Below are 460,183 nucleotides of genomic sequence, written 5' to 3' on the forward strand. Positions count from 1 at the left end.
GCGATATTATCGGCCACTGTGCTGAGAGCCGTCGATTGAGCGGCCATGCCCGACGCACTGGTGTTAAGAAGTCCGTAAAGGCTCATGCGAATCGATCCTCAACCTATGTTCTATTTCGGTTGTAGGCGCTATAGCTTGCGCGGACCTTGGATCGACCGGGAATCGCAGAGAAAAGGACGCGTCGCGGACTTCAGGAAGCGCGCAGCATCAGGCGCAGCATGTCGTCGAGCGTTTCGCCCGGATGAAGATCCTCGGCGCTCTGCGTGAGGTAGCGATAGAGGGCAGGGACGAGACGGACGGCCTTGTCGAGTTCAGCGTCATTATTGGGCTTGTGGCCAGCAATCATGCGGATGTCTCGCGTCTCCTCGAACCTTGAAATCAGCCCTCTGAGGTCGCGCACGGCGGTCTTTTGGCTCGGCGACCAGACGCGCGGAGCGAGCCGCGAAACCGAACCGAGAATGTCGACCGCCGGAAAGCGCCCCTGATCGGCAATGGCGCGGTCGAGCACGATGTGGCCGTCGAGGATTCCGCGCAGCGTATCCGCTACAGGATCGTTATGGTCATCCCCGTCTACGAGAACCGAAAAGACGCCCGTGATTGATCCCGTGCCGCTCGCGTTGCCCGCCCTTTCGAGCAGCTTCGGCAGGTCCGTGAAAACGCTTGGCGGATAGCCGCGCGAGACAGGTGGCTCCCCCGAGGACAGCGCGATTTCCCTCACGGCGTGAGCGTAACGGGTGACGGAGTCGAACACGAGAAGCACGCGCTGCCCCTCATCGCGGAAATACTCCGCCACCGTGAAGGCGGTTTTCGCCGCGAGGCGCCGCATCATTGGGCTTTCGTCGCTCGTTGAAACAACGAGAACGGCCTTTGCCAGCCCAGCCTTTGCCAAGGTGTCGTCAATGAATTCTCTGACCTCGCGCCCGCGCTCGCCGATTGCGGCAAACACGGTCACGTCGAAGGAACTGCCGCGCGTCAGCATGGAAAGGAGCGTCGATTTGCCAACGCCCGATCCGGCGAAAATGCCGATCCGCTGGCCGGCGCAGAGCGGCGTGAAGACATCGATGACGCGCACGCCCGTCGGCACGGGCTCGCTCACGCGCTGCCGCTCAAGAGCCAGTGGCGGCGCCTGGTCGACCGGAATGGAGCGCCTCCCACGCGCGAGCGGCGGGCCATTATCTATGGGACGACCCAGCGCATCGATGACGCGCCCCTTCCATGTTTCGTCCGGCCGCAGCTTCATCGTCGAAGCAAGCCTGACCGGCGCGCCGAGGAAAGGCTGGTGACGCTCCTCGATTGTTCGGACCAGAATCGTGTCGCGCTCGACGCGCAGCGTCTCGGCGATGGCGTCGCCCACGTCGGTCGCGATGGAGACCCAATCGCCGAGCTTCGTGTATTTCGACAGCCCCTCGACGCGGATGTGTTCCGTCGAAAGCTCGACGACCCGGCCGCTGACGATCGCGAGCCGATCGTCGAGCGCCGCCTCGAAAGTCTCCGCGAGAGTTTCGAGGGCGGTGCGGCCGAAGCGCGGCTGAACGCCGGAGGACGCGCGTTGCGGCTGTTCAGCCGTCATGAAGTCGGCGAGCCGAGAGACTGAATAGCCGACTTAAGGCCCGATTCGACCGACTGGATTGTCGAGGCGGCCTCATCGAATGCGCGCTGCACATAAATGAGTCTGGCTGTCTCCTTGATTGCGTTCACGTTCGACTCTTCTACGTAGCCCGATGCCATGCTGCTCTTGGCGGGGTCCGTCGCAGCGATGGCAGGCTTGTCCGCGATGAACCCGCCTTCGACGCGCGAAAGCTTCGCATCGGAGCCGAAGACAAACACACCGAGCACGCCGACGCGCTCGTTGTTCTGCGTAACCGTGCCGTCCTCGGCAATCTGCGGCGTCGGGCCGTTGGGATCGACCTGCATCGGCGCGCCACCGGCATCGAGCACCGGATGGCCACGCATCGACACCAGCATTCCGCTTGTCGTCAGTTGTATGCGGCCATCGCGCGTGTACATCCTCCCAGCGGGAGCCTGGACGGAAAGCCAGCCTTGGCCCTTGAGAGCGACGTCAAGCGGATTGCCGGTCTTGATCAGCCCGCCCGCACCGAGGCTGACGACGCCATCCTTCGACGTGACGAAGGCTGTCATCTGCGCATCGGCAGCCGACAGCACGCTGTCAAACTTCATTTCCGTGCCCCGATAGCCAACGGTATTGGCGTTCGCCACGTTCTGAGCGACGGTATCCAGGCGTTTCTGAAGCGCAACCTGAGCGGACAGCGCTACATAGAGCGACGACTGCATGAACGTCTCCGGGGGGGTGCAAGATGCTGCGGGTGGGGCAGGGGAGCGGCGGATTGACCGTTGCGGCGGAGGTCAGGCAGCCGCTTTTGCGACGGCAAGCGCCTTGTCGATCTTTTCCTTGAGCACGGGCGCGCTGAACGGCTTCACGAGATATTCGTTCGCGCCCGCTTCCTTCGCCGCCGCAACATTGTCCGCGCGCGATTCAGCCGTCACCAGAATGAAGGGCGTCTGCGCCGTTGCCGCGCTTGAGCGAACGTGGCGCAGCAAGTCGTAACCGGACATCGGCTCCATATTCCAGTCGGAGATGATCAGGCCGTAAGAATTCTTCTGGATCATCTCCAGCGCCATTCCGCCGTTGGACGCTTCATCGACATCATCATAGCCGATTTGCTTGAGCAATTTGCGAACTATCCTGACCATGGTGCTGTAATCGTCTACGACGAGGATCTTGAAACTGGCTGTCATTGCGTCGACTCCTGCTCGCGGGCGTGCGCCCTTTCTTTTTCGCATTCTTGCTGAAAAAGCTTATGCGAGACTATCGGCACCGCAACTGCTGTTCTATTTAGGTTGCGTCACCGCCTGTCGCCTCTCCGATGCGCAGAACTCCGAAGCCTGAGGCGTCCAGACCCCGAAACCGCTTTGCACAAGTCGATCCAGAACCTGGCATATGTAACGCTTCTGTCCTTCCTTGTTATTCTTGCCCGCGTTGTAGCGGGCCACCGCAAGAGTCCACGTGCCCTCTCGTTGTTTCAGTTCCTTGAGGAATCGGGCCGCGTAATCGACGTTTTTTCGCGGATCGAGCATTTCATCGACGGACGCGAACTGCTCGCCGTGAAAGTAGTAGTTCAGCTGCATGCATCCCACGTCGATGAGGCGTAGCCCGTCGCGGCGCGCCGCGTGAAAGCGTTCTATCGCCTGCGCTTTGTCGAGCGAATAAATGGCCTTGCCCTCAAGGTTGAGGGAGAAAGCACGCAGATTGCCGCCTATGCCTGTTTCGGCAAGCCCCACGGCGTAGAGCACACCCAGCGGGATCTGATACTTGCTGGCCGCCGCAACCATTTCGCGCTCGCAGAGATTTTGCTCAACGGCCCCCGCCGATGGAAGGCTAAATATAAAGAGCACCGCGATTGAGATGGCTCTCAGCTTGCCCATGCTCCAATCCCTCTTTCATGCTCCGATTGCCGGATTCGCCCCTGTCCTTCTGGTCGCTTCGTCCCATCCCGCCCGATCCTGTATCGGCTGAGCCCGATTGCGCCTGATCGCCAGAAGCCGTGGCGCTGCCGGTCGTAACTGGCGTCACAGCCTGCGGCGCAAGCTGAATTGAAATCGTATCGACCTTGTATCCGGTAGATCGAAGCAGCCCTTCGAGAGTTTCCCGATCCTGCGCCAGCAACTGGGCGGTCTCTGGTTGCTCGACACTTAGAACGACGGAAAGCTTGCTGCCGTTCATGGACAGTCGCACTGTTACTTCGCCAAGATTTTGCGGCGTAAGGCCGAGTGTGAGAGTACGAACAGGCTGCGTAGTCTCGGCGGAGGGAAGAGCGACACGGGACGTTGGTTGCGAGGTGTCGGCTGAAGAGGCCGCCGATATCGCGTTCGCCACCTGCTGCGCGACGGCGCCGGTAGCAGTGGAGGACGCGGAGAGAACAACCTCCGAGGGGCTTGCATCCTGCGTCACAGCCGCGGCTGCTCCACCCGCGGCTGCGGATGTCGAGGGCGCTGCGACAGCGGATTGGGAGAAGGGGCGCTTCCCCGTATTTGGGCTGAAGGTGTCCTCGGCGCTATCCGATACCGTTGCGGCTGGCGCGCGAGAGGCGATGTCTAAGCCGGTGGTCGATGCGAGATCGCTTGCGAGCGCGGCAGACGCTGAACGCTGGCGAACCGTAGTTTCCGATGCGGTCACCAACGGCGCAGATGCGGAAAGTGAAAGTGTGCTTGCGGTCGATGACAACGGCTCTTGCGTATTCTGCGAAAGCGTCGAGCCGTTTAGCACCTCGGAAAAGCGTCCGACAGACTCCGTCTGCGGCAGAAAGTGCGTTTCGGATTTGAGGACGGTAACGGCGGGGGTTTGGCCGCCAGATGACGCCGCTTTTTTGGTGGAAAGGGTCGCGGAACTCTCACCGTCGGTTGCCGTGGCCCGTAGTGCTTCCGCTATTACACCTCGTTCGAACTGGAGGAGCATCGGAAAAGACTGTCCTGCTGCCGGCGCAATGCTGGAGGAGTCGGCAGTTTTCTCATCGGCTGGCGCCAGTTCGGCGGGGTCTTCGGCGGTCGTAGCGGTCGCCTCCACATCGCCTCCCCCAACGGCATTGCCAAACGCGATTTCGGCTAGCTCCGCCTCAATCTCGCGGCTTGCATCCTCGGCATTGCGAACGTCTTTGCCGGTGCTCGCCTGGCGCGCGCCATCGATAACTGCATCCGCAAGCGAGCCGGAAAATTTCACCGCTGCAAAGGACATTTCGCCAGCGTTGGCGGGCGAAACCGGCGCTTCACCCTCCGTAACGGGATCAAGGTAGGAAGAGAAGTCGGCTCCGCCCTTGCTTCCCCTCTGCTGACCAGACTTCTCTGCGCCCAATAGAGCCGTGGTCGAGGCTGCCGCCGCGCCGGACCGCACGATATCTGTCATCTTTCCCTTTGCAGAACCAGATCGGCGTTCGCGACGGCTGCTCTCGCTTCCATCACTCGTTTTTCGCCGAGAAAAACCCGGTTCCCCCCCCGATTCCCCGCCAAAGCCACTTCGTCACTTAACGGCTTCGGGGTTTCGCGGAGCTTGCGCGCCAACTGAAGCGAAGCAGAAAGGAGCGCGGCGTCATCTGCATCAAAGCTTTCGGGGTTGAGCGACTTGAGCGTGTCGCTCGCCCCTTCGTACTTGTCCGTGACGATCTCGACGGCCGCTTGGTATAAAAGGAGCCGCTGCTTTTGCGGCGCATCGTTTTCAACGAGCGCGAGCCCCTTTCCGGTCGCAAGCAGGACCAGGGATCGCCGCCCGGAAAGCACACCGCGTTGTGCAACCTCGGTGAGGAAGCAGACCGGGCAACGCCCGAAGCCCATGGGCCGCGCTTCCAGCATCCGCTCAAGGATTGCCGCGCCGTCTGCATCCTCGAACCGCGGAAGGTAACTGACGATTCGCGTCTCGGCGTCGCCGGCGAAGGTCGATGTGTCGAAGCGCCGGATATAGGCCAGCGCCGCCTCCGCGAACTCCTGCGCCCGAAGCTTTTCGCCCGCGAGGACTATACTTTGACGCAGCGCCGCTTCTTCCACGAGCGTTCCCGGCAGCAGAAGCCGGGCCAGCCCGTAATACGAAAAGGCGCGCTGCGCGTCGGTCCGGGCCGCCAGAAGCGCCTGAACGAGAGCGAGGTGACCGCCGCGCACCGCGTCGAGGGAGCGTGCGTCGATCGCCAGAAGTATTGCCTCGGCGCGCGTCGTGTCCCCGCTGCCATGCGCAACGATCCCGCGGATCAGGTTCCTCTCCATCTCGCCGGGCTGGTCGTCTTTCCAAGGCTTGATATGCTCGACTCCGCCGCCGCTCAGAACGAAGATTTCCGCAAATTTCAGAAATTCGTCATTCTTGAGTTTGAGGTGGGCGGCGTCGCGCAGGTGGGCTGCAAAGCGCTCGCGCGCCTCCGCCATCTCCATGGAGGAGGCCTGCGTTCTGGCGACGGCGTCGAAACGGCGGGCATCATCCCGAAGATCCATGATCAGCGCCTGCTCGCGCTCCGCCGCCTGCGTCGAAGCCACAGATGTCACGAGCGCGACGAACCCCAGCACAACTGCCGCTTTCATCTTTCTGAGTCTTTCAGAAGGACTTCGATACGACGGTTCTCTGGTGCCAGAGGGTCATCGGCGTTACGCGGCTGCCGATCGGCATATCCTTCGATCGATAGCACTCTTCCATCGCCAATCTTGCCTCGCGCCAGCATCAGGAAGGCCATGCGCGCCCTTTGGGAAGACAAAACCCAGTTCCCATAGCGATCGCCGGCAAAGGGGCGTCCGTCCGTATAACCCCGGATGATGATCTTGCCGGGATATTTGGAGATGATATCGCCGATCCGGGTCATGACCAGAACCGTGTCGGGCTTGGGCATCGCGGAGCCGACGTCGAACATGCTCCGCTTCGTGTCGTCCATAAGGCTGATCAGGGTTCCTTCCGCAACCCCGGCAACCGAGACCTGGACCCGAAACGACTGCGGAAGATTGCTTTGGAAACTCTCTATATCCTTGAGAATTTGCTCCGCCAGCGAAGCCGCGGGCTCTTTGCGTTCCGTCTCAGCGACGTTGGCGGATTTGTGCGATTTTGGCGCGTCCGACCATTCACCTGGCGCTGTCTGGGAACCCGACGACGTGCTCACCTTCGCGGTGCGGACCAATCGCGGCTCGGCAACGAACGGATCGCGCGAAAGCTGTCCCGCCGCCGCGCTTGAGTCTTGCTCTTTCGATGCAATGCGCAGTGCTTCTTCAGCCTGGGTCGCGAGCTGCGTGAGCACGCCGAACGGATTGCGTGTGAGTTCTTCTTCGGAAAAGACGTGCCGATCCTTCGGATCTACAACTGCGGAGTTGGGGCGCCCAGCGGCAGGCGACTTATCTTGCGCTTTTGGTGCAGTCGCCGCGACGTCTTTCGCTGGAGGTGCGTGTTCGTTCAGTTTTACGGGGTTGAAGTAGTTGGCAATCTGGGACAGTCTTTCCTTTGAACTGGAATTCACAAGCCACATCACCAGGAAGAAGGTCATCATCGCGGTCATGAAGTCCGCGTAGGCTATTTTCCATACGCCGCCATGATTGTCGCCGTCACTCCGGTACAGCTTCTTGCGAACCACTATGTCCGCGTGTGCCCGCTCGTTCTTCTTGTGTCGCGCCATACTCGTGAACTCCGATACTCATTAACCAGCGACCAAGGCTCAGCTCTATTACGGTTTTATCGATGGAAACCGCCACCTCACATGTATCTGCGATAACTGTTTCGACGATCACTGCATCATCGAGGCGGCTAACCAGTTCCTGGACCAGATCCGAGGGACCGCTGATCTTTAATTTTATGCCCCCTTCGTCTGAAGTTAGCTTTCTGATTTCCGCTAAAAGTCTAGCTATAGCTTGTTCTGTCAGGTGGCGTCCGACAACCGGGGAGAGGATGCGCGCAACCGCGTCGCAGATCTCGCCCCTGATGGCCGCCAGCGACTGAAGCACAAGGCGTTCGAGGCAATCCGCTTCGCCCTCCACCCATGCTTTTCTTGCCGCCTCGATCTCCGATCTGTGCCTTGCGATGCTCTCGGCAAGTATCTTGTTGCTCGCCGCCAGCGCCTCCGTCTCGCCCTCCTCCAGGCCTTTCCGGTAGGCTGCGGCTATTTCGAGTTCCCGGTCATCGACGCATTCGCTCGGCAAAGGATTGCCGAGGCGGGCGAGAAACTCCGGCAGAGCCAAGCGGCCCGAGACTGCTTCCACGTCAACCCTCCCTGATCCAGTCGATGAGAACGGCGGCGGCCTTCTCCTCGTCCTCGGCAATGGCTTTCTCGACCGATTTCAACGGCGAGTTCTTCTTGGCGCTCGGCGTTGGCAACGGCGGTCCTTCAGCGTTATCAGGGGTTTCGACCGTCGCCGCGACGGTCTCAAGAACGGGCGTGGTTCGTTTGTCGGCAGCAATTTGTGGCGCGGGCTTCGGCTTGTTTTCGAGGATCATCCGTAGCGAGGGCCGAAGCCCAACAGCGACGAACAGGATCGTCGAAATCAGAAGAGCGGCGGCGATTACATAACTGCCCAACCCCTCCATCACATGATCCCAGAATGTCAGCGAAGGCGCTTGATCGAACTCGTTGCCCCCAGCGAAATCGAGGGCGACTACCGTGGCCTTGTCGCCACGCAGCGAGTCCAGCCCGGCGGCGGAGGAGACCAGTCGCTCCACGACGCGGATCTGTTCGTCCGGCGCGGTCTTGGCGCTGTCGGCTGCCGCTAGAAGCGGCTTCCTGTTCAGCACCACCGCCACGGCGATGTTTTCCACGCGGTAGCCCTCGCTTTGCGTTGTGACGCTTTTCGAGCTCACCTCGTAATTGGTCGTCTCTTCCTTCCTTTCGCTCGCGCGCTTCGACTGATCGGAAGGCTTCGTATTCTGCTGGTCAGTGGGAATGTTCTGCTCGACGCTGATATTCCATTTCTGATTGGTGTTTTGAGAGTTGCTGCTCTCCTTCACAGTGCGGGTCGAGCGCTCCGCCTTGGACTCGGGATCGAAGGCCGTCTCGTTGATTTGCTTCCTGTCGAGGTTGAGCCGGACCGTGACGCTCGTCTCGAAGTTCCCGAGCCCGAGGACGGGAGTCAGTGTCTTGCGAATGTTGTCGTTGATTTCGCGGGAGACCTGTTTTTCGAGGTCCAGCATCTTGCCGCTCGCGACGCCGGGACCGTCATCGCCGGCAGAGAGGATCGTGCCATCGGTGCTGAGAACGGACACATGGTCCGGTTTCATCCCCGGAACCGCTGACGCCACGATCTGACGAATGGCAGCTGCCGAAGGTGGCTCGGCGCCCGCTGGCTTGACAACCACCGACGCCGTGGCTGCCTGCGGCTCGCGACGGAAGGAGCCCGCATCCGCCATGACAAGATGAACCCGCGCGGAGTTCACAGCGCGCATGGCTTCGATCGTGCGGGCAATTTCACCTTCGAGTGCCCGGACGCGGGTAATATTCTGCATGAAGGAGGTGAGGCCGAGCGATCCGAGTTTGTCGAAAAGCTCGTAACCGGCTGTCGCGTTGTTCGGGAGCCCGCGCTCGGCAAGGATCATCCGTGCTCGCGCGGTATCGCCCCGGTTCACGAAAATCTTGTTCGCTTCCGAGTTGGAATCGAACGGTATACCGGCCTCCTTGAGGACGGCGCCAATGCGTGAGACATCAGAAGCCGTGAGCCCGACATACAGCACATCCTTCTCCGCCCGGCTCACATAGTAACTGCCGACACCGACTATCGCCACGATTGCAACGCCCACCGCCACCAGTGCAGCAAGTCGGCGCGCGCCCAGCCCCAAAAGACTCACTCTTAACGCGTCGATCTGATCGCGAATCGCCATGTTTCCCCAGCCCCGTTGCGAAGCAGGGCGGATCATCGTCTCGTTACCTTACGCGTAGCAGGAGCGCCTGGTTGCAGGCGCTCCTGTTCGCGGGCAGGACTACTGGAAGAGCTTCAGGATCGACTGCGAGGACTCGTTTGCAATCGAGAGCGCTTGCACGCCGAGCTCCTGCTGGACCTGCAGTGCCGAAAGGCGGGTCGATGCTTCGTTCATGTCGGCGTCGACGAGCGAGCTCACGCCAGCATCCACGGAGGTCTTCAGCGTATCGACGAAGTCTTTCTGGCTTTCGATTCGCGACTGCGTCGAACCGAGCACCGAAGACGCTGCCGTCACGGACTTGATCGCCGCTTCGACCTGCTTCTGGTAGGCGTTAATCATCGCCAGATCCGCGCCCTCATCGGTCAGCGCCGAAATGTCGAGGTTGAAGACGCTCTTGCCATCCGCCGTAGCCGTGGCGGTGGTGCCGTCGGCATTGGTGAAGGAGCCGGTCGTCGTGCTGTCGACCTTGTCGAGAATGCCGATGTCGCCGTTGGAATCGAAGAGCGCCGTGTCCGTCTTGCTAAACGTGATCGTGCCGTAGCTGACGGAGCCGTCGGACGAACGAGACAGGGAGGCTACAAAGGAAGCGGTGTCGTTGTAGCCCGTGGCGCTCGAATCGACCGAAAGGAAGTTCTGGCCGTTGAGGCTGGCGGCTTCGGAGATCGTCTTCAGCTGAGCCTGATAGGTCGCGATCTCAGACTGGATCTTGGTCCGGTCGGCACCCTGCGTCGTTGCCGTGACCAGCGAGTCCTTGATCTTGCTGAGCACATCGGAGATCTCGTCGATCGCGCTCGTTGCCGTCGCCAGCGTCGAGTCGGCGACGTCGAGCGAGTCGGAGATCGTCGTCAGCGCCGAGCTGTCGCTCTTCAGCGACGTCGCGATCGAATAGTACGAGGCGTTGTCCGCCGCCGTGCTGACGCGAAGACCGGTGGAGATCTCGTTCTGGGTCTTGTCGAGGCTCTTGACGGTGTTCTGGAGGTTCAGCAATGCCGTGTTGGCGGCGTTGTTCGTGAGAATGCTGGTCATCGAAGTGTCCCTTGGTCGGTTTGAATCGTGGGACATACCGGACTTGAACCGGCACGCTGAAACGGCATCATGCCTACGATCAGCACCATGTTGGTGCACCTCGCTTCTGCGTAGCTACAGTAAACGGCAAAATTGCTAATTTTTGGTTAACATAAGGCGATTACAGCAAATAACGGAACAAATTCAATCGTGCGCATTCATTATCGCTTGGATCTGTAATTATCATAAGATCGCGTTATCAGTAAAGATAACCCATAGAACAGAAAAGCCCCGCACAAAGCGACGGGGCGTCTCCATTTGTTCAGTCTAAACGACGCGTTCAGGCTTCCAGCCGCTCTCTTGTATAGTGGTCGGAGTCAGATCCGCATGAGACATCGGCCCGATGCTCCGTACTGCGATCATCGACGTTTATGGCGTTCACGAAGTCGGCCATGCTGCTTGACAGTTTCGATGTGATATCGGCGAGGCTGCTGGAAATCCCTGACAGCGCCGCCGCCTGCTCCTTCGTCTTGCCCGCCACGACAGAGACGGAGCCCGAGCTTTTCGCAGCCTTCTCGCTACTTTGCGCGGCAAGGGAGACGTTCTGCGCGATTTCCTGCGCGGCGGCAGTCTGCTCTTCCACTGCGGACGCTATCGCACCAGTAAAGCCGTGGATCTCGGAAATTTTCCCCGCCATCGACTGTATAGTGGCGATTGCAGCCGTCGTGGACTGCTGGATCGACTCAACCTGGTCGGCGATGGCATCCGTTGCCTTGGCTGTCTGCGCGGATAGCTCCTTCACTTCCGAGGCAACCACCGCGAAGCCTTTTCCGGCGTCCCCGGCACGCGCGGCCTCGATGGTAGCATTGAGCGCGAGCAGATTTGTCTGATCGGCGATGGTGCGGATGATCTCGACGATGGAGCCGATCTCCTGCGTCGCGGTTGTGAGCGCCTCGACATCCCTGTTCGTCCGATGCGCTTCTTCAGTCGCTACCTCGACAACGGCATTGGTGCTGTGTGCCTGCTGGGAGACGTCCCTGATCGAATAGCTGAGTTCCTCGGTCGCCGCCGCGACGGCATTGGAATTGTCTGCGGCGCTGGCAGAAACGCGCGCCGCGATTTCCGCTTCACGGGTCGATGTTTCCGCCGCGTCGGAAAGAGTGTCCGCCGATTGCCGAAGCTGGGCCACTTGCCGTTTCAGTCCCTCAACCACGCTGGCCATCTTCTGCTCGAAGTGACCTGCTTCGAGCCTCAGATAGTGCTCGCGCTCTTTTTCGCGTTCGCGTGATCGTGCGACCTGTTCCCGGAGGGACAACAGTTCTATCAAATTGCGGCGAAGCACCTCGACACCTCGCGCGACTGGCCCAAACGGAGCCTTCTCACGATGGGGGAGGGGCATCGGCTGCATATCGCCGTTTGCGAGGCTCAGTATGCCTCGCCCGAGATGCGTGAGTTGGCCGAGGATCGAGCGAGCGAACCACCACACCAAGATCGCGAGCACGGCCAGGAGGCCGCATATAATGGCGCCCTGCACATAGAGCCTGTAAAGGAAAGCCTCATGCAGACTTTTCGCATCTGAACTCGCCGAGACAAAGCCGCCGATTTCCGGCGCGGCCTGCACAAAGGTCAGTTTGGGGGTCCAGGGGCCGCGCCCAATATCCGGCAAACTGACTGAAAAACCGTGGCCGGACGGGCTTCTCGCGATCTCGGTGGACGCCTGGATGAACTTCTTCAGCTCCACTGATCCCGTTTCCAGCAAATTCTTGCCTTGCTGGGAGGGGATGCCATGGCTGAGCGCGACGCCATTAAGGTCATACGCAAAAATGCCCTTCAAGCCGTCCTCATCCTGAAAGCGCGCAGCGCGAATGACCCCGAGATAAGCTTCGCGACCAGCCTTGGAGGTCGGACCGCTTGCTGCTGCCATCTGCGCGCGCGCCGCTGAGAGCACAAGGCTGACCTCATTTCGCAATTCGCGTTGCCGGTCCTCCACCATCTGCGAGTACAGGAACCAGAAACTTACAACGGCCGCTGCTCCGTAGGCGAGCAAGGCAAGGACCACGATCATATTAATCCGGGTCGATTTCAAACGGGCGGGCATAGTGCGTACTCCACTCAGAACATCCATCGGTTGTAGCCGAGCAGCATTAAGGTGGAGTTGCAAGTCTCCGACACTTGCAATGGATGTCGTAAACGGTCTGAGGCTTCACCGCAGATTTGCCTAAAACTGCATCTGCTCACTGAGGAAGAAAATTAGTTCGTCTACGGGATAGTGCTCGTGAAATGAGGAACAGGTTGCAATGTCGAACACTCTCCCCCACCCGACTTTCGGCGAGACCGAACCGCTGATCAGGGATCTGATCGCACGTGCGCCCCACCTTATTAATCCCAGCTCAGGTATAGCGAACGATTTCATTAACCAATACAACGAGGCACTGCTGCTTCTCGAAAATTTGCCGGTACTTCTCCCGGAGATGATCGACGAACTGCTAGCATGGAAGCCGAAGACTTACGTCGCCTATTTCGAAAGCTCACCGCTAAGCGGTGGCGATGTCGCCATCAGAGTTTACAAACTGCTTGACGACGAATTCCGAAGTACTTTCGAAAAGCGAATTGCCGTGATGAATGCAATCGCTCAGCAAGCGATTTACCTCATTCGGGCCATGCAATCCAAGGCTGGCGACCTCAAGTCTGAACAGGTCGAGTGTTTTTGCCGAGTTATCTCGAAGCGACTTCGGATCGAAATCGAGAAGGCTGTCGATCTCATCAATCACGGTGGCGATGAGCCAAAAGAAACATCGCAAGTGATGGCCGACCGCCTGATGGCGGCCGTCGCCGATGTGCAATCGTCATAGAGTGCGCCACAATGGATGAGTTGCTAAGCGATTTCCTGAGCGAGGTCACTGATCACATTCAGGAAATTGAATCCCATGTGGTCGTCTTCGAGAAGAACCCAGCCAATACGGAATCTATTCGACAGATTTTCCGGCTTTTTCACACGATAAAGGGGACATCAGGCTTTCTGGGCCTCGACCGTCTTCAAAAGGTCTCTCACGCCGCCGAAACGCTTATCGATGCGCTTCGCAGCGGACGCGGACCGGTATCGCCCGCAGCGTCGCTGCTTTTGAAGGCGATCGATCGCGTCAAAAGCCTGCTCGAAAGCGTCGGCGAACTCGGAGAGGAGCCTGCTGGCGATGACGGCGATATCGTTGGCCGGATCGAGCAATTCCTCGGCCAGAGCGAGGAGGCGGAAGAAGCGCGCACCGATCTCGCCGATGCGACGGACGCGCTACAGCCGGAGCCCATCGTCCAGCAGGAAATCGCGCCCGCGCCTTTATCGACGGACGCGTTCGCGACGGCCATGGTTGAGACCTCGCCGCCCGCGCCGAAGGCCGATGTCGACGCTTCGGCGACCAAGCCCGATACGGGCAAGGAGACGGGACAGGAGACGCTCCGCATTCCAACGGTCGTCATCCAGCGCATCATGGACCTCGCCACGGAACTAGTGCTGTCACGCAACCAGATCATGAACCTGTCGCAGCAGCAGGACATGCATCAGATGAAGATGCCGCTGGAACGCCTCTCAGCGCTCACCTCGGAGTTGCAGGACGCCGTGATGCAGGCCCGCATGCAGCCGCTCAGGCGGTTGTTCGACAGCGTGCCGCGCCTGATCCGCGATCTTTCAGCGGAGACCGGCAAGGAATTCAATGTCGTCATCGAAGGCGCGGACACGAGGCTCGACCGCCAGTTGATCGAAGCCATTCGCGATCCGCTGATGCATCTCGTGCGCAACTGCGCCGATCACGGCATCGAAAGCCCAGCCGAGCGCGCCGAGCGCGGCAAGCCAGTGGCGGGCCTCATCTCCATCGCGGCAACTCAGGATTCGAGCCAGATCGTCATCGAAGTTGCGGACGACGGCCGGGGCTTCGATAGCGAACGGATTCGGGCGAAAGCCGTCGAGCGCGGTCTGGCGGACGCGGACTCCGTCGCACGCATGACCGACGAAGAGGTGTACCGCTTCATTCTCGAACCCGGCTTCTCGACCGCGCAGGCGGTGACGACGATATCGGGCCGCGGTGTCGGCATGGATGTGGTGCGCGCGCACCTCGAAGCGATCGGCGGCAGCATCGGACTTCATTCGCAAAAGGGCGCCGGTTCGCGCTTCCTGCTCAGAATCCCGCTGACGCTTGCCATCGAGCCCGCGCTGATTGTCCGCGCGGCTGGCCAGCGTTTCGCCTTGCCGCAAAAATACGTCGTCGAAGCGCTGGACTATTACGATGGCTCGCATGTGATCGGCGAAATGGACGGCGAGCGCATCCTGCGCCTTCGCGACGAGGTCTTGCCGGTGGCTCCCCTTGCTGCGATGTTCGATGTCGATGAAAACGACGCGTCACCGGATAAGGTCGTGATCGTGCTTCGGCTTGGAGGCAGGAAGCTCGGCCTCATCGTTGACGGCATCGGCGATATTCAGGAGATCGTGGTCAAGCCGCTGAGCCGCTTTTTCCAGAAGGATAGGATTTTTTGCGGCTGCACGATCCTCGGCGAGGGCTCCGTCATTCTCATCCTCGACCCGGCTGGAATGGCCGATCATATGAAGCTCGACCGTGAGCCCATCAAGACCGCGCCTTCGCTGGAGCGCATCGTCGAACTGACCGAAACCGCGCTCATCCTCTTCAGGGCTGGCGACGGAGCGAAAAAGGCGGTTTTCCGCGGCGCCGTCTCCAGGATCGTTCGCGTCGATGCGACCGACATTACGCGAGCGGATGGGCGCTTCGTGCTCCGTTATCAGGATCGACTGATCCCGGTTGTGCCTCTCACAGGCCAATCTCTTTGCGCCAAAAGTTCGCTGATCCTGATCCTCAATGTCGGCAGCGAGACGTTCGGTCTGGCGATCGACGCGGTGATGGATATCGTATCCACGCCAGCCAGCATCGAACTTGCGGCCGCGACGCCCGGCCTTCTCGGCACCATCAGCGTCGCGCGCGATGCCGTCGAACTGATCGATCCAGAGCACTATCGCCAGATTGCCTTTTCACGGGAGATTGCGGATGTCGATGGCGACGCCATAGCCGACCGTCACGACAGCGAAGCGGGTGAGCGCGCCATGCCCGCAACGGCGAGGATCAATGAAGAAGCACGAGTGAACGAGGAAGATGTGTGCCATGCAGCCTGAACCCGTCGAAACTCCGACGCCTCGTCGCGGGCCAATCTCTGCCGCTTCGGCTCACATCAAGGCCGGATTCTTCACCGTGTTTGTCGCAGATCAGGTTTACGGCATAAGCGTCGCCGATGCTCCGACGATTTTCAGCCTCGGCGAAGTTACTCCCGTGCCATCGGTACGAGGGGGGTTCATCGGCCTGACAAACTTGCGCGGGCGCATTGTCGTTACGGTGAACCTGCGCGAATGGTTGGGTCTTCAGCCGAAAGCGGGGAGAGCTGAAAAATACGCGATTGCGCTGGAAGTTCGCAACGAATGCATCGCTCTGCTCGTGGATCGAATTGGCGACGTTTTGACATTACCGGACATGGGCCGAGCCGAAGTGCCGCCGCATTTCAAGAGCCGCAAAATACATTTCGCGCGGGAGATGTATTTTGCGGAGATCGGGCTCATTCCAATTCTGGACAAGACGCTGCTGTTCAATCAGCTGATGGCACAGGTGTCGTCCGAAACACTTGCAGATTGACGCATCGCGCGCGGGGGGCACCAGCTTTCGGCCCCGCCTCGTCACTGACGCGCGCCTTCTGCCGCAGCAGCGTGAACGGCCGCGTTGGAGTTTTTCCGCGCACGCTAGTTCACAAATCTCGAACAATGCCCACATCTGCCCTGAAAGCATTGTCGTGCGAGAAAGGATCGCATCATGACGGATCACAGCACTCAGCGTTCTGGGCAGGCCGACACGCGGCAGGATTACGGCGTGCCGGAAGTCGACCTCCTGACGCCGCTCACGCTTCGCGGCGTCACGTTCCGCAACCGCATCGCCGTGTCGCCCATGTGCCAATATTCGGCGAAGGACGGCTTTGCAAACGATTGGCACCTCGTCCATCTCGGCAGCCGCGCGAGCGGCGGCGCGGGCCTCGTGATCGCGGAGGCGACGGCGGTCACGCCCGAGGGGCGCATCTCGCCTTACGATCTCGGCCTCTGGTCGGACGATCACATCGAGCCGCTCGCTCGCATCGCGCGCTTCATCGAAAGTCAGGGCGCGGTGCCGGGCATCCAGATCGCGCATGCGGGCCGCAAGGCGAGCACAGACGCACCGTGGAACGGCGGCCGGGCGCTTCCGCCCGAGCAAGGCGGCTGGCGGCCGGTCGCGCCGAGCGCGGTCCCGTTCAGCCCTGAAAGCCCGACGCCAACCGCTCTCTCCGAAGACGGCATCGCCCACGTGATCGCTGCGTTCGAGGAAGCCACGCGGCGCGCACTGAAGGCGGGTTTCAAGGTCATCGAAATCCACGGCGCGCACGGCTATCTGCTGCACGAATTCCTCTCGCCGCTGTCGAACCACCGCACCGACCAATGGGGCGGCAGCTTCGAGAACCGCGCGCGACTGACCCTCACCGTGGCGGAACGACTGCGCGCCATCCTGCCGGACGACCTGCCGCTGTTCGTGCGCATCTCCGCGACCGACTGGGTTCCGGGTGGCTGGGACGACACACAATCCGTCGAACTGGCGAAGCACCTGAAGCGCATCGGCGTGGACCTGATCGACGTGTCGACCGGCGCCCTCACGCCAACCGCGCAGATCCCGGTGGCGAAGGGTTTTCAGGTGCCGTTCGCGCGGCGCATCCGCGAGGAAGCGGACATCCGTACGGGCGCGGTCGGCCTCATCACAGACCCGCAACAGGCGAATGACATCATCACCGGCGGCGATGCCAATCTCGTGCTGATCGCCCGCGAGTTCCTGCGCGACCCCTATTTCGCGCTGCGTGCCGAACGCGAACTGAACGGCGGGGAAAAGAGCTGGCCGTTGCAATACGGCTACGCCGTGAAGCGCCGCTCGTAAAATCACGGCCCGGGCCGTTTGAAGAAGCCGCCCGGGCCGTGGAGTCTTGATTGAGATTTCCGTCGCGGAACATCACCAGCTTCAAATTTTACCAATTCGAAGACCGGCTTAGACTGAAGTCGAGAGTGCGCAATTCATTTAAAAATGTTTCTTACCGGATCGCCGGAGCCAGTTGTTGGCTTTGATCGCGCGCCGGAGCTTGGTGATTTGTCTGGACAGTCACGCGTACATGCTTGGTTGATCGGCCTGGCGATGGCGATGCCGCTTTCCGCATCGGCTGCCGGAACGGCCATCGACTGTTTGCAGGACGAGGATTCCAGGCTCGCCATCTCGGCCTGCACCGCATTGATCGAGGCAAAGGCACCCACGCCAACTGCCTTTTCGGCGAGGGGCGATGCCTATCGTGCAACGGGCGACTTCACCCGCGCGATAGCCGACTACACGAAGGCTTTGGAATTCGAGCCGCGCGATGCCGAGGTGCTTTACAAGCGCGGCCTCGCCCTCACCCGACAGGGCCTTCTCGGCCGGGCGGCGGACGATCTTACAAAGGCCATCGAAATCGACCGGAAGCTCGACGGGGCCTACTTCGCGCGCGGCGAAGTCTTCCGTGCACAAGGAAACCTCTCTCGCGCGCTGAGCGATTACGATGCGGCGCTCGCCATCAATCCACGGGCGACGTGGGTCCATCTTGCGCGCGGCGCGGTTTATCGCGGGAGTGGGGACCGCCTGCGCGCCATCGCCGAGTTCTCGACGGCGATCAAGATCAATCCAGAGAGCGCGGACGCCTATTTCGAGCGCGCAAACGTCCTTCGCGACATGGCGTTATTTGACAGCGCCATCACCGATTACTCCCGCTTCATCGAGTTGAGACCGAAAGACGCCGACGCCTACAACAATCGCGGCTGGGCCTATTACAGCATGGGCGATGCAGCGCGCGCTCTGGACGATGCGAACAAGGCACTGACGATCCGGCCATTCGATCCTGACCTGCTCGATACGCGCGGTCACGTTCTGGAATTTGTCGGTCGGCGTGATGAAGCCGCCGCCGACTATCAGAACGCCCTGCGGCTCAATCCGGGCCTTCAGGGAAGCAGGGACGGCTTGAAACGCTTGGGCGATGTCGCATCCGGGAGCCAAAACGCGGATCTCAGACGTAATTAAAAACAAGTGTACTTTGGGGGAAGAGTTGAATGAGAGTACGAATTTCCACGGGTTTGCTGGGCGCGCTTATCCTCGCATCGGCGTTCCATCCGGCTTGGTCCGCGCCTCGCGATGACAAGGGCGGCGTGCTCCGCACCCTGGCAACGCGTGTCGGTTATGTTCTCGGGACGGCGGCGAGTTGCTCGAACATTTCGCAGGCGCGCGTGAAGGCGGTCGCGGACAAGTTCGTCGACGTCGTCAGGACATCGGCCGCGAGCGAGCCGGAAAGCGCGGCGATCCTCGCCTCTTTCAAGACGAGCCTGGCCGAGGGCACGAAGGATATGGCCGACAAGAAAACCGATTGCACGGCGGCCAATCGCGACCTCGCGAACCTTGAAAGTGCGTCGGCGCCGCAGGCGGGCGCAGCACCGGTGACGGTCCCTTTTCCGCCCTCCGTTGGTGTCTTCGCCGCTCAAACGGTCGCCGTGGTTCGCGGTGTATCGGACAACGAAATCCGGTTCGGCGCGTCGCTTCCCTTCACCGGCCCCAACAAGGATTACGGCTATCAGATCCGGGTTGGGATCGAGACTGCCTTCAAGAGGGTCAACGATGAAGGCGGCGTTAACGGTCGCACGCTGCGCCTCATCGCCGCCGATGACGGCTATGAGCCCGCTCGCACCGCGGAAACCATGAAGCAGCTTTACGATAACGAACAGGTTTTCGGTTTCATCGGTAATTTCGGCACGGCAACGGCCGCTGTGGCTGCGCCTTACGCGCTTGAGCGCAAGGCGCTGTTCTATGCGGGCTACTCGGGCGCAAGCGTGCTTCGGCGCGACCCGCCAGACCGCTATGTCTTCAATTACCGCGCCAGCTACGCCGAGGAGACGGAAACCGTCGTACGCTACCTCGTGAAGGTGAAACGGCTCAAGACCGACCAGATCGCCGTTTTCATGCAGCAGGATGGCTTTGGCGAGGCTGGCTACGCCGGTGTGACGAAGGCGATGCGCGCGCTTCGCGGCGGTGACGGGGGATCAATCCTCAAGATGACGTACCCCCGCAATTCGCTCGATGTGGAGCCCGCGATCAATCTCCTGAAGGCCGCCAAAACACCGATCAAGGCGGTCGTGATGGTGGCGACCTATCGCGCGGCGGCGAAATTCATCGAGAAAAGCCGCGAGGCCGTGCCGGGGCTGATCTACACCAATATTTCCGCCGTCGGGCCGATCGCCTTGCGCGATGAGCTGATGCTTCTGGGGCCGAAATTTGCTTCCGGCGTCATCGTCACCGAGGTTGTGCCCGCCGTGGAGGGCTATTCGTCCCTTATTCTCGAATACAAATCCGCGCTTTCGAAATACTTCAAAGGCGAATCGCCGGATTATGTCTCGCTCGAATATTATGTGGCAGCGCAAATCATGATCGAAGCCCTTCGTCGGGCGGGGCCCCAACTCGACTCCGAGAAGCTTGTCGAGGCGTTCGAAAACATGCGCGACTTCGATCTGGGGCTTGGGGCGCCGGTTTCGTTCAGCCGAAGCGATCATCAAGGATCGCACAAGGTCTGGGGCACGGTCCTTGGCGAAACAGGCAAATACGAACCTTTCGATATGGAATAACCTCGGACGCGGCCGCCGGCTGAATTCAGGCGGCCGCATCGCATCCGTGGCGGCGCTGGCTCGCGCATACCCCGTCGCGCCTTGTCCAAGGGGCCGTCAAAGACCAAATTCGGCTCGTGACCGTCGACAGATGCATTTGAGCCGAAAGGATCTCGCGTGACTTCATCGAACATTCTCCTTCAGGACTGGGACACTCCTTTCGGCCTGCCGCCCTTTCAGGCGATCCGCGACGAAGATTTCATCCCCGCCTTCGAGGATGCGATGCGAACCCATCGCGCGGAAATCGAGACCATCGCGAATGACGGGAACGAGCCGACCTTCGCGAATACCGTGGAGGCACTGGAACGTGCCGGGCGGGCGCTGACCAAGGTGGCGAATGTCTTCTTCAACCTTTCGTCGGCCGACACGAATGACACGCGGCAGGCGATCGAGCGAGACATCGGCCCGAAGCTCGCCAAGCACTCCATGGCGATTTACACCGACCCGAAGCTTTTCGGGCGCATCGACGCGCTGGCGGCGAAGGCCGACACGCTCGGCCTCGACGGCGAGCAACGCCGCCTTCTCGAACGCTATCACAAGCGCTTCATCCGGGCAGGCGCGAAGCTCGACGCGGCAGGCAAGGCGCGCCTGACAGAAATCAACAGCCGGCTTTCGGAACTCCACACGGCGTTTTCGCAGAACGTGCTCGCAGCGGAGAAGGCTTTCCAACTCGTGCTCGACGGCGAAGCAGACCTTGCGGGCCTGCCCGATTTCGTGCGTGAGGGCGCGGCGATGGCGGCGGAGGAACGCGGCCTTCACGGCAAGCATGTCATCACGCTCTCGCGGGCGAGCGTCGAGCCATTCCTCGAATTTTCCACGCGCCGCGACCTGCGCGAAAAGGCCTATCGCGCCTATTTCGCGCGTGGCGAAGGCGGCGAGGGCGCGTCGGACAACACGCCGCTGATCCGTGAAATCCTCGCGCTTCGCGCCGAACTTGCGACGCTGCTCGGCTTTTCGACCTATGCGGCCTATCAGATCGACGATGCCATGGCCAAGACGCCCGCCACCGCGCGCGACCTGCTCGAAAAGGTGTGGGCCGGTGCGAAACGACGCGCCGACGCGGAGGCGGCTGCGCTCGCGGCGCTCGCCCAGGCGGAGGGACATAACGAGCCGCTCGCCGGGTGGGACTGGCACTACTACGCCGAGAAGCAGCGCAAGGCCGAGTTCGACATCGACGGCGCGGCGCTGAAGCCTTATTTCGAGCTTGACGCGATGATCGCGGCTGCGTTCGAGACAGCGCACCGGTTATTCGGCCTCAGCTTCGAAGAGCGGCGGGATTTGCCGATCTATCACCCCGACGTGCGCGCGTGGACCGTGAAGAACCGCGACGGCAAGCCGCTCGCGCTGTTCGTCGGCGACTACTTCGCGCGGCCATCAAAGCGCAGCGGCGCGTGGATGAGCGACTTCCGCGAGCAGTCCCGCATCGACGGCGAGGTGCTGCCGATCATCGTCAATGTGCTGAACTTCACCAAGGGCGGTGACGGCAAGCCCTCGCTCCTGAGCCTCGACGACGTGCGCACGCTGTTCCATGAGTTCGGCCACGGCCTGCATGGCATGCTGTCGAACGTCACCTACCCCGGCCTCTCTGGCACGAGCGTCGACCGCGACTTCGTGGAACTGCCCTCCCAGCTTTACGAGAACTGGGCGCTTCAGCCGGAAATCCTCAACCGCTTCGCGCGTCACGTCGAGACTGGGGAGCCGCTTTCGCAAGCCATCGTGGACAAGCTTCACGCCGTGCGAAAGTTCAATCAGGGCTTCGCCACGGCGGAATACACGGCGTCGGCGCTGTACGATCTCGCGATCCATGAAGTCGACAACGTCGAAGGCATCGACCCAATCGCGTTCGAGAAGGAGCTTCGGGCGAGCCTCGGTGTGCCCGACGCCATCGCGCTGCGCCATCGGGCGCCCCACTTCCAGCACATCTTTGCGGGTGGAGGCTACGCGGCAGGCTATTACACCTATCTCTGGGCGGAGGTGATGGAAGCCGACGCTTTCAACGCTTTCGAGGAAGCGGGCAGCGTATTCGATCCGCAGGTAGCCGAGCGCCTGCACCGCTTCGTCTATTCGAGCGGCGGCACGTTGAAGCCGGACGAGGCGTATCGCGCCTTTCGCGGACGCGATCCCGAAGTCGGGCCGCTGCTGGAGAAGCGCGGCCTTGCCGAGAGCGAGAGCGCGACCGTTTAGAGCGACGCCTCTAATGCGAGACAAACGTCGCGACGGGCACTTGACGCAGCACGTCGCGACTCACGCCGCCGAACAGCATCTCGCGGAAGCGCGATTTCGAGTAGCCGCCCATGACGAGCAGGTCGCACTCCTGACCCATCAGGCGCACGATAGCATCCGCCGCGCCGTTGTCGCCCGCATAGGCGACTTCGCTTCTGGCGGTGATGCCATGCCGCGTGAGGTTCGCGATCAGGTCCGCCCCGAGCGCTTCCGCCGCCGCGCGCTCGCTTTCGCGCTGGATCACCGTCACGGCGCGAACGCTGGCGGCATCCTTGATGAGGTCGAGCGAGTCGTAAACCGCGCGCGCCGCCTCGCGCGTGTCGTTCCACGCGATGATGACGTTCCGGGCAACGGACTTCTGCGGCTTCAGCGTCGGCAGGATCAGCACCGGGCGCCCGCCGCCCATCAGCGCGATTTCTGAGAAGTCGTTCCACGCGTCGGGCAGATCCTCGGATTGCGCGCCGCAAACCACGAGGTCCGCTCCGTGGGCATTCCGCACGATTGCGTCGGAACCGGCGGCGTAGGATGCGTTGAAGCAGCGCCATTCGTAGGTGAGACCGCTGTTCTGAAGCGTGCCTTCAAACGCCTGTTTCGTTTCACGGGCGGCATCCTGTCCCGCCTTCTGAATGCGGGAGATGACCTCTTCGGAAACGTCAGCCGGAAACTCGCCATATTCGGGCACCTGCGGGATGAGGTGCAGGCCGATCACATGGGCCGACCGCGCAGCCGCGATCGTCACCACGGGTTCGAGAATGGCAGCGGCCGTGCGGCCATTGGGCAGATAAACCAGGATTGTCTTGATGGGCATCGCGCGCCTCCAACCTGTCGCTTCCCGGAAACTCCGCCAGCGTCGGCCGGTTGCCCGGCCGCGACTGCGCGTGTTTCAGATCGGGAACTCGTCGCCAATATACTCCCGTACGCTTCCATTAGGAACCTTGGTGAGATCTTTTGGCACTTCGCCAAGGACAACAGCGCGCAGTTTTTCGCTCAGGGCCGTCCGGATCACGCCCAGCGTTTCCGGCGCGGCCACAACGAGAAGCCGGTCGAACTCGTCGTTCTCCAGCCGCTTGTCGAGTTTCGCCGCGAGCGCGACCGCGAACTTTTCCTTCTCGACCTGATGCAGGTCGGGGCGCTCGATTGCGTGCCGCGACACGTTCGCAGACTCATGCACGCGGCCTGGCCGGTCTCTCTCAAGCTCGTGATCGGGCTTCAGCGTCTGCCGCTCGTCCGAACTTGGCACCTCGGTGAGGGCTTTCGTGCGCCCCTCGGACAGGAGAAGGCGCGCCCGCGCGCCGTCCGCGATCAGAATGTAGGTTCGAATGGGCTTCATCGGCGGTACTCCGTGGCAAAGGAGACATGGTCTCCTGCCTGTCTCAACAATCCCTTGACGCATCTGTGCCCGGACGCCTCGCGCGCCGTGGTGGCGTTCGGGCACGTGCTCAGGGGCAGAGATAGGCGCGCGTCGTCGGTACCGTTTCGATCCTTTTCGCAAGCTGGATCTGGAAGACGCACAGATCGTAATAGCGGAAGCTCACTTCGCAGCCTGCGAGATAATACTCCCACATCCGGCAGAACCGTTCCGACAGCATCGCCGTGGCCTTGCTCCGGTTCCGCTCGAAGTTCTGTCGCCAGATCGCGAGCGTGTCGGCGTAATGCAGTCGCAACACCTCAACATCGGTGATGAGCAGCCCCGATTTCTCGACGGATGGCACGATCTCGCTCAGCGAGGGGATATAGCCGCCGGGGAAGATGTACTTCGCGATGAAAGCATTCGTATGCCCCGGGCCGGACAGCCGCCCGATGGTGTGCAGCAGCGCCACGCCGTCGTCTTCGAGGCAGTCTTCTACCTTGCGGAAGAATGCCCTGTAGTTCGGCACGCCGACATGCTCGAACATGCCGACCGAAACGATGCGATCGAATTTCTCGTCGATGCTGCGATAGTCTGTGAGGCGGACATCGACTGCCCCCGCGCCTGCCTCGCCCGCCTCGATCCTTTTCCTCGCGTAGGCTTCCTGTTCCTCGCTCAGAGTGACGCCAACCACGCGCGCGCCCCGCTCGCGGGCCAGATGCAGCGCGAGGCCGCCCCAGCCGCAGCCGATGTCGAGCACGCGCTGGCGCGGCGCGAGGCAGAGCTTCTTCGCGATATGCCGCTTCTTCGCGATCTGTGCTTCGTCGAGGGGTTCGTCGCCTTTCTCGAAATAGGCGCACGAATATTGGCGGTCCTTGTCGAGAAACAGCTCATAAAGCGCGCCCGGCAGATCGTAATGCCGTTTGACGTTACGCCTCGCGCTGATGGTGTCATTCCACTGCCGCGCAAAGCGTGTCAGGCGACGATACTTGTCCCCGGCTCGCATCCAGAGGGGGAAGTCCTTGCGCGTCAGGTTCTTCGCGAACAGCGCCAGAAGTTCGTAGAGTGTTCCTGATTCGATCTCGATGTCGCCATCCATCCAGCCTTCCGCGAAGCCGAGCTGCGGGTCGGTGAGGAACGCCCTTTGCACCTTGCCGGTCACAAAGCGCACGGCGAGCGGCTTTCCTTCCCGGTCGCCGAAAACGCGGACTTCGCCGCGGCAATCCCGCGCACGAAGATGCCCCTCGCGCACAACGGATGCAAGAACCTGCCATAGCGGCCAGGACGACGCCGTCCGCCGATCTTCAACCTGATGAGTAATCTCGTGGACCATCGCTGAAACACTCGCAATTCAGCCACGCATCGAAGTGTATTGCCGCTCTGCAACGCGTGAGCCAGTTTAACTCACGCTTGAAAAAATCGGCGAAAGACAATGTTCCCGCCGATTGTTATATTACTTTGCGCCACATCAAGGCGATTGTAACAACTGCGTGTGACGATTAAGAATTCGGTCAGAAAACGGGTCTTGACATGCAAAACCTCAAGTTGGAAAAACGCGACTGGCAGCCTCTTCTGGATCACATCTCCCGTTCGGACGGCGCCTATAAAGTTACGATCGAGGTAGACCGCGCGGATATCGGCGCTCAAATTCAGGTGGAGAACGTCGATTTCCGCGGGGTGAGTTACGACCCGAAGGACGACGACATCGCCATCGACGCGGGCTCCATCGAGCATCGCATCCACAAGCCGACGGATCTTCTGGTCGCGGTTGAGGGTGCGGAGCTGGTTTCGCTCGAAATTCTCGGCGAGGACAAGGCCGTGAACTCGATCAGCTTCAAGCCGCGCATGAACTTGCCCGATCTTCTGCTGCCGGGCGATCAGTAGGGATCGCTGCAACCGTTCGCGCTGCGCTCGGAGTTACTCGGGCGTGAGAGCTTTCGTGCCCGATCAATCGTTCAGCCTGAACTCAAAGCAACGCCAGGACTGTTCGCAAACGCACTGCACCGAACATAAAAAAAGCCGCTCCGATGAGCGGCTTTTTTCAGTATTGCGCCGGCAAAAAACCGGCCGCTATCAAGCAAATTCCATGATGACCGCGTCGACCGCGAGGCTGTCGCCCGGCTTCGCGCGGAGCTTCGTCACGGTGACGTCGCGCTCGGCCTTCAGCACGTTCTGCATCTTCATGGCCTCGACGATGGCGAGTTGTTCGCCTTCCTTCACTTCCTGGCCCTCTTCAACTGAGATGGAGATCACAAGGCCGGGCATCGGGCAGAGAAGCTTCTTCGAAGTGTCGGCAACCTTCTTCTCGGGCATGAGCGCGGTCAGTTCGGCTTCGCGGTTCGTGTAGACGTAAGCCTTGGTACGCACGCCATTATAGGAGAGGTCGAAACCGTTCGGAATGACGCGCACCTGCACGGAGACTTCCTTGCCGTCAACCTTGCCATGCCAGACGGGCTTGCCGAACCACCAATGCGTTTCGAACGCGACCGTCTTCTGAGGATTGCCCTCGGCATCCGTGAAAGTGACCGTCGTGCCGTTCTTGTAGTCGCCCGCCAGCACGACCGGCTGCTCGACTTTGCCGAACTGAACGATACGCGCCGCGCCGAGCCGCAAGCCGACCGCATGCGGGAGCTGCCCGGAGATGTGGCGGCGCCGGATGTTGTTGATGTGATCGATCCAGGCGGCGACGGCGACAAGCACCTCGCGTTCCTCGCCCTCCGGCTCGCGATGCTTGAAGCCGTCGGGATATTCTTCGGCGATGAAGCCGGTGGAGAGATTGCCTTCGCGCCAGCGCGGATGCTGCATCAGCGCCGACAGGAACGGGATGTTGTGCTCGATGCCGTCGATGTAGAACGCGTCGAGCGCGGCGGCCTGCGCGTCGATCGCGGCTTCGCGCGTCGGCCCCCAGGTGACCAGCTTCGCGATCATCGGATCGTAGAACATCGAGATTTCGCCGCCCTCTTCCGTGCCGGTGTCGTTGCGCACGATGGTGCCGTTCAGGCGCGGCCCTTCGACCGGCGGGCGATATTTCACGAGACGGCCGATGGACGGCAGGAACTTGCGGAACGGGTCTTCGGCGTAGACGCGGCTTTCCACGGCCCAGCCATTGATCTTGAGATCTTCCTGCTTGAACGGCAGCTTCTCACCATAGGCCACGCGGATCATCAATTCCACGAGGTCGAGGCCGGTGATCATCTCGGTGACCGGGTGTTCCACCTGAAGGCGGGTGTTCATTTCGAGGAAGTAGAAGTTCTTCTTCGGGTCGACGATGAACTCGACGGTGCCCGCGCTCTCGTAGTTAACGGCCTTCGACAGGGCCACGGCCTGCTCGCCCATGGCCTTGCGGGTGGCTTCGTCGAGGAACGGGCTCGGCGCTTCTTCGATGACCTTCTGATTGCGGCGCTGGATCGAGCATTCGCGCTCGAACACGTAGACCACGTTGCCGTGCTTGTCGCCCAGCACCTGAATTTCGATGTGGCGCGGGTTCTCGACGAACTTCTCGATGAACACGCGGTCGTCGCCGAAGCTCGACTTCGCTTCCGCCGTGGAGGTGAGGAAGCCCTCGCGCACTTCATCGGCCGAACGCGCGACGCGCATGCCCTTGCCGCCGCCGCCCGCGCTCGCCTTGATCATCACCGGATAGCCGATGTCGTTCGCGATTGTGATCGCCTGTTCGGGGCTTTCGATGACGCCGAGATAGCCGGGCACGGTCGAGACGCGCGCTTCCGCTGCCGCCTTCTTCGACTCGATCTTGTCGCCCATCGCCTTGATGGCTTCGATGTTCGGGCCGATGAAGGCGATGCCTTCCTTTTTCAGCGCCTCGGCAAAGCCCGCGTTTTCCGAAAGGAAGCCGTAGCCGGGGTGGATGGCTTCCGCGCCCGTCTTTTTCGCGGCCTCAATGATTTTCTCGGCGATGAGGTACGACTGGGCGGCGGGAGCCGGACCGATGAGCACGGCCTCGTCCGCCATCTCGACGTGAACGGCGTTTCGGTCCGCCTCGGAATAGACGGCGACCGTCTTGATGCCCATACGGCGCGCGGTCTTGATCACCCGGCAGGCAATCTCGCCCCGGTTTGCGATGAGAATCTTCTTGAACATTGCGGGCATCCTATGCGGCAGGCAGCGGCAGTTTGGTTATTGTCTTGTTTGCGCCTGTTCTAGCCGTCATAGGGCCGCGCATCAATGGTGCTAATGGTCCAGTGCTGCCATATACCACGCATGCGATTAAGGCAGGGAGAGGCGTGCGGTCTCTGTCCGCCAAAAGAACCGTGCTGCAAAGGTCGCGTGAGCAGCAGCGTCCCGGCTCAGCCATCGTCCTTGTCGTGAGCCATCATCATCACGGCCGCGCCCGCCGCCGCGCTGCCGAAGGTGATCGCGAAGCCCGCCATCAGCATGCCGATGGGCACGAGCGGCGTTTCCGATGTCGCGATCAGGGTGCCGACGCCGTTTACATTGGTCGCGAGGATGAGCACGAGCAGAAGCCAGCCCGCAAGAATACCGATCCCCGCGTTCAGCCCGAGGAAGCGGATGAGTTGCGGAAGGTCGTTCCAGCCCGCCGAAGCGCGTTTCAAGAGAAGCTTCATTTTCGGCCTCGATGCCCATGTGCCGGACCCGATCGATCAAACGCCTGATCGGTTGATCCGCTGCGCCAACCACCATGCCACGGCCGGATACCGACCGCATGGGGAGGCAATGCACGAGCACGGAGATTTGTTCAAAGGCGGCCGCAGGTGCGGCTTCGAGGGGAGCGGGGCAAGTCCTCGATTGCGAAGGGAGGAGGTTGTCCCGCTTATTCCAAGGAGGTGTCCACCGTGTCGACTTAGCTGCGGACGGACACCAGCCTTCTTCAAAGCTTACGCGTCAGTGTTGATTGCCGGCCAGGCCTTGAACGGGAAAGGCTTCTCCTCCGTGTCATGGTAGATGAACCGCGATGCGTCACCCAGCCACTGACCTAAGCTTGGTCCGAACCGAGACAGGAACGGGTTCGGAGCCCGCTGGACGAGAAACCAGACCATCTGCACGAGAGCCAACGCAAAAAACAGGCTCTGACCGATACTGAACAGAACAAGAAAGAAAAGTGATAGACCCGCGCGAGGCCAGTTCCTTGGCTCCTGCGCGGCATCAGACTTGGTCTTGTCGGCCTCTATGGCCGAGAGATTTGCTGCTTCACTCATCATGATTATCCTCCATCCCTTCGCACTCCCCGCTTATCATGCGAAGTGAGCGGCATTGCGCCGTTGGGACGACATGTGGCATTTCGCCACAGGTTCTCCACAGCGGTGGAGTCGCTTCGAGGGTGTTTTTCGGTTGAGTGATGCGACGGCGCACGCTTGGCGCGAGTTTCGCCCAAGATCCGTCAAGCTTCGAGCGGCGCCTTGGCGAAGCGCTCAATCGCAATTTGATTCGCGGCCGCCATCGAAATGCAGCGCGAGCCACACTGTCGGCGCGTCGGGAGACGTCCAGTCCACGCGGTGGCGTCGCCGAGCCGGGATGAAAACGTAATCGCCGGGCCTGAGCGCGCGCGCCTTATCCTCGCCATCGAACCGCAGCCGCGCCGCACCCGACAACAGCAATACCCATTCGGCGCGCGGCTGGTCGTACCAGAAGCCCGGCGGGCTCGCCTGCCCGGTGGAAACGATGCGCTCGACGCGAAGCCCCGGCACGTCCAGAAGCGCGGCGATGTCTTCATCCGCACACCCGATGACGGGCAGGTTGGCGAATACGTTGCCGGTCTTCGACATCGCGCGCTCCGGTTTCCGATCCGATTGATCGGATCGACGCTAATCCCTCACGACGGTGCGCGCGAGGATCTGGAAGTCCATCGGGAACTTGCCATCGTTCGACGCGACATCCGAGAGAATGAGCGTCGAACCGACATAAAGCCGTTCACCGATGCGATCCTCCACGTCCTCCGGGATCTCGATACGGTCGAGCGCGGCGGCGGCGGTTTCGGGGAACGGCTTCGCGACCTGCTCCGGCTCAAGCGGCTCGACAGAGCGGCCGCGACGGCTCGAATGGCGGCGATACTTCACCTCGACGGCGGCAGGCGGCGTTATGCCGACCCAATTCAGCGACGCCTTGTTCTCGCCGGTGCGCGTCGCGATGAACAGATGCGTGCCGAGCGGGCGATCCGCGTCCTTGATCGTCACAGGCACGTCGAACAGCGGTGTTGTGCCCTGCCGCACGTAAAGGCGGCTCGTCTTGCGGCTGATGAGGATCGAGATCGGGGTGGCGCGCGAAGCTGCGTCTTTCGCCATCCGAACGGCCTCGTCGCCTTCGGCAGCAGCCGCGCGGATGGCCTCCTGCGCCGAGAGCAACTCGCGCTCGACCCCTGTGCGCACGTCGCGTGCGGCACCCGCCTTCGTTTCGGCATCCGCGAGCCTTGCCTCGACCGCGCTCACGCGCAGATCGACGGCCTTCGACGTTGCCTCGTCTGCGTCCACCTTCTCGGCGGCGCGGGTGGCGGCCTCAAGCTCACGGCTCACGCGCTTCACCTCCGCCTCGGCCAGCGCGACATCCCTGTCGGCCTGCCGAAGCTCCACCTGCTTTTTCCCTGCGAGAGCCACGGCGGCCTTTTTTGCCTGCGCGGCGGCTCGGCCCTTCTGAACGGCGGCGGCCTTGAGCGCCTCCGCATATTCACCCGGCGCAACGAGTTCCGGCTTCGGCTCGTCGGCCTTCGCGGCGGAAAGGGCGACAGGCTCGACGCCCGGCGTAGCGTCCGGCCGCGCCGTGGTCTTGTCATCGCCCTTGTCCGGGAGCGGCAGGAGCTTCGGAGCGGGAAGCTTCGCGTGCGCGATGTCCACCGGCGCGACATCCTGCGGCGCGATGACGATGCGCTGGCCCTCGCTCGTCACGCCGAAGAGCCGCTGTGCGAAGGCTCCCGGCAGCCGCACGCAGCCATGACTCGCCGGGTAGTTCGGCACGACGCCCAGATGCAGAGCGACGCCCGTCCAGGTCAGCCGCTGCATGAACGGCATCGGCGCGCCGCTATAGATGTTCGAGCGGTGATACCGGTTCTTTTCGAGGATCGAGAACACACCGGCGGGCGTTGCGTAGCCCTGCTGCCCCGTGGACACCCGGCTTCGCGCCCAGACGCCTTTCGCGTCGTAAAACGTCACCTGCTGATCGGCGAGCGAAACCACGCCGTAGAGCGGCCCGACCGGCGCGCGGCTCTGCGTGTCTTCGACTGCCGCCTTCGGTTCCTCGCGTTCGGACTGATAATAGCGGCGACGCGCGTCAGCCGGTTGCGCCACCAGTCCGAAGCCGATGAGCGCGATCATGAAAGCTGCCAAGGCGGATGCGGAGTTCGGAGCGGATGCAAAAATGCGGCGCGGGCTCGGAAAATCAAATGGACGCATGACGTTGAACATTCGTGAAGGTTGCCGGGGAGCGTAGTATGCAGGCTGTGCCGTAACTATAGCGTGAAATTGTGCCGCGCAAAACAGAAGCGGATATTAGGCGCGCAACAGGAGGCTGGCGAGATTGCGTCGCGGGTCTGCGAGACCGCCGCCGTCTTAACGAAAACGCCATTTCGCTCACGCTTCCTTGGCTGTGACCGGCGATATTCCCGACGCCGCGTGTCCGACCGGAGCGACTGAATGCAGACATGGACGCAAACGCTTTCGCTTCGCGCCCGCGATAACTGGCGCGACGCCTTCGCCTCGGCAGCGGCGGCATGCATTGCGTGGGTGCTGTCGGTCCGCCTTCTCGGTCATCCGATCCCGCTCTTCGCGGCGATCACGGCCATCGTCTGCCTCGCTCCGGCGCTGCCGAGCCGAGGACAACAGGCAGTTGGGCTTCTCATCGGCGTGGCGACCGGCATCGTGATTGGCGAACTGGCGCTGCTCCTGCCGCCGATGGAGCCGCTCCTGCGCATCGGCCTCGCGACCTTCGTGGCCTTGCTGATCGCGTCCCTATTCGGGCTTGCGCCCGTCGTCCCGATCCAGGCGGGGATTTCGACGGTGCTGCTCCTGTCATTCGGCGTGGAAAAGGCAGGCGTGGCGCGCATGATGGACGTCATGGTCGGCGCGTCGGTCGGCCTGATGTTCAGCCAGGTGCTGATGACGCCGAATCCCGTCCGCCTCATCGACGTCGCGGCTCGGTCGCTGCTGCAACGGCTGGCCAAGGGTTTCGCGCAGGCGGAGGCGGCGCTCTCCGAACGGGACTGGGCGAAGGCCGAAGCCGCGACCAGCCTGTTCACCGAGGCGCAATCGAGCCTCATCAACCTCAATTCCGGCATCAACCGGGCGCGAAGCCTCGTGCGGTGGACCTTGCGCGGGCGCTTCGTGGCACTGCAAGTGCGCGAGATGGCGGCCCTCTATGACCGCCGCGCCATCCGGCTTTACGCCTCTGCGCTGCTTTTCGCGGAATCGCTGGAAGAGGCCTTGCGGACGAGCAAGGAGCCGCCGCCGGAGGGCCTCAGGGATCGCGTTTCCCACGTGTCGCGCCTGGTCTCGGCCTCGGCGAAAGACCTCGATGCCGGGCGCAATGACACGTTCGACGCGCCCGTACCCGTGGCTGTCCCGCACGGCTGGCAGCCCTGCCTCGACAATCTCCACGCGGTGGAAGCCGCGCTCGCCGCCTTCCTCGCGATCCACGAGGAGTGAGCGGGCGGCATCACGGATCGACGCCGGAAACCCGTAAGCATGTCATGGGTTGGCATATAGACGAGGATGCGAAGCGCGAATCGCGTTCATGGATACGCCGGACAAGCGCGCCGCCGAGGTGTGACGGACGGGTAAGATACAACCGCTATCCTCGGCAAAACGCCCAGCCTGATTTCTCCGCTCGCCGTTCTGCGCGAGAGATCCGGCCCTTGTTTCACAGCGTTTTCGCGGGCGGACATCGATCTGCGCTTTCGAAAAACGCACCGGGAGTTGCGTATGGCCATCTCTTACAAAAGCGAATTTCATCTGCTGAACCACGACGAGCGCGAGCTTGTGCGCACGACGCATTATCCCGCCATCTGCGAGATTGCGCGTGACGATCTTCAGAATACGCTGAAGCGGCTTCGCGACATGCGCGACAAGGAAAAGACGCAGTACAGGACGAAGCGGCGCGAGACCAAGGGCACGGGCGAGGCGCGCGGCGGAAGCTTTCCCGGCACCTCGGATCAGCCGCGCCGCAGGAAGCAGGTGTTCGCGCAGGCGCTGAAGCGCGTGAACAAGGAGATGGAGCGTCACCGCAAGTTCGAGGCGAAGGCGGAGCTTGGCGCGAATGCGCGGCGTGCGCTTGCGATGAAGCGGTCGGCGGAATTCCACCGTCCGGCTCCGGGCGTCACCGCGCATGAAGGCATGTCGCCGCTTCCGAGCCGCCGCCGCCGCACGACCACCCACCCGTCGAAGATCGGGCAGGTGTCGCAGTGGACGAAGGTCAGGCAGGCGCAACGCGACGCCCGCCCGTAGCGCGTTCGGCGGCCGTGCCTAACGCTCAAGCTCGGCGGCGAGGAACGCGCGGATCTTGTCGCGCGCGACATCCTTCGCCACGAAGGCGTTGCCGATGCCGCTCAGGAGGACGAGATTCATCTTGCCGTCCTTCACCTTCTTGTCCTGCTCCATGAAACCGGTGAGTTCATCGAGCGTGGGCGCGCGGCCGAGCCGCTGGCGCAATTCGCTGAAGGTGGTGGCGAAGCCGACTTCCGCCAGATGGTCTTCCAGCCGCCTCGACACCGTATGCGCGCAGAAGCCCTCGGCCTCCGAGAAGCGCGCCGCCAGCACCATGCCGAGCGCGACTGCCTCGCCGTGGAGCACGTCGCCGGAATAGCCCGCCCAAGCCTCGACCGCATGGCCGAAGGTGTGGCCGAGGTTCAGGAGCGCGCGGTCGCCCGCCTCCTTCTCGTCGCGCGAGACGATTTCCGCCTTCATTCGCACGCTCGTCTCGACAGCGTCGGTGAGCGGATAAGTGTCCAGCTCGAAGATCGCAGCGGCGTTGTCTTCCAGCCAGCGGAAGAACACCGAGTCGCCGAGCGCGCCATATTTCGCGACCTCGGCGTAGCCCGCGCGGAATTCGCGCGGCGGCAGGGTCTTCAGCGTATCGAGGTCGATCAGCACGAGCGAGGGCTGGTGGAATGCGCCGACGAGGTTCTTGCCGTGCTGTGTGTCGATGCCCGTCTTGCCGCCAACCGAGGAGTCGACCTGCGCGAGAAGCGTCGTCGGCACCTGAACCACACGCACGCCGCGTTTCAGCGTCGCGGCCGCGAAGCCCGCGAGGTCGCCGATCACGCCGCCGCCGAGCGCGACAACCGCATGGTCGCGTTCCACGCCAAGGTCGAGCAGCGCAGCCGTCACGCGTTCGAGCGAGGCGAAGCTTTTCGACGCCTCGCCGGACGGGACATAAACCGTCGGGCCGAGCAGAAGGCCAGCGCCCGCAAGCCCCGCCTCAAGCTGCTCCGCGTAAGCCCGCACCGCTTCATCCGCGACGATGGCGAAGCGCGTGCCTGGCAGCGTCTCCGCCAGAAACTGCGGCGCGCCCGCGATCAGGCCGTTGCCGATAAGGATCGGATAGCTGCGCTCGCCAAGCTCCACATCTACGCGCGCGGAAGGCTTCACTTGTGCCGTCATGACGATTCGCTCCCTTGCAGGTCCGCCGGTTGGGCTGCGCCGCCCCCGGCCTCTTTCGCTGTCAAATAGGTAAAGATCAGGTCGAGGATTTCATCAACGATCACCTCGTGCGGCGCGTCGCGACTCTCGAACTTGAGACTGGACTCAGCATAAAAGGGCTCGCGCTGGGCGAGAAGCCGCTGAAGCACGGCCATCGGGTCGTCGTTCTTGAGGAGCGGGCGGTTGTCGCGCCGCGAGACGCGTTGGAGGAGAAGGTCGAGCGGCGCATGGAGCCAGATCGACACGCCGCCTCTGGCGATCTCGGCGCGCGTGGCGGGCGAGATGACCGAGCCGCCGCCAGTCGACAGCACCTGCGAGCCGCTTTGCAGCAGGCGGCGGATGACACGCTCCTCGCCGTCGCGGAAATAGCCCTCGCCGTGGGTGCGGAACATCTCCTCGATGGTCATGCCCGCGGCGGTCTCGATCTCGGCATCGGCATCGTGGAAGGGCAAGTCCAGCGCGGTTGCGAGCCGCCGCCCGATGGACGATTTGCCGGACCCCATCATGCCGACAAGGATGACGCTCTGCCGCCCGAGCGCGTGCCGCACCGCCTTCGCCATCGGCTTCAAACCGCCTGCTTCGTTTTCCGACGTCACGAACCGCTCATCTTATTGGCTTATGGAAGAACAGGGCCGCAACTTAAGCTTCTATCGCATCCTTGACAACGGGCGCGAAGAGCGTCAGCCCATTAGAGAGAACAACCGAGCCGGGGGGAGAGATGCCGACACTTCTTCGCTTTCTGACAATCGTCGGTTTGATCGCCGGGCTGTTCTACGGGTCGATGTTCGTTCTGGCGACTTTTTTTGAGCCGTCGCCGCACGAGATGACGAAATCGATCCGCGACGCGAAGATCAAATAGCGTGGGGCGGCCACCGAGCGCTCCCGCCTCGGCAGCGGACGAGCCGCTGATTGATGCGTATCTCGCGATGATGAGGGCCGAACGCGGCGCATCGGCGAACACGGTCGCGGCCTATGCGGCGGATCTGCGCGAGATGTCGCGCTTCCTGGCGGAGCGTGGCGAAACCTTTGCCGCCTGCGCGCGTGCGGATCTGGAAGCGTTCTTTTCGGATCGGGCCGAGGCCGGGCTTTTAGCCAATTCCGCCGCGCGCAAGCTGTCCTGCCTGAAGCGTTTCATGCTGTTCCTCGTCGCCGAGAAGATGCGCGATGACGATCCCGCGCGGCTCATTGATGGCGTGAAGGCGCGGCGCGTACTGCCGATGACTCTCACCATCGCCGAAGTGGACCTACTCCTCGACGCGGCGCATCAGGCGGCGGCTTTTGGCGATCCGCAAACGTCTTCGGGCCGCCGGGCGCTGCGGCTCGCGTGCCTGCTCGAACTCCTCTATGCCACCGGGCTGCGCGTCTCCGAACTCGTCGGGCTGCCGCGCGCCGCCTTCCTCGGCGACCGCAAGATGCTGACCGTGAAGGGCAAGGGCGGGCGCGAGCGCATCATTCCGCTCAACGCCAAAGCGCGCACCGTGCTCGACTGCTGGCTGGACGCGCTCGAAGCGGCCGCGCGGGCCGATGGCAAGGCGGGCGGCGCAGGGGCTTCTGCGTCGAAATGGCTGTTTCCGTCGTGGGGTGAGGACGGGCACCTGACGCGGCAGAAATTCGCGCAGGATCTGAAAGCGCTCGGCGCGCGCCTCGGCATCGATGCGGAACGGCTTTCGCCACACGTGCTGCGCCACGCGTTCGCGACGCATTTGCTCGACAGGGGCGTCGATCTGCGCGTGCTGCAAACGCTGCTCGGCCACGCCGATATTTCGACCACGCAGATTTACACGCACGTGATGGAAGACCGCCTGCGGCAGACTGTGTTCGACTTTCACCCGCTCAGCGAGGGCGCGGCGGAAAAGGAAACGTAGGCGGGCCGGCGCGCCCTACCGCTGCTCGAAGCGGTGCACGAGAAGCCCGAGATCCGGGCTTACTTCCTTCAGCGGGAAGAACCGGCGGAACCCGCAATTTTCGTAGAACTGGATCGCGCGGGAGTTTGCCCCCGTCACCACATGGACGCCGGGCGAACCGGCTTCGATGCACTGATCGAAGAAGCGCGCCACCAGCAGCGAGCCGATGCCGTTGCCCTGCTGGCCTGGTTTCACGTTGATGTGGAAGTGCGACGGGAAATCCTGAAGCGCGGCGCGGAAGTTCTTCGTATAGAATGCCATGCCGTCGAGGATCGGCCGGCATTCGTCGGAAAAACTGTCGAGGCACCCGGCCAGATAGCCGACCGCGTGCCGCTCATTATCGAGCGCAATGAAAAAGGACAGCGGCTGGAGGTCCAGATAATTGCCGAACCAGCGCTGATAAAACGCCTTCTTCACGATCGGCGAGTTGAACGCCGAAGTGTTCGCCGTCGCAAAAAAGATCTCCGTAGCTTCGGCCACAAGCCGGTCACGCTCCGACGGATCGATAGCGGTCAGCGGATAAGTGATAGCCACGGCATGCCTTTCCGGAAACGCGAAGCGCCTTACTCGGCGGCCCGCGGCTCCCGCTGCAGGGCAACGCCAGCCTCTGATGCGAGCCCTTCGCCCTTCTCGTTGATCATCTCGGGGCGAGGCATGGCTACGATGTTGTAACCTGAATCCACGTAATGGGTTTCGCCCGTGACGGCGGTGGAAAGGCCGGAAAGAAGGTAGAGCGCGGCACCGCCTACTTCATCGAGCGTTGGCGTGCGGCGCAGCGGCGAATGCAGCTTCTGGTAATTGAAGATGACGCGCGCATCAGACACGCCGGAGCCCGCGAGCGTGCGCATCGGACCGGCCGACAGGCCGTTGACGCGGATGCTCTGCGGACCGAAATCCACGGCGAGATAACGCACGGACGCTTCGAGCGCCGCTTTCGCCACGCCCATCACATTGTAGCGCGGGACAACGCGAGTCGACCCGCCATAGGTCAGCGTGATCATCGAGCCGCCGTCCGTCATCAGCGCGGCTGCGCGCTTCGCGATCTCCGTGAAGGAGAAGCACGAAATCACCATGCTGTTGATGAAATTGTCGCGCGTCGTATCGGCGTAACGGCCCTTCAGTTCGTTGCGGTCGGAGAAGGCGAGCGCGTGGACCAGAAAGTCGATCTTGCCCCACTTCTCCTTGAGCGTGTCGAAAACCGCATCGACGGAGGCGAGATCCACCACGTCACATGGCAGGATGATCTTGCCACCGAGGCTCTCGGCGAGCGGGATGACGCGGCGGCCGAAGGCGTCGCCCTGATAGGTGTAGGCGATTTCGGCGCCCTGTCCGGCGAGCACGCGCGCGATGCCGTAGGCGATGGACCGTTCGTTGGCCACGCCCATGATGAGCCCGCGTTTGCCTGCCATCAACGGCCCCGGCTTTGCTACATCAAACCCAGTCATGAGATCGTGGCCTTTCCTGATCCGGCATGTGTCCGACGTCTCTAGGCGTCGTACCGGTTGAATATCAACGTCGCGTTGGTGCCGCCGAAACCGAAGCTGTTCGACATCACGCAATTCAGCTCGACGTTGTCGAGTCTCTCGCGAACAATTGGCATATCCGAGAACGCGGGATCAAGCTCCACGATATTTGCGGATTCACACACAAATCCGTTGTTCATCATCAGGAGGGAATAGATTGCCTCCTGCACACCTGCCGCGCCGAGCGAATGCCCGGTGAGCGACTTGGTGGCGGAAAGCAGCGGCGCTTTCGAGCCGAAGACTTCCCGAACGGCTTCGATTTCCTTGAGGTCGCCGATAACCGTCGATGTCGCGTGCGGGTTGATGTAGTCGACCTTGCGGTCGAGCCCCTTCATCGCGACGCGCATGCAGCGGGCCGCGCCTTCGCCCGACGGCGCAACCATGTCGTAGCCGTCCGAGTTGGCGCAGAAGCCGACGAGTTCGCCGTAAATATTTGAACCGCGCGCCTTGGCCCGCTCCAATTCCTCCAGCACGAGCACGCCCGCGCCACCCGCAATGACGAAGCCGTCGCGGTTTGCGTCATAGGCGCGGCTCGCCTTGGTGGGTGTGTCGTTGAAGTTGGACGACATCGCGCCCATGGCGTCGAACAGCACCGACAGCGTCCAGTCGAGTTCCTCGCCGCCGCCCGCGAACATGACGTCCTGCTTGCCCCACGCGATCATCTCGGCCGCGTTGCCGATACAATGCGCGGAGGTGGAACAGGCCGACGAGATCGAATAATTGATGCCCTTGATGCGGAACGGGGTCGCAAGCGTGGCCGAGTTGGTGCTCGACATGGCCTTCGGCACCTCGAACGGGCCGACCTTGCGGGGCCCCTTCTCGCGTGTCGTGTCGGCGGCGGCAACGATGGCGCGTGTGGACGGACCGCCGGACCCCATGATGAGGCCCGTCCGCTCGTTCGACACGTCCTTGTCTTCGAGGCCGGCGTCCGCGATGGCCTGCTGCATCGCGATGTAGTTCCACCCCGCGCCCGCGCCCATGAAGCGGCGCACCTTGCGGTCGATCGCGGCTTCCCAGTCGATGGTCGGCTCACCGTGCACCTGACACCGGAAACCGCGCTCGGCGTAATCTTTCGCCTTGACGATGCCGGAGCGCCCTTCACGCAAGGAGGCAACCACCTCCTGGGTGTTGTTACCGATGGACGAGATGATGCCCATTCCCGTGACAGCAACACGTCTCATGTCTTGACCCCACGTTGTCGCATTTGTTGAAAAGGCCTCGGCGCGATCCGGCTCAGCCAGCCGCCGCTTCAATGCCCACGTTCGCGTCGGTAAACAAGCCTACGCGGAGATCCTTGGCAGAATAAATAACCGTGCCATCGGCCTTGAGAATGCCGTCGCCGACACCGAGCGTCAGCTTGCGGCGAATGACGCGCTTCAGATCGACGATGTATTCGAGCTTCTTCACCGTCGGCACGACCATGCCCGTGAACTTGACCTCGCCGCATCCGAATGCGCGGCCCCGGCCCGGCGAACCGCCCCAGCCAAGGAAGAAGCCCAGCAATTGCCACAGGCCGTCGAGGCCGAGGCAACCGGGCATCACCGGGTCGCCCTTGAAGTGGCAGTCGAAGAACCAGAGGTCCGGGCGGACATCCAATTCGGCGATGACGTGCCCCTTGCCGTGCTCTCCAGCCGTCTCGGAGATGCTCGTAATGCGGTCGAACATCAGCATGGGCGGAAGCGGCAATTGTGCGTTTCCGGGCCCGAATAGTTCGCCGCGACCGCAGGCGAGCAAGTCTTCATAGTCGTAGCTGTGGCGCCGCTCGGACATATTTCCTCTTTAGATAGTCATCATGCCTGCTCGTCGGCAGGCCGTCGCTAAACTGTCACATACCGTAACTATCACACCTTTCGGTGCTCGCAACCCACGCCATCGTTGCGTTCAGACTTCCGGGGCCTTGGGCGGCGCTTGCGAGTTAAGGCGTCGCTACCTATACTACAAGGTGGAACGCGACGGAATGCCAAGTGATGCCTGACAATATCCCGGAACTCCCTATAGAAAGACTGCGCCTCACGGGCTTACGACCGACGCGTCAACGCGTCGCGCTCGCGGAGCTGCTGTTCGGGCGCGAGGACTGGCATTTCACTGCCGAGGAGATCCACGCCCAGGCCGTGAAAAGGGGTGTGCCCGTCTCTCTTGCAACCGTTTATAACACGCTACACCAGTTCGTCGAAGCGGGCATTCTGCGCGAAGTCGCCATCGAAAGCTCGAAGACGTATTTCGATACCAAGATTAACGACCACTTTCATTTCTTCTTCGAAAAGAACGGCTCGCTTGTCGATATCGACACAGCCGACATCAAGGTCGAGAATCTACCGAAGCCGCCGCCCGGAACCGAAATCGCCCGCATCGACGTTCTCGTCAGGCTGGAGCCGACCAAGAAAAAAGGCGGCTAGGTTGCACGTCAAATTCGGCGACGCGTGCGATGCCTCGTCCCCATCGATATGGAGAAATCGTGCGCGACACGACCAATCACAGACCGGACCCTCCGAAAAATGTCTTCGGAGAGCCTCTGTCGCCCTGCTCGCTCTCGCCGCTGACCGGCTTTTTCCGCGACGGATGCTGCAATACGAGCCCTGAGGATGTCGGATCGCACACCGTGTGCGTGGTGATGACCGACGATTTTCTCGCCTTCTCGAAGGCGGCCGGAAACGACCTGTCCACGCCCGTTCCCGATTTCGGCTTCCCCGGCCTGAAGGCAGGCGACCGCTGGTGCCTGTGCGCGGCGCGCTGGGCGCAGGCTTTCGCGGCAGGGAAAGCCCCTAAAGTCGTGCTCGCGGCTACGCACCAGAACGCGCTGGACATCGTGTCGCTCGCCGACCTGAAGCGCCACGCGATCGACCTTTCGTAAGATTGCGCGGACATCGCTCAGCCCACCAGAAGCCCTAGATAGAAGTTCAGCTCCAGCTCAAGGCAATCGCGGATGGTTTCCGCCTGCCGGAAACCGTGGCCCTCGCCCGCGAACTCGTGATACGCGACGGGCACGCACTTCGCTCTCAGCGCGTCGGCGATGGCGAGCGATTGCGCCTTCGGCACGACCTTGTCTTCCGCGCCCTGAAAAAGGACGAGCGGCGTCGTGATCGCGTCGGCATGCGTGAGCGCCGACCGCGCGCGATAAAGGTTAGGGTCAGCCTCGACAGTCGCGCCGAGCAGCGTTTCGAGATAGCCCTGTTCAAATTTGTGCGTCGTCTCCTGCAAGCCGATGAGGTCAGCCACGCCGTAGTAACTCGCCGCGCCGCGAAATGCGTTCGATGTCGCAATCGCCATCAGCACCGTGAAGCCGCCCGCGCTGCCGCCCGTGACGAAAACCGCGCCGGGATCGGCGAGGCCGCTCGTCGCCGCATATTCCGCCGCCGCGACCGTGTCCGCGACATCGGCGACGCCCCACGCGCCCTTGAGCCGGTCGCGATAGGCCCGGCCATAACCGACGCTGCCCGAATAGTCGAGGTCGAGCCAGCCGAAGCCGCGGGACGTGAAGAACAGCGTCTTGGCTTTTAGTCCGCGCAGTGCGGCGCTGGTCGGGCCGCCGTGCAGGCTGATGATGAGCGGCGGGGCCTCGCCTTCCGGGCCGCGCGCTTCCGGGTTGGCGGGCGGATAATAGAGGCCGTAGACCGGGCCGGAAGGGCTCGGGATTTCGAGGCGCTGGGGTGGCGCGATGAAGCCTGGGTCGATGGCGAACGTCGAGCTTCGGCGGACGATGGCGGGCGCGGCGCCGTCCGCCTCGGCCGCGACGCAGAGCGCCTCGTCGTCAGCCATGGCGACGAACGCGGTCAGATCGCCGTCTCCCGATAACGCGCCAACCCAGGTGAATGGCGACACGAGCGGCGTCAGAGCGCCGGTTTCGAGGTCGAGCAGCGCGGCGCGCGTCTCGCCCTTGTCAACGTAAGACAGCCGCGCGTTGCCACCTTCGAGAAGCGCATAGCTCGCCTGATTGAACACCCATAGCGGCAACGAGAGGTCGCCGTCGAGCCGCGTGATCTGGATCGGCGCGGACGCCTCCATCCAACGCCACAAATTGCCAGCGCCGCCCGCGTCCCACACGAAGAGCAGCGCCTCGCCGGTCCATTCCGGCTGGAAGCACGCGGTTCCGCCACCGCCCGCAACTTTCACCACGCCGGAGACCGCGCCATCCGCGTCGAGATGCGCGACGAACAGCTCCGCTGCGTCCCACGGCATGTGCGGCAGGTTCCAGGCGAGGTAGGCCAGAAGCGAGCCGTCCGGGCTGACGCGCGGGCTGGCGTAGAAGTCGTGCCCTTCAACGAGGACGCGCGGCGCGCTCCCATCGAGCGGGATCGACCACAGCGCGTTGACCGGCTCGGTCGTCTCGCCCACGCCGTGCGTTTCGCCGACCGCGATGAGGCGATTGCGACCCGCGTCGAGCGCTATATCGGCGAAGCGAGTGTCTGGCAGTTCGGTGATGCGGCACGGTGCGGCAGCGCCCTCGGGCGTCAAACGAGCCTCGTAAATATCCTGATCGCCGTCGTTGACGAAATAAAGCGCACCGCCCGCCACCGTGAATTCGCCGCCGCCATATTCATGCACGCGCGAGCGCGCTGACCATGGCGCAGGCAGAAGCTCCGTGACGCCGTCCGCGGCCGTCCAGCGCAGCACGGGCGAACGGCCTTTCTCAGCCGGGCGGCTCTCGCCCCAGTAGACCGCACCGCCCTTCGCCTCAACGCGCCCGAAGCGCAGCGCGCCCGCCGCGACCGCTGCGGCGGAGATCGGGGAGGGCCAGTGGCCGCAAGGTAAAGTGTTGTTATTCATCCGATTCCCAGATGCAGATTGTATTTATCCGTGTACTGTATTAAAATTATAGTCGGGTGTTTATTGTGTAATATTTTGAGGTGGGTGTTATGGGTGAGCGTCTTATCCTCATGCGGCCGCTGTATATGGCGGAGAAGAAACTTCTGTCTTGTCTTTCCACCGGGAAAACATGCCAAATTTCTCTTGAAGTCCCCAAAACGGGTTCCTTCACTAACACAATCAGAGGAAGTTTTCTCCGATCTCTCCTTGCCAGCAAGAAATGTCATTCGAGCGGCCTGACCGTTGCTGGTGCATATATCAAAGGACGCGTCAATCTGGATGGCACAAACGCGATTGTGCCGCTTCGATTTTCGCGCTGCGTTTTCGACGCATTTTCCTTCGCCGACGCATCTGTAAAGACCATGAGCTTCGACAGGGTGATTTTCGGCAAATTTGTTGGATACAGCGCCAAGGTCGATGGTGATCTTTTTCTGAAGAAATGCGAGATAAAAAGTGCGCTGGAGCTTTTTGGCATCGAAGTGACGGGAACATTGTGCTGCAAGGGCACAAAAATAGGTGTTAATGACGATATTACCTCGGTAAACCTCATTACGGCGTCGATTGGCGGGCAGCTTGAGCTTCGCGACGGTTTTTATTCGGAGGGCGTGATTCATCTTGACGATTCAAAAATAAACGGCAGCCTCAATTGCTCGAACGCTACTTTCGCAGGTGCGACGAAAGCCAATTTCGCAGATCATTACGATCACTCTATTCGCTCCTTGAGCGCTCTCAGAATTGAAATTCGGGGCGATTTGCTTTTAAGAAACAGTCACAGCGTGAGCGAACTATGCTTCATGGGAGCGAGAATCCGGGGAGGTGTCGACTGCAGCGGCGGTCGTTTCGACGCGGTTTCCAAAGAAGATCCTCTCGCCCTTCGCTTCTCAAGGACAACAATCGGCGGAAATGTATATTTTCGCGACTCCGTTTTCGCTGCAAAAGTAGAATTTCGCGGAAGCAAAATATCCGGGGGCATCAATTGCGAAAAAGCAGAATTCATCGCACCGAATATTACAACAACGGACCTGAGCGCGCCAGATGAGGATCTTTCGTTCGACGCGCTCTCGCTGGTGAACGCAACGGTTGAGGGGGGCCTTTTTCTGCGGGGGGCAAAGTTCGACGGCTCGCTGGATCTGAAAAGCGCTCATGTTGGAGTTTTGGTCGATTGCAAGGATTCGTGGCCAATACAGCCGAAGAAGGGTTTTTTCTTTCGGCCAATTGACCGGAAGCCGCGAAATGCGATTCATCTCGACGGTTTCACCTTCGACCGTTTCGGCGGCAATGCTCCGCGCGGGGCGGCGAAACGATTGAAGTGGCTCAAGCATCAGCCGAAGACACATATGGGAAGCGACTTTCGACCGCAGCCCTTTGAGCAACTCATAAAGGTGCTTCGAGACATGGGGCATCCGGAAGATGTCCGACGACTCGCGATCGAGCGGGAAAAACGACTTCACCAAAGCCGGCGGCAGCAATTCCTGAAGCCAGGAGGGCAATGGGCCGCGGTCGGCTCTCTCATCTCGACCGTTACATGGGGCTGGATGATGGGTTACGGGTACCGTCCGCTCCGAGTTTTGGCCTTCATGCTCGTCGTTGGATTAGCGTGCGGTGCGTTTTATGACGCTGTTAAAGCTCAACAAGCATTTGCACCTCGCGATTCTCAAGTTCTGCTGGATAGCAAGACACGAGAGTGCGTTTATCCTCTGCAAGAAGCGGCAGCAAAGTTAAATGCGTGGCCGGTTTGCCTGACGATCAATGTCCCCGATTACCCGCGATTTGACCCCTATGTGTATTCATTCAATGTCATGTTTCCGGTTGTTGATCTCATTCAGGAAAAAGCCTGGGTACCTGTACAAAAAAGCGTCCATGTCTCGCTTCCGCTAATTGGTCGACAGCAATTACCTGAGATGACGGTAAAATGGCTCGTCTACGGAGAGGTCGCTTTCGGCGGACTCGTGAGCATTCTCACGGTGGCCTATTTTAGCGGCCTGATCCGCAAGGTGCGCCCGGATTGATGCCTCCCACGGTGCGAGCCCAAAGAGCAAATTGCCCTCAAGCCGCCTCGCCCGTCAGCGCGTTCCGGCCCGGCTCGTAGTTGAGGATGGGCGCGAGCCAGCGCTCAGCCTCGGCGACCGTCCAGCCCTTGCGGCGAGCGTAGTCTTCCACTTGGTCGCGCTCGATCTTGCCGACGCCGAAATAATAGCTTTCGGGATGCGAGAAATAGAGGCCGGACACCGAGGCGGGCGGCGTCATCGCATAGCTCTCGGTGAGCGCGATACCGGTGGCGCGCGTCGCGTCGAGCAGGTCGAACAGCGGCGTCTTCTCGGTGTGGTCGGGCTGAGCTGGATAGCCGGGCGCGGGCCGGATGCCACGATACGTCTCGGCCAGAAGTTCGTGCGGCGCGAGCGCCTCGTCGGCGGCATAGCCCCAGAACTCGCGGCGCACACGCGCGTGGAGATGCTCGGCGAAGGCTTCGGCCAGCCGGTCGGCCAGCGCCTTGACGAGAATGCGGGAATAGTCGTCGTTCGCGCGCGAGAAGCGCTCCGCGATAACGTCCTCGCCAATGCCCGCCGTCACCGCGAAGCCGCCAATATAATCCGCGATGTTGGTCGCTTCCGGCGCGATGAAATCGGAGAGCGCGATGTTGGCGCGGCCGCTGTCGCGCGCGATCTGCTGGCGCAGCGTGCGGAAGGTGGCGATGGTCTCGGTCCGGCTGTCATCGGCATAGATGGCGATGTCGTCGTCTTCAAGCGCGTTCGCCGGCCAGAAGCCGTAAACCGCATTCGCGCGGAACCAACGTTCCTCCACGATCTGCGCGAGCATAGCCTGCGCATCGCGATACAGCGACGATGCGGCGTCGCCATATTTGTTGTCGGTGAGGATGCCCGGATAGGTGCCCTTCATCTCCCATGCCGAGAAGAACGGCGTCCAATCGATGTATGGCACGAGCGTCGCGAGGTCGTAGTTTTCGAGCGCGCGCGCGCCGATGAAGGACGGCTTCGGCGGCACATAGCCGTGCCAGCCGGGGTCGAAGCGATTGGCGCGCGCCTGCGCCAGCGTAAGACGCATTTTCGCCGCGCGACCGCGTTCATGCGCCAGCGCTACCTTGGTGTAGGTTTCGCGGAGCTTGCCGACATAGGTGTCGCGTTCGCCGCCGAGCAGGCTCGACACCACACCCACGGCGCGGCTCGCATCCGTGACATAAACCGCCTGCCCGCGCGCGTAGTTCGGCGCGATCTTGACGGCGGTATGCACTTGACTCGTTGTCGCGCCACCGATCAGAAGCGGCACCTCGAAGCCCTGCCGCTCCATCTCGGACGCCACGAACACCATCTCGTCGAGGCTTGGCGTAATGAGGCCGGACAGGCCGATCACATCGGCCTTGTGCTCGCGCGCGGCGTCGAGGATCTGCTGCGGCGGCACCATAACGCCGAGGTCGATCACCTCGTAATTGTTGCACTGGAGGACGACGCCGACGATGTTCTTGCCGATGTCGTGCACGTCGCCCTTCACCGTGGCCATGATGATGCGGCCCGCCGCCTGCGCTTCCCCGCCGCCCGCAGCTTTCTCTTCCTCCATGAACGGCATGAGATAGGCCACGGCCTTCTTCATCACGCGCGCCGACTTGACTACCTGCGGCAGAAACATCTTGCCCGCGCCGAACAGGTCGCCGACGGCATTCATGCCGCCCATCAGCGGGCCTTCGATGACGTGCATCGGGCGACCGAGCGAGGCGCGCGCCTCTTCCGTGTCTGCGTCGATATAGTCTGTGATGCCATGGATGAGCGCATGCTTCAGCCGATCCGCGACCGACCGCTCGCGCCACGTAAGATCCGGCGCGGCCTTCTTCGAGCCACCGCCCTTGAAACGGTCGGCGGCTTCGAGCAGCCGGTCGGTGGCGTCGGCGCGGCGATTAAGCACCACGTCCTCGGCGAGCTCGCGAAGCTCGGGGTTGAGGTCGTCGTAAACGCCGAGCTGCCCCGCGTTCACGATGCCCATGTCCATGCCCGCCTTGATGGCGTGGTAGAGGAACACGGTGTGCATCGCCTGGCGCACCGGCTCGTTGCCGCGGAATGAGAAAGAGAGGTTCGACACGCCGCCCGACACGTGGCAGTGCGGCATTTCCTGCCGGATGCGCCGCGTCGCCTCGATGAAGTCAACGCCGTAATTGTTGTGGTCGTCGATGCCGGTACCGACCGCGAACACGTTCGGGTCGAAGATGATGTCTTCGGGAGAGAAGCCGATCTTCTCCGTGAGCAGCTTGAACGCGCGGCGGCAGATCGAAACCTTGCGCTCCTCTGTGTCGGCTTGGCCCACCTCGTCGAACGCCATCACCACGGCGGCCGCGCCATAGCGCATGACCTTCTTGGCGTGGTCGAGGAATGGCTCTTCGCCCTCCTTGAGGCTGATCGAGTTGACGATGGGCTTGCCCTGCACGCATTTGAGCCCGGCCTCGATCACCGTCCATTTCGACGAGTCGATCATCACCGGCACGCGGCTGATGTCGGGCTCCGACGCGATGAGATGCAGGAAGGTCGTCATCGCCTTCTCGCTGTCGAGCAGGCCCTCGTCCATATTGACGTCGAGGACGTTCGCGCCGCTCTCCACCTGCTCGCGCGCGACCGAAAGGGCCGCGTCGTAATCGCCAGCCTCGATGAGCTTGCGGAATTTGGCGGAGCCCGTGACGTTCGTCCGCTCGCCCACGATGATGAATTGCTGGCCTGTTCCGGTCATGTCTCGACTTATCCTTTACGCCTATGCGGCGAGCAAGGAACCTTGGTGAGGCCCGCGCGAAGTTTCAAGCGAAATCAGCGGCTGCGGTCATCGGCATCTGCGCGCTTTGCTCCGAACAGCGACGCAGTGCTGCCTTCGCCGTCTTCCCTCATTTCAGCGGACGAATCCTGCGCGGGGCTTTTCGATGCCGCTTTCCGGCATGACGCCGCGCGGCCGCGTACTGGTGAGCCCTCGCCGCCGCCCGTTTTTGTCTCATGACCCGCCGCTGCTTCTCAAGCCATGCCTGTTGCTGCCGGAAGCGGCGCTTCTTGTGCGCGAGATTGCGGCCCTGCTTGTGCTTCAGCCGCGCGGCGAAACTTCTTCCTTCCTCGGCGCTCTCGTCGCTATCGGACGTGAGCCTTTGATGGCGCACCGGGATGGCGTAACGATCGCGGGGGAACGAATCAGGTCCGCCTGCATCCGAGAAGCCATCTGCGGCGCTATCAGCGAAATCGGCCGCCAAGGTCGCCGCAATGCGTTGCGCGGCGAACGCTCCGAGGGGCGAGCAGCACACTCCTGCCGCGACCGCGATCACGACGGCGAGCCGGCTCGCCAAATGTGGAATAGACTGCACTAGCGTTCTCCTTGGCGGCAAGCAGGGCAATGTGATTCTGGCCGCAACAAGACAGCGTTTCCGCGCATCGTCGCGCGCCCTTACGGACAGCAGGTTTTCGGAGTTGACAGAAAGCCGCGGCGCATTCATCGTCTTTCAGGAAAGCTCCGGCTTCACACACTTTTTGCGCGAGTGTGCGACACCTCCTACGCAAATCATCTGACACCTCCCGGCTCCCCGGTCGGCGGAACGAACGAAGCAAGGCAGGAAGGCGTCGCTTCGATCCCGAAGCGATGGCCTCAAACACGGAAGCGAGGCGCGCGATGACGATGCCCCAGTTCGCCGGCAACCGCCGTATCGCCAATATTTCCGCAACTGTCGCGCAGGCGTGGCCGAACCGCTACGACGTGGTTGTGTTTCTTGCGCTTGGCGCGGTGCTCGTCGCGATGGCGCACGGCGCGAAGACCATGCAGCAACCGCTGACGGGGCTTGCCGCGAACCCCGTCTCGCTCGATCCGGCGAACCTGCCGCAATACGCGCTGCTGACGACGCTTCGCATGTTCGCGGCGCTCGGCTTCTCGCTTCTGTTCACCTTCATCGTCGCACCGCTCGCCGCCAAGAGCCGCAAGGCCGAGCGCGTCATCATTCCGGCGCTCGACATCCTGCAATCGGTGCCGGTGCTGGGCTTTCTCACCTTCACCGTGGTCTTCTTCCTGAACCTGTTCCCCGGCAGTCAGATCGGCGCGGAACTCGCGGCCATCTTCGCGATCTTCACGAGCCAGGCGTGGAACATGACGTTCTCGTTCTACCAATCGCTGAAGACCGTGCCGCGCGACCTCGAAGAGGTGACGGAGCAATTCCGCCTCACGCCGTGGCAGCGCTTCTGGAAGCTCGAAGTGCCCTTCGCGACGCCCGGCCTCGTCTGGAACATGATGATGTCCATGTCGGGCGGCTGGTTCTTCGTCGTGGCGTCGGAAGCGATCTCGGTCGGCGACACCACAATCACGCTGCCGGGTATCGGCTCCTATATCGCGCTCGCCATCGAGCAGAAGAACATCGGCGCGGTGGCGTGGGCCGTCGGCGCGATGGGGGTGGTCATCGTCCTGTATGACCAGCTTCTGTTCCGCCCCATCGTGGCATGGTCGGACAAATTCCGCGTGGAACTCGTCGCATCGCAGAACCCGCCCGAATCGTGGGTGCTGAACCTGCTGCGCCGGACGCGGCTGATCCAGGCCGTGAACGGCCTTCTGGGCAGGATCGCGGGCTTGTTCGGCGGCGGGGTCAGCACGCTGTCGCGCCATGCTCCCGAGCCTCGGATCGGGAAGACGGCGGGCCGGGCGCTCGACATCCTGTTCAATATCGTGCTGGCGGCGGTTGTCGTGTGGGCCGCGTGGTCGATCTACAGCTATGTCCGCGCGACGCTCGGCTGGTCCGACGTCGTGCAAGCGGTGACGGACGGCTGCATCACCTTCGTGCGCGTGATGGTGCTGATCGCCATCGCAAGCCTCATATGGGTGCCGGTCGGCGTCTACATCGGCTTGCGGCCGAAGCTTGCCGAGCGCATTCAGCCGCTGGCGCAATTTCTCGCGGCCTTCCCGGCGAACGTGCTGTTTCCGTTCGTGGTGATGGGTATCGTCGCGTGGAAGCTCGATCCGAACATCTGGCTCTCGCCGCTCATCATCCTCGGCACGCAGTGGTATATCCTGTTCAACGTCATCGCCGGGGCGAGCGTATTCCCTCGCGATCTCGGCGAGGCGTCGGAGCTGTATCGCCTGAAGGGTTGGCTCTGGTGGCGCAAGGTGATGCTGCCCTCGATCTTGCCCTATTACGTAACGGGCGCGCTCACGGCGTCGGGCGGCTCGTGGAACGCGAGCATCGTGGCCGAAGCGGTGAGTTGGGGCGATACGAAGGTGGAGGCGCAGGGTCTCGGCGCTTATATCGCGGATGCGACCGCCGCGGGCGATTTCCACCGCGTCGTGCTGGGTGTGGGCGTGATGTCGGTGTTCGTCGTCGCGCTCAACCGCGTCTTGTGGCGGCGGCTGTATGCTTATGCCGACCGCCGTCTTCGCATCTGAATCTGAAGCGACACCTTAGAAAAGAGGAGGGGGCCATGGGAGTTGTCACGCCGCGCAGCAACGGCCGCACGCCGCTCGTCGCCGTGCAAAACGTCCGCCACTTCTACAAGCGCGGCACGAGCAGCAACCTCGTCGTGCTGGAGGACGTGAACCTCTCGCTGTACAACGGCGAAATCGTCGCGCTGCTGGGGCGCTCCGGTTCCGGCAAATCCACGTTGCTCCGCATCATTTCCGGCCTCCTCACGCCGAGCGAAGGCGAAGTCTCGGTCGAAAGCAAGCGCGTGGACGGCCCAGCCGACGGCCTCGCCATGGTCTTCCAGAGCTTCGCGTTGTTCCCGTGGCTCACCGTGCAGGAGAACGTGGAAATTGGCCTCGAAGCGCAAGGCGTGAGGGCCGAAGAACGCAAGAAGCGCGCGCTGGCCGCCATCGACCTGATCGGCCTCGATGGCTTCGAGAGCGCCTATCCGAAGGAGCTGTCGGGCGGCATGCGTCAGCGCGTCGGCCTTGCGCGCGCGCTCGTCGTCGATCCGAAGGTGCTGCTGATGGACGAGCCCTTCTCCGCGCTCGACGTGCTGACCGCCGAGACGCTCCGCACCGATCTTCTCGACCTGTGGATGGAAGGGCGCATGCCGATAAAATCCATCCTTCTCGTCACACACAACATCGAGGAGGCCGTGCTGATGAGCGACCGCATCCTCGTGTTCTCGTCGAACCCGGGCCGCGTCATCGCCGAAATCAAGGTGAACCTGCCGCAGCCGCGAAACCGCGTGGACCCCGCCTTCCGCGCCATGGTGGACGACATCTACGCGCGCATGACCGCCAAGCCCACGGCCACCCCCGCGCGCGGCGAAGGCATATTCCCCGGCACCGGCATCAACATGAGCCTGCCCGATGTGTCCACGAACACGCTCGCGGGCTTGCTCGAAACGCTCGCCGAGCCGCCCTTCAACGGCCGCGCCGACCTGCCGCCGCTCGCCGAGCGCGCGCAAATGGAGGTGGACGAGCTTTTCCCCGCCGCCGAGACGCTGCAACTGCTGCGCTTTGCCGAACTCGCGGAGGGCGATCTGAAGATCACCGACGCAGGCCGCCGTTTCGTGGATGCGGGCGTCGACGAACGCAAGGCGCAGTTCGCGCAGCATCTTCTCGCCTATGTGCCGCTCGTGGCTCATATCCGGCGCATCCTTGAGGAGCGATCGAGCCGCCGCGCCTCGATCATCCGCTTCCAGGACGAGCTTGAAGACAACATGCCGGAGGACGATGCCGAGCGGACGCTTCACACCGTCATCAACTGGGCGCGCTATGCAGAAGTGCTTGCCTATGACGGCGAGACGGGGATGATCAGTCTCGACAATCCGGCATAAGGACGGCTCGCATGATCGCACTCGAAGCGCGAGGCATCACCAAGAGTTTCGGCGCCGTTCAGGTGCTGAAGGGCATCTCGCTCGCCGCCGAGAAGGGCGAGGTCATCTCGATCATCGGTTCATCCGGCTCAGGCAAGAGCACGTTCCTGCGCTGTCTCAATCTGCTGGAGACGCCGGACGCGGGCGAGATCGTCGCGGGCGGCGAGCATGTGCGCATAGAGCCGGGCAAGAAGCCCGACGCGCGGCAGGTGGAGCGTTTGCGCCGCCGCGTCGCCATGGTGTTCCAAGGCTTCAATCTGTGGCACCACATGACGGTGCTCGGCAACGTGATCGAAGCGCCGGTGCATGTGCATGGCCGCTCACGCGCCGAGGCCATCGAGGAAGCGCACGCCCTGTTGAAGAAGGTGGGCCTTGCGCACCGCGCCGACGCCTATCCGGCGGAGCTGTCCGGCGGACAGCAGCAACGCGCCGCCATTGCTCGCGCGCTCGCCGTTCATCCCGAGGTTATCCTGTTCGACGAGCCTACATCCGCGCTAGACCCCGAACTCGTCGGCGAGGTGCTGGCGGTGATCCGGCGGCTGGCGGATGAGGGGCGCACGCTCGTCATCGTGACGCACGAAATGGCATTTGCCCGCGACGTGTCGTCTCGCACGCTGTTTCTCGCCGATGGCCGTATCGAGGAAGAAGGCCCGTCAGCAGACCTGTTTGCCGCGCCGCGAAGCCCGCGTCTCGTTCAATTCCTCGAAGCTTTCCGGGCAGGCGGCTTTACGCGCGAAACTCCGCTGCCTACGTTAGAGAGCAACGGACTCTAACCGCCCGGCGAAACCATGGTCAAAGCCTCTCTCACGCGCCTTCTGGCGCTTGTCTGCCTCGCTTTCCTTCTGCCGCTCACCGCCTCGGCTCAAACGAAACTCCGCATCGCGACCGAGGGCACGAACCCACCGTTCAGCATCATCGACGCACGCGGCGAGGTGACGGGCTTCGACGTCGATATCGCGAAGGCGCTATGCGCGAAGATGCAGGCCGAGTGCGAGATTACCGAGCAGGATTGGGACGGCATCGTTCCGTCGCTGCTCGCGAAGAAATATGACGCCGTCGTCGCATCGCTCAATATCACCGAAGACCGCAAGAACGTGGTGGCTTTCACCAAGCCCTATTACCGCTCGCCGAGTGTGTTCGTGGTGCGCAAGGGCTTCGACGCGAAGGACGTTTCGCCGAAAGCGCTGACCGGCAAGCCCGTGGGCGTGCAGACGGCGACGAACCATTCCGCCTTCCTGGAAGACAAATATCACCGCTCCATCGTGCGGCTTTACAACACCGTGGCCGACGCGTATCGCGACCTTTCGGCCGGGCGCGTGGATTACGTGCTGTACGACAAACTTGCCGTTTATGATTGGCTGAAGACGCCCGAGGGCCAGTGCTGCGAGATCGCGCCAACGGAACTCGCCGACGAGGCGTATTTCGGCTCAGGCGTGGGCATCGCGCTGCGGAAGGGCGATGACGCGTTGGTGAAGCGCTTCAACGACGCTCTCGACGGCATCGTGAAGGACGGCACCTACGCGAAGATCAACGCGAAATACTTCCCGTTCCCGGTGTTTTGACGCGCTCCAGCTTCGGTGCCCGCGGAGGTGCTGCGCGGCTTGTGCCATTAAAACCGGCGCGCACTCTTGCCGGATCAAGCCTTAAGCGCCGTCTTTTTGAGTTCGTGGCGCGCGCGGGTCTGTGTTCTGCGCCGGCCTCGCGGCGTCCTGCGGCGTGCGTCGCGCAAGTTCCTGTGCCGCGCGCTTGGCAGCTGTTTCGAGTTGCGTCTGAGCCGGGGGGGCGTGCGCTTCCGCTGCCTGAGCCGAAGCCTGAGGGGCTACCGCCTGCGTCAGCGCGGCGCGTTGCCTCTCGCTCCGGGCCGGTGAAGGTGATGCCGGTGCTGTTGCAGGGCGTTGTTGCGCTTGCGCCGTGGCTGGAGCGGGCTGAGCCGGGGCCGCAGGTGCCTGGGCTGTGGGAGCGCCCGCAGGGGTTGCCTGAGCCGGTCGGTTACCCTGTTGAGCGGCCGATGTGGGTTGAGCCTGCGTCGGCGCTGTGGCCTGTACGGGTTGCGCCGGTGCCGCAGCCTGTGCCCGAGCGTTTTCGGATGGCGCGGCGATTTGCGGCTCGGGGGCGGCCTTTGCCTCAAGGTTCGGGCGGATGATCGCAAGGACCGGGCTTCCCGCTTCGGCATAGCGCTCCACGGCGCGCCGGATCTGCTCCACCACAACTTCCATGTGATGGCCGCTCGCATGGATCATCCAGTCCGGCGATTGCGCGATGGCGACATGGCCTTTCCAAAAGATCAGGTCACCGCGCTGGATGGCGTCGAGATTGTTCGGATCGAGCGCCTCGCCGAGGCTCGCCATCTGCATGTCGGTGTCGCGCAGGCAATGCACGCCCGCCGCCTGCAACGAAACCTGCACGAGGCCCGAACAGTCGATGCCGAGCGTCGTCTTGCCGCCCCAGAGATAGGGCACACCGACCATGCGTTCCGCCACGCGCACGAAGTCGCGCGCGCGCTCGCGGATGCCCACCAGATGGTCGGCGAAAATGAAGCCGCCGCGCGATAGCTCAAGGAAGCGGCCATCCGCGCGGCTGATCGGCAGCACCGTTGTCGAGAAGCTGAGCTTCGTAATCGGCGGGCGCTTCATGTCCGGGATGGGATAGAGATAGGTGAGCCGCGCACTCACGCGATGCGTGTTGTCCTCGACCAGCGACGACAGCGCGTCGAGCGGCATATAGCCCACATAGCCGTCCTCGTGAAGCTGAACCCAGCCGAACCCGTCGCGCACCTCATAGAGCGTCGCGAGTTCACCGGACAGCGCTTCCGTCGCCTGCTCGGCCTCGAATTTCGGCGCGACACGCACAGGCGCGGATGGCGCGGCAACCTGTCGCACTTCGCCCTGAACGTAGCGCTGCGCGCGCACACGATCTTGCAGCGTTGCGGCGGCGAGGTCTTCCCGGTAAGCGTGAAGGCGAGGATCGAGCTGTGTCATGCGCCTCTCCCATATTCGTTGCGGATCACCTCGAACAAGGCACGCACGCCTTGCGGCTCGCCACCCATCGGCTTGCCGGGCAACGCGCGCGGCGTCCAGCCGAAAATATCGAGGTGCACATAGCGCCGCGCGTTTTTAACGAAGCGCTTCAGAAACAGCGCCGCCGTGATCGATCCGGCTAGCGGGCTGTTCGAAATGTGGTTCACGTCGGCGACCTTGCTCTTGAGGTCGCGGTCGTAGGGCATCCAGAACGGCAGCCGCCACAACGGATCGCCCACATGCGCGCCCGCCTTGTAGACGGCAGCGGCGAGGTCTTCGTCCTCGGTGTAGAACGGCGGCAGATCCGGGCCGAGCGCAACGCGCGCTGCGCCGGTCAGCGTCGCCATGTCGATCATGAGATCGGGGCCGTCCTCGTCGGCATAGGCCAGCGCGTCGGCCAGAACGAGGCGGCCTTCCGCGTCGGTGTTGCCGATCTCGACCGTGACGCCTGCGCGGCTCTTGACGATGTCGCCCGGCCGGAATGCGTTGCCGGAGATGTTGTTGTCGGCGGTGGGCACGAGAACGCGGAGCCGCACCGGCAGCTTCGCGGCCATGATCATCGCGCCGAGAGCGATCACACTCGCTGCGCCGCCCATGTCCTTTTTCATCAGCGCCATTGCGGGCGACGGCTTGATGTCGAGGCCGCCGGTATCGAAGCAGATGCCCTTGCCGACGAGCGTCACCTTGGGGTGCTTCGTGTTGCCCCAATGGAGTTCGGCAAGGCACGGCTCGCGCGTGGAGGCGCGCCCGACTGTTTGCAGAAGCGGGAAGTTCTTTTCGAGGAACGCTGCGCCGCGAAGGATTTTTACCTCGGCCTTGAAGACGCGCGCCATGCTCGCGAACGCGTCCGCGAGGTCGGACGGGCCGAGATCGTTGGCGGGGATGTTGATAAGTTCGCGCGCGAACCACACGGCCTGCGCTCGGGCGATCACCGACGCGCGGTCGACGCCTTCGGGGAGCACGAGCGTGCGGATGGGCTTCGGGGCACGCGTGAAGTAGCGGCGAAACTCGTAAGCGCCGAGAAGCCACGCAAGGACGGCGTCTTCAGGCGCGCCGGGAAAGTCTGAAAGCTCGTAGGTGCCCTCGGGCAAGATTGCGGGCAGCGCGCCGAGCGCGAGCGCTGAAGCGGGCGAAGGCTCTGCGTCGCCAAGCGCGAAGATGACTTCGGCGATCCCGGTTTCACCGGGAAGAAGCGCATGCGTGCCGGGTTTCGCCTTCCAGCCGATGGCATCGAGCCATGCCGCCTGCGCGGGCGTGACGAAGCGAGCGAAATCGTCGCGAAGTTCGGCGGCGGGAAGAGCCCGGATCTTGATGGCGCCCTTGTTATGGCTCGCCAGAAGCTCGGAAATGTCGTCGTGAATCGTTTCGTAGGAAATCGTCATGCCTTGAACCTATAGGGGATCGGCGGAGAAAATGCACCCCTATAACGTGCATAAGACTTGGCCGCGATCCGGACGCGAAAACGGCGGAGAAGGACGATTTCGGTGCAAAAAAGCCGCTAAATTGAGGCGAGCCAGTCCGGCATCACGGCAAGGCCGCCCGCGGCGATGGCCGCGCCATAGGGGATCGCCGTTGCACGGTCGCGCGTGTCGGCGTCGGAGCGAAGGACATCGCCCGCGAAATCGGCGGCGATATAGGCCAACGCCAGAGCCCCACCGGCGAGAGCCGTTCCAGCGAGAAACGGAAGCAGCGCATTCGGGCCGATCCAGAGGGATGCCACGGCCAGAAGCTTCGCGTCGCCTCCGCCGAGAAGGGAAGCCGCGAAAAGACCGTAGGCGCAGACGAGAACGAGAAGTGCGCACCCGGCGTGGGACGCGATCCGGGCGGCATCAAGCCCGGCGAGCAGCGCGAAAACGGCGAAGCAGGCGGCCAGCACCAGCACAAGCCTGTTCGGTATCACGCGCGTCAGGAGATCGACGGCGGCGGCCCATACAAGCAGGACGGGAAGGGCCGCCGCGACGGTCGACGTCAGGGACGATTCCATCGGCGCTCACCTGAACGGAGGGCTATTGCAGCGTGTTGAACGAGCGCAGCATTTCCCGCACCCGCTCGAACATGATCTTCACCTCGTCGTTCATCTGGCCCGCGAGCGTGATGAGCGCCACGCAGAAACCGGCAGCGATCAAGCCAAGTTCGATGGCGGCCGCGCCCTGTTCGTCCATCCAGAATTCTTCAAGCTTTGCACGCATTACACACCTCCGACGATATGGACATCGCCTCCATGGAAGCGGCGTCTCCCTGCACGTTAGGGGCACAAGATTTAACACGCATTTAATTCGATTTTCTGTGCGGTGGGTAACGCTCTGAATGGTTATCGCGAGGTTTAACAAGTCGCCGTTGGACGCGCGGCGCGGCTGTTCTGGGCCACGCGGGGCGGCGCAAGACTTCGGGCGCGCCGATGCGACGCGCGAAACGGCTGCTTTTCAGATCGGCGGGAGACTTGCGGATCAGGGGCAGGGCTTGGACGGCAGGAATTCGATGGCCGACAATTCGCCGCTGAGCGCGAACGCGCCATAATCGAGCGTCAATTTACGGCTGACACCGTTCGCATAGATGCGAAACGAGACCTCATAGGTCGGCAGGCCGTCTTTCTTGCCGTTCTGCTCGTAGTAGCTGACCACCACGGGCCAGGACTGGATGCTGTCGAGAATTTCCGCGTTCTTGATCGTGGGGAGCTGCGCATTGGCCGCCAGTTGCAGCGGCGCGCCAATCACGGTCGTGGTCTCGTAAATCTTGGTGCCCTTGTCGGAGCCATCGAAAAAATCGGCCTGAAGCCGCGTATCACCAGCCTTCGCCGCCTTCAGGATCGCAATGGAATGCTGCGTCGGGAAATAGATGTTTCCGGGCAGCGTGAACGAGCCTTTCTTCGGCTTGTACAGCGTCACCGTCACGGTCTCACGGCCGCCCTGCGGCGCGCGGACCGCCAGCCCGGACGTGGCGTCGGCCGGCTTCGGGCTCTTGTTCATGTACTGCGACGTGTTGAAGCGAAAGCGGCGGCCTTCGCCGTCCTCGACGCTCTCGGAGCGCGTATCGGTGGTGCTCTGCTTGCCTTCACGGTCGTAGATTTCCGTCACCAGCCGCGTGTTGAGCGTGTAGCCTTGGCACGCCGAGCCGGTGAAGTCGTAGATCAGCTGCCCACGGATGTCGCTGATGTTCGAACCCGCGCCCGTCCTGTCGAGCACGAGTTCGTAGACGGCCCGATGAGGGACGAGTTCGATCGCCTCGGCCGGTTTCTCTTGCGCCGACGCCGGGGCGCAGGACAACGCGACACAGGCGGACAGACCGAGCCAGCCGGAAACCGCAGCCACTGCGGGCATTGTGAAAGACGTCATGAACGAACCACCGGCCGCTGTTTTGTAAGGTGCAGTCATAAGCGATATCGCGAACAATAACAGCCGTTATAGGGCAGCGTCGTTGCCCATCGGTTACGGTCTGACAAGCGGAAACGTTACCGCGATGGCCCAGGCGAAGGCGAGCGCGTTGGCGAGCCCTGCGACGAGGGGATCGTTCGTGCGTCGGTTAGCCCAGCCGCTGAACAGCCCGTAGATGACGAAGAACACAAAAATGATCGGAATGATGAGGATCAGGAAGAACAGCTTCCCGAAGTTGAGCGCGACGGCCAGCGCGAGCGACGCGAGAAACAGCGCCTTGGTCGCCGGGTAGCCGCCCCTCGCCGCGCCGTGCCCGCGCGTCAGCCATTCATCCGCGAGGAAGAACAGGATCGTGCCGCCGAGCACCGCGAACAGCAGCGGCAGGCGTTCCGCGATCGGGAAAAACGATAGCACATAGCGATCGAGCGGCAGGCCGAAGGCGAGGATGCTGTAGGCCGCGACGAGCGCCGCAGCGACGATGAACGCCACGTTGACCGGCGGCCGCGCCATGCCCTCGCCGCGCGTCGCGACCCACAACGCGGCGAGCGTAACGAGCCCGTAGCAGGCGAAATGCATCGCGATGTAGTCGCCGAGAACGACCGGCAGGAAGCCCGTCGGCATTTTCCACAGGATCAGCGGCGTCAGCAGCGCGGGCGCGAAGGCGACGGGCCAGAAGCGCCGCCATGGCAGCCCCGCGCCGAGCGGCATCGGCGACACGCGCGGCAGAAGCGACGCGAGCGGCCACGCCAGCAGCGTCACGCCGAAGAACAGTGCGGCGATTGCGGTGCCGCGATCTTCGACGGGCGCGCTGCCGCTCATTGCGAACGCGCGGTTCAGCCAGTCGAGCGCGGCCTCCATGCTCGCCGCGCTGTAGAGCACGCCGATGTGCTCCGCGCCGGGGGACAGCGTGAAGCGGCGCGCGGAGCCGTCCGTGAAACTGCCGTAGATGACGCCGGGCTCGGCCGCGCCACCCGACACCATGCCGACCACGCGCCGGGCCTCGTCATGCAGCATGCCGAATTCCGCCGCGCCGTCGATGGCAGCGAGGTTTTTCGGGCTCGTCGGCGTCACCACGGGTGAGAACATCGACACCGCGACCACCGCCGCCACCTCGGGATGCGCCTGCGCGAACCGCACGACGATATCGCTCGACATGGAATGGCCGAGGACGGCGATGCGGCCGTCGCTCTCGGGCAGGGTTTTCGCAAGCGCCGCCACCTCGCCCACTTGCGCCAGAAGCCTCGGCGTCGGCCCCTCCTCAACCTTCGTGATGTCGCCGCGCATCGGCTCCGGGTTGCGGCCGTGGCCGAGGCTGTCATAGGTGACGGCGATGTAGCCATTGCGCGCGAGCGTGATCGCGAAGGGCTGCATGAGTTGCTGCGATCCGGCGAAGCCGTGCGCGATCAGCACGACCGGGCCTTTCGCGGTCCCCTCGGCCCGGAACACCGTCACCGGCGTGTCGCCCGCCTGCATCCGCGTCACGGCGAGACCATGCGTCGCGCCTTCGAGCCGCCACAAGCCGAACGCGATGCAGGCGAGCGCGATTGCGGCGGCGATGATGCGATACGGTGTCATGAGGGGACCGGATGCTTGAGGCTGGGAGTGCTGGCCAACCTACTCCGATTGCGGGATTTCCGGCAAACGCGATCTCTTCCGGCTTCGCGTAGCGGCCGTGTCGGACGGCTGCGTGGCGTGGTCAGCTTGGGGGCCTATCGACGGTAACAGATGAGACCGGCGTTAGCCGATCCACATGGACAGCTCGACGTCTTCGGCAAAGGGCACCGTCATGTAACCATTTGCGGGGGAGCGTACCCGCGCCAAGTAGTCGGGGCTGTGATCGGCATTATCGGCGACGATGAGTGCACCCGGTCTGAGGCGGCCCTCTACCAGACTCAGGATATCGGGATAAAGCGCCTTGGCGCCGTCGAGCAGAAGCAAGTCGATCGTTTCAGGAAGATTGACACTCAGCGTCTGCAGCGCGTCACCCTCACGGAGTTCCACCAAGTCCAGCAAACCGCCGGACTTCAAATTCTCCCGGGCACGCGCCACTTTGGACAGCTCGAACTCGCTTGTGATAAGGCGGCCGCCGCCATTGTCCCGCAACGCCGCTGCGAGATGCAACGTTGAGATGCCGAACGAGGTCCCGAACTCGACGATCGTCCGCGCGCCACAGGCACGCGCCAGCATGTAAAGCAGCGCGCCGGTTTCTCGCGAGACGGCAAGAGGGAAATCTTTCAAGCGTCCGTAAAGCTCCCGGTAAGCGGTTTTGCTCTGCATCAGACGTGCCCGGTCCTCGGGGGAGAGAGCCGCCATCACAGGGCTTGATAGCGGAGACGACGCCGCTTCCTCTTCGAACAAACGATCCAACAGGGGTGAAAGCGGTGAGTTAGTGAGGGTGGTCATGAGAGTGCTCCGGTTTGAGGTTGCTTCGCCTTGTACGCCGGCCCATAATGCGACGAATTATTCAGGTTTACCATTCGCGTTGCGGCGTCCCGTCATGAACAATCGCCTAAGCCCCGAAATTATCTCAAGAAAAGAGCCCAAGCAGGCACGGTCTGCCGTGCTCGTCGCCTCAATTCTGGAGGCGGCTGTTCAGGTTCTGGCGAAGGAAGGCGCGCATCGCTTCACCACGGCACGGGTGGCCGAGAAAGCCGGTGTGAGTGTGGGATCGGTTTATCAGTATTTCCCGAACAAGGCGGCGATCCTCTTCCGACTCCAAAGCGATGAATGGCGTCAGACTGCCGGCCTGCTGTGTGACATCCTTGAAGAGGTCCAAAGGCCGCCGCTCGAACGGCTGCGCGCACTTGTCCACGCCTTCATCCGTTCGGAATGTGATGAAGCTGTGGTGCGCGTCGCGCTTGATGATGCGGCCCCTCTTTATCGCGATGCACCCGAGGCGCAGGAGGTGAGGGCGTCAGGAGGCCGTATTTTCCACGTCTTCATGCAGGAGGTGCTGCCCGAAGCTTCAAAGGCAACTCATGCATTGGCCGGCAACCTGATCATGACGACGCTCAGCGCGGCGGGCAAGCAGTTCTCCGAGGTTCCTCGAGCCGAAGCGGAGATTGAAGCCTATGCCGACGCTATGGCCGACATGTTCTGCGCCTACCTTGAGGGCCTACGTCGTTGAGCACGGGCCGGACACCGCGGCACCCGCGATGCAGAAACGCCTCACAATGGTGCGATGCAGCAATCACGCCCTTGACGCACGCGCGCGAATACCACAGTTACCGCTTATGACCCTGCCGACGAATCATCCCCTGCGCATTGTCCTCAACGACGAGGTGCACGCCCGCACGCCCGAGGCGCTGAGCGCCCCGTGCCGCATTTCCTATCTCGCCTTCAAGACCGACGAAACCTCGCGGGGAGACATCGGCCGCAAGGTGCAGGAGCTTGCCGAGCGCTTCGGAAGGCCGGTGCCCGACGACAAGGCGACCCATTACAGCGAAAACTTCGGCACGTTCCGCTTCACCTATGAGCGGCACTCTGAGTTCTCGCGGTTCATGGTTTTCACCGAGGGCCCGAACGGCGAGTTGTTCGGCCATCCGGCGATCAAGGCGCTCCCCGAAGACTGGGTGGCGGGGTTGCCCGGCTCGCTGATCGTCGCGGCGAATGTCGAACTCGTGCGCGGCGCGGACTCGCTGCCCGATCCCGATGAAATCTCCTCGCGCTATTTCGCCGGGAATGTCCTCGTCGGGGCGAGCGTCGCCAGCGGCGCGGGCCGCGTCTTCACCGATTTCCGCATTCACGACGACGGCTTCACGCGCTTTCTGATGCAGGACATCTCGCTGACGCCCAGGCAGGCGGGCCGTCTCGCGCAGCGCCTCCTCGAAGTCGACAGCTATCGTATGATGGCGCTGCTGGCTTTCCCCGTGGCGCGCGATCTTTCGCCGTTCCTCTCAACCTGCGAGGCGGAGCTTGCCCGCATCACGGCCGCGCTCGTCAAGCCGGGCGATATCAACGAGCCGGAGCTTCTGGAACGCCTGACAACGCTTCAGGCCGAGATCGAGAACCGCCGCTCCGTCAGCGCCTACCGTTTCGCGGCCGCCGCCGCCTATTACGACATCGTGAAGCATCGCATCGCGGAACTGCGTGAGGGCCGCATCGAGGGCCTTCAGATGTTTCAGGAGTTCACCGAGCGCCGTCTCGAACCGGCGATGAGCACCTGCGCAGCCGTAACAGCGCGTCAGGAGTCGCTCTCGACGCGCGTGGCGCAGGCGACGCAGCTTCTCTCCACCAAGGTGGACGTCACGCTCGAACAGCAAAATCAGGCCGTGCTCGCCTCGATGGACCGCCGCGCGCAGCTTCAACTTCGCTTGCAGGAAACGGTCGAAGGGCTGTCGGTTGCGGCCATCACCTATTACATTGTGGGTCTTGTGGGCTATGGCGCGAAGGGTCTGAAGACGGCGGAACTGATCCCGCTCAACCCCGAGATCGTCATGGGCGCGAGCATCCCCATCGTCGCCGCGCTCGTTTTCTGGGGCACGAGGCGCGTCAAGGCCCACATCGCGAAATAAGCTATCGTTGCCTTTTGCGAAAGGCGTCATACCCGCACCACTTCGTCGATGCAGGCTGACGGCATGAAAGACGCGCGCCCTCTTTTTCCATCCTACACCAAAGCCGAACAGACAGTCGACGCGGGCGTGCACGCGGCGGGCGTAACCTTCGCCGTCGTCGCGAGCGTCTGGCTGCTCGTCGAGGCGGCGGACGCTGTGCCGGGCGCGCATCTCGCCGCCATGATCGTCTATTGCCTCGGCCTCGTCGCCATGTTCAGCGCGTCGGCCGCTTATAACCTCGCGCCGGAGCGCCGCGCGAAGGAGCTGCTGCGCCGCGCCGATCACGCCGCGATCTTCGTCATGATCGCGGGGAGCTATACGCCCTTCGCGGTTGTCGTCGGCGGCGGAGCGGGCATCGGCATGTTGGTGGCGGTATGGGCTATCGCGGCGCTCGGCGTCTTCGTGAAGCTGCGCTTTCCGCGCCGGTTCGACAGGCTGTGCGTGGCGCTCTATCTCGCGCAAGGCTGGATCGTGCTCGCGGCGCTGCGCCCGCTGATGCGCACGCTGCCCGAGGACGCGCTGACGCTGCTGGTGGCGGGCGGCGTGGTCTACACTGCGGGCGTTCCATTCCATCTCATGGAGTGGATGCGCTTTCACAACGTGATCTGGCACGTTTTCGTGCTGGCGGGCGCGGCGACGCAGTTCTTCGCGATCCGCGCCGCTGTTTTTCCGAGTTAGTCAAAAATAAAGGCCGGAAACCCCGGCCTTTGCATGATTTCATGGTCGCCGCGATCAAGCCCAAGGGCGCGAAAGCTGTGATGTCGTTTCGTAAAGCTCGATGCTGTCGGCCTTCTGCATGGTGAGGCCGATGTCGTCGAGCCCCTCGATCAGGCACTTCTTGCGGAACGGATCGATGTCGAACCGCACAACGCCGCCGTCCGGGCCGCGAATTTCCTGCGCTTCGAGGTCAACCGTCAGCGTAGCGTTGGAGCCGCGCTCGGCGTCGTCCATCAGCTTCGCGAGGTCTTCCGGGCTGACCGTGATCGGCAAAATGCCGTTCTTGAAGCAGTTATTGTAGAAGATGTCGGCGAACGAGGTCGAGATCACGCAGCGAACGCCGAAGTCGAGCAACGCCCACGGCGCGTGCTCGCGGCTCGAACCGCAGCCGAAATTGTCGCCCGCGACGAGGATCTTCGACGCGCGATAGGCGGGCTTGTTCAGCACGAAATCCGGGTTCTCGTTGCCCTGCTCGTCAAAGCGCATTTCGTAGAACAGCGACTTGCCGAGGCCGGTGCGCTTGATCGTCTTCAGGAACTGCTTCGGGATGATCATGTCGGTGTCGATGTTGATCAGCGGAAGCGGAGCGGCGACGCTCGTCAGCGTGGTGAATTTTTCCATGGCGTTTATTCCTTTTCCTACCCTTTAAGCGGGAGGCGCGCTGCAAATCAAGCGGGTTGGCGAGAGGATGCACCGGACCAGACGCGCGGGCGGCGCTCGCCCCACGGCGCGGCCTGCTCCAGTTCACGCGCTAGCCGAAGAAGAAGACCGTCATCGCCTATGCGCGCGGCGAACTGCATGCCGATGGGAAGCCCGTCCGGCGTCTCGCACAGCGGCACCGAAATCGCGGGCTGGCCCGACATGTTGAACGGCGCGGAGAAGGCGGCGAAAGCGAAACTCTTGCGGGCCACCGCGCGGACGATGCTGCGCATGCGCTCCGGCGAGCCTACGGCGTCGGCGATCTTGGCCGCTGTCTTTTCGGGGAACGGCGCGCCCGCCTCGCTGATGCGGAGCGGCGGCGTCGCGAGCACGGGGCTCAGCAACACGTCGTAGCGCGTGAAGAAGTCGATGAGCTTCGCGCTTTCCGTAGCGAGCGTCGCCTGCGCCTCCGCGCGCTGCGACATGAGGTGCCCGCCGATGGTTGTCAGCGTCCACGTACCGAACTCGACATCGTCCTTCGTGGCGGCGCGGCCAATCAGAGCGGGCGGCAGCTTGTCGAGTATGAAACGCGCACCCGTCGCCCATTCGATCAGGAAGGCGGAGGCGAACGCGTCGTAATCGAGCGCCGGTTCCGCGTCCTCCACATGGTGGCCGAGCGACGCGAGGAGGCGCGCCGCCTCGTCGAGCGCAGTCTTCACCACCGGCGAGACAGCGCCCGCGAGCATCGCCGAACGCACCACGGCGATGCGCAGTCGGGGCGGCGGCGCATCGAGGCCCGCAAGAAAGCCCGCATCCGCACGCCCGCATGTCGCGTCGAGCGCGGCGGCGCTGTCGCGCACCGTGCGGCTCACGACATGATCGACCACGTAATCCGGCGTGAATGGTTCAACCGGGTTCAGCCCGCGCGAGGTCTTGAGGCCCACGAGACCGCAGCAACTCGCCGGGATGCGGATCGAGCCGCCGCCATCCGTCGCATGCGCCATCGGCACGACGCCCGCCGCCACCGCCGCCGCCGCTCCGCCCGACGAGCCGCCGGGCGTGCGCTCTGTGTCCCACGGGTTGCGGCATGGGCCGAACAGCACCGGTTCCGTCACCGGCACGAGGCCAAATTCCGGCACGTTGGTCTTGCCGAAGGCGATGAGGCCCGCCCGCTTGAAGCGCTTGACGATCTCGCCGTCATGGTCCGGCACGTAATTCGCGAACAGCTTCGACCCGCATGTGAGCGGCGCGCCCGCGAGCGGCGACCCGAGGTCTTTCACGAGGAACGGCACGCCGGCGAGTGGCGCGTCCGGCGCCACGGCGTCGGCCTCGCGCGCGGCTTCAGCGTCGCGGCGGTAGACGATGGCGTTCAGCGCCGGGTTCACGGCATCCGCGCGCGCCCGCGCCTCGGCGAGAAGCTCGCCCGCCGAAACCTCGCGACGCCGCACAAGCTCCGCGAGGCCCACTCCGTCGAAAGCGTCGTAGTCCGCGAAGCCGCTCATCCCGCCAGCCCTTTCATTCGTTCCTGCGCCAAGGGCTTAGCCGATTTCATGTCTTTTCGCCAATGTCCCGCCGCGTCGAACGTCGCGTGAGGCGCTCAGGCCGCGCGCATCTCCCGCGCGGCCGCGACGCTCGGCTTTGTTGCGGCGGCGATGATATACGTCTTGCACACCGCCGCGAAGTACCGCGCAATCGAGCGGCTCACCACGCCTGCTACGAGCGATTGACCGAGCGACATTTGGTGCTTGCGCCGTTCCTCCGCCGGCCAGTGAGACAGGTGGCGACGGAAGCCATCGAGACAGGCATGCGTTGCGTCCCGCACGTCGATGTCCACAAAACCGGCTTTCGCCATCCGCGCCCGATATTCGTCGAGGTCGCGCATGAAATTCGCGGGCGGAACCTGTCCGAAATTGCCGATGGGTTTCATGAAGCCGCGAAACAGCATGTCGGTCATGACGAGCGTTCCGCCGGGCTTCAACACGCGCGCGGCCTCGCGCAGGAACGATTGTCGCGTGTCGAAGTGGAAGGCGGCTTCGACGCACATGACGGCGTCGAAGCTCTCGGCGGGGAAGTCGAGATGCGCCGCGTCCATCTTGATGAACGTGCAACCGGGGGCGCGGTCGCGCGCCGAGGCGAGTTGCGCCTCGGAAATGTTGATGGCCGTGACATTGCGCGGCTCATAGGACCGGCAGAGCCTTTGCGTGGACGCGCCCGGCCCGCAGGCCACGTCCAGCACTCGCCCGCCCTCATGCCCGATCAATGAAACGAGTTCGTCGATCAGCGCTTCGCTTGCCTCGCGCTGCGAGGAAGGCTCCCCGTCCCACAGACCGAAATTGTAGAAGCCGCTGTTGTCGAAATACTGCCGGTAGCCCCGGCTCACCAGCGCCTTGTCATAGGTGCGGATCATGCGTTCGCGCGAAGTCATATTTCTCCCTCGCAGTTATACGCTGAGGGAACCCGCCGGGCGGAGTTTCGGGTCCGTGACGCATGCCAGACGGCCGTGCACCGCATCAGGCTAAAGTCGAAGCGCCGCGTCTTATTTCCACATGGGATTGCGGCGGCAAAGGTTGTTACGCTCGCGCCGGGTCAACGAAAAATTTCACATGAGGTCCCCGTGCCAAGAATTAAATTCCACAGCGGCGAAACCATTCCGCTGGAAATGCACAAGGTCCGCATCGTCCAGAAGCTCACCCTCCTTCCGATCGAGGACCGGCTCAAGGCAATGGACGATGCAGGCAACAACACGTTCCTGTTGCAGAACTGCGATGTCTTCATGGACATGCTGACCGACAGCGGCGTGAACGCGATGAGCGATCAGCAGCTCGCCGCCATGATGATCGCGGACGACAGCTACGCGGGCAGCGCCACCTACACGCGCCTCGAAGCGAAGCTCCGCGAGCTTTTCGGCATGCACTACATCCTGCCGACGCATCAGGGCCGCGCCTGCGAGAACATCCTCGCGCAGACCTTCGTGAAGCCGGGCACCATCGTGCCGATGAATTATCACTTCACGACGACCAAGGCGCACATCGTGCTGAACGGCGGCGTTATCGAGGAACTCGTCAAGAAGGAAGGGCTCGAAGTCACGAGCGATCTCCCGTTCAAGGGCGATATCGACATCGAGGCGCTTGAAGCGCTCGCCAGGAAAGAGGGCGCGGACAAGATCGCCTTCGTGCGCATGGAGGCGGGCACCAACCTCATCGGCGGCCAGCCGATTTCGCTCGCGAACCTCGCCGACGTCCGCCGCGTGTGCGACAAATACGGCCTGATCCTCGTGTTCGACGCGAGCCTGCTCGCCGACAACCTCTATTTCATGAAAGAGCGCGAGGACTCCTGCAAGGATCTCTCGATCCGCGAAATCACCCGCCGCGTCGCCGACCTGTGCGACATCATCTACTTCTCTGCCCGCAAGCTCGGCTGCGTGCGCGGCGGCGGCATCTGCATCCGCGACGAGGGGCTGTACAAGCGCATGCGCGGTCTCGTGCCGCTCTATGAGGGCTTCCTCACCTATGGCGGCATGTCCGTCCGCGAGATCGAGGCGCTGACCGTCGGTCTCGAAGAGACGATGGACGAAGACATGATCAACCAGGGGCCGCAGTTCATCGCCTATATGGTGAGCGAACTGCTGAAACGCGGCGTGCCGGTGATTACACCTGCGGGCGGCCTCGGCTGTCACATCGACGCGATGCGCTTCCTCGATCACATCCCGCAGGCGGAATATCGCGCGGGCGCGCTCGCCTCGGCCTGCTACATCGCGTCGGGCGTACGCGGCATGGAACGCGGCACCCTGTCGGAGCAGCGCAACCCGGACGGCACCGAAGTCTTCTCCAACATGGAATTGCTGCGCCTCGCGATGCCGCGCCGAGTATTCACGCGCTCGCAGGTGGATTACGCGATCGACCGCATCGACTGGCTGTACCAGAACCGCAAGATGATCGACGGACTGGTGTTCGTCGAGGAACCGGAGATCCTGCGCTTCTTCTACGGGCGCCTGAAGCCCGTCTCGGACTGGCAGGAGAAACTCGTCGCGAAGTTCCGCGCGGATTTCGGCGACAGCCTGTAGCCGCAGACCGAGCGACAGGGCGGGAACGGGAGCGCTCCCGCCCTTTCATGCACAGCATCCGCTCTGCCCGTGATAGACTGGCGAAAACTCGGGAGGATTGGATGCGTCTTCAGCACAAGGTTGCCATAGTGACCGGAGCGGCTTCCGGCTTCGGGGCGGAAATCGCGCGCGTGTTCGCCCGGGAAGGCGCGAAAGTCGCCGTGCTCGACATCAACGGCGACGGTGCGCGGGCCATAGCTCGCGAGATCGGCGATGCCGCCATCGCGATCAAGGCGGACGTCACCAAGCGCTGCGAGATCAATACGGCGGTCGCGAACACGCTCAACGCGTTCGGCGGCCTCGACATCGTGGTGAATAACGCGGGCTGGAGCCACAAGAACCGGCCCATGCTGGAAGTGTCCGAGGAGGATTTTGACCGCGTCTATGAGATCAACGTGAAGTCGATCTATCACATGGCGTTTGCCGTCGTGCCGGTGTTGGAGGAGCGCGGCGGCGGCGTGATCCTCAACATCGGGTCCACGGCGGGCATTCGGCCGCGCCCGGGCCTCACCTGGTACAACGGCTCGAAAGGCGCGGTGAACCTGCTGTCGCGGTCGATGGCGGTGGAGCTTGCGCCGATGAAGATCCGCGTGAATTGCATCGCGCCCGTGATGGGCGTCACGGGGCTGCTCGAACAGTTCATGGGGTTGCCCGATACACCGGAAAACCGCGCGAAGTTCAGCGCCACGGTGCCGCTCGGGCGGTTGTCCGAGCCTGCCGACATCGCAAACGCCGCGCTTTATCTTGCCTCGGACGAAGCCGCGTTCGTGACGGGCGTCGTGCTGGAGGTTGACGGCGGCCGCACGATATAGGGCGCGGGCGACCAAGGTGCACGGCGGCGTGGCAAGCACGGGTTGCGCCCCTTCGTCGGCCCTTCCGCAGCGCGATTGCGGTCAAAGCCTTTCACACGGCGCTTGCTCTCAAATTCTTTGTGCGCTACGGGTTCTGATCTGTCGGGGCGTAGCGCAGCCTGGTAGCGCATCTGGTTTGGGACCAGAGGGTCGGGAGTTCGAATCTCTCCGCCCCGACCACTAAACACCTTGAAGACGCTGGATTGTTGACCCTTTCCTTAGCTCCTCAAAAGGGGGGCAATTGGCTCCATCCCGCTCGACGACTGGGACAAGCCCGTATAGAGAGCCCGGCGGTGGTGCGGGACGTCAGCGGCCGCGTCGCCCCAGACGCCGACCGGCTTAAGGCGTTCGCCGAGCGGATCCGTCGGCCATATAGGTCGTTCCTGAGAAAAAAACTCGCTCGTTGGTGTCCGCATGCCGCGCAACTAGCGTCATTGGCGAGGGCGTGCCCGCGCCGGGAACAGCCCGTGGAGAATCCATGAGGCTTTCGGTTCCCTTCGTGGGATTTCGGTGCCCTTCCGTTCCCTTCAAGGTGCTCGTCGGCGTGAGGTCGCCGAAAGAGTGCCGCCATCCGAAGGAGCCCTTGACCGCGCATCGTTCAACGCAAGATCATCGCGGCGTTCGAGGCTGAGCCAGCTCCCGAAAAGGAAAGCGGCGCGTCCGCAGCGTCGAAGTCACGGGCGACGCCGGGGGTCGAGGGGTTGTCGCTCCTTCCGCGCGGTCGGCGGTCGTTCGGCGACCGGCAGGTTCTGAAGGAAATCGTTCGCTCCGCGCTCTACCCCTTGTTCCAGGGCGAATCCGTGCGCTTCGCGCTCGAACCGCCCTTGCCTTCGCCACGCGGCACTTCGGTAAACTCGACGTCGATCACCGTTTCGCTGCGCACCGGGCCTTGCGCGTCCCCCTGTGGCTCAGGCCGCGCACCCTGCTGGGGCCGCGCCTGCCACTTCCCGCCGCGCGTCCGCACGCCGTAAGATGCGCCGCGCCACAAAAAGCCGCGCACCACCGGGAGCAGCAGCAGGATCGCCACCGCGTCGGACACGAAGCCGGGGATCATGAACAGGATGCCCGCGAGCGACGTCGTCCCGCTGTCGAGGAGCGTCTTTTCGGGCGACCCGCCGGACCGCATCACTTCCATGACGCGAACGCCGACCAAGCGGCTTTGCGACTTCACGAGGAACGCGCCAACCGCCACACCCGCCGCCAACAGCAGGAACGTTGGGATGCCGCCAATCCAGCGGCTTACCTGGATGATGGAGGCCACCTCCAGCACCGGCCACGAAATCATGAGAAAGAGAATGACGAAGGGCATCGAGACGCTCGGTCCTAGGGGTTGGATTGAAAATTCGCACTCCCTAATATGGGAGCGAAGATCGATTTGCGGAGAAGGATACAAAGAATTCGGCAACGCTTGCGTCAAAGGGCGCGCGGCTATAGCCAGCGGGCCTCGAAGCCCTTATATCACGCGCAGGTAGTCACACAACATCGGGCCCGACGGGGGTCAGGAGCGGCGGTTTGACGAGCGAAATTTTCGACCTCACCAATATTTTGCTTTTAGCGGTTGCGGTGGCCATCTTTCTGCGGTTGCGGAGCGTGCTTGGCCGCAGAACCGGCGATGAAGAAACACGGCTTGACAATTATGCGCGCGATGCGGCGCCCACGCGGGACAACGTGGTTCCGCTTCCGAGAGCGGAGCCGAGACCAGGCGGCGCTCCATCGGCAGGCCCCAGCGTTGACGAGCGGCTCGGCAACGTCCCCGCGGATAGTGCGGTGCGCGCGCCCCTGCGCCAGATCGCCACGTCCGACCCGTCTTTCGACACGGCGTCGTTCGTCAATGGTGCGAAGATCGCCTACGAATCCATCATCACCGCCTATGCCAAGGGGGACCGCGAAACGCTGCGCCATCTCCTCGCGCCGGAGGTCTTCGACAGTTTCAACGTGGTGATCAACGACCGCGAGGCGAGCGGCGAGACGGTGGAGTTTCACTTCATCGGCATATCGTCGAGCGAAATCGTCGAGGCCCAGCTTTTGGGTCGCGTCGCGCAGGTTAAGGTGCGGTTTGTGAGCGATCTCGTGACCGCCACGCGCGACAAGCACGGCGAAGTGGTTGACGGCGACGACAAGGCCGTGCGCCAGGTCACCGATATCTGGACCTTCTCACGCGACGTGTCTTCGCCGAACCCGAACTGGCAGCTCGTCGCAACCGACGCGGCGTGACCGCCGAAGCTCGGGACGCAGCGCTCTGGCGCTGGCAGCATAGCGGCGCTTCGTCCGCCGTGCTCTCGCTGGAGCCGATGGACTTCGACGCAATCCCCGGCTGGCGCGACGATAATCATGCGGACGCGCTGGCCTGCTATCTCCGTTCCGCCGCGCTCGCGCCGCACCTTCAGCGCCCCGCAGGCGATCCGGCCGGTGTTCTCGCTGACAGCGAGGCGGCGCGCGTCTTCTTCGAGGCGCATTTCCGGCCGTGCCGCGTGAGCGCAGAACAGGGCCTTCTCACATCCTATTTCGAGCCGGTTCTTGAGGGCTCGCGCACGCGTTCCGCCGCGTTCCCGGTTCCGGTCTACCGGCGGCCGCCCGATCTTTCGCTGCTTCCGACTGAACATCCGCTCGCTGCACAGGGCTTGAGTGCGGCGCGTGCCACGGCCGCCGGTTTCGAGCCGTATTTCACGCGCGGTGAAATCGAGGCGGGGGCGCTCGAAGATCGTGGGCGCGCGCTTCTCTATCTCGCGGATGCGGTGGACGCCTTCATCATGCATGTGCAGGGTTCGGGCGTCGTCGTGCTGGAGGATGGCGCGCGTGTGCGTTTGACCTTCGACGGCAAGAACGGCCATCCGTACACGTCCATTTCGAAATGGCTGATCGCGCATGGCGAGTTGAGCGTCGAGGATGCCCATCTCGAAGGCATGAAGGCGTGGCTACGCGCGGAGCCGGGTCGCGAGGCTGTTCTCGCCGAAAACCGCTCCTATATATTTTTCCGCGAACTCGACACCTCCGCCGCCGCGCCGCGCGGTTCGTCGGGAGTGGAACTTTATCCCGGAAGGAGCCTTGCGACAGACCCGGCCTTTCATCCGGCGGGGACGCTGCTATGGGTTTCGGCTCCGGGCCTCACGTTTCAGGGAATCCGGTTCCAGCGGCTTACCGTCGCTCAGGACACCGGGTCGGCGATCAAAGGGCCACAGCGCGGCGACATCTTCGCGGGAACGGGCGACGCAGCGGGCGAAAGTGCTGGCGCAGTGCGCCATTCATGCGATTTTATCGTGTTTCAACCAAGGTGCTAGGTAGCGCGATTGAAGTGGGAAAAGGGATGGAAGGCCGCCGAAAGAAGCGCCTCCTCTCGAAAGAGGAGATCGAGTTGTGGGCCCGCGTGACCCGCAATGACGAGCCTCTTGCGCGCCCGCAACCGGACACGCCTGCGCCGCAGGAAGGCGATGGAGCGGCCCCCGCGCCACAGCTCACGACCAAGGCCAAGCCCCTCGACACCGCGCCGACGCGCGCGGCGGCGCCTGTTGCGAGCCCCGGCGCCGTGCCCGCCGCGATGCGCCCGACTCCGCCGCCGCACCAGCCTTTCGATCACCGCATCGTGCGTAAGATCGCGCGCGGGCGCCGTGAAATCGACGCCCGGATCGACCTGCACGGCCTCCGCCAGCACGATGCCTACGCGACCCTTCGCGCCTTCCTCGCTCGTTGTCAGGTGGAGGGGCACCGCCACGTCCTGATTATCACGGGTAAGGGGGGCCGCGCCGATTCCGACAGCCGTGACTTCTGGACCACCGAAAATCGCGGCGTTTTGAGGCGGCTTGTGCCGCACTGGCTGTCCGAACCGGAGTTTCGCGTCCACGTGGTGAGCTTCACCGAATCCGCGCACCATCACGGCGGTAGCGGCGCGCTGTATGTGACGATCCGCAGGCGCGGCAAGCCGGGCTGAGCCTGCACGATTACGCAGTCGAAGCGCCGGGTTTACTCCGCCGCGCGGGCGGCCGGGGCATCGGGCTCGTCTTCCTTGAAGTCGCCAGCCTTCACGAGCCGCTCGAAGATGCCGCCCGCTTCGGCCAACGCGGCGAACGTGCCCATTTCGACGATCCGCCCCTTTTCGAGCACGAGGATCTTGTCTGCGCTTGCAACGGTCGAAAGCCGGTGCGCGATGAGAAACGTGGTGCGCCCGCGCCGCACGCGGTCGAGCGCGCGCTTGATCTTCAATTCGGTCTCGTTGTCGAGCGCGCTCGTCGCTTCGTCCAGGATCAGAATCGGCGCGTTCTTCAGGATCGCGCGGGCGATGGCGATGCGTTGACGTTCGCCGCCGGACAACGCCGAACCGCGTTCGCCGATGACAAAGCCGTAGCCGCCGGGCTTCGCGAGGATGAAGTCATGCGCTTCCGCGAGCCGCGCCGCTTCTTCCACCTCCTCGTCGGTCGCTCCGGGGCGCCCCACGCGGATGTTTTCCGCGATCGAACGATTGAACAGCCCCGCATCCTGAAACACCACGGCGATGGACTGGCGCAGCGAGTTCAGCGTCACGTCGCGGATGTCGATGTCGTCGATGAGGATGCGCCCTTCCTGCGGGTCGCGCAGCCGCTGGAGCAGTGCGAGCGTCGTCGTCTTGCCCGAGCCGGTCGGGCCGACAAGCGCGAAGGTCTGCCCCGGCGCGGCGTCGAAATCGAGCTCGAACACGCCCTGATCGCTCGCCGGGAAACGGTAGGTGACATGATCGAAGCTGACGCGGCCCCTCACGTTTTCCAGCGGCACCGCGCCCGTCTTCTCGATGGTCATGCCGCTGGTATCGAGCAGGTCGAAAAAGTTTTGCAGCGTCGGCGCCTGCATGAAGATGCGCGCCACGAAGCTCGAAAGCTGGTCGAGCTTGGAGATGAGCAGCCCCGCGAAACCGACGAAAGCCACGATCTCGCCCACCGTCACTTCGCCGCGCTGAGCGAGGATAGAGCCGATGGCGAATACCGCGACCATAGTAATCGTCGCCGCGCCACGCGTCAGCACGGTGAGCATCGCCCACCAGGTCAGCACGGGATATTGCGCGCGCAGGAGGTCGGCCATGAGGTTGCGGAGCGCGCTCGTCTCGTCCACGAGGCGTGTATAGCTCTGCACGACGGTGACGTTGCCGATGACGTCGCCGACGCGGCCGAAGACATCCTGATGGTAGGCCTCGACGTTCTCCTGTCCGCCTTGCGTCCGCTTGATGATGACGGTGTTGGCGAGGAAATAGAGCACAGCTAGTGCGGCCAGCAGCGCCGCGAGCCGCGTGTCGATGGAGATGGCCACCGGCACGAGCAGGATGATGCTTATGATGGCGGTCAGGTGCTCCCGCAGGAACGAGAGCCACAGCGCGAAAAGCTGGTCCGTCCCCGCGAGGATGATGCGAACGAGCCGCCCGGTTCCTTGCTGGGCGTGATAGCTCACCGGCAGGTTGATCGCGCGCTCGAACGCCGCGCCCATGGCCGCGAGCCGTTGCCTGTGCGCGAGGCGGTCCGCCATGATCGACAGCGCGACGCTCGCGATGATGTTGAAAAGCCCGAGCGCGGCCCAGATCGCGATGATCGGGAACGCCTGATCGCCCTTAGAAAGGGCATCGACCACGCGGCCGAACAGAATCGGCTCGGCAAGTTGCACGATGGCGATGGCCGCGCCCGCAGCAACGAGCGCCATGGCAAGCCAGCGCTCGGAAGTGAGCATGCCGAGGGCGCGAATGTATATCCTGGCCATCTTCATGATGCGCCGGCCCGATCGGATGTGTGTGTTGAAAAATTTGGCACTTGCGTCGCTGACGAGAAACTATGCGGCCCGCGCTGTCCGCTTCGCATGCGGGGCGGCGATGCCGACGGTCTTTTGCATCCCGTCGGAGAATATGGCCACGACGCGGTCGTCGGCAAGAAGCGACAGGCGGGCCACATCGCGTTTTGCCCAGCCGTCCGGCGTAAGCTTCGTCACCTTGACGCGTCCCGCCTCGCAGGCGAAGCAGGTCAGCGCGCCGAAGGGATGCACAAGCCGCAACCTACGTCCATCCGGCGTCCGCACCGGGAGCGAGATCTCTTCGGGTGCGTTCAGCGCCGCGCCGCCCTTGGCCTCGAAAATGTAATCGTGATCGACGGCGTGCCATGCGTTTTGCGCGCCCTGACCGCCGAGGCGGACGAAACAACGCCACACCGCGCCGATTCCCGCGTCCGCCGAGACGCACACCCACCGCAGGCGCAGGGTGATCCGCTCGCCTTTCGCGCCGATGACGGCGGTGTTGCCAGCGGGGAACGAGGCGGCCAGAAACTCGGCTTCGCCGCCGCCGTCGATGCGGTCGGGAAACTGGGCGCCGAGCACGGGCGTCGGCACGGCTCCGCGCGTGAGCGGCAGATTGCAGCCGTAAGCGATGGAGCTTGTCGCGAGCGGTTCGAGATAATTCGGTGGAAGGATGAGAGGCTGTGGCGCGCCGTCGAGATTTCCGGCGGGCCATCCGACGATCGGTTCCGCAAGCGTCGTAACAATGCCGCCGTCCGCGCCGAGGGCAAGCGGTGCGGGATACGCATGGGGCCTTGCGCTGCGCTCAAACATGGAAACCAGCCGCCGGAATCGGAACGTCTACGCTGTCTTGACTGTCACATGAACCCGTCACCAAAGGGTGAATCGCGTGAACGGCTTGTCCACACTGGTTGTGCGGCCACGAAAAAGCCTGCTATGAGCGGTTAAGGAAATCGAAATGGGCTCCGCGGAAGCGAGCTTGCGAAGGTGGCGGTCATGACTGTTGCGGTGGTGATCCCAGCGCTGAACGAAGAAGGAAACATCGGCCGTCTCGTCGAGGAAACGCTGCGCGCCATCGCGCCTGAGATTCTCGGCGAGGTGATCGTGATCGACGACGGCAGCACCGATGGGACCGGCGCGGAAATCAAGGCGCTCGCCGCGCGCGATCCGCGCGTGCGCTACATCCGCCACCGCGCGCGGTCCGGCCAAAGCGCCGCGATCCGCACGGGCGTTCTCGCTGCGCAATGCCCCCTGATCGCTACGATGGACGGCGACGGCCAGAATGATCCCGCCGACCTCCCTAACCTTTTGAAGAGCCTCGGCACGCCCGGTAAGGGCGGCCCGGCGCTGGTAGGCGGCGTGCGCGTGAAGCGCAAGGCGGTCGGCTCACGGCGCATCGCGAGCCTTCTCGGTAACCGCGCGCGCGCTGCGATCCTCAAGGACCAATGCCCGGACTCGGGTTGCGGCATCAAGGTTTTCTGGCGCGAGGCGTATTTGCGGCTGCCGTTCTTCACGAGCATGCACCGCTTCATGCCCGCGCTGTTTCAGATGTACAGCCACAAGGTGGAGTACGTCCCGGTGAACGACCGTCCGCGCATCGCGGGGCAGTCGAAATACACAAACTTCAACCGCGCGCTGCTCGGCATCTACGACATGATCGGCATCGTGTGGCTGAGGCGGCGTACGCGGGTGCCGGAAATCATCGAAGATACGCTCGGCGTGGCGCGGCTGAGGGAAGCCGCTCCTATTCGTCGGGTGGCAACGGTCGCTTCGCGGCAAACACATTGAAGCGTTTCGAGCGGGGCGGGCGCAGGTTCGCGTGAATAAGATGTGTCCGCTTCTTTGCGGGCGGGATTTCGAGGCACGTTTCGGCCGGTCCGGCAAGCCGGGTTAGCGGCGTGGCCTTAAGCCGAGTACGGGGATCGCATGGACCTTGCAAAGTTCAGCCAGTGGTGGGCGCAGGTTTCGGAAGTTGAGATGGCTTGGGTCATCTTCGGCTTCGCGGCGCAGTCCATGTTTTTCATGCGCTTCGTATTACAATGGATCGCGAGCGAGCGCGTGAAGCGCAGCATCGTGCCGGAAACCTTCTGGTATTTCAGCTTTGCAGGCGGCCTGATGCTGTTCGTCTACGCCGTTCACCGCGCCGATCCGGTGATCATGCTCGGGCAGCTTGCGGGTCTTTTCATCTACGCGCGCAACATCTACCTTATATGGGCGCACAAGCGCTCCGAGCGGGCCGCCGCAAACGCTCCCGCCGGTCTTCGCGCGGCCGAGTAGCCTCCGCGACCGCTCCGGGCCGATGTCTGCATGCGGCCAGAGACAAGAGTTTTGCGCATAAAGCTTCGGTGCCATGCCGCTACCTCCATGGGGTGGGAGGATTTTGCGTGCCCCGCCGATTCCGTGGCACGGGCGTCGCTGTGCGGATCAGGAACCGCACCGCCACTTTTTTCGCCGAAATATGAAGGTATGTGTTGCGGTTTCCGGCCGAACGGCCTATGTCAACTTTGTGACGCGGGGTGGAGCAGCCCGGTAGCTCGTCAGGCTCATAACCTGAAGGCCGCAGGTTCAAATCCTGCCCCCGCAACCAAAAATTCAGCCGTCAATCCAATGGATTGGCGGCTTTTTGTTTTTGCCGCATAGCTGACGATGCAGTGACCGCGATCTCGACAAATCGGCGGCGATCATGCATTTTTTTCCGTCCCCCCGAACCGCCTGCCGCCAGCGGCGAAAAACAGTCGCGGCTATGAATCGGCGGTCACCGATGCGACAGCAAACGTGCCTTTCGCCATAGTAAGCCCTTGCCGTATCGCGGGAGGGCGCGGGGTGGTAGGCTTCGCGCGGTAGAACATCGCGATCCATTGAGCCATTCATGCGCTACAGACGTGCTTGATCGGCAGCGAGACGCACCGCACGGCCGAGGTCTGTGTCACGCAGCGAGAGCCTGCTCTTTTCCCATAATTTCTATCGACTTTTGAACGTGGAAATGTTTTTTGATTTATGCGCTTCTCGCGCGAATTTATGATCCTTCTCCGGCAAATGGCAGAAAGGAAATACGTTGCTGACCGCGAAAGGAAAATACGGGCTCAAGGCCATGACGCATCTTGCGCGGCTTGCTCCCGGTGAGATCGCTCAGGTTTCGGAAATCGCCGAAGCGAACTCGATTCCGAAAAAGTTCCTCGACCAGATTTTCAGCGAATTGCGCAAGGCGGGGTTCGTCTTTTCCAAGAAGGGGAAGGCTGGCGGTTACGCCCTGGCGAAAGAGGCATCGAGTATTAACGTAGGCGACATCGTGCGCGTGCTGGACGGTCCGCTCGCCCCGATTCCTTGCGCGAGCGTCACCGCTTATCGCGCCTGTGACGATTGCGATTGCGGCGAATGCGAAGTCCGCGCCATCATGGTGGAGGTACGCAACGCGATTTCCGTCGTGCTGGACAATCGCACACTCGCCCAATTCGCGGGGTTGAAATCGACCAGACGTCGCGTCGACACGACGCGAGCATCGGTCGCGGCCTGACAGGCGCGACGCGGGCTCACACCTCCCTGAGGATTTTCGCTCCGATAGAAGCGACCGCCGGATCGTAGCTGCGCCTCGGGCGCGGGAGGTCGATTTCGAGGTCGAGCGCGATGTGCCCGTCGCGCAGAACCAGAACGCGGTCGGCCAACGTGGCCGCCTCGGCGACGTCGTGCGTGATAAGCAAGGTGGTGAAGCCGTGCTCCTGCCAGATGCGCTCTGTCAGTTGATGCATCTCCGCACGTGTCAGCGCGTCGAGTGCACCGACGATGGCGACGAATTGCCCGGCGGGGATTTCGAGAAAGGACATCGCCGGGCATTGGAATGATTGAGCGGCCGAGGCATCCCCGGCCGCTTTTCTTTATCCCTCGATCTTCGAGAAATCCGCGATGTCGAGCGTCAGCGCGCGGATCTGCGCCAGCAGCGTCAGCCGGTTCTCTCGGATGTCGGCGGCGTCGGCGTTCACCGTCACCTTGTCGAAGAAGGCGTCCACCGGCGCACGGAGCTTCGCCAGCGCCGTCATCGCCGCCTCGAAATCCTCGGTCGCGAGCGCGGCGCGGACGTCCTTGCCCACGGCCTTCACCGCCGAGGCGAGCGCCTTTTCTTCCTTTTCCTTCAGCAGCTTCGCCGCCGGTTCGCCGTCGAACGCGCGCGCATCCTTCTTCTCCTCGATGCGCAGGATGTTCAGCGCACGGCGAACGAGCGCTAACAGGCTCTTGCCATCGTCGGTTTCGAGGAAGCGGCCCAGCGCCTCGACGCGGCGGACGACCATGAGCAGATCGTCCTGCCCCGGCAGCGCGAACACCGCGTCGATGAGGTCGTGACGCGCGCCCTGATCGCGGAGGTAGACCTTCAGACGGTCGGCGAAGAAGGACAGCATCTCAGCTTCGCGGGTACCAATCTGCCTTCCATTCCACTCGACACTTGTCTTTGCAAAGGCGACCGTTCCTCCGCTCTTTTCGACCCGTCGCATCGCGCGCTCGTACTGATCTTCATCAATCAGTTCAGATGCCTTCTCGATGATTTTCATCAACTCGACCCGCAGCCCATTCTCCAGCACAATCCGAATAACCCCCAGCGCGGCGCGGCGCAGCGCGAACGGGTCTTTCGAGCCGGTCGGCTTTTCATCGATGGCCCAGAAGCCCACAAGCATGTCGAGCTTGTCGGCGAGCGCTACGGCGACGGCGACGGGGTTCGTCGGCACGGCGTCGGACGGCCCCTGCGGCTTGTAATGCTCCGCGATGGCGTCGGCGACTGCGGGCTTTTCGCCCTGCGCGAGCGCGATGTAACTGCCGATGATGCCCTGAAGCTCGGGGAACTCGCCGACCGTCTCCGACATGAGATCGGCCTTGGCGAGATGCGCCGCGCGCACGGCATCGTCCGGGTCTGCGCCGACGATGGGCGCAAGTTCGCGCGCGAGCGCCTTGATGCGCTCTACGCGCCGAAATTGCGTGCCGAGCTTCTCGTGGAACGTCACCTGACCGAGCAGCGCCGTCAGCCCTTCGAGCGGGCGCTTGCGGTCGTTCTCCCAGAAGAATTTCGCGTCGGAGAGGCGCGCGCGGATCACGCGCTCGTTGCCCGCGACGATGGCCTTGCCGCCGTCTTCAGCTTCGAGGTTTGAGACGAGAATGAAGCGGTTCGCCAGCTTGCCCGTTTTCGCCGAGCGCAGCGAAAAGCACTTCTGATGCGCCTTCATGGACGTCATCAGGATTTCCTCCGGCACATCGAGGAAGCTTTCCTCGAATTGGCCGGAAAGGACCACGGGCCACTCGACGAGCCCCGCATTCTCAGCAAGCAGCCCGTGGTCTTCAACAAGAGCGAGCCCGGCATCCGAGGCGGCGGTGTGCGCGCCCTCAAGGATGGCCTTCGCCCGGTGTTCTCCTGCGACCACAACCTTAGCGTGCATCAATGCATCTGCATAGTCTGAAATACGGTCGACTTTCACAACCTTTGGTTGAGTGATATTTTCGCCACTCAGGAAGCGATGTCCGTATGTGATGTCGCCGCTCTTGATGCCGTCCACCTCGAATGCGACCGGCTTGTCATCGAAAAGACACAGGATCGAATGCAGCGGCCTGATCCAGCGCAGCCGCCCGTTGCCCCATCGCATCGACTTCGGCCAGGGAAACTTGCGGATGATGTCCGGCACGGCCTCCGCGATGATGTCGGCGGCGGCGCGGCCGGGTTTTTCACTCCGCGCGAGGTAGTAATCGCCCTTCGGGTCTTTCACCACCTGCGCTTCATCGATGCTGTTAAGCCCCGCCGCCTTGACGAAGCCTTCCAGCGCCTTGGCGGGCGCGCTCGTGCGCGGCCCCTTGCGCTCCTCGACCGTCGCCGCAGAATGCGCGGGCACGTCATCCGCGATAAAAACGATGCGGCGCGGCCCCGACAAGGTGCGCGTTGCGCCGACGGTCAGGCCGCCCTTCGTGAGCGCCTCGGTCATGAGCTTTGCGAGATCGTCCGCGCCGCGCCCCTGAAGGCGGGCCGGGATTTCCTCGGAGAACAGTTCCAGCAGAAGGTTCGGCATGGCGTTGGCTTTCGTACAGAGCGCTTTCAGGAAAAGTGTATGCGGTTTTCCGCCCGGAAAGCGCGGCAAAACAAGACTCTAGACGAGCGCGGTGGGCGGTTCGCGCCCCGCGAGAACGGCGTCGATGTTGTCGAGGGCGTCGCGGCCCATCTCGTCGCGCGCCTCGATGACGGAGGTGCCCATGTGCGGCAGGAGGAACGCGTTTTCCAGGTCGTAATAGCCGGGGTGGATGTTCGGCTCGTTCGTGTAGACGTCGAGGCCGATATGCGCGATGTGGCCGGACTTCACCGCCGCGATGAGGTCGCCGTCCACTACGAGGTCCCCGCGCGCGATGTTGGTGACGATGGCGCCCGGCTTGAGCTTCGCGAGCGCGGCGGCATCGATCGAGCCGCGCGTTTCGGGCGTGGACGGCGCGGCGATGCAGAGGATGTCGGTCACTGCGAGCAGGCTGTCGAGCGTCGCATGGTAGGTCGCGCCGCGCGCGGCCGCCGCGACGAGCGGCCGCCGGTTGAAATAATGGATGTCCATGTCGAAGCCGCGCGCGCGTTTGGCGATGGCCTGGCCAATTTTGCCCATGCCGTAAATGCCGAGCTTCTTGCCGTCGAGCCGCCGCCCGATGAGCTGCATGGGCTGCCAGCCATGCCACGCCTTGGCGCGGAGCAGCCGCTCGCCCTCACTCGCGCGCCGCGCCGCGCCAAGGATGAGCAGGAAGCCGATTTCCGCCGTCGCCACCGTCACTGCGTCGGGCGTATAGGCGACGCGGATGCCGCGCGCCTTCGCGGCCTGAAGGTCGATGTGTTCATGGCCGACGGAATAGGTGGCGATGACCTTCACCGAGCGGTCGAGCTTGGCGATCACGTCCGCGCTGAAGCGGTCCGCCAGCGTGACGAGCAGCGCGTCCTTGCCTGCCGCGCGCGCGATGAGTTCTTCCGGCGTGAACGGCACGTCGGCCTCGTTCAGGTCGAGATCGTAGTCGCGCCGCGCCCGGTCGATGGTGGCGGGGCTCAGCACGCGCGTCATGAGGAGTTTGGGTTTGGTCAACGTCTTGCAAGCCTCAGGTGACGTCATCAGGTGACTTTAAAAGTCATTTTCGCTTTGAATCGCGCGCCGCGCCTCGATTGGCAAGGCGAAATATTGCGCTGAGAGCCATGCGACAGCCTTACAAGCCTGCCGTGTTGATCCGTGCGCCTGTGGATCTCTATATACCCCTTGGCCGGGGCTCGTTCCTGCTCGGCGGCTCTCGGGCCAATCCCATAAATATTCTGCTTTGCGGATGCCGCTCGCGATCGCAAGCCGTGGAAGTTGCGTAAACTTCGCAAAGCTGCCATTTTACGCTACCCTCACAAACATGCTTCGCGGTCCAAAAAGCTGCCTCAGCCGTTTATAAGGCTGTCGAAAGCTTTAGCTGCCTGCCCCCAATTGCCGCTAAGGATTGACGACGTATCCTCCGCCGCCCTGAATTGAGAACCGAAAGCGCTTCACATGATGACTATTGATGGAGTGCCTCCCTTGTTCGCGGAGGCGCTTGCCAAACAAGGGTATACGACGCTGACCGACGTGCAGCGCGCCGTACTCGAAGAAGATGTCGGCGAATCCGACCTTCTCGTTTCCGCGCAGACCGGCTCCGGCAAGACCGTCGCTTTCGGTCTCGCCATGGCGTCCACATTGCTGCGCGGGGAAGATCGCTTCCCGGCCAACTCCGAGCCACTCGCCGTCCTCGTTGCCCCCACGCGCGAGCTGGCGTTGCAAGTGCGCCTCGAACTCGAATGGCTGTACGCCCCCGCAGGCGCGAGAATTGCGTCTTGCGTCGGCGGCATGGACATGCGGCAGGAACGCCGGTCGCTCGCGGGCGGCGCACATATCGTCGTCGGCACGCCGGGACGCCTTCGCGACCACATCACGCGCGGCTCGCTCGACATGGCATCCGTGCGCGCCATGGTTCTCGATGAGGCCGACGAAATGCTGGATCTGGGCTTCCGGGAAGACCTGGAGTTCATTCTCAAGGCGGCCCCGCCGGAGCGCCGCACGCTTATGTTTTCGGCGACGGTGGCGAAACCGATCGAAACTCTCGCCCGGCGCTTTCAGAAAAACGCCATCAGGATTTCCGCCAATACCGGCGCGACGCAGCACGCCAACATCGATTATCGGGCCGTTGCCGTTGCATCGGGCGAGCGGGAAAATGCCGTCATCAACGTCTTGCGCTTCTTCGAGGCGAGCAGCGCGTTTGTCTTCTGCACCACGCGCGAAGGCGTGAAGCATCTCGCGAGCCGCCTCGGCAATCGCGGGTTCGGCGTCGTGGCGCTCTCGGGCGAATTGAGCCAGACCGAGCGCACGCGCGGGCTTCAGGCAATGCGTGACGGCCGGGCGCAGGTGTGCGTCGCGACGGACGTGGCCTCGCGCGGCATCGATCTGCCGACTCTCGACCTCGTCATTCACGCCGATTTGCCGAAGGACGGCGAGGCGCTTCTGCATCGCAGTGGGCGAACCGGGCGCGCGGGCCGAAGCGGCGTCAGCGTTCTCATCACGCCGCACAGCAAGCGCCGGACCGTCGACAAGCTGCTACAGGCCGCGAAGGTGAAGGTCTCATGGATGCCGGTTCCGAGCGCCGAGACGATCATCCAGCGCGACCGCGAACGACTCATGAACGACCCTTCGCTGGAAGGCCCCCTCACCGACGAAGAAGCCGATTTCGCGCGCGATTTGCTCGCCACGAAAAGCCCCGAACAAATCGCGGCGGCGTTCTTCCGCCAAAATCAGACGCGTCGCCCGACACCGGAAGAGTTTGTGGACAGCGGACGCGACGCCAGCGAAGTCGAGGCCCCGCGCGGCGATTTCGAAGGCGGCGTCTGGTTTCGGGTTTCGGTTGGACGGAAGCAGCGCGCCGAGCCGCGCTGGATACTGCCCCTCATCTGCAAGGCCGGCGATGTCACGAGCCGGGAGATCGGCGCTATCCAGATCCTTGAGGGCGAGAGCATGTTCGAGGTGAGCGCGCGCGCCGCACCAGACTTCACCCGCGCCCTTGCCCAAACGGGACGGCGCGACGACACGATCACGATTGTGCCGATGAACGGTCGACCCGAGCCGCGCGCGAGCTACGCGGATTCACCTCGGTCGGGCGCAATGAAAAGAAGCCGCAAGATGCCCGGCGCACGTGGCAGGAAACCGCCGCAGGCTGCGGCGGGCGCGCGCAAGGCCTGAATCGGCTAGGCAAAAGACGGGGAACCGCTCAGGCGATCCCCGTCGCGCCGCCGAAGCCGTCGCGCTTCAAACGGACAACTGCAAGATCGAGCGCCGACAGGAAATTGGCTCGGTCGCGCGGCTGAAACGGTTTCGGCCCGCCGGTGACTTGCCCCGCAGATCGAAGATCGGCCATCAGGTCGCGTGTGGCGAGCGCCATCCCGATCGAGGCATCCGTCAGCGCGCGGCCGGTCGGCGAGATGACATCCGCGCCAGCCCTGACGCAGCGATGCGCGAGCGGCACATCTGCGGTGATGACGATGGCGCCGCGGGATACCCGCTCTGCGATCCAATCGTCCGCCGCGTCGGCGTTGCTGCCAACGAGCACGCGCTCGATCAGAGGCGACTTCGGAATCTGTATCGCGCTGTTGCTCACCACATAAACCTTGAGCGCGCACCGCTCGGCCACGCGGTAAACCTCCGCTTTCACCGGGCATGCGTCGGCGTCGACATAAATTGTGATCGGCCTGGCGGGCTCGGTCAAACGTTGCTCCTTGTTTGTTTCGCGCCAACGTGCGGCGGGCGCGACGAATACCGCCGCAGCCTTGCCTATGACTCAGTAACAATCGTTCTGCACGTCGCCAACAGCGGATTCGAGGTTGTCCTGAGCAGACCTGAGCCGCTTGAACTCAGTCGAACAATTGTCGGCTCCCTCGCTTTCCGCGAGACATTGCCTGTAGGCGGCCATCTTCTCGGCGACGTCTTCGACCGCCTGATTGTAGAGATCCGATGCGATATCGCATTCGGGCCGGGCGGCGGAGGCGGTTGAAGTCAGGGCAAGCGAAGCAAGCAACGCAATCGTTTTGGCGCGGAAATTCATCGGCTCTCTCCAGACAATAATAAAAACGCAAAGGTGGGCACCGTCAAAGAAATCGCTTCGTTCTTGATATTGTCAAGCTCGGTGCTTTTATGCCTCGGAGCGAAAAAAGGAGAACCGGCCATGGCGGAAAACGGTCGAAGCGCGGAATGGAATGGGCGCAAGGGCGAAATCTGGGTGGTCAACCACGAGCGCATCGACCGCATGCTTGCGCCGCTTGGCCGCGCCGCGCTCGATAAGGCCGCGCCGAAGCCGGGCGAATCCGTGCTCGACGTGGGCTGCGGCGCGGGGACGACGACATTCCTCCTCGCGGACAAGGTCGGCGCAAGCGGCAGCGTGCTCGGTGTGGACATCTCCGAACCGATGCTAAGCTTCGCGCGCAAGCGTGCCGCGACGGCCGCGCCCGGCCTGCCGGTCCGCTTCGAACTCGCCGACGCCGCGACATATGCCCTGCCACACGCGCAGTTCGATCTTCTTTTCTCGCGCTTCGGCGTGATGTTCTTTGCCGACCCGGTCGCCGCATTCGCCAACTTGCATCGCGCGATGAAGCCGGGCGGGCGGCTTTGCTTCGTGTGCTGGCGTCCGGCGGCCGAAAATGAGCTGGTGAGCCTGCCCGCCCGCGCGGTGAAGGGGCTCATACCGCCCGCGCCGCCCGCCGAGCCGAATGCGCCGGGTCCATTCTCCTTCGGCGATCCAGCGCGCGTGACGTCCATTCTGTCGGCCGCCGGATTTTCGCACATCGCGCTCGAACCGTTCGGCTGCCGGATGCTCTACGGCGTCGGCGAAACGCGCGACGCGGCCATCGAGGACGCCGTGGAGCAGGCCTTCGAAACCGGACCATTCTCGCGCGTGCTGGCCGAATTGCAGGGCGACGTGCGCGAGCAGGCGCGGAAGGCGGTGCGCGCGGCATTCGCGGAGCGCGCCGAGGACGGCGGCGTGTTCATTCAAGGCAACGCATGGATCGTCACCGCGCTAGTGGAGCGAATTTGAGATTTGAGTCCTGGTTGCTGAAAGCTCTCATCAAATGTCAAATTCAGAAGCTCCACGAAAATCATAGAGTTGCTGGTAGTGCTTGTGATTCCGGCATTTGCTCGCGAGCGTGCTGCAAAGGTAATGCCGGAAATCGGACCACTGACGTAATCCCCGACCATAGGCTCGTAGAGCGCACCACCTTCCGCGTATAGACTGCCCCTCGCCACGGCTGCGCGCCAAGACGCGCCGGGCAAGGGGAGGAATCGATGGCCGTAGTGCTGGAAAAGGGGCACACGCGCGACCGCGTCGCCGCGAGCAGAGGCGAAGCACAGGGTGAGGTGCCGGCGAACTCGGCGCGGCATGCTGGCGATGTGATTGCGGCATCGCTGAAGGCGCAGGGCGTGACCGCGATCTTCACGCTGTGCGGCGGGCATATCTCGCCGATCCTCATCGGCGCGAAGGATGCAGGCATTCGCATCGTCGACACGCGCCACGAAGCCACGGCCGCTTTCGCTGCCGACGCCATGGCTCGGCTGTCGGGCGTGCCAGGCGTCGCAGCTGTGACCGCTGGCCCCGGCCTTACGAACATCGTCACACCGCTCAAGAACGCGCAGCTTGCACAGTCGCCGCTGATCCTGTTCGGCGGCGCGGCACCGACCATGCTGCAAGGGCGCGGCGCGCTCCAGGACATCGACCAGCGCCCCGTCGTCGCGCCTCATGTCAAGATCGTGAAGCAAGTCCGCCGCGTGCGCGACATCGGCCCGGCGCTGGAGGACGCGTTCGCCGTGGCACGCGAGGGTGTGCAAGGACCGGCGTTCATCGAATGCCCCATCGACCTGCTGTATCCCGAAGCGCTCGTGCGCCAGTGGTACGCGGAGGCGGGCGGCAGGGGGCAGTCTCTCGGCGCGCGGGCACTGCGATTTTATCTCCACCGGCATCTGGAAAAAATGTTCGGGGGCACGAAGGCGCCTGCAACGCCACGCCCGCGAAAGATCCGCATTCCCACCCCGGCGTCGTCGAGCGTGAACGCGGCCGCGGCAGCGCTTTCGAAAGCGGAACGGCCGCTTGCCATCATCGGCAGTCAGGCGCTCGCGACGGGCACGGACGCGGCGGCGCTGGCCGAAGCGATCACACGGCTCGGCATCCCGGTCTACCTGTCTGGCATGGCGCGCGGGCTCTTGGGCCGCGATCATCCGCTCCAGTTGCGGCATCAGCGGCGCAACGCGCTGAAGGAGTCCGACTGCGTGATCCTCGCGGGCGTGCCGTGCGATTTCCGGCTCGACTACGGCAAGCAGATCCGCAACACGGCCACGCTGATCGCGGCCAACCGCAGCCGCAAGGATGCGCGCCTCAATCGCCGCGCCACTATCGAAGCCATCGGGGACGCGGCGCTTTTCCTGCGCGCGCTCGCCGAGAGAGGCCGCATTCACCGCGACGACTGGCTCGCGTCGCTTCGTGCTCGCGATGCCGCGCGCGAAACCGATATCGACGCGCAAGCGGCAACCGAGGGCGCGCATGTGAATCCCGTCGCCTTTTTCCGCGCGCTCGACCGGGAGGCGGGCGAAAACGCGATTTTCGTGGCGGATGGTGGCGATTTTGTCGCGACGGCGTCGTACATCGTGCGCCCGCGCAGGCCTTTGAGCTGGCTCGATCCCGGCGCATTCGGCACGCTCGGCGTCGGTGCGGGCTTCGCACTCGGCGCGGCGCTGGCGCGGCCGGACGCGGAAATTTGGGTGCTGTTCGGCGACGGTGCTTGTGGCTACAGCCTCGCGGAATTCGATACCTTCGTGCGGCATGGCATTCCGGTGATCGCGGTCGTCGGCAACGATGCAGGCTGGACGCAGATCGCGCGCGAGCAGGAGAAGGTTCTGGGCGACGACGTCGGCACCGTGCTTGCGCGCACGGCCTATCACGAGGTTGCGGCGGGCTTCGGCGCGGAAGGTATTCTGGTGAAGACGAATGCGGAGGTGCCCGAAGCGCTTCGGCGTGCGCGTGCCGCTGCGAAAGCCGGAAGACCCGTGCTGGTCAATGTATGGCTCGACCGGACCAGCTTCCGCGAAGGGTCGATCTCGATGTGAGGAGGCGGCGCAAGGGCGCATGCCAGCCGAGAGATTTCCGGAAGCGGATCAAATGCAAAAAGGCGGCCGAGGTGGCCGCCTTTTGGTTCTTTTTCGCGGATGAGGCGGCGCTTCCGCCTCCCGCATCTTCGTTAGAGGCTGTATCAAAGATACTTGCCCGTGATCTCGGCGACTTCGAAGCAGCGCGCCTGAGGCTTGTTCTCGACGTAAACGCCGAACTTGCCGTTGAGGACCGTGGAGTGGCTGAGCGTACGGAAGTCCGACTTGCCCGCAGTCGCGCAGGGCTTCTCGGCGACGTTGATCTTCACGGATTCGATGGCGACGCCGTTGCAGGCGACCGGCTCGGCGAGAACGGCGAAAGCGCCGCCGCTCTTGAGGGCGATATTGCACTTCTCGGCAGGAATGACCTGAATGCCGGAAGCAACCCTGTAGGCCACTGCCTGGACGGACTTGGGCGCTTCGGCGGCCGCCGTCTTGACGACGGAAGCTTGCGGAATGACGGCGGCGGAAACGCGGCCGTGCTGGGACTTAACAAGCACTACTAACGCCACAAAACACGCCAACAGGACGACGATCGTCCGGGTGTTAATCTGAGTCATAGCAATTCCCCGTGTGTTGCGTTTGGCTGATGCGGCGCGGCGACGAGACCGGTGAGCTTCAGAATAGGACCCCTCCTAACAACAACTGAACTGGTTACTATTTCGTTAATTCCGTAACTTAGCCAAATCGAAATGCACGAAAGCTCAGAACGTGTGAGAAAGGTGCAATAGTATGTCGGTCTATACACACGCGTGCATGTTTATACACACACAAGGGGCTATTAACGGGGTGATTCGTCAAAAACAGATGTTGGCGCAATCATTTCCGAACAACCTTGCGTGGAGCTGACATAAAAAACGAGATCAACGCCTGCTTCGCGTCGCCAACGCTGCGACAACGCACCCGCCAGGCGCGCAAGAAAAGGCAGTTTGTGACAAAGGGGTAACGACGCGGACGGGGCGATGCGACGAAACGCGCCTCTCCGCGCATCGCGGTTCTCACCGCTCGCGGTGCGTCGGATCGGGATGGCGGCGAGCGATTTTGGAAGTCTTTGCCAAGTAGATCGGGGAGACGAAAGGGCGGAACGCGGCGCTCCGCTCGCGCTGTGCGTCAGCCGCGATCCCTCATGAGACGGCCCTTCTGGCGTTCCCAGTCGCGGTTCTTTTCCGTCTCGCGCTTGTCGTGGAGCTTCTTGCCTCGCGCGAGAGCGAGTTCGAGCTTCGCGCGGCCGCGATCGTTGAAGTAGATCCGCAGCGGCACGAGCGTCATGCCCTCGCGGTGGATCGCGCCCATGAGCTTGTTCACCTCTCGCTTGTGGAGCAAGAGCTTGCGCGGGCGGCGCGTCTCGTGGTTCAGGCGGTTCGCCTGGAGATATTCGGGAATGTAGGCGTTGATCAGGAAGATTTCGCTGCCCTGCGCCGTCGCGTAGGACTCGGCAATATTGGCCTTGCCCTGCCGCAGAGACTTCACCTCCGAGCCGCCGAGTGCGATACCCACCTCGAACGTGTCGTCGATGAAGTACGAGAAGCGCGCCTTCCTGTTCTCGGCTACGACTTTGCGAACGGATGTCGCGGCGGGCGCTGCCATTGCTTACGCGGCCTCGCTATGCAGCAGGCCGACCTTTTCGAGCGCAGCGTCTACGCGCGCCTTTGAGGCTTCGGACAGCGGGGTCAACGGGAGGCGCGTCTCCGGCTTGCAAAGGCCGAGCCGCGACGCCGCATACTTCACCGGCACGGGGTTCGTTTCGACGAACAGCGCATCATGCAGTGGCATCAGAAGGTCGTGCAGTTCCAGCGCCTTCGCGTAATCGCCCGCGAGGCAGGCGTTCTGAAAGTCGGAGCAAAGCTTCGGCGCAACGTTGGACGTCACCGAGATGCAGCCATGGCCGCCATGCGCATTGAACGCAAGCGCGGTGCCGTCCTCGCCCGAGAGTTGGATGAAGTCCGGCCCAAGCACAGCGCGTTGCTGGCTCGCGCGAACGGGCGACGCGGTCGCGTCCTTCACGCCGACGATGTTCTTCAGCTCGAACAGCCGCGCCATCGTCGCGACCGACATGTCGATCACGCTGCGCCCCGGGATGTTGTAGATGATGATCGGAATCTCGATCGCGTCGTTGACCGCCTTGAAGTGCTGGTAAAGCCCTTCTTGCGTTGGCTTGTTGTAGTACGGCGTGACGACCAGCACAGCGTCGGCGCCCGCCTTCTGCGCATGCCGCGACAGCATGACGGCTTCCGCCGTGCTGTTGGAGCCTGCGCCCGCGATTACCGGCACGCGACCCTTCGCGGCGGCGATACACGTCTCAACGACGCGCTCATGCTCTTCGTGGCTCAGTGTGGGGGATTCGCCCGTCGTGCCGACCGGAACAATTCCGTGTGTGCCTGACTGGATTTGAAATTCGACAAGGCGCGCGAAGGCATCATAATCGACGCCATCGCCTTCAAACGGCGTAATAAGCGCGGTAAAAGAGCCCTTGAACATCTCGTCCATCCTCACCTGAATGCTGTCATTTTTACGGAAAAGCTTAACGGCCCGTTAACCGGGGTATCGTTTCCCCGAATTAGTTCCTTGAGCCGTCGCCGAGCTTGTCATTGTATTGCCGGATTAAACGACCATCAATCATGACAGCGTATGCAGGTAGCCTTGTGAAATCCTTGACGAGGCAAAACCATAGGTTTGATGGGACCCGCTGCCAACGAAAATCCGTCACTCAATAGGGAAATGTCAACGCTGGACCCCAAACCCAACGCCCTCGCCGATCGCTTTCGCTTCCTGAAGGCGATCATCATCGGCTCGGCGCTTGGCTTTTTTGCGGTGAGCTTCGTACCTTACCTTCTGCCCTCGCAAAAAGAGCCGTCCGTTTCTGCGTCAACCGCGTCAAAACCTCAATCGGCGGGGGAGGCCAAGCCCTCGAAATTCGGCGGGACCACGCCCGCGCCGACGCCTGCGGTAGACCGTGGCCTGAGCCTCAAGCCGACGCCCGTCGCGGTGCAAACGTCGCCATCAGTGCGTTCCGACGGTACGCCGGCATCGCCGCCAGCCATGGAGCCACGGAAAGGCGAGACGTCCCTCGTACCCGCCGTCGATCTGAGATTTCCGAAGCCGTTCCCGAAAGAAGACATGACCGCGTCGCTCGACCCGGTGCTGTCATATCGGCTCAGCGATAGCGACACAGCCGCGATCAAGGACGTGCTTGCCGCCGCAGCGAAGGGCAACGACTCCGCCGCGCGCGACGCGATCAAGAAGGTTTCCGACCCGTCCGCGCGGAGCTTCGCCGAATGGCGGCGGGTGCGCGCGGCCTCCGACTTCGACGACACAATGGCGTTCCGCGCCGCGAACCCGCTGTTCCCGGAACCGCCCGTCGATCCGTCCATCGAAAAGAGCCTGTTCCTCGCGAACGCTCCCGCCTCCACGGTGCTGAAATTCTACACGAACCGCAAGCCGGTCTCCGGCGCGGGCACCGCTGCCCTTGGTGGCGCGCTGATCGACACCGGCGAGCGCGAGCGCGGCGTGACCCTCGTGCGCTATGCTTGGAGCCGCTACGCATTCGATCCCGCCGCGCAGGACCGCTTCGAGCAGCGCTTCGGATCGCTTCTCACCGATGACGACAGGCGCGTGCGCGCAGCGATGCTCGATGCCCGCGCCCAAGCCAAGGACGACCCCGGCAGCAAGGTGACGGCGAGCGATGCCAAGGGCATCAAGGGCGCTGCGCGCGCCCGCGGCAAGCGCTCCGGCGGCAAGGCGATCCACGGTCGCGGCGGCCGGAAGGGCAAGTCGACCGGGCGCACGAAGGGAAAACGTCAGAGCGAAGCCGCGCCCGTAGCGGCGACGCAGCATGCCGCGCTTCTCGGCCAGGCCGGCCGGCTCGCCGCGTCATCGCATCTGCATCTCGCGGCGATGAAAACGGAAGAAGCGAAGGCCGCTGACAAGAAGGCTGATGGAGCCGAGCCAAAAGCGGACGACAAGGCAGAGACCAAGCCCGAGGCAAAAACAGACGCGACCGCCAAGCCGGAAGCGGCCCCAGCCGACACAAAGACGGGCGATAAAGCCGCCGCCGCGAAGGATGACAAGCCTGCCAAGCCTACGCTTCAGGACAAGGCGAAAGAGGACGCCGTCGATATTCGCAAGGAGCTTTCGCGCGGTCCACTCTCGCTGCTAGCGCGGCTGAAATCGCTGCGGAAGGCGAAGGAGGACGACCGTCTGTGGTCCATCCTGCGCTCGGTCGATCCCGAAAAAGCCGACTTCGCCGACCCGGACAAATGGTGGGATTTCCGCCGCACGGAAGTTCGCCGCGCGCTGAATGACGACCGCGTTGGCACGGCCTACGCCATCGCGTCGAAGCATGGGCAGCTCGGCGCCGAAGACCTGTCGGAAGCGCAATTCCTGTCCGGCTGGATCGCGCTGCGCTTCCTCAAGGACACGAAGCTCGCGGAGAGGCATTTCGAGGCAGCCTACGCGGTCAAGGGCTTCTCTCGGGACGAGGCACGCGCCGCCTTCTGGCTCGCGCGGACGCGGCTCGAACTCGACAAGCGCAAGGACGCCGAGCGCCTGTTCAAAGAGGCCGCCGACCGCGCGCATACTTATTACGGTTCGCTTGCGCGTCAGGCGCTGGAACGGCAGCCTGCCTGCGAATTCCGCGCACCGCTCCAGCCGTCGAAGGAAGCCATCGCCGCTTTCGTGAAGGAAGACGCGTTCAAGGCACTCGTTATCGCGAAGCAGCTCGACATGACGTCGGTGCTCGTCCTTTCATCGCTCGACCTCGCCCGCCAGCTTACCGACCCGGAACAGATCGTTCTGATGCTGGAGCTTCTCGAACGCATCGCGCCGCCGCATGTCGCGATCCGCGCCGCGAAGATCGCGCTTCTGCGCGGTTATCCTGTCGAGGCCTATGCCTTCCCGACCCTGCTTCCGAAGTTCGACACGCTTGGCGACAACAACAAGCTTGAGGTTTCGCTGCTCAACGCCCTGACGCGTCAGGAAAGCGAGTTCAACACCGGCTCCGTCAGCAGTGTCGGCGCGCGCGGCCTGATGCAGCTCATGCCGCAAACGGCGAAGCTCGTGGCCTCGTCGAACAGCATGAAATACGACCTCGGGCGGCTTGTCTCCGACCCGTCCTATAACGTGACGCTCGGCTCAGCCTTCCTCGCCAAGCTCTATGACGGCTATGACGGCTCCTATGTGCTGACGCTCGCCGCCTACAACGCCGGTCCGGGCCGCGTGAGGCAATGGATCAAGGATTACGGCGATCCCCGTGCGCGCAACGCCGACCCGGTCGACTGGGTTGAGCGCATCCCGTTCACCGAAACGCGGAATTATGTGCAGCGCATTCTGGAAAGCGTGCAGCTTTATCGTTGCCGTCTTGAAAGTGGAAAGGCAAAATTCCAGCTTGTGGAAGATCTGCATCGCGGACGGCCAGGGCGTATTCCGCATATCGCGGACCTGAGCGGCAGTACCAGCGAAGACGATGAACCGGCGGCAAGGGACGACGCACAATGACGACATACGGATCGACTGGCGCAGCGGTTCCCCAAACGGAAGACATCTTCTACCGCAGCCATGACGATCTCGTTCTGTATGTCCGTAAATATGGCAGCGACGATGCGCCAGCGCGGCCCCTCCTGTGCCTCGCCGGGCTGACACGCAACGGCCGCGACTTCCACGACCTTGCCGTAGCGCTGTCCACGCATCCGACGCACCCGCGCGCCGTCTATTGCCTCGATTATCGCGGGCGCGGGCGGTCCGAGTGGGACAAGGACTGGCGGAATTACTCCGCGCTCATCGAGCTTCAGGACATTGAGGCGTTTCTCACGCTGCGCGGCTTGTCCGATGTCGCTGTGCTCGGCACGTCGCGGGGCGGTATCATCACCATGTTGCTCGCCATCACGCGCCCCGCCGCGATCGGATGCGCCATTCTGAACGACATTGGCCCAGTGATCGAAACGGCAGGCCTCGCGCGTATCATGGGCTACACCGGGAAGATCCCCGTGCCCGCCGATTGGGACGAGGCCCTGCGCGTCGTCCGAGACATCAACAAGCGCCAGTTCACCGCGCTCGACAATGCGGGATGGCGGTCATGGACGCGCCAGCTTTTCAACGAGGACGCCGAAGGACGACCCGCGCCGGCCTACGATCCGAATATCGGCAAGGCGCTGTCGGAGATCGACATTTCGAAGCCCGTCCCGACGATGTGGGAGCATTTCGAGTCCTTGCGATCCGTGCCGGTGATGGTCATTCGCGGCGAGCATTCCGACCTGCTTTCGGCGGCGACTGTGCAGGAGATGCAAGCTCGACACCCGCGCCTGACACCTGTGCTCATCCCGAACGAAGGTCACGCACCGCTCTTGAAAGACCGTTTCAGCGAGCGGCTTATCGCGGATTTCCTGATCGACGCCGACTCGACATGGCACGCGGTGCCGCGCCCGCCACTTCCCGAGCCGCAGGAGATATTTTCGGTCTAAGGGAGATGGCCTTTAAGATCCCGCTCCAACTTCTGCATGCGCACTACAGCGTCGCGCCGTAGATCAGACGCGGCACGACGCAAAAGGCGATTGCACAACGAGCCGAAACCTCACGGATTGTAGGAGGCGCGCGCCTGATGGGCCGCGAAGCTCATATCCTCGGCACGCGCAGCGGGTGCACGCGCGACGGGTTCCAGAATGCTGGTTTCGAGTGTGAAGCCTTCGGGCAGCCTTTTGCTATAGACTTTCAGCAGGTCGACCATGGCGGGCGAAGAATAAATCCCGTCGATCTTCACCACCTTATCGCTGATGGCCACGCTGCCAGAATAAAGCAACGACAGCATTTCAAGTGAAACCTTCGTGGCCTCGATCCAGCCTTTCGGCTCGCCTTTAGCCACTTCCATGCTGCTGTTGATCGTCAGGTTTTGAAACAGAACTTGTGCGTGGCCGAAGATGACCTTGTCCTGCTCGGACGGTACATGGCCGCTGAGATGGACAGCGCCCTGCTGCAATTGCGCCAGCCAGACGAACGGGCGAACGTCGTGCGGCTTGAGCGCCACCTGCAAATTCAATCCCTTGGGCGCTTCCTCTCGGACCTTCTTCTGGATGACGGCGAAATCATCATCCGCGTTCGTCACGCCTTCGATAGTAATCGCGGCATTCCTCAAGGATGCGGAGCCGGTGTTCAGTTTCCCCATCTGACGAAGGGCGAATGTCATGGCCGCCAGCCAGACGTCGCGGTTCGGGACGCCTGGATTGATGCGCGTCCTATCCACGACGGATGCGCCCGGCGCGATGGCGGCGGCGACGCCTTGCAGCACCTTGAGATCGCCATCTGACGGCACGTTGCCGCGGAGCGTGATCGTGCCCGCTTCTTTCGTAACGCGGCTGTAATAAGCTGGATCGACGTTATTCTGTTGCTCGGCCGAGCCGCTCGCCATCTGAACCGCTGGCGCTTCGTTGTTGACGAGGACGCGCATAACGTGATCGAAGGCCGCCAGATACCATGGCTGCGACGGCACCGCGTGTGCGGGGCTGATCAGCGCGCCGAGACAAAGCACGGCAGACGCTAATACGGGCAGGCTTACGTTCCCTAACCTCATCGGAGGGGCGCTCCACCGAGTTAACTGTTTTATGTCCTGCATAGTCAGAGGCCGAAGTCTCCACCAGGATTGATCAAACGCTATCGTAAGGTCCCCGCCCCCGACAGGTGCCGCCAAACACCCGATGCAAACCAGCATCATCTCGTCGGTAAATGCGACTTTAACGGAAGGATTCAGATATTCCAAGGGATTGAGGGCGCTTTTTCGCCGCTTTTTTTGCTTGCACCGTGTCAGAATCAAAAAGCCCGGCCATAAGCCGGGCTTTTTTCGTCCTTTAGGCTGTCATCTATTCGACAACCTGCACCTCAAGCGGCACACCCGGGGCGACTGATTCGCCCCCCGGAACGGTGGGCAACGCCTTCGCGCCTGCCTTGTTCCGCTCCTGAAGAATGAGGTCGTCGCGGTGGCTCGCCACGCGGCGAAGCTGGCTGATCATGCCGCCCGTGCCCGCCGGAATGAGGCGGCCCACGATGACGTTCTCCTTCAGCCCGTCGAGCGTATCGACCTTGCCGTTGAGCGCCGCTTCCGTGAGGACGCGCGTTGTCTCCTGGAACGAGGCCGCCGAGATGAACGACCGCGTTTGCAAGCTGGCCTTCGTGATGCCGAGAAGCACAGGAACCGCCGTCGCCGGACGTCCGCCCGCCTGCTCGACCATCACGTTCATCTCGTCGAACTCGATCTTGTCGACCTGCTCGTTCTTGAGGAACTCGGTGTCGCCCGCGTCGGTCACTTCGACCTTCTGGAGCATCTGACGCACGATGACTTCGATATGCTTGTCGTTGATCGTCACGCCTTGCAGACGATAGACTTCCTGGATTTCGTTGACGAGGAACGACGCAAGTTCTTCCACGCCCTTGATCGCCAGGATGTCGTGCGGTGCCGGGTTGCCGTCGAGGATGAACTCGCCCTTTTCGATGCGGTCGCCCTCCTGCACAGCGAGGTGCTTGCCCTTTGGCAGCAAGTATTCGACCGGATCGAGCCCTTCCTCATCCGGCTGGATAAGGACGCGGCGCTTGTTCTTGTAGTCGCGACCGAAATGCACCGTGCCGGAGATCTCCGCAATGATCGCGTGATCCTTCGGACGGCGTGCCTCGAACAACTCCGCCACGCGCGGCAGACCGCCCGTGATGTCGCGTGTCTTGGCGCTTTCGAGCGAGATACGTGACAGCACGTCGCCCGCCTTCACCTTCTGCCCCGGCTCCACGGAAAGGATCGCTTCCACCGAAAGCAGGTAGCGAGCCTCACCGCCGCGCGCCAGCTTCAGAACCTTGCCGCCGACCTTGTCCTTGATCACGATGGCCGGGCGCAGTGCCGAGCCGCGCGGGTTGGCGCGCCAGTCGACGATGACGCGGTTCGTAATACCCGTCGTTTCGTCGGACTGTTCGTTGACCGAGATGCCGTCCAGCAGGTCTTCGAACTCGACCACGCCGTCGGTTTCCGTCAGGATCGAACGCGAATATGGATCCCACTCCGCCAGACGCTGGCCGCGCTTCACAACGTCGCCGTCGTCCACCTTCAGGTGAGAGCCCTGCGCGATCTTGTGAACCGCGCGCTCGCGACCGTCAGCATCCTTGATGATGACCGCCATGTTACGGCCCAAGGCCACCAGACGTCCCTGGCTGTCCCGCGCCGCGTTGCGGCTGCGGATTTCCACGTTGCCCGCGAAGTTGCTCTCGATGAACGAATTATCCGCAACCTGCGCCGTGCCACCGATGTGGAACGTGCGCATCGTGAGCTGCGTGCCCGGCTCGCCGATGGACTGCGCCGCAATGACGCCGACCGCTTCGCCGATGTTGACTGACGTACCGCGAGCAAGGTCGCGGCCGTAGCATTTGCCGCAGATGCCGTTCTTGAGTTCGCAGGTGAGAGCTGAGCGGATGCGCACCTCCTGCACCTGCGCCTCATCGAGAAGCCGCGCCTCCAGCTCGGTAATGATCTCGCCGGCCGGAGCGATGATGGCACCCGTTGACGGATGCACAACGTCGTCGGCAGGCACGCGGCCGAGGATGCGGTCGCCGAGCGACACGAGCACTTCGCCCGCGTCGATCACCGCCCCCAGCTTGATGCCCTTGTCGGTGCCGCAATCGTGTTCCGTCACGATGCAGTCCTGCGCCACGTCGACGAGACGGCGGGTGAGGTAACCCGAGTTTGCCGTCTTGAGCGCCGTGTCCGCGAGACCCTTTCGCGCGCCGTGAGTCGAGTTGAAGTATTCGAGAACCGACAGCCCCTCCTTGAAGTTGGAGATGATCGGCGTCTCGATGATTTCGCCCGACGGCTTGGCCATGAGGCCGCGCATACCGGCAAGCTGACGCATCTGCTTTTCGGAACCACGCGCGCCCGAGTGGGCCATCATGTAAACCGAGTTGATCTGCTTCTCGCGGCCGGTTTCCTTGTCGTACTGAACGGCCGAGATGCGGTCCATCATCTCCTTCGCGATGCGGTCCGTACACTTCGCCCAGGCATCGACGACCTTGTTGTACTTCTCCATCCGCGTGATGAGGCCATCGTTGTACTGCTGCTCGTAGTCGAGCACGAGGGCTTCGGTGTCGCCGATGATCTTCTTCTTCGTTTCCGGAACGAGCATGTCGTCCTTGCCGAAGGAGATGCCGGCCTTGTAGGCATGATGGAAGCCGAGCGCCATGATCCGGTCGCAGAAGATGACCGTCTCTTTCTGACCGCAGGAGCGGTAGACGGCGTCGATCACCTTGCCGATGTTCTTCTTCGTCAGCAGTCTGTTGACGAGGTCAAAGCTGATGCCCGGCTTTTGCGGCAGCATCTCCGCAAGCATGAGGCGGCCCGGCGTCGTGTCGTAGACCCTCGACTGCGGCTTGCCGTTTTCGTCCACGCCGATGTGACGGCCCTTGATCTTGGCGTGCAGGGTCACAGCGCCAGCGGCGAGCGCGTGCTGAACTTCGGCAACGCTGCCGAAGAGACTGCCTTCGCCCGGCTCCTTCTCCTTCAGGATCGAGAGATAATAGAGGCCGAGAACGATGTCCTGCGACGGCACGATGATCGGCTGGCCGTTCGCGGGGTGCAGGATGTTGTTGGTCGACATCATGAGCACGCGCGCTTCCAGCTGCGCTTCGAGCGACAGCGGGACGTGCACGGCCATCTGGTCGCCGTCGAAGTCGGCATTGAACGCCGCGCAGACGAGCGGGTGAAGCTGGATCGCCTTGCCCTCGACCAGCACAGGCTCGAACGCCTGAATGCCGAGTCGGTGGAGCGTCGGCGCGCGGTTGAGCAGCACCGGATGCTCGCGAATGACCTCGTCAAGGATGTCCCAGACCTCGGGGCGCTCCTTCTCGACGAGCTTCTTCGCCTGCTTCACGGTTGCCGAGTAGCCTTGCGCGTCGAGCCGCGAATAGATGAACGGCTTGAACAATTCGAGCGCCATCTTCTTTGGCAGGCCGCACTGGTGCAGCTTGAGTTCCGGTCCCACCACGATCACGGAGCGGCCGGAATAGTCGACGCGCTTGCCGAGGAGGTTCTGACGGAAGCGGCCCTGCTTGCCCTTCAGCATGTCGGCGAGCGACTTCAGCGGACGCTTGTTGGCGCCCGTGATGACGCGGCCGCGACGGCCGTTATCGAACAGCGCGTCCACCGCTTCCTGAAGCATGCGCTTCTCGTTGCGGATGATGATGTCCGGCGCGCGCAGTTCGATCAGCCGCTTCAGACGGTTGTTACGGTTGATGACGCGCCGATAAAGGTCGTTCAAGTCGGATGTTGCGAAGCGGCCGCCATCGAGCGGCACGAGCGGGCGCAGTTCCGGCGGGATCACCGGGATGACCTTCATGATCATCCATTCCGGCCGGTTGCCGGACATGATGAACGCTTCGATTACCTTGAGCCGCTTGGCGAGCTTCTTCGGCTTGAGTTCGGTCGTGGCTTCCGCGATTTCCTGGCGGATCTGCTCGCGCATCTGCTCAAGGTTCAGCGCCATGAGCATGTCGCGAACGGCTTCCGCGCCGATGCCCGCCTGGAACGCGTCCTCGCCGTACTCTTCCTGAGCCTTGTTGAAGTCTTCCTCGGTCAGAAGCTGGCCCGCCTTGAGCGGCGTCAGCCCCGGCTCGATGACGACGTAGTTCTCGAAGTAGAGAACGCGTTCGAGATCCTTCAGGCCCATGTCGAGCAGAAGGCCGATGCGCGAAGGCAGCGACTTCAGGAACCAGATATGCGCGACAGGCGAGGCCAGTTCGATATGGCCCATGCGGTCGCGGCGCACCTTGGTGAGCGTCACTTCCACGCCGCATTTTTCGCAGATAACGCCCTTGTACTTCATGCGCTTGTACTTGCCGCAAAGACATTCGTAGTCTTTGATCGGGCCGAAGATACGCGCGCAGAACAGGCCGTCGCGTTCGGGCTTGAACGTGCGGTAGTTGATGGTTTCAGGCTTCTTGATTTCGCCGTAAGACCACGAGAGTATTTTTTCCGGACTTGCGATCGAGATGCGAATCTGGTCGAATACCTGAGTTGGCACCTGCGGGCTGAAGAGATTCGTGATCTCTTGATTCATTCGTCGCTCCTATGAGCCGCTTCCGCGGCTTCTCCGACCGATGTCCGCCCCGTTTGGCGGACTGCGAAGCTGCGCCTCGCCAATTTCCTTGGAAACGCCGATGCGGGCACCAGCCGAAGCCGGTACCCGCTCTTGTTTCTATTCTGCGGCCTGCTGCGTCTTTGGCCGCTTCGGCAACTGGAACTGCGGAGGCCGTGACGACGGCTCCGGTGCCGGTTCGTTCGCACCCCGGGTCTGCTTCAGTTCCACGTTCATGCCGAGCGCGCGCATTTCCTTCACGAGCACGTTGAAGCTCTCTGGAACGCCCGCTTCGAACGTGTCGTCGCCGCGCACGATGGCTTCGTAGACCTTCGTGCGGCCCGCGACGTCGTCCGACTTCACGGTCAGCATTTCCTGAAGCGTGTATGCCGCGCCGTAAGCTTCGAGCGCCCACACTTCCATTTCACCGAAGCGCTGGCCGCCGAACTGAGCCTTACCACCGAGAGGCTGCTGCGTGACAAGGCTGTAAGGCCCGATCGAGCGTGCATGGATCTTGTCGTCGACAAGGTGATGCAGCTTCAAAAGGTACTTGTAGCCGACCGTTACCTTTCGGTCGAACGGCTCACCCGAGCGCCCGTCATACAGCGTGACCTGCCCCGACGTGTCGAGACCTGCTGCCGTGAGCATCGCATTGATGTCGGCTTCGCGCGCACCGTCGAACACCGGAGTTGCCACCGGAACGCCCTTGCCGAGATTCTCGGCGAGTTCGACCAGTTGGTCGTCGGTGAAATTCGGAACCGATGGATCGCCCTTGTAGGAGATCTCCACGGCCTGACGCAGCTCATCGATACGGTGCTGCTCGCGATAGACCGCAAGCCCCTTGTTGATCATGTTGCCGAGACCGCGCGACGCCCAACCAAGGTGGGTTTCGAGGATCTGGCCCACGTTCATGCGGCTTGGCACGCCGAGCGGGTTCAGCACGATGTCGACATGTGTGCCGTCTTCGAGGAACGGCATGTCCTCGATCGGCACGATGCGGCTGACCACACCCTTGTTGCCGTGGCGGCCGGCCATCTTGTCGCCGGGCTGGATCTTGCGCTTCACCGCGACGAAGACCTTGACCATCTTCATCACGCCGGGCGGAAGCTCGTCGCCACGCTTCAGCTTGTCGATCTTGTCCACAAAGCGCTGTTCCAGCCGCTTCTTGGCCTCGTCGTATTGACGGCGGATGGCTTCGATGCCGGACATCGCCTGCTCGTCCTTGAGCGCGATATCCCACCATTGGCTGCGCGGAACTTCGGACAGAAGCTCCTCGTTCGCCTCGGTGCCCTTGCGCAGACCCTTCGGACCGCGCGCGACTTCCTTGCCGATCAGGATATCGCGAAGTCGGCCGTAGACGTTGCGGTCGAGGATGTGGAGTTCGTCGTCGCGGTCCTTCGCGAGACGCTCGATCTCCTCGCGCTCGATGGCCATCGCGCGCTCGTCTTTTTCGACGCCGTGGCGATTGAACACGCGCACTTCCACCACCGTACCGGCAACGCCGGGCGGCAGGCGGAGCGAGGTGTCGCGCACGTCGGACGCCTTCTCGCCGAAGATGGCACGCAGAAGCTTTTCTTCCGGCGTCATCGGGCTTTCGCCCTTCGGCGTAATCTTGCCGACGAGAATATCGCCGGGCTGAACTTCCGCACCGATGTAAACGATGCCCGCTTCGTCGAGGTTCTTCAGCGCTTCTTCCGAGACGTTTGGAATGTCGCGCGTGATTTCCTCCGGTCCAAGCTTCGTATCGCGCGCGGAGACTTCAAACTCCTCAATATGGATCGAGGTGAAGACGTCCGTCGAAACGATGCGCTCGGAAAGCAGGATCGAGTCTTCGAAGTTGTAGCCCTGCCACGGCATGAAGGCGAGGAGCACGTTCTTGCCGAGCGCCAGATCGCCGAGTTCGGTCGAGGGACCGTCCGCGATGATGTCGCCCTGCTCGACACGGTCACCGACACGCACCAGCGGACGCTGGTTGATGCAGGTGTTCTGGTTCGAACGCTGGAACTTGCGCAGGTTGTAGATGTCCACGCCCGACTTCGACGGGTCCATCTCGTCGGTTGCGCGGATCACGATACGGGTAGCGTCCACCTGATCGATCACGCCCGAGCGCTTCGCCCCGATCGCAGCGCCCGAGTCGCGCGCCACGACGCTTTCCATGCCGGTGCCGACGAGCGGCGCCTCGGCGCGGATGAGCGGAACGGCCTGACGTTGCATGTTCGAGCCCATGAGCGCGCGGTTCGCGTCGTCGTTCTCAAGAAACGGGATGAGCGCGGCGGCCACGGACACGACCTGCTTCGGCGACACGTCGATGAAGTCCGCCTTCTCCTTCGCCACGAGCGACACGTCGCCCTGGTGACGGCAGATGATGAGGTCTTCGGCGAAGCTGTTGTCGTCGTTGAGCTTCACATTCGCCTGGGCGATGTGACAGCGCGCCTCTTCCATCGCGGAGAGATAGATGACTTCGTCCGTCACCTTGCCGTCCACGACCTTGCGATACGGGCTTTCGATGAAGCCGTATTTGTTGACGCGCGCGAACGTCGCCAGCGAGTTGATAAGGCCGATATTCGGGCCTTCCGGCGTTTCGATCGGACAGATACGGCCGTAATGCGTCGGATGCACGTCGCGGACTTCGAAGCCTGCGCGTTCACGCGTGAGACCGCCAGGTCCAAGCGCCGAGAGACGCCGCTTGTGCGTGATCTCGGAGAGCGGGTTCGTCTGGTCCATGAACTGCGAAAGCTGCGACGAGCCGAAGAACTCGCGCACCGCAGCGCTCGCAGGCTTCGCGTTGATGAGATCCTGCGGCATCACGGTGTCGATATCGACCGATGACATACGCTCGCGGATGGCGCGCTCCATGCGGAGCAGGCCGAGGCGGTACTGATTTTCCATCAGCTCGCCAACGGAGCGGACGCGGCGATTGCCGAGGTTGTCGATGTCGTCAACCTCGCCGCGGCCGTCACGAAGATCGACCAGCGTGCGAATCACCGAGATGATGTCGTCCTTCGTAAGGATGCGCATCTCGTCCGACTGCTTGATGTCGAGACGGATGTTCATCTTCACGCGGCCGACCGATGACAGGTCGTAGCGCTCCTCGTCGAAGAACAGGCTCTTGAACAGCGCGCGCGCCGCGTCTTCCGTGGGCGGCTCGCCCGGACGCATGACGCGATAGATGTCGAACAGCGCTTCCTGCTGGTTCTGGTTCTTGTCGAGATGGAGCGTATTGCGGATGAACGAGCCGGTGTTCACATGGTCGATGTCGAGCACAGGCAGCTCTTCGACGCCAACATCGCGGAGCTTGTCGAGCATCTTGGTGTCGAGTTCGTCGCCCGCCTCGGCGTAGATCACGCCCGTCGTCATGTTGACGATGTCCTCGGCGAGATAGCGGCCGAACAGAGCCTCGTCAGGCACCGCGATGAACTTCACGCGCTCGGCGAGTTGGCGCACGAGGCGCGCATTCAGCTTCTTGCCCGCCTCGATGACAACTTCGCCCGTGTCGGCGTCGTAAATATCCTGCGTCGCCTTGAGGCCGCGCATGCGCTCAGGGACGAAAGCGGTGCGCCAGCCCTGCTTCGTCGCCTCGAAGGAAATGCGATTGTAGAAGGTTTCGAGGATTTCCTCGTTGTTCATGCCCAGCGCGTAAAGCAGCGTCGTCGCCGGAAGCTTGCGCTTGCGGTCGATACGCGCATAGACGATGTCCTTCGCGTCGAACTCGAAATCGAGCCACGAGCCACGATAGGGGATGATGCGCGCCGCGAACAAAAGCTTGCCCGAGGAGTGGCTCTTGCCGCCATCGTGGTGGAAGAACACGCCCGGCGAACGGTGCATCTGCGAGACGATCACGCGCTCCGTGCCGTTGATCACGAAGGTGCCGTTCGACGTCATGAACGGGATGTCGCCCATATAAACGTCCTGCTCCTTGATGTCGCGGACGGACCGGGAGCCGGTCTCCTCGTTGACGTCGAAGGTGATCAGGCGTAACTTTACCTTCAGCGGCGCGGCGAAGGTCATGCTTCGCTGCTGGCATTCATCTACGTCATATTTCGGCGGCTCGAAGTCATAGCGGACAAATTCGAGTTGCGCTTTGTCCGAAAAATCCTTTATGGGGAAGATCGAGGCAAAGACCGCCTGCAAACCGGTGTTCGCGCGCCCGCCTACCGGGTCTTGCACCATGAGAAATTGATCGTAGGACTGCTTCTGTACCTCGATCAAATTCGGCATTTCGGCGGCGTCGGCGATATTCCCGAAGCGCTTGCGAATACGTTTACGGCCGATAAACGTCTGCGCCATTTGATCTCCTCATTTTCACCGGGCGGCGGCTTGTCCTGCACGCCTTAGCGATTCGGGCGTCGCGATAGAGCCTATTTCTTGGGAAGCCTCCTGATATGGCATCCCATTAACGATTTTCAAGCCCTGTCGGGCACCTCTATCCCGCCTTTTTTTAGGCCGAACCAAGGCACCCGAGGGCCGATGCAGTCCAGAAACGAGGGCCGGGCGAACCCGGCCACCCGCATTCTTACTTGATGTCGACCTTGGCGCCAGCCGCTTCGATCTTCTTCTTGATCTCTTCGGCTTCGGTCTTGGACACGGCTTCCTTGATCGCCTTCGGCGCGCCCTCAACGAGGTCCTTCGCTTCTTTCAGGCCGAGACCCGTGATCGCGCGGACTTCCTTGATGACGTTGATCTTCTGAGCACCGGCTTCGGTGAGAATGACGTCGAATTCTGTCTTCTCTTCTTCTTCTGCCGCCGCTGCCGCTCCGGGGATCGGGCCGGCGAACACCGGCGCGGCCGCAGCCGCAGACACGCCCCACTTGTCTTCGAGGAGCTTCACCAGCTCAGAGATTTCGAGAACCGTCAGACCCGACAGTTCCTGATACAGCTTTTCAAATTTCTCAGACATTTTGACCTCAGTGCATTCGATGATTGATTGGTGTTGGGAGACCCTGCCTCAAACCATCACGCCGCTTCTTGCTTTTCCTGCTTTTCCTTGTACGCCGCAAGGACACCCACGAGGTTCTGCGCGGGAGCATTGAGCTGCCGCACGAGATTGGTGCCAGGCGCAAGGAACACGCTGAGCAGCTTGGAGCGCAGTTCTTCCATGGACGGAATGGCCGCCAGAGCCTTGACGCTGTCCGCGTCAAGCGCCTGCTTGCCGAGAAGACCGCCAACAATCACGAACTTGTCGGTAGTCTTGGCAAAATCGGCTGCCACTTTCGCTGCCGTCACCGGGTCTTTCGCGAAAGCGATGCCCGTCGGCTCAAGGAAGAGATCCGCGCCAGCACCGTCAGCGGTGTTGGCAAGTGCAATTTTGGCGAGACGATTCTTGATGACTTTAAACTGAGCCCCGGCGCCGCCCATGCGACGGCGAAGTTCAGTCATTTGCGCTACGGTCAGACCTTTGTAGCGCGCCACCACGACAGAGCCGCTTGTCGTGAAGATGTCGTTGAGAGTCTCAACCATCTCCTTTTTTTCAGCTCTATCCACCGCTTCTCTCCGTTAAAGACGAACCGCATCGCCGCGGGCCGCCGCTACGATCACGCCGCGCGCCTCGAAGGAAGGCGAGCGACTGCTCAGTCCTGTCCCGAGGCGTGATAAGACGCGATCCACCAACCGGAAATCCGGCCAAAGAGATCACTCAAAATCCATTCCCCCGTCTCATGCAGGCGATTATTAAGCCTCGGGCCGAAACCCTTGGCGCCAGCAATCTTGGACAGGCTGCCCCCGCTGGAGCGGAGACAGCGCCGAAGCGTTGCCGCTTCGGCATTTCCCGGACGGCGAACCGCCCGAAACCTTTGTTACTGCGCGGCTGCCGCACCCGCGCCGATCAGCGTCGCGGGTTCGACCTTAACGCCCGGCCCCATCGTGGAGCTGAGCGCGATGCGCTTCACGAACGTACCCTTGGCGCCCGACGGCCTGGCCTTGACCACCGCGTCGGCAAACGCCTTGATGTTCTCAACGAGCGCCGTTTCGGTGAAACTCGCCTTGCCGATACCGGCGTGCAGAATGCCCGCCTTCTCGACGCGAAACTCAACCGCGCCGCCCTTTGCACCGCGAATGGCTTCCGTGACGTCCATCGTCACGGTGCCGACCTTCGGGTTCGGCATCATGCCGCGCGGCCCGAGGATCTTGCCGAGACGGCCGACGAGCGGCATCATGTCCGGCGTCGCGATGCACTTGTCGAAGGTGATATTGCCGCCCTGGACCTCAGCGACGAGTTCCTCGGCGCCGATAACGTCAGCTCCCGCAGCCTTCGCCTCATCGGCCTTGGCCCCACGCGCGAACACCGCGACGCGCACCGTACGGCCCGTGCCATTCGGCAGAGCGCAAACACCGCGCACCATCTGGTCCGCATAACGCGGGTCGACACCGAGATTGATCGAAATCTCGATCGTCTCGTCGAACTTCGCTTTCGCGCTACCCTTCACGAGCTTGACGGCATCATCAATCGCATAGAGCTTCTCGCGAACGACGCTCTTCTTGGCTTCCTTCAAACGCTTTCCATCGGCCATGGCGCTTATTCCTTCACCGTGAGGCCCATGGAACGGGCGGAGCCAGCAATAATCTTCGCAGCTTGATCGATGCTTGTGGCGTTGAGATCCTTCATCTTCTTTTCGGCGATCTCGCGCACCTGAGCCATCGTCACCGTGCCGGCATCCGTCTGACCGGGCGTCTTCGACCCGCTCTTGATGCCCGCCGCCTTCTTCAGGAAGTAAGACGCCGGCGGCGTCTTCATCGCAAAGGAGAAGGACTTGTCGCCGTAATACGTGATGACCACGGGCACGGGCGAACCGGGCTCCATTTCCTTGGTCACGGCGTTGAATTCTTTGCAGAACATCATGATGTTCAGGCCGCGCTGACCGAGCGCGGGACCAATCGGAGGCGACGGGTTGGCCGCGCCCGCAGGCACTTGCAGCTTGATATAGCCTATAATTTTCTTAGCCATGTAAGCCTCTCAGGAGCAACGCGCTCCGGGGTTGAGGATTGTGGTTCGGCCATTGACGTCGCGCCTGGCAAGCGAAACGCCGACCTCCCACACGAAAGCCCGACTCGAAGAACCGCGCGATGCGCTAGATCTTCTCCACCTGGGCGTATTCCAGCTCGACCGGGGTCGCCCGGCCGAAGATGGAAACTGCGACCTTGAGCCGCGCGCGCTCTTCGTCCACTTCTTCCACATGCCCGCTGAAGGATGCGAAAGGACCGTCCGCGACGCGCACCTGCTCGCCGATCTCGAAGGAAATGGAGGGCTTCGGCCGCTCCACGCCTTCTTTCACCTGATTGAGAATACGCTGAGCTTCGATCTCGGAAATCGGCTGCGGCTTGTTGTCCGCGCCAAGAAATCCGGTGACTTTCGGCGTATTCTTGATCAACAAAAACGCCCGGTCGTTCATGTCCATCTTCACAAGGACATAACCCGGGAAAAACTTGCGCTCGGTGGCGACCTTACGTCCGCGCCGCACTTCGACGACTTCTTCCATCGGCACGACGATGTCTTCGAAGCACTCATCGAGACCCGCAGCCGCGGCGCGTTCGCGGATGGAATCCGCGACCTTCTTTTCGAAGTTCGAATAGGCGTGAACGATATACCAGCGCTTTGTCATTATTTTTGCTGCTTTTAGTTACGAATATTTTAAGCGCTTAGTGGCCGAGCCGCAAAAGATGGGCGATACCCCAACTGAATATCTGGTCGGCGAGCAGGAAAAAGACGGACGCCAGCACCGCCATGATCACGACCATGATCGTGGTCACAATGGTTTCGCGCCGCGAGGGCCATACGACCTTCGCGGTTTCGGCGCGCACCTGCTGCAAATATTCGAATGGACCGGTTCTAGCCATATTTTCTCAACACCGATGCGGAAGCGCTTTCGCTTTCGCTATTCAAACGTCTTCGTAATGTTTCGAGTGCCCGATTTTCGAGTTTCTCTGCCACCGTGAAGTGGCAGGAGTGGAGGGACTCGAACCCCCAACCCCCGGTTTTGGAGACCGGTGCTCTAGCCGATTGAGCTACACTCCTCCATCCATCCGGTTAAGGGCAAGCCGCCGGAAAGAATGGTTCGAACCAATACCTAACCGCCTGCTACGGTCCTTACCAGTAGTAGGGATTTGATAGCTATCACGCAAGCGGACGCAATGCCAAGCATTTTTCGAGGGCGCGCGGAACAATTTGCGCTTGTCAAGCGGCTTCGAAAAACGCGGGATCGCGCCTCTGCCACGCTTTTTTCGTTGAGCGCCACGCCAATCTTGGTAATGTGACGTTCGCGCGGGTGTAGCTCAATGGTAGAGCAGCAGCCTTCCAAGCTGAATACCCGGGTTCGATTCCCGGTACCCGCTCCAACCCTCCGACCTCAACCGATTTGCGGCTAATCCGCCGAGACGATTCCGCGCTCACGGAAACGTGAGGAAAGTGGTTTCCTGCACGCTCGCTTGCTTGTACAAAAAGAGAAGCACAAGCGGAGGGTTAGTGAGCGCGTCCATCAACATGCAGGCCTATAGTGACGCGCTCGTCGTGCTGGGTACGGCGGGGATCATTATCCCCATGGTGCATGCGTGGGGCCTGAGCCCGGTCCTCGGCTGGCTCGGCGCCGGCGTCCTGCTAGGGCCGCTGGGGCTTGGCTCGTTCATCCCGCAAGCGCCCTTCCTTTACTGGTTCACGGTTGTCGATCCGAGCCACATTTCCGGCTTCGCGGATCTCGGCGTTGTATTCCTTCTCTTTCTGATCGGCCTCGAACTGTCTTACGAGCGGCTCATCGCCATGCGGCGGCTGGTCTTCGGACTCGGCGGCCTTCAGGTAGCGATCACGGCGGCGATCATCGCCATCATCGTGAAAGGGCTCGGATATTCCGGCGTGGTGGCGGCCATTCTCGGCGGCTGTCTCGCGCTGTCTTCAACGGCCATCGTGCTGGAAGTCCTGTCGCGGCAGAACCGCCTGCGAACGAGCACCGGCATTGCGTCATTCTCCGTGCTGCTCGCGCAGGATCTCGCCGTCATTCCGATCCTGATCTTCGTGTCGATCCTCGGCGCGCATGGCGGCTCCGTGATCGAGACCGCCGAGCACGCCGTCGTGCATGCGCTCGCCGCCATAGCGATCATCATTTTTGTGGGGCGCGCGTTTCTTCGCCCGCTGTTTCGTCAGGTCGCGCGAACGAAATCTCGGGAACTGTTCATCGCCGCAACGCTGTTCGTGATCGTGGGAACGGGCGTGGTCGCCGCGCTCGCCAACCTCTCGATGGCGCTCGGCGCATTCGTTGCGGGCGTGCTGCTCGCCGAAACGGAATACCGCCACGCCATCGAAACGGTCGTCGAGCCGGTCAAGGGCCTGCTGCTAGGAATGTTCTTTTTCACCGTCGGCATGGGCATAGATTTCCGCGAGCTGCTGCATTGGCCGATCTGGCTGCCCGCGTGTGTCGTGGGACTCATCGCGCTGAAGGCCGCCATACTGATTCCGCTCGCACGCGCATTCGGCGTGCCTTGGGCGGCGGCGATCGAAAGCGGGCTGCTGATGGGACCGGGCGGTGAGTTCGCGTTCGTCGGTATCACCCTCGCGGCGTCTCTCGGCGTGATAAACCGCGACGCATCGAGTTTTTCGCTCGCGGTCACGTCGCTGACGATGGCGCTGATCCCGCTGCTTTCGATCCTGGCGAACCGCATCACGCCGCTCATCCTGAAGCCGCGGCCGATAAACCCGGCGGTCGCCGCCGAGCCGCTACCGCAGACCCGACACGCCATCGTCGTGGGATATGGACGCGTCGGCCGGGTTGTCTGCGAGATGCTGGAGAAAAACGGCGTGCCTTATACGGCGGTCGATAGCGACACCGCTGCTGTGACGCAAGGCCGTGCTATCGGGCATTCGGTCTATTACGGCAACGCCATCAACCCGCCGTTTCTCAAGGCATGCGGGGTGATGGACGCCTCCGCAGTCGTCGTCACCATTCATGTCCAACCCATGATCGACGATATCGTGGAGGAGGTGCGGCGGCTTCGGCCAGACGTGCCGATCATTTCCCGCGCCAGGGACGAAGGCCACGCACGGCATCTCTATACGATCGGCGTCACAGACGCCGTGCCCGTCGTGACCGAGGCGAGTTTCCAGCTCGCGGAATCGACGCTCCTTTCGCTGGGGCTTCCCGTCGATGCCGTCGAGAAAACGATCCAGGCGCGGCGCGCGCAGGTGCGGGCGGAATTGCAGCCGCATCCCATAGTGGCCCGCCCTCGCGAGGCCGCCGCCGGCGCCGCGGAGAGTACCGAGGTCGTCTGATCCGGTCGCCGCTTTGACCGCAAAACCTCGCCGTCGAAAAACACCGCGGTTCGTCCCGCGAGTTGACCCTCGGCACAACGCCCTTTATCGCGGCGGCGGAAAACGCTACATTTCCCTAAGCGCCGCATGGCGCTCTTTTTGTTTCAGCGAGATTTTCACGAAATGCCGAAGCCGGTAGCAGAGCGGGCCGCATCCAACGCGCCCAAGGTGGGATTTGTCAGCCTCGGCTGCGCGAAGGCGCTGGTCGACTCCGAGCGCATCCTCACCCGGCTTCGCGCCGAGGGCTACGTGATCTCGCCCGACTATGACGGCGCGGACGTTGTCGTCGTGAACACCTGCGGCTTCCTCGACAGCGCGAAAGCCGAAAGCCTCGACGCCATCGGCGAGGCCATGGCCGAAAACGGCCGCGTGATCGTCACGGGGTGTTTCGGTGTCGAAGATCGTCGTATTCGTGATTCGTTCCCGGGTGTTCTGGCCGTAACCGGCCCGCACCAATACGACGCCGTGGTGAACGCGATCCACGCCGCCGCGCCCGCGCCGCATGCGCCGTTCCTCGATCTCGTGCCGCGCGCCGGGCTCCGCCTCACGCCGCCGCATTACGCGTATCTCAAGATCTCCGAGGGCTGCCATAACCGCTGCTCGTTCTGCATCATCCCGCAGCTTCGCGGCGACCTAGCCAGCCGCCCCGCCGCCGATGTGCTCGCGGAAGCCGAAGCGCTTGTCGAAGGCGGTGCGAAGGAATTGCTCGTCATCAGTCAGGACACGAGCGCTTACGGACTCGACCTGAAATACACCGCAAGCGACTGGCGCGGCTCACCCGTGAAGGCGCGACTCACCGAGCTTTGCGACGCGCTCGGGTCGCTTGGCGCATGGGTGCGGCTGCACTACGTCTATCCTTATCCGCATGTGGACGAGCTTCTGCCGCTGATGGCGGAGGGCAAGATCCTGCCGTATCTCGACATTCCGTTTCAGCACGCCTCGCTCTCCGTGCTGAAGGCGATGCGCCGCCCCGCCAATCAGGAAAAGACGCTCGAAACCATCCGCCGCTGGCGCGAGGCCGTGCCGGACCTCGGCCTTCGCTCGACCTTCATCGTCGGCTTCCCCGGCGAGACGGAGGAGGATTTTGCAGTCCTGCTCGACTGGCTGCGCGAGGCAAAGCTGACGCGTGTCGGCTGTTTCAAATATGAAAACGTGGAAGGTGCGCCGAGCCGCGCGCTCGACGGTCAGGTGCCGGAAGATGTGAAGGCCGAACGCTTCGCGCGGCTCATGGAGGTGCAACGCGAGGTGAGCGCCGCCGTGCTCGCGGGTCAGGTCGGCAAGACCATCGACGTCATCATCGACGAAGTGGACGAAGACGGCGCCACGGGGCGCGGTCCGTGGGACGCGCCGGAAATCGATGGCTCGGTGCTGTTCGAGGATGCGGGCGACATGGAGCCGGGCGACATGGTCCGCGCGACCATCATTGAGGCGGACGACTACGACCTGTGGGCGGAGCCGGTCGCGGAATAGAAGATGCGACCGCTACTCTGCTTTCCATGTAACGCAAGCAAGCGCCTCGCGCGGGAAAACGCGCTGGCGCTGTTTGCCTTCGGAAGGGAGCGGAGCGAAAGTCAAGCGAAGCGGCCACCCGTTCGCATGACGAGAAGCGCCGATAAGTTCAGCCCTTCTGCGTGAGCAACGCGCGATAGATCACCTGAAACTGCTCAAGCGTCTTGTAGCGAATGATGACCTCGCCCGCTTCGCCAGAACCGGGGTTCATCACCACGGAAAGCCCTAGCGCATCGGACATGTCACGTTCGGCCGCGCGCGAGTCTGCGTCCTTCTGCGGCGCGGCGGCCTTGGCGGTTGGCGCCTTGCCCTCGCTCGCCTTCTTGCCCATCACGAGCGCTTCCACATCGCGCACGTTGAGGCCCTTCTTCACGATATCGAGCGCGACCGTTTCCGCGTCCTCACGTCCGATGAGCGCGCGTGCATGGCCCGCCGAAAGCGACCCGTCGCGCACCAACACCTGCACCGGCTCGGGCAGCTTGAGAAGACGCATCGTGTTCGCGAGATGGCTGCGGCTCTTGCCGATGATGCCCGCGAGTTCTTCCTGCGTATAGCCGAAGCGCTCCACAAGTTCCTTGTAGCCGCCCGCCTCTTCGATGGCGTTCAGATCGGCGCGCTGCACGTTCTCGATGATCGCGAGTTCGAGCGCTTCCTGATCGCTGAGCGAGCGGACGATAACGGGAACCGTGTGAAGCGAAGCCCGCTGAGCCGCGCGCCAGCGGCGTTCGCCAGCGACGATCTCGTAAGACGTCTGCGCCGCATCGGCCGGCCGGACGACGATCGGCTGAACGAGGCCCTTCTCACGGATCGAACCCGCAAGCTCATCCAGCTCCGCCTCGTTGAAATTCTTGCGCGGGTTGAAAGCGCTCGGCCGCACGCGGTCGATCGGAACCTGCCGGATCTCGCCATTCGCAGCAATGATGCGTGGCGTTCCAATGGGCGTTGCATCGCCGATGAGGGATGCAAGGCCGCGTCCAAGGCGGCTTGCCCGAACGGGCGACGGCCCTGTCGCTAATGCGCCCGATCTTGTCTCCATGTCGCTCTCCAGTCGCAAATGGTCATCATGTCTCGCCGCAGTGGCGGCAGCCCTCGACATACTCACCAACGCAAATCACTCGAACGCGGGCCGCGTCGCAACGGCCCGGCCCGTTACGCCGCCTTCGCAGCTGCGGCCGCTGCCGTCGCCGCCTCGCGCGTGATCATTTCCGCCGCGAGGTCCATGTAAGCCTTGCTGCCCGCGCTCGTGTGATCGTAGAGGAGCAGCGGCTTGCCGTGAGACGGCGCTTCCGCGATGCGCACATTGCGCGGAATGATGGTGTCGTAGACCTTCTGGCCGAAGAAGCTCCGAACTTCGGTCGCGACTTCGTTGGAAAGCCGCGTACGGCCGTCATGCATGGTGAGCACGACGCCGTGGATTTCGAGGCCGGGGTTCAGGCTCGCCTGGACGAAGTCGATGGTTTCCTTCAACTGCTGGATCCCTTCGAGGGCGAAGAACTCGCACTGCACGGGCACAAGCGCTGCATCGGCCGCCGCGAGCGCGTTCAGCGTCAGAATGCTGAGCGATGGCGGGCAATCGATGAGCACATAAGAAAGACGGTCGGCGGGCGCGCGGTCCAGCTCGGACGCACGAAGCGACGCGATGGCATCGCGCAGGAAGTAAGCGCGGTTCGGCGCGGCCGCGATTTCCGGCTCAAGACCGGCAAGATCTCGCGTGGACGGAGCGACGAACAGGCCGGGGATCGCCGCGGGCGTCATCGCCTGTTCAAGAGCCGCCGCGCCCGCGAGCACGTCATAAGTGGATACGTGGCGCGCTTCTTCCGGCACACCGAGGCCGGTCGACGCGTTGCCTTGCGGATCGAGGTCGATCACCAGCACGCGCTCGCCAGCCGCCGCCAGCGCCGTGCCAAGATTGATGGCCGTTGTCGTCTTCCCCACGCCGCCCTTCTGATTGGCGACCGCGAACACCCGAAGACCTGCTGCTTGGTTTCTCTTTGTCACTGCTCGCCACCTTGTCTGAGCATCGGCTTGCCGATTTCCAAAATGCGACCCTCTGAATCGCTGAGGCTGGCGTGGCTCTTGACTTCGAAAGCCCATCGCTTCTGCGCGTCAGCGATCTCTACTTCGGCCTCTCGGCCTTTAAGAAACAATCCGGTTGACGCATTACCGAAGAACGGGAGGGCCAGCTCCAACAGCGCATCGAGCGATGCCAGTGCACGCGCCGTGACAACATCGGCAACGGGTACCGCGCCCATCGCGGCGGCATCGGCTATGCGCATGTTGTGCACGCGAGCGGGAGCCCCCGTCCGCCGCGCGACCTCGGAAAGAAACGCACACTTTCTTGCGTTGCTCTCCACAAGATGCACACAGGCGCACTCTTTCTGATTCGCGATCATAATAGCAATCGCGAGTCCGGGGAATCCCCCGCCCGAACCGAGGTCAACCCACGTTCTGGCGCCGGGCGCGAGCGCGACGAGCTGAGCCGAATCCGCGAAATGCCTTTGCCATATTTGAGGAATTGTCTTCGGGGCGACGAGGTTCACCGCCTTCTGCCACTGCATCAGAAGCTTTTCGTACAATTCGAGTTTTTCCACTGTTTCATGTGAAACACGAAAGGTCCGGGCAAATTCTGCGGCGCTTTTGATATCAAGCTTGCCGTATGTGGGAGCGATTGCCATGGCGGATATCATCACAGATGTGCATTCGATCAGTTCCGGCACAGACTGGTTTTTTTTAAATGAAACAGCAACCGAATTAGCGCAATTTGAAGGGGTGGCGTGTTTCGCACTCGTCACAACTCGTGATGAAATTGATATTTCAAGGGTGTCGAAGCGCGTGATAGCGCTTGCGCGCAGTCAGCTAGAATTCGATCTCATTGGAGAAAAAATCGAACTAATGACCAACATTCTGTCTCGTTCTGAAGCGCTTCAGGAGATAGAAGCCAACCGCCTCAACTCAGATTATTATCAGACAAAGAAGTTTATCGATAACTCTAAGGCTGCTATCGCCGACGCGGATCGGATCGTAGCTCGCGCCATGAGAACCATAAAGAGTGAGACATAGATCTTCGCGCTAAATTTCTGCGGCGCTGTTCACGTTTGAAGCACTCATCAATGGTATCCGTTGAGTGGGGGCGCTTTGGAGATTGCAGCATGCTGCCGCGCGTTCCCATGGCCCTTCCCACGCTTCTTGTTGCGCTGCTTTGCGGCGTCACGCAAACCGAGGCGTCGAAGTTGTTCACAGACGAGGCCGAATTTCTCATCGCGCCCGTTCCCTCGGCCGAATGGTCCGTTCAGGAAACCGAAACCCGCCCGAAATTCGCCGAGGTCGATTACCTGCCGAATGGGCAAACGTCCGACGACTGGGACCGGCTCGTCACGGTGCAGACCTGGCGCGATCCGGGCTTCCGCTACGACGCCCTCGCGGAAACGATGAAGGAGCAGGTGGAGGCGACGCAGCCCTGCAAATCCACCGCCATGCAAAAGCTCGCCGACCGCAAGGTGAGCGGCTACGACGCCGCGCTTTACGCGCTGTCCTGTCCCGAGAACAAGACCACCGGCAAGGGCGAGTATACGCTCATTCTCCAGATCCAGGGGCGTGACGCGGTTTATGGCGTGCAGCGGTCATGGCGCGGCGCGGCATTCGAGCCCGGCGCGATCCCCGTTCCTCATGACGAGGGCGAGGAATGGCTCGCGTGGTTCGATCGCATCCAGCTCTGCGATAATCGCCTCGCGGGCAAAAGCTGCGGCGACGCCCTCGGCAAGGCGACAGCCACCGCCCGCAAGCGCTGACGCGACACGCCGCCGCTCCGTCCATCCGCGCGCCTCGGTCACATTCCGTGGAAGCGCCACCGTGACGCTCTCCAGCGACGCCCGCCTTCATGATAAGAGTTACGCGGGCCAGCGGAGGCGCGACCGCCAGCACGGCGGCGGCTTGGCTTGCCCGCATGGGCTCGATTTTGGCGTACCCGCCGGGAGGAATTTTCATGACTGTATTTCGCATCCTGTCCGCATCCATCGCGGCGGCCGTCACAGCAACCTCGCTTCTCGCCGCTCCGGCCGCGTTGGCGCAGGACTATTGGAGCCAATCGTGCGGCGATCTCTGGTACCGCCGCAACGCGATCTATGCCGCCAACGGTTATTGCTTCAAGACGGAGCGCGCGCTCCGCGTCTTCGGCAATAATGGCTGCCGCTTCTATGTCGAAGCCGACGTGCCGATGTCCCGCGCCGAACGCGCTGAGATCGACATCATCCGCAGTGTCGAAGCGCGCAAGGGCTGCTGAAGCTGGGCAATCGAGGCATGGCACGCGGGGGCGGGAAGCCGCCGTTTCCGCGCGCCGTCCGGAACGTCCCCGAACGAATGGAAAACCGCGCCATGCGCCTGTTCGCCTTCTTAATGCTTTGCTTAAGCTTGGTCGCTTTTTGCCCCGCCGACGCCCAGACGCTCGACCAGAAGGCGCAGGCGCTGATCGCAGCCTATCCCGATCACCTCGCGTCTTTCGATGGCGCGAACCTCCTCTGGAAGGACGGCACGAAAATGCCGTTCGGCGAGGAGCGCGCCGACAAGCCGCTTCAGGAGTTGATCGAGCGGCCGGACATCGCGGACATGTTTCACTGGCCTTATGTCTTCGGCGGCGCGGCACTCCCCGTGAAGGCGGAGGCCGATCCGGGCCGCGTCCGCAACGAAGCCTTCTTCGCGAAGATGTATGGCGCGTGTGAGAAGCGGCCCGCAGGCTCATGTGCGAGCGTCTCCTGCAAACCCGCCGCGCCGGTCCGCCGCGTGACCTGGGTGCCGAAGTTCGGCGGCGGCGCGATGCAGGCCGCGACAGTGAACGGCGTAGCCGACAAGCTCAAGGCCGTGGCGGTCGAGCTTGAAGCCCTCGGCCCAGCCTACGCGAAATACCTCGTGCCCGATGGCGGCAGCCACGTGCCGCGCTGCATCGCGCGCACCACACGGCTCAGCGTCCACTCGTTCGGCATCGCCTTCGACATCAACCCGGAGCATGGCGGCTATTGGCAATACGGTCTGCCGCGCGCGATGGACGAAGCCGCCGTGCGTGAGAAGGGCATCGCGCTTGTCTACCGCAACAAGGTGCCGCCAGAGATCGTGCGCGTGTTCGAGAAGCACGGCTTCATCTGGGGCGGCAGTTGGTATCACTTCGACGGCATGCACTTCGAGTATCGCCCGGAGTTCCTGGCGCTGAAGGCGATCATGGAGAAGTGAGCGCGGGCGTCTCTGGCGTCGCGCGGCTTCACGTGAAACGAAACGCGACACGGCGACGGGCCCGGTCGTCACTCGGCGGCGCTTACGCGGCGCGGGCCGTCTTCCTGATATGGGCGAGCAGCACCATCAGCGCGGCGGGCGTCATGCCGTCGATGCGGGCCGCCTGCGCGAGCGTCGCCGGGCGGTGGCGGTCGAGCTTCTGACGTACCTCGTTCGATAGCCCCTGGATCGCCGCGAAGTCGAGCGCGGGCGGAATGGCCACGGCCTCGTCCTTGCGGAAAGCGACAATGCTCGCCTCCTGTCGGTCGAGATACACGGCATAGCGCGCGTCCACTTCCAGCCGCTCCACGGTGCCGCGCGGCATGTCGCCAAGCTCCGGCCAGACGCGAGCGAGCGCGGCAATGGATTGCCCCGGCAACGCCAGCAGATCGAAGGCCGAACGGCGGCGGCCATCGCGGTTCAGCACGATGCCATGACGCGCGGCCTCGTCGGGTGTCAGCGTCAGCGTTTCAAGAAGCCGCCGAGCCGAGCCGAGCGCATCCGCCTTCGCGGCATAGGCGGCCTCACGCGCCGACCCCACACAGCCCGCTCGCGCGCCGAGCGGCGTCAACCGCTCATCCGCATTGTCGGCGCGAAGCCGCAAGCGATACTCGGCGCGGCTGGTGAACATGCGATAGGGCTCGGACACGCCGCGCGTCACGAGGTCGTCGATCATGACGCCGATATAGCCGTCCGTGCGCGAAACGACGAAATCCGCCACGCCGCCGCTCGCCACCAACGCCGCGTTGATGCCGGCAACGAGACCCTGCCCCGCCGCCTCCTCATAGCCGGTCGTGCCGTTGATCTGCCCCGCGAGAAACAGGCGCGGCAGCCGCTTCACTTCGAGCGTGGCGGTGAGTTCGCGCGGGTCCACATAGTCATATTCGATGGCGTAGCCGGGCCGGACGATGGTAGCGCGCTCAAGGCCGGGGATCGTCGCGATGAACGCGCGCTGCACATCCTCAGGCAGCGAGGTCGAGATGCCGTTCGGGTAGACGGTCGGATCGTCGAGGCCCTCCGGCTCCAGAAAGATCTGATGACTCTCGCGGTCGGCGAAGCGCACTACCTTGTCCTCGATGGACGGACAGTAGCGCGGGCCGACGCCCTCGATCTGGCCCGAGTACATCGGCGCGCGGTGGATGTTCGCGCGGATGATGGCGTGCGTCTCCGCCGTCGTCGCGGTGATGGCGCAGGCGATCTGCGGCGTCTCGATGCGATCCGTCATGAAGGAGAACGGCACGGGCGGCGCGTCCCCTGGCTGGCTGTCGAGGCGCGTGAAGTCGATGGTGCGGCCGTCGAGGCGCGCGGGTGTGCCGGTCTTGAGGCGACCCATGCGAAGGCCGAGCGCATAGAGCCGGTCGCTGAGGCCGATGGACGGAGCCTCGCCCACGCGGCCCGCAGGCGTCCGCGTTTCGCCCAGATGGATAACGCCCTTGAGGAAGGTGCCCGTGGTGATGGCGACCGCTCCGCTGCGCAGCTCGCGCCCGCTCGCCGTGACGACGCCCGCGACAGCGCCACTCTCAACCAGAAGATCCTCGACCGCGTCTTCCACCACGGTCAGCCCGTCCTGTGCGGCGAGCGCCGCCTGCATCTCGCGGCGATAGAGCTTGCGGTCGGCCTGCGCGCGCGGTCCCTGCACCGCCGGACCCTTGGAGCGGTTCAGCATGCGGAACTGAATGCCCGCCTTGTCGATGACGCGTCCCATAAGCCCGTCGAGCGCATCCACCTCACGGACGAGGTGCCCCTTGCCGAGTCCGCCGATCGCCGGATTGCACGACATCTCGCCGAGCGTCGCCGCCTTGTGCGTGACGAGCGCCGTGGCCGCACCCATGCGCGCGGCGGCGGCTGCCGCCTCGCACCCGGCGTGCCCGCCACCCACCACGATCACATCGAAAGCCCGCTCGGCCATCGTTCACATCCCGTCGTCTTTTGGAAAATCAGCCGCGTCAGGCGAAGTCCGCCTCCGGGCGCGCCCCGAAGATAGCAACGCCACGACGCAATTGAAATGGCGGTCTGGCTTCACGTGAACGCGGCGCTTGTCGCACTTGCGAAAAGACGCGACACTTTTTTGGGATCGGCCAGCGACGCTGCCGCTAGCAAAACGTCGCCTCTGCGATTAGGTGCATCATTCGTTGGTGAACACTCACTCTAGGAGAGAGCAATGCAGGCGCGAGATGTCATGACGAAACCGGTCATCACGGCGACGCCCGACACCGACATCCGCACGATCGCGGCCATCATGATGGAGAAGCAGATCGGGGGCTTGCCCGTGCTCGACTCCAGCGGCGTCGTGATCGGGATAGTGACGGAAGGCGACCTCCTCCGCCTCAAGGCGCCGGACGAGCAGAAGATCCACGACTGGCGGCTCACGCTTCTCCTGGACCCGAAGACGCACGCCAAGCCTCTCCTCGAAAAGCTGGAGGCCAACCTGACGGCGCGCGACGTGATGTCGGCTCCGGTCATGACCGTGCCCGACGGCGCCGAGGTGCTGGAGATCTGCAAGATGTTCGTCGATACCGGCATCAAGCGTGTGCCCGTGACGCGCGAAGGGCGTCTCATCGGGATCGTGAGCCGTTCCGACATCATCGCCCGCATCGCGCAGATGAAGCCGGAGCCGCCACAGGGGGAAGGCATCTTCGGTTGGACGCTTCACCTCGATCCGTTCGACCGCGACAAGGACAGGACGCCGCCCCCACCGCCCGCGCCGGAGCCGCGCCCGGACGCTGTTGTGACTGCCGCCGACTTCCGCCTCATCGCGCAGGACGCTGCGGCGAAGAAAATGCGACAGCGCGCGATCCAGGACCACGTCAAGAGCGACGACCGCATGGCGCGCGTGAAGCAGCTCATCGACACGCACTTGTCCGAGGACGAGTGGCTGACGGTGTTGCAAAGGTCGCGCGATGCGGCGGAGCGGGGCGAACGCGAATATCTCGTGCTCCAGTTTCCGGCCGAGCTGTGCAGCGACGGCGGCCGTGCGATCAATGTCGGCGAGCCAGGCTGGCCCGCGACCCTTCGCGGCGAGGCGGCGGAAACCTTCCTGCGCTACGAGCGCACCCTCAAGGATCGCGGCTTCCACATGATCGCGCGCGTGCTCAGCTTCCCGAACGGCTATCTCGGCGATATCGGGCTGTTCCTGCACTGGGGCGGCATCATGGATTAGCGCGGAGCGGATAGCGCCGCGCCGCCGCCGGTTTCGCGACAAGCAAGCCAGAGCGAAGCCCGCTTGCGCTCTGGAACGTGGCGGGCCACTCGCGCCCAAGACCAACCGCCCGCGAACGGCATTACCCCCATACCCCGATTTCTATCGCTTAGCTGTCTCGCCGCTGGCGATGCGGCGGCCCGTCCAGCCGCCGCCAATGTTTCATGTGAAACACTTTGTTTACTTCTCCGGCGGCGGTCCCTCGCCCCTGAGCAGTCACTTCCCGACGCAGAACTCGCCGAAGATCTGACCGAGCACATCCTCGACATCAAGGCGGCCGGTGAGGCGGCCAAGCGCGTCGGCAGCTTCGCGCAGATGTTCGGCGGCAAGCTCCGGCGCTTCGCCCGCTTCAGCACCGTCGAGGAAAGCGACCAGAGCCGCGCGGGCGCGACCGATCTCCTGCCGGTGTCGGACGCGCGTAATCGTCGGCGCTTCGCCGCTGCCGTAGCTCTCGCTCGCAAACCGCACGAGCGCCGCCTTCAGAGCGTCGAGCCCGAGACAGGTCTTCGCGGAAATGTAAATCGCCTCCGGGCCGAAGCTTCCGGGCGCGGGCGGCGGGGCAAGGTCCACCTTGTTTACGACGATCAACTTCACGCCGGAAGATGATGTAACGGCTGCGGCGATGCCTTCCCCTGATGGCGTGCCGCCCGCCTCTCCTTCCGCCGGTAAAGCGCCTGCGTCCCCGCACGAGCCGTCCACCATCGCGAGAACGACGTCGGCCGCTTCGGCTGCGGCCAGCGCGCGGCGCACGCCTTCCTGTTCGACCGGGCTCGCCGCCTCGCGAATGCCTGCCGTGTCGCGCAGGACGAACGGATAGCCGTCGAGGTCGAGCGACACTTCGATCACGTCGCGCGTCGTCCCCGGCTCGTCGTAGACGATGGCGGCCTCGCGCCCGGCAAGTGCGTTGAGCAGGCTCGACTTGCCGACATTCGGCTCCCCGACGATGGCGACCGATATGCCCTCGCGCAGGATCTCTCCGCGGCGACCATCGGCCAGCGCGCGCTCCAGCTCGGCGGCAAGCAAGCGGGCTTCCGGCACCGCTTCCTTGAACGCACCATCGGCGATGTCCGCCTCATCGGAGAAGTCGAGGCTCGCCTCAACGTAAGCCATCGCCTTGAGCAGCGTGCGCCGCCATTTCTCGTAGCGCGCCCGCATCGCGCCCGAATGCTGCGCGAGCGCCTGCCGCCGCTGAATCTCGGTATCCGCGTTGATGAGGTCTGCCAGCCCCTCGGCCTCGGTCAGGTCGAGCTTGCCGTTGCCGAAGGCGCGGCGCGTGAACTCGCCTGGCTCGGCCAGACGCAAGCCGACATCCGCTAGCGCATTCATGACCGCCGTCACAACCGCACGCCCGCCATGGACATAAAGCTCGGCCATGTCCTCGCCGGTGAAATTCGCCGGGCCGGGAAGCCAGAGCACCATCGCCTCGTCCAGCATCTCGCGCGAGGTCGGATGGCGCAGCCGCCGGAAGCTCGACACACGCGGCGCGGGCAGCCTGCCGTTGCAAAGCGCGTAGAGCGTCTTTCTCGAAGCCCGCCCCGAAATGCGGATCACCGCGATCCCGGCCCGGCCCGGCGCGGAAGACAGCGCGTAGATGGTCATGAGCGTTTCCTGCTTCTTAAGGCTTCAAAGACAAGTTGCGCGATACATTTGCGAAATTTGGGTATAATCGTCCCGAGGGCTTGCCGTGCTTCTGGCGGACTTTCATTGGGCAAAGCGGTCAACAAGGTTGCCTCATGGCGTTAAATCGTTTGAGCGAAGAGACTAGTCCCTACCTTCAGCAGCACAAACACAATCCGGTCGAATGGTGGCCCTGGTGCCAGGAAGCCTTCGAGGAAGCGCAACGGCTCGACAAGCCCGTGCTGCTCTCGGTCGGCTACGCCGCGTGCCACTGGTGCCACGTCATGGCGCATGAGAGCTTCGAGAAAGAGGATACCGCTGAGTTGATGAACCGCCTGTTCATCAACATCAAGGTGGACCGCGAAGAGCGCCCGGACGTCGACACCCTCTATATGACCGCGCTTCAGGAGCTGGGGGAACAGGGCGGATGGCCGCTCACGATGTTTCTCACGCCCGACGGCATGCCCTTCTTCGGCGGCACATACTTCCCCGACAAGTCGCGCTTCGGCAAGCCCTCCTTCAAGGACGTGCTCGTGAACGTCGCCCGCGTCTACGCGCAGGAGAAGGAGACCATCGCGCAGAACACCGCCTACCTGAAGCAGCGGCTCACGCCCCGGCTGAACTACGGCGCCGCGCCCGAATTCTCGGAGGAGCAGCTTGCCGCCATCGCGGCCAAGTTCATCGGCGCGATCGACCCGACGAATGGCGGCCTTCGCGGTGCGCCCAAATTCCCGAACACGACGATCTTTCAGTTCCTGTGGCGCGCGGGCCTTCGCTACAATCTGAAGACCTGCATCGAGGAAGTGAAGAACACGCTCCTGCACATCTGTCAGGGCGGCATCTACGACCACCTCGGCGGCGGCTTCTCGCGCTACACCGTGGATGAACGCTGGCTCGTGCCGCACTTCGAGAAGATGCTCTACGACAACGCGCTGCTGATCGAGTTCATGACCGAGGTCTGGAAGGAAACGCAATCGGACCGCCTCAAGACGCGCGTGGCCGAAACCATCGGCTGGCTCAAGCGCGACATGATCGTTCCCGGCGGCGCTTTCGCCGCGTCCTATGACGCGGACTCCGAGGGCGAGGAAGGCAAGTTCTACGTCTGGACCGCGCGGGAGATCACCGACATCCTCGGCCATGGCGAAGAGGCCGCAATCTTCGCGCAGACCTACGACGTCACCGAAGGCGGCAACTGGGAAGGCAAGACCATCCTGAACCGTCTGAAGGCGCTGGCGCTGCTCAACGGCGGCGAAGAGCGCGCGATGGACGAATGCCGCGCGAAGCTGTTCGCCGAGCGCGAGCGTCGCGTGAAGCCCGGCTGGGATGACAAGGTGCTCGCGGACTGGAACGGCCTGGCGATCCGCGCGCTGGCCCGCGCGGGCGACGCCTTCGCCCAACCCGACTGGATCGTGCTCGCTGCGGATGCCTACGGCTTCGTGAAAAGCCGCATGATCGAGAACGGCCGCCTGTTCCACTCCTGGCGCGACGGTAAGCTGAAAGGCCCTGCCACAGCCGCCGACTATGCCAACATCATTTCCGCCGCTCTCGTCCTTCATCAGGTGACGGGCGAGCCGCGCTATCTCGACGACGCGGTGGAATGGACCGCCATCATGAACCGCCACTACGATGCGGAACAGGGCGGCTATTATTTCGCGGCGGACGACACGAGCGACCTCATCCTGCGCCCGCTTTCCGCGAGCGACGACGCCGTTCCGAACGCGAACGCGACCATGCTTCAGAACCTCGCGGACCTCTACACGCTGACCGGCGATGCCGCCTACCTGAAGCGCGCGGACGGACTGTTGACCGCGTTCCAGGGCGCGGCGCAGACGATGGCCATCGGATACACCGGCCTGCTTTCCGGAGCGCTCACGCTGATCTCGCCGCAGTCCATTGCCATCGCGGGCGACCGCGCCGGCCCCGACGCAGCCGCATGGCGCAGGGCTCTCGCCGAAGTATCGCTGCCGGGCGCAACCGTGCAGTGGGTGAACCCGGACGAAAACCTCCCCGCTTCCTCGCCCGCCTTCGGCAAGAAAGCCATCGACGGCAAGACGACCGCCTACATCTGTTTCGGTCCGCGCTGCTCGGAGCCGATCACAGACCCGGCGATCCTGAAGGACAGGTTGAAGGAAGATCGGGCCGTTTCGGTGCAGGTGGCCGCATCGCCCGTTTAGCGACGCGCGCTAACCCGGCGCGTCTCTAGCGGAGGAGACGCGTCTCACAATGCAGGCACCGGGATGGGTCGTAGGATCGGCGCACCCAAACCGACATCTGCGTCCCCAGTTCATGCACGATCTCTGGCTCGACCTTAGCCTTGGCGGTGGCCTATCGCCGCATCGAAGTGGCGGGCCTGCGTCCCTCCGAGTTTCACACACAGATTGTCAAAGCCCGACACGCTTCACCCGCTGGGGCGTCGAGCCGATGTTTCCGCCATGCGGAGCTGGCGACGATGGCCCCGGGCAAGCTCTTCGCTGCACAATGCGGAGGCGCATACGAATTGCCTTCAGGTGCGTACGCTGGCATACTAGCTACTTGCTTTATGTCGTTCAGGATATTGAAGCCTCGACACGATTGCGCCCTGTCGCGGCTCATTTTTCCATCATTTATTTTAGGCGCGCTCATTCAACTTTTCTGCGCACTCGTAACTCTTGTGCACAAACCTCTTTGGGAATTCGTCATGTCGCGTGGCATAGCCACAATTCTATCGGACCTGTTCAATCAGATTGCCGTTTCGGTTTTCATCATTTCCGGTAGCGGAGCCCTCCTTTTCGCCAATCGGTCGGGCAACGCCATGATCGAGGAAGGTTGGCCCATTCGTCTCGTCAACGGCGCGCTCACGGGGGTCGACACCTCGGGCTCAGAAGCGCTGAAGAAAGCCCTCGACAAGAGGCTTGCCGACGGCGCGGGGGATCAAGCCATCTGCCTTGCTATCGCGGGACAAGGGAGGCCGAGCGCGGTTGGCTATCTGAGGGCCATCCCAAGCGGCGATACAGCGGCTTCGATGTTGCTTGTAACCCAGACCGGTAGAACGACCGCCTACGGGCTCGAAGGTCTGGCGAGCGCATATAAACTCAGCAAGGCCGAAACGCGCATCCTCAAACATCTCGTGGAAGGTAAGCATCCGGTGAGGGCCGCAGCGTGAGCGCTTGCGGTTGATGACTACGCCGCCAGTTGCAAGCCGGGCTGCTTCCATTCCCAGGGCAGCAGCTCATGGAGTCGGCTTTGCGGCTGGCCTGCGATGCGGGCGAGCACATCGGCCAGCCAAGCCATCGGATCGATGCCGTTGAGTTTGGCCGTCATGATCATCGTCATCATAAAGGCGGCCCGGTCGGCGCCGCGATCTGAACCGGCGAAGAGCCACGACTTTCTTCCGAGCGCAAAACCTCTCAGCGCTCGTTCGGCCGAGTTGTTGCTCAGGCAGATGCGGCCGTCGCCAAGGAAAGCGGCGAACCGATCCCAGCGCTTGAGCAGATAATCGATGGGCCTGGCGACGGAAGCCGAGCGCGACAATCGCGAGCGCTCCTCGCCAAGCGAGGTTTTCAGATCGGCCAGAAGCGGCGCGCTTTGCTTCTGGCGCACGCGCAGGCGCTCGCTGGCGGGAAGGCCGTTGATGGAGCGCTCGATGTCGAACAGCGCGTCGATGCGCTTGACCGCTTCCAGCGCAATCGGGGAGATGGCCGGCGCCTGTTTGCCGCGCTTCGCGTTGGCGGCGATGTCAGCCAGTTCGAAGAACTGGCGCCTGGCGTGCGCCCAGCACAGCGCCGAGACGATGGCGCCTTTTTCGCGCGCCGGATCGTAAAGCCCGTTATAGCCGCTATAGGCGTCGGCCTGCAAAATGCCGGCGAAGTCTCGAAGATGGCTCTCGGGATGCTCCTGCCTTCGGTCTCGCGAAGCGTAGTAAAGCGCGGCCGGCGGCGCGGTCCCGCCAAAAGGGCGATCGTCTCTGACATAGGTCCAGATGCGGCCGGTGACTGTCTTGCCTTTCGCCAGGATCGGCACCGTCGTGTCGTCGCCAAACAACCGTTCGGCCGAAAGAACATGGGCCTCGATCAGCGCCTGGAGCGGTTGCAGCGCCGCCATGCAGGACCCAACCTGATCGGCCAGCGTCGAGACGGAAAGTTCGACGCCTTCGCGCGCATACCGCTCGCTTTGCCGGTTGAGAGGCTGGTGCTGGCCGAACTTCTCGAACAAGATCATGGCCAAAAGGCCCGGCCCGGCAAAACCGCGCGGCGTTGCATGAAAGGGCGCCGGCGGTTGCGCGATCGCCTCGCAGCACCGGCAGGAGAACTTCTCGCGCACCGTTTGGATGACTTTCCAGCGGCGCGGAACAACCTCGAGCGTCTCGGTGACGTCCTCGCCGAGCTTCGACAGCTTCGTCGAGCCGCAAGACGGACAACATGTCGGCGCCGGGAGCACCACGCGCTCGCGCGGCAGATGCGCCGGGAAAGGCTTGCGCGATGGATGCTTGCGCGTAGAGGATGGCGTGCCTTGCGTCCGGGCTGTGGCTGTCTCGGCGAGAAGCTCGTCCTCGGCCGCGGCTGTCTCCAGCTCTTCGAGCTGAAGCTCCATCTGCTCCAGGAGCCGCGCCTTGTGCTCCGAGCGGCTACCGTAAAGCACCCGCCGCAGCTTCTCGATCTCGAGCCTCAGATGAGCGATCAGCGCGTCCGTGCTGGATGTCGCCGCGCGAGCGCGAGCCGCAACGGCCTCGGCGGAAAGGCGGGCGGCGCGCTCGGCGAGGATCATCGCATGCGCGGCGGCAAGGTCGGAAGGAAGAGCGTCAAGCGGCGTGGTCACCCGACAAGAGAATCATGGTTCGCCAACGTTTTCAAAGGCAAACCGTCAGCCAACCGAAGTCGGTCTCCAGGTTTTTTGCGGATTGCGCCAATCGATCCCGGAGAGCAGATAGCCAAGCTGCGCGGGCGAAATCGAGATCGCGCCGTCAGCCGGGCTCGGCCACAAGAACCGGCCTTTCTCCAGACGCTTCGTAAAAAGGCAGGCGCCCTGGCCGTCATGCCAGATCACCTTCAGAAGATCGCCCCGGCGGCCGCGAAAGCAAAACAGATGGCCGCTCAAAGGATCGCGCTGCAAAACCTCCTGGACCTGCAAGGACAGCGACGGGAAGCCCCTGCGCATATCGGTGTGACCCGTCGCCAGCCACACCCGCACGCCGGTCGGAACCGGGATCATGGTCTCCTCCCGTCGGCAATATCGAGAATGCGCTTCAACGCGCCCATGTCGGCGCCGGGGCCAACCCGCACGCGCCGCCCGTTCAAAAGCTCGATCTCGATGCGATTATCGGCGGCGGGCGCGTCACTGGCGCTGTGATCGTAGATCGTGTCGCGGCTCTTCCCTGGCGCCGTCAGAGAGACCGGCAGGAATGCCGGTGCGGGCTCTGGCTTCTCGTCGTTCTTGGCCAGCTTCCGCCAACGAAACAGAAGGCTTGGCTTGATCCCATGCCTGCGGGCGACCGCTGACACATTCACGCCGGGCTGCAAAGCCTCGGCGATGATCGCCTGCTTCTCGTCCTCGCTCCAGCGGCGCCGGGTATCAGCAACTACGGAATACCGGCGGGCAAAAGTATCTCCAGACATAGGCACGGGCATAGCTCCTGTCGCGACAAGCGTCACAGACAAGACCTGTCTCTTACACGCCCCGCAAGGCGGCCCTCAGCGGAGGCTTACCGTGGAAGCGCAGTCGCTGCCGGAAGTCGCGCAGCGCCTCAATCTGTCGCTTCCGACGGTGAAAAGCCACATGCGCCGCATCCTGACCAAAACCCAGTGCTCGCGTCAGGCGGATCTACTCCGCATCGTGGAAGGCGCGCGCGCGTATTTCCATCGTCCCCGCCGCGATGGCTGAAGCATAGGCGTGGCGGCCCCCGCCGGTGAGACGGCTTCGCTGCCCTCGTTCAGGCGCGGGGAAGCACGCCATCGACGAATGCGCGGATCAACGTATGCGCCATCGAAATACGGGGCGGGACGAACAGGCCATCCGGGTGCGTGAATGCCAGCATCGAAGCGAGTTCCGCCCGGTCGAACCAGCGCGCGTCGGTTAACTCCGTGCGGTCGATCGTAATCGCCTCGGTGAGCGCGTCGCCCCAGCAACCGATCATCAGCGAGTGCGGAAACGGCCAGGGCTGGCTCGCCACGTATTCGACGGCGCCGACGTCGATGCCGGACTCCTCTTTCACCTCGCGGCGAACGGCGTGCTCGATATCGTCGCCCGGTTCAACATAGCCCGCCAGCGTCGAATAAAATTTGTCTGGAAAGCGCAGCTCATGGCCGAGGAGCGCACGGTCGCCGCGCGTGATGAGCATGATGACGGCGGGGTCGGTGCGCGGCCATGTGCTCTGCCCGCAGCCCGCGCAGGTGCGGCACCAACCGCCCTCGATGATGTGCAACGGCCCGCCGCAGCGCGAGCAGCAACGATTATGGGCATGCCAGCCGAGCAGCGCGCGCGCCTCCGCGGCGATCAGCAATTCCGTTTCATGTGAAACAGTCTGAAGCGCGAGCGAGCGCAGATCGACCAGCGGATGCAGCGCCGCTTCCGCCCCCGCGAAGTCTCTGTGGTACGGCGGCACGTTGCAGGCGAACACCGCAGTGCCTGTCTCGTCCTCGCCCAGAAACGCGAAGTCGAGCGGTGCGGCGAGGGCTTGCACCTCCGGCACACTCAGCCAGCGAAGGACCGGCGGCGCGCGGTCGGGCGTGGGGTAAATGGGAACGCGGAGGTCGGGGAGGGCCAGCACCCTGGTGCCGGCGGCGTTGAACGCAGCGTCGATGAAAGCCGCATCGCGCCGCTTCTCCGCGCGGCGGTTGAGGCTCTTTTCAGAGGTAATCTTGGGCAATTGGAGAAGCGGCATCGCGTAACTTTAACGACTGAAACGACGGTCTTCAACGAAGAGACGCCGCTTCAGCCCGCAAAGCGCTCGCCTGCTCACAGCTTCCGCAGCGCCACCGTCTCGACGCGATGCGAGTCGCCCTTCGAGAGAATGAGGTTGGCGCGCTTCCTCGTGGGCAGAATATTTTTCTTCAGGTTCACGAGATTGATCGTGCGCCACAGCTTCAGCGCCTGCGCGATGGCCTGTTCCTGCGTGAGCTTCGAATAGCGGTAGAAATAGGCGTCCTTGTCGCGGAACGCCGTGCGGTAGAGGCGCAGGAAGCGCGTCACGTACCACTTCTCGATCACGGCCGGTTCGGCGTCGATGTAGATCGAGAAGTCCAGAAGGTCGGAGACGAACGGCACCGCGTCGCCGTGCTTCGGCAGCTTCGCGGGCTGAAGCACGTTCAGCCCTTCGATGATGAGAATGTCGGGGCGGTCGACGACGATCTTCTCACCCGGCAGGATGTCGTAGGAGAAGTGCGAATAGACCGGCGCTTCCACGCGCGCCTTGCCCGCCTTCACATCGGCGACGAATTGCAGAAGCCGCGCCTGATCGAAGCTTTCGGGGAAGCCCTTCTTGTGCATGATGCCGCGCCGCTCAAGCTCGGCGTTCGGCCAGAGGAACCCGTCCGTCGGCACGAGATCGACACGCGGATGGTTCGGCCAGCGCACAAGCAGCTCGCGCAACACGCGGGCCGAAGTGCTCTTGCCCACCGCGACGCTTCCCGCGACGCCGATGATGAACGGCATCTTCGCGTCGCCGTGATTGAAGAAGCGCGTCGTCGCGCCGTGCAGAAGCTGCGCCGCGCGCACGTAATAATTCACGAGCTTGGCGACGGGCAGATAGATGTCCGTCACCTCCTCCTGCGATATTTTCTCGATGAGGCCGGACAGGCGCACGAGGTCTGCCTCGGACAGCGTCAGGTGAACGCCGTCGCGCAGCTTCGCCCATTCGTCGCGCGAAAATGTGCGATAGGGAGAGAGCTGAAGGGCCTGGGGCAACTCGAACTCCAGCACGGGGCTCGACATGCTCATGACGGCGAGCCATCCTTCGGCCGCGACGCTTTTTCGGCGTGCCCGGATTGCGCCGTGCGGCTGTCGAGTTCTGCGAACACCGCCTCGATCGGGACGTTGCGCGCCTCCAGCAGAACCATCAGGTGATAAAGAAGGTCCGCGGCTTCGGCGCGCAGCTTGTCGTCGCTCTCGGCGACGCCGGCGATTACCGTTTCAACCGCTTCCTCGCCAAGCTTCTTGGCGCAAGCGGCCGCGCCCTTTTCGAGCAGCGATTTCGTGTATGACGCGGATGCGGTGGAGGCGCGCCGCGCTTTGATCGTCGCGGCCAATCGTGCGAGCGTATGTTCACTCATGCTTAAGCCCCTCGGGCCGCCGTCACCATCGCCGCAATCATCAATGAGCGGCTTTTCCGGATCAAGGCGAAATTAAATGCCGAACTTCACGAACTGCGGAAATGCGAAGTAGCGCTCGGCGGCCTTCGAAGAAAGATCCTAACCGGCCCGCCTTGGGAAAGATCCCGTGCTCTTTCTCTGACCGCTTTGTCAAGATCCACGACACTTATACACGCTGCTTAATAGTGGACGGGTAAACGCTATCGCCGCCGCATCATCGCAATGAGGGCGCTGGCGCTCCGATAGCCGACGCGATGCGCGGTGGATTCCGCTTTCGCGCCCTCGCTCAGGAGCGCGGCGGCGCTCATCGCGCGTAACCGCCGCCGCCACTCCGCGAAGGAAAGACCGGTTTCCGCCCGGAAGCGCCGCGTCAATGTGCGGCGGGAAAGACCGAAGCGGGTGGCCCAGTCGTCGATGTCGAGCGGGAGTGCGCAATTGTCGATCAGCGCTTCGCAGAGCGCGGCAAGCCGCCGATCCGTGGGGAGCGGTAATTCGAACTCTGCCTTCGCCGCGCGCGCTACCTCATGGATGACGAGCGTCGCCAGCGCGCCGCCCCGTCCGGCCTCGTCATAGAGAACCGGCTCTTCGAGAAGCGCCAGGATCGCCTCGCGCAGCAGGACCGGCACAGCGATGACCTTGCAGTGAGCCGGGATCGCCGCAGCTTCCTCCAAACGGATGTACGCGGTGCGCAGCGAGACGGGCACACGGAAATCGACGCAATGGACGGTATGCGGCGGAATCCAGAGCGCGTGACGCGGCGGCACGATCCACGCGCCCTGCGCCGTCTTCGCCAGCATGACACCATCGACTGCATGAAGCAGCTGTCCGCGCGGATGGAAATGCGCCTGCGTGCTGGCACCGGCCGGGTAGTCCTTCGCCATGACGGCGACCGCGCGCGGCACATATTGGTAGTCGGCGCGATCGGTGCTGCGATTTTGGCCCGCTTGAGACAGCTTTCGGCCCCCATGCGTTTTCAGGCCAGACTACGTTAGCGAAAAGCACGCAGCAAGAGATGGAATTCACTCGCACCATGACCGCACCAGACGACGCGCCGCACAGAACGCTTCTCTTTGTGAATATCGCGCACTCGCTCGATCACTTCGTCCTGCTCATCTTTCCCACCGCTGTCATCGCCATCGCTGCGGAACTCGGCCGCGACTACGGCGACCTGATCTGGCTCACGACGGGCGCTTTCGTCGCGTTCGGCCTGTTTGCGCTGCCGGTGGGCTGGCTCGCGGATCGCTTCGGGCGGCGCGCGCTGCTGACCACGTATTTCTTCGGGTATGGCGCAGCATGTCTCGCGGTGGCGGGCTCGACGAGTTTTCCGATGATCGCCGGCTCGCTCCTCATGCTCGGCATGTTCAGCGCGATCTATCATCCCATCGGCTCGGCGATGATCGTGGCGAACGCGACGAAGCTCGGCCGCGCGCTCGGCATCAACGGCGTGTGGGGTAACATGGGCGCGGCGCTCGCCTCCGGCGTCACGGCGGCGCTCGCGGCGACGTTCGGGTGGCGCGCGGCGTTCATTGTGCCCGGCGTGATCCTGATCGCGCTCGGCATCGCGTTTGTGGCGCTCGTTCGCGACGACACCATGACCGGCAAGAAGGGCAGCGCGAGCCACAGCCTCGTCATGAGCCGCCAGCGCCTGGTGTGGCTGCTGCTCGCCTTCATGACGGCGATCCTGGCGGGCGGCCTGACATTCAACATCGTGACCATCGCCATGCCGAAGGTGATCGACGAGCGGCTCGGCTTCCCGATCCCGCTGGCGCTGACGGGCTGGATCACGACGAGCATTTTCGTCTGCGGGGCGCTTACGCAGATCACCGTGGGGCGGCTCATCGACAAGCTGGAACTGCCTTTGCTTTTCGTGGCGATGTCGGCGTTGCAGGCGGGCGGACTGCTGCTCGCCGCGCTGACGACGGGCGTGCCGATGGCGGCGGGCCTCGTTCTGGCGACGGCGGCGATTTACGGGCAAGTGGTGTTGAATGACGCCATGGTGGGCCGCTACGTCGCCGACGAATTCCGCAACCGCTTCTACTCGGTGCGCTTCTTCGTCGGCTTCACGGTGGGCGGGCTCGCGGTGCCGCTCATAAGCATCCTGCGCGGGCATGGCGGATTTCAGGAGGTGCTGCTCGTCTCGGCTGCCGTGGCGACGGTCATCCTCATCTGCGCGCTGGCGACATGGGCGCTGGTGCATGGAAGAACGGAACCCGCGACGGCTCCAGCGGAATAAAGCCGGAACTGGCGGCATCGGCGACCGTTTCCCGTAAAGGACAAGTGGAGGAAACGATCATGCCAAGAGATAAGGCGGCGAACGCCGCAGGAGACAGGCTGCTTCCGGCCATCGCGCTGGGAGCGGCCTTGGCTGCGGCCATAAGTCTTCCGCTTCAGGCGCAGGTTAACCCGCCCAAGCCGAAAGCCGCGCCGGAGGACACGCTGTCGAGCGATCCCAACCGGGTGCCGGTGCCCCGGATGCGGCCGGGCGAAACGCTCACCGAGCATCTCGACCGCAACGACGGCGTCATCCGCCCGCAGGAACGCAACACGCCCAACATGTCGACGGTGATGCCGCCGGAGCCTCACCCGAACACGACGCCGGTCATTCCGCCGCCTGGCACACCGGGCGGAGACCCAACCGTTCGACCGAAATAGAAGGGGCGCGTGCTTCCCGTGAAAAGGGGCTCTATTTCTTGGGATTGACGGTGACTTGCGCCTGCGAAGCCGTTGCAGTCGTGTGTGCGGCATGGTAGCTCACCGCTGAAGGCGCGCCGCCCGTGGCCAGCCGCAAAGCGTAGACCTCAGACATTCCGGAGAATGAGCCAATGGCCGAGACCAATGGAACAAACGGCGGCACCGAACAGCCCGACCTGAGCGCGGGCCAGCCCCAAGTCAACGTCATCGGACAGTACATCAAGGATCTGTCCTTCGAGTGCCCGGACCCCACGCGCTTCTTTCGTGGCCCCGGCAACAACCCGAACCTGCAATTGAACTTCAACGTGCAGGTGAACAATGTTCAGGACGGCGTTTTTGAAGTTGGACTTTCGCTCGAAGGCGAAGCCAAAAGCGACGAGGGCGTGCTTTACAACATCGAGCTGCTCTACGCTGGCGCGTTCCATCTGAAGAACCTGCCGCAGGAAGCCATTCAGCCCGTTCTGTTCATCGAATGCCCGGCGCTTCTCTTCCCGTTCGTCCGCCGTCTGGTGGCCGACCTCACGCGCGAAGGCGGCTTCCCGCCGCTGCTGCTCGATCCGATCGATTTTGCCGGTCTCTATCGCCGTCGCGCCGCTGAAGGCCAGCAGCCGACGATCAGCTAGTTTCCGAATGGACGCTGCCGGAGGTTCGCTTCCCGTGCAACGCTAGACGCCAAGCATCGCACTCCTACAAGGTGCGGTGCTTTTTTATTGAGCGCGCGCGCATCGCAGCCGAGGCGACTCCGGCTCGACAGCCTGAAGCCACCGCCACGCACCGCTTTCGCCTGCGGCGAAGCGGTTTGCCATGTGGCATGCGATCCACCGGCGGATCGCCGACTTTTCGGGTGCACTCACCGCGAGCGCTAGCGGCATCAAGGATTTGCGGGCCCGTCAACCTGGATGCGCATCATCTCCGACGACATCCAGGACAGCATGACGGCCAAGGCATCGGTCGGTAGCATGCCCTCGCAAAGCGCAGCCTCGAATGCATTCGTCAGTTGAGATTGAAGCATGTCCGAGACGTGCTCTGCGATCAGCGGTTGAGGATTTCCCGGGAAGAGGGCATCCACGTCCCTCGGTGTCGCTCTCAGCTCGTTACGTAAGGACATCATGCCTATTCCTGTTTTCTCTTCTGTCGTAATACTCGTCATGATCCGACGTCACGCCTGCCAACGATGGTGGCCCTTGCGAAAATCCTGATCACATTTCGTCTCCGCCTCGACCAATGCCTTCGCGAGTTCGCTGAGACCTGCACCTTCGGCTTCGCGGGTGAGATACCGCAGAGCCGCCAGTATACCGTCAATATCTTGCTTCTGCTTTTCCGAGAAAAAGCCATCTTCGACTGCGTTGCTAGGCAGCGTGCCGCATTTTTGTTTGTTCGCCATGATGGAGGACGTTCTCATAGATACCCGTTTTCTCCCGGACTTTCTTCAGGACCGCCCTCGATACTGTCAGCGAACCTGCTATTATTTTATAGCCTTCTTCACTTCTCGAAACGTCTCCCAACCATTCGACGTCCCAGCCGTTGCGCATGAAGATATTGCGGCAGTAGGCGGGGTACATGACGCCGACGATGCGCGTTATGCCCTGCGCGAGTCCGAACTCCAGATATCCGATGATGAGTTCCTGAACGATCCGCTTGCGTTTCTCGATCGGCAACTTCTCATCGACGCAGAAACGGCTCCCCTCCCAGACTTCCGTCGTTTTCGGGATGGCGATGTTGGTGACGAGGTGAGGGAAAATTTCCTGCAACATGTACGGGCGATCGGTCGGGTAAAGGCGCGACGATCCACGCGCTCTTCCAGCCTCGTCCCGCCAGACCAGATACCAAGCAGCCGGATTGTCGTACTGGTCATATTCCATGTTACGGACGGTGGGCACCTTCCAGCGCTGCCTCTGCACAATGCATTCGTGCCGAAGCCTGTGCTGCTCGTAGATCGGATTGCCGGTAAACAGGTGGCTGGTACTGATCGAAACGCAGTCAATCATCAACGCCCTCGCTACGCGTGAACAACGAGGGGCATTAAGCGTGAAAGCGTCGACGCTCCGCAGCTAGCAACCTTGACAGGTTCCGGCGGGAATCAGCCGATGAAGGAGGGGAGGATCAGGCCGTGACGGATGGCCTTGACGGTCGCAAGTGTGCGCTCGTTAGCGTTTAACTTCTTGAAAACATTATTCATATGAAAACGAACGGTCGAGTGGGACACGCCAAGAATTTCGGCGATGACGGAGTCGCTCTTTCCCTCCGCCGCCCAGGACATGATCTCCTTTTCGCGCTCGGTGAGATAAACCTCGGCCAGATTTTCCGTCAACGGAGTCTCGATCTTTTCCAGCTCCGTAAAGGCGAGGTGAAATTGAATGGCAAGCGCTTGCACCTTGTGGAGAAGCGTTCGGTCGGGGCTGACGCCGCCGTGGCTGCTTGCAATCCCGAAGCCCGCCAGTTCGCCGTTGACGCCGCAAACCGGCACGGCAATCCCATCGCAGAGACGCGCTTCTTCCGCCTCGTGCATGACCTTCATCTGATCGGGATGCCACTTGCGCTGAGCAACCACCGACGCCCAGGTGAACGGCCTGCTCGCGGAGATGCCGTATTGCGGGACGGGATCTTTCTTCTCGTACTGATTGAGCCGGTAATGCTCCATCCAATCGTCCGGGTAATTGCAGACGAGTCCGTGACCTGCGTTCAGTCCCAAGGATGGATGGTCGGTGATCAGGCTATAGCAATAGCGATCGTATCCGAAGACGGCGAGGGCTTTCCCAAAAAGCGCGGAAACTTCCTTGCTCGACTTCGCCGCGTTGGCGTCTTCGATGAATCGCTCGATCGCAAACCTATCCATAACCACATGCGCGCCGAATCGAGGGAGGTCAGTGCATGCATCTACGCTAACACGCGCCGACTCACTCTGTGTAGCCAAAACATCACGGCTGCCGCAGACCCCGACAGAACACGTCAAGAGTGTGTTAAGGCTGCGACTTGAGGCCGTTCTTCAATATTAAGTAGTTGATATTGTTAAATGGATCACCGTAGACATCGAATTTTGGGCCATCGGCGAGGGCTTTCAGCTCAGGACGGCATCGGAATTGCAGTCCCTTTCTTGCGAAAAGCGTCAAATAACCGCGCAGATCCGCGGTAGCGGCCACATTGCCAACGATCAATTTTCCACCGCCAGCCAATTGATTTTTAAGGATACCGAGAAGGCGGCGCGCCCGCTCGTCGGACATCAGCGTAAACATCAAGGGCGCGTAGATCAGATCGAAACTGCCTCTGTCGCGAAACGAACTTTCAACCTCGCCTAACGAAGCGTTAATAATCGTGAGTTGTTTCTGATATTTATGGCCGAGGAACGCGCAGACGGCTTCGTCCTGTTCCAACACCGTGAACTCGACGCGAGACAAATCAAACGGTCCGTCTTCCAGTTCGCGGAGATGTCCGGCACCCAGCGCCAGAATACGGGGCCTCGCGCGGCGCGTGCGAACATCCTCGATATAGGCGCGCGTCAACGTTTTCAGCAGCCGCACCGAAAGCGCGAAAGTGCTCGCCGTAAGGTGGTCGAAAATCATCGCAGCGGGCTTCGGCGTGCCGAGCGGCATCAAGCCGCCATTGAGGAAGTCAAGTGAGACGGCATAGCCGCCGGGCTTCGCGGAGGCGTAGCTCGTGAAGGGCTCGTCCTGGCAATGCCGATAAATCCGGTGCGAACGCGCCGCGAGACGAAGGCGGCTCAGACATCGCAATCTCCTTGCGTGGTCGTAAACTTCGGAAAGCTCACGCTCCAGCAGTTCGAATGCGTGCCGCCCGTCGCCCTCATCGAGAAGGTCAGCCGAATGATCGAGTATGCCCTGCGCGAGAAACAGCAAGCTGTCCGGGGTGAACGTCCCCAGACGATGCTTGAGCCCTTGCACCGATGTATCCACCGTAAGTGACGGGCTTTTCCCGATTCTTTGCATACAATCTTCCGTCTCGCCATGGGCGAGAAGTCGCCCGCTCCACAAGGGAAACTGGCAATCTAGAGAGGAAGACCCTTAATTGCAGGATACAAATGCATCCCAAAACAATTGAAAGTCGCTTTCACTTGGGACAAAAGAGAACGGCCTTCTTTGGTCCGCTAAAATGGAAATGTATACGATCCCGCTATGGTCGAATCCTACGACACGCTCATCGACCTGATATATGAGGCCGCCGAAGATCCCCTGAAGTGGGAGCAGGTTCTGGCTCACCTGACCGCCGCAGTGGGCGGATCGGGCGCGGCGTTCCACGCGAACGAAATTAATAACTCGGGATTTGACTTCGGAGTGAGCTGGCAGGTCGATCCCGAAGCACTGCGCCAATACGCTGACTACTATCACACGGTGAACCCTTTAGCCGTGCCCTTGGGCACGGTGCCGGCTGGCGTTGCCATCCCCGATCACGCTCTCGTTCCGCGCGAGAGGTACAAAAATAGCGCTTTCATCCACGATTACTCGCGCCCGTTCGACATCGGCGGTTCGATTACGCTGCTCGCCGCCCGCAACGACCACCGCATCGCCTGCCTTGGCATAATCCGCCCGTATCATTCCGAAACCTTCTCGGCCTCCGAAGTCGCGCTCGTGCAGCGGGCCGCCCCGCATCTGACGCGCGCGCTAGCGCTCAACAGGCGCCTCGCGCAGCTCGATGGCGAAAAACGGACCTTGGAGCAGGCGCTGGACAGGCTCGGCCAGGCGGTAGTGGTTCTCTCCGAAGACCGGAAGGTTTGCTACGAGAATGACGCAGCGCGGCGGCTTTTCCGCCATGGCGACGCCCTTCGCGTTGTGCAGCGACGGTTGGCCGCGGTAAGTCCTATTATCGACGCTCGTCTGGGCGAGGCGACGCGAGCCGCGCTGGCATTCAGGGGCAGACGGGGCGATACAATCACGGTGCCACGGGAAAACGGGGCCCACCCCCTGATTGTCAGAATTATACCCTTCGGCCAGTGTTCCGATTTCCCCCTCGGGATCGGGACGCGCGCGATTGTGCTGATCACCGATCCAGGGGCGCCAGTGGAAGACGCAGCAAACGACGCGATGGACGCGTTCGGTCTGACGCCAGCCGAAAAGCGGCTGGTTCACGAGCTTCTTGCGGGGCGCAATTTGCAGGAATCCGCCGAAATCCTGAACATCACCCGCGCGACGAGCCGTAACAGGCTGGCGCATATCATGTCGAAGACCGGCACACACCGGCAGAGCGAATTGATCCAGCTCATTTTGCGCGCCACGATCGGCTAAGCCACCGCAGCCAGGAGAACGGTCAAACGCCGCACTCAAGCCGCTGTCTGCACCGGCTCGGCGGGAAGCGCGTCGCCGTAGCGCTTCCAGATCGCCTTGTCGCCGAGCGTCGCAACAAAAGCGGCATGCGCGGCGGCTTCCTCCGCCGTAAGCCGCGAGGGCAACGGCTTCAGGCGCACCTGCACCGCCGCCGCCTGGCCCGCGACCGTAACCTCCGCCGAGCGCGCGCCGAGATCGAGCCCCGCCTGCTCCGCTCCGATAAGCCGCAGATACACATCCGCCAGCAACTCGCTATCGAGCAAAGCGCCGTGCTTCGTGCGTGTGGAATTGTCGATGCCATAGCGGCGGCACAGCGCGTCGAGGTTGTTCGGGCTGCCGGGATGCTTGCGGCGGGCGAGAGCGAGCGTGTCCGTCACGCGCTCCATGGAGATCGGCTGCTGATAGCCGAGTTTCTGAAACTCGAAGTTCAAAAAGCCCACGTCGAACGACGCGTTGTGGATGATGAGCCGCGCGCCTTCCAGCACCTTGACAATGTCGGGCGCGATCGCACCGAATAGCGGCTTGTCGGCAAGGAAACCATCGGTCAGGCCGTGAATTGCGGTGGCTTCCCTCGGCACCGAACGCTCGGGATTGAAATACCAATGCCAGAAGACGCCGGTCGGGATGTAATTGTGCAGCTCGACGCAGGCGAGTTCGATGATGCGATGTCCGCTTTTCGGGTCGAGCCCGGTCGTCTCGGTATCGAGGACAAGTTCGCGCATGATCGCAGATTGGCCCTTCGATGCGTCAGATGTCTTGAAGAGCGGCCCAGCGCTGATAAGCCAGCGGCGGTCGCGTGACGATATCCTTCAAGATTGCATCGATTTGGCGGCGGCTGTCCTCAAGCCCTGTGCCCGTATCCACAACGAAATCCGCCCGCGCGCGCTTCTCTGCGTCGGGCATCTGCCTCGCGTTGATTGCTTCGAGCTTCTCGATGGTCATGCCGGGGCGGTCGAGCAGTCGCTCGCGTTGCGCCTCGGCCGACGCGCTCACCACAATGACCGCATCGAACAGATCGCCCGCGCCCGTCTCGAACAGAAGCGGGATTTCGAGGATCGAGAGCGGCGTGCCCTTGTCCTGCTCGGCGAGCAGAAAGCGCCATTCCGCCGCGCGTACGAGCGGGTGCACGATGGCCTCAAGCCGTTTCATCGCTTCGGGCGAGCCGAGAACGCGCGCACCCAGCGCCACGCGATCGACCACGCCGCCCGCCGTTGTGCCGGGAAAAGCGGCCTCGATCAACGGCACGGCCGCGCCCGCGTAAAGCTCGTGCACCACGCGGTCGGCGTCGAGCACGGGGATGCCGAGCCCGCGCAGGTAGGCCGCAGCCGTACTTTTTCCCATGCCGATGGAACCCGTCATCCCGATGACGATCATGCGCTTGCCTCCCGTGCCGCGATGGCGTCGAGCACCGCCGCGCGAAGCTCTGGCGTGACGCGCGGCCGCACGCCAAACCAAAGCTCGAAGCCCGGCGCGGCCTGATGCAGCAGCATGCCGAGGCCGTCCACCGCGTGAAGGCCGCGTGCGCGCGCCTGCGCCAGAAGCGGCGTTTCGAGCGGCGTATAGACGATGTCGTTCACGGTCGCGTTGGCGGCCACCGGCGACAGGTCGATGTCGAGCGGCGGCTGGCCCTTCATGCCGAGTGTCGAGGTGTTGACGATGAAATGCGCGCCGTCGAGCGCCGCCGGAAGGTCGTTAAGCGCGAAACTTGTCGCGGGCGGAAACTCGGCGGCCAGAGCGTCGGCCGTCGCCTTCGTGCGGTTGACGATGCGGATTTCGGCGAAGCCGCGCTCGATCAGCGCCCAAACGATGGCTCGCGCCGCGCCGCCCGCGCCGATCACCACCGCGGCGCCCGACTTGTCCCAGTCGGGTGCCTGCTCGTCGAGATTGGCAAGAAAACCAAAGGCGTCTGTGTTCGCGCCGTGAAGTTTTCCACCATCGAGCCACAGCGTATTCACAGCACCGATGGCTTCCGCCGCCGCGTCGCGCATGTCGGCAAGTCGGAACGCTTCGAGCTTGTGCGGCACGGTGACGTTGCCGCCTGCAAGCCCTGCCGCCGCGAAGCCGCGAACGAAATCCGCGAAATCCTTCGGCTCGACCGCCGCCTTGCCATACTCGCCCGCGATGCCGTGTTCGCGCAGCCAGAAGCCGTGGATCACGGGTGAAAGCGAATGCGATATCGGCCAGCCAATAACACAGGCGCGTTTCATGGCCGCCCCCTCCCTACTTCTTCAGCACCGAAATGCGGCGAAGCTCCTCAAGCAGCGGAACGATGGGCATGCCGAGGATGGTGAAATAGTCGCCCTTCACTTCGGAGAAGAGATGAATGCCGAGGCCCTCGATATGATACGCGCCGACGGACGTTTGCACGCCCTCGCCCGCCGTCTCCATATACCAGTCGAGGAAGTCATCGGTGAAATCGCGCATCGTGAGCGTCGCCGTGTCGACGAATTGCGCGACATGCCCCCCATGCAGAAGCACCGCCGCCGAGTGAAGCTGATGCTGGCGGCCGCGCAGCTTCAGGAGCTGGCCGCGCGCCTCCTCCTGGCTCCGCGGTTTCTGCAAGATTTCGTTGCCGACCGCGAGCACCTGATCGGCGCCGATGACGATCGCGCCCGGCTCCGCTTCGAGCACGTTGTCCGCCTTCAGCCGCGCAAGCGCGAGCGCCACATCGGGCGGCGCGATGTTGCGGGCAAAGTGCTTGTGCTCCTCCGCCTCATCGACCATCGAAGGTTGCGTATGAAAGCGCAGCCCCGCGCTCGCAAGGATTGCCGCGCGCGTCGGGCTCGCGGACGCGAGGATAATTTCAGGATAATCCGATTGCATGCGCCGATTAGGTACCTTTTCCGAAATCCCGCCTGAGCGAAGTGCTCATTTTCTAGCTACGGTTACCCTCATAGATCGCGATGATCTGAGCGGCAGTTTCCTCAATTGATTTTCTCGTCACATCGACAAACTGCCAGCGATTTTGCGAGCAAAGTCTCTTCGTGAACGCTATTTCGTTCTTTATAACGTCGGTATCGACGTAATCTTCGAAATTATTGCTGTTCAGAGCAAGCAACCTGTTGCGCCTGATCTCCGAAAGCCGTTCCGCGCTTGCGACGAGGCCGATGACGAACGCGGTCTTGAGGTTCGTGAGGTTCGGCGGCGGCGGGATGTTCGGCACGAGCGAGACGTTCGCGGTCTTGTAGCCGCGGTTCGCCAGATAGATGCTTGTCGGCGTTTTCGAGGTGCGGCTTGCGCCCACGAGCACGATGTCGGCCTTGTCGAGATCGTCCGTGCGCTGGCTGTCGTCATGCGCGAGCGTGTAGTTCATAGCCTCGATGCGGCGGAAATAATCGGCGTCGAGCGTGTGCTGCGCCGCGACGACCGGGCGGGACGGCATCTTCAGATAATCCTCGAACGCCTTCAGAACGGGCCGGAGCACCGGCACGCACGGCACGCCAAGCTCATCGCAGCGCTTTTCCAGAAGCTCCGCCAGATGGGGATTTGCGAGCGTGAACAGAACGATACCCGGCGACGCCTCGATATGCTGCAACACGACGGCAAGTTGACGCGGGTTGCGCACGAGCGGGTGCATGTGCCGGTTCGGTTTAGCACCCGGAATACGCACCACGGCTGCCTTCGCCATGGTCGTCAGCGTCTCTCCGGAGGCGTCTGAGACGAGATGAAGATGGAAGTGCTTTGCGGCGGGTATAGCTGTTAATTCTGGGGATGAAGCGGCCTTTTCGCCGCCTTGCTCGGGCTTGGCATTTTCCGGGGCCATTGAGTCCTCCACGCCAATTAAAAAAGAACGCACAGCTCGTGACGCTCTGGAAAAAAAGCCCTTGGTTCTTACCCGGCTCGCGACCTGCGCTGAGTCTTCACAGGTTGTTCCCTACGTTATTCATTGCTGAGAGGGGCAAAGCAAGGCTAAAGAGCAAGGATGAAAGCCCCCGCGACCGCGATTTTTCAACAGATCTCGCCGCGACGGATCGGTAGGAGAACGGACTCTCCAAACCAGGGGAAGAACGCGGCACAACGCGATGTTTCCGCAAGTTGCCCCCCCTAAGAGAAACAACAGAACCTAAGATGGAATCTTATTGATGAACATCGCCGCTGAAACGCCGAAGACCGAACCGAAGTTCCTTGCCGCGCTGAAGGGCACCGCCCACAAGGCGCCCCCCATGTGGCTCATGCGGCAGGCGGGACGCTATCTCGCCGAGTATCGCGAAGTGCGTTCGCAGGCGGGTTCGTTCCTGAACCTCTGTTACAATCCCGAACTGGCCGCGGAAGTGACTCTCCAGCCGATCCGCCGCTTCGACTTCGATGCCGCGATCATCTTCTCGGACATCCTCGTCGTGCCGCACGCTCTCGGCCAGCATCTCGAATTCCGCGAAGGCGAGGGCCCGCATCTCGATCCCATCACGAGCCTCGCCGATCTCTCGAAGCTCTCCGTCGAGAAGGCGAAGTCCACGTTTTCCATCGTGTACGAGGCGATCGATCGCACCATCTCCGGGCTTGGCGATCGGACCCCGCTGATCGGCTTCTGCGGCGCGCCGTGGACCGTGGCGAGCTACATGGTCGAAGGCCACGGGTCGAGCGACTATCGCGCTGCGAAGCTCCTCGCCTATCGCGAACCGGAGACCTTCAAGGCCATCCTCGATATGCTCGTGGAAGCCTCGGCCATGTATCTCATCGGTCAGGCGAATGCGGGTGCTCGCGCTCTGCAAATCTTCGATAGCTGGGCCAGCGCGCTCGCCGACAACGACTTCGACGCCTTCGTGATCGAGCCGACCGCCGAGATCGTGAAGCGCGTGAAGGCCGTCCACCCGAACGTGCCGATCATCGGCTTCCCGCGCGGCGCCTCGCCGAAATACGCCGATTACGTGGCCCGCACCGGCGTCGATGCCCTCGGCTGCGACACGGCAGCGCCGCTTCCCACGATTGCGGCCCAGCAGGACAAGGTCACCGTGCAGGGTAATCTCGATCCGCTGTTGCTGCTTGCGGGCGGCGATGCTATGGACCGGCGTGTGAACGCGATCCTTGAGGCTCTGGCTCCGAAGCCGTACGTCTTCAATCTCGGTCACGGAATCCTTCCGGATACGCCCATCGAACACGTCGAGCGTCTCATCCGTACGGTGCGCGGCTGAGGCCGTTGCGCTCAATCGGACCTCCGAAAGATAACGAATCGATCTATAGCGAGATCGGGAGCGCCAAAATCGTGGCGCTCCGAAACCCGCCCGCGAACGGCCTGCCATGATCAGCCTCATGAACGACGCCTACCTGTACCTCAAGTCCTTCCACCTGATCGCGGCCTTCGCGTGGATGGCGGGCCTGTTCTATCTGCCGAGGCTTTACATTTATCACGCTGAGGTTGGGGTCGGCACGCCGCAGTCCGAGATGTTCAAGGTGATGGAACGCCGTCTCCTCAAGGCGATCATGAACCCGGCGATGATCGTCACCGTGGGCCTCGGCCTGTGGCTCGCCTTCGTCACCGACTATATCGACTGGCGCAATGCGCCGTGGCTCCACGCGAAAATCGTCCTGGTTATCGGTTTGCTGATCATTCACGGTTTCCTCGCCAAATGGCGCAAGGATTTCGAAGCCGACCGCATCCCGCACAGCACGCGCTTCTTCAGGATCATAAACGAAGTTCCGACGTTGCTTCTGATCGGCATCGTCCTGCTCGTTATCGTGAAGCCCTACTAACGGTCTTTCTCCCGGGAAAACATGAGACCGCCGTTTTTCACGTCTTTGCGAATGGCGCAAACGCTGCTATATTAGCGTTTGTCGTCAGTTTCCGACATTTGCCGTTCCAAGATCGGTCACCCCGATCCCGCATTTGAGTGAAGCAGCCGCGATCTGCCCTCCAGACAAGACAAGCGGCTCAGCGCACGTCCTCACCTCCCCCGGTTCGCGGGCCCACCGTCCGCGCCAACCCACACTCCCCCGAAAAAAGTCGTCGACCATCATGCAAGAAATGAAGCTTCAAGACCTCAAAGTTAAGTCCCCGACGGAACTTCTTGCGGTCGCCGAGGAATTTGCCGTCGAGAACGCGAGCGCGCTCCGCAAGCAGGAGCTTATGTTTGCGATCCTGAAGCAACTCGCGGCGCGTGACATCGAGATCACCGGCATTGGCGTCGTGGAAACCTTGCAGGACGGGTTCGGCTTCCTCCGGTCGCCGGACTCGAATTACCTTCCGGGGCCGGACGATATCTATGTCAGCCCGAGCCAGATAAGGCGCTTCGGCCTGCGGACGGGCGACACCGTCGAAGGGCAGATCCGAGGGCCGAAAGACGGCGAGCGCTATTTTGCGCTGCTCAAGGTCAACAAGATCAATTTCGACGACCCGGAGAAGATCCGCCACAAGGTCCACTTCGACAATCTGACGCCGCTTTATCCGAACGACTGGCTGAAGATGGAGACGGACCCGCCGCACTCGAAAGATTTGAGCGCGCGCGTCATCGACATCGTGGCGCCGCTCGGCAAGGGCCAGCGCGGCCTGATCGTTGCGCCGCCGCGTACCGGTAAAACCGTACTGCTCCAAAATATCGCGCACTCGATCACGGCAAATCACCCCGAGTGCTACCTGATCGTTCTTCTCATCGACGAGCGCCCGGAAGAAGTGACCGACATGCAGCGCTCGGTGCGCGGCGAGGTCATCAGCTCCACTTTCGACGAACCCGCGTCGCGCCACGTTCAGGTGGCCGAAATGGTCATCGAGAAGGCAAAGCGCCTCGTTGAGCACAAGCTCGACGTTGTCATCCTGCTCGACAGCATCACCCGCCTCGGGCGCGCCTACAACACCGTGGTGCCGTCCTCCGGCAAGGTGCTCACCGGCGGCGTGGACGCGAACGCGCTGCAGCGCCCGAAGCGCTTTTTCGGCGCGGCCCGCAATATCGAGGAAGGCGGCTCGCTCACCATCATCGCGACGGCGCTGGTCGAAACCGGCAGCCGCATGGATGAGGTGATCTTTGAGGAGTTCAAGGGCACCGGCAACTCGGAACTCGTGCTCGACCGCAAAGTCGCCGACAAGCGCGTATTCCCGGCGATGGACATCGCGAAGTCTGGCACCCGTAAGGAAGAACTGCTCGTTCCGCAGGCGCAGCTTCGCAAGATGTATGTGCTGCGGCGCATCCTGAACCCGATGGGTCCGATGGACGGCATCGAGTTCCTGCTCGATAAGCTTCGCCAGACGAAGTCCAACGGCGACTTCTTCGACTCGATGAATACGTAAGCGCGGGCGGGCCGCATCGGTCGCCTTGCGACAATTCCACAAACGCAGAAGGTCGGGTTATCCGGCCTTTTTGCTGTCTGCGGGCAAGAGCGTGGGGCATAGAGGGAGAAAGCGGGCGGCCCGGGCTTATGCCGGGAGCATTAAGTTGCCGGATATCGGAGAACTGCTCGGGCCTCATTGCCGACGAGCGAAAACCTAACTCCTGAATAAGCGTCGCTTGAGATCAGCGCGCTCTAGCTACTCTCGAACTCCGCAATGGCCCGCAGAAGCGCTTCCGGCACAGGTTCCGCCAGGATATCGCTCCCGATCTGTGCCAGCTGCTTTTCGATTTGCCGCATTTCCTCAACTTCAGAAGCGAGCGCGGGATTGTCTTTGAGATGGGCCTCGAACGCGGCGAGTTCTTCTCCGAGAAGCTCACCGTCGAGATAGGCCGACACGATTATGGGAAGCCGGTCGTTCTGAAATGTGGCCGACGACGAATTGTCGGGCTCCAGGACAGGCTTCGGTTGCTCTCTCATTTGCATATTACATACGGGGTTTAGATTTCAGTAGCCAGGCGAACCTAACAACGCCCTCCGAAATCTGTTCCCTCACCCGCCCAATAATAGTGATATCTCGTCGACCTTGAGGCAACAAAGGCGGAAAGGCAAGCCCTCTGGACTCCGTTTTGGGTAAGGTTAAGGCTTCCCTAAGCGGCGGACCCACCTGGGTTGGGTCGGTTGTCCCGCAATCGCTTGTCGCGCCGTGGATTCTTGACGCGTCCCTGCCCCGTCGGCCCCTCGCGATTTTCAGACAGGCGCCGATCGTTTTTCGGATCCTTGACGCGGCCTTGCCCAGTCGGCCCTTCGCGATTGCTTGAAAGCCGCTTGTCCCGATCGGGATCCTTGACACGGCCCTGACCTGTCGGCCCCGGCCTGTTCGAGGCAAGTCGGCGATCCTGAGCGGTGTCCTTGACGCGGCCCTGCCCCGTCGGACCCGCGCGATTTTGCGCCAATCGTCGGTCATTGCTCGGATCTTTGACGCGGCCTTGGCCACCTTGCTTGACGCGCGCGGTCGTATTCATTGCTGCTTTCTCGGTCGTACGTCGGGGAATGATCCCGTCGTCTTGTTCTTTCCCGGCAGACATGCGGGTATCCAAGTCTCCGTTTGAGCCGGGGCTGTAATATTTCCCCTAAAGCGTGTTGACCTAATAGACAACCCGCCTCTCGGCAAATCACCCTCAATCGATTATTAAATATCGTATAGATCGGGTATTGGGCTGCAGGCTATATCTAAAATTGGCATACACTATGCAGCTGTAACCGCGCAATTTGCACCGTTGTTCACGCCTAATGTGCCATCATAAATACTCACTGACAACAAAACGATACAGGCGAAATCAGGTCAAGGATACGATGACCCTTGATGCTTGGGTCGCCAATTTCTGCACATTACCGTGATGAAAAATAACGCGGTCGGCAGCTTCGTTGCGCATGTGTTAGTTTTTTTTGATCGGCGGCGGTCCCGACGCGGGACGTTATGTCGCGTCGACTGTATACCAGCCCAAAAGCCAATGCCAGCGCTTTGTGTGCGTTATCGCGCTGCGAACGCTTTGAGTGCGCACACTATTATCGGGTTATTGGTCTGACCAAAGGATCTCGGTGAGAGCGGCTATGCGGCTACCCGGGGTGCGATGCACCCGCTGCGGCGGCTTCTGATGAAATCGGTCGCACCCCGCCCTCGAAATGCATCCGCACAAAAAAGCGCCGAGGTTCGAAAACCACGGCGCTCGAATGATCTGTATATTTGAATACGACGCCTTGGCGTCGCGGCTGTATTACTTGTAGTAGCCGACGCCGCAGATCTGGCCGCCTGCCTTCGTGACATACGTCACCTTCTCAACCGGCTCGGTCTGGCCGGGGCGCGGGAACCAGTAATCGACTTCCGCAAATTTGCCTTCCGCCGCATTCTTGATCAGCTCTTCGCCGAGCTTCTTGCCCTTCTTGTCCACGAGATCGGCAAGCTTGGTGCCGCGAAGCTTCTCGTTCGCATGCGCCGTGAACACGTTGTCAGCGCCGCCCGCGCAGAAAACGTAAAGGTCGCGGTCGCGGAAACCGCCGGTCGGATTGTTGAAGTCTTCGATCGCCTTCTTCTCGTCGGCCTTGACCGCCGTTACGGCCTTTTCAAGCAAAGCCTTGGCTTCAGGAGCAGTCCCCGAAGCTTGGGCGAGCGCGCCACCCGTAAAAGTGATCGTCGCCGCGAAAACGCCTGCCAAGAAAGAACGAAGCATCTTTTCCTCCAATTTTGATTATCTGGTTTGATGCCATTCTTTTAGACAGGAGCGGAGGCGCTGCTTCAACCTAGACCATAGACTTACCACTTTCGCGGGAACCGACGCCGCCAACGCGCGCGTTGTTTTCCAACGCAAGAACGACGGTTTCACCGGGTGGTGCGAACGGCGCGGCCACTTCATCGCCATAGCTGCGCCGAACGCCCGCGAGGTGCCGTATCAGGAGGTCGAGATATAGGCCCGGCCCACCGGAGTAAATCCGCCAGCCAGCCTCCACCGCGATGTCGCCCGCGCGCACGCGTTCCCACTCCGCGCTCGCCTCATAGCGGTCGGAGAATGCCGCATCGCTGCTGCTCGCATAACAGTTCCGCTGACGAAGCGCCGCGTTACCGAGATTTTCCGCCACCGTAACGGGATTGACGACGCGCAAGCCCCACCAGAAAGCCTCATCCTCGCCCATGAGCGCCATCGCCTCGCACCAGCGGAGATGCGCGTGAATGTACATCTGGCCCACCTCGCGCCCGAAGAACGGCGACGACTCCGCGCGCCGGAAGATGCGCTCCTCGCCGCCATAATAAGGGAGCGGCTTGTCCATGAGGCGCACGCCATCGGGGAAGTTGAGATGCTCGCGGATCACGTCCAGATGGTGGCGCGCCTGCTCGCATGTGAAGAGGCCGCCCGCGATCGCGCAATTCATCGGGATAAGCGAATAGGAGACGCCGGTTTTCTTGTCGCTCGGGTGAAGCAGAAGCTCGGGCTCCGTGTCCGCTCCGTTGAAGATCGCATAGCCCGCCACGACGCCATCGCGGATGAGCCAGCGGTTGAAGTCCGCGCGGATCGCGCCTGCGAGTGCACCAAGCCGCGCCGCCTGTTCGCCTTCGCCCGCGCGCGCCGAAAGATCGGCATACCGGGAAACCTGCTGATACAGAAGCGCCGCCGTCCAACTGCTCGCCATGCGCTCGGCGAGCGAGGCGTCGGCGGGCTGAAGCGTGTCGTTCCAGTCGCCCTCGCCATAACGCGGCAGATGCGTGCCGGGCAGGAAGCGCGCCTCGATCTCGGCAAGCTCAGCCGCGAGATGATCGGCCACGCTCGACGGCGCGGCATCGGCCTCGCGCCACGCGACCGGCTCCGAGAGGAACGCGAAGTCCTGCGTCGCCTCGACGTAATCGCAAACGGCCTTGAGCGGCCACACGATCACGTCGCCATGGCTCGGCACGCCCGCAATCCATGCATAGCGGTCGAACATGAACCATTGCGGCCAATCGCTATCGGCCTTGCTCTGGCGCGCGATGACGCGGCGTAGCACCTCTTTCGCCGTATCGTCGTGACGGAAGGCGAGCAGAAATTCCATCGGCCCCTGGCAAACGTCGCGCGTGCCCCATGCCGCACCCGAATATTGTTCGAGGCCGTGCGGCGCGGTGAGGTGAATGATCGCGTTATGCACAAGCCACGGCAGCAGCGTGTCGAACGCGGCGATATCGCTGTCGCCCGACTGGAGCCGCGCGCCGCGCGTGGTGCGCGACCAGAAGGCATCCGCCGAGGCCAGCATCGCGCGGGTTTCGACGCCGCCCGCGTATTTCGCGGCGAGACGTTCCGCTTCCGCCGCATCGGTCATGGAGCCGGTGACAGCGAAGCGCAGCGCGTTGGTCGGCCTGGTGCGCAGGGCGATGAAGGGGCCGCCCCACGCCGCGCCATCTCTATAAAGAAGCTCGTCGCCGCCGATGGCCTCGATGGCTTCGGGCGTGCTCGTGGTGAGGTGATAGACCGCGTCCGGGTATTGCTGGCCCCAGAGTGACTCCGGGTCGGGCTGGAAAGCCGCGCGCTTTGCGTCGCCGTCGATCTCGACGCGGCCCGCATGCGCGTAATCGAACTCGCCGAGCGTCAGATTGCCGAACACAAGCAGCCGCACCGGCGCGCCCTCGACAAGCACCTCGATTTGCAGCGCCGCGTCCTCGCCGGTGGAGGCCGCGCGAACCGTGATTGCGCCGCCGCCGTGCTCGTAAATCCAGCGCGCGTCCGCCAGCCCCATCTCGAAGCGCGACGGCAGCGTAAGCAGCCGCCATGCGCCGCCGATCTCGGCCAGCACGCGAACGCCGCTCCACCGCGTGATATTGTACGGGTCGCGCGATACGGAAAACAGCTTGTGGAACGAGGTGTTGCCGATGGTGAGTTGCGCCGCGAAAGCGCCATGCATCCACGCGGTTGCCGCGAGCGTCGTCTCTTCCGGCAAGAGGCTGTCGCCGCTGCGGAGGATCGTGCCGTGGCGGCGTTTAACGAGCCGATCTTTCTCCGCGAGCACGACGTGGCGGCTTCCCGCCCCCTCGCCCTCGAACCAGGAGAGCAGCCGCCCGCTCCACCATTCCTCATGCTTTCGCGCTTCTTCCTCTCGCGCCACGACTTCGCGGCAGACGAGCGGCGGCGCATCGCGCAGGATGTCGCGCGGGGGCACGGCAAGCGCTACGTCGCGCGGGAAAAACTCGCCCGCCGCGCCTTCAGCGGAATCGATGCGCGAGAGGTCGGCGTAGCTCGTCGGGGTGCTATGGTCGGCATCATATACAGCGAAGAAGATCCAACTCGCCGCCTCGCCCGGCTTCAGCGCCGCCTCGCTCGACTGCACGATGGCGCACGCCGTTTCATATTGGAGGCGCGCGCCGGGCAGGCTCTCGCCAAAGGGCAGATCGAGCGCCGCCGCGTCGCGATACGCCGGGCCGAACAATTGAAGCGCATCGGTCGCGAAGCTCGCCGCGCCATCGAAGCAGCCATGCGCCACCCACGGATGACGGCCGCCGTCCTGCGTCATGTTCTGGCGGCTCATGATGACCGGGCCGAAGCGCGGATGCGGCTCAACCGTATGATCGATATATTGCGAGGCGTAGGCTTCGTTGCCCATGACGAAGCCGCGCGCGCCGAGACCGAGATCCTGCACGAGGATCGTATCGCACGGCGCTTCGCCGCCGCTTGCGTTCGTCACTTCCACGCGCCAAAGCCAGAGCGGCTGCTCGGGATGAAGCCAAAGCGTGACGCGATGCGTGAGCCCGTCCGTCTCGCCCGCCCACACGAAGCGGTCTTCGTCCGCGCCGAAAGCGACATGCGCGCCCGGCCCCACGATTTCCAACGTGCGCGGTGCGGCACCGCCGACGCGCAGCAGGAGCCGCATGATCCCGCCGCCGACCGGCGAGCCGAGCACCTGATTGACGAGGATGCGGCGCGATCCGTCCTCATGTTCGATGGCGAACAGGCACCCATTCGGCAGCACGGCAATGCGAAGGCCCGCCGCGTTCGCGATGCGCGCGAGGCCGAGGCCATCTTCACGCGGCGTGCGGAAGCTTTTCGTTGCGGTCATAATTCAGGCTCCAGCTTGTGAAAGCGCAGCTTCACGCGCCGCCCACGCGCTGATGAAACCCGCATAGCTCCATGTAAGGTCTTCGGCGGATGTCGGCTCGCCGGTGGTCTGGTCGAATTGTTCGGAGAGGTCGCCCGAAGCAGGGACGAACTGGCGCACGCGAGCGAGGATCGCGTCACCGCCAGCGATGTATTCCTCGCGCTCGTTGGGTACGGCGACCGCCAGCCGGTAATGATACTCCGCCGCCGCGAAGGTGCTGATATACCACGCGCCGCCGCTGATATAGGTGTCGCCCTTATAGCGGCCGAACATGATGCCGGATGAGCGCCCCGCGTTGATCGCGTAAGTGTCGCGGAACATCGCCTGCTGCCAGAGAAAGGTTGTCCGCACGCGCGGATCGGCCACGCTGTGCGCGCCACTTTCGAGACCGGCATGGACCACGCCGAGGATCAGCGAGAAGTCGAGCGCCTTTTCGTCCGCATTTTCCCCGCCCGGAAGGCGACTGCGGAGAAGGCCCCGGCTTTCGTCCCAGTAGCGCTCAAGCAGATCAGCAAGCTCGTCGCGCCGCGCACCAAGCTCGGCCGCGAAGGCCGCTTCGCCGCGCGCTTCCGCCCACCGCGCGCCATGACGTAGCGCCGCGTATTGCGCGATCACGGTATTATAATGCTGCGCCCAGTCTTCTTCCCAGATGTCGTAGCAGGGCGCGCCCGCGTTGCGTGCGGTGTAGGCGAGGTCGCCGCGAATGAGCGCGTCCGCCGCAGCGCTGCCGATGCCGTCGTCGGCGAAGCGCAGGCAGGTGAGCGCGCGGAGAGCCGGGCCATCGTTCTGCGGGCGGTGCCAGTCGAAATAGTCGATGGTGCCGTCCGCGTTGAAGCGCACGTCGCCCGGCACGCGGTCGCCTTGCACGGCGGAAAGCTCCTCGTTCGGACGGATGTATTTCAGATGGTCGGCCCGCGCGCGTTCGCGGAAGCCGCCCGCCGCAACGAGTGCGCGGCCATCGATGGCGTTAAGGCCGAGGCTGAAATGCACGAAGTCGTGGTAGCGGCGCACCCATGAGTCAGCGTCGATGCCGCGCCGGATAAGCAAGCGCGTCGCGTCGATGATGAGCGCACTGTCCCGCAGCCAATGAAAGAAATAGTCGAGTTCGGTAGAAGCCGCGCTCGCCAGCACCGATCCCGGCGCGGGCCGCACCGTCTGGCCGAAGCCCGGTCGCTCCTTCACCAGCGACGTGGCCGAGATCGCATGCGGGATCTTCGCCGCGCAGTGCCGCACAAGCGCATCGCCCCAGCGTTCGAGCGAGGTTCCCGAAGCCGTCATCGTCCCATCTCCTTCTCGCGTGAGCCGTCGCGCTTGCCGATTTGCTGTCGTCAGGCGACGAGCGGCTCCGCCGTGAAGCCCAAAACCTCAAGCCCCGGCTTCACTTCCGGGCAACTCATGAACAGCCGCCACAAGAGCCCGCTCCGATAATTCTCGATCATCGCGATGATCGGCCCCTGATTGATCGCGAGGTTATCCTCGGCGACCCAGCCGACCGTTTCGTTAAAGGAGTCCGCGAAGCCGAATTGTCCCCAGATGCGCGGGCCGAGATCGAAATAGAAGTGGCGCAGCGCGGCGAGTGAATGCGCTGGCGTATAGGGCAGGCTCGACAGCGCGGCGGTGGGCGCGATCACGCCCTCGTCCTGATCCGGCGCGAAGGCGCGGTAGCCCTTGTCGCCCTCGCTCGCGGTCAGGCCCCAGCATTTCGGGCCGTAGCCGGCGAAGCCGTTGGGGTTCGAGACGCAATAGCTGTAGTTCACCATCGTTTGTGCGTGGTTCTGCTGCCAATAGTCGGCGTAGCGGTCGCGGAGGCCGTTCGGATCGAGGCCGAGGAAGGAGTAATGCGCGAAGAACAGCGGGCCGCCGAGATCCGGACCGAGCGGCAGGTCTATGCCGTAATAAGTGCGGCCGTTGCGGAACACCTTCCCGCGCGCCCAGCCCTCGTGATACGGCCGCGCGTCCACGGGATATGTCGGCGACATGGCGGCGAGCACATAAGTAATGAGGCATTCGTTCCAGCCCTCGATGCGCTGGAAGGCCTGATGCTCCTTCGTCGGCAGCCAGTGCCAGAGCATGATGTTGTCGTTCTCGACATGCGCCTGCCAGTTGACCGCGCGCCACAGCGCGTCGATCTTCGCCGCGAGAGCGCGTTCCGACGGATCGCCGTCCTTGAAATACTGGCGCGCGCAAAGCAGGCCCTGCACAAGATAGGCCGTCTCCACCACGTCGGCGCCCGCATTGTCAGACCAGAGCGAGATTTCGCGGCCCGTATTGCCGTCGATATAATGCGGGAAGACGCCGTTATATTGCTCGGCGGTATCGAGGAAGCCAAGCATCGCGGCCAGCCGCTCAATGGCCTCGCGGCGCTCGATCCAGCCGCGCTCTGCTGCAACAATGATCGCCATCACGCCGAAGCCCGTTCCGCCGATCGAAATCAGGTCGTTTCCCGTGGTGCGATCCGGGTTTCCGCGATCGCGCGCAAGCCCGCAATTCGGGTGCGCATAATCCCAGAAATAGCGAAACGTCTGCCGCTGCACGAGGTCCAGCAACGCGTCGTCGTCGATCCGTTCAGGCTTCCAAGGCTCGCTATGCACAATCACCTCGCTTTGCGGGCATATTCTCGAGCGGAAGTATCAGCACTTTCGCTCGTGTTCCAAGCCGGCTCTGGTAACAAATCCTGCCAGGTCGGCGCTATGACGAACATCGCGCGTTTTCAGGCGTGTTCGGGCGTCTCCCGCAACTCGCCATTCTCCAGCCTGAGCGGCATATGCAGCGACGGTGGTGTCGTGCACAAGTCGACTTTCCGCGTGTAGAAGCCGTTCCCCGGATCGAAGCGCCCGACGCTGATGAGCGCCGTGTCGGCGAGTTCATGCGTGAAAATGGAAGCGGCGAGATTGCGGCTCTCATCGTCGAGTTCGATGATGGATTCGTCCTGGATGATCCACTGCGGCTTGTAGAGAAGCATGTTGGCGAGCATCAGACGGCGCTGCTCATCAAGCGCAAGCTCCTTATCCCAGCGTCGCTCGACATTCAGATCGGACGCCAGCTTCCCGAGCCGCACGCGTTCGAGTACCTTGATGGCTTCGACGTCGTCGATTTCCTCGGCCGGACGAGGATAGGCGAGCGCTGTCTTCAGACTTGCGGTCGGCAGATAAATCTTATCCGGCACGAAGGCGATGCGCTGGCCGGCGGGATAGCTGATCGTCCCCTTGCCCCAGCCCCAGATGCCCGCGAGCGCCTTCACGAACGTCGTCTTGCCCGATTTCGGCGCGGCCGCAATCAGGATGCGCTCGCCGGGGGCCACCCTCACGAGCGGCTCGCTCAACGTAACGCGGCCACTCGGAGCGTAAACACACAGCTTTTCGAGCGTGACCGAGTTATCCGCGCTTTGCTCGTAGCGGATGTGCGAGGTCTTGCTGCTCTTCTCTTCGAGCGTTTGCAGCGCCGTCCGGTAGCCGATGACACGCGCGAGCATGGCGCGCCATTCCGCGATGGTGGGAAAGCGGTCGACATACCACCGAAGCGCCGCCTGAACCTGACCGAAAGCGCCGACCACCATCATCAGTCCGCCGAGCGAAAGCGAGCCGGAAAAATAACCAGGCGCGGCCAGAAGCAGCGGCGCGAGGAGCGCGAGCCAACCGTAGCTGCCCGTCACCCAGCCGAGCGCCGCGAGCCGGTTCGCGATCTTCTGCATGATTGTGAGCACGGTATCGACGGGGCGGTGCAGAAGCTCGCGCTCGGCCGCCTCGCCGTGCACGAGCGCGATCTCCTCAGCCGACTCGTTCACCCGGACGAGGTTGATGCGGAAATCAGCCTCGGCGACGCGAAGATCGGTGTGCGCGGCGATGAGAGGCCGCCCCACGAGCCATGTGAAAAGCGACCCGATGGCCGCGTATCCGATGGCGGCCCACACCATGTAGCCCGGTATGGTGAACGCGTTGCCTTCGTAGACAAATACAACCTGCGCGGACAGTCCCCACAGCACACCAACGAAGGCGCCAAGCAAGAGGGTAGACTGGATCAACCCCACGACGAGATCGACTGTGAGTTCGCAAAGCCGCCGCGTGTCTTCCTGAATGCGCTGGTCCGGGTTGACGCTAATCGCGCCGGTGAGCGGTAGCTGAAACGCGCGACGCGGAGAAAGCCACTCCTTGAGCAGGTCGAAGGTTACTGCCTTGCGCAGGCGCACCTTGAGGGTTTCGTGCAACCAGGTCTGCGCCACGCCTAGACACAACAGCGTGCTCACGATCACCAGGAATATGACGACCTCATTCATGAAGATCGACAAATTGCGCGTGCCGATAGCGTCGTAGATGTTGCCTTGCCACGTGTTGAGACGAATCTGCACAAGTGCATTTGTTGCAATTACGCCAGTTATTGCGCCACCAAACAACAAAAGACCATTACGCGCCCTTGGACCATCTATAATTTTCCAAAGAGAGCGTACTTGGCTGTATACACTTTCCTGAGGGGCCGTCTCATTTTGCTTCACGGAAGACATACTTTCTAACGCGCTAGGGAAGAAGGGGGTTGACCGGCATTGGCGGTCCTTATAATCCGTAAGTCGAAGATTGACCACCCAAGGGCCAAGGCTGCGTTCGATGATGGAAGACGCTGCACGGATCGAGGGCCTGCTTCAGGCGATGACCCTTGAAGACAAGGTCGGCCAGCTTGCGATGATAAGGGCCGATTTCGACGCAGCCGGTTCGACGCTTCTTGCGCCGAAGGTTGCCGATATTACGGCAGGTCGCGCGGGCAGCGTTCTCGATCTGCGCGGCGCGAGCGCGATCCTTGCGGCGCAAAAGGCTGCGGTCGAAGAGTCGCGCCTCAAAATTCCGCTGCTCTTCACGCTCGACGTGCTGCACGGCTATCGCACGATCTTTCCCGTTCCGTTGGGCGAAGCGGCAGCGTTCGATCCTGACCTTTGGGAACGCACCGCGCGCGCGGCGGCCATCGAGGCGGCGGCGGACGGTATCGCGCTGACCTATGCGCCCATGCTTGATGTTGCGCGCGATCCGCGTTGGGGCCGCATCGTGGAAAGCGCAGGCGAGGACCCGGTTGTGACGGCGCGCTTCGCAGAGGCGAAGGTCAAGGGTTTTCAGACGGACGATCTGGCGCGCGGCGATGCCCTCGCGGCAACGGCGAAGCATTTCGCGGGCTATGCCGCTGTCAACGCGGGGCGCGAATATGCCTCCGCCGACTTCTCGCAACGCACCGTCGAAGAGGTGTACCTTCCGCCCTTCGCCGCGTCGGTTAATGCAGGCGTCGCAGCCATCATGCCCGCCTTCATCGAACTGGCGGGCGTGCCGCTGACCGCGCATCGGGCGCTGTTGACCGGCGTGCTGCGCGAGCGCCTCGGCTTCGACGGCTTGCTCATCAGCGATTTCTTCGCCGTGGCGGAACTCATCAAGCACGGCGTGGCGGCGGATACAGCGGAGGCGGCGGCGCTCGCGCTGAACGCGGGCGTCGATATCGACATGGCGAGCGGCACTTACACCGACGGCTTGCCGGAAGCGCTGGCGCGGGGGCTCGTCCGCATCGAGACCATCGACGCCGCCGTGCGTCGCGTGCTCGCGCTGAAACTTGCGCTCGGGCTTTTCGATAAGCCGTATGCGCGCGGCGAAAATGCGCTTGCGCCCGCAACGGTTGAGGCGCACCGGGCGCTTGCCCGTGAGGCAGCCCGGAAATCCATCGTGCTTCTGCAAAACAACGGCGTGCTGCCGCTCTCGGCGCAAACAGGCCGCCTCGCCGTCATCGGGCCGCTGGCCGACGCACCCGGCGAGATGCTCGGGCCTTGGCGTGCGGCGGGCGAAGCTTCGGAGGCGGTGAGTTTCCTCGACGGCGTCAAGGCGGCGTTTCCGCATACCGTGATCGTGTACGCGAACGGCGCGCACATACCCGCCGCGCTCGAAGCCGCGCGCTCCGCCGATGCCGTGCTCTTGTGCCTCGGCGAGACCGCCAACATGTCCGGCGAGGCTAACAGCCGCGCGCGCCCTGTCGTCCCCGAAGCGCAGCGCGCCCTCGCCGAAGCGGTTTTCGAACTCGGCAAGCCGGTTATCGTGACGCTGACCTCGGGCCGACCGCTGGTCGCGCCGTGGCTGTTCGAGAAGGCCGACGCCGTTCTCGCTGCGTGGTTCCTCGGCTCGGAAGCCGGCAACGCGCTCGGCGACATCCTCAGCGGGGCAGTATCGCCCAGCGGCAAGCTCCCGCTGAGTTGGCCCTTTGATGTGGGCCAAATCCCCATTTATTACGGCGAACGCCCGACGGGACGCCCCGCCGATCCCGAAAATCACGACACGAGTAAATATATCGACGCGCCGAACGAACCGAAATTTCCCTTTGGCCACGGGATCGCGTATACTACGTTCGACTATGGTGAGCCGCGTGCGAGCGTCGAGACGCTGCGCGCCGGTGAAAGCGTCGCGGTGGAAGTCGACATCGCGAATGTCGGCGGTATGGCGGCCGAAGAAATTGTATATTTGTTTATCCGCGATCCGCTTGCTTCCGTGACGCGACCCCTCCTCGAACTGAAAGCCTTCACCAAGATAAAAACACTTTCGGGCGAACGCGTTACGGCGCGCTTCGATCTGACGACCGACGATTTTTCATTCCCCGATGCCGACGCCATACGTCGCATTGAACCCGGTGAAATCGAAATCCTTACAGGCCCGAGCGCTGACGCTGCGTTGTTAACGCGCTGTCGTGTTCGCGTTGTAACAGTCGATTAACCGGCTCGATCACTTCCCCCCTCAATTGGATGGTACGATACATGTCTGAATCTGAATACGAAATCGCGAACCACACGTCTCTTGACGTGTCGGAGCTGGCGGCGGCCTTGCGTGGCCAGAACCCGCTGTTCCGCAAATGGGCCGAAGGTTATGGCGTCATCAAGCACCAGGACGTCACCCAGGTGCGCATTTATGGCCTGGCCGAAACGCTGATCAAGGCGGGCAAGGCGAAAAACCTCGACGAAATCCTGAATAAGCTCATCGCGGCCGACCGCTTGACCAGCGCCGCGATGTGGATCGTCGTCCACATGACCTATGCGACCCGCGTCGACCTTGAAGGTCGCCCGCTCGCCGCCAACGACTTCAAGCACGCGCCGGAAGGCCACACCGGTGGCTCGCTCAACGTCGCGCCCGCTTATGTCGGCTACTTCCTCGCGAACGCCCTGACCGGCGAAACGCGCTCATGGGTCATGGGGCAGGGACACACCGTCGCCGCTATCGAATCCGTGAACCTTCTGCTCGACAATCAGACGCCGCAGCAGAAAGACCGCTATTCGCGCAACGCCGCAGGCCTGCAAAACCTCGTCCGCGACTTCTACTCCTACGCCATCGCGCCGGACGGCTCGCCCGGCGTGCCGCTTGGCAGCCACGCCAACCCGAACACGGCTGGCGCGACGATGGAAGGCGGCTATCTCGGCTTCGCGGAAGTGGAATATGTCCACATGCCGCTGAAGGGCGAGAAGCTCGTCGCGATCCTCTCCGACGGCGCTTTCGAAGAGCAGCGCGGCAGTGAATGGTCCTCGCGCTGGTGGCGTCCTGGCGACAGCGGCCTCGTCGCGCCGATCATGATCCTGAACGGCCGCCGCATCGAGGAACGCAGCGAGATCGAGCAGCAGGGCGGCACCGAGTGGCTGAACGACCACCTGCGCATCAACAACTTCGACCCGATCGATATCGACGGAACCGATCCGGCGGCTTTCGCCTGGTCGATCCTCATTTCGGAGTCGAAGCTCGAAGGTCGCGGTGCGCTGACGCTCGCGGGCAAGCGCGATTATCCGATCCGTCTGCCTTATACGGTCGCGCGCACCATCAAGGGCTACGGCTTCCCCGGTGCTGGCACGAACCGCGCGCACGGAACGCCGCTCCTCGGCAATCCTCGCCACGACGAAGCCGCGCGCAAGGAGTTCATCGAGGGTGCGGCAGCTCTGTTCGTGCCGCCCGCCGAACTTGAAACGTCCATCGCTGCGTTCAATGTCCACGCCGAGCAGCACCGCCCGAAGGAAGGCGACCATCCGATCGCGGCGCGCAATGTGGCAACGCCGGCGTTCCCCGAAACTGTGTGGTCCGAGGTTGGTGTCGACGTCTCGCCGATGTCAGCGGTTGACCGCTTCTTCGTGGATCTCGTGAAGGCGAACCCGAACCTTCGCCCGCGCGTCGGCAACCCCGACGAACTCGGTTCGAACCAGATGGGCCTGACGCTCGCGCATCTGAAGCACCGCGTGAACGTGCCGGAAGAAGGTGTGCCGGAATCGACGGAAGGCGCGATCATCACCGCGCTGAACGAAGAAGCCGTGATTGGCGCGGCGCTTGGCAACAAGGGCGGCCTCAACCTCTCGGTCAGCTACGAAGCCTTCGCCGTCAAGATGCTTGGCGCGCTCCGCCAGGACATCATCTTCGCGCGGCACCAAAAGCATCTCGGCAAGAAGCCGGGCTGGATCGGCGTGCCGGTCATCGCCACGTCGCATGCGTGGGAAAACGGCAAGAACGAACAGTCGCACCAGGATCCGACGCTGGCCGAGGCGCTGCTCGGCGAAATGTCGGACACGTCGCGCGTGCTGTTCCCGGTGGACGCGAACACCGCCGTTGAGGCGATGCGCACGATCTATCGCGACCATGGCACCATCGGTACGCTCGTCGTCTCGAAGCGCCCGGTGCCGTCGCTCGTCTCGCCGGAACTCGCGGTGAAGCTCTACGAGACCGGCGCGGCGACCTTCTCCGGCGATCTTGCGAAAGCGGACGTTCAGTTGATCGCGCTCGGCTCTTATCAGCTGGTGGAGGCGATCAAGGCCGGAAAGCGGCTCGAAGCGAAGGGCATCAAGGTGGCGGTTACGATCGTCGTCGAACCGGGCCGTCTGCGCGAGCCGCGCGACCACGTCGAAGGCAAGTTCGTGCTGTCCGATGCGCAACTGGAAGCGCTGTTCCCGGCGCGACTGCCGCGCGTCGTCGTCACGCATACGCGTCCTGAGCCCATCATCGGCGTGCTTCGTCGCATCGATGGCGGCCCGAAACATATGCGCGTGCTTGGCTACGTCAATCGCGGCGGCACGCTCGATGCGGCCGGTCTCCTGTTCGCCAACTACTCCACGTGGGCGCACATCACGCGCGAGGCGGCGAAGCTCATCGGCAAGGACGCGTACAAGGTTCTCACCGAGGAAGAAGTCCGCACCATCGACGGGCATGGCGATCCGCATCTCGTGATGAACGCCGCGTTCTGATTTATCGCGGCGGTCCATCGGAAATCTGGTGGATAGCAGAACAAGCAAAGGGCCGAGCATTGACTCGGCCCTTTCTTTTTTTCCAAACGAAGCAAAGCGTTGCAACCGCGCAACGGTGTAGGGCGGCATCTGGCAATATCTGGACGCTTTTCATGTCGCGCGAACAATGAAGTTGCCGCGAAAAGGACGCCATCTCGCCTTACACATGACTTGGTGTATTAATTGTTAATAAAAAATAGACGATTTGTTCCTATAACGCTTTTCATCGATGCAGAAGCTGCATCTTCTGAAGCAAAACGGAGCACACCATGAACATCCTCTTCGAAGGCCTCTCCACTATCTTCGCTTTCATCAAGGAAGAATTCGATCTCGACCCCGCGAACCTCTGGCTTCGCTAAACAATCGCAAGATCGAATATTTACCTGATACTCAGGGTTCGCACGGCGAACGATGCAGAGCTACAGAATTTGTATTCGTTGCGTTTAACCAGCGGCGGCGAGCCTTCAGACCTCGCCAAGGGACAGTCGCTTTTCTGAATTGAGACCGTCGAAAGCAGCAAGACCGGCGATTTCCGGCCGCCCGATCCGGCTCCTGCTTTCGAGAATGCCGCGCTTTCCGCGGACCACGGCGCACCCGCCAGCCGAAATCCGGCGCGAGGTCGCTCATCGAGCTCATGAGCGACCGCCACACAATTCACCCGCCGCACTCTTCACGCGGCGGCGCTGTCGCCCGCATCGAGAAGCACGGCGATATTGATCTTCCCGGTCCGTTCCAGCACCCCGATCGAGACATTGCCGCTTGGCTCCGGCCGGACGGTGAAGCTGATCGACGCATCCCCGAGCCTCATGTTGCGGATCGTGATTTCGCCAATCGACATCGGCACCACAGGATTTCGCAGCGTGATCGTGCGCTGCGGCAGGCTGTAATGCAGCCCGAGCACCGCCTGTAACAAGTGAAACACCGCGCCGCTCGCCCATGCCTGCGGCGAACAGGCCACGGGATACAGCGTTGGGCCACGGCTGCGCCGACGAGGAAAGCCGCAGAACAGCTCCGGCAACCGCCGCTGGTCCATATAAGCCGCCGCTTGCATCAGCCCGTCGAAGATTGGTGCGATGCCTTGCGTCAGCCCGTAACGCGCGAGGCCGACGGCGATGATGGCGTTGTCGTGCGGCCAGATCGAACCATTGTGATAGGACATCGGATTGTAGCGCGCCTCGCCCGAGGCAACCGTGCGAATTCCCCAGCCCGAATTGAAACGCGGCCGTAACAGATCGTCTGCGACATACCGCGCGCGTTCGGGCATCATGATGCCGGTCGCCATCGCGTGCGCCGCGTTGCTCGTGCGGACGCGGCAGGGCTGCTTCTTCCCGTCAAGCGCCAGAGCGTAGGTGCCGAGGTCGTCGCACCAGAAGGCCGCCTCGAACCTCAGACGAAGAAGCTCCGCTTTCGCGATCAGCGTATCCGCGCGCTCGATCTCGCCGAGAAGCTTCGCACAATCCGCCGCCACCTTCAGCGCCGCGTAGACATAGCCCTGCACTTCGACCAGCGCGATAGGCCCGTCCGCGAGCGAGCCGTCGGCGTGGAACACCGCGTCGTGCGAGTCCTTCCAGCCTTGATTGACGAGGCCGTTCTGATTGGCGCGCGCGTATTCGACGAAGCCGTCGCCGTCCGGGTCGCCCGGCCCGTCGATCCAATCGAGCGCGGCGATCACGTTCGGCCAGATCTCGCGCAGGAATGCGATGTCGCCCGTGCGTTCGACATATAGCCCCGCGAGCAGCACGAAAAGCGGGGTTGAATCGACGCTGCCGTAGTAGAGGCCGAAGGGCACCTCACCGAGCGCGGCCATTTCGCCGCCGCGCATCTCGTGCAGGATCTTGCCGGGCTGCGCATCGGACGCGTCGTCGAAGGTGGTGGCCTGAAACCGCGCGAGCCGCTTCAGGACGCCGCGCGCGACAGACGGGTCGAACCACAGAAGCTGCATCGCGGTGATGAGCCCGTCGCGACCGAAGGTCGTGGAATACCACGGAATGCCCGCATAGGGATATTTGCCGTCCGTCGTCTTCGTCATCAGCATGCGCAGATCGGCGAGCGACCGACAGATGATCTCGTTCACCACCGCATTGGATGTGTTGACGCTCGCGATCTCGTGCGGCTTGCCGACGAGGTCGCGGCGGGCGTGAAACAGCCCCCAGAGGAATGAGTCGGCGGCGGGCTGCCCTTCCCCGTCGCACTTGATCGCCACATAAAGGCGCTCGGTCTCGCGCGACGCGAGCGTAATCTTGAAGCGCGCCGTCGCCTCCGTCAGTTCGACCGGAGCGGGCTCGAAGGTGAGCGTCGTCTGTCGCGCTTTTCCGTCGATGCCGGTGTAACTCAGCTTGACCTTGTCCTTGCCGACGACCTCCTTCTTCAGGGAGCCGCGCACGGGGCGCCGCATGCCGCGCACCTCGAACAGGTCGGCGAAATCGGCGTCGAAATGAAAGAGGAGGTCGAGCGAGACGGGCTCAGCGCCATGATTGACGAACGCGTTACGTTGCGCCAGCCCGCCATTGTGGAGGTAGATCGTGCGCTTGATGTGCACGGTGTCCTTGAGCAGCCCGATCCCGTCGCCATCGACATGGATGTCGGGGTTGGTCAGGTCCGCGCGCATGTTCAGATTGTCGTCGCGCATCGTCGAGCCGAGGAGGAGCGGCATCTCGCCGTTCACGCACACCGAGAGCTTCGACAGATGACGCGTGTCGTGAGAGTAGAGCCCGCTGGCTTCATCGCTTGCGCAGCCGATGTCGCCGTAATTGTCCATCACCGCAAAGCAATCGTTCTGCTTCAGAATGCAGCGCGGCCGTGATGGAGCGCCTGCCGAGGCGATATAGAACGGGGATTGTTCGCTCTCCGGTATCGTGTCGCAGGCGCTCGGGTCTTTCGGCGCATCCAGCATTCAGAACCTCTTCGTTCGCTGATGGTTTGGCCCCCGCCTCCTGATGAACAACTGCCCGGCGCTAAAGCGCCGCCGGTGGGCAATTGTTGATGCTTTCTCGGATATTTTACTGCATCATCGCATAAAACCGCGATCAGTTTCATGGGAGAATGGCATGGCATTCGAAGCACTGAAAGCTGAACTCGATCTTCTCATGCAAACGGTTGCGGACGCGCCCGAAGATCGCTTCGGCTTCTACATCCAGTTGAAGGAAAAGCTGAACCAGGCTCGCGCCTTCGGTTACACGCCTCCTCAGGATCTGGTCGATCTCGAAGCCGAACTCGACAAGGAATTCACGGACGAGAACGCCGAAAAGTTTCCCCGTCCGTCCTGATCGAAGCGGCCAACGCGGCTTGCCCCTAATGCACCGACGCCGGCGCTTCCGGCTGCGGCTCGCTTTCCAGTGCAGCCGCGATTACATCGTCCACGCGTTCGAGCCATATGAAGTCGAGGCTCTTGCGCGTCTCTTCCGGGATGTCATCATAATCGCGACGATTGCGCGCAGGCAACATAACACGCGTTAACCCCGCGCGCGCCGCCGCCGTTACTTTTTCCTTAATGCCACCAACCGGCAACACGAGACCGCGCAGGCTGATCTCGCCCGTCATTGCCGTGTCGCTGCGCACCGTGCGCCCCGACAGCAGCGAATAAAGCGCGGTAAACATTGCCACGCCGGCGCTGGGGCCGTCCTTCGGGGTCGCGCCCGCTGGAACGTGGATGTGGATGTCGCTCTTCTCGAAGAGAGCCGGATCGAGCCCGAGCGATGCCGAGCGATTCTTGATAAGGCTGAGCGCGGCTTGCGCGCTTTCGCGCATCACGTCGCCGAGTTGGCCGGTGAGGATGAGCACCCCCTTGCCCGGTGCGCGCGTCGCCTCGATGAAGAGGATGTCGCCGCCGACGGGCGTCCAGGCGAGGCCCGTCGCCACGCCGGGAACGCTGGTACGCATCGCCACTTCGTTCTCGAAACGCGGCTGGCCGAGGATGCCCACGAGGTCGTCCGTGTGGATCTGCACCTTTTCGCCCGGCGCTTCGGCGATGCGCACCGCGACGTTGCGCAGCACCTTGCCGATCTCGCGTTCGAGCGAGCGCACACCCGCCTCGCGTGTATAGTCCTCGATGATGGCGGTCAGCGCGTCGTCGTCGATGCCCGCCTGCTCGGCGGTGAGGCCGTTCGCTTCAAGCTGGCGCGCCACGAGATAGCGCTTGGCGATTTCGAGCTTTTCCTTCGCCGTGTAGCCCGCAAGCTGGATGATCTCCATGCGGTCGAGGAGCGGGCCGGGGATCGTGTCCAGCATGTTCGCCGTCGCGATGAAGGTCACGCGAGACAGGTCGAACGGCACGCCGAGATAGGCGTCGCGGAACGTATTGTTCTGCTCGGGGTCGAGCACTTCGAGCATCGCCGCGAACGGGTCGCCCTGAATGCCGCGCCCCATCTTGTCGATCTCGTCCAGCATCATCACCGCGTTGCGCTGACCCGCCTTCTTGATGCCCTGAATGATATTGCCCGGCAGCGAGCCGATATAGGTGCGCCGATGGCCACGGATTTCCGCCTCGTCATGGACGCCGCCGAGGCTGACGCGCACGAAGGGCCGCTCCATGGCGCGCGCGATCGACTGGCCGAGCGAGGTCTTGCCGACGCCGGGCGGGCCGACGAAGCAAAGGATCGGGGCCTTGCCCTGCGGCGCGAGCTTGCGAACGGCGAGATATTCGATGATGCGCTGCTTGATCTTGTCGAGGCCGAAATGGTCGTCTTCGAGGATCTTGCGCGCTTGCGCGATGTCGATCGGTTTTTCATCTGGCAGCGCCCAGGGAAGCTCGGTGAGCGTGTCGAGATAGGTGCGGATCATGCCCGCTTCGGCCGCCTGCTCGGGCAGACGCTCATAGCGGCGAAGCTCCTTTTTCGCCTGCGTCTCCACCTCGGTCGGCATCTGCGCCTTTGCAATGGCTGCGGCAAGTTCGGCTACCTCATCGGATTTGCCATCACCCTCGCCGAGCTGGCGCTGGATCGCCGCCATCTGTTCGCGCAGCACGGCCTCGCGCTGGCGCTCGTCGAACACGGCTTTCGTCTGCCGTCCGATTTCCTGCGTGAGGCGCAGCACCTCGATGCGCTCGGACAGAAGCCGCGAGACCTTTTCCATGCGGATGGGCAGATCGATGGTTTCGAGGATTTCCTGCTTCTGCTCGCTCGGGATGTCCATATAGGCCGTCACGAGGTCGGCCAGCATTGCGCCCGAAGTCGCGTTCTGCATTGCGTTGACGAGTTCGGTCGGCACCTGCGGCAGAAGCTCCAGCGCCTCGACCGCCTTTTGGCGCAGCACCATCATGCGCGCTTCGATCTCCGCGCCATCCTCCGACGGTTCGACGATCCGCTGCACATTCGCGATCAGCACGGGCCGTTCCTGCTGGAAGTCAAGCACGCGGAACCGCTCGACGCCCTGCACGATGACGTGGTGTGTGCCGTCCGGCGCGGTGACGTAGCGCGCGATATTCGCGACGGTGCCGACGCGATGCATGTCGTTGCCGAGCGGCTCGGCGTTGCTGCTGTCGCGCTGCATGAGGATGCCGATCTGCTTTTCCTCGCGCATGGCCTGCTGAACGGCCGCGATGGAAATCGGCCGGCCGATGGAGATCGGGAAGAGCGTGCCGGGGAAGATCGTCGTTTCGCGGATCGGGAGGATGAGAAGCGCGTTTGAACCGTCGGTGCCATCCGCCACGGTTTCACCGGGCTGCATCTCGGCCTCCGGCGCCGGACCGGTTTTGGATTGATCCATTATGACGCTTCCTTGTCAGAGAGATTTCTTTTCGAGGGTGATGAGCAGGCAGCCGTTGCTGGCCTGCCGCTGGACCGAAACATAATGCGCAGGCGGTAGCGGGATGCGCCGCGCGAACCGCCCCTGCGGCAGCTCAAGCTGATGAATGAGCGCCGTGCGCAATTCCTCCGGCAGCGAGCGCTTGCCCGAGACGGTGAGCATGCCGCCCTCGATAACCGCATCCACGGTTTCGGGATCGACGCCCGGCAACGCGCACAGGATGAGCACCTCGGTCTTCGTTTCGAGAACATCAACAGGCGGCTCCCAGGCCGGTTGCCCCGCCTGATGATGAACCTGAAAAAACTGCTGGTGTAGACGCTGGGCGCGGGAAAGGCGGTCAAGCGCCTCGAACCACATCCAGGTCGTGAATTCCTTTTTTGTCATGAAGTGCGTTCCTGACATCGGATGCTCGGATGCGCGTGAGAGCCACAGCCCGAGCCGGATCGAGGGAATGGGGGTGCCTGCTATTCCCGGATGAATATGGACGGTGGGTGGGACAGCTTTCAAGGCTTCGCAATACGGATTATCCAGCGGGCGAGCGGCGCTTCCCTCGCAAGGAAGGCGAGGCTACCGGTGCGGGGCTCTCCCGTAGAGTTTGCGAAGCTCGTCCTTCGCGCGTTCGAGCACCTGTTTGCGCTCGGCGGAAAGACTGTGGCCTGCGCGGTTGATGTAGAAGGTGAGCATCGACATGGCCGAGCGGAACGGCGGAGCCTTGCGGCGATCGCTCTTTTCCGCCGAGGCCTTCAGCGAGGCCGCGATTTTCCTCGGATCGTCGAGCGTGAAGACATCGGGTTCAAGGCTTAACGCGTCGCTCGTTTCGGTCACATGCTGCGACCATCGATTTTGACTCGCCATCTGCTGTCTCCCAAGGCGCCGGAAGGGCGCATGCCGGGGAGAACGCTCGGGCGCGACCGGTGTTCGGTCGGCGACTTGTGTGCAAAAGTCGGAGGCCTGCTGCATCGGTGTGCGTCATGAGGACGCGAGCTTATGCAAATGCCGTAAAATTGAGCACAAATGCGGCTTGCCCGTTTCACACGCAGATTTACTGTGAGCAGATGAAACATATAATGCGATCCGCGCTCTCTTTTTGCTTATCCTGACAACGCGCTCTCAACCCGTTCAATCAACCAAATAAAGGAGTTTGCATTCATGGCCCTTTCCCGCTGGGTACTCGGACTAGCCTTGTTTGCAATGCCGGGACTGGCTCAGGCGCAGGATCTGACCGGTACACTGAAGAAGATCAAGGACACCGGCACCATCACCATCGGCTATCGCGAAACGTCGATCCCGTTCTCGTATCTGGGCGCGGAAAACAAGCCCGTGGGCTTCGCGATGGACATCTGCGAAAAGATCGTCGACGCAGTGAAGAAGGAACTGAAGGACGACAGCATCAAGACGAATTACGTCGCCGTTACGTCCTCCACGCGCATCCCGCTGATCGCCAACGGCACGGTGGATCTCGTTTGCGGCTCGGCGACCAACAACGCCGAGCGTCAGAAGCAGGTGTCCTACACCAACTCGCACTACCTCTCCGAAAGCAAGTACGTCACCAAGAAGGCCAGCAACATCAACTCGATTGCCGACCTGAAGGGCAAGACGGTCGTTTCCACGGCGGGCACGACCAACATCAAGCAGCTCAACGAGCGCAACCAGGCGGATAATCTCGGGCTGACGATCCTTACTGCGAAGGATCACGCCGAAGGCTTCCTGATGGTCGAGACCGATCGCGCCGCAGCCTTCGTGATGGACGACATCCTCCTTGCGGGCCTGGCAGCGAACTCGAAAGACCCAAGCCTCTACGTGATTTCGACCGACGCATTCTCGAAGGCCGAGCCTTACGGCATCATGCTGCAGAAGGGCGACGAGCCGTTCAAGAAGGCGGTCGATGACGCCACGGCGGAGATCTACAAGACGGAAGGCCCGGCGCTTTACAAGAAGTGGTTCCAGAGCCCGATCCCGCCGAAGGGCATCAACCTCAATCTGCCGCTCTCGCCCGCGCTCGCCAAACAGTTCGAAGCGCCGCTCGATGCGGCCGACCCGGACGCGTACATCCGTTAATTGCATTGCGAGGCGCCCCGGCGCCTCGCCTTTTATTCGCAGCGCGGAGACGGGGCCGTGGACAAGATCGTCGATTGGTTCAGCATCTTCTGGCAGGAGTCGGCCGAGGGAACGGGCACCTATGCCTACACCCTTCTGCTCGGCCTTCAGTTGACCCTCGAAATTTCAGTAATCGCGGCGGTGGTGGCCTTCGTGGTGGGGTCCATCGTCGGCGTTTGCCGCACGCTGCCCTCGCCTCTCGTCCGGCGCCTGAGCGGCGCCTATGTCGAGTTTTTCCGTAACATCCCGCTCCTCGTCCAGTTGTTCCTCTGGTACTTCGTGCTGCCGGAGCTTCTCCCCCGCGATATCGGCATGTGGCTGAAGCAGGTGCCGCACTCGAACTTCTACACGGCGGCATTCGGGCTTGGCCTGTTTACGTCGTCGCGCGTGGCGGTGCAGCTTGCGGCGGCGATCACGTCCATGCCGCGCGGCCAGAAAATGGCGGCTACAGCGCTCGGCCTGACGACACGGCAGAGCTACACCAACGTGCTGCTGCCGATGGCCTATCGCATCGTGTTTCCGCCGCTGACGTCGGAGCTTCTCAATCTCATCAAGAACTCGTCGGTCGCGCTGACCATCGGCGTAGCGGAACTCACGCAGAGCGCGCGCAACATGGACAGCTACACGTTTCAGACGTTCCAGGCGTTCACGGCGGCGACGCTGATCTACCTCGTACTCAACATCACGATAACAGCGGTCATGCGGCGGATAGAGCACGGCGTCTCCGTCCCCGGCATGCTCGTGGCGAAGTGAGGCGGCGATGTTCTCGAACTTCGATTTTCAGGTCATCATCGACGCGCTGCCCTACCTCTTCCTCCAGGGCATGGTCTTTACCCTGAAGTTGACGATTCTCGCGGCGATTTTCGGCACTCTCTTCGGCACTGTGCTCGCACTGATGCGCCTTTCGGGCGTATGGCCGCTGCCGCAGATCGCGGGCGCCTATGTGAACTTCGTGCGGTCGCTGCCGTTGCTGCTCGTGATCTTCTGGTTCTTCTTCCTCGTGCCGTTCATCGCGCAGAAGATGGTCGGCTCGCCGCGCCCGATCCCCATCGATCCGTTCCTCACCGCGCTGATTACCTTCAGCCTGTTCGAGGCGGTGTTCTTCTCGGAGATCATGCGCGCGGGCATCCAGTCCCTGCCGAAGGGCCAGGTCGCGGCGGGCTATGCGCTCGGCCTCAGCTACACGCAGGTGATGCGGCGTATCGTTCTGCCGCAAGCCTTCCGCAACATGCTGCCGGTGCTGCTAACGCAGACCATCGTGCTGTTCCAGGACACCTCGCTCGTCTATGTGCTGTCGCTGAACGACTTCCTCGGCATCGCCGGTAAGATAGGCCAGCGCGACGGACGCCTCACGGAGATGTATATCTTCGCGGCGCTCGTCTATTTCCTCATTTCCTTCGCGGCCTCGCAGGCGGTCCGACGCTTGCAGGCGCACACGGCAATCATTCGGTAGGGCTTCCACTCATGACCACGGCAACGACAACGCCGAATTCGGCCGCGAAACAGTCCTCTGGCGCGCCCGTCATCCAGATGATCGGCGTCAGCAAATGGTACACGCCCGAATTTCAGGTGCTCGACGCCTGCTCGACATCGGTCCAGAAGGGTGAGGTTGTGGTCGTGTGCGGGCCGTCCGGCTCGGGCAAATCCACGCTCATCAAATGCGTGAACGCGCTCGAACCGTTCCAGCAAGGCGACATCTTCGTCGAGGGCGTTAAGGTCAACGACCGCACGACGAACCTGCCGAAACTGCGCTCGCGCATCGGCATGGTGTTCCAGAACTTCGAGCTTTTCCCGCATCTCACCATCATGGAAAACCTTACGCTCGCGCAGCGCAAGGTGCTGAAGCGCGGCAAGGACGAAGCCGACGCGAAGGCGCGGAAGCTGCTTCAACGCGTGGGCCTCTCCGATCAGGCGCCGAAATATCCGGGCCAGCTTTCGGGCGGCCAGCAGCAGCGCGTCGCCATCGCCCGTGCGCTCGCCATGGACCCGGTTGCGATGCTGTTCGACGAGCCGACATCCGCGCTCGACCCGGAAATGGTGAGCGAAGTGCTCGACGTGATGGTGGAGCTTGCGCGCGAGGGCATGACGATGATGGTCGTCACGCACGAAATGGGATTTGCGCGAAAGGTGGCGAATCGGGTTATATTCATGGACAAGGGTGCCATCGTCGAAGACGTGCCCACGGAAGAGTTTTTCGGCAGTCCGCGCTCGGAGCGCGCGCAACTCTTCCTCTCGAAAATCCTCTCGCATTGATGAAGCGGCAAAAGTTAACAGGCGTTAACCTTTATTAACAAGCGGTTAACGCCAGTCTGCCCACCACGAACCTACTTTTTCTTCTCTGGCCGCTGCGAAAGTGCGGACCCCGCCGCCGTTTTGGCCTTCTTGCTCGCCTCGCTCTTGCCTAGCACCTTGCCAGCGGCGGAGGCGGCCTTTTCACCAGTTTCGCCCGACGATTTTTCCTTGCTCGACTTTGCCATGAGATCCTCGGCTTCCGAAAGGGCGCGCCCGATTGCGCGACACCTTGGAAGACAACGCCCGGTGGGAACAGTCGTTCACGGATTTCCTGCGAAGATCGCGACGTTGCAGTTCGTTATGGATGGAATCTCGGCGCCACCGCCTCCCAGGGCGCACAGTCCCATTTCCGCAGTTGACACCGCGCCTCGCGGGGTGGACACCGAAGCCGATCTTGAAAAAGCGCGCGAAATCCTCGCAAGTGAAGACAGCGCGCCGCTTCGGCGAAACAGGTTAGAGTGATGACATCCATTTCAACGGCCGCGACGGCCACGCCCGCGAAGATCGCCTATCAGGGCGAGCCGGGCGCGAATTCGCATATTGCCTGCATCAATTTTGATCCGTCGCTCGAACCCTTTCCCTGCGCCACATTCGAGGAAGCGCTGCTAGCGGTGAAACACCGCGCGGTGCGCTATGCGCTGATCCCGGTGGAGAATTCGGTCGCGGGCCGGGTTGCGGACGTTCATTACCTCTTGCCGAATTCCGGCGTGCATGTCGTCGGCGAGCATTTCGAGCGCATCTATCACCAGCTCATGGCGCTGCCCGGCGTGGACCTGTCCACGCTGAAGACGGTCCACAGCCATACTCAGGCACTCGGCCAGTGCCGCAGCGCGATCCAGAAGCTTGGCCTGCGGCCTGTGCCCGAGGCCGACACTGCCGGGTCCGCGCGCATGGTGGCTGAGGAGGGCGATCCGACCAAGGCGGCCATCGCCTCGAAGCTCGCCGCCGATATCTATGGGCTGCGCATCCTGAAAAGCGACATCGAGGACGCGGCGCACAATACCACGCGCTTTCTCGCACTCGCGGATGAAGCGGTGATGCCCGCGTCGGGCAATGGCCCCACGCTGACCACTTTTGTCTTCCGCGTCCGCAACGTGCCTGCCGCGCTTTACAAGGCGCTCGGGGGCTTCGCGACGAACGGCGTGAACATGACGAAGCTCGAATCCTATCAGCCGGAAGGCAGCTTCAGCGCCACGATGTTCTATGCAGACGTTGAGGGCCATCCCGAGGATCGCCCGCTCAAGCTTTCACTTGAGGAACTGGCGTTCTATTCGACAGAGGTCGTTGTGCTCGGCACCTATCCCGCGAGCCCGTTCCGCGACACGCTGAAGAAATTGCCGTTGGACGAACCGCGCGCGCTGTTCTCCGCGCGATAGACACGCGTTAATCGGCTGAAGCCGCGCGAATCGGCGGCTATTCTGCCGTCGCGTTATTCCTGATGCTGATTTGCGGCCGGGACGTCGATGGCTGCACGCAGAGCGTTGCGCGCCCGCGAGAGCCGTGATTTCACCGTTCCGACGGAAATATTCAACACCGACGCCGCTTCCTCGTAGCGAAGGCCTTCCACCGCGATCAGCATCAGCACCTCTCGATGATCCTCCGTGAGGTCGAGAAATGCGTTCTGCACCTCGGACAGGACGAGGTGATTGAGCTGCTGCGGCGCGCTGTAAAGCGGCGCATCCCTCTCAAGCCCGTTGCGATAGGCGATGTCGTGTTGAGCGCGCCGCTTGTCGTTTCGGAAAACGTTTTTCAGAATAACGAAAAGCCACGCGCGTAAATTGGTGCCGGGTTGCCACGACCCGATGTTTGCGATGGCGCGCGCGAGACACTCCTGCACGAGGTCGTCGGAATAATCGGCATCGCGCGTCATGTAGCGCGCGAAACGGCGCAGGCGCGGGATCTCTGCCTTCATCGCTGCGATAGTGTCGGTCGTTACGTCGCGATTATCGGGCATCTGGAATAAGCATTTCTTCTACCTACAATAGATATAAGTGCCGAGTGTTAAGAAAGTAAGGCTTCGGCTTTGCGTGGCCGACACTACTGGAACGATCATCTCTCGCGTCGTGTTGCAACTCACAAACCGCTGAACACTGAGTTAAGGGCGCACACCGCACCGCTCCGGCGTTATGGGAGAGAAATCATGGCGAATGTCACACTGGAAAACCGCGACACCGACGGTCAATCCACGCAGCCACACGGAATTGAAACATCAAATCTCCCCGATCCGGAAGCTCTGCCGGAGCTTCGCATTTATAGCCGATCGACCATTTTCTATTGGTGGCCGATCTGGCTTAGCGGTTACATCGCAGCGCTGATAACCTATCTCGGCGGAGAAAAGGTTGCGCTTTCCAACGGCACCGAGATCTTCGTTCATCCCAACACCGGGCTCGGCCTGACTTTCGTGGTGATTCTGGCGCTGGTCATGATGCTGACGAACGTCAAACTTCGGGGCATATACTCCGTCGTGTTCATTTTGGCGGCCGCATTCATGACGGTTCTGCTTGGTTGGCTTGGATGGTGGGACCGGATCTTCGCGTTCATCCCGCAACTAACCGTCTTCATGAATTTCGGCTTCTACTTTATATTGTCAACCCTGCTCCTCGGCATATGGCTGGCGCGTTTACTGGTGTTCGACAAGCTCGTGTTCTGGCGTGTCCGCCCCGGTCAGCTCACGGCCGAACACGTGATCGGCGGCGGCGAGCAAAGCTTCGACACCCGTGGCATGTTGTTCGAGCAGCGGAGCGACGACTTCTTCCGCCACAAGATCCTCGGCCTGGGATCGGCGGACTTGCTTCTGATGACGACTGGCGCGCGAAAGGAGGAAATCGACATCCCGAACGTCCTCTTCGCCGACCGCAAGATCAAGGCGATGCAACGGCTCATCGCGATCAAGCCTGACGAAGCGTTGGCGCATACGATCAAGCATTGATCGGCTCGCGTTCCAGGGCATCGGGCAGGCCGCAGCGATGGGGCGAACGCCAAGAGCCAACGGTGCCGTCAATCTACAAGACAAAAGCGGCCAAAAGGCCGCTTTCCATTGGTCGCAGCTTGATCGGCGCGAGCCGTCAATGCTTGAAGCTGAAACGCTGTTTTGGCGCTTGTTCCGGTTCCAGCTCACGGTCGAACCCGAAATCCGGGGGGAGAGGAATGTCGTTGCGCGGATCCGGCGGAGGTAGCGCAGTATCCGCCATGTAGCTGCGCGGGTTGGGCGTGGATCGTTGCGCACCGACCGGCGTCAAAGGCGCTGGCTGCGTGCTCACGTTCGAATTTATCGCCGTCTGGCCGACCGCCGACCACTGGCTTGCACCGAACCAGACCTGCACGAGTTGATGTTCATCCTCGGTGAGCTTCACCCCGGCATGATGGCACTTCGCCAGTACGAAATCGCGATAGGCGCGCGCCACGGCCGCCGGTGAGCGGGTGTGTTCGAGCCAGGGGTCGATTTCGTCCACCGCGTCGAGCACGAAGGACACGTCTTTCATCGCCACGCGGAGCCCCTCCCGCGTGGCCCGCTCGACGACAGCTTGCGCCGTCTTCACGGGGGCAAATCCGCGCTCCTGCACCTCGGTGGCGATCAGCGTGAACAGCATCTGATATTCGCTCGGCGGAAGCGGCGGCGCTTTGCATGCATCATAAATGCGCGTGATCGATGTTTGCAGTTCCGCGAGCTTCGAAGACCCCGTTTCCTGCGGCTGAGGCTGCGGAGCGGGCTGCCGGTCCACAAGCTTCTGCGGGGCGGGTTGCAGCGACGCAACTTCGACGCGCTCCTCAAGCCGGTGTCTCGTAGGATCGTAGACGAAATGCGGCGGCTTGTCCGTGAGCCGGTAGTTGTCCGGCAGCGTCGCATTGAGGAAGTTCAGGAACCCGCCAGAGCCCGCCCAATTGGTGCCAAGCGTCTTGGCGTGGCCAAGGATTTTTTGCGCGCGATCCGCCAGATAGGCGATCGGCACGGGCTTTTCCGAGGATTGAACCACATCGAGAACGAGATTCAGGATCTCGGCGCCGATGGACTGGAAGTCCTCGATCAGGGATTGCACCGCCGAATTGGCATGGGACGACGGCCTGCGCTTTGCCGGCTCCATATTGTAGCCGCTGTAGTTCGGCGCGGCGGGGATTGCCTGCGCGGGTGCCCCATACGCAGGTGAAGGCGCGGGTATCGCCTGGGCGGGCGCGCCATAGCCTTGAAATGACGGATGCCCGTTGAACCCGGTTTGCGGCGCGGCCGGCAGTGATGCCGCCGGTGCGGTTGGAAGAGTGGCCGGTGGCGGATACGAGCGGTTCTGCTCATAGCCCTGTTGCCTTGCGCCGTCATAGCCGAGACGCGGCGTGCGATCCTGCCCGATCATTGGCGCGTCGCCCGCGCTCTCGCCGAGAAGGAAGGCGATCATATCGCGCTCTTCGATCCAGCCGTCGCTGAACGCCTTGTAGATGTCGGCTGTGCTTTCATTCGCGTAGACCACCGTGCGGCGGTCGTGCGAGCGAAGGTGATGCAGAACCGGCGTGAAATCGGCGTCGCCCGAAAGGACGATAAACTCCCCGAACCGCGTCGGATGCTCCAGAAAGTCGCGGATGTCGCACGCGATCTTGATATCGGTGCCGTTCTTGAACTGGTTGGACAGCGGCTGGCAATCCACCACTTCAAGCCCCGCCATCATGAAATTCACGCGGACATCGGCGAAGTTGTGAGGATCGTGAGGCCCGCCACGGCTGATGAGCTTGCGGCCCGGATTGCCGTAGCAGCGCGCCACGGCGAATCGCCGCCGCACGTAATCCGAATGCGACTTGAAGCGGACAAGGCCGCCTGTTGCGATTCGAGCCATCCATTCAGCCGGATTTCGGGCGAATCGCCCCGCGGCCTCCTCGCTCTGGCGTCGCAAGGATAGATACACGTTGTCGAAATCGACGAACAACGCGGAAAGGCAGACCTCCGCGGACCCCGGAATCATAGCTCTATACCCCGCTCGGACCATCGTCTGCCAACATGACCCCTCAAACCGGCACACGATAGTTTATTTAAATTTATGGCCACTTAGCAAGGCTCCTGCTCAGCCTTGCCTTAACTCTGGCCATTCACATTTCGGAATCGCGACGCGAATTTTAAAGCGGGCTCCTTGCCCTGATCGAGCCTCGTCCGCATTCGAGGCCCGAAATCCCTCTGTCGCTCACGCCACTCCGACAAGATAAGGCATTAAATGGTAAACGGCCCCCCCGCGCAAGCCCAACCTCCGCGCGCGGAGCTTATCCACATGGTGTGGAACAGGGGGGCTGAAAACTTCCGGCTGCGGCACATCTTCTATTGACCCGCTTTTGAAAGCTCCGGCTGTACGCCAACATGTTCTTGCGCAGGGCATTCGGTTTTGCGCTCCGCCGACGGCACTTCGACCCTGAATACAAGCGCATAGAGAGCTGGCAGAAACGTCATCGTGAGAGCTGTCGCGGCGAGGATTCCGCCCATCATCGCCGCCGCCATCGGCCCCCAGAACGACGACTCCGCCAGCGGAATGAGCGCCAGCACGGCCGCCGTCGCCGTCAGCATGATCGGGCGGAAGCGTCGCACCGCCGAGCCGACGATGGCATTATAGGTGTCGATCCCCGAGGCGAGATCCTGCTGGATCTGATCCACAAGGATCACCGTGTTGCGCATGATGATGCCAGCGAGCGCGATCACGCCCAGGATCGCGACGAAGCCGAAGGGCATCTGCGTCACGACAAGCGCGAAGGATGCACCTATGATGCCGAGCGGCGCCGTTACCAGCACCAGCATCGTGTGCGAGAAGCTCTGTAATTGCACCATGAGCAGGACGAGGATCGCGATCGCGAGGATCGGCACCTTTGCTGCGATCGAGGCTTGACCCTTGCCCGATTCCTCGATGCCGCCCTGCATTTCTATGCGGTAGCCGAGCGGCAGGCTTGCGCGGAGCGGTGCCAGATCCTTGTAGATGGCGGTGACGACATCGACGGACTGAACGCCATCGGGGATCTGCCCGCGGACGGTGATGGTCGGCAAACGGTCGCGCCGCCATTCGACCCCCGGTTCAAACACAAGCCGCGCCGTTGCGACCTGCGAGACGGGCACGGCCGCGCCCGATGCGGTCTTGACGTAAGCGTTTTCCACCGCTGTGAGCAGGCCGCGCGTGCGATCCGGCTCGCGCAGCACCACGCCGATGGTCTGGTCCTTCTCGCGGAACTCCGTGAGCGTGCTGCCGGACAGCACCGTTTGCAGCGTCTGGCGCACCGCGTTCGAGGTCACGCCGATTGCGCGCGCACGGTCCTGATCGATGTCGAGTTGCAGTGTCGGCGCAGGTTCAAGCCAGTTGTCGTGCAAATTGAAGACGAGCGGATGCGCGGCGGCGGCCTTCGTCACTTCATTCGCGATACGGCGCACCTCCGCACGGTCGGGCCCCTGCACACGGAGCTGGATCGCCCAGCCCACCGGCGGCCCCAGCGTCAGCGGCTCTACCTTGAAGCGAACATTCGGAAATTCCGCCGACAGCAACGCGCGGGTCCGGTTGACCACCGCATCGCGCATTGCCGTGCCTTCGGTGTTCTTTGGCAAAACGAGAAACTGCGTGAAATTCTTGGTTTGAAGCTGCTGGTCGAGGGGGAGGAAAAAGCGCGGCGCGCCCTCGCCCACGAAGGCCGTGAAGGTCGCCACGTCGGGATCGGCGAGCAGCTTCTGTTCGAGCTTCTTCGCAGCCGCATCGGTTTCGGCGTATGATGAGCCCTCGGGAAGCCAGAGATCGACGAGAATTTCGGGGCGGTCCGAGCCGGGGAAGAACGATTTCGGGACGAACGCAAAACAGATGAGCGCCAGGATGAAGGTTGCAGCGGTGATCGAAACGACCTTCCTGCGATGCAGGATGCAAAACGCGATTGCCGCGCGAAGCCGTCGATATAGGGGTGTATCGTAAACGTCGTGATGCTCCGGGCTCTCCACCGGGCGATGGCGCAGCATCGTGTAACCGATATAGGGCGTGAAATAGACAGCCGCCAGCCACGAGATGGTGAGCGAAAGGCCAACAACCCAGAAAAGTGAATTCACATATTCGCCCGCCGTACTCGCCGCAAAGCCCACCGGAATGAAGCCCGCTGTCGTAATCAACGTCCCCGTCAGCATGGGAAAGGCCGTCGACGTATAGGCGAAAGATGCGGCGCGCTCCTTGTCGAAGCCTTCGTCGAGCTTCCGCTCCATCATCTCGACCGCGATCATCGCATCGTCGACGAGAAGGCCAAGCGCGATGATCAGCGCGCCGAGCGAGATGCGCTGTAGGTCGATGCCGATGATGAACATGGCGAGAAACGTCGCGGCGAGCACGAGCGGGATCGTCATCGCGACGACCACGCCAGCGCGCCAACCAAGCGCCAACAACGAAACCGCGAGCACGATCAGCAGCGCTTCGCCGAGCGCCTTGAGGAATTCCCCGATGGCTTTCGTCACAACGGCGGGCTGATCGGAAATCTTCGTGAACGTCACGCCAACGGGCAATTCGTTGTGAATCTGTGCAAGCGCGACTTCGAGCGTCTTGCCGACTTCGACCACATTGTAGCCGTTCGCCATGACGACGCCGAGCATCACGGCTCCATTGCCGTCGTGGCGGATGCGGGCAACCGGCGGATCTTCGAGGCCGCGCTTTATCTCGGCGATATCGCCGAGGCGGACGGTTTGCGTTCCCGCGCGAAGGCGAAGCTCGCGGATTTCATCGACGCTTATGATCGAACCCTGCACGTCGAGGCGAACCGAGCGCTCGCTCGTCTGCACCGACCCGGCGGGTGCCTGACTGTTTTGCCCATCGAGCGCCGCCTTGATGTCTTGAACGGAAATGTTGCGCTCCGCCAGAACCCGCGACGGAATTTCGATATAGACCTTTTCCGGCTGCACGCCGAGCAGGTCTACCTTGCCGACGCCCTGGACGCGTAGCAGGATATCACGTGCGCTTTTCGCAAAGTCGCGCAGTTCCGGGTACGAGAAGCCCTTCCCTTCGATGGCGTACAGCGCGAGGTAAGTGTCGCCGAACTCGTCGTTGAAGAACGGTCCAACCACGCCCGCGGGCATGGTCTGCTTGATGTCGCCGATCTTCTTGCGCACCTGATAGAACGCGTCGGGCACGTCTCGGCTTCGGGCATCGCCGCGCAACTCCACGAACACCACCGCGCTACCCGGATGGGTGTAGGACTGCACGTATTCTATGTGCGGCGTTTCCTGGAGCTTGGTTTCGATCTTGTCGACCACCTGCTCCTGCATCTCACGCACGGACGCGCCCGGCCATTCGACCTGAACGACCATCATTCGGAATTGGAAGTCCGGGTCTTCTTTCTGGCCGAGGTTCAAAAGGGCGTAAATGCCTGTCGCCAGGATGAGCACCAGAAGGAAGCGCGTCAGGCTTCCGTGGCGGATCGCCCATGCGGAAAGGTTGAAGCCGCCGTCGTCTTTGTGCTCCGAAGAAGCACGCGGGTTGGAAGGTTCCATGTCGCCGGTCTCGATGTCTGTTCAATAGGTTCGCGAGCCGCGGGCGGCGACCGTTGGGGAGAAGTCGGGCGAAAGACGCACTTTCATGCCGTCCGTCAGAAACTGGATGCCGCCGCTGACCACGATTTCGCCGGGAACGAGGCCGGATTTGATGCGCACGCCATCCTCTGCCACGCCACCGAGTGTAACTTCGCGGCGCTTCACCATTTCGCGCTCCTTGTCCGCGACGTACACAATTGGCTTGCCGCCATCCTCGGTGAGGGCGGTCAGCGGCACGACGACGGGCGGCGTTGCTTCCTGAACGCGGAATGCGACGGACGTCGTCATACCGAGGCGCATTTCCGGTGTTGGATGCGCGATCGTCACGCGAACGGCATAAGTGCGCGAGCCCGTGTCCGCGGCGCTGGCGATCTCGCGAATTTTGCCGTCGCTGCTCACGTCCGGCGCGGCCCAGAGCGCGATGCGGGCATTTTCTCCGACGCTCAGCCGTGCGATCTCGTTCTCCGGCACAGCGGCTGTAACCTCGATGGAGTCCGCGAGCGCGAGAGAAATCACCGCCTGGCCCGCGCTCACCACCTGTCCCGGCTCGGCGCGCACCGTTGTCACGACGCCGTCCTTGTCGGCGACGAGAAGCGCATAGCTTGTTGCGTTCGCGGCCTGATCGAACTGATCCTTCGCGGAGGTGTAGGCCGCCGTTGCGGCGTCGTATTCCAGCTTCCTCTGATCGTAGACCGCCTTCGCGATGAAGCCTTTCGGCAGGAGATAAGCGGCGCGGTCGAAAGCATCCTTCGCGACGTCTACCCGCGCTTTCGCGCTTTGAACGCTGGCGCGCGCGCTGTTCTCCGCGAGCTTCAGGTCTATTTCGTCGAGGCGCGCGATCTTCTGGCCCGCTTTCATCTTGTCGCCGATATTCACGAAGCGTTCGACGATCTTGCCAGCGACGCGGAAGCCGAGCTGGCTTTCGATGCGCGGCGCGATCACGCCGGAATAGGTGAGCGTGCGCTCGGCGGATGGCGCCTGGACCACGAAAGTCTTGACCGGGCGGACGGGTTGCGCCGCCTCCTTTTTGTCGCCGCATGCCGCAAGCGCGAGCGGCACGAGGAGAACCGCCATGACACCGCAAACGCGGCGGCGGGTGAGAGATGACAAATTTTCATAATCGTCATTCGAGAACAGCATAGGTCCAGCCTTTCCTGCTTTTTAGCCTAAGCCCTCAGGGCTGCCAGGACGAACGCGGCCATATCGGTGGCCGAGGGTGTCGTTGGGTTTGATCCGAATTGCGCGACGACGACCGGGTGCGAACAGACGATGATGGCGCCGACAACACTCCGCGCCGCCAACTCGGGGTCTTGTGCCCGAAATTCGCCCGACGCAATGCCGCTCGCGATGATTTCGGCGACCATCTCGTCGATGAAGCGCAGGTGTGGCTCGATCACATCCCACTGCTGATCCATGGCGACCACCACCATGTCGTGGACTTTCCTGTCATTTATGAGCGTGTCGCGCGTGTGAGCGGAGAGATGCTCGATAAACCGCGTAAGGCGTTCGCTTGCCGTACCGCTACTGGCGACCACGCGCAGGCCGGCCTGCAACTTCGCGATGATGCGCGCGCAGATCGCCTCGTTGATCTCGGCCTTGGATCCGAAGTACCTGTAAATGTTGGCGGGCGACATGCCGCATGCATCGGCGATGTCGGCGACCGTCGTCTTCAAATAGCCGAAATGCCGAAAGAGACGCTCGGCCTCGCTCAGGATGCGATCGCGCGTCGTTTCAGCCGTTGAGGCTTGCGCTGCCATGACCTTTTTACTCTGCGCCTGATTAGTGACGAAAAATGATATTCATCACTAATCAAAAATTCCGCAGATGGCAATGTTGTTCCGGGCGTGCGCCGATTCGGGATAAGTCTCGACCCGTTTTGTTCTAACCTATCGAGAAATCGCTTCGTTAGCGATTTTTCGCGGGTTGAAACGTTTGAGCTGCCAACACGCTATTGGATGTTTTCGGCGCCTGAGTGGCCGACACTGCGGCCGACGGCTTCGGGCGAACCATGGCAATGGAGACGCCGTCGAGCAACCATCGCCGAGAGGTTGCATCGGCGCGCAATCACCCTCGCGTAATTTACGCAACTTTAAGCGTTGTTGTGTTGTATTAATCACAACCTGCGCGTGCGTTTGTGTTGTATCCACAGGTTACCTTCGCAACTATGGACACCGGTCTGAAAACGCAAAAAGCCCCGCCGAAGCGGGGCTTTCAAGAACGCCGACCTTGGTCGGCATGGGTCGGCGGCTGCCGATCCTTGGGCTTTGCGATTAACGCAGCTGCAGGCGAGCCGCGCCCGCGCCGATGGCGAGACCGGTCTGCGCCTTCACGCTGACCGGCTGAAGCGAAACGGTGCGGCTGCTGCCGCCGACGAGCACGTTCGCGCCCGCGCCGATGCCCACCGAGACATCAGCCGATGCGCCAACATAGTCGCCGCGCAGCGCGTGGCGGCGCAGGCTCGTCGGAGCATAGACGGCCCACACGAGAACCGCCTTATCGCGGATGCCGACATCGGGTCCGAGCCGGTCGATCTTCGCGACGTAGTTTTCACGATGGCCGTATGCGCTGGTGAAGACGCAACGCGCTTCCTGCGAGGAGCCGACGAAGATGCCCTGCGAAGGCGCCGTGAAGCAGCGGAGCACACCGGCGCGCACACCGGCGTCGGCAGCCGTGGTCATTCCGAGCGCGATTGCTGCGCCCGAAAATAAAGTTACAAGTTTATTCATGGATATTCTCCCTCCATATTCGTACCCCACCTTCAAACTCCAGCTATGCGGCGAAGTTCCGGCAAAGCGATGACGGGGCCGAATCGGACTAAATGACAGGAACGACATAAAAGCTGCTATTTGAGTCGCAGCACTGTGGTCCACAACAAAGTTGTAGCAGAATATTTCTGGTTGCTATATTTTAGCTATACTATCTAAGGTTGCTGTCGCCGACGCGCGCAAGGAACGCCCGCCGCAGAACCTGCGCCACCCGGTCCATCTCGCGGAGCGGTTCGTAAGACCAGTTTTCGATACGGCCATCGAACATCCGAACGCGCCCGCTCCCTTCGAGCCGTTGCACGAACTCCCCGAACTTGTTGCGGCCGTCCTCGCGCCCGCGCCTGAACGGCAGGCGGGCGATATGGACCGGCTTCCCCGTGCTCGCCGCCTCGGTGATCATGTTGATGGAGTCGCACGTCACCACGAAAGCGTCCGCGTGTGCCAGCATCCCGAGATAGGGGTTCGCGCCGTGCTGGCCGTCATAGATGTACGCGCCGGTGCCCACCAGGACTTCGGCGAGCGCCGCCATATTGGCCTCGCCCGTGCGGCGCGAGCCGCTGACGAGAAGGCCGAAGCCTTGGGCGGCAACCGCTGCGAGCTGATCGCCCAGCGCGCGCATGTCCTCCGGGCGCAGGTCGTAGCGGGAATTCACGCCGCCGATCAGCACCGCCACGCGAGGGCTCGGGATCGCTGCGAACGCGTCCACCCACCGCGGCGCCTCGGCCGCGAGCCGCTGCTCGGTCATGATGTGCAGCGAGCCGTCCATCGTGACGATATTGTCGCCGGTCACGCCGTCATGCCACGGCACCACGATGCGGTCGAACGCGCCGCGCCGGACGACAGGGTCCTGGATCTGCACCGTGAAGGTGTGCCCCTTGCTCGCCTCGCGCAGATATATGAGAGGCAGCGCGCCGGGACGTCCGGTCGCGATTGCGATCTCGGGCCACGGTGCTTCGAGCGATGCGCCGCTGCTGCTGAAGGCAAAGCGCTTGAACGCGGTGACATATGGGCTGGCGATGCGCCACGGCTTGCGCAAGACGACACGTTTCAGCGCCGGCTGAAGCCCCATCGCTTCCGCGAGCCCGAGCGATTGATTTTCGAGGCCGGGGCGCCCGTCGCCGATAACCCAGCAGCTTGGCAGTGGATGCGGCCAGGAAAGGCTGGCTTCGGCGGTTGGGACAGTCGTTTCGTTCATGGCGTTTGCTCGCTACGTTCTCCGTGCGGCTCGACCCGCACAAGGGATCGGCGACACCCGGAACGCCGGATGCATGAATAGATCAGCGCGCCGACGCTCTAGCACGCACGGTCCACGGCGTAAACGGGTGGGCAATCGCAGGCTCTTCAACCCGACGCAAGGTCGGCTTCGTATAGCCGTCACTGGCGAGCCGAGCCTCCGCCAGAGGCGCGGGCTGTGCAATTGGAGTTGATGCACCGCGCCGTCTCGGCTATCGAGCGCGAGAGCAAGAGTGGAGTTGTGCCGATGGTTTCGGTCGAGGAAGCGGCGTTTCGCGAGAAGGCAAACCCTTCGTCGCGGCCCCTTGGCGGGAACGTGGCGGGCGGGAACCTCGCGCTCACGCTCGGCCTGATCGCCGTCGCTGGCTTGCTCATAGCGCGCTTCGTCCTCGCCGCCACGACCGAACTCGCGGAAGACGAAGCCTATTACTGTATGTGGTCGAAGCATCTGGCCGCCGGATATTACGACCACCCCGCCATGATCGCATGGTGGATACGCGCGGGCACAGAGATCTTCGGCGATACGGCTTTCGGCGTGCGCTTCGTCGGTCTCCTGAGCACGGTCGCCGGATCATACCTTCTATGGCGCGCGAGCCTTGCCTTGTTCGCCGACCGCGCGGCCGCGCTTTTCGCCGTCGTGTGGATGAACGCGACCATCCTTTCCGCCGCCGCCGGTATCGTCGCGACGCCCGACACACCACTCGCCTTCTTTGCGACCTGCGTGCTGTTCGCGATCGCGAAGCTCGTCGAAACGGGGCGGGGCGCATGGTGGCTTGCCATCGGCGCGGCGCTCGGCCTTGCCTTCATGAGCAAATACACCGCCACGTTGCTGCTGCCCGGCCTGTTCCTCTGGATGGTCGGCACGCGCGAAGGCCGCCGCTGGTTCCTGCGCCCCGAGCCCTATCTCGGAGCGGTGATTGCGCTCGTCGCCATCGCCCCGGTCGTCTGGTGGAATTACGTGCATGACTGGGCGTCCTTCGCGAAGCAGGCCGCGCACGGCGTCAAGGACAAGCCCGCCAACGCCATCGCGAGCATCGGTGAGCTGCTCGGCGGACAGGCCGGTTTGGCGACACCGCTCATCTTTCTCTTCTGCCTTTGGGGAAGTTTCTACGCGCTCGCACGCGGATTGCGGCGCGGCGATGCGCGGTGGCTGCTGCTCGGCGGGATCGCCGCCCCGATGTGGGCATTCTTCATCGTCCACGCCGCGAGCCAGAAGATCCAGCCGAACTGGCCAGGGCTTGTGTATCCCTTCGCGATCCTCGCGGCCGTGCATGGCGGGCTTGCGGTGCTGGGTCATCGCCGTGCGCCGGTGCTTCGCGTCGCCTTCATCGCCGCTCCGTTCGTCGGCGTGGCATTCACACTTGTTGCCTTGCTCCAGCTCGGCACGGGCGCGATTCCCATCGAAGGGAAGAAAGACCCAACGGCGCGCATGAAAGGCTGGGCGACGCTTGGCGTGGACATCGACCGTCTTCGGCGTGAGCACGGCGCGGGCCTCGTGCTGACGGATCGTTATGCCATCACGGGCGAACTCGCCTTCTACGGCATGGGTGCAGAGGGCGTGGCGCAGATCAACGACCGCATCCGTTATGCAAATTTTCCGCCGCCCGATGAGGCCCGGCTGAAAGACGCGCCGGCGCTGCTGGTGCTCAAGGCGGGATCGCAGGCCAAGACTTCGCTGCCGTTCGATAGCGCTGTTCAAATAGGTACGGTCACGCGACCGGGCGGATTGCGGCCCCGCGACGCTTATGCTGTATTCCTTCTCAGCGGATATCGCGGCGGCCTCTTCGCCTGCAATCCGACGACCAAACGGGGCGAGACATGCAGCCAGATGTGACTGAAGCGCGGCGCATCGAGGCCGCGCCGGCGATTGCCAAGGGACCGGATCTCACCGTCATCGCGCCAACCTTCAACGAGCGCGAGAATGTCGAGCCGCTCATTGCGAAGCTCGCCGCCGCGCTGGACGGTGTCCACTGGGAAGTCATCTTCGTCGATGACGACTCGCACGACGGCACAGCCGCACGTGTGCGCGAAGTCGCCCGCCGCGATTCCCGCGTGCGCTGCGTTCAGCGCCTCGGGCGGCGCGGGCTGACATCCGCCTGCGCGGAAGCCGTCCTCGCATCCTCCGCATCCTACGTTGCGATCATCGACGCCGACTTGCAGCACGACGAGACGCTGCTTCCGCGCATGCTCGAACTCTTGCGGCGGGAGCCGGAAACGGATGTTGTGATCGGCAGCCGCTACACCGAAAAGAGCCTGTCCGAAGGGTTCACGCGCGTGCGGCAGGCGATGAGCTACATCGCCACGCGCCTCGCGCAGACCATCCTTCGCGCGAAGCTTTCAGACCCCGTGTCCGGCTTCTTCATGGCGAAGCGCGAAGTCTTCGAAGGCTCGATCCGAAGCCTCTCCGGCATCGGCAACAAGATCCTCGTGGATGTGTTCGCGTCGTCGCCGCGACCGCTGAAGTTCAAGGAACTCGCATACCAGTTCAAGGCGCGCCTCCACGGCGAGAGCAAGCTCGATACGCTGACCGTGTGGGAATACCTCGTGTTGCTCGCCGACAAGAGCCTCGGGCGCATTGTGCCGGTGCGCTTCCTTCTGTTCAGCCTCGTCGGCTTCAGCGGCGTGCTCGTGCATCTCGGAGTGTTGCGCGCGGCCCTCGTCGCAACGCCGCTTTCATTCGCAACCTCGCAGGCTCTCGCAACCCTTGTCGCCGCCGTCTCGAATTTCTTCCTCAACAACTGGCTCACCTACCGCGATAAGCGCCTGACCGGCTGGCAGGTCATCCCCGGGCTGATAACCTTCCTGCTGGCATGCAGTGTCGGCGCGGTCGTGAATGTAGCGTTCGCGGAAACGGTCTTCGAACTGACGGAGCTGTGGTGGCTGGCGGGCATCGCGGGCGCGGCGGTCAGCGCCGTGTTGAACTATGCGACGACGTCAATCTTCACCTGGCGGAAGCGGTAGCGGCGCGCGCAAAATGGCCGGGACGAGCGCCCGGCCTTCTGTCTCTTTAAACGGCGGTGTGAACCCCGCGCATCAAGCCGCTAGGCTGAACGGGCGGTCGTTGATGATCAGCCCGTCCGAACCCGCCGTGATGCGCACGGTGTCGCCATCCTTCACCGCACCCGCAAGGATCAGCTCCGAAAGCGGATCCTGCACCGCGCGCTGGATGACGCGCTTCAGCGGCCGCGCGCCATAAGCCGGCTCATAGCCGCGATTCGCGAGCCACGTCCGCGCCTTTTCGTCCATTTCAAGCACGATCTTGCGCTCGTCGAGGAGCTTCTGCAGACGCTTGAGCTGGATGTCCACGATCGCGCCCATCTCGTCGCGGCGCAGCCTGTGGAACAGCAGGATGTCGTCGATACGGTTCAGGAACTCCGGCCGGAAGTGCGATCGCACCACGGCCATCACCTGCGCGCGCACCTCGGCTTCGCTCTCGCCCTCCGGCTGGTTCACGAGATATTCCGAGCCGAGGTTCGACGTCATGATGATGATCGTGTTGCGGAAATCGACCGTGCGGCCCTGCCCGTCCGTAAGGCGGCCATCGTCGAGCACTTGGAGCAGCACGTTGAACACGTCCGGGTGCGCCTTCTCGATCTCGTCGAACAGCACGACCTGATACGGCCTGCGGCGGACGGCTTCGGTCAGCGCGCCGCCTTCCTCGTAGCCGACATAGCCGGGAGGCGCGCCGATGAGCCGGGCGACGGAGTGCTTCTCCATGTATTCCGACATGTCGATGCGCACCATGGCGCTCTCGTCGTCGAACAGGAAGGCAGCAAGCGCGCGTGAAAGCTCGGTCTTGCCGACGCCGGTCGGCCCGAGGAACATGAACGAGCCGATGGGCCGGTTCGGGTCTTGCAATCCCGCCCGCGCGCGCCGCACAGCGGTCGCGACAGAGCGCACCGCCTCTTCCTGGCCGATCACGCGCTTGGCGACTTCGTCCTCCATGCGGAGCAGCTTGTCCTTCTCGCCCTGGAGCATCTTTTCAACCGGGATGCCCGTCCAGCGCGACACGACGCCCGCGATGTGGTCCGGCGTGACCGCCTCTTCGACCATGCCGGGCTTGCCTTCGCCCGCGGTTTCCATCGCCTTGAGCTTCTTCTCAAGATCGGGGATGACGCCGTAGGACAGTTCGCCAGCGCGCGCGAGGTTGCCCTTGCGCTGTGCCTGCTCAAGCTCGTTGCGGGCGGTGTCGAGTTCTTCCTTCACCTTCTGCGAGGAGGCGAGCTTGTCCTTCTCCTCCTTCCAGCGCCGCGTGAGGGAATCCGACTTCTCTTCGAGATCCGCGAGATCCTTCTGAAGGCGCGCGAGACGATCCTTCGACGCGGCGTCGCTTTCCTTCTTCAGCGCCTCGCGCTCGATCTTGAGCTGAATGATGCGCCGGTCGAGTTCGTCGAGTTCCTCGGGCTTCGAATCTACCTGCATGCGAAGACGGCTCGCCGCCTCGTCCATCAGGTCGATGGCCTTGTCGGGCAGGAAGCGGTCCGTGATGTAGCGGTTCGACAGCGTTGCCGCCGCGACCAGCGCCGAGTCGGTGATGCGCACGCCGTGATGAAGCTCGTACTTCTCCTTGAGGCCGCGCAGGATGGAGATGGTGTCCTCCACCGTCGGCTCGCTCACGAATACGGGCTGGAAGCGACGGGCGAGCGCCGCGTCCTTCTCGATGTATTTGCGGTATTCGTCGAGCGTGGTCGCGCCGACACAGTGCAGCTCGCCGCGCGCGAGCGCAGGCTTTAGCAAATTCGAGGCGTCCATCGCGCCCTCGGCCTTGCCCGCGCCGACCAGCGTGTGAAGCTCGTCGATGAACAGGACAACGCCGCCTGCCGCCGCCGTAATCTCCGAAAGAACGGCCTTGAGGCGCTCCTCGAACTCGCCGCGATATTTCGCGCCCGCGATCAGCGCGCCCATGTCGAGCGCGAGCAGCTTCTTGTCGCGTAAGGATTCCGGCACGTCGCCGTTGACAATGCGCAGCGCAAGCCCTTCCGCGATGGCGGTCTTGCCGACGCCCGGCTCGCCGATCAGCACCGGATTGTTCTTCGTGCGGCGCGAAAGCACCTGAATGGTGCGGCGGATTTCCTCGTCGCGGCCGATCACGGGGTCGAGCTGGCCCTTCGCCGCCGCATCGGTGAGGTCGCGGGCGTAGCGCTTGAGCGCGTCGTAAGCCTGCTCGGCGGAAGCGCTATCGGCGGTGCGGCCCTTGCGCAGATCGTTGATCGCGGCGTTAAGGCCAGTCGGCGTGGCGCCCGACTCGGCGAGAATTTTTGAGGTCTGCGCGTCCTTCTCCATCGCGAGCGCAAGCAGAAGGCGCTCCACCGTGATGAAGCTGTCGCCCGACTTTTCAGCGATTTTCTCGGCCTGATCGAGGACGCGCGCCAGTTCCGGCGCGATGTAGATCTGGCCCGCGCCCTGCCCCGATACCTTCGGTATCTTGGCGAGCGCCTGCTCAACGCGCGCCAGCGCATCTTCGGGGCGGCCGCCCGACTTGGCGATCAACCCCGCGGCGAGGCCCTCGCTGTCGTCCAGCAAGACTTTCAGAAGGTGTTCGGGCGTAAGTCTTTGATGTCCTTCGCGCAGGGCGAGCGACTGCGCGGACTGGAAGAAACCTTTCGAACGGTCGGTCAGTTTCTCGAAATTCATGGTAGCCTCGGTGGCTGCAATGCACAGCCGCGTATCTGGACAGGAAGCATGTTGATGCCGTCATATATGGCAGCATCAATCGTCAAAAAAAGGCTTCAGGCGCTCGCATGTCCGCTACGCCCAAGATAGTTTCACTGGTCCATTATCCCATGAAAGGGATGAACGGGATCGACGCGCCGAAGGCAGACTTAACACCGGGTGAAGGCATTCCTTTCGACCGGATCTATGCCATCGAGAACGGCAGCCACGCTTTCGACACGCTGCACCCGAAATGGTTCCCCAAGCTGCACTTCCTGCAACTGATGCGAAGCGAGCGGTTGGCAAGCCTGCGCCTCGCCTTCGACGAGGACAGTCATACGCTCACGCTGTTCCGCGATGGGCGACAAGTCGCGCGAGGCACGCTGAAGACCAAGCTCGGCCGTCAGATGATCGAGCAGTTTCTCGCGGCCTACATGAAGGACGATCTGAAGGGGCCGCCCCGCATCGTGCATGCGGACGGCCATCAGTTTACGGACATCTCCGCGAAGGCGCTCCATCTCGTCAATCTGGAGACGGTGCGCGACGTTTCCCGCGTCATCGGCGTGGATCTCGACCCGGCGCGTTTCCGTGCGAACCTATATTTCGAGGGCGTGCCCGCGTGGGAAGAGCGGCATTGGGTTGGCAAGACGCTCACCTGCGGCGGCGCCGAACTTGAGGTGTTTGCGGAAACCGCGCGATGCGAGGCGACGAGCGTCGACCCGACGACGGCGCAGCGCGGCATTTCGATCCCGGCGGCGCTGCAAAGCACATGGGGCCACAAGAACCTCGGGCTTTACGCGAAGGTTACGCGCGGCGGCACGGTCGGCGTTGGCGACACCCTCGCGCTCGTTTGAAGTACACCGCGCCCGCCACGCGCGACGCCCTTGCACCCGGCAAAGAAAGCGCGACATACGTTTTTCGCTAGATAAGACAGTGGCGGCGGGTTTATGAACTCGCCGTAGTTATTCTAAAACAAGAAGGCGCACGACAATGCCGGACTATCGCTCCCGTACCTCGACCCATGGCCGCAACATGGCGGGCGCTCGCGGTCTCTGGCGGGCAACCGGCATGAAGGACGGCGATTTCGGCAAGCCGATCATCGCTATCGCCAACTCGTTCACGCAGTTCGTGCCGGGCCATGTGCATCTGAAAGACCTGGGCCAGCTCGTCGCGCGCGAGATCGAGAAGGCGGGCGGCGTCGCCAAGGAATTCGACACCATCGCCATCGACGACGGCATCGCGATGGGCCATAGCGGCATGCTCTATTCGCTGCCCTCGCGCGAGATCATCGCCGACTCGGTGGAGTATATGGTCAACGCGCACACCGCCGATGCGCTCGTCTGCATCTCGAATTGCGACAAAATCACGCCCGGCATGCTGATGGCGAGCCTGCGCCTCAACATCCCGACGATCTTCGTTTCCGGCGGCCCGATGGAAGCGGGCAAGGTCACGGTCGGCGGCAAGACGCACGCAGTGGACCTCATCGACGCCATGATCAAGGGCGCGGACCCGAGCGTGTCCGACGAGGTCGCCGAAGCCTACGAGCGCGACTCGTGCCCGACCTGCGGCTCGTGCTCGGGCATGTTCACCGCCAATTCCATGAACTGCCTGACCGAAGCGCTCGGCCTTTCGCTGCCCGGCAACGGCACGATGCTCGCTACCCACGCCGACCGCAAGGAGCTGTTCCTCGAAGCGGGGCGGCGCATCGTGGCCATCACCAAGCGCTATTATGAAGGCAACGACGCGAGCGTGCTGCCGCGCTCCATCGCTAATTTCGAGGCGTTCGAGAACGCGATGACGCTCGACATCGCCATGGGCGGCTCGACGAACACCGTGCTGCATCTGCTCGCCGCCGCGCAGGAAGCGGAGGTGCCCTTCACGATGACCGACATTGACCGGCTGTCGCGCCGCGTGCCGTGCCTCTCCAAGGTCGCGCCGAATATTGCCGATGTGCATGTGGAAGACGTGCACCGCGCGGGTGGCATCATGGGCATCCTCGGCGAACTCGACCGCGGCGGGCTTATCAATCGCGGCTGTGGCACCGTGCACGCGCCGACTATCGCCGAAGCGCTCGACAAGTGGGACATCGCGCGCACCAATTCGCCCGAGGTGCAGACGTTTTACAAGGCCGCGCCCGGTGGCGTACGCACGGTCGAAGCCTTCAGCCAGGCTGCGCGTTGGGACGAACTCGACGCCGACCGCGCGAAAGGCGTCGTCCATTCGGTGGAGAACGCGTTCTCGAAGGACGGCGGCCTCGCCGTGCTGTTTGGCAATATCGCGCTCGACGGCTGCATCGTGAAAACGGCGGGCGTCGACGCATCGAACCTCACCTTTACCGGCCCGGCCGTGATCTGCGAGAGCCAGGAAGAGGCGGTCGAGAAGATCCTCGGCGGCGCGGTGACGGAAGGCGACGTGGTGCTGATCCGCTATGAAGGGCCGAAGGGCGGCCCGGGCATGCAGGAAATGCTCTATCCGACGAGCTATCTCAAGAGCATGGGCCTCGGCAAGAAATGCGCGCTCATCACCGACGGGCGTTTTTCGGGCGGCACATCAGGGCTTTCTATCGGCCATGCTTCGCCGGAAGCGGCGGAAGGCGGCGCGATTGGCCTTGTCGAGCAGGGCGACATCATCGTGATCGACATTCCGAACCGCGTGATTCGCGTCGATCTGTCCGACGAGGTTCTGGCGAAGCGCCGCGCGGCGATGGAAGCGAAGGGCGCGGCGGCATGGAAGCCCGTCAGCCGCGTTCGCCATGTGAGCCAGGCGCTTCGGGCGTATGCGGCGCTGACGACGAGCGCGGCGCGCGGCGCGGTGCGCGATGTATCGCAGGTTGAGCGCAGGCGCTGACGGCGGCCGCGTTCAGCGCCCTTCCGTCCGGGGAACCAGTGTGAAGCCGTAGTAAAGGTGCACGGGGCCGACGTTTATCCGAAGGTCTTGCTTGCACCATCGGCTTTGGCCGGTGTGACGGTCATTCCACGCTGCCCCGTTTCCCGCTTAACCGGCGTAAGGCATAGTTGGACGGTTCCGAAACACGCGGCGCGCCGAATATAAAAAAGCCCCTGCGGGTTGCGCCGGGGCTTTTTTTATTTTCGGGTTCTTCCTGACGGCAGCGAGCGCAAGTTGCGCATCTCGTGGGTCAGCCTATTCGTCTGTTTTCGGATCGATCGTTGCCGCCACGGCAGGCGCAGCGTTCGACAGCGCAGCGGTTCCGCTCCGGCCCGTGTAAGTCTTCACCGGGGCCGGTTCGCCGATCGGACGGCGGCGGCGACGGCGCGGCAAGGGATCGCCCTCGGGCGCGCCGTTGTAAGCCTCGCCATTCGCAACGCCGTTGGCCGGCTGTGGCGCGCTTTCGTCTCCGCCGCTCGACTGCGGAGGAAGCACGACCGGTTGCTGCAGGAACTGCGGAAAAGCGTTCTGCGGTATATAAGGCTGCGGCTGCTGATGCTGATTGTAAGCGGGGACGCGCTCTGGACGTTCTGCCCGTTCGACGCGTTCAGGACGCTCAATTCGCTCGGGACGTGGCGCGCGCTCCGGTCGCTCAACGCGTTCGGGACGCTCGTTACGCTCCGGGCGCTCGGCGCGTTCGTTACGCTCTAGCGGCTGAAAGCGCTGCTGCTGAGGAGCAAAATCTTCCCCGTCGTCATCGTCATCGGAGTCGAAATCACGGGAGTAAGCATCCTGCGCGCCGAATCGTCCAGAGCCGCCATTGACAGGCTGCTCGCCGCCAGGGTTCTGAGCCTGCGCAGCAAGGATGATGCGGTTGTAATGCTCTGCATGTTGAAGATAGTTCTCGGCCGCGACGGAATCGCCTGAGGCCATCGCATCACGAGCAAGAGACGTGTATTTCTCGGCGATATGCATCGCCGTGCCACGGATCTTGACGTCGGGACCACTCGATTCGTAGTTCCGGCTTATGGAATTCTGTGGCTTGCGGCCGCCGCGATTACGGCCTCTGCGGCTTTGCTGTCCTTGCCTCATGGGTCCTGTCTTGTCGAAGGTCACAAAAGCTCACCTCATGCAGAAACGGCACGTTGGGTGCCGGTCAATGCCTGCAACAGTAAAAATTCTCAGTCCAGCCTGCCTGTCAGTTCAAAGCAACGCTAACTTGAGAAGCAGATGTTTATAGGCTCCGCACAGTAAGGAACGTGACCCACTGATCCCGCCGATGCTCAAAGTCAGCACCCGGTCTTAGCATCAGTTTTTTGGTAGCCTACGTTCCTATGCCTCGTCGTCTTGCAACCGCTGCGGGGTTTGACGAAGCCGCCTCTGCATTGACCCTATCCCGATCCAACCGGATTTCCAACCTTTTTTTTGCCGGGTCCCGCGTCACCGCCCGACTGTCTCACTCCTGCAACGGCCCGCTCGATCCCCGCCAGATCCAGGAATATTTCCGTTTGGAATCCGGCATCAAGCTCCGTCACCATGTCTCGAACCGATCGGGCCTGACGATGTCCCGTCTCGAAAATCAGAAGCCCTGGCACACGCAAAAGGCGCGAAGCTTGCGGCACTATATCCCGGTACGCCTTAAGCCCGTCTTTTCCCCCGTCCAGCGCAAGCGCTGGGTCGAAATCCCGCACCTCGGCGCACAACCCCGCTATGTCGGCGGTTTCAATGTAAGGAGGATTACACGCGATGATGTCGAAAGTTGCATCGGCAAGCGCTACGCCCCAGTCTCCACAAAAGAAAAACGCTCGGGACGAGAGGCCAAGCCGCGCGAAATTCGCCCTTGCCGTTCGAAGCGCGCCTTCGCTTCGATCGACGCCGACGCCGGTCGCTTTCGGCAACTCTGACAGCAGCGCGGCAAGGATGCAGCCCGTCCCGGTCCCCAAGTCAAGGATGCGAAGCGGCGCATTCGCGAGATCATGCTTGCGGCACCACGCCAACCCTGCATCGACGAGAACCTCCGTGTCCGGACGAGGATCGAGCGTGTGTGGCGACAGTCCGAACGGCATACCCCAGAACTCGCGCGTCCCTACGATGCGCGAAACCGGCTCGCCCGCAAATCGCCGTTGCGCCACCGCAATGGCGCGGTCCAGAATTTCCGGCGGAAGCGCAGTATCGCGCTTCGTGACAATTTCTTCCGACGAAAACCCGGCGGCATATGCCGAGAGAAGCCGCGCATCGAGCGCCGCCGACTCGATGCCAGCCTGCCGGAACCGCTCGGCGAGATAGCGCACCAATTCCGCGAATGTCGTCATCCGTGCTCCAAGGCGCGCGCTGCTTCAGGCATGGACCGTGGTTTCCGCCGCAAGCTGACCAGCCTGACGCTCCGTGATCAGCGCATCGATGATCGTATCGAGCCCTTCGCCTTCCATGATCTGCGGCAGGTTGTAGAGCGTCACATTGACGCGATGATCGGTCACGCGACCCTGCGGGAAATTGTAGGTGCGGATGCGTTGCGAGCGGTCGCCGGAGCCGATTTGATCCTTGCGTTCCGCTGCGCGGGCCTCATCGATGCGCGTGCGCTCCATGTCAAACAGGCGCGCGCGGAGCACCTGCATGGCGCGTGCGCGGTTCTGATGCTGCGATTTCTCGCTCGACGTCACGATGATGCCGGTCGGGATATGGGTGATGCGAACCGCCGAGTCGGTCGTGTTCACGTGCTGGCCGCCCGCGCCGCTCGCCCGCATGGTGTCGATGCGGATGTCCTGTTCGCGGATCTCGACGTCGACTTCCTCGGCTTCCGGCAGCACGGCCACCGTCGCTGCCGAGGTGTGGATGCGGCCCTGATTCTCCGTCTCTGGCACGCGCTGCACGCGATGCACACCCGATTCGAACTTCATCCGCGCGAACACGCCCTTGCCGCTGATGCTCGCCACGATTTCCCTGAAGCCGCCTGCGTCCGCGTCGCTGACCGAAAGCACGTTCACTTTCCATCCCTTCAGGTCCGCATAGCGCTGGTACATGCGGAAAAGGTCCGCAGCGAACAGTGCGGCTTCCTCGCCGCCGGTGCCCGCGCGAACTTCGAGGATGGCGCTTTTTTCGTCCGCCGCGTCCTTCGGCAGCAGCATGATCTGAAGCTCGTGCTCCAGCTGCTCGACGCGCGGCTCGGCCGCCTCCAGTTCCTCGCGCGCAAGCTCGGCCATGTCCGGCTCGGCCGCCGGGTCTTCGATCATCTGGCGGAGACTATCGCGCTCTTCCTCAGCGGCTTCGAGCGTCTTGATCGCCGCGACCAGCGGATCGAGGTCCGAAAATTCCTTCGAGAGTTTCTTGAACGTCTCCTGATCGCAGCCTTCCGAAAGCTGCGCCTGGATCGTTTCCCAGCGGCCAACGAGCCGCTTCAGTTTGTCTTTCGGTATGGATGCCATGGATCGATCCCTGTTCATCACGTCCGGAACCACGACCGGCGCGACGAAATTTATTTTTGGCCTGATCGGCTGGTGCTCACTGCACTAGGCGCGTGAGCAACCCATCCCGGCCACTAGATATCAATGTTTTCCTTCCGCGCAAACTCGGTCAACTCGCGCCGGATGGTCGGGCAGTTTCCATCGACGAGGCCGTTCAGCGTTTCGCCGAGCTTTTTCGTGTCGAGGGAAAGCACCATGGCCTTGATGGGGCCAACCGATGCCGGCGCCATCGAAATTGAGCGGAAGCCCAGCCCGAGCAGCGCCATTGCATCGACGGGCCGCCCAGCCATTTCGCCGCACAGCGCGAACTCGGTCTTGTGCGCAACGGCCTTTGCCGCGATTTCGCGCAGTACCTTGAGCGCCGACGAGTGCAGCGGATCGAACCGGCGGGCGACGCGGTCGTTTTCGCGATCCGCGGCGAACAGGAATTGAAGCAGATCGTTGCTGCCAACCGAAATGAAATCCACCAACGGAAGGATCTGGTCGAGCTGGTAAAGGATGGCCGGAATTTCGACCATCACGCCGACGCGCATCTCCGATGGCAGTTCGTGGCTGTGCTTCTTTGCGTGCTCGACTTCCTTGTCGATGAGCGCCTTCGCGCCGAGAAGCTCGGAAACGTCGGCGATGAAGGGCAGCATGAGCGAAAGCTCTCGCCCCGCCGCCGCGCGCATCAGCGCACGGGCCTGCGTGCGGAACAGCGCGGGCCTGTCGAGTGACATGCGGATCGCGCGCCAGCCCAGCGCCGGGTTTTCTTCCTTCACGCGCCGCAGATAGGGCAAAACCTTATCGCCGCCCACGTCGAGCGAGCGGAAGATGACACGCCGCCCGCCCGCCATATCGAGGATGCGGTTATAGGTTTTGCGCTGCTCTTCCATCTTCGGGAAGCGCGACGCGACCATGAACTGAAGCTCGGTGCGGTACAGGCCGATGCCATCCGCGCCGCTCTGGTAGAGATGCGGCAGATCGACGGTGAGCCCGGCATTCATGTTGAGCAGAATGCGTTCGCCGTCCTTCGTGATCGCCTGCACGTGGCGGAGCTTGGAGAAGCGGGCTTGTCGCCGCGCGCGAAAACGCGCCTTGTCGGCATAGGCGCGGATGAGTTCGAGCGACGGGCGAACGTGGAATTGCCCGGTTGCAGCGTCGAGGATCGCGGGGTCGCCATGGTCGGCGATCGACAGCACGTCCGGCACCTGCACGAGCACCGCGAGATTGAACGAGCGCGCCACGATGGACACGTGCGATGTCGCGCCGCCCTCCTCGATGACGAGGCCGCGCAGCTTGCGCGGGTCATAGCTCAGAAGCTCGGCCGCTCCCATGTTGCGGGCGACGAGAATGGCGTCGTTCGGCAGGCGCTCGACGTGCGTCTCCTGGCCTTGCAGCGTGCGCAGCAGCCGGGTCGACAGGTCGTCGATGTCGTGGCTGCGCTCGCGCCAGAAGTCGTCGCCGACCTTCATGAGCTGCGTGCGCATGTTCTGCTGAACGCGTTCGACCGCCGCTTCGGCCGTGAGACCGGCCATCACCGCGTCGCGCATGCGCCGCGCCCAGCCTTTGTCGTTCGCCAGCATTTGCACGGCTTCGAGAACGGCCTGGTGCTCGCTGTCTTGCGGCGAGTCCTCGTGTTCGAGATGGCGCTTGATGTCGTCCTTGAGGCGTTCGAGCGCGTCTTCGAGACGCTTCAGCTCCGCCGGGATGTTGTCCGCGAAGAATTTCAGCACAACGGGGCGCGGCTCGTGCAACGCGATGTGGCCGAGCGCCAGACCGTCAGCGAGCGGCGTGCCCTTGATCGTGACCGAAGTTTCGCGCCGCCCCGGCGAGTGGGATACCGCGCCCGCGAAAGCGCCCGATCCGATGAGTTCCGCTAGCACCATGGCCGTCGTTTCAAGCGCCTCCACCTCTTCCGTCGTATAGCGTCGCTCGATCTTGTTCTGCACGGTGAGCACGCCGATGGTACGCCGCTCGCGCACGATCGGTACGCCGAGGAAGGAGTGGTAGTTCTCTTCGCCTGTCTCAGGCTTGTAGGAGAATGAGGGATGCTTCTGAGCATCAGGCAAATTGATGGGTTGTCCCCAGTCGGCGATGAGACCGACGAGACCCTCGCCCTTATTCATGCGGAGCGCGTGAACAGCTTCTTTCTTCAGCCCTTCGGTGGCGAAAAGTTCGAGCGATTCATCCGGCAGGCGGACATAGATCGAGCTCACCTCGGCAATCATGTTCGAGGCTATGACTTTTACGATGCTGTCCAGCTTGGCTTGCGGCTCTGACGCACTCGCCATGATTGCCCGCAAGCTTCGGATCAGCACCCATGGGGGACGTTGAGTCCAGGGCATCTGCCTGGTTCCAATAACCTGTTAGGTTGCGAGGGTTAGGCGCCCCTGCCACGCGAGCGCCCAGCTTGTCGTTTCAGGTTCGGTCGAGGCCGAACAAGCTATGCAGCGTGTTCACCGCCTCCTCGGTATGCGCCGCGCCGATGAGTACGCTGATCTTGATCTCCGACGTGGATATCGCCTGAATGTTGATGCTCTTGCCGGCGAGGGCCTGAAACATCTCGGCGGCCACACCGGCATGGCTACGCATGCCGACGCCGATAACCGACACCTTCACCATATCCGTGTCGCCGCGAAGGTCGCGATAGCGGATGGTGTCCTGATTATCGCGCAGCACCTGAAGCGCGCGCGGAAGCTCCGCTGCGGCCACGGTAAAAGTGAGGTCGGTCTTGCGACCATCCTCGGAAATGTTCTGCACGATCATGTCCACGTTAATGTTCGCTTCCGACAGCGGCACGAAAATGCTCGCGGCGACGCCCGGCTTATCCTCGATGCTCAGCACCGTGACCTTTGCCTCGTCTTTCGCGTATGCAATGCCGCTGACAACGTGATGTTCCAACATTTCCGTTTCGTCGCAAACGAGCGTCCCGCACATTTCGGATATTCCGGAGCGAGCGGGTTCGCATGATTCAGGGTTATCGAAGCTAGAACGAACTTGTACACGCACGCCTTGAGCCATTGCAAGCTCGACAGAGCGCGTCTGAAGTACTTTAGCTCCCAAAGACGCCATTTCCAGCATCTCTTCATACGAAATGCGCGGAAGTCTTCGGGCGTCTGGCACAAGCCGAGGGTCCGTTGTATACACGCCATCGACGTCGGTGTAGATGTCGCACCGCTCGGCCTTGAGGGCGGCGGCCAGTGCGACGGCGCTCGTGTCGGAACCGCCGCGTCCGAGTGTGGTTATACGTCCTGAAGGGGCGATGCCCTGGAAGCCCGCCACGACGGCAACTTCGCCGCCTTCGACGCTCGCGAGCAGGTCGGCGGTTTCGAGGCGATCGATGCGGGCGACGCTGTGCGAGCCGTCCGTGACAAGCGGGATTTGCCACCCCTGCCAAGATCGCGCCTTGACCCCGATGGACTGGAGGATGATCGCCATCAGCCCCGCAGTGACCTGCTCACCCGACGACACAACGGCGTCATACTCGCGCAGGTCGTAAAGCTCGTGCGCTTCCTTGCACCACCCCACGAGCTGGTTCGTGTGGCCTGCCATGGCGGAAACCACGACGGCGACGCGATTGCCGGCCTCGACCTCACGCTTGACGTGGAGCGCCGAATTTCTGATGCGGGCGATGTCTGCGACGGAAGTTCCGCCAAATTTCATGACGAGCAGCATGGGACTGGCTATATGTGCGAGAGTGAAAAATAGCGGCGCGAGCGTACGTAGATTTCGCGCAGCAGGAGATCAGGAACGCCATTGATGGGGATTGAGGCAGAAACACGGCAAAGTCCGTCTCTGGACGCGACAGAGTTGCGGCATTTCGAGAGTCTCGCGAAAGAGTGGTGGGACGAGCGAGGCAAATTCAGCGGTTTGCATGCCTTCAATCCTGCGCGGCTCGCATTTATTGTGGCGGAAGTCAAGCGCTGGCGAAAGGGCCAGTTCAACGAATTCCGCCCGCTTCAGGGTCTTGATGTTGTCGATATCGGCTGCGGCGGCGGCATCCTTTCGGAACCGCTGGCGAGGCTGGGCGGTACTGTAACAGGAATCGATCCGGTAGAGGAGTCCGTCGGCGTCGCCCGCGCGCATGCGGCGAAGCTAGGCGCTCCCGTCACCTATCGCAACGTCACCGCCGAGGATCTGGCGCGCGAGGGACTCACCTTCGATGTCGTCGTCGCCTCGGAGGTGATCGAGCACGTCGCCGACCCGCAGTCTTTCCTGAAGACGTGCCGCAGCCTCGCGAAGCCTGGCGGGCTGATCGTCCTGTCCACGCTGAACCGCACGTCCAAATCCTACGGGCTCGCCGTGTTCGCTGCCGAACGTATCCTCGGCCTCGTTCCCCCCGGCACGCACGACTGGAAGAAGTTCATCAAGCCGGACGAACTTGCGGGCGCGTTGTCGGATGCGGGCTTCGCCGCCACGCGCCGCGCGGGCATGATCTACAAGCCGCTCTCCGGCTCGTGGACGCTGTCCGACACGGACCTCTCGATGAACTACCTCATGTCCGGCGAGGCCGTGTGACGCTTCCCTGCCGCATCCGCGCGCCCGGTCCCGGCGACGAGGCCGGCTGGCGCAGGCTGTGGCAGGGCTATCTCGCATTCTATGGCGTTGCAGCTCCGCCCGAAGTGACCGACGAGCTTTGGCGGCGCATTCTGGAGCCTCGCGAGCCGGTGCATGCGCTCGTCGCGGAAACGCGCCTCGGCTTTTTCAGCGCGGGTCAACTTGTCGGCTTCGCGAACTACGTTCTGCACGCGCACACGCTCGGACCGCAACCCGTGTGCTACATGGAAGACCTGTTCGTCGCGGACGACGCGCGCGGAGAAGGCGTCGGCCGAGCCCTCATCGAAGCGCTGATCCACAAGGGGCGCGTCGAGGGGTGGCCGCGCGTCTCCTGGCACACGCATGAGGCGAACGAGCCGGCCCGCGCGCTTTACGACAAGATTGTGCCGCGCGATCCGTTTATCCGCTACAAGGTGAAGCTCAAGTAAATCCGCGCGCAGAGACCATCGCTATTCGAACCACAAAGCAGAAACCGCTTTCTGCTAAATCTGGTTTGAATTGACCGATGGAGACGACTGTGGTCCGGGTTCGGTTCTTCAGGGTGGTACTGGCGCTTCCGGCGGTGCTTTTTCTCGGCGCTCTCCTGATGTCATACGCGTCGGTGATCGACGTTCTTACGTTATTCTTTCTGCTATGGATGGCGGCACTCATCCACGTTGTCTTCCTCTTTGCCTTCCGCTGCCCGCGCTGCGGCGCCTCGGCCTATGCGATGCATGCCGAGCACGGCATCAGGGCGGCGCTGCCCGTGCCGAACCGCGTGTGCGTGAACTGCGGATACGATTTCATAAAAGGTGAGATCGCCGCCGAGGATGCGGTTGCCGAACCCGCACCGACGCTGGCGAAAAGCTCGTCCGAGGCCGATTGGCGGGAACTCAAGATACCGGCTGAACCTTCAGCGGAAGTGCGCACCAGCGTGGCTCATGGCCGTTCACGCCGAGCAGCCGCATCAGGTCGTCGATCGCGATCGTCGTCGTCATGGTATTGACGAGCGGGTGAGCGCTGACCGTTTTCGACGCGCACATGCGTTCATCGAAAATCGGCCTGACGCGCCGCTCCGTATCGTTCACCAGCGCGAAAGGCGTAACGCTGCCGGGCAGCACCTTCAGAGCCGCACCCATCGTCTCGGGCGACGCAAAGGAAAAGCGCCCGTCCGCGCCGAGCTGCTTCGCGAGCGCTTTCAGATCGAGCGGGGGCGTAAGCAGGTGCATCGTGACGAGGTAAAGCTGCTTTGCCTTGTCCTCGACCACGATATTCTTGACCGGAAACTCCCAGAGCGACATGTCGCGGTTCGCAAGCCCTTGGGCGGTGTGCACTTCCTCGTGCTCCACCGTCTCGTAAGCAATGCCGAGCGATGTGAGAAGCCCGAAGAAGGCGCGCCAGTCGTTCATGGTAATGCGTGTCAGCCCACCGCCTTCAGCGTTGCGCCCTTCGGCATCTGCACCACGCTCACCTCGAAATCGCGTGCGTGATCCAGCGCCGGGATGCGGGCGCGTACGCGGTCCACTTCCTCCGGATCGATATCGGCGACGATCACGCCCGGATCGGTGTCGCCCTCGGCGATGATTTCACCCCATGGCGAGATGATGAGGCTGTGCCCGAACGTCGTGCGTCCGTTTGCGTGGCGGCCGCCTTGCGCGGCGGCGAACACGAAGCAGCCGTTTTCGATGGCCCGCGCGCGAAGCAGCGTATGCCAGTGCTTTTCGCCTGTGACCTTCGTGAAGGCCGACGGCGCGGTGAGGAACTTCGCGCCCGCCATGGCCAACGCCTTGAATTGCTCCGGGAAGCGGATGTCGTAGCAGGTGGCGACGCCGAGTGCGCCCCACGGAAGCTGCGCGACGTAAGCCTGCGTGCCGGGAATGAACGTGGCGGATTCGCGGTAGGATTCGCCGCTCGGCAGATCGACGTCGAACATGTGGATCTTGTCGTAGCGGAGCACGATGTCGCCGTTCGGCGTGAACAGGAACGCGCGGTTCGCCGCCTTGTTCTCGCCGATCTTCACCGCGATGGAGCCGATATGCAGCCACACACGCAGCGTCTTGGCGAGGTGGGCAAAATGCGCCACGCCTTCCGTTTCGGCTTCGGGAACGATCTTTTCGAGGAGGTGCGGCGCGTCCACCTCCATCAGGAGCGTGTTTTCCGGCGTCTGGATGTAATGCGCGCCCTTGCGAGCCGCATCGCGTATCAGCGCTTCCGCCTCCAGAAGATTATCTCGAACGTCTTTCCCCGTCCGCATCTGGACGAGGCCCACTCGAAACGGATCTCTGTCGGCCATGCTCTTGCCTGCTCCTTAAAAAGTTTGTCTCATTTTGCTCAGCTTTGCAGCAGAGGATCAAGTTCGCCTTTCGCATCCAAGGCATGAAGGTCGTCACATCCGCCAATATGTCGCGATCCGATGAAGATCTGCGGAACGGAGGTTCGACCGCCCACGAGGTCCGACATCGCGGCGCGCTTGGCCCGATCCGACACATCGATTTCGTCGAAGGCCACGCCCTTGCGTCCCAGAAGGGCTTTCGCACGGCGGCAATAGGGGCAGGACGGCGTGGTGTAGATGGTCACTGGCTGCATTTTGTATTTCCTGGCTTTCAGAACCGCAAGCAGATGGTGTGCGAAGCGCCGCTGGTCCAGAGCCGGGAGCGTCAGCTAAAGCACATCGCCGCCTTCGTCAAGGAAGTTGGTTGCACCGTGCCAGACAAGCGCGACTGCGAGTATGTCCACCGCGCGGGCACCCGCCGCAAGAAGCGCCGTCGAGCATGCGTTCGCGGTCGCTCCGGTGGTAATGACGTCATCGACGAGCAGCACACGCTTTCCGGCTACGGCGCGCCGTCCGCTCGCGCCGACATTGAACGCTTCCGCGACGTTTGTTCGGCGCGCGTCGTGTTGAAGGCCGACCTGCGCCTTCGTTCGCTTCGTCCGTTTCAGCGCCATGACCGAAGCCGGAACGCCCGAAGCTCGGGACAGCCCCTTCGCCAGCAGCGCCGACTGATTGAAGCGGCGTTGCAGGAGCCGGAACCGGTGCAGCGGCACGGGCACGATCAAATCCGCATCGGCCAGCAGGTCGCGCCCCGCCTCGCGCGTCAGCCGAAGAAACAAGGGCAGCGGCTCGTGCCGATCCTCGAATTTGAACCGCACGATAAGTTTACGGATCACGCCGCCGTAAACGCAGGCCGCCCGCGCGCGGTCGAAAACGGGCGGATCGGTGAAAGCCTGCGCCGAGAGATGCGGGCCGCTGTCGTCATAGCCGGGGAGCGGAATGCCGAGCCTGTCGCAATACGGCGCTGTGATCGGAACGAGGTCGCCCCAGCATTTCGCGCAAAGGAGGTTGTGCCGCGTGACTGGCGTGGCGCATGATACGCAGACGGCGGGTAGGATGAGGTCCGTCGAGTAGCGCAGGCTTTCGGCGGCGAAGCGGGCAACGGGCTGGAACATCTGCAACGCGAGGAAGAATGAATTTATCTAAAATTGACAGTAATCCGGGACGAACGCGTTGACCAGCCCCGGAATTTTCGACCGGACCCAAATGCGCCGCGCGCTTGCCCGCGCGAGCGAGACGCTTCCTGCGACGGATTTCCTGATCCGGCATGCGGCGGACGAACTTGCCGATCGCCTCGGCGGCATTCGGCGGGATTTCGAGCGCGTTGCGGATGTCGGCGCGCATCACGGCGTCATGGCCCGCACGCTATCCGCGCGGTTCCCCGGCCTCGCGCCCGTCTCGCTTGCGCCCGCACTGCCGCTCGCCGAAGCCTGCCCGAAACCCGCCGTCGTCGCGGATGTGGAGGCGCTGCCGCTGAAGGAGGGCGCGTTCGACCTCATCACCTCGGCGCTGTCGCTTCACCTCGCGAACGATTTGCCCGGCGCGCTCATCCAGATCCGCCGCGCGCTTCGCCCGGACGGCTTGTTCCTCGCGGCGCTGCTCGGCGGCGACACGCTGATCGAGCTGCGTCAGACGTTCATGCAGGCGGAGACCGAGACAGCGGGCGGCGTGTCGCCTCGCGTCTTCCCGACCGCCGATCTGCGCGACATGGGCGGCCTTCTCCAACGCGCGGGCTTCGCGCTGCCGGTCGCCGATGCGGAGCAACTGACGGTGACTTATGCGGATGCGCTTGCGCTCATGCGCGACCTGAAGGCGATGGGCGCGGCGAACCCGCTCGCGGCCCGATCCCGGCGGTTCATGCGGCGCGATACGCTGCTTCGTGCGGCGGCGATCTACGCCGAGCGCTTCTCCGGCGACAACGGCCGCGTGCGCGCGACGTTCGAGATCATCTATCTCTGCGGATGGTCGCCCCACGAAAGCCAGCAACAGCCCGCAAAGCCCGGCTCCGCCACCGCACGCCTCGCCGATGCGCTCAAGGCAAAGCGATAACTTTTTTGCTGTAAACCGAGCGATTATCGTCCTTCAGGATCGCTTTTCCTAACCAGTCAGGCACGGATTCAACCTGAGACTTATAGATGTTCCCAGGAGTGTCCATCCAGAACGACACGATGGCATTCGAGAACGCCCGGAATTGTGCATCGTTGATTCTGAGGTCCTTGTAATTAGGGACCGTAATTCGCCAAACGCGGCTGCGAGAATGCTGGAACGGGTTACGATAATATTCTGGATAGTCTTTTTTGAGTATCTTCAGCGACTCTCCATTGCCGTGTTTATAGACGTTCACGATCAGTTGGCAAGCATTGAGCTTTTGAAAATATTCCCTCCTTTCTATCTGCCACCCGAGGCATTCCAACAAATCGACTACCTGTTTGAACTTGGCGGACCACACTGCTTTGAAAGTGAAAGACCAGTCTTCGTCACGGACGGCTGGTCCATGATGGCAGTGCAAAATTTCGTTTGATAACCAATCGCGTAGCTGCTTGTCCCACTCATGAAACATCCCGGCGATGACGCTAAGTTGGGTTCGCTCTCGCATGTCACAAATGAGTTCGTAGAAATTATAGCGCGCATGAATGGCTGCTTCGTAGAAATCCGAGGGATCGTGCCTCTCAGGATCAAAGAGGTGCTCGTGCTGCTCCAGCCATTTATCTGGAATCCCGTTTGCTTCGGCTTCAATGTCGTCGAAGTGTGATAAAAAGCGCTTTCGGGCCTGATCAACATAAAAGAGATGACGATCGATCAGATCCTTTCGAACCTGTTCCGTCATTTGAAACAACACGTAATCGCTCATCGGCTCACCTCCGACCTGCGCATTCTACCTACTTCGCGTCGGCCGATATATCCGCCGCCGTCTTGACCGGCTCCGCAGCGACGGACTTCGGCAGTTCGATGCCGAACCAGTTCCCCTTGGGCAACAGCCGCTCCTTCAGGAACGTGAACACCGTCGGCGGGGCCATGATGTCCTCGAACTCCTGCGAAGGAGGCGCGCTCGCCACGACGGCGCCGAAAGCGACGCCCATCAGCGCCGACGCGCGCCACGATTTGCGATCCACGACCTTCAGCGCCGTTCCGAAGGATTTCTTGAGCTGCGCGCCCTCGATATCGACCGAATAGATTTCGTCGAGCGCGAGATGGATGATGAAGCCGATCAGCACGAAAAGGCCGGTGAGCCACGCAAGCGCGGCCGGTTCGCCGAAAATGCGGGCGAAGATGACGGCGGTCAGCACCATGAAGAAGCCGCCCGCGAGCAGAGAATGGAAGATGCCGCGATGGCGCGTGCGCGTGTGGAAGATCCAGTGCACCCCGTAGCGCACCAGCGCGTAAACGCCGAGCCAGACGATCCAGAGTTCCGCGATGGAGTATCGTTTTTCGAGCGAGAACAGCGCGATGAACGCCGCGATCACGCCGAGCGCCGAGAACAGGATGCGAGAGGGGATCGCTTTTTCGAGGTCGATGTCGGGGAGGATGCCGCCGATGGTGCCCGCGAGCGTCAGCGTGAGCAGGTAGCTGTTAGGCGCGGCGTTGCCTGCGAGCGCGACCGTGGCGCAAAGCCCGCTGCCGACCGCCGCCACGGCGAGATGCGTGTTGAAGTTCGCCATTTGTGCCCTCCGTTTGCAGAAGATTAACTGATTCGGAGTGCGCGGGCGTGGTGCGGCGGCGTTTGTCCCGTCAGATTGGCGTGAACCAGTCCGTGACGGGAAAAGGCGACGCTTGCGCTCAATCGCAAAGAAGGGTAAAGAAACTTGTCTGATCTTTTTTGGACAGGTTTTTTGATGCGCCATTTTCTGACGACCCTTATTGCCCTCTCGGTCTCATCTGCTGCCTTCGCCGGAGATGACGGTACCTACGTCGAGCCGCACTACCAGACGAGGCCGAACAATAATCTCAATGATAATTTCAGCACCAAAGGGAATGTTAACCCGTACACCGGGCGCGAAGGTTGGATCGACCCGAACCGTAACTCCTACGGTTCGGGTTCGTCCAACGACCATCGCTCCGGTTATTCGAACGGCTGGGGCCGCTAGAGCCCAAGCTCCTCGCGGAGGATTTCGAGTTCGAGCCAGCGGTTTTCCGCTTCGGTCAACTCGGCCTGCGCCTTCGCGAGCGCGGCGGTCGCCTGATCGAACGCCTTGCGATCTTTCGCATAGAGGTTCGGGTCGGTGAGCTTCGCCTGAAGCGTGCCGATCTGCTTTTCAAGCGCGGTCACCTTCGCGGGCAGCGTTTCGAGCGCATGCTTCTCGTTGAAGCTGAGCTTGCGCTTCGGCTTAGGCTGATCGCCGCCGGATGCCGCCGCCTTGAGCTTCGGCTCCTGCGTAGACTTCGTCTTCGCAGGCTCGGAGCCGAAACCGCGCCCGCCGCGCTGCGCGAGCGTGTCGGAATAGCCGCCCGCATATTCGATCCACTGGCCGTTACCGTCCGGGCAGATCATCGATGTCGCCACGCGGTCGAGGAAGTCGCGGTCGTGGCTGACAAGGATGATGGTGCCGCCGTAATCGTTCAGCAGTTCTTCGAGCACGTCGAGCGTTTCAAGGTCGAGGTCGTTCGTCGGTTCGTCGAGCACCAGCAGGTTCGACGGCTTCGCGAAGGCGCGGGCGAGCATCAGCCGCGCGCGTTCGCCGCCGGACAGCACCTTCAGCGGCGACCGCACCTGCTCCGGCAGGAACAGGAAGTCCTGCATGTAGGACGCGACGTGACGCGCCGCGCCGTTCACGACGACGAGGTCGCCATGCCCGCCCGTCAGCGCATCGGCGACGGTCATGTCGGGCTTGAGGCTGTCGCGGTTCTGCTCCAGCGCGGCAATTTCGAGATTGGTGCCGAGGCGCACTGCGCCTTCGTCCGGTTCAAGCGCGCCAATGAGCATCTTGAGCAGCGTCGTCTTGCCTGCGCCGTTTGGCCCCGCGAGGCCGATGCGCGCGCCGCGCATGACGCGCGTTGAGAACTTCTCGACCACGGGCTTGCCGCCGCCATAGGACTTAGAAATGCCCTCGGCCTCGATGACGAGTTTGCCGGATTGCGCCCCCTCGGCCGCTTCGAGCCTGGCCGCGCCGGGCGCGCGCCGTGCCGTGCGCAGCTCGTCGCGCAGGCTATGCAGCGCGCCGAGGCGGCGGACGTTTCGCTTGCGCCGCGCGGTGACGCCGTAGCGCAGCCAATCGGCCTCGCGCTCGATCTTGCGCGCGAGCTTGTGCCGGTCGAGTTCCTCCTGCGCCAGAAACTCGTCGCGCCAGTCCTCGAACTTGCCGAAGCCGAAGTCGAGCGTTCGCGTCGTGCCGCGATCCACCCACACGGTCGAGCGCGACAGGTTGGTGAGGAAGCGCCGGTCGTGGCTGATGATGACGAGCGCCGACTTCATCGCGGCGAGGCGCTTTTCGAGCCACTCGATCACCTGAATGTCGAGGTGGTTTGTCGGCTCGTCCAGCAGCAAAACGTCCGGGTTCGCGGCGAGGATGCGGACGAGCGCCGCGCGGCGGGCTTCGCCGCCCGAGAGCGTGGCGGGCGCTTCCTCGCCGGTGAGGTCCAGCTCGCCGAGGAGCAGCCGCGCCTGATAATGATCGTCCGTCGGGCCGAGACCGCTTTCCACATACGACAGCACCGTGGCGTGGTCGCCGAAATCGGGCTCCTGCGGCAGGTAGCGCATGATCGCGCCGGGCTGTGCGAAGCGGCTGCCGCTGTCCGGCTCGATCAACCCCGCCGCGATCTTCATGAGCGTGGATTTGCCGGTGCCGTTGCGCCCCACGATCGCGATGCGGTCGCCTTCGGACACGACAAGGCTCGCGCCGTCGAAAAGCGGCGTGCCGCCGAAGGTCAGCGCGATATTCTGAAGCGTGAGAAGCGGTGCGGCCATGTGCGGGGCGTTGGTTCCATCTGGTTGGGATGCCCGCAGATTTGGACAGGAACGCCGCGCGATGCAATCTTTTCCGGTGGCGGGTGGTTGGAAGCTTCAGATTTCGCTCGCCAGGCTTGGTTGCTGCGTCGAAACGAAACGGCCGGACCAAGGGCCCGGCCGCTGAACAATCAATAGGGCGAAGCTTAAAGCCCCACTTCCTTCACGCCTTCCGGTTCGCCGACAACCGTCACAATGAGGTTCTTCGGTTCGAGCAACCGCTTCGCGACGCGCTTTACGTCGGCGACGGTCACGGCTTCGATCTCGCCATTTCGGCGGTCGATGTAGTCCGCGCCAAGGTCGTCTAGCTGGATCGCCAGCAGTTGCGCCGCGATCTTCCCGCTGGTGTCGAAGCGCAGCGCGTAGGAGCCGATGAGATAATCCTTCGCCTGCCGCAGCTCCGTTTCGGTCAGCCCTTCCTTCGACACACGCTCAAGCTCGGCGCGGATGAGGTCAAGAGACTGGCCTACGCTCTTGTTCTCCGTCGCGACGCCACCCGCGAAAATGCCGGCGTGTTGGAGCGGATAAAGGTAGGTGTAAACGCCATAGGCGAGGCCGCGCTTCTCACGCACTTCCTGCATCAGCTTCGACGAAAAGCCACCGCCGCCGACGACGTAGTTCAGGATGAACGCCGGGATGAAGTCGGGGTCTTTCCGCTTCAGGCCCTGGAAGCCGAACTGGACCACGGACTGCGGATTGGGCATCGCCACGACGCGCTGCTTCGCGACATTCGCGAGCGTCACCTCCGGCACGAGCTTGAGGTCGGCCTTCTCGGGCAGGTCGCCGAACACGGTGTCGAGCACGTCGCCGAGCTGTTTTGCGTCGATGTCGCCGACGACCGCGACCTTCAAATTATCGCGAGCGAAGATGCGCTTGCGGTAGGCTTTCAGGTCGTCAGGCGTGAGGGACTCGATGCTTTCCACCGTGCCGTTCGATGAGCGGCCGTAGGGATGGGCGCCGAAAGCGAGCTTGTACCACTCGATGGAGCTGACCTTGTCCGGATCTTTCTCCTCAAGCCGCAAATTCGCGAGAAGCTGCTCACGGATGCGATTTGCGTCATCCGCGTCGAAATGCGGATCGTTAATCGCCGCCCGCAGAAGCTTGACCGCATCCTCGCGATTTTGCGTCAGCGTCTGGAACGAGCCGGAGAAGTTGTCGTAGTTCGCACTGAACGACATCTTGGCGGCCAGTTCTTCGAGGCGCTTCTGGAAGCCCGACGAATCGAGGTCGCCAGCGCCTTCATCGAGCATGCCCGAAACGAAAGTTGCCACGCCCGACTTGCCATCGGGATCCTGCGTGGAGCCCCCTTTGAAGGCAAACTGGAGACTGAGAATGGGGCGGCTGTGATCCTCCACGAGCCAGGCCTCGATACCCTTTTTGCTGACGACTTTCTGAATCTGCATGGCGCTCGCTGGCAGGACGGCTCCGAAAAGGAGCGAAACAAACAAGGCTGAGGCAGCAAGCGACTTAATCAGTCGGCTGCCGGAAATCTTGAGTATCATGTGGGTCTTCCGCTCCTCAATGCAACGTGCCGCCAGCGGAAGCCGGACGGGGATCGACCTTCGCCACCTGCGAAGGTTCGGGGATGAGATAGCCTGTCACGGAGCGCTTCCGCTTCAGGTACTTCGCCGCGACGGCCTGAACGTCCTCGCGCTTGACCGCTTTCAACCGTTCGGACCGCGCCTCGACATCGTCGACCGTGCGGCCCGTAGCAAGGCTCCAGCCATAGGTATGCGCAAGGCTCTGCTGGCTGTCGGAGGAATAGACGAGGTTCGCGATTTCGCTCGTCTTGGCGCGCTCAAGCTCTTCGTCCGTGACGCCGTTTCGTATCACTTCATCGATCACGGCGTCGATCGAGGCCTCGATGTCTTCCAGCTTGTTGTCGCCCGCAGCCACCGCGTAGAAGCCGAAGCGGCCATTGTCGAGGGCAAGCCCGCTGTACCATGCGCTGGCGGCAGACGCCTTTTTTTCCTCGCGCACCAGCTTGTTGTAGATGCGGCTCGTGTTGCTCGCGCCGACGATACGCCCGAGCAATTGCATCGCCTCGGCTTCGCCGTTGGTGGCGGTGTTGAAGCTCGGCGCGGTGTAGTAGCGCTCAAGCGTCGCCTTGCCGACGCGGCCGTCGCGCAGAAGGACGCGCTTCTCGGCGACCGGCTCCGGCTCGGACGGGCGTTTGCGCGGAGCGCCGACAGCCGGGTTCGCGGGGATCTTGCCGTAAGTTTCCTTGGCGAGCCTCACAACTTCTTCCGGCTCCACATCGCCGGTTACGACGAGAACCGCGTTATTCGGCGCATACCACTTCTTGTAGTGGGCGATGGCGTCCTCGCGGGTGAGGCCCTTCATCTCGGTTTCCCAGCCGATGATCGGCGTGTGGTAGGGGTGCGCCGTGTAGAGCGAAGCCATCATCTGCTCCTGCAGGAGCGAAGACGGGTCGTTGTCGACGCGGCTGCGGCGTTCTTCGAGGATAACCTTGCGCTCGGTGAGAACATCGTTCTCCGCGAGCTTGAGGTTTGCCATGCGATCAGCTTCCATTTCCATCATCTTCGGAAGCTTGTCCTTGGCGACGCGCTGGAAATAGGCCGTGATGTCCTGAGCGGTGAAGGCGTTGTCCTGTCCGCCGAGGCGTGCAACGATTTTCGAGTACTCGCCCGCCGGGATCTTGTCCGTACCCTTGAACATCAGATGTTCGAGGAAGTGCGCGATGCCGGACTTGCCGAGCGGTTCGTCCGCCGCGCCGACCTTGTACCACACCATGTGCGTGACGACCGGCGCGCGGCGATCCGGGACGACCACGATTTCGAGGCCGTTATCCAGCGTGCCGTGATAGGCAAGACGCGCGGGAGACGAGGTTTGCGCGGCGGCGAGGGTATCGAGGGGGGACAGCGCTAAAGCCATGAGCAGGGCACCAAGGAGTTTGATTTTGGTCAGTGTGCCCGATCTAGATGGCGTTGAACAGGGCTGGGTTCCATATGATGAAGCTTGAAACATCGGCAATCCGGCATCCTTCTGCAAAGAGTCGCTGAAGATATAGCTCTTTCCGCCCATGGCGCCAGTAGTGGTGCGGCGATTTCATGACATTGCGAGATAAAAGTCGTGCTTCGGCTCAGGAATAGGACGCGCGGCGTCATATTACATTTTTGTCATGTGCCGAGGTTGTGTAGAGGGAGCGCCCAAGACATCGACCGCTCGGGCGAGAATCTGCGGCCAAGGCACCCAATACATCCCGCACATTCATATTGCCCACGCAATCGTGACCGCCCCCCGCCAGCGCGGTGTCATCGGAATAGCAGTCGGGGCCTTCGCGTGCATCTTTCCGAACTCGGTGAACAGGAGGTTTTTGTTTTACAATTCATATGCCGGGTACGAACGCATGCATTGACCCTGCCCTCGATGCATTGAGAGAAACGCACCGTTTTCGGTAGGCAAAAACCCACACGAACAAGCTTATCCTCGGCCGCTTGCACGGGAGCTTCCACAAGCAGGAGCGAAGCCAAAGATATGACCGCTAGATTGATCATGACGTCAGTCCTCTGATTACGGTGTAAATATTATCGAAGGTATCAGGTAACTTTCATTGGTCTATTTTAATCCGCCATTTGGGCGAGGTAACATTCAATTAATCCGCGCTCGCCTAGCCTGCCTCAAATGTTCCAACAACGAAGAGGCAATGTCATGAAGACTTTAGCGCTTGCGGTCGCCGCTGTGTTCCTTCTCACCACGGCGGCTTCGTTCGATGCCGATGCGGCGAGCCGTAATCAGGGCCAGCATAGCCAGTCAGGCAAGAGCCATATGAGCAAGGCGAAAAACAAGGCCAGCCAGATGGGCAAGTCGAGCGACCGCCGCGCCAAGGCCCGCACAACCGGCCAGCGCACCGGTCAGTATGGCGGCCGCGGCTGATCAACCCGGGCGACAGAGCTTCGGCGGCCATCCCGGCCGAAGCTCCCTTCATCTCAACAAGCGGGGAAGTTCATGAAAATCATCGTCTTTGCGGCCATTCCTCTTTTCACCATCCTCGCCGCGTCCGGGTCGGCAACGGCTCAAACGGGTCAGGGCATCGACGCTCAAGCCCAGCGACAACTTTCCCGCTCGATGCAGAACAGGGCGAATCCCGTACGCGACCGCTCGCAGGCAGCGAAGCGGGCCAACCAGAAGCGCCAGCAGGCCCGTCTCAAAGCCCGCTCACAGCAAATGCGACGGGAACCGGCCAGCGGCACCCGGTAACGCGCCTACTCTGACTTGAAGCGTCAGCGCACCGTCGCGCGCTGGCGCTAGATCCCCTTTCTAACCAGCGGCGCCCCGCCCATCTTCGTGGCCCTCGCCACGACGTCGAAAATGAAACTCAGCGCATCTTCGATGTCCCGGTCGAAATCCCTCGGGTACATTTCCGCAAGCGTTCGCGCCAACGCCCATTTCATCGCCGCGAAGTGCTCGGGCTGAACACCAACACACGCGTGGCGCAAACCGAGATATTCGATCTCGGGAAGTGAGGCGCGCCCGGCTTCAGCGTCAACAGGCCAGAGCTGGCTCGACCGCGTCAAGGCGATGGTGCTGCGTAACATCGAGGTGAATTGCATCTGCTGCGCCGCGAAGTCGCCCTTGAATAGCGACGCTGCTTCGGGGACCGCCTCAAAAAATCGCTCATACATAAGAGACACGATTTCTGGCAGGTCACTTTCGATATTCGAGAAAAATTCTCGCAAGGCGGCTAACTGATTAGGCACTATCAACGGAAAACACCCCACTCGACACAGCATCTTACATCCGGCGTAAGAATAGGGAAAACACCGCGAACACGCAATTTGCCCATGAGGGAGAAATGAACGGCGCGCGAAAGCAAAGCCTCAGCCTTGGCTCAATCTCGCGCTGGCTTCGCGCCTGCCGATGAGGGGCAGTAAGTCTTTCAGCTCCGGCCCGCGTTCCAGCCCCGTCAGCGCCAACCGCAACGGATGGAAAAGCGCGCGGCCCTTAGCGCCCGTTGCCTGCTTCACAGCGTCGGTCCAGCTTTTCCAGGTGGTCTGGTCCCATGGCTCCGGCGGCAGCAGCGCGAGCGCCTTCTCGACAAGCGCCGCGTCTTCGATCGCGGGCGTGATCGGCCCATTCGCCACGCGCCACCACAGATCGACATCGGCGAACACTTCGAGATTGGCGCGCACCGCAAGCCAGAACGCCTCGCCGCCATCGATACCGCGCGCCGCCAGCCGCTCCGCCACCGCCTCATAAGGCGTCGCGTGCAGAAGTTTCGCGTTGAGGCCCGCGAGTTCGGCGGGGTCGAAGCGGGCGGGCGCGCGCGAAATCTTCGCGAGATCGAACAGCGATGCCAGCGCGTCGAGGCTTTCCTGGGGGTGCAACGCCTCCGAGGTGCCGATGAGCGCGGCATGCGTCATCACCGCGAGCGGCTCGAAGCCATCCTCGCGGAGCCCGGCGATGGACAGCGAGCCGATGCGCTTCGACAGGGCCTCGCCCTGCGCGCCGATGAGCAGATTGTTATGCGCGAAACGCGGGACGGCAGCGCCCAGCGCCTCGAAAAGCTGAATTTGAACGGCGGTATTGGTGACGTGGTCCTCGCCGCGAATGATGTGCGTGACGCCGGTGTCGGCGTCGTCGGCGACGCTCGTGAAGGTGTAAAGCGGAGTGCCGTCCTCACGGATGAGCACGGGATCGGAGATGGTGCCCGCGTCGATTTCCTGCGGCCCGCGAATGAGGTCGTCCCACGCGGTCGGCCGCTGGTCCAGCTTGAAGCGCCAGTGCGGCCTACGCCCGGCGGCCTCCAGTTGGGCGCGCTCGGCGTCGGTCAGGTTCAGCGCCGCGCGGTCGTAAACCGGAGGCTTGCCGCGCGCCATCTGCAGCTTGCGCCGCCGCTCAAGCTCCGCCGCCGTCTCGTAGGCCGGATAGAGCCGCCCCGCCTGTTTCAGCTTTTCCGCCGTCTCGGCGTAGAAGGCGAAGCGCTCCGACTGGCGAAACTCCTCGTCCCACGAAAGCCCGAGCCAGCGCAGGTCCTCGCGGATGCCGTCGACATATTCTTCCTTCGAGCGCTCAAGGTCCGTGTCGTCGAAGCGCAGCACGAACACGCCGCCCGCGGCTCGCGCGAACAGCCAGTTGAACACGGCGGAGCGGATGTTGCCGATGTGAAGCCGGCCCGTGGGGCTCGGCGCGAAGCGGACTTTGACCTGTGTCACGGAAGTTGCTCGCGGAAGCGATTGACGATCGGATAGCGGCGGTCGCGCCCGAAATTGCGCTCGGTGATCTTCACGCCGGGGGCCGCCTGCCGCCGCTTGTACTCCGAAAGATAGAGCAGGCGCTCTACCTTTTTCACGGTTTCCGGTGCATGCCCGCGCGCAACGACGGCGGATAACGGTTCCTCGCGGTCCACGAGGCTTTCGAGGATGTCGTCCAGCACATCGTAAGGCGGCAGCGAATCCTGATCGGTCTGGTTCTCGCGAAGCTCGGCGGTCGGCGCTTTGGTGATGATGTTGTCCGGGATGACGACGCCGCCCGGCCCGAGGCAGCCCTTCGGCACGTGCTCGTTGCGGAAGCGCGACAGCGCGAAGACCTGCGTCTTGTATAGATCTTTGATCGGGTTGAAACCGCCATTCATGTCGCCGTAAAGCGTTGCGTAGCCCGCCGACACCTCGGACTTGTTGCCCGTGGTCACGACCATACCGCCGAACTTGTTCGACACGGCCATCAGCGTCGTACCGCGAATGCGCGATTGCAGGTTTTCCTCGGCGAGGCCCGGTTCCGCGCCCTTGAACAGCGGTGCGAGCATGCCGCCGAACGCCTCGACCGCCGTGTGGATCGGCACGATGTCGTAGCGTACGCCGAGCGCTTCCGCGCAAGCCGCCGCGTCGTCAAGCGAGGCGTTCGACGTGTAGCGGTAAGGCAGCATGATGCAATGCACGCGCGCCGCGCCGAGCGCATCCGTCGCCATCGCGGCGCATATCGCGCTGTCGATACCGCCCGAAAGGCCGAGCACCACGCCCGGGAAGCGGTTTTTCTCGACATAATCGCGCAGTCCGATGACGCAAGCGAGGTAGGCCGCCTCGCGCCCTTCCTCGACGCGCGCACTCGGACCCTCGACACATGCCCAGCCGCCAGCGTCGCGCCGCCATTCGGTGATCGCCAGCGCCGTTTCCCACGCCGGAAGCTGCGCCGCGAGCGCGCCGTCGCGGTTGAGCGCGAAGGATGCGCCGTCGAACACAAGTTCGTCCTGTCCGCCGAACTGATTGATATAGAGCAACGGCAGACCGGTTTCGGCTACCCGCGCGCGGGCCACGTCGAGACGTTGCGTGCGCTTCTTCAGCGTGAAGGGCGATCCGTTCGGCGAGATCAGAAGCTCCGCGCCGCGCGCCGCAAGCGATCCCACGACGGCGGGCGTCCAGATATCCTCGCAGATCGGCAGGCCGAGACGGAGCCCGGCGAAATCCACCGGCTCCGGCAGCGGGCCGGGCGCGAAGACGCGCTTCTCGTCAAACACGCTGTAATTCGGCAGGTCCACCTTGTAGCGCAGCGCTTGGATGCGCCCGCCCGCGAGCAACGCGACCGCGTTGTAAGCCTTGCCATCTTCGCCCCACGGCGTGCCGATGAGCAGCGCGGGGCCGCCGTCCGCCGTCGTGGCTGCAAGCGCGCGCGTCGCCTCCATGCAAGCCGCCACAAAGGCGGGCTTGAGGATCAAGTCTTCCGGCGGATAGCCCGCGATGAACAGCTCGGTGAAAACAACCAGATCGGCCGCCAAGGCGCGCGCATCATCCCGCGCCGCGCGGGCCAGCGCGACATTTCCGGCGAGGTCGCCCAAAACGGGGTTGAGCTGAGCGCAGGCGATGCGGAAGGATGCGGTCATGGCGCGAAGGTCTCCGATTCCCGCCGACGAACAGAACGGCGAGACGTGTGCAGGGTGCACCACAAATTACGTCACGTTGCACGATTTTACGTCGGATTACGTCAGACTTGCACACTAATTCAAGAGCCGAATGCCGTCACTGCGCCTCGGTCCGGCAGATCGCCGTCGCCAAGGGCGAAGAGGCGCTTCAACACGCGACCACAGAATTTCGCCGGTCGGCGACGCCGAGCGATTGCCTAAACAGGCGCGATTTGTTATCTGCAGTGCTGATACGTTCGCATTTGGCGTGTCGCATGCCGGCTTAGCACAGTGGTAGTGCAGCGGTTTTGTAAACCGAAGGTCGGGGGTTCAAATCCCTCAGCCGGCACCAAAAACTTAAAGTGGTTCCTCCCCGCGCCTGACATTCATTCGACTATTCGCGGTCCCGTTCCCAGGTTCTGCTATTCCGATCCTATGCAATGGCCATGTACCGAACTACTCATGATGATGTGCCTGAGGGATTGGCGATCCGCTGCAAGAGCGAGCTCTCCCATTGGAAAGGCGCCCACTTCTTCAGCGTTCCGTTCTCGATGAAGACGGTTGCGGTTCGGCCCGACACGAGCTTGTCGCGGTCGGCCGCGTTGTCGAGCGCGATGCGGACGGGCACGCGCATCGCGAGCCGCACCCATGAAAATGTCGGGTTGACGTTGGGCAGAAGCTTCGAGCCGGCACTACGCTCGCGATCTTCCACGCCCGCCGCGATGCTTTCTACGCGGCCCATCAGTTCCGCGCTTTCTCCCATCAACCGGACGCGCGCCCTGTCGCCCACATGGATGCGGCCGAGCTTCGTTTCCTCGAAATAGCCTTCCACGCGCAGGCTGTCTTCGTCGAGCAGCGCGAATACGCCCTGACCGGTGGCGACGTAAGCGCCCGGCAACAGCGACACATTCACCACGCGCCCATTGACCGGCGCGCGCACGGTGGAGCGTTCGAGGTTGAGCTTCGCGACGGCCTTGTCCGCGATAGCCTGATCGTAGGCGGCTTTCGCGGTGAGCTTGGCTTCGAACGCTGCTTCGACCTTCTGCCTGGAGACGGCGATTTCGGTCATATTGCGATAACGGTCATAGTCGCTTGACGCCAGGTCGAGCGCTGCCTTTCGGCCTTCCAGCACCGCGTCAGCCTGCGCCAGCGCCAGCCGGAACCGCTCCGGATCGATGCGGAAGAGCACATCGCCGCGCTTGACGCGCTTGTTGTCTGTGACGAGCACTTCCGTCACAAGGCCGGGCACATCCGGCGCGACGGCAACGACATCTGCGCGAACGCGCCCGTCGCGCGTCCAAGGCGCGTCGATGTAGTAATACCAGAGCGAGGCTCCGATCAGCAGCGCCGCGCCCGTCATCGCAAGGGTCACGAGAAAGCGCAGCAGAAAGGGAGCGGACGTCTTCGGCGGCGTGGTTTTTGCGGGTGTTGTCATGATCCGGGTAACAGGCTCGTTTCGAGCGCGACGACCGCGCCCAGCACAATGAAATAGAGGGAGATGTCGAACAACGCGCGGTGCCACGCATAGCGGTAGAGGCCAAGGCGTTGGCATAAGCTGCGCAACATCGCGGTGACGGCGTAGGCGATCAGCATCCAGAGGAGGAGCGCCGGCACGAACACGCCGTAGATGTCGAGTTCGCCGATCATGCCGCCACCGCGTTGTCGACGCGGATTAGCCGAGGGTCGGGCGCGGCGGGGAAAAGAGCGCGACGAATCCCCGCCAGGCCGAGCGTCGCATGCTGCGTGGCGCTCGTCTCCGGCTCGCGCACGGAAACGGCGAGCGCGGCGTCAATGCTTTCGAGAAGCGCCGCAGATGGCTCATCGTCGCCGCTGCGGACGTGCCGCGCGACTTCGGCCAGCGTATGGTTGATGGCAAGCCGCGCGGGCTTCGACACCTGCCGCCGCACGCGGCGCAGCTCCACGATGTTGATGCCGATGCGCACCTCACGCAGCAGCGTGGCCGAAAGTGCGGACTTGTCGGGCGGCTGCTTGGAGAGCCGCGTCGCCATCAGCGAAACGCGGTCAAGCATGAGCGCTGCGAGTTCCAGGCCGCTTTCGCTGCCGCGCCCGCTCGCCGCCAGCACCAGGCTCGCGCGATTTTGCGCGTGGAGCCGCTTCGTCGCCCATCCGGAATCGAGCGAGCGGAAGACGGCGATGGACGCAGTCGCGATCCACACCCCCGCTACGAGCGCCAGCCCCGAATTTGCAAAGGCCGGGAAATCCGCCGAGTAGTGATCCTGAATAGCCAGCGCCATGGCCCCGTTGACGGCGGTTCCGAGGCCGATGGCGGCGGTCGCCGGGTTCGTCATGAGAAGGCCGCTGAAGATGAGGCCGGGTGCGAGCGCCAGCGCAACCATCTCGAACGAAATCGCGCGAGGCATGAGCGCGAACTGGTGGAACAAGGCGCCGGTTACGCCCAGGATGGCGGCTGTGGCGAAGCCTATCATCGCGGGTACCGGATCGTCCTGAGTCGCGAAGAAGCAGCACGCAACGGAAGCCAGCATCGCCGCAGCAGACCCGTCCTGCCACCCGGTCGCGATCCACACCGCGCACACCATGACGATGGCGATGAATGCGCCGAACGCGGAAAACACAGCCATCATGTGATCGCGATGGCGCACCTCTCTGGCCTTCGCCGTGTATTCGAAGGCACACGGCGCTGCAAGCAGGCCGCCTGTTTCGATATTCGCGCGAAGATGGCGGATGTCCTGCTTGAGGTTCACGAGTTCGCGCAGCCGCACAACCAACCCCGCAACGAGGAGGTCGCGCCAAAGATCGCCCTCGCGCAGGCTGTGTTCGAACGCGTCGAGGCGTGCCAGCAGGATCGCCGCGTCCTCCGGGGCGGCGGTGTCGGCCTGGAACCAGTCGGCCACATCGTCGAGGATTGGCTGGAGAGTGGCCGCTGCGTCGGTTCCCTCGATCGCCTTCAGCCGGTCGGACACGGAGGTAAGCAGCGGCAGCAGCATCAGCATATGCTGACGCAGCAGGGCGAGCGCTTGCTCTGAAACAGGAAGGCTTGTGGCCTCGCGAGGAAGTTGCGCGGCGAGCGCTTCCAGCGCGATGGCGTCGGACGCCAGACGAAGGCGCCCCGCCCGCGTATCCATTACCGCTCGCGGCTCCCGGCGCAACACTTCGCGCGTCCAGGCTCTTGCGGACTTGAGCCAGGCACCGAGTTGCACGGCAAAAACCGGCGCGGCGGATCGGGGCAGCACCAGGCCCGACACAAGCGCCGCGCACAGGATGCCGAGAGTGATTTCCTCGGTCCGCGACACGGCCGCATCAAAGATGCCCGCCGGGTCATCCACCGCCGGAAAACCGATCAGCGCAACAGTGTAACCCGCGAGCATGGCAGTGTAGCTTCGCGCCGTGCGGTCCAGCATCGAGATGTAGAGACAGACCGCAACCCAGAGTGCGATGGCAAGCACGGCCAGTTCAGGCGAGTTAACGACGTTCGGCAGGATGGCAACCGCCGCCGCGGCACCAACGGCCGTGCCGACCGCACGGTAGAGCGCCTTCGATTGCGTCGCACCGTCGAAAGCCTGGCTCGTGATGTAGACGGTGGCGAGCGCCCAGTAGGGACGCGTGAGTCCGGCCCACATCGAGATGTACAGCGCGAGAAGTCCGGCGGACAAAACCTTGAGTGAAAACACCCACGCGCGGAAATCGGGAAGAGTCACTCGCTCCCTCCGGTCCCATCGCTTCGCGCATCGGTGAAATTGCGCATGGCGGCGAAGACGCGAAGCGCCGCTTCGAGGTCTCGTGGATCGACGCCGGCAAGCGACTCGTTCCGCAGTCTTTCCAATTCCATCTGGATTTCGGCGACGAGATCTTTGCCCGCCCCAGAGAGGGTGACAAGTTTCGCGCGCCGGTCGTCCGGGTTTTCGCGCCGCTCGATCCGCCCCTGCTTTTCGAGTTGATCGAGCAGTCGCACGAGCGTCGGCCCCTCAATGCCGATTTCGCGCGCAAGTTCGATCTGGGTCACGGCGCTGCCGAGGCTGTCGATGACAATAACCACGAGCGCGGTGGCGTGCGAGAGGTCGCGGCTTTTCATGGTCGCGTCGGCAAGCGTTTTCCAGCGGCGAGACGCGAGGATGAGCGAGCGCGTGAACGACGCCCGAAGTGCGCGAATGGACTCGTCCGGAGGCATATCGCTCCCATATTGCTGCATGGCTATTAATTAGTATGCTAATGATCGCGATGCAAGACCGTTGTGCTGTGTGGAATATGCGCGTGAACGGATGCCTGCGTTGTTGGGCCACATGGACGCCGGGGCTCTCGGGGCTTCTGACAACGGTCAGCCGAACGGAACGCTGCCTGCTCCTGCCGGGCGGAAAGGGATCTCCGATGCTGAGGCTGTGCAAAAGCTTGCGCTTGCTGGGAGCTATCTTACCTGCGGTTTTCCTCATCCCGCTGCCGGCGCTGGCAGACATGGGGCGCGTGATGGTTTCGAACCAGGGCGTCACCGTTGAGGAAAGCGCACAAAAGGCGATCATCCTCGCCAACGGCAGGGAAGAAGTCCTCATCCTTGGGACGGAAATCGGCGCGAGCGGCAAGACGTCGATCCTGCGTTTCATCCCGTTCCCGGCCGAGCCGAAAGCCGAGCTCGCCGCGCCCGGCGCTTTCCAGCAACTCGCCAGCCTCGCCAAGAAATACGACCTCCGTTTCCAGAGCCGGTGGCAAACGAAAGGCGGCAGCTCATCGAAAGACGAGGGCGTCAAAGTCGTGTCGTCCGCCCGTCTCGGCGCGCATGATCTGACGACGGTCAGGATTCGCGATGTCGCGGCCTTCCGCTCGTGGGTCAACGATTATTTCAAGAGCCACGACCTGCCGCTCGCCGATGCTTACCCGACGGAAGAGGCCATCGTGGCGGATTATGTGGCGCGCGGGTTGACTTATTTCGTGCTCGACTACGTGGCGCTTGAGAAGGAGACGCGCTTCATCGAGCCGGTCGCGTACCGCTTCGCGAGCGCGGAGCTTTATTATCCGCTGGTGACGTCCAACAGCTTCGGTGGCAAGGGTGCGATCGAACTTTTCGTCGTCGCGCCGGTTACGCTTTGCCGCCCCGGCTCCAACGATGGCATGGGCTATTTCCGGGGCGATGATCACGATCTGGCGGTCACTATCCCCGGCCAACCCGATCGCAAATGCCTCGACCTGCCGGTGAAGGCGAGCACGTCCGCGCGCCTGCCTGTCGAGGAACGCGACCTCGACGCCATCTATTCCGGCTGGGCCGAGCTTTTCGCAGATACGCCGATGTTCCTGCAGGCGTTTCGTTACACGGGCGACTACCACTTCGCGGCGGATATCCTTGTGCCGGTGATCGGTGAGGGCAACGCGCTCAAGGCCGAGGAAGACGGCCGCAATCCGTTCGCGCCGCTTCGCGACCTGGCGCTTCCGGAAGCCTGCCATCTCAAGCCTGAGGGCGGGCGCTGCAAGGCCAATTTCGAAGCCTATTATTTCGATCCCGCTGCCGGAGCCTGCAAATGGTTTTCCTATGGCGGTTGCGGCGGCGTCGTGCCGTTTGAGACGCTCGATGCATGCGAGAAAAGCTGCCTACCGAAGAACTGAAGGAGTGGGCCGGACGTTCATCGCTCTCCCCTCGGGCATTGTGGTCCATTGCCGCAGCTGATGCTGAGCAGTTGCCATGCCATGAAGTTGGCTTATGCGGATAGCCGGTGTCTATCGAAATGCGTCTGGACGGCGACGCTATGTGACCTCGCCGCCTCTTCGGAGGGAAACATGACAAGCGAAAATACCAAAGATCGCAGACGTTTTCTAAAGCAGATCGGGCTCGTTGCCCTTGGTATCGTTGGTGCCGGCGCGGCAAAAAAAGCCATGGCGGCCACAGATCCAAAGGGATTGTTCGCCGGACAGTTTCTTGAGGACGGGCATATTGTCGAAATCCCCGCCGGTTACTACGACCGCGAGCAGAAACTGTTTGTCGAAGCCGAGTCTGGACGACCGATGTTCGCCCAAAACCAGCAGATGACGGGCTCTTGGACTTACAGCAACACGACGCGTTGCTCGAACATGTTCTATCCCAAGGACGGCGTGCCAACCTGCGTGTCTCAGGATTCAGAACAGGATTCTCATCCGGACGGCTTCAAGCCAGGGGAGTAATGTCGCGCTTCGCCGCGATGCCTTCGGGATCGCCAGAAATGCGGCGCGGGAAGCGTTGCTTTGACGCGCCGCGCAAGCGAGTGAAGAATGGCCGGAAAAATCCTTATCGTTACCGGAGAGTTCGACTCGACGGCCGACCTGATGGTCGTATGCCTGCGAGCGCGCAACATCCCGTTCGAGCGGTTCCACCCGCAGGACATTCCCCGCGATGCCACGATCTCCCTGAGCTATGGCCCGGATCGCGCCCCGGTTGCTACCCTCCGAGACCTTTCGGGCCCCGTCGAATGGTCCCAATTTTCGAGTGTCTGGTATCGGCGGCCGGAGCCGTTTTCTCTGGCGAAGACGTTAACCCCCGAAGAGCAGGAATTTGCCTGGCACGAATGCACGGCAGTCGTACAGGGGCTGTATCGCGCCTTCGATGCCTTCTGGGTGAACCATCCTGACAAGATCCGTGTCGCGGAATCGAAACCGCTGCAATTGACGTTGGCTCACAAGCTGGGCTTCGCGATCCCGAGAACGCTTTTCACAAACGATCCGGAGGCACTCGGGCGCTTTTTCGAAGAGTGCAAAGGCCGCGTCGTCTACAAATCCATGACGCAGGGTGTTCTCGGAAAAAGTGGGCAGCAGTCGGTCTACACCTCCCGGCTGACAGCCGAGCATGTCCAGCAAGCCGACCTCTTGAAAAACTCGCCGGGGCTGTTCCAGCAAGAAATCACGAAGGCGTGTGATCTGAGGATCACGGTCATCGGCGACCGCGTCTTCCCGGTCGAAATCCGGTCCCAGTCCAACCCTGAAAGCATTGTCGACTGGCGCCGGGGCGAAGTGCCGCGCATGGAGCACAAGCCGCACCAACTGCCCGCGGAAATCGAGCGGCGATGCCTCGCGCTGAACGAGCGGCTGGGTCTCAATTACTCCGCGATCGACATGATCCTGACGCCCGATGGGGAGTACGTCTTTCTAGAGATTAATCCGACAGGACAGTTCGGTTGGATTCAGGATGTTACAGGGTTGCCCTTGATCGATACGCTGGCCGACCTGTTGGTCGGCGAGGGTGCCTGAAACTGTCTCGGATGACGGCGCCACAGCATCGGAACGGGATTCAGATCCACGTCGTTGAGCGAACGTTCGTGGGGGAATCGTACAAACCGGGCAGTCGGCACCACCGTACCCTACGAATTGATCGTGCGCGGGTGGGACGTCCTCATTTCCGTCAAAGCCACGTTCGCTCCCGGTTCGCGCACCTATCCGAGCATCACAAGTTTTAGCCATCTTGGCAATGGCCCACTAACCGCCCTCTTGTACAACTCAAGGCCACGCTTGGCTGTAGGCTGGCATTGGAGTCGGGGATGTTGAACGTACTTTTCGCGCCAGCCATGGCGATCATGAGCAGACTTCATTTTGGAGCGAAGTTGGGTCTCGCTGGTCTTCTGTTTGTTGTGCCGTTGGCGACGCTGTCATTTGAACTGTACAGCGAGCTCGACAGAGACTTTCAGTTCAATCAAAAGGAACGGATCGGAATTGAATTGATGATGCCTGCGCGCCGACTGCTACAGGCGGCGCAGGACTATGGCATCGCAAACCCTATCGCCCTCACCGGTCAGGAGGAGGCAAAAAAGAAAGAGGCAAAGTCCAGAGAGGCTGTCGATGAAATACTGGAGCTTTTGACGAGTAAAATCAACCCGATTCAGTCGTTCCAGAAGACGAAGGAAACTTTGCCTATTTTGAAACAAAACTGGAAGGCAATAAATATTGCGTCTGCTTTCAAGGCGATCGATGTCGGCAACGACAAGATGATCGAATTTACGAACAAGATCCAAGATTTCATTGTTCTTATCGCTGACGAAAGCAACTTGACGCTGGACCCGGAAGCGGATGCATACCACCTCATCTTGACGACGACCTCAAGCATTCCGGCGCTCACCAGCGATCTGATCCGTCTCGGATATGAAGGCGAAGCTGTGCTTTCGAGGAAAGAAAGCTCAGCATCCGAGCGCGTTCGGCTGAGCGTGCTGTCAGAGATGGTAAGCCGCGATTTCGACGCATTGAGGCAAGGTCTCGATAAGGCCATGATGGCCAATCCAAACGTTGTGGAGACAATAAAAGCCAGGACCGACCAAGCAAGAGTTGCTGCGGCATATTTTCATAAAAGAGAAGTGGGCGCTCTCTTGCGTGGTGACTTCAGCAGCGAGCGGGATGAATTCGCCAAGCGCGGCTCCTACGCTGTGGAAAAGCTTTACGCACTTATGGATTTTTCGCTTGATACGCTCGACGGCATTTTAGCAAGCCGGGGCCAAAAAGCCGAAAGAAATATGCAGTTTGTTTTTCTCGTAAATGGTGCCGGGCTTTTTCTTGTTCTCTATATTTTCATCGGCACACTTCTGTCGGTTCTTCGTTCATTGAAGGCGATCGAAAATGGCGCGAACAGGCTCGCCCGTGGCGACCTTGCCGAGCAAGTCGAAAGCCATTCGAAAGATGAACTCCGGAAGGTGGGCCATGCCGTCAACAGCGTGATGGCGACGTTGCAAAAATTCTCTGCCGCGCAACTCGACATGGCGCGTGCGCATAATTCGGAAGGGCGCATTTCCGCACGCCTGCGCGCGCATGAATTTGCGGGAACCTATGGTGAGATCGCCCACAATGTGAACGAGATGGTGCGTGGGCAAATTGATCTGACGATGCACATTGCCAAACTCGTAGAGGAATACGCCGACGGCGATTTCTCAAAGCGCATTCCACCTCAGCCAGGTGAGCGCAAGGTCATTACGGACGCTATCGAGAAGGTCCGCGACAGGCTTGAAGCCGGTGCCAATGCCGCGCGGTATACCGCGCGCGTCAAGGCGGCGCTCGACAATGTTGGCGTCCCGGTTCGCATCGCCGATACCGAAGGCCGGATCACTTATGTAAATAAGACCTTCATGACGATGCTCGAAAAGCACGAAGCGGCTTTCCAGCAGCAGTATCCCGGTTTCGATGCTGGCAAGATTGTAGGGAGCGTTGAAGTATTTGGTAAAAATGACAGCGCTTGGACGTCGGCACATTCGCAAAAAGAGCCCGCCCTACGCAGAGTGTTCGGCGGACGAGACTTCGATATCGTCATCAGCCCGGTCATCGACGAGCACGGCGAACGGCTCGGGACGGCCGCGCAATGGAACGATATGACCGAACAACTAATTGCAGAAAGAGAAATAGCTGCTCTTGTCGATGCCGCCGCTGCTGGCAACTATTCGAAGCGGGCGTTGGAAGCCGGCAAATCCGGATTTCTCCTCCAGATGTCACAAGGCCTCAATGCGATCCTCGGCACGAGCGAGCATGCTCTAAATGACATCGACCGCCTTTTGAAAGCTTTGGCGGCCGGCGACCTTAGCCAGAAGATCGACAACCGTTTCGAGGGCGTGTTTGCCGATTTGAAAAACAACTCGAACAGAACTGTCGATCAGTTGCGCGTTATCATCGCGCAAATCCGAGCTGGGTCCGGGACAATCCAGAACGCCGCGAGCGAGATCGCGTCTGCGAACGATGACCTGTCAAGGCGCACAGAAAACCAGGCGTCAAACCTTGAGGAAACAGCGAGCAGCATTGAGGGAATTGCCTCAACGGTGAAGCAAAACGCCGAGAACGCGCAGGAAGCCAATAAACTCGCCGCAGAAGCATCCAAATGCGCGCTTCACGGAGGAAAGCTGGTGGCCAAGGTCGTGACGACCATGAATGACATCACCGCAAGCAATCGTGAGATTGCGGATATCACCACCATAATCGACGCCATTGCTTTCCAGACGAACCTTCTGGCTTTAAATGCAGCGGTCGAGGCGGCGCGGGCAGGCGAGCAGGGTCGTGGTTTCGCCGTGGTGGCATCGGAAGTGCGCAGTCTTGCTCAGCGTGTGGCTGAAGCCGCCAAGGATATCAAATCAGTTATTGCGAACTCGGTCGGCAAGGTTGACGAAGGGGCCAAACTCGTGGAAAGCGCCGGCATGGCGATGCAAGAGATTGTTGGCCAAGTGCAGCGCGTCAGTTCGATCGTCGGCGACATCGCGATGGCCAGCAAGGAGCAGAGCGAGAGCGTGCAGCAGGTAAATGTGGCAATCACTCAGATCGACGGTATCACGCAGCAAAATGCCGCGCTTGTAGAAGAGGCGACGGCGTCGGCGAGAAGTCTTGAGGAGCAGGCCCACGAGCTTGTCGATGCAGTCGCCTTTTTCAAGATCGCGGAGGAACGCTCTTCCTCAAGGAGCGAGCCAGCCCTTTCGCATGGTTTCGCTAAACGGGTAAAAGACCCCGCGCTGCATTGATGTGCGTCTTGAACTCAGCGCTTGTCCAAGGCGGAGAACTCGGCCGCCTCGCAAAAAAAATACGACCTTCGTTTCCAGAGCCGCTGGATGACTCGAAAGTCCAGTTGCGCGTTCCGATAGATCTGAAGCGTAAAGCCTCAAACTCGATATCTTTGATCAGGCTTCATTGCACCGCCGGCGGTGGCTTTCGCAGGCGCGGCCGCCGGCTCTAGCCCGTTGGCGGCCCTCTACCTCGTGTGGGTGATCGTCGACGTCCATCCAACCGTTGAGGCATTTGCGCCCTGCCCCGGTGGAGCGGTGTTTTTCGTGGCTTCCGCCGGGCTTGGGGGGACGTCGAGGCGCGTTAGCCGCAATTCCGCGAACCAGACCTCACCGGAAACGAATTCCTCGGATGGCGAACGCGCATCATGATAGAGACGAAGCATCTGCCCCTTGCACTCATCAGTGGGCGGGACGTCGAAGGAAAACGCGAAATTTCTCCATTGCTCTGACCGGCCTACCATTTGTTCTGTTTCGCCGATAACGCGCTGGGTTCCGTGGGCGCAACGCATCTGCCAGCGCAGACCACGTTTACCGGTGATGTGGCCCCTTAGTTTGCCTTCGATCCGGTAGCTGCCAGAGGAAAAGAATACGAACTGCTTCACATCAGGAAACTGAATTCGCCCTTCCCCCAAATTGAAGTATATCGCGTGCCCCTTTTCGATGGGCACGAATTCGACAATTGCGTTGACGCCAGGGTGGACCCGCCAGTCAAAAGCAAGGCCGCTCGGTTCACGCTCGAAATTGGGGTGTGTTATCCGGCTAACCGTTTCGAGTTCGGTTGGCGGCAGAAACTGAAGCCACGCATTGTAAGCAACGTCGACGAGGTTTTTTGCGATCAGCGCATCCAGATAAGGAGAAAACCTCGCTTGCGGTGAGAGGGTGCGCCGTACCCTTGCAGTGCGAGCATCAGCGTCGCGGGCGTGTCCGCTTTGCGCATATTTTTTGGCAGCGCTTCGAAGAAATGTAGCCGCCAAGCAGGCGCAAGCGCGAGTCTGGGAATTAGAAAGCGTCGGCCCTCCGTGTCTTCAGCAAGAAGCGTAAGATAGCTGAAGACGTACAGAGATAATTTCGGGTGTGACTGAAGCAGTATTTCGGCATGACCGAGAGCGCTCTTGAAGTCGTTGCGCAGGAAACTGTCATTCAGAAGCCAGAATTGTGCAATGGCGTCGCGTTGCGAGCGTCGAACTGCCTCCCGCATGAGAACACGAGCGCGGTCGGGCGTATCCGCTATTTCGCCGAGCATGCGGAATGCGGTCGCGTTCAACGGGTCGCTTTCGAGAGTGCGCAGGGCTAGCCAACGAATCTCATCACGCAGACGACGACGCTCCACGCTTTCCATCCCCTCCGCCTGCTGCGCCGGCGGAAGGCTACTTATGGTATCTTGAGAGGCGTCAGCATCGCCAGGCGTAACGCCGGTGGCACGCTTCAGGTTCAGGAACTGCACCCGAAGCTTCTCCGCTTTTGCTATGAGGGCCGCCGGGTTCGACGAGTTGAGACGTAGCGCCAAATCGGCATCATAGGGCGCGAGGGCGTAAGGCAGACTTTTCGTCGCGATCAGCAAGATGAGAAAAACACCGAGTGCGCACAAGAACGTAAATCTTGCCGGATGCGCCTTGATATTCGAGAACTTGCCGATTGCGATACGAAGCGCTCTGGCGCGCGCCGGTTTCGATGAACTCCTACTCATGGCGGAACCCGAACAGGTTAAGTATGTGGGTCAAGGCGGCACGACGTCGGCGTGCCCGAGAACCGTGGCTCCTCGCCCGGACTTTGCTCTTGACCTTCGCCGGAGAGGCGGCTTCTTGGGCGGGACTGCAACCGTTTTTGCGCGGGTTGAATCATAGGCAGAGCGTCGGGCGGGTGATTTGACAGTCTCCCAAGCGAAAACGATACGATTTGCGTAAAGACTGCGGTTAAAACCGCCGTCGCGCTCGTGGATCGTTATCAGATCCGGATGCAGCCAACGCATGATAAGCGCCATATGCCGCCGCAGTTCTTTGGCGGGTGCCGCGGGGTTCGTCCCAAGCATTCGATAGAGATCGGCACCCTCGTCGAGCATGACCTGTTCGATGAAAAACCCGGCCGCCTGCCTGAGCGTGGCTTCCGTTTGCCCGGTGATGGCTGCGGCGTCCTGAAGTGCATCGGGCTCGGCGGCTGCAATCTCAAGGAGGAATGTTATGCCCCGAAGCAAAGGGAAGCAGCGCGACTTACGCGCCATGCGAGGATAGGAGAGCATCCAAGAGCGGCGACGATTGCTTCGCGGCTTCGCATGATCAGTAACGAGCAAGCTGCGGCGTTTGCGTGCTGCCATCAGCTTCGTCGTCATTCATATGGTAACCGTACTTATAATCGTAGCCCTGCCCGTAAGCGTATCCGACCGACTTCGAGTCGAACTTTGTAAGTAGCGTACCGAGCAGTGTTACGCGGGCCATGGGCATCCGGCGTAGCGCGGCACGGAGCGCACCTTTCCTGTTGTCGCCGGCGCCCACGACAAAAACTGTTGCCGCTGAGGCGCTTGAGAGCAGTTGCGCGTCAGCAAGGCCCAACACCGGAGGTGAATCAAAGACTATGAGATTAAATACATCCGACCCGAGCGAGATGAGCGAGTAGATTCGGGGGCCACTGAGGAGATCGGCTGCGTTCGGCGGAAGAGGCCCAGACGCCATGAATGCGAGATTGGGATGATCCGTTCTCTGCACCAAATCCGGCGGCATCAAGGAGCCGGTCAGGTAGTTACTGAGGCCAATCGAATTATCGAGATTTAGCTTGATGTGCAGAGATGGCCGCCTCAGATCCGCGTCGATCAGCAGAACCTTCAGGCCCATTTGTGCGAAATGGCGGGCGATCGCAACCGCTGTGGTCGATTTACCCTCACCGGCGCCCGCGCTCGTCACAGCAATCGATCGCGGCAATCCGGTATCGGTAGAGAACTGTAACGCCGTCGCGAAAGAGCGATACGCTTCCGCTACATGCGAACGAGGATCTTTAAGGACGACACTTAATTCCATGTCGGATTCATCGCGGGGAATGATGCCCAGTGTTGGCAGTCCCGAAATTTCTTCGACTTCCTCGGGTGCTCGCACGCGATCATCAAGCATCTCCAGCAAAAGAGAAAGTCCGATCCCGATAATGAGTCCAAAGCCAAATGCAAGAATAAGCGTACGACTCAGGCTCGGCTCGGATGGGAAGTTCGGAGCGACAGCTCGGTCTACGATGAATATATTGTTGGCTCCGACGCCGCCGGCGATGTCCACTTCCTTGAGGCGTTGTAGAAGGCTGTTGTACAAATTACGGTTGGTCTCAACTTCTCTTTTTAATATGTTGTAGCGAATGCCTTTCTTCTGAAGATCAATAACTTCTGCGCGCAGTTCCTCTATTCTTCCCTTCATCTCGACTTCCTGGGCGAGAGAAGACTGATAGGCAGCTTTCAAGGAGTTTCGAATTGCCTTCACTTCAGCGGTAAACTGCCTATCTACTTCTTTGATCTTGTTAGAGATCTGCACCATCTCCGGATAGCTTGGCTTAAAGTTTTCCAGCTTTTCCTGGTACTCGGTTTCCAGCGCTTTGCGTTGACCGCGCAATGTGTCTACAACCTGGTTGGTCAGAAGCTGGGGCAGATTAATAGCGGTCGTGCTCTCGACCTGACGCCAAAGCTGCTCGTTTTTGATACGCTCGGAAATTAGATGACCTGTCGCAGTGTTCGCGGCGGCAAGGCTGTTTTCCGCGATCGAAGCTTTATCGTTTACTTCGACCATCCCCTCCTTTTCCGCGAAATCGATCAGAACCTGTTCGGATTCCTGCAGCCTTATCTGCAACTGCTTGATCCTCTCATCGAGGAACGTCTTTGCGTAGGCGTTCGCCTCGAACCTCCGGTTTAGATTGGAGGCAACGTATGCGTCTGCATAGCCGTTCGCTATGATCTGAGCGCGTTGTGGGTTTGGGTCAAGATAACGAATGTCGACGAGCCGTGAGCCTGGAACAGGCTTGATCGTGACAGCATTCATCAGGATATCGGCAGCGGTGGCGACTTTTGACGCTTGGGAGGATGTCGGCATCCGCGAGAAGTAGCCGGTTATCAGTCCCAATGCAGAAACATCGCGTGGCTTAAAAAACGAGTCATCTTTATAAAGATAAAGCGCCGACGTCACGCGCTCTGCCATAGCACGGCTTTTCAGGAGCTCGTATTGCGTGCGCAGGAAGTCTGCGCTGCCCGTTTCTGTCGGGCTCGTCGTTCCGCTTTCGACGATTTTAGCGCCTTCCCGCTCAATCTGTATTCTGACGTTTGCAGCGTAATGAGGTGTCTTGAGCAAGTTATGGATTGCGCCGAGAACGCAAGAAGTGAGTATCACTCCCAGTATGACCCACTCATGCTTAACCAGTAGATGAGCATAACGACGGAACGAAACCGCCAGCTTATCCCCTTCCTCAGGCGCGGTGCCATATCCAACGGAGGCATAGCCAAGCTTTGCTGGCGCGAGCGCTTGAGCTTCGACCCGAACTAGCTGTTTGATCCCGGCATTTGATGGTGCATTATTCTCCCTCGGCTGGAAGGATGCGCTATGGGACAAATTCTTCATGGGAGCGCCACAACGACTGAGGCGGTCCGTCGAGCGATACAGCATAGTCAAGAGAGCTTGAGGGCCCTGGCCAAGCGCTACGGCATCAACCCGAAGACGGTTTCGAAATGGAAGAAGCGCTCATCCGTCGCCGATGTGCCGACTGGACCGAAAGAGCCGAAATCCACGGTTCTGTCGGTCGAGGAAGAGGCGATAATCGTCGCCTTCCGCAAGCATACGCTCTTGCCGCTCGACGATTGCCTCTATGCGCTACAGGCGACGATACCGCATCTGACTCGCTCGTCGCTGCATCGCTGTCTTCAGCGCCACGGTATTTCTCGGCTGCCGGACGTCGAAGGCGACAAGCCCGCCAGGAAGAAGTTCAAGTCCTATCCGATCGGCTATTTTCATGTCGACATAGCCGAAGTGCAGACGGCCGAAGGCAAGCTCTATCTCTACGTCGCCATTGACCGCACGAGCAAATTCGCCTTCGTGCAACTCGTCAAAAAGACCGGCAGGACGTCCGCTTCAGCCTTCCTCGTCGCCCTGATAGAGGCAGTTCCCTACAAGATTCACACGGTGCTCACCGACAACGGCATCCAGTTCACGTTTCCGCCGCGTTATGCCGATGGACCAACGGCCAGATACATGACGCACATGTTCGACATGCGATGCAGCGAGAACGGCATTGAGCACCGCCTCACCAAGGTCAAGCATCCCTGGACAAACGGCCAGGTCGAGCGAATGAACCGGACGATCAAGGAGGCGACGGTCAAACGCTATCACTACGACCGTCACGAGCAGCTCGAAACCCACCTATCGGACTTCATCAACGCCTATAACTTTGCTCGCCGACTAAAGACCCTCAAAGGCCTCACGCCTTATGAGTTCATCTGTAAATGCTGGACGAATGAGCCGGAAAGATTCAAGATCGATCCAATCCATCAAATGCCGGGACTGAACAACTAGCGCCTGTGACCCGCATGGGCGATCGTCAGCCCCGCCCCGGAAAGTATCCTGCATAGTTTGACTCACAACCCCGAAGCTGCCGGTTTAGGTTCGTAGAGCGAACCTAGCTACATTCTTCGAAAACAGGTCCATGCGTTGACTTTGGGCCGCTGCCCCGGACCATCCTGGCACTCGCCCCAACCCGAAAAGACATCCATAGCTCCCCTTCAGGCAAGCACCGCGTGGGGCGTCTCCCATCTTGTCCGCAATCTTCGATTGAAAACTGGCGCCAAGTTGCGCAACCTTTGGTGTATGTGTGCCGTTTTAAGGAAAAAGACATTATTCCATTAACATATAAATTGCTCGGATACCATGATGCGTATAGCTTTCATAATGTTTCCATTTCGTGGAAAGACCTTAAACTATTAGAGGGTGTAATGAAAAACCGAAAGCGTGGTCTGAGGATGCACGCGGCGTGGGCTTCGGTGTTGGCTATCGGTGCCGCCCTCATGTTTACGGCAGCGCATGCGACCGTTTTGACCAACATCCAGGGTTCCGTGATGGTTGATCGTGGAAGTGGGTTTCAGTCGGTCTCGGCGACGTCGCCGGTCGCGGCGGGTGACCGCGTTCGCGCAGTTGGGGGCAGTGCTGACATCGTGTACGACGACGGCATAGTACAAAAGGTCGCCCAATCTCAAACCGTTGCTGTCCTTTCGAAGGGGCGGCCCGACGTGCCTTTTGTTGGGGCCGAAGGCGGCCTCGCTGGCAACTTGCCTGTGATAGGCGCTACTCTCGGTGTCGTTGGGATCGCTGCCGGCGTTGGTATGGCGATGAGCGACAGCGGTAACGATTCCAGCGGTTTAACGCCACCGGTTGAAGGGGAAAGCCCGTAATCCTGAGTCGGGGTATACCGATGTTGTTTGGGTTTTGCGTCGCTGTCTTAGTGCTGGCGATTCTTCTCGGGGGCGGCACGAGCAGCGGCTTCCTGGGAGACGTAGTGATACAGGTGGCGGCGGTACAGCTGCTCTGCTTAGCGCTTTGGCCGGTGTTAAAAGGGGCTGGCTGGGACGGGCAGCGGCGCGCTATAGGCGTTGTTGTTCTTCCGGCTGTGGCCGCTACTGCGCTGCAGGTTCTCCCGCTTCCGCTCCATATCTGGTCCGGAGGTGAGGCTATACTAGCGCGTGACGGTGCCACGGGGATTGTGGGGTCGAGAGCGTGGGACACATTATCTCTCACCCCTGAGGCAACTTGGGCAGCGGCTGTATCTCTCCTTGTTCCGATTGCGATTTTTTGTGCGGCTGTTCGCCTGAATTTCCAGCAGAGAGAAACGCTTTGCTGGGTCGTGCTCGGACTGGGTGCGCTGTCGCTGATGATTGGCTTTCTTCAGGTGGCGCAGGGCCCCGGAAGCAGCCTCCGCTTCTACAGTCACACGAATCTGACGGAAGCTGTGGGCTTCTTCGCAAACCGCAATCACTTTGCGGCCCTTCTGGTCGTGTGCCTGGTGCTGATTGGGTATTGGGTAACGACCGCCAGAGTGGAGGTCCGGAGGTCATCTGCCAACCTCCTCCTTTGGGCGGCGGTAGCACTCGTCTCCGTGGCATTCATGGCCGGCCTGATGATGGCAAGATCGCGAGCCGCGGTATCGCTGGCAATGCTAGTGATCGGAGGGGTCGCTGCCGTTTTTTACGCCACCCGAAAGGGCGAGGTATTCGGTCGGGACAAGCGGACGCCTGCGAAAGCTGTCGTAATGGTTGCGATTGTCGCGATGCTTCTTGCGATGCAGTTCGGCCTCGGTCGCCTTCTGACGCGCTTCGAAGAGGATTCCGTTGACAGTCTTCGCATCCGCTTCGCCGGTGCCGCTGTCCATACCGCAATGAGATCGCTGCCTTTTGGTACCGGTCTGGGCTCCTTCGTGCCAGTCTATGGTGCGGTGGAGGCTAGCGATCAGGTGCGCCCTTCCTATGCTAATCGTGCCCATAATGATTTTGCTGAAATCTTTCTTGAGACCGGGATACCGGGGGCAATCCTCGTCTTGGGTTTCGTCGCTTGGTTCTTGCGACGGAGCTGGGCCGTTTGGAGGGCGCCTCCCGGTGGCGAGGCGACGCGTGTAACGGCGCTGAACCGAACTGCGATGCTGATTGTCGCTGTCCTGATACTCCATTCGCTTGTCGACTATCCTCTCAGAACTACCGCTTCGGCTGCCATCTTTGCATTCTTCTGCGGTGTACTCGCCGTACCGGCGACCTGCGAGCCCGTCACCAGGCCCAGACAGCAGCGCAACCCGCGCCATTCAGGCGAAAAAGTGAGACGGGAAGCTTGGACCGGCGAGGTGAGCTGGCCGGAAAAGTGGCGGAAAACTGCGCCAAGCTAGTTTGCTTGCTGGTTATCCTGCAACCTCAGGTGTTTTATGGAGCTATGTCGATGCGTCGCCCTTTTTTGCTCATCCTGGATGTCGTGTTTCTATGCGCCGCGACTATTTTTGCTTTCATTCTCAGGGAGAACTTCGAAATAAGCGTGGCACGTCTTCTTGGGTTCGCCCCCTATCTCCTTGCCACGGCAGTCGCATCCCTGATAATCTTTTCCATAGCTGGCGTAAACCGAACCATTTGGAGGTTCTGCAGTGTGCCGGACTACTTGCGCGTGATGACCGCGGTCGGGGCGGTTGTCGTCGGCGCCGTCGCCTTGACCTTCTCATGGAATCGTCTTGAAGGAACTCCGCGCTCTCTACCTTTCATTCAGCTGATTTTCGGTATTGCTTTGCTCGTTGGCGCACGCGCTATTCATAAACTACGCCACGATGCCCGGCAGCATCGGAAGGCCTTCGGCGCTTTTCTTCGGCCCGCTTCACCGTTACAGCAGGTTACAGTGCTGGTTGTGGGCATTTCCAAACTGACGGAGCTATATTTCCAGGCGGCTGCAGAACTTGCTCCAGGGAGAATAAGGGTAGCCGGTCTCATTGGAAGTAACGATCGGCATGTCGGACGACTGGTCGCTTCTCATCCTGTGCTTGGCGACACGGATGAGCTCGAGAGCATATTGGACGATCTCGAAGTCCATGGGGTTACCATTGATCGCATCGTTGTCGTATTGCCATTTCACTCTCTTGGCGATTCGGAACGCGAAACATTGCTTCGAATAGAGCGATCGCGAAGCATAATGTTGCAATTTCTTGGCCAGGATCTTGGCTTCAATTTTGGAAAGCCCGTCCTGATTTCGAAGATCGGTGGAGCGGCTTGGTCGCAGCGAACCTCGAATTTGGGGCTTCAAAATGTCAGCTTTCACATACCGCCAGAGACGCTTGAGAAAATCGCCCGACGCCGATATTGGAAAACCAAGCGTTTCTTCGATTTTTTCATCGCGCTTTCCGCAATCATAGTTCTTTCTCCCTTGCTGCTTGTTTCGGCGGCATGCGTTGCGGCGAGTGTGGGATTCCCGGTACTTTTTTGGCAGCAGCGTCCCGGACTTGGAGGCAGGCCACTGAGATTATATAAATTCAGGACTATGAAAGCCGCCTACTCCCCGGATGGCAAGAGATTATCCGATGCCGAACGGGTCTCGCCGCTCGGAAGCTTGATGCGCCGCCTGCGGTTCGACGAGTTCCCACAGTTGTTCAGCGTAATTCGGGGGGATATGGCCGTCGTCGGGCCCAGGCCGCTACTACACTGGGAACAGACGGAAGCACAAAGCGCGAGGCTACTGGTGCGGCCTGGCCTCACGGGATGGGCTCAGGTTGTCGGGGGACGTCATATATCGTCCGACGACAAAGCAGCGTTGGACGTCTGGTATGTGCAACATGCGAGCTTGCTTCTTGATATCGAGATCGCGCTGCGGACCATTCTTGTGGTGGTGTTGGGCGAAAGGATTTCTACTGGCGACATCGAAAAGGCCTGGAGCGATCTTGGCGAGAGCGGAATCGTCCGTAGACCGGCCGGAACAAAATTCCCGGTGGTGCTTGGTGGGGTCAGAGTTTAGGCTGGCTAGCCCCTTGCGCTGATATCTGCCTTGCAGATATGACGTTGCGAAGCTGCACCGCAGAGAAAGCACGTGGAGAGGTCTCGTTTATGCTACATCGCCGATCGGTCCTCAGCATCGGTGTGGCCCTAGGTGCTGCGCCTCTTTTATCCAGTGCTGTCGAGGCGCAGTCGGCCGACCGAAGTCGAGATGTTATCCTGGCCGTGGCTGATGCGAAGGCTGCAGCCGAAAATATCTTGTCGCTCGCGTTGTACGCCAAGTTCTCGCCTGAGAACGTTTCGGCGCTGGAGGGATTGAACGAGCGGATTTTTGCCTCCTTAGCCCCCCTTGGAGGCGTCCCAGCGGCCGAGGCAGAGGTTTATGTCGAGCCGGGTCAGGCGATACTTACTGCCCAGATCAACGAGCGGGGGATGCCTCTCGTGCCAAGCTCGGCAAGTGCCGTCGTCTCCGTCGTCAAGTCCGAGACCCCCGGCGAAGATCTTAACGCGGCGGTGGCAGCCGTGATCAAATCCGCATTCGGGCTCCGGGACATTGATGCCGCCGGCCTCTCCCGTCTGGCTGAGCAGTTTTCGCTTAAGGATACTCTCGTGCAATTGGCGGCTCTGATCCGTTCGGGCGAGTGGGCCTTCGCGGCCCAGATCCTGAGAACACTCCTCACCCAACTTGCTGCGATCTGGCAGGCAGTGCCAGCCATTCAGGAGGCCATAGGCGCAGAGGCAACCAAGGGCATCCTGAACGCGGTGACCACGAGATTTATACCGTTCGTCGGGTGGCCTGTGCTTGTTACGACGATCCTCTTCGCTGTTGCGCAAAACCGGGAGAGGCTCATCGCCGCCCTCGACAAAGCGGGCCTTTGAGACAAGAGCGCTAAGCTCGATCAAGGCTCAGCTTAACGTCGCGCCAATCGACAGATCGATCAAGCTGCCAGTTTGCCTTTTTCGGCGCTTGATGCGAGCCGCACCCATACAGTCGACGTGGCCGCGTCGAATGGTACGCAAGGCCTTCGCACAAGCCGTAGATGGATCACCCGCTACTCAATGCTGAGCGAGACTCTCAGGACAGAGGGCTTGCCGACTCGCAATTTGCAGACGCTTGATGAAAAGCGTCTATGGACCGTCGCGGTCTATCTGCATGTTACGACGGAAATCTGCGAAGCATGCATTGCGTCCATCCGTTTCCGATGATAGAAACGGCAAACTCGGGAACCGGCGGTTCCACCGTCCGGGTTTTTGACGTGCGTGGAGACGTGGCCGAGAGGCTGAAGGCACTCGTTTGCTAAATGAGCAGACCCCTAAAAGGGTCTCGAGGGTTCGAATCCCTCCGTCTCCGCCAACGTGTCCAAAAAACTCAATGAAATCAAGGCTTTAGGCCCACCAATTTGAAACCAGCGCGACACGGTTTCACACCTTTCGTTCGTCAGACGTTCCTCGAAGCGTTGCGAACGCCGCCTCCGCCAGCCGCAGCTGGCTCGCTTCTTTCGTGTAGCGCTCGATTTCCCTAAGCGTCGCGTGGCCGGTAATCGCCGCGATTTGATGGACCGTGCAACCGGCTTCCGCCAATCGCCGCGCCGCCGCTTTCCGCAAACCGTGGGCTGAACAGTGGGTAAGCCCGGCCGCGACGCACGCCTTCTTTATAAAAAGGCCGAAGCCCTTTTCCGTGAACGCCCGCCCATATTGCGTGACAAGCGCCGTCTCGGCGCCGATGACGGGCGCCGCTGCGAGCGCCGCCTGAAGCTCCGGTAGCAGTGGAATGCGCAAAGGCGCGTGCGTCTTCTGTTGGGAAAGAGCCACGCAACCGCCCGCGATTTGCGCCGTCCGCATCTGGCGAACATCGCTTGACCGCTGCGCCGTGCAAAGCAGCAACTCGAAGGCCAGCCGCTGGCGCGTCTCGATGGCCCAATGCGCCCGAAAGGCCGCCACCTCGTCTTCGGTCCAAGTGTGGAAGCCTATGGCGCGGTGCTTGAGCTTCTTTACCGTGCGGGCCGGATTTGTCTCAATCAGGCCAGCATCGAGCGCGACGTCGAGCAATATCCCAAGCACCGACAGCAGCCGGTTGGCGGCACAAGCGCCACCTTCGAGGGCCTTCTTTTCGATGAGCTTCTTGATGTGCTCGCGCTTAAGCCCCGCAATGGGCATGCCCCCGTGGGCCTCGCGAAGCGCCTCGATCACTCCGCCGTAAGTCCGCTTCGTGGAAGACGCGAGGCCGCGCCACGCCGCCGAAGAGTAATAAGCAACGATCACCGCGCCCAACGAGCGGGGAACGGTTCGGCTCGCGCCGATCTCGGCGGGCTTCGCCTTCGTCGCCTTCTCGTAAACCGCCATAAATTCGGGCGTCCATGGCAGGCCCGGCACGCGAACGCGCGGATAGCCCGGCCGCTCGAAATACCAACAGCCGAAGTTGCGGCCGTTCGTTTTCCAGTGGCAATATGGTGGCGCTTTAGATTTCAAAGGATTGCGCATGAAACCGTACTCCTACGTTTTTACGCTGGCACCGGCAGCGGTGCCGCTTCGGAAGTGGGAAGTTTCACCGCCGCTACAACCGCCTTCTCCCCATCGGGCGGCAACACAACCTCGATGCGATAGGCTTCGCCGGGCGTGACCGACACTATGGCGCCCTTGCGCGGCCGAAAATCCATGAAGACCAGCTTGATAGTGCTATCGGCCATGCCGGCATACTCGCCGTCGACGCGGCCGCGCCAGCCATCGCTGCGCAGCACGCGGATCGCGACGGGCGTGACGGCGCCCGCGTATAGGTAGAGCGCGGGGACCATCAACGCTGCGTGCAAATCGCGACGCGCTTGCGCCACGGCACCCTTTAGAGGATCGAGTCCCATGGGTTTACTCCTTTGCTTACGCTTGATCCGCCAAGCCGCGCCCAATCTTCACGCAACTTGGCCAGATCGAAACGTGGGCAGCGGGGCGCGAGCCGCAAGGGTGGCGTGATCCGGCCTTCACCGACGAGTCGCGCGAGCGTGGGCAAGCTGACGCCGATAAGCCGCGCGGCCTCACGGGGCGACACGCCCAGTGGCTCAATCTCGGGAACGATTATCGGAGCTGCGCGGCGCATTGGCGTTCCCCTTCAAGCAATTCGTTCACGTCGTCTTCGAGTTGCTGGCATTCGACTGCGAGCGCGATACCGGCCGCCTCGATAACCGTTTCGAGGCAAGGGCAATCTGCGGGCATGAAATACAGTGCGACTGTCGCTTTCGCCTGGTGCAGAGCGGCGGCTTGCTTTCGTGCTTCTTCCAGCCGGTCGGTCAGCATGTGCTTCATCGCGCTCTCTTCCGCGAGTGCGAGCAAGTCTCCCACCGCGTCGATTTGGCGGAAAAGCCGCTCCGTCGCGTGTAGCGACCTGTGCAGCTCTTCCGTTTCCTCGATTTCGCACGCGGTGCGCTCCGCGAGCCTACCCAAGCTTGACATTGACCGTCCCGCTGGGATTGGGCGCGGCCGTCACCGCTACGCCGATTTTCGTGTTGCCGGTCGCGGTGCTCGTGACGAGCTTCGTGGCGCTGGCGTAATAGGCAGAATCGCCGACGGCGAATGCATCGGTCGCGACCTTGGGCAGTTCGAACACGCCTTCGGTCACAAGGTCGAAATCCACGCCCGACGCCGCGTCAGCCGCCGCAATGCCGTGAAGCGAGCCGATCACGATGACTTCGCCCGATGTCACATCGGCGGGAGCGGGAAGAGTCAGGTTCACACCCGGTTGAATGTAGTTGCGCATTAGTAGAGTCCTTTTGAAGTCCTGAAATGGATGGTGGACGGCTGCCTTCTCTGGGCAGCCGCGATCTCGGAATCGGCGGCCGCGATGGCCGCCTTCATTTCGTTGTCGGAGCGGTATTCGATTTCCACGCCGTCCGCGTCCCGAACCCGTCTGACGCCTGTCATCCGGGCCTCAAAGAGCGCGTCACGCCAGTCGATCAACTGGGCGAGGGAAGCGGCCATGGTTACACCCCCGGATTTCTGGCAGCCCCGCGGTGATCTATAGCGCCCGCGCCGAAATCGAGGTACACGCGATATTCGCGGCTGAGCACGTCCCAGCCCTCGCGCTCCGAAATCTGCGGGCCGGGAGCGCTCGAAAGGTACGAAAATTCGAGCACAGGCACGCTTGCCGGATCGGCGAAGAGGTACCACGCTTTGCCGGAAATACGCGGCTCGACCAGAAGCGTGAGCTTGCCCGCAAACGGGTTCACATCGCCCGTGGTCGTCGCGGTGATCGAGGTGAGCAGCTTTTCGGCGGCCGTCTCGATTTCAGGGCCGACAAGCAGATATTTCGGCACAACCGAAATGACCGTTTTCTTGTCGAGACCTTTCCGTGTACGGAGCGCCAGGCGTGCCGCCGACAGCGATGTTTCCGACAGCGCGGCGGCCGTCAGGAGATTGCCGTGGTCCGCATGGAACAGCCGCTTGTTGTCCTCTCCCATTACCGGGCCAGCGCCTGAAGACTGCGAAAGCAGGCTCCAGAGAAGTTCCGCTTCCTTCTGTGCAGCGGCTTGCCCGGCGGCCTGGGCGACGTCATTGAATGCGCCCAAATCGTCGTTGATGAGGGCCTTACGGCTCAAGCTGAACTTAGCGCCGAAACTGTCAATCGCGTAGCTTTCCTCAGATTCCCCGCGCGTCACGGATTTGATTTCGCCCGCCTCACTAAGCGGTTGCAACGAGCCGATCTCGCCCAGGCGCAGCGTGCTGCCGGAGCGGAAGTCCGAACGAGTGCTCTGCCTCGCCAGCGCCTTCAGCGGGCTTTGAGCCGCCTGATAGCTTGCGAGCAGTGACCGGCGGCCAACGCCAGTCAAGAGCTGGGGAAAGTCGCTCGTGGTGTGCATGGCGGCGCGGAACAGCTCGTCGGTATTGAGGCCGCGCGTCGAGTGGCCCGCCGCTTCAAGCGTTTCACGCGCAAAGTCGCGCAAGCTATGGCCCAGATAAGGCTTTGCCGCTTCAGAAGGCGTGCCGCCCGCAGTGCGGACGAACAGCGCCTCTTCCTGGGCAGCGCGTCGAACGTCCGGGCTATCAGCGGCCGGACTGTGAACGCGGATGATGGGCGTTTTCTTGCTGCGCTTTACGAGCTTGTCGAACAGATCGGCGCGAACCTGTTCCTCGGTCAGCTCCGAGTCGATGAACTGGTCGGCGAGTTCAGGCGTTTCGCCCGCTGCGCGAACCAGCTCACGGACGCGGGCGCGGTGTTCGGCCTGCGTCGGCTGGTTATCTTCGTTTTCGTTGCCCTGGGGCATGGTTCTACCTCTGACAGTTGCTCCCGCATCTGCGGGCGTTGCGACAAAAGACGCTTCACGAATGGCGGGGGTGATGGTGCGGACTCTCTGGCCGTTCTCGGTCGTCTCGCGAACCGCTGCGGCGCTGTAACCGATGCTCAGTCCACGGAGCGTTCCTTCAGCAACTTTTGTGCGGATGCTCGAAACATCGTCGGCAGCGCTCAGCTGGATAACAGCGACCAGGCCAGCGGACTCGCGCCGCGCCTCTCGGATCACACCCACGACATGCTCCGAGCCGCTCGAACGGTGCGCGTCCAGAATGGGCAAGCCCACGAGCTTCGCCGGATCGACGCCCGACAAATCGAGCCGCTCAATATATGGGCCGCGTGAATCGCTCCGCTTAACCGGCGCGCCCGTAGAGATGACGGCTTCGATGGTGCGCGTCGCCTCATCCCAGGTGAGGGGCGAGACAGGCGCGCGGCGCTCGAAAACCTCATCCGGCGATGACCGATAAACAGGCCGCCTATATTGCTTTTTGGGCATCGGTGCTTCCTTCAGAAAAAGTTAACCCTAGTGATGCCTCACGCTCGCGGTCGGACGCGATTTCGCTATCGAGGTCCGCTACCGACCAACCGCGCGACGCGACCAGTTTGCGACGGCTAGTCAAGCCCATTTCAAGCTCAAGCTTGTCCGCCTGCGCCGCCTTGGCAGGATCGACTTGCATCAACGCTGGTGGGAGCCATTCGCAGTGAGGCACGCTCTTGAGTTCGCCCGATAGCAGCGCGAAATTCATCACGGCGCGCCATATCGGATTGAGCAGCTGTGGGACAAGCACGCCGTACTGCACTTGCTCGCAGCGTTGGCGGAAAGGTAAAAGCCCAGCGCGAAGGCTTGAGTAATTCGCGTTGCTCAGGTCGCCGCTAAGCATATGGTCGGGTAAGCCGAGACCGGCGGCCAGTTGCCGGAGCTGGAAGTTCAGAAACGCCGCTGTTTCGCTTGCCTGCTCCGGGCTCGAAAACTTGATATCGAAGCCTTGGGGAAGCCGACGAATGGTGCCGGGTTCGAGGCTTATATCCGAAAGATTGCCTTCGAATGGCTCGCCCGCGCCGTTCAAATCCGTGAGAAAACCCGCATGCATCGCGGCGATCTTTATGCCCACGCTTAGCGCGTCGACGATGCCGTCAAACTCATTTGCGCTTATGGTAATTGGTGAGAGCCACGACATGCCGCGGACCTGCCCGGCGCCCAAGGGCTTGAAGATATGCAGTATTTCCGAGGCCGGGATACGCACGGGCGGGGCGTAAGACTCGAAAGCCGCTGTTGGCTTCGACGGACGAATCCAATATGCGACGCGCTGGCCGTCCGAGTTGAACTCGACTCCCGACACACAGTAACCGCCGTTGGGCGATTCAACTGTTTTCGATTCGTCGACCAGTTCGGCCGGAATGGCCCGAAGGCGCACTCCGGCCTCGGTGACGAGCACTTGCAGGAAGGCTTCGCCATCGACCACTAGGCTTCGAGCAAGCTCGCTTTGACTGCCAAAAAAATCCGTGCGGCCGTCGAAATCGGCTTCGTCCGCCCACTGATTGAACAGCGCGACCGCTTCAGCAGCCCCAGCTGGGACAATGCCACAGCCGACGAGCGAGCCCACCCAGTTGTCTACGCCCTGGCGAATCCATGGGTTGTTCGCGTAAAGATAACGCGCCCTTGAACGGACCTGATAAGCCGCGCCGCTCACCTCGGTTTGCGTGCGGCCGAATGAACCGAAGCCATGGGCGCGCCGTCCGCCTCCCGCTGCGTCGAAGCGTCTCACTTGAAATTTTGAGGTTGCGAACCAATCGCGGATGCGCGTCAGCGTTCCCATGGCTATTTCACCAGAAGGCTGAGCACGGGCGAGGCGAGCGCGCTCACCGGCCACAGCAGCGTTTGCGTCACGCCAGGGCGCATATTGGCGGCGGGCAACTCAACGCCGCCAATGCGGACATCCACGCCGCCGAGGCCGATATCGGCGCGAACGAAAAGCGGAACGCCCGCGCGGATGAACGTCATGTGCTGCTCGAACATGCGCGACGAGCGGAGCTGTATGTCCATCACCTCCAGCACAGTCCACGACGTGCCGTTCAGGCTAGCGATCAGGGCGAGCGCAGCGAACGCCGCGTCGGCCTCAGTGTAAGTCGTGGTCACGCCGCGCCGCGTCTCGTGGTCGAGATGCAGGCCCGTGATGCGGTGAAACGAATCGACTGCCTCATCATCACCGTTGAATGAGCCATCCGTGCTTCGGATGATTCGCTTTTTCTGAAGAATACGGGCGCGTTCATACACGGCTTCCTGCGTGTAGGTTGCGATATTCTGGGTTGCCCATACAGCGTGGGCGATATTTCGCAGAGTAATCGGCATGGTCTCCCCCTTCGGTTGCGTAAGAAACTAGCCGAGTTGGGATATTTTTCCAAGATAGATTTTTAGTAGTTATCAGCAACTTCGAGGTTGCCTAATTTTGCCGAAAAATGCGTCAAAATGCACAAGTATAACTGCAAAAATTAACCCATTTTAAGTAAATTCCCGCTATGGTTGCGGATGTTCACGGGTCAAAACCCGGTGTAGTGCGTCAGTCGATCACGAAAATGTGAATAGGAGCTGACATGACCACCGCCAATCCCATCATCGAACTGCACGCACTGAAGATCGTGCAGCTTGCCCAAGACCCTCACGACGACCGCGATGAAAAAATGGAGCAGCTATTCCAAGACATCCGCGACGAACTCGATGAGTCGGACACCGAGGCCGACCTGCGGACAAACCCCGAGTTCGAAGGCGGCGGCGGCGAATACCTCGCGCGGCGCGAGAAAGAGCGGGCCGCCGCTGCCGCTGCTCTTGCTGTGCTGCGAGGCTAGAGCTATGCCAACACTCCTCGTAGGCGTCGTCCTGACGGTCTACATGCTCGCGAACTCATCGGTTGCTTTTTGGCCGATCGCGCTCGTGATCGTGTTCCTGCTTATAACGGTGTTTTTCTGCTGACATGCGCTGAGGCCCGCCAGTTTGACCGCTGGCGGTTCTTTCTGTTGGTCTCTAGGGTAGTAGCGGGCTACCACACTCCCGGCTGCTTGGCAGGCCGTCCGTTGGGGTACAGCCACGAGCTGTAGACAACAGGCGAAACGGGCTTCGTCGTCATGCCCGGATTAGCCACCTCAGCTTCTCGCGCCTCGATCTTCTGGCCGATCAAGTGGCGCACCGCGGTCGCGTAAACCACACAGTCGAGACTTTCAGCCCGTCGCCCTGGGACGCGCTCCCAAAGCCGAACGGGCGCGCCGCGCTGGTAGCGGATGACAAGGCGCTCGCTGGCCAGTTCTTCGTAAAACCGCCCTTCAAGCGTCTTCGAGAACCGCACAGAATGCCCGCGCGTCAGTCGGTCGTTAAGCTGTTGCTTCAGCCCATCGACGCCAACGATGAACAGGATATGGCCCTTCTGGTTACTGCGCTTGATCGCTGGTCGATTGCCCGCCATGCCCTTGATCGCGAAGATTCGGCGGCCCAGCCGTGGGCGGCAGAAGTTCACGACGCGGTCCATCGTGACGCCGTCGCTCGAATCCACGGCCGTCGCGTCGACCTTGAGAAATCCGCCCTTGGGATGCTTCCAATTGGTGCGGATAGCTTCGTCGAGTTCGGCCCAAACGTCATCGGCCATCGGATCGCCATAGATCGCCGATTGCCCAAGGACGAAGATTTCATCCCGTGACCATCCGAGGAAGACGACTTCAAGCCGATCGCGCTGAACGTCCACGCCCGCCGTCACGAACAGCACTTCCGGCGGGATGCTTTCGAGGCTGAAATCCTCCGCCCGCGCGGCAAGCGCCGTATCGTCGAGCGATTCCGTTGCCTCGCGCCATCCCTGGGCCAGGATCGTGTTCACGAAGACCTGGAGCTGGTCCGGGCTTTTCTTCGCTTCGATGAACTCGGCGGCCAGCGCGCCCCATCGAGCGTTGTGCAGCGTCGAGACGAGCGCGTTAAGCCTGAAACCCGCATGGCCCTTCACATGGGGCGCTGTGGCCCGCCAGCGGCCGTTCTCGACCATCGCCGCCTTATGCCGCTCATCGATGCAACAGCCGCACGATGGGCACACGTAGTGCGCTCGCTCCGGCTCGCCTTCGGGCCATTGGATGTCCGCCCAGGTGATTTCATGGAAATGTCCGCACTCAGGGCAAGACACCTCGAACACGCGCTGATCGGACTGGGCATAGGCCCGCAAAACGTTAGAGGTCGCCTCAAAGGTCGGAGTACTGCCCAAAATGATCTTGCGATTCGCGAAGCTCAAGGTGCGCTTTTCTGCCAGCGTGACCGGCGATCCCTCAGCGCCCGCTTCCATCGCGTCGGCTTCGTCGATAAGCAGTATACGGACATTATGCCGACGCAAATTCCTGGGCGACTTGGCGGCAACGATCTTCAGCGAGCCGCCTGGGAAGCGACGGCTCAGAAGCGTATTGCGGCCCGTCTCGTCGGCCTCGGCGGACAAAAGCCCGCGCAGCACCGGTGTTGCCTCGAAGATCGGTTCGATGTCCGAAACCACATAATCGCGGCAATCGCTCTCGGTCGGTAGCAAGCATAAAATCGGCGAAGGTTCGTTGGCGATGTAAGACGCCAAGGCGCCCGTCAGTAGCGTGGTGAAGCCAACGCGCACCGGCTTGACGAGCGAGATGCGCTCGATCTCGGGATCGCTGATCGCGTCAGCAATCTCCCGCATGTAGGGCGCGAGCCTGATCGGCCCAGGCAATGCGCTCACGCTATCCGGGAGCCGCATATGCGTCTCGATCCACTCGGACAACTTAAGCCGTGGTGGCGGAATCAGAGCCCGCAGCGCGTTGCGGCGGACCGTGGCGATGGCTTCATTCGGCATGGGCGGCCTCGCTCAATGCGGTGCGAATCTCGGCGTCGATGGCAAGGATGTCGTGCTTGGTGAGATGGCCCATGCGTTGCTGAACGCGCGAGGGGACCGACAGCATGCCCGCGCGCACGTCGCGGAGGACCGTCGCCCACGCGCGTTCGACGTCGCTGGCGGCGATCAGCTCACGCCGCGCGGCCTGGTTGTGCAGTTCGAGCTTGTCGGCCGTCGCTTCAGCCGCTCGTGTCTTGGCAGCCGTGAGGGCCAGCGACTGGGATCCCATGCCTGGGCGGCTCGTGCGCTGCCAATCGGCCCATGCACGCACTGCGGCCTTCAGCTTGTAGCGGCCGGGCGTGATTGTCGGGATGAGCCCGGCGCGCGCCATCTCCCTGATCCGCTGATTGGACACGCCAAGCCACTCGCTCAGCTCGAAGGTCGATACCACGTGGCTAGAGATATCCGTAGGCGGACCATCAGCAGGCGGACTATTACCCAGAAGTTGGGCTATGCTGGCATTCGGTTTTAGCATCCGAGTTATCCTTGTGAGCTGAGCTGACTTAAAATTTAAGTCGCGGTAAATTTAACGGGGTAGCGGGCTTGTCGTAGATCGTAAATTTAACTGGGACGCGATGGGTCCTAAGTTAGCTAAAATGGGCGCGAGGGGCGTGGAGCCGCACTGTGTCGGCCGTTGCAAAAATGTCACACCTCGATTTCGCCGTTTTAGCTTTTCAGGCCGCGCTAAAAGCCCAGCAGCTACGACGGCGATTTTTATATTTCCCATATTTTTTGCCGTCCCCCAGTTAGCCGCTATTTAGTCTGCATACGGACCATACACGTTTTACACGTTTCTTCCGGTTCCCCTTTACATGTGTGCGCGTATGTGTGTGTGTGTGCGCGCTATGGCGATAGAATACGGGAGAAACGTGTAAAACGTGTATTTCCAATGAAATCAATGGGTTACGAGGCCATTTTACACGTTTCTCCGAAGTGGGCTCTAACGGTTTTTACGCGCCGCAGATAAAATCCGTTATTTTTAATCATCGAGAGCCGCCAAATCCCCCTTATTTTTACGAACGCGCAAGCCGCGATAGCCCCGTTTCCGGTCTCGCCCGATCTGATCCCGCTTAAAAAATCCCCGCTGGGATAAGGTCTCCGCAAAAGTTCCTTTCTTCGTGCCGGGCTCTTCGCCAAGTCCGTAAGCGTAGCGCGACCACGAATCCCAGAGGTTATCTGACGTATCCACGAATTCCGGGCCGACGTCGCAACGGTCGGCAAGCCACTGGGCAAAGGTGTCTTCAGCTGCAAAATACTCTTTCGTGGCCGCGTCCATGACCGGCGGAACGATAAGCCCGCTTTCCTGCCAGTCGAGGCAACCGTCGATCAGCCACGCTAAAATGCCCGGCCACTCCCGCTTCAGTGCGTCGGCCAATTTCGTATTGGGCCGGCGCGGTGGGTGATCGAAGGGCAGGATCAGAAAACGCCGCTTGATTGCCGCGTCCACGTCGCGAAGGCTGGGCCGATTATTGCCGAAGATCGTGAGCTTGAATTCAGGCGCGAACTCGAAGTCGTCCTGTCGCATGAACCGCGCGGTAATCGTGTCCTGCCCGGTCAGGTTCTTGATCCGATTCTCAGCCCAAGCCTTGCCCTTTTCGGTCTCGGACGCGCGCGCCATGCGAGCACCCCGAAGCCTCGCCAACTCGGTCGTGTGACGCTCGTACTTCGAGGCCGTGAGCGTTTCCATGCCGACGTTGACGGCGTAGTCGCCCAGGATGTCGCCCACAGTGTTGATCGCCGTCCCCTTGCCCGAACCGCCCGGCCCGTAAACGAAAACCAGCTTCTGTTCTCGCGTCTCGCCTGTCAGACTGTAGCCACACCATTGCTGAAGAAACCGGATCGCGCCCGCGTCACCCGCCAACGCCTCATCGAGGAAGGCGAGCCAGCGCGGGCAATCCCGTTTCGCCCGAAACTCATCATGTGGGATAGGGGCGACGGCCGTCACGCGGCTGATTCTGTCTTCTGGCCGTGCGTCGCGAAGCTCGCCTGTCCGCAGGTCGACGGTGCCGTTCGGTGTGCCGAGAAGCATCGTGTCGCGGTTCCACACATCCGATGTCACCGCGAATTCGCGAACCGATCGGGCGCCGCGTTCGATGGCTTCCCACGTGGGCACGGTTTTGAGCGTCTTTGCTTCGCTCGAAGCGATCTTCAAAGACTGCTCGCGGGCATAGTGCAGCGCCAGCTTGGTTTCTTCCCGTCGCCAATACCCATCGAAGCGGAACCACTTCCCGGCATGATGGTCGAACAGCAATTCACCCGCGTAGGCCTTCGTGAAGGCGCGAATCACGCTGTCCTGATCGAACCCGGCCGGTTCGTCTTCGTGCGTAGGCTCGAAGGGCTTGGCGGCATTATCCCAGGCACGATCAAGGGCGCGCTGGCCTTCCTTCGCCACGTGTGCGGCAGCGTCCGGGTGATCGGCTATCACGTCCTCGAATTCTTCTTTCAACCATTCGAGATCGTGGGCAAGCTTCGCTAGCCGGAACAACTGCCCGCTGCCACTCTCGTCTCTGGGCCGCTCGCCGCCTCCCTTCATCTGCTTCTGGTAGGCAGGCCCGGCCACGTCGATGAACCAGCGCACCGCGCCCGCATCGATTTCGCGTAAAGCCCCTCGGGAATAAGCCTTCTCGGTCAGCGTCGACCAGCCGCGAACCATGAGCTTCATTTCGGAATGCGCCCCAGGGCCTGCGAACGCCTTGCCCGCGGTCACCCCCAGTGCCGCCACGTCCGTGTCCGATATAAGGAAGAACAGCTTCAGGCCCCTCCCGGATGGCGACACCTCGCAATACGAGCCGAAGCGCTTCACCACGTCAGCGGCGTGCGGGGCGGCGCCGTCATTCCCGAGGCAGCCATCAAGGTCGATGCACCACAAATGCCCGTCCCCGAGATCGCCCAGCATCACCCCAATGCCGCCGGAGCGAGGATCGCCAATAAGTGCCTCGACTGTGCGATTGCGGCTCCACCAAGCCCGCGCCTCGCGCTGTGTGGCCCAGCTCGATGAATCGTTCGAGCGTGCGTTACCACCCGTCCGCGCGTCCTTGGGCACCTTCCGCCCGTCTTCGAGCCGCCATGCAACCCAACGCCGCATGCCCGCGAGATCGTTAAGACTTTTTTTCGCGGAAGCCCTTGAATCTTCGGCGAAATCATCATAAATCTTAGCCATAAAATGACCTTTCGAAGAGGGTTGTTTTATCGTCCTGATGACTGGCGTCTCTCCTACGCCGGGTTTACTGCCTGCGCGAATCGTCGCCGCCCCGTAGCCAGGGCGGCGATTTCTTTTTGTAGACCAGAGACTTCGGTTTCAAGCTGGCGAGATTCCCCAATGGAATCAATGGTGGCGCTTTGGCTGTGATTCAAGGGTAGCGCGTTGATTTCATTAGCGAAAAGGACAGCCTCCGTCTCCGCCAACCTTTTTTTGCAAAAATCCCGTAAGCACCTATTCCAATTCACTGTTTTGCCGTAGAGCGAATTACTTCAGACTTGTTTCGCCCGGATGTGCTATACATTTCGATGCACAATTTGGGAGACACGCGGGCTTTGAAAGACACAACCATTTTCAAGCGGGCCGATACGTGGCAACTCCGCCGCCGCGTGCCCGCGCGCTATGCCCCCGTCGAAGAGCGCAAGGTGATCTGGCTCAGCCTTCACACCGATTCGGAAAGCGTGGCGCGCCGCAAGGCCGCTGCTGCATGGGTGCAACTCGAAGAGGCCTGGGAGGCCCGTCTCGCGGGCGACACGAACGATGCGGAGAAGCGTTACGCGGCGGCCCTGAACCTTTGCGGAATGCGCGGCTTTCGCTACCTGCCTGCCGAAAAGATCGCGGCCTTGCCGGAGGAAGAGCGCATCCGGCGCGTGGAAGCCGTCGCTTCCGGCAAGCCGGAACGCTTTGAAGCGGCGGCTTTGCTCGGCGGCATAGCGAACCCGCCGCTCACGGTGACGCGGGCGCTCGATCTCTATTGGACGCTTGCCAGGGATCGAACATTGGGCAAGAGCGAGGACCAGCTTCGCCGCTGGCGCAACCCGCGCATGAAGGCCGTAAAGAACTTCGCCCATGTGATCGGCGCGAAGCCGCTCGCCGAAATCACCGCCGACGATGTGCTTAACTTCCGTGAATGGTGGATCGAGAAGATTGAGGCCGAAGACCTGTCGCCCAGCAGCGCGAACAAGGATTTTACCCATCTCGCGGACATGGTGCGCACGCTCAACCGCATGAAGCGGCTCGGCCTGCCGGACCTGTTTCGTGGTGTGGCGCTCAAGGAAGGCGCCAAGCGCACCAGGCCTCCGTTCTCAACCGAATGGACAAGGATGCGCCTCATCGCTCCCGGAGCGCTGGACGGCCTCAACACCGAAGCCCGCTGCATTGTGCTGGGCATGGTCAACACCGGCTACCGGCCAAGCGAGGCGGCAGGATTGCTGCCGGACCATATCAGGCTCGAAGGCCCGATCCCCTTCATCTCGATCGAACCTGTAGGGCGGCAACTCAAGAACGAGACGAGCAAGCGTATCATCCCGCTCGCGGGCGTGTCGCTCGAAGCGTTCCGGGAGTGCAAACAAGGCTTTCCACGTTATCGAAATTCCAGTGCGACGCTGAGCGCAACGGTGAACTCATATTTCCGCGAGAATGGTCTGCTCGAAACGGAAGATCACAGCCTCTATTCCCTTCGCCATTCTTTCGAGGATCGGTTAATCGCCACGCATGCGGACGAGCGCATCCGGCGCGACCTGTTCGGGCACGCCTATAACCGCGAGCGCTACGGCAAGGGCGGAAGCCTCGAACGCTTGCGCGAAACGATTTTGGCGGCAGCGCTCTGAGCGACTTCGCGGGCGCGCTCCCACGCCTTCGCCTTTTCCATGTCGCGCTCGAAGGCCATGAAGACGGGCAAGAGCGCGGGGTTCTGAGTAGCGAGCCGTGCAACTTTCGCATGGGCTGCCTTCAGGCGCTCGATGTCCTTGAGGGTGCGCATGGCTCACACTCCCACGTTGCGGGCGAACCGTCCGAACTCGTCACGGCGTACCGCTCCAGATGACCCAGACATGTTGCAGCTTGCAGCCTTCCAAGCGCTGCGTGTGCGTTGCACGCGCCTCAGGCCCACGCCGAGCCCTCGGCTTGGTGTCTCGTGAGAACCGCGCCATTTCCCCTTTTGGAAATGCCTTGGGCAGGGAGGAAGGGATGCGGAGAGACATGCGGCCTCATCGAACCTTCCTTTCACGATTATAAACGGGGCAATCAAAGATCAGCTCTCGTCCCGTCCGCACCTCAACGCCGAAGACTTTCGCGGCGAGGTCTGCGCCATGCGCCCGCGCAAAGGACGTAATCAGCTCATCCCAGTAAAGCGCTCGGCCGGAGGCCGTCTCCGGATAAGGTCGCGCGAAGGCGGCGATGGACGCCGCATGGATCCGTTCGAATTCGTTCGAAGAGCCGGGTTCTGGTACGTCGCTTGGTGGCTTGACGCGGGCTCTTTTCCTGGGCTTGCCGCGCACCGGGGGCTTGTGCCCTGCAGAAGCAACCGCGAGGGCATCCACGCCGATAGACTGAAGCCACAGCAATTCCGCCACCGGCCCAAGCGGCGAAGCCAGGTTCAGGCAAACGCGGCACAGTGGCAAGGCCCAGACCGGTTTTCGCGGGGGTATTCGGATTTTCAATGCATGAAGGGCGATTGCCGGCTGCTTTCGGCACGCAACGCAGCCGGCTTCTGTCGGGGCTTGACGAGGGACGCGATCACTCGCCGCCTGTACACATGTGATCGACGGCGTTTGTCGCGCGCCGGCGGGCGAAACTCGCCCTTTGGAAGCAGGAACTCTGCCTATCATGCTGGCAACCCCAAGACACGGTACGAAGCAAGAAGCCAACTGCCTGATACGCTCTAGGCTTGCCCAATATTGTCTAAAAAGCAAAAAATAAAAATCGTCCAAAATAGGGCAACTATGGCATGACTCGCCTCAAGCAAAAGACGCCGTTTGGGAAAAAGGCGCGGCGAACAAGCTGGGGAAAAGATTACTTGGCGGGCGCGATCCTCGCGGGCGGCTGAGCCCAGGGCGCAGCGGCAACGAGCCGGACATTTGGGCCAAGAACCAGAGGCGGGAGTTCGAGACAGCTGGTGTTGATGGTGAGTTGCCGGGGCGGCACGAACAGCCGCAACAACAAGAGCTGTCTGGGTGGTGATCCGACGGTGACCGCCGCGAAGGAAACCACCGAAGGCGTCTCACCCTCATCAAGGAGGCGCAAGGTCAGGAGATCGCCAGGAAACACGCCGCTGTCGGACAGAACGCGAGAGCGAACTTCGTAGACCTGGCAGGAGGGATCGGATCCAGATCTGGCATGGCTGCGATCGAGCGCGATCAGATCGTCATCGAGACCGCTCTGCCCCTCGGCCGCCAAAGCCGACGCCCACGCACGCGCAAGTCTCATAGGCCGCTTTTCCGCTTCGTTGCCTTGGACTTAGACTTCTTCATTTATATTGAAACTGCAATCTGAGATCCGATGCAGTTCAAAGAATGTGCGCGGACCTATTCAAAGAAGGACGCGGCCGATCACGGTCGCTTTTGCTCTAAGCCTATGAATAGGCATGGCATTTTGATCATCGCTGTTGGTAATCAAAAGGTGCGGCCCGATGTATTGCCGCAACAGCAAAACGCCTTCTGGGCAGTTACTGGTAAAGATTTGGGCAATCACCAACTGGCCAAGCTCCAATTTCTGCAATCCCTTAGGGTCCATATCCGCGATGATCGGATCGCCCTCGGTGATGCCAAGCTCGCTCATCACGTTCGACAGAACCTTGAACATCTCTTGCGTCGAAGATGTCAGCGCCTTTTCGATTGCCGAGCCTTTGGGCGGGATATAGGGCGCAAGGTCGGCCATGTAGCTCAAGCTCTGAACCGAGAGAATTTCGGTCACAGGCACGCCCAACGCGCCGGCGAGCGCCTCCATTTTGGAAAGATGCAGCCCCCGCGCGCCCGCTTCGACCCGCGACAAATGACTTTCCGAGATGCCGATTTTTTCGCGAGCTCGGTGAGCGACAAGCCGCGTTCAAGTCTCAGTTGCCGGATTCGATTGATTGCCATGGAGGGCTTCTTGCCAGCTTTCTTGGTGGCAATCCAGAGTTTGTCCAAAAAAGACCTTGGCTGAGGATTGTCTAACAGGCAACAATCGGCAAGTCAAAGCTAAAACCTGTCAGGGAGGCGCGGGGCACGCATGAACTTGGCGACCAAATTCCAGAGCGTTTTGCAAGTGACGGGACATACCCGCACGAGTTTCGCGAAGCGCGCAGGCGTCACGCCCGCGATGTTATCGCGGCTCATCCCCCAGGATGGGAGGGAGCCAGAGAGAAAAGCCACGCTCGCAACCCTGCTCCGGCTGATCTCGGCCTCCGAAGGCCTACTCACTATCCAGGACTTCCGGGCGCACCGCGCCACGCGCGAACGGCCCTTCCTGATGGAGACCGCCTGCCCGCTCTGCGGGCGCGCCATCGAGGGCGATGCGAAGCACCCCAAGTGCAGATCAGCCGGATGAGCGCGGCCTTGCGATAGGCCCGAGCCAAGCGCGGCTCGCATGCAAGCAGGAAAGCAAAGGATGTCGCATGAAACGGGGATCGGGCGGCAAGGCTAAAGCCCGCGACGGCGACACGTCGCCAGGCAAGACATCGCCAAGCGAGACATCAGGTATGGCGTCATCAGGCCGATGGGAGTCCGTAAAAGCCGACCTCGCCGGCCGGGAGCTCGATATCCTGCGCTGGATCGGCATCGCCTGGCCACCGGCAAGGCGTCAAACCCATATCCATTGCCCCTTTCCGGGCCACGACGACAAGAACCCGTCCTGGCGATGGGACACGCGAAAGAAGGCATGGTTCTGCAGCCAGTGCGGCGGTGGCGACATCCTTCATGCCGTCGAGCGCATGAAGGGACTGTCCTTTCAGAAAGCCCTCGATTTGATCGAGACGGAGCTTCTCGGCCGCGCTTACGAAGCGCCGAAGCCGGAGCGAAAAACACGCCGCATCAGCCAGCAGCAGCCCGCTGAACGCGCCTTACAAAATAGGGCTGAGGCCGAAGCTTTTGGCGATTTGCCCAAAGCGCTCGATGAAAGCGCCGATGCTGCTACCGGTGGGCCGACCGGGCGACCGGTCCTTGATGCAGCCGATGACGACATCGAGAGGAGGCGCCAGCGCGCATTCCAGCTCTGGAGCGAGGCCAAAGCCGTCGCCGGCACGCTCGCTCAGACCTATTTCGAGCAGCATCGCGGCATTGTGCTCGATTGGCCGCTCCTTCACACGGCGATCCGCTTTCATTCCCGTCTTTGGTGCAGCGAGCGCGACGGATATTATCCGGCCATCCTGTTCCGGGTCTCGGACGCCTATGATGGGGAACTCAAGACCCTCCACCGCCTCTATCTCGGCGAGGATGGCGGCAAGGCCAAGATCGCAAGCCCGAAAAAGGCCTATGGCGAGTATGCGGGCGGAGCCATCTGGTTTGGCGCGCCGCAAGAAGGCGGCGAGCTTGTAAAAGCCGAGGGGCCTGAAAACGCGCTTGTCTGTTTCATGGCGGGGCGCCCCTTTGTTGCCTCCGCCATTAGCGGCGCGAATCTGAAGAACGTCGTGCCTCCGTCCATTATCAAGACCGTGCTTGTCGCCGGCGACCGGGGCCGCGGCGTCGGCAAGGGCAAGGCGGGCGAGGACTATGCCGAGGATGCAGCCAACGCCGACCGCAAAAGAAAAGTCTCGGCCGCCATCACCTATCCGCCGGCGCGGCCGAAGCCGGACGGCAAATGGCAGGATTGGAACGACCTTCTCGTAAGCGATGGGCTCGATGCCGTGCGCGAAGCGCTGGCCCAAAGCGAGCCCTGGGAAGATCTGCCCTTCGGGTTTCGCTGGCAGGAGAACGGCCGAGGCCTCGAATTCTTGAGCCGCATCGTGAAGGGTGAGGACGGCGAGGAGGAGGATGAGTGGGATTGGCTGTGCTCCGAGGTGAGGTTCCTCGCCACCACGCTCAACGCCGACAGCAAGGACTGGGGCCTCTATCTCGAAATCAGGACGCGCAACGCCGTCTGGCACAAGGCCGCCATCCCGAAAACCGACCTCGTGACGAGCTCCGAGGATATTTTCAAGCACCTCGCCTATCACGGGCTCGATTTCAACATCACGCCAAGAGCGAAGACGAAGCTCCGGGAGCTGCTCGTCCGCACTCGGCCCAAATCCTATGCGCTGTGTGTTCCGAAGGTCGGGTTTCACGACGGGGTGTTTGTGCTCCCCGATGAGACCATCGGGAACAGCAAAGGCCGCGCCGTCGTCTTTCAGCCGCACAAGCCGGTCGAGCATTTCTACCGAAAAGGCGGGAGCCTGAAAGGCTGGCAAGACGGCGTGGCGGCTTACGCGCGCGGCAACGACCGGCTCATGTTTGCGATCGCCGCCGCGTTAGCGCCGCCGCTCCTCGAACCGATCGGCATGGAAGGCGGCGGCATTCATTTCCGAGGCGGGTCGACGGCTGGCAAGACCACCATCCTTCGAGCCGCTGGCACCGTCTGGGGCGGCGGCGGTCAATATGGCTTCATGCGTACCTGGCGGGCGACCGACAACGCGCTCGAAGCTGTCGCCGCCATCCACAACAATGCGTTTCTTGCCCTCGATGAGATCGCTGAAATCGAGCCGAGAGCGCTCTTTCGGGCGGCCTACGCGCTCGCGAATGGTCGGCAGAAAGAGCGGATGCAAAGAACCTCCGATCTTCGCAGCGCTTGCACCTGGCGGCTCCTCTTCATGTCCACAGGCGAGATCGGCATGGCCGAAAAACTCTCCGAAGACCGCATGCGCGCAACGGGTGGGCAGGCGGTGCGGCTTGTCGAAATCAGTGCCGACGCAGGCCACGGCATGGGCATGTTTCAAAGTCTGCACGGGTTCAAGGAACCAAAGCAGCTCGCCGAGGCGCTCAGTGCGAGCGGGCGGGAGCATTACGGCCATGCGGCGACCGCCTTCATTCGCCATCTGACAAGCGATCTTGAGCGGCTGACCGAAGGCGCGAAAGCCTTTATCGGCCGCTTCGTGCAACAAGCCTGCGCCAAAGACGCCGACGGCCAGGTTGCGCGCGTGGCGGGCCGCTTCGGGCTTATCGCTGCCGCCGGCGAGCTTGCGATCGCGGCCGACATCGTGCCTTGGCGCCGCGGCGAGGTGCGCGAGGCTTGCAAGCGGCTGTTTCTCGAGTGGCTCGCCGCGCGCGGCACTTCGGGGCCGATCGAGACGCAGAACGGAATCCTGCAAGTCAAAGGCTTCATCGAGCTGCATGGCTCCTCGCGCTTCAGCTCCTGGCATATGCCTGGCCAGCCGACCGTGAATAGGGTTGGCTTCTACCGCATCTTCGATCAGGGTGGCGAGGACGAGAGGGTCGTCTATTACGTGCTGCCCGAAGGGTGGAAAGAGATCTGTCGCGGTCACGACGCGCGATCGATCGCCAGCGCCATGGTGGAGCGGGGCATCATCAAGCCGGACAACGATGGAAAGTATCAGCGCGTCGTTCGCCTGCCCGGCATGGGCCCGAGGCGGTGCTACGAAATCGATGCGTCGCTTCTGTTTGGCGATGAGGATGAGCCTTCACCGCAAGTGAACGGCAGCGCCTGGGTGCCCGTCGGGCCGGATTTCACGGCGCCGGACCAATAGGGTGATCGCTTTTTCCGGGTAACAGGTGAAACAGGTGCTACATTATTGCTATAACCTGACTTTTTCAGTTACACGGGACAGAGAAGCTCGTGTAACAAGTGTAACATCGCTGCACGTTTCGCCGAATCCTGATCGCGATATTCTCGCTTTAAGCCGGGCGTGTTACGCCTGTTACGCCTCGTCGGTTTTCGAGTGTAACAGATATTTCTTCGTGATTTCAGAACTGTAACGCCTGTTACACGCATTACACGGAAAAGGAGACCATGCCCGCGGACGAACCGGCGTTTGGGCGGGGTGCGTCATTCAGGGGCTACCACGGGTCCCGGGGATAGCTGCAAGAGGCCGGGAGAGGTCATGGGCTCCCGGACGAGAATGGCCTGCTAAAGCCCATGAAGCGGACACTGTAAATCGGTGTCGGATTTACAGAGGGACATCAGCAAAGCAGCCGCTCTTGCCCTAACTAGTCTTTCTTTCCCGGCAGATGAAAATTCGAGCGGTAACCCTGGAGTAATTCACGTATGTCAGCAATTACCCATTCGAAATCATTATCTAGCGCTTCGTTAGATGTTAAATCTGCGATATTCGCCTGAGAGAACCCAAACCCTTTTGGGATCTTGCTTGCTCCAGAAATAACATCGTCAATCATTGTCGAGACAAGGAAACCGTTAACACTTCCAAACTCGATTTCGTCCCAGAAAATTTGTCGCTCAGTTTGAACAGATTCCTTGCTCCAGAAGACCAGAACGCATCCTGAGCGATCAAGAGCCCGGCTAATGGCCATCCTATAATTATCAAAGAACCTAATATATTTGAGGTTTGGTGATCCAACCCACTTCTTTGAGAGACCGAGCTTTGCGGGCTTATCGATGAAAACAGTCAATTCGCTCTCTAACATCTTTTCGACAAATGGTCGTATCCTAGGCTTGTCCACATCGACGTGCGAAACAAAAACCCAAGGCTTTTCAAGCTCTTCACTAATTTCCTTTTGCCCAGGTCGAGGCTGTTCGGCAGGCGGGATTTCCGCTGATGGAACGGCGTCTTCCGCATCCACTCGTCGACGAATCAGTAGAGATAACGACCTTAGTAGTGCCTCAACTGAGGTCTTGTCGGTTTGGTTAAATATGTGAGTTTGATATACGTTAAATGGTATCGGCAAATCCTTGGGGTTCAGTGAGCCTACTATAATCGGTATCAGCTTTTTTAATCTCGCGGCGTAACCAGCTTCGGCTAGCACCCAATCGCTTTTTACCGATAAATCGGACCAGATAACGATAACGGCTCTTGCTTCATTTAGACGGTCCTGAATAACCCTGTTAAAATCCTCGCCCGCCAGTAGGTCAGTGTCCCACCAGGTCGAATGCCCACGATCATTAATGATTTTGGCTAACGCCTCTGCAATAGGCCTTTCAGGTCGAGCATATGCGATAAAAACGTCTTTCATAATACACCCTCAACTCCATTGCCCGTGCACGGATTGTGTATCAGCTGTCCTGCTTTTTGCAATCGCCGAGGCACAGCCTAGCCCCCCGCGGTGGCATTCACATCGATTTCTGTATCTGAGGGTGAAGCCGCCACGATGGTTTGGGACCGCGATTTCCGGTTTCGACCCATCTCGACGAACAGCGCGCAACTTTTTTGATGCGGTTCCGTCGATGGATAAGGCTGAATGCTAACCTGCCTTCAAGGCCGCTGGCGCGGGCACAGCGCAGAGGTCGGTTTGTCCCGCGCTGTGGTTTGTCGGTGTTTTGGCTTTGCCTTCTGCCAACGGCTCCCATTATCTTGGCTCAATGACACAGATATTCGATCCGAGGCTCGATATCCTGCCCGCCTCGCAGCGGCGCCTTTGGGACGAACTCGGCGATACCCCGGCAGACTTCATCCTTTATGGCGGTACCGCTCTTGCCTTGCGGATTGGCCATCGAAAGTCTGTGGATTTTGATTTTTTCAGTTCAGAACCGCTTGATCCCGCCAAGCTTCTTGAACAGGTTCCCTATCTCAAGAATGCCAGTGTTATTCAAAGCGAAGTCAACACGTTGACTGTCACTGTGCGAAGGCGCGGTCCTGTAAAGCTCTCCTTTTTTGGAGTGCCTCGTTTGCGGCGAGTTGGCGAAACGAGCAAAGCGCCTGTGACCGGATTAAGAGTCGCATCGCTGCTGGACCTCGCAGGAACCAAGGCTGCCGTGGTTCAAAGAAGGGCCGAGGCAAAGGATTACATCGATGTTGCCGCGATTTTGTCAGAGGGCAGCATCGATCTTCCGCTCGCTTTGGCGAGTGCAAAGGCGATCTATGGCGCGCAGTTCAATCCGCAAAATACCCTCAAGGCGCTTGTGTTCTTCGATGAAGGCAATTTGCAGGGGCTCTCGCAGCGCATAAAGAAGCAACTTGTAGACGCCGTCCGCGGTGTTGATCTTTCAAAATTGCCCCATCTGACCGGTAAGAAGCTCGATTCGGGACGAAAGCGGTGAGAGAGATACCCTTGACGCCAGAAACTTCGAGGATCGCAAGGCGGATCATCTGGTTTGAGCCGCCGTCTGCTGCGCTTTCCGATCCCGTTCGTTTCATGGCTTATGCCATGGCGCGCGCCACCCATGAGGACATGCAGGTGCTTCGCCGATATGTCCCGCTGGAAGATTTGGTCGAGGCGCTCGATCGGGCGCCGCCTGGGATCATCGATACTCGATCCTGGGCGTATTGGAACCTGATTGCCGGCCGTTATCCCGCGCCTCCTTTGCCCAAGAGGCAGCTTTAGAGAGTCGCTGTTCGGTTGACTATGGCGTCGCGATCATGATTTGGCGGCACGTTCCGCGGCTGCAAGAGACTGAGCGAGGCTGTCGAGTTCATCGTCGACTTGGCGGGACAGGCTTCGAAGCCTAATGTGACGCGCGGTATCGTCTGCCGCTCGGGAGGTGTTCGCCGCGTCGTCGATCAGTTCGCGCGCATATCGCAGCAAAGCCTTGAGACTTTTGAGGTCCGCAACAGTAAGCTTCATGGGCATACCCCCACGCTCGCCAATGTGTTAGCGTCACAATGCTTATGGCTATGAATGTATATATGATACAATGAAGGTGTCAACGATACAATTGAAGATGGCGCGCGCGGCTCTAGGCTGGACCATTCGTGAGCTGGCCGAGAGGGCTCGCATTCACGTCAATACCGCCCAACGCATCGAGGCCGGTCTTCCGGCGCAGAGCGCAACGCTGCAAACAGTGCAGCGCGTCTACGAGGACGCTGGACTGGAATTCATTTTCGCCGATAGCGGCGGTGGGCCAGGCGTCCGTCTGAAATTGAACGCCGAGATCCCGGCGCCTGGAGGGCGCTCGGATGAAGGCGAAGACAACGAGCCGGACGGCTTGAAGGCTCTCGATTGCGAGTTGGTCGACCATTGGCGCAAGCGGCCACGGCTTTGGCACTCGCTTTCGGAGACAGGTCAGCGTGTGCTGTCCCGCGAAATGTTTGGCGAGGATTGCGCAAACGAGGTGCGCCCCGGAGAATGAGGCGCGGCCCCTGATCCTTCGTCGTGATCCTCCCGAATCAAGGACTGGAGCGCCCTCGAAGGCTGGGCTTCGCTCCGACCCGGTCACGGCAGACAGGCTCAGCGAGACGAAGCAAGGCAGCTTTTAGATAAGGCGTGGGACGCGGGATCGCGGGCATGATTTTGAGCGTGAGAGACGCGGCGGTGAGAAGCAGGAGCACGGCGAAGACGCGTTTCAGAAGCACAACCGGCAGGCTATGCGCGAGCCTCGCGCCAACGGGCGCGGTCAGAACGCTTGCGACCCCGATTGCGCCGACGGCCGGCATGAAAATGGCGCCTGCACAGGCGCCGGAACAGCCCTCGGGCGAAGGCGCCAGAAGATAGCCCGCAACTCCCGCCCCAGCGAGCGGCAGACCGAGCGCGGACGCCGTTCCGATCGCCTTCTTCATGGACACGAAGCGCGACAGGATCGGGACGCAGAAGAAGGCGCCGCCAAACCCAAGGAGTGCCGCAAGCGCCCCGCCGCTCACGCTTTTCAGCGCGGTTTCCGTCAGGCGTTCAAAGCCAAGCCTGTCCGAGACGGCAGCTTCCTTCGCCCTTTCGGGCCTCAGGACTCCCCACGTAAACACGATCGCATAGAGAACGAAGACGGCGACGATCATGCGCGCATCGAGAAAGGGCGCGAGCGTGGTCGCCAGAAAGGAGCCCGTGATAAGCGCAGGCGCCAGGAGGGCCGCGCATCTGAGACAGACCGCGCCCTTCGCCGCATGGGCCTGGGCGCTTGCAAGCGCGGTTGGAATGACGAGCGCCAGCGAAGTGGCGGTGGCGATTCTCGGCACGTCCGGCCCGGAGATACCTAGGAGCGGCAAACCGTAGATGAGGCTCGGCACCACGACGAGGCCGCCGCCGATGCCCAGCAGTCCCGCGGAGAGACCGGAGACGCAGCCGACGGCGGCGAGCAGGACCCAGTCAAAAGGCGTCATCGGGCCTCGCTGATGGGTGCAAGGGCCAAGGTTTTACGATCGAAGATTGGCACGGCGGGAGCGGGCTGTGGCTCGCAAAGCGAACCCAGCACAAGGTCGAGAGCGCTTTCTCGAGTCTCTGCCAAAAGGCTGCCAAGGCTCTGGGGGCGAAGGCCGACTGTGCACAGAAGTGCTATGGCGAAGACCGCGAGCGAGCGGCTCGCCGGGGCCGACGGCAAGAAGGGTCTGAGCCGCAGCGCAAGCGGCGCGATGAGAACGGCACTCATGCCAATTGCGGCCAGCGCTGGCAGGAAGAGGACGCCGGCGCAGGCCGGCCCGCAGGTCAGGGGCGCCGGGGCCAAGAGAGCGCCGACCGAGGCGGTGAACGCAAAGGGCAAGGTCAAGGCGCTCGCGGTGGCGGCTGCCTGTGCGGAAGGAAGGGCCTTGGCGAGCCAGCGCGCCAAAATCAAGCCCGCGCTCACACCGGTAAGGGCGGCGAAGGCTCCGCCCACGACCGTTTTCAGCGTCAGGGCAAGGAGCGAAGGATTGCGCGGCTCGACATGGTCCCTATCGCCGCCGCCCGCACGCCTCGAGAGGCGAAGGGCCAGAAGGATGGATCCTGAACCGAGAAAAAGCGCAACGATCCGGCCGTCCAAATTATCCGCGACCATCGCGGCGATCACCGCGCCAACGGCCGCGCCTGGCGCAAGCAGGAGGATGAAGTCCCAATCGATCGCTTTCCAGGACAGCCTGCCCTCCGCTTGGCCGATCGTCACCGGGATCAAGATCGCCAGGGCGGTCGTCACTGCGAGCCGCGGCGCCGCCTCGGCGGTCACGCCGCAAAGGGGAAGCACAATCAGAAGGGCCGGAGCGAGGGCAAGGCCACCGGCCTGGCCGAGCAGCCCGAAGCAGAGCCCGACAACGCCGCCCGTCAGGATCAGAAGTCCCCAGGCGGATGGATCAAGGGTGACGTCCATGGCCATCTCCCTTCGTGGGTTCCGATGGCCTCATCGCTGTACTCCGTCGCGATAGGGATACCCGCCGAAAAACGCCGTCGCCTTGTCGCCTGGGACCCAGGGCCGAAGGATCAGATCCTTCGTCACCTGCACCACGAAGCGGTAGCCGGGCCTCACCTCGAGCGTCGGCTGGATTTGCAGATTGCGCCTCGCCATTTCCATGCCGAGCTGGCCCAATTGCTGGCCGGTGGACGCCGCGATGGTCTGCGTCGCGTTGAGCCCGCCGCTCGTCTGGTTGTTGCCATTGCCCTGGCTGAGCTGAATGCCGGCCGAGAAGGCCGAGAGCAGGATGGCGTTGCTCCAGATCTTCCAGACATGATTGTTGACCTGATCGTTAAAGCCCGCATAGCCGCCTTCGTCGGCGCCGGGCATCCGGCCAAGATCGAGCGAGGAGGCGTCGGGATAGATGATCCGCGTCCAGGCGACGAGCACCCGCTCCTGACCGGTGGTAATGCCGGAATCATAGGTGCCAACGAGCTTTGATCCTTGCGGGATGACAATGAAGCGCCCCGTGGCGGTGTCGTAGACGTTCTCTGAAACCTGGGCCAGAAGCTGGCCCGGCAGATCGGAATTCACCCCGCCGATCATGATAGCGGGGATCACCGTGCCGGCGCGCACTTCGTAGGGTGAGCGCGGCGCTTCGCGCCGCGCCTTGAGCGTGTTCTGGTCGGCTGTTTTCGGGTCCTGGTCGGCGAGGAAGGCGCGCTTGTCACGCTGCCTGTTGAGGTCGCGATCGCGTTCGGCATCGCCGCCGAGCTGCGAAAGTCGGTCCGCCGCCAGTCTCGTGAACTGCTCCGAGGCCGAAAGCGGCGCGGGCGCTGCCTCGCTTGTCGAGAAAGCGGTTCGTCTTGGAAGATTGGCCTGGATTTCGGAGCCGGCGCCGAGCGCTGTCAGCGCGAGCTTCTCGCGGGCCTCGCGCAAATGTTCGAGGCGCTTGTAATAGCTCTCCCAGGCAAGACGATTGGGATCTGGCACGTCGGGGAGAGGCGGCGCCGCGGGTTGGAGCGAAACCGGTTGCGGCAGCACCGGGATGGTCTCGGGCGCTTTGGGCGGAATGTAGCCCGCGTCGGGCGCGTTCGCCAGAATGCCGATCGGAGCTTGCGTCTGCCGGCCCATTTCGGCGCCTCGTTTTGAGGCTTGCAGGCGCAAATGATAGGTGTAGGCGATGGTTGCCATGATGAGCGCCAGGATCGCCATGGCGATCATGAGCGGAACGCGGTTCAAGCGCCGAACGCCTGCGCCGCGCGAAGGCGACCCGCCCAGGAGATCGGGGGAGGAAGGGGTTTCGTTCACCGTCTGACCTCTCGAAGCGTGGAGCTGCTGCTGAAAACTGCGGTGCTGCCGGCGCATTCGCCTGGTTCAAAGAGCGCAGCCGAGAGTGTTTGCATGATCAATCCCTCCGCGTGCGGGTGATGGTGACACTGCTCGCGCTGCTGCCCACGCCCGAGGTGAGCCGCGCCAGGGTCAGGACCTTGTCGACTTCGAAGCGGTGCTCGACGAAGCGATAGTTCACAAGCCGCGTCACGGGCCCGTTGAAGAGGCTATCGAGGCCAAGGAAGCTCGCGTCTTCGGCGATCTCGACAAGGGCTGGAAGCTCGCTCGAGCCGACTTCGGCCGGAAACAGAATGTAGGTCTTGACGCCGTCGGTATAGACATGCGTCGGCTTCCAGGGCGCGTCGCCCGAAACAGCGAACTCAAAATCGAGTTTGCCGGGCGCGGGCGCCACGGCCGCCGCCGCGCGCATTTCGCGGGTCTGCTCGACCTTGGTGCGGTACGCCTTCCACTGGCTGCTGGCGTCATCGGGATAGTCGAAAGAAACGCGCGGCATCCAGTCTTGCGAGCGGCTCACAAGCTTGATGATGTAGGTGCGCCGATTGGTGGTGATGACGAGATTGGTGATGAGCCCCACATCGGTCGGCTTGATGATCACATGGGTGATGATGGCCTCGCCCGCCCCTTGCGTCGCCGGCGTAATCTTCCAGCGCACGCTGTCGCCGACATTCAGATCATTGACGCTTTCGCCTTCCTGCAGAGCAAGATCGCAGACGTAAAACGGCGCGCACACGATGGTGGGAAGCGTCGAGCCGAACACGAACACGGTTGCACCCTCGTCGCCTCGCGCCGGCCCCGCACGGTTGCCGGCCCATTCCTTGCCATAGGCCACGCCCTTTTGCTCCTTGGGCGCCAGAGGCGGCTGCGGCCCGGCCAACAGCGGCACGCGCGGCGGTGGTCCTTCGGGAAAGCTCTGAGGCGCTTGCGCCAGCGCCGCGCCAGAAAGCAAGGATGATAGTACATATAAAATCACTGCGCGCATGACAAAGTCTCCCCTCCGCTCAAAGCCGTTGCGACCAGCTGTAGCTGTTGATGTAAATGCCAAGCGGGTTAAGGCGAATGGTGGCCTCGTCCGATGGCGGGTTCAGCGTGATGGCGATCGTGGCCTGCCAATGCTGGGTTTGAGGCTTTGAGCCGTCGCGGGTTCGGGTTTCTTCGCGCCACTCGATGCGCCAACTGTCGGCGGACAGCGGCAGAACGCTTTCGACCTCCACCATGACGGTTTCGGTCTTGGCGCGCTCGAACGGATCGTGGGCGCGCATGTGGTCGTTCAGCCGCGCATAGGCGTCGCCCCGCTCGTTGATCATGGCATAGGCTTCTTTCAGGAGCGCGCGCTCGGCGCCCGCGTCGGTGTAGACGCTTCTTATGTTGGCGATGAAGCGCGCAAGGCTCGCGACGATGAGCTGGTGGTCCGGCTTGACGAGCCGGTCGGCGCGATCGACGGCGGCGGCGGAGCCGAGCTTGTCGACGCGTACCACATAGGGAACGATCTGGCTTTGGCTTGCGACGTAGACGAGGCCTGCGCCCGTGATCAGCGCTACGAACAGGGCCAAAATGGCGGCAAGCCGCCAGTTCCGGGCTTGCGCGATGTAATCGCCGTAGCGCTCGTTCCATTCGCGGCGCGCATTGAGATAGGGATTGGTCCCTTCCTCACGGGAAGAACCAAGCTTCCCGTCCTGATGGCTGCTCATGATCCCTCTCGATGGTACATAGACAATGTTGATAACCGCGCATTTCTGCTCCTGGATCGCGGCTTAAGGCTTCTTCGGCGGGTTGCCTTGGCTTGGCGGTGCGGCCTGACTTTGCTGCGCAGCTTGGCTCGGCTGTGCCGGTTGGCCCGCGCCCGTGACCGATCCTTGCGGCTGGGAGGGCTCGCTCGCGGTTCTTGCGGCCTGCCGGTCGACGGTTCGTTCTTTCAAGGCCTCGGCCATCTGCCCCGCCCAGGTGCCGTAATGGATGCGCCCGCTAAGGCGCATGCCAAGCGTATCGCCGGCGGCCATGGCGGTATTGCCGGCCATGCGAACCACTCGCCCTGGTCCGAAGCTGCCCGACATGCGCGCATCTTGCATTTGCTCGCTCGCAAGCGCCGAGCTTCGGGCCGCCACCATGGCAGCGCCAATGCCGCCCTTGAACGCGCCCCAGCCAACACCGGCAGCGCCCGCGGCAACACCGGCGAGTGCGCCGCCGCCGCTTATTTGCGTGCCATTGATGAGGCCCTGGATCATGTCGGGAATGATTTTGGTGAGCGCCAGCATGACGATGGCCGAGCCGACCGAGACGAGAAGATCAGACGTGTTCGCCTCGAAATTCTGGATCAGCGCGTTGAAGATTTGCTGGCCGAGCCCGATCAGGAGCTGCAGCACGAACAGCTTCGCGCCGACGCTCAGCGCGTAGATGATCATTTTGAGCGCGTAATCCTTGGTCCAGCGCGATCCGCCGAAGCCCATGAACAGGATGCCGGCCGAGATCACGACGTAGGATTCGACGAGCGCCAGTACCAGAAAGGCGGCGATGAGAGCGAAGCAGATAAGGAGCACGAGCGCGAAAATGAGGAGACCCACGCTCGCGCCGGGGCTCCAGATGCTCGACTGATCGAGTACCTTGTTGGCCATGCTGAGCCCGATCGCAAAAATGTCCGATGGCGCGATCAGGCTCGTGCCGCCCGAGGCCTGCACGGCCTCGTTGGCGGCGGTCCTGAAGCTGTTGACGATCGCCGCCGCCCAGGCGCTCGAATTGACAAGTAGCGCCAGAAAAAAGCCGATGAACAGGATCTGATTGACGAGTTCGGCCATCCATTCGCTGACATCGGCGCCGCGAAAGGCAAGCCGGATGGCGGCATAGGACATCTCGATGGCGGCGAGCAGCCAGAACAGTGTTTGCGCGTAAGTCGCAAGCGTCGTTTCCCATTTCTGCGCGTTTTGCTGGTAGAGCCGCACGATCCCATCGAGCGCGTTGGTCGTAGGCTCCGCGGCCGCGGCCGGGCTTGCCGAAATGATGCTGAGAACAAGCACGCCAACGGCAAGGCCGATCAGCGCGCACCCCGCTCGGGCCGCAGGCGATGAGCCGAGAGGAGAGCAAGATGCTCTCGGCGGCGTTCTTGGCGGGAGCCGCCTCATCAAAATCGCGCTCCGCCGCTTGTTGGGATCGTCGTTTGCGTTTTGATGAACGTCCGCCAGGCCGCCTGTTGGGAGGCACTCTGATCGGCCTCAGTCTGGATGGCGTTCGCCTTGAGGCTCGTGTCCGCCAGGATGAGTTGGCGCAGCTTCTGCAACTGCTCGATATTGAGAAGCCCTACTTGAGCAAGCGTCTGTAGCGCCTCGAGATTGCCTTGCACCGCGCCGGTCTGGCTCTTGAGGCGGTTGATGAGCGCAAGCTCGTCGCCGCCGATCTGGCCCGACTGAAGGGAACCCGCTTCAAGCGTCGAGAGCACGCTCGCATTGGCGTTGGTAGACCATTGCTGATATTTGGCGGCAAAGGCTGCGCTCGTCGCGGGCGAAGTCAGGTAGCTGTCGTACGAGCCATAGTGCTGGCCAAACTGCGCCGCGAGCCCTGTCTTGGCGAAGGACAGCGAATTGGCGCTTGCCAGCGCCGTGTTGACGGATTGGATGTTCGCCGCTCCATTCCCCCATTCGAGCGAGGGCCAAGGCGTCGTGTTCACCGTCATGGTCTGGAACTGGTTGGTGTTCGTCTGAAGGATACTGCCTTGCGTACCGAGCTGATCGACGAGCCGGGCCAGATTCAAGAGCTGCGTGATTTCGCTGGCGCAATTGGTGCAATAGACGGCCTGGGCCCGGCTTTGCCGGACGCTCACGACTGAGACACAAGCGATTGCTACAAGCGCAAGCGCCGCCACTTTAAGGCGTCTTTTCATTGAGCCCCTCCTCCGCTGGTCCGAGAATGTCGTTGGGATCGAGGCCCCGCTCGGCGAGCCAGGCTCGCGGCCACTCTTGTCCGTGGGCCTCGATGAGCGCGCGCACGCGGGCCACATCCTCGCGCGATGAGACGGCGGTAAAGGCAAGGGCCACGGGACCAAGTCCGAGCTCGAACAGCCTGCGGCCTTCCGGGCTCGTGTAGTAGTAGTGGCGTTTCTTGACCGCCCCCTTCAGGAGCGCGATCTCGGTCTCGTTCAGACCGATCAGCCGGTAAAAATCGAGGGGACCGGGCATCGCGCCGGAGCCACCCTTATCGGCTTCCTCGTTCGGCAAAAGGATCCTGGTCGGGCAGGATTCGAGAAGCACATCGAGGATGCCGGAGCGTGCCGCGTCCGAAAGGCTCTGGGTCGCAAGCACGACGGCGCAATTGGCCTTGCGCAGCACTTTCAGCCATTCGCGGATCTTTTCCCGGAACACGGGGTGGCCGAGCATCACCCACGCCTCATCGAGAAGGAGAAGGGCGGGCGCGCCTGTGAGCGAGCGCTCGAAATGGCGAAACAGATAAAGAAGCACCGGGATCAGGTTCTTCTCGCCGAGCGCCATCAGTTCCTCGATCTCGAAGACCGTGAATGAGGCCGGCTCGATGCCGTCGGCCCTGGCATCGAGAAGATGGCCGAGCACGCCTTCGATCGTATAGGTGCCAAGCGCCGCCCGGATGTCCTTGTCCTGAACGGTGGCGATGAAGTCGGTGAGGCTTCGGCCCTCGCCGCTTTTGGTTTCGCGCATTAGCCGCACGGCGCGATGGATTTCTTCTTTCTGCCGCGGTGTCGGCGCGCTTCCCTGTTGAAGCTCGTAGCAGGTGGCAAGCCAGTCTTCGGCGAACGCCACATCTAAAGCCGTCTCGAGTTTGCCGAGCGGACACAGGCCCGGGCTTCCCGCATCGCCTGCCAGATCATAGTGCTGCGCGCCAGCCGCATGAGCGAGCGCGAACAGCGAACGACCCTTGTCAAACACCGTGATGCGGGCATGCCGGTAGCGGCGGAACTGTGCGGCGATGAGTGCGAGCAGCGTCGATTTGCCAGCACCTGTCGGCCCGAAGATCAGCGTATGGCCGACATCGCCCACATGCAGATTGAGCCGGAACGGCGTCGAGCCGGTGGTGGCGCCGTAAAGGAGCGGCGGCGAGCCTGCCGGGAAGAGCGGGCTCGGACAGACGGGAAGTCCCGGCCAAATGGAGGCTGCCGGCATGAGGTCGGCGAGGTTCAAACTGTGGACGAGCGGCCGCCTCACATTCGGGACGGCATGGGCGGGCAGGCTCCCGAGAAAGGCCTCGAGCGTATTCACCGTCTCGACGCGGCTCGAAAAGCCTTCGCGCCGAAGCTCGCGGCCGACAAGGCGCGCCTCCTCGAGAAGCGTGTCCCTGTTCTCGCCCATCAAGATCAGGACCGGCGTGTAATAGCCAAAGGCGACGAGGTTGGAACTCGCATCGGTGATGGCGTCTTCGGCCTGCGCCGCCATCAGAGCGGCATCCTCATTCACGACGCCGCCTTCGGTGCGGAACACTTGCGAAAAGAACCCCCGCATCCATTGCCGCCATTTGCGCCGGTAGGCGCGGAGCAGCCCGAGGCTTTCGTGGGAATCGAGCGGGATGAAGCGCGAGGAAAAGCGAAACGCAATCGCGAGCGTCTCGAGCCTTGCCAGCATATTGGGATAGGATTCGGCGGGAAAGCCCTCGATCGCCACCACCGCGATGAAGTGCTCGCCCATTTTCGGGGTGTCGCCGCCATAAAGCTCCTGCCCGCCGAGCCAGGCATCGCAATACATCGGGCATGGCGGCAAATTGAGGGGGCTGAGATGCCCCGTGACCGCGAAGCTCACATAGTTGATGAGTTCGTCTTGCAGATGCGCGCGCCCGCTTTCATCCATCACGCGGTAGGCCTTCATGCGTCGTAACCGCAAAATATCCGACAGGCCGTCTTCGAGATCGCGAAGCACGCGCTCGAAGATCTTGATCTGACGGTCGCCGGGGCTTTCGGGCTCAGCTTTTGGATCGTCGTCATAAATGAGATCGGCGATCTTGGTGGTGCGGCGGAGCGGCGGCGTATAGGCGACGAGGAGCGCGTATTCCGTCTCGAAATGAGCGCCTTCGCTCAGGAATTGGCGGCGCCGCTCGGCATCGATGGCAGCCGTGATCGGGTCCGGAAAGTGCGAGGCGTCGGTCTCCGGGTAAGCGGCGGCTGGAAGCCGCACGGCGTCGATCCAGAGCGCAAAGCCGCTGCCGAGCCTCGCGAGGCTCGCATTGATGCGGCTTGTCACATAGTTGAGTTCGGCGGGCGTTGCACTTTGGCTGTCGGGGCCGCGATAGAGGAAGCCGGCCAAAAGCGAACCGTCCTTGCAGAGCACAAGGCCATCGCCGATGAGGCTCGCATAATTCAGGAGATCAGCGGTGCCTTTGGCGCGATCGCGGAACTGTTTCAAGCGCAGCATGAGACCCCCTAATCAAGCCTTGAGCCGCGGGACCGCGCCGGAAAATACGCGCCGTAGCGGAGTTGCCGCAGATAGATCCTCGTCATGAAGGGGTCGGCCTTCGCCATCGTGCGGAACGCGCCAATCAGGACGAGCCAAAGGCCGGCGCCGATCATGATCGCGATAAGGTTGAGGCTTGAGACGGCGAGGCCAGCGCAGATGATCGCCGTCATCATCACGGGCTCGCGCTCGCCGCCGAGGAACAGGTTCGGCCGGTGCAGGGCGCGATAGAGCGGGGTCCGTCTCAGTTCGCCCATCAGATCACGGCCCCGGCGCTGAACAGCGTGCTCAAGAGGTCGGTGGCAAACACCATGAGCGAGACGACGAGCACGAGCATGATGACGCGGCGCACGAATTCGTTGATCTCGCCGCCAAAGACGAGGATGGCGCCCGTCACGACGATGCCCATCAGCGAGACGGCATAGGCGACGGGGCCCGTGATGCTGTCGCGGACCTTTTGCAGCGGCGTTTCCCATTGGAGCCCGCTGCCGGTCGAAGACGCGAGCGCATGCTCGGGAAAGGCGATCAGGAGCACGAGCAGCGCCGTCAGCGCGAGGCTCCAAAATCCAGTGAAATCGCGTTGGGCTTGTTGCATGGCTTACTCCTCGGCTTCGGTGACGTAATCGCTGCCATCGTGATCGATGACGCGCAGCAGCTCCTGCACTTGGCGGCCGGATTTGGTGGCGGCTGTCTTCGCAATGACAATGATGAGGTCGACGGCGGCTGCGATCGTCTTTTGCATCGGGGCCGCGGTGACTTCGCCGACGAGGTTTTCGAGGCGGATGAGGCCACCCTTGGCGTTATTGGCGTGAACGGTCGCGACGCCGCCCGGATGACCCGTATTCCAGGCCTTCAACAGATCGAGGCATTCGCCGCCCCTCACTTCGCCGACAAGAATCCGGTCCGGCCGATAGCGCATGGTCGAGCGGAGAAGCCGCCGCAAATCGATGGTTTCGGTGGTGCGCTTGAACACGTGATTGGGCGCGGCGCATTGGATCTCGGGCGTGTCCTCGAGGATCAGCAAACGCTCGCCGGGAAGTTCGGCGCCGATCAGATGGATGACGGCGTTGACGAGCGTCGTCTTGCCAGAGCCGGTGCCGCCAACAATGAGGATGTTCTGATGACCGAGCGCTGCTGCCCGGATCAAGGCCCGCTGGCGCTGGCTCATGGTCCCGGCGCGCACATAATCGTCGAGGGTGAAGATGCGGGTGGCGCGTTTCCTGATACAAAAGCTCGGGGCTGCCACCACGGGCGGGATCAGCCCTTCGAAGCGGCTGCCGTCGAGCGGCAGCTCGCATTCAAGGATTGGGTTCTCGCGCGTGATGGTGGTCTTGTGAAGCGCCGCGATGGTTGCCATGGCGGCCTCGGCTTGATGCGGGGGTATCTCGCCAAGGCGCGCCATGGGGTGCCCAGTACGCTCGACCCAAAGGACACCATCGGGGTTCAGCATGATCTCGATGACCTCCGCGTCTCGAAGACAGCCGAGAATCTGTTCGCCAAGCTCGCGTTCGAGCTTCTGGCCGACGCGGACAGCGTGTTCGGAAGCGGAACGATAAGGGGCCATGAACGCATCGGCTCGGATCGGCTTTGTTACGATGCGCTCGCTTATAGACGATCAAATCTGGATCGACAAACTTGCAAAACCCGGTGGTGGTTCTGCCGTCTTCGCGCTCTTCGTATTCATGGTCTTTATTGCTAAGGTTTTTAATAAAACAGCGCTCTGTATTTCGCCATCTTTCGAGTAACGATTCCAAGATATAGAATATTTAATCTAATAATGTTTGCTTTCAAATCGCTATATGTCTCTGCACTGAATTCGGATCTCGATGCCATCGTCAAACACGATGCCCCATACCCGGCAAGGACGGCTCAAATTTTATTGCATATCGGCGATGAACGACTTGCGATCATACGCCATTGCACACTGTGTCTTTGGCGCATCATAGATCGTTCAAACACTATCGCATGTTGATAAGCTGTCTCGCGGGGCGCTCTCGCCTTGTGCCATCAAAGCCATTTTCTGGGGCCGCTCTTGCCTCGTAGGCAAGACCGCCTATAGTGCACATACGATAGAAGCCACTTGGCCCTTCGCGACGCCCGAGCCCCTAATGCCCGATAAGAGCCTGTCCTCTGAAACAAGCCCCGCCGAACCGCCTAAGCGGAAGCGGGCGTTACCGGTCCTCGCCAAGAAGAGGGCGCCAGACAGCCAGCCGGAACGGGAGATATTTGCGAGGAATTTGCGCAAATCTCGCATCGATGCGGGCCTTAGCCAGCGCGAGCTCGCCGCGGTCACAGGCATCGCCCAGGCCCACATCTCCGAGCTGGAAAACGCGATGCACAATGTCTGCATCGACACCATGGTCAAGCTCGCTCAGGCCATGCGCAAGCCGCTGTTCCAGATGTTTCAGCCTTAGGCTGCTCCCATTAAGGTGTCCGGCATATCGCGCTGAAGACTTCCTGCCCTTGCGCAATCAAGGCTTGCTTTCAATCAAGTGGTCCAGCTGCTCGATTTCGTTTCGGATTGCATCGCCGATGGCTTCCAGGCGCGAAGCCGTGCCGCTGTCTCCGCTGTTATGAAGAATAGCCTGGACATCGGCGACAAATTCGAAGGCTTCCTTCAGGTACCGCTTGGCGGTAATGAGCTGCTGCCGTGAGAGCTGCAAGACAGGCCTCCAATCGGTTACCGTCGCGAGCCAAGGCCGCTCCGATTGTGGATATCCGAGGAGCCTCGCATACGCGAACTATAGCACTGTAACGATACTGTAACATGGTTACAGCACTGGTATCTAGCTATCTTTGCGCTCCGCTGTTGGCGCTATTACTGTTTCCACATGATAACAGCGACTCAGTGCAGAATGGCCCGAGCGGCCTTGGGGTGGGGCGTTCGCGACCTCGCAAAGAAGGCAGGCGTGAGCGTCACGACCATCACGCGGTTTGAAACCGAACAGTCGGAACCGATCAGAGCCACGCTTACCGTGGTTCAACAAACCTTCGAGGCGGCCGGGATCGAGTTCACGAATGGTGACGTGCCAGGCGTTCGCGTCCACAGGCGCAAATAAAGCCGTTCGCGGAGAACGCGCGGGTCTGTAGGCCTTCGACATTTCTCCAATATTTTATAATTCGGGAGCGGCAGCCCAAAACCGCGTCGCCACCCCTTTGACAGCGGAAAGAGGCAGAGGCCCGAAGTATCGGCTGTCGAAACTTCGTTCGTGTCTGGAAACGAGGAAGACTTCACCTTTGCTGATGACGAGGGATCGCGCACAAAGCTTCGGAAGGGGCCGCCCCTCGCTGTCCGCAGAGGAAGCCAACGAATGAGGCAGAAGCCGGCCGTTTAAGCGCAAGCCCTCGCTTGTCTGTTCGACGACGTCACCCTCGAGCGCGGCAATGGGCTTCAACATGGGCTCGAGCCCGCCAGGACAAGAGCCCTCAGACAAATAGCCCCGTGCTTTCGCCTCCAGGAAGACACCGGTTGGCGGCGGACACACGCTGACGATCTGGCCCCGCTCCAGCGGGCCATTGACCGGCCGGACCCGCCAAACCCCAACCGGAACCGATGGGGTTTCGTTGAAGCGATAGCCCAAATGATCCGCGGCAGCGACGAGCGCCGAAGCAATTGCGGCCAGCATCCAGGCCGCGAGGCCTATTCTCCGGTTTTCGGATCCCATTGGAAGGCCAGTATCTGGCTGCGGTGAAGGCTATCGGTGGCAGGAACAGGCAACTTCGCCCGCTCGCTGAACACGGGATCGCGAAAATAAAGGCTTTGCGTGCCGAAAATCGGTGCGTGGCCCGCAACAAAGATGAGCATGTCGCCGGGCTCGATGATGAGGTCGCCAGAATCCTTCAACGGCGATTTCAAGCGCATGATCTCATCGGCGGTGAGAAGCGGCCGGCTGACCTGGTGATAGGTCTTCGAAACCTGCGTCAAGACCGCGCCGAAGCGCCGTCCGCTCGTCGTGATGTCCTCCTTCACGATGGTGGCAGTGCCGACCATGCGCGACAGCCATTCGGCGGTCTCGACCCTGTTCGGCGCATAGGCGATCCGCACATGGCAATTGGACGTAATGCTTTCGTCCTTGCCATAGGCGCCCCAGAGCTGGGACATGTCCTGCATGATAAGATAGGCCTTGATGCCGTAGCCCGCGATATAGGCGAGCGCCTCCTGAAACACTTCGAGCTTCCCGTAGGAGGGAAACTCATCGAGCATGAGAAGCAGCCGGTGCTTGTGCGGCGCCTGGGGGCGGCCGTCGACGAAGGTGATTTCCGGGCGCAACAGCACGCGCACAAGCTGATTGATGATGAGCCGCATCAAGGGCCGCATGCGGTCCTTGTCTTCGGCGCGGACCACGAGATAGAGCGTGACGGGGCGGTCGTGGTTCATCAGATCGCCCACCTTGAAGTCGGAGCGCGCCACGTTCCTGGCGACGAGCGGATCGCGATAGAGCGACAGGAACGACATCGCCGTCGAGAGCACGGAGCCCCGCTCGTCGTCCGGCCGGTTCAGCATGTCGCGCGCAGCACTCGCGATGGTGGAATGGGTTTTCTCGCCCTCGCCCCAGCTGTTGGCGATCATCTCGAAATAGAGGCTCTCGATGCGCTGGTCTGGATCGGACAGCGCGCCGGCCACATCGGGGAGCGAGCCAACCTTGCCTTCGGCGCGCTTTTTATAGAGAACGTGGAGGACCGCGCCGGTCAGAAAGGCGTGGCTCGTCTTTGCCCAATGATCGACGAGGCCTTTGCCTTCCGGGTCGACGAGGATGGTCACGAGGTTCTGGACATCGCCAACCTCGTGAAGGCTGCCCAGCCTGATCTCTTCGAGCGGGTTGAAGCTGACGCTGCCCGAGGAAGCGCCCGGATCAAACTTCATGACGGCATTGCCTGCCTCTTTTTTCCGCCAGGCCGCCGTCAAATTCCAGAGTTCGGCTTTCTGATCGTTGACGACGACGCTATGGGGCCAGGAGAGAAGCGTCGGCACGACAAGCCCGACGCCTTTGCCCGATCGCGTCGGTGCAATGGCGGCGACATGCTCCGGGCCGTTGTGGCGCAGGTAACGAAGCCGTTTGCGTTCATCGCGCCAGCCGCCGACATAAACGCCTTCGCCGCGCCGTCCCTTCTTTGGCAAAAGCCCTGTCGCCTCGATTTCAGCCTGGCTCGCCCAATGAGCGGTCCCGTGAATGCCTTCGTGCCGTTCCGCGTTCCGCCCGCTTGCCGCGAGCAGGCCGAACAGGCCGCAAGAAAGCGCAAGCGCCATGCCTGCCGAGACGGTTCGGAACACGCTGTGGGTCTGGCCGCCGAACTTCTGCTGCCAGATCAGCCACTCCCAGGGTGGATAGAGAGGACCGATGAGAGGCGCGCCAAGAGCGGGATGATGGGCGAACCGTGAAGCGACATACTGCGTCGCTACGCCGTTAAGGACGATGAGGCCGATCAGGACGGCGATCGCGAGCGCTTTTCTGTCAGGCTTCGGACGCTCCGCCCCGATCATCGCCATTCCCGTTCGTTGCCTGATCAAATCGGACAGCGTGAGCGAGCCTGCCTTCCCGCTGGCTTTCAAGTGTCGTCCTCTCGCCGCAAGCCAGAATAACGGCATGATCGTCTATAGACAATCGCTTTATCTAACGCCTGCGCTATGGACGCGAGAGGCGAGGACGCGGCGTGTTCTTCATCATGAGCCGCTGCCGTTCGGCCTCCATGGCGGGATCGCTGAACGTGATGGCAAGTGAAAGCGCTGCTGCGGCCTCGACCGCTTGTCTCTTGAAGGCGCCTGTTCCTTCGACCGCCAGGGCCTGGCCGCGAAAACGCTGCGCACCAAGCGTCAGCGCGATGATGGTGGCCTGGTAGGAGGCTTTTTCGATGCGGATGCGCAGCTTATCGTCGGTGACCGCGCCTCCGTCGGCGAGGCGATAGACAAGTTCGCCGTTGCGCTGGCAGACGGGGTTCAAGTCCTGCAAGATGACGGTTCTTGCGGCCTCCGCATCCTTGGCTGTGAGTAAGGCAGCCGCGGTCTTGGCACCGGGTGCGGCGCTCGCGCGAAGAGCACGCAGCGCTTTCTGGTCGCCCCCCTTTGCGCGCGCCTGCAAATAGGACACCCAGGTGAAGAAGTACGCCTCCTCGATTGCCGCCTCGCGCTCGCGCCGGGTGTCGGCCAGCGCGGCAAGCGCGCGCGATCGCATCAGGCGAAGCTCCGCCCGTCTCGCTTTTTTACCCAGGCGTGTCAGGCCTGAGCGGCTGACTTCGAACCTTCGTTTTGCAAAAGCCGCGTAAGCCTCGTTTCGGGCTGCGGCGCTCACCTCGCGGGATTTATGCCGGGCTTCGAGGCCTTGCTGGCGCTGGCGCACATAATCCACATAGAGCGATGCGGTGTTGAGAGGGTACAGCGGCGCGCGACCATACCCATCCTGGACGATTGCCGGTTCAGCGAGGCCAGGCTGAAAGGCGCCAAGACGCGATGTAAGCTCTTTCATGGAAAAGGCGCGGTTCACGGTGGACGCCTTGACGGCAAGCCTGCTCTTGGCGTCGGCGATGACAAGGCCCGCGCCGCGGCGCTTCAGGATGAGGCCGTCACGCGCCATGATCGCGTGGATATCGCGCCAATCGGCCTTTTCGCCAAGCGCCGCCAGAAGCGGAGCTTCGATCTTGTCTTTCACGAAGGACAGGAAAGAGGCTTCAGCCGCATGGGCTTCAAGATCGGCTGCCCGTCCCTTTGGCCGTTTTCGCTTGGAGTTCCCATGATTGGTTTGGGCAAGCCCATGCTTGAGTTCGAGGCTCACGCAGGCCGCCATCAGCTTGCGCTTGTCGTAATAGGGCTCGACACAGCGAAGCCTTTCCGGATCTATTTTGTTGATGGCGATGTGGAGATGGAGATGCGCCCGGTCGAGATGGAGCGCCGAGATGCGCTGATGGCGTCCCAGCCCGACCGCTGCGCAAAGCTCGTTTTCAATATCTTCAAGCTGCGCAGGCGTCGGTGTCTCGCCGGGCTCGAACGACACCACGAGATGGTAAGTGCGATCCGATCGGCTGCGCTTGTTGAGCGCCTGGGTGACGAGGATTTCCTTGATTGCAAGATCGGGAGCCTCCGACATGCAGTTCGTGACCCGGACGATCCCAACCCGCCCAGCGCCCTCTTGTCCATCGAGAATATAGCTGAAGGTGCGCGTCGTGAGCGTCTCGCTCGGCGTCTGACCGTCGCCAAGGATATAGGCGCCGAGCCGACCGAAATTTGAGGCGGCTTTAGGCCTCAGGATTCGTTTCGCGATCATCGCTTAACGCCCCTTTGCGGCTTGCTCGAAGGAGCTATCCACTGAGCCTGCGGCCGCGATCCCAGCAGCCTTGCCGCTCCACGTACCGTATCGGGGATTCACAGGCTGCGCCGATCGCGCCGATGATCATGAAGGGGGCAAGAAACGCGCCCAGCAAGAGCTGAACGAGCGTGGCCACGACGCCGTAAAAGACATTGGTCAGCCGGATGTTGACGACGAAAGCGAACAGGAGACCGACCCCGCCCAAGCCCAACAGCGCAAGGCCGTTCGACAGGTTTTCGTGCTTCGCAAGGGCATCGCTATAAGAGAGGACGCCCTCCCAAAAGATGATGGCGGCGATGCCGACGCCAGCAAAGGCAGGCAGCGTCAGCAACTCGACGCCAAACCGCTTAACGCAAGACGCGTTGTAGTGCGTGCAAAAGACGATGATCACCCCAAAGGCGCAGACTGCCATCGCGGCATAGGCGGTGATCTTCAACACAAGCATGGCGCCTCCCAGCCGGCTACCCGGCGCGTCTCCGGTTCCAACGACGATCCTGTTGATGGCGCGGATCGCTCCCGCAAGTTTGCTCGCATATACGCTATCATAGCTGAAATGCACGGGTCGTCTATGGCGCCCTATTGCTCGCCCTTCTTGGGTTAGCCGCAGGCCGGATATACGATTGTACCTCTACCATTGAAAGACACTGCTTGTGGAGAAACCATGGCCCGCAAGCCCAGCAAAGCGGCCATCGCCGCAGCCGCTCTGAAAGAAGCCCGGTCCTTTATCGCGGCCCGCAATCGCGCCCGCACGAGAGCGGAGGCACCAGGCGGCGGAGACCCGTTCTTCCGCAATTACGAAATCGCACAAGGCCATTTGGCGCGCCTGAGTGACCTCATCGGCGAGAAGCGAGCGGGCGATCTCATCCGGGCCGAGGAGCAAAAGGGCTTCCGCTATGTCTTCGAGAGCAAGAAGCCGCCGCAGCGAAAGCGCTAAGGGCCTCCGCAGGCTCATTCGGGAAGTTCGACGTGCTGGCGTCTTAACCTCTGTAATGATAGTATATGAACAATCATGTATGCGCTGGGGCGTCCCATGCCGGCTTCCGACCACACGAAGCCTTCCATCATCTGGAAAGGACTGGATAGCGGGGGATATTTCCGGGGCGTGTTCCGTGATGGCGAGCAGCTTCTCCCCATCAGCATCGCTGTTCCAGGAGAGGGCGATCCGCCCCATGCGGGGCCGCTCTTTCAGGTTTTCATTCGAGGCGAGAAGGCGGGCAGCATGCCGAACTTGAAGGGCGCTCAGGCGCTTGCCGAGCTTCATGTGCTCGGTTTTCCGCGATCGCGAAAGTTGCCTGGCCATCGCCGGTAACGCTGCGCAGGCGGCAACGGCATCGGGCGAGCATGGACCGAAAAGAGGGAGATGAAGAAACATGGACAGGACATTCGTCTGGCGAGGCATTGATGGTGCTGGTTTTCTCTACGGCACCTGCAGTGAAGGCAGCCGCCGCTTTCGGCTCGATATTGCCCTTCCCGGCCGTGGCGGAAATCCCAAAGGCACCGATCACAGGATCTATGTCGATGGCAACGAAGTCGGCAAGGCATCCTCGATCGAAGGCGCGCAGAAGTTCTTGTCGAACTTCTTCGACAAGGGATTGCATGAGCATCTCGGCCGCGACGAGCCCCGCAAGCGCCGGTCACTCGCCGACACGCTCAAGGCTGCCGCCGGGCTCACCGGCGGCAAGAGCCGGGGCCGATGAGCAATGCGTGCGAGATCGCCAGGCTGCCGAGGCGCTGCCACGATCGAGGCCGTGCCGAAGTCCGATAGTTGAGGCCCTGAACAGAAAGCCCCCATGTCACAAGAGCGCGTTGTCTATCTGCCCGAGTTTGTCGTCGAAGAGCATCTCGGCCGCAGACTGCCGGAAGCCATCGGGCAGGAGTTCGACTATAACGGCCACCGCTACCGCGTCCGCCAGCGTGACCCGCTGCGCCCGGAAGCGGAGATCCCGTGCGAACTCATCGAACAGCCTAGCGAAAGGAAGATGGCACGCTCGAAGTCGCGCCGGCGCTGAACACTTCGGAAACCAAAGCCCGGGGCGCACAGCTTGATTCAGGGTTCCTGCCGGGCAGGAACCCTGCCTCGCGGCGAGTAGCGGGTGGGCAAGCGGAGACCGGCTTCGCGGGGAACAGTCTGCAGGAAGCGAAGCGGCCGAAGATGGGCGGGAGCCGGTTCGAAGCGCGCTGAGGGCAGAGCCCTGAGCCTCGATCCCTGATCGAAAAGTCATCATGCAATCTGTTTGACGGCCTTCGACATTTGGCGGCGCTCCGCAAACCGCACTAAGATCAACATGCCGGCTCAAAAAGGGACGCCCACCGATTTGGACCGCGCGCGCCAGACAGGAACAGCAGCCATGTCCTCCCTGAAATTCGTCTTCTTCAATTTCCAGGGCCGCATCGATCGGCGCACATGGTGGATGGCCTTTGTGCTTATTCATTTGGGGATCGCGAGCTTCAACTTCGTGCTGTCGAAGTTCATGGGCGATGACGCGCCCTTCCTCGACGGCACCTGGCCAAATCTCGTCCGCCTCCTCGGCGACCGGTCCGGGTGGATCACCGCGGTCGTCTTCCTCGTTCCGCAAATCGCGATCAACACGAAGCGCTTCCACGATCGCGGGATGTCCGGATGGTGGTGGCTTGTTTTCCTGATCCCCTTTCTTGTGGCGACCGCCATCTCGATTTCACCGCTCGGCGGCGAGAATTACCCGTCGCCGCTTGCGGGTTGGGCGCAGTTGATCTGCGGCTTGACGGCCATGTGGACGTTCATCACCCTCGGATTCCTGCCGTCGAAACACGCGAAATGAGTTGCCGCTTGCATCCGATGACCGGATCACGCTGATAGCGGCCGTACGGGCGATGCCTCCTTCGGGCCATTTGCGGTCATTCCGGTCATCCTATGAGTTCGCGTTCCGTTCGCGGCTCCTATACAAATGCGCACCTTGATCTGTGGTAAGCGATGCCCGTCATAGGGCCGCGGCATATGCTGACAAAGGGAAATCCACGACCAACAACCACGCCGCGTACCGCCTGATCGCGAAACCGTGGCCTGGTGTCGCGCGAGCCGCGTGCGCTCGGTCGCAGCCCATCCTTCTCCTCGACTTCGACGCAAATTCGCCTCATCGGCCCTGCTGTTTATGATAAAGACGTAAGTATTTTTTTTAACGACGGTGATTGAGCGATGCTGGATTTGCAGACGGAAGCCGCGCTGAAGAGCGCGAGCGATGCGGCGGGGTTCTCGGGTTGGGAAGGCCGCATTCCCATCGTGCTTGGCGGCATCGGCCACCGCGAGTTGGGTGATCTGGAGCGCATCGCCGGCCTTGTCCGCAAAGAGTGTGCTGCTCTGAAAGAGCGCTATCCGCACTCGCCTTTCGTCATCCTCTCGCCGCTGGCCGAGGGTGCGGATCGGCTCATCGCGCGCGTCGTTATGGATGAACTCGGAGCGAACCTCATCGCCGTGCTGCCCATGCCGCCGGAGGACTACAAGAACGATTTCCCGAGCGAGGCGTCCAAGGCAGAATTTGACGACCTTCTGGCAAAAGCCCTCTGCGTGAAGCTCGCGCTGACGCCTGACGATCCGGCATGGAAGCAGCCCGGCCCCAAGCGCGACGAGCAATATGCCCGTGCGGGTGCGATCATCGCGGACCATGCGCAAGTCTTGTTTGCCATCTGGAACCGCCTGCCCGCCAAGGGCGTTGGCGGCACCGCCGACCAGGTCAAGTGGTTCGACCGCGGCTTCGCTCCCGCCGCCTATTCGTTATACAACGGGCAGATTTCGCCGCTCGATCCGCCGGAGCCCGGCCTTCGTATCGGCATCGATCCAGTGTCCTTCGATGTCGAACTCGTCGAGAATCCTCTAAGCGGATCGACGGATGCAAACCCGAAAAGAAGCAACATCCGGGCGATCATGCATCGCACCGAACGCTACAATTGCGACGTCGTGAGCCATCGCGCCGCCATCGCTGCAAGCAAGCCCATCGCGGTATTAAGCAAAGGCGCAGTCGCCGAGAGCAGGCTCGCCGACAGCGTCTTCCAGGCCGCCGACGGAATGTCGGCGCATTTCGCGACAATCGCGCGTTTCAGTGACAAGGTTGTATATGCGCTCGCGATTGTCGCCATCGTTTCCTTCAATTTTATGAATGTGAGCGCCTATGCTGTGTGGCTCTATCTCGGCGTCACGCTCCTGATGTTGGCCCTGTATTTGCGGATCAGATGGCGCTCTATCGACAATCGGTTCCTCGAATACAGATCACTTGCGGAGGCTTTGCGCGTCTTCTGCTTCTGGCGCCACGCGGGCGTCAAGCGCTCCGTCTGGCTCTCTTTTCTCTCACGGCAAGCGGGCATCGTGCATTGGCTCAGGCATGCGACAAGAACCGTGGAGTTCTGCCAGGACAGCGTTGCCACCGCGCACACGGTTACGCAGCAGAACTTGGCCGACGTGAAAAAGCATTGGGTGCAGGATCAGGTGGATTGGTTCGCGACAAGAATTCCGCAGCACGAAGGTCGAAGAATGGGGCTCAGAACCCTGTGGCGCACAGCCATCGGTCTTTCTTTCGTGCTTTCGTTTGCCCTGTTACTGATGACGTTCACTCCGGCTGCGCTCTTCTTCGGCTCTTCCGCCGAGGCAGACGTAAGCTTGTGGAAGAAACTCGTGGAGCCGGAACCCTACGGCAATCTCTGGCAAGCGGTGTTGAGCTTCCTTGCCGCAGGCGGCTTGGCTGCGCGCGGATTTAGCCAGCGCCGGGGGGATGCCGAACTCGCCAAACAGTACGCGTCGCAACAACAGATCTTCAAGACGGCAAACGATATGCTGGACAAAGTCGGCCAGCCCGACGCCGAATGGAAGCCGGAAGAGATCCTCAGAACGCTGGGCAAGGAAGCGTTGGAAGAGCAGGCGGAATTTGTCTGGCTCAGACACGCGCGCCCCTTCGAGATGCCTCAATAGCTGCGCAAAGGCGCGGCTACTTGCGCTGGAGTACCCTGATGCCATCGGATGACCGCCTCTTTGTAGACCGGCTCTCGCCGCGAATCGCGGCGGCACTCGACGGGCAGGGCCGTCGCTACAGGAAGGCGGCGGAGGTTCGAGCGGAGCGCGTTTCCTCGCCGAGATCGATAAACACCATCCTCTCGAACGGCGCAGTGGAAACAAAAAACCGCGCCGAGCCGGGCGACTACATAGTGACGGCGGAAACCGGTGAGCGTTGGGTCGTCAAGCCCGACACTTTCGTCAAACGCTATTCTCTGAAACCCGGCCGGAAGAACGTCTACCTCGCGCGCGGCGAGGTGGTCGCGGTTCCTAACCCGTTCGGACGACCGATCGAGATCCTCGCGTCGTGGGGAGATAAGCAGGTGGGGGCTACCGATTGCATGATCGTCGATGTCTTCTACCCGGCAACCGGCACACGCGAAGGGCAGCCTTATCTGATCGCACATGCCGAATTCGGGAAGACTTATCGATCTGTGAAACGGTGAGGATGCCGCTAGCAGTGTTTCGTGGGCTTCTACCTGAAAACGAGCATGTCCGTGGTCATGGAACATAGATGAACATCACTGCCATGCTCGATCGAGGCACGTCTCCTACTGGAGGTCTTGTCGAAGTGATATTGGTAGTCGTCAATCGTGCTCGCGGTTGTATTGCATCACGATCTCTGCACTCGGGCTAAGATGTTTAATCCCAGATTTTGATGGTGCATTATTCTCCCTCGGCTGGAAGGATGCGCTATGGGACAAATTCTTCATGGGAGCGCCACAACGACTGAGGCGGTCCGTCGAGCGATACAGCATAGTCAAGAGAGCTTGAGGGCCCTGGCCAAGCGCTACGGCATCAACACGAAGACGGTCTCGAAATGGAAGAAGCGCTCATCCGTCGCCGATGTGCCGACTGGACCGAAAGAGCCGAAATCCACGGTTCTGTCGGTCGAGGAAGAGGCGATAATCGTCGCCTTCCGCAAGCATACGCTCTTGCCGCTCGACGATTGCCTCTATGCGCTACAGGCGACGATACCGCATCTGACTCGCTCGTCGCTGCATCGCTGTCTTCAACGCCACGGTATTTCTCGGCTGCCGGACGTCGAAGGCGACAAGCCCGCCAAGAAGAAGTTCAAGTCCTATCCGATCGGCTATTTTCATGTCGACATAGCCGAAGTGCAGACGGCCGAAGGCAAGCTCTATCTCTACGTCGCCATTGACCGCACGAGCAAATTCGCCTTCGTGCAACTCGTCAAAAAGACCGGCAGGACGTCCGCTTCAGCCTTCCTCGTCGCCCTGATAGAGGCAGTTCCCTACAAGATTCACACGGTGCTCACCGACAACGGCATCCAGTTCACGTTTCCGCCGCGTTATGCCGATGGACCAACGGCCAGATACATGACGCACATGTTTGACATGCGATGCAGCGAGAACGGCATTGAGCACCGCCTCACCAAGGTCAAGCATCCCTGGACAAACGGCCAGGTCGAGCGAATGAACCGGACGATCAAGGAGGCGACGGTCAAACGCTATCACTACGACCGTCACGAGCAGCTCGAAACCCATCTATCGGACTTCATCAACGCCTATAACTTTGCTCGCCGACTAAAGACCCTCAAAGGCCTCACGCCTTATGAGTTCATCTGTAAATGCTGGACGAATGAGCCGGAAAGATTCAAAATCGATCCAATCCATCAAATGCCGGGACTAAACATCTAAGGGGAAGTGCGGGGTTTGCCAATTTGGCGGGACCATCACGGCCGCTTGCGTCATACCGAGGCGGAAGAACCAAAGCGGAAGCTCGGGGCGGCGACATGCGCAACGTGAAAAAGCCAGCCGCGCCGGTCGAAGCCCGTGCGTCTTCCAAGACCGGCGCGGCTGTGGCTGGAACATTTCCCAGCCCTATCATCATGAACGGCCCTGAACGCTTAATCGGGGGCGGCGGTAAAGCGTTCCCCATCGTGCACGCCCGGCGCGACCGTGATCGCACCGGCTCTGGCGACGAAGCGTGCTGGCAAGCCGAAACCCGTTGTTGTTGTTCCGGTTGTCGGTTGTGTTCCTGTTGCGGTAGGCCGCGCGGAGGTTCTGTGGATTGTTGTTCCAGGAGCCGCCGCGAAGAACGCGAAGAGAAACGGGCCGGTCAGGGAGCGTGATGTCACATCAAGGCTCGATGAAAATTATCGCCGATTCCCTCTATGCGCGGAGGACGAAAAAATGTGACGCACAAAAAATTTGCCGCCCGCCTTCGGCGGGACGCCCAGGCCGAGTGTTCGACAACCGCAAGTGCATAGGGGGTAAAGTTGTAAAGATTCAAGAAGTAAGCGTTCTGGCAAGCCGAAACCCGTTGAGGTTGTACCGGTTGTCGGTAGTGATCCTGTTGCGGTAGGCCGCGCGGAGGTACTGTGGAATGCCGATCCAGGAGCCGCCGCGAAGAACGCGAAGAGATGCGTCTCCGCCCGGCCAGATTGAGCCGTCCTCAGGTGCGCCACGGTAATTCCCATGCCCGTTGTCGGCGCACCATTCCCAAACGTTTCCGTGAACCTGATAAAGCCCCCAGGGGTTGGCCTCAAAACTCTCCACCGGCAGGGTGCGTTTGCGATACTCCCCTTTCTTGCCGGACCCGTAGGTGTAATTGCCGTCATAATTCGCCTGCGCGGTGGATATGTCCGCGCCCCACCAGAACGGCGTCGCTGTCCCGGCGCGGCAGACATACTCCCATTCGGCTTCGGACAGCAGGCGGTAGGGTTTGCCGGTCGTCTTTGAAAGCCATGCGCAGTAAGCCGTGGCGTCGTCCCAATTCACGCCCACGACAGGATGGCGCGCCGTTTGCTGAAAGCCGGGATTGCGAAAATTGCGGCCCTTGCGCGTCTCCCACTTTTCGTTCTCAAACGTAAACATCTCGTCGGGCATGGCATGGCCCGTCGCCTCGACGAAGGCGGTGAATTCGCCGAGAGTGACGGCAAACCGCCCGGCCGCGAACGGAGCCTTGATCGCGACGGAATGCTGAGGCCCTTCCCGGCCATCGTCCGGCCTTCCAACCTCGTCCGGCGGCGAACCCATGACGAACTGTCCGGCGGGCACAACCACCATCTCCGGCGCAAGCGGGTGATCCTTGAACCATTCGGTGCGTCCGGCGCCCGGCAAGAACCGCCCGTTGGGAGCGCCGTGAACGTTGAGGGCGCCGACTTTAATGCGCCCGTCCTCGGCATCGCGCGGAGCCGGCGCGGAAGTATCCGGGCCGGCGAATTTGTGGCCGCGCATCAATTGAATCGATCTCACCACACCATCGATCAGGGCTTTGGCGTCGGCCTCGAAACTCACCCGCTGCAACCTTGTGGCTTGGAGCGCGAGCAAGGGACGGATCGAGGCAGGCAATTGGGAGGCAAGAGGCACAGGCGCGTCGCCCAGAAAGACCGGCGCCACCGGGATCTTGCGTGCGAGCGCGCTCTCAATCTCCGTAAGGACGTAATCGGGCTGTCCGCTTGCCGCCCGCAACTCAAACTCGGTCACCCAAGAGCGGCCGATGAGAACCAGCATGAGATCGCAGGCCGCCACTTGGCTGTCGAGCCACGCCGCCCACTGATAGCCGAGCGGGATGTTGCCGTCGATGTCCATGAAGACATCGCCCCTTGGAAACTGCGCGGTGAGCCGCTCATAGAGACGGTCGGCCCAAGCCTCCGCGTCAGAGCGCCGGTAATTGAGAAAAATTTTGGCCATGAAAAATTTCGCGCCGCCGAATTTGAGACCAATAAGCCTATCATTCTATAAATCGCATTCGCTGCCGCGAGCAACTTGTTACCGCGCTAAAGGCCCGGGATGACTTCAAACCAGCCGCCTTCGAACAGCGCCTGACGCAGCCGGAAGCTGTCGGCGTGGCTCGCATGCGCGATCCAGGATTTGACCCGCGCCTCCACTTCGCCTTGCGTGACCGTGCCCGCGCGCCATCGATCTCTGAGACCGCGTAGCCGGTTGCGGAACCGGGCGACATTGCCGTCCAGCAGTTTCCTTCGGCCACGGCCGCCCTTGGCGGTTCGCCGCGGACCTGGGTGCAGTTCAAAGCCCAAAAACGGCGAAGGCTCGGCTACCGGCAGGATCAGCGTTTTGCGGGGATGCAGCTTCAAGCGCCGCCCCTCCAGGCAGCGCTCGATCTTCTCCCGCCAGGTTGCCAGTATGCCGGGATCGTCGTGAAACAGCGCAAAATCGTCCACGTATCTCACGTAGGGCGCGCCCAGCTTTTCGATGACCCAGTGGTCGAAGCGGTTGAGATAAAGGTTCGCAAAGAACTGGCTGGTCAGATTGCCGATCGGCAGCCCGCGCCGCCGCGTGTAGGGCGTGAAAAGATCGTCGCCCGGAAAATGCAGTTCGACCGGCTCTTGGCTGTTGGAGCAATCGACAATGAGGTCCATAAGCCAAAGCGTGCGCTCGCAAGCGATCTTGCGGCGGAACTCGGCTTTGAGAATTTCATGATCGATGGCGGGGAAATAGCGAAAGATATCGGCGCGCAAGACATAGGAATGGTTATCGCGGTAGCGCTCATAAAGCCGGATGGCTTTGTGGGTCCCTTTGCCGGTGCGGTTTGCGAAGGTGTGGTCCGTGAAGCCCGCCTCGAACAACGGGCAGACAACGGCGCAAAGCGCGTGATGGACGACACGGTCGCGAAACGGGGCGGCGGAAATGAGCCTCTCTTTTGGATCCTTGACGAGGATTTCGACGTATCGCCCAGGACGGTAAGACCCGTCCCGCAATTCTCTCTCAAGCCTCAAAATTTCGCGTTCGAGATTTGCCATGAACGCCGCCGCGCCCGGCTTCTTGCGCTTGCCGTTGATGGCTGTCCGGGCTGCCGCGCGGAGCGCCTTGAAACTCGCGATGCGCTCAAAAAGACCTTCATGCCGTTTCGGCATGGGGACGTCTCAGGCGCATCGCCGAACGCAGCGAACGGCGCCCGTCACGCAGCGGCCGTCAGCGGCTTGGCGCGCTCGACCCGCTCCCGTTCATGCGGATCGTGCATCGCGTCCCACAGATCGCAGCGCCGCTGCACATTCAGCCAGAACTCGGGGCTGTTGCCGAACACGCGGGCCAAAATGAGCGCGGTGGGAGCGGTGACGGCGCGGCGCCCATTGCAGAGTTCGTTCACATGCTTGCGTGGAACGCCCATGGCCTCAGCCAGCGCGCTTTGCGTCAACCCCAAGGGCTCCATGAACTCCTGGGTTAGGATTTCGCCGGGGCTCGCCGGCTTGCGCTTGGTGATCAACATCGCATGCCTCACTGATAAATGTGGCCGTCCAGATAAACCCCTGTTGCTTCACCCCGGCCGCCATCCCATTGAAAGATAAGCCGCCATTGCTTGTTGACGCGGATGGAATGGAAGCCTTCAAGATTGCCGCGCAGCTTTTCGAAGTGGTTGCTGGGCGGAACCCTCAAATCTCGGTCCGCCGTCGCGTCGTCGAGCATCTGTAGTTTGCGAAACAGGCGGCTTTCGAGATCGGGCGGGATTTTCTTCGACCGGACGTCATCGACGAAGAAATCGCGCAACCAATCGTCCCGGAAGCTTACAATCACGCGCCCGCTCCTGCGTGAGGCAATGTACCACCCAACGGGTCACGGAGCAACCTCAAATTCACGTCAGGCTGCCTGGCGAGGGGCTGCGCCGGCTTTTGCCCAGCCGCCGACCAGCCGGCCGATTTCATCGATAGCGCGAACCGCGTGCTCATAGCGCCCAAGATCGAGATAGCGCAGCTCGCATGCCATGCGAATGAAGATGCGCAACTTTTCAAGGCCAAGGTTGGCGCGGTCGAGATGGGCGCGGCGGTCGCGCGTGTAGGTGGCCTCGATTAAAGCCTCAAGCACATCGAGCGCCGTACCCTGAATACGGTCGCCGAGCAGAAACTTTTGCGCACGCGGAAATTTCTCTACAGTAGGAACCAGCCAGAGCAGGAACTTTTGATGGGCTTCAAGAGCCGGGCCTGTGCGTCGCGCGTTCTCTTTCATGCCCGAAGAATGCCTCGATTCCGTAGCGACCAGGGAGCTAAAGCTCCCTGGACCCACAGCTTTCGCTCGGCGTGTGTGGAAAAAGAAGAGCCACAAGACGTAAAGGGGCTAAGTGGAAGGAGGTAAAAGCGTTCTGGCAAGCCGAAACCCGAGGCTGGTGTACCGGATGCCGGTTGCGTTCCGGAGGCGGTAGGCCGCGCGGAGGTTCTGTGGATTGCTGCTCCAGGAGCCGCCGCGAAGAACGCGAAGAGAACATCCTTCGGTTGTATACGCTTTGCCGTCGGTTGGCGCGCTTTCATAGGACCCTTCATAGCAATCCTCGGTCCAGGAAAACACGTTGCCATGCATATCGAAAAGGCCCAAAGCGTTCGCTTTGTAAGACCCCACCTTTGCCGTCGTTCCGTTGCCGTCATCGCAAATGTCGCTGGTTTGAATAGTGGCGTTCTGCCGCCGCGCCAACTCTCTAAGCGATAGATCGGCGAAATTGCCGTACTCACAAAGCTGCTTCGGATCGTCGCCAAAGCTGAAAGCCGTCTGCGATCCCGCACGAGCCGCGTATTCAAACTCGGCCTCCGAGAGCAGCCGGTACTCCTTTCCGGTCATGAGCGTAAGCCACGCCGCATATTGCTTGGCGTAATGCCAAGGGACGTTGATGACAGGCTCGCGCCCTTTGCCATATGTGGCGGCAACGTCGGCGGGGCAGCCGCCGAGCGCCACGCATTCGTCCCATTCCGCCCAGGTGACAGCATACTTGCCGATGGCGAAGCGACCGATCTTGACGCGATGCCTCGGACCTTCATCGTCGCCACGGCCCTCTTCGGCTTTGGGGATAGGCCCCGCTTCGGGCTTGCCGTCGAGCCCGATGACGGGCGTCTTGCCGTCCGGCGAGCCCATGACAAACGTCCCCGCCGGTAGCGCAACCATCTCGGGGCAGCGCCCGTGCACACACTCCTGAAAGCTCTCAAGCGGTTTCAATTCGCGTTCTTTGTCCTCGCTCAGCACGCGCGGCATAAAGTTTTTCGCCAGGTAAGGCCGCGCGGTTCCGTACCAGTGGACCTGCTCGCCAATCCATTCCTTTTTGATAATACCGGCAAGGCCAATAATGGTGGCGGCCATGAGCACGGTCACCGCCACCTGCATGCGCTTACGAAAGCGCACGCTCGCACGGTCCTTTTCCGCCGCCGCAAGCTCCGCAGCCCTGCACGCGGCGAGATAGTCGTGATCGGCCGGCTCCAAGTTCGCAGCAAGGTCCGGCCGCTCCTGCAACCCATCAGCAGCTTTCAGACGCTCGCCCGAATGAGAAAGCCAGGTCGCGGCCTTGGCGTTCGCCGCCCAATCGCGGCTTGCGCGCTTGATGCCGTCGAGCACCGTCAAGAAGCCCGCGTCGTCCGCAAGCCAGCCCTGCAAAAGTCCCCATTGGCGCAACAGCGCCTCGTGCGCCGGCTCGATGGTCGTCTCGCCGGTCTCCTTTGAAACATCGGTCGAAAGCAAGCGCTGTTCGACAAGCAAGTCGATCAACGGTCTCGAATCTGCCGGGATTTCCGAAAGCCGCGCCACCCGGCGCCTGGGCGCGCCAGTGTCGGGATCGATGCCCGCAAGCCAGGGGATCAGCCCCCGGTGCAAAAGGGTGAGCCGCGCTTGGGCTTCGCGCGGGATGCGCACATCGACATCCGCTGCTTTGAAGGCGCACGCCACCGCCGCCTCGATCGAGCCTTTGATGCGGCCAAGCTTTTCATATTGGCCGAGCTTCAAATGCCCGGCCGCGTGGTACTCCTCGTAAAGCCGCTCCAGGGTGAAGGCGAGCAGCGGCAGCGCATCTTTCGCGCCGCCCTCCTCGATATCGGCCAAGATCGCTTCGACGAGATTGTCGTCGATCTTCAATGCCCGGCCCGTCCCCTCAAGCCGCCGGATCGGGCCGCGGATCACCTCGGCATATGCTCCCTTGGGCATGGGCGGCAGGCTCATGGTTTCTTGATGCAAGCCCTCCAGCTCCTGGGCCGACTGCAAGCGCTCGTAATTGTCCGAACGTATGGTGAAGACGGCGATCGTTTCGGGATCGTCGCTCAACAAAAGCTCGCGCAAGAGATTGAGAAACGGGCGCGCCTCCGCTTCGGCTTCAGCCAGGAACAGCTCTTCCCCCTGGTCGATGGAGATGACCACGGCGGGCAAGCACCGAGCTCGATCGGTGTCGTCGATCTGCGCCTTTTGCGCGGCAAGGGCCTTCAACTTCGTCTTCAAGGGCGCCGCGCCGCCGTTTATGGCTTCGCGAAGATCGCCGCGCGGAATTTTCAGGTGCGCCGCTTCAAATGCGCGGGCCAGAGCGTCGAGCAGCCCCGTTTCGCCCCAAAGCGCCGCCCGCTCCGGGCGGATCGCCGGCAAGGGAAGGAACGCAGCGTCGTCCCGGCCAAGGCGCGGCAATAGACCCGCGCGCATGAACGAAGACTTGCCCGCGCCCGATGCGCCTAAGATCACAAAGAGGCGAGGCGGAGCCGCATTCTTGATCCCGCGCAATCGATCGATGGCTTCGACAACTGGCCCCTCGCGGCCAAAGAAAATGCCTGCGTCTTCGGCTTCAAGCGGCCGAAGGCCCCGATACGGCGCGCGTTTGGGATCTTCGTCCGGCGGCCAGGCAAAAAAGCTGGCGCCAAGTCCTGCTTTTTGCAGCCCGCTCTTGAGGCGCGACAACCCTTCCTGCGAATAGGTGACATGCACCTCTTCGCCTATAACCGGCAAAGTAACGCGAAACTGCCGGTGATCGCGGCCTGCGGCAAGATTGACGAGTTGCCATGTGCTCGTCACATCCGGGGGCAGATCGGCAATGGACAGCCCCTCTTCGATGACAAGCCCAAACAGCCGTTTGTTGAGACGGCGCGCGAGGTTCATCTCGTTCAAGCACCAGCGCGACGACAGCCACGCCTGGCTGATAAGGAACAGCACCGCCTCGCAACGGCGCGCCGCTTCATTGAGCGCCCGCTCCCAGCGCTCGCCCGCGGCGATCCCGCGCTCTGGATCGAGATCGAGAAATAGATCGCTCCAGCCCTCGGCAACAAGGAAATCGCGAAGCGCGATCGCCTGGGCATTATCACGGCTTGAATGGCTTATAAAAACCTTTGACACGGCATTTACCCAAACAATGAATTCTGCCGAACGTTACTTTATTCCGTGGGCTGAGTCAGCCGACAGCGCATCGGCTGTACTGAGCGCGCCTCGCCGGCCGCCGGAATGACGCCAATCTGCAACACGAGGTAATCTGCGCGTCTCGACGGCGTTGAGATAAACGTCCGGGCCATGGGCAATTCCCGATTGGAAGCCCGAAGCAGGCATCCGCGTCCAATTGATTTACAATTCGCCACGAGTTCCGGTTAGGGTCATCCTCGTCGGTTCCATCATCGTGAAAGGCGGAAGTGGTCTGTAAGCGGAACGAAGGCCGCCGTCGAGATGGGCCACAAGCTGCCATCCCAAGTCTGCGAGTTTCGATTGATGGCGGAAAACGGATCTGCAAGTGGCGGGGCTACCTGCTTTCGCCGTCTTCTTTTGCGCTCAGGATCGCATCGACCAATTCCTTCGCCTTGATCGTTGCAAGGTCCAAAGTCTTGACGCTGCCAATGCGAATGACGCCGCTCGCGGTGCCGAGCCGTTGCCGTATCGCCGTCAGCATAGCGTTCGTGCGCTCGATGAGTTTCAGCCGCTGGTTCAGCTCGATCGACGACAGGATCGCGCCGGGAATGGAGAGGATAGCCGCAACCCAGTTGGGATCGATGTGCTCGAAAAACTTCTCGTTCTCATCTGGCCCGACAACCTTGATGTGCGCCTCTACCCCGAACTCTTCCTTGAAAAAATCCGCCGCCACAGCGGCTGCTTTTTCTGCGTTCGGTCCTTCGGCTGCGATGACGATTGCAACCATGGTCCCTCCTTTTGCTCGTCCAGCCTCGCCTGAGTTTCACTGTCCTTCTACGCGATAAGCGCATCGGCCTGCACAACCGAATCGGCAGCGCCGGCCAAGAGCTGGCGCTTCATTCCAGATTGAGTTTCCGGATCAACTCCCGCGCCTGCTCCGCCGCGCCCTGCTGCCCGAGCTTGCCGAACATCCCGGCAGACTGTTGCAGGACTTGTCGCGCTTCGTCCGGTTGATCATTGGCTGCCAGGATTTGGCCGACAAGTATGCCGATCACGGCAATGCCCTCGGCGCGGCCCAGTTTCGTAACAATCCCATAAGCCTCGAAAATCCGGGGTATGGCGTCGCCAGCTTTCTCTTCAGCCAGATCGAGTTGAGCCAAAGCCCATAAGGTGGCGGCAATTCCGTCGAGATCGCCCAGCGCCTGGTTGACCTCGAGGCTCTTCATCTGCAAGGCCCGCGCACCGCCTACATCGCCCTTCTGTACAAGAACATGAGCGATCTTGCCCATGGTGACGGCTCTTGAGCGCACAGCGCCGAGCCGCTCATAGACCGGCAGCTCCTCCTCGCGGCGGATGCGCAGGGCCTCGTCGAGATCGCCGCGGGCGGAAAGGATATCGGCGATCTGGCCCATGGTGACGGCTCTTTCGCGCACATCGCCGAGCCGCTCAAAGACTGGCAACTGCTCCTCGCGGCGGATGCGCAGGGCCTCGTCGAGATCGCCGCGGGCGGAAAGGATATCGGCGATCTTGCCCATGGTGACGGCTCTTTCGCGCACATCGCCGAGCCGCTCATAGACCGGCAGCTCCTCCTCGCGGCGGATGCGCAGGGCCTCGTCGAGATCGCCGCGGGCGGAAAGGATATCGGCGATCTTGCCCATGGTGACGGCTCTTGAGCGCACATCGCCGAGCCGCTCATAGACCGGCAACTGCTCCTCGCGGCGGATGCGCAGGGCCTCGTCGAGATCGCCGCGGGCGGAAAGGATATCGGCGATCTTGCCCATGGTGACGGCTCTTTCGCGCACATCGCCGAGCCGCTCATAGACCGGCAGCTCCTCCTCGCGGCGGATGCGCAGCGCCCCGTCAAGATCGCCGCGGGCGGAAAGGATATCGGCGATCTGGCCCATGGTGACGGCTCTTGAGCGCACATCGCCGAGCCGCTCATAGACCGGCAGCTCCTCCTCGCGGCGGATGCGCAGGGCCTCGTCGAGATCGCCGCGGGCGGAAAGGATATCGGCGATCTTGCCCATGGTGACGGCTCTTGAGCGCACATCGCCCGAGCCGCTCATAGGACCGGCAGCTGCTCCTCGCGGCGGATGCGCAGGGCCTCGTCGAGATCGCCGCGGGCGGAAAGGATATCGGCGATCTGCCCCATGGTGACGGCTCTTGAGCGCACATCGCCGAGCCGCTCATAGACCGGCAGCTCCTCCTCGCGGCGGATGCGCAGCGCCCCGTCAAGATCGCCGCGGGCGGAAAGGATATCGGCGATCTGGCCCATGGTGACGGCTCTTGAGCGCACATCGCCGAGCCGCTCATAGACCGGCAGCTCCTCCTCGCGGCGGATGCGCAGGGCCTCGTCGAGATCGCCGCGGGCGGAAAGGATATCGGCGATCTGGCCCATGGTGACGGCTCTTGAGCGCACATCGCCGAGCCGCTCATAGACCGGCAGCTCCTCCTCGCGGCGGATGCGCAGGGCCTCGTCGAGATCGCCGCGGGCGGAAAGGATATCGGCGATCTGGCCCATGGTGACGGCTCTTTCGCGCACATCGCCGAGCCGCTCATAGACCGGCAGCTCCTCCTCGCGGCGGATGCGCAGGGCCTCGTCGAGATCGCCGCGGGCGGAAAGGATATCGGCGATCTTGCCCATGGTGACGGCTCTTGAGCGCACATCGCCGAGCCGCTCATAGACCGGCAGCTCCTCCTCGCGGCGGATGCGCAGGGCCTCGTCGAGATCGCCGCGGGCGGAAAGGATATCGGCGATCTGGCCCATGGTGACGGCTCTTGAGCGCACATCGCCGAGCCGCTCAAACTCGGCTTTCGCCTTTTCGAGCCATTGCAATGCATCTTCTGGTTCGCCGCTTTGGGCTTGACGGCCCGCCCAGTCCAGCCAGAGCGAAGCCTGATCAAAACCGTCATTGCTCGTCGTCAACCCGCGTTCGAGCAGGGTCCTGGCGGTCTCCCCATGCCCGAACTGCCCGGCGAGCTCAGCACCGATTTTCAGCAGGCGAGCGGGCGGATGTGCTTCTTCGGCTTCAAGTAGCTCCAAGGCCCAAAAGGCTACCGCCGCCGCTGCCTGGGGTTGATACGATCGCTGAAGATGGAATGCGCCCGCCGCCGCAGCCTCTCCCAAAAGCGTCCAATCCTGCCCAAGTTCGGCAAGGCGCATCAGTTCCAGCGCTTCCGGCCGTAACTGAACATGACTGGCGCCGTCAGACCATTGCGCCTTCAGGTTGGGCAGAATGGCTCCAACGATCAAGATTTGGTCCGCTTGCGTCAGGGCTACGGGACCTGGATCGAAGCCTGGCAGCAACGGACAGTCCGGCTTTGGCGCACGGACGCCCTTGACCTCTTTCAGCAAGCTCGGGCGCACAAGGCGGTTGACAAGAAAGTGAGCCTCGCCGGTTTCGCGGTCGGCAATATGGCGGTCGAGCAGGCCAAGTCCTTTCAGCCGCGCGAGCAGCTTGCCCGCATCGCCAAGCGCCAGTGCTTTCGCGATGGCGGCGAACACGCCTTCCGGGACAGGAATGGCTAGGACTGTACCTGCGCGCAATAGGGCCCGGCCGTCCTCATCCACCGCGTTGACGAGCGTGTTCAACGCCAGATTTTCGAGGAAAGCGGCCGTCTTGTTTTCTGCAGGCACGGCGCCATCGGCGAGATAACGCTCCATCGCCGCCAGCGCCGTTCCAGCGGCAGCCGCATCTTCCAAGGCGGCGTTTGTCAAAAGCTCCTGAAGGCCGGGATTGCCGCACGCGGCCTCAATGCATTGCGACTGCAGCGTACTGTTCAGCTTGCTGTGATCAAGGCGAAGCCGCGCCTGCATCTGCTTCAAGCGCTCTCGCTCGTTCATGGGCGGCAGCGCAAGGTCATGGAGCTTTGCCGCGAGTTCGCAGTTCTTTGCATCGGGCAGCGTGAAGGTGTAGCGGCTCGTGAACAGGAGGCGGCTTTCCGTGTGCCCGAGCGTCTCGGCGAAAGCCTCGACCACGCCGCGCAGGCTTTCGAGATACTCTTGTTTGACCGTCGTCGGCTCCTGTCCCGCTTGCGGGGCGTCGAGCGCCTGTTCCAGATCGTCCACGATCAGGAGAATCGGCGCGTCCTGGTTCAGCGGGCCTCTCAGCATCGCTTCAAGTGCTAGCCCGAGATTGTCACCACGCTGCTCGATGAGAGGAAGCCATTGGCTCTCGAGGGCGGGGCGCAGCGCTGGCGGGCAGGCCCTCAGAATTTCGCCAAAGATCGCCATCGTGTGATAGTCGCCGAAAATTACAACCGGCTTCAACGATGGCAGTCTGTTGGCGATGCGGGCGGCGAGACTGGTCTTGCCGGACTTGCCCTGGCCGTGAATGAGAATGCCGGCGTCTTTTCCAGCCCGGAACACGCGCAGGATCTCCTGCGTCTGCCGCCGCCTGCCGACAAAGCTCTGGCGGCTCGCCACAGGCAGTTGCCGGCTTGGCGCACTGCTTTCAGCGGCCTGCTTCGTCTGCAGAATGTCTTGATGGCCGTGCTCAGCGAGAACGGTTTTCGGCCGCGATCTCGCACCAGCGGTGCAGAGAGGCGCTCCTCCGTCAGGACCAAGATAAAGCCTTGCCAGATGCCAATCGCGTCCGGGGCAGTCGTCCTGCTTCAAAACGGCGAGGCGAGCGTAAGCTGCCGCGCTGTCAAGACGGCGGCCCCTCACAAGCTGGCCGTAAAACTCCCTGGCAAATCGGGTTGCGTCATGGTCGAGCACAGGGCCGCCCCAGCCCAGCACGGCCGGAAATCCTGCTTGAACGAGGTCCATGGATAGAGGCAGCGGATTATCCCCGTCCTTGGCCTTGCGGGTGTCTTCGGCGCTGTGGCAGGCCGAAAGAAAGATCAGCGGCGGAAGGCGCTCGCCGAAACCATCCTGCTTCAGTTTCGCCGCCGTGACCGGATCGGCGTCGCCATACTCGTCCTCGAAGATCAGAGCATTTCGCTCGTCATTCCCGTGGCAAGAGAGATGCACCACGTCGAGGTCGCCCTCCAGTTTCACCCGCGTCGCGAACGGAAAGAGCGCGCCGCTGTCCTCGACCGCGAGGTTCAGCGACAAGCCCTGCGTCGTGGAGATGATCGCCGTCTCTTCCCGCTCGTAATCGAGTTCCGGCGCTCCTTCGGGAGCCGCCGCCATGAACAGCGCCGTCACATCGCCATGAGCGGCGCAGGCTCCAGCCTGTGCTGTTGGCCTGCCAATACGGCGGGCGACGCAGAAGATGCGTGGCTCTCTTTTTGCGAGAAAGCCGGTCTCATCCGCAAGCAATTCCCAGGGCGCGTTGAGGAAAAGCCGCCCCTTGCCGTCAAGGACGCCCGCGCATCGAAACTCACAATGGATGTCGCCGGTCGGGGCCGCTAACGCAGCCTCAAGCCATTTCTGTGCGCCGTTGAGCCAGGCGAACATCTCCTGGCCAAGCTGCTCCAGCGCTTGTGGATTGAAGTCTGCGCGAAGATAGCGATAACGTTTAGACCAATCGTGGAGTTTCGCAAAATCTTGGTCTGTGAATGGGCGCTCTTGCCCGCGATCCCTAAAAGAGAGCCGATCGCGCGATAGCTCGAAAACCAAATGCATGAAAAGCAGTCCTGATGCCAGGGCCTAAATGAACTCGCCAAGAGTTATTTGCGAATTCGGACAATTGTAAGCTCCGACCACCGAAAGGCTTCGCTCACGCGACATTTTTTCGCGAATGGGCGGTACCGCAATCTCCCGGAATTCGCTGGCGGCAACACGGCAGCAAGTAAAGTCTCTGGGATTCGAGGCGACACATCACAGCTGCTGCAAAAAAATGTTCTGCATCAAACACGAAAAGCAGTCGTGCCGAACTCCTTTCCAAGGGAATTCATCGTAGGCTGGTTAGGGTCAATTTCGTCGGTTCGATAATCGTGAACGGCGGAAGTCGTCTGTAAGCGGACGAAGGCCTCCGTCGAGATGGGCCACTTGCGGTCATCCCGGTCAACCTATGAATTCGCGGCTGCTTAGAAGCGCGGAGCCTGCCTTAAGCCCAAGTCTCCGCTGCCAGAGGTTGGACGTTCAATTGCTGGCGCGTTGAGCGCCAGCCGGGCAGAAGGCGGTCCATTTGGGAGATGAAGGTTTTATTGTGGTGGCGCTCAAGAAGGTGGACAAGTTCATGGACAACAATGTACTCGACGCAAGCTGGGGGCTTTTTGATTAGCTCGAGGTTAAGCCACACCCGCCGGTTCTTGATACTGCAGGTTCCCCACTTCGTTTTCATGCGCTTAATGCGAAAGTCGGGAACGGGCAGGTCCATGCGCTCGGCCCATTTCTCAACAATCGGTGTGGCGCTTAGCCTAAGCTCCTTGCGATACCATTTCTGTAGCACGCTTTCGCGACCAGCCCGATCGGTTCCGGGTTTTATGGTCAGATCGATAAATTCATTCCCACGAACAGAGACCTTGGACCGGCGGCCGTTTTCGACAACGTTCAATCGGTATCGCCGTCCTTTGAAAAAGTGGCACTCGCCTGAAACATATTCACGCTCAGACTGGCGCTCCTGCGCGCCGAACTTGGCGCGTTGTTGCTTGATCCAGCCAAGACGGGCGACGACGGCAAGCCGCACGGCGTCGTCGCTCAGGACGAGCGGCGCCGCTACCCGGACGCGGCCTTCGGGAGGGTAGACGCCAAGGTGGAGGTTCTTAATCCGCTTCCGAACTACCTCGACAGGTACACCGCCAACAATGATCTCGCGGCTGTCAGTATTCACTCTGGGCCTTCACTAGCTCGAAGATTTCGTCAAGGCGGGCGTCATCTTTGAGAGCCTGAGCGATTGCCCTGCGTACCACTCTCTCTTTGATTGGATGGCCTCGGAAATCATCGGGCTTATGTTGCCGGATAGCGGCGTCAATAGCGACGGCAAGGTTCTCATCCTGAAGGTTATCGAAGAGAGCCCTTTTCGCAGGCGTATCGATGCCGATGGGATAGGTGGGTCCGGGATCCACCATCTTCACCTTGCGGGCCAGTTCAACAATCTCGTCGAGGTAGGCTTTGTATTCCAGGGCGCCTTCCCGGCGCCGCTTGATCAGCGCGTCCAAGAGGTCGGACATCTTCTGATAGTATGCCGGGTTGACTGGCTCTTCGTCGGTGATGATCTTGCGGACGTTGTTCTCGATTGTTTCGGCGACCGCTCCTTCGTCCTTTGCGATGCTTTCGGGAAGGGCGTCGATGGCCTTCACGCCGCTCTTCACGATCATGTCCACCAGCGAGAGATCGTCGAAGGCCGATAATTTCAAGCTGTCCTCGGCACGGATATAGGCGTCGATGAGATGCCGCATGGCGGGCTCGTACATCTTCAGATCGATGTAGTCGCCGCTCTTGAGTTTCACGGCCGCGCGGACATCTTCGAAGTGCTTCACCTCGGCCTTGATGGCCTGCGCCTCCTGGTTGGTATATCCGGCTTCTTCCATTTCGTTTGCGAGATTCGTGTAGGCTCGGAGCAGGCTTGAGACGAGCCGATAAAGAAGAAGCCTCTTCGGCTCGCTCTCTTTCAGCGCCGCCTTGTTGTCTGCATCGACAGAGCCGCAGAAAAAGCGATGGTGGGCCGGTAAATCTCGTGGCGAGGGAACCGGTTCACAAAGCGCCCTCAGCGCCTCCAGGGCCTCTTCGAGGCGCTTATGCCCATCCTCGAGGCGATCGACGAGGAGCCCCTTCACGTCCTCGGGTGCATAGGCGTCGAAGGCGCCGGACGCGTAGTCCTTGATCGAGCCTTCCAGGCTCTTGAACAGGTCTTTGTAGTCGACGATGTAGCCGTAATCCTTGTCGTCGCCATCGAGGCGGTTAACCCGGCAAATGGCCTGGAAGAGGCCGTGATCCTGCATGTGCTTGTCGATGTAGAGATAGGTCGCCGGCGGCGCGTCGAACCCGGTGAGAAGCTTATCGACGACGATGAGCAGCTTCATTTGTCCCGGCTCGTCGACGAACTTCTTCTTCACCTCCGTCTCGAATTTTTCGGGCGTCTTGCCGTTGAGCATTCGGTTGTAGATCTCGTACTTCTGCAGGCGCTCCGTCAGCCCCTCGCCCGTCGTCTCGCCCTTTGTGTCGGCAATCGCGGGCCTATAGGATGTGATGATGGCGCACTTGCCGGCCAGCTCGGTTTCCTCAAACAGCTGATAGAGCTTGCACGCCTGATAGATGCTGCCCGAGACGATCATGGCGTTGCCGCGGCCGCTGACGAGGCGGTCCTTGGTGTTCATGTCCATGAGGATGTCGGCGACGATCTTTTCCAGCCTGGACTGGCTCGACATCACCTTTTGAAGCGTGCCCCAGCGCTGTTTGAGCTGCGCCTTCGCGAAGTTGGTCAGCCCCTTTGTCTTCGCCTCGAACCATTGGTCGATCTTGTCCGGCGATGAGATACTTTGATCGATATCGCGCGCCTCATAGCGCAGATCGAGCACGACACGGTCGGCGACTGCTTCATCGAACTTGTAGGTGTGGATGTAGGTTCCGAATTTCTCCAGGCTTGTCGCCTTATCGGCCTTCAATAGCGGCGTCCCCGTAAAGCCGATGAACATCGCGTCCGGCAGGATGGCCTTCATCGCATCGTGGAGCTGCCCGGATTGGGTCCGGTGACATTCGTCGACGAAGACGTAGATGTCGCCCTGCGGCTTGAAGCCGGGGCTTACCGCCGTGGTGAGTTCTGTGACGTATTCGGCGATGTCGGCGTCGTCGGCCACGCCGAATTTGTGGATGAGCGAGCACATCAGCCATGGCGTCGTGTCGGCGAGCTTGGCGATGAGGTCCGCGCCGCTCGTCGTTCTATAAATCTTCTCCTGGACGCCGACGAAAACCTTCTCGATCTGCTCGTCGAGTTCCGTACGGTCGGTGATGATCGCGACGCGCGCGCCCGTCACATTCTCGCGGATCCACTTCGCGAGCCACACCATGGTGAGGCTTTTGCCGGAGCCTTGCGTGTGCCAGATGATGCCGCCCTCGCGCGCTCTGACGCGCTTTTGCGCGGCGCGCACGCCGAAATATTGATTGTGCCGGCAGGTCTTCTTGGTCCCGGAATCGAACACGATGAAATCGTGCAGGAGTTCGAGGAAGCGGGCCTTATGGCAGAGCTGGCTCAGCGCGCGGTCGAGCGGGTTCTCGATGGCGCTGTCTTCCTTCCAGGCGAGGTAATAGCGCTCGGTCGTCTCAATGGTCCCGTAGCGCAGGCCCTCGGTGTCGTTCCCAGCCATGACGAGCTGCATGGTCGTGAAGAAGGGGCGGATGAACTGCTTCTTCTGGTTGTCGAGGTTCTGGCGGATGCCCTCGGCCATCGACTTTGTGGAGCGCTTCAATTCCAGGACGCCGAGCGCGATGCCGTTCACATAGAGCACGATGTCCGGCCGCTTCGTGGCGGCCTTGGCGTCGAAGCCCTTCACGGTCACTTCCTCGGCGACGGCGAAATGGTTGGCGGCCGGGTTCTTCCAATCGATGAGCCAGACGGTTTCGTGGTTCTCGCCGGCGGCGGGTGCGACTTTCACGCCATAGCGCAGCAGCTCGTAGACGGATTTGTTCACGTCGTAGAGACTTCGGGACTGGTCGCCCGCCACACGCTGAAATTCCGCGATGGCGCGCGCGATGAGGGGATCGTCGCCGGGGCGCGTGCGCCGCAAGAAGGTGCGCAGCAGCCCCTCCTCAACGTTGCGATTGCCGTCGCGATCCTTCCAATTGCCGAGATAGTCATAGCCGAGCGTGTCGCGCAGCAAGGCGATAACGCGGGCCTGCGTGGCGCTTTCTGGCTGGCCGAGGGGACGGGATGAAAGGGGCGCGCTCATATCAGCCGAACCCTCCCCGTCAGCAGCTCCTGCATCATGCCTTGCTTGATGGATCGCGCTTTGTCGCGCTTGGCTTCGAGCTGGTCGATCTCGGCATCTGTGTCGGAGATTGCCGATCCAATTGCATCTTGCTCCTCAAACGTAGGCGGCAAGTAAATCTGAAACCGAGCAAGGTCTTGCCCCCCAAGATTCGGCTGGGCAGCGCCTCCCGCCCATTTCTCAATCATTTTTTTGCAGAGGTCCGATTTGAAATAAGAGACGAGAAAGCGCGGCGAGACATTCGCTCTCGGCCGGACAATTATCAAAGATGAGGCTATGGCACCTGCACCGGAGTCTCCGTCTACCACGCCAAATTTACCGAGTGATCCACGCAAGCAGAAAAGAATATCTCCAGGAAAGAACTTTCCGCCTCCCAAGGAATCGTATTTTTCTTTGGTTATAAAGTCGAGTGACCGTTTGTCTATTTTCCCATCGCGAACGTGACCGGCATTTATGAAAGCATAACCGCCTTCCGTGAAATCCGCCTTCGAGGGGTAATTGCCCCCTCTATCACCATTCTCAAATCCGCACACATCTCGCAAAGTTGCGATCGTCCAAGCCCCTTTGAAGCCAGGGAGGCGGGTTTTGCCGGTGAGGAGCTGCTGCATCGCGGCCTGTTTGATATCGCGCTTCTTGGCGATGAGCCGGTCCAGTCTCGCGATCCACTCATCCGCATCGGAAAGCGCCGCCGCAATCGCCCGCTGCTCCTCCATCGACGGCAGCGGTACCGTCAGAAAGCGGATATCGTCTACTTTGGCATGTCCTACAGTAGAGCCACCTACTTTTTCTAGAAGATTTTTGCGGACTTGCTCCGAAAGCAAAGCGTAAAGCAAGAACGAACTTGTGACATTCACGGTATCCGGCCGATACATCATCATCCTTTGGCCCAGGCAGACTTTTAGATCTGACGGAGCCATGCAAACTTCCCCGAGCGGAGCCTCGCGAGTTATGAAAATGTCGCCTGTTCGAGGAGTTGCTCTTTCAGTCCATTTTATAAATGAAGACAGATCTGTATAGCGCAGATCTTCGCGGACAAACTGGCCATCGCGCACGTTAGGTGTTCTTACGACGGCAAAAGATTCATCATTGCAGAGTGGCGGTGTCCTATTCTTACAATCTACAACTAATTCACAAATATTCGCCGCAGTGGTCACCTGCCATTCATTAGGAATGATGCCCACCTCGGTTTGTTTGTAACCTGGCTTGACAGTCATGCCGCTGCCCCTTGCGTAAAGATGTTAGCGGTCGCCCCGACGGCAGCGCTCGAAGACCTCTCCATGAAAACCGCCGTGAATGTCAGTCGGGATGCGCACAAGAAACGAGCCTTCTCGGTGAATGAGCTTCGCGAAAGGCACCAGGAACCGCCGTTTCCTGGCCATGTGCGTCCCTCCGTGGGTAGAGCGATCTCCGTTTTCCTGGTCTTAGCGCTCATGCACAAACAAAACCGTTTTCCTGTGCATCTCGCCGCCCATACGCACCGAAAAGGCCGTTTTCTTGTGCATGTTGCTGTCATGTCGCGCTCTGGCTGCGCTCGCCAACGCTGAGGAACAGGTTGAATAGATCGTCATTCAAAAAGTAGTTTTCCTTGCCGATTTTATGTTTTGTCACAAGACCAATTCCGGCCAGCGCTTCCAGATAGCGCGTGGCGGTGTTGCGATGCACGCCAAGGTCGGCCATCACAAACTCGATCTTCGTGTAAGGGTGGCGGAACAGATTGTTCAGCAAGTCCTGGCTGTAGATACGGGGGAGTTCGCCGCGCATCCGGTTCTTATGACGCAGCATCAGGTCGCGCACGCCGAAGACGAGGGCCGTGGTTTGCCGGGAGGTCTGCTCGACGCCGGCGAGCACGAACAGCACCCATTCCTCCCACGCGTCGCGGTCGCGCACGGCTTGCAGCAGCCGGTAATATTCCGGCTTGTTCTGATTGATGTAGCGGGACAGATAGAGGATGGGGGTCCCCAGCAGGCCCGCCTTCACGAGATAGAGGATGTTGAGGATGCGGCCGGTGCGCCCATTGCCGTCGTAGAAGGGGTGGATGGTCTCGAAGCGGTGGTGAATGACGGCCATCTTGACGAGCGGGTCGAGGCCGGCGACGTCGTCGTCGTTGATGAAGCGCTCCAGATTGTCCATGAGCGCGACGATCTCGGCGTGGCTTTGCGGCGGCGTGAATACCGTCTCGCCGGTCTGTTCGTTCTTGAGCGCTGTGCCGGGCAGCTTGCGGAAGCCGGCCTGGTTGGCTTCGAGCGTCGCCTGGATTTGCAGGATGTCGTTGTTCGTGATGAGCCCGGTCTGGCGGACGCGCTCGAAGCCTTCGCGCAGCGCCCGCGCGTAGGCGTGGACCTCCTTCGCGGCGAGGCTCGCGAATTGGGACTTGGCGGCGTCGCTGCGATAGAGGTCGTCTTCGGTTGTGACGATGTTCTCGATGGCGGAGCTGTCTTTCGCTTCCTGCAGCGACAGCGTGCTGATGAGGATGGTCTCGTTCGGCACGATCCCCGCCGTGCCTTTCAGTTCGGCCAGCGCCCGGTGAGCACGCGCAAGGCTTTTCAGGACCGGCTTTGTTTCCACCTCGAAGGGCAGCGGCAGAAGGGGGATGGTGGTGTCCATGTCATTCCGCGGCGGTTTTCAGCGCTTCGCGCCGCCACGCGAAGCCCATTTTCCTGAGATGCTCCTCAACGCGCGCGCCGATAGCTTCGGCTTCCTCGGCCAATTGCGGCAGCGGCGCGGCGTAGCGTTCGGCGAGCAGCTTGATGCGACCGGCGAGGGTTTGGCCGACGCGGTCGAGTTCGCCATGAATGTCGCGGTCGAGCGCCGCCATCCATTTGTCGTCGACGATCAGCGCCTTGATCTCGGCTTCGGTCAGCGCCGGATACTTCGCCGCGGTTTTGACGTCGAGCGCGAGCCTCGCCTCTTTCGCCGCCCTGGAAGCCTCAGCCTCTTCCTCGATCAGGCGCAGGCACTTCTCAAGCGCTTCCCTTTCTTCGGCTGCTTCCGGATCGCGCCTGATGTCCTTCAGCCGCGCCTTGATGCCGGCGGCGGTGAGCTTGCCCTTCTCGTTCTTGCCCTCGAAAAGAAGGCCGTCTTCTCCGCCCTGCTCTTCGTCCAGTTCCTCGAATGCGCGACGAAGCTCCTCGGCGGCGGCTTCCTTCGCTTCCACGTCCGCGAGCTTGTCCGCGAAGAAACGCGCCACGATAAGGTTCGGCGGAATAAGCTCGGCCTTCAGCCGCTTCTTGCCAATAGCGAGGTCGGGCGTCTCCGTAAACTTGCCTTCGCTGTTCTTGTGAAGCTCCCGGAGCGTGCGGCCCGCCTCCCAGCGGTCCTGCACAATCAGGGAAGCGTCGTCATGCATCGTCTCTTCCCAAAAGGACATGAGATGCTGGTAAATGTCGTAAGCGTCCAGGATCGGGATAGTCGCGAACCGCGCGAGCAAGTCCTCGGCGATCACCTCGATGACCTGTTTCGGATGGTCTTCCGCGCTCAAGCCTTTCAGGCGCTCGGCATGCTGGCGCCGCCACGACGCAAATGCTTCCAAAACCGTCGCCGAAAAGCGGCCGAAGTCCTTATGCTCCAGGATGGCCGGCTTGACGCCGGAGGCTTCCACCTTTGGCGCGCAGGCGCCCGGACGAGGGCCGGGACCGAAAAGCTCCCGCCGGAGGTCGGGCAGGACGCCCCAATAGGAGCTGAGGGCGTCGACATCGCGCTCTGGAATGCCGCCCAAAAGGTGCGCCGCGATGTCTTGCAGGTCTTCCGGCTCGGAGCTGTCGATATAACGGGGTATGTTGAGATTGAAGTCGTTCTTCACAATTTCCGAAAGCGGAACCAGCCGGGAGAATTTCTCGATCTCGATCTGCTTCGTGAACGCATCGACGATCTTGTGAATGTCCTGAGCGCGAAGCCGGTTCTTGTTGCCGTCCTTCACGAAGCCCTTCGAGGCGTCGATCATGAAGATACCGGTGCGGCGATCCGCGTTCTCTTTGTCGAGAACGATGATGCAAGCCGGAATGCCGGTGCCATAGAACAGGTTCGCCGGCAGGCCAATGATGCCCTTGATGAACCCCTTCGCGATGATGTTCTTGCGGATCTCCGCTTCAGCGTTTCCGCGAAACAGGACACCGTGGGGCAGAATGATCGCGCCCTTGCCCGTGCTCTTGAGCGATGCAATCACATGGAGGAGATAAGCGTAGTCGCCATTCTTCGCGGGCGGCGTCCCGTACTCAAAGCGTCCGTCGGGATCGTCACTTCCGAGTGAGACGCCGGTCGTCCAAGCCTTGTCCGAAAACGGCGGATTGGCGACGACAAAGTCGAATCTCTTGAGGCTCTGATCCTTTTCGCGAAAATATGGCGATGAGAGCGTGTTATCCCGCACAATATCGGCGTCAGGACAATCATGCAGCACCATGTTCATCTTCGCGAGCGCGCGCGTCGCGACGTCTTTCTCTTGGCCGTAAACCGTGATCCCGACGGGCGATTCCGAGCGCGCTTTGAGAAGGAGAGAGCCAGAACCACAGGTGGGGTCGTAAAGCGTCTGAGAAACGCTTTTCGCGTGGCGGATGCCGATCACCTTGGCGATGATGCGGGACACTTCCGCCGGCGTGTAGAACTGCCCCTTGCTCTTGCCGGATTCGGTCGCGAAATGGCGCATAAGGTATTCGTAGGCATCGCCAAGAATGTCGTCGCCATCAGCCCGGTTCTTTCGAAAATTCAGCTCTGGCCGGTCGAAAATAGCGATGAGATCGCTTAGGCGATCAATCATCTCCTTGCCGTCACCGAGCTTATCGGGATCGTTGAAGTTGGCGACGTCAATGACGCCCTTCAGACCGTTGGCCTCCGCCAATTTGGCGATGATTTTGTTGATCCTGTCGCCGATTTCCTTATCACCTCGAAGCTTCACCATATCGGCGAAGCTGCCGCCCTCCGGAACGACGATCACGGCGTTCGGATCGCCTGCGTAGCGATCGGAGACGTATTTCACGAACAGGAGGACCAGGATGTAGTCCTTGTATTGCGAGGCATCCATGCCGCCGCGGAGCTTGTCGCAGCTTTGCCAGAGAGAGCTATAAATCTGAGATTTTTTGACCGCCACCGCTGCCTCTTCGTTGCCGCATGATCGAGATGCGATTCAAGGCGCAGTCTTTCGCCGGATTTCGAACTGGCGCAAGGTCTATATACTTCCTTCCAAAACCTTAAGCACTGCTCACAGCGCCCCAAGCCCAAAGAGAGAAGTTAGGGACCGGCACCGCTCGGCGTCGCCGGCCACGCCGAAAGCCGCCTAGCTCGCCTGGCGATCCGACGGCGGATATCTATCTAACTACCACTCGAGGGCGCCGCGCTCATTAAAGCCCCGCTGACGCTTCTGGCGATTGGCGGCAATTCCTACCGCTGTCCAACAAAGCGGAATCGTAGAGATCGGCGCCAAAATCGACACTTGAGGCCGAAAATGACCATACGCCGTCTCGGACTACGATCGCCCACGGCCGTTTTGCCGAGCTTGCGTTTCACTGAACTCGGCTTCCAGGAGCGCGATCTTGGCCCGCTGACTTGGTGGACTGTATTCCAGCCCGGCCAAGCTCGATACCGATGACCACCTCGCTGCATGAGCAGGTGTGTCCCCTTGAACCGCAGTGCTTTCACCGTTCTTCGCCGCCCCGTGCGCCGCCGGCTGCAGGGCCTTCTCGATGTCCGCGATCCGGGCTTTAGCGTTGTTGAGACGATCGGCGCGGGCGAACCCGGTCGCCGTCAACTGGCGCTCGAGCCTTGGGAGATCGGCCCTGGCCTTGGTCAACCCCTGCTCTTCGGCTGCCAGCACGGCTGGGACTTGCTTGATGCAGTTTTCGAAGCGGCGCAGGAGGCCAGCCGGATCGATTTCGTCGCTCAACAGATAGGAATCCTGTTTGGCGTAGCCCCTCTCTCGTTCAATCTCGATGGTGTAGGAGAGACCGTTCGCGCCAGAGCGAACATAGGCTTCGAGCAGGAACCCTCGCAGGCGCGCCTGAAGGGCAGCTTTTTGAGGCTGGCCGGCAGCAAGCGTCGCCTTCGAGAGGATGATCGCCTTCAACGCTTCGCCCGCCGCTTTGCGTTCCGAGAACCGTCGGTCGCCGATAGTGAGCAGGAACGCCGCTGTTTCGGATGCGCGGACCTGCTCGGCGTCGGCGCCAAGGCCAGCGATCGCCGTCTCGTGAGCGGCGATCTTGGAGGTGAGCCGCGCATAGGCCGATTTCGCGGCAAGGACGGAGCGCTCCTGGCCTCGTTTTGCCGCCTCAAGCTCGCGCAGCTCCTTGGACAGCTCCGCGTGCTCGATGATGAGCGGATTGCCGGTGGCCGCCGCCTTGATCATGGCCGCTTCCGGAAGCGGGGAATCGATGTCCTCTGCGGTCCTGACCCCGCGCGCGCCGGCCCGCAATTGCGCGATGAAATTCGCCTTCCTGGTCAGCGTCTGCCAGCGATAGGCGTCGAGGCTGCGCAGCGTAACGTAGCGGATGATCTCGACTTCGGAGTTGAGGTTCCCCTGCCTCAAGATGCGCCCATCGCGCTGCTCGACATCGGCGGGCCGCCAGGGCGCGTCGAGATGGTGCATGGCGACAAGCTGGCGCTGCACGTTGGTGCCGACACCCATTTTGGCGGTGGAGCCGATCAGGATGCGCACCTGCGCCTCGCGAACGGCGGCAAACAGCCGTGCCTTCTTGATGTCGTTGTCAGCCTCGTGGATGAAGGCGATCTCCTCGCGGGGGATGCCTTTTTGGACAAGCCGCGCGCGCAGATCCTCGTAGAGATTGAAGGAGGAGCCGATCTCGTTGGGAAGGGCGGCTTCATTGTCGTCCGCGTCCTCGCCGAACGCCTCGTCGACGGCAGACGGCGCTTTCATACCCGCTTTGGAATTCGGCACGCCCATATCGAGAAACACGATCTGACAGAGTCCCGGCCTTGTCCCCTCCTTCCAGATCTGCGCGATGCGCTCCACCGCAGCGACCGTCTTGCCGTGCGGGTTGATGGGCGCTTGCGCGTCGAGCAGGCGAATATCGGTCGCAAGCCGCAAGCCCTCGCCGAGGATCTTCAGCATGTTGTCGCCGCCTGCCTCAGAGCGCTTGCCCTTGATAGCTTCGGCGCGTTGCACAAGCTCGTCCATCATGTGAAGCTCGCGCTCCGAGAGCTCCGCTTCGACGACGGTCACCTGGCCGGCTTTGAGCTTTGGGCGGGGCAGATTCAGCATCTCGGGCGTTTGCGTGTCGGCGACGCGGCTGTAAAGCGCGATCAGCTCGGGGATGTTCACGAACTTCGAAAACGACCGCGTGGTGCGGAAGCCGCGGCCCGAAGGCGCAAGCTCGACCTCGGTCACGATGTCGCCGAAGGTGGCGGCCCAGGCATCGAATTCATCGATGTCGTAATCGGCAAGCAGCCTTCCCTGCAAATAGCGCTGCATGGTGTACATTTCGGCGATAGTGTTCGAGACGGGCGTTCCGGTGGCGAACACCGCCGCGCGGCCTGGCCGCTGTTCCTCCAGAGAACGGATTTTCAGATAGAGATCGGTCGCGCGCTGGGATTCCGTGCCGGAAAGCCCCTTCACGCGGGTGTGCCGCGTGCGAAAGGCGAGGTTCTTGAAGGCATGGGCCTCGTCGACAAACAGAAAATCGACGCCCAACTCCTCGAAGGTGATGCCGTCGTCTTTTCGCTCCTGATTGAGAAGCTTGTCGAGCTTGGCTTCGAGCCGTCTCGCCGCCTTCTCCAACTCCTTGACGGTGGGCGATCCGCGTCCTTCATCGGCTTCTGCCTTGGCTTTGAAATCTCTCAAGCCATCGAGCTCATCGCGAATGAAGCGCTCATAGGCTGCGTCCGACATGCGGATGCGCCCGAAGGCATCGTGGGTGATGATGATCGCGTCATGGGCGCCAGCAGCCATGCGCGCGCTGAACGCGCGGCGCTTGTCCTTCGACATGACCTCCTTGTCGGCGACGAGGATCTCGGCGGCGGGATAGGCTTGCAGGAACTCGCGGGCAAACTGCTCCAGCATGTGATTGGGCACGACATACATGGGTCGGCGGATCAGCCCGAGACGGCGCTGCTCCTGGCCGGCGCCGATCATGGTGAAGGTCTTGCCGGCGCCCACCGCATGGTCGATGAGCGTGTTGCCGCTCGAGACCACGCGCCAGATGGCGTTCAGCTGATGCGAGTGCAGCCGGAAGGGCCGAGGCTCTTGGTCGGGGCCTGCATTGATGAAGCGGGCAAGGCCCGGCATGGTCTGATGCGCCCCGTCATAGACGGTCGGCACCAGGCGGTTGAAGCGGAGATTGTAGAGCTCTTCGAGCTGCCGCGCCCGTTCCTCATCCTGCCAAACCCAGCCTTCGATGCCGGTCTCGGGCGAGCCTGAGAAGAGCTCGCGGATGGCGCCAACTTTCGCGTTGGCTTCTTCCGAGGCGGATGCGTTGTAAGTCGGCGGGCTATCGGCGGCGGGTCCTGGATCGAAGATGCGGATTTCGCCATTGTTGAGCGCCGCCAGGATGATGTCGAAGGCTCTGGCGCGCGACGTACCATATTGCGCCTCGGTCGAGGCCGGAATCTCCGGCTTCGTCGTGAACTGCCATTTCTTCGAGACGTCGTTCAGGATCAGCGCCTCGGCCGGCACGCTCAGCGCCTCAGCGAGAAAGGCCCGGTAAATCTCGGGCGGCACCCAGGGCGCGCCACAGAGGATGCGGATATCGACGCGCGTGAGCGGGGCGGGCTGGACGCATTCGAGCGCCTCGATGTTCTTGCCGTAGCGCTCGTCATCCTTCGCCGCGACACGGGCGTCGTCGAGCTTCTGGACGACATCGCCCGACAGATAATCGGCCGAGGTGCGCCAGACATCGCCCGCAGGATCGAGCCAGATGGCGCCATCGAGCGCGTCTTTCGCTTCCTCCTCGCTCGTATTCAGACTTTTGGCGATCAGCGCCAGGTCCACGCGGCCGGTTTCATTGAGGGAGACGGCGAGCGCGTCGGCAGCACTTTTGATCTCAGGCTGTGGCGCTTCCCGGATGATGTCACGGCTGAAGATGGCGGTCTTCGCCGCGGTGTCCTCTCTCTCGTCATAATCCTCAAGTGCTGCGACTTTGAAAGCGTCGGGGTCATCGCGAAAGGCCGCGAAGTTCGGCATGCGCCTTAACACAACGGGCGTGCCATCCTTCTTGAACCGGTTCGTGACCGTCTGGATGGTGCGGTTGATCGGGCCGTGGCGCGCGACAAAGCGGTCATAGGCCGCGTTGAGCCGCGCTCTCAGCGCGTCGCGCTCGCCGGCCGAAGACGCTGCTTGCGGCTTCAGGAGCGTGTTGACCATGTCGCGCATCTCGATGAGGGCGACGAGTTTGGCGCGGTCCATGGCGCTGAGCGCCTGCTCTTCGGCGATGCCGGCGACGCGCTGGTGGACCTTGCCGGCCTCGATGAAATACGCGCCTTCCTTCTGAAGGCTCGCGTCGACGACCGGGATCAACCGCACCGGCTTGTCGCCGCGGACGCGATAGGCGTCCTTGGGAAGTGCGCGCGCCGCCTGTTCAATTTGCGTTTTGAGCTCGTCCGGCGTGCTCTGGCCGATCAGGACAGGCGTCGGGCTCGCATACATGGCGCGCTCGAGACGCATCTCGCCCAGCATCATGGCGGGATGGTCGGCAAAATAGCGGTTGATCTCGATCGGGCCGTCTGGTGTCTCGATGGCTTTGAGGTCGAGCCAGTCTGGGCCGCCTGGCTCTTCCCCCTCGGCGCGGCGGCGCAGGAACACAATATCGGCGGTGACCTCCGTTCCGGCATTGGCCTTGAACGCGCCCTTGTCGCCGCCTGGCAGCCGGATCGCGCCGAGGAAGTCGGCCCGGCGCGCCATCTCGCGACGGGCGGCATCGGCCTTCTTGTCGAGCGTATAAAGCGAGGTGATGAACACGACGAGCCCACCTGGCCGGACCTTGTCGAGCGCTTTCACAAAGAAATAATCGTGAATGGAAAGGTGGCGAAGCTTCGCGTCGCGCACCCCGTAATTGCCGAACGGCACGTTCGAGATGGCGAGATCGAAATAGCCTTGCGGCCAGCGGCTGTCTTCGAAGCCCTCGATCCGAACATCGGCGCCGGGATAGAGCGTCTTGGCGATGCGGCCCGAAAGCCGGTCGAGTTCGACGGCACTCCAGGCGGTACAGGCCCGAAGCCCCTCAGGAACAAGTCCGATGAAATGGCCGACGCCCACGGCCGGTTCGAGAGCCCGGCCGCCATCAAAGCCAAAGCCCTCGACAGCGCTCCAGACGCCCTTGATAACGGCTTCGGAGGTGAAATGGGCGTTCAGCGTCGACGCCCTGGCCGAAGCCCATTCTTCGGCTGTGAGCAGGTCCTGCAGTTCGGCGCGTTCCGCAGCCCAAATCCTGGCCGCCTGGCTGTAGGGGTTCTTGTCAAAGATCGCCTGGGCAAAAGCGCCCCAGCCCGTATAGCGAACGAGGCCTTGTTTTTCGTCCGAGGTCGGCTCGCGCGCGTCCTCTTCGAGGGATTTGAGGATGCGGATCGCTTCGATATTGGCGCGAACCTTCTCCTTCGGCGTACCCTGGCCGATCGCATCGGCGGCCGTAATGGCGTAATTGCGCCGCGCTCGCTCACTGATCGCGACGGCGGAGGAAGTTAAAGCGTCAGAACCACCTCGTGGAGCGCGATCTCTTCGGCCATCAGCCAGGCTTGCGTCTCCTTGATCTCCCCCTCCTCTGCGTCCTTGATCGCCTCGATCTCGGGCTTCTTCTCTTCGAAGATCCGCTCCATCATCTGGCGGGCTTGCCGGCCGATCTCGTCCAGATGCTGGTTCAACTGCCCCGTCTTCTCCAGCTCCGCGTACAGCGCGGGATGGCTCTGCGCCAGGTAGCCCTTGCGCCGGGTCGCGAATTTGCTCTCGATCCTCATGGCCTCTTTCATCATCTTGAGTGCTGGGTTCCGCCGTTACGCCTTTTGCAAGGCGGTCTTCGTCCTTCAAACCTTGGGGCTCATCTCGTGTCTCCTCCTCCTTCCGCTCGAACAAGCCGAGAAAAGAAAGCTGCCCGAACACACTGAAACCGCTCTTCCGCCGCGCCATGGCGTGATCCCCGTCGCCACCTCTTTAGCGCATAGTTTATAGACGATCAATAAGGGCGCGAAGCTGAATTTGCACGGTCTCGATGTCATGCAGCAGGCGGCGGACTTCGCCTGGCCCCGCTCCCACGCCGGCTCGCGATACAAGCCAGAGCTTCAAGAGACCGCCAAGCCGGCCCTGATCGGCATTCACCTGCAACAGCGCGAGGATCGCCTTTTGGTCGTGGACGGATGTGAGCCTGGCGCCGAGGGCTGCCGCGCGCAGATAGGCCGAGACCGAGAGGCCCGCGGCTTGTGCTCTTGTCTCGATCGCCACGCGCTCTTTGGGACTGACAAAAGTCTTCAGCGGACGCGTGCGGTCTCGCGGCTCGAACGGGATTTGATGCGCCATGCTCGCATGTTAGTCCTCTGGCGGCGGTCTCGACAAGAGACCGCGCTTCCGTCGAGCGAAGCGAGTAAGGAACGGCGTGATGGGGGCATCGGCTTCGCCGATGTAGGCCCACATCACACATCTTGCCATCCAAACCTTCCGTCCACCACTGACGATCTCTGTCGCTCCTTGGCGGTCTCTGTCCTTCTTTGACCGCCTCCGTCCATCTTTGGCGGTCTTTGTCCATCTGTGACGCAAAGGCCCGGCGAAGTTTGGCGATCTTCGGCGGACTTCGTCCATGTCTGACGATCTTCGTCCTTTTGCGACGTTTGAGTTTGAGGGTGGCGTGTGATAGTCTATAAACCATGATAGAGGATGAGAAGCGAGGAGAGAAGCCACGGGCAAAATGGGGCGACGGGCGCATCGCGTTCACCGCGCTGCTTCCGGAAATTGCCGGCGAGTTGACCCGCAAGGCGCCAATGTCGCGCATCTACGCGAAGCACAAGACCCGCTTAGGCGTCAGCTACCGGCAGTTCATCCGCCTGGTCCGCGAATACCGCGACCAGGCCTCTGACGCTGCCCCGGTTGGGCTTCCAGGCCTTGGGGCTGCGAGCCCTTCGCCTCCTGCCCACGGCAGGCCTCGAACGCCCCTTTATGTCGGACCGCCCGAAGAGCGGACGTTTCACTTCGATCCCATGGACGCCTACAGGAAAAAATACGACTGAAGGAGATCTTCGCATGGAGAACGGTTCGCAGTCACGGCGCGCGGTCAATCTGTTCTTGAACAGCAAGGGCGGCGTCGGCAAGTCCCATCACGCGGTGCTACTGGTGCAAGCCTATCAGGCCGCGGGCCTGCCCGTGATCGCCATCGACGCCGATGCCACCTCGGCGTCGTTTTCAAGCTTTCACGCGCTTGGCGTTAAGCGTGTCCAGCTCATGGAGGGCGATGCCATCAACCCTCGCGTTTTCGATGACATCACCGAGGAGTTTCTCACGACCGACGCGAATTTCGTCATCGACACCGGCGCATCAGCCTTCGTTGAGCTGAACCGCTATCTCCTGAAGAACAAGGTCCCCGAGCACGTCCGCTCCGCCGACAAGAGGCTCGTCGCCCACATTATCTTGACCGGCGGCTCGACCTTCCGCGAAACGAGCGCCAATCTCGAAGCCATTGCCGCCCAGACGCCACCTTCTGTCGAGATTGTCGTGTGGATCAACGATCATTTCGGCCCCGTGGTGCCTGTCGGCCGCAGGTTCGAAGACCTCCAAATCTATAGAAATTCCGCCGGGCGCATCTCGGCCATCGTGCATCTTGCCGATCACACCTTCAGCGAAAAGGACACCTTCGGCGTCGACGTCAAAAAGATGATGTCGGCCGGCTTGTCGTTTGCCGAAGTACGGGAGTCGCAAGACTTCACCATCATGGCGAAGGCCCGCCTGCAGCTCGTCGAACGGGAAGTGAATGGACAGCTTTCCTCCATCATCGCCCTCTGAGCCGGACCCGGAGGCGGAAATCCATCGGCTCATCGGCGAGGTCGCCAAGCGCCACAGGATCATCTTGGCGCCAGGCGACCCGTTGTTTGTGGTGCTCACGCTTCTTGAGCTTGTCACCGATCGCTATCTGGAGAAGGCCGATGCGATCCTCAAGGCTGAGCGCGACACCTCTCTCGATGCGATGGAGCGCGCGGCGGCTTCGGCAAAAACAACCGGCGAAGGCCTCATCACGGCCGCCGCCGACTACGTGGCCAAAACCGTTCGGTCTTCCACGGTTGAGTTGACGGACGCCTTGTCGGGCACCGCCGCCGCCGAGCGCGCCAAGATCGAACTCACAGCCAGGGATGCGAGACGCATGACCTGGCTCGGGTCGATCGTTCTCGCCATCCTGTTCTCGATCTTGACCGGCATCGCGATCGGCATCTGGCTGGCGCCGGAAGCTAACGGCCGGTTTCTTCACTGCCCGATCTCATCGGCGGCATAGGCATGGCACTCTCAAGTCTCGCACCCAAAATGGAGAGAGACCATGAGTACAGGTCAAAGCGTCAACGCGAGTGGCGCATCGCGCCGCCCCTGGAACAAGGGCAAGCTTGTCGGACCAAAGCCGCCCCTGCAGCCAAAACACGTCTGGGCCATCCGAACCCGACTTCAACTCCAACGCCGAACCCGCGACTTGGCGCTATTCAATCTCGCGATCGATAGCAAGCTTCGAGGCTGCGATGTGGTTGCCCTCAAGGTGGAGGATGTCGCACCGCACGGATACGCCGTCGAGCGAGCGACTGTCCGGCAACGAAAAACAGGGCGTCCCGTACGCTTCGAGATCACCGAGCAGACGCGACAGTCAGTCGATGAGTATCTGCGCGTGACGCAAAGGAAGCCTGGCTACTTCCTGTTCGGCGGCCGGCGCGGCGAAGAAAGGAGCCTCACCACGAGACAATATGCGCGTCTTGTCTCGACCTGGGTCGCCATGGTTGGGCTTGTCGCCATGGTTGGGCTTGACGCCAGCCTCTTCGGCACGCATTCCCTGCGACGGACCAAAGCCACACTGATCTACCGGAAGACCGGCAACCTGCGCGCCGTGCAGCTTCTCCTCGGTCATACAAAGATCGAAAGCACGGTCCGGTATCTTGGCGTCGAGGTTGATGACGCGCTTGCGATCTCCGAGCAGGTCGACATTTAAATGGTGGCGGGCGGAGCCGACGCTCCGCCTTGCAAAGGAGTCTTCAGGGTCGAATCCGGAAATACTCGAAATGAGCATATGTGGGCAGCTTTGGCTTTGAATGCGGCCTCCGTGCCCCCGCAAGCAAAATAGATTATAGTCGAGGCCTTGCTGCTAGGAGAGATGTTCCGATTCGTCTTAGCGCAATTGGCTCTCGATCATGCGAAGCTGGTAACGCCACCAATATACGGCCTCTCGAAAGAGCTGCGTCGCGTCAAACCCAGTATTTCCATAGGCCAAAACTCTGCCGTCTTCTGTTGCTGGCAATTGCGCACCGAACGAAAATGTTTTCAAAATGTTGTTGCGTTCTCTTTCGATGAAATCGAAGAAAATCCAGTTTCCGTCCTTGTCGGCATTCCAGGAAAGCCACGCAGCATCGATTACGCGTTTATGGCGCGCAGACAAAGCAGCATCCACCTTATGTAGAACGTGACCGGTCGTTCGCAGCATCGCAACACCAGCGATCCAGTTTGTACGCCATTCCGGATGCTCGTCATCAATATCTGAATTCTGGATTTCGAAAAGCGCTGATCTCGTCTCTTCCCAGGGTTCCCACGCCCTAAGCGTTGATATCCCGGGTCCAGACGTGAATACATCACCGGTAATCCAACTGTTTAGCTCTGTCATGCTGCGCTGCCTCGGTTGGCGCTTGATGACCGGTAGGCCTAGACATCAAGACAAGATTCTCTCCAAGAGAAAAGTCAAGGTGGTTGCCGACTTGACAAAACTGATTGCTATCCGAAATAGCTTAACCGATACATTTTATAGGACGCTCACGGTGGATTACGGACAAGGCCTGATCGGGATTTTGGGCGCGGTAATTGGTGGAGGAATTAGTTTGATTTCGGCTCGTCAAGTCGAGAGGTTCCGACAGCGGGACGAGTCAAAAAGATTATTAGTTGCATTGTTTGGCGAATTACTCAATCTTGAGCGCCATTGCGATAGAGTTATCCGTCATATACCAAATAACATCGACAGCCGGAAAAAGGTCGTCGACGTGCGCATGTGGAAACATCCGCCTCTCGGCACCCTGCGTGATGACCTTGCACAATATGGGTTCCTGACAAATGAAGACATTCGTGATGTCATAATGCTTTCGGTCGCAGCCAGAAATGATGATATCTGGGTTGATGCGATACTTGAGAGTATAAATTTATCGAAAGAGGAAGATATCCAGGTCGGCCTTCAGGCTCTTAGGCAGAGATTGACAAAAACGCAACAAAATTCTCGCATACTCATTAAGTCTATAGCTTCAAGAAATCCAAAATTGTCCGTTCTTATTCAATTTCATATCTATGACGGTGATCAGTCACCTAGGATTTGATGGGCTACTTTTCACGCAATGGATTCGTTACTTTTTCTTTCCTAATCGAGGTTAAGTAAACATTTCTCACGCGCGCTGTCTGCAAATCGGAATGGCCGCTCATCCTCCAGCAGCAGGCGCTCTCCGAAATCTGCCCGAAGCCTGCAATCGGCCTCTTTCGACCTTTGCCCCGAGATCCGTGAGCGCCGCTTTTGATCTCCCATGGTCAAGGGCGGGATTATTTCAGGAGCCCGCTTGTCGCTCGGCACGTTGAGAATCGCAGGCTTTGAAGACCGCGCCGGAGCAACAATCCCGCTTTCATGATTGTCGGCGAGCGGGCGCTGAGCGCTGCGTTGCTATCGCGATGCCTCTGAGATTTCCGTCCGCCGCGCAAGCCATTCATTGACAGCAAGCTCGATGACCCCCTGCACATCCGTGCCTCTTGCCACTGCTGCGTCCCTCAAACGCGCGGCGGTCTCGCGCGGCATCGAAAATGTCATATTCGTATTCGTGTTTTCGAGCCTGCCTTGGGGCTTCGTCAGAAAATGGCTCAGATTTCGCTTTCTCACATGATCCCCTTTGCGGCACTATCCTGCGCCGCGCCGCCATTTTTTTCATTGGACGCTGCGCGCACTCGCGGCGCAAGCTACGCGGCCTCATAAACCCTGCTGAGAGAAACGTAGCGCTCGGCATTGAGCCTGATCTCCTGGCGCTCGCCCTCGGTGAGCGGGCGGGCAATCCGGGCCGGTGCGCCGATAAGAAGGACATTCGCAGGATACTCCACACCGGGGAGAACGAGCGCGGCGGCGCCGACAAGCGTGTCTTCCGCGAGCCGCACGCCGTCGAGCAGTCGCGCGCCAAGTCCTATGAGGCAATGATTTGCGATTGTGCATCCGTGAAGGATGGTTCCGTGACCGATGGAAACCCCATCGCCGATGCTGACGGGATGGCCCACCCTGCAATGGATGATTGCGCCATCCTGAATATTTGTCCGCCGGCCGATCCGGATGGCGTTGGCGTCACCTCTTACGACGGCATAATGCCAGACGCTGGCACCTTCCGCGATGTGCACGTCTCCCAAAATCTTCGCGGTGTCGGCAATGAAAACATCGCTGTGGATTTGCGGCGCCGGAAGCCCCGCACCAAGGGGCGCGCTAGACCGGAGGTAGGGCATTGAAACTGGCCGGATGGATCGATTTACCATTGGCTCGGACCGGTTGGAGGAATTTGAGCGAGGGCCGTAGCGCCGCACTCATGATTGTCTATGCACTATCATACGATGGATCAAGAGCCTTCTCCACAATCGGCCTTGCTTTTCCAGAGATTGAATCCTTTCGCTGGCGGCGGGAAGATCTCATACGGCACGCCGACAGCGTCGGCGGAGGGATTGGGCGTCATCGACGGCGAGGATCGTTTCCCCATGTTCGTCTCTTGTTGCGATCCGTATTCCATTGCCGCAGAGCTTTGATTTCGCTGTTCGTGCCTTGCGAGAACGTAATGTTGCCATGCGCGAAACTGTTGCGCACCAGGCGGACGAGATCGCCCAGTGAAGCCAGGTCCTTATCGGTCGCGCATTTCTTTGTAATGGCGGGCCTACCGCGCTTTGTGGCTTCGGCGAGCGCCATCTATTCGGCGCTCCCCAGTTACCTCTTTGGTTCTTCAATCTCTTGGCCGACATGCCGGCTTGGCTCCATACGGTCATGCAACACGCGGACGATCTCAACGAGGCCGGGTTCGACCGCGCGATAGAAAATCACATGCACCGGATCGCCGACCGGCGCCCCGCGGGTTTCGGTTCGGCTGTGGCGAATGTGGAAGCTGCGAATTCCGGCAAGCAGCTCGTCTCGATTGGCTGTCGAAACGCCGTCGGGTTCGGTGGCGACGCGCCGCAACGCGGCAGTGAGCAGCGCGCGATAACGGATGCGGGCCTGTCGACCGTGGCGCTCCTCGCTGGTCCTAAGGATCGAAGCGATGTCGGCCTTAGCCGGTTCGGAAAGCCGATAGCGCGCCATGCGGGATCAACGGGACGTCGACGCGGCAAGGTCATCGAGATAGGCGTCGAGGTCTGCGTCGTCGACCTCATCGTACTCGCCGCGTTCGAGGGCCGCGACGCCTGCCTGAATGCTTAGTCGAAGCTTGTCGAGCTTAAGAGATTCCAGCGCCCGGCGCTGCTGCAACGCGCGAATGGCGTCACGCATCGCTTCGCTGGCGTTCCGGTATTCGCCCTTTTCTAGAACCTCGTCAATGAAGGCGTCTTGTTCCGGTGTAAGGCTGACGTTGCGGGTAGGCATCGCCGTGTCTCCTGTTTCCGTCGAAAGATACCCGCTTTGGCAACTGTTGCCAACATTTCACACCATTGCTTCGGCTTTATCCGGACGGAAGCATTGCCGAGAAGTCGCGCGACGCGCGCACCATGGTGCGTCGCCGACATCGGGAGGATGCGAAGGTCGTCACGCGGGCCGCGCTGACAGTCGAGCGCTAGCGCCAGCCCGAGATCGGCATCGAGCGAGCGCTCGTGAATTCGTCGAACAGCACCGCGCCGACGACCCGCGGTACAGGGAGCCAATTCAGCCCGTGGACGTAAGCGGCAGCCTGTCTGTTACACCTAATGCTGCACAAAATGCTACGGAGTATTTTAGTAAGCCATTGTCAATAAATGGATAATGCTTACAGCGAGTCGCATATGGCTTCCTCCGTCTCCGCCATCCACCCAGTAATTCATCGGCTTTTCGCATGTTCCGCGTTCTACTGATTTTTCTGCACGATTTCCGCAAACCGGAGGCGATGGAGCAGCGCAATGCCGCCCGATGCGAGCGGATCAAAATCGCGCGAAGCTTCAGCTCGAAACCGCCGACAAAGACCCGTATCGAGCAGCGACGGAGAGAATTCGACCGGGTTCGATGGTGCCGGCGCGCGGTCGTCCGTTCAGGTCATAGCTGTTCAAAACGATGCTATTCGGTGACGGCCTCATGCACGCCACCCATGGTTCGGCCGCGTCGGTCGATGCCCTTGCGCACCTGCCGCCACGTGCCGAGAACCGCTGAAATAGGCGAGCTGCCCGACTTCAGCGGCGACATTCTGAGCTGCCGATGCAGCTTCGGCCGTGTGGGGAAAGCAGCGACCGTGGCTTCAATCTGGTTGTCATAAGCCCCATCGCTTTCGGGTCGTTTTGGTTAGTGTGACAGCGCCCGCGACACGCGGTTGTGGGGATCGATCTCTGGCGCGACGCGCTCCTGCGCCTGCCTGTGGATCGCTAGGGTTGCTTCGTCAGCGGGTGATGATGCGAACTTCGTTCGTATTGTCATGTTACCGCCAATACCTGTGCTTCGGGCCCTTCCGCCTCGTAGCCTAGCGATTCTGGAACTGCGAGCGCGAAAATCGCAAAAGCACCAAGCGCGCACGCGGCCAGAAAGAAAAATGCTGCCGAAAATCCGAAGCCGTTCACGATCTGCCCGGCGACGGCGTTGCTCATTGCCGCGCCGAGGCCCCAGCACGCGGCCGCCACGCCTTGAGTGACGTTGAACCTGCCCGTTCCGCGCGTGAAGTCTGCTATGACGATATAGAACAGGGCGCCGAAGATGCCCGCACCGATGCCGTCGAGGATCTGGATGGCAACGATAGCCCACGGATTGTCCGCCAGCGCGAACAGAAGCCCGCGGAGCGGGAGCACCGCGAACGCAACCAGGAACAACGGTTTTCGCCCCCACTCATTCGCCTTGCGGCCGACAAGTAGCGCCATCGGCACCATGACGAGTTGTGCGACCACCACGCAGGACGACATGAAAAGCGGGCTCTCGTCCGGCTGTCCAACGCTTAGCTTCTGCCCAGCGAGCGGCAACATGGCCGCGTTGGCAAAATGAAACAGCGTGATCGCGGCGGTAAACCACAGCAGCGGCCGATTGCTCAGGAGCACGCCGAGCGCTTCAGGTGCCTGCCCCGGCTTGTCTTCGCCGCGTGCGAGGTCGTGGTCGATGGCGCGCCCGTCGATCCAGTAGACCGCGCACGCCGCGATAACGGACACGATCGCCACCGTCCAGAGCATCGCAACCTGCGCGATGAAATAACCGGCGGCACCGGCGAGAATCGCGGTCACGACATTGCCCGAGTGACTCCACGCCTCGTTGCGTCCGACGCGGCGCGGGAAGCCCCGCTGCCCGACAATGCCGAGGCTTATAGCGGTGAGCGTCAGCGGTAGCACGGCTTCGGCGAGGCCTATGAGCACCTGCGCTATGGCCACCGTCCAGAAGCCAGGGCTGATGGCCATCGCGACCGACCCGAGAGCGACAGCTCCGGCGCCGATCGCGATCAGCGCGCGTTTCCAGCGGATCGCGTCGACAAACGCACCGGCCGGACCGCGTCCGAGGACGCTTGCCAGTCCTGCGATCGTAAGGACGAGGCCAGCGCTGCCCGAGTCCCATTTCAGGGTGGATGTGAGATAGATCGCGAGAAACGGTCCGACGCCGTCCTTCACGTCGGCGAGGAAGAAGCTCAGCCAGTCGAGGGCGCTGCGATTCTGGGCGGCGAACTGGGCACGGGAGTCCTGCGACACGGGCGAACCTCATGGGTTTTGATCGCGCGCGGGCACGGGCAGCCGTACCTCGCACAGCTATCGGAGACACTTCGCCGCTGGTTATGATCCTTCGTGCTCGGGAATTGGGTCTAACGATCAGGTGATGTTTCTTCGACCTTTGTCTTCCGTGCTGGTTCTGCGGGCTTTTCCTGCCTTCCAGGCAATGCGCAAAATCACTACGGAAACGCAGGATTAAAAAAAGCCCGCGACTTGCGCCGCGGGCTCCGTGTTTCAATCGCTTTGGCGCGGACTTAGTAGTCCATGCCGCCGCCCGGCATCGCCGGCATCGGAGAGTCCTTCTTCGGCTTCTCGGCGATCATGGCCTCGGTCGTGATCAGGAGGCCAGCCACGGAAGCGGCGTCCTGAAGCGCGATGCGAACCACCTTCACCGGGTCGATGACGCCAGCGGCAACGAGGTCCGAATACTCGCCGGTCGCGGCGTTGTAGCCGAAGTTGTAGTCGCCGTTCTCAAGAACCTTGCCGGCGATAACCGCGCCGTCTTCGCCCGCATTCGCCGCAATGGTGCGGATCGGGGTCTGGATCGCGCGACGGACGATGTTGATGCCCGCCTTCTGGTCTTCGTTCTCGCCCTTGAGGCCTTCAAGCGCGGAGATTGCGCGGAGCAGAGCCACGCCGCCGCCCGGAAGGAAGCCCTCTTCCACGGCCGCGCGGGTCGCGTTGAGCGCGTCGTCGACGCGGTCCTTCTTTTCCTTCACTTCGATTTCCGTCGCGCCGCCGACGCGGATCACCGCGACGCCGCCCGCGAGCTTCGCAAGACGCTCCTGGAGCTTCTCACGGTCGTAGTCGGAGGTCGTGTCTTCGATCTGGGCCTTGATCTGATTGATGCGGGCCTCGATCTCCTTCTGGTCGCCGGAGCCATCGACGATGGTCGTGTCGTCCTTCGTGATGGTGATCTTCTTGGCGCGGCCGAGCATCGTGATGTTCACGTTCTCAAGCTTGATGCCAAGGTCTTCGGAGATGAGCTGGCCGCCCGTCAGAACCGCGATGTCCTGCAGCATGGCCTTGCGGCGGTCGCCGAAGCCCGGAGCCTTAACGGCCGCAACCTTGAGGCCGCCGCGCAGCTTGTTGACGACGAGCGTGGCCAGAGCCTCGCCTTCGACATCTTCCGAGATGATGAGGAGCGGACGGGCCGACTGGACGACGGCTTCGAGAACCGGCAGCAGCGGCTGGAGGTTGGAGAGCTTCTTCTCGTAGATCAGGATGTACGGATCGTCGAGATCGACGCGCATCTTCTCGGCGTCGGTGATGAAGTACGGCGAGATATAGCCGCGGTCGAACTGCATGCCTTCGACGACTTCGAGTTCGAAGTCGAGAGACTTGCTTTCTTCAACCGTGATGACGCCCTCGTTGCCGACCTTTTCCATCGCTTCGGCAATCTTGGCGCCGACTTCGACGTCGCCGTTAGCGGAGATCGTGCCAACCTGCGCAACTTCGGAAGACGACGTGACCTTCTTCGCCTTGCTCTGAAGATCCTTAACGACGGCTGCAACAGCGATATCGACGCCGCGCTTGAGGTCCATCGGGTTCGCGCCGGCGGCGACGGACTTGGCGCCTTCCTTCACGATTGCCTGAGCGAGAACGGTCGCGGTGGTCGTGCCGTCGCCAGCGATGTCATTCGTCTTCGAGGCGACTTCGCGCACCATCTGCGCGCCCATGTTCTCGAACTTGTCTTCAAGCTCGATTTCCTTCGCGACCGTCACGCCGTCCTTCGTGATGCGCGGCGCACCGAAAGACTTGTCGAGCACAACGTTGCGGCCTTTCGGGCCGAGCGTAACCTTTACGGCATCAGCGAGGATATCGACGCCACGGATCATGCGTTCGCGGGCGTCCTGGCCAAAACGTACGTCTTTAGCAGCCATTGGTCATGACTCCTTAAATGAGAGTGAAACTTTGAAAGGGATAGTCTCGGGTTACTACGCGGCTTTCTTCTTCTTGCCGCCGCCTTCGTGACCTTCGAGAATGCCGAGGATGTCGCTCTCTTTCATGATCAGAAGGTCTTCGCCGTCGATCTTGACTTCGGTGCCGGACCATTTGCCGAAGAGAACGCGGTCGCCTTCCTTCACGTCGAGGGCAACGAGCTTGCCTTCTTCGTTACGGGCGCCGGGACCAACGGCGATCACTTCGCCCTGCTGAGGCTTTTCCTTAGCCGTGTCCGGAATAATGATGCCGCCCTTGGTGCGCTCTTCTTCTTCGAGACGGCGCACGACGACGCGGTCATGCAGGGGCCGGAACTTCACTGACATGTGTATCCTCCTCAGACGACAAATCTGGATCGTAAAATGTGTGGGTGCGGCATATGAGCTCGCGTTTACCCTGCCGCTGAGATAGTCCGGAACTGTTAGCACTGTCAAGTGGTGAGTGCTAATTTGGAGCGAGGGCTTTAGCAAAAGTCTAGGATGATGAAGCCAATTTGACGAAATCTCGTCATAATAGCGGTGCATCCGATGTGGCATGCCACACTGCGGCGCGTCGGGGCGAATGTCCCGAGTTTAAAGGGGACCATTTCAATGACCGATATTCTTGCAAAAGACGTTAATTCGAATTCAGGGCAGCCTCCTTTCGCGGGAGATGGGAAGAAACCTGACGAAGAAAAGAAGCGTCGCGGCGGAATCTGGTTCCGGATCCTCGCGGTTCTGCTTTTTCTGGGGGCGCTGGTCGAAGGCGCGATCCTTTACGCCGACCGGGCCGCCAAAAACGTCGAGGCCACGCCCGCGCCTCAGCCTGTGGTGGCTGCTCCGCAACCGGTAGTCGTCGCTCCGCAACCCGTCGCCGAGAAGCATGCCCCCAAGGAAAAGGTCGAGAATGCCTATTTCTTCCGTATTGACGGCAAGGACGTAGAAGGCCGCACGGCATCCTTCGACTATATCATTGTCACCAACGATTATACCTGGGTGAAGGGAAGCACGACCGAAGTCGTCGCCAATGATACGGTCATCCCCGAAGAGGAAACGGCCGACCGGATCATTACGCCGAAGGTCAAGGAGTCGTTTGCCAGCGCACTCGACCTCATCGCCGTGGGTTTGGCTTCACGCGAGGGCGACCGCGAGGCGGAGGAAGCGCGCGCGCTTGCCCGTGCTCAGACGGTCGCCGGATGGATTTCCAAGGTGTCGGACGCTTCGATCCCGCTTTGGACGCTCACTCTCGGACAATACGACAGGGACGCCTGCAAAGCGCAACAGGACGCAGACTCGAGCTATGAGCGGCCGGTTCTCCTCGCGAGCGTTCGCGCAAGGGCAGACGGTGTGAACCTGACGGAAGCCTTCGCCGACGCTCTCACCGGGCATGACAACCTGCCAAGCCGCAATTGCTATTCGCAATTCGATCTCGTGAAAATTCGCTGATTACTAAGGTCGTGCCACAATAGGCGCGGCGCTCGATCTGCGTCAAATCGAGGCCGATTTTGACGCAAGCCGATCTAATTCAGGCCGGGCGCGACGCCGCCCGGTCTTTCGATGTGCCAGGGCTCTGGCGCAGTTTTTTGGTACACATTTCTGCACGCTCTCAAGCATAATGCAGGCGCTGCGAGAGCACTAGCAACCTATTGATTCCATTGCAGTTTTGAATTTTGCATTTGATGACGGCGCCAACGCCGGAAAATGTAAGATCCACTGCAACGGCGACGCTTTTTCAACAGGTTGGCTTAGTGAAGGGGCCTGAAAAGACCCACCTTTCCCCAACCTTGCAGCCGCATTGTCACGATTCATCTCGTCAGCAGCAAAAAGTCTCGCTATTTGCAGGCACTTAACGTTTCGGCTCTGGCCCGATCCTCCTCCCAAGGCTCTTCATGGATTTTCTGCCGACGACCATGGCCGGTCTCAAGACCGGGAAGCTGGTATTGATCGCCTTTCTCGCGGGCGCGTTGTCGGTGCTTGCCATGGCGCCGTTTCACCTTTGGCCGGTGTTGTTCCTGACTTTCCCACTGATGATCTGGGCGCTCGATGCTGTCGCGATCCGTGATGACGCAACGACGCTTCTTGACAATTACGTGAAGCGTCTCAAGAGCGCCGCGTTGCTCGGCTGGGCCTTCGGCTTCGGCTATTTCCTCGCCGGGATCTACTGGATCGGCTTTGCGTTCTACGTCGACGCGCAACGTTACGCGATCCTGATGCCGTTCGCCGTGGCCGGGCTTTGCGCGGCGCTCGGCCTGTTCTACGCGGTCGCGGCGGTGCTCGCGGCGGCGATGTGGCGGCGTGGCTATGCGCGTGTCATCGGATTCGTCTTCGCATTTTTCTGCGCGGAGGCCGCGCGCGGGTACTTTTTCACCGGCTTTCCATGGAACCTGTTCGGCGAGGCGCTTGCCGCCGACGAAGCGCCGATGCAGATGGCGGCCTATATCGGCTTGTACGGCCTGACGCTCGCAGCGCTTTTCATCTTCTCGGCGCCCGCGGCTTTCATCGCGGCACCGGCGGCTCGCTTCAACAGGCTTCCCGCTCCCGTCGTGGTCGCCGCCTTGACGCTCGCTGCATTCTACGCGGTGGGCGCGCAAAGGCTTGAGCAGACGGTCGGCGATGTCCCTGGCGTTCGTATCCGCATTGTTCAGCCAAATATTCCGCAACAAGAAAAGTGGAAGCCGGAAAATCGCCGATGGATCTTCGACCGCGCGCTCCAGTTGAGCCGCAGTGGTACATCTGGAGAAGACATCGCCGCATTCACGCATGTCGTCTGGCCTGAATCTTCCGTGCCGGTGCTGTTCGCCTTCAACGATCGGATTTACAGCGACGAGGTGCGAGAAGCGCTCGCTGCGCTGATTCCGGACGGAACCTCCCTGATAATTGGCGCCGAGCGCGCGGAGGGGAGCCTCGACCCTGACGGTCGCCACCGCTTCGACAGAGCTTTCAACAGCTTATTTTTGTTGGGGAAAGGGGCCGAACTCAAGGCCGTCTACGACAAGATTCATCTCGTCCCGTTCGGCGAGTATGTGCCCTTCAGAGACGTTATGATGAAGGCAGGTTTTTCCGCTTTTTCCCACAGGTTGGACGGTTTTGAGGCGGGGGCGGGGCCAGCACAGCCGATCGAGACCCCGCAGGCGGGGCCTTTTCTCCCGCTGATTTGCTACGAGATTATCTTTCCTGGAAGAACGGGTAGTCTGCCAAAAAGGCCGGAATGGTTGGTCAATGTCACCAACGATGCATGGTTTGGACAGTCCACCGGACCATATCAACACCTTCATTTAGCGCGCATTCGAGCCGTAGAAGAAGGCCTGCCGGTCGTCAGGGCGGCCAATACCGGAATCTCGGCAATCATTGACCCTTTTGGCCGCATTTTGGACAAAATAGATTTGGGTAAAGCTGGGACAATTGACCACAGCTTGCCTCATGCATTGCCAATAACCTTCTATCAAAAACTGAGGATGCAGTCCTTTATTGCGTTATTTTTCTTCACGCTTCAATTTTATCTGGCTATGGTTGCGCTCGCAAAGGTCGGATGATTCTTAATTCCCAAACTGGTTGGCGATTCTTGCGTTTACGAGAAAAACGTTTTGGTGATGTCTCGGAACGGTTCGTAAGCAGATAAGAAGAAGCTTGACGGCTCGTTCAGGCATAACTACTACTTTTAGGTAGTGGGAATAGTCATACGGCTGAGTGCGTACAACTTAAAGATGGCGGAGAGAGATGGGGCGGAATATGGGCATGGTCGAGTCATCGGTTTCGATATTGGCCGATAGCGACGAGATATATGAAACCGCAGGGCGCAAGCCGAACCCGGTGGATATTCATGTCGGCAGCCGCGTGCGATATCGTCGCATGATCGTTGGCATGAGTCAGGAAAAGCTGGGTGAGAAAATGAATCTCACATTCCAGCAAATTCAGAAATACGAAAAGGGTACCAACCGGATCGGCGCAAGTCGCCTCTTCCAGCTCTCGAAAATTCTGGAAGTGCCGGTCGGCTATTTCTTCGAAGACGCTTTTGCTCACAGCGCCCCGTCGAGTGCAAGTCACGGCCTCCACGAGCCAGAGCAAGAGGGATTTCTTCTCGATTTTCTCAACTCCCGCGAAGGTCTCGAACTCAACAAGGCATTTGCCAAGATACAGGATCCGAAGGTGCGGCGGCGCGTCATAGATCTCGTAAGGGCCTTGTCAGAGGAAAAGCCTGAGGCTAAGGAAAGCCAGCCGGGAATTGCGAACGATCTCGGCTAGCATGGCGCTCCGCCATGCATTCCAGGCAAATCGTGCAAGGATTGGAACGAGGCAGTGTCTCGCAATAGCTATCATTTCACAAGCGAATCGGTATCCGAGGGGCACCCTGACAAGGTCTGCGATCAGATCTCGGACGCGATTGTCGATCTTTACCTCGCCGCCGATCCGCACTCGCGGGTGGCATTGGAGACTCTCGCGACCACGAACAGGGTCGTTCTCGCGGGCGAAGTCCGAGGACCGTCTTCCGTCACCAGCGAGAAGCTGATCGAGACGGCACGCGACGTGATCCGCGACATCGGCTACGAGCAGGAAGGCTTCGATTGGCGAAACGCCGAAATCGTGTCCTACGTCCATGCTCAGTCGGCCGACATCGCGCAAGGCGTCGATGCGGCGGGCAACAAGGACGAAGGTGCTGGCGATCAGGGCATCATGTTTGGCTACGCCACGCGTGAAACCGAAAGCTTCATGCCCGCGCCGATCTATTACGCGCACCGCATCCTGTTCGAGATTTCGAAGCTGCGCCGGTCCGGCCAGCTTCCTGAGCTTGGCCCCGACGCCAAGAGCCAGGTTTCGCTGTACTACGAAAACGGCAAGCCCGTGCGCGCAACGTCTGTCGTGGTCTCCACGCAGCACGCTGAGGACGCGACCCAGGAACGCATTCGCGAGATCGTCGGCAACATCGTCAGCGAAGTGCTTCCGGCGGGCTGGATGTGCCCGAAGGAAGAATTCTACGTGAACCCGACGGGCCGCTTCGTGATCGGTGGACCCGATGGCGATACCGGCCTCACCGGTCGCAAGATCATCGTGGACACTTACGGCGGCGCTGCCCCGCATGGCGGCGGCGCGTTCTCCGGCAAAGATCCCACGAAGGTGGACCGTTCCGCTGCCTACGCGGCGCGCTACGTCGCGAAGAATGTCGTCGCGGCCGGTTTCGCCGACAGGTGCACGTTGCAGCTTTCTTACGCAATTGGCGTCGCGAAGCCTCTGTCCATCTACACGGACCTTCACGGGACGGGCAGCGTGGACGAAGGCAAGCTTGAGGCGGTGATCGCCGAGATCGTGGACCTTAGCCCCCGTGGCATCCGCGAACGCCTGCAACTCAGCCGTCCGATTTATCAGCGGACCGCGAGCTACGGCCACTTCGGTCGCACGCCGACCGATGACGGCGGCTTCTCATGGGAGCGGCTGGATCTCGTTGATGCGCTGAAAGACGCGCTGAGCTGAGCGTGACGAAAGTTGATGTCGCGCCGTGCGGGGAAACCGGCGGCGCGGCGCATTCCCTTAAGTCATTTGGCCGCAGAAAGGGCAGAACGCTATCTCTGCGGCAATCTACGTTGCTTGCCGAAGGGCTGCAAAACCGCTCGATCGATGTCAGTCAACCGTTGGACGCTCCGGCGCTGAAACGGCTTTTTCCCGAGAGCGTGCGGGATATCTGGCTCGAAATCGGGTTCGGCGGCGGCGAGCATCTCGTCTGGCAGATCGCCAACAATCCGCGTGTCGGGGTTATCGGCGCAGAGCCCTACCTGAATGGCGTCGTGTCGGCGATGGATGCGCTCGTCACGCGCGAGCTTACCGAGCGCGTTCGTGTCTACGCCGACGATGTGCTCGCCTTGCTTCGGGTGCTGCCGCCCGAATGTCTCTCGCGCGCGTTCATGCTGTTTCCGGACCCGTGGCCCAAGAAGCGCCACCGCGAACGGCGGCTGTTTTCAGCACACCTTCTCGATAAACTCGCGCCTCTACTGCGGCCCGGCGCCGAATTTCGGTTTGCCTCCGATATCGATGACTATGCCGAGGTTGCCATCGAAGCGGCGCGCGCACACCCCGCCTTTGACATCGCGCGGGTTTTCACGACCGAGAACCGCGACACAATGCCGGATTGGCCCGTGACCCGCTACGAGGAGAAGGCACGGAAGCAGGGGCGCGGCGCGACGTTTCTTGTTCTTCAGCGCGCGGTCGAGCCAAAGGTCTAGCGTTTCCGGGCAAGCTTGCGCCCTCCCCTGACGAGTCGTCGCGGTGGCGGTTCATGTCTTCGACAGCCGGGTGTGAAGCTCCACGCGCGTTCCAACGGGCATCGTTCGAGCAAAGCCGCCGTTCGTCACCGGCTTGTGCGGGGGCGCCACACAGAATTAGAGCCGACCAACACACAGAATTTGAAAGCCGAATCCGAGCCATGGCGGGGAGGCCGCGGGCGGTGACGGTTGATTCAAGGCGCGCGTGAAAAACGCTTGGCATGTGCATTGTGGCGATAGAAGCGGACGGTGAGCGCTCATTGCTCCCGGAGCGGCGTGCCTGACCCCGCCCTGCACCTGTGACATCGCGGCTGACCTGCTCCCCGATGCGCCCCTGTTCATAAGTCCGTTTCTGGTTATGCCCTTTGCGGGTGGTGCAAACTCCTTGGGGTGAGTCCGTCGAGGCTCATGTGCGGGCGTCGCGCGTTATAGTCGAGACGCCAGGCTTCGATGATCCAGCGTAGCACCAATGAGGGCGGCTCGCCCGCGATCCAGCTCTGTCCACACCGCAGAAAGCTGAAAATCAACGGCCTTCGGTGCTGCCGTCGCAAGGACCGTTGGCCGTTGAAAGCGCCAACGACGGCCCCAAATCAGCACACAGCCTGTCCCCTGCTTGTCAACAGGCAAATGCAACCCGTGCACGGCTTTTGAACAGGATCAACACAACATGTAGCGCCCCTGTCAACGCAGCCCCCAAGCTTTTGTGGGTTTGTTGCGGCGAAGTGACAGCCCGAATCGCGCGAATCACCTAAATCTGGATCTGTCGCTGCGGGGAGCGCCCTTCAAGGAGGGCGCGGCGGCAATTCATCCTCAGTCGGCTCAAGGTCTTCCAATCCAAGTTGTTTCGGCCATCCGTTTTCCGGATGCGCTGGCGTGCGCCCTCTCGTCAGAGGGTGGTTCTGTTGCGTCTGCGTCGTGTTCTGCGTCCACCAAAAAATCACTGAACAAAGCGGGCAGGCGCGATGATGCGCCGGGCAGGAGAATCCATGCGGATCGAACGGCGATTCACCACGAGCGGGCAGTCTCCCTATGAGACGATTCAGTTCCGGCAGACGACGAGCGAACTGAAAAATCCGGATGGAAAAATGATTTTCCAGCTCGAAGGCTTCTTCGTGCCGGAACAGTGGAGCCAGGTGGCCGCCGACATCATCGCGCAGAAATATTTCCGCAAGGCCGGCGTGCCCGCGCGGCTGAAGCGCGTCGAGGAAAACAGCGTGCCGTCGTGGCTGTGGCGCTCCGTGCCCGACCAGCAGGCGCTTGCCGAGCTTCCCGAGGCTGAGCGCTTCGGTCCCGAAACGGACGCGCGTCAGGTGTTCGACCGCATGGTGGGCGCGTGGACATACTGGGGCTGGAAGGGCGGCTATTTCTCGTCGGAGGAGGACGCCCGCACGTTCCACGACGAGCTTTGCTACATGCTCGCGATGCAGATGGCCGCGCCGAATAGCCCGCAATGGTTCAACACCGGCCTGCATTGGGCCTACGGCATCGATGGCCCCGGCCAGGGCCACTATTACGTGGATTTCCAGACGGGCGAACTTGTCCGCTCCGCCAGCGCCTATGAGCACCCGCAGCCGCACGCCTGCTTCATCCAGTCGGTCGAAGACGATCTCGTCAACGAAAACGGCATCATGGATCTGTGGGTGCGTGAAGCGCGCCTGTTCAAATACGGCTCCGGCACCGGCTCGAATTTCTCGCGGCTCCGCAGCGAAGGCGAGCGCCTCTCCGGCGGCGGCAAATCGTCCGGCCTCATGAGCTTCCTCAAGATCGGCGACAAGGCGGCGGGCGCGATCAAGTCCGGCGGCACCACGCGCCGCGCCGCAAAAATGGTCATCGTCGATGCCGACCACCCGGATATCGAGGCGTTTATCAACTGGAAGGTGCTCGAAGAACAGAAGGTGGCGGCGCTCGTCGCGGGCTCGAAGATTTGCGCGAAGCACCTCGCGGCCATCATGCGCGCGTGTGTGAACTGCGAAGGCCACGGCGAAGATTGCTTCGATCCTTTGAAGAACGTCGCGTTGAAGCGCGAGATCAAGGCGGCGCGCGCGGCCTTCGTGCCCGACGCCTACATCCAGCGCGTGATCCACTTCGCGCGGCAGGGCTTCAAGTCCATCGAGTTCCCGAGCTTCGACACCGACTGGGAAGGCGAGGCGTATCGCACAGTCGGCGGCCAGAACTCGAACAACACCGTTCGCGTTGATGATTCGTTCCTGCGCGCGGTCGAAGTCGACAGCGATTGGCACCTGATGTCCCGCACCACGGACAAGGCCGTGAAGACGCTGAAGGCGCGCGCGCTGATGGATCAGATCTCGGAGGCGGCCTGGGCCAGCGCCGATCCGGGTATCCAGTTCCACACCACGATCAACGATTGGCACACCTGTCCGGCTAGCGGCCCGATCCGTGCGTCGAACCCGTGCTCGGAATACATGTTCCTTGACGACACGGCCTGCAATCTCGCGTCGCTGAACCTGCTGTCGTTCCGCCCGCAAGGCGGCGAAGGTCGCCTCGTCGATGCGGAAGCCTTTGCACATGCGTGCCGCCTGTGGACGGTCGTGCTCGAAATCTCCGTGACGATGGCGCAGTTCCCGTCGAAGGAAATCGCGCAGCTCTCATATGATTTCCGCACCCTCGGCCTCGGCTACGCGAACCTCGGCGGCCTCCTCATGGTCTCCGGCCTCGGCTACGACTCGGACGAAGGCCGCGCACTGGCGGCGGCGATTTCCGCGCTCATGACGGGCGTCAGCTACGCAACGTCGGCGGAGATGGCGAAGGAACTCGGCGCGTTCGCGGGCTACGAGCCGAACGCCTCCCACATGCTGCGCGTGATGAAGAACCACCGCCGCGCGGCCTATGGGCGCGACAACGGCTACGAGCTGCTTTCCACAAGCCCTGTGCCGCTCAAGGATGGTGTCTGCCCGCAGACCGATCTCGTCACGGTGGCCCGCGAAGTATGGGACGACGTCATCTCGCTCGGCCAGATGCACGGTTTCCGCAACGCGCAAGTGTCGGTCATCGCGCCAACGGGCACCATCGGCCTCGTGATGGACTGCGATACGACGGGCATCGAGCCGGACTTCGCGCTTGTGAAGTTCAAGAAGCTTTCGGGCGGCGGCTACTTCAAGATCATTAACCGCGCCGTGCCGGAAGCGCTGCGGAACCTCCGTTATACGCAGACGCAGATCGACGCGATCATCGCCTATGCGGTCGGACGCGGCACGCTCGCAACGGCACCGCATATCAACCACAAGACGCTCGCCGCGAAAGGTTTCACGCCGGAGAAGATCGCGGCGGTGGAAGCCGGCCTCGGCGCCGCGTTCGACATCAAGTTCGTCTTCAACAAGTGGACGCTCGGCGACGATTTCTGCAAGGGCGTGCTGAAGCTCACCGATGAGCAGATGGCCGCGCCAAGCTTCGATCTGCTGGCGGCGATCGGCTTCCCGCGGGCGGAAATCGATGCGGCGAACGAGTATGTTTGCGGCACGATGACCCTCGAAGGTGCGCCGGGCCTCAAGCCGGAGCATCTGCCGGTGTTCGATTGCGCGAACCCGTGCGGTAAAAAAGGCAAGCGCGCGCTCTCGTGGCAGAGCCACATCCGCATGATGGCGGCGGCGCAGCCGTTCATCTCCGGCGCGATCTCGAAGACGATCAACATGCCGAACTCCGCCAGCATCGCCGATTGCCGCGAAGCCTACATGCTGTCGTGGAAGCTCGCGCTGAAGGCGAATGCGCTCTACCGCGACGGCTCCAAGCTTTCGCAGCCGCTGTCAGCGCAGCTTCTCGCCGATAATGACGCGGATGCCGATGACGCTGCCGAAGCGCTGCTCGCCGCACCGCAAGGCCGTCGCGCGCAGATCGTGGCGGAACGCGTGATCGAGCGCATCATCGAGCGCGTCCGCCTCAAGGCCGAGCGTGAGAAACTGCCGAACCGCCGCAAGGGCTACACGCAGAAGGCCGTCGTCGGTGGCCACAAGGTCTACCTGCGCACGGGCGAGTTTGAGGATGGCCGCCTCGGTGAAATCTTCATCGACATGCACAAGGAAGGCGCGGCCTTCCGCAGCTTGATGAACAACTTCGCCATCGCGATCAGCCTCGGCCTGCAATACGGCGTGCCGCTCGACGAATTCGTGGAGGCGTTCACCTTCACGCGCTTCGAACCGGCGGGCTTTGTGCAGGGCAACGAGGCGATCAAGAACGCGACGTCGATCCTCGATTACATCTTCCGCGAACTGGCTGTGTCCTATCTCGGCCGCAACGATCTCGCCCATGTCGACCCGTCGCAGATCGGCGCGACGGTGATGGGCGGCGGCGTGGCGGACGACCGGCCGGGTCAGAAGGCCGCGGCGGCGACGAACCCCGTGATCTATGCGGATCGTTATGTGTCGAAGGGTCTCACACGCGGACTTCACCACAAAGTTGTCATAGTTCAGGATCAGCCTAAGAATGAGCGAATCGGTGGCGCCGGTTCGTATGAAACACATGGCGCCCTCGCTTATGCCCTGCGTCCGGAAGACGAAGATCAGTCTCCGCTGGGTTCTTTCGATGTAAACGCGCGCGATGGGGCAAGTGCCGCGTTGAATCATTCCCATCAGACAGTACCGCTCGGAGCAAGGCCCGGTAAGGCCGACTTGCTCGCGGAAGCGCGCGCGAAGGGTTACGAGGGCGAAGCCTGCGGCACATGCGGCAACTTCACTCTCGTGCGCAACGGAACTTGTCTGAAGTGCGATACCTGCGGCGGCACGACGGGATGCTCATAAGGCTGCCATAGCGTTCGGAGGGTTTGCGCGGAGTCTCGCGCAGACCTCTGGATGATCGCCTCGGACTTAGCCAAGGGCTGAACGCAACGATGGCGCTCTGGACGATCAACCAGCCGCAAGATCACGACATCTATACGATCGTGTATCTCCTCAAGGATGCGCTGAAATCGGCAATCAGCGACGCATGGTTCTTCGAGAGAACCGCACTTCCCAAAGCCGACGTCAAAGGAGCCGGGCACGCTGAAATCGCCGCCCGGCTCGGCCGTTTCCGCGAAGGGTGCAAGACCTTCCAGGAACGCGAAGCGCTGATGCTGATGAAGATGATGCGCGCGCGGAACTGGGCTTCGGAATTGCGCAAGATCGCGCCCGATTTTCATGACGAGATCGAACAGATGCTGGAGGCCACGTCCGCTTGCGAGGCGTTGCAGGCGGAGTTCGTCCGCGATGCGCAGCGCATGTTCAACGGCGGCGGCTCGCTCTCGCGCTTCCTCTCACTGCGTCAGCCGGACCCGCGCAGCGCGCACCAGCCCATTCACGGCGGATCATATCTCGTGGGCGGGCGGACGGCGCTTTTCGAGTTGCGCACCGCATGCGAAGTGTTTCTGGCGCAGATCGACGAAGTGTTTTTCTCGGCCCGCGCTGAGGAGGTTTCGGACCTTCTGCCGGACCCCGCGCCCGTGCCCGCCGGCTTTCTTGAAGCGCCGAAGCATGAGGGGCCGCTAGCTTTGCCGCTCGCGCTGCTTGAGGATATGACGCCGGCCAAAGGCGACACGCCGCCGCTGCATTAAGCCTGTTCACGTCTGGGCGGACGCACAGGCATACGCCGCTCACCGCACCCCGAAAATCGCGGAGCCGACGCGCACAAGCGTCGCGCCCGCCGCGATGGCGGCCTCGAAGTCGCCGCTCATGCCCATGCTGAGATCGAGAAGCCCGAGTTCTTTTCGCAGCGCCGCCATCTTCTCGAAAAAGGGCACCGGATCGTCGTCGAACGGCGGAATGCACATCAGCCCCGCGATGGAAAGGCCGTATTCGCGCTCGCACTGGCGCACGAACGCGGCCGCTTCATCCGGCGCGATGCCCGCCTTCTGCGGCTCCTCGCCGATATTGACCTGCACGAACAGCTTCGGCGCGCGCCCCTGTTTCTGGATTTCCTGCGCCAGCGCCGCCGCGAGCTTCGGCCGGTCGACCGTCTCGATACAATCGAAGAACGCCACCGCCTCGCGCGCCTTGTTCGTCTGGATCGGGCCGATGACGTGCAACTCCGCGCGCGGAAATTCCTCGCGCAGCGGCGGCCATTTCCGCATCGCCTCCTGTATGCGATTTTCGCCAAAGAGCACGTGGCCTTGCCGTAGCACCGGCCGGATATGCTCGGCGTCGAAGGTTTTCGTCACCGCCACGAGCTTCACGGAAGCCGGATCGCGCCCCGCGTTCTGCGCCGCGCGCCACACGCGCTCGCGGATCGAAAGATATGCGTCTTCAACGGCGCTGGAATTGAACGGTTGATCGTCTGTGCTCATGTCGTCCGCTTCTCTTGACCGAGGCTCCCTTTCAACTTCATATCACGCAAACCTTTTTGCCGCGCTTTCGCGCGAGGAACATGACCCATGGCACAGGAACGCTACAACGCGCCGGAGCGCGAGAAACATTGGCAGGGGATTTGGGAAGAGCAACAGACTTTTCTCACCTCCACCGATCGCTCCAGGCCTAAATATTACGTGCTGGAGATGTTCCCCTACCCGTCCGGCCGCATCCATGTGGGCCACGTCCGCAACTACACGATGGGCGATGTCGTGGCGCGCTACAAGCGGGCGCGGGGCTTTAATGTGCTGCATCCCTTCGGGTGGGACGCGTTCGGTCTCCCGGCGGAGAACGCCGCCATCCAGAAGGGCATAAACCCGCGCGAATGGACCTACGAGAACATCGAAGCCATGCGCACGCAGTTGAAGCGTATAGGCCTGTCGCTCGACTGGACGCGCGAATTCGCCACCTGCGACCCCGAATATTACCATCAGCAGCAGCGCATCTTTCTCGCCTTCCGTGAGAAGGGGCTCGTCTACCGCAAGAAGAGCAAGGTGAACTGGGACCCGGTCGATCACACCGTGCTCGCGAACGAGCAGGTTATCGACGGTCGCGGCTGGCGCTCTGGCGCGCTCGTCGAGCAGAAAGAGCTGGCGCAATGGTTCTTCAAGATCACGCACTACGCTGACGATTTGCTCGATGGCCTCGATACGCTCGACAAGTGGCCCGACAAGGTGCGCCTCATGCAGCGGAACTGGATCGGCAAGAGCCAGGGCCTGCTCATGCGCTTCAACCTGTCCGGCGAAAAGGTGCCCGCCGATTTCGGAAGCGTGCAGGTATTCACCACGCGGCCCGACACGATCTTCGGCGCGAGCTTCATCGGCATCTCGCCCGAGCATCCGCTCGCGAAGGAACTCGCAAAGACGGACGCGAATCTCGCCGATTTCATCGAGGATTGTCGGCGCATCGGCACTGCGCAGGAGGACATCGACCGCGCGGAGAAGAAGGGCTACGACACCGGCATCGTGGCGGCGCATCCGTTCCGCTCCACCACCAAGCTGCCGGTCTATGTCGCGAACTTCATCCTGATGGACTACGGTACGGGCGCGATCTTCGGCTGCCCCGCGCATGACCAGCGCGACCTCGACTTCGCGCGGAAATATAATCTCAAGGTGAAGGCCGTTGTCATTCCGGACGACGCCGACCCGGCCGAGTTCAAGGTCGGCGACGAGGCTTATACCGGGCCGGGGCGGCTGCAAAACTCCTCCTTCCTCAACGGCATGTCCGTGGAAGATGCGAAGGAGGAAGTCGCTCAGCGTCTCGCCAAGCGCAACATGGGCGAGAAGAAAACCAGCTTCCGCCTTCGCGACTGGGGCGTGTCGCGCCAGCGCTACTGGGGCTGTCCGATCCCGGTCATCCATTGCGACAAGTGCGGCGTCGTGCCGGTGCCGGACGAGGATCTGCCGGTGCGCCTGCCGGACGACGTTTCCTTCGACAAGCCCGGCAACCCGCTGGATCATCATCCCACGTGGAAGCACGTCAAATGCCCGACCTGTGGCGGCAAGGCGACGCGGGAAACGGATACGTTCGACACCTTCGTGGATAGTTCGTGGTATTTCGCGCGCTTTACCGCGCCGCATGCCGCCGAGCCGGTGGAAAGCGCGCAGGCGGACTATTGGCTGCCCGTCGATCAGTATATCGGCGGCGTGGAGCACGCGATCCTGCATCTTCTCTATGCGCGGTTCTTCACGCGAGCGATGAAGGATTGCGGCTATCTTGGGCTTGCTGAGCCGTTCAATGCGCTATTCACGCAAGGCATGGTGCTGCACGAAACCTATTTCGACGAGAAGCAGAACTGGCTCGCCCCCGACGAGGTCAAGATCGAAACCGAGAACGGCGCGCGCAAGGCGTTCCGCATCGACGGCGGACAGGAGCCGATCAGCATCGGCAGCATCGAAAAGATGTCGAAGTCCAAGAAGAACACCATCGATCCCGACGTCTTCACGCAGCATTACGGCGCGGATGTTGCGCGCTGGTTCGTGCTGTCCGACAGCCCGCCGGAGCGCGATGTCGTCTGGACCGAGGAAGGCGTGCAGGGCGCGTGGCGGTTCACGCAGCGCGTCTGGCGGCTTTTGAACGAGGCGGAGCCGAGGCTTGCTGCGGCCGATGCGAAGGTGCCCGCTACGTTCTCCACGCCAGCGCAAGGGTTGCGCCGCGCCGCGCACAAGGGCCTCGCCGCCGTCGCGGAGGAGATCGAGGGGCTGCGCTTCAACCGTGCCATCGCGGCGGTCTACGAGTTCGCGAATGCGTTGCAGGCCGCGCTTCAGGACAAGAGCGCGGCGGGAGACGAGAGCTTCGGCTTCGCGCTGCGCGAGGCGAGCCTCTTCTTCGTGCACATGATCAACCCGATCATGCCGCACCTCGCCGAAGAGGGCTTTTCGCTGCTTGGCTACAACACGCTTCTCGCAAACGAACCTTGGCCGGAGGTTGAGCGAAGCTTGCTCGTTGACGATACCGTAACCATTGCCGTACAGGTGAACGGGAAACGCCGTGACGAGATCGTCGTGCCGCGCAACGCGGATCGCGCGGACCTCGAAGCGGCGGCGCTTCGCCTCGAAAGCGTCGCTCGGGCAGTGGACGGTAGGCCGATCAAAAAGGTGATCGTGGTTCCCGAAAGGATTGTCAATGTCGTGGCTTGAAATCTCGAAAAACGGCAATCGGCTTCGCAGGGGGGCAGGGCTTGCCGTGATCGCGGGTTTCCTCGCTTTCGGTTCAGCCGGGTGCGGGTTTCATCCGATGTACGGAACGCCGACGGCCGGCGGGCACGACCTCACCGAGATGATGAAGCGCGTCGAGATCGCCGCAATTTCGAGCCGCACAGGCCAGAAACTCCGCAACGAGCTTCTCTTCGGGACGACCGGAGGCGGCGGCACGCTTGCGCCCGTCTACCGCCTCGACATCGCGCTGCGCGAAAGCTATCGCAATACGCTCGTGACGCAGGCGGGCAATCCGACGGGCCGCATCTTGCAGCTCGACGCCGAGTTCCGCCTCGTTCGCCTCGCGGATAATGAAACCGTGTTCAAGGGCGCGAGCACGTCCGAAGCAGCGTACGACCTTGCGGGTTCGACGGGTAATGCGGGCTCGATCTATGGCGACACACGCGCCGCGCTCAACGCGCAGAACCGCGCAGCGCGCACGCTCGCGGACACGCTGAAGACGCGCCTCGCGGCTTATCTCTCTCGCGACGCGTAGGCGTAGGCACTGCACCCGGCGCGCGTCGTTCGACCAAGCGGGTTGACCAACGCGCAGGCTCGGCGCAAATTCGGGCGGCTGAAGCTCGTCTCTAACCGGGCCAGAAGTTTGCCATGGTCGCGCCAGGCGCCGCATCGCTCACCAAATTCCTCGCCGCTCCGCCGCCCGCGATAGGCGGCTTCCTGTTCTACGGCTCGGACGCGCTCCAGATCGCCGCGCGTGCCGAAGCCCTTAGCCGCGCGCTCCTGAAAAAGCTCGGTCCCGACGCCGAACTCGCCCGCTTGCACGACACCGACCTCGCAGCCGATCCCGACCGCGTCATAGTGGAACTGACCACGCGTTCGCTGTTCGGCGGAACGCGCATCGTCTGGCTGACGTCGCTACCAGCAAAGGCGCAGGCGATTGTGCAGGATGCCATCGCGCGGCCTTTCGACGGCGCCTTCCTCATCGCGCAAGCGCCGGATATGAAGAAGAGCCACAAGCTTGCGCAGAGCTTCGAGGCCGCGCCGTATCTCGCGGCGATCGCGTGCTATGGCGAAGATCGCGACAGCGTCGTCGCGGGGATCCGCCATCAGGCCGCCGAGGCCGGTTACGAGATCGATGGCGAAGCGGCGGCGCTCGTGGCGGCGCGCTGCGATTGTTCGGCGTTGCTCGCGCGCGCCGAAACCGAGAAACTCATCACCTATGCCGGAGAAGATCGCTGCATTACCGCCGCGCAGGTTGAAGACTGCTTGAACGATCAGCAGACCGCGGGCCTGTCCGACATCGTGGACGCGGCGCTTGACGGCGACGGCCGCAAGGCGATCCTAGCGTTCGAGCGCTATATGGCGGCGGAGGCGAATGTGTCGCCCGTCTTCGTGGTGCTCGCGTCGAGCCTGCTCCGTCTGCACGCGCTGCGCGCCGCCGTCGATGCGGGCGCTTCGCCGATGCAGGCCATCAAGGAGCTGCGACCGCCGGTGTTTTTCAAACAGCAGGATGCGCTCGCGGCCCAGGTGCGCAAATGGACGGTGCCTGCGTTGGCGGCGCGACTTGGCGACCTCAATGCCGCGCTGCGCGACACGCGCCTGAAGCCCGCGCTTGCCGAGGATATCGCCGCGCGCTTTCTGCTCACCGTCGCGAAGGAAGCGCGCGCCGCAAGCCGCCGATAGCCGAATGAGCGCGAATGGCCCGAACTGCGGCCGCGCTCGCAAGGAGCATGACATGACATCGCAATCGCCGATCTGGCACCCCTTCACGCAACACGCGCTTCAGCCCGTCATGACGAAGATCGCGCGAAGCGAGGGCGCGTGGCTCGAAACCGAGGATGGCCGCCGCATCTATGACGGCATCGCGTCGTGGTGGGTCATCACGCACGGGCACAATCATCCGCCCATCATGGAGGCGATCCGCGCGCAGGCGGGTGTGCTGGATCAGCTCATTTTCGCGGGCTTCACGCACGGACCGGCGGAGGAAGTGGCGCGACGGCTCGTCGAGATCGCGCCGGACGGGCTGGCGCACGTCTTTTTCTCGGATAGCGGCTCCACCTCGATTGAAGTCGCGCTGAAGATGGCGCTCGGCTTCTTTGTTCATCGCGGCGAGAAGCGGACGCGCGTGGTGGCGTTGGAGCACGCCTATCACGGCGACACCATCGGCTGCATGTCGGTGGGCGCGCGCGGCGTGTTCAACGATCCGTACGGGCCGCTGCTGTTCGAGGTCGAGCGCATTCCCTACCCCGCGCCAGGCCGCGAGCAGGAAGCGTTCGACGCGTTCGAGGCCGTGTGCCGCCGCGATCCGCCCGCCGCGATCATCGTGGAGCCGCTGATCCTCGGCTCCGGCGGCATGCTCTTTTATACGCCCGCCGCCCTGCGCGAGCTTCACCGCATCGCGAAGGCCTATGGCGTGCTCTTCATCGCCGACGAGGTGATGACGGGCTTCGGCCGCACGGGCACGCTGTTCGCGTGCGAGCAGGCGGGCATCGCGCCCGACATCATGTGCCTCGCGAAGGGGCTGACGGGCGGCGTTATCCCGCTGGCTGTGACGCTGGCAACGCACGAAATCTTCGAGGCGCATTATTCGCCGGACCGAGCGCGGATGTTCTTCCATTCGAGTTCGTTCACGGCGAACCCCATCGCTTGCGCAGCCGCTGCCGCGAATCTGCGGGTGTGGCGCGATGAGCCTGTGCGCGAGCGCATCGCTGGTCTCGTCGCGGCGCAGGCGGAGCGCGTGGCGCGGCTGAAGGATCACGCCGGTTTCGCCGACGCGCGCAGCCTCGGCACCATCGCGGCCATGGACCTGCGCGTGAAGGATGCGGGTTATCTCGCGGGCATCGCGCAGAAGCTGATGGAGTTTTTCCTGTCGCGCGGGCTGCTGCTTCGGCCGCTCGGCAACACGGTCTACATCATGCCGCCCTATTGCACGACGCCAAGCGAACTCGATGTGGTTTATGCCGCCATAGAGGAAGCCGCCGCGCTTGTGTGAGGGCAGGCAGAAGCTCTATCGCAGGTCGAGGTCGCCGAGCGTAACCGCGAGATGCTCGCAGAAAGCCGGGACAAGGCGGCGGTCGGCCGATAGGTCGCTCGTCGCCTGATAGGCCTGCGGGCGAAGGCTTGCGGTGGATGCGCGTTTCGAGCTTCACGGCGTGGATCACCCAAAGCTCCCCATCGTCGCCAATGGCGTGCCGATCTGCGCCATGGTGGGGAGTTTCTGTATCGGTTTCGATACAGGTTTCGCTCCGGGTGACGGGCCGTGTGTCCGACATCTGAACGCTTCAGGCTTGATTTATCGAGCGCGGTTGCGCATTACAAGCTTGATATCCGAATCTTGGAGAAGGCGATGGAAGCGACTGACCAAGGGAAGGGCTTCGGAATGGCACGCACTTGCAGGGAATGTCCTCTGTAGTCGACACCGGCAAAAAGCAAGACATCGCGGCGAGTTAGGGCGAGGAAAAACTCTCGCGCAGGCTTGATTGTTAGAGCGGAGAGGATCGGGTGCGCCGTTATGGTGCGGCTGTTCTACTCTTGAAGGATCGATATTTCCCGCCGACCTGATAAGCCCTCCAGGCTACGGCCTCATGAACAAGATCGCATCTCAATGAACATCGTTATCGTCGAAAGCGCCGCAAAGGCGAAAACTATCAACAAGTATCTGGGGGCCGATTACAAGGTCATCGCGTCGTACGGCCATGTGCGAGACCTGCCCGCGAAGGACGGCTCCGTCCTGCCGGATAACGACTTCGAAATGACGTGGGAGGTGGAGGCCGACTCCAACCGGATCGTCAACGAAATCGCCAAGGCCGTGAAGGGTGCGGATCGCCTCATTCTCGCAACCGACCCGGATCGCGAAGGCGAAGCCATTTCCTGGCACCTGCTGAAAATTCTGGAGCAGAAGCGCGCGCTGAACGGCGTGTCGGTGGAGCGCGTGGCGTTCAACGCGGTGACGAAGGACGCGATCCTCACCGCGATGAAGAACCCGCGCAAGATCGATGAGCCGCTGGTCGATGCCTATCTGGCGCGCCGCGCTCTCGATTATCTCGTCGGTTTCACCCTGTCGCCCGTGCTGTGGCGCAAGCTGCCCGGCGCTCGCTCGGCGGGGCGCGTGCAATCCGTGGCGCTGCGTCTCGTCGTTGACCGCGAGGCCGAAATCGAGGCCTTCCGAACCCGCGAATACTGGACGGTCGAAGCGGCGCTGAAGAACGGCGGCGGCGATGCGTTCACGGCGCGTCTCGTGGCGCGGGCCGGCAAGAAGCTCGACAAGTTCGACATTCCGAACGAGGCGCTGGCGCACGCTTACCGCGACGCGATCAAGGGCCAATCCTACCGCGTGGACAGCGTCGATGCGAAGGACCACAAGCGCAATCCGGCGCCGCCGTTCACCACCTCGTCGCTGCAACAGGAAGCGTCGCGCAAGCTCGGCCTTTCGCCGCGCCAGACGATGCAGATTGCGCAGAAGCTTTACGAGGGCATCGACATTGGCGGCGAGACGGTCGGTCTCATTACTTATATGAGAACGGACGGCGTGCAGATCGTGGGCGAGGCGATTGCGCAGGCTCGCGGCCAGATCGAGAGCCAGTTCGGCGCGCGCTATGTCCCGAGTGCGCCGCGCATCTACAAGACAAAGGCGAAGAACGCGCAGGAAGCGCACGAAGCCATCCGCCCGACCGACTTCGGCCGCCAACCGGACAAGCTGCGCGGCCTCTCGGCCGAAGAGGCGCGGCTCTACAAGCTGATCTGGCAGCGCGCTGTCGCGAGCCAGATGGCGAGCGCCGACATCGAACGCACTACGGCGGAAATTTCCGTGCCCGGCAAGGACGGCGTCCCCTATGGCGTGCGGGCTACCGGCTCCGTGGTTAAGTTCGACGGCTTCATGCGGCTCTACGAGGAAGGCCGCGACGACACCGACGACGAGGATTCGGCTCGCCTTCCCCCGCTGAAGCAGGGCGAGGCGCTGAAGGATTCGGGCGTCACCGCCGCACAGCACTTCACCGAGCCGCCGCCGCGCTATACCGAGGCGACGCTCATCCGCGAGATGGAGCGGCTCGGCATCGGCCGCCCGTCCACCTACGCGAGCACGATGGCCGTGCTCCGCGAGCGCGAATATGTGAAGCTCGAAAAGAAGCGGCTCGTCCCCGAGGACAAGGGGCGGCTCGTCACCACGTTCCTTGAGGCGTTCTTCAAGCGCTACGTGGAATATGACTTCACGGCCTATCTCGAAGACCGGCTCGACCAGATTTCCGACGGCAAGCTCGACTGGAAGGCGCTGCTGCGCGAGTTCTGGCAGGACTTCATCGGCGCGGTGACAGACATCAAGGATCTGCGCGTGACGCAGGTTCTCGACGCGCTGAACGAACTGCTCGGCCCGCACATCTTCCCCGCGAAGGAAGACGGCGGCGATCCGCGGCTATGCCCGCTCTGCAATCAGGGGCAATTGTCGCTGAAGATCGGCAAGTTCGGCGCGTTCGTCGGCTGCTCGAATTATCCCGAATGCCGCTACACGCGCCAGCTCAAGACCGGCGAGAACGGCAATGGCGACGGCGCCGCGCCAGCGGGCGACACTGTGCTCGGCAACGATCCCGAGACGGGGCTTGCCGTATGCCTGAAGAACGGGCGCTTCGGTCCGTATATCCAACTCGGTGAGGGCGGCGACGGCGAGAAGCCGAAGCGCGCGTCCATTCCGGGCGGCATGGGTCTCGCGGATGTGGACTTCGCCTATGCGCTGAAGCTTTTGGCGCTGCCGCGCGAGGTTGGCCCGCATCCCGAGACGCAGAAGACCATCATGGCGGGCTTCGGCCGCTACGGTCCCTATGTCGAGCATGACGGAAAATATGTGAAGATCGACGCGGAGGAGGTGTTCACCATCGGCCTCAACCGCGCCGTGACCGTGATCGCGGAAGGCGGCACCGGCGGCAAGGGCCGCGCCCCGAAGACCGAGCCGATCAAGGTTCTGGGCGAGCACCCGGAAAAAGGCGGCAAGATGGAAGTTCTCGCCGGGCGTTTCGGTCCCTATATAAAGTGGGGCAAGGTCAACGCGACGATCCCGAAGGGAACCGAGCCTCAAGACGTGACCGTTGACGAGGCAGTGCGGCTGATAGCGGCACGCATCGAAGCGGGCGACGGGAAGAAGGGGCGCGGCAAACCGACGAAATCCGCCAAGGCCCCTGCGAAAGAGAAGAAGCCCGCGAAGGCCAAGACCGCCGATGCGGGCGATGAGGCGGAAGCGCCGAAGAAGGCGAAGACCGCAGCACCGAAAAAGGCCGCAGCCAACGGCAAGGCGAAAAGCTCCGCGAAGGAGAAATCGGCCAAAGCCGACGAGGCGGACAAAAAGCCGAAAGCGAAAGCATCGGCGAAGAAGACAACATCCAAAGCGGCGGGCGGGACGACATGAGCCCACCACGCCAGAAAGACACTATGAAACTGAAAGAGAAGCGCGCCGACGTGGCGCGCTCGAAGACGCCGACCAAAGACGACATTCTTAAATTTATTCGTTCCTCGACCGGCAATATTGGCCGCCGCGAAATCGCCAGAGCCTTCGACATCAAGGGCTCGGATCGCATCGACCTCAAACGTATCCTGAAGGAACTGGCGGCGGACGGCCTCATCGCGGACACGCGGCGCCTCGTGAAGAAAGAGGCGCTGGCAAACGTCGCCGTGATTGTGGTCAAGACGCAGGACCGCGAAGGCGACCTCATCTGCGCGCCGCTTAACTGGAATGAGGATGAAGACGGCGCGCCGCCGCGCATTTTGCTGAACGTCACGCGCCGCTATGAAGGCGCGGCTATCGGCGTCGGCGATCACGTTCTTGCGCGCATCAGGCAAACGGGTGCCGGCGCGGATGCAGATGATGAGGGCGCGGAAGCGGCCGAGGACGCCAGCGGCTTTGCCTATCTCGCCTCGCCCATCAAGCGCCTGCCGCGCGAGCGCGCGCGCCAGCTCGGCATATTGCGCAAGTCGGGGAGCGGCTTCGTGGTCGAGTCCATCGACAAGAAAGACCTGAAGGAGTGGCCGGTCGCCGATGGCGAGATGGATGGCGCCGAAGAGGGCGAACTCGTCCGCTTCGAGACGCTGCGCGACTCGCGCACAAATCGCCCGTCCGCGCGCGTAACGGAGCGCATCGGCCATCCGAAGGCCGAAAAGGCCGTCAGCCTCATCGCGATCCACAATCACGGGCTTCGCGATGTGTTCGGCGAGGACGTGCTGGTTGAGCTTGAGCGCTTGCCGGAAGCGACGATGTCGCACCGCGAAGACCTCACGCGCGTGCCGCTCATCACCATCGATCCCTTCGACGCGAAAGACCACGACGACGCCGTTTGGGCCGCGCCCGACACCGACCCCGCCAACGAAGGTGGCTCGGTCGTCATCGTCGCCATTGCGGACGTCTCCTTTTATATTCGCCCCGGCTCCGCGCTCGACGAAGAAGCGCTGCTTCGCGGCAACTCGGTCTATTTCCCCGACCGCGTCGTGCCGATGCTACCGGAGAAGCTCTCGAACGGGCTTTGTTCGTTGCGCGAGAACGAGCTTCGGCCGTGCCTGGCGGTGCGCATCACCTTCGACCGCGACGGCAAGAAGATCGCTCAGCGCTTCTCGCGCGCGATGATGCGCTCGGCGGCCAAGCTGTCATATCAAGAGGCGCAGGCGGCCATTGACGGCAGCCCGAACGCCAGAACCAAGCCGCTGCTTGAGCCGATCCTGAAGCCGCTCTGGGCTGTATACGAGGTGCTGAAGGAAGCACGCAATCGTCGCGCGCCGTTGGACCTGGACTTGCCGGAACGCAAGATTGTTCTCGATGAGCGCGGGCTCGTGTTGAAGGTCATCATTCCCGAGCGGCTGGAAGCGCATCGGCTCATCGAGGAATTCATGATCCAGGCGAATGTCGCCGCCGCCGAGGCGCTGGAGGCCAGGAAGTCGCCGCTCATCTATCGCGTGCACGACGCGCCGTCGTCCGAAAAGCTGGTTGCGCTGAGCGAGTTTCTCGCGAGCATCGGCGTCAACGCGGGCAAGACGAGCTTCAACCGCCCCGGCCAGTTCAATCGCGTGCTGACGAAGGCGATCGGCACGGAGCACGAGGAAATCCTGAACGAGGTGGTGCTGCGCTCTCAGGCGCAGGCCGAGTACCGCCCCGGCAATATCGGTCATTTCGGCCTGAATCTGCGCCGCTACGCGCATTTCACCTCGCCGATCCGCCGTTATGCCGATCTTGTCGTGCATCGCGCGCTCGTCAGCGCGTTCGGCCTGGGCGAGGGCGGATTGTCCGACGCCGAGAAGACGAAGCTCGACGCAATCGCGGAAAACATTTCGCAGAGCGAGCGCAAGGCCATGTCGGCCGAGCGCGAGACGGTGGACCGCCTCATCGCGATGCATCTGGCAGAACGCGTCGGCGAGACATTCAAGGCGCGCGTGTCGGGCGTGACGCGCTTCGGCCTGTTCGTGAAGCTGCTCGATACCGGCGCGGATGGCTTCGTGCCCATGGCGACGCTCGGTCGCGACTTTTACAAGCACCTCGAAAACCTGCACGCCATCGTCGGCGAGCGCACGGGCGAGAGCTTCCGCCTCGGCGACCGCGTCGATGTGAAACTCGTGGAGGCGAACCCGGCTGCGGGCGCGCTGCGGTTCGACATGGTGAGCGATGGCAAGTTTTCAGCCGCGCTCGCGAAGGTCGGGCGAAAGCGCGGCGGCGGCAAGCCAGCGCGAGCCGAGGGGCGCAAGCCCGGCAAGGGCGCGAAGGGCCGCCGCTAAAGCTGTGTGCCGGGGCGGCTGCTTCGTCGGCCGGGGATGTCCTGCAAGAACCCATAAGTCCCGGCAACCGGCGCGAGTGGAGATGGATCTATGCCCTTTTTGGAGAAGGCGTTTCAATCGTAAATGGAAAAAAGTTGCAGGAAGCTCGTAGTTTTCAACTGAAATGATTTAAAGTCGCTGCCGGGGTTGACAGCGGGACTCAAGGCGGGCACTTTCTGCGCTCGATTGGGGAGAAGTTTCGGACGTATCATGGCAAAACCAGTAACACAGAAAATCAAATTGGTGAGCACGGCGGGTACCGGCTACTATTACGTTACCAAGAAGAACCCGCGCAATTTGACCGAGAAGCTTGCGCTCAAGAAGTACGATCCCGTGGTCAAGCATCACGTGGAATTCAAGGAAGCGAAGATCAAGTAGCGACGGCCGCGCTAGCCGCGGCTTCGCGTTTCCTGCTCGAATTTTTCATCAGAAATGAAGAGATGATCAGCTCCGCAACCATCGGCAGCGGGGTAAGTCCGATTATGATGCGGAGCTGATCTGAGCGCCATCGGATCAAGAGGGCGTGATCCAACGTGCTATTGCCCGAAACCATCATGTTTGCGACGACAAGAGGCTTCGGTCGTATGCCCTACGGACCCAGGAGATGCGGCGGACCCGAGCACTCCGCAGGGTAACTGCTTATAAGTAAGAGGAAACACTCGATTTTTGCAAGGCAAGAATGACATCGTTCTGCCTAACTCGTCGGATTTAGCGCTTCTCCTCCTTAACGCTTTGAAAACATCGCCTGCCCTTTTGATGGGCAACTCAAGCTTGTCTGCAAGCGCTTGTTAAACAACACATTTCCGTTCTATAGGAAATAATCCTCGAAAAGCACTGCATTTTTCGGCGGGGCCACCCACAACCCGAGTTTTCCCCGTTATCCCCAGCCTTCTATGACAAATTCGTCGGAATGAATTGACGAATCGTTTCGAGAAAGCGCGAAACGGAAATTGGTTTTGACACATAGGCTTCGCAACCGCCCTCGCGGATGCGTTCCTCGTCGCCCTTCATCGCGAAGGCTGTGACCGCCACGATCGGAATGTGTCGCAGGCTATCGTCTTCCTTTAGCCATTTTGTGACGTCGAGACCCGAAACTTCGGGAAGCTGAATATCCATGACAATGAGGTCCGGCCGATGCTTGCGCGCGAGCGCAATCGCGTCGATCCCGTTTCTTGTCTGGAGCGTGGTGTAGCCATGCGCTTCGAGAAGATCGTGAAAGAGCTTCATGTTGAGCTCATTATCTTCGACGATCAGGATGGTTTTCCCCATGGCGCCCTTGCTCGATTTGGGCCGAAGGCCTTGCGGCAATACCGGCGCCGGATGCCTCTGCGGTCTTTGTCGTTTCAGATATGTGTTCGGGCGCATGGGCTTTTTTTTTCAAATACCATCAGCCCGGGCATAATTGCGCGAAAGAGTTAATAAAGTTTGATCGCCTTTCAGACCAATAGAATAATTTGCGTGGCTGGAGCGGAGCCGACGAAACGCCGACTCCGTCAGTTTCGCGTACGGCTGCGCCGAAACACGGTCATTTAGTCCCGCTGTCCTGCTCAGACTTCTCCTTGCGCGACGGTTTCGGCACCACAAGGGTGCGCTTGTCGAGGTACTTTTCCATGGCGGTGACGAGATCTTCAATCTTGTCTTCGAAAAAGTGGTTTGCGCCAGGAATGACTTCGTGACTGACGACGATGCCCTTCTGCGTCTTGAGCTTGTCCACCAGCGTTTTCACAGCGGAAGGCGGCACGACGCGGTCGCGGTCGCCGTTGATCATCAGCCCTGAGGATGGGCAAGGCGCGAGGAAGCTGAAATCGTACAGATTCGCGGGCGGCGCCACCGAGATGAAGCCGTCGATTTCCGGCCGCCGCATCAAAAGCTGCATGGCGATCCATGCGCCGAATGAAACGCCCGCGATCCAGCAGGATTTCGCATCGGGGTTAGCGAGCTGGAGCCAGTCGAGCGCCGTCGCGGCATCCGAGAGTTCGCCCGGTCCCTGGTCGAAAAGCCCCTGGCTGCGCCCGACGCCGCGAAAATTGAAACGGAGAACCGAGAATCCGCGCTGCACGAAGGTGTAATACAGACTATAGACGATCTGGTTGTTCATCGTCCCGCCGAATTGCGGGTGCGGATGCAGGATGATCGCAATCGGCGCGCCGGGTGTGGGCTCGTGATGATAGCGGCCTTCGATGCGGCCCGCCGGGCCATTGATAATTACTTCCGGCATTTTTCTGAACCTCGTTCTCGCGATCAGCGCTGGCTGATTGTTTTTCTGGCCTGATCTCGGTGCGGCACGGTCATCGCGGCGCCTGATTGCGGCTCACTCGCCCACGGGCGCGCACTTGCGCACCACGAGCGAACCGCCCAAATAGTTGACTCTGACGGTCGGAAATCCTATACACAGTAGCAAGGGAAATTTGACCCGTTGATACCTCGCCCGCCGCGAGGTTTTCGGTGTCGTATCACAAAAGAGGCGTGAATTTCCACGACCTTTCGCACTAACCGGGCGTAAAGAAAGCATAAATATGCTGCTCAGCACCAAAGGTCGCTACGCCGTCATGGCCATTGTCGAAGTTGCTCGGCAGAACGATGCCCGGCCGCTTGCCTTGAGCGATATTTCACTGCGCCTCGATCTGTCGCTCGCTTATCTGGAGCAGCTTTTCATGAAGTTGCGGCGAAAAGGAATTGTGCAATCGGTGCGCGGTCCGGGCGGCGGCTATATCCTCGCGCGCAATGCGGACGCGATATCGATCGGCGAAGTAATGGCCGCGGTAGACGAGCCGGTGCGCATGACGCGCTGCGAACCCGAGGATAAGGCGGGTTGCGTGGCCTCGAAGCGATGCTCGACGCATAATTTGTGGCTCGCGCTCGGTACCCATATCGAGCGCTTTTTGGCCGACGCGACTGTCGCCGACGTGCTGACCGGCCGCTTTTCCGGTGCGGAAGTCGTGGCGTTTCCCGGTGAAGAAGCCCTGCGCATCGTTTCCAAAGCGGAGGCCTGATCGTGGCGCGCGCGTATCTCGATTATAACGCGACGGCTCCGCTTCGCTCCGAGGCGCGCGATGCGCTGATCGATGCGCTTGGTGTCGTCGGCAACCCGTCCTCAATTCACGGTGAAGGGCGTGCGGCCCATGCAATCGTCGAGCGCGCGCGAGCGACGGTGGCGCAGGCGTTCGGCGCGAAGGCGTCCGCGGTGACATTCACCTCGGGCGGAACTGAGGCAGCGAACTGGCTGCTTCAGCCGGGCGGGGATGGCGGCGCGCTTGCCGTTTCGGCGGTCGAGCACCCGTGCGTGCTCAAGGGGCATCGTTTTGCGGCGGATCGCGTGCGCGTTTTGCCGGTTACGGCGGAAGGGCGCGTTGATCTCGGCGCGCTCGATGACGCTGTGACGCCCGGCGCGGTCGTGGCGGTTCAGGCGGCGAATAACGAGACCGGCGTTCTCCAGCCGATGCGCGAGATTGCGGCCCTCGTTCGCGCAAAAGGGGCAACGCTCGTCTGCGATGCGGTGCAGGCGGTCGGCCGGGTGCATTTGTCGGAATTAGAACAATCCGACGCTGTTTTTTTCTCCGCGCATAAATTCGGTGGACCGAAAGGAGTCGGAGCGGTGGTCTGGCGGGGCCGCTCGGAGGCGCCTCCCGCTTTTGTGAAGGGCGGCGGGCAGGAGCGCCGCTTGCGTTCCGGCACTGAAAACGTTGCCGCTATCGCCGGATTGGCCGCCGCACTCGGCGCAGCGCTTCGCGATCAAGAGATGTTGATTGCCAAGTGTGGGGCATTACGGTCGAAGCTGGAACAACGCTTGCAAGCTATCGCTCCGGAAGCCGTAATCTTCGGCGAAGGCGCGGCCCGGCTGGCGAATACGACGTGTTTCGCCGTTCCCGGAAAGCGCGCCGACCTGATGTTGATGGCGCTCGATCTTGATGGCGTGGCGGTGAGTTCCGGTTCCGCCTGTTCATCGGGCAAGGTGGAGCGCTCGCACGTGCTCACCGCGATGGGCGCGGGCGACGATCTGGCGGCGGGGGCGATCCGGGTATCGACGGGTTGGGCCACACGCGACGAGGACGTTGAGCGGTTTCTTGCCGCTCTGGACAAGATTTGCGGCAGGCGCGAAACGCGCTCCGCTGCCTGAGAATGAAAGGTCCGCTTCGGCGGGCCGCCTGGAAGGAGTGAGACATGGCCGAGCAGGACACGATCGAACGCGTCAGCGAAATCGATGTCGACAAGTACAAGTACGGTTTCACCACCGACATCGAGAGCGTGCGCGCACCGAAGGGTCTCAGCGAGGATACCGTTCGCTTCATCTCGGCCAAGAAGGGCGAGCCGGAATGGCTACTCGAATGGCGGCTTGAAGCCTATCGCCGCTGGCGCAGCATTGAAGAGCCTACCTGGGCGCGCGTGCATTACCAGAAGATCGACTACGACGACCTTTATTATTACTCCGCGCCGAAATCGGCGGAAGGACCGAAGAGCCTCGCCGATGTGGACCCGGAGTTGCTCCGCACTTACGAGAAGCTCGGCATTCCGCTGCGGGAGCAAGCCGTGCTCGCGGGCGTCGAGGGGGCCGAGGTCACTGCGCCGCGCGTAGCCGTGGACGCGGTTTTCGACAGCGTCTCCGTGGTGACGACGTTCAAGGAAGAGCTTGGCAGGGCGGGCGTGATCTTCTGCCCGATCTCGGAAGCCGTGCGCGACCATCCCGAACTCGTGCGCAAATATCTCGGCAGCGTCGTGCCGACATCGGACAATTACTTCGCAACGCTGAACTCGGCGGTCTACTCCGACGGCTCGTTCGTTTACGTGCCGGAGGGCGTTCGCTGCCCGATGGAACTTTCCACCTACTTCCGCATCAACGAGAAGAACACCGGCCAGTTCGAGCGCACGCTCATCATCGCGGACAAGGGCTCCTATGTGAGCTACCTCGAAGGCTGCACGGCGCCGATGCGCGACGAGAATCAGCTTCACGCCGCCGTGGTTGAGCTAATCGCGCTCGACGATGCGGAGATCAAATATTCGACGGTCCAGAACTGGTATCCGGGCGACAAGGAAGGCAAAGGCGGCATCTACAATTTCGTGACGAAGCGCGGCGATTGCCGTGGCCGCAACTCGAAGATTTCGTGGACGCAGGTCGAAACCGGCTCCGCGATAACGTGGAAATATCCGTCCTGCATCCTGCGGGGAGACGGCAGCCGCGGCGAGTTCTACTCCATCGCGATCTCGAACGGCCGCCAGCAGGTCGATAGCGGCACGAAGATGATCCACCTCGGCAAGAACACGTCGAGCCGCATCATCTCGAAGGGCATTTCGGCGGGCCGCTCGGACAACACCTATCGCGGGCTTGTCTCGGCGCACCGCCGCGCCACGAACGCACGCAACTTCACGCAGTGCGACAGCCTGCTCATCGGCGATCAGTGCGGCGCACATACGATCCCGTATATCGAGGCGAAGAACGCAACAGCGCAGTTCGAGCATGAAGCGACGACGTCGAAGATTTCGGACGACCAGCTTTTCTACTGCCTCCAGCGCGGCCTTTCGCAGGAAGAGGCCGTGGCGCTCATCGTGAACGGTTTCGTGCGCGACGTGCTCCAGCAGCTCCCAATGGAGTTTCTGGCTGAAACGCAGAAGCTGATCTCGATCAGTCTCGAAGGCAGCGTGGGGTAACGGCTTTAAGGCGGCGCAAGCCGGGACAACGGGGATCGTATGGCGCTGATATTGGCGGCGTTGCTCGGGGCATTCTTCTGCCTCGTCGGAGTGGCGATGATCTGGGCACCGGGCAACGCCGTGCAGGCGTTCGGGATCGATCCGTCGCACATGGCGGCCGATATCGGGCTTATGCCTGCACTGGGGGTTCGCGACATCGCGCTGGGCCTGATAGTGTTCGGGTTGGCGGTGGCGCGGCAGGCGCGGGCGACCGGAGCGGTGTTACTGGCTCTCTCGCTCGTTCCGTTGGGCGATTTCGTCATCGCGGCGAAGTCGCTCGGCGCGACGGCGGCGGTCCGACACCTGATCGCGCTGCCCGTTACGCTTATCCTTGGTTTGGTTCTGGCACGGAGGCCAACATGAATGATCCTGTGAAAAAAAGTGGCGGTTTTGGCTTGCTGATCGCGATTGTGGTTCTGCTGATCGCGGCTCTGGCGGTCGTTTACGCCCTCACCGGCTCTGCGCAGCTCGTCCTGTATGTCTTTTTCATTGCGCTGGCGGCGGGCGCGTTCTGGTTCGACTGGCGGAAAACAAAGCGGGATGAACAGCGCTTGCGTTCGGGTGGCGCGGACGGAACTCAGAGGTAGGAAAAAAGAATGCTTGAGATCAAAGACCTTCGCGCGGAAGTCGACGGCAAGGAAATCCTGAAGGGCTTCAACCTCACAGTGCCGAAAGGCGAGGTTCATGCCATCATGGGACCGAACGGCTCGGGCAAATCCACGCTCTCCTACGTGCTGTCCGGCAAGGATGGCTACGAGGTCACGGGCGGTTCGGCCACATGGAACGGCCAGGATCTGTTCGCCATGTCGCCGGAAGAACGCGCGCAGGCCGGGGTTTTCCTCGCTTTCCAGTATCCGATGGAAATCCCCGGCGTGGCGTCGCTCACCTTCCTTCGCGCGGCGATGAACGCGCATCGCAAGGCGCGCGGCGAGGCCGAGATCTCAATCCCCGACTTCATGCGCGCCGTGAAGACCGAGGCGGAAAAGCTCAGCATCTCCATGGAGATGCTGAAGCGTCCGCTCAATGTCGGGTTTTCGGGCGGCGAGAAGAAGCGGAACGAAGTGCTGCAAATGGCGCTCCTGAAGCCGACGCTCTGCCTCCTCGACGAGATGGACTCCGGCCTCGACATCGACGCGATCCGCATCGCGGCCGAGGGCGTCAACCGGCTGCGCTCGCCCGACACGGCGATGATCGTCATCACCCACTATCAGCGGCTGCTTAATTACATCACGCCGGACGTGGTGCACGTGATGGCGCGCGGGCAAGTATTGCGCTCTGGCGGCAAGGAACTCGCGGTGGAACTGGAAGAGTCGGGCTACGCGTCCTACGGCGCCGAAGCGGCTTAAGGAGCGACCATGACCATTCATCAAACAATAACAGCCGCGGCGACGCCGGCAGAGCAGCGCTTCCTCGATCTCTATGCGAGCGTATGCGACCGGCTGCCGGGCGCGGGCGTTCCGGCGGTGAGGGCTTGGCGCGAGGAAGCGCTTGACGCTTTCGCCGTGCTGGGCGTGCCGCATCGCCGCGTCGAGGCTTGGAAATACACCGATCTTCGTGCGCTCATGACGGCGGTGCATCCGCTCGGCGGCCTCGACGCCGGAGCACGGGCCGACGTCGATGCATCCATCGGGCGGGCACTCGCCAACATCGATTCCTATCGCGCGGTGTTCGCGGGCGGCAAGTTTCGCCCCGACCTTTCGACCATCCAGGGTGCGCCGGGCATCAGTTTCACGCCGCTTTGCGCCAAGCTGAAGTCGGAGGCCGACGCGGCCGCCGCGCTTGCTGCGCTTCCGCTGCCGAAAGGCGATGTCGTCGCCGCGCTTTCCACGGCGTTCGCGACGTGCGGAGCGCTCATTTCCATCGCGCCGGGCAAAAAAATCGACAAGCCGATCCACCTCATCGTCATCGCTTCCAGCGAGGCGAACGCCTATGCGTTGCGGCACGCGATCAAGCTCGGCGACGGCGCGGAAGCGACCATCATCGAGACGCATGTGGGCGCGGGCGCGTCGCAGGCGTGGTCTTACACGGCGCTCGACATCGGCAAAGGCGCCGCGCTCAAGCATGCGCGGCTGACACAGAGCGCCGCCGCGCTGCATCTCGCCTCGGCCACAGTGACGCTCGGCGAACGCGCGGTTTACGAGCCGACGCATGCCGCCATCGGTGGCGCCCTGACGCGCTCGGAAGGCACAATCCGTTTCACCGGGCCGAACGCGCGAGCCACCTACAACGGCGCGATTCTCGCGCGCGGTCACAGCCACGTCGATTTCACGCTCGTTGTCGATCACGCAGCGCCGCATTGTGAAAGCCGCGAACTCGTCAAGGCCGTGCTGGACGACCGCGCAAAGGGCGTCTTTCAGGGCAAGGTCGCCGTGCAGCGTGGCGCGCAGAAAACCGACGGCAAGCAGATGGCGAACGCGCTGCTTCTCTCTAACGACGCCGAATTCGACTCGAAGCCCGAGCTTGAGATCTTCGCCGACGACGTCGTTTGCGGCCACGGCGCAACGGCGGGCCAACTCGACGAGGATCTGATGTTCTATCTTCGGGCGCGCGGCATCCCCGAAGCACAGGCGCGTGCGCTCCTGATCGCGGCGTTCGTCGGCGCGGCGCTCGACACCATCGATAACGAAGGCTTGCACACGGCGCTGGACGAAAAGGTTGCGGCATGGCTCGCGGCGAAGTAGAGCCTCCTCGGGAGAACAAGTCATGACCTTGATTGAGAAAGACATCGCGGCTGCTTCCTACGATGTGGAAGCGATCCGCAAAGACTTCCCGGCGATGTCGCTCGAAGTCTACGGCAAGCCGCTCGTCTATCTCGATAACGCGGCGAGCGCGCAGAAGCCGAAAGCCGTGCTCGACGCGATCGTGAAATCCTACTCGGATGAGTATGCGAACGTGCATCGCGGGCTGCATTATCTCGCGAACGCGGCGACGGCGGCTTACGAGGGTGGCCGCGAGCGCGTGGCGAAGTTCCTCAACGCGCCGAGCCCCGAGCAGATCGTCTTCACCAAGAATGCGACCGAGGCGATCAATCTCGTCGCCGCCTCCTTCGGCGGGCTGCACCTGAGGGAGGGCGACGAAGTGCTGCTCTCCATCATGGAGCACCATTCGAACATCGTGCCGTGGCACTTCCACCGCGAGCGTCGCGGCGTGGTTCTCAACTGGGTGCCTGTGACGGACGAGGGCGAGTTCCGCCTTGAGGATTTCGAGGCCGCGCTCACGCCGAAAACGAAGATCGTCGCCATCACGCACATGTCGAACGTGCTCGGCACCACGACGCCGATCAAGGACATCTGCCGCATCTCGCACGCTCACGGCGCTTATGTGCTGATCGACGGCAGCCAGGGCGCCGTGCATTGCGACGTCGACGTCCAGGATATCGATTGCGATTTCTACGTCATCACCGGGCACAAGCTTTACGGACCGACCGGCATCGGCGCGCTCTACGCGAAGCGCGAGCATCTGGAAGCTATGCCGCCCTTCCTCGGCGGCGGTGAGATGATCGAGACCGTGACGCGGGACGCAATCAAGTACAACGACCCGCCCTATCGTTTCGAGGCCGGTACGCCGATGATCGCGCAGGCGGCGGGGCTGACGGCCGCGCTCGACTACATCGACAGCATCGGCAAGGCGAAGATCCGTGCGCACGAACTCGACCTGTTGCGCTACGCCGAGGAGCGGCTGAAGCCGTTCAACTCGCTGCGCTTTATCGGCAACGCGCGCGATAAGGGGGCGATCGTCTCCTTCGCTATGGAAGGCGCACACAGCCACGACGTTGCAACGATCCTCGACCGCTCAGGCATAGCGGTGCGCGCGGGCAGCCACTGCGCCGAGCCGCTGTTGACGCGCTTCGGGCTGACATCCACCTGCCGGGCATCCTTCGCCCTTTACAACACACGCGCGGAAGTGGACGCGCTCGCCGAAGGGCTACAGAAAGCGGAGCGGTTTTTCAGATGAGCGAGACCATGGAACAGGCAAAGACGCGGATCGAAAACGCCCCGTGGGATGGACCGCAGGACGAGCCGAAGCACAAGGATTTGCCGGAGCCGTGCGCGCATACGGTTGAGACTGCGAAGTCGTCGCATGACGAAGTCGGCATTCCGCACGAGGAGCTGGATCGCATCACGGACGCGCTCATCGCGGCGCTGAAGACGATCTACGACCCGGAAATCCCGGTTGACATCTACGAGCTTGGCCTCATCTACAAGATCGACATTAATTCCGACCGCGAAGTGGATGTGGAGATGACGTTGACCGCCCCGGGGTGTCCGGTGGCGGGCGACATGCCGGTGTGGGTCGAGAACGCTTTGAGTGCGGTGGAAGGCGTGAGCATCGCGCGCGTGAAGATCGTGTTTACGCCGCCGTGGGATCCTTCAAGGATGTCTGACGAGGCACGCGTCGCGCTCAACATGTTCTAGTGCCGTGTCGGTAACGACGAACGCGCAGATGAGAGGGGCGTTTCTGGTTTCCGGCGGGTTACGCCCCATATTCCAGTGTGTGTCTCGAAGAATGCATTTTCGCGAGGGATACGTCGTCACATCGACAGCGAGCTTCTTGCGACTGAAACGCGAAAATGCCCTCAGCGTCGAACAAGGGAGGCGAACAATTGTCTAGTTCTTTCGGCAAGGTCGTTACGCTCACGGACTCGGCGGCGGAGCGCGTGAAGGCGATAATCGGGCGTTCCGAGACGCCAGTGGTCGGGCTGCGCGTGGGCATCAAGAAGGGCGGCTGCGCGGGCATGGAATACACGATGGAGTATGCCGCCGAGGCGCGCCCGCTCGAAGAGGTGGTCGAAGACAAGGGTGTGCGTATCCTCATCGAGCCCTCCGCGATCCTCTATCTGCTCGGCACCGAGATGGACTACAAGACCGAGAAATTCGTCTCGGGGTTCGTTTTCAAGAACCCGAACCAGACGAGCGCTTGCGGTTGCGGTGAGAGCGTCGAATTAAGTCCCGCGCAAACTGTGGGCGAATAGGCGTCGGCGCGCGGCGATTTGTCGGTTCGCGTGGGGCGGGCAGCAGCAGAACGCAGCGCAAATGCGCCGGGCCCGTCAGCCCTTGACGTTCACATGCACCGTCTGCGCGCGCCCTGAGTTCGCACCGTTATCATCCGATACGAGAACATCGAAGCTTGCCGTGCTGCTATCGCCGCCGTCATGCACGAATAGAACGCGCCCTGCCTCGATGTCGGCTTGCGTGAAACGGTCCACCGAAATGCCGGCATTCGACGCAAGCGCCACGATCCCGTTCGACACGTTCGACACGCTATAGGTAAGCTCATCCGCGCTGTCGTCCGGGTCGATGGCGGTGATGTCCTCCGTCGTAATCACGACGGAGCGGCCGCGCTTCACCGCGATGTCGAGGTCGCCCGCGAGCTTCGGCGGCACGTTGCGCAGTTCGGCCGAGAGGTCCGCGCCCATCTCCATGGCAAGCTGTCCGTAACGCACATTGCCGTTGACCGCGCCGGAGCTTCTGATGCTGATGAGGTTCTTCACGAAGACCTCGCCTTGCAGGGAGCCCGCGACATCGGCTTGATCGGTCTTCAGCGTACCGAAAAAGGTGCCGCCCTGATGGATGATGACGGATTCGGCGGCAAGCTCACCTTCGACATAGCCATGGATTTCCATCTGCCGGCAATTACGGATCTTGCCCTTGATGATGGTGTCTTCCTGGATGATCGCCTCGCGTGCCACTGCTGCCGCCTCGCTCTTGCTGTGTCTGCATGTGCGGCACCGTATCCGCCGCGACGTAAGGTTCGCGGCACCATAGGCCGCCGAGCCCAAGCCAGGCAATCGAAATTCGGGTTAACGCGAAATCGCGCGCAACCTGTTGCATCTGCGGCGTCATCGGTCCCGGCGCAGTGAATTTTTAAGCTTGCGCGCCGGCAAACGTATGCGCCTGAGCCTATCGCCGCCGGTCGAAGCCGATATAGCCCGCGCAGGTGTCCTTCACGCGGATATCGGCACCGATGAAGCGGCAAATCTCCGCTTTGAGGTTCGGATTGTCGCGGATTGCGGCGCCGCTGACCCGCGCGCCGTAGACTTGCGCGACCTTTGCAAGGTTCTCGTCCTCGCACCACGGCGTCACGGCGAGTTGGCCGTTGATCACCTGCGACTCGTCCACGCATTTGATCTTCGCTGACGAAGGGGCGGCTGTGAGCAACGCCGCCGCAATCGCCAATCCCGCCGAAACAAGGAGCCGGTCCATCAACGCCTCGTAATGAAGTGTTCACCATAAAAGAACGGACGCGGGAAAGCGCCAAGGCCCCCCACAGCAGAAGTTTAGGCGCTACTCGTGACGAAGCGCCTCGATGGGATCGAGCCGCGCTGCCTTTCGCGCAGGAAAATAGCCGAATATGATGCCGACCGCAGCCGAAAAGCCGAATGCCAGCGCGATCACCGAGAAGTCGAGCGCCATCGGCACCTTGATCGCGCTCGCGAGCATCGATGACAGCCCGAGCCCGAGCGCCACGCCGATCAGCCCGCCGAACAGCGACAAAACCACCGCCTCGATGAGAAACTGCGTCAGCACCTGCCCCGCGAGCGCTCCGATGGCGAGCCGAGTGCCGATCTCGCGCGTGCGCTCCGTCACCGACACGAGCATGATGTTCATGATGCCGATGCCGCCGACGAGGAGGCTGATCGCGGCGACGGCGGAAAGCAGCCCCGTCAGCACTTTATAAGTGCCCGTGAGCGTGGCGGTGATTTCTTTCATGTCGCGGACGAAGAAATCGTCCTGATCGCCAGCCCCGATGCGGCGACGCTCGCGCATGAGCAGTTCGACGGCCTTCAGCGTTTTCCCGGTGGAATGCTGCGCGTCGACCCCAATATAGATATAGCCGACATCGGTATTGCCCGCGATGCGCCGGTGAAACGTCCGAAGCGGGATCACGACGAGGTCATCCTGATCCTGCCCGAAGGCGGATTCGCCCTTCTCGGCGAGAACGCCCACGATTTCGCAGCTTATCTTGCCGACGCGCATCGACTGGCCGATGACGTCGCCGCCGCCGAACACTTCGCGCTGGATGGTCTTGCCGATAAGGCAGACGGAGCGGCCCGCGCGAAGCTCGCCGTCATTGAAGGCGCGCCCCTCGGCGACGGGCCAATCGCGCGCGGTGAGATACGTCGTCTCCGCGCCGGTGACGTTCGTGCTCCAGTTCTTGCCGTTGGCGATGGCGGTTGCGGCACGAGTGGCGGCTGGGGCGACGGCGCGCGTGCCGGGGATCTCGCGGCGAATGGCTTCCGCATCGGCGACTTCGAGCTGACGGGCCACATCTTGCACGCCGCCCGGCCCGACCGCCTGACCGGGGCGCAGCACGAGCAGGTTTGTGCCGAGCTTCGCGATATCCTGCGTGATTTTTTTCGTCGAACCCTGACCGAGCGTCACCATGGTGATGACCGCCGCGACGCCGATCACCACGCCGAGCGTCGTCAGGAACGAGCGCATCAGATTGCGCCGGATCGCCTGCAACGCCAGCTTGATCGTTTCCCAGATCACGGCGCGATGGCCCTTTCCTCGATGCGGCTCACGCGGCCGTCCTCCACATGCAGAACGCGCGATGCATAGGCCGCCATCTCGGGCTCATGCGTGACAAGGATGACAGTCAAACCGGCATCGCGGTTGAGCGCGGTGAGAAGGTCCATGATTTCGCGGCTGCGCGCGCTGTCGAGGTTGCCGGTCGGTTCGTCGGCAAGCATGACCGACGGTTCGGAGACGAGCGCACGGGCGATGGCGACGCGCTGTTGCTGGCCGCCGGAAAGCTCGGCGGGTGTGTGCTTCTCGCGTCCCGAAAGGCCAACGAGCGCAAGCGCCGCCCGCGCGCGTTCGCGGCGCTCCGAACGCCCCATGCCGCGATAGATGAGCGGCATCTCCACATTATCGATAGCGCTCGTGCGCGTCAGGAGGTTGAAGCCCTGGAACACGAAGCCAAGGTAGTGGCGGCGAAGCAGCGCGCGTTGCACGCGGTCGAGCGAGCCGACATCGACACCCATGAACAGATATTCGCCGCTCGTCGGCGTATCGAGGCAGGCGAGAATGTTCATCGCGGTGGACTTGCCGGAGCCGGACGGCCCCATGATCGCGACGAACTCGCCACGGCCGATGGACAGATCCATACGGTCGAGCGCGCGCACGGTCGCCTCACCGCTGCCGTAGAGCTTCGACACCTGCCTGAACTCGGCCAGCGTTTCCACCGCACCCTCTTTTACGGTCCCTGCTGCCGCGGGTCGAAATGGCCGCGCCGCTGGCGGGGGAAGAACAAGCTCGCCGGGCATGTGGTCGGTCTCCGTCGAGGGTTGATCCAGAGGCTTTCGGCTTGTGGTCCGATCCCGACATTTGCATCCGTTCGCAGCACCTCGTGAGCAAATGTCGGAATCGGACCACTAGCAACTTGATGATTTAGTGGAGCTTTTGAATTTGACATTTGAGCGAGAGCTCGCTGCAACCGGACTTAAATGTCAAATTCGCTCCACTAGCTCGCGCCGTCTTCAAGATCGGTGATGACCTCCGCGCCCGCATCGAGCCCCGCCTTCACCTGCGTGACAGACTTGTCGCTCGGCCCGACCCTGATCCGCAGCGCCAACGGCTTGCCGTCCTTCAGCACGTAGACGCGGCGTTCGTTCGTGCTGGTATCGGCGACGGGCGTCGTCGGCTGCATGCGCGGCATCTTGAAGAGTGAGAAGCCGCCGCGTTCCTTCTTCGGCGGCGGGGGCGGCGCGAAACGCAGCGCCGCGTTCGGGATCAGCACGGCGTCTTTCGCCTCATCCACGACAATGTCCGCCGTGGCCGTCATGCCCGGCCGCAGCACGAGGTCGGGATTGTCCGCGCGCAGGATCGCCTTGTAGGTTACGACATGATTTGTCGTGTCGGACGCGAAGCGGACCTGCTCGATCCGTGCCGGGAAGCGTCGCCCCGGATACGCTTCCACCGTGAAGGTCGCCTTCTGACCGACGCGCACCTTGCCGACATCGGCCTCGTCCACATCGACGCGAAGTTCTACACGCTTCAGGTTTTCAGCGATGATGAACAGGATAGGCGGCTGGAAGCTCGCCGCCACGGTCTGCCCCGGCTCGACGCTGCGCTTCAGCACCACGCCATCCACCGGCGAATAAAGTTTCGTCTTGGAGAGCGCGGTTTCGTTCTGCTTCAACTCGGCTTCCGCGACGCGCACATCCGCTCTCGCGCTGTCGACGGTCGCGGTCGAGCGCCCCAGATCGGCGCGGGCGAAGTCGAGCGCGGTATCGGAGGTGAAGCGCGACGCATTCAGCGATTTCTGCCGGTCGAAATTCTTGGAGCGTTCGAAAGCCGTTGCCTCGGCCTGAACGACACGGGCTTTCGCGGCGGCAAGCGCTGCCCTGCTGCGCTCGACCATCGCGTTCAGCGTGACCGTGTCGAGTTCGGCCACGACCTGCCCGGCCTTCACCACGTCGTTGTGATCGACGAGCACCTTGCGGATGATGCCGGAAAGCTCGCTCGAAACCTCAACCTGATTGGTGGGGTACACCGTGCCCGTCGCGGTGACGGTGACGGTAAGCTCGCCCTTCACTGCGGGTTCGGTGACATAGACGGGCCCGCTCGTCCCGCTCCTTTGGAAATAGGCGTAATAAGCTCCGCCCAAAGCGACGGCAGCCAGCATCAACCAGAGCCACCGGAAAGAACGCCGCTTTCTCCTGACGCCAAGGACGGCGCGGATGTCACCGGCTTCCGGCTGTCTTTCGATCACGTTCATGGTCGTGCCCAAGCTTACGCAAAACTAATACCCACAAAGTGCGGGTGTACACCTGAGAGCTTAAACTTCTTCCATAGTATCACCGTGAAGGGGAAATAGATAATTTTAAGTGGCTGACGCCGCTACGCTCCAGCTGTTCTGCTGGGTTGTGCAATAATTACCGGAATGTCTTTACATTCTCGCGAAATTGTCAGGGTAGCGGTCTGTGGTTGGGCTCTGGCAGAGGTTCACAAGCTTCTACGGTTGGTACCCAGGTTCCTCACCCCGATGCGGGTGCTTGCGTAGATGGCCCGGCGCGCCTGCGACAAATGCGCAACGGCGCCGCCCGGACGGACGTTTATTCGCCAATTCGAATATATGCAGCAATTTCCGCTGGATAGGTGAAGTGGCGGGCGTTGTCTCGGGCGCTAATCCCGCCATATCAAGTATATTTCACAATCTATGCGCGAGTAATAAGGTAATAATACAACCAAAAATAGCAATCTTGTTGCATTGAGGTTACATGTCTGGCCCAACTGCATACCGTTTTATTGTCGACCAGATACACCCGCTCGAATCGATGCTAGCTCTACAGCGTCGGGCGATTCAAGAACTTGGGAAAGCCTATCGGGTTTTCTCGCACGCGTTGGCGTTGCGTCGAGTTTCTGGGCAATTTTAGGGGACTACACAAATGAACAAGACACTCATCGCGACCGCGTCGGTTGCGGCTCTCCTTGCCATGGGCGGTTCCGCGCTCGCTGGCGACCTTTATGCCAAGGGCGGTTACAAGGACGCTCCCGTCGTCGTTGCGGAACCCACCTGGACCGGCTTTCACCTCGGCCTCGGCGTCGGCGGCGCTGCCGTGAACCACGAAATCGACGCTGGCCTCTATGATGTTAGGTCCGGCGAGAGCAAATCGATTGCTGGCATTGACGGCATCAGCGGCACGGGCGTCTTCGGTACGGTCGAGGTCGGCTACGATCGTCAGTACGGCAACTTCGTCGGCGGTATCTTTTTCAACTACGACTTCGGCGACGATATCAGCACCGATGTGTCGCTGCTCGGCCACGATCTCGCCTCTGTTAAGCAGACCGACTCCTGGACAGTCGGCGGCCGCCTCGGCTACCTCGTCAATGCCAGCACGTTGGCCTACGTTCTCGGCGGCTATACTGAGTCGACCTTCGAACTCTCAGTGCCGGTTGCGAACTTCTCGACGGACGATACATTCTCCGGCTGGACGGTCGGTGGCGGTCTTGAAACCAAGCTGACCAGCAGCCTGTCGCTGAAGGGCGAATATCGTTACACCGAGTTCGACACCAACACTTACAAGACCGGACCGTTGTTCTGCCATATTGGCGCGTACGCCGACATCGACACGTCCGTCCAGACGGCTCGCCTCGTGCTCTCCTACAAGGCCGACCTGTTCGGCGGTGAACTTCCTGTCCCGCTGAAGTAGCCCTCTCAGCGCACTGACCGTCCCCCATCAGGTCAGCGAAGCGCTCCTGCGAAAGCTGGAGCGCTTTGGCTTTCCGGGGGGACGCATTGCTACGCACGCCCCGCGAAAGCGGGGCTTTCTTTTTGTGGCGCCCCCCTCCCCCTGCCCGCCACGCTGTTGCTCTCTAGCAACATCCATCGCAGGTTGTGCAACTTATACGCGAAATGACGTGCAAGCACTCCCGAATCGCCTCTAAGAATTGGTGGTCGTTTCGAAGTCCGACCATGCTTTTGGGTTTGGCTTTCCCGTAGGCGTTGCGTTCGCGTTGCAACTTTTGGGGAACATTCTCACAATGAAGAAGACATTTGTGGCGGCTGCGTCGGCGGCTGCGATTTTCGCGATGAGCGGCTCTGCGCTCGCCGGCGATCTCTATGCGAAGAGCGGCTACAAGGACGCGCCGATCGTCGTCGCTGAACCCACCTGGACCGGCTTCTACATCGGCCTCGGTGTCGGCGGCCAGGCGGTGAACCACGAACTCTCCGCCTCGGATTTTGACGCAGGCGACGAAGAGTGGATTGGCGATTTGAATGGCGTCAGCGGCACGGGCGTGATCGGCACGGTTGAAGTCGGTTACGATCGCCAGTTCGGCAACATCGTTGCAGGCGTATTCTTCAACTACGACTTTGGCGATGACGTCAGCAGCAGCCTTCGCATTGAAGATCTCAATGTTAACGCCAAGCAGACCGATTCCTGGACTGCTGGCGGCCGTCTCGGCTATCTCGTCAATCCCGGCACGCTGGCTTACGTCCTCGGCGGCTACACGCAGTCGACCTTCGAACTCGGCTTTCCCGGCTTTGGCTCGGCGGACGACACGTTCGCCGGCTGGACGGTTGGCGGCGGCCTCGAAACCCGCCTTTCCGGCAACTGGTATCTGAAGGGCGAATATCGCTTCACGGAGTTCGATACGAACAGATACACCCTGGTTGATGAAGATGGCGATGGGATTGGCGCAAGCGTCGATACCTCCGTGCAGACGGTTCGCCTCGTGCTCTCCTACAAGGCAAACCTGTTCGGCAGCGACCTTTCCGTCCCGCTGAAGTAGTCGTGCTCCCCGCGCATTGAGTCCCGCCCCACGGGTCGCGAGACGCTCCTGCGAAAGCCGGAGCGTCTCGTTGTTCGTGGGACGGGTCGCGGCACTACCCGCGCCCGTGTCGGATCAATCCGCTCGTGTTGATTCAACCTGATGTGTGCATCCGTCTCTATCTCTTAAGCGAGAGACGGTTTTGCCGATAAAATTGCGACGCAAACCGATCGAAACGGGTTCTTGCGAATTGAAGCGTACCCTTGGCCGCACTACGTAGCTTTTGCTTCGAGGCAGTTATCAGGGGAAGCCGATGCTAAACCGTTCGATATTCCGGCTCGCGCCCGCAGCGGCGCTGATTGCGGTCGCGCTCGTGCTGTCGGGCTGCGGCGTCAACACCATTCCGTCCTACGAGCAGCAGGCGAAAGCCGCGTGGTCGGAGGTGCAGAATCAATACAAGCGCCGCGCGGATCTGATCCCGAACCTCGTCGAAACCGTGAAAGGTTTTGCCGCGCAGGAGAAATCCGTGCTGGAAGGGGTCGTCGAGGCGCGCGCCAAGGCCACGCAGGCGCAGATCAACGTGCCGCCGGATATTCTCACCAACCCGGAAGCGATGAAGAACTTCCAGGCCGCGCAGGCGCAGCTTACGGGCGCGCTCGGGCGGTTGCTTGCCACCGTCGAGAATTACCCCGACCTGAAGTCGAACCAGAATTTCCTCGCGCTACAAAACCAGATCGAGGGGACGGAGAACCGCATCGCCATCGCGCGGCGGGACTATATTCAGGCCGTCCGGCTGTATAATACCGAGCTGAACACCTTCCCCGGTCGCATCTGGAAGTCGGTTCTCTATTCCAACGCGAAGGATATGGCGACGTTCGAGGTGCCGGTCGAAGAGACGCAGACGCCGAAGGTCGATTTCGGAACGAACAAGCCGAAGCAGTAGCGAGCCAACATGAGCATCGCGCGGCGGGGTGAACATGGCGTCCCGGAGCGGCCTCGTGCCGCTGCCGGGATGGCGCTTTTCGCGGGGCTGGCGCGGCTTGCTGCGGCGCTCGTTCTGCTGGCGCTCATCGCCGCTGCGCTCGGAACTGCTCGTGCCGCGCCGACGTTCCCGCCGCTCACCGGCCGCGTGGTCGATAACGCGAACCTGCTCAGCCCCGCCGACAAGGCCGCGCTCAATGCCGAACTCGCGGCGCTTGAGGCGAAGTCGAGCGACCAACTCGTCGTCTTCACCACGCCATCGCTGCAAGGCTATCCCATCGAGGATTACGGCTATCAGCTCGGCCGCGCATGGGGAATCGGCCAGAAGGCCACGAACAACGGCGCGCTGCTCATCGTCGCCCCAAACGAACGCAAGGTGCGCATCGAGGTCGGGCGCGGGCTTGAACCGCAACTGACCGACCTGCTTTCGTCGCAGATCATCCGCAACACCATCCTGCCGCGCTTCAAGCGGGGCGACTTCGCGGGCGGCATCAAGGCGGGCGTGACCGACATCCGCGATGTGATGCTTGGCGACGCCGAGGCCGTGAAGGAGCGCGTGGCGAAGCGACCGGCCGAGCGACGCGACGCGGACGAGACGGAAGCGCTGATTACGTTCTTCATCATCCTCGCGATCTTTATCTTCATCGCGTGGGCGCAATCGCAGCAGGGAAACCGGCCGCTTTCGACGTCCGGGCCGTTCAACCGGCGCAGCGGGTATGGCGGCCCGATCGTCTTCCCCGGCGGCTGGGACGGCGGGCGGCGTGGCGGCGACGGAGGCGGCTGGTCCGGCGGTGGCGGCGGGGATTTCGGCGGCGGCGGCGCATCCGGCGACTGGTAGGGAGGCACACATGATTTCGCACGCCGATAAAACGGCCATCGAACACGCCATCGCCGAGGAAGAGGCGCGGACCTCGGGCGAGATCGTCGTCGTGATCGCGCGGGCGAGCGCCGACTATTATTATGTGCCGTACATGTGGGCGGCACTTGTCGCGCTCGTCGTGCCGTGGCCGCTCATTCATTGGACGTGGATGCCGGTGCAGATGATCTACATCATCCAGCTCGGCGTTTTCGCGGCGCTCGCACTTCTGCTGCATTATCCGCCGCTTCGTTATGCGCTGGTGCCGGCGAGCGTTCGCCGCAAGCGCGTGCATCAGCGGGCGGCGCAACAATTCGTCGCGCAGGACATTCACACGACGGCGGGACATACCGGCGTCCTGCTCTTCGTCTCGCAGGCGGAGCGCCGCGCGGAAATTCTCGTCGACGCCGGTATTCACGAGAAAGTGCCCGATGCGGAGTGGAAAAAGATCGTCGACCGGCTTACAGACCGGATCGGACGCGGCGAGCCTGCGGCGGGCCTTGAGGAAGCGGTTCACAAGATCGGAGAACATCTCGCAACTCATTTCCCTCCTGATGCGACAAAGGAAAACCTTTTGCCGAACCACCTCGTCATGTTAAACGCAGACTAATTCCAGCGAGCGGCGTTCGCCGCAGCTTTAAATTCTTGCCGCCATCTTGTCTCCGCATAGCAGCTATGCTATCTGCGGCGCGGCAAAGAATTGACAGCCATGTAATATGGCTCAACTAACGAGACCGGCATCACCTCCACAGGAAAGTTCTGCAAATGGGCGCGTTCTACGAAGAGAAAGTCTTGGACGTCAAACATTGGAATGGCGACCTTTTCACCTTTCGGACAACGCGCGATCAGACGTTCCGCTTCCGCAACGGCGAATTCACGATGATCGGCCTGCGCGTGGAAGGCAAGCCGCTGCTCCGCGCCTACAGCATGGCCTGCGCGAACTACGACGACACGCTCGAATTTTTCAGCATCAAGGTTCAGAACGGCCCGCTGACCTCGCGTCTCCAGCACATTCAGGACGGCGACACGATCCTCGTCGGCAAAAAGGCCACGGGCACGCTCGTCATCGACAATTTGAAGCCCGGCAAGCACCTTTATCTGCTCAGCACCGGCACGGGCCTTGCGCCCTTCCTCAGCATCATCCGCGACCCGGAAACCTACGAAGCGTACGAGAAAGTCGTTCTCGTTCACGGCGTGCGTCAGGTGAACGACCTCGCCTACAATGAGTGGCTCACGAGCGAACTGCCGCGTGACGAGTTCCTCGGCGACCTGGTGCGCGACAAGCTCGTGTATTATCCCACGGTCACGCGCGAGCAATATCGCAACATGGGCCGCATCACCGACCTCATGACATCCGGCAAGCTCTACAGCGACATCGGCCTGCCCCACCTCAGCCGCGACGACGACCGTATCATGATGTGCGGAAGCCCGGCGATGCTCGCCGACGTGAAGGCTTTGCTTCTCGGCCTCGGCTGGGAGGAAGGCAACCACGGCGAGCCGGGCGACTTCGTGCTCGAAAAGGCGTTTGTCGAGAAATAGGCGCCCGCACCTCTCGCGTCGTTACATCCAAGCCCCGGAGCGCTCGCGCGGCCGGGGTTTTTTCGTGCCCACGCCCATCGTCCACAGGCTTTGCAAGTCCATGTCCCGCATGAAGGATCTTTAAGTGGAAGCAGGCATGCTGCGTGCTACCTTCAAAAAAGCTGAAAAGAAGGTCGCAAGCCTCATGCCCCATTTTGTGCATTTGTTGTTCGCAGCGCTGATAGCACTTTCCTTCGCCGCGCCCGCGTTCGCCGATCCTGAGAAGCACCACGCGCTTTCTCTCGTGCGCGAGCCGAAATATCCGGCCGATTTCAAACATTTCGATGGTGTGAACCCGAACGCACCAAAGGGCGGCACCGTGCGCCTCGCATCCGCCGCACCCTATGACAATCTCAATCCGGCGGTGTTTCGCGGCAACATCGCGCCCGGCGTCTCGCGTGGCGCGGATCTGGTTTTCGAAGCGCTCATGGTCACGTCGCGCGAGGAAGGCTCGACGCAATATTGCCTTCTGTGCGAGTGGGTCAGCTTCCCGGAGGATCGATCGTCCGTCACGTTCAAGCTGCGCGAAGGCGCGCGCTGGCACGATGGCGTGGCCGTAACCGTCGAGGACGTGCTCTTCAGCATGGATGTCGCGAAGGGCCGGGACACGGACACGGGCGCGCCCTGGCAACCGCTCCTCGCGCAGTATTACAAGAACGTGGTCAAGGGCGAGAAGACCGGCGAGCATGAGGTGACGTTCACCTTCGATGTCTCCGGCAACCGCGAACTCCCGTTCATCGTGGGCGAACTCGTCGTTTATCCCAAGCACTGGTGGGAAGGGCGCGACGAAAGCGGCAAGCCGCGCGACATCTCGAAGACCTCGCTCGAACCGCCGCTCGGCTCCGGCCCGTACAAGGTCAAGGCGACGCGGCCGGGCGAGTGGATCGCGTTCGAGCGCGTTCCCGCCTATTGGGGGCGCGATCTCCCCGTGCGTGCAGGCGAGAACAATTTCGACACGCTCGAATTCCAGTATTACGGCGATTTGAACGTGTCGATGGAGGCGTTTAAGGCCGGGCAATATGATTTCCGCGCCGAATCGAGCGCAAAGGCCTGGGCCACAGCCTATGATTTCCCGGCGCTGCGCGAGGGCAAGGTCGTCAAGCGCGAGGTGACGCTGGAAACGCCGAAGCCGATGCAGGGCTTCGTCTTCAATATCCGCCGCCCGAAATTCGAGGACGTCCGCGTGCGCCGCGCATTCAACCTCGCCTTCGACTTCGAGTGGACGAACCAGAACCTGTTCTTCGGGCAATATACACGCACGAACAGCTTCTTCGAAGGGCAGGAATTGGCCTCCAAGGGACTGCCATCGTCCGCAGAGCTTGAGCTTCTGGAGCCCTTGCGCGACAAGATCCCGCCGGAAGTCTTCACTGAAGAATTCAGAAATCCGGTAAACAAGGACCCGGCCGATTTCCGCACCAACCTTCGGCAGGCCGCGCGCCTCCTGAAGGAAGCCGGATATAAAGTCGTCAACAACAAGCTGGTGAGCCCGAAGGGCGAGCCGTTCACAGTAGAATTCCTTATAGAGTCCGAGGCTTTCCAGCGGGTGATCCTGCCCTACGTGGAAAACCTTCGGCGGCTCGGCATCGACGCTAATGTGCGGCTCGTGGATTCCACCGAGATGAAGCGGCGCGAAGACACGTTCGACTTCGACATTATTGTTGGCGTCTTCGCGCAGTCGGAATCGCCCGGTAACGAGCAGCGCGAATTCTGGAGTTCGTCCGCCGCCGACCAGACCGGCAGCCGCAACGTGATCGGCATCAAGAACCCCGCGATCGACACGCTCGTTGACAAGATCATCTTCGCGCCAAACCGCGACGCGCTCGTCACGGCCTGCCGGGCGCTCGACCGCGTGCTTCTCTGGAGCGCATTCGTTATTCCTCAATGGCATTCCGCGACGGCCCGCATCGCCTACTGGAACAAGTTCGGCTCGCCCGATCCCTTGCCGAAGCTTGTGGTCGGCTTCCCGGATGTCTGGTGGTTCGATGCTGAACTCGCTGCAAAGAACGGGTTGAAATGAGGACATACGAGGCTCGCAAACACACGCAGATGTGGCGCGGAGGTGCTCTGCTCGCCGCGCTCTTCGCAACGGCGATGCTGCTCCTCGCGGGGAGCGCCGATGCGGCGGAGCGCCGACACGGGCTTTCCTCCTTCGGCACGCTGAAATACGCCGCCGACTTCAAGCATTTCGACTATGTGAACCCGGACGCGCCGAAAGGCGGGCGGCTCGCGACGATGCCGACGAGTTCCATCAATACGTTCAACCATTTCAATGGCTTCATCCTGCGCGGCGACGCGCCGGAAGGCGTCGGCCTCCTGTTCGACTCGCTGATGGCACGCGCAATGGACGAGCCGGACGCGGTGTACGGCCTCGTTGCGCATTCAGCCGAGGTGGCGGACGACAGGCTGTCGGCGACGTTCTATCTTCGCCCCGAGGCGCGTTTCCGCGACAGCACGCCACTCACTGCGGACGATGTGGTGTTTACGCTGGACAAGCTGAAGAAAGACGGTCATCCGCGCTATCAGATGATGCTGCGCGATGTCGTGAGCGCAACGGCGGTGGACCCGCAGACGGTGCGCTACACCTTCAAAGGCGATAACCTGCGCGACCTGCCGCTGATGGTGGCGCAGCTTCCCGTCTTCTCGAAGGCATTTTACACCGCGAACGACTTCCTGAAGGAAAGCCTCGATCCGCCGCTCGGCTCCGGCCCTTACGAGGTCGGCGAATTCCGGCAGGGCACCTTCGTCAGCTACAACCGCCGCAAGGATTATTGGGCCGCCGATCTGCCGGTCAATCGCGGGCGTTACAATTTCGATACGATCCGCTTTGAATATTATCGCGACCGCGCCGTGGGCCTCGAAGCGTTCAAGGCGCGCGGGTACGATCTGCGCGAGGAATTCACCTCGAAGAGCTGGGCGACGGAATATGACGTGCCTGCCGTCCGCGAAGGCAAGATCGTCAAGCTGACGCTGCCCGATGGCCGCCCCTCCGGCGCGCAGGGCTTCTTCCTCAACATGCGGCGCGAGAAGTTCGCCGACAGCCGCGTTCGCAAGGCGCTCGACTACGCCTTCGACTTCGAGTGGACGAACAAGGCGCTGTTCTTCGGCCTCTACAGCCGCACGGCGAGCTACTTCGAGAACTCGGACCTGAAGGCCGAAGGAAAGCCGTCTGATGCCGAACTCGCGCTGCTCGAACCGTTCCGCGACAAGCTCCCGCCCGAGGTGTTCGGCGAGCCCTACACACCGCCCGTCACGGACGGCTCTGGTCGCTTCCGGCCGAGCATTCGTGAGGCGTCGCGGCTCCTCGACGAGGCGGGCTGGAAGCTCGACGGCGGCATCAGGAAAAACGCGAAGGGTGAAACGCTCGACGTCGAGTTCCTCATCGACGATCCCGTAACCGAACGCATCGTCGGCCCCTATGCGGGCAGGCTGTCCGATCTCGGCGTGAAGGCGACGCTGCGCCGCGTCGACCCCACGCAGGAGCAAGAGCGGATCAGGCGCTACGATTTCGAGATCAGCACGCAGCGCTATTCCCTGTCGCAGACGCCGGGCCCGGAGGTGCGCGCCTTCTGGAACAGCGAGGCCGGCAAGGAAGACGGCAGCTATAATCTCTCAGGCATTGCCGATCCCGCCGTCGATGCGCTGATCGACAAGGTGCTTGCCGCGAAAAGTCGCGATGAACTTCGCACCGCTTGCCGCGCGCTCGACCGTGTGCTTCGCGCCGGGCATTACTGGGTGCCGCAGTGGTACAAGGCGGCCCACAACATCGCGATGTGGGACAAGTTCGCCCGCCCCGCCGTGAAGCCCGCCTACGATCCGGCCATTCTGGACACGTGGTGGTACGACGCAGACAAAGCGGCAAAGCTCGGAGGCTAGACAACGCACCCGCATCAAGGCGCACGCCCTCGTTCAAGTCTAGCGGGCGGCCGGTATCGAAAAAGCAAGTCTATCTCTTGCGATTGTGGGCGGCGTTTCATAGGGTATCCGCCACATCGAACCGCCGGGGGCGGGCAATGCTTCAGCTTATGCTTGGAGACGCTGTGAAAATCGTTAAGAGGATCTTACCGCCGTTTACCATAGTGGAGATATATGGGGCGCCTACCATGATTAGCGGACATAATCCCGCGCCATGCGATGCCCGCCGGTAGAGCGATTCTGACATATGCGTTCCGCCTGCCGGGCGCATTCGGACGTAGGTCAGGCGCGTCGGTCTGAATGTGTGACATTTGATCCGACGCGAATTTTCGCTGCTAGAGCCCGTTCCGATCTGATTGATGCAATCAGATCGGTAAAACGGTCTCTATCTTCAAAATGAGAGACGGATTCACCGATCAGGTTGGTTCAACCTGATAGGATCCGGCTCTAGCCGGAAATCGGACCACGAGGGCGTAAAGCATGAGGCAAGCGCCTTGGCGCATCATGGGGCTGAGCATCCCGCTGCGCGCCACGGACGCCGCCGCAAAACGGGCCGTTACGGCCTTGAGAATTTAGCGAGCGCGAACCGCCGCAGAGCCGCGAACGCAGTCGCGCCAGCGGAGGCCGCGCCAAGCCAAACAACAGGGAAAGATGACCGCATATATCGTCCGACGCCTGGCCCTGATGGTCCCCACGCTGCTCGGCATCATGCTGATCAGCTTCATCATCATCCAGTTCGCCCCCGGCGGCCCGATCGAGCGCATCATCGCGCAATTGCAGGGCACGAACGTCGATGCCACCGCGCGCATCGGCGGTTCGTCCACCGGCGATTTCTCGAAGATGGCCGCGCCGGGCCAGGATGCGGGCGGCGGCGGCTCCTATCGTGGTGCGCGCGGGCTCGATCCCGAACTTATCAAGAGCCTCGAAAAGCAGTTCGGCTTCGACAAGCCGCCCGTCGAGCGCTTCCTGCACATGATGACGAGCTACCTCACGTTCGATTTCGGCCAGAGCTATTTCCGCGACGTGAGCGTGCTCCAGCTCATCAAGGAGAAGCTGCCGGTGTCGATCTCCATCGGCCTTTGGCTGACGCTGCTCACCTACCTGATTTCGATCCCGCTCGGCATACGCAAGGCCGTGCATGACGGCTCGCGCTTCGACGTGTGGACATCGACCGTCGTCATTATCGGTTACGCGATCCCGAGCTTCCTGTTCGCGATCTTCCTCATCGTGCTGTTCGCGGGCGGTTCCTTCCTCGACTGGTTCCCTCTACGCGGCCTCGTATCCGATAATTTCGCGCAGCTTTCGTGGCCCGAAAAGATCCTCGATTACTTCTGGCATCTCGCGCTGCCGATCACCGCGATGGTGATTTCCTCGCTCGCAACCATCACATTCCTCACGAAGAACTCGTTCCTCGATGAAATCAGGAAGCAATATGTGACGACCGCGCGCGCGAAGGGCCTCACCGAAACGCGCGTGCTTTACGGCCACGTGTTCCGCAACGCGATGCTGCTGGTGATCTCCGGCTTCCCGGCGGCGTTCATTTCGGCGTTTTTCACCAACGCGCTGCTCATCGAAACGATCTTCTCGCTCGACGGCCTCGGCCGCCTCTCCTTCGAGAGTGTGCTGAACCGAGACTACGCCGTGGTGTTCGCGACGCTCTACATCTTCTCGGCCATCGGCCTTTTGCTCAACCTGGTGTCGGACCTCGTTTATACGTGGGTTGATCCGCGCATCGATTTCGAGACGAGGGAGGTCTAGGCCATGGACATTCGTGTCGAACGCGCCCCTGACGCGCCCGCAGAAAAAGACCCGGCGGAAATCGCCGCGCCTGTCGCAGAGAAGCGCGGGTGGTTTCACTTCTCGCCGCTGAACCAGCGACGCTGGAGTATCTTCAAGTCGAACCGGCGCGGCTTCTACAGCTTCATCCTCTTCACCATTCTGTTCTTCCTGACGCTGTTCGCGGAGTTCATCGCGAACGACAAGCCCTTCCTCGTGAAGTACGACGGCGCGATCTACACGCCGATCTTCAAGATGTACACGGAGAAGCAATTCGGTGGCGAGTTCGAGACCGAAGCCGATTACCGCGACCCGGAGGTGAAACGCCTTATCGAAGAGAAGAACGGCTGGATGGTGTGGCCGCTCATTCCGTACAGCTATCGCACGATCAAGCTGGACCTGCCGGTGCCCGCTCCCGCGCCGCCATCGTGGGAAAATTGGCTCGGCACCGACGATCAGGGCCGCGACGTGCTCGCGCGCGTGATCTACGGCTTCCGCATCTCGGTGCTGTTCGGCCTGTTCCTCACCATCTTCTCGGCGCTTATCGGCGTGACGCTTGGCGCGATCCAGGGCTATTTCGGCGGCTGGACCGACCTTTTGATGCAGCGCTTCATCGAGATCATCGGATCGCTACCGAGGCTTTACATCCTGCTGATCCTGTCGGCGATCCTTGCGCCGGGCTTCTGGTGGCTGCTGTTCATCATGCTGCTGTTTGAGTGGACGGCGTTCGTCGGCCCCGTGCGCGCGGAGTTTCTGCGCGGCCGCAACTTCGAATATGTCCGCGCCGCGCGCGCGCTCGGCCTGTCGAACGTGCAGATCATGTTCAAGCACATCCTGCCGAACGCCATGGTTGCGACCGTCACCTTCGCGCCGTTCATCCTCGGCGGTGCGATCACGGCGCTGACGGCGCTGGATTATCTCGGCTTCGGCCTGCCGCCCGGCTCGCCGTCACTCGGCGAACTTCTCCAGCAGGGCAAGCAGAACCTGCAAGCGCCGTGGCTGGGCCTCACTGCGTTCTTCACCATCGCGCTTATGCTGAGCCTGCTCGTCTTCGTGGGCGAGGCGGTGCGTGATGCGCTCGACCCGAGGAAGACCATGCGCGTAAACCACGTCGCGACGGGGAGCTAGGCCGATGACCGAAACGCAAGCGATACAGCCGACGCCCATCGAAGCCGCTCCCGCAGAAGCGCCGCTGATCGAGGTTCGGAACCTCGCCGTGAAGTTTAACGGCACCGCGCCGGATGTCTTCGCCGCGCGCGATGTCTCCTTCGACATCAAGAAAGGCGAGACGCTTGCGCTCGTGGGCGAATCCGGCTCCGGCAAGACGGTGTCGGCGCTCTCGATCTTGCGCCTGCTCCCGGTGGGCGACGCGACTAACCCCATCGGCGAAATCTGGTTCGAGGGGCAGGATCTGCTGAAGGCGAAGGAGGCGGACATCCGACGCGTGCGCGGCAACCGCATCTCCATCATCTTTCAGGAGCCGATGACCTCGCTCAATCCGCTGCATACGGTGGAGACACAGGTCAGCGAGGTGCTGAAGGTCCATAAGGGCATGTCGAATACGGCGGCCCGCGAGCGCACGCTGGAACTGCTCACCAAGGTCGGCATCCGCGACCCCGAAAGCCGCCTCGGCGCTTATCCGCATCAGCTTTCCGGCGGCCAGCGGCAACGCGTGATGATTGCCATGGCGCTCGCGAACGAGCCGGACCTGCTCATCGCGGACGAGCCGACGACGGCGCTCGACGTGACGATTCAGGCGCAAATCCTCGACCTTCTGAAAGACCTTCAGCGCGAACTCGGCATGGCGCTGCTTCTCATCACGCACGACCTCGGCATCGTCCGCAAGATGGCGGATCGGACCTGCGTGATGAAGGACGGGCTCGTCGTTGAGCGCGGGCCTGCGGAAGAGGTGTTCACCAACCCGCAGCATCCCTACACGAAGCAGCTGCTCGCCGCGCAGCCAAAGGGCGAAGCGCCGCCGCTCGACGAGACCGCGCCCGTTGTGCTGAAGGCCGACGACCTGAAAGTGTGGTTTCCGATCAAACGCGGCTTCCTGCAAAAGACGGTCGATCACATCAAGGCGGTGGACGGCGTTTCGTTCAAGCTGCGCGCCGGGCAGACGCTCGGCATCGTGGGCGAGTCGGGTTCCGGCAAGACGACGCTCGGCCTCGCCATGCTGCGGCTGATTTCGAGCGAGGGTCAGATTGTCTATGCAGGCCAGCGCATCGACGGGCTGAAGTCGCGCGAGATGCGCCCGCTGCGACGCGAAATGCAGATCGTGTTTCAAGACCCATTCGGCTCGCTCAGCCCACGCCTTTCGGTGGGCCAGATCATCGAGGAAGGGCTTCTTATCCAGAACCCCGACATGAGCCGCGAGGAGCGCCGCGCGCGCGTTTCGGCCGCGCTGGATGAAGTCGGCCTCAAGCCCGAGTGGCAGGACCGCTACCCGCACGAGTTTTCCGGCGGCCAGCGCCAGCGCATCTCCATCGCCCGCGCCATGATCCTCGAACCGCGCTTCCTCATGCTCGACGAGCCGACGAGCGCGCTCGACGTGTCCGTGCAGGCGCAAATCGTCGACCTGCTCAGCGGCCTCCAGAAGAAGCGCGGCCTCGCCTATCTCTTCATCAGCCACGACCTCAAGGTGATGCGCGCGCTTGCAAGCTACGTCATCGTGATGCGCAACGGCGTGGTGGTGGAGGAAGGGCCGACGCGGGAGATCTTCGAGCACCCGAAGAGCGATTACACCAAGGCGCTCATCGCCGCCGCGCTCGATCACCGCACGCTAGTCGTTCAGGCGGCCTAGGCGAACGCCATTTGCGCGCGCGTGCCCAACTCGCCCGCCATGCGCCTGGGCATGCGCTGGTGTGACCCCTGACGCGACCCGTTGGACGTTGACGGTTCCCTCCCGCAACCGGTAATGTTCATAGTGGCCGAACTATAAACGAATAACGATTCCCCCGGGAGAAATGATGGCCCGAAGTCCCGTAACATACGAAACGAAGGACGGCGTCGGTGTCATCACCGTTGACAACCCGCCGCTTAACGTCGTCTCGAACGAGGTGCGCGACGGCCTCATGCTCGCCATTCGCAAGGCGGAGGCGGACCCGGTCGCGAAAGCCGTGGTGCTGATCGGCGCAGGGCGCAACTTCGCCGCCGGCGCTGACATCTACGAACTGACGCACCCCTACTCCGGCGCGGACATCAACGACATCTGCGCCGCTCTCGAAGACCTGCCGAAGCCCGTGGTCGCGGCGCTTCATGGCACGCCCGTCGCGCGCGGCCTCGAAGTCGCGCTCGCCTGCCATTACCGCATCGCCGCGAAGGACGCTCGCCTCGGCCTGCCCGAGGTGAAGGTCGGACTTTTGCCCGGCGGCGGCGGCACGCAACGACTGCCGCGACTCGTTGGCGCGAAGGCCGCACTCGACATCATCATTTCGGGCGACCTCGTCCCGGCGGTGAAAGCGAAGACGATCGGCCTCGTCGATGAGGTGGTCGACGGCGATATCCTGCCCGCCGCCATCGCTCTCGCGAAGTCGAAGTCCTTTCTGTCGAAACATCCGAAAACCCGCGAGCTGAGCGCCAAGATCGCGCCCGACCGCGGTTCGCATCTCTTCGAAGGACGGCGCGACGAGCTTCGTCGCCGCCAGCCCTTCCAGCACGCGCAGTTCCGCTGCGTCGACGCCATCGAAAGCGCGGTGCATCTGCCGTTCAGCCAGGGGCTGAAGCGCGAGCGCGAGCTTTTCAACGAAGCGCTCGACGACGACCAGAGCAAGGCGCTGATCCACGCCTTCTTTGCGGAGCGCGAGGCCGCGAAGATCCCCGGTTTCCGAACGGATGTCAGGCCGCGCGAAATAAAAAGCGTCGCGGTGGTTGGCTCCGGCCACATGGGCGGCGGCATCGCCATGGCGTTCGCCAATGCGGGCTTCCCGGTGATTGTGCTCGACCGCGATCAGGCGGCTCTGTCGCGCGGGCTCGCCGTCGTCGCGAAGAACTACGAAAGCATGGTCCGGCGTGGCCGCCTCGATCAGCCGGGCATGAACAAGCGCCTGAGCGCGATCCGCAGCACCGTCAATTACAAGGATCTCGCGGACGTCGACCTCGTGGTGGAGGCGGCATTCGAGGATATTGGCGTCAAGGAGCAGGTGTTCCGCGACCTCGACCGCGCCTGCAAGAAGGGTGCGATCTTCGCGTCCAACACTTCGACGCTCGACATCGACGAAATCGCAAGCTTCACGCGCCGCCCCGGCGACGTGATCGGCACGCATTTCTTCTCGCCCGCGAATGTGCAGCGTCTCGTCGAGGTGGTGCGCGGCAAAGAGACGAGCGCGGATGTGCTCGCCACGGCGATGGCCGTTGCAAAGAAGATCGGCAAGATAGGCGTTGCGGTCGGCAATTGCGATGGCTTCGCGGGCAACCGCATGCTGGAGAAATACGTCACCGAGGCGATGATTATCCTCGAAGAGGGCGCGACGCCCGCCGAGGTGGACACCGCGCTGACCCGCTGGGGCCTCGCCATGGGGCCGTTCGCCGTGTTCGACCTCACCGGCATCGACGTCAACTGGCACATCCGCCAGCGCCGCCTGAAACAGGGCAAGCCCTACGGCTCGGCGCTGCTCGACCGCTTCTACGACGCAGGGCGCTTCGGGCAGAAGACCGGCAAGGGCTTCTATCGCTACGAGACCGGCAGCCGGGCGCCGCTTCCCGATCCCGAGGCCGACGCCATCATCGAGGCGTATCGCCGGGAGGTCGGCCCGCGCGTGAAATCGGTGTCCGAGCAGGAGATCGTGAAGCGCACGATTTATGCGCTGGTGAACGAGGGCGCGAACATCCTCGACGAGGGCGTGGTCTATCGCTCCGGCGACATCGACACAATCTACATCAACGGCTACGGCTTCCCCGCCTGGCGCGGCGGCCCGATGAAATATGCGGAGTTGCGCGGCCTCGCCGAGGTGCTGTCCGACCTCGACATCTTCCATATGCGCTTCGGCGACCGCTGGAGGCCTGCCGCGCTCTTGAAGTCGCTCGTCACGGCGCGCAAACCGAAATGGCCGCGCTGAAGTAGCGGCGGAAAATGCTTCGAGCGGCGCAGATGCCGCTTCGCACGAAATAATAAGTGGCGGCACAAGACCGCCTCAACATTGGGGAAGCGTCATGGGTCTGTTTGACCTGTCGGGTCGCGTTGCGGTGATCACCGGATCGTCGCGAGGCATCGGTCGCGCCATCGCGCGGGAAGCGTCGCGCGCGGGCGCAAGCGTTGTGGTCTCGTCGCGCAAGCTCGACGCCTGTCAGCGCGTCGTCGATGAAATCCGCGAAAGCGGCGGCCGGGCGACGGCTGTCGCCTGCAATGTCGGCGTGAAGGCCGATCTCGAAGCGCTCGTCGCGCATGCCTTGCGCGAATATGGCCGCATCGACATTCTCATCCCCAACGCGGCCATCAATCCCGCCTACGGCCCGTCGTCCGAAGTGTCGGACGAGGTGTGGAACAAGGTTCTCACCACGAACCTCACCGCGACCAATTGGCTGAGCCAGCTCGTGCTGCCGGGCATGGCGGAAAACGGCGGCGGCTCGGTGATCCTGCTGTCGTCCATCGTGGCCACCGTCGGCGCGGCCAACATCGGCGTCTATGCGATTTCGAAGGCGGCCGAAGCACAACTCGCGCGCAATCTCGCCGTGGAGTGGGGGCCGCGCGGCATCCGCGTGAATTCCATCGCGCCGGGCGTCGTCAAGACCGATTTTGCAAAGGCTTTGTACGAAAATCCGAAGGCCGCCGCGACTGTCGCCAACATGACATGCCTCAAGCGCCTCGGCGAGCCGGAAGACATCGCGGGCGCGGCTGTATTTCTCGCATCCGACGCCGCGCGCTACATCACAGGCCAGTTCATCCTTGTGGACGGCGGCGCATCCATTTTTACCCCCATCGGGTGATTACCATGGCAGAACTCATCGACATTCCCGAAGGACATCGTTTCGACGAGGCGAAGCTTCGGCATTACCTGAAGCGGCATCTACCAGATTTCGTGGGCGATCCGTCGATCCAGCAATTTCAGGGCGGGCAGTCGAACCCGACCTTCCTCATCACGACCGCATCGCGAAAGTATGTGCTTCGGAAGCAGCCGCCGGGCAAGCTGCTGCCGTCCGCGCACGCCATCGACCGCGAATATCGCGTGCAAATGGCGCTGAAGGACACGCCGGTGCCGGTCGTCTCGATGCAGCTTTTCTGCGAAGACCCGTCCGTGATCGGCACGCCGTTCTACGTGATGGACCATTACCCCGGCCGCATCTTCGCGGACAACAAGCTGCCGGAACTCAACCAGAACCAGCGCCGCGCGGTTTACATTGCCTTCGCCGAAACGCTGGCCGCGATCCACGAGGTGGACTTCCGCGCGCTGGGGCTCGCCGATTTCGGCCGCACCGATGGCTACGCCGCGCGGCAACTCAAGCGCTGGACCGAGCAATACGCGGCGTCGAAAACCGGGCCGAACGAGGCGATGGACAACCTCATTGCGTGGCTTAACGCGAACCTGCCCGCCGAGGACGAACCTGCGCTCACGCATGGCGACTATCGGCTCGACAACGTCATGTTCGAACTCGACGCGCCGCATGTCATCGCGGTCCTCGACTGGGAGCTCTCGACGCTCGGCAATCCGCTCGCCGACCTCGGCTATGTCTGCATGGCCTATCGTACGCCGAAGGATCTGCCGATCCTGAAGGGACTGAAGGGCGTGGACCTTAACGCGCTCGGCATCCCGTCCGAGGAAGAGATCGTCGCCGCCTATTGCCGACGCGCGGGCCGCGACAGCGTGCCGGACCTCACCTTCTTCATCGCGCTTTCGTTCTTCCGTTTTGCGGCCATCGCGCAGGGCGTCTATGCGCGCTTCCTGCAAGGAAATGCCGCCGACAAGCGCGCGCCGCTCGCGGAGCAGGCCGCGCAAGTGCTCGCGCAGGAGGGTTGGAAGATCGCAGCGAACGCGGGGAACTGAACGCCGCTTCCGAAGAATAATAACGGGGAAACGACTGTAGAGGGCGACGTGGCGGACATATTACAACTTTCTCCCGAGGCAGCCGACTACAAGGCGCGGCTCGAACGCTTCATGGACGAGCACGTCTACCCGAACGAGGCGGCGCTGTTCGAGACGGCGGACACGCAGGAAGACCGCTGGGAGCCGCTCGCGCTCATGGAGGAGCTGAAGGCGAAGGCGCGCGCGGAGGGGCTCTGGAACCTGTTCCTGCCGGACAGCGAGCTTGGCGCGGGGCTTTCCAACCTCGACTATGCGCCACTGGCCGAAATCATGGGCCGCTCGCATTGGGGGCCGGAGGTCTTCAACTGCAACGCGCCCGATACCGGCAACATGGAAGTGCTGGTCCGCTACGGTACGGAGGAGCAGAAAAAGCGCTGGCTGAAGCCGCTGCTCGACGGCAAGATCCGCTCCGGTTTCGCGATGACCGAGCCGAAGGTGGCGTCGTCGGATGCGACCAACATCGCGATTTCCATCGTCAAGGACGGCGAGGATTACGTCATCAACGGCCGCAAATGGTGGACTTCCGGCGCGGGCGACAAGCGCTGCAAGATCCTCATCCTGATGGGCAAGACCGACCCGGACAATCCCGACCGCCATCGCCAGCAATCCATGATCCTTGTGCCGATGGACACGCCCGGCGTGAACAAGGAGCGCATGTTGCCGGTGTTCGGCTATCTCGACGCGCCGCACGGCCACGGGCAACTCTCCTTCCACGACGTGCGCGTGCCGCAGGAAAACGTGATTCTCGGCGAAGGGCGCGGCTTCGAGATCGCGCAAGGCCGCCTCGGGCCGGGCCGCATCCACCATTGCATGCGCACCATCGGCCGCGCCGAACGTGCGCTCGAAAAAATGTGCCGCAGGCTCGACGCGCGCTCGGCGTTCGGCAAGCGCATCTCCGATCAGACCGTGTGGATGGAGCGCATCGCGGAAAGCCGCATTGCGATCGATCAGGCGCGGCTGCTCACGCTCAAGGCCGCGTATATGATGGACACGGTCGGCAACAAGGCCGCGCAGGCCGAGATCGCGATGATAAAGGTCGTCGCGCCGAACATGGCGTGCAAGGTGATCGACTGGGCGATCCAGGCGCATGGCGGCGCCGGCGTGTGCGACGATTTCGGCCTGCCCTATGATTACGCGACGATCCGCACGCTTCGCATCGCCGATGGCCCGGACGAGGTGCATCGCAACCACATCGCGAAGATCGAACTGCGGAAATATCGCGATCCCGGCGTCGAGCGGCATCGGAAGCAGTCGGCGGATTGACCGCAACCGCGAGGCTTAAAAGTAGAACCGCTTCACCAGCGCCGACAGATCGCCCTTCGCGGCGTCCCCCGCCTCGATGCGATCAAGAATCTCACGCGGGCTGAGCCAGAAGGACTCGATGAAATCGTCCCGGTTGTAATCCGGGGTTTCCTCGCCGCGTATCTCGTAGACCTTCATGAATTGGCGCGGTCGAACGCCGCCCGGCGCAGGCCTGAGGTAAGCGAGAAGCCGCCACGAAACTTTCGCAATATCGATCCTGAGTTCTTCGAACGTCTCGCGAGCAAAGGCTTGCTCGTAGGTTTCGCCGCTCTCGACGTGGCCGCCGACACTCATGTCGAGCGCGAGCGGAAAGATGCGCTTGTGCGCGGTTCGCCGCGGCGTCCAGATCTCGCCCTTGGCGTTGACCAGAAAAGCGTTGATCACCCGAAAGTTATGCAGATTTTCCGCATAGATTTCGGAACGCGGCCTGCTTGCGACGACGACGTCGTTTTCGTCGACGAGGTCGAGAAGTTCATCCGTTTGCATGCGGAACGCCTTAGCAGAACACGATCCGCTTCTCAACAAATACTTATGTAGATGGCCGCGCGCTCCCGTTTCATTGCACGGCGCGGAACAATCGCAACGCGCGGCAAGTTGAATGCTCGGGAGACACAGAAACCGATGCAGGATCGAGTCGAGCCGCCCTTCTGGATGCAGGGCAACTTCGCGCCGGTGACGGAAGAAGTCACCGCGTTTGACTTGCCCGTCGAAGGCGCAATTCCGCCGGAGCTTTCCGGCCTCTACGTGCGAAACGGCGCGAACCCTCGCCACGGCCAATCGAGTCATTGGTTCCTCGGCGACGGCATGCTCCACGGCGTGGCGATCGAGGGCGGCAAGGCACAGTGGTATCGCAACCGCTATGTGCGCACGCCGATCTTCGAGGGCGCGCCGCGCCACCCGCTTGCGGGGCTCGACATTCGCTACGCCCTTTCCAACACGAGCGTGATCGCCCATGCGAGCCGCATCATGGCGCTCGTCGAAAATGCACTGCCGATGGAGATTTCGCGCGAGCTTGAGACGCGGGGCTTCAACGATTTCGGCGGCCGCCTCGCCACGCCATGCACGGCGCATCCCAAGATCTGCCCGACGACCGGCGAAATGCACTTCTTCGGCTATCGCGTGATCCCGCCCTACCTTACCTATCACGTAGCGGATGCGGCGGGCGCGCTCATCCGCAGCGTGGAAATCCCGGTCAAGGCCGCGACCATGATCCACGATTTCGCGCTGACGGCCCGCCACGCGATCTTCATGGACCTGCCGGTGGTGTTCGACATGCCGACGGCCATGGCGGGCAGCACGATGCCGTTTCACTGGAGCGAAAGCTACGGCGCGAGGCTCGGCGTGCTGCCGCGCGGCGGCGGCTCGGAAAGCCTGCGGTGGATCGATATCGAGCCGTGCTTCGTGTATCACGTGGCGAACGCCTTCGAGGAGGATGACGGCACCATCGTTCTCGACGTGGCCCGCTATGACGAGCACTGGCGCGACGGGCCGAAACGAAACGCCTTCGATACCGCCTCGCTCACGCGCTGGCGCATCCCGCCGGGAGCGACCCGCGCCGAGGAAACACGCATTGACGACCGCAGCATCGAGTTTCCCCGCATCGACGAACGCCGCATCGGTGTGCCCCATAAAGCCGTTTACGCGCTGGCAACCGATGGAAGCCTCGCGGACGGCGTTTTCACCGAGCTTCTGAAGTACGACCTGACAAGCGGCCGCGTCGATGCGAGGCGCTTCGATGGCGAACTGCCGAGTGAGTTTACCATGGTGCCGGCGGCAGAGGCGGCGGGCGAGGACGAAGGTTGGCTGATGGGCTATGTCTACGACCGCGCGAGCGCCACGAGCGACCTCGTCATCCTCGACGCGGGCGACATCGGCGGCAAGCCTGTCGCGCGAATTCGCCTCCCCGTCCGAGTGCCGCAGGGCTTCCACGGCACGTGGATCGCATCGGAGCCTCGGGCGTGCGGCGCGGCCGCACGTTAGCGCGCGTTCGTGCCTTGAAACCGCCTACCCTATGATCGATGGTCGCGCCGGGTAAAAGGTTCGGAGCGGCGATTTGCAAAAGTGATCGGCATCAAAACCCGCGCATAAGTCTTGAGAACGCGGAAGTTGCCATTGTTTGCCTTAGGGTCGAGGTGCGAATCGCTCCATTGTGCGCGGGTGGGAATGCCACCAGAGCGCGAGGGCAGCCATGACTTTCAGACATAAATTTGCAGTTGCCGCATTTTTTGCAATCATGCCTGCTTCGGGCAATGCCGCGCAGAATTGCGACGGTCGCGCCTTCAGTCAGCAGATCGATCAGACGGCGCACGCACTCCGCACGCTCAACCGTGACAGCGAGGCGCGGTTCCAGGATCGCTTGGTTGCCATCGCCAAGGCGAAGGGCTGGAGCGAAGGCGAGCGAGCCGATCACGCAGCCGCCGCGATGGATGACACCAAGCTCGAGTCCTTTAATTCCGATATCGAAGATCTGGTCGGCCAACTCGACACGCTCAACGCCACGCCGAAGAACGAAATCTCGTGCGACCGGCTCACCGAGCTCAAGGCTATCAACGACAAGCTCATCGGAGTGATGCGGCAGAAGGCCGGTTTCATCCTCGCGCAGCTCGAAGCCGAGGCTGGAAAGCCCGCACCGAACCCGTACAAGATCGCGGGAGCCGGCAAGGGCGACGCCTTGCCAAGGGAAGGTGCGTTGCCGCAAACCAATTCAGCGACGCCCATCGCGCCCGATCCGGCGCAAACCGTCGAAGCGGCCGGCGCCAATTCGCTTGTGCTGCCTGACAGCGCCGCCTCGACGGACGTGCCGTGGTCGGCCAACGTCTCCCAAGCGCTGCGCAATCCGCAGCCGCAACAGCAGGCACGCCCCGCCGCCACAACAGCGACGACGGTTGCGCCGCATCCCAACGCGCCGATGTCGCTGAAGCCCGCGCCGAAGCCGGAAGAGAAGGTCGCTGCGCTCACGCCTCGCGACACGCTTCCGCCCGTGACGGTCACGTCGCCGCCGCCATCGACTTACGTGCCGCCGCTGCCAGCTCCCGTTTACTCGGTTCAGGAGATCCGTGATGCGGGTCGAGGTGTGTTCGGTTCGGTCACGTCCGAACTGGCCGCCGTCATGAACTACGCGTTCCAGAAGTTCGGTCAGCCGAACGCCTATATCGTCGGCGACGAGGGCGGTGGTGCGTTCCTCGCCGGGTTGCGCTACGGCGACGGCAGGCTCTTCTCGCGCGTAAACGGCGTTGAAACCGGCCCGACCAAAATCTACTGGCAGGGTCCGTCAATCGGCGCGGACATCGGCGCGACTGGATCGCGCGCGCTCTTTCTCGTCTATAATCTGGATAGCCCGCATACGCTCTACCGCCGGTTCCCCGGCTTGGACGGCTCAGCCTATGTCGCGGGCGGTGTCGGGCTGACGGTCTACAAGAATGGCGACACGCTCATCGTGCCGATCCGCACCGGACTTGGCCTCAGGATCGGCGCCAGCGTCGCTTATCTCAAGTTCACGGAGCGCGCCAGCCTGAACCCCTTCTGACGTCGCGGCATTCGCGCGATACAATCAGAGATAAGTTCTTCGTTTACGAACTAGCACAGCGCCGGTATCCAGATCGGCGCTGTTTTGCTTTTTGTTGCCGAACCTATTCCCGGCCTCCCGAGTTCACACGAGATGCTTGTAAAGTCCGACGACGCCGCCCAGCCCCAGGCGACCCGCTTTCCCCTGTCCACGCCGGAATTCGTGACCCTCATCGCGTTGTTGACCGCGCTGACGGCGCTTTCCATCGACATCATGTTGCCAGCGCTGCCAAAGATCGCCAGTGCGCTGGGCGCGACGACGGATAACGAGCAGCAGCTTGTGCTGAGCGTCTACTTCGCGGGCTTCGCCATCGGGCAATTTCTATTCGGGCCGCTTTCGGATTCTTACGGGCGGCGCAACCCGCTGTTGTTCGGGCTCGCGCTCTACACCATCGGAACGGTGCTGGCGGTTACGGCGACATCCTTTGCAATGCTCCTTTTCGCGCGCGCCTTTCAGGGCTTCGGCGCGGCGGCTCCCCGGATCGTTGCCATTGCCGTGGTGCGCGACCGTTTTGCCGGGCGCGAGATGGCGCGCATCATGTCGTTCGTGACGATGGTATTCGTGGTCGTGCCGATCCTTGCGCCGACGCTCGGCGAAGCGATTGTCCAGTTTTCAGACTGGCACATCATCTTCTGGGTGCTGCTTGGCATGGGGCTTCTGGCAACGCTCTGGTCCGGCCTGCGCCTGCCCGAGACGTTCCACCAAAGCGACCGTCTGCCGTTCACCGCCCGAAACATCTGGGCGGCGTGTGCGGCGGTCGCGACCACCAGACAAACCGCCGGTTACGCCGTCGCGCTCGGCTTTTCATTCGGCCTGCTGTTCTCCTACATCATCACGTCGCAGCAAATCTTCGTCGATGTGTACGGACTCGGAGCGGAGTTTCCGATTGCCTTCGGCCTAATCGCGGCATTCCTCGCGGCTGCCTCGATCATCAACGCAAAGCTTGTGCGGAGGGTGGGCATGCGCGGCGTCTCCCATCGTGCGATCCTCGGCGGGCTGGCGGTCTGCGGCGTGATGGCGGCGTTCGGCTTTCCCGACAAGCCTCCGCTCTGGGCGTTCGGCACCTTCATGGCGGCGGTTTTTCTGTGTTTCGGCCTGATGTCGGCGAATTTCAACTCCCTCGCCATGGAGCCAATGGGGCATATCGCGGGCACCGCTTCATCGCTCATCGGCTTCTACACCACCGTTGCGGCGGCAGTGCTCGGCACCATCGTGGGGCAATCCTTCGACGGGTCGGTGCGTCCACTTTGCATAGGCATCAGCGTGATGTTCGCCGCGACGCTTGCTACGGTGCTGGTGACGGAGCGCGGCCGCCTCATGAAGCACTGCGACGCGCCCGAGGTGAAAGTGAAGGCGGCTTAGAGGCGTCCGCTATTTAGCCGAACGTCACAAACTCGTCATTTCGCCTAAAATCGCATTTGAAAGAGCAATTGTAATCGTCTATACCGAGGCTGCATTACATATCCGTCACCCGCCAGCGAGAGTTCGCCCGCGGGTGCGTTTTGTGTTGGAACATGCCCACAGCGCCGGCATTGAAGGAAAACAGGACCGAGACAGCTCGTTTGAGGGCGCGAACGCCGCGCCGATGACAGAAAAATCGGACCTCCGCCAGAACCGAGCGAAACGCGAAAGCCCCCTATGTTCGACTCCCTATCCGACCGCCTTTCAGGCATCTTCGACAAGCTTACCCGACGCGGCGCGCTGACCGACAGCGATGTTTCGGAAGCTATGCGCGAAGTTCGCCGGGCGCTGATCGAGGCGGACGTGGCGCTGGACGTGGTGAAAAGCTTCACCGACCGCGTTAAGGAAAAGGCCGTCGGTCAGGAAGTCGTCCGCTCGGTGACGCCTGGCCAGATGGTCGTCAAGATCGTGCATGACGAACTCGTGCGCACGCTCGGCGCGGAAGCCGAACCCATCGACCTCCAGTCGGTGCCACCGGTGCCGATCATGATGGTCGGCCTGCAAGGCTCCGGCAAAACCACCACCACGGCGAAGATCGCGAAGCGCCTCACCGAACGCGACAAGCGCAAGGTTCTGATGGCCTCGCTCGACACGCGCCGCCCCGCCGCGCAGGAGCAGCTCGAAGTTCTCGGCAAGCAAACCGGCGTCGACACGCTCCCCATCATCAAGGGCCAGACGCCGCAGCAAATCGCGACGCGGGCCATTCAGGCGGCCAAACTCGGCGGCTATGACGTCGTCATCCTCGACACCGCCGGTCGCCTTCATATCGACGACGAACTGATGCGCGAGACGGAGCAGGTTCGCGACATCGCGCAGCCGCACGAAACGCTGCTTGTCGCCGACAGCCTTACCGGTCAGGACGCGGTGAACCTCGCGCGCACCTTCGACCAGCGCATCGGCATCACTGGCATCGTGCTGACCCGCATCGACGGCGACGGGCGCGGCGGCGCTGCGCTCTCCATGCGCGCCGTCACGGGCAAGCCGATCAAGCTGCTCGGCACCGGCGAAAAGCTGGACGGCCTCGAAGACTTCCACCCCGAGCGCGTCGCGGGCCGCATCCTCGGCATGGGCGACGTGGTTAGCCTCGTCGAGCGCGCCGCCGAAAACATCGATCAGGAAAAAGCGCAGGCCATGGCGAAGAAGCTCGCCAAGGGCCAATTCGACCTGCAAGACCTCTCCGACCAGTTCCGCCAGATGCAGAAGATCGGCGGCATGTCGGGCGTGCTGGGCATGCTGCCCGGCATCGGCAAGATGAAGAAGCAGCTGGACGCCGCCAACCTCGACGACAAGCTGCTGAAGAGGCAGACCGCAATCATCTCCTCCATGACGACACAGGAGCGCCGCAACCCGAAAGTGCTGCAAGCGAGCCGCAAGCGCCGCATCGCAGCCGGGTCCGGCACCACCGTGCAGGAGGTGAACCAGCTTCTCAAGATGCACCGGCAGATGGCCGACATGATGAAGGTCGTCGGCAAGGGCAAGGGCGGACTTGCGAAGCTGTTCGGCATCGGCGGAAAGATGCCGGAACCCACGCCCGAGATGATTGAAGCAGCGAAGGCGGGCAAGATGCAGCTCCCGCCGGGCATGAAGCTGCCGGGAGTTCTCGGAGGTGGCGGCGGTTTGCCGGGCCTTCCGGGTATGCCGGGCGGCGGACGTTTCGGCGGCCTTCCGGGCCTGCCAGGGAAAAAGAAATGAGAGCGCTGAGAGTGCTGTCAACCGCGCGGGCAAGGCTCGTGCAGAACAGAATTTTTGCAAGATCAGAGACCGAACAGTTAACGGAGACCAACATGCCCCTGAAGATCAGACTGTCCCGCGGCGGCGCGAAGAAGCGCCCGTACTACCGCATCGTCGTCGCTGAAGCGACTGCACCGCGCGATGGCCGCTTCATCGAGAAGCTCGGCACCTACAATCCGCTGCTTCCGAAGGATCACACGGACCGCGTGACGCTTCTTGAAGACCGCGTGAAGCATTGGCTCTCAGTTGGCGCGCAGCCCACCGATCGCGTGCTCCGCTTCCTCGACGCGCGCGGCCTTGCGAAGCGCCCCGAGCGCAACAACCCGAATAAGGGCGAGCCGGGCACAAAGGCCGTCGAGCGCGCCGAAGAGCGTCGCAAGAAGGCCGAAGAGACAAGCGAAGCCGCGTAAGCTGCAAGCTTTACGCCCGCCTCGCGCGGGATGTAGAATTACGGAGCGCCTGCCGCATCGCGGAGGCGCTCCGCTTGTGTTGTGGGAGCCGCGATGGACGGGCTGACCTTTTTCGGTCTCTTGGCTGTGTCGCTGATGCTGCTCTTCTATGCGCTGGAAGAGAACAGCCCGTGGTTTATACTCGCTTTCGCGGGGTCGTGTGTTCTCGCCAGCGCTTACGGTTTCCTGCAAGGCGCGTGGCCGTTCGGGCTGGTCGAGGCGATTTGGGCCGTTGTCGCGCTTGCGCGCTTCCGCAGCCGCCTCGCCGATAAGGTGCAAAGCGCATGACGGAAGATAAGGTTCTGCTCGGCCGCATCGGCGGCGCGCATGGCTTGCGCGGCGAAGTGAAAATCGCGACCTTCACCGCCGCGCCGGAAGACATCACGGCTTACGGGCCGCTTTCGAGCGCCGACGGCACGCGCACCTTCGTCATCACCGGCATGCGCGCCGCCTCCCCCGGCTCCGTCATCGCGCGGCTCAAAGGCGTTGCCGACCGCACGCAGGCCGAGGCGCTGAACGGCATCGAGCTTTACGTCCCCCGCGATTCGCTGCCGCCGCCGGAGGAAGATGACGAGTTTTACTATTCCGACCTCATCGGTCTTGCCGCCGTGTCGCCGGAAGGCGCGGCCGTTGGCAAGGTCATCGGCGTGCACAATTTCGGCGCGGGCGACCTCATCGAAGTGCGCTTCGGCGACGAGCGCCAGCCGGTGCTGATCCCCTTTGACAACGCGCATGTGCCGCATGTCGATCTCGGCGCGGGCCGCGTGACGGTGATCCGTCCGGCCTTTGAGGGCGCGGACGCGAGCGAGCGCGGCGCGAAGAGCGCGGACGGCGCCAGCGGAACGGATGACGAGACGCCCGAATGACCGTCCTCGGCCTCATCTCCGACACGCACGGCTTGCTTAGGCCCGAAGCGGCGGCGGCGCTTGAGGGCGTGGACGCGATCCTTCATGCGGGCGATGTCGGGCGGCCGGACGTTCTCGCGGCGCTCCGGGCCGTTGCACCCGTGTTCGCGGTGCGCGGCAATGTTGACGGTGGCGAACTCGCCGCACTGCCGCTCGATACGGTTGCGAGCGTCGAAGGCATCGATATCTACATGCTGCACATCCTGCGCAATATCGCGATCGACCCGGCGGCCGCGGGCATGGCGGTGGTGGTTTCCGGGCATACGCACAAGCCGCTGATCGAGGAGAAGGACGGCGTGCTGTATGTGAATCCCGGCAGCGCTGGGCCGCGTCGCTTCGCACTGCCTGTGTCGGTGGGGTTCCTGCGGCTGGCGAGCGGGCAGCGGCCCGAAGCCTGGCTCAAGATGCTGGATGTTTGAATGACGTGGCATGCCAGCATACTGACGCTTTTCCCCGAGATGTTTCCCGGTCCGCTCGGCCTGAGCCTGTCCGGGCGCGCGCTTGCAGATGGCCTGTGGCGGCTCTCGACGCGCAACATCCGTGATTTCGCGACCGACAAGCATCGCTCGGTGGACGATACGCCTGCGGGCGGCGGCGCTGGCATGGTGCTTCGCGCGGATGTGGCGGCGGCGGCTATCGATGCGGCAAGCGCCGACGCGCCGGACCTGCCGCGCATCTATCTTTCGCCGCGCGGCGCGCCGCTGACGCAGGCCCGCGCCCGTACGCTTGCCGCAGGGCCGGGGGCGCTGCTATTCTGCGGCCGCTTCGAGGGCCTCGACCAGCGCGCGATTGACGCGCGCCAGCTCGAAGAAATCTCCATCGGCGATTATGTGCTGTCGGGCGGCGAACTTGCCGCGATGGTGCTTCTCGACGCTTGCGTGCGGCTCCTGCCGGGCGTGATTGGCGCTGAGGCGTCGCTCGGCGAGGAAAGCCACGAGAACGGCCTCCTTGAATACCCGCATTACACAAGGCCGCGCGTTTTCGAGGGGCGCGAAATTCCTGACGTGCTGCTATCCGGCGATCATGCCCGCATCGCGCGGTGGCGGCGCGAACAGTCGGAGGCCTTGACGGGCGTCCGCCGACCGGACCTCGCGGCGCGCCTCAAGCGCGACTGAAGCGGCGCGCGGACCACGTGGCGCTCATCGTACCTGCGCTACAAGCGGAAACCGCGTCGGATGGCCGGATCTCACCATCGATTTCACGCCCGAGCGCGCGTCGACAAAAACCTGCGTCTGGCCGAGCCGTCCCGCCACCCCCGGCGCGCCGCCGTGGCAACGCGCAACCGGCAGCTTCCCGCGAAATCCCAGCGCCCAGATGCGGCGGACCGCGATCTCGCCCGTCTCCGTCTTGAGGACGTACGTTTCGGGTTTGCGCAGATAGCACCACCCAGCGAAAGCGCTTCCGAGCGGAGCAGTCACGTCGAAATAATCGGCGATGTTGGCCTCGAAAGACGCGGGCGTGGGCGCGTGCGTCTGAGGCAGCCAGATATAAAGGAATATAAGCGATCCGTCCGCCTGCGGTTGCGGAAGCTGAATTTTCTCCAGATCTGGTATATTTAGAGAAGAAAATCGCAATGCGACGGCATCGATCTTGTCATGGAACAGATCGGTCGCTTCCTCTGCGCGCGATCCGAGGGGAATTACGAGTAAAGCCGACGCGATAAAAACAAAAAGTCTCATAATCTCCCCTTCCGCATCAACGCCGGCGAGATCGGAGCACCCCCTACTCTTGATTGTAGCTAATTTCCGCGCGGCGGCCAATCGAAATGCGGCCCATCGGGATCGCCCGGTGACATTCCATCCTCCGATTGCCGCTGCTTCCGCTGGAAGTTGTACAAGGGTGTGGCCTGTTTTAAGGAAGGTGTTTCCATGGATACGGCGATGGGGGAAGCGGCGGGCCGCATGGGCAACACAGCGAGAGGCGATCCTTTCCGAAAATCGCGAAGGATTAGCGTCGCGCGGTAGTGAACCCGGCTCGATCCACGGGGCAAAACCGGTTTCCGAGGTTGCCGATGCGCGCGGTTTGGCAGACACTGCGCCCCGTCCGGCATTCCAGGCGGAAACCGGACGGGCGAACAACCGATTTCAGACTTCACACGTGCCCGGTGCGCTTCGTCCAGCGCACGCGCGCGACTTGCGGAACCACCCCGATGAAGAATGCCATGCTCACCCTCAATGCGGGGTCTTCGTCGTTGAAGTTCGCGCTTTTCGACGTCCAGGGGGGCGGGATTGACGAAGCGTTTCGCGGGCAGGTCGAAGGACTGCACGGCGAAGCGGCGGAATTTTCAGTAAAGGCCGCGCCGGGTTCCGGCATGCCGAGCTTTGCGCCAAGGCCGACTGTTTCCGCGTCGCACGTGGCCGCGCTGCATGAAGTGCTCGATTTCGTGCACCAGTTTGGCGGGGGCCGGAAGATCGTCGGCGTGGGCCACCGCATCGTGCATGGCGGGACTCAGTTCACGAAGCCCATTCGCGTGTACGAAGACGAACTCCTGGAAATGCGCACGCTCATTCCGCTGGCGCCGCTGCATCAAACGCACAACATCCGCTGCATTCTCGCCGCGCGGAAGGTGTTTCCCGAAGCCGTGCAGGTTGCCTGCTTCGACACCGCCTTTCACCGCACGCATAATTGGGAGAACGATACCTTCGGTCTGCCGCCGGAATATTACGACTCCGGCGTGCGCCGCTACGGCTTTCACGGTCTTTCCTATGAGCACCTCGTGGACGAGCTTCGCGGCTTCGCGCCCGATATCGCGGAGGGGCGCGTTATCATGGCCCATCTCGGCAACGGCGCGTCGATGTGCGCGATGAAGGACGGGCGGAGCATCAGTTCGACCATGAGCTTCACGCCGCTTGACGGCCTTGCGATGGGAACGCGCTGCGGTCAGATCGACGCCGGTGTGGTGCTGCATCTCCTGACCGACCGCCGTATGAGTGTCGACGCGGTGTCGCAGCTTCTCCATCGCGGCTCGGGGCTCAAGGGGATGTCGGGCTTCTCGCACGACGTGCGCGACCTCGAAAAGGCGGACACACCCGGCTCGCGCGCCGCGCTCACCTATTTCGTGCATCGCGCTCGCTACGAAATCGGCGCACTCACCGCGCTTCTTGGCGGGCTGGACGCGCTCGTGTTTTCGGGCGGCATCGGCGAACACGCCGCTGATCTTCGCGAGCGGATTTGCGCCGGTTTCGAGTGGCTCGGCCTGTCGCTGGACGCGGAGCGCAACGCTCGGACCGATAGGCTTCTCAGCGCGGATGCGTCGCGCGTGAAGGTTTTTGTGGTGGCCGCGAACGAGGAAAAGACCATCGCGCAGCATACGCTTTCGTTCCTGCCGGCGTTGCAGGAGAGCCGCTACAGCGCACCATGACCGCGCGCTGGATCAGCGTGCGTTACATCAAACTCGATTTGACGCAGAGAAGCTGATCGACAACCGAAATTCAGAGCGTCGTGGCGCGTCTGATTTACCGCACGCCGCGCTAGTCGTCCTCGCAACCGCGAGGCAACTACGCCGCCTGTTCGGATTTCTCGATTTCCGCCAGCTTGCCGTCGACGCGTCTGATCTCCGCCGCAAGCCCGTGCAGTCGAACGAGCAGCTTCTCCGAAATATGCTCCGCGAGTTCCGGGTGCTTCTCCATCGTCGCGCGGAAAGCATCGCGAGAGAACGCCAGCGCCCGCAGTCGCTCTTGCGCTGTCACGGACACGCTGTGAACAGTTTCTACCAGCATGCCAAGCTCGCCAACAAGCGTGCCCGGCCAGAGGTCTTCTACATAAAGTTCGCCGGCCTCGATGCGAGGACAACCGGCCTTTCCGGTCATGATCAAATAAGCGGTGCTGCCGGTCTCGCCTTCGGTAATAAGCTTCGCGTCAGCCTCGAAGAATGTCTTCTGGCCTATCGCTGCGATCGCTTCGAGCAGCTCCTCGGAAAGCCCCCTGAAGAGGGGAACTTGCTGTAAAAGCTCGATTTTATGGTCGAGCATAGAACCACCCGTCTTTGAATTCGGCCAACTCCCCTACACGTTTACAATCACAGAGGTAGAGTTTTGTTTGATTCGCCCTAATTCGCAACGATATTAACGAAGCCTTAGTATTCCCCGATAAACTGGCGCGTGCGGCCTGCATTGAAAGCGGGGGATTGCGCGGCGAGTTCGGCCTCCGTCGGTGCTCGCGTGGGTGTTTGCGGCGCATTTTCCTTCTGTTCGAGCAACAGTTCAAAATTCCGCAAATCGTGTGCGAAAGACCGCAGCCGGAGGAGGAGGTTGTCAGCCAATTGGCGCGCGATGCCTGGGTCGCGCTGCATTACGCGCGTCAGCCGGGCGCGCCGCAGCGCAAGCGCGCGGACGCGTTCCGAAGCCTCGACAGTGAGGGGATAGACGGTTTCCACCAGCATCGCCATCTCGCCGATGAAAGTGCCGGGTCCGATGGGTTCGCTGCCGGTTGCCATCCCGGGAAAACCCCTGCAGCGCACCGATCCGGAGAGAACAAGAAACGCGCAGTCGCCCGCTACGTCTTTCCTGGTCAAAATCTGACCGGGTTCGAAATATACCTTTTTCCCGGCATCCAGAATTGCCGCGAGTTGCTTCTCCCCAAGGCCTTTAAAAATCGGCAGTGCTCGAAGAAGCTCGATATGAGAATCGAGCATTGCGCAGGAACCTATCGCTTGAGTGGCCGAACTCCTTCAACCCATACCAACGGTTCGGACTCTGCGCGATTCGGTTATGCAACTCAAGGTTGTTTGTGATCTCGCTCGATTTACGGGACGAGCTTGTAGCCGCCCGCTTCAGTGATGAGCAGTTCGGCGCGCGAGGGATCCTTCTCGATCTTCTGGCGAAGCCGGTAGATGTGGGTTTCCAGCGTGTGCGTGGTGACGCCCGCGTTGTAGCCCCAGACCTCGTGCAGAAGGACATCGCGCGAGATCACCTTTTCGCCCGCGCGGTAGAGGTATTTCAGGATCGACGTTTCCTTTTCGGTCAGCCGCACCTTCGACCCCTTCTTGTCGACGAGCAGTTTCGCCGACGGCCGGAACGTGTACTCGCCGATGGTGAACACCGCTTCTTCGCTGTGTTCATGCTGGCGTAGTTGCGCGCGGATGCGGGCGAGAAGCACCGCGAAGCGGAAAGGCTTGGTGATATAGTCGTTCGCGCCTGACTCGAGGCCGAGGATCGTATCCGAATCGCTATCCTGCCCGGTCAGCATGATGATCGGATTCTTGAAACCATTCTTGCGAAGGATGCGGCACGCCTCGCGGCCGTCCATATCCGGCAACCCGACATCGAGGATCACGAGATCGGTGTGCTGCCCCTTGACCGCCGTGAAAGCTTGCGCGGCGCTATGCACGACATGCGGATTGAACTCTTCATGAAGCGCAAGCTGCTCGATCAACGACAGCGCAAGGTCTTGATCATCATCGACAACCAGGATATTGCGCGTATTGCTCATTTTAAACTCCGGGCGGAAGATCGCGCTTTTTGATTTAAACGACGGTACTGGCCGACGCAACGGGTGACTTTATTGCCAAAGGCGAATGTACAGCAAAAGCCCCGCCTGAAAACGCGAAAACGCACATTCGCCCGCGTTCTAACACTTTCGGACGCGGCGACGACGGGGATTATGACATACGGTCATTTACAGTTTTCCGTGGCGCTTGGGAAGTCCGGTATTCGGTCGGTGAAGCGTGAAGGCGACGGTGCTACGCCGTTGGGCCGATGGCGTATTTTGACCGTGTATTATAGACCCGACAGAGTGCGTCGGCCGTTCGCCGCCGTGCCGGTGCGCGCCAGCCGCCCGACCTACGGTTGGTGCGATGCGGCGACAGACCGCAACTACAACCACAGGGTGTCGATGCCCTATCCGGCGAGCGCGGAACGGCTGTGGCGCAACGATTCGCTCTACGATCTCGTCGCGGTGCTCGACTACAACATCGCGCCGCGCGGTCAAGGCCGCGGCAGCGCAATCTTCATGCACATCGCGCGCAAGTCGTTCGCGCCGACGGCTGGCTGTATCGCGACGACGCGCGCCCATCTCATGCGCTTGCTTGCGTCGATGAAAGCGGGAACGCTCATCGCTGCCGGGCGAAACGCCTCGCCCCGGCCTGCAATCAGCGCGGCCGCCTCGGGTTCAGGTAAAGATCGGCTTCCTGCTTGTCGATCGCCAGCGAAATGGCGCCCTGCCGGACCCCTCGCACCACGCGGCCGATATGGCGCCGCGCCGCGCCGTTGAACTTCAGCATGCCGCCTATAAGTTGAAGCGCGGTCGCAAGCAGCGGCGAGGGCGCGCCGTCGAGCGTCACGTCCCAGCGCCCAGCCATATGGAACACGTGCCCGTTCAGATGGCCGATCCGCGCGCCCGTCTGATCGTAGAGCGTGTAGTCGCCGCCGAAATTGATCCAATCCTGACGGAGCCGATAGGTTCGCGCCTCGCCGCCCTCAATCAGGAAGAACGAGAACTGCTCCGGCATGCCCGGCCATTTGCGGGCGGAGCGCTCCACCTGCACGATCTGGTCGTGGCCGTCGATGTTGAGCGACCACGATGTGACCGGAAACCCGCCCGCACCGGTCGAGAGCTGCACGCTGCGGCCGATCAGCAGATCAATGCTACCGCGCCACGTCATCGCCGGGGTGAAGAGCTTCAGCACGACCCGCTTGGCGCCTGGGTCGTCGGATTTCCACAGGCCCTCGCGGTAGGTAATCAGTCCCGCGCGCTCGCCGCCTTCGAGCACCTCGCCGATCACATCGCTGTCCGCCGTGAATTGCCGCGACTTGGCGCGGTGCCGCGAATGCACGAATAGGCCGACCTCGACATCGTTGAGGCCGGTCCACCACATATCCACGGTGAAGTTTTTAGCCGCCGCCTTCGCCCGTCCCATCTGCACCCCCGGTGAATCGCTCGCGCGAAGCTTGCGCCAATTCGAGGCTTCGGGCTGCGGGAATGCGACGCAATCCACAAGGCGTTGCGGTATGGCCGAAAACCGCGCTCGATCACACGCCGGGGCGCGGCTTCTCCGGCGGATCGTCTTCGAGCGCGCGCCACGCCGCGCCGTCGAGGTCTTCATACTGGCCGGACCTCAGCGCCCAGATGAACCCGGCGAGGCCGAGCCCGCCGAGAAACAGCGCGATTGGGATAAGCCACGCAAGCGAGGTCATGCCTTCAGCTCCAGTTTCGCGGTGCGCAGCCGAACCGCGTTCAGCGTGACGAGGATGGACGAGGTCGACATCGCGATGGCCGCCACCAGCGGGTTCACGAAGCCCGCGATGGCGAGCGGGACGAACACAATATTGTAGCCGAACGCGATGGCAAAGTTCTGGAACGACATGCGTCGCGCCTTCTTCGCCGTGGCGAGCAACTCGACAACCGGCGCAAGCTTTGCGCCTTGAAACACGGCGTCGGAGGCCGTCTGGCTGATGTCGGCGGCGGTCGAAGGCGAAGCGGAGGCATGCGCGGCGGCAAGCGCGGGCGCGTCGTTCAGCCCGTCGCCGACCATGAGCACGCGATGGCCTTCGGCCTTCAGCGTGTCGAGAAGCGCGATCTTTTCGTCAGGCTTCAACCCCGCGTGCCAGTCGGCGATGTGCGCGGCGGAAGCTGCGGAGGCGACGGCGTCGATGCGGTCGCCCGACAGTAGCTCCACGCGATAGCCCGCGCGGGTGAGCGCATCCACGGTCGCGGCGGCGTCATCGCGCAGTTTGTCCTCAAAGCGGAAGGCCACGGGTGCCGCGCCGGGGCGCGAGAACCAGAGCGAGGCGGACGAGGCTTGCGCGTCGTCCACGCCGCACCAAGCCGCCGAGCCGAGGCGTTCCTCGCCGCCATCGGTCGCGCGACGCAGCCCGAAGCCCGGCTTTTCTTCCACGCCACTCGACGCAGAAACCGCGCCGAAGCGCATCTTCGCGGCCTGCACCACGGCTTGCGCGTATGGGTGGCGGCTTGCGGCGGCGAGCGCGGACGCGGCCTTCAGCGTGGCGTCGTCGATCGCGTCGCCGTTCGCGAGCGAGGGGATACCGGCGGTCAGCGTGCCGGTCTTGTCGAACACGGCGACATCGGTTTCGGCGAGCCGTTCGAGGCCGTCCGGCGCCTTCAGCAGAATGCCCTTGTCGAAGAGGCGTGCCGACGCCGCGACCTGCACGGCGGGCACGGCGAGCGCCAGCGCGCAGGGGCAGGTGATGATGAGCACCGCAATCGCAATCGTGAGCGAATGCTCCCAGCCCGCGCCCGCTATCATCCAGCCGATGAACGAGGCCAGCGCGAGGCTATGCACCATCGGCGCGTAAAACCGCGCGGCGCGGTCGGCGAGGCGGACGTAACGCCCGCGCGCCTGCTCCGCCGTCGCCATGAGCCGCCCGATCTGCGCGAGCAACGTGTCGGCCTCGGCGGCGCGCGCCTCCATCTCGACGGGCGCGCCGAGATTGACGGAACCGGCATAAACAATCGCATTGGCGGCGGCCGTGCGCGGCGTCGTCTCGCCCGTGATGAGGCTTTCGTCAACCGTCGTCATGCCGCTGGCAATAACCCCATCGGCGGGGAAGCGCTCGCCCGCTGCAACTGCGATGCGCATGCCCGGCTCGACAAGCCGCGACGGCAGCCGCTCGATGGTGCCGTCCGGCGCGATGACATGCGCCCATTGGGATTGCAGACCGATGAGATTTTCCGCCGCGCCGCGTGCCGTCATGCGCACCCGCTGATCGAGATAACGGCCGATGAGCAGGAAGAAAAGCAGCGTCACGCAGGCGTCGAAATAGACCTGATCCGTGCCGCGTATCGTCTGATAGAGGCTCATGATGGCGGATAGCCAGATCGCGAGCGAGATCGGCACGTCCATGTTCACATGGCCGCGCTTGAGCACGCCCCACGCGGAGCTGAAAAACGGCTGCCCTGCATAGGCCACCACCGGCAGCGCGATCACGGCCGATAGCCAATGGAACAGCGCATGCGTGGGATCGTCGGCGCCGCCGCCCTTGCCGGACCACACCGACACCGAAAGCAGCATGATGTTGGCGGCGGCGAAGCCCGCCACCGCCAGCCGCGCGAGGAGGGGGCGCGCGGGGTTGTCCTTTTCGTTGTCGACGGTTTCGGGCGCGAGTTCGGCGGCCTTGAAGCCTGCCTTCTCCAGCGCGTCGACAAGGGGCGCGGCCGAGCCGGCATCCCGGTCGAAGATTACGGTCGCGCGGCGGGCTGAGAGGTTGGCACGAGCGGCGGCGACCCCCGGCACACCGAGAAGGGCGGTCTCAACCTTCCGCATGCAGCCGCCGCAGTGCATGTTCTCCACCGCGAGCGTGATGGTGCGCGATGCTGACGGCGCACGGCTGCTCGCGGGCGAAGCACCCGCTTCTCGCTGCGCGTCCTTGAACTCGACGCCTAGTTCGTCTGCTGCGATGGTTCGAGCCATAATCTTTCCTTCACGCGGTAGATCGCCGGCGCGCTGCCCGGCCGCGACTTCTCGGCGTTGAACGCCAGAATCCATTTGCCCGTGTCGGCGTGCTTGAGGTCCGCCTCGTAGAGCCCGGCGTCAATCTCCCTGAAGGAAACGCGGTGGCTCTTTTCGCTGGAAGCCGGACGTTCGACATGACCGGATATGGCTAGCCCAGCGACAGGCGCTCCGCTCGCGTCGGTCAACGAGACACGAAGGCGCTCGCCGCGAATCTCCACCTTGTGATGCCAGCCGAGGGCGGCCTGCACCTGGGCCTCGGCCAGCGTCTGATTGTAGCGCAAGCCCGCCTCGTAGCTTGCGCCGGTCGCCTCGCCCGGCTTCGTGGAGATTGCCATATAAACGAAGATGGCGTTCGCCACGGACATCATCCCGAAGAACCCGAGAAGGATGAGGAGGACGTGCTTCCCGGTGAGGCCGCCTGCAGGCGTCGTCGTCGTGCTCATCGTTCCGGTCCCTTGAATGTCGTCGCGCGCGAGGTCCCCGTGCCGTCGTCCTTGTCGCGCGCGGTGATCGTAACCGGCGTCGTCGCGGTGAGCGTGGCGGCTTTTTCCCGTGGCACGCTCACATAGACCTTGATCGAACGTACATCGTCGGGCGCGACCGTAATCGGCGGGTTTTCGCCGTCAATGCCCACGACGTTGACCTTCGCTTCCGGCAAGCTCACGGAAAGCGCGAAGGTGCGTGTTTCGCGGCGCTTGTTGAGCAGGCGGATTTCATAGCCGTTGCGGATGCTGCCGTCGCTGAGTTGGACAAAGAGCGGATTGCGGTCTGGCACCACGTTCATCTCGAAGATCGACTTCTGCGAGAGGCCGAACAGCATCAACCCGCCGACAAGCGCGGTCAAACCGGCGTAAAGGATCGTGCGCGGACGGATCAGGCGGATTCGCGCGCGCTCGCCATGCGCCTCGGCCTCAAGGTTGCGGTAGGTATCGTAGGCGATGAGCTTCGTCGGGCGGCCGACCTTGGTCATGACCTCGTCGCAGGCGTCGATGCACAGCGCGCACTGAATGCATTCGAGCTGCGCGCCGTTGCGGATATCGATGCCCGCCGGACACGCCACCACGCATTGATTGCAGTCGATGCAATCGCCGCGCCCTTCCCATGTGTCGCCCTTCTTGTGCGGTCCGCGCGGCTCGCCGCGAAAGCCGCGATAGGTGATGAGGAGCGAATCCGCGTCGAACATCGCGCCCTGAATGCGAGGCCACGGGCACATGTAGGTGCACACCTGCTCGCGGGAGAGGCCGCCGAGCACGTAGGTCGTGGCCGTGAAGATGCCGATGAAAACATACGCGACCGCCGGAGCCTCGAAGTTCACCAGTTCCATGAAAAGCGTCGGCGCATCGGCGAAATAGAAGACGAGCGCGCCGCCGGTCGCGAGGCCGATCAACAGCCACGACACATGCGTTCCCGCGAGCCGCCACGTCTTGTCGAGCGACCACGGAGCCTTCGCGAGCTTCAGACGCGCGTTGCGGTCGCCCTGCCAGATACGCTCCACCGCGATCATGAGATCGGTCCAGACCGTCTGCGGGCAGGCGTAACCGCACCAGACGCGCCCGGCGAGCGCGGTCACGAGAAACAGCAGCAGCGCCGATATGATGAGAAGGCCGGTGACGTAATAGAATTCCTGCGCCCAGATTTCGAGGCCGAAGAGGTAAAGCCGCTGATGGGCGAAATCGAGCAGCACCGCCTGATCGGGCAGCGTCGGTCCGCGATCCCAGCGCAGCCACGGCAGCAGGTAATAGATGCCTAGCGACACGGCCATGAAGATCCACTTGATGCGGCGGAACTTGCCGTGCACCAGCTTCGGATAGATCGGGTCGCGCGCCTTGTACATGGACGTGCTCTGCGTCGGAGGGGACACCTCGGCGCGCTTCCGGCCCGGAGTCGGGCTTGCGGCAGGAGTGATGGACGTCGAGATGTCGGTCATGGTGTGCTCCAGAATAAGGGCACGGGCATAAATCGAATCGCAGCAGCACATGGCTTGCTACCTCGCTTCAGCTCGGTTCCCCCCGTTGGGAGAGGTGGGCAGAGCGGGCCGGGTGCCCCGGCTCGCTTCCGCCCGTGTCCCTCGCCAGCGGTCGAGGGATGTTATTGCCCGCCACCGAGCGAATGCACGTAGATGGCGAGTTTCTTGATGGTCGCGGGATCGAGCCGCCCCGACCATGCCGGCATGACGCCACCGTGGCCCGTGGTGATCTGGTTCGCGATGGCTTCCCTCGTTTCGCCATAGAGCCAGATGTTGGCGGTCAGGTTCGGCGCGCCGACCTCCTGATTGCCCTTGCCGTCGTCGCCATGGCAGGTGGCGCAGGCGCCGTCGCCCTGGAAGACCGCCTTGCCGCGCTCGGCAGCCGCGTTGTCATGCGGAAGCTTCGAGAGCGAGCGGACAAACTCTGCCGTGTCGCTGATCTGGGAGGGCGTCAGTAGACCGTCAACCCCGAATGCGGGCATCTGGGAGATGCGCGTCTCGGGATGGTCGCTTCGGATGCCGTACCGGACCGTCTGGAGGATCTGGTCGAACGTGCCGCCCCAGATCCAGTTATCGTCGTTGAGGTTCGCAAAGCCTGGGCTGCCCTGCGCACCTCGCCCGTGACACGCCGCGCAATTGTCGCCGAAAGCGACCTTGCCACCGGCCAGCGCGAAGTTCAGAAGCTGCGGGTTAGCCTTGATGTCGGCGAAGCTGTCCTTGACGATGGCTTCGTTCAGCTTTGCCTGGCTGTCGCGCACCGCCTGAAGGGCCTCGGTTACGTTCGTTCGCTCGCTATAGCCGAGCAGCCCCTTGGTATAACCGGACACGAGCGGCCATGTCGGGTAGGCGACCCAGTAACCGAATGACCAGATGATGCAGGCGTAGAACGTCCACAGCCACCAGCGCGGCAGAGGCGTGTTGAGTTCGGCGATGCCGTCCCACTCGTGACCTGTCGTGGCGGTGCCGGTGTGGGGGTCTACTGTTTGCTCGTGCTTATCGGCCATTGTTGCCCCCAGCGCTAAAGTCGTCTGAATCCAGCGGAATGCGGCTCGCTTCGTCGAAGCCCTTCTGGTTGCCGGGCCAGAAAACGAAGACCAGCACGCCGATGAAGAGCGTCACGAAGATGAAGAGGCCCGCCATCGCCGAGAGAGATCGAACAGTTTCGTAAGTCATGGTGTCCTCCTCCTCAGCGCAGGTTCGGGCCGGATGCGTCGTACTTCGCGAAGTCGACGAGCGTGCCGAGCATCTGGAGATACGCGATCAGCGCGTCGAGTTCCGTCACATCGCCCTGCTTGGCGTTGAACTTGCGAACGACGGCTTTCGGGTAACGCGCGGCAACGGCCGAAGCTTCCGGCGTGTCGGGTTTCGTCTGCGCGACGATATCGAGCTTCGCGTTTTCGATCTGCTCGTCGGTGTAGGGCACGCCGACTTCGCGAAGCGTCTTCAGCCGTTCGGAGATGTCGTCGTAGTCGAGCTTGCGCTTCCCAAGGAAGGGATAGCCCGGCATGACGGTTTCCGGCACGATCGAGCGAGGGGCAGTCATGTGCGCGACGTGCCACTCGTCCGAATATTTTCCGCCGACGCGGGCGAGGTCTGGCCCCGTCCGCTTCGATCCCCACTGGAACGGATGATCGTACATGCTCTCCGCCGCGAGGCTGTAATGACCGTAGCGCTCAAGCTCATCCTTGAGCGTGCGGATCATCTGGCTATGGCAGGCGTAGCAACCCTCGCGGATGTAGACATCGCGGCCCTTGAGTTCGAGCGGCGAATATGGCCGCACCCCTTCAACCTTTTCGATGGTCGATTTCAGGTAGAACAGGGGTGCGATCTCCACGAGGCCGCCAATGGAGACCACGAAGAGGATGCCTACGAGGAGGACGAGAGAATATTTCTCGAACGGTGCGTGACTGAGTTTCATGTTCGCCTCCTACACGGCCGGAACGGGTTGCGGGGTGCGAAGCTCAGGCGCTGCTGCGATCCTGGGCTGGTCGGCAACGTCCACCGGCTCGTCTCCGCGGATGGTGCGGAACACGTTGTAGGCCATGATCAGCCCGCCGGTGAGATAGAGGAGGCCGCCCGTGGCGCGGATGACGTAATAGGGGTGCATCGACTCGACGCTTTCAACGAACGAGTATTGCAGCACGCCGAGTGCGTCGGTCGCCCGCCACATCAGGCCCTGCATGATGCCAGAGACCCACATCGCGGTGATGTAGAGCAGGATGCCGATAGTCGCGACCCAGAAGTGCCATTCGACGAGGCGCTGGGAATACAGGCCCCGACGCTTCCACAGCCACGGAACGAGGCAGTAGATCGCGCCGAAGGACACCATGCCGACCCAGCCGAGAGCGCCGGAATGCACGTGGCCGACGGTCCAGTCGGTGTAATGCGACAGCGAGTTGACGGAGCGAATGGCCATCAGCGGGCCTTCGAAGGTCGACATGCCGTAGAAGGCGACCGACACGACGAGGAAGCGGATGACGGGATCGGTGCGCAGCTTGTCCCACGCGCCGGACAGCGTCATCAGGCCGTTTATCATGCCGCCCCACGAGGGCATCCAGAGCATGATCGAGAACGTCATGCCGAGCGTCTGCGCCCAATCGGGAAGCGCTGTGTAATGCAGATGGTGCGGACCGGCCCAGATGTAGAGGAAGATCAGCGACCAGAAGTGCACGATCGACAGCTTGTACGAGTAGACCGGCCGTTCGGCGCGCTTCGGCACGAAGTAATACATCATGCCGAGGAAGCCGGCGGTCAGGAAGAAGCCAACCGCGTTATGGCCGTACCACCATTGCGTCATGGCGTCCTGCACGCCGGAGAAGGCCGAATAGCTCTTCGTCCCGAGGAAGGACACCGGCACCGCGAGGTTGTTCACGATGTGCAGCATCGCGATGGTGACGATGAACGCGAGGTAGAACCAGTTCGCCACGTAGATGTGCGGCTCCCGGCGTTTCATGATCGTGCCGAGGAAGACGAGAAGATAAGCCACCCAGACGATGGTCAGCCACAGGTCGACGTACCATTCCGGTTCCGCGTATTCCTTGCCCTGCGTGACGCCGAGCAGATAGCCCGAAGCCGCCATGAGCAGGAAGAGCTGATAACCCCAGAACACGAACCAAGGTAGCCAGCCGCCGAAGAGTTTCGCCTTGCAGGTTCGCTGCACCACGTACATCGACGTGGCGAGCAGCGCGTTGCCGCCGAACGCAAAGATCACGGCCGAGGTGTGAACCGGGCGCAGGCGGCCGAAGTTCGTCCATGGCATGTCGAAGTTCAGCGCCGGGAAGGCAAGTTGCCAGGCGATCATGTCGCCAAGCATGAAGCCCGCCACGCCCCAGCACACTGTTGCGATCGTGCCCGCCTTTATGACGTTGTCCGCGTAGAAGTCGGACGGTTGGCTGGGCGCGCTTGAAAAGGCCTTGCCCGCCAGGAAGACGGTTCCGGCCAGAGCAAAAAGCGCGAAGATGACGGCATGAAACTGCATCACGCTGTCGGGCGAGAAAAGGGCTATAAAGACACCGAGGGCCAACCCCCCGAGAGTGAGGCCGAGCGCTCCCCAATCGAGAAGCGCCGCGCCTCCTGTTTTAGTGCTCGCAACTTCCATTATGTTCTCCCCGTCAGCCGACGAATGCGGGCCTACGTTTGCGATCTTTGCGAGAATTCCTACGCTGCCGCTTGGCGGCCTTGATTTCGATCAATTCCAGGGGTGGCCTAACACACATCGATCATGAAGTTGCAGGATTGACAGGGTTTTATTGGCTTCACTTTTCCGAGAGGCCGCGTTCTTTTCCCCTCGAAGGGCGAGCAGCTTTGCCGTGGCCGCTTGACCTCGATCAAGGCGCGGGGTTGTACCCGGCGCATTCTTGCGGAAAAGAAGCTGGGCAGAACACGGTGCGCGACCCGCGAAGCAGCGTGCATAGGCTCGGGATTCTGAAGCCTCTCGGTTGACGTTCTCCCTGCTCGGAGAGGCGCATACTGCGGATTTGCGCGCGCTTAAAAGGATCGCGAACGGCCTGCGCCTGATCCATGCGCAAAGCGAACCCTATACAATCTAAGATTGTACTTGCGGTAAGGTAAACGCGGGGATAGAAATTATGAAAGGTTTTTGCTCAGTTTTGCGTCAATCGCCATGTCACAATCGCTCTTGCGCGTTTCCGCCGATGTCGCCACCGAATTCGACGCCTATGCTCGGACCGCTTATGTGGAGGAGCGTATCGCGCTGATGGTGCAGAGAATCGGCTATGTCGCCGCCTGCATCGATCTGTTTCACTGGAGGCACGTCATCGATCAGGCGCTGCGGGAGGTCGAAGCGGAGCGTTCCGCATCGCGGTGAAGCGCGCGGCCCCAGCGCTCTCATGCAGGCGGATAGCGGCGGCGGAACGCGTGACGGCAATCGCTGTGCTGCGAGAGACGGAGACCGCGGCTTCACGATCTCCGGGCACCTGCGACTTTGCCTTTATTTCGCTTCGAGGATCTTCGGACATTCCTTCGAGACGAAGCGGTTGATTTCGCGCACGAGGTCCTTTTCGAACAGGCCGAAATTCTGTTCGAGCGTCGCCGCTGTCCAGACCGCGCCCTTGATCAGCGTCGCGCCCTGGATGTCGTTGATATGGAGGGCCGCGTTCGTTGACGCTCCGTCCTTGAACTTCAGCTCGGGCGCTAGCGTGGCGCTGATGGGATATTTGCTTTCGCCGATCTCGCAGGACACGGACTGCTTCTCGACCTTCAGCTCATGATCCGGCTTCGTGAGCGACGCGACGATATCGGCGCGCTTCACGTTCACTTTCGCGCTGCACTTTGCCGAGCCCTGGCCCCAGGACAATTTCTTCTGTTCGGCGCCCTTCTGGATTTCTTCCTTCTGCCACGTCTTGGTTACGTCGCAGGTCACGTCCGGCCCGTTCGCATCCTTTGAGACGATGATCGAACAAAGGTCTTTGGCGCATTGCGAAAGCTTGGCTTTCTCGCCTTCGTCTTCCGCCGACGCTGCCCCCGCAAGCGCCATGGAAAGACCGAGCGGAATCATCACGCCACGGACGATGCTCGCACTCCAATCGAAATTCGACATACGCAATAAACTCCCCCGGTTTCGCGCGCTTCGCCGCGCCGCGATGCTAGCCATTTGGGCAATGGCGCGCTCATTTAGCATGGCGCATACAGAGTTCAACACTTGGCGGTCGCAGAAACTTGTGTAAATGTTCGGCTAACAAAAAAAGGGGTCCGGCGATGAATGGGGAGCGAACGGAAGCGGTTGAAACCGTGGACATGTCGTCCTGGATCGTTGCCGGCAACGCTGAAAACACTCTGTGACAAGTCTGGTGCGGTTGTCGCCATGCCGCTGGCGGTGCGGCGATGTCCTAATCGAAGCCCCAACGTTCCAATAGGCTCATGATCACAATCTCCGTAACCCGGGAGGGAGAGGGCGAAACGCGGGTCGCCTTGTCTCCTGAAACCACGAAAAAATTCAAAGGTCTCGGCGCGCGCGTCGTGTTTCAGGCGGGTGCGGGCGACCGTTCATTCCTGCCGGACCGGCTGTTTGCCGAGGCGGGCGCGGAAATCGTCGAAAGCGCGGCGGAAGCGGTGCGCGAAGCCGACGTGCTTCTGAAAGTCGGCCGCCCCTCGGCGGAGGAACTCGCCGTGTTGAAACCGAGCGCCATTGTCGTCGCCATGCTCGACCCGTTCGGCGCGCGCGACGAGCTTGAAGCGCTCGCGGCGAAAGGCGTCTCGGCGTTTGCGATGGAGTTTATCCCGCGCATCACGCGCGCGCAGTCGATGGACGTGCTGTCCTCGCAGTCGAACCTCGCGGGCTATAAGGCGGTGATCGATGCGGCGGCGCATTTCGGCCGCGCCTTCCCGATGATGATGACAGCGGCGGGCACCGTTCCGGCCGCGCGCGTCTTCGTCATGGGCGCGGGCGTGGCGGGCCTTCAGGCCATCGCGACAGCGCGCCGCAATGGCGCGGTGATCTCCGCGACCGACGTTCGCCCCGCCGCGAAGGAACAGGTGGCGAGCCTTGCCGCGAAGTTTATCGCGGTTGAGGACGAAGAGTTCAAGGCGGCTGAAACCGCTGGCGGCTACGCCAAGGAAATGTCGGACGAGTACAAGAAAAAGCAGGCGGCGCTGATCGCCAGTCACATCGCGGCGCAGGACGTGGTCATCACGACCGCGCTCATTCCGGGCCGCCCCGCGCCGCGCCTCGTTACGCGCGAGATGGTGGAGAGCATGAAGCCCGGCTCCGTGATCGTGGATCTCGCGGCGGAACGCGGCGGCAATGTGGAAGGCACGGTGCCCGGCCAGATCGTCGTGCATGCGGGCGTCACCATCATGGGCCAGACGAACCTCGCGGGTCAGGTGCCGGGCAACGCCTCGGCGCTCTACGCGCGCAACCTTTATGCCTTCCTCGAACCGCTGGTCGACAAGAAGGAAGGCAAGCTCGCCATCAAATGGGACGACGAAATCATCGCGGGCACGCTGATCGCCAAAGACGGCCAGATCGTGCATCCGCGCCTCAAGGGAGGTGCCTGATGAAAATGAAGCTCTACCCGGCGCTCGGGGGGCTTGCCCTCGCGGCGCTGACCATGCTTGCGCCCGGCGCGGCGCTCGCGGCCTCCGAAGGCTCGCACGGCGTTTCGCCCTTCGTCTACGAATTGTCGATCTTCGTGATGGCGATTTTCGTCGGCTATTACGTGGTGTGGAGCGTGACGCCCGCGCTGCATACGCCGCTGATGTCGGTCACGAACGCGATCTCGTCCGTGATCGTTGTCGGCGCGCTGCTCGCGGTTGGCGTCGAGGCGGCGGACGTGATCTCCACCGGCGGCACATTCTGGGCGAAGCTGTTCGGCTTCCTCGCGCTCGTCATGGCCTCGGTGAACATCTTCGGCGGCTTCCTCGTCACGAGCCGCATGCTCGCCATGTACAAGAAAAAAGAAAAGAAGGGTGACCGGTAATGAACCCTAGTCTGGTTGCTCTCCTTTACCTCGCCTCCGGCGTGTTGTTCATCCTTGCGCTGCGCGGGCTTTCGTCGCCCGAAACCTCGCGGCAGGGAAACACCTTCGGCATGATCGGCATGGCCATCGCCACCGCCACTACGCTCGGCGTCGCGCGGCCTGAAACGAACGAAAGCTGGCTGCTGATTGCGGGCGGTATCGCGCTCGGCGGCGGCATCGGCGCGGTCGCCGCGCGGCGCATTGCCATGACGGCCATGCCGCAGCTCGTCGCCGCGTTCCACAGCCTCGTCGGCCTCGCCGCCGTGTTCGTGGCCGCCGCCGCGCTCTATGCGCCCGAAGCCTTCGGCATCGGCGCGCCCGGCGCGGTCTACGCGCAGAGCCTCGTCGAAATGTCGCTTGGCGTCGCCATCGGTGCGATCACCTTCTCGGGCTCGCTCATCGCCTTCGCGAAGCTCAACGGCAACATGTCAGGCAAGCCGATCCTCTTGCCCGCGCGCCACCTCATCAATCTGGCGCTGGCGGTCGGTATCGTCGCGATGATCGTGCTTTTCGTGCAGACGCAGGACACGAACCTGTTCTGGGCCATCGCGGTGACATCCTTCGTGTTCGGCATCCTGCTGATCGTGCCCATCGGCGGCGCGGACATGCCGGTGGTCGTCTCGATGCTGAACTCATACTCCGGCTGGGCGGCGGCGGGCATCGGTTTCACGCTGTCGAACACCGCGCTCATCATCACAGGCGCGCTCGTCGGTTCGTCCGGCGCGATCCTGTCCTACATCATGTGCAAGGGCATGAACCGCTCGTTCATCTCGGTGATCCTCGGCGGCTTCGGCGGCGAAACTTCGGCTGCGGCAGGCGCGACGGAACAACGCCCCGTCAAGCAAGGTTCGGCCGACGACGCGGCGTTCATCCTGAAGAACTCGTCGAAAGTCATCATCGTACCGGGTTACGGCATGGCGGTCGCGCAGGCGCAGCACGCGCTTCGCGAGATGGCGGACAAGCTGAAGGAAGCCGGCGTCGAGGTGAAATATGCGATTCACCCCGTCGCGGGCCGCATGCCGGGCCATATGAACGTGCTGCTCGCCGAAGCGAACGTGCCTTACGACGAGGTCTTCGAGCTTGAAGACATCAACTCGGAACTCGCGCAGGCGGACGTGGCCTTCGTCATCGGCGCGAACGACGTGACGAATCCGGCGGCTAAGGAAGACCCGACTTCGCCGATCTACGGCATGCCGGTGCTGGAAGTGTGGAAAGCGGGAACGGTGATGTTCATCAAACGGTCATTGTCTTCCGGCTATGCAGGCATCGACAACACGCTGTTCTACCGCGACAACACGATGATGCTTTTCGGCGACGCCAAGAAGATGACGGAAGAAATCGTCAAGGCGATCTAACGGGGAAACTGAGGCGCGGCGTGTGCCGCGCCTGTCCACGTGCGGGGACGGGCTTCGTCATCCGCCGTCCGAGATCAGCGGTGCACACGGATGAATTGTGGCGTCATGCCCCTTGTAAAAGGGGGGCGCTTTCTTTAGCTTTCGGCTGGTATTCCTGCGTTTTGCCTGCCGTAAAAAACTTGGGGGACTACAATGAGAGTAAGCTACTTGCTTTGGCTTCTCGGCATCGTCATCGCGGCGCTTGTCGGATATAACGTTCTCGTCGCTCCGATCGATTTTGTTAACAGCCTTATCGCCAGTTTCAACCCGGATGGCGCGGCGAAGGCCCTTCTTCTGGCTCTCGGGCTGGTCGCCATTTCGAAGCTGTTCTAAGCTCTCCTCCGGCGGGACGTTTCGTTTTGCTGGAACCGGAGCGAGACCACAAAGCTTGATTGTCAGGGTGCCGCAGCTGCGCTCGGCGATAGCATTTGAAGTCGGCATGGCAGCGCTGTGCCGACCTCTTTATTTGCGATTCCGTGCGAGGCTCGGAGCCTCTCCGGATTGCTAAACACGACGCGAGAAGCGCTTTGGTTTGCGACGTGAGCCCGAAAAGCGACCGCAGGATTTCTCCCGATCTGGCCCGGGGGTTGCCGCAAATGCGCCCCATCAATGCCTTAGACGGCGACCTACCTTATAACAGCGCGGCCGGTGCCCTAAGGCGTGCAAAATCATAATGTGGCGGTCAGGCAATAACCCCATGCACGGTGAGCCGGATTTTTATAGTATTCTCGGCGTTACGAGAAACGCGACCGACGTCGAAATCCGTCGGGCCTTTCGAACGCTCGCCAAGAAATATCACCCCGATAGCCAGCAGGCTTCGGGCGTGGCGTCCGATCTCGATTTCAGCCGCTTCACGGAAGCCTACGAAACGCTAAAGGATCCTGAGCGCCGCGCGGGCTATGACGAAGAATTGTCTCATGGACGTCAATTGGCGGGGTTGGGCGAGCGCCTCATGCGCCCGAATGCCTTCTTCGCGGGCGTCGGGGCGGGGATCATCGTCGCAGTCTTCGCCGTCGGCAGCGTCTTCTACTTCGGCGGAACGAAGGAAGCCCCGAAATCGCAGGACTCGCTGAGGATTACCGCGACGAAGACCGACCGGCAGACGCGCGAGACCGTGACGCAAGGCCAGCCATCCGCGACGCAGGCCACCTCCGAAAAGGTGGACAACGCTGAGTCCGACGCAGCGCAACCGACGGGGGCTTCCGCTACCGCGCAACCAGCGTCAGCTTCGCAGGTGGTTCCCTCGCCCGCCGAAACGGTGAAAATGCGCCGGACGGCTGCGCTCGAAAAGCCCGTCGCTGAAAAACACGATGCGCCGCCGCTGCCGCAGGTCGCGCCCGACACCGTCATCGAACCCTCGAACGAGGGAAGCGAAGTCGTGGCCGTGCCTGATTACCCGACGCCGCCGCCTGCCGATACCAAGGCGAAGGTCGCTTCGAAGAAGGCGCCGCCATCCGTTAACGGCGCGCTGGATGTGTCGACCGGTTCGGTCTCGCATGAGATCGTGCAGCAGTTCGAACCGGGTAACGGGCAGCGCGAAAGCTTCGCCGATTGCGCGCATTGCCCCGAGATGGTTGTCATCCCCGCTGGCCAGGTAGTCGTTGGCGCGCGCCCCGAAAGCGCGGGCTATCGGCCCGAGGAAGCTCCGGCCCATCGCGTCGTGCTCAAGAAGCCGCTAGCGGTCTCGAAGCGCGTGATTTCGGCCGGAAACTGGCGCGCCTGCGTGGACGCCGGTGTGTGCCGTCTCACATTGTCGTCGCTTCTCGCGATCGGGCCGACCGTTCCTGCGACGCGCCTTACATGGTTCGACGCGAAGGGCTATGTCGACTGGCTGAGCCAGATCACTGGGCGACGCTATCGGCTGCTCAGCGAGGCGGAATGGGAATACGCGTTGCGCGCGACCTCCGACCGCGACGGCTCGGAACGGTCGGAGCAGGGGAGCCGCCCGCCGTTCGATCCGATGGCGGAACTCGGCGGCGGCGGGCCTTTCGGCCGCATGCGCTATGAACGCGCGAGCATGACGAGCGCGAATGCGTGGGGCCTTTATACCGGCACGGTCTTCGAGTGGGTCGAGGATTGCTGGCACGCGAGCTACGACCGCGCGCCCGGCGATGGCGCGGCGTGGCTCTCTGCTTCGGGTGGGGATTGCGCCTATCGCGTGGTGCGGGGGGCGACACGAGGCGACGCGGCCCGATTCTCGGCGCGCGCCCGGGAATTCGCCGACATCGGGGCGCCGATGCTCGGCTTTCGCGTGGCGCGCGACATTCCGCAGCCAGCGAGAACGGCGCTCGGTGGGCCGTAGCGAGAGACTTCGCTCGAAACCCTCAATCCTCGGCGGGAACGCTTCGCCGCGCTTTTGGTAAGGGCACCTTGGCAGGTGCGTCGTAGGCGGCTTCCTGAAGCCGCGCGAGGTCCGGGATCAGGATCTCACGATAATTCACCAGTTCGATGACCCCTCGCGTCTTAAGTCGCGTGATCTGGCGGCTCACGGTCTCGATGGTGAGGCCCAGGCAATCGGAAATCTCGGCGCGCGACAGCGGCAGAACGAAGTGAACCTCATCGCGCCTTTCAACGCGCGAGCACTCCATATTGGGCACGCGCTTCGCGATCATCAGAAGGAAGCTCGCCACGCGTTCTTCCGCCTTCTTGCGGGCAAGCAGGAGCATCCATTCCTGGCAGGCGTCGAGTTCGGTCAGGGTGTATTGAAAAAGCCGGTGCTCCAGCCCCGGGTGCTCGGCGAGCAAACGCTCGAACCCGGCCGTCGGGAAAACGCAGAGTTCCACGTCGGTTGCGGCTTCTGCAAAGTAGGGATTTTCCGCGCGGTAAGCCCTGCCGAGAAAGTCCGATGCGAACAACAGGCCGATGATGTGCTGCCGCCCGTCATCGAGCGTCTTCGTCAGCTTGACGACGCCGGACACGATGTTCGCAAAAACGGTCCGCGCCTGCCCTTCGCCGAGGATCATCTGGCCAGCAGGGACTACGCGGCTGCGCGCTATGCGATTTAGGCTCAGAATCTCCGTCGCGCTCAACGCGTCGCATATGGACCGATGCCTTATCGCGCAGGTTGTGCAGCGGCTTGCGTGGTCGATGGACGGAAATATTTCCAAGCGGATGGACGACCCTTCGGAAGGGGCTCCCTACGAAAAGCGGTTATCCAGAACCATCTTATCCCTGTGAGGATGATGGGGAAGAACTTTGACCTGTGTCAAACGAGAAAAAAGGCCGCACCCATCTTTGCCATGAAATGGCCTGAAAAAGGGGAGTTCGCGATGACGTCCACACATGATGATTCCGCTCCAGCTTCCAAAAGCGGCGACGCCGCTCCTGCCATTGTGCACGTCCCATTCGATGCCCCCTGGAACTGGCTGGCGGCGGGGTGGCGCGATCTTTGGGCAACGCCACAGATCAGCCTGATCTACGGCGCGGCGTTCGCTGGGATTGCCTGGTTTTTCCTGCTCGCCCTCGCGCTTTCGAGCGCGCTGCCGGTGATCCTGCCGCTTGCCGGGGGCTTCCTCCTCCTGGGGCCGGTGCTCGCAGTCGGGCTTTACGAAATCAGCCGCAGGCGAGAGCGCGGGGAGACGACGTCCTGGGCCGATATCTCGGCCGTGGTCCGCGAAAACGGCTCGCGCCTTGCACTTTTTGGTGTGGCGCTGCTGCTCCTCTTTATCTTCTGGATGCGCGTCGCGTTTCTGCTGTTCATGTTGTTTTTCGGTGCGGTGAGTTATCCGTCCGCCGAAACACTGGTCTCTACGCTCCTCTTCACCTGGCACGGGCTCGGCCTTGCAATTGTCGGAACGGCTGTTGGGGCGCTTTTCGCGCTCGTCGCCTATGCGATCTCGGCGATTTCGGTGCCGATGCTGCTCGACCGCCACGTGGATGTCGTGACGGCGATCATCCAGAGCGTGCAGGCCGTGCGGACCAACCCCCAAGCGATGCTTCTCTGGGCGGCTCTTATCCTCGGAATCGTCACGCTCGGCTGCTTGACCCTCTTCGTCGGCCTTGCGATCGCGTTCCCGCTGGTCGGTCACGCGAGTTGGCACGCTTACCGAGAACTCACCGGTACGCGGTAAAGTTGGATACAAAGAGACGGTTGTCTTGCCGCAAAAGACTCTATAGGTCCGCACTCGGGCAATTCGTCGCGCGCGCGTTTTGGCACGCTCGCAAGCGATTGAAATGCCGAAAGCCTACCGATTTGAAATTTTTACGCCAACGATATCTGATGAGGGCGCTTTGACTTTCCGGCTTCGCAAGACGCGTCGTTTGCTGTGGGCGCTTCTCCCCATCGTTTCCGCTTTAGCTGCTCCCGAGGGCGCCGTGGCCCAGGCTCCCGGAGCGGGGCCGCCTGCTGTCGGCGTGGTACGCGTGGAAGAACAGCCGCTGACCCAAACCAGCGAATTTCTCGGGCGCATTCAGGCGACAGATCGCGTGAATATCGTAGCGCGCGTGTCGGGCTTTCTGGAGAAGCGCTTCTTCGAGGAAGGGTCCGAAGTCAAGAAGGGCGAACCGCTCTATCGCATCGAGCAGCCGCCTTTCAAGGCCGAGGTGGACGCGCGGCGTGCCGTTGTGGACCAATTGAAGGCGCAGCTCGAAAATGCGAAGCTGACGCTCGACCGCGCGAAATCGCTGCTTGGCGGCCCCGCCGGCCAGCAATCCGCTTACGACAGCGCGCTCGCACAGCAGCGGAGCTTCGCTGCGCAGGTGCTCGGCGCTCAGGCGCAATTGCAGACGGCGGAAATCAATCTCGGCTACACCGACATCGTCGCGCCGATCACCGGCAAGATCGGCCGCACCGCGATCACCGAGGGCAACTATGTGACGCCAAGCTCGGGGACGCTGACGACCATTGTCAGCCAGGACCCGATGTATGTCGTCTTCCCGGTTGCGGTACGCGCGGTCAATGAACTGGTCGCGCGCTATGCGACGCGGGGCGGCTTCGAGGCTGTTCGCATCAAGCTCAGGCTGCCCGATGGGCGCATCTACGAAAAGGAAGGCGAGGTCAACTTCGTCGACAACACCGTGTCGACCGACACCGACACGATCATCCTTCGCGGTACGATTCCCAATCCACAACTGACGATTTCAAAGGGCGTGGCCATCCGTACGCTCTCGGATGGCGAATTCGTGCGCGTGATCCTCGAAGGCGTTCAACCCGTTCAGGCGGTGGCGGTCCCACGTGCCGCCGTGCTGACCGACCAGCAGGGCGATTACGTCTTTGTGATCGGCGCCGACAACAAGGCCGAGCTGCGCCGCATCGAACTCGGGCAGACGACGGGCGCGACAGCCTTCGTCCTCAAAGGGTTGACGAAGGGCGAAAACATCGTGGTCGAGGGGCTGCAACGCGTGAAACCAGGCCAGCCGGTTCTGCCGGGACCGCCAGCGCCGCAGCCGGGCGCGCCGTTGAACGCCACGCAGCCAGCCTCCGCGAATGGCGCTCCCGCCGCTCCGGCAACCAAGAAGCCCGACGACGGGAAGCGGTGATTCCATGATTTCTTCGGTCTTCATCGACAGGCCACGCCTCGCGATCGTCTTGTCGATCGTGATAACGATCGCGGGCATTCTCGGCCTCATCAATCTCCCCGTATCGCAGTTCCCGGACATCGTGCCGCCGCAGGTGCAGGTCACAGCGAACTATCCGGGCGCGTCGGCTGAAGTGGTCGAGACCAGCGTGGCGCAGCCGCTGGAAGCGCAGATGGTCGGCGTCGACAAGATGCTGTACATGAAGTCGAACAGCGCGAACGACGGCACCTATACACTGACGCTCACGTTCGAGCTCGGCACGAATCCCGACATCAACACCGTTAACGTAACGAACCGCGTGCAGTCTGCGCAGTCGCAACTGCCGGAGATCGTGACGCGGCAAGGCGTGATAACGCGCAAGCGCTCGTCCGCCGTGCTTCAGTTCATGATGCTCTACAGCGAGACCGGCGAACAAGACCCGCTTTTCATCACGAACTACGCCACAATCAACGTGCTGGACGAGATCGCGCGCACGCCGGGCGTCGGTCAGGCCTCGCTGTTCGGCAGGCTCAACTATTCGATGCGCATCTGGTTCGACATCGAGCGGCTCGTGAGCCTCAACCTCATGCCGTCCGACGTGATCCGGGCCATCCAGGCGCAGAACATTCAGGCCCCGGTCGGCCGCGTCGGCGCAAGGCCGATCAGTCCCGATCAGCAATTCCAGATGAACCTGCAAACGCAGGGCCGCCTGTCGACACCCGAGCAGTTCGGCTCGATCATCCTTCGCGCGAATCCCGACGGATCTGTGCTGCGCGTCCGCGACGTCGCGCAGGTGCAACTCGGCGCGCAGAACGAGGATTCGGAAAGCCGGCTCAGCGGCAAGCCCGCCGTGGCCATGGGCATCTACCTTGCGCCGGGTGCGAACGCCGTGGCAACGGCTGCCCGCGTCAACGCGACGATGGAGAAGTTGAAGCCCCGCTTTCCGCAAGGCCTGAATTATCTCGTCGTCTTCGATTCGACGACCTTCATTTCCGACACCATCCACGAAGTCCTAAAGACGATCATAGAAGCCTTCATCCTGGTGGTGATTGTCGTCTTCCTGTTCCTCGGGAACCTCAAGGCGACGATCATTCCCGCCATTGCGGTACCAGTCAGCCTTGTGGGCACGTTCGCCTTCCTTCTTCTCCTCGGATACTCGGCTAACACGATTTCGTTGCTGGCTCTCGTGATAGCCATCGGCATCGTGGTGGACGACGCCATCGTCGTGGTGGAGAACGTCGAGCGCGTTATGGAGGAGGAGCCGGACCTGTCACCGGCCGACGCCACCAAAAAGGCGATGAACCAGATCACGGGGCCGATCATCGCGATCACCCTCGTGCTGCTCTCGGTGTTCGTCCCGACCGCGTTCCTGCCCGGCATCACGGGACAGTTGTTCCGGCAGTTCGCCGTGACAATCTCCATCGCAATGCTGATTTCGGCCATCGTCGCGTTGACGTTGTCGCCCGCGCTCTGCCGCGTATTCCTCAGGCCCGCCGCAAAACAAGGCGTCATGGGCTGGGTCATGAGACGCATCGACAACACGCGCGATTCCTATGCCTGGGTGGTGACACGCCTTGTGCGTGTTGCGGTCGTCTCGCTGTTCATTATCGGCGGCTTTGCGGCTGGCGCCTACTTCCTGTCGCTCAAGACGCCGACGGGCTTCCTGCCCGAAGAAGATCAGGGCGCGTTCTTCATCGTGATCCAGCTTCCGAATGGCGCTTCCGTGTCGCGTACGACGGAGGTGGCCAAACAGGTTGAAGGGATGATGCTGAAGCAACCGCAGGTCTATCAGACCTTTTCGGTGATCGGCTTCTCGTTCCTCGATCAGAGCGCGGCGTCGAACTCCGCCTTCATGGTGGTCAGGCTCAAACCGTTCGCCGATCGACCCGGACCCGAGAACTCGGTTCAGACGCTGATGCGCAAGACGTTCGCGATGACGCAAGGCATCCGCACGGCGAACATCTTCGCATTCAACGTGCCGCCGATCATCGGCTTGTCGACCAGCGGCGGCTTCGAATATCAGCTCGAAGCGCTCGAAGGTCAGGATCCCGCGAAAATCGGCAGTGTGATGGGCGGGCTTCTTGCGGCCGCGAATCAGGATCCGCGCCTTTCCCGTGTATTCTCGACGTTCACGGCCAACAATCCGTCCATCTTCCTCGACATCGACCGCGACAAGGCGCAGACGCTCGGCATCAACATCAACGACATCTTCACCGCGCTACAGGCGACGCTCGGCGGCATCTACGTCAATGACTTCAACATGTTTGGCCGAACGTGGCAGGTGAATATCCAGGGCATCGCCGAGAATCGAACCGATCTCGAATCGCTCTGGCGGATCTACATCCGCAACAACAAGGGTGCCGTGGTGCCGCTTCAGGCCATCGCGTCGGCCCGGATCGTGGTCGGCCCGCAGGTCATATCGCGCTACAATAACTATCGCTCGGTCTCGATCACGGGCAGCCCGGCTCCTGGTGTCTCGTCGGGCACCGCGCTCGCGGCGATGGATGAAGTGTCGAAGAAGACGCTGCCGAACGGGTTCTCCTACGAATGGACTGGCACGGCATATCAGGAGCATGAGGCTTCGGGGCAGACTGGCGTCATTCTCGCGCTGGCGCTGCTGTTCGCCTACCTGTTCCTCGTCGGCCTCTACGAAAGCTGGTCGATCCCGATATCGGTGATCCTCTCCATTGCGGTCGCGATCCTCGGCGCGATGTCGGGCATTCTGATTGCCGGGCTGACGCTCGATCTTTACGCGCAGATCGGTCTCGTGGTGCTTGTCGCGCTCGCGGCAAAGAACGCGATCCTGATCGTGGAATTCGCGAAGGAAGAGCACGACAAGGGCGTTCCGATCATGGAATCCGCCGTGCGCGGCGCGCGGACAAGGTTCCGCGCCGTGATGATGACGTCCATCGCCTTCATCCTCGGGCTATATCCGCTGGTGGTGGCGACGGGCGCGGCGATGGTCACGCGGCGCGATGTGGGCACGCCCGTGTTCGCGGGCATGCTGGCGGCGAGCTTCGTTGGCATCCTCATCATTCCGATGCTGTATGTGGTGTTTCAGTCGGTGCGCGAGCGGGTGAAGAAGCGGCTGCTCGGCTCGGCCTACGAGCGGCAGACTCCTCATCCGCCGGACGAGCAACCAGCGGCATAGCGCTCGCCTCTCGAATGGCCGGGGTTTTGCCCGGCCATTTCTTTGGCTGAATGCGGTCGACAAAATGCCACCCCCGCTTCCAGATGACGCGCCGCGTTTCGGCTTGACCGTTGATCGATCTTTACTCATCATCCGGCCCCATGAAGCCATCGAATTTGCCGGCGCCCCTCGTTCGCGGCGCCATGACCGTCGCGCCGCCCTTTGTGCTGGCGCGCGCTATCGACGCACTCCTGCGCAAGATGGAGCGCGCACACCCGCGCCTGTTCAAGAATCTGGCGCGGCTGAAGCCCTATGTGATCCACGTCGAGCCATCGGATCTGCCGCACCGCTTCGCGCTGAAGTTCGGCGGCGACGAGAAGGCGTTCGTGCGTCTCCTCGATCCGCGAGACGAAACGCCCGGCGACGCCTGCATCAAGGGCAACATCGACGTTCTCCTGAACCTGCTTCAGGGCCGCATCGATGGCGACGCACTGTTCTTCACGCGCGGCCTCGTCATTGCGGGCGACACGGCCGCCGTGGTCGCGCTGCGCAACACGCTCGACCGTGAGGAAATCGATCTGTTCGCTGACGTCACCTCGATGTTCGGCCCGCTTCAGAAGCCCGCCGAGCGCGCGCTGACCGCTATCGGACGAGCCCGCGAAGCCGCGCGCCATCGCGCCGCCGAGTTCATCGATTCCCTTCGCGACGACAAGACGGCGGACGCAGCGGCCCCAGCTTGGGCCAACGAACGCGACGCCCTCAAAGCCGAACTCAAAACGCTCCAAACCCGCATCGCCAAGCTCGAAGTGCGGGAGAAGCTCGCGAAAGGGGCGAGCCAGGATCCGGCACACTCATGACACACCATTCCCTTGAACTTCTCAGCCCCGCCGGCAATCCGGCCGCCCTCCGGGCGGCCATCGAAGCTGGCGCGGACGCCGTCTATTGCGGCTTTGCCGACCGAACCAACGCGCGCAACTATCCCGGCCTGAATTTCGACGTGGACGAGATGGTCGAAGGCGTGGCTTTCGCCCATTCGAAGGGCGCGAAGGTGCTGGTCGCCATCAACACGTTCCCGCCCGCTGGCGAGATGAAGTCGTGGAAAGACGCCATCGACAACGCCGCCATGGCGGGCGCTGACGCCGTCATCCTCGCCGACATCGGCGTGCTCGACTATGCCGCGAACAAGCATCCGAACCTGCGCCGCCATCTGTCCGTGCAGGCGTCCGCCGCGAACCCGCTTTCCATCAACTACTATCGCGACCAGTTCGGCGTGAAGCGCGTGGTGCTGCCGCGCATCCTCTCCGTCGACGAGGTGGCGTTCGTGGCGAAAGAAACGGGCATGGAAATCGAGGTGTTCGGCTACGGCTCCGTGGGGCCGATGTCCGAAGGCCGCTGCTTCCTCTCCTCCTACATGACCGGCCTTTCCCCGACGAGCGAAGGCGCCTGCGCGCCCGCGAGCCACGTCACCTACAAAGAAGAGGGCGACTTCGTGCTGTCCTGCCTCGGCGATGTCGTGCTGAACCGCGTCGCCAAGGGCGAGGGCGCCGCCTATCCGACGCCGTGCAAGGCGCGCTACGTCGCCTGCGGCAAGGCGGGCTACATCTTCGAGGAGCCGATTGCGCTGAACGCGCTCGACATCCTCCCCGAGCTGAAGAAGGCCGGTGTGACGGCCCTGAAGATCGAAGGCCGCCAGAGAAGCAAGGCCTACGTGGCCGAAGTGGTGAGCGCGTTCCGCAAGGCGCTCGACGCGGTGGAAACGGGCGAGACGCGTTCGACTGACGACCTCAGCGACCTCTCAGAGGGCGGCCGTCAGACGTTCGGCGCGTACAAGAAGGGCTGGCGCTGATGCCAAACGAAAACGCACAGACGGCCAAGCTGACGCTTGGGCCGCTCCTCCACCATTGGACGCCGGAAGCGCGCCGCGACTTCTACTTCCGCGCCGCCGACGAGATGCCGGTCGACTCCGTCTATCTCGGCGAAGTGATCTGCTCGAAGCGCGAGCCGTTCTTTCAGGATCATCTCCCGGAAGTCATCGACCGGCTGAAATCCGCGGGCAAGGAAGTGGTGATGTCCACGCTGGCGCTCGTCACGCAGCCGCGCGAGGTCAAGGCGATCCGCGAGGCCGCCGACGCCGACCTGATCGTGGAAGCGAACGACGTCGCATGCCTCGAAGCGCTGCATGGCCGCCCGCATATCATTGGCCCGTTCATCAACGTGTTCAACGAGGGCGCGCGCGACTTCGTGGCGAAGAACGGCGCGTTCCGCGTGGTGCTGCCCGTGGAAGCGCCCGCCACCTCGATCAAGGTGCTGGCCGACAACGCAGGCAAGCTCGAAATCGAGGTGCTGGTTTTCGGCAAGCAGACGCTGTCGATCGCGATGCGCTGCTATCATGCGCGCGCCAACGGCCTCACCAAGGACTCGTGCCAGTTCGTTTGCGGCCTTGATCCGAACGGCCTCAACGCAACGACCGTGACCGGCGACGACATTCTCACCATCAACGGCACGTCGACGATGTCGAACGGCTATGGCGTGCTGCTGCACGAGCTCGATGCGCTGCGCACGATGGGCGTGACGCATTTCCGCCTCTCGCCGCAGGCTGTCGATATGGTCGAAGTCGCGCGCCTGTTCCGCGACACGCTCGACGGCAAGCTCGCGCCCGCGGAAGCCGAGGCGAAGCTTCGTCCGCTCACCGAACCTGTGCCATACGTGAACGGCTTCTATTATGGCCGCGTCGGCCTGTCATGGAACGACCGCCACGCCGCCTGAGGCGACGTGGTGAATGCTGCGCGTTGACGGCGCCGCTAAAGCGGCCCGTCGCCGCTCCCGATCAGGCCGGGCCCGTCGTAACCGGCGCTTTCGGCACCTCGCTCCATTCCGCCCACGAGCCGTCGTAGACTGCGGCGTGCTCGTTGCCGGTTACGGCCAGCGCCAGCGCGAGAATGCACGCCGTTACGCCAGACCCGCATGTGGTGATGACCGGCTTTTCCGGATGAATGCCCGCCGCTTCGAAGGCCGCGCGCAACTCCGCCGCTGGCTTCAGTGTTCCGTCTGGCGCGATCAACGAGCCATACGGCACGTTCCTGGCACCCGGCATATGACCAAGCCGCGCGACGGGGCGAAGTTCAACCTCGGCGCCTTCGAAGCGGGGCTTTGAACGCGCATCGGCGATCTGCGTGCGGCCGCCTTCCACGATGTGGATCATGTCGTCGATTTCGCGCACGAGCTCGCTGTTCTTGCGGGCGGTAAAGTGCCGCTCAGAGCGCGGCGTCGGCGCACCCGCTTCAACCGGTCGCCCTTCCGCTAGCCATTTCTTCAGGCCGCCGTTCAGGACCACGACATCTTCATGGCCCATGACGCGGAACATCCACCACGCACGCGGCGCGCTGAACAAGCCTTTCGAGTCATAGACGACGACCTTCATGCCGTCGCCGATGCCCGCCTTGCGCATGCGCGACGCGAATTTTTCGGGCGATGGCAGCATATGCGGATAGGGCGAGTTGGTGTCGGAAAGGGCCTCTATGTCGAAATAGAGCGCGCCGGGGATATGCGCCTCGTTATAGACTTCGTTCGCCGCACGCGCATCGGCCGGCATGGTGAGGCCGGCGTCAACCACGACAAGGCCTGGCGCGCCGAGCCGCTCTGCAAGCCAGTCCGTCTCGACCAGCCACTTGGACGAAAAATCGGTCATTGCTTCCCCCTGAATCGGTGATTTTGTATAGGGTAACCTGCGGTCGCGCGGAACGGTATGGATAATGCGCCAAAGGCGCGCCGGGTCCACCGGGAGCGACATTGTGCCGTCGAATGGGGTATCGGAACCGCTCGCTATCCCGGCGCGCCGTTCGCTACAACGCGCGGAGCATACCGGGATGTGCGCTCAGCATCGCCGAGCACGGCGCGAACTGTCAGCGCTTCGCCTATGCGGTGATCCGGCATTACGGCTGCGAGATCGCGGATTTCCGGTCGAGGGAATTGTGGGAGGACGACACTTTTACGTGCGAACGCTGGCGGATTTCGTAACGCGCCCGGAATATGCGGTGTTCATCGGAGCGAAACGGCCGATCCGACGCGCCGTTCAGCCCTCGAAAACGGTCGGCAGCGTTTGAGGCGCGTCGAGCCACGGCGGCACGGGCAGCCCCTTGCCGCGCAGGAATTCCGGGTTGAACAGCTTCGACTGGTAGCGGGTGCCGTAGTCGCACAGGATCGTCACGATGGTGTGGCCGGGGCCGAGATCGCGCGCGAGACGCACCGCGCCCGCCACGTTGATGCCGGTCGAGCCGCCGACGCACAGTCCCTCCTCGCTGAGAAGGCGGAACACCACGTCGAGCGCTTCTTCGTCTGGGATCTGATAGGCGCCATCGACCCCCGCGCCCGCGAGATTTGCGGTGATGCGGCCCTGACCGATACCCTCGGTGATTGATGAGCCAGTGGCTTCGAGCCTGCCGTGGGCGTAGTGGCTGTAAATCGCCGAGCCGAATGGGTCCGCGACGGCGACGACGACTCCGGGGCGCTTCGCCTTGAGCCCGAGCGACGTGCCCGCGAGCGTGCCCCCGGTACCGACCGAGCAGATGAAGCCGTCCACGCGCCCGGCTGTCTGCCGCCAGATTTCTTCTGCCGTCGTTTCAACATGCGCGCGCCGGTTTGCGATATTGTCGAACTGGTTCGCCCACACAGCGCCTTCGGGCCGTTCCGCCGCGAGCTTATGAGCGAGCCGTGCCGAGTATTTCACATAGTTGTTCGCGTTCTTGTACGGCACAGCCGGAACCTCGACGAGCGTCGCGCCCAGAAGTCGGAGCGCATCCTTCTTCTCCTGGCTCTGCGTCTCCGGGATCACGATCACGGCCTTGTAGCCCAGCGCGTTCGCGACGAGCGCGATACCGATACCGGTGTTGCCCGCCGTGCCCTCAACGATTGTCCCGCCCGGCTTGAGCTGGCCGCGCTTCACGGCGTCTTCCACGATGAAGAGCGCCGCGCGGTCCTTCACCGACTGGCCGGGGTTCATGAACTCGGCCTTGCCGTAGATCTCGCAGCCCGTCTCTTCGGAGGCGCGCTTGAGACGGATGAGCGGCGTGTTGCCGATGGCTGCGATGACGGAGGATTTCAGGGCGGACGTGTCGTTTGCGTGAGTCATGGGCTCGCCGGGTTCGCTGGAACGCGGCCATGATCGCGCCGTTGAACGGGGCAGACAACTCGCAAACCGACGATTAGATGGAATTTCCGCTTTGCGAGGGGCGTTTGGAAACGTCTTGTCGTGCATTTGCGCTGTGCGCTACGATGGTTCCACATCCGGCCTCGCGAGACGACGCACAGAAGCTGTCGGTGGGGTCGGAGCGGCGCCCCCGGGGGCGACTATGCCAAGCGCGAGAACAAGCAAATCCCGGTCAAGATCGAGCCGTGCGCGTTGCCGCTGTTCTAATCGGCAGAACCATCCGCTTCGCCCTCGACCACTGGCGCAACGATTCGGTTTGCGGCGCGCCGAATGGACGGCACCAGAGTGTCGGCTTTATGGCGATGCGCGAGAAGTAATCCATTGAAGACGTATGATTCTGTAGTTAAAATTATTCGCTTTTCTAGGGTAAAGCCCAGGTCAAGGTGCGTCGTCGTGCGCCTCGGTAGTCACTATGCGCCGCCGGACAAGGGGTTTTACGATGAAGAGCCATCGTGATGTACGACCGTATGCGAAGCCTCGGCTCGTTTCCGGATCGGATGGATGCACCGTCGAGCGCTTTCAAGCCGAGCTCGGGCAAGCTTTCCGTGGACCAATGACCGGCATTCTGCTTAAGGTCGAGGCTCCAGCTCGTGTCTTCAAACGGGAATTTGCATGCGTCGCCGTCTGATCCTTCCGCTTTTGTCCGTCGCGGCCTTGTCCTCGGGTGCGGTCGCTCAACAGGTTCAGGTGCAGCAAATCCCGCAGACGCTTCCTCAAGGCCCGTCAGCCGTGCCGGACCCAACGCGCCCGGCAACGCCGCCGAAGCCCAAGCCGAAGCCCGCGCTCGCCAAAAAGCCCGCGCCCACTCCCGTTCCCGAGGTCAAGGCGAAGCTCGTGGAAAGAGTTGGCGACTGGACCGTTTTCCTGCACGAAAGCCCCGAGGGCCGCATCTGCTTCGCCGCGAGCGCGCCGACCGACACGCAGCCGAAGACGGCGAAGCGCACGTCCGTGATTTTTTACATCACCTCGTGGCAGAAGGACGGGGTCTATAACGAGGTAAGCGTGCGTCAGGGCTACGCCATGAAGGCGAATGCGCAGACCATAATCTCGCTCGGCGGCCAGTCCTTTTCGCTCTACGCGCTCGACGACAAGGCATACGCGAGAGACCCCGCCGAGGAGCGCAAGCTGCTTTCGGCGATGGCGATGGGGGGCCCGATGACGGTCAAGGCCACGTCCGCAAAGGGCACAGCCACGACGGACCACTATTCGCTCGAAGGCGCGCCAGCTGCCGTGCAGAAGCTTCGCGAGATCTGCCCCTGACCGGTGGCGAAAGGTGGCGGCCACGCTTGCGTCATAAAGCTGAGGCTTCCTTGGCCGCATGGCAAGTTGCAGTGCGTGCGGGGAGCTACCGTCCTCGCGTAAAATGAAAATCGCTGCCGGGCTCGTGGCTTGGCTTCTCATTCTCGGTGTGTTCGTCGCCGTGACGTCCTTTGCGAGGGACGCGCGCGCCGCGTCGAACGGCGCGATGATCCGCACTGTCAAGGTGGTCGGCGCGAGCCGGATCGAGCCGGAAACCGTGCAGCATTACATCTCGCTGAAGCCCGGCGACCGCTACGACCCGGCGAAGGCCGACGACAGCATCAAAGCGCTATTCCAGACGGGCCTGTTCCGCGACGCTTCGCTCACCATGCAGGGCGGCGCGCTTGTCGTGAAGGTGGCCGAAAACCCGCTCGTCGCACGCGTGGCCTTCGAGGGCGCGAAGGATGTCACGTCCGACACACTGGCGAAGGAAGTGCAACTCAATGCTGGCGGCACCTTTTCGAAAGCGCGCGCAGAAACCGATGTGCAGCGCATCCTGACCGCCTACCGCCGCCAAGGCTACTACACCGCGCAGGTCGAGGCGAAGACCATCGACCGCGAGCACGACCGCATCGACGTGGTGTTCGAGATCACCGAAGGGCCGCAGATCAAGGTCGTCGGCATCAACTTCATTGGCAACGCGTCCTTCTCCGATGCGGAGCTTCGCGGCGAGATCACCACGACCGAGTCGGGCCTCCTCGACTTCCTGCGCAATTCGTCGGTCTACGATCCCGACCGGCTCAATCTCGACCGCGAAATGTTGCGCCGTTTCTATGTGAAAAGCGGCTTCGCCGACATGCGCGTGCTTTCCGCCACCGCCGATGTCGATTCCGACAAGGTGGACGCCGAGAAGAAGGGCTTCTTCGTCACCTTCACGCTCGATGAGGGCGCGCGCTACACCTTCGGCAATCTCGACGTGGAGGCTACCGCGCACGGCCTCGACGCGAAAGCGCTCGCGGCTTCGATCAAGGGCAAGCCGGGCGACATCTATAATGCCGAGCTCGTCGACAGATCGGTGGAGGCGCTGACGAAAGCCGCCGCCGAGGCTGGCGCGCCGTTCGCGCAGGTGCGCCCGCGCATCGACCGCGATCCCGTGCGACGCACCATTTCCGTGGCGTTCGTCGTGGAGGACGGCCCGCGCGCCTATGTCGAGCGCGTCGAGATCAGCGGCAACACCGCCACGAAGGACGAGGTCATCCGCCGCGAGTTCCGCGTGGCCGAGGGCGACGCCTATAATAAAGTCATCGTCGAGCAGGGCCGCCTGCGCGTGATGCGCACTGGGTTCTTCAAGGATGTGAAGGTCGAGAAGCAGCCGGGCAGCGCGCCCGACCGCGTGGACCTCGCGCTGAAGGTGACCGAAGCCGAGACCGGCAACCTTGGCTTCGCGCTAGGCTATTCCTCGAACGACGGCATCATCGGCGAGGTGGAATATACCGAGCGCAATCTGATGGGCACGGGGCAGTATCTTCAGGTGAAGCTGTCGGGCAGCCTATCGGGCAACGGCGCGTTCAACGTGAGCTGGACCGAGCCGCGCTTCCTCGACCGAAACGTGTCGTTCGGCGTCGACGCGTTCGTGAAGTCGGCCGACTACACCGAAAGCGCGGGCTACACGGTCGCGGGCTACAAGGATTTCCGCGTCGGCGGCACCACGCGCTTCGGCTTCCCGATCACGGAGGAATTCTCCACCGGCGTCAACTACACGCTGATGATGGACCGCGTTTACGGCGTGGACGACGACGCCTCGCTCGCCGTGAAGCAGATCAAGGGCACGTCGGTCATTTCGTCGATCGGCTACAACATGATCTACGACACGCGCGACAACCGGAAAAAGCCTACGCGCGGCTTCTATTTCAAGGGCGTGCAGGATCTCGCGGGCGCGGGCGGCGACGTGAATTACATCCGCTCCACCAGCGAGGCGCGCGCCTATTATCCCATCTCGCAGGAAATCGTGCTCGCGGGCCGCGCGCAGGCGGGCAACATCACCGGCTGGGGCGGCCAAAGCGTGCGCGTGGTCGACGCGTTCTACAAGGGCAGCGAAACCATCGCGGGCTTCAAGAGCTTCGGCCCGCGCGACGCGACGACGGGCTACGCGCTCGGCGGCACACAGTTCTATTCGGCGACGGCGGAACTGCGCTTCCCCCTGCCCTTCGTGCCATCCGACCTCGGCCTCTCCGGCGCGGTGTTCGCGAGCGCGGGGACGATGTTCGGCACCGACGCGGCCAGTTTCGCGAAGGCGTATGCGGCGGCGAACGGCACGTCGAATACGCTCGTCACCACGAATTCGTCGAAGCTGCGCGCCTCCACCGGCTTCAGCCTCATCTGGGATTCGCCGCTCGGGCCGCTGCGCGCCGACATCGCCACCGTGCTGTCGAAGGCCAACGGCGACAAGACGCAGACCTTCGGCTTCGGTTACGCGGGCTGGTGAGGGGCGGGTTCGCTCTGCTTAGTTAGCTTCGCGATGACGGCATCGAGGTGCGTTATGTCTGGTGCGAGTGGTTCTGGCCAAGTGACACCTGATGCGGCCGGCGAGCCACGCGTACGTTATCGCCGGTGATATGCCGCGAAATCCGCTCCGATTGATCGTCTCGAAGAATCAACAAGCGCTGGCAACGGCGGGAATGCTAAACAGCAGAGTGTACATAACATCCTGTTGTTTCGAGCAATCCATCTTCTGAAACACTTTTTTTGAGTGCCATCGCACAGTTTCGAACGTGACCCCCGTCCGATTCGCAAACTCCCTGAGCGACTCGCCTCGGGCGAGGGCGACCGCCAGATCCGCCTCCTTCTGAGTTAGTCCGTACAAGTCGCGGAGAAGCAGTGGCGATACATTCGGTTTGCTTTTGGGATTGCGGATGAAGGCAATGGCGTGCCGCTCCGGAGCAAAGAACTCTCCCCAAATTCCCAGAGAAAGCGGCGCTGTCTCAATCGCCTTCGTAACCATCACGGCGCTTTTCGCTTCATCGGGGAGAGCGAGCAGCAGGACTTGCACCGAAGGCATGTCGGCCTTCCTCAGCTTTGCAAGCGCGGTGCGAAATTCACAATTCTCGCCCTCGTTGGCAAACAGAAGCGGACCGTCGGGCGAGGACCGAAAAACAGGGTGCCAACACTCTTCGCGCGCCGCATCATTATGCCAACATGCGTTTCCATCAAGGTCGAGAACGAAGGCGGGATCTTTTGCCTGCGCGAAGAACATGCTGGGAGCGAGCTTCATCGCGTTCAAGACAAGAGCCCTGTGGACCTGTACGGCGAAGACGATGTCATCATTCGCTGTGTGGAAGAGAGGTCTCAGCTTTTCCACCTCGGCACCCGCGATAAGGATAGAGTAGGAGTCGCCGTCGAGATCAAACCGGCTGACACAGCCTTTTTCTTCGCCGCTGTGGACATGTCCCAATGCCACCGGTGACCGAAGTTTTCTCGCCTCGTAGCGGCGCCCGTTCCTGAGCACTTCGACGGCTATCGGATTTTCCAGGACGTTCCTGGGCCGCCGCAGAAAAATCGCGGACACATCGTCATCATTTGCCTGGGCAAGAATCCCACCGAAAGCGTCCGTCCAGCTATCAAAATAGAGTGCGGCCAGCCTGATTTTCAAAAACGGCTCGGAAAAGCTTTTCATAATTCGGGCGTTAAATTCAAAAATTCAATTTATTAGATAACATCTCTAGTGGATGTGATCGTAGAGAGCAAGGGCCGGGTCGCCGCAACCTCACGACGCAGCCTGAACTGGGCGCGATGACGCCTCGCCCGCCGCGGCACGACGCATCGCGCGCGATGCGTCGTGCCAGGAAAGCTGCCGTCGGAACACCAGAACGTGAACGCCGGGCGTGAACTATCCGCGACGCGTGAGGTTCCGCCTTTTGTGCGGCATAACGTGGTTGCACGAAAATGAAACTTGGAGGCCAAAAATCTCCATGGGCATCGTTCGGTTCGCGCTCCGCTTTCCCCATACCTTCTACGTTCTCGCAGTGTTGATCGTCTTTCTCGGTACAAATGCCATCATCACGACGCCGAAAGACATCTTCCCGCAGATCAACATCCCGGTTGTTTCCGTCATCTGGCAGTATACCGGTCTTAGCCCGAAGGAGATGGAAGCCCGGGTCGCGACCTATAGCGAGTTTTCGATAAGCTCGAACGTGACGGGCATTAAGAACATCGAGTCGCAGACGCTCGAAGGCATCGTGGTCGAGCGCATTTACTTTCAGCCGAACGTCAACATAGAGCTGGCAATCGCGCAGATCGTCTCTGCGTCGAACTCGATCCGCGCGCTGATGCCGCCCGGCATTCAGCCGCCGATCGTCGTCCAATACAATGCTTCAAGCGTGCCGGTGCTTCAGCTCGTGCTGTCCTCCGACACGCTGAACGAGCAGCAACTCTACGATTACGCTCTTTACCGCGTTCGTCAGGCGCTGGCGCCCGTGCCCGGACTCACGCTGCCGACCCCTTACGGTGGCAAATTCCGCCAGATCATGGTGGACCTTGATCCCGCAGCTTTGCTCGCGCGCGGCCTGCGTCCGACCGATGTCGTAAACGCCGTCAATGCCCAGAACCTCACCGTTCCTGCGGGCGATGCCAAGATCGGCGACCGGCAATATATCATCAGTGTCAATTCGCAGCCGCCGGACATAGAGGCGCTGAACAACATCCCGGTCCGGCAGGTGAACGGCGCAACCATCTATTTGCGCGACATCGGAAATGTCCGCGATGCATGGGCCGTGCAGCAGAACATCGTTCGCGCCGAAGGCAAGCGCAGCGTGCTGCTTACAGTCATCAAGAATGGCGATGCCTCCACCCTCGACGTTGTGAATGGCGTGAAGGCGGCGCTTCCCGCGATCCGGGCAGCCGCCCCGCCGGGCATGGAAATCAGAGAATTGTTCGATCAGTCGGTCTTCGTCTCGAACTCCATCGACGGGGTCTTGCGCGAGGCGGCCATCGCGGCTGGGCTGACGGCGCTGATGATCCTTGTTTTTCTCGGAAGCTGGCGGTCGACGCTGATCGTGCTGATCTCGATCCCGCTGTCCATTCTGACATCCATCGCGGTGTTATCCGCGCTCGGCGAAACGATCAACACCATGACGCTCGGCGGACTGGCGCTCGCTGTCGGCATCCTCGTGGACGACTCGACCGTCACCATCGAAAACACGCATCGCGTGCTCGAAGAAGGCATGGAATACGACAAGGGGATCGAGGAAGGCGCGGCGGGCATAGCGCTGCCGACGCTTGTCTCGACGCTGGCGATCTCCTGTGTGTTCGTGTCGGTGGTCTTCCTTCAGGGCGCGCCGCGCTACCTGTTCTCGCCGCAGGGCTTCGCGGTCGTCTTCGCCATGCTTGCGTCATACGGCATCTCGCGAACGCTGGTGCCAATCGTCAATCGCATCCTTCTGCGAAAGGAATACGAGCCCGGCTACCGCGAAAGCCTTGGCGCCTTCGGGCGGTTTTCGGATTTGTTCAATCGCGGTTTTGAGAGCTTCCGCAACTTTTACGCGTGGCTGCTCGAAGGGATCATTCGGGCCCGTTTCGTGATACCCGTGATCGCGCTGGCGGCCCTGACGGGTGCGGGCTATCTCGCGACCTTTGTCGGGCGCGACTTCTTCCCGACCGTCGATGCGGGGCTGATCCAGCTTCACGTCCGCGCCCCCGCTCGCACGCGCATCGAGGATACGGAGAAGTATTTCCAGCGCATCGAAGATCGCATTCGGGATTTGATCCCGGAATCCGAGCGCGATCTCATCCTCGACAACATCGGCCTCCCCGCGCGGGCCTATAATCTTGCCTTCACCGATGGGAGCACCATCGGTGTGAACGACGGCCTCATCCAGATTTCGTTGAAGGAAGGGCACCGGCCGACCAGCGAACACATCGCCCGGCTGCGGCGCGAATTGCCGGAAGCCTTCCCCGACGTGTTGTTCTACTTCCAGGCCGCCGACATGGTGACGCAGATCCTGAATTTCGGCGTGGCGACGCAGATCGATTTGCAAATCCAGGGCCGCGATCCGCAAAACGTCGAGCTTATCAAGGAAGCGCTCAAGCGGATGTCGAGCATCCCCGGCGTCGTGGATTCGCACATTCATCAGGAACTCGACGCGCCCAACCTTTACTTCGACATCGACAGGAGCCGCGCACAGGGCCTGACGCTTCAGGCCTCGCAGATCGTCAGCGACATGACCATCAGCCTCAGCTCATCGCAGCAGGTCTCCCCGAACTTCTGGACCGACCCGGCCCAGCAGAACCCTTATTATCTTGCGGTGCAGACGCCGGAGCGCCTCGTCTCCACCGTGAACGATTTGCAGAACACGTCGATCGCCGCTGCCGGAGGGAGCGCGCAATCCCCGATACCGAACACGCTCGGCAATGTGGCGACGATGTCCCGGCGCTATATCCCATCGGTCATCAACCACAACAACGTGAACCCGGTGTTCGACGTCTATGCGAGTGTCGCGAGCCGCGATCTCGGCAGCGTCTCGTCCGAGATCAACAAGATCATCGATGACATCAAACCGCAGCTGAAGCCTGGCAACACGATCTCGTTGCAGGGGCAGGCGGCGAGCATGGATTCGGCGTTCAGCCGCTTCACCATCGGGCTCATCTTTGCGGCGGTGTTCGTTTACCTGCTCATGGTGGTGAATTTTCAGGACTTCCTCGATCCCCTTGCCGTCATCCTCGGCCTTCCGGGCGTGGCTTGCGGGATCGTGCTGATGCTGTTCGTGACGGGAACCACGCTCAGCGTTCCCTCGCTGATGGGCGCGATCATGGCGATTGGCGTCGCGTCGGCGAATTCGATCCTGCTCGTGACCTTTGCGCGCGAGCGTCTTCTGGAAGGCATGCACCCGATGGAGGCGGCGGTGGCCGCAGGCCGCACGCGCCTTCGGCCGGTGCTGATGACGGCGAGCGCCATGATCGTCGGCATGCTGCCGATGGCCATCGGCGGGCCGGGCGAGGAGCAGAACGCCGTTCTGGCGCGGGCCGTCATCGGCGGTCTTCTCGTGGGGACGGTTACAACGCTTCTCGTCGTCCCCTACATCTACACCACCATCCACGCCTTGAAGGAGCGCGTTCAAGGCCCGCAGCACGGCGGCAAAAGCCTTCGCCGCGACGACACTGCGGTGGCACAGCATGGAGGCAACGGATGAACGAATACCGGAGCGACGAATTCGGCACGGTGGCCCGCGATAACGCGCGGAATGACCAGAGCCGCGATGCGGGCAGCCCCGACGGCTCCTACGCCGAGACGTTCGAAGCCGAACAAATGGACCGAGGCGCCCCTAAAACGCATTGGGGACGCCGGGTCGCTCTTGCTATTGCCTGTCTTATCGTGGTTGGCGGGCTCGGCGTTATTGTAAACGCCGGGTTTGATCGTCACGCGGCGAGCGAAGCTACCGCCCGGCAGGAACTCGTCGGACGCCAAAATCGAGTGCCCGCGCTTCGCATCGAAAAAGTGAAGGCGGTCGAGACACCGAAGGAGGTGCGCCTCCCCGCGACCACGCAGGCCTTCGAATCCGCGACGCTTTTCGCGCGCCAGAGCGGCTATATCGACAAGCGCTTCGTGGATATCGGCTCACGGGTCAAGTCGGGCGAGTTGCTTGCCCTGATTTCCGCGCCCGAGGTCGATGACCAGCTCAATCAGGCGCGCGCGCAGCTAAAGCAGATGGTGGCCACGCTCGAACAAGTCACCGCGCAACGCGACCTCGCCAGCGTTACCAATCAGCGTAATGCGCCGCTCGTGCGCGAAGGCTGGCAGACAAAGCAGAGCGGCGACCAGACGCGCCTGAACCTTGCTGCGCAGAATGCGGCCGTGAACGTCGCCAACGCAAACATCGAAGCCCAGAAGGCGCAGATATCGCGGCTCGAACGCATGCAATCCTACGAGCGCGTGACCGCTCCATTCGACGGCGTGATAACCCAGCGCAGCATCGATACCGGGAGCCTTGTCACCGCCGACACCTCTTCCGGCTCGCCGCTTTTCTCCATCGTGCGCGATAACGTTCTGCGCGTGCAGGTGCATGTCCCGCAGGACGTTGCCTTGCAATTGAAGCCGGGAATGGAGGCGACGCTCGACGTGCCCGAATTGCCGGGCCAGAGGTTCGCGGGCGAAGTGGCGCGCACCGCGATCGCCCTCGACGCAAACAGTCGCACGCTGCTGGTCGAGGCGGACATCAAGAACGCGGACTACAAGCTCTCGCCCGGGCTTTATGGAACGGTGCGCTTCAATGTGCCGAGACCCGTGCCCATCATGATGATCCCGTCTTCGGCGCTCATCTTCGATCAGCACGGGATGCGGGTGGCTACCAACGCGGATGGAGTTGCGCGCCTCCATCAGGTTACTCTCGGCGACGATGAAGGCGCGCAGGTGCAAATCATTGGCGGTCTTGAACCGGGGCAGGATCTGATCGTGAACCCGCCCGCCGGTATCGAGAACGGCGCGAAGGTGGCGGTTGCCGCCCCGGCTCATCCTGTGCAGGAAGCGGCGGCGTCTCCCGCTTCGCTGCCGGCGTCGGGCAGTGATGCAACAGGTGTGGGTATGGTGTCCCCACCCGCGCCGAAGGGGATGGAGGCTGACAAAGTCAGCGCCGAAAATGCCATGAGGGCGGAAGTCGAGCCAGAGGCGAAGCCAGGGGCGGCGAGCGGTTCGCGGACTTCGCGGCGAGGCGACAACAAGGCTCACCCATCGCGCTGAGAGCAGATTATATGGGAGTGGCAAATATGCAGATTGGCGTGATCGGCCTGGGACGGATGGGCGGCAATATCGCTCGCCGTTTGATGAAAGCGGGACACCATTGCGTTGTGTTCGACACCAACCCGGACGCTCGGGAAGCGCTGGCGAAGGACGGCGCTACCGCTGTCAGCTCGCTCGGCGCGATGGTGGACGCGCTGACCGGGAAGCCGCGCGCCATTTGGGTTATGTTGCCCGCGGGCCGGATCACGGAAGAGACGGTCGCACATCTTGGCGAGTTGCTGAAGCCTGACGACATCATCATCGACGGCGGCAATTCCTATTACAAAGATGACATTCGCCGCGCTAAGGAGCTGTCGGAAAAGCACATCCGCTACGTCGACTGCGGTACGTCGGGCGGGATCTGGGGTATCGACCGCGGCTATTGCATGATGATCGGCGGCCCGAAGGACGCCGTCGATCACCTCGATCCGATCTTCTCGGCGCTTGCGCCTGGAACGGGCGATATACCTCAGACGCCGGGCCGCGACGAAGGCGATTCTCGGGCCGAGCGCGGCTACATTCACGCCGGACCCTCCGGCGCAGGCCACTTCGTGAAGATGATCCATAACGGCATCGAGTACGGGTTGATGCAAGCCTATGCGGAGGGCTTCGACATCCTGCGCAACAAGAACTCGGCGGACTTGCCGCCGGAGGAACGCTTCGACCTGAACCTGCCGGACATCGCCGAGGTTTGGCGGCGCGGAAGCGTCATCTCGTCCTGGCTGCTCGACCTTGGCGCGGCGGCGCTGACTAAAGATCCGCAACTTCAGCAGTTCTCTGGCTTCGTTCAGGACTCGGGAGAGGGTCGTTGGACCATCGAGGCCGCGATCGAGGAAGCGGTGCCGGTGGAAGTGCTCGCCTCGGCACTGTTCGCCCGATTCCACTCCCGGCAGGAGCACACCTTTGCCGAAAAGGTTCTCTCCGCCATGCGTTTCGGCTTTGGGGGGCACACCGAGGGCAGCGGGCCGGTCGGCCTTTCGCGAACCGAGTCTGCGAAGGGGGAAGAGTAGCGTAGTGAGTCATGAGGAGCGAAGAGCCGCCAGTTTGCGCTCGCATGTCAAATTCAAAAGATCTGCGAAATCAGAGCTTTGCCGGTGAACCTTGTGTTTCCGACATTTGCTCGCGAGCATGTGTAATGGATGCATGTCGGAATCGGACCAATAGGAGCCGGTGCACCGGTTATTCGTTTTTTTAGGAACAATGCAGGAGCGGCGCCGCTCGGTGCCGCTATCGGCAAGCCCACAACGGCGACGAGGATAATGTGAGAAAGCGAAGTTTGAAGCATTTTTTGACGAAGCCTCAAGGCAGGCTCGAAAATACGAATACGAACATGACATTTTCGATGCCGCGCGTGACTGCCGCGCGCTTGAGGGATGCAGCGGCGGCTAGGGGTACGGACATGCAGGGGGTCATCGAACTGGCTGTCGATGAATGGCTCGCACGTCAGGCGCAAATCTCAGAGGCATCGGGATAGCAACACACGTTAGGCACCCGGTCGCCGACGGAAGCAAAGGAACGCCCGTCCCTCTTTGTGGTGGCGCACGTTTTCTTTGGGGCCTTGCTCCCTCCTTCGGGCCAAAATCAGGCGACAGGCCAGCTCAAAAACGCCGGAATACGCAGTAAAAAATCCAGCGTTTTTCTATGACAAGACAAGACGACGAATTACCATTTTAATCCTTTCTTCCGTTCCCACCGCCACGCATCCTCAACGATTACGTCAAGGTGCGGCTTCGTCGCTACCCAACTCAACGCATCAACCGCCGCGCTCGCGTCTGCAACCAGCACAGGCGGATCTCCCGCGCGCCGCTCCGCGTCCCACACGGTAATGGGCCTTCCCGTGACCCGCTGCGCAGCCTCGATAACCTCTGCAACGCTGTAGCCTCGTGAGTTTCCCAAATTGAAAAACCCCCCTTTATGGCCTTTCCGCAGCGCACGCACCGCCAGGAGATGTGCCTCGCAGAGATCGTCGACGTGCACGTAATCGCGGACGCATGTTCCGTCAGGAGTGGGGTAATCGCGGCCGAAGACCGTAATCGCATCGCGGCGTCCGGATGCTGCCTGGAGCACCAGGGGGATCAAATGCGTTTCCGGATAATGTCGCTCACCGATCCGCGCCATGGGGTCTGCACCTGCGGCGTTGAAATAGCGGAGCGAGAAAAAGTTGAGGCCGTAGGCGCGGTTGAAGTCCTCTAGCGCCTCTTCCACCATGCGCTTTGTTCTGCCATAGGGATTTATTGGGGCACATGCGTGCGCTTCAGTAATGGGCTCGGAACCGGTGTTTCCATAAACTGCGGCCGTGGAGGAAAACACGAACTGCTTGATGTCATGCTCCACCATCAGGTCGAGCAATTGAAGAGTGTTCGAGACATTGTTGAGGTAATATTTTGCCGGCGCGGTCACCGACTCCCCAACTTGGATGAAAGATGCGAAATGCATCACCGTGTCGATGTCGTGCGTTCTGAAAATATCGCTCAGCAACGCCCGGGAGCCGAAATCGCCAAAAATGAACTCTCCGCCGACTACGGCGTCTCGAAACCCCGTGGAGAGGTTGTCCAGTACGATAACGGACTCGCCCTCTTCGCACAGGCGCTTCACCATGTGCGATCCAATAAAGCCGGCCCCGCCGATAACGAGTATTGTCATAATATTTTACACCGAAAATAACTTTCGCGTGAAGCTATAAACTGAAGCGTAAGGGGAATGCAACAGGGCGAAATAAAGTGCCGTTGCTCACAAAAACACACCCTATACAAGCGGAAGCCGTAACCTTCCGGTGGCGTTCAATTACGCCGAGCTTGCCCGATCACTCGCCCGCCGACAGTTTCCGACGCACGCCCCAACCCGCAAGCACGTCTTCAATCTCTGCTGCGACAAAATGTCTAGCTGCCGCCTGGTCATACCCATCATCCAGCAGCGCATCATAATCCGTAAAATTATGGCGCACGAACGCGACCATCGACAGCCAGGCAGCCGTTTCCGGCGACGCCTTCGAAAGCCCTGCGCTGTCCATCGCGTGATCGATTATTGCATTGAATTCAAAGGGAGAAATTTTTGGAGCGAGCCGCCTCAGCGCGTCTTCGGTTTCTCTTCGCGACGGCATGCGAGCCTCGTCCGTTGGCGAACGTTTCGGCCCTTTTCCCATGAAACGCCCAAAAGTGCACGTGCACCCTTCACAGAATTGACACGCGCATGTAGTATCCGCGTAAGTGTATTGAGCGACGTCGTGCGAGCGTGGCCCCGACTTAACGGCAATCGTTGAGGTAAGGTGAACGTGACAGCTTTCGCAGCGACCTCTTTAAGGTCTCCGCCGGACAGCTTTCCGGCTCTCGTGCTCAACGCGGATTTCCAACCGCTGAGCTACTATCCTCTGTCCCTCTGGAATTGGCAAGAGACGATCAAGGCCGTTTTCCTCGATCGCGTCAACATCGTTTCCTTCTACGACAAGGTTGTCCGCAGCCCGAATGCGGAAATCAGGCTACCCAGCGTCGTTTCGCTGAAAACGTTCGTGAAGCCAGCACTCTATCCGGCATTTACGCGCTTTAATGTCTTCCTGCGCGACAAGTTTCAATGCCAATATTGCGGCTCTCCCCACGATCTCACATTCGACCACGTCATCCCGCGTTCGCGGGGCGGCCAGACGCGCTGGGACAACGTCACCGCCGCCTGCGCGCCATGTAACCTGAAAAAGGGCGGCAAGATGCCCGCCAAGGCGAAAATGTTCCCCGCGCTGAAGCCGTATCGGCCCACGGTGCACGAACTTCATCGCAACGGGCGCTTCTTTCCGCCGAACTATCTGCATCAAAGCTGGCTCGACTACCTGTATTGGGACGTCGAACTGGAACCGTAAGCGCCTCGCCACGAAGCGCCTCTCAGGCCGCCGAAAGGCGGCCTTTTCGTGTCCACTCGACGCGCGGCGCGTCAATCCACAGCAAACCGTACCTTAACCGGCAGATACGGCGTGAAGACAGCCCGCGCTCAGCGCTCCGGTCCGCCTGCTCCGCGCCTGACCGTCTGCCATAAGTATTTCCGATTCGCTAACTCAGGTTTCGCGCCAGTTCCGCCCTCTATCGTGCCCCAACATTTCAGTTGAAGGAGCATTCGAATGACGGGGCGGGCCGTTTTTGTGTTGTTCATTCTCTCGGCGATGGCGTTTGCGTCGCCGGGGTTTTCACAGGAGCAGCAGACCGAGCCAGGGAGCCCCGTGGAGGCGGCTCTGGAAGGCGATTCGGCTGCAAGCACCGAAGATGCTCCCGCGATTGGGCTCCCCCCCTCGGAAAACAGCCCCGCTGTGGAGGTGACAGCTGCCCCGGCTCCGCTCACGCCGCAGGCCGAGGCATTGCGGAAGGCGCTGCTTGCGCTCCCGGCCGGAGCCGACGACGAGGAACGCAATGAGCGCGCCGCCCTGTTGTCCTTCTACGAGACGCGCCGCTACGCCCCACTCTGGTTCGCAGCATCAGGCGTGCCCACTCCCAAAGCCGGCAGCCTCGCTGCGGAAATCGCCCGCGCCGCAGATTACGGCCTCGCCCCAAGCGACTTCGCGCTTCCCGCTGGGCTCGATCAGCGCGTCCAAACCGCCGCCACACATGTCGGCGACCAGAAGCCGGAAGCCATCGCCTCCGACGAAATCGACATCTCCCGCGCCGTGCTGAAATACGGGCGCTTCGCGCGGGGCGGCCGCATCACGAACCCTTCGGAACAGCTCAGCTCTTACCTCGACAGGCGGCCTCAGCTTCTCAAGCCCGAAGCGATCCTCGACGGCGTCGCCGCCACCGACGAGCCGGACGCCTATTTGCGCGGCCTCCATCCGCAGCACGTCCAGTTCGAGCGGCTGCGTCAGAAATATCTCGCGCTGCGCGACAAGAAGCAGAGCGCGGAAGCTAAACGCCTCCTCGCCAACATGGAGCAGTGGCGCTGGATGCCCGCCGACCTCGGCGACCTCTATGTCTGGAACAACATCCCGGAGTATACGCAGCGCGTGGTGAAGAATGGCGAGGTGGTCCGCAAGGAACGCATCGTCACCGGGCAGCTCGACAAGCAGACGCCGGTCTTCACGCGTACGCTGAAGAAGATCACGTTCAAGCCGACCTGGATCGTTCCCGAGTCCATCAAGGTGCGCGAGATCTTGCCAAGCCTTCAGCGCGGCGGCGGCATGATGCGCGAGTGGCAGCTTGAGCTTCGCGACAAGGACGGGCAGACGGTCGATTGGCGGCGCATCAACTGGTATCGCACGGACATCCGCATCTTCAACGTGGTGCAACCAAACGGCGCGAAGAGCGTGATGGGCAAGGTGAAATTCTCCTTCCCGAGCCAGCACACCGTCTTCATGCACGATGCCTATCCGCCCGATAAATGGATGTTCAACAAGGCGCGGCGCACCTACAGCCACGGCTGCATGCGCGTGCAGAACCCGATTGGCCTCGCGGAAATCCTGCTGAAGGAGGACAAGGGGTTCGAAGCGGCGCAGGTTCGCGATGCGGTTCGCACCGGCGGAAACGACAATGAGTTCGACATCGAACGGCGCATCCCGATCCACATGACCTATTTCACGGCGCTTGTGGGCGATGACGGCAAGCTGCACACCTTCCCCGACGTTTACGGCCACGAGCGGCGCATCACGCTCGCGCTCGAAGGAAAGTGGTCGCAGATATCGCGGGGCAAGGACCACCTCGCACCCGTGGAACTTCAGATGGTTTCCGAGCAGCGCCGCTCCCGCTACGCGGAGGACGACTCGGCCGATGCGCCGCCGCGCGTCTGGCGCAACAATGCGAGCTTCCGAGGCGGCTTTCTCGACTCGCTGTTCGGCCGCTGGTGAGGAAAACAGGCAGGTGAGCGCGGCGGCTAGCAAGCGTTACTTCGCCGCACTGACGCACGATGCATTTATTCCTGCGTGGCGGCGCTTGAGGCCGAAGCAGTGGCCGGAGAACCCCCGGCCACCCCTCGTTAACGGTTAGCGACGCTCTTCGCGGCGTTCGTCCCGGCGCTCTTCGCGCTGGGCTTTTTTCGCGCCTTCAACCACATCGCCCGTCTTGGCGTCGACCTTCACCTTGGACTTGAACCCCTGGGGATCGATCAGTTCGAGGTCGTAGATCCACTTGCCTCCCTTGCGGTCGATCTCGGCCTCGATCACCTCGCCGACCACCCTGTCTTTGGAAATGACGAGAATATCGGAGAGAGACTTGATGTCTCCCTGCTTGAGGCCCTGGTGGATTTCACTTCGCGAGTCGTCGTCCTTCGCGAAGGCCGTGGGCGAAGCAAGCATCGCCGCTGCGGCGACGACTGAAACGGCAACGGCAGCAGTTTTGAACGGGTTACGCATTGTTCTTTTCCTCTGGCGGTGATTATAACGCCAAAAAATGCATGGCGCAGTTTGGCATCGATAGAGAGATAGTCGAAACGACACGGAACGAAGAAAGCTATTCCCGCATAATTCTCTGGCCGCAAGAACAAGACGCTATATTCGCTGCCGCGCGATGAGGTAGAACAGCGCAAGCTTATGAAAGTTTCCCGTTGCGCCAGCTCTTTAACATTACGCTGACGTCCAAGTTAATAATGGCAAACCCATTTCTGTTGACACCATACGAACGCCCGCTTATGCGTCGTCGCGGGACACTTCCCCCCACCGGGAAGCAACTATCTGAAAGGGTAGACCGCAATGACGGCCACCAAGCCTGCCGCGCGCCCCAATGTCGCGCATTTCTCCTCCGGCCCCTGCGCCAAGCGCCCCGGCTATTCCCTCGATAATCTCAAAACCGCTGAATTGGGCCGGTCGCACCGTTCCAAGCCGGGCAAGGCCAAGCTGAAGCTCGCGATCGACAAGACGCGCGCGATCCTCGGTGTGCCGCAGGATTACCTCATCGGCATCGTCGCCGCCTCGGATACGGGCGCGTTCGAAATGGCCATGTGGTCCGCTCTCGGCGCGCGCGGTATCGACGTGTTCGCCTGGGAAAGCTTCGGCAAGGACTGGGTCACGGACATCACGAAGCAGCTCAAGCTGAAGGACGTGCGCGTGTTCGACGCGCCCTATGGCGAGCTTCCCGACCTCGGTCAGGCCGACTTCCGCAACGACGTCGTCTTCACCTGGAACGGCACCACTTCCGGCGTCCGCGTTCCGAGCGGCGACTTCATCCCCGACAATCGCGAGGGCCTGACGTTCTGCGACGCCACTTCGGCGGCTTTCGCGCAGGAACTCGACTGGGCGAAGCTCGATGTCGTTACCTTCTCCTGGCAGAAGGTTCTCGGCGGCGAAGCGCAGCACGGCATTCTCATCCTGTCGCCGCGCGCTGTCGAACGCCTCGAAAGCTACACGCCCGCATGGCCGATGCCGAAGCTCTTCCGCATGACGAAGGGCGGCAAGCTCAACCGCGAGATCTTCGACGGCTCGACGATCAACACGCCGTCCATGCTCTGCGTCGAAGACTATCTCGATGCGCTGAACTGGGCGGAAGGTCTCGGCGGCCTGACGGCGCTTCAGGCGCGCTCGAACGCGAACTTCAAGGTTCTCGCCGATTGGGTCGAGAAGACGCCGTGGGTGGATTTCCTCGCCAGCGTGCCGTCGACGCGCTCCAACACGAGCGTGTGCCTCAAGATCGTCGATCCCGAGATCGCAACGCCCGAGGCTCAAGCCGCTGTCGCCAAGGACATCGCCTCCACGCTTGAAAAGGAAGGCGTTGCGCTGGACATCGGCGCCTATCGCGATGCGCCCGCCGGGCTTCGCATCTGGGCTGGCGCGACCATCGAGGCATCCGACCTCGAAGCGCTGGTGCCATGGCTCGACTGGGCTTTCGCCAACGCGAAGGCCAAGGTCGCCGCTTAAGGTTCAACCTCTGTCATGGCCGGGCTCGACCCGGCCATCCAGCGGCGGAACCTCCAGAGCCCGCGACCTGGATTGACGGGGCAAGCCCGCGATGACAACCTTGCTTTTGTCTCTGGACGTTTTCAGGAGACACACCCATGACTGCGCCTCGCGTTCTCGTCGCTGACAAGCTTTCCCCCGCGGCCGCCGAAATCTTCAAGAATCGCGGCATCGAAGTCGATACCAAGATCGGCCTCGACAAGGATCAACTCGCCGAAATCATCGGCAATTACGACGGCCTCGCCATCCGCTCCGCCACGAAGGTCACCGAGAAGGTGCTCGCCTCTGCCGAGCGCCTGAAAGTCGTCGGTCGCGCTGGCATCGGCGTCGACAATGTCGACGTGCCCGCCGCCACCGCGCGCGGCGTCATCGTCATGAACACGCCCTTCGGCAACTCCATCACCACCGCCGAGCACGCGATTTCGCTCTTGATGGCGCTAGCTCGCCAGATCCCGGAAGCTGACCGCTCCACGCAGGCCGGCAAGTGGGAGAAGTCGAAGTTCATGGGCGTCGAAGTCACGTCCAAGACGCTCGGCATTATCGGCTGCGGCAACATCGGCTCCATCGTCGCGGACCGCGCGCAGGGCCTTCGCATGAAGGTCATCGCGTTCGATCCGTTCCTCACCGAAGAGCGCGCTCTTGATCTCGGCGTCGAGCGCGTGAGCCTCGAAGAGCTGTTCCGCCGCGCAGACTTCATCACGCTGCACACGCCGCTGACGGAGAAGACGAAGAACATTATCAACGCCCAATCCATCGCCACCATGAAGAAGGGTGTGCGCATCATCAATTGCGCCCGCGGCGGCCTTATCGTCGAACAAGCGCTGGCCGATGCCATCAAGGCGGGCCACGTGGCTGGCGCAGCGCTCGACGTGTTCGAGGTGGAGCCCGCAAAGGAGAACGTGCTGTTCGGGCTGGCGAACGTGATCTCCACGCCGCATCTCGGCGCGAGCACGTCGGAAGCGCAGGAGAACGTCGCGCTTCAGGTGGCCGAACAGATGGCGGACTACCTCCTCACGGGCGCGATCTCGAACGCCGTGAACTTCCCGTCGATCACGGCGGAAGAAGCGCCGAAGCTGAAGCCGTTCGTGAAGCTCGCCGAGTTGCTGGGTTCCTTCGCTGGCCAGCTCACCGAGGCCGCGCCGAACTTCATCCGCCTCGAATATGCGGGCGACGTTGCCGATATGAACACGCGCGCGCTGACCTCGGCGGCGATCTCGGGCGTTCTGCGTCACTTCCTGCACGTCAATATGGTTTCCGGTCCGGCGGTCGCGAAGGAACGCGGCATCCAGGTTGAGGAAACGAAGCGTGGTCAGGAAGGCGCCTACGAAACCTATATTCGCGTGACGCTGAAGACCGAGAAGCAGGAAATCTCCATCGCCGGCACGGTGTTCTCGGATGGAAAGCCGCGCGTCATCCAGATCAACCACGTTCCCATGGACGCCGAGTTCGCGCCGAACATGCTGTTCACGGTGAACGCCGACAAGCCGGGCCACATCGGCGCGCTCGGCACGCTCCTCGGCGACGAGGGCGTGAACATCGCGACGTTCAACCTCGGCCGCGAAGCGCAGGGCGGCAAGGCGATGGCGCTCGTCACCGTCGATGAGCCGGTGAGCGATGCGACCATCCAGAAGGCGTTGGCGCTGCCGCACGTGGTGCGCGCCGCACGTCTCAGCTTCTGACGCCCGCGCCATCGCGGCGCGCTAAGTCTCCTTCGAAATCGCTCCCGCGAACGCAGTTCGCGGGAGTTTTTTTGTGCCTGGAGCCGGAATGCGACTCAGGCCGAACCAACCGGAACATTGAAGCCGTTTCCAAACTTAAAGTTGAATGTCATCGCGTCGATTTGCATGCGGAATAGTGGATTTTCGGTGCCGGGTGATATTCCGAGCCCCGGCGATTAGACCAAAGCCCCACTGTGACAAAACGCGCATCCGCGATACAAAAGCAGGTAACGCCGCCACGGGCAAAAGATGGCAGGCGATGGAGGAAACATGATGAAAATCAGGACTTTCGGCGCTGTCGCCGCGCTAGCGCTTGCCCTGACGACGGGGGCCTTCGCCGCCGAGCCGATCAAGATAGGGCTATCCGGTCCCTTCACGGGCGGTTCGTCGTCGATGGGCGTTTCGATGCGCGACGGCGTCAAGCTCGCGGTGGAGGAAGTGAACAAGGCGGGTGGCGTGCTTGGCCGACCGCTCCAGCTTGTCGAGCGCGACGACGAAGCCAAGAACGAGCTTGGCGCGCAGATCGCGCAGGAACTCATCAACAAGGAGAAGGTCGTCGCGACGCTCGGCTTCATCAATACCGGCGTGGCGCTCGCCGCCCAGCGCTTTTATCAGGAAGCCGAGATCCCGGTCATCAACAACGTGGCGACTGGCACGGTCATCACGAACCAGTTCAAGAAGCCGGATTACGACACCAACTACGTGTTCCGCACCTCCGCCTACGATTCCATTCAGGCGGGCATGATGGCGGAAGAGGCGGTCAAGGGACGCGGCTACAAGAAAATCGCCATCCTCGCGGACTCCACGAACTACGGCCAGCTTGGTCGCGAAGACCTTGAGAAGGCGCTCGAAAAGCTCGGCGTGAAGCCGGTGGCGGTCGAGAAGTTCAACATCAAGGATGTGGACATGACGGCGCAGCTCCTTCGCGCGAAGGAAGCGGGCGCCGAAGCGCTGCTGTGTTACGGCATCGGCCCGGAACTTGCGCAGATCGCGAACGGTCGAGCCAAGCTCGGCTGGAACGTGCCGATGATTACATCGTGGCCGTCTTCCATGCAGAGCTTCATCGACATCGCGGGCGCGAACGGCAACGGCGTGATGATGCCGCAGACCTTCATCGAGGACAAGACGCTGCCGAAGCGGGCTGCGTTCCTTGACGCGTATTACAAGACCTTTGGCGTGACGAAGATCCCGACGCCTGTGGCGGGCGCGCAAGGTTATGATTCCGTGCTGCTTCTGGCCGCCGCGATCAATCAGGCCGGTTCCACGGATGGCCCAGCGATCCGCGCCGCGCTCGAAGACCTGAAGGAGAAGGTGGAAGGCGTCGTCACGACGTACGAAAAGCCGTTCAGCGAGACGGATCACAACGCCATCTCCGCGAACATTCCTGTGTTCGGCATGGTGAAGGACGGCAAGATCGTCTACGCGCGCGAGGAAGACGCAAAGAATTCCGGCGTCGTGCGGAAGAAGGAAAAGGCGACGAATTAGTCATGGCGTGAGGGCGGGTCTTCCCGCCCTCTTCTGTTTCGCGCCTTCGAATGAATGCCCCGCACCGCCAATCCCGCAAGGCGACATGATGGACTGGATTTCGACACTTCTTCACGCGCCGACGACTTCTGTCTTCTGGCAACTCGTGGCGAGCGGCGTCGCCGTAGGCATGATCTACGCGACCATCGCTTTCGGCTATCAGCTAACCTTCGCGACATCGAAAACGCTGAACTTCGGGCAGGGCGAGGCGCTGATGCTCGGCGCAATGCTCGGGCTGACGCTGCTGCCGTATCTCGGCTACTGGCTGATGCTGCCGGTGATCCTCATCTTCGGCATGGCGCAAGGCGCGGTGGTGGAGCGGCTCGGCGTGCGGCCCGCCATCGAGACGAAGTCCGAGTTCGGCTGGATCATGGCCACCATCGCGCTCGGCATCATTTTCCGCAACATGGCGGAAAACATCTGGGGTCGCGACGATCTGAAATTCCCGTCGCCGCTGCCTGAAACCGCTATCGAACTCGGCGCGGTACGCATCCTGCCCGCAGAAATCATGGTGGTCGTCGGCGCGCTGCTGATGATGGCAGCGGTGGAGACATTCAATCGCCGCTCGATCTACGGCAAGGCGTTCGTCGCCACTTCAAACGACATCGACGCGGCGGGCCTCATGGGCATCGACACGCGGCGCGTCATCACCATGAGCTACGCCATGAGTTCGATGACGGCGGCTTTCGCGGGCGTCCTCGTCGCGCCGGTGACGCTGACGGGCGCAACAATGGGCGCGGTGCTGGCGCTGAAGGCGTTCGCGGTGGCGATCATCGGCGGGCTCGACTCGGCGCTCGGCGCGATCGTCGGCGGCATCCTCCTCGGCGTGATCGAAACGCTGACGGGCTATTACGTCTCGACCGGCTACAAGGATGTGCCGGGCCTGATCCTCGTTCTCATCGTGCTCGCGATCCGCCCGGCAGGGCTGTTCGGCCGCCGCACCATCAAGAAGGTCTGATCGATGGCGCGCGCTCTTCCCTTCATCGGTGCGGGACTTCTGGCCATTGGGCTATTCGCGTTCCCCTTCCTCGCGGGGCAAAATTCTTATTACATCCACCTCGTTCAGATGATGGCGATCTACGCCATCCTGATCCTCGGCCTCGACATAGTGGTGGGCTACACGGGGCAGGTCAGCCTTGGCCATGCAGGACTGTTCGGCATCGGGGCCTATGGCGCGGCGGTGATCTTCCACCATTACGGGCTGGGGGTGTGGCCGGGGCTTCTCGTCGGCGTCATTGTGACGGGCATCTTCGGCGCGGTGCTCGCAGTGCCCGCGCTGCGGGTGATCGGCCCATACCTCGCGATGGTGACGCTCGCTTTCGGCACCATCATCCAGATCGTCATCAATGAATGGACGGGCCTCACGAATGGCCCGCTCGGCGTGACGCTGCCGCCGCCGCGCGTGGTGGACTTCGCGGACTGGCGTTCGTTCTGGCAAGGCACGCTCGGCCTCAAGGCGGCGGAATTCCAGCGCCTCGAATTCTATTATCTCTGCGTGCTGCTGATGCTCGTGGCGATCCTCGTGGTGAACCGCGTGGTGCGCTCGCAATATGGCCGTGCCTTCGAAGCGCTGCGCGACAGCCCCATCGCCTGCGACTGCATGGGCGTCAGTGTCTATCGCTACAAGGTTTACGCGTTCGTGGTGTCGGCGGCTCTGGCGGGGCTCGCGGGCGCGCTTTTCTCCTGGTCGGAGCGCTACGTCTCGCCAAACACCTACAATTTCGAGCTATCGATCCTGTTTCTGCTGGCGGTGATCCTCGGCGGGAGAAAGTCGCGCGCAGGGCCGCTCATCGGCGCTTTCATCATCGTGTATTTGCCGAACGTGCTGTCCGACATCGAACTCGTGCGCATCATGGCGGGGATGATCGCCGCCGCCGCTCTGGTGGCGCTGGCCATCATCGCGCTTCGCAGTCGCGAAAAGCTCGTTCGCGCGCTGCCGCCGGTTATCCTGTGCCTGGCGTTCCTGCCGCTGACGCTGAACGTCAACAACGTCACCGACTATCGCCTCACAATCTTCGGCCTGATGATCCTTTTCGTGGTCTTCTACCTGCCGGACGGCGTGATGGGCTTCCTGCGCGAGGTCTTCCCGGTGCTGAAGCCGCGCCACGTCACCGCCGCGCAACCCGCCGCCGCGAGTGCGATCTTCGCGGACAGGGGGCTTGCCGACGCGAAGACGCTGCTTCGAGTGGAAAGCGTGGTGATGCAGTTCGGCGGCCTGAAGGCGCTGGATTCGGTGAAACTCGCCATCGCGCCGGGAACGATTCACGGTCTCATTGGCCCGAACGGCTCCGGCAAGAGCACGATGATGAACGTGCTGACGGGCGTCTACCGGCCAACCGCCGGCGCCGTTTACCTCTCGCAGCACCGGATCGACGGGCTCACGCCGAGCGAAATTGCGGGCAAGGGCATTGCGCGCACCTTCCAGAACGTACAGCTTTTCGGCGAGATGACCGCAATCGAGAACGTGCTCGTCGGGCTGCATCACACCTTCCGCAGCACGCTGATGGATGCGGTACTGCGCACGCCGCGCCGCGCCCGGGAGGAAGCCGAAGCGCGCGCCCGCGCCATGGCGATCCTCGACTTCATGGGTCTCGGCCAGTTCGCGGGCACCGAGGCGCGCAACCTCCCTTACGGCAAGCAGCGCATGCTGGAGATTGCCCGCGCGCTTGCGCTCGATCCGTCGCTTCTGCTGCTCGACGAACCGGCGGCGGGCCTTTCCGCGCCCGACATCGCCGAACTTGTGGAGATCATCCGCAAGATCCGGGGGCATGGCATCACGCTGATCCTGATCGAGCATCACATGGACGTGGTCATGGGCCTTTGCGACACGGTTTCGGTGCTCGATTTCGGGCAGAAGATCGCCGAAGGGCCGCCAGCGAAGGTTCAAAACGACCCGCGCGTGATCGAGGCATATCTTGGCGGCACGGTCGCCGAAGCGGCGGAGTAGGCGATGCTCAAGGTTCAGGATCTGAAGGCCGGATATGGACGCGTCGAGGTGCTGCACGGCCTCAGCTTTCACGTGCCGAAGGGCGAACTCGTCACGCTGATCGGCTCGAACGGCGCGGGCAAGACGACGACGTTGCGCGCGATCTCCGGCATGCTTCGCCCGCAATCCGGCGCGATCCTGCTCGGCGACGCGGAAATCGCCGGACTGCCGAGCCATCAAGTCGCGCGCCGTGGCCTTGCGCATTCGCCGGAGGGACGCCGCATCTTTCCGTCGCTGTCGGTGGAGGACAATCTGCGTCTCGGCGCGTTCGTTCGGCTCACGGGCGTGCGCGAAAAGGGCGACGTGGAAGCCGACTTCGACCGCATGTACGACCTTTTCCCGCGCCTCAAGGAGCGCCGCGAGCAGCAGGCTGGCACGTTATCGGGTGGCGAGCAGCAGATGCTGGCCATGGGCCGCGCGCTCATGTCCCGCCCGGAGATCCTCTTGCTCGATGAGCCGTCGATGGGTCTTGCGCCGCGTCTCGTGGAGGGGGTGTTCGACACCATTCGCCGCCTGAAGGAAGAACACGTGACGATGCTCCTCGTCGAGCAGTTCGCCGCCATGGCGCTCGATGTGGCTGACCACGCCTATGTGCTGGAAAACGGGCGTATCCGCTTCCAGGGCGCGGCGAAAAGCCTCAGGAACGATCCGGCTGTGCGTTCGGCCTATCTCGGCGGCCATTAGCTAAACCTATTCATAAGCTTACGACAGGCTTTGCTTCGGCGCAGCGGCCCGCCGCCAGCTGCGGTGTGTGCAATTGCTCCGTGTACCGCTTGACGTGTACAGAAATTAATCTGACATTACGTCAACAGCGTACCTCAGCGACCGCAATGCCAACTCGAACCCCTGAGGCCATCGTGCAGGACACATTAGGCGACACAAATAGCGACGCTTAAAAGGAGTGCAGCCATGAATGGCGGCTTCATAGACATTGGCCAAAACGTCAAGTTGAGACGAGAGCCCTTACAAATATTACAAGCAAATTTGACGGATATCGAAATCGAGCTGCTGGCTTACCGGCTCCGTTTTGCACCGGACCGCGGCGATCGAGTGGAAGGAACCGCGCTCCAGCAAATCGAATTCCCAGTCAAGAAACAATCGCTGCAAAGCTGGTTCGTTGTCTATCTCGCGGACAAGTCATTCCGCGAGATCTTCATCATCAGCATCTCGCCCCGGCCGCTGATACTTGTCGATGCTCCCGGTGGCACCTCGCGCTTCAATGAACTCATCATGAGAATCGGCGAAACCGCGATAAGATTATTCATGAGGGCGTGATCTACGGATAGAACCTGTGCAGTATTGGTATTATGTGTGCATGCAAGGGCAGCAACAAGTGCCTTGCATGCCATGATAATCGCGCGCGAATGCGAGTAAGGAGGCTTGTCATGAATAGATATATATTCGATCGTGCGTCTTATGATGACATAAATGCCGTCGAGCCGCCGTCGTTGCCATTTTTTTTATTGACTGCGACCCCGTCAAGCGCTTATTGTGTTCGAAAGCCGGGTAGCGCTCTCTCGTTCTTCGATGTGAAAGGTAACCGTCCCGACCAGACTATGGAGCACATTCGATGACCGAGAATATGAGCATCGGTGAAATTCCGCTTCCCAATGAGCAAGTCGTAGAAGATGTCTACTCTACGCTTGAAGCCATTGAGCAGTACTTTAGGGACAAGCTTGTGGGAGGCGATGGCGAGTCGCTTTCCGCCTCGGTCAAGAAAGCCGATTTCGGCGTGCGCGTTCGCCAGTTGAGAGACACGTTGGGTCTCTCGCAGGCAGAGTTTGCGAGCCGGTATGGCCTTGATCTTTCGACGTTGCGCGGCTGGGAACAGGGTCGCCGCACGCCTGACAAGGCAAATCGAACCCTCATCGAAGCCATAGAGGTCAGCCCTGGCCTCATGGCGAATATCATCGCCAAGACGCAAGCCCGGAGCGAGGTTTTTGCGAACTTGTAGCGTTGTCTTGATTCGCGCCACATGCTTGCAGCGCGGCTGCCCGTTTCATTTTTAACGTCTTCCAGGCCGGACTCGTTTCAAGGAACGAGTGCCGGCCTTGATTCGTTTCCGATCATGAGCGCGGAACGCGGGCCTTGTCGCACCCGGACTCGACTTTTTGCCTATATTGCCCTGCACACAAAAAAGGATCATGCTGCGCTGCAACCAAAGAAAAAACCTGCGGGTTGCCGCTGCAAGGAGCAGAATATGAGTGAGGTGATTGCGTTCAAGCAATCCACGTCCTCCACTTCCGGGGAGGGCTTGAAGGATCTCTATGAAGTCGGCGAAATCCCGCCGCTCGGCCATGTCCCTGAAAAGATGTATGCGTGGGCGATCCGCCGAGAGCGCCATGGGCCGCCCGAGGACGCCATGCAGATGGAAGTGGTGCCGACGTGGCAACTCGACAGCCACGATGTACTCATTCTCGTCATGGCCGCAGGCGTGAACTACAACGGCGTGTGGGCCGCGCTTGGCACCCCGATTTCTACTTTCGACGTGCACAAGGCACCGTTCCATGTCGCAGGTTCGGACGCGGCGGGCATCGTGTGGGCTGTCGGCTCCAAGGTGAAGCGCTGGAAGGTCGGCGACGAAGTCGTTGTGCACTGCAACCAGGATGACGGCGACGACGAGGAATGTAACGGCGGCGATCCGATGTTCTCGCCGTCCCAGCGCATCTGGGGCTACGAGACGCCGGATGGCAGCTTTTCGCAATTCGCCCGCGTTCAGGATCGCCAGCTCATGGCGCGCCCGAAGCACCTCACCTGGGAAGAAAGCGCGTGCTATACGCTGACGCTCGCCACAGCGTACCGCATGCTGTTCGGCCATCGCCCGCACGTGCTGCGCCCGGGACATAATGTGCTCGTCTGGGGCGCGTCCGGCGGCCTTGGCTCGTTCGCGGTGCAGCTCTGCGCGGCGTCCGGCGCGAACGCGATCGGCGTCGTGTCCGAGGACGACAAGCGCGACTTCGTCATGCAGCTTGGCGCGAAGGGCACGATCAACCGCAAGGACTTCAAGTGCTGGGGCCAGATGCCCAAGGTCAACACGCCTGAATACGCGGAGTGGTTCAAGGAAACCCGCAAATTCGGCGCGGCGATCTGGGAGCATACCGGCAAAGGCAACAACGTCGACTTCGTCTTCGAGCATCCGGGCGAATCCACGATCCCGGTTTCCGTCTTCGTCGTGAAGCGCGGCGGCATGGTCGTGATCTGCGCAGGTACGACGGGCTATAACCTCACGCTCGACGCGCGTTATCTCTGGATGCACCAGAAGCGCTTGCAGGGTTCGCACTTCGCCAATTTGTTGCAGGCGAGCCAGGCTAACAAACTTATGATTGAGCGGCGAATTGACCCGTGCATGAGTGAAGTTTTTCCGTGGACCGACATACCGAAAGCGCATATGCGCATGTGGAAGAACGAGCATCGGCCGGGTAATATGGCGGTACTCGTCAGCGCTCCGCATACGGGTTTGCGTACATTCGAGGATGCGATTGAGGCATCCAAAGCGCGGTTCGGTTGACGACCCGGCTTCGTTCTGACTCCGAGTCCACGGAAAAAGAACTGGAGCCAGACATGACGCGAGCATCCGACGACCTACAAATGGCGTTGAGCGGTCTTAAAACTGCCGCTTACGCCGAGCTTGGAGTGCAGGCCGACGCGGCCGCGCGCGCCATCAATGATCTTGCCGACGCGGTGGGCGCTGATATCGCGAACGCCAGCGACGGCTCGCCGTCGAGCTTCGCGTCGGCGCTCGAACTCGCGCGTCTTGCCATCGAACTCGACCTGCAAGGCAACGCCTTTTATCTCGCCTCGAAGAAGCTCGATGCCGTGCGCGCTTTCCTGCCCGCATCCGGTGAAGAAGCCGAGACCGCACCCGCTGAAGCGACCAGCGAGGAGAGCGTCGTCGTCGAGGCAGCGGAAGCCGCTCCCAGCGAACGCGCGTCCGCCCCGCAGCCTGAAACCGCGAGCGAACAAGCCGCCGAAGCGCCAGCCGTCGCCGCCCCGGCACAGGTTGCGCCCGACGAGGTCGCGGTCGCAAGCTGGGAGCCGCTGACGGAAGGGCCGAACTTCGATGCACTCTCTGCCGCTTCGAAGACGCGCGTCGAAGAGGTGGCGGCGGATCACGGCATCGAAACCGTCCACCATCACGAAGCGCCCGCGCATCTCCACGAAAACGTAGCCGCAGCGGAAGAATCCGCGTCCGCGCCTAAGGATTCCGCGCCAGAACCGCGCGGTGTCAGCTTCGACGATCTCGCTGCAGAGGCGAAGGAGCGCGTTGAGGTGGTGGCGGCGGATCATGGCATCGAAACCGTCCACCATCACGAAGCACCCGCTCATCTCCACGAAAACGTAGCCGCAGCGGAAGAATCCGCGTCCGCGCCTGAGCATTCCGCGCCAGAGCCGCGCAGTGTCAGCTTCGACGATCTCGCAGCAGAGGCGAAGGAGCGCGTTGAAGAGGTGGCGGCGGATCATGGCATTGAGACGGTCCACCATCACGAAGCACCCGCTCACCTCCACGACAACGTAGCCGCAGCGGAAGAATCCGCGTCCGCGCCTGAGGATTCCGCGCCAGAACCGCGCGGTGTCAGCTTCGACGATCTCGCTGCAGAGGCGAAGGAGCGCGTCGAAGAGGTGGCGGCGGATCATGGCATTGAAACGGTCCACCATCACGAAGCGCCGGCGCATCTCCACGACAACGCTGTGATAACGCAGGACAACGAGCCGCAAAGCTCCGAAGCGGCACCGGCCTACGAACCGGCCGCAGACCCGAGCATCGAGGGTGTCCTTCAGGGCGGCGGCGGCGACGCGCTGGGCGAGGCTCATGCGCGGGTCGAGGAAATAGCGGATCGCCTCGAAAGCGCTTCGGCGGAGGCAAGCCAACCCGACGCGCCTGCCGAGCCTGCGGAGACGCCTGCAGCGGTCGAGGCGGAAGTTTCCGTGGTGGCCGAGGAGCCGCAACAGGAGCCGATTGCCGCCGAGGTCGAGCCGGAAGCTGAGCCTGCGGAGCAGCCGGGTGACGCTCAACCGGAGCTGGCCGAGACCGCTTCCGCCGAATCGATCTCGGCGCGTGACGTAGCCGAGGCGACGCACGATCTCGGTTCTCCCGCCGAAGCGGCATCCGAGCCGGTCCAGGAATATGGTTCGCGCGAAACGCGGGCGGAGCCTCAGCCGGTGCCGGTCTTCGCGGCTACGCAGCCATCGGACGCGGCCGAACCCGCTCAACCGCAGGAAGCCGCGCCAAGTCAATCCCAAGCGGCTACGGAGCCGCAACCCGTTCCAGTTTACGAGGCCGCGCAGTCGCGGGAGCCCGTTCAAGAGCAGCCGCAGGAGCCCGCGCCCGCGAAGCCCGCCGAGCGGCAATCGAAACCTCAGGCACAGAAGACGCTGTTTAGCCTGTGGCTCGACATGGTCTTCGGCAAGAAGAAATAGGGGCACCCACCCGGGGAAGCTTCAGCGCTTCCCCGGGTTCCAATTCGCTTCACTTTCGAAATGCATGATCTGGCGGCGAATGGGGCGGCGTCCTTCGATTTGCGGCGGTCGGTGAACGCTGTCGCGTGTCGCATCGCGCCGGTGCTGTTGCCCGCGCCATACGCCGCGCCGATAAATGCGTCCCAACGCAGATGCAGCGCGCTTTTCGGCTAGACGGGCTCGACGCGTTTCGTCACACGGACCCATCCACTTCGCTCGCACCTCTAAGCCGCTGGTTAGAAGCGACTATCCGGCCCGCCCACCTCCGCGGTTTGCCGGCAATTGAATTCTCGGCGCGCCGCGCATGGCGGGTATAAACTTAAGCGCAATTGTGCATCTGCGAAAACGCGCCAATGTGGGGTTGAATTCCAAGAACCGCATGAAAGGATAAGGCCGATGAGCCTGTCTTCCGCACCCGTTGTGGCTCCGGACCTGCTTCAGCTCTGCGATGAGGCCGCCGCCAACGCCGACCGTTTGCTTGCCCGTGCCACCGACAATATCCGCGCCCGCGTCACCGAGAACGGCAAGCTGTCCAACGCGCTGATCGAACGCGAGCAGCACGCCGCGCACGGCCTCGCATGGCTCGCGACCTACGCCCAGGCGCTGCGCCAGATGGCGGCTTACGCGCACCGCCTCACCGAGGAGGGCCGCTTCGGCGAGACGGAAGCGCTGCTTACGCAGATCGGCGTCGGCGAATATGCGGCGCAGATCCTCGGCGGCATCCCGATGAGCCAGACGGAGATCATCCGCTTCCACGACCTCGACCTGGAACCGGCCGACAGTGAAGCCTTCGCGACGCCTGCCGTCATGGCGCTCATCAGGGCGAACTCGACGCAAGCCCGCGCGCGGCTCGTCGAGCTCGTCGAGCAGGCGCAGGGCACCGGCCATTTCGGCGACGGCGGCCTCGACGACACGCTCGAAGCCATGCGCGAGGAGATGCGCCGCTTCGTGGAAGCTGAGGTGAAGCCCTTCGCGCACGAATGGCACCTCAAGAACGAATACATCCCGCTCGAAACCATCGACAAGATGAACGAGCTTGGCGTGTTCGGCCTCACCATCCCCGAGGAATTCGGCGGCCTCGGTCTCGGCAAGGAAGCGATGTGCGTCGTCTCCGAGGAATTGTCGCGCGGCTATATCGGCGTCGGCTCGCTTGGCACGCGCTCGGAGATCGCGGCGGAACTGATCCTCGGCGGCGGCACGCAGGAGCAGAAGGAAGAGTGGCTGCCGAAGCTCGCGAGCGGCGAAGTGCTGCCGACGGCGGTCTTCACCGAGCCGAACACCGGCTCCGACCTCGCTTCGCTCAAGACGCGCGCGGTGCGCGACGGTGACGTTTACAAGATCACCGGCCAGAAGACGTGGATCACGCACCCCGTCCGCGCAGATCTCATGACGGTGCTGACGCGCACCAACCCGGCGGAACCCGGCTACAAGGGCCTGTCGATGTTCCTCGCGGAGAAGCCGCGCGGCACGGACGCAAACCCGTTCCCGGCCGTGGGTATGTCGGGCGGCGAGATCGAAGTGCTCGGCTATCGCGGCATGAAGGAATACGAGCTTTCGTTCGACGAATTTGAGGTGCCGGTGTCCGGCCTGCTCGGCGGCGAGGAAGGCCAGGGCTTCAAGCAGCTCATGCAGACATTCGAATCTGCGCGCGTGCAGACGGCGGCCCGCGCGGTCGGCGTGGCGCAATCGGCGATGGACCTCGCGCTGCGTTATGCGACGGAGCGCGTGCAGTTCGGCAAGACGCTCATCAAGTTCCCGCGCGTCTCCGACAAGATCGCGATGATGGCGGCCGAAACGATGATCGCGCGCCAGCTGACCTATTTCGCCGCGCGCGAGAAGGACGGCGGGCGTCGCTGCGACCTCGAAGCGGGCATGGCGAAGCTGCTCGGTGCGCGCGTGGCGTGGGCGGCGGCCGACAACGCGTTGCAGATCCATGGCGGCAACGGCTTCGCGCTCGAATATCCGGTGAGCCGCGTTCTGTGCGACGCACGCATCCTCAACATCTTCGAGGGCGCGGCGGAAATTCAGGCGCAGGTTATTGCGCGCCGCCTGCTCGAACAGCGGAACTGACGCACGGCGCGGTTTCCGCGCGCCTATACGTTGCTTTCAGCAGCCCCGGGGCCTCTCGCCTCCGGGGCTTTTCTTTGCGCCATGCGAGGTGGAACGTGTCGTCGCCCTGCGCTTCGCGTCGCAATCAACTGCGTTCAAACAGCGCGGCTCATCAACTGTCACGTTCCTGTAACGCGCCGGGCGCTTGCTTTTTAGTGGAGGCCAGCACGCGGCCATATGGCAGCGTTGACTAAGCCGCCATACCTCAATTCTCGCCGCCAGCGTAAGCTTATGCCAAGCGGCCTCGTCATCGAGAGTGTGCATGCTCCTTCCAAACCTTGGCACACCAGTCTTTCATACCGTCTCGATTGCCGATCTTCGGCCTACGCAAATGACCGTCGGGCGACGGGAGGTCGAAAGCCGCGCCGCCCGGCTTGAGATGATGGCGCGGGACGAGCGCAACCGATATCTGGCCAAGCATGCCATCCCGGTCGTGAAGGGGCCGAAAGGACGGCTTTTTGCGATTGACCGTCACCATTTGCTCGCGGCGCTTCTTATGGCGGGCGCGCGGGAAGTGCCGGTGAGGCCGGTTTTCGACTTCCGAGACATCGACAACGGCGCGTTTTTCGAGGTTATGGACAGCCTCGGCCTTCTGCACCCGTTCGACGATGAAGGGTGTCGGCGCGAGTATGACGACATTCCGCCGAGGATCGACGACATGATCGACGACCCCTTCCGCAGCCTTGCGGGAGCGCTGCGGCGCGAGGGAGCGTACTCGAAGGACAGGACGCCGTTCAGCGAATTTCTCTGGGCTGATTTTCTGCGGCGCCGGATCGAGCGCGTCAAGGTGGAGACGCAGTTCGAGACGGCGCTTGCTCCGGCTTTAGAACTTGCGGGCCGCAGCGAGGCGCGAGACTTGCCGGGCTGGCACGCGAACGGCGCGTAGTGCTCTGGCGGCCTGCCGTTATTCAGGCGAATTCCGCGCGGTACCTCGAAGCCGTTTTCAATTGCCTCATCGGCTCGCGGGCGACTAGATCAGCCTGAAAAACCACAGCGTCGAGCCGCGTGATTCACGCACGTGTATCTCAGCGCATCGATCTCAGGACATCCCAATGCCCATCACGAGCGGCGGTAAAGCTACCGCCATCGGCGTTCTCGCCATTCCGCTCTGGGCGCTGCTGCCCACGCTGACGGTGCTCGCGGGCGCGATCCCGCCGCTGGAACTCGTAGCGCTCACCTTCACCATAGGCGCGCTGGCGGGCTTCGTCTGGCTGGCGGCGAACACGTCCGCGCGGCGCGGCCTCGGCGCGCTTGGCTGGAAGCCGGTCGCGCTCGGCGTGGCGGCGTTCTTCGTCGATCATTTCGCGTTCTTCCTCGCGATGCAGAACGCGCCCGCCGTGGAAGCAAGCCTCGTCAATTATCTCTGGCCGGTGCTGATCGTGATGTTTTCCACGATGCTGCCCGCGCGCGCTACAGCGGGAAAGCTGACGGTTTGGCATATCTCCGGCGTGTCGATGGCGTTCGCCGGGGCCGCGCTCGCAATCACCGGCGGCGCGGCGCTGTCGCTTGGCGGCAACGCGTTCGGCTATGCGATGGCCGTGACGGCTGCGCTGACATGGTCGAGCTATTCGGTACTGACGCGGCTGTTTCGCGGCGTGCCGAGCGCGGCCGTTTCGGTCTATTGCCTTGGCACGGCGGTGCTGGCGTGGGGTGCGCATCTGGCGCTCGAAGACTTCGTGATGCCTGCGCCGGGCATGCAGCTTTTCGCGATCCTGGCGCTCGGCGCAGGGCCGATCGGCCTTGCCTTCTATGTGTGGGACTACGGCTGCAAGCACGGCGACCTGCGCACGCTCGGCGTGCTCGCCTATTTCTCGCCGCTGCTGTCGACGGCTCTTTTGACCGCAACAGGGCTCGGCCCGTCGAAGCCCGCGCTCTGGGTGGCGGCGCTTCTCATCACCGGCGGCGCCATTCTGGCCAGCCGCGACGCGCTGCGGACGATGCGCGGAGTGCGGCGCGCCCCTGCATCGGTTTCAGCGATGGATTAAAGCAAGGCGGCAAGTTCGCCCGGTTTCACGTTCCATAGCAGCACGCTCCACGCGTCGCCTTCAAGTCGAAGCGCGCAGACATGGCCCGTCGCGACCTTGAGGCTGGCGTCCGTGGCGGCGGCCTCGAACGCGCCGGGCACGAGCTTGAGGAAGTAGCGCAGGACGCCGTTGCTCGTCACGAACAGCGCGGCGTCGCCTGCCCCGGCATTGCGCGTGGCTTCGTCGGCCAGCGCCGACGCCCTCGCGTCGATAGCGTAAGTGCATGGCAGCCATCCGGCGGAGATAGGCCAGACGCCGCGTTCGTTCCACGCCGCAAGCCCGGCCGCGCCACCGGAGGCCTCGATCTCTTCGGAGCTTTTCCCTTCCCAGTCGCCGTAGTCGATCTCGCGCAGGCGGTCGTCAATGTCCACAGGCGCGGACAAGCCAGCGGTCGCTGCGGCGATTTCCGCGTGCTCGCGCGTGCGTGCGAGCGGCCCGGCAGCGATGCGACGGATGCGCGGCGCGAAAGGCTTCAGAGCCTCGCCGAGCGCCGCCGCCTGCTCACGGCCTTTCGCGGTCAGCGGCAGATCGGTGCGCGCGCCCACCCAGACGGGCTTTTCGCCCGCCTCGAAGGTGTTGCCATGCCGAGCGAGAATAAGAAGCATCACGCATGCCCTCCGGACACGCCGCGACCGGCTTCGCCCGAATCGCGGAATTGTCGATCAATGCCAGGTGCCAGCCTGTCGTTGGGCCGCCAAAAACAGCCGCCAGCGCTTCAAACGTAGCAGGAGCTGCGCCTTACGAAAAGCGGGGAGCGGAAAAGTTGACTGCGGCCCGCCGCCCCGCCCGCAGGCGCCGTTCTTGCGAAAGCGCTGCGAGCGCGGTGAGCGACGCCTTCAGGTTTTCGCGGGAATGCGTGACGAGCTAGCGCAGCGTTGGCACGAGTTCGCCCTCGCGCGCGATGATCGCCTCGGCGACGGGCACATCGCCCGGCGCGTCGATGGAAGAATGCGTTCGGCCGCGATAGTCCACCACGGCGATGCGCACCGTCATGCCGTTTTCCAGCGCGCGGAGCTGCTCAAGCTGTTCGGTTTGTTCGAGCGGCGTCGGCGCGAGTGAGACATAGCGCGAGAGCGCGGCCTTGCGATAGCCGTACAGACCGATGTGCCGGTAAATCCCGCCGTGTCCTTCCGTGCGGATGTGCGGGATTACGGCCTTCGAGAAGTAGAGCGCGTTGCGGCGCAGGTTGAATGTGACCGTCGTGCCGGTGGCCGGACGCTCTTTCTTGTGGGCAAGGAATTCCTCCAGCGCCGGTCCCCGAAGGCGCACGGCGGGCGTCACGATTTCCGGCGTCGGGTCGATGATCATCTCGTCGATCATCGCTTCCAGCACCCAGGGCGGCGTTAACGGCGCATCGCCCTGAAGGTTCAGGATGATGTCCTCGCGGATATGCGCGCGACCGACCGCCTCGTGCACGCGCTCAGTGCCGTTCGCGCAGTCGGGTGAGGTGAGCGCAACCTCGGCGCCGAAGGCCAGCGCGTGCTCGCGGATGCGTTCGTCGTCGGTGGCGATGACCACGCGCGACGCCTGCTTCACGCTCGACGCTATGCGCCAGACGCGCTCAAGCATGGAGATGCCGGAAAGGAGGCACAGCGGTTTGCCGGGGAAACGCGTAGACGCGTATCGTGCCGGAATGACGATGGCGGCGGTCATGATGGCTCGTTATCTGAAGTGCCCGGTTCCTCCGAGCGGAAGGTCTTCGATTGACGGCCAACCATGCCAAGCGCGACGCTTTCGGGCAAGACTTTCATGAGCGCGGAAATCTGCTTCGCCCGGCGGCCCACGACGACAATGGGCTTGCCCGCCATCACGCCGTCATATCCCGCGACCGCAACTTCCGCCGAAGTGGACCACCACGCCTTGCCGTATTTCGACACCTTGTCGCGCGTTCCGATCACGTCGTGGAACTCGGTGTAAGTGAAGCCGGGGCAAAGCGCGGTCGTGAGCACGTTCGCGCGGCGATTTTCGAGAAGCAGCGATTCCGAGAAGCGAATGAGGAACGCCTTCGACGCGCCGTAAAGCGTGTGACCAGCCGCACCGGGAATCAGCCCCGCGAGCGACGCAACGTTGATGATGCGTCCGAAGCGCCGCTGCACCATCGGCGGAAGCAGCACATGCGCGAGTTCGCACGGCACGGTGACCATGACGCGCAGGAAGCGCTCCTGATCGGCCCAAGCGGTCTTTGCGTAATGGCCGGGAACGCTGAAGCCCGCGTTGTTCACGAGCCCGTCCACCGTCAGCACGCGCCGGTCGCTGATCGCGGCGACGAGCTTGTCCACGCTGTCGGGCGCGGCCAGATCCTGCTCGATGGCGATGGCGCCGACCTTATATTTAGCCTCGATCTCGACGGCGAGCGCTTCGAGCCGGTCGAGGCGGCGCGCGGTCAGGATCACATTCCAGCCCTTCGCCGCGAAAACCTTGGCGAACGCCTTGCCGATGCCCGCCGATGCTCCCGTTACAAGGACCGTGCGGCCCCGTACGTTTTCCATATCGCTTCCCCGTAGTTTCCCCGTCGTTGCCAACAGTGCCGAAAAGCGAGGGATGCGGCAACCGCGCGAAACGCCGTCAGCGAAGGAAAGGCTTGGCTTTTCCTGTTCGATGCTGATGAAGAAAACACGCACTCATGATAAGCGTTGCGGGAAACAGCCACGAGTGGTCAGCCATGACGTCTTCCCGTGCGCGATCCAGACGAAGGGCTCTGAAGGGCGGCGGCGCGCAAGCGGACGCCGCCGCCACGTCGCCTGAAACTGGCGGGGAAAGCTTGCCACAGAAAGCGAACCACGCGGGGCTTCACCATGCCCGCAGGCGCGGGTGGTATCACCCCGTTTCATTCTGGGAATCGCTCTCGATCAGGCCGAGGTTTTACAGCGCGGTTCTGGTCGGCTCGCTCGCCTACGGTCTTCTGCCGGACAGCCTCGCGCTTGCAGTGCGCGCCGCCATCACGTGGGATCTCGGCGGCCTGACCTATCTTCTTCTCGCGCTCCGCCTCGATTTCACGAGCGATGCTGCGAAGATTCAGAAGCGAGCGGCACGTCGCGACGACAGCCGTCTAATCATCCTCACCATCATTCTGCTCGCCATCGCCGCGAGCTTCGCGGCCATAACGGCGGTCGGCCTTGAAGCCAAGCTTCCCGAAACGAGCGCGAAAGAAAAAATGTCGCTGGCGGCGCTCGCGCTTTTCACCCTCGTCATTTCGTGGAGCGTCACGCAGATCGCGTTCGCGCTGCATTACGCCCACGCCTTCTATCGCCCCGATCCGGGCAGCGACGCGGGGCGCGGCCTCGAATTTCCCGGCTGCGATCGGCCCGACTACTGGGATTTCCTGTATTTCGCGACGTCCATCGGGGCGGCATCGCAGACG

The 460,183-nt window shown here is 62.1% G+C and carries 404 protein-coding genes, 6 tRNA genes and 1 pseudogene (2 of these 411 only partly in view); 193 read left to right on the forward strand and 218 right to left on the reverse strand.

All coding sequences use genetic code 11. From position 1 onward, the window contains the following. From RVAN_RS12900 to RVAN_RS12955, 12 genes are all read right to left on the reverse strand, one after another. Window positions 1-86: the 5' end (the start) of a flagellar hook protein FlgE gene (locus RVAN_RS12900; protein WP_013420155.1), read on the reverse strand. Its footprint begins 1,156 nt before the window's first position; the window shows 86 of its 1,242 coding nt (coding positions 1-86); the start codon lies at window positions 84-86; its stop codon lies off the left edge, out of view. Window positions 87-190: 104 nt separating this feature from the next. Beyond that, a complete protein-coding gene (locus tag RVAN_RS12905; protein ID WP_013420156.1) occupies window positions 191-1,570 on the reverse strand; it encodes a FliI/YscN family ATPase in 1,380 nt (459 codons plus the stop codon). After that, window positions 1,567-2,292 carry a flagellar basal-body rod protein FlgF gene (flgF, locus tag RVAN_RS12910; RefSeq protein WP_013420157.1) on the reverse strand — a complete coding sequence of 242 codons (726 nt, stop codon included), beginning with the start codon at window positions 2,290-2,292 and terminating at the stop codon, window positions 1,567-1,569. Before flgF ends, RVAN_RS12905 begins: the two co-directional genes overlap by 4 nt. 72 nt (window positions 2,293-2,364) lie before the next feature. Next, on the reverse strand, window positions 2,365-2,757 hold the full coding sequence (locus RVAN_RS12915) for a response regulator (protein WP_013420158.1): 393 nt from the start codon (window positions 2,755-2,757) through the stop codon (window positions 2,365-2,367). A 93-nt stretch (window positions 2,758-2,850) separates the two neighbouring features. Continuing rightward, entirely contained in the window at window positions 2,851-3,444 is a 594-nt protein-coding gene (locus RVAN_RS12920) for a transglycosylase SLT domain-containing protein (RefSeq protein ID WP_013420159.1), read from the reverse strand. Beyond that, on the reverse strand, window positions 3,398-4,918 hold the full coding sequence (locus tag RVAN_RS12925) for a flagellar hook-length control protein FliK (protein ID WP_013420160.1): 1,521 nt from the start codon (window positions 4,916-4,918) through the stop codon (window positions 3,398-3,400). The genes RVAN_RS12920 and RVAN_RS12925 overlap by 47 nt, the downstream gene beginning before the upstream one ends. After that, a complete protein-coding gene (locus RVAN_RS19080) occupies window positions 4,915-6,075 on the reverse strand; it encodes a hypothetical protein (protein ID WP_013420161.1) in 1,161 nt (386 codons plus the stop codon). Before RVAN_RS19080 ends, RVAN_RS12925 begins: the two co-directional genes overlap by 4 nt. Then, entirely contained in the window at window positions 6,072-7,148 is a 1,077-nt protein-coding gene (locus RVAN_RS12935) for a flagellar motor protein MotB (protein ID WP_013420162.1), read from the reverse strand. Before RVAN_RS12935 ends, RVAN_RS19080 begins: the two co-directional genes overlap by 4 nt. Beyond that, window positions 7,078-7,728 carry a hypothetical protein gene (locus tag RVAN_RS12940; RefSeq protein ID WP_013420163.1) on the reverse strand — a complete coding sequence of 217 codons (651 nt, stop codon included), beginning with the start codon at window positions 7,726-7,728 and terminating at the stop codon, window positions 7,078-7,080. The genes RVAN_RS12935 and RVAN_RS12940 overlap by 71 nt, the downstream gene beginning before the upstream one ends. 1 nt (window position 7,729) lies before the next feature. Next, window positions 7,730-9,337: a flagellar basal-body MS-ring/collar protein FliF gene (fliF, locus tag RVAN_RS12945; protein ID WP_041787604.1), complete on the reverse strand. Its 1,608-nt coding sequence runs from the start codon at window positions 9,335-9,337 to the stop codon at window positions 7,730-7,732. A 99-nt stretch (window positions 9,338-9,436) separates the two neighbouring features. Continuing rightward, the gene (locus tag RVAN_RS12950) at window positions 9,437-10,402 is read right to left on the reverse strand and encodes a flagellin (RefSeq protein ID WP_013420165.1); all 966 of its coding nucleotides are present in this window, start codon (window positions 10,400-10,402) and stop codon (window positions 9,437-9,439) included. Between the two features lie 319 nt (window positions 10,403-10,721). Beyond that, window positions 10,722-12,329: a methyl-accepting chemotaxis protein gene (locus RVAN_RS12955; RefSeq protein WP_425337405.1), complete on the reverse strand. Its 1,608-nt coding sequence runs from the start codon at window positions 12,327-12,329 to the stop codon at window positions 10,722-10,724. Window positions 12,330-12,678: 349 nt separating this feature from the next. Between RVAN_RS12955 and RVAN_RS19085 the strand changes: the two genes are divergently transcribed. The 7 genes from RVAN_RS19085 (at window position 12,679) to RVAN_RS12990 (ending at window position 22,349) form a co-directional block, all read left to right on the forward strand. Further along, window positions 12,679-13,233 (forward strand): hypothetical protein, encoded by a 555-nt coding sequence (locus RVAN_RS19085; protein ID WP_013420167.1) that lies wholly within the window; start codon window positions 12,679-12,681, stop codon window positions 13,231-13,233. A gap of 11 nt (window positions 13,234-13,244) precedes the next feature. Then, window positions 13,245-15,551, forward strand: a complete 2,307-nt coding sequence (locus RVAN_RS12965; RefSeq protein ID WP_013420168.1) for a chemotaxis protein CheA — start codon at window positions 13,245-13,247, stop codon at window positions 15,549-15,551. Next, entirely contained in the window at window positions 15,541-16,062 is a 522-nt protein-coding gene (locus RVAN_RS19090; protein ID WP_013420169.1) for a chemotaxis protein CheW, read from the forward strand. The genes RVAN_RS12965 and RVAN_RS19090 overlap by 11 nt, the downstream gene beginning before the upstream one ends. A gap of 174 nt (window positions 16,063-16,236) precedes the next feature. Continuing rightward, entirely contained in the window at window positions 16,237-17,376 is a 1,140-nt protein-coding gene (locus RVAN_RS12975; protein ID WP_013420170.1) for an NADH:flavin oxidoreductase/NADH oxidase, read from the forward strand. 258 nt (window positions 17,377-17,634) lie between these two features. Beyond that, window positions 17,635-18,537, forward strand: coding sequence for a tetratricopeptide repeat protein (locus RVAN_RS12980; RefSeq protein ID WP_169309552.1), 903 nt, complete (start codon window positions 17,635-17,637; stop codon window positions 18,535-18,537). Window positions 18,538-18,566: 29 nt separating this feature from the next. Next, entirely contained in the window at window positions 18,567-20,126 is a 1,560-nt protein-coding gene (locus tag RVAN_RS12985) for an ABC transporter substrate-binding protein (RefSeq protein ID WP_013420172.1), read from the forward strand. Between the two features lie 156 nt (window positions 20,127-20,282). Then, window positions 20,283-22,349: a M3 family metallopeptidase gene (locus tag RVAN_RS12990; RefSeq protein WP_013420173.1), complete on the forward strand. Its 2,067-nt coding sequence runs from the start codon at window positions 20,283-20,285 to the stop codon at window positions 22,347-22,349. 10 nt (window positions 22,350-22,359) lie between these two features. Here the strand turns inward: RVAN_RS12990 and RVAN_RS19095 are convergent, their stop codons facing one another. The 3 genes from RVAN_RS19095 to RVAN_RS13005 form a co-directional block, all read right to left on the reverse strand. Next, complete coding sequence (locus tag RVAN_RS19095; protein ID WP_013420174.1) at window positions 22,360-23,196, reverse strand: universal stress protein; 837 nt, start codon at window positions 23,194-23,196, stop codon at window positions 22,360-22,362. A 75-nt stretch (window positions 23,197-23,271) separates the two neighbouring features. Then, a complete protein-coding gene (locus RVAN_RS13000; protein ID WP_013420175.1) occupies window positions 23,272-23,718 on the reverse strand; it encodes a host attachment protein in 447 nt (148 codons plus the stop codon). A 109-nt stretch (window positions 23,719-23,827) separates the two neighbouring features. Beyond that, a complete protein-coding gene (locus tag RVAN_RS13005) occupies window positions 23,828-25,069 on the reverse strand; it encodes an SAM-dependent methyltransferase (RefSeq protein WP_013420176.1) in 1,242 nt (413 codons plus the stop codon). 197 nt (window positions 25,070-25,266) lie between these two features. Between RVAN_RS13005 and RVAN_RS19100 the strand changes: the two genes are divergently transcribed. Then, window positions 25,267-25,620 (forward strand): DUF5335 domain-containing protein, encoded by a 354-nt coding sequence (locus tag RVAN_RS19100; protein WP_013420177.1) that lies wholly within the window; start codon window positions 25,267-25,269, stop codon window positions 25,618-25,620. 189 nt (window positions 25,621-25,809) lie between these two features. Here RVAN_RS19100 and RVAN_RS13015 read toward each other — a convergent pair whose 3' ends face one another. From RVAN_RS13015 to RVAN_RS13035, 5 genes are all read right to left on the reverse strand, one after another. Next, complete coding sequence (locus RVAN_RS13015; RefSeq protein WP_013420178.1) at window positions 25,810-27,834, reverse strand: acetyl-CoA carboxylase biotin carboxylase subunit; 2,025 nt, start codon at window positions 27,832-27,834, stop codon at window positions 25,810-25,812. A 206-nt stretch (window positions 27,835-28,040) separates the two neighbouring features. After that, complete coding sequence (locus tag RVAN_RS13020) at window positions 28,041-28,319, reverse strand: hypothetical protein (protein WP_013420179.1); 279 nt, start codon at window positions 28,317-28,319, stop codon at window positions 28,041-28,043. A 270-nt stretch (window positions 28,320-28,589) separates the two neighbouring features. Further along, window positions 28,590-28,913 carry a DUF4389 domain-containing protein gene (locus RVAN_RS19105; protein ID WP_013420180.1) on the reverse strand — a complete coding sequence of 108 codons (324 nt, stop codon included), beginning with the start codon at window positions 28,911-28,913 and terminating at the stop codon, window positions 28,590-28,592. Window positions 28,914-29,123: 210 nt separating this feature from the next. Further along, window positions 29,124-29,477, reverse strand: coding sequence for a cupin domain-containing protein (locus RVAN_RS13030; RefSeq protein ID WP_013420181.1), 354 nt, complete (start codon window positions 29,475-29,477; stop codon window positions 29,124-29,126). 39 nt (window positions 29,478-29,516) lie between these two features. After that, window positions 29,517-31,016, reverse strand: a complete 1,500-nt coding sequence (locus tag RVAN_RS13035) for a L,D-transpeptidase family protein (protein ID WP_013420182.1) — start codon at window positions 31,014-31,016, stop codon at window positions 29,517-29,519. A 318-nt stretch (window positions 31,017-31,334) separates the two neighbouring features. Between RVAN_RS13035 and RVAN_RS13040 the strand changes: the two genes are divergently transcribed. Beyond that, window positions 31,335-32,342, forward strand: a complete 1,008-nt coding sequence (locus RVAN_RS13040; RefSeq protein ID WP_013420183.1) for an FUSC family protein — start codon at window positions 31,335-31,337, stop codon at window positions 32,340-32,342. 276 nt (window positions 32,343-32,618) lie between these two features. After that, window positions 32,619-33,140, forward strand: coding sequence for a hypothetical protein (locus RVAN_RS13045; protein ID WP_013420184.1), 522 nt, complete (start codon window positions 32,619-32,621; stop codon window positions 33,138-33,140). 18 nt (window positions 33,141-33,158) lie between these two features. Here the strand turns inward: RVAN_RS13045 and aroB are convergent, their stop codons facing one another. Both aroB and RVAN_RS13055 read right to left on the reverse strand, forming a co-directional pair. Beyond that, window positions 33,159-34,295 (reverse strand): 3-dehydroquinate synthase, encoded by a 1,137-nt coding sequence (gene aroB / locus RVAN_RS13050; RefSeq protein ID WP_013420185.1) that lies wholly within the window; start codon window positions 34,293-34,295, stop codon window positions 33,159-33,161. Beyond that, entirely contained in the window at window positions 34,292-34,930 is a 639-nt protein-coding gene (locus RVAN_RS13055) for a shikimate kinase (protein ID WP_013420186.1), read from the reverse strand. Before RVAN_RS13055 ends, aroB begins: the two co-directional genes overlap by 4 nt. Window positions 34,931-35,052: 122 nt before the next feature. On the opposite strand from RVAN_RS13055, the gene RVAN_RS13060 reads away from it, so the two are divergent. Both RVAN_RS13060 and RVAN_RS13065 read left to right on the forward strand, forming a co-directional pair. Next, window positions 35,053-35,193 carry a hypothetical protein gene (locus tag RVAN_RS13060; RefSeq protein ID WP_013420187.1) on the forward strand — a complete coding sequence of 47 codons (141 nt, stop codon included), beginning with the start codon at window positions 35,053-35,055 and terminating at the stop codon, window positions 35,191-35,193. A gap of 1 nt (window position 35,194) precedes the next feature. Beyond that, window positions 35,195-36,199, forward strand: a complete 1,005-nt coding sequence (locus RVAN_RS13065) for a tyrosine recombinase (RefSeq protein WP_013420188.1) — start codon at window positions 35,195-35,197, stop codon at window positions 36,197-36,199. 15 nt (window positions 36,200-36,214) lie between these two features. On the opposite strand, the gene RVAN_RS13070 is transcribed toward RVAN_RS13065, so the two are convergent. From RVAN_RS13070 to fabA, 4 genes are read right to left on the reverse strand one after another with little or no spacing between them, the layout of a single operon-like run. After that, a complete protein-coding gene (locus tag RVAN_RS13070; RefSeq protein ID WP_013420189.1) occupies window positions 36,215-36,772 on the reverse strand; it encodes a GNAT family N-acetyltransferase in 558 nt (185 codons plus the stop codon). Window positions 36,773-36,801: 29 nt separating this feature from the next. Then, a complete protein-coding gene (fabI, locus tag RVAN_RS13075; protein WP_013420190.1) occupies window positions 36,802-37,683 on the reverse strand; it encodes an enoyl-ACP reductase FabI in 882 nt (293 codons plus the stop codon). 41 nt (window positions 37,684-37,724) lie between these two features. Continuing rightward, complete coding sequence (gene fabB, locus RVAN_RS13080) at window positions 37,725-38,942, reverse strand: beta-ketoacyl-ACP synthase I (protein WP_013420191.1); 1,218 nt, start codon at window positions 38,940-38,942, stop codon at window positions 37,725-37,727. A gap of 52 nt (window positions 38,943-38,994) precedes the next feature. Continuing rightward, a complete protein-coding gene (gene fabA / locus RVAN_RS13085) occupies window positions 38,995-39,531 on the reverse strand; it encodes a 3-hydroxyacyl-[acyl-carrier-protein] dehydratase FabA (protein ID WP_013420192.1) in 537 nt (178 codons plus the stop codon). A gap of 197 nt (window positions 39,532-39,728) precedes the next feature. On the opposite strand from fabA, the gene irrA reads away from it, so the two are divergent. Next, window positions 39,729-40,157, forward strand: a complete 429-nt coding sequence (gene irrA / locus RVAN_RS13090; RefSeq protein ID WP_013420193.1) for an iron response transcriptional regulator IrrA — start codon at window positions 39,729-39,731, stop codon at window positions 40,155-40,157. A 59-nt stretch (window positions 40,158-40,216) separates the two neighbouring features. Continuing rightward, window positions 40,217-40,612: a DUF2237 family protein gene (locus tag RVAN_RS13095; protein WP_013420194.1), complete on the forward strand. Its 396-nt coding sequence runs from the start codon at window positions 40,217-40,219 to the stop codon at window positions 40,610-40,612. A gap of 17 nt (window positions 40,613-40,629) precedes the next feature. On the opposite strand, the gene RVAN_RS13100 is transcribed toward RVAN_RS13095, so the two are convergent. After that, the gene (locus RVAN_RS13100; protein WP_013420195.1) at window positions 40,630-42,525 is read right to left on the reverse strand and encodes a S9 family peptidase; all 1,896 of its coding nucleotides are present in this window, start codon (window positions 42,523-42,525) and stop codon (window positions 40,630-40,632) included. Window positions 42,526-42,614: 89 nt separating this feature from the next. Here RVAN_RS13100 and RVAN_RS13105 point away from each other — a divergent pair, with 89 nt between their 5' ends. Next, window positions 42,615-44,573: a hypothetical protein gene (locus RVAN_RS13105; protein ID WP_013420196.1), complete on the forward strand. Its 1,959-nt coding sequence runs from the start codon at window positions 42,615-42,617 to the stop codon at window positions 44,571-44,573. A 37-nt stretch (window positions 44,574-44,610) separates the two neighbouring features. On the opposite strand, the gene metH is transcribed toward RVAN_RS13105, so the two are convergent. Beyond that, complete coding sequence (metH, locus tag RVAN_RS13110; protein WP_013420197.1) at window positions 44,611-47,292, reverse strand: methionine synthase; 2,682 nt, start codon at window positions 47,290-47,292, stop codon at window positions 44,611-44,613. Window positions 47,293-47,440: 148 nt separating this feature from the next. Further along, the gene (locus RVAN_RS20275) at window positions 47,441-47,905 is read right to left on the reverse strand and encodes a hypothetical protein (protein WP_155942455.1); all 465 of its coding nucleotides are present in this window, start codon (window positions 47,903-47,905) and stop codon (window positions 47,441-47,443) included. A 302-nt stretch (window positions 47,906-48,207) separates the two neighbouring features. Between RVAN_RS20275 and RVAN_RS13120 the strand changes: the two genes are divergently transcribed. From RVAN_RS13120 to RVAN_RS13135, 4 genes are read left to right on the forward strand one after another with little or no spacing between them, the layout of a single operon-like run. Continuing rightward, window positions 48,208-49,959: an ABC transporter permease gene (locus RVAN_RS13120; protein WP_013420199.1), complete on the forward strand. Its 1,752-nt coding sequence runs from the start codon at window positions 48,208-48,210 to the stop codon at window positions 49,957-49,959. Window positions 49,960-49,994: 35 nt separating this feature from the next. Then, the gene (locus RVAN_RS13125) at window positions 49,995-51,320 is read left to right on the forward strand and encodes an AAA-associated domain-containing protein (RefSeq protein WP_013420200.1); all 1,326 of its coding nucleotides are present in this window, start codon (window positions 49,995-49,997) and stop codon (window positions 51,318-51,320) included. Window positions 51,321-51,331: 11 nt separating this feature from the next. After that, window positions 51,332-52,132 (forward strand): amino acid ABC transporter ATP-binding protein, encoded by an 801-nt coding sequence (locus RVAN_RS13130; RefSeq protein ID WP_013420201.1) that lies wholly within the window; start codon window positions 51,332-51,334, stop codon window positions 52,130-52,132. A 15-nt stretch (window positions 52,133-52,147) separates the two neighbouring features. After that, entirely contained in the window at window positions 52,148-52,921 is a 774-nt protein-coding gene (locus tag RVAN_RS13135) for a transporter substrate-binding domain-containing protein (protein WP_013420202.1), read from the forward strand. Between the two features lie 81 nt (window positions 52,922-53,002). Here the strand turns inward: RVAN_RS13135 and RVAN_RS19725 are convergent, their stop codons facing one another. The 7 genes from RVAN_RS19725 to RVAN_RS13170 form a co-directional block, all read right to left on the reverse strand. After that, complete coding sequence (locus RVAN_RS19725) at window positions 53,003-54,337, reverse strand: NlpC/P60 family protein (protein WP_013420203.1); 1,335 nt, start codon at window positions 54,335-54,337, stop codon at window positions 53,003-53,005. Next, window positions 54,334-55,758, reverse strand: coding sequence for a leucyl aminopeptidase family protein (locus RVAN_RS13145; protein ID WP_013420204.1), 1,425 nt, complete (start codon window positions 55,756-55,758; stop codon window positions 54,334-54,336). The genes RVAN_RS19725 and RVAN_RS13145 overlap by 4 nt, the downstream gene beginning before the upstream one ends. A 116-nt stretch (window positions 55,759-55,874) precedes the next feature. Beyond that, on the reverse strand, window positions 55,875-56,360 hold the full coding sequence (locus RVAN_RS13150) for an A24 family peptidase (RefSeq protein ID WP_013420205.1): 486 nt from the start codon (window positions 56,358-56,360) through the stop codon (window positions 55,875-55,877). 22 nt (window positions 56,361-56,382) lie between these two features. Further along, window positions 56,383-56,565, reverse strand: a complete 183-nt coding sequence (locus tag RVAN_RS13155; RefSeq protein ID WP_013420206.1) for a Flp family type IVb pilin — start codon at window positions 56,563-56,565, stop codon at window positions 56,383-56,385. Between the two features lie 258 nt (window positions 56,566-56,823). Then, on the reverse strand, window positions 56,824-57,708 hold the full coding sequence (locus RVAN_RS13160; RefSeq protein WP_013420207.1) for a cell envelope integrity EipB family protein: 885 nt from the start codon (window positions 57,706-57,708) through the stop codon (window positions 56,824-56,826). A 93-nt stretch (window positions 57,709-57,801) separates the two neighbouring features. Then, window positions 57,802-59,322, reverse strand: coding sequence for an alpha/beta hydrolase (locus tag RVAN_RS13165; protein ID WP_013420208.1), 1,521 nt, complete (start codon window positions 59,320-59,322; stop codon window positions 57,802-57,804). Window positions 59,323-59,484: 162 nt separating this feature from the next. Next, on the reverse strand, window positions 59,485-60,150 hold the full coding sequence (locus RVAN_RS13170; RefSeq protein WP_013420209.1) for an O-methyltransferase: 666 nt from the start codon (window positions 60,148-60,150) through the stop codon (window positions 59,485-59,487). 94 nt (window positions 60,151-60,244) lie between these two features. On the opposite strand from RVAN_RS13170, the gene RVAN_RS13175 reads away from it, so the two are divergent. The 3 genes from RVAN_RS13175 to trhA all read left to right on the forward strand — a co-directional run bounded on the left by RVAN_RS13175 (window position 60,245) and on the right by trhA (window position 62,978). After that, entirely contained in the window at window positions 60,245-60,874 is a 630-nt protein-coding gene (locus RVAN_RS13175; RefSeq protein ID WP_013420210.1) for a TetR family transcriptional regulator, read from the forward strand. Between the two features lie 106 nt (window positions 60,875-60,980). Next, window positions 60,981-62,261, forward strand: coding sequence for a DUF3422 family protein (locus tag RVAN_RS13180; protein WP_041787612.1), 1,281 nt, complete (start codon window positions 60,981-60,983; stop codon window positions 62,259-62,261). Between the two features lie 63 nt (window positions 62,262-62,324). Continuing rightward, window positions 62,325-62,978, forward strand: coding sequence for a PAQR family membrane homeostasis protein TrhA (trhA, locus tag RVAN_RS13185; protein WP_013420212.1), 654 nt, complete (start codon window positions 62,325-62,327; stop codon window positions 62,976-62,978). A gap of 54 nt (window positions 62,979-63,032) precedes the next feature. On the opposite strand, the gene leuD is transcribed toward trhA, so the two are convergent. From leuD to RVAN_RS13200, 3 genes are all read right to left on the reverse strand, one after another. Then, a complete protein-coding gene (leuD, locus tag RVAN_RS13190; RefSeq protein WP_013420213.1) occupies window positions 63,033-63,638 on the reverse strand; it encodes a 3-isopropylmalate dehydratase small subunit in 606 nt (201 codons plus the stop codon). A 47-nt stretch (window positions 63,639-63,685) separates the two neighbouring features. Next, the gene (locus RVAN_RS13195) at window positions 63,686-65,158 is read right to left on the reverse strand and encodes an amidase (RefSeq protein WP_013420214.1); all 1,473 of its coding nucleotides are present in this window, start codon (window positions 65,156-65,158) and stop codon (window positions 63,686-63,688) included. A 95-nt stretch (window positions 65,159-65,253) separates the two neighbouring features. Further along, entirely contained in the window at window positions 65,254-66,081 is an 828-nt protein-coding gene (locus tag RVAN_RS13200; protein ID WP_013420215.1) for a class I SAM-dependent methyltransferase, read from the reverse strand. Between the two features lie 189 nt (window positions 66,082-66,270). On the opposite strand from RVAN_RS13200, the gene RVAN_RS13205 reads away from it, so the two are divergent. The 3 genes from RVAN_RS13205 (at window position 66,271) to RVAN_RS13215 (ending at window position 68,789) form a co-directional block, all read left to right on the forward strand. Then, entirely contained in the window at window positions 66,271-67,719 is a 1,449-nt protein-coding gene (locus tag RVAN_RS13205) for a tryptophanase (RefSeq protein WP_013420216.1), read from the forward strand. Between the two features lie 101 nt (window positions 67,720-67,820). Then, window positions 67,821-68,570: an SDR family oxidoreductase gene (locus tag RVAN_RS13210; protein ID WP_013420217.1), complete on the forward strand. Its 750-nt coding sequence runs from the start codon at window positions 67,821-67,823 to the stop codon at window positions 68,568-68,570. A 142-nt stretch (window positions 68,571-68,712) separates the two neighbouring features. After that, a tRNA-Pro gene (locus tag RVAN_RS13215) sits at window positions 68,713-68,789 on the forward strand. Between the two features lie 595 nt (window positions 68,790-69,384). Here RVAN_RS13215 and RVAN_RS19110 read toward each other — a convergent pair. Then, complete coding sequence (locus RVAN_RS19110) at window positions 69,385-69,918, reverse strand: FxsA family protein (RefSeq protein ID WP_013420218.1); 534 nt, start codon at window positions 69,916-69,918, stop codon at window positions 69,385-69,387. 203 nt (window positions 69,919-70,121) lie between these two features. Between RVAN_RS19110 and RVAN_RS13225 the strand changes: the two genes are divergently transcribed. Genes RVAN_RS13225 through RVAN_RS13235 form a run of 3 tightly spaced genes read left to right on the forward strand, consistent with a single transcriptional unit; the run spans window position 70,122 to window position 72,534 of the window. Continuing rightward, the gene (locus tag RVAN_RS13225; protein ID WP_013420219.1) at window positions 70,122-70,823 is read left to right on the forward strand and encodes a Tim44/TimA family putative adaptor protein; all 702 of its coding nucleotides are present in this window, start codon (window positions 70,122-70,124) and stop codon (window positions 70,821-70,823) included. Further along, window positions 70,820-71,887 carry a murein transglycosylase A gene (gene mltA, locus RVAN_RS13230; protein WP_013420220.1) on the forward strand — a complete coding sequence of 356 codons (1,068 nt, stop codon included), beginning with the start codon at window positions 70,820-70,822 and terminating at the stop codon, window positions 71,885-71,887. The genes RVAN_RS13225 and mltA overlap by 4 nt, the downstream gene beginning before the upstream one ends. A 26-nt stretch (window positions 71,888-71,913) precedes the next feature. Next, on the forward strand, window positions 71,914-72,534 hold the full coding sequence (locus RVAN_RS13235; RefSeq protein ID WP_013420221.1) for a Smr/MutS family protein: 621 nt from the start codon (window positions 71,914-71,916) through the stop codon (window positions 72,532-72,534). 32 nt (window positions 72,535-72,566) lie between these two features. On the opposite strand, the gene RVAN_RS13240 is transcribed toward RVAN_RS13235, so the two are convergent. Together RVAN_RS13240 and RVAN_RS13245 are read right to left on the reverse strand one after the other, a co-directional pair. Further along, window positions 72,567-74,327, reverse strand: a complete 1,761-nt coding sequence (locus tag RVAN_RS13240; RefSeq protein WP_013420222.1) for a glucan ABC transporter ATP-binding protein/ permease — start codon at window positions 74,325-74,327, stop codon at window positions 72,567-72,569. A gap of 63 nt (window positions 74,328-74,390) precedes the next feature. Further along, the gene (locus tag RVAN_RS13245) at window positions 74,391-75,158 is read right to left on the reverse strand and encodes a hypothetical protein (protein WP_041787614.1); all 768 of its coding nucleotides are present in this window, start codon (window positions 75,156-75,158) and stop codon (window positions 74,391-74,393) included. Window positions 75,159-75,341: 183 nt separating this feature from the next. On the opposite strand from RVAN_RS13245, the gene RVAN_RS13250 reads away from it, so the two are divergent. From RVAN_RS13250 to RVAN_RS13265, 4 genes are all read left to right on the forward strand, one after another. After that, window positions 75,342-76,133: a glycosyltransferase family 2 protein gene (locus tag RVAN_RS13250; protein ID WP_013420223.1), complete on the forward strand. Its 792-nt coding sequence runs from the start codon at window positions 75,342-75,344 to the stop codon at window positions 76,131-76,133. Window positions 76,134-76,271: 138 nt separating this feature from the next. Then, a complete protein-coding gene (locus RVAN_RS13255; protein WP_013420224.1) occupies window positions 76,272-76,622 on the forward strand; it encodes a lipid-A-disaccharide synthase N-terminal domain-containing protein in 351 nt (116 codons plus the stop codon). A 233-nt stretch (window positions 76,623-76,855) separates the two neighbouring features. Beyond that, window positions 76,856-76,932 (forward strand) — tRNA-Met (locus RVAN_RS13260). 468 nt (window positions 76,933-77,400) lie between these two features. After that, window positions 77,401-77,859, forward strand: coding sequence for an RrF2 family transcriptional regulator (locus tag RVAN_RS13265; protein ID WP_013420225.1), 459 nt, complete (start codon window positions 77,401-77,403; stop codon window positions 77,857-77,859). Between the two features lie 16 nt (window positions 77,860-77,875). Here the strand turns inward: RVAN_RS13265 and RVAN_RS13270 are convergent, their stop codons facing one another. The 3 genes from RVAN_RS13270 to RVAN_RS13280 form a co-directional block, all read right to left on the reverse strand. Next, on the reverse strand, window positions 77,876-78,166 hold the full coding sequence (locus RVAN_RS13270; protein ID WP_041787617.1) for a hypothetical protein: 291 nt from the start codon (window positions 78,164-78,166) through the stop codon (window positions 77,876-77,878). A gap of 51 nt (window positions 78,167-78,217) precedes the next feature. Continuing rightward, the gene (gene glyS, locus RVAN_RS13275; protein ID WP_013420226.1) at window positions 78,218-80,383 is read right to left on the reverse strand and encodes a glycine--tRNA ligase subunit beta; all 2,166 of its coding nucleotides are present in this window, start codon (window positions 80,381-80,383) and stop codon (window positions 78,218-78,220) included. A gap of 78 nt (window positions 80,384-80,461) precedes the next feature. Then, window positions 80,462-81,451: a 2-hydroxyacid dehydrogenase gene (locus RVAN_RS13280; RefSeq protein ID WP_013420227.1), complete on the reverse strand. Its 990-nt coding sequence runs from the start codon at window positions 81,449-81,451 to the stop codon at window positions 80,462-80,464. A 414-nt stretch (window positions 81,452-81,865) separates the two neighbouring features. On the opposite strand from RVAN_RS13280, the gene RVAN_RS13285 reads away from it, so the two are divergent. Further along, entirely contained in the window at window positions 81,866-83,581 is a 1,716-nt protein-coding gene (locus RVAN_RS13285) for a DEAD/DEAH box helicase (protein WP_174261951.1), read from the forward strand. 28 nt (window positions 83,582-83,609) lie between these two features. On the opposite strand, the gene RVAN_RS13290 is transcribed toward RVAN_RS13285, so the two are convergent. Next, window positions 83,610-84,104: a YaiI/YqxD family protein gene (locus RVAN_RS13290; RefSeq protein ID WP_013420229.1), complete on the reverse strand. Its 495-nt coding sequence runs from the start codon at window positions 84,102-84,104 to the stop codon at window positions 83,610-83,612. 72 nt (window positions 84,105-84,176) lie between these two features. Next, window positions 84,177-84,440 (reverse strand): hypothetical protein, encoded by a 264-nt coding sequence (locus tag RVAN_RS13295; RefSeq protein ID WP_013420230.1) that lies wholly within the window; start codon window positions 84,438-84,440, stop codon window positions 84,177-84,179. A gap of 120 nt (window positions 84,441-84,560) precedes the next feature. On the opposite strand from RVAN_RS13295, the gene RVAN_RS13300 reads away from it, so the two are divergent. Together RVAN_RS13300 and RVAN_RS13305 are read left to right on the forward strand one after the other, a co-directional pair. Beyond that, the gene (locus RVAN_RS13300; protein ID WP_013420231.1) at window positions 84,561-85,427 is read left to right on the forward strand and encodes a class I SAM-dependent methyltransferase; all 867 of its coding nucleotides are present in this window, start codon (window positions 84,561-84,563) and stop codon (window positions 85,425-85,427) included. Between the two features lie 248 nt (window positions 85,428-85,675). Continuing rightward, entirely contained in the window at window positions 85,676-87,487 is a 1,812-nt protein-coding gene (locus RVAN_RS13305; RefSeq protein WP_013420232.1) for a thiamine pyrophosphate-binding protein, read from the forward strand. Between the two features lie 143 nt (window positions 87,488-87,630). Here the strand turns inward: RVAN_RS13305 and RVAN_RS13310 are convergent, their stop codons facing one another. The 3 genes from RVAN_RS13310 to dapA form a co-directional block, all read right to left on the reverse strand. Then, a complete protein-coding gene (locus tag RVAN_RS13310; protein WP_041787619.1) occupies window positions 87,631-88,026 on the reverse strand; it encodes a hypothetical protein in 396 nt (131 codons plus the stop codon). A gap of 610 nt (window positions 88,027-88,636) precedes the next feature. After that, complete coding sequence (gene smpB / locus RVAN_RS13315; RefSeq protein WP_013420234.1) at window positions 88,637-89,113, reverse strand: SsrA-binding protein SmpB; 477 nt, start codon at window positions 89,111-89,113, stop codon at window positions 88,637-88,639. Between the two features lie 3 nt (window positions 89,114-89,116). Next, entirely contained in the window at window positions 89,117-90,004 is an 888-nt protein-coding gene (gene dapA, locus RVAN_RS13320) for a 4-hydroxy-tetrahydrodipicolinate synthase (RefSeq protein WP_013420235.1), read from the reverse strand. 240 nt (window positions 90,005-90,244) lie between these two features. On the opposite strand from dapA, the gene RVAN_RS19115 reads away from it, so the two are divergent. Further along, complete coding sequence (locus tag RVAN_RS19115; RefSeq protein ID WP_049779419.1) at window positions 90,245-93,019, forward strand: lytic transglycosylase domain-containing protein; 2,775 nt, start codon at window positions 90,245-90,247, stop codon at window positions 93,017-93,019. Next, window positions 93,016-93,981, forward strand: a complete 966-nt coding sequence (locus RVAN_RS13330; RefSeq protein ID WP_013420237.1) for an alpha/beta fold hydrolase — start codon at window positions 93,016-93,018, stop codon at window positions 93,979-93,981. Before RVAN_RS19115 ends, RVAN_RS13330 begins: the two co-directional genes overlap by 4 nt. A gap of 110 nt (window positions 93,982-94,091) precedes the next feature. Here the strand turns inward: RVAN_RS13330 and RVAN_RS13335 are convergent, their stop codons facing one another. The 10 genes from RVAN_RS13335 to RVAN_RS13380 form a co-directional block, all read right to left on the reverse strand. After that, window positions 94,092-95,270: a hypothetical protein gene (locus RVAN_RS13335; RefSeq protein WP_155942456.1), complete on the reverse strand. Its 1,179-nt coding sequence runs from the start codon at window positions 95,268-95,270 to the stop codon at window positions 94,092-94,094. Between the two features lie 100 nt (window positions 95,271-95,370). Continuing rightward, window positions 95,371-99,597: a DNA-directed RNA polymerase subunit beta' gene (rpoC, locus tag RVAN_RS13340; protein WP_013420239.1), complete on the reverse strand. Its 4,227-nt coding sequence runs from the start codon at window positions 99,595-99,597 to the stop codon at window positions 95,371-95,373. Window positions 99,598-99,735: 138 nt separating this feature from the next. After that, entirely contained in the window at window positions 99,736-103,902 is a 4,167-nt protein-coding gene (gene rpoB / locus RVAN_RS13345) for a DNA-directed RNA polymerase subunit beta (RefSeq protein ID WP_013420240.1), read from the reverse strand. Between the two features lie 226 nt (window positions 103,903-104,128). Then, window positions 104,129-104,512, reverse strand: coding sequence for a 50S ribosomal protein L7/L12 (gene rplL / locus RVAN_RS13350; RefSeq protein ID WP_013420241.1), 384 nt, complete (start codon window positions 104,510-104,512; stop codon window positions 104,129-104,131). Between the two features lie 56 nt (window positions 104,513-104,568). Further along, window positions 104,569-105,096, reverse strand: a complete 528-nt coding sequence (gene rplJ / locus RVAN_RS13355) for a 50S ribosomal protein L10 (protein WP_013420242.1) — start codon at window positions 105,094-105,096, stop codon at window positions 104,569-104,571. 311 nt (window positions 105,097-105,407) lie between these two features. Beyond that, the gene (gene rplA / locus RVAN_RS13360) at window positions 105,408-106,121 is read right to left on the reverse strand and encodes a 50S ribosomal protein L1 (protein ID WP_013420243.1); all 714 of its coding nucleotides are present in this window, start codon (window positions 106,119-106,121) and stop codon (window positions 105,408-105,410) included. A gap of 5 nt (window positions 106,122-106,126) precedes the next feature. After that, complete coding sequence (gene rplK, locus RVAN_RS13365; RefSeq protein WP_013420244.1) at window positions 106,127-106,555, reverse strand: 50S ribosomal protein L11; 429 nt, start codon at window positions 106,553-106,555, stop codon at window positions 106,127-106,129. Window positions 106,556-106,679: 124 nt separating this feature from the next. Then, window positions 106,680-107,210 (reverse strand): transcription termination/antitermination protein NusG, encoded by a 531-nt coding sequence (nusG, locus tag RVAN_RS13370; RefSeq protein WP_013420245.1) that lies wholly within the window; start codon window positions 107,208-107,210, stop codon window positions 106,680-106,682. A 37-nt stretch (window positions 107,211-107,247) separates the two neighbouring features. After that, on the reverse strand, window positions 107,248-107,445 hold the full coding sequence (gene secE, locus RVAN_RS13375; RefSeq protein ID WP_013420246.1) for a preprotein translocase subunit SecE: 198 nt from the start codon (window positions 107,443-107,445) through the stop codon (window positions 107,248-107,250). A gap of 101 nt (window positions 107,446-107,546) precedes the next feature. Further along, window positions 107,547-107,623: transfer RNA gene (locus tag RVAN_RS13380), tRNA-Trp, on the reverse strand. Between the two features lie 246 nt (window positions 107,624-107,869). Between RVAN_RS13380 and RVAN_RS13385 the strand changes: the two genes are divergently transcribed. From RVAN_RS13385 to rimO, 3 genes are all read left to right on the forward strand, one after another. Continuing rightward, window positions 107,870-107,943 (forward strand) — tRNA-Gly (locus RVAN_RS13385). Window positions 107,944-108,070: 127 nt separating this feature from the next. Continuing rightward, complete coding sequence (locus RVAN_RS13390; protein WP_013420247.1) at window positions 108,071-109,864, forward strand: cation:proton antiporter; 1,794 nt, start codon at window positions 108,071-108,073, stop codon at window positions 109,862-109,864. 162 nt (window positions 109,865-110,026) lie between these two features. Beyond that, window positions 110,027-111,373: a 30S ribosomal protein S12 methylthiotransferase RimO gene (rimO, locus tag RVAN_RS13395; RefSeq protein ID WP_013420248.1), complete on the forward strand. Its 1,347-nt coding sequence runs from the start codon at window positions 110,027-110,029 to the stop codon at window positions 111,371-111,373. Window positions 111,374-111,521: 148 nt separating this feature from the next. On the opposite strand, the gene RVAN_RS13400 is transcribed toward rimO, so the two are convergent. The 3 genes from RVAN_RS13400 to rsmG form a co-directional block, all read right to left on the reverse strand. Next, entirely contained in the window at window positions 111,522-112,448 is a 927-nt protein-coding gene (locus RVAN_RS13400) for a ParB/RepB/Spo0J family partition protein (protein ID WP_013420249.1), read from the reverse strand. Between the two features lie 113 nt (window positions 112,449-112,561). Continuing rightward, window positions 112,562-113,410, reverse strand: coding sequence for a ParA family protein (locus RVAN_RS13405; protein WP_013420250.1), 849 nt, complete (start codon window positions 113,408-113,410; stop codon window positions 112,562-112,564). Next, entirely contained in the window at window positions 113,407-114,087 is a 681-nt protein-coding gene (gene rsmG, locus RVAN_RS13410; protein WP_013420251.1) for a 16S rRNA (guanine(527)-N(7))-methyltransferase RsmG, read from the reverse strand. The genes RVAN_RS13405 and rsmG overlap by 4 nt, the downstream gene beginning before the upstream one ends. Between rsmG and RVAN_RS13415 the strand changes: the two genes are divergently transcribed. The 4 genes from RVAN_RS13415 (at window position 114,086) to RVAN_RS13430 (ending at window position 116,632) form a co-directional block, all read left to right on the forward strand. Further along, entirely contained in the window at window positions 114,086-114,472 is a 387-nt protein-coding gene (locus RVAN_RS13415; RefSeq protein ID WP_013420252.1) for a hypothetical protein, read from the forward strand. The two genes, rsmG and RVAN_RS13415, sit on opposite strands and share 2 nt — an antisense overlap. An 89-nt stretch (window positions 114,473-114,561) precedes the next feature. Then, a complete protein-coding gene (locus tag RVAN_RS13420) occupies window positions 114,562-115,200 on the forward strand; it encodes a hypothetical protein (protein WP_013420253.1) in 639 nt (212 codons plus the stop codon). A 194-nt stretch (window positions 115,201-115,394) separates the two neighbouring features. After that, the gene (locus RVAN_RS13425; protein ID WP_013420254.1) at window positions 115,395-115,691 is read left to right on the forward strand and encodes a YARHG domain-containing protein; all 297 of its coding nucleotides are present in this window, start codon (window positions 115,395-115,397) and stop codon (window positions 115,689-115,691) included. 128 nt (window positions 115,692-115,819) lie between these two features. Then, the gene (locus RVAN_RS13430; RefSeq protein ID WP_169309553.1) at window positions 115,820-116,632 is read left to right on the forward strand and encodes a M15 family metallopeptidase; all 813 of its coding nucleotides are present in this window, start codon (window positions 115,820-115,822) and stop codon (window positions 116,630-116,632) included. Window positions 116,633-116,714: 82 nt separating this feature from the next. Here RVAN_RS13430 and mnmG read toward each other — a convergent pair whose 3' ends face one another. Further along, entirely contained in the window at window positions 116,715-118,580 is a 1,866-nt protein-coding gene (gene mnmG / locus RVAN_RS13435) for a tRNA uridine-5-carboxymethylaminomethyl(34) synthesis enzyme MnmG (protein ID WP_013420256.1), read from the reverse strand. 252 nt (window positions 118,581-118,832) lie between these two features. On the opposite strand from mnmG, the gene RVAN_RS19120 reads away from it, so the two are divergent. Next, the gene (locus RVAN_RS19120; RefSeq protein WP_013420257.1) at window positions 118,833-119,831 is read left to right on the forward strand and encodes a CBS domain-containing protein; all 999 of its coding nucleotides are present in this window, start codon (window positions 118,833-118,835) and stop codon (window positions 119,829-119,831) included. A gap of 255 nt (window positions 119,832-120,086) precedes the next feature. Here the strand turns inward: RVAN_RS19120 and mnmE are convergent, their stop codons facing one another. After that, window positions 120,087-121,469, reverse strand: a complete 1,383-nt coding sequence (mnmE, locus tag RVAN_RS13445; RefSeq protein WP_013420258.1) for a tRNA uridine-5-carboxymethylaminomethyl(34) synthesis GTPase MnmE — start codon at window positions 121,467-121,469, stop codon at window positions 120,087-120,089. A 134-nt stretch (window positions 121,470-121,603) separates the two neighbouring features. On the opposite strand from mnmE, the gene RVAN_RS13450 reads away from it, so the two are divergent. Together RVAN_RS13450 and RVAN_RS13455 are read left to right on the forward strand one after the other, a co-directional pair. Further along, on the forward strand, window positions 121,604-123,661 hold the full coding sequence (locus tag RVAN_RS13450; protein ID WP_013420259.1) for a thioredoxin domain-containing protein: 2,058 nt from the start codon (window positions 121,604-121,606) through the stop codon (window positions 123,659-123,661). Between the two features lie 275 nt (window positions 123,662-123,936). Then, window positions 123,937-124,629, forward strand: coding sequence for a hypothetical protein (locus RVAN_RS13455; protein WP_155942458.1), 693 nt, complete (start codon window positions 123,937-123,939; stop codon window positions 124,627-124,629). A 17-nt stretch (window positions 124,630-124,646) separates the two neighbouring features. Here RVAN_RS13455 and tnpC read toward each other — a convergent pair whose 3' ends face one another. The 3 genes from tnpC to tnpA form a co-directional block, all read right to left on the reverse strand. After that, the gene (gene tnpC / locus RVAN_RS13460) at window positions 124,647-126,230 is read right to left on the reverse strand and encodes an IS66 family transposase (RefSeq protein WP_013418084.1); all 1,584 of its coding nucleotides are present in this window, start codon (window positions 126,228-126,230) and stop codon (window positions 124,647-124,649) included. Window positions 126,231-126,326: 96 nt separating this feature from the next. After that, window positions 126,327-126,674, reverse strand: a complete 348-nt coding sequence (gene tnpB, locus RVAN_RS13465; protein ID WP_013419097.1) for an IS66 family insertion sequence element accessory protein TnpB — start codon at window positions 126,672-126,674, stop codon at window positions 126,327-126,329. Further along, window positions 126,671-127,078 carry an IS66-like element accessory protein TnpA gene (tnpA, locus tag RVAN_RS21035; RefSeq protein WP_041787200.1) on the reverse strand — a complete coding sequence of 136 codons (408 nt, stop codon included), beginning with the start codon at window positions 127,076-127,078 and terminating at the stop codon, window positions 126,671-126,673. The genes tnpB and tnpA overlap by 4 nt, the downstream gene beginning before the upstream one ends. Window positions 127,079-127,169: 91 nt before the next feature. Between tnpA and RVAN_RS20525 the strand changes: the two genes are divergently transcribed. Further along, window positions 127,170-127,343, forward strand: a complete 174-nt coding sequence (locus tag RVAN_RS20525; protein ID WP_169309554.1) for a LuxR C-terminal-related transcriptional regulator — start codon at window positions 127,170-127,172, stop codon at window positions 127,341-127,343. A 49-nt stretch (window positions 127,344-127,392) separates the two neighbouring features. On the opposite strand, the gene nudC is transcribed toward RVAN_RS20525, so the two are convergent. From nudC to RVAN_RS13490, 4 genes are all read right to left on the reverse strand, one after another. After that, window positions 127,393-128,343 carry an NAD(+) diphosphatase gene (gene nudC, locus RVAN_RS13475; protein ID WP_013420260.1) on the reverse strand — a complete coding sequence of 317 codons (951 nt, stop codon included), beginning with the start codon at window positions 128,341-128,343 and terminating at the stop codon, window positions 127,393-127,395. Between the two features lie 74 nt (window positions 128,344-128,417). Continuing rightward, a complete protein-coding gene (gene coaA / locus RVAN_RS13480) occupies window positions 128,418-129,398 on the reverse strand; it encodes a type I pantothenate kinase (RefSeq protein WP_013420261.1) in 981 nt (326 codons plus the stop codon). Then, entirely contained in the window at window positions 129,395-129,730 is a 336-nt protein-coding gene (locus RVAN_RS13485; RefSeq protein ID WP_013420262.1) for a phosphoribosyl-ATP diphosphatase, read from the reverse strand. Before RVAN_RS13485 ends, coaA begins: the two co-directional genes overlap by 4 nt. 239 nt (window positions 129,731-129,969) lie before the next feature. Further along, the gene (locus tag RVAN_RS13490) at window positions 129,970-130,650 is read right to left on the reverse strand and encodes an AraC family transcriptional regulator (RefSeq protein ID WP_081449571.1); all 681 of its coding nucleotides are present in this window, start codon (window positions 130,648-130,650) and stop codon (window positions 129,970-129,972) included. A 149-nt stretch (window positions 130,651-130,799) separates the two neighbouring features. Between RVAN_RS13490 and RVAN_RS13495 the strand changes: the two genes are divergently transcribed. The 3 genes from RVAN_RS13495 (at window position 130,800) to secB (ending at window position 133,083) form a co-directional block, all read left to right on the forward strand. Then, window positions 130,800-132,002, forward strand: coding sequence for an MFS transporter (locus RVAN_RS13495; protein WP_049779424.1), 1,203 nt, complete (start codon window positions 130,800-130,802; stop codon window positions 132,000-132,002). Window positions 132,003-132,061: 59 nt separating this feature from the next. Continuing rightward, on the forward strand, window positions 132,062-132,421 hold the full coding sequence (locus tag RVAN_RS13500; protein WP_013420265.1) for a hypothetical protein: 360 nt from the start codon (window positions 132,062-132,064) through the stop codon (window positions 132,419-132,421). Between the two features lie 170 nt (window positions 132,422-132,591). Further along, complete coding sequence (secB, locus tag RVAN_RS13505; protein ID WP_013420266.1) at window positions 132,592-133,083, forward strand: protein-export chaperone SecB; 492 nt, start codon at window positions 132,592-132,594, stop codon at window positions 133,081-133,083. A gap of 248 nt (window positions 133,084-133,331) precedes the next feature. Here the strand turns inward: secB and RVAN_RS13510 are convergent, their stop codons facing one another. The 5 genes from RVAN_RS13510 to RVAN_RS13530 form a co-directional block, all read right to left on the reverse strand. Then, window positions 133,332-133,610: a hypothetical protein gene (locus tag RVAN_RS13510; protein WP_041787631.1), complete on the reverse strand. Its 279-nt coding sequence runs from the start codon at window positions 133,608-133,610 to the stop codon at window positions 133,332-133,334. A gap of 9 nt (window positions 133,611-133,619) precedes the next feature. Next, complete coding sequence (locus RVAN_RS13515) at window positions 133,620-133,844, reverse strand: hypothetical protein (RefSeq protein WP_013420268.1); 225 nt, start codon at window positions 133,842-133,844, stop codon at window positions 133,620-133,622. Further along, window positions 133,810-134,448: an acyl-homoserine-lactone synthase gene (locus tag RVAN_RS13520; protein WP_013420269.1), complete on the reverse strand. Its 639-nt coding sequence runs from the start codon at window positions 134,446-134,448 to the stop codon at window positions 133,810-133,812. The genes RVAN_RS13515 and RVAN_RS13520 overlap by 35 nt, the downstream gene beginning before the upstream one ends. Before the next feature lie 92 nt (window positions 134,449-134,540). Beyond that, window positions 134,541-135,413, reverse strand: coding sequence for a helix-turn-helix transcriptional regulator (locus tag RVAN_RS13525; protein WP_155942460.1), 873 nt, complete (start codon window positions 135,411-135,413; stop codon window positions 134,541-134,543). Between the two features lie 7 nt (window positions 135,414-135,420). After that, window positions 135,421-136,359 (reverse strand): hypothetical protein, encoded by a 939-nt coding sequence (locus tag RVAN_RS13530; RefSeq protein WP_210160435.1) that lies wholly within the window; start codon window positions 136,357-136,359, stop codon window positions 135,421-135,423. Window positions 136,360-136,590: 231 nt separating this feature from the next. Between RVAN_RS13530 and RVAN_RS13535 the strand changes: the two genes are divergently transcribed. Beyond that, window positions 136,591-137,697, forward strand: coding sequence for a helix-turn-helix transcriptional regulator (locus RVAN_RS13535; protein WP_013420272.1), 1,107 nt, complete (start codon window positions 136,591-136,593; stop codon window positions 137,695-137,697). A 35-nt stretch (window positions 137,698-137,732) separates the two neighbouring features. Here the strand turns inward: RVAN_RS13535 and dnaQ are convergent, their stop codons facing one another. Genes dnaQ through RVAN_RS13560 form a run of 5 tightly spaced genes read right to left on the reverse strand, consistent with a single transcriptional unit; the run spans window position 137,733 to window position 141,499 of the window. Further along, window positions 137,733-138,458, reverse strand: coding sequence for a DNA polymerase III subunit epsilon (gene dnaQ, locus RVAN_RS13540; RefSeq protein ID WP_013420273.1), 726 nt, complete (start codon window positions 138,456-138,458; stop codon window positions 137,733-137,735). Between the two features lie 25 nt (window positions 138,459-138,483). After that, window positions 138,484-139,110 carry a dephospho-CoA kinase gene (gene coaE / locus RVAN_RS13545; RefSeq protein WP_013420274.1) on the reverse strand — a complete coding sequence of 209 codons (627 nt, stop codon included), beginning with the start codon at window positions 139,108-139,110 and terminating at the stop codon, window positions 138,484-138,486. Beyond that, window positions 139,107-139,943 (reverse strand): shikimate dehydrogenase, encoded by an 837-nt coding sequence (locus RVAN_RS13550; protein ID WP_013420275.1) that lies wholly within the window; start codon window positions 139,941-139,943, stop codon window positions 139,107-139,109. Before RVAN_RS13550 ends, coaE begins: the two co-directional genes overlap by 4 nt. Window positions 139,944-139,956: 13 nt before the next feature. Continuing rightward, window positions 139,957-140,559, reverse strand: a complete 603-nt coding sequence (locus tag RVAN_RS13555; RefSeq protein WP_013420276.1) for a Maf family protein — start codon at window positions 140,557-140,559, stop codon at window positions 139,957-139,959. Window positions 140,560-140,611: 52 nt separating this feature from the next. Continuing rightward, window positions 140,612-141,499 carry a pyruvate, water dikinase regulatory protein gene (locus RVAN_RS13560; RefSeq protein WP_013420277.1) on the reverse strand — a complete coding sequence of 296 codons (888 nt, stop codon included), beginning with the start codon at window positions 141,497-141,499 and terminating at the stop codon, window positions 140,612-140,614. Between the two features lie 319 nt (window positions 141,500-141,818). On the opposite strand from RVAN_RS13560, the gene hemE reads away from it, so the two are divergent. The 3 genes from hemE (at window position 141,819) to rho (ending at window position 144,952) form a co-directional block, all read left to right on the forward strand. Continuing rightward, entirely contained in the window at window positions 141,819-142,865 is a 1,047-nt protein-coding gene (gene hemE, locus RVAN_RS13565; protein ID WP_013420278.1) for a uroporphyrinogen decarboxylase, read from the forward strand. A gap of 106 nt (window positions 142,866-142,971) precedes the next feature. Further along, on the forward strand, window positions 142,972-143,424 hold the full coding sequence (gene hemJ, locus RVAN_RS13570; RefSeq protein ID WP_013420279.1) for a protoporphyrinogen oxidase HemJ: 453 nt from the start codon (window positions 142,972-142,974) through the stop codon (window positions 143,422-143,424). Window positions 143,425-143,686: 262 nt separating this feature from the next. Then, entirely contained in the window at window positions 143,687-144,952 is a 1,266-nt protein-coding gene (gene rho, locus RVAN_RS13575) for a transcription termination factor Rho (protein ID WP_013420280.1), read from the forward strand. Window positions 144,953-145,185: 233 nt separating this feature from the next. Here rho and RVAN_RS13580 read toward each other — a convergent pair whose 3' ends face one another. The 6 genes from RVAN_RS13580 to RVAN_RS13610 all read right to left on the reverse strand — a co-directional run bounded on the left by RVAN_RS13580 (window position 145,186) and on the right by RVAN_RS13610 (window position 155,101). Then, a complete protein-coding gene (locus RVAN_RS13580; protein WP_169309555.1) occupies window positions 145,186-145,470 on the reverse strand; it encodes an anti-sigma factor family protein in 285 nt (94 codons plus the stop codon). Between the two features lie 1,298 nt (window positions 145,471-146,768). Beyond that, a complete protein-coding gene (locus tag RVAN_RS13590; RefSeq protein WP_013420283.1) occupies window positions 146,769-147,221 on the reverse strand; it encodes a cache domain-containing protein in 453 nt (150 codons plus the stop codon). Window positions 147,222-147,291: 70 nt separating this feature from the next. Then, window positions 147,292-150,564, reverse strand: coding sequence for a GH36-type glycosyl hydrolase domain-containing protein (locus RVAN_RS13595; protein ID WP_013420284.1), 3,273 nt, complete (start codon window positions 150,562-150,564; stop codon window positions 147,292-147,294). A gap of 3 nt (window positions 150,565-150,567) precedes the next feature. Beyond that, window positions 150,568-151,881, reverse strand: a complete 1,314-nt coding sequence (locus tag RVAN_RS13600; RefSeq protein ID WP_013420285.1) for a glycoside hydrolase family 15 protein — start codon at window positions 151,879-151,881, stop codon at window positions 150,568-150,570. A gap of 50 nt (window positions 151,882-151,931) precedes the next feature. Further along, window positions 151,932-153,194, reverse strand: a complete 1,263-nt coding sequence (locus RVAN_RS13605; RefSeq protein ID WP_013420286.1) for a glucoamylase family protein — start codon at window positions 153,192-153,194, stop codon at window positions 151,932-151,934. Between the two features lie 119 nt (window positions 153,195-153,313). Beyond that, window positions 153,314-155,101, reverse strand: coding sequence for an ABC transporter ATP-binding protein/permease (locus RVAN_RS13610; RefSeq protein WP_013420287.1), 1,788 nt, complete (start codon window positions 155,099-155,101; stop codon window positions 153,314-153,316). Between the two features lie 100 nt (window positions 155,102-155,201). Between RVAN_RS13610 and RVAN_RS13615 the strand changes: the two genes are divergently transcribed. Together RVAN_RS13615 and RVAN_RS13620 are read left to right on the forward strand one after the other, a co-directional pair. Further along, window positions 155,202-157,328 (forward strand): glycoside hydrolase family 3 N-terminal domain-containing protein, encoded by a 2,127-nt coding sequence (locus RVAN_RS13615; RefSeq protein WP_013420288.1) that lies wholly within the window; start codon window positions 155,202-155,204, stop codon window positions 157,326-157,328. Between the two features lie 41 nt (window positions 157,329-157,369). Next, window positions 157,370-159,823 carry a hypothetical protein gene (locus tag RVAN_RS13620; protein WP_013420289.1) on the forward strand — a complete coding sequence of 818 codons (2,454 nt, stop codon included), beginning with the start codon at window positions 157,370-157,372 and terminating at the stop codon, window positions 159,821-159,823. Window positions 159,824-160,532: 709 nt separating this feature from the next. Here RVAN_RS13620 and RVAN_RS13625 read toward each other — a convergent pair. Beyond that, window positions 160,533-162,755, reverse strand: coding sequence for an amylo-alpha-1,6-glucosidase (locus tag RVAN_RS13625; protein WP_013420290.1), 2,223 nt, complete (start codon window positions 162,753-162,755; stop codon window positions 160,533-160,535). A 154-nt stretch (window positions 162,756-162,909) separates the two neighbouring features. Here RVAN_RS13625 and RVAN_RS13630 point away from each other — a divergent pair, with 154 nt between their 5' ends. Continuing rightward, the gene (locus tag RVAN_RS13630; protein WP_013420291.1) at window positions 162,910-163,128 is read left to right on the forward strand and encodes a hypothetical protein; all 219 of its coding nucleotides are present in this window, start codon (window positions 162,910-162,912) and stop codon (window positions 163,126-163,128) included. A gap of 25 nt (window positions 163,129-163,153) precedes the next feature. Here RVAN_RS13630 and lon read toward each other — a convergent pair whose 3' ends face one another. The 3 genes from lon to RVAN_RS13645 all read right to left on the reverse strand — a co-directional run bounded on the left by lon (window position 163,154) and on the right by RVAN_RS13645 (window position 166,459). Continuing rightward, window positions 163,154-165,526: an endopeptidase La gene (gene lon / locus RVAN_RS13635; RefSeq protein WP_041789234.1), complete on the reverse strand. Its 2,373-nt coding sequence runs from the start codon at window positions 165,524-165,526 to the stop codon at window positions 163,154-163,156. A 54-nt stretch (window positions 165,527-165,580) separates the two neighbouring features. Next, a complete protein-coding gene (locus RVAN_RS13640) occupies window positions 165,581-165,988 on the reverse strand; it encodes an Hsp20/alpha crystallin family protein (protein WP_013420293.1) in 408 nt (135 codons plus the stop codon). Window positions 165,989-166,171: 183 nt separating this feature from the next. Continuing rightward, the gene (locus RVAN_RS13645) at window positions 166,172-166,459 is read right to left on the reverse strand and encodes a DUF3175 domain-containing protein (protein ID WP_013420294.1); all 288 of its coding nucleotides are present in this window, start codon (window positions 166,457-166,459) and stop codon (window positions 166,172-166,174) included. Between the two features lie 294 nt (window positions 166,460-166,753). Between RVAN_RS13645 and RVAN_RS13650 the strand changes: the two genes are divergently transcribed. The 4 genes from RVAN_RS13650 (at window position 166,754) to RVAN_RS13665 (ending at window position 169,954) form a co-directional block, all read left to right on the forward strand. Continuing rightward, window positions 166,754-167,662, forward strand: a complete 909-nt coding sequence (locus tag RVAN_RS13650; RefSeq protein ID WP_013420295.1) for an amino acid ABC transporter substrate-binding protein — start codon at window positions 166,754-166,756, stop codon at window positions 167,660-167,662. Window positions 167,663-167,719: 57 nt separating this feature from the next. Next, window positions 167,720-168,454 (forward strand): amino acid ABC transporter permease, encoded by a 735-nt coding sequence (locus tag RVAN_RS13655; protein ID WP_013420296.1) that lies wholly within the window; start codon window positions 167,720-167,722, stop codon window positions 168,452-168,454. A 7-nt stretch (window positions 168,455-168,461) separates the two neighbouring features. Beyond that, on the forward strand, window positions 168,462-169,154 hold the full coding sequence (locus RVAN_RS13660) for an amino acid ABC transporter permease (RefSeq protein ID WP_013420297.1): 693 nt from the start codon (window positions 168,462-168,464) through the stop codon (window positions 169,152-169,154). Window positions 169,155-169,231: 77 nt separating this feature from the next. Then, window positions 169,232-169,954, forward strand: coding sequence for an ATP-binding cassette domain-containing protein (locus RVAN_RS13665; RefSeq protein ID WP_041789236.1), 723 nt, complete (start codon window positions 169,232-169,234; stop codon window positions 169,952-169,954). Between the two features lie 71 nt (window positions 169,955-170,025). Here RVAN_RS13665 and RVAN_RS20530 read toward each other — a convergent pair whose 3' ends face one another. Continuing rightward, window positions 170,026-170,178 (reverse strand): hypothetical protein, encoded by a 153-nt coding sequence (locus RVAN_RS20530; protein ID WP_013420299.1) that lies wholly within the window; start codon window positions 170,176-170,178, stop codon window positions 170,026-170,028. Between the two features lie 276 nt (window positions 170,179-170,454). On the opposite strand from RVAN_RS20530, the gene RVAN_RS13670 reads away from it, so the two are divergent. After that, window positions 170,455-171,369 (forward strand): prephenate dehydratase, encoded by a 915-nt coding sequence (locus tag RVAN_RS13670; protein ID WP_013420300.1) that lies wholly within the window; start codon window positions 170,455-170,457, stop codon window positions 171,367-171,369. Between the two features lie 53 nt (window positions 171,370-171,422). Here the strand turns inward: RVAN_RS13670 and RVAN_RS13675 are convergent, their stop codons facing one another. Next, window positions 171,423-171,947 (reverse strand): sigma-70 family RNA polymerase sigma factor, encoded by a 525-nt coding sequence (locus RVAN_RS13675; RefSeq protein WP_013420301.1) that lies wholly within the window; start codon window positions 171,945-171,947, stop codon window positions 171,423-171,425. 186 nt (window positions 171,948-172,133) lie between these two features. Between RVAN_RS13675 and RVAN_RS13680 the strand changes: the two genes are divergently transcribed. Then, the gene (locus RVAN_RS13680) at window positions 172,134-172,922 is read left to right on the forward strand and encodes a hypothetical protein (protein ID WP_013420302.1); all 789 of its coding nucleotides are present in this window, start codon (window positions 172,134-172,136) and stop codon (window positions 172,920-172,922) included. Window positions 172,923-173,058: 136 nt separating this feature from the next. Here the strand turns inward: RVAN_RS13680 and RVAN_RS19125 are convergent, their stop codons facing one another. The 6 genes from RVAN_RS19125 to RVAN_RS13710 form a co-directional block, all read right to left on the reverse strand. After that, window positions 173,059-174,963 carry an NYN domain-containing protein gene (locus RVAN_RS19125; protein WP_081449478.1) on the reverse strand — a complete coding sequence of 635 codons (1,905 nt, stop codon included), beginning with the start codon at window positions 174,961-174,963 and terminating at the stop codon, window positions 173,059-173,061. Between the two features lie 323 nt (window positions 174,964-175,286). Continuing rightward, the gene (locus RVAN_RS13690) at window positions 175,287-178,460 is read right to left on the reverse strand and encodes an efflux RND transporter permease subunit (protein WP_013420305.1); all 3,174 of its coding nucleotides are present in this window, start codon (window positions 178,458-178,460) and stop codon (window positions 175,287-175,289) included. A 21-nt stretch (window positions 178,461-178,481) separates the two neighbouring features. After that, a complete protein-coding gene (locus RVAN_RS13695) occupies window positions 178,482-179,639 on the reverse strand; it encodes an efflux RND transporter periplasmic adaptor subunit (protein ID WP_013420306.1) in 1,158 nt (385 codons plus the stop codon). Window positions 179,640-179,665: 26 nt separating this feature from the next. Next, complete coding sequence (locus tag RVAN_RS13700) at window positions 179,666-180,256, reverse strand: TetR/AcrR family transcriptional regulator (protein ID WP_013420307.1); 591 nt, start codon at window positions 180,254-180,256, stop codon at window positions 179,666-179,668. Window positions 180,257-180,769: 513 nt separating this feature from the next. Beyond that, window positions 180,770-181,225: a DUF992 domain-containing protein gene (locus RVAN_RS13705; protein WP_013420308.1), complete on the reverse strand. Its 456-nt coding sequence runs from the start codon at window positions 181,223-181,225 to the stop codon at window positions 180,770-180,772. 190 nt (window positions 181,226-181,415) lie between these two features. Further along, complete coding sequence (locus RVAN_RS13710) at window positions 181,416-182,459, reverse strand: mitochondrial fission ELM1 family protein (RefSeq protein WP_013420309.1); 1,044 nt, start codon at window positions 182,457-182,459, stop codon at window positions 181,416-181,418. 216 nt (window positions 182,460-182,675) lie between these two features. Between RVAN_RS13710 and RVAN_RS13715 the strand changes: the two genes are divergently transcribed. Together RVAN_RS13715 and RVAN_RS13720 are read left to right on the forward strand one after the other, a co-directional pair. Then, window positions 182,676-184,331, forward strand: a complete 1,656-nt coding sequence (locus tag RVAN_RS13715) for an ArnT family glycosyltransferase (protein WP_169309556.1) — start codon at window positions 182,676-182,678, stop codon at window positions 184,329-184,331. After that, a complete protein-coding gene (locus RVAN_RS13720; RefSeq protein WP_013420311.1) occupies window positions 184,316-185,458 on the forward strand; it encodes a glycosyltransferase in 1,143 nt (380 codons plus the stop codon). The genes RVAN_RS13715 and RVAN_RS13720 overlap by 16 nt, the downstream gene beginning before the upstream one ends. Before the next feature lie 72 nt (window positions 185,459-185,530). Here the strand turns inward: RVAN_RS13720 and clpB are convergent, their stop codons facing one another. Continuing rightward, entirely contained in the window at window positions 185,531-188,131 is a 2,601-nt protein-coding gene (gene clpB / locus RVAN_RS13725) for an ATP-dependent chaperone ClpB (RefSeq protein WP_013420312.1), read from the reverse strand. 107 nt (window positions 188,132-188,238) lie between these two features. Here clpB and RVAN_RS13730 point away from each other — a divergent pair, with 107 nt between their 5' ends. Further along, window positions 188,239-189,003 carry an MOSC domain-containing protein gene (locus tag RVAN_RS13730; protein ID WP_013420313.1) on the forward strand — a complete coding sequence of 255 codons (765 nt, stop codon included), beginning with the start codon at window positions 188,239-188,241 and terminating at the stop codon, window positions 189,001-189,003. 136 nt (window positions 189,004-189,139) lie between these two features. Then, window positions 189,140-190,996 carry a dihydroxy-acid dehydratase gene (gene ilvD / locus RVAN_RS13735; RefSeq protein WP_013420314.1) on the forward strand — a complete coding sequence of 619 codons (1,857 nt, stop codon included), beginning with the start codon at window positions 189,140-189,142 and terminating at the stop codon, window positions 190,994-190,996. A gap of 294 nt (window positions 190,997-191,290) precedes the next feature. Here ilvD and RVAN_RS19130 read toward each other — a convergent pair whose 3' ends face one another. The 5 genes from RVAN_RS19130 to RVAN_RS13760 form a co-directional block, all read right to left on the reverse strand. Continuing rightward, window positions 191,291-192,127, reverse strand: a complete 837-nt coding sequence (locus tag RVAN_RS19130) for a DUF4167 domain-containing protein (RefSeq protein ID WP_081449481.1) — start codon at window positions 192,125-192,127, stop codon at window positions 191,291-191,293. A gap of 299 nt (window positions 192,128-192,426) precedes the next feature. Then, the gene (prmC, locus tag RVAN_RS13745) at window positions 192,427-193,347 is read right to left on the reverse strand and encodes a peptide chain release factor N(5)-glutamine methyltransferase (protein WP_013420316.1); all 921 of its coding nucleotides are present in this window, start codon (window positions 193,345-193,347) and stop codon (window positions 192,427-192,429) included. A gap of 24 nt (window positions 193,348-193,371) precedes the next feature. Beyond that, window positions 193,372-194,457 (reverse strand): peptide chain release factor 1, encoded by a 1,086-nt coding sequence (gene prfA, locus RVAN_RS13750; RefSeq protein ID WP_013420317.1) that lies wholly within the window; start codon window positions 194,455-194,457, stop codon window positions 193,372-193,374. A gap of 113 nt (window positions 194,458-194,570) precedes the next feature. Continuing rightward, a complete protein-coding gene (gene ptsP, locus RVAN_RS13755; RefSeq protein WP_013420318.1) occupies window positions 194,571-196,823 on the reverse strand; it encodes a phosphoenolpyruvate--protein phosphotransferase in 2,253 nt (750 codons plus the stop codon). Window positions 196,824-196,896: 73 nt separating this feature from the next. Beyond that, a complete protein-coding gene (locus RVAN_RS13760; protein WP_013420319.1) occupies window positions 196,897-198,153 on the reverse strand; it encodes an aspartate kinase in 1,257 nt (418 codons plus the stop codon). 84 nt (window positions 198,154-198,237) lie between these two features. Between RVAN_RS13760 and ubiG the strand changes: the two genes are divergently transcribed. Continuing rightward, entirely contained in the window at window positions 198,238-198,996 is a 759-nt protein-coding gene (gene ubiG / locus RVAN_RS13765) for a bifunctional 2-polyprenyl-6-hydroxyphenol methylase/3-demethylubiquinol 3-O-methyltransferase UbiG (RefSeq protein ID WP_013420320.1), read from the forward strand. After that, the gene (locus RVAN_RS13770; protein ID WP_013420321.1) at window positions 198,993-199,463 is read left to right on the forward strand and encodes a GNAT family N-acetyltransferase; all 471 of its coding nucleotides are present in this window, start codon (window positions 198,993-198,995) and stop codon (window positions 199,461-199,463) included. The genes ubiG and RVAN_RS13770 overlap by 4 nt, the downstream gene beginning before the upstream one ends. Window positions 199,464-199,907: 444 nt before the next feature. Here the strand turns inward: RVAN_RS13770 and RVAN_RS13775 are convergent, their stop codons facing one another. The 4 genes from RVAN_RS13775 to RVAN_RS13790 all read right to left on the reverse strand — a co-directional run bounded on the left by RVAN_RS13775 (window position 199,908) and on the right by RVAN_RS13790 (window position 202,461). Next, window positions 199,908-200,423: a prolyl-tRNA synthetase associated domain-containing protein gene (locus tag RVAN_RS13775; protein WP_013420323.1), complete on the reverse strand. Its 516-nt coding sequence runs from the start codon at window positions 200,421-200,423 to the stop codon at window positions 199,908-199,910. A gap of 11 nt (window positions 200,424-200,434) precedes the next feature. Then, on the reverse strand, window positions 200,435-201,307 hold the full coding sequence (locus RVAN_RS13780) for a carbon-nitrogen hydrolase family protein (RefSeq protein ID WP_013420324.1): 873 nt from the start codon (window positions 201,305-201,307) through the stop codon (window positions 200,435-200,437). Window positions 201,308-201,345: 38 nt separating this feature from the next. After that, a complete protein-coding gene (grxC, locus tag RVAN_RS13785) occupies window positions 201,346-201,600 on the reverse strand; it encodes a glutaredoxin 3 (RefSeq protein WP_013420325.1) in 255 nt (84 codons plus the stop codon). Between the two features lie 75 nt (window positions 201,601-201,675). Then, a complete protein-coding gene (locus tag RVAN_RS13790) occupies window positions 201,676-202,461 on the reverse strand; it encodes a ComF family protein (RefSeq protein ID WP_013420326.1) in 786 nt (261 codons plus the stop codon). Between the two features lie 58 nt (window positions 202,462-202,519). Here RVAN_RS13790 and RVAN_RS13795 point away from each other — a divergent pair, with 58 nt between their 5' ends. After that, window positions 202,520-203,395 carry a methyltransferase domain-containing protein gene (locus tag RVAN_RS13795; protein ID WP_013420327.1) on the forward strand — a complete coding sequence of 292 codons (876 nt, stop codon included), beginning with the start codon at window positions 202,520-202,522 and terminating at the stop codon, window positions 203,393-203,395. Here RVAN_RS13795 and RVAN_RS13800 read toward each other — a convergent pair. Both RVAN_RS13800 and RVAN_RS13805 read right to left on the reverse strand, forming a co-directional pair. Continuing rightward, window positions 203,379-204,197: a hypothetical protein gene (locus RVAN_RS13800; protein WP_013420328.1), complete on the reverse strand. Its 819-nt coding sequence runs from the start codon at window positions 204,195-204,197 to the stop codon at window positions 203,379-203,381. The genes RVAN_RS13795 and RVAN_RS13800 overlap by 17 nt on opposite strands. 28 nt (window positions 204,198-204,225) lie before the next feature. Further along, window positions 204,226-205,005: a metal-dependent hydrolase gene (locus RVAN_RS13805; RefSeq protein ID WP_013420329.1), complete on the reverse strand. Its 780-nt coding sequence runs from the start codon at window positions 205,003-205,005 to the stop codon at window positions 204,226-204,228. 144 nt (window positions 205,006-205,149) lie between these two features. Here RVAN_RS13805 and RVAN_RS20285 point away from each other — a divergent pair, with 144 nt between their 5' ends. Beyond that, window positions 205,150-205,431, forward strand: coding sequence for a hypothetical protein (locus RVAN_RS20285; RefSeq protein ID WP_169309557.1), 282 nt, complete (start codon window positions 205,150-205,152; stop codon window positions 205,429-205,431). Here the strand turns inward: RVAN_RS20285 and RVAN_RS13815 are convergent. The 3 genes from RVAN_RS13815 to RVAN_RS13825 all read right to left on the reverse strand — a co-directional run bounded on the left by RVAN_RS13815 (window position 205,428) and on the right by RVAN_RS13825 (window position 210,182). Beyond that, the gene (locus RVAN_RS13815; RefSeq protein ID WP_013420331.1) at window positions 205,428-207,248 is read right to left on the reverse strand and encodes an ABC-F family ATP-binding cassette domain-containing protein; all 1,821 of its coding nucleotides are present in this window, start codon (window positions 207,246-207,248) and stop codon (window positions 205,428-205,430) included. The genes RVAN_RS20285 and RVAN_RS13815 overlap by 4 nt on opposite strands. Window positions 207,249-207,433: 185 nt before the next feature. Next, window positions 207,434-208,690 carry a M16 family metallopeptidase gene (locus tag RVAN_RS13820; RefSeq protein ID WP_245257991.1) on the reverse strand — a complete coding sequence of 419 codons (1,257 nt, stop codon included), beginning with the start codon at window positions 208,688-208,690 and terminating at the stop codon, window positions 207,434-207,436. A gap of 115 nt (window positions 208,691-208,805) precedes the next feature. Beyond that, window positions 208,806-210,182 carry a M16 family metallopeptidase gene (locus RVAN_RS13825; RefSeq protein ID WP_155942464.1) on the reverse strand — a complete coding sequence of 459 codons (1,377 nt, stop codon included), beginning with the start codon at window positions 210,180-210,182 and terminating at the stop codon, window positions 208,806-208,808. Between the two features lie 777 nt (window positions 210,183-210,959). On the opposite strand from RVAN_RS13825, the gene RVAN_RS13830 reads away from it, so the two are divergent. Beyond that, window positions 210,960-211,184, forward strand: coding sequence for a hypothetical protein (locus tag RVAN_RS13830; RefSeq protein ID WP_013420334.1), 225 nt, complete (start codon window positions 210,960-210,962; stop codon window positions 211,182-211,184). Window positions 211,185-211,256: 72 nt separating this feature from the next. Then, window positions 211,257-211,508, forward strand: coding sequence for a hypothetical protein (locus tag RVAN_RS13835; protein WP_013420335.1), 252 nt, complete (start codon window positions 211,257-211,259; stop codon window positions 211,506-211,508). Window positions 211,509-211,555: 47 nt separating this feature from the next. Here the strand turns inward: RVAN_RS13835 and RVAN_RS19135 are convergent, their stop codons facing one another. The 3 genes from RVAN_RS19135 to RVAN_RS13850 all read right to left on the reverse strand — a co-directional run bounded on the left by RVAN_RS19135 (window position 211,556) and on the right by RVAN_RS13850 (window position 215,124). Then, complete coding sequence (locus tag RVAN_RS19135; RefSeq protein ID WP_013420336.1) at window positions 211,556-212,041, reverse strand: globin domain-containing protein; 486 nt, start codon at window positions 212,039-212,041, stop codon at window positions 211,556-211,558. Window positions 212,042-212,128: 87 nt separating this feature from the next. Continuing rightward, window positions 212,129-213,463: a glutamate--tRNA ligase gene (gltX, locus tag RVAN_RS13845; RefSeq protein WP_013420337.1), complete on the reverse strand. Its 1,335-nt coding sequence runs from the start codon at window positions 213,461-213,463 to the stop codon at window positions 212,129-212,131. Continuing rightward, window positions 213,460-215,124, reverse strand: a complete 1,665-nt coding sequence (locus tag RVAN_RS13850; RefSeq protein ID WP_013420338.1) for an NAD+ synthase — start codon at window positions 215,122-215,124, stop codon at window positions 213,460-213,462. Before RVAN_RS13850 ends, gltX begins: the two co-directional genes overlap by 4 nt. A 295-nt stretch (window positions 215,125-215,419) precedes the next feature. Between RVAN_RS13850 and RVAN_RS13855 the strand changes: the two genes are divergently transcribed. Next, a tRNA-Thr gene (locus RVAN_RS13855) sits at window positions 215,420-215,494 on the forward strand. 108 nt (window positions 215,495-215,602) lie between these two features. Here RVAN_RS13855 and RVAN_RS13860 read toward each other — a convergent pair. Genes RVAN_RS13860 through RVAN_RS13875 form a run of 4 tightly spaced genes read right to left on the reverse strand, consistent with a single transcriptional unit; the run spans window position 215,603 to window position 219,289 of the window. After that, window positions 215,603-216,577, reverse strand: a complete 975-nt coding sequence (locus RVAN_RS13860) for an efflux RND transporter periplasmic adaptor subunit (protein ID WP_013420339.1) — start codon at window positions 216,575-216,577, stop codon at window positions 215,603-215,605. Further along, the gene (locus tag RVAN_RS13865; RefSeq protein WP_013420340.1) at window positions 216,574-216,789 is read right to left on the reverse strand and encodes a DUF1656 domain-containing protein; all 216 of its coding nucleotides are present in this window, start codon (window positions 216,787-216,789) and stop codon (window positions 216,574-216,576) included. Before RVAN_RS13865 ends, RVAN_RS13860 begins: the two co-directional genes overlap by 4 nt. Beyond that, the gene (locus tag RVAN_RS13870) at window positions 216,786-218,819 is read right to left on the reverse strand and encodes an FUSC family protein (RefSeq protein WP_013420341.1); all 2,034 of its coding nucleotides are present in this window, start codon (window positions 218,817-218,819) and stop codon (window positions 216,786-216,788) included. The genes RVAN_RS13865 and RVAN_RS13870 overlap by 4 nt, the downstream gene beginning before the upstream one ends. Next, window positions 218,816-219,289: a MarR family winged helix-turn-helix transcriptional regulator gene (locus RVAN_RS13875; RefSeq protein WP_013420342.1), complete on the reverse strand. Its 474-nt coding sequence runs from the start codon at window positions 219,287-219,289 to the stop codon at window positions 218,816-218,818. Before RVAN_RS13875 ends, RVAN_RS13870 begins: the two co-directional genes overlap by 4 nt. Before the next feature lie 224 nt (window positions 219,290-219,513). On the opposite strand from RVAN_RS13875, the gene RVAN_RS13880 reads away from it, so the two are divergent. From RVAN_RS13880 to RVAN_RS19140, 4 genes are all read left to right on the forward strand, one after another. Continuing rightward, on the forward strand, window positions 219,514-220,710 hold the full coding sequence (locus RVAN_RS13880) for a DUF2330 domain-containing protein (RefSeq protein ID WP_169309558.1): 1,197 nt from the start codon (window positions 219,514-219,516) through the stop codon (window positions 220,708-220,710). A gap of 171 nt (window positions 220,711-220,881) precedes the next feature. Beyond that, complete coding sequence (locus tag RVAN_RS13885) at window positions 220,882-221,262, forward strand: hypothetical protein (protein ID WP_013420344.1); 381 nt, start codon at window positions 220,882-220,884, stop codon at window positions 221,260-221,262. Window positions 221,263-221,349: 87 nt separating this feature from the next. Continuing rightward, window positions 221,350-222,321, forward strand: a complete 972-nt coding sequence (locus tag RVAN_RS13890; RefSeq protein WP_013420345.1) for an MvdC/MvdD family ATP grasp protein — start codon at window positions 221,350-221,352, stop codon at window positions 222,319-222,321. A gap of 287 nt (window positions 222,322-222,608) precedes the next feature. Continuing rightward, window positions 222,609-225,548: a methyl-accepting chemotaxis protein gene (locus RVAN_RS19140; protein WP_013420346.1), complete on the forward strand. Its 2,940-nt coding sequence runs from the start codon at window positions 222,609-222,611 to the stop codon at window positions 225,546-225,548. Between the two features lie 227 nt (window positions 225,549-225,775). On the opposite strand, the gene RVAN_RS20290 is transcribed toward RVAN_RS19140, so the two are convergent. The 3 genes from RVAN_RS20290 to RVAN_RS13915 all read right to left on the reverse strand — a co-directional run bounded on the left by RVAN_RS20290 (window position 225,776) and on the right by RVAN_RS13915 (window position 230,167). After that, a complete protein-coding gene (locus RVAN_RS20290; protein ID WP_155942465.1) occupies window positions 225,776-226,564 on the reverse strand; it encodes a hypothetical protein in 789 nt (262 codons plus the stop codon). Between the two features lie 743 nt (window positions 226,565-227,307). Further along, window positions 227,308-227,916 carry a hypothetical protein gene (locus tag RVAN_RS13910; protein WP_155942466.1) on the reverse strand — a complete coding sequence of 203 codons (609 nt, stop codon included), beginning with the start codon at window positions 227,914-227,916 and terminating at the stop codon, window positions 227,308-227,310. Next, window positions 227,864-230,167, reverse strand: a complete 2,304-nt coding sequence (locus RVAN_RS13915) for a GumC family protein (RefSeq protein ID WP_081449484.1) — start codon at window positions 230,165-230,167, stop codon at window positions 227,864-227,866. Before RVAN_RS13915 ends, RVAN_RS13910 begins: the two co-directional genes overlap by 53 nt. Between RVAN_RS13915 and RVAN_RS13920 the strand changes: the two genes are divergently transcribed. From RVAN_RS13920 to RVAN_RS13945, 6 genes are all read left to right on the forward strand, one after another. Then, window positions 230,150-231,115 carry an IS481 family transposase gene (locus RVAN_RS13920; protein ID WP_013420349.1) on the forward strand — a complete coding sequence of 322 codons (966 nt, stop codon included), beginning with the start codon at window positions 230,150-230,152 and terminating at the stop codon, window positions 231,113-231,115. The genes RVAN_RS13915 and RVAN_RS13920 overlap by 18 nt on opposite strands. A gap of 221 nt (window positions 231,116-231,336) precedes the next feature. Next, window positions 231,337-231,987, forward strand: a complete 651-nt coding sequence (locus RVAN_RS13925; protein ID WP_155942467.1) for a hypothetical protein — start codon at window positions 231,337-231,339, stop codon at window positions 231,985-231,987. A 449-nt stretch (window positions 231,988-232,436) separates the two neighbouring features. Further along, window positions 232,437-233,465, forward strand: coding sequence for an O-antigen ligase family protein (locus RVAN_RS13930; protein WP_155942468.1), 1,029 nt, complete (start codon window positions 232,437-232,439; stop codon window positions 233,463-233,465). Continuing rightward, complete coding sequence (locus RVAN_RS19730) at window positions 233,411-235,066, forward strand: sugar transferase (protein WP_245257992.1); 1,656 nt, start codon at window positions 233,411-233,413, stop codon at window positions 235,064-235,066. Before RVAN_RS13930 ends, RVAN_RS19730 begins: the two co-directional genes overlap by 55 nt. Before the next feature lie 203 nt (window positions 235,067-235,269). Further along, window positions 235,270-235,923 carry a hypothetical protein gene (locus RVAN_RS13940; protein ID WP_155942469.1) on the forward strand — a complete coding sequence of 218 codons (654 nt, stop codon included), beginning with the start codon at window positions 235,270-235,272 and terminating at the stop codon, window positions 235,921-235,923. A 383-nt stretch (window positions 235,924-236,306) separates the two neighbouring features. Continuing rightward, window positions 236,307-236,398, forward strand: a tRNA-Ser gene (locus RVAN_RS13945). Between the two features lie 68 nt (window positions 236,399-236,466). Here RVAN_RS13945 and RVAN_RS13950 read toward each other — a convergent pair. From RVAN_RS13950 to RVAN_RS13985, 8 genes are all read right to left on the reverse strand, one after another. Next, complete coding sequence (locus RVAN_RS13950; RefSeq protein ID WP_013420354.1) at window positions 236,467-237,525, reverse strand: site-specific integrase; 1,059 nt, start codon at window positions 237,523-237,525, stop codon at window positions 236,467-236,469. A gap of 20 nt (window positions 237,526-237,545) precedes the next feature. Continuing rightward, the gene (locus RVAN_RS13955) at window positions 237,546-237,899 is read right to left on the reverse strand and encodes a hypothetical protein (RefSeq protein WP_013420355.1); all 354 of its coding nucleotides are present in this window, start codon (window positions 237,897-237,899) and stop codon (window positions 237,546-237,548) included. Between the two features lie 211 nt (window positions 237,900-238,110). Continuing rightward, entirely contained in the window at window positions 238,111-238,485 is a 375-nt protein-coding gene (locus RVAN_RS13960) for a hypothetical protein (protein WP_013420357.1), read from the reverse strand. Next, window positions 238,469-238,789 carry a DUF2190 family protein gene (locus RVAN_RS13965; RefSeq protein ID WP_013420358.1) on the reverse strand — a complete coding sequence of 107 codons (321 nt, stop codon included), beginning with the start codon at window positions 238,787-238,789 and terminating at the stop codon, window positions 238,469-238,471. The genes RVAN_RS13960 and RVAN_RS13965 overlap by 17 nt, the downstream gene beginning before the upstream one ends. Beyond that, window positions 238,789-239,010, reverse strand: a complete 222-nt coding sequence (locus RVAN_RS13970) for a phage head-tail joining protein (RefSeq protein ID WP_013420359.1) — start codon at window positions 239,008-239,010, stop codon at window positions 238,789-238,791. Before RVAN_RS13970 ends, RVAN_RS13965 begins: the two co-directional genes overlap by 1 nt. A gap of 2 nt (window positions 239,011-239,012) precedes the next feature. Next, window positions 239,013-240,815 carry a prohead protease/major capsid protein fusion protein gene (locus tag RVAN_RS13975; protein ID WP_013420360.1) on the reverse strand — a complete coding sequence of 601 codons (1,803 nt, stop codon included), beginning with the start codon at window positions 240,813-240,815 and terminating at the stop codon, window positions 239,013-239,015. Next, window positions 240,796-242,136 (reverse strand): phage portal protein, encoded by a 1,341-nt coding sequence (locus tag RVAN_RS13980; protein WP_013420361.1) that lies wholly within the window; start codon window positions 242,134-242,136, stop codon window positions 240,796-240,798. Before RVAN_RS13980 ends, RVAN_RS13975 begins: the two co-directional genes overlap by 20 nt. Before the next feature lie 2 nt (window positions 242,137-242,138). Next, window positions 242,139-242,669, reverse strand: a complete 531-nt coding sequence (locus tag RVAN_RS13985) for a hypothetical protein (RefSeq protein ID WP_013420362.1) — start codon at window positions 242,667-242,669, stop codon at window positions 242,139-242,141. 242 nt (window positions 242,670-242,911) lie between these two features. Here RVAN_RS13985 and RVAN_RS13990 point away from each other — a divergent pair, with 242 nt between their 5' ends. Continuing rightward, window positions 242,912-243,163 carry a hypothetical protein gene (locus tag RVAN_RS13990; RefSeq protein ID WP_013420363.1) on the forward strand — a complete coding sequence of 84 codons (252 nt, stop codon included), beginning with the start codon at window positions 242,912-242,914 and terminating at the stop codon, window positions 243,161-243,163. 191 nt (window positions 243,164-243,354) lie between these two features. Here the strand turns inward: RVAN_RS13990 and RVAN_RS13995 are convergent, their stop codons facing one another. The 3 genes from RVAN_RS13995 to RVAN_RS19145 all read right to left on the reverse strand — a co-directional run bounded on the left by RVAN_RS13995 (window position 243,355) and on the right by RVAN_RS19145 (window position 248,359). Beyond that, on the reverse strand, window positions 243,355-245,160 hold the full coding sequence (locus tag RVAN_RS13995; RefSeq protein ID WP_013420365.1) for a phage terminase large subunit family protein: 1,806 nt from the start codon (window positions 245,158-245,160) through the stop codon (window positions 243,355-243,357). Beyond that, window positions 245,150-245,590 (reverse strand): hypothetical protein, encoded by a 441-nt coding sequence (locus RVAN_RS14000; protein WP_049779435.1) that lies wholly within the window; start codon window positions 245,588-245,590, stop codon window positions 245,150-245,152. The genes RVAN_RS13995 and RVAN_RS14000 overlap by 11 nt, the downstream gene beginning before the upstream one ends. A 588-nt stretch (window positions 245,591-246,178) precedes the next feature. After that, window positions 246,179-248,359, reverse strand: a complete 2,181-nt coding sequence (locus tag RVAN_RS19145; protein ID WP_013420367.1) for a phage/plasmid primase, P4 family — start codon at window positions 248,357-248,359, stop codon at window positions 246,179-246,181. 374 nt (window positions 248,360-248,733) lie between these two features. Here RVAN_RS19145 and RVAN_RS14015 point away from each other — a divergent pair, with 374 nt between their 5' ends. Continuing rightward, window positions 248,734-250,008: a DUF6538 domain-containing protein gene (locus RVAN_RS14015; RefSeq protein WP_013418723.1), complete on the forward strand. Its 1,275-nt coding sequence runs from the start codon at window positions 248,734-248,736 to the stop codon at window positions 250,006-250,008. Here the strand turns inward: RVAN_RS14015 and RVAN_RS19735 are convergent. From RVAN_RS19735 to RVAN_RS14030, 4 genes are all read right to left on the reverse strand, one after another. Further along, the gene (locus RVAN_RS19735; RefSeq protein ID WP_013418724.1) at window positions 249,948-250,160 is read right to left on the reverse strand and encodes a hypothetical protein; all 213 of its coding nucleotides are present in this window, start codon (window positions 250,158-250,160) and stop codon (window positions 249,948-249,950) included. The genes RVAN_RS14015 and RVAN_RS19735 overlap by 61 nt on opposite strands. Window positions 250,161-250,386: 226 nt before the next feature. After that, window positions 250,387-250,752, reverse strand: a complete 366-nt coding sequence (locus RVAN_RS20295) for a hypothetical protein (RefSeq protein WP_041787287.1) — start codon at window positions 250,750-250,752, stop codon at window positions 250,387-250,389. Between the two features lie 439 nt (window positions 250,753-251,191). After that, a complete protein-coding gene (locus RVAN_RS14025; RefSeq protein ID WP_013418726.1) occupies window positions 251,192-251,605 on the reverse strand; it encodes a hypothetical protein in 414 nt (137 codons plus the stop codon). A 102-nt stretch (window positions 251,606-251,707) separates the two neighbouring features. Continuing rightward, window positions 251,708-252,169, reverse strand: a complete 462-nt coding sequence (locus RVAN_RS14030) for a hypothetical protein (protein WP_041787655.1) — start codon at window positions 252,167-252,169, stop codon at window positions 251,708-251,710. 219 nt (window positions 252,170-252,388) lie between these two features. On the opposite strand from RVAN_RS14030, the gene RVAN_RS14035 reads away from it, so the two are divergent. Further along, a complete protein-coding gene (locus RVAN_RS14035) occupies window positions 252,389-252,706 on the forward strand; it encodes a hypothetical protein (RefSeq protein ID WP_013418728.1) in 318 nt (105 codons plus the stop codon). 67 nt (window positions 252,707-252,773) lie between these two features. After that, a complete protein-coding gene (locus RVAN_RS14040) occupies window positions 252,774-255,833 on the forward strand; it encodes a TOPRIM and DUF927 domain-containing protein (protein ID WP_013420370.1) in 3,060 nt (1,019 codons plus the stop codon). Between the two features lie 460 nt (window positions 255,834-256,293). Here the strand turns inward: RVAN_RS14040 and RVAN_RS14045 are convergent, their stop codons facing one another. Next, window positions 256,294-257,274 carry a toll/interleukin-1 receptor domain-containing protein gene (locus tag RVAN_RS14045; protein WP_013420371.1) on the reverse strand — a complete coding sequence of 327 codons (981 nt, stop codon included), beginning with the start codon at window positions 257,272-257,274 and terminating at the stop codon, window positions 256,294-256,296. A gap of 346 nt (window positions 257,275-257,620) precedes the next feature. Here RVAN_RS14045 and RVAN_RS14050 point away from each other — a divergent pair, with 346 nt between their 5' ends. The 3 genes from RVAN_RS14050 to RVAN_RS19745 all read left to right on the forward strand — a co-directional run bounded on the left by RVAN_RS14050 (window position 257,621) and on the right by RVAN_RS19745 (window position 259,327). Next, window positions 257,621-258,298: a nucleotidyl transferase AbiEii/AbiGii toxin family protein gene (locus RVAN_RS14050; protein WP_013420372.1), complete on the forward strand. Its 678-nt coding sequence runs from the start codon at window positions 257,621-257,623 to the stop codon at window positions 258,296-258,298. 11 nt (window positions 258,299-258,309) lie between these two features. Next, window positions 258,310-258,582 (forward strand): hypothetical protein, encoded by a 273-nt coding sequence (locus RVAN_RS14055; RefSeq protein WP_013420373.1) that lies wholly within the window; start codon window positions 258,310-258,312, stop codon window positions 258,580-258,582. 310 nt (window positions 258,583-258,892) lie between these two features. Then, the gene (locus tag RVAN_RS19745) at window positions 258,893-259,327 is read left to right on the forward strand and encodes a helix-turn-helix domain-containing protein (RefSeq protein ID WP_013420374.1); all 435 of its coding nucleotides are present in this window, start codon (window positions 258,893-258,895) and stop codon (window positions 259,325-259,327) included. 37 nt (window positions 259,328-259,364) lie between these two features. Here RVAN_RS19745 and RVAN_RS14070 read toward each other — a convergent pair whose 3' ends face one another. The 11 genes from RVAN_RS14070 to trbB all read right to left on the reverse strand — a co-directional run bounded on the left by RVAN_RS14070 (window position 259,365) and on the right by trbB (window position 270,577). Then, complete coding sequence (locus RVAN_RS14070; protein ID WP_013420375.1) at window positions 259,365-260,288, reverse strand: sulfite exporter TauE/SafE family protein; 924 nt, start codon at window positions 260,286-260,288, stop codon at window positions 259,365-259,367. Then, complete coding sequence (locus RVAN_RS14075) at window positions 260,285-261,244, reverse strand: sulfite exporter TauE/SafE family protein (RefSeq protein WP_013420376.1); 960 nt, start codon at window positions 261,242-261,244, stop codon at window positions 260,285-260,287. Before RVAN_RS14075 ends, RVAN_RS14070 begins: the two co-directional genes overlap by 4 nt. A 30-nt stretch (window positions 261,245-261,274) precedes the next feature. After that, the gene (locus tag RVAN_RS14080) at window positions 261,275-262,576 is read right to left on the reverse strand and encodes a TrbI/VirB10 family protein (RefSeq protein WP_013420377.1); all 1,302 of its coding nucleotides are present in this window, start codon (window positions 262,574-262,576) and stop codon (window positions 261,275-261,277) included. Window positions 262,577-262,673: 97 nt separating this feature from the next. Then, window positions 262,674-263,597, reverse strand: a complete 924-nt coding sequence (gene trbG / locus RVAN_RS14085; protein ID WP_013420378.1) for a P-type conjugative transfer protein TrbG — start codon at window positions 263,595-263,597, stop codon at window positions 262,674-262,676. A gap of 19 nt (window positions 263,598-263,616) precedes the next feature. Continuing rightward, complete coding sequence (gene trbF / locus RVAN_RS14090) at window positions 263,617-264,306, reverse strand: conjugal transfer protein TrbF (protein WP_013420379.1); 690 nt, start codon at window positions 264,304-264,306, stop codon at window positions 263,617-263,619. 63 nt (window positions 264,307-264,369) lie between these two features. Continuing rightward, window positions 264,370-265,626 carry a P-type conjugative transfer protein TrbL gene (gene trbL, locus RVAN_RS14095; protein WP_049779440.1) on the reverse strand — a complete coding sequence of 419 codons (1,257 nt, stop codon included), beginning with the start codon at window positions 265,624-265,626 and terminating at the stop codon, window positions 264,370-264,372. Between the two features lie 104 nt (window positions 265,627-265,730). Further along, entirely contained in the window at window positions 265,731-266,486 is a 756-nt protein-coding gene (gene trbJ, locus RVAN_RS14100; RefSeq protein WP_013420381.1) for a P-type conjugative transfer protein TrbJ, read from the reverse strand. Next, window positions 266,470-268,974, reverse strand: a complete 2,505-nt coding sequence (locus RVAN_RS14105; RefSeq protein WP_013420382.1) for a transporter — start codon at window positions 268,972-268,974, stop codon at window positions 266,470-266,472. The genes trbJ and RVAN_RS14105 overlap by 17 nt, the downstream gene beginning before the upstream one ends. 8 nt (window positions 268,975-268,982) lie before the next feature. Next, window positions 268,983-269,270, reverse strand: coding sequence for a conjugal transfer protein TrbD (gene trbD / locus RVAN_RS14110; RefSeq protein WP_013420383.1), 288 nt, complete (start codon window positions 269,268-269,270; stop codon window positions 268,983-268,985). Beyond that, a complete protein-coding gene (locus RVAN_RS14115) occupies window positions 269,270-269,608 on the reverse strand; it encodes a TrbC/VirB2 family protein (protein ID WP_013420384.1) in 339 nt (112 codons plus the stop codon). The genes trbD and RVAN_RS14115 overlap by 1 nt, the downstream gene beginning before the upstream one ends. Before the next feature lie 3 nt (window positions 269,609-269,611). Next, a complete protein-coding gene (gene trbB, locus RVAN_RS14120) occupies window positions 269,612-270,577 on the reverse strand; it encodes a P-type conjugative transfer ATPase TrbB (RefSeq protein WP_013420385.1) in 966 nt (321 codons plus the stop codon). Here trbB and RVAN_RS14125 point away from each other — a divergent pair. Together RVAN_RS14125 and RVAN_RS14130 are read left to right on the forward strand one after the other, a co-directional pair. Continuing rightward, the gene (locus RVAN_RS14125) at window positions 270,576-270,758 is read left to right on the forward strand and encodes a hypothetical protein (RefSeq protein ID WP_041787669.1); all 183 of its coding nucleotides are present in this window, start codon (window positions 270,576-270,578) and stop codon (window positions 270,756-270,758) included. The genes trbB and RVAN_RS14125 overlap by 2 nt on opposite strands. A gap of 363 nt (window positions 270,759-271,121) precedes the next feature. Further along, on the forward strand, window positions 271,122-271,427 hold the full coding sequence (locus RVAN_RS14130; protein ID WP_013420386.1) for a helix-turn-helix domain-containing protein: 306 nt from the start codon (window positions 271,122-271,124) through the stop codon (window positions 271,425-271,427). Window positions 271,428-271,484: 57 nt separating this feature from the next. On the opposite strand, the gene RVAN_RS20300 is transcribed toward RVAN_RS14130, so the two are convergent. Then, window positions 271,485-271,676 (reverse strand): hypothetical protein, encoded by a 192-nt coding sequence (locus RVAN_RS20300; protein WP_013420387.1) that lies wholly within the window; start codon window positions 271,674-271,676, stop codon window positions 271,485-271,487. Between the two features lie 192 nt (window positions 271,677-271,868). On the opposite strand from RVAN_RS20300, the gene RVAN_RS14135 reads away from it, so the two are divergent. After that, window positions 271,869-272,072, forward strand: a complete 204-nt coding sequence (locus RVAN_RS14135; RefSeq protein ID WP_013420388.1) for a helix-turn-helix domain-containing protein — start codon at window positions 271,869-271,871, stop codon at window positions 272,070-272,072. 54 nt (window positions 272,073-272,126) lie between these two features. Here the strand turns inward: RVAN_RS14135 and traF are convergent, their stop codons facing one another. The 4 genes from traF to RVAN_RS14155 all read right to left on the reverse strand — a co-directional run bounded on the left by traF (window position 272,127) and on the right by RVAN_RS14155 (window position 276,756). Continuing rightward, a complete protein-coding gene (gene traF / locus RVAN_RS14140; protein WP_049779441.1) occupies window positions 272,127-272,639 on the reverse strand; it encodes a conjugative transfer signal peptidase TraF in 513 nt (170 codons plus the stop codon). Window positions 272,640-272,653: 14 nt separating this feature from the next. Further along, on the reverse strand, window positions 272,654-274,564 hold the full coding sequence (locus tag RVAN_RS14145) for a type IV secretory system conjugative DNA transfer family protein (protein WP_245257993.1): 1,911 nt from the start codon (window positions 274,562-274,564) through the stop codon (window positions 272,654-272,656). 73 nt (window positions 274,565-274,637) lie between these two features. Further along, window positions 274,638-276,269: a TraI/MobA(P) family conjugative relaxase gene (gene traI, locus RVAN_RS14150; protein WP_013420391.1), complete on the reverse strand. Its 1,632-nt coding sequence runs from the start codon at window positions 276,267-276,269 to the stop codon at window positions 274,638-274,640. 34 nt (window positions 276,270-276,303) lie between these two features. Then, window positions 276,304-276,756 (reverse strand): hypothetical protein, encoded by a 453-nt coding sequence (locus RVAN_RS14155; protein ID WP_013420392.1) that lies wholly within the window; start codon window positions 276,754-276,756, stop codon window positions 276,304-276,306. 216 nt (window positions 276,757-276,972) lie between these two features. Here RVAN_RS14155 and RVAN_RS14160 point away from each other — a divergent pair, with 216 nt between their 5' ends. The 8 genes from RVAN_RS14160 to RVAN_RS14195 all read left to right on the forward strand — a co-directional run bounded on the left by RVAN_RS14160 (window position 276,973) and on the right by RVAN_RS14195 (window position 282,989). Next, window positions 276,973-277,245 (forward strand): hypothetical protein, encoded by a 273-nt coding sequence (locus RVAN_RS14160; protein ID WP_013420393.1) that lies wholly within the window; start codon window positions 276,973-276,975, stop codon window positions 277,243-277,245. 96 nt (window positions 277,246-277,341) lie between these two features. Next, complete coding sequence (locus RVAN_RS14165; RefSeq protein WP_155942471.1) at window positions 277,342-277,620, forward strand: hypothetical protein; 279 nt, start codon at window positions 277,342-277,344, stop codon at window positions 277,618-277,620. Between the two features lie 61 nt (window positions 277,621-277,681). After that, complete coding sequence (locus RVAN_RS14170; protein ID WP_013420395.1) at window positions 277,682-278,008, forward strand: hypothetical protein; 327 nt, start codon at window positions 277,682-277,684, stop codon at window positions 278,006-278,008. Window positions 278,009-278,101: 93 nt separating this feature from the next. After that, window positions 278,102-278,320: a hypothetical protein gene (locus RVAN_RS14175; protein WP_013420396.1), complete on the forward strand. Its 219-nt coding sequence runs from the start codon at window positions 278,102-278,104 to the stop codon at window positions 278,318-278,320. Window positions 278,321-278,659: 339 nt separating this feature from the next. Next, on the forward strand, window positions 278,660-279,109 hold the full coding sequence (locus tag RVAN_RS14180; RefSeq protein ID WP_013420397.1) for a DUF805 domain-containing protein: 450 nt from the start codon (window positions 278,660-278,662) through the stop codon (window positions 279,107-279,109). Window positions 279,110-279,483: 374 nt separating this feature from the next. After that, the gene (locus tag RVAN_RS19150; RefSeq protein WP_013420398.1) at window positions 279,484-281,247 is read left to right on the forward strand and encodes a hypothetical protein; all 1,764 of its coding nucleotides are present in this window, start codon (window positions 279,484-279,486) and stop codon (window positions 281,245-281,247) included. 38 nt (window positions 281,248-281,285) lie between these two features. Further along, window positions 281,286-281,774 (forward strand): PGDYG domain-containing protein, encoded by a 489-nt coding sequence (locus RVAN_RS14190; RefSeq protein ID WP_013420399.1) that lies wholly within the window; start codon window positions 281,286-281,288, stop codon window positions 281,772-281,774. 249 nt (window positions 281,775-282,023) lie between these two features. Beyond that, window positions 282,024-282,989: an IS481 family transposase gene (locus tag RVAN_RS14195; protein WP_013420400.1), complete on the forward strand. Its 966-nt coding sequence runs from the start codon at window positions 282,024-282,026 to the stop codon at window positions 282,987-282,989. A 189-nt stretch (window positions 282,990-283,178) separates the two neighbouring features. Here RVAN_RS14195 and RVAN_RS21190 read toward each other — a convergent pair whose 3' ends face one another. The 16 genes from RVAN_RS21190 to RVAN_RS14275 all read right to left on the reverse strand — a co-directional run bounded on the left by RVAN_RS21190 (window position 283,179) and on the right by RVAN_RS14275 (window position 310,383). Then, window positions 283,179-283,424, reverse strand: coding sequence for an SUMF1/EgtB/PvdO family nonheme iron enzyme (locus RVAN_RS21190; RefSeq protein WP_210160481.1), 246 nt, complete (start codon window positions 283,422-283,424; stop codon window positions 283,179-283,181). Between the two features lie 156 nt (window positions 283,425-283,580). Then, on the reverse strand, window positions 283,581-284,987 hold the full coding sequence (locus tag RVAN_RS19155) for an SUMF1/EgtB/PvdO family nonheme iron enzyme (protein ID WP_013420401.1): 1,407 nt from the start codon (window positions 284,985-284,987) through the stop codon (window positions 283,581-283,583). An 86-nt stretch (window positions 284,988-285,073) separates the two neighbouring features. Further along, complete coding sequence (locus tag RVAN_RS14205; protein WP_013420402.1) at window positions 285,074-286,171, reverse strand: RNA-directed DNA polymerase; 1,098 nt, start codon at window positions 286,169-286,171, stop codon at window positions 285,074-285,076. Between the two features lie 44 nt (window positions 286,172-286,215). Beyond that, on the reverse strand, window positions 286,216-286,524 hold the full coding sequence (locus RVAN_RS14210) for a HigA family addiction module antitoxin (RefSeq protein ID WP_013420403.1): 309 nt from the start codon (window positions 286,522-286,524) through the stop codon (window positions 286,216-286,218). 8 nt (window positions 286,525-286,532) lie between these two features. Beyond that, complete coding sequence (locus RVAN_RS14215) at window positions 286,533-286,829, reverse strand: type II toxin-antitoxin system RelE/ParE family toxin (RefSeq protein WP_013420404.1); 297 nt, start codon at window positions 286,827-286,829, stop codon at window positions 286,533-286,535. A gap of 63 nt (window positions 286,830-286,892) precedes the next feature. Then, window positions 286,893-287,258 (reverse strand): diversity-generating retroelement protein Avd, encoded by a 366-nt coding sequence (gene avd, locus RVAN_RS14220; protein WP_013420405.1) that lies wholly within the window; start codon window positions 287,256-287,258, stop codon window positions 286,893-286,895. Between the two features lie 108 nt (window positions 287,259-287,366). Next, complete coding sequence (locus RVAN_RS19160) at window positions 287,367-290,375, reverse strand: SUMF1/EgtB/PvdO family nonheme iron enzyme (protein WP_013420406.1); 3,009 nt, start codon at window positions 290,373-290,375, stop codon at window positions 287,367-287,369. Window positions 290,376-290,769: 394 nt separating this feature from the next. Continuing rightward, complete coding sequence (locus RVAN_RS14235) at window positions 290,770-291,162, reverse strand: hypothetical protein (RefSeq protein WP_013420407.1); 393 nt, start codon at window positions 291,160-291,162, stop codon at window positions 290,770-290,772. Between the two features lie 109 nt (window positions 291,163-291,271). Next, entirely contained in the window at window positions 291,272-292,402 is a 1,131-nt protein-coding gene (locus tag RVAN_RS14240; RefSeq protein ID WP_169309559.1) for a tetratricopeptide repeat protein, read from the reverse strand. 35 nt (window positions 292,403-292,437) lie between these two features. Continuing rightward, window positions 292,438-295,779 (reverse strand): CHAT domain-containing protein, encoded by a 3,342-nt coding sequence (locus RVAN_RS14245; RefSeq protein WP_169309560.1) that lies wholly within the window; start codon window positions 295,777-295,779, stop codon window positions 292,438-292,440. A gap of 592 nt (window positions 295,780-296,371) precedes the next feature. Continuing rightward, entirely contained in the window at window positions 296,372-297,097 is a 726-nt protein-coding gene (locus RVAN_RS14250) for a M48 family metallopeptidase (protein WP_013420410.1), read from the reverse strand. Further along, window positions 297,087-300,152 (reverse strand): type I restriction endonuclease subunit R, encoded by a 3,066-nt coding sequence (locus RVAN_RS14255; RefSeq protein WP_013420411.1) that lies wholly within the window; start codon window positions 300,150-300,152, stop codon window positions 297,087-297,089. The genes RVAN_RS14250 and RVAN_RS14255 overlap by 11 nt, the downstream gene beginning before the upstream one ends. Then, entirely contained in the window at window positions 300,149-301,405 is a 1,257-nt protein-coding gene (locus RVAN_RS19165; RefSeq protein WP_013420412.1) for a restriction endonuclease subunit S, read from the reverse strand. The genes RVAN_RS14255 and RVAN_RS19165 overlap by 4 nt, the downstream gene beginning before the upstream one ends. A gap of 295 nt (window positions 301,406-301,700) precedes the next feature. Then, window positions 301,701-302,795, reverse strand: a complete 1,095-nt coding sequence (locus RVAN_RS14265) for a Fic family protein (protein WP_013420414.1) — start codon at window positions 302,793-302,795, stop codon at window positions 301,701-301,703. Window position 302,796: 1 nt separating this feature from the next. After that, the gene (locus RVAN_RS14270) at window positions 302,797-305,271 is read right to left on the reverse strand and encodes a type I restriction-modification system subunit M (protein WP_013420415.1); all 2,475 of its coding nucleotides are present in this window, start codon (window positions 305,269-305,271) and stop codon (window positions 302,797-302,799) included. Between the two features lie 375 nt (window positions 305,272-305,646). After that, entirely contained in the window at window positions 305,647-310,383 is a 4,737-nt protein-coding gene (locus tag RVAN_RS14275; protein ID WP_049779444.1) for a DEAD/DEAH box helicase family protein, read from the reverse strand. Between RVAN_RS14275 and RVAN_RS19170 the strand changes: the two genes are divergently transcribed. Then, a complete protein-coding gene (locus RVAN_RS19170; RefSeq protein ID WP_049779446.1) occupies window positions 310,369-310,809 on the forward strand; it encodes a hypothetical protein in 441 nt (146 codons plus the stop codon). The two genes, RVAN_RS14275 and RVAN_RS19170, sit on opposite strands and share 15 nt — an antisense overlap. Here the strand turns inward: RVAN_RS19170 and RVAN_RS19175 are convergent. Then, complete coding sequence (locus tag RVAN_RS19175) at window positions 310,806-311,093, reverse strand: TnpV protein (RefSeq protein WP_013420417.1); 288 nt, start codon at window positions 311,091-311,093, stop codon at window positions 310,806-310,808. The genes RVAN_RS19170 and RVAN_RS19175 overlap by 4 nt on opposite strands. Window positions 311,094-311,283: 190 nt before the next feature. Further along, a complete protein-coding gene (locus tag RVAN_RS14280; protein WP_013420418.1) occupies window positions 311,284-311,634 on the reverse strand; it encodes a plasmid mobilization protein in 351 nt (116 codons plus the stop codon). Between the two features lie 344 nt (window positions 311,635-311,978). On the opposite strand from RVAN_RS14280, the gene RVAN_RS14285 reads away from it, so the two are divergent. From RVAN_RS14285 to RVAN_RS14300, 4 genes are read left to right on the forward strand one after another with little or no spacing between them, the layout of a single operon-like run. Further along, window positions 311,979-312,338 carry a hypothetical protein gene (locus RVAN_RS14285; RefSeq protein WP_013420419.1) on the forward strand — a complete coding sequence of 120 codons (360 nt, stop codon included), beginning with the start codon at window positions 311,979-311,981 and terminating at the stop codon, window positions 312,336-312,338. Window positions 312,339-312,351: 13 nt separating this feature from the next. Beyond that, on the forward strand, window positions 312,352-313,107 hold the full coding sequence (locus RVAN_RS14290) for a conjugal transfer protein TraL (protein WP_013419415.1): 756 nt from the start codon (window positions 312,352-312,354) through the stop codon (window positions 313,105-313,107). Next, entirely contained in the window at window positions 313,076-313,591 is a 516-nt protein-coding gene (locus RVAN_RS14295; protein WP_013419416.1) for a hypothetical protein, read from the forward strand. Before RVAN_RS14290 ends, RVAN_RS14295 begins: the two co-directional genes overlap by 32 nt. Before the next feature lie 42 nt (window positions 313,592-313,633). Beyond that, window positions 313,634-314,287 (forward strand): tyrosine-type recombinase/integrase, encoded by a 654-nt coding sequence (locus RVAN_RS14300; protein ID WP_013420420.1) that lies wholly within the window; start codon window positions 313,634-313,636, stop codon window positions 314,285-314,287. 177 nt (window positions 314,288-314,464) lie between these two features. Here RVAN_RS14300 and RVAN_RS20310 read toward each other — a convergent pair whose 3' ends face one another. Next, the gene (locus RVAN_RS20310; protein ID WP_013420421.1) at window positions 314,465-314,953 is read right to left on the reverse strand and encodes a hypothetical protein; all 489 of its coding nucleotides are present in this window, start codon (window positions 314,951-314,953) and stop codon (window positions 314,465-314,467) included. Window positions 314,954-315,044: 91 nt separating this feature from the next. On the opposite strand from RVAN_RS20310, the gene RVAN_RS14310 reads away from it, so the two are divergent. Then, entirely contained in the window at window positions 315,045-315,650 is a 606-nt protein-coding gene (locus tag RVAN_RS14310) for a hypothetical protein (RefSeq protein WP_155942473.1), read from the forward strand. 625 nt (window positions 315,651-316,275) lie between these two features. Here the strand turns inward: RVAN_RS14310 and RVAN_RS14315 are convergent. The 8 genes from RVAN_RS14315 to groES form a co-directional block, all read right to left on the reverse strand. Beyond that, window positions 316,276-316,803 carry a gamma carbonic anhydrase family protein gene (locus tag RVAN_RS14315; protein ID WP_013420423.1) on the reverse strand — a complete coding sequence of 176 codons (528 nt, stop codon included), beginning with the start codon at window positions 316,801-316,803 and terminating at the stop codon, window positions 316,276-316,278. 220 nt (window positions 316,804-317,023) lie between these two features. Then, on the reverse strand, window positions 317,024-317,254 hold the full coding sequence (locus RVAN_RS14320; RefSeq protein WP_013420425.1) for a hypothetical protein: 231 nt from the start codon (window positions 317,252-317,254) through the stop codon (window positions 317,024-317,026). Window positions 317,255-317,272: 18 nt separating this feature from the next. Next, window positions 317,273-317,641: a type II toxin-antitoxin system RelE/ParE family toxin gene (locus tag RVAN_RS14325; protein ID WP_041787687.1), complete on the reverse strand. Its 369-nt coding sequence runs from the start codon at window positions 317,639-317,641 to the stop codon at window positions 317,273-317,275. 6 nt (window positions 317,642-317,647) lie between these two features. Next, window positions 317,648-317,920: a type II toxin-antitoxin system ParD family antitoxin gene (locus RVAN_RS14330; RefSeq protein ID WP_013420427.1), complete on the reverse strand. Its 273-nt coding sequence runs from the start codon at window positions 317,918-317,920 to the stop codon at window positions 317,648-317,650. Between the two features lie 660 nt (window positions 317,921-318,580). Further along, a complete protein-coding gene (locus tag RVAN_RS21040) occupies window positions 318,581-318,706 on the reverse strand; it encodes a hypothetical protein (protein ID WP_280642109.1) in 126 nt (41 codons plus the stop codon). Between the two features lie 224 nt (window positions 318,707-318,930). Then, window positions 318,931-320,178, reverse strand: coding sequence for an MFS transporter (locus RVAN_RS14335; RefSeq protein ID WP_013420428.1), 1,248 nt, complete (start codon window positions 320,176-320,178; stop codon window positions 318,931-318,933). Window positions 320,179-320,450: 272 nt separating this feature from the next. Then, window positions 320,451-322,079 carry a chaperonin GroEL gene (groL, locus tag RVAN_RS14340; protein WP_013420429.1) on the reverse strand — a complete coding sequence of 543 codons (1,629 nt, stop codon included), beginning with the start codon at window positions 322,077-322,079 and terminating at the stop codon, window positions 320,451-320,453. Window positions 322,080-322,133: 54 nt separating this feature from the next. Further along, a complete protein-coding gene (gene groES / locus RVAN_RS14345) occupies window positions 322,134-322,457 on the reverse strand; it encodes a co-chaperone GroES (protein ID WP_037236086.1) in 324 nt (107 codons plus the stop codon). A gap of 270 nt (window positions 322,458-322,727) precedes the next feature. On the opposite strand from groES, the gene RVAN_RS19185 reads away from it, so the two are divergent. From RVAN_RS19185 to trmB, 5 genes are all read left to right on the forward strand, one after another. Next, entirely contained in the window at window positions 322,728-323,561 is an 834-nt protein-coding gene (locus RVAN_RS19185; RefSeq protein WP_013420431.1) for a hypothetical protein, read from the forward strand. Between the two features lie 443 nt (window positions 323,562-324,004). Beyond that, window positions 324,005-325,648: an apolipoprotein N-acyltransferase gene (gene lnt, locus RVAN_RS14355; RefSeq protein ID WP_013420432.1), complete on the forward strand. Its 1,644-nt coding sequence runs from the start codon at window positions 324,005-324,007 to the stop codon at window positions 325,646-325,648. 202 nt (window positions 325,649-325,850) lie between these two features. Continuing rightward, window positions 325,851-326,357, forward strand: a complete 507-nt coding sequence (locus tag RVAN_RS14360) for a helix-turn-helix domain-containing protein (RefSeq protein WP_049779647.1) — start codon at window positions 325,851-325,853, stop codon at window positions 326,355-326,357. Between the two features lie 54 nt (window positions 326,358-326,411). Further along, entirely contained in the window at window positions 326,412-327,581 is a 1,170-nt protein-coding gene (gene metK, locus RVAN_RS14365; protein WP_013420434.1) for a methionine adenosyltransferase, read from the forward strand. A gap of 197 nt (window positions 327,582-327,778) precedes the next feature. After that, on the forward strand, window positions 327,779-328,327 hold the full coding sequence (gene trmB, locus RVAN_RS14370) for a tRNA (guanine(46)-N(7))-methyltransferase TrmB (RefSeq protein WP_245257995.1): 549 nt from the start codon (window positions 327,779-327,781) through the stop codon (window positions 328,325-328,327). A gap of 395 nt (window positions 328,328-328,722) precedes the next feature. Here the strand turns inward: trmB and RVAN_RS21195 are convergent, their stop codons facing one another. Beyond that, window positions 328,723-328,833: an integrase core domain-containing protein gene (locus RVAN_RS21195; RefSeq protein WP_169309561.1), complete on the reverse strand. Its 111-nt coding sequence runs from the start codon at window positions 328,831-328,833 to the stop codon at window positions 328,723-328,725. 519 nt (window positions 328,834-329,352) lie between these two features. Between RVAN_RS21195 and RVAN_RS14375 the strand changes: the two genes are divergently transcribed. Beyond that, window positions 329,353-333,117 carry a vitamin B12-dependent ribonucleotide reductase gene (locus RVAN_RS14375; protein ID WP_013420436.1) on the forward strand — a complete coding sequence of 1,255 codons (3,765 nt, stop codon included), beginning with the start codon at window positions 329,353-329,355 and terminating at the stop codon, window positions 333,115-333,117. Between the two features lie 89 nt (window positions 333,118-333,206). Then, complete coding sequence (locus RVAN_RS14380; protein ID WP_013420437.1) at window positions 333,207-333,905, forward strand: hypothetical protein; 699 nt, start codon at window positions 333,207-333,209, stop codon at window positions 333,903-333,905. 39 nt (window positions 333,906-333,944) lie between these two features. Here the strand turns inward: RVAN_RS14380 and RVAN_RS14385 are convergent, their stop codons facing one another. Beyond that, window positions 333,945-334,634: a YggS family pyridoxal phosphate-dependent enzyme gene (locus tag RVAN_RS14385; RefSeq protein ID WP_013420438.1), complete on the reverse strand. Its 690-nt coding sequence runs from the start codon at window positions 334,632-334,634 to the stop codon at window positions 333,945-333,947. A gap of 87 nt (window positions 334,635-334,721) precedes the next feature. On the opposite strand from RVAN_RS14385, the gene leuS reads away from it, so the two are divergent. The 7 genes from leuS to rpmG all read left to right on the forward strand — a co-directional run bounded on the left by leuS (window position 334,722) and on the right by rpmG (window position 346,511). Further along, a complete protein-coding gene (gene leuS / locus RVAN_RS14390) occupies window positions 334,722-337,334 on the forward strand; it encodes a leucine--tRNA ligase (RefSeq protein WP_013420439.1) in 2,613 nt (870 codons plus the stop codon). Continuing rightward, window positions 337,321-337,887: a hypothetical protein gene (locus RVAN_RS14395; RefSeq protein WP_013420440.1), complete on the forward strand. Its 567-nt coding sequence runs from the start codon at window positions 337,321-337,323 to the stop codon at window positions 337,885-337,887. The genes leuS and RVAN_RS14395 overlap by 14 nt, the downstream gene beginning before the upstream one ends. 113 nt (window positions 337,888-338,000) lie before the next feature. Further along, on the forward strand, window positions 338,001-339,035 hold the full coding sequence (gene holA, locus RVAN_RS14400; protein ID WP_013420441.1) for a DNA polymerase III subunit delta: 1,035 nt from the start codon (window positions 338,001-338,003) through the stop codon (window positions 339,033-339,035). Window positions 339,036-339,087: 52 nt separating this feature from the next. Beyond that, window positions 339,088-340,344, forward strand: coding sequence for an adenosylmethionine--8-amino-7-oxononanoate transaminase (locus RVAN_RS14405; protein WP_013420442.1), 1,257 nt, complete (start codon window positions 339,088-339,090; stop codon window positions 340,342-340,344). A gap of 612 nt (window positions 340,345-340,956) precedes the next feature. Next, window positions 340,957-343,746 carry a type I DNA topoisomerase gene (gene topA / locus RVAN_RS14410; RefSeq protein ID WP_013420443.1) on the forward strand — a complete coding sequence of 930 codons (2,790 nt, stop codon included), beginning with the start codon at window positions 340,957-340,959 and terminating at the stop codon, window positions 343,744-343,746. A 23-nt stretch (window positions 343,747-343,769) separates the two neighbouring features. Next, entirely contained in the window at window positions 343,770-346,094 is a 2,325-nt protein-coding gene (rnr, locus tag RVAN_RS14415) for a ribonuclease R (protein ID WP_049779451.1), read from the forward strand. Window positions 346,095-346,343: 249 nt separating this feature from the next. Further along, entirely contained in the window at window positions 346,344-346,511 is a 168-nt protein-coding gene (gene rpmG, locus RVAN_RS14420; RefSeq protein WP_013420445.1) for a 50S ribosomal protein L33, read from the forward strand. Window positions 346,512-347,024: 513 nt separating this feature from the next. Here the strand turns inward: rpmG and RVAN_RS14430 are convergent. Next, window positions 347,025-347,402 carry a response regulator gene (locus RVAN_RS14430; protein ID WP_013420446.1) on the reverse strand — a complete coding sequence of 126 codons (378 nt, stop codon included), beginning with the start codon at window positions 347,400-347,402 and terminating at the stop codon, window positions 347,025-347,027. 256 nt (window positions 347,403-347,658) lie between these two features. Further along, complete coding sequence (locus RVAN_RS14435) at window positions 347,659-348,351, reverse strand: alpha/beta hydrolase (protein WP_013420447.1); 693 nt, start codon at window positions 348,349-348,351, stop codon at window positions 347,659-347,661. A gap of 298 nt (window positions 348,352-348,649) precedes the next feature. Here RVAN_RS14435 and RVAN_RS14440 point away from each other — a divergent pair, with 298 nt between their 5' ends. The 10 genes from RVAN_RS14440 (at window position 348,650) to RVAN_RS14485 (ending at window position 356,787) form a co-directional block, all read left to right on the forward strand. Further along, on the forward strand, window positions 348,650-349,126 hold the full coding sequence (locus RVAN_RS14440) for an Rrf2 family transcriptional regulator (protein WP_013420448.1): 477 nt from the start codon (window positions 348,650-348,652) through the stop codon (window positions 349,124-349,126). Then, entirely contained in the window at window positions 349,123-350,250 is a 1,128-nt protein-coding gene (locus RVAN_RS14445; RefSeq protein ID WP_041787692.1) for a cysteine desulfurase family protein, read from the forward strand. The genes RVAN_RS14440 and RVAN_RS14445 overlap by 4 nt, the downstream gene beginning before the upstream one ends. Window positions 350,251-350,294: 44 nt before the next feature. After that, a complete protein-coding gene (sufB, locus tag RVAN_RS14450; RefSeq protein WP_013420450.1) occupies window positions 350,295-351,776 on the forward strand; it encodes a Fe-S cluster assembly protein SufB in 1,482 nt (493 codons plus the stop codon). 39 nt (window positions 351,777-351,815) lie between these two features. Then, a complete protein-coding gene (locus RVAN_RS14455) occupies window positions 351,816-352,178 on the forward strand; it encodes a DUF4267 domain-containing protein (protein ID WP_013420451.1) in 363 nt (120 codons plus the stop codon). Further along, window positions 352,175-352,402, forward strand: a complete 228-nt coding sequence (locus tag RVAN_RS14460; protein ID WP_013420452.1) for a hypothetical protein — start codon at window positions 352,175-352,177, stop codon at window positions 352,400-352,402. The genes RVAN_RS14455 and RVAN_RS14460 overlap by 4 nt, the downstream gene beginning before the upstream one ends. A gap of 9 nt (window positions 352,403-352,411) precedes the next feature. Then, on the forward strand, window positions 352,412-353,161 hold the full coding sequence (sufC, locus tag RVAN_RS14465) for a Fe-S cluster assembly ATPase SufC (RefSeq protein WP_013420453.1): 750 nt from the start codon (window positions 352,412-352,414) through the stop codon (window positions 353,159-353,161). A gap of 9 nt (window positions 353,162-353,170) precedes the next feature. Then, window positions 353,171-354,496 carry a Fe-S cluster assembly protein SufD gene (sufD, locus tag RVAN_RS14470; protein ID WP_013420454.1) on the forward strand — a complete coding sequence of 442 codons (1,326 nt, stop codon included), beginning with the start codon at window positions 353,171-353,173 and terminating at the stop codon, window positions 354,494-354,496. Window positions 354,497-354,518: 22 nt separating this feature from the next. Then, entirely contained in the window at window positions 354,519-355,769 is a 1,251-nt protein-coding gene (locus RVAN_RS14475) for an aminotransferase class V-fold PLP-dependent enzyme (protein WP_013420455.1), read from the forward strand. After that, the gene (locus RVAN_RS14480; protein WP_013420456.1) at window positions 355,766-356,230 is read left to right on the forward strand and encodes an SUF system Fe-S cluster assembly protein; all 465 of its coding nucleotides are present in this window, start codon (window positions 355,766-355,768) and stop codon (window positions 356,228-356,230) included. The genes RVAN_RS14475 and RVAN_RS14480 overlap by 4 nt, the downstream gene beginning before the upstream one ends. Before the next feature lie 155 nt (window positions 356,231-356,385). After that, a complete protein-coding gene (locus RVAN_RS14485; RefSeq protein ID WP_049779452.1) occupies window positions 356,386-356,787 on the forward strand; it encodes an iron-sulfur cluster assembly accessory protein in 402 nt (133 codons plus the stop codon). Between the two features lie 75 nt (window positions 356,788-356,862). Here the strand turns inward: RVAN_RS14485 and RVAN_RS14490 are convergent, their stop codons facing one another. From RVAN_RS14490 to RVAN_RS14510, 5 genes are all read right to left on the reverse strand, one after another. Beyond that, on the reverse strand, window positions 356,863-357,504 hold the full coding sequence (locus tag RVAN_RS14490; protein ID WP_013420458.1) for a polymer-forming cytoskeletal protein: 642 nt from the start codon (window positions 357,502-357,504) through the stop codon (window positions 356,863-356,865). 211 nt (window positions 357,505-357,715) lie between these two features. Beyond that, the gene (locus tag RVAN_RS14495; RefSeq protein ID WP_013420459.1) at window positions 357,716-358,018 is read right to left on the reverse strand and encodes a hypothetical protein; all 303 of its coding nucleotides are present in this window, start codon (window positions 358,016-358,018) and stop codon (window positions 357,716-357,718) included. 81 nt (window positions 358,019-358,099) lie between these two features. Further along, window positions 358,100-359,308, reverse strand: coding sequence for an ABC transporter permease (locus tag RVAN_RS14500; protein WP_013420460.1), 1,209 nt, complete (start codon window positions 359,306-359,308; stop codon window positions 358,100-358,102). Next, window positions 359,305-360,084, reverse strand: a complete 780-nt coding sequence (locus tag RVAN_RS14505; protein WP_013420461.1) for an ABC transporter ATP-binding protein — start codon at window positions 360,082-360,084, stop codon at window positions 359,305-359,307. The genes RVAN_RS14500 and RVAN_RS14505 overlap by 4 nt, the downstream gene beginning before the upstream one ends. A 197-nt stretch (window positions 360,085-360,281) precedes the next feature. Next, on the reverse strand, window positions 360,282-361,538 hold the full coding sequence (locus tag RVAN_RS14510; protein WP_041787698.1) for an efflux RND transporter periplasmic adaptor subunit: 1,257 nt from the start codon (window positions 361,536-361,538) through the stop codon (window positions 360,282-360,284). A gap of 670 nt (window positions 361,539-362,208) precedes the next feature. Here RVAN_RS14510 and RVAN_RS14515 point away from each other — a divergent pair. From RVAN_RS14515 to RVAN_RS14585, 15 genes are all read left to right on the forward strand, one after another. After that, window positions 362,209-362,973 (forward strand): outer membrane protein, encoded by a 765-nt coding sequence (locus RVAN_RS14515; protein ID WP_013420463.1) that lies wholly within the window; start codon window positions 362,209-362,211, stop codon window positions 362,971-362,973. A gap of 331 nt (window positions 362,974-363,304) precedes the next feature. After that, entirely contained in the window at window positions 363,305-364,054 is a 750-nt protein-coding gene (locus RVAN_RS14520) for an outer membrane protein (protein ID WP_013420464.1), read from the forward strand. 292 nt (window positions 364,055-364,346) lie between these two features. Further along, a complete protein-coding gene (locus RVAN_RS14525) occupies window positions 364,347-364,976 on the forward strand; it encodes a LemA family protein (RefSeq protein ID WP_013420465.1) in 630 nt (209 codons plus the stop codon). Window positions 364,977-364,985: 9 nt separating this feature from the next. Continuing rightward, window positions 364,986-365,852, forward strand: a complete 867-nt coding sequence (locus tag RVAN_RS14530) for a TPM domain-containing protein (RefSeq protein ID WP_013420466.1) — start codon at window positions 364,986-364,988, stop codon at window positions 365,850-365,852. Between the two features lie 10 nt (window positions 365,853-365,862). Continuing rightward, window positions 365,863-366,480 carry a TPM domain-containing protein gene (locus tag RVAN_RS14535; RefSeq protein ID WP_013420467.1) on the forward strand — a complete coding sequence of 206 codons (618 nt, stop codon included), beginning with the start codon at window positions 365,863-365,865 and terminating at the stop codon, window positions 366,478-366,480. 155 nt (window positions 366,481-366,635) lie between these two features. Beyond that, window positions 366,636-367,409 (forward strand): ferredoxin--NADP reductase, encoded by a 774-nt coding sequence (locus RVAN_RS14540; RefSeq protein ID WP_013420468.1) that lies wholly within the window; start codon window positions 366,636-366,638, stop codon window positions 367,407-367,409. A 136-nt stretch (window positions 367,410-367,545) separates the two neighbouring features. Beyond that, entirely contained in the window at window positions 367,546-369,465 is a 1,920-nt protein-coding gene (locus RVAN_RS14545) for an extracellular solute-binding protein (protein ID WP_013420469.1), read from the forward strand. Further along, complete coding sequence (locus RVAN_RS14550) at window positions 369,462-371,321, forward strand: extracellular solute-binding protein (protein WP_013420470.1); 1,860 nt, start codon at window positions 369,462-369,464, stop codon at window positions 371,319-371,321. The genes RVAN_RS14545 and RVAN_RS14550 overlap by 4 nt, the downstream gene beginning before the upstream one ends. Window positions 371,322-372,011: 690 nt before the next feature. Next, window positions 372,012-373,118: a microcin C ABC transporter permease YejB gene (locus RVAN_RS14555; protein WP_013420471.1), complete on the forward strand. Its 1,107-nt coding sequence runs from the start codon at window positions 372,012-372,014 to the stop codon at window positions 373,116-373,118. A gap of 3 nt (window positions 373,119-373,121) precedes the next feature. Next, the gene (locus RVAN_RS14560) at window positions 373,122-374,264 is read left to right on the forward strand and encodes an ABC transporter permease (RefSeq protein WP_013420472.1); all 1,143 of its coding nucleotides are present in this window, start codon (window positions 373,122-373,124) and stop codon (window positions 374,262-374,264) included. A gap of 4 nt (window positions 374,265-374,268) precedes the next feature. After that, the gene (locus RVAN_RS14565) at window positions 374,269-375,939 is read left to right on the forward strand and encodes an ABC transporter ATP-binding protein (RefSeq protein ID WP_013420473.1); all 1,671 of its coding nucleotides are present in this window, start codon (window positions 374,269-374,271) and stop codon (window positions 375,937-375,939) included. Between the two features lie 163 nt (window positions 375,940-376,102). Next, the gene (locus RVAN_RS14570) at window positions 376,103-378,193 is read left to right on the forward strand and encodes a 3-hydroxyacyl-CoA dehydrogenase NAD-binding domain-containing protein (RefSeq protein WP_210160436.1); all 2,091 of its coding nucleotides are present in this window, start codon (window positions 376,103-376,105) and stop codon (window positions 378,191-378,193) included. Between the two features lie 94 nt (window positions 378,194-378,287). Continuing rightward, complete coding sequence (locus RVAN_RS14575) at window positions 378,288-379,061, forward strand: SDR family NAD(P)-dependent oxidoreductase (protein ID WP_013420475.1); 774 nt, start codon at window positions 378,288-378,290, stop codon at window positions 379,059-379,061. 5 nt (window positions 379,062-379,066) lie between these two features. After that, on the forward strand, window positions 379,067-380,116 hold the full coding sequence (locus RVAN_RS14580) for a phosphotransferase (RefSeq protein ID WP_013420476.1): 1,050 nt from the start codon (window positions 379,067-379,069) through the stop codon (window positions 380,114-380,116). 48 nt (window positions 380,117-380,164) lie between these two features. Continuing rightward, window positions 380,165-381,418, forward strand: coding sequence for an acyl-CoA dehydrogenase family protein (locus RVAN_RS14585; RefSeq protein ID WP_013420477.1), 1,254 nt, complete (start codon window positions 380,165-380,167; stop codon window positions 381,416-381,418). A gap of 15 nt (window positions 381,419-381,433) precedes the next feature. Here the strand turns inward: RVAN_RS14585 and RVAN_RS14590 are convergent, their stop codons facing one another. Further along, window positions 381,434-381,943, reverse strand: a complete 510-nt coding sequence (locus RVAN_RS14590; RefSeq protein ID WP_013420478.1) for an NUDIX hydrolase — start codon at window positions 381,941-381,943, stop codon at window positions 381,434-381,436. Between the two features lie 135 nt (window positions 381,944-382,078). Here RVAN_RS14590 and RVAN_RS14595 point away from each other — a divergent pair, with 135 nt between their 5' ends. The 9 genes from RVAN_RS14595 to trmD all read left to right on the forward strand — a co-directional run bounded on the left by RVAN_RS14595 (window position 382,079) and on the right by trmD (window position 390,683). After that, window positions 382,079-383,437, forward strand: a complete 1,359-nt coding sequence (locus RVAN_RS14595; protein ID WP_013420479.1) for a carotenoid oxygenase family protein — start codon at window positions 382,079-382,081, stop codon at window positions 383,435-383,437. Between the two features lie 208 nt (window positions 383,438-383,645). Next, window positions 383,646-384,983, forward strand: coding sequence for an EipA family protein (locus RVAN_RS19190; RefSeq protein WP_013420480.1), 1,338 nt, complete (start codon window positions 383,646-383,648; stop codon window positions 384,981-384,983). A gap of 132 nt (window positions 384,984-385,115) precedes the next feature. After that, complete coding sequence (locus RVAN_RS14605) at window positions 385,116-386,384, forward strand: multidrug effflux MFS transporter (protein ID WP_013420481.1); 1,269 nt, start codon at window positions 385,116-385,118, stop codon at window positions 386,382-386,384. A gap of 276 nt (window positions 386,385-386,660) precedes the next feature. Further along, window positions 386,661-388,175: a signal recognition particle protein gene (gene ffh, locus RVAN_RS14610; protein ID WP_013420482.1), complete on the forward strand. Its 1,515-nt coding sequence runs from the start codon at window positions 386,661-386,663 to the stop codon at window positions 388,173-388,175. A 92-nt stretch (window positions 388,176-388,267) separates the two neighbouring features. After that, the gene (gene rpsP, locus RVAN_RS14615; protein ID WP_013420483.1) at window positions 388,268-388,624 is read left to right on the forward strand and encodes a 30S ribosomal protein S16; all 357 of its coding nucleotides are present in this window, start codon (window positions 388,268-388,270) and stop codon (window positions 388,622-388,624) included. Between the two features lie 93 nt (window positions 388,625-388,717). Continuing rightward, complete coding sequence (locus tag RVAN_RS14620) at window positions 388,718-388,951, forward strand: hypothetical protein (protein ID WP_013420484.1); 234 nt, start codon at window positions 388,718-388,720, stop codon at window positions 388,949-388,951. After that, window positions 388,948-389,529 (forward strand): ribosome maturation factor RimM, encoded by a 582-nt coding sequence (rimM, locus tag RVAN_RS14625; RefSeq protein WP_013420485.1) that lies wholly within the window; start codon window positions 388,948-388,950, stop codon window positions 389,527-389,529. The genes RVAN_RS14620 and rimM overlap by 4 nt, the downstream gene beginning before the upstream one ends. Further along, a complete protein-coding gene (locus RVAN_RS14630) occupies window positions 389,526-389,987 on the forward strand; it encodes a metallophosphoesterase family protein (RefSeq protein WP_013420486.1) in 462 nt (153 codons plus the stop codon). The genes rimM and RVAN_RS14630 overlap by 4 nt, the downstream gene beginning before the upstream one ends. Further along, window positions 389,988-390,683: a tRNA (guanosine(37)-N1)-methyltransferase TrmD gene (gene trmD / locus RVAN_RS14635; protein ID WP_013420487.1), complete on the forward strand. Its 696-nt coding sequence runs from the start codon at window positions 389,988-389,990 to the stop codon at window positions 390,681-390,683. It begins immediately after the preceding gene. Window positions 390,684-390,707: 24 nt separating this feature from the next. On the opposite strand, the gene RVAN_RS20315 is transcribed toward trmD, so the two are convergent. After that, entirely contained in the window at window positions 390,708-391,601 is an 894-nt protein-coding gene (locus RVAN_RS20315; protein ID WP_155942476.1) for a hypothetical protein, read from the reverse strand. A 128-nt stretch (window positions 391,602-391,729) separates the two neighbouring features. On the opposite strand from RVAN_RS20315, the gene RVAN_RS14645 reads away from it, so the two are divergent. After that, window positions 391,730-392,929, forward strand: coding sequence for an acetate/propionate family kinase (locus tag RVAN_RS14645; protein ID WP_245257996.1), 1,200 nt, complete (start codon window positions 391,730-391,732; stop codon window positions 392,927-392,929). Window positions 392,930-393,065: 136 nt separating this feature from the next. Here the strand turns inward: RVAN_RS14645 and RVAN_RS14650 are convergent, their stop codons facing one another. The 3 genes from RVAN_RS14650 to RVAN_RS14660 all read right to left on the reverse strand — a co-directional run bounded on the left by RVAN_RS14650 (window position 393,066) and on the right by RVAN_RS14660 (window position 394,998). Beyond that, window positions 393,066-393,539, reverse strand: coding sequence for a cyclic nucleotide-binding domain-containing protein (locus RVAN_RS14650; RefSeq protein ID WP_013420490.1), 474 nt, complete (start codon window positions 393,537-393,539; stop codon window positions 393,066-393,068). A 104-nt stretch (window positions 393,540-393,643) separates the two neighbouring features. Beyond that, the gene (locus tag RVAN_RS19195) at window positions 393,644-394,201 is read right to left on the reverse strand and encodes a cyclic nucleotide-binding domain-containing protein (RefSeq protein ID WP_013420491.1); all 558 of its coding nucleotides are present in this window, start codon (window positions 394,199-394,201) and stop codon (window positions 393,644-393,646) included. 110 nt (window positions 394,202-394,311) lie between these two features. Further along, entirely contained in the window at window positions 394,312-394,998 is a 687-nt protein-coding gene (locus tag RVAN_RS14660) for a response regulator transcription factor (protein ID WP_013420492.1), read from the reverse strand. Between the two features lie 171 nt (window positions 394,999-395,169). On the opposite strand from RVAN_RS14660, the pseudogene RVAN_RS20880 reads away from it, so the two are divergent. Then, window positions 395,170-395,607 (forward strand): annotated as a pseudogene (locus RVAN_RS20880) (L,D-transpeptidase family protein); the annotation flags it as partial. A gap of 49 nt (window positions 395,608-395,656) precedes the next feature. Here RVAN_RS20880 and RVAN_RS20885 read toward each other — a convergent pair. The 9 genes from RVAN_RS20885 to ccoN form a co-directional block, all read right to left on the reverse strand. Next, complete coding sequence (locus RVAN_RS20885) at window positions 395,657-396,424, reverse strand: hypothetical protein (protein ID WP_013420493.1); 768 nt, start codon at window positions 396,422-396,424, stop codon at window positions 395,657-395,659. 112 nt (window positions 396,425-396,536) lie between these two features. Then, entirely contained in the window at window positions 396,537-396,701 is a 165-nt protein-coding gene (gene ccoS / locus RVAN_RS14670) for a cbb3-type cytochrome oxidase assembly protein CcoS (protein WP_013420494.1), read from the reverse strand. Then, window positions 396,698-398,935 carry a heavy metal translocating P-type ATPase gene (locus RVAN_RS14675; RefSeq protein WP_013420495.1) on the reverse strand — a complete coding sequence of 746 codons (2,238 nt, stop codon included), beginning with the start codon at window positions 398,933-398,935 and terminating at the stop codon, window positions 396,698-396,700. Before RVAN_RS14675 ends, ccoS begins: the two co-directional genes overlap by 4 nt. Continuing rightward, window positions 398,905-399,420, reverse strand: a complete 516-nt coding sequence (locus tag RVAN_RS19200) for a FixH family protein (RefSeq protein WP_013420496.1) — start codon at window positions 399,418-399,420, stop codon at window positions 398,905-398,907. The genes RVAN_RS14675 and RVAN_RS19200 overlap by 31 nt, the downstream gene beginning before the upstream one ends. After that, window positions 399,417-400,904 (reverse strand): cytochrome c oxidase accessory protein CcoG, encoded by a 1,488-nt coding sequence (gene ccoG, locus RVAN_RS14685; RefSeq protein WP_041787710.1) that lies wholly within the window; start codon window positions 400,902-400,904, stop codon window positions 399,417-399,419. Before ccoG ends, RVAN_RS19200 begins: the two co-directional genes overlap by 4 nt. Before the next feature lie 161 nt (window positions 400,905-401,065). Then, a complete protein-coding gene (gene ccoP, locus RVAN_RS14690; protein WP_013420498.1) occupies window positions 401,066-401,947 on the reverse strand; it encodes a cytochrome-c oxidase, cbb3-type subunit III in 882 nt (293 codons plus the stop codon). Continuing rightward, complete coding sequence (locus RVAN_RS14695; protein WP_013420499.1) at window positions 401,937-402,116, reverse strand: cbb3-type cytochrome c oxidase subunit 3; 180 nt, start codon at window positions 402,114-402,116, stop codon at window positions 401,937-401,939. The genes ccoP and RVAN_RS14695 overlap by 11 nt, the downstream gene beginning before the upstream one ends. Window positions 402,117-402,129: 13 nt before the next feature. After that, on the reverse strand, window positions 402,130-402,861 hold the full coding sequence (gene ccoO, locus RVAN_RS14700) for a cytochrome-c oxidase, cbb3-type subunit II (RefSeq protein WP_013420500.1): 732 nt from the start codon (window positions 402,859-402,861) through the stop codon (window positions 402,130-402,132). A gap of 9 nt (window positions 402,862-402,870) precedes the next feature. Then, window positions 402,871-404,541, reverse strand: a complete 1,671-nt coding sequence (gene ccoN / locus RVAN_RS14705) for a cytochrome-c oxidase, cbb3-type subunit I (protein ID WP_013420501.1) — start codon at window positions 404,539-404,541, stop codon at window positions 402,871-402,873. 525 nt (window positions 404,542-405,066) lie between these two features. Between ccoN and RVAN_RS14710 the strand changes: the two genes are divergently transcribed. Beyond that, window positions 405,067-405,270 (forward strand): hypothetical protein, encoded by a 204-nt coding sequence (locus RVAN_RS14710; RefSeq protein ID WP_013420502.1) that lies wholly within the window; start codon window positions 405,067-405,069, stop codon window positions 405,268-405,270. A 123-nt stretch (window positions 405,271-405,393) separates the two neighbouring features. Here RVAN_RS14710 and RVAN_RS14715 read toward each other — a convergent pair whose 3' ends face one another. Beyond that, window positions 405,394-406,002 carry a hypothetical protein gene (locus RVAN_RS14715; RefSeq protein ID WP_013420503.1) on the reverse strand — a complete coding sequence of 203 codons (609 nt, stop codon included), beginning with the start codon at window positions 406,000-406,002 and terminating at the stop codon, window positions 405,394-405,396. A 323-nt stretch (window positions 406,003-406,325) separates the two neighbouring features. Between RVAN_RS14715 and RVAN_RS14720 the strand changes: the two genes are divergently transcribed. From RVAN_RS14720 to RVAN_RS19205, 5 genes are all read left to right on the forward strand, one after another. Next, entirely contained in the window at window positions 406,326-407,459 is a 1,134-nt protein-coding gene (locus RVAN_RS14720; protein WP_041789330.1) for a Re/Si-specific NAD(P)(+) transhydrogenase subunit alpha, read from the forward strand. 53 nt (window positions 407,460-407,512) lie between these two features. Then, window positions 407,513-407,881, forward strand: coding sequence for a proton-translocating transhydrogenase family protein (locus RVAN_RS14725; protein ID WP_245258074.1), 369 nt, complete (start codon window positions 407,513-407,515; stop codon window positions 407,879-407,881). Continuing rightward, window positions 407,881-409,275 carry an NAD(P)(+) transhydrogenase (Re/Si-specific) subunit beta gene (locus RVAN_RS14730; protein ID WP_013420506.1) on the forward strand — a complete coding sequence of 465 codons (1,395 nt, stop codon included), beginning with the start codon at window positions 407,881-407,883 and terminating at the stop codon, window positions 409,273-409,275. The genes RVAN_RS14725 and RVAN_RS14730 overlap by 1 nt, the downstream gene beginning before the upstream one ends. A 192-nt stretch (window positions 409,276-409,467) precedes the next feature. Next, complete coding sequence (locus RVAN_RS14735) at window positions 409,468-409,647, forward strand: hypothetical protein (RefSeq protein ID WP_013420507.1); 180 nt, start codon at window positions 409,468-409,470, stop codon at window positions 409,645-409,647. Between the two features lie 364 nt (window positions 409,648-410,011). Next, window positions 410,012-411,616, forward strand: a complete 1,605-nt coding sequence (locus RVAN_RS19205) for an SUMF1/EgtB/PvdO family nonheme iron enzyme (RefSeq protein ID WP_013420508.1) — start codon at window positions 410,012-410,014, stop codon at window positions 411,614-411,616. A gap of 22 nt (window positions 411,617-411,638) precedes the next feature. On the opposite strand, the gene RVAN_RS14745 is transcribed toward RVAN_RS19205, so the two are convergent. Further along, window positions 411,639-412,421, reverse strand: a complete 783-nt coding sequence (locus RVAN_RS14745; protein ID WP_013420509.1) for a Crp/Fnr family transcriptional regulator — start codon at window positions 412,419-412,421, stop codon at window positions 411,639-411,641. Here RVAN_RS14745 and RVAN_RS14750 point away from each other — a divergent pair. The 6 genes from RVAN_RS14750 (at window position 412,362) to ubiV (ending at window position 420,706) form a co-directional block, all read left to right on the forward strand. Further along, entirely contained in the window at window positions 412,362-413,384 is a 1,023-nt protein-coding gene (locus RVAN_RS14750; RefSeq protein WP_081449489.1) for a DUF2189 domain-containing protein, read from the forward strand. The genes RVAN_RS14745 and RVAN_RS14750 overlap by 60 nt on opposite strands. Window positions 413,385-413,544: 160 nt before the next feature. Continuing rightward, entirely contained in the window at window positions 413,545-414,792 is a 1,248-nt protein-coding gene (locus tag RVAN_RS14755; RefSeq protein ID WP_013420511.1) for an efflux RND transporter periplasmic adaptor subunit, read from the forward strand. Between the two features lie 4 nt (window positions 414,793-414,796). Continuing rightward, the gene (locus tag RVAN_RS14760) at window positions 414,797-417,961 is read left to right on the forward strand and encodes an efflux RND transporter permease subunit (protein WP_013420512.1); all 3,165 of its coding nucleotides are present in this window, start codon (window positions 414,797-414,799) and stop codon (window positions 417,959-417,961) included. A 182-nt stretch (window positions 417,962-418,143) separates the two neighbouring features. Then, complete coding sequence (ubiT, locus tag RVAN_RS19210) at window positions 418,144-418,797, forward strand: ubiquinone anaerobic biosynthesis accessory factor UbiT (RefSeq protein ID WP_169309562.1); 654 nt, start codon at window positions 418,144-418,146, stop codon at window positions 418,795-418,797. Further along, entirely contained in the window at window positions 418,794-419,786 is a 993-nt protein-coding gene (gene ubiU / locus RVAN_RS14770; RefSeq protein WP_013420514.1) for a ubiquinone anaerobic biosynthesis protein UbiU, read from the forward strand. Before ubiT ends, ubiU begins: the two co-directional genes overlap by 4 nt. Next, on the forward strand, window positions 419,786-420,706 hold the full coding sequence (gene ubiV, locus RVAN_RS14775) for a ubiquinone anaerobic biosynthesis protein UbiV (protein ID WP_013420515.1): 921 nt from the start codon (window positions 419,786-419,788) through the stop codon (window positions 420,704-420,706). Before ubiU ends, ubiV begins: the two co-directional genes overlap by 1 nt. 61 nt (window positions 420,707-420,767) lie before the next feature. Here the strand turns inward: ubiV and sseA are convergent, their stop codons facing one another. Continuing rightward, a complete protein-coding gene (gene sseA, locus RVAN_RS14780) occupies window positions 420,768-421,628 on the reverse strand; it encodes a 3-mercaptopyruvate sulfurtransferase (protein WP_013420516.1) in 861 nt (286 codons plus the stop codon). Window positions 421,629-421,741: 113 nt separating this feature from the next. Here sseA and RVAN_RS14785 point away from each other — a divergent pair, with 113 nt between their 5' ends. Then, entirely contained in the window at window positions 421,742-421,957 is a 216-nt protein-coding gene (locus tag RVAN_RS14785) for a hypothetical protein (RefSeq protein WP_041787713.1), read from the forward strand. 55 nt (window positions 421,958-422,012) lie between these two features. On the opposite strand, the gene RVAN_RS14790 is transcribed toward RVAN_RS14785, so the two are convergent. Further along, a complete protein-coding gene (locus RVAN_RS14790) occupies window positions 422,013-423,068 on the reverse strand; it encodes a cysteine synthase A (protein ID WP_013420517.1) in 1,056 nt (351 codons plus the stop codon). Window positions 423,069-423,758: 690 nt separating this feature from the next. Between RVAN_RS14790 and RVAN_RS19215 the strand changes: the two genes are divergently transcribed. Beyond that, a complete protein-coding gene (locus tag RVAN_RS19215; RefSeq protein ID WP_013420518.1) occupies window positions 423,759-424,406 on the forward strand; it encodes an invasion associated locus B family protein in 648 nt (215 codons plus the stop codon). Window positions 424,407-424,509: 103 nt separating this feature from the next. Next, window positions 424,510-426,870, forward strand: coding sequence for an outer membrane protein assembly factor BamA (gene bamA / locus RVAN_RS14800; RefSeq protein ID WP_013420519.1), 2,361 nt, complete (start codon window positions 424,510-424,512; stop codon window positions 426,868-426,870). Window positions 426,871-427,038: 168 nt separating this feature from the next. Here the strand turns inward: bamA and RVAN_RS19220 are convergent, their stop codons facing one another. Continuing rightward, complete coding sequence (locus RVAN_RS19220) at window positions 427,039-428,058, reverse strand: helix-turn-helix transcriptional regulator (RefSeq protein WP_013420520.1); 1,020 nt, start codon at window positions 428,056-428,058, stop codon at window positions 427,039-427,041. A gap of 295 nt (window positions 428,059-428,353) precedes the next feature. Between RVAN_RS19220 and RVAN_RS14810 the strand changes: the two genes are divergently transcribed. The 3 genes from RVAN_RS14810 to gnd are packed head-to-tail and all read left to right on the forward strand — an operon-like array spanning window position 428,354 to window position 434,162. Next, complete coding sequence (locus tag RVAN_RS14810) at window positions 428,354-431,569, forward strand: efflux RND transporter permease subunit (RefSeq protein ID WP_013420521.1); 3,216 nt, start codon at window positions 428,354-428,356, stop codon at window positions 431,567-431,569. After that, window positions 431,566-433,113, forward strand: a complete 1,548-nt coding sequence (locus RVAN_RS14815; protein WP_013420522.1) for an efflux RND transporter periplasmic adaptor subunit — start codon at window positions 431,566-431,568, stop codon at window positions 433,111-433,113. The genes RVAN_RS14810 and RVAN_RS14815 overlap by 4 nt, the downstream gene beginning before the upstream one ends. Window positions 433,114-433,124: 11 nt before the next feature. Next, window positions 433,125-434,162, forward strand: a complete 1,038-nt coding sequence (gene gnd, locus RVAN_RS14820; protein ID WP_169309563.1) for a phosphogluconate dehydrogenase (NAD(+)-dependent, decarboxylating) — start codon at window positions 433,125-433,127, stop codon at window positions 434,160-434,162. Between the two features lie 652 nt (window positions 434,163-434,814). Here gnd and galE read toward each other — a convergent pair. Further along, window positions 434,815-435,795 (reverse strand): UDP-glucose 4-epimerase GalE, encoded by a 981-nt coding sequence (gene galE, locus RVAN_RS14825; RefSeq protein WP_013420524.1) that lies wholly within the window; start codon window positions 435,793-435,795, stop codon window positions 434,815-434,817. A gap of 160 nt (window positions 435,796-435,955) precedes the next feature. After that, on the reverse strand, window positions 435,956-436,294 hold the full coding sequence (locus tag RVAN_RS14830; RefSeq protein ID WP_041787715.1) for a DUF2293 domain-containing protein: 339 nt from the start codon (window positions 436,292-436,294) through the stop codon (window positions 435,956-435,958). Between the two features lie 129 nt (window positions 436,295-436,423). Here RVAN_RS14830 and RVAN_RS14835 point away from each other — a divergent pair, with 129 nt between their 5' ends. Then, on the forward strand, window positions 436,424-436,999 hold the full coding sequence (locus RVAN_RS14835; RefSeq protein WP_013420526.1) for an HNH endonuclease: 576 nt from the start codon (window positions 436,424-436,426) through the stop codon (window positions 436,997-436,999). A gap of 255 nt (window positions 437,000-437,254) precedes the next feature. Then, window positions 437,255-438,964, forward strand: coding sequence for a L,D-transpeptidase family protein (locus tag RVAN_RS14840; protein WP_013420527.1), 1,710 nt, complete (start codon window positions 437,255-437,257; stop codon window positions 438,962-438,964). 135 nt (window positions 438,965-439,099) lie between these two features. Here the strand turns inward: RVAN_RS14840 and RVAN_RS14845 are convergent, their stop codons facing one another. Continuing rightward, window positions 439,100-439,468 (reverse strand): PepSY domain-containing protein, encoded by a 369-nt coding sequence (locus RVAN_RS14845; RefSeq protein ID WP_013420528.1) that lies wholly within the window; start codon window positions 439,466-439,468, stop codon window positions 439,100-439,102. 336 nt (window positions 439,469-439,804) lie between these two features. Here RVAN_RS14845 and RVAN_RS14850 point away from each other — a divergent pair, with 336 nt between their 5' ends. The 13 genes from RVAN_RS14850 to RVAN_RS14910 all read left to right on the forward strand — a co-directional run bounded on the left by RVAN_RS14850 (window position 439,805) and on the right by RVAN_RS14910 (window position 456,783). Next, complete coding sequence (locus RVAN_RS14850; protein WP_013420529.1) at window positions 439,805-440,965, forward strand: phosphoserine transaminase; 1,161 nt, start codon at window positions 439,805-439,807, stop codon at window positions 440,963-440,965. Window positions 440,966-441,102: 137 nt separating this feature from the next. Then, the gene (serA, locus tag RVAN_RS14855) at window positions 441,103-442,683 is read left to right on the forward strand and encodes a phosphoglycerate dehydrogenase (RefSeq protein WP_013420530.1); all 1,581 of its coding nucleotides are present in this window, start codon (window positions 441,103-441,105) and stop codon (window positions 442,681-442,683) included. Between the two features lie 309 nt (window positions 442,684-442,992). Beyond that, window positions 442,993-444,207 carry an ABC transporter substrate-binding protein gene (locus tag RVAN_RS14860; RefSeq protein WP_013420531.1) on the forward strand — a complete coding sequence of 405 codons (1,215 nt, stop codon included), beginning with the start codon at window positions 442,993-442,995 and terminating at the stop codon, window positions 444,205-444,207. Window positions 444,208-444,295: 88 nt separating this feature from the next. Then, complete coding sequence (locus tag RVAN_RS14865) at window positions 444,296-445,204, forward strand: branched-chain amino acid ABC transporter permease (RefSeq protein ID WP_013420532.1); 909 nt, start codon at window positions 444,296-444,298, stop codon at window positions 445,202-445,204. A 3-nt stretch (window positions 445,205-445,207) separates the two neighbouring features. Then, window positions 445,208-447,193: an ABC transporter permease subunit gene (locus RVAN_RS14870; RefSeq protein WP_013420533.1), complete on the forward strand. Its 1,986-nt coding sequence runs from the start codon at window positions 445,208-445,210 to the stop codon at window positions 447,191-447,193. Between the two features lie 3 nt (window positions 447,194-447,196). After that, complete coding sequence (locus RVAN_RS14875; protein ID WP_013420534.1) at window positions 447,197-447,916, forward strand: ABC transporter ATP-binding protein; 720 nt, start codon at window positions 447,197-447,199, stop codon at window positions 447,914-447,916. Between the two features lie 225 nt (window positions 447,917-448,141). Next, window positions 448,142-448,507: a hypothetical protein gene (locus RVAN_RS14880; protein WP_013420535.1), complete on the forward strand. Its 366-nt coding sequence runs from the start codon at window positions 448,142-448,144 to the stop codon at window positions 448,505-448,507. A 295-nt stretch (window positions 448,508-448,802) separates the two neighbouring features. Continuing rightward, on the forward strand, window positions 448,803-449,186 hold the full coding sequence (locus RVAN_RS14885; RefSeq protein ID WP_013420536.1) for a helix-turn-helix domain-containing protein: 384 nt from the start codon (window positions 448,803-448,805) through the stop codon (window positions 449,184-449,186). A 246-nt stretch (window positions 449,187-449,432) separates the two neighbouring features. Further along, the gene (gene ccrA / locus RVAN_RS14890; protein ID WP_013420537.1) at window positions 449,433-450,740 is read left to right on the forward strand and encodes a crotonyl-CoA carboxylase/reductase; all 1,308 of its coding nucleotides are present in this window, start codon (window positions 449,433-449,435) and stop codon (window positions 450,738-450,740) included. 53 nt (window positions 450,741-450,793) lie between these two features. After that, window positions 450,794-452,650 (forward strand): hypothetical protein, encoded by a 1,857-nt coding sequence (locus tag RVAN_RS14895; protein ID WP_013420538.1) that lies wholly within the window; start codon window positions 450,794-450,796, stop codon window positions 452,648-452,650. A 435-nt stretch (window positions 452,651-453,085) separates the two neighbouring features. Further along, the gene (locus RVAN_RS14900; RefSeq protein WP_013420539.1) at window positions 453,086-454,759 is read left to right on the forward strand and encodes an acyl-CoA dehydrogenase family protein; all 1,674 of its coding nucleotides are present in this window, start codon (window positions 453,086-453,088) and stop codon (window positions 454,757-454,759) included. Between the two features lie 301 nt (window positions 454,760-455,060). After that, window positions 455,061-455,684 (forward strand): ParB-like protein, encoded by a 624-nt coding sequence (locus RVAN_RS14905; protein WP_013420540.1) that lies wholly within the window; start codon window positions 455,061-455,063, stop codon window positions 455,682-455,684. 166 nt (window positions 455,685-455,850) lie between these two features. Next, the gene (locus RVAN_RS14910) at window positions 455,851-456,783 is read left to right on the forward strand and encodes an EamA family transporter (RefSeq protein WP_013420541.1); all 933 of its coding nucleotides are present in this window, start codon (window positions 455,851-455,853) and stop codon (window positions 456,781-456,783) included. Here the strand turns inward: RVAN_RS14910 and RVAN_RS14915 are convergent. From RVAN_RS14915 to RVAN_RS14925, 3 genes are all read right to left on the reverse strand, one after another. Continuing rightward, entirely contained in the window at window positions 456,780-457,427 is a 648-nt protein-coding gene (locus RVAN_RS14915; RefSeq protein ID WP_013420542.1) for a histidine phosphatase family protein, read from the reverse strand. The two genes, RVAN_RS14910 and RVAN_RS14915, sit on opposite strands and share 4 nt — an antisense overlap. 259 nt (window positions 457,428-457,686) lie before the next feature. Then, complete coding sequence (kdsB, locus tag RVAN_RS14920; RefSeq protein WP_013420543.1) at window positions 457,687-458,475, reverse strand: 3-deoxy-manno-octulosonate cytidylyltransferase; 789 nt, start codon at window positions 458,473-458,475, stop codon at window positions 457,687-457,689. Next, window positions 458,472-459,311, reverse strand: a complete 840-nt coding sequence (locus RVAN_RS14925; protein WP_013420544.1) for an SDR family NAD(P)-dependent oxidoreductase — start codon at window positions 459,309-459,311, stop codon at window positions 458,472-458,474. Before RVAN_RS14925 ends, kdsB begins: the two co-directional genes overlap by 4 nt. Before the next feature lie 173 nt (window positions 459,312-459,484). Here RVAN_RS14925 and RVAN_RS14930 point away from each other — a divergent pair, with 173 nt between their 5' ends. Continuing rightward, on the forward strand, window positions 459,485-460,183 hold the 5' portion of the coding sequence (locus tag RVAN_RS14930) for a DUF1345 domain-containing protein (protein ID WP_013420545.1). 126 nt of this gene lie beyond the right edge of the window; the window shows 699 of its 825 coding nt (coding positions 1-699); it begins with the start codon at window positions 459,485-459,487; its stop codon lies off the right edge, out of view.

This window comes from Rhodomicrobium vannielii ATCC 17100 (assembly GCF_000166055.1).
GTDB classification, from domain to species: Bacteria; Pseudomonadota; Alphaproteobacteria; order Rhizobiales; family Rhodomicrobiaceae; genus Rhodomicrobium; species Rhodomicrobium vannielii.

What these genes read in the sequence shown, in the direction of transcription:
- RVAN_RS12905 (WP_013420156.1), bottom strand. Translation starts at nt 1,570, where the DNA reads ATGACGGCTGAACAGCCGCAACGCGCGTCCTCCGGCGTTCAGCCGCGC.
- flgF (WP_013420157.1), bottom strand. Translation starts at nt 2,292, where the DNA reads ATGCAGTCGTCGCTCTATGTAGCGCTGTCCGCTCAGGTTGCGCTTCAG.
- RVAN_RS12915 (WP_013420158.1), bottom strand. Translation starts at nt 2,757, where the DNA reads ATGACAGCCAGTTTCAAGATCCTCGTCGTAGACGATTACAGCACCATG.
- RVAN_RS12920 (WP_013420159.1), bottom strand. Translation starts at nt 3,444, where the DNA reads ATGGGCAAGCTGAGAGCCATCTCAATCGCGGTGCTCTTTATATTTAGC.
- RVAN_RS12925 (WP_013420160.1), bottom strand. Translation starts at nt 4,918, where the DNA reads ATGACAGATATCGTGCGGTCCGGCGCGGCGGCAGCCTCGACCACGGCT.
- RVAN_RS19080 (WP_013420161.1), bottom strand. Translation starts at nt 6,075, where the DNA reads ATGAAAGCGGCAGTTGTGCTGGGGTTCGTCGCGCTCGTGACATCTGTG.
- RVAN_RS12935 (WP_013420162.1), bottom strand. Translation starts at nt 7,148, where the DNA reads ATGGCGCGACACAAGAAGAACGAGCGGGCACACGCGGACATAGTGGTT.
- fliF (WP_041787604.1), bottom strand. Translation starts at nt 9,337, where the DNA reads ATGGCGATTCGCGATCAGATCGACGCGTTAAGAGTGAGTCTTTTGGGG.
- RVAN_RS12950 (WP_013420165.1), bottom strand. Translation starts at nt 10,402, where the DNA reads ATGACCAGCATTCTCACGAACAACGCCGCCAACACGGCATTGCTGAAC.
- RVAN_RS19085 (WP_013420167.1), top strand. Translation starts at nt 12,679, where the DNA reads ATGTCGAACACTCTCCCCCACCCGACTTTCGGCGAGACCGAACCGCTG.
- RVAN_RS12965 (WP_013420168.1), top strand. Translation starts at nt 13,245, where the DNA reads ATGGATGAGTTGCTAAGCGATTTCCTGAGCGAGGTCACTGATCACATT.
- RVAN_RS19090 (WP_013420169.1), top strand. Translation starts at nt 15,541, where the DNA reads ATGCAGCCTGAACCCGTCGAAACTCCGACGCCTCGTCGCGGGCCAATC.
- RVAN_RS12975 (WP_013420170.1), top strand. Translation starts at nt 16,237, where the DNA reads ATGACGGATCACAGCACTCAGCGTTCTGGGCAGGCCGACACGCGGCAG.
- RVAN_RS12980 (WP_169309552.1), top strand. Translation starts at nt 17,635, where the DNA reads ATGCCGCTTTCCGCATCGGCTGCCGGAACGGCCATCGACTGTTTGCAG.
- RVAN_RS12985 (WP_013420172.1), top strand. Translation starts at nt 18,567, where the DNA reads ATGAGAGTACGAATTTCCACGGGTTTGCTGGGCGCGCTTATCCTCGCA.
- RVAN_RS19095 (WP_013420174.1), bottom strand. Translation starts at nt 23,196, where the DNA reads ATGCCCATCAAGACAATCCTGGTTTATCTGCCCAATGGCCGCACGGCC.
- RVAN_RS13000 (WP_013420175.1), bottom strand. Translation starts at nt 23,718, where the DNA reads ATGAAGCCCATTCGAACCTACATTCTGATCGCGGACGGCGCGCGGGCG.
- RVAN_RS13005 (WP_013420176.1), bottom strand. Translation starts at nt 25,069, where the DNA reads ATGGTCCACGAGATTACTCATCAGGTTGAAGATCGGCGGACGGCGTCG.
- RVAN_RS19100 (WP_013420177.1), top strand. Translation starts at nt 25,267, where the DNA reads ATGCAAAACCTCAAGTTGGAAAAACGCGACTGGCAGCCTCTTCTGGAT.
- RVAN_RS13015 (WP_013420178.1), bottom strand. Translation starts at nt 27,834, where the DNA reads ATGTTCAAGAAGATTCTCATCGCAAACCGGGGCGAGATTGCCTGCCGG.
- RVAN_RS13020 (WP_013420179.1), bottom strand. Translation starts at nt 28,319, where the DNA reads ATGAAGCTTCTCTTGAAACGCGCTTCGGCGGGCTGGAACGACCTTCCG.
- RVAN_RS19105 (WP_013420180.1), bottom strand. Translation starts at nt 28,913, where the DNA reads ATGATGAGTGAAGCAGCAAATCTCTCGGCCATAGAGGCCGACAAGACC.
- RVAN_RS13030 (WP_013420181.1), bottom strand. Translation starts at nt 29,477, where the DNA reads ATGTCGAAGACCGGCAACGTATTCGCCAACCTGCCCGTCATCGGGTGT.
- RVAN_RS13035 (WP_013420182.1), bottom strand. Translation starts at nt 31,016, where the DNA reads ATGATCGCGCTCATCGGCTTCGGACTGGTGGCGCAACCGGCTGACGCG.
- RVAN_RS13040 (WP_013420183.1), top strand. Translation starts at nt 31,335, where the DNA reads ATGCAGACATGGACGCAAACGCTTTCGCTTCGCGCCCGCGATAACTGG.
- RVAN_RS13045 (WP_013420184.1), top strand. Translation starts at nt 32,619, where the DNA reads ATGGCCATCTCTTACAAAAGCGAATTTCATCTGCTGAACCACGACGAG.
- aroB (WP_013420185.1), bottom strand. Translation starts at nt 34,295, where the DNA reads ATGACGGCACAAGTGAAGCCTTCCGCGCGCGTAGATGTGGAGCTTGGC.
- RVAN_RS13060 (WP_013420187.1), top strand. Translation starts at nt 35,053, where the DNA reads ATGCCGACACTTCTTCGCTTTCTGACAATCGTCGGTTTGATCGCCGGG.
- fabI (WP_013420190.1), bottom strand. Translation starts at nt 37,683, where the DNA reads ATGACTGGGTTTGATGTAGCAAAGCCGGGGCCGTTGATGGCAGGCAAA.
- fabB (WP_013420191.1), bottom strand. Translation starts at nt 38,942, where the DNA reads ATGAGACGTGTTGCTGTCACGGGAATGGGCATCATCTCGTCCATCGGT.
- fabA (WP_013420192.1), bottom strand. Translation starts at nt 39,531, where the DNA reads ATGTCCGAGCGGCGCCACAGCTACGACTATGAAGACTTGCTCGCCTGC.
- irrA (WP_013420193.1), top strand. Translation starts at nt 39,729, where the DNA reads ATGCCTGACAATATCCCGGAACTCCCTATAGAAAGACTGCGCCTCACG.
- RVAN_RS13100 (WP_013420195.1), bottom strand. Translation starts at nt 42,525, where the DNA reads ATGAATAACAACACTTTACCTTGCGGCCACTGGCCCTCCCCGATCTCC.
- RVAN_RS13105 (WP_013420196.1), top strand. Translation starts at nt 42,615, where the DNA reads ATGGGTGAGCGTCTTATCCTCATGCGGCCGCTGTATATGGCGGAGAAG.
- metH (WP_013420197.1), bottom strand. Translation starts at nt 47,292, where the DNA reads ATGACCGGAACAGGCCAGCAATTCATCATCGTGGGCGAGCGGACGAAC.
- RVAN_RS13120 (WP_013420199.1), top strand. Translation starts at nt 48,208, where the DNA reads ATGACGATGCCCCAGTTCGCCGGCAACCGCCGTATCGCCAATATTTCC.
- RVAN_RS13125 (WP_013420200.1), top strand. Translation starts at nt 49,995, where the DNA reads ATGGGAGTTGTCACGCCGCGCAGCAACGGCCGCACGCCGCTCGTCGCC.
- RVAN_RS13130 (WP_013420201.1), top strand. Translation starts at nt 51,332, where the DNA reads ATGATCGCACTCGAAGCGCGAGGCATCACCAAGAGTTTCGGCGCCGTT.
- RVAN_RS13135 (WP_013420202.1), top strand. Translation starts at nt 52,148, where the DNA reads ATGGTCAAAGCCTCTCTCACGCGCCTTCTGGCGCTTGTCTGCCTCGCT.
- RVAN_RS19725 (WP_013420203.1), bottom strand. Translation starts at nt 54,337, where the DNA reads ATGACACAGCTCGATCCTCGCCTTCACGCTTACCGGGAAGACCTCGCC.
- RVAN_RS13145 (WP_013420204.1), bottom strand. Translation starts at nt 55,758, where the DNA reads ATGACGATTTCCTACGAAACGATTCACGACGACATTTCCGAGCTTCTG.
- RVAN_RS13150 (WP_013420205.1), bottom strand. Translation starts at nt 56,360, where the DNA reads ATGGAATCGTCCCTGACGTCGACCGTCGCGGCGGCCCTTCCCGTCCTG.
- RVAN_RS13155 (WP_013420206.1), bottom strand. Translation starts at nt 56,565, where the DNA reads ATGCGTGCAAAGCTTGAAGAATTCTGGATGGACGAACAGGGCGCGGCC.
- RVAN_RS13160 (WP_013420207.1), bottom strand. Translation starts at nt 57,708, where the DNA reads ATGACGTCTTTCACAATGCCCGCAGTGGCTGCGGTTTCCGGCTGGCTC.
- RVAN_RS13165 (WP_013420208.1), bottom strand. Translation starts at nt 59,322, where the DNA reads ATGACACCGTATCGCATCATCGCCGCCGCAATCGCGCTCGCCTGCATC.
- RVAN_RS13170 (WP_013420209.1), bottom strand. Translation starts at nt 60,150, where the DNA reads ATGACCACCCTCACTAACTCACCGCTTTCACCCCTGTTGGATCGTTTG.
- RVAN_RS13175 (WP_013420210.1), top strand. Translation starts at nt 60,245, where the DNA reads ATGAACAATCGCCTAAGCCCCGAAATTATCTCAAGAAAAGAGCCCAAG.
- RVAN_RS13180 (WP_041787612.1), top strand. Translation starts at nt 60,981, where the DNA reads ATGACCCTGCCGACGAATCATCCCCTGCGCATTGTCCTCAACGACGAG.
- trhA (WP_013420212.1), top strand. Translation starts at nt 62,325, where the DNA reads ATGAAAGACGCGCGCCCTCTTTTTCCATCCTACACCAAAGCCGAACAG.
- leuD (WP_013420213.1), bottom strand. Translation starts at nt 63,638, where the DNA reads ATGGAAAAATTCACCACGCTGACGAGCGTCGCCGCTCCGCTTCCGCTG.
- RVAN_RS13195 (WP_013420214.1), bottom strand. Translation starts at nt 65,158, where the DNA reads ATGAGCGGCTTCGCGGACTACGACGCTTTCGACGGAGTGGGCCTCGCG.
- RVAN_RS13200 (WP_013420215.1), bottom strand. Translation starts at nt 66,081, where the DNA reads ATGACTTCGCGCGAACGCATGATCCGCACCTATGACAAGGCGCTGGTG.
- RVAN_RS13210 (WP_013420217.1), top strand. Translation starts at nt 67,821, where the DNA reads ATGCGTCTTCAGCACAAGGTTGCCATAGTGACCGGAGCGGCTTCCGGC.
- RVAN_RS19110 (WP_013420218.1), bottom strand. Translation starts at nt 69,918, where the DNA reads ATGCCCTTCGTCATTCTCTTTCTCATGATTTCGTGGCCGGTGCTGGAG.
- RVAN_RS13235 (WP_013420221.1), top strand. Translation starts at nt 71,914, where the DNA reads ATGGAAGGCCGCCGAAAGAAGCGCCTCCTCTCGAAAGAGGAGATCGAG.
- RVAN_RS13240 (WP_013420222.1), bottom strand. Translation starts at nt 74,327, where the DNA reads ATGAAGATGGCCAGGATATACATTCGCGCCCTCGGCATGCTCACTTCC.
- RVAN_RS13245 (WP_041787614.1), bottom strand. Translation starts at nt 75,158, where the DNA reads ATGTTTGAGCGCAGCGCAAGGCCCCATGCGTATCCCGCACCGCTTGCC.
- RVAN_RS13250 (WP_013420223.1), top strand. Translation starts at nt 75,342, where the DNA reads ATGACTGTTGCGGTGGTGATCCCAGCGCTGAACGAAGAAGGAAACATC.
- RVAN_RS13255 (WP_013420224.1), top strand. Translation starts at nt 76,272, where the DNA reads ATGGACCTTGCAAAGTTCAGCCAGTGGTGGGCGCAGGTTTCGGAAGTT.
- RVAN_RS13270 (WP_041787617.1), bottom strand. Translation starts at nt 78,166, where the DNA reads ATGTCCTTTCTCGAAATCCCCGCCGGGCAATTCGTCGCCATCGTCGGT.
- glyS (WP_013420226.1), bottom strand. Translation starts at nt 80,383, where the DNA reads ATGCCGAACCTTCTGCTGGAACTGTTCTCCGAGGAAATCCCGGCCCGC.
- RVAN_RS13280 (WP_013420227.1), bottom strand. Translation starts at nt 81,451, where the DNA reads ATGACGTCACCTGAGGCTTGCAAGACGTTGACCAAACCCAAACTCCTC.
- RVAN_RS13285 (WP_174261951.1), top strand. Translation starts at nt 81,866, where the DNA reads ATGATGACTATTGATGGAGTGCCTCCCTTGTTCGCGGAGGCGCTTGCC.
- RVAN_RS13295 (WP_013420230.1), bottom strand. Translation starts at nt 84,440, where the DNA reads ATGAATTTCCGCGCCAAAACGATTGCGTTGCTTGCTTCGCTTGCCCTG.
- RVAN_RS13300 (WP_013420231.1), top strand. Translation starts at nt 84,561, where the DNA reads ATGGCGGAAAACGGTCGAAGCGCGGAATGGAATGGGCGCAAGGGCGAA.
- RVAN_RS13305 (WP_013420232.1), top strand. Translation starts at nt 85,676, where the DNA reads ATGGCCGTAGTGCTGGAAAAGGGGCACACGCGCGACCGCGTCGCCGCG.
- smpB (WP_013420234.1), bottom strand. Translation starts at nt 89,113, where the DNA reads ATGGCAGCGCCCGCCGCGACATCCGTTCGCAAAGTCGTAGCCGAGAAC.
- dapA (WP_013420235.1), bottom strand. Translation starts at nt 90,004, where the DNA reads ATGTTCAAGGGCTCTTTTACCGCGCTTATTACGCCGTTTGAAGGCGAT.
- RVAN_RS19115 (WP_049779419.1), top strand. Translation starts at nt 90,245, where the DNA reads ATGTCAACGCTGGACCCCAAACCCAACGCCCTCGCCGATCGCTTTCGC.
- RVAN_RS13330 (WP_013420237.1), top strand. Translation starts at nt 93,016, where the DNA reads ATGACGACATACGGATCGACTGGCGCAGCGGTTCCCCAAACGGAAGAC.
- rpoC (WP_013420239.1), bottom strand. Translation starts at nt 99,597, where the DNA reads ATGAATCAAGAGATCACGAATCTCTTCAGCCCGCAGGTGCCAACTCAG.
- rpoB (WP_013420240.1), bottom strand. Translation starts at nt 103,902, where the DNA reads ATGGCGCAGACGTTTATCGGCCGTAAACGTATTCGCAAGCGCTTCGGG.
- rplL (WP_013420241.1), bottom strand. Translation starts at nt 104,512, where the DNA reads ATGTCTGAGAAATTTGAAAAGCTGTATCAGGAACTGTCGGGTCTGACG.
- rplA (WP_013420243.1), bottom strand. Translation starts at nt 106,121, where the DNA reads ATGGCCGATGGAAAGCGTTTGAAGGAAGCCAAGAAGAGCGTCGTTCGC.
- rplK (WP_013420244.1), bottom strand. Translation starts at nt 106,555, where the DNA reads ATGGCTAAGAAAATTATAGGCTATATCAAGCTGCAAGTGCCTGCGGGC.
- nusG (WP_013420245.1), bottom strand. Translation starts at nt 107,210, where the DNA reads ATGACAAAGCGCTGGTATATCGTTCACGCCTATTCGAACTTCGAAAAG.
- secE (WP_013420246.1), bottom strand. Translation starts at nt 107,445, where the DNA reads ATGGCTAGAACCGGTCCATTCGAATATTTGCAGCAGGTGCGCGCCGAA.
- rimO (WP_013420248.1), top strand. Translation starts at nt 110,027, where the DNA reads ATGCCGAAGCCGGTAGCAGAGCGGGCCGCATCCAACGCGCCCAAGGTG.
- RVAN_RS13400 (WP_013420249.1), bottom strand. Translation starts at nt 112,448, where the DNA reads ATGGAGACAAGATCGGGCGCATTAGCGACAGGGCCGTCGCCCGTTCGG.
- RVAN_RS13415 (WP_013420252.1), top strand. Translation starts at nt 114,086, where the DNA reads ATGGCGGATATCATCACAGATGTGCATTCGATCAGTTCCGGCACAGAC.
- rsmG (WP_013420251.1), bottom strand. Translation starts at nt 114,087, where the DNA reads ATGGCAATCGCTCCCACATACGGCAAGCTTGATATCAAAAGCGCCGCA.
- RVAN_RS13420 (WP_013420253.1), top strand. Translation starts at nt 114,562, where the DNA reads ATGCTGCCGCGCGTTCCCATGGCCCTTCCCACGCTTCTTGTTGCGCTG.
- RVAN_RS13425 (WP_013420254.1), top strand. Translation starts at nt 115,395, where the DNA reads ATGACTGTATTTCGCATCCTGTCCGCATCCATCGCGGCGGCCGTCACA.
- mnmG (WP_013420256.1), bottom strand. Translation starts at nt 118,580, where the DNA reads ATGGCCGAGCGGGCTTTCGATGTGATCGTGGTGGGTGGCGGGCACGCC.
- RVAN_RS19120 (WP_013420257.1), top strand. Translation starts at nt 118,833, where the DNA reads ATGCAGGCGCGAGATGTCATGACGAAACCGGTCATCACGGCGACGCCC.
- mnmE (WP_013420258.1), bottom strand. Translation starts at nt 121,469, where the DNA reads ATGACCATCTACGCGCTGTCTTCCGCGCCGGGCCGGGCCGGGATCGCG.
- RVAN_RS13450 (WP_013420259.1), top strand. Translation starts at nt 121,604, where the DNA reads ATGGCGTTAAATCGTTTGAGCGAAGAGACTAGTCCCTACCTTCAGCAG.
- RVAN_RS13455 (WP_155942458.1), top strand. Translation starts at nt 123,937, where the DNA reads ATGGCCCCGGGCAAGCTCTTCGCTGCACAATGCGGAGGCGCATACGAA.
- tnpC (WP_013418084.1), bottom strand. Translation starts at nt 126,230, where the DNA reads ATGATCCTCGCCGAGCGCGCCGCCCGCCTTTCCGCCGAGGCCGTTGCG.
- tnpB (WP_013419097.1), bottom strand. Translation starts at nt 126,674, where the DNA reads ATGATCCCGGTTCCGACCGGCGTGCGGGTGTGGCTGGCGACGGGTCAC.
- tnpA (WP_041787200.1), bottom strand. Translation starts at nt 127,078, where the DNA reads ATGTCTGGAGATACTTTTGCCCGCCGGTATTCCGTAGTTGCTGATACC.
- nudC (WP_013420260.1), bottom strand. Translation starts at nt 128,343, where the DNA reads ATGCCGCTTCTCCAATTGCCCAAGATTACCTCTGAAAAGAGCCTCAAC.
- coaA (WP_013420261.1), bottom strand. Translation starts at nt 129,398, where the DNA reads ATGAGCATGTCGAGCCCCGTGCTGGAGTTCGAGTTGCCCCAGGCCCTT.
- RVAN_RS13485 (WP_013420262.1), bottom strand. Translation starts at nt 129,730, where the DNA reads ATGAGTGAACATACGCTCGCACGATTGGCCGCGACGATCAAAGCGCGG.
- RVAN_RS13490 (WP_081449571.1), bottom strand. Translation starts at nt 130,650, where the DNA reads ATGGCGAAGGACTACCCGGCCGGTGCCAGCACGCAGGCGCATTTCCAT.
- RVAN_RS13495 (WP_049779424.1), top strand. Translation starts at nt 130,800, where the DNA reads ATGACCGCACCAGACGACGCGCCGCACAGAACGCTTCTCTTTGTGAAT.
- RVAN_RS13500 (WP_013420265.1), top strand. Translation starts at nt 132,062, where the DNA reads ATGCCAAGAGATAAGGCGGCGAACGCCGCAGGAGACAGGCTGCTTCCG.
- secB (WP_013420266.1), top strand. Translation starts at nt 132,592, where the DNA reads ATGGCCGAGACCAATGGAACAAACGGCGGCACCGAACAGCCCGACCTG.
- RVAN_RS13510 (WP_041787631.1), bottom strand. Translation starts at nt 133,610, where the DNA reads ATGACGAGTATTACGACAGAAGAGAAAACAGGAATAGGCATGATGTCC.
- RVAN_RS13515 (WP_013420268.1), bottom strand. Translation starts at nt 133,844, where the DNA reads ATGGCGAACAAACAAAAATGCGGCACGCTGCCTAGCAACGCAGTCGAA.
- RVAN_RS13520 (WP_013420269.1), bottom strand. Translation starts at nt 134,448, where the DNA reads ATGATTGACTGCGTTTCGATCAGTACCAGCCACCTGTTTACCGGCAAT.
- RVAN_RS13535 (WP_013420272.1), top strand. Translation starts at nt 136,591, where the DNA reads ATGGTCGAATCCTACGACACGCTCATCGACCTGATATATGAGGCCGCC.
- dnaQ (WP_013420273.1), bottom strand. Translation starts at nt 138,458, where the DNA reads ATGCGCGAACTTGTCCTCGATACCGAGACGACCGGGCTCGACCCGAAA.
- coaE (WP_013420274.1), bottom strand. Translation starts at nt 139,110, where the DNA reads ATGATCGTCATCGGGATGACGGGTTCCATCGGCATGGGAAAAAGTACG.
- RVAN_RS13550 (WP_013420275.1), bottom strand. Translation starts at nt 139,943, where the DNA reads ATGAAACGCGCCTGTGTTATTGGCTGGCCGATATCGCATTCGCTTTCA.
- RVAN_RS13555 (WP_013420276.1), bottom strand. Translation starts at nt 140,559, where the DNA reads ATGCAATCGGATTATCCTGAAATTATCCTCGCGTCCGCGAGCCCGACG.
- RVAN_RS13560 (WP_013420277.1), bottom strand. Translation starts at nt 141,499, where the DNA reads ATGGCCCCGGAAAATGCCAAGCCCGAGCAAGGCGGCGAAAAGGCCGCT.
- hemE (WP_013420278.1), top strand. Translation starts at nt 141,819, where the DNA reads ATGAACATCGCCGCTGAAACGCCGAAGACCGAACCGAAGTTCCTTGCC.
- hemJ (WP_013420279.1), top strand. Translation starts at nt 142,972, where the DNA reads ATGATCAGCCTCATGAACGACGCCTACCTGTACCTCAAGTCCTTCCAC.
- rho (WP_013420280.1), top strand. Translation starts at nt 143,687, where the DNA reads ATGCAAGAAATGAAGCTTCAAGACCTCAAAGTTAAGTCCCCGACGGAA.
- RVAN_RS13580 (WP_169309555.1), bottom strand. Translation starts at nt 145,470, where the DNA reads ATGAGAGAGCAACCGAAGCCTGTCCTGGAGCCCGACAATTCGTCGTCG.
- RVAN_RS13590 (WP_013420283.1), bottom strand. Translation starts at nt 147,221, where the DNA reads ATGCTTCGTTCTTTCTTGGCAGGCGTTTTCGCGGCGACGATCACTTTT.
- RVAN_RS13595 (WP_013420284.1), bottom strand. Translation starts at nt 150,564, where the DNA reads ATGACCGCAACGAAAAGCTTCCGCACGCCGCGTGAAGATGGCCTCGGC.
- RVAN_RS13600 (WP_013420285.1), bottom strand. Translation starts at nt 151,881, where the DNA reads ATGACGGCTTCGGGAACCTCGCTCGAACGCTGGGGCGATGCGCTTGTG.
- RVAN_RS13610 (WP_013420287.1), bottom strand. Translation starts at nt 155,101, where the DNA reads ATGTCTTCCGTGAAGCAAAATGAGACGGCCCCTCAGGAAAGTGTATAC.
- RVAN_RS13615 (WP_013420288.1), top strand. Translation starts at nt 155,202, where the DNA reads ATGATGGAAGACGCTGCACGGATCGAGGGCCTGCTTCAGGCGATGACC.
- RVAN_RS13620 (WP_013420289.1), top strand. Translation starts at nt 157,370, where the DNA reads ATGTCTGAATCTGAATACGAAATCGCGAACCACACGTCTCTTGACGTG.
- RVAN_RS13625 (WP_013420290.1), bottom strand. Translation starts at nt 162,755, where the DNA reads ATGCTGGATGCGCCGAAAGACCCGAGCGCCTGCGACACGATACCGGAG.
- RVAN_RS13630 (WP_013420291.1), top strand. Translation starts at nt 162,910, where the DNA reads ATGGCATTCGAAGCACTGAAAGCTGAACTCGATCTTCTCATGCAAACG.
- lon (WP_041789234.1), bottom strand. Translation starts at nt 165,526, where the DNA reads ATGCAGCCCGGTGAAACCGTGGCGGATGGCACCGACGGTTCAAACGCG.
- RVAN_RS13640 (WP_013420293.1), bottom strand. Translation starts at nt 165,988, where the DNA reads ATGACAAAAAAGGAATTCACGACCTGGATGTGGTTCGAGGCGCTTGAC.
- RVAN_RS13645 (WP_013420294.1), bottom strand. Translation starts at nt 166,459, where the DNA reads ATGGCGAGTCAAAATCGATGGTCGCAGCATGTGACCGAAACGAGCGAC.
- RVAN_RS13650 (WP_013420295.1), top strand. Translation starts at nt 166,754, where the DNA reads ATGGCCCTTTCCCGCTGGGTACTCGGACTAGCCTTGTTTGCAATGCCG.
- RVAN_RS13660 (WP_013420297.1), top strand. Translation starts at nt 168,462, where the DNA reads ATGTTCTCGAACTTCGATTTTCAGGTCATCATCGACGCGCTGCCCTAC.
- RVAN_RS13665 (WP_041789236.1), top strand. Translation starts at nt 169,232, where the DNA reads ATGATCGGCGTCAGCAAATGGTACACGCCCGAATTTCAGGTGCTCGAC.
- RVAN_RS20530 (WP_013420299.1), bottom strand. Translation starts at nt 170,178, where the DNA reads ATGGCAAAGTCGAGCAAGGAAAAATCGTCGGGCGAAACTGGTGAAAAG.
- RVAN_RS13670 (WP_013420300.1), top strand. Translation starts at nt 170,455, where the DNA reads ATGACATCCATTTCAACGGCCGCGACGGCCACGCCCGCGAAGATCGCC.
- RVAN_RS13675 (WP_013420301.1), bottom strand. Translation starts at nt 171,947, where the DNA reads ATGCCCGATAATCGCGACGTAACGACCGACACTATCGCAGCGATGAAG.
- RVAN_RS13680 (WP_013420302.1), top strand. Translation starts at nt 172,134, where the DNA reads ATGGCGAATGTCACACTGGAAAACCGCGACACCGACGGTCAATCCACG.
- RVAN_RS19125 (WP_081449478.1), bottom strand. Translation starts at nt 174,963, where the DNA reads ATGGTCCGAGCGGGGTATAGAGCTATGATTCCGGGGTCCGCGGAGGTC.
- RVAN_RS13690 (WP_013420305.1), bottom strand. Translation starts at nt 178,460, where the DNA reads ATGGAACCTTCCAACCCGCGTGCTTCTTCGGAGCACAAAGACGACGGC.
- RVAN_RS13695 (WP_013420306.1), bottom strand. Translation starts at nt 179,639, where the DNA reads ATGCTGTTCTCGAATGACGATTATGAAAATTTGTCATCTCTCACCCGC.
- RVAN_RS13700 (WP_013420307.1), bottom strand. Translation starts at nt 180,256, where the DNA reads ATGGCAGCGCAAGCCTCAACGGCTGAAACGACGCGCGATCGCATCCTG.
- RVAN_RS13705 (WP_013420308.1), bottom strand. Translation starts at nt 181,225, where the DNA reads ATGAATAAACTTGTAACTTTATTTTCGGGCGCAGCAATCGCGCTCGGA.
- RVAN_RS13710 (WP_013420309.1), bottom strand. Translation starts at nt 182,459, where the DNA reads ATGAACGAAACGACTGTCCCAACCGCCGAAGCCAGCCTTTCCTGGCCG.
- RVAN_RS13720 (WP_013420311.1), top strand. Translation starts at nt 184,316, where the DNA reads ATGCAGCCAGATGTGACTGAAGCGCGGCGCATCGAGGCCGCGCCGGCG.
- clpB (WP_013420312.1), bottom strand. Translation starts at nt 188,131, where the DNA reads ATGAATTTCGAGAAACTGACCGACCGTTCGAAAGGTTTCTTCCAGTCC.
- RVAN_RS13730 (WP_013420313.1), top strand. Translation starts at nt 188,239, where the DNA reads ATGTCCGCTACGCCCAAGATAGTTTCACTGGTCCATTATCCCATGAAA.
- ilvD (WP_013420314.1), top strand. Translation starts at nt 189,140, where the DNA reads ATGCCGGACTATCGCTCCCGTACCTCGACCCATGGCCGCAACATGGCG.
- RVAN_RS19130 (WP_081449481.1), bottom strand. Translation starts at nt 192,127, where the DNA reads ATGAGGCAAGGACAGCAAAGCCGCAGAGGCCGTAATCGCGGCGGCCGC.
- prmC (WP_013420316.1), bottom strand. Translation starts at nt 193,347, where the DNA reads ATGACGACATTCGCGGAATTGGTGCGCTATCTCGCCGAGCGGTTCCGG.
- prfA (WP_013420317.1), bottom strand. Translation starts at nt 194,457, where the DNA reads ATGGCATCCATACCGAAAGACAAACTGAAGCGGCTCGTTGGCCGCTGG.
- ptsP (WP_013420318.1), bottom strand. Translation starts at nt 196,823, where the DNA reads ATGCCCTGGACTCAACGTCCCCCATGGGTGCTGATCCGAAGCTTGCGG.
- RVAN_RS13760 (WP_013420319.1), bottom strand. Translation starts at nt 198,153, where the DNA reads ATGCTGCTCGTCATGAAATTTGGCGGAACTTCCGTCGCAGACATCGCC.
- ubiG (WP_013420320.1), top strand. Translation starts at nt 198,238, where the DNA reads ATGGGGATTGAGGCAGAAACACGGCAAAGTCCGTCTCTGGACGCGACA.
- RVAN_RS13775 (WP_013420323.1), bottom strand. Translation starts at nt 200,423, where the DNA reads ATGAACGACTGGCGCGCCTTCTTCGGGCTTCTCACATCGCTCGGCATT.
- RVAN_RS13780 (WP_013420324.1), bottom strand. Translation starts at nt 201,307, where the DNA reads ATGGCCGACAGAGATCCGTTTCGAGTGGGCCTCGTCCAGATGCGGACG.
- grxC (WP_013420325.1), bottom strand. Translation starts at nt 201,600, where the DNA reads ATGCAGCCAGTGACCATCTACACCACGCCGTCCTGCCCCTATTGCCGC.
- RVAN_RS13790 (WP_013420326.1), bottom strand. Translation starts at nt 202,461, where the DNA reads ATGTTCCAGCCCGTTGCCCGCTTCGCCGCCGAAAGCCTGCGCTACTCG.
- RVAN_RS13800 (WP_013420328.1), bottom strand. Translation starts at nt 204,197, where the DNA reads ATGAGCGATTACGTGTTGTTTCAAATGACGGAACAGGTTCGAAAGGAT.
- RVAN_RS13805 (WP_013420329.1), bottom strand. Translation starts at nt 205,005, where the DNA reads ATGGCGAACTTCAACACGCATCTCGCCGTGGCGGCGGTCGGCAGCGGG.
- RVAN_RS13815 (WP_013420331.1), bottom strand. Translation starts at nt 207,248, where the DNA reads ATGGCCGCACCGCTTCTCACGCTTCAGAATATCGCGCTGACCTTCGGC.
- RVAN_RS13820 (WP_245257991.1), bottom strand. Translation starts at nt 208,690, where the DNA reads ATGCAGATTCAGAAAGTCGTCAGCAAAAAGGGTATCGAGGCCTGGCTC.
- RVAN_RS13825 (WP_155942464.1), bottom strand. Translation starts at nt 210,182, where the DNA reads ATGGCTTTAGCGCTGTCCCCCCTCGATACCCTCGCCGCCGCGCAAACC.
- RVAN_RS13830 (WP_013420334.1), top strand. Translation starts at nt 210,960, where the DNA reads ATGAAGACTTTAGCGCTTGCGGTCGCCGCTGTGTTCCTTCTCACCACG.
- RVAN_RS13835 (WP_013420335.1), top strand. Translation starts at nt 211,257, where the DNA reads ATGAAAATCATCGTCTTTGCGGCCATTCCTCTTTTCACCATCCTCGCC.
- RVAN_RS19135 (WP_013420336.1), bottom strand. Translation starts at nt 212,041, where the DNA reads ATGCTGTGTCGAGTGGGGTGTTTTCCGTTGATAGTGCCTAATCAGTTA.
- RVAN_RS13850 (WP_013420338.1), bottom strand. Translation starts at nt 215,124, where the DNA reads ATGACCGCATCCTTCCGCATCGCCTGCGCTCAGCTCAACCCCGTTTTG.
- RVAN_RS13860 (WP_013420339.1), bottom strand. Translation starts at nt 216,577, where the DNA reads ATGACAACACCCGCAAAAACCACGCCGCCGAAGACGTCCGCTCCCTTT.
- RVAN_RS13865 (WP_013420340.1), bottom strand. Translation starts at nt 216,789, where the DNA reads ATGATCGGCGAACTCGACATCTACGGCGTGTTCGTGCCGGCGCTCCTC.
- RVAN_RS13875 (WP_013420342.1), bottom strand. Translation starts at nt 219,289, where the DNA reads ATGCCTCCGGACGAGTCCATTCGCGCACTTCGGGCGTCGTTCACGCGC.
- RVAN_RS13885 (WP_013420344.1), top strand. Translation starts at nt 220,882, where the DNA reads ATGACAAGCGAAAATACCAAAGATCGCAGACGTTTTCTAAAGCAGATC.
- RVAN_RS13890 (WP_013420345.1), top strand. Translation starts at nt 221,350, where the DNA reads ATGGCCGGAAAAATCCTTATCGTTACCGGAGAGTTCGACTCGACGGCC.
- RVAN_RS19140 (WP_013420346.1), top strand. Translation starts at nt 222,609, where the DNA reads ATGTTGAACGTACTTTTCGCGCCAGCCATGGCGATCATGAGCAGACTT.
- RVAN_RS13910 (WP_155942466.1), bottom strand. Translation starts at nt 227,916, where the DNA reads ATGACGACGAAGCTGATGGCAGCACGCAAACGCCGCAGCTTGCTCGTT.
- RVAN_RS13920 (WP_013420349.1), top strand. Translation starts at nt 230,150, where the DNA reads ATGGGACAAATTCTTCATGGGAGCGCCACAACGACTGAGGCGGTCCGT.
- RVAN_RS13915 (WP_081449484.1), bottom strand. Translation starts at nt 230,167, where the DNA reads ATGAAGAATTTGTCCCATAGCGCATCCTTCCAGCCGAGGGAGAATAAT.
- RVAN_RS13950 (WP_013420354.1), bottom strand. Translation starts at nt 237,525, where the DNA reads ATGCGCAATCCTTTGAAATCTAAAGCGCCACCATATTGCCACTGGAAA.
- RVAN_RS13955 (WP_013420355.1), bottom strand. Translation starts at nt 237,899, where the DNA reads ATGGGACTCGATCCTCTAAAGGGTGCCGTGGCGCAAGCGCGTCGCGAT.
- RVAN_RS13960 (WP_013420357.1), bottom strand. Translation starts at nt 238,485, where the DNA reads ATGTCAAGCTTGGGTAGGCTCGCGGAGCGCACCGCGTGCGAAATCGAG.
- RVAN_RS13965 (WP_013420358.1), bottom strand. Translation starts at nt 238,789, where the DNA reads ATGCGCAACTACATTCAACCGGGTGTGAACCTGACTCTTCCCGCTCCC.
- RVAN_RS13970 (WP_013420359.1), bottom strand. Translation starts at nt 239,010, where the DNA reads ATGGCCGCTTCCCTCGCCCAGTTGATCGACTGGCGTGACGCGCTCTTT.
- RVAN_RS13975 (WP_013420360.1), bottom strand. Translation starts at nt 240,815, where the DNA reads ATGCCCAAAAAGCAATATAGGCGGCCTGTTTATCGGTCATCGCCGGAT.
- RVAN_RS13980 (WP_013420361.1), bottom strand. Translation starts at nt 242,136, where the DNA reads ATGGGAACGCTGACGCGCATCCGCGATTGGTTCGCAACCTCAAAATTT.
- RVAN_RS13985 (WP_013420362.1), bottom strand. Translation starts at nt 242,669, where the DNA reads ATGCCGATTACTCTGCGAAATATCGCCCACGCTGTATGGGCAACCCAG.
- RVAN_RS13990 (WP_013420363.1), top strand. Translation starts at nt 242,912, where the DNA reads ATGACCACCGCCAATCCCATCATCGAACTGCACGCACTGAAGATCGTG.
- RVAN_RS13995 (WP_013420365.1), bottom strand. Translation starts at nt 245,160, where the DNA reads ATGCCGAATGAAGCCATCGCCACGGTCCGCCGCAACGCGCTGCGGGCT.
- RVAN_RS19145 (WP_013420367.1), bottom strand. Translation starts at nt 248,359, where the DNA reads ATGGCTAAGATTTATGATGATTTCGCCGAAGATTCAAGGGCTTCCGCG.
- RVAN_RS19735 (WP_013418724.1), bottom strand. Translation starts at nt 250,160, where the DNA reads ATGCGCACCCTCAAGGACATCGAGCGCCTGAAGGCAGCCCATGCGAAA.
- RVAN_RS14025 (WP_013418726.1), bottom strand. Translation starts at nt 251,605, where the DNA reads ATGAGACTTGCGCGTGCGTGGGCGTCGGCTTTGGCGGCCGAGGGGCAG.
- RVAN_RS14035 (WP_013418728.1), top strand. Translation starts at nt 252,389, where the DNA reads ATGAACTTGGCGACCAAATTCCAGAGCGTTTTGCAAGTGACGGGACAT.
- RVAN_RS14040 (WP_013420370.1), top strand. Translation starts at nt 252,774, where the DNA reads ATGAAACGGGGATCGGGCGGCAAGGCTAAAGCCCGCGACGGCGACACG.
- RVAN_RS14045 (WP_013420371.1), bottom strand. Translation starts at nt 257,274, where the DNA reads ATGAAAGACGTTTTTATCGCATATGCTCGACCTGAAAGGCCTATTGCA.
- RVAN_RS14050 (WP_013420372.1), top strand. Translation starts at nt 257,621, where the DNA reads ATGACACAGATATTCGATCCGAGGCTCGATATCCTGCCCGCCTCGCAG.
- RVAN_RS19745 (WP_013420374.1), top strand. Translation starts at nt 258,893, where the DNA reads ATGAAGGTGTCAACGATACAATTGAAGATGGCGCGCGCGGCTCTAGGC.
- RVAN_RS14070 (WP_013420375.1), bottom strand. Translation starts at nt 260,288, where the DNA reads ATGACGCCTTTTGACTGGGTCCTGCTCGCCGCCGTCGGCTGCGTCTCC.
- RVAN_RS14075 (WP_013420376.1), bottom strand. Translation starts at nt 261,244, where the DNA reads ATGGACGTCACCCTTGATCCATCCGCCTGGGGACTTCTGATCCTGACG.
- trbG (WP_013420378.1), bottom strand. Translation starts at nt 263,597, where the DNA reads ATGCGCGCAGTGATTTTATATGTACTATCATCCTTGCTTTCTGGCGCG.
- trbF (WP_013420379.1), bottom strand. Translation starts at nt 264,306, where the DNA reads ATGAGCAGCCATCAGGACGGGAAGCTTGGTTCTTCCCGTGAGGAAGGG.
- trbJ (WP_013420381.1), bottom strand. Translation starts at nt 266,486, where the DNA reads ATGAAAAGACGCCTTAAAGTGGCGGCGCTTGCGCTTGTAGCAATCGCT.
- RVAN_RS14105 (WP_013420382.1), bottom strand. Translation starts at nt 268,974, where the DNA reads ATGCTGCGCTTGAAACAGTTCCGCGATCGCGCCAAAGGCACCGCTGAT.
- trbD (WP_013420383.1), bottom strand. Translation starts at nt 269,270, where the DNA reads ATGGGCGAACTGAGACGGACCCCGCTCTATCGCGCCCTGCACCGGCCG.
- RVAN_RS14115 (WP_013420384.1), bottom strand. Translation starts at nt 269,608, where the DNA reads ATGCAACAAGCCCAACGCGATTTCACTGGATTTTGGAGCCTCGCGCTG.
- RVAN_RS14125 (WP_041787669.1), top strand. Translation starts at nt 270,576, where the DNA reads ATGAACGCATCGGCTCGGATCGGCTTTGTTACGATGCGCTCGCTTATA.
- trbB (WP_013420385.1), bottom strand. Translation starts at nt 270,577, where the DNA reads ATGGCCCCTTATCGTTCCGCTTCCGAACACGCTGTCCGCGTCGGCCAG.
- RVAN_RS14130 (WP_013420386.1), top strand. Translation starts at nt 271,122, where the DNA reads ATGCCCGATAAGAGCCTGTCCTCTGAAACAAGCCCCGCCGAACCGCCT.
- RVAN_RS14135 (WP_013420388.1), top strand. Translation starts at nt 271,869, where the DNA reads ATGGCCCGAGCGGCCTTGGGGTGGGGCGTTCGCGACCTCGCAAAGAAG.
- traF (WP_049779441.1), bottom strand. Translation starts at nt 272,639, where the DNA reads ATGCTGGCCGCAATTGCTTCGGCGCTCGTCGCTGCCGCGGATCATTTG.
- traI (WP_013420391.1), bottom strand. Translation starts at nt 276,269, where the DNA reads ATGATCGCGAAACGAATCCTGAGGCCTAAAGCCGCCTCAAATTTCGGT.
- RVAN_RS14155 (WP_013420392.1), bottom strand. Translation starts at nt 276,756, where the DNA reads ATGCTTGTGTTGAAGATCACCGCCTATGCCGCGATGGCAGTCTGCGCC.
- RVAN_RS14160 (WP_013420393.1), top strand. Translation starts at nt 276,973, where the DNA reads ATGGCCCGCAAGCCCAGCAAAGCGGCCATCGCCGCAGCCGCTCTGAAA.
- RVAN_RS14165 (WP_155942471.1), top strand. Translation starts at nt 277,342, where the DNA reads ATGCCGGCTTCCGACCACACGAAGCCTTCCATCATCTGGAAAGGACTG.
- RVAN_RS14170 (WP_013420395.1), top strand. Translation starts at nt 277,682, where the DNA reads ATGGACAGGACATTCGTCTGGCGAGGCATTGATGGTGCTGGTTTTCTC.
- RVAN_RS14175 (WP_013420396.1), top strand. Translation starts at nt 278,102, where the DNA reads ATGTCACAAGAGCGCGTTGTCTATCTGCCCGAGTTTGTCGTCGAAGAG.
- RVAN_RS14180 (WP_013420397.1), top strand. Translation starts at nt 278,660, where the DNA reads ATGTCCTCCCTGAAATTCGTCTTCTTCAATTTCCAGGGCCGCATCGAT.
- RVAN_RS19150 (WP_013420398.1), top strand. Translation starts at nt 279,484, where the DNA reads ATGCTGGATTTGCAGACGGAAGCCGCGCTGAAGAGCGCGAGCGATGCG.
- RVAN_RS14190 (WP_013420399.1), top strand. Translation starts at nt 281,286, where the DNA reads ATGCCATCGGATGACCGCCTCTTTGTAGACCGGCTCTCGCCGCGAATC.
- RVAN_RS14195 (WP_013420400.1), top strand. Translation starts at nt 282,024, where the DNA reads ATGGGACAAATTCTTCATGGGAGCGCCACAACGACTGAGGCGGTCCGT.
- RVAN_RS19155 (WP_013420401.1), bottom strand. Translation starts at nt 284,987, where the DNA reads ATGGCCAAAATTTTTCTCAATTACCGGCGCTCTGACGCGGAGGCTTGG.
- RVAN_RS14205 (WP_013420402.1), bottom strand. Translation starts at nt 286,171, where the DNA reads ATGCCGAAACGGCATGAAGGTCTTTTTGAGCGCATCGCGAGTTTCAAG.
- RVAN_RS14210 (WP_013420403.1), bottom strand. Translation starts at nt 286,524, where the DNA reads ATGTTGATCACCAAGCGCAAGCCGGCGAGCCCCGGCGAAATCCTAACC.
- avd (WP_013420405.1), bottom strand. Translation starts at nt 287,258, where the DNA reads ATGAAAGAGAACGCGCGACGCACAGGCCCGGCTCTTGAAGCCCATCAA.
- RVAN_RS14235 (WP_013420407.1), bottom strand. Translation starts at nt 291,162, where the DNA reads ATGGTTGCAATCGTCATCGCAGCCGAAGGACCGAACGCAGAAAAAGCA.
- RVAN_RS14240 (WP_169309559.1), bottom strand. Translation starts at nt 292,402, where the DNA reads ATGGGCAAGATCGCCGATATCCTTTCCGCCCGCGGCGATCTCGACGAG.
- RVAN_RS14245 (WP_169309560.1), bottom strand. Translation starts at nt 295,779, where the DNA reads ATGTTCGCCTGGCTCAACGGCGCACAGAAATGGCTTGAGGCTGCGTTA.
- RVAN_RS14255 (WP_013420411.1), bottom strand. Translation starts at nt 300,152, where the DNA reads ATGAGCGCGCCCCTTTCATCCCGTCCCCTCGGCCAGCCAGAAAGCGCC.
- RVAN_RS19165 (WP_013420412.1), bottom strand. Translation starts at nt 301,405, where the DNA reads ATGACTGTCAAGCCAGGTTACAAACAAACCGAGGTGGGCATCATTCCT.
- RVAN_RS14265 (WP_013420414.1), bottom strand. Translation starts at nt 302,795, where the DNA reads ATGGACACCACCATCCCCCTTCTGCCGCTGCCCTTCGAGGTGGAAACA.
- RVAN_RS19170 (WP_049779446.1), top strand. Translation starts at nt 310,369, where the DNA reads ATGGCCGACGCCCACGGCCGGTTCGAGAGCCCGGCCGCCATCAAAGCC.
- RVAN_RS19175 (WP_013420417.1), bottom strand. Translation starts at nt 311,093, where the DNA reads ATGATGAAAGAGGCCATGAGGATCGAGAGCAAATTCGCGACCCGGCGC.
- RVAN_RS14280 (WP_013420418.1), bottom strand. Translation starts at nt 311,634, where the DNA reads ATGGCGCATCAAATCCCGTTCGAGCCGCGAGACCGCACGCGTCCGCTG.
- RVAN_RS14285 (WP_013420419.1), top strand. Translation starts at nt 311,979, where the DNA reads ATGATAGAGGATGAGAAGCGAGGAGAGAAGCCACGGGCAAAATGGGGC.
- RVAN_RS14290 (WP_013419415.1), top strand. Translation starts at nt 312,352, where the DNA reads ATGGAGAACGGTTCGCAGTCACGGCGCGCGGTCAATCTGTTCTTGAAC.
- RVAN_RS14295 (WP_013419416.1), top strand. Translation starts at nt 313,076, where the DNA reads ATGGACAGCTTTCCTCCATCATCGCCCTCTGAGCCGGACCCGGAGGCG.
- RVAN_RS14300 (WP_013420420.1), top strand. Translation starts at nt 313,634, where the DNA reads ATGAGTACAGGTCAAAGCGTCAACGCGAGTGGCGCATCGCGCCGCCCC.
- RVAN_RS20310 (WP_013420421.1), bottom strand. Translation starts at nt 314,953, where the DNA reads ATGACAGAGCTAAACAGTTGGATTACCGGTGATGTATTCACGTCTGGA.
- RVAN_RS14315 (WP_013420423.1), bottom strand. Translation starts at nt 316,803, where the DNA reads ATGCCCTACCTCCGGTCTAGCGCGCCCCTTGGTGCGGGGCTTCCGGCG.
- RVAN_RS14320 (WP_013420425.1), bottom strand. Translation starts at nt 317,254, where the DNA reads ATGGCGCTCGCCGAAGCCACAAAGCGCGGTAGGCCCGCCATTACAAAG.
- RVAN_RS14325 (WP_041787687.1), bottom strand. Translation starts at nt 317,641, where the DNA reads ATGGCGCGCTATCGGCTTTCCGAACCGGCTAAGGCCGACATCGCTTCG.
- RVAN_RS14330 (WP_013420427.1), bottom strand. Translation starts at nt 317,920, where the DNA reads ATGCCTACCCGCAACGTCAGCCTTACACCGGAACAAGACGCCTTCATT.
- RVAN_RS21040 (WP_280642109.1), bottom strand. Translation starts at nt 318,706, where the DNA reads ATGTCGCCGCTGAAGTCGGGCAGCTCGCCTATTTCAGCGGTTCTCGGC.
- groL (WP_013420429.1), bottom strand. Translation starts at nt 322,079, where the DNA reads ATGGCTGCTAAAGACGTACGTTTTGGCCAGGACGCCCGCGAACGCATG.
- RVAN_RS19185 (WP_013420431.1), top strand. Translation starts at nt 322,728, where the DNA reads ATGACCGATATTCTTGCAAAAGACGTTAATTCGAATTCAGGGCAGCCT.
- lnt (WP_013420432.1), top strand. Translation starts at nt 324,005, where the DNA reads ATGGATTTTCTGCCGACGACCATGGCCGGTCTCAAGACCGGGAAGCTG.
- RVAN_RS14360 (WP_049779647.1), top strand. Translation starts at nt 325,851, where the DNA reads ATGGTCGAGTCATCGGTTTCGATATTGGCCGATAGCGACGAGATATAT.
- RVAN_RS14375 (WP_013420436.1), top strand. Translation starts at nt 329,353, where the DNA reads ATGCGGATCGAACGGCGATTCACCACGAGCGGGCAGTCTCCCTATGAG.
- RVAN_RS14380 (WP_013420437.1), top strand. Translation starts at nt 333,207, where the DNA reads ATGGCGCTCTGGACGATCAACCAGCCGCAAGATCACGACATCTATACG.
- RVAN_RS14385 (WP_013420438.1), bottom strand. Translation starts at nt 334,634, where the DNA reads ATGAGCACAGACGATCAACCGTTCAATTCCAGCGCCGTTGAAGACGCA.
- leuS (WP_013420439.1), top strand. Translation starts at nt 334,722, where the DNA reads ATGGCACAGGAACGCTACAACGCGCCGGAGCGCGAGAAACATTGGCAG.
- RVAN_RS14395 (WP_013420440.1), top strand. Translation starts at nt 337,321, where the DNA reads ATGTCGTGGCTTGAAATCTCGAAAAACGGCAATCGGCTTCGCAGGGGG.
- holA (WP_013420441.1), top strand. Translation starts at nt 338,001, where the DNA reads ATGGTCGCGCCAGGCGCCGCATCGCTCACCAAATTCCTCGCCGCTCCG.
- RVAN_RS14405 (WP_013420442.1), top strand. Translation starts at nt 339,088, where the DNA reads ATGACATCGCAATCGCCGATCTGGCACCCCTTCACGCAACACGCGCTT.
- topA (WP_013420443.1), top strand. Translation starts at nt 340,957, where the DNA reads ATGAACATCGTTATCGTCGAAAGCGCCGCAAAGGCGAAAACTATCAAC.
- rnr (WP_049779451.1), top strand. Translation starts at nt 343,770, where the DNA reads ATGAAACTGAAAGAGAAGCGCGCCGACGTGGCGCGCTCGAAGACGCCG.
- rpmG (WP_013420445.1), top strand. Translation starts at nt 346,344, where the DNA reads ATGGCAAAACCAGTAACACAGAAAATCAAATTGGTGAGCACGGCGGGT.
- RVAN_RS14430 (WP_013420446.1), bottom strand. Translation starts at nt 347,402, where the DNA reads ATGGGGAAAACCATCCTGATCGTCGAAGATAATGAGCTCAACATGAAG.
- RVAN_RS14435 (WP_013420447.1), bottom strand. Translation starts at nt 348,351, where the DNA reads ATGCCGGAAGTAATTATCAATGGCCCGGCGGGCCGCATCGAAGGCCGC.
- RVAN_RS14440 (WP_013420448.1), top strand. Translation starts at nt 348,650, where the DNA reads ATGCTGCTCAGCACCAAAGGTCGCTACGCCGTCATGGCCATTGTCGAA.
- sufB (WP_013420450.1), top strand. Translation starts at nt 350,295, where the DNA reads ATGGCCGAGCAGGACACGATCGAACGCGTCAGCGAAATCGATGTCGAC.
- RVAN_RS14455 (WP_013420451.1), top strand. Translation starts at nt 351,816, where the DNA reads ATGGCGCTGATATTGGCGGCGTTGCTCGGGGCATTCTTCTGCCTCGTC.
- RVAN_RS14460 (WP_013420452.1), top strand. Translation starts at nt 352,175, where the DNA reads ATGAATGATCCTGTGAAAAAAAGTGGCGGTTTTGGCTTGCTGATCGCG.
- sufC (WP_013420453.1), top strand. Translation starts at nt 352,412, where the DNA reads ATGCTTGAGATCAAAGACCTTCGCGCGGAAGTCGACGGCAAGGAAATC.
- sufD (WP_013420454.1), top strand. Translation starts at nt 353,171, where the DNA reads ATGACCATTCATCAAACAATAACAGCCGCGGCGACGCCGGCAGAGCAG.
- RVAN_RS14475 (WP_013420455.1), top strand. Translation starts at nt 354,519, where the DNA reads ATGACCTTGATTGAGAAAGACATCGCGGCTGCTTCCTACGATGTGGAA.
- RVAN_RS14480 (WP_013420456.1), top strand. Translation starts at nt 355,766, where the DNA reads ATGAGCGAGACCATGGAACAGGCAAAGACGCGGATCGAAAACGCCCCG.
- RVAN_RS14485 (WP_049779452.1), top strand. Translation starts at nt 356,386, where the DNA reads ATGCCCTCAGCGTCGAACAAGGGAGGCGAACAATTGTCTAGTTCTTTC.
- RVAN_RS14495 (WP_013420459.1), bottom strand. Translation starts at nt 358,018, where the DNA reads ATGGACCGGCTCCTTGTTTCGGCGGGATTGGCGATTGCGGCGGCGTTG.
- RVAN_RS14505 (WP_013420461.1), bottom strand. Translation starts at nt 360,084, where the DNA reads ATGCCCGGCGAGCTTGTTCTTCCCCCGCCAGCGGCGCGGCCATTTCGA.
- RVAN_RS14510 (WP_041787698.1), bottom strand. Translation starts at nt 361,538, where the DNA reads ATGAACGTGATCGAAAGACAGCCGGAAGCCGGTGACATCCGCGCCGTC.
- RVAN_RS14515 (WP_013420463.1), top strand. Translation starts at nt 362,209, where the DNA reads ATGAACAAGACACTCATCGCGACCGCGTCGGTTGCGGCTCTCCTTGCC.
- RVAN_RS14520 (WP_013420464.1), top strand. Translation starts at nt 363,305, where the DNA reads ATGAAGAAGACATTTGTGGCGGCTGCGTCGGCGGCTGCGATTTTCGCG.
- RVAN_RS14525 (WP_013420465.1), top strand. Translation starts at nt 364,347, where the DNA reads ATGCTAAACCGTTCGATATTCCGGCTCGCGCCCGCAGCGGCGCTGATT.
- RVAN_RS14530 (WP_013420466.1), top strand. Translation starts at nt 364,986, where the DNA reads ATGAGCATCGCGCGGCGGGGTGAACATGGCGTCCCGGAGCGGCCTCGT.
- RVAN_RS14535 (WP_013420467.1), top strand. Translation starts at nt 365,863, where the DNA reads ATGATTTCGCACGCCGATAAAACGGCCATCGAACACGCCATCGCCGAG.
- RVAN_RS14540 (WP_013420468.1), top strand. Translation starts at nt 366,636, where the DNA reads ATGGGCGCGTTCTACGAAGAGAAAGTCTTGGACGTCAAACATTGGAAT.
- RVAN_RS14545 (WP_013420469.1), top strand. Translation starts at nt 367,546, where the DNA reads ATGCTGCGTGCTACCTTCAAAAAAGCTGAAAAGAAGGTCGCAAGCCTC.
- RVAN_RS14550 (WP_013420470.1), top strand. Translation starts at nt 369,462, where the DNA reads ATGAGGACATACGAGGCTCGCAAACACACGCAGATGTGGCGCGGAGGT.
- RVAN_RS14555 (WP_013420471.1), top strand. Translation starts at nt 372,012, where the DNA reads ATGACCGCATATATCGTCCGACGCCTGGCCCTGATGGTCCCCACGCTG.
- RVAN_RS14560 (WP_013420472.1), top strand. Translation starts at nt 373,122, where the DNA reads ATGGACATTCGTGTCGAACGCGCCCCTGACGCGCCCGCAGAAAAAGAC.
- RVAN_RS14565 (WP_013420473.1), top strand. Translation starts at nt 374,269, where the DNA reads ATGACCGAAACGCAAGCGATACAGCCGACGCCCATCGAAGCCGCTCCC.
- RVAN_RS14570 (WP_210160436.1), top strand. Translation starts at nt 376,103, where the DNA reads ATGATGGCCCGAAGTCCCGTAACATACGAAACGAAGGACGGCGTCGGT.
- RVAN_RS14575 (WP_013420475.1), top strand. Translation starts at nt 378,288, where the DNA reads ATGGGTCTGTTTGACCTGTCGGGTCGCGTTGCGGTGATCACCGGATCG.
- RVAN_RS14580 (WP_013420476.1), top strand. Translation starts at nt 379,067, where the DNA reads ATGGCAGAACTCATCGACATTCCCGAAGGACATCGTTTCGACGAGGCG.
- RVAN_RS14590 (WP_013420478.1), bottom strand. Translation starts at nt 381,943, where the DNA reads ATGCAAACGGATGAACTTCTCGACCTCGTCGACGAAAACGACGTCGTC.
- RVAN_RS14595 (WP_013420479.1), top strand. Translation starts at nt 382,079, where the DNA reads ATGCAGGATCGAGTCGAGCCGCCCTTCTGGATGCAGGGCAACTTCGCG.
- RVAN_RS19190 (WP_013420480.1), top strand. Translation starts at nt 383,646, where the DNA reads ATGACTTTCAGACATAAATTTGCAGTTGCCGCATTTTTTGCAATCATG.
- RVAN_RS14605 (WP_013420481.1), top strand. Translation starts at nt 385,116, where the DNA reads ATGCTTGTAAAGTCCGACGACGCCGCCCAGCCCCAGGCGACCCGCTTT.
- ffh (WP_013420482.1), top strand. Translation starts at nt 386,661, where the DNA reads ATGTTCGACTCCCTATCCGACCGCCTTTCAGGCATCTTCGACAAGCTT.
- rpsP (WP_013420483.1), top strand. Translation starts at nt 388,268, where the DNA reads ATGCCCCTGAAGATCAGACTGTCCCGCGGCGGCGCGAAGAAGCGCCCG.
- RVAN_RS14620 (WP_013420484.1), top strand. Translation starts at nt 388,718, where the DNA reads ATGGACGGGCTGACCTTTTTCGGTCTCTTGGCTGTGTCGCTGATGCTG.
- rimM (WP_013420485.1), top strand. Translation starts at nt 388,948, where the DNA reads ATGACGGAAGATAAGGTTCTGCTCGGCCGCATCGGCGGCGCGCATGGC.
- RVAN_RS14630 (WP_013420486.1), top strand. Translation starts at nt 389,526, where the DNA reads ATGACCGTCCTCGGCCTCATCTCCGACACGCACGGCTTGCTTAGGCCC.
- trmD (WP_013420487.1), top strand. Translation starts at nt 389,988, where the DNA reads ATGACGTGGCATGCCAGCATACTGACGCTTTTCCCCGAGATGTTTCCC.
- RVAN_RS14645 (WP_245257996.1), top strand. Translation starts at nt 391,730, where the DNA reads ATGCTCACCCTCAATGCGGGGTCTTCGTCGTTGAAGTTCGCGCTTTTC.
- RVAN_RS14650 (WP_013420490.1), bottom strand. Translation starts at nt 393,539, where the DNA reads ATGCTCGACCATAAAATCGAGCTTTTACAGCAAGTTCCCCTCTTCAGG.
- RVAN_RS19195 (WP_013420491.1), bottom strand. Translation starts at nt 394,201, where the DNA reads ATGCTCGATTCTCATATCGAGCTTCTTCGAGCACTGCCGATTTTTAAA.
- RVAN_RS14660 (WP_013420492.1), bottom strand. Translation starts at nt 394,998, where the DNA reads ATGAGCAATACGCGCAATATCCTGGTTGTCGATGATGATCAAGACCTT.
- RVAN_RS20885 (WP_013420493.1), bottom strand. Translation starts at nt 396,424, where the DNA reads ATGGGACGGGCGAAGGCGGCGGCTAAAAACTTCACCGTGGATATGTGG.
- ccoS (WP_013420494.1), bottom strand. Translation starts at nt 396,701, where the DNA reads ATGACCTCGCTTGCGTGGCTTATCCCAATCGCGCTGTTTCTCGGCGGG.
- RVAN_RS14675 (WP_013420495.1), bottom strand. Translation starts at nt 398,935, where the DNA reads ATGGCTCGAACCATCGCAGCAGACGAACTAGGCGTCGAGTTCAAGGAC.
- RVAN_RS19200 (WP_013420496.1), bottom strand. Translation starts at nt 399,420, where the DNA reads ATGAGCACGACGACGACGCCTGCAGGCGGCCTCACCGGGAAGCACGTC.
- ccoG (WP_041787710.1), bottom strand. Translation starts at nt 400,904, where the DNA reads ATGACCGACATCTCGACGTCCATCACTCCTGCCGCAAGCCCGACTCCG.
- ccoP (WP_013420498.1), bottom strand. Translation starts at nt 401,947, where the DNA reads ATGGCCGATAAGCACGAGCAAACAGTAGACCCCCACACCGGCACCGCC.
- RVAN_RS14695 (WP_013420499.1), bottom strand. Translation starts at nt 402,116, where the DNA reads ATGACTTACGAAACTGTTCGATCTCTCTCGGCGATGGCGGGCCTCTTC.
- ccoO (WP_013420500.1), bottom strand. Translation starts at nt 402,861, where the DNA reads ATGAAACTCAGTCACGCACCGTTCGAGAAATATTCTCTCGTCCTCCTC.
- ccoN (WP_013420501.1), bottom strand. Translation starts at nt 404,541, where the DNA reads ATGGAAGTTGCGAGCACTAAAACAGGAGGCGCGGCGCTTCTCGATTGG.
- RVAN_RS14710 (WP_013420502.1), top strand. Translation starts at nt 405,067, where the DNA reads ATGTCACAATCGCTCTTGCGCGTTTCCGCCGATGTCGCCACCGAATTC.
- RVAN_RS14715 (WP_013420503.1), bottom strand. Translation starts at nt 406,002, where the DNA reads ATGTCGAATTTCGATTGGAGTGCGAGCATCGTCCGTGGCGTGATGATT.
- RVAN_RS14725 (WP_245258074.1), top strand. Translation starts at nt 407,513, where the DNA reads ATGCTTGCGCCCGGCGCGGCGCTCGCGGCCTCCGAAGGCTCGCACGGC.
- RVAN_RS14730 (WP_013420506.1), top strand. Translation starts at nt 407,881, where the DNA reads ATGAACCCTAGTCTGGTTGCTCTCCTTTACCTCGCCTCCGGCGTGTTG.
- RVAN_RS14735 (WP_013420507.1), top strand. Translation starts at nt 409,468, where the DNA reads ATGAGAGTAAGCTACTTGCTTTGGCTTCTCGGCATCGTCATCGCGGCG.
- RVAN_RS19205 (WP_013420508.1), top strand. Translation starts at nt 410,012, where the DNA reads ATGCACGGTGAGCCGGATTTTTATAGTATTCTCGGCGTTACGAGAAAC.
- RVAN_RS14750 (WP_081449489.1), top strand. Translation starts at nt 412,362, where the DNA reads ATGCCTTATCGCGCAGGTTGTGCAGCGGCTTGCGTGGTCGATGGACGG.
- RVAN_RS14760 (WP_013420512.1), top strand. Translation starts at nt 414,797, where the DNA reads ATGATTTCTTCGGTCTTCATCGACAGGCCACGCCTCGCGATCGTCTTG.
- ubiT (WP_169309562.1), top strand. Translation starts at nt 418,144, where the DNA reads ATGACCGTCGCGCCGCCCTTTGTGCTGGCGCGCGCTATCGACGCACTC.
- ubiU (WP_013420514.1), top strand. Translation starts at nt 418,794, where the DNA reads ATGACACACCATTCCCTTGAACTTCTCAGCCCCGCCGGCAATCCGGCC.
- ubiV (WP_013420515.1), top strand. Translation starts at nt 419,786, where the DNA reads ATGCCAAACGAAAACGCACAGACGGCCAAGCTGACGCTTGGGCCGCTC.
- sseA (WP_013420516.1), bottom strand. Translation starts at nt 421,628, where the DNA reads ATGACCGATTTTTCGTCCAAGTGGCTGGTCGAGACGGACTGGCTTGCA.
- RVAN_RS14785 (WP_041787713.1), top strand. Translation starts at nt 421,742, where the DNA reads ATGGGGTATCGGAACCGCTCGCTATCCCGGCGCGCCGTTCGCTACAAC.
- RVAN_RS14790 (WP_013420517.1), bottom strand. Translation starts at nt 423,068, where the DNA reads ATGACTCACGCAAACGACACGTCCGCCCTGAAATCCTCCGTCATCGCA.
- RVAN_RS19215 (WP_013420518.1), top strand. Translation starts at nt 423,759, where the DNA reads ATGCGTCGCCGTCTGATCCTTCCGCTTTTGTCCGTCGCGGCCTTGTCC.
- bamA (WP_013420519.1), top strand. Translation starts at nt 424,510, where the DNA reads ATGAAAATCGCTGCCGGGCTCGTGGCTTGGCTTCTCATTCTCGGTGTG.
- RVAN_RS19220 (WP_013420520.1), bottom strand. Translation starts at nt 428,058, where the DNA reads ATGAAAAGCTTTTCCGAGCCGTTTTTGAAAATCAGGCTGGCCGCACTC.
- RVAN_RS14810 (WP_013420521.1), top strand. Translation starts at nt 428,354, where the DNA reads ATGGGCATCGTTCGGTTCGCGCTCCGCTTTCCCCATACCTTCTACGTT.
- RVAN_RS14815 (WP_013420522.1), top strand. Translation starts at nt 431,566, where the DNA reads ATGAACGAATACCGGAGCGACGAATTCGGCACGGTGGCCCGCGATAAC.
- gnd (WP_169309563.1), top strand. Translation starts at nt 433,125, where the DNA reads ATGGGAGTGGCAAATATGCAGATTGGCGTGATCGGCCTGGGACGGATG.
- galE (WP_013420524.1), bottom strand. Translation starts at nt 435,795, where the DNA reads ATGACAATACTCGTTATCGGCGGGGCCGGCTTTATTGGATCGCACATG.
- RVAN_RS14830 (WP_041787715.1), bottom strand. Translation starts at nt 436,294, where the DNA reads ATGGGAAAAGGGCCGAAACGTTCGCCAACGGACGAGGCTCGCATGCCG.
- RVAN_RS14840 (WP_013420527.1), top strand. Translation starts at nt 437,255, where the DNA reads ATGACGGGGCGGGCCGTTTTTGTGTTGTTCATTCTCTCGGCGATGGCG.
- RVAN_RS14845 (WP_013420528.1), bottom strand. Translation starts at nt 439,468, where the DNA reads ATGCGTAACCCGTTCAAAACTGCTGCCGTTGCCGTTTCAGTCGTCGCC.
- RVAN_RS14850 (WP_013420529.1), top strand. Translation starts at nt 439,805, where the DNA reads ATGACGGCCACCAAGCCTGCCGCGCGCCCCAATGTCGCGCATTTCTCC.
- serA (WP_013420530.1), top strand. Translation starts at nt 441,103, where the DNA reads ATGACTGCGCCTCGCGTTCTCGTCGCTGACAAGCTTTCCCCCGCGGCC.
- RVAN_RS14860 (WP_013420531.1), top strand. Translation starts at nt 442,993, where the DNA reads ATGATGAAAATCAGGACTTTCGGCGCTGTCGCCGCGCTAGCGCTTGCC.
- RVAN_RS14865 (WP_013420532.1), top strand. Translation starts at nt 444,296, where the DNA reads ATGGACTGGATTTCGACACTTCTTCACGCGCCGACGACTTCTGTCTTC.
- RVAN_RS14870 (WP_013420533.1), top strand. Translation starts at nt 445,208, where the DNA reads ATGGCGCGCGCTCTTCCCTTCATCGGTGCGGGACTTCTGGCCATTGGG.
- RVAN_RS14875 (WP_013420534.1), top strand. Translation starts at nt 447,197, where the DNA reads ATGCTCAAGGTTCAGGATCTGAAGGCCGGATATGGACGCGTCGAGGTG.
- RVAN_RS14880 (WP_013420535.1), top strand. Translation starts at nt 448,142, where the DNA reads ATGAATGGCGGCTTCATAGACATTGGCCAAAACGTCAAGTTGAGACGA.
- RVAN_RS14885 (WP_013420536.1), top strand. Translation starts at nt 448,803, where the DNA reads ATGACCGAGAATATGAGCATCGGTGAAATTCCGCTTCCCAATGAGCAA.
- ccrA (WP_013420537.1), top strand. Translation starts at nt 449,433, where the DNA reads ATGAGTGAGGTGATTGCGTTCAAGCAATCCACGTCCTCCACTTCCGGG.
- RVAN_RS14895 (WP_013420538.1), top strand. Translation starts at nt 450,794, where the DNA reads ATGACGCGAGCATCCGACGACCTACAAATGGCGTTGAGCGGTCTTAAA.
- RVAN_RS14900 (WP_013420539.1), top strand. Translation starts at nt 453,086, where the DNA reads ATGAGCCTGTCTTCCGCACCCGTTGTGGCTCCGGACCTGCTTCAGCTC.
- RVAN_RS14905 (WP_013420540.1), top strand. Translation starts at nt 455,061, where the DNA reads ATGCTCCTTCCAAACCTTGGCACACCAGTCTTTCATACCGTCTCGATT.
- RVAN_RS14910 (WP_013420541.1), top strand. Translation starts at nt 455,851, where the DNA reads ATGCCCATCACGAGCGGCGGTAAAGCTACCGCCATCGGCGTTCTCGCC.
- RVAN_RS14915 (WP_013420542.1), bottom strand. Translation starts at nt 457,427, where the DNA reads ATGCTTCTTATTCTCGCTCGGCATGGCAACACCTTCGAGGCGGGCGAA.
- kdsB (WP_013420543.1), bottom strand. Translation starts at nt 458,475, where the DNA reads ATGACCGCCGCCATCGTCATTCCGGCACGATACGCGTCTACGCGTTTC.
- RVAN_RS14925 (WP_013420544.1), bottom strand. Translation starts at nt 459,311, where the DNA reads ATGGAAAACGTACGGGGCCGCACGGTCCTTGTAACGGGAGCATCGGCG.